Origin of the sequence: Streptomyces sp. NPDC007983, assembly GCF_042958345.1 — a bacterium.
Classification (GTDB): domain Bacteria; phylum Actinomycetota; class Actinomycetes; order Streptomycetales; family Streptomycetaceae; genus Streptomyces.
Map to the genome: position 1 here is coordinate 56,416 of NZ_JBIBJI010000001.1, position 451,975 is coordinate 508,390.

The following is a 451,975-nucleotide window of genomic DNA, read 5'->3' on the forward strand; positions in this document are numbered from 1 at the left end:
TGACGGCGGGAGAAGACGGGCCGCCAGCCGTCCGAACGCTCGGCCATGACCTCGGCGAAGAAGTCGCCCCGGGCGGGGTTCGGACGCTCCAGCAGCGGATCGTCCTCGCCGAACCACCTGCGGACGTCCGCGAGGGTCGCGAAGGGCACCGGCCAGGACCGGAACCAGTCGGTCCATTCGCGCTGCGAGGCGCCGCCGAGGGCCGAGGCCCGCATATCGCAGATGACCAGGGCCCGGACCAGGTCGGGGCGGCGGGCGGCGAGCTGCCAGGCCGTCAGGGCGCCCATGGAGTGGCCGATGAGGGCCACCGGCCCCAGCCCGAGCTGCTCGACGGCCGCCTCGGCGTCGTCGACGTACGTGCCGCGGTCGAACGGCCCGTCGGCGGGCTTCTCGCTGCGGCCATGGCCGCGCTGGTCGAGGGCGACGGCCCGGTGCCGGGTGGCGAGCCAGCGGGCGGTCCGCGCCCAGTGCGCGGCGCGGCCCATCAGCCCGTGGAGCAGCAGGACTCCGGGGCCGCCGCGCGCTCCCGCGCGGCCTCCGGCCTTGGGCGGGTCCGTGAACTCCCAGGCCGCGAGCCGCACACCGCCGGCTCCGGTCACGTCGATGCGTCGCACCATGTCGTCTGGCACCTCCATCCCTCTCCCGACCAACCCCAACCACCCCACAATATCGAACCTGTATTCGAACGCACCGCAAGTGCCGGGCAACACCCCTCATTCGAGTGACCACGCTCAAGGATTGGTCGCCTCCGCCGAGGGGAGACAGCTAGCGGGAGGCGGACTACTCGGGGAAGGAAGTCCGCGGGGGCCGACCCTGGGAGCTCGGGGCTCCGGGTCGCTACGGCCCCGGGTCGTAACGGCCGCGTTCGCGCGGCCCGCACGATCCGGGGCCCACCGGGGGGACATGGGGAAGCGGGGCCCCGGCGCCTCACGGCACCGGGGCCCTCGCGTTCGAACGCCCGCTCGGCATCGCTGCCGCTCGCCGGGCCCATAGGAGCCCCCTCCCCTGACTGCGAGCACGCTCGTGCATATGCGTCAGCGACAGGGTTGCACGGGTCGCCCGCGATCGCTCGATTTCCCCGAACTCCGGTGCCACCAAAACCCGTCACCGCAGGTAGCGACGTCGAACGACGGGAGGCCTATGCCGGGGGCCTCTGCGCCGCGCGGCGGGCCGGGGCACGCGCGGCAGCGGCATGCGGGCGCGGGGAGGGGCCCTGTGGGGTCAGGCCCTGTCGCAAGGATCTAGGGGGTGTCTTGTGGATCATGCCGGGCTCCCGACGCCTGGCACGGCACCTCGCGGCCCCGCGCTCGTCGCACGCAGCGCCGCTGCGCTCTCCTCACGCGGGTTGCGAGCCACCGCACCAGACGCCGCTCGCCGATCCGGCCTGATCCACAAGACACCCCCTAGCGCTTGGCCACGAAGACGTGGGAGGCGATGTCCGCCTCCAGCTCGGCCGCCTCGCCGCTGCTGCCGACCAGGACGCCGCCCGGGGACTCCGTCACGCTCACCACGGAGCCCGGCTGCACCCCGGCCCTGCGCAGCGTGTACATCAGCTGGGCGTCCATCTGGATCGGCTCGCCGATGCGGCGCACGACCACCGTCTTGCCCTCGGTGCCGGGCGCCAGCTCGCGCAGGCTCACCATGCTGTCGTCGAGGAACGGGTCGGCCTCGCCCTTCTCGCCCAGCTCGTCCAGGCCCGGGATCGGGTTGCCGTACGGCGACTCGGTGGGGTGGCGCAGCAGCTCCAGCACGCGGCGCTCGACCGCCTCGCTCATCACGTGCTCCCAGCGGCACGCCTCCGCGTGGACCTGCTCCCACTCCAGGCCGATCACGTCGACGAGCAGGCATTCGGCGAGCCGGTGCTTGCGCATCACGCGGGTGGCCAGGCGGCGGCCCTCCTCCGTCAGCTCCAGGTGACGGTCGCCCGCGACCGTCACCAGTCCGTCGCGCTCCATGCGCGCCACCGTCTGGCTGACGGTGGGGCCGCTCTGATCGAGCCGCTCCGCGATCCGGGCGCGCATGGGGACCACGCCCTCCTCCTCGAGTTCGAGGATGGTGCGGAGATACATCTCCGTGGTGTCGATCAGTCCGGACATGCGTGCCCCTTGATGTGTCGTGCGGTGGCCCTGAACCCAATTCTGACGCATCCCACCGACAAGAGAGCCGGATCGGCCACTGCCGCAGCGCTGGGTGGAGGCGGTATTGACAGCTTCGTGATCCACAACGCAACGTGATCCGCGCCACGAGGATGTGGACCCAAGTTAACACCGACACGAAGGGCCTCGGCGATGAGCCAGAGCAAGCCGGCAGGGCGCTTTTTCGACGCCGCGATCGGGTTGTTGCACAAGGTGCGGGACGAGGAATCCGAACGCATCGCCGCGGCGGGCGGCCTGATCGCCGACACGGTCACCGGCGGCGGCCGGCTCTTCGTCTTCGGCGCCGGCCACTCCTCCCTGCCCGCCCAGGACGTCGTCTACCGCGCGGGCGGGCTGGCCCTGATGAACCTGCTCCCGGTGCCGGGGGTGGTCGGCGTGGATGTCATGCCCGCGACGCTGGGCAGTGCGCTGGAGGGAGTCGAGGGGCTGGCCACGGCCGTCCTGGAGACCGGTCCGCTGCGCTCCGGTGACCTGCTGTTCGTCATCTCGCTGTCCGGCCGGAACACGCTGCCGGTGGAGATGGCGACGGGCGCGCGGGAGCGCGGGGCGACGGTGATCGGCGTGACGTCCGTGGCGTACGCGACGGCGACCACGTCCCGTAACGCGTCGGGCACCTTCCTCAAGGACCACTGCGATCTGGTCCTCGACAGCAAGATCGCGGTCGGTGACGCGGAGGTCACGGCGGAGGGCGTGGGGGCGCCGTTCGCCCCCGCGTCGACCGTGGTGACGAGCGCGCTGATGCAGGCCGTGGTGGCGGCGGGGGTGGAGGAACTGGTGGCCCGCGGCGTACGGCCGCCGCTGCTGCGGTCGGGCAACGTGGACGGGGGCCACGAGTGGAACCGCCAGGTGATGGCGGACTACGGCGACCGGATCTTCTACCGGCGGTAGAAGATCACCCGCCCTGGGCGAGGTCCACCGCGGCCGCGACCCGGGCCGCCACGTCCTCCGCGTACGCCGTGTCCGCGCGGTCGAAGGGGCGGCGGGCCGGGCCGCGCAGCAGGGTGAGCACGCCCAGGGTGCGGCCGCGGCTGCGCAGCACCGCGCACAGGGCGTGCACCGAGCCCTCCGGCCACTTGCGGGCCGCCGCCCAGCGCGCCGCCGCCGCCTCGTCCGCACGCGTCGCACTCGCCCGCACCGAACCGCAGCGCTCGGCCGCCTGGAGCGCCGGGTGGCCCTCCAGATAGGCCACCGGGATGCCGCCCGGGGCGATCGGGGAGCACGGGCCCGCGGCGCCGCCCGGCGTGGCCGCCGCCCGCACGAGACGGATCCGCTCGCCCCCGCCGGACCCCAGCGCGCCCGGCGGCACGGTCTCCGGGCGGTCCAGGACCAGGTCGATCAGGGCGTCGTCGGCGAAGCCCGCGAGCGCGAAGTCCAGGTGGACCGCGGCGGCCTCCATCGGGTCCTCGCACTCGGCCGCCGCCCGCGCCGCCCGGTGCAGCTGGTTGCCGCGGAAGCGCAGCCGCGCGCTCTCCTGCTCGTGCTCCTTCGGCTCCGTCACGTCCTGGAAGATCCAGGCCACCCCGAGCGGCACCGGCTCCTCGGTGAGCGGCGAGGCCAGCCGCAGGAAGCCGCTGCGCCAGCAGCGGCGCGCCGGGAGCGCGTCGTCCGGGGACTCGTCGGCCGCCTCGCGCAGCGTCACCCACAGCTCGGTGGGCGCCGGGGGCGCGCCCTCGGCGAGGACGTGCTGGACGGCGTTCTCGGCCTCCTCCACGCCCTGTTCGAGGAACTCGCCCAGCGGCCGCCCGAGCGCGGCCGTACGGCCCGTCCGCAGGGCGGCCGCCGCGTTGCCGTTGAGGACGGCCACCCGCAGATCGGCGTCGACGAGGACGACGCACCAGGACGCGTCCTCCAGCAGCGCTTCGCTCAGCGCGATCGACCGCTCCAGGTCCAGCTGCGCGTGCACCTCGCTGAACGCGCAGTACACCCCGGACGGGCGGCCGTCCGCGCCCGGCACCGCGGACGACTGGACACGGACCAGGACCCGGCCGCCGTCCTTGGTCAGCAGGGCGAACTCGTGCACCCGGCGGCCGGTGGCGCCCATGACCTCCATCAGCCGCGCCTCGATGTCCCGCGCGTCCTCCGTACGGACCGCCCACCCCGCCAGCCCCTTGCGCCCCACGGCCTCGGCCGCCGGCCAGCCGAGGATGCGCTCGGCCTCGCGGTTCCAGTGGGTGACGGTGCCGTCGGCGTCGAACGCGCACAGCGCGGCGTCCATGCCGTCCAGGAGCGCGGCGAGCAGGTCGGAGTCGTCCCGGCCGGGGCCGGTCGCGGGCATGGGCGCGGCCGCGGCCCCCGGCTGCGCCGGGACGGGACGGGCGGGACGCGCGGGTTCGGAGCGCTGCGGAGCGGTCACCGGACACCCCCTGCGGGACGTGGTGGACGTGGCTGCCTGTGATGGTGCACGTCGGAACATTGAACTCGAACGTGACGCGCACCACACCGGATTCCGCGAAATCGTTGCCTCCCGGAAATTCGCTTGTGTGCGCCGCGAGGCCGTTCCTAAGGTGTTGAGCACACGAGAAGGGAGGTGGTTCGGCAGATGTATCAAATCCGGACGCGTGAGGTGACTGCGGGCTAGCGGTCCGTCGTCGCGCTCAGCGCATTCGCCGGACCGGCGTACGAAGGATGTACGCAGCCGGCCAATCCCAAGCAGTCACCCGGCCCGCGGGTCGCCGGTACGTCCGACCGGCCCCCAGGCGCCCTCACCGGCGCCAGGGGACAGACCCGCGGGTCGTCTGCGTTTTCCGGCTGTGTGCCGAGGCCGCGAGTACTGTGCCCGCGCCGGGCCCCGGCCCCGGGCGCCGAGGGTGCCGGAGACCGCGCTGCGGAGCCGGGCCGAGGGGCACGCGGTACCGATCGTCCCCGACCAGCGCCCCCGGGACGTCCCGCACGCCTCACGGGGACAGGCGCTCGATCCGCCAGCCCTCCCCGTCCGGCGTCCGCACATACCGCAGCCGGTCGTGCAGCCGGTTCTCCCGGCCCTGCCAGAACTCCACCGCCTCCGGCACCACCCGGAACCCGCCCCACTCCGGTGGCACCGGCACCTGCTCGCCCGGCGGATAGCGGTCCACCAGCTCCGCGTACGCCCGGTCCAGCTCCTCCCGCGTGCCGACCACCGAGGACTGCGCGCTGGCCCACGCGCCCAGCTGCGAGCCGTGCGGGCGGGTCCGGAAGTACGCGGCCGTCTCGTCCCGCCCGGTGCGGTGCGCGACGCCTGTCACGATCACCTGGCGGGCGATCGGGTGCCAGGGGAAGAGCAGCGAGACGTGCGGGTTCCCGGCCAGTTCGCGGCCCTTGCGCGACCCGTAGTTGGTGTAGAAGACGAAGCCGCGCTCGTCGAAGCTCTTCATCAGGACCGTACGGGAGCTGGGGCGCCCGGCCGCGTCGGCCGTGCCGACGACCATCGCGTTCGGCTCGTACAGCCCGCTGCCCACCGCCTCCTGGAACCACCGGGTGAACTGCTGGAACGGGGTGTCCCCGAGGGCCGTCTCGTCGATGCCCGCCGCGCGGTAGTGCTCGCGCATGGCGGCCGGGTCGTATGTGCGCGCGGAGTAAGCCGAGGGGGAAGCCGGGGGCTCCGGGTCAACATGAGGCACGCGCATATCTTGCAACATCATCGGTCCACCGCACGGGCTGCCCCGAAAGAGCGATGCCTCCCTCCCCCGCGCCGGGGATCCGTAACCCTCCGCCCGCCGCACAAGCGGTGTGCCACTTCTCACGCGCCCCTGTGACTGGCGCGTCCACCGTGCCGTGGCCGAGCATGCGCCTGTCAGCACGGTGCCCGGCGCCGGTTTTCGCCCCTGTTGGGTGACCACCGCACGGACGGGGCACACCACCGGGTACCCGGCACGGACCGCGAGCCGTCGGCCGCGGAGCCGTCCGGGGCCGGACGACCCCCGATGACACCGTTCTCCGCCCCTCTGAAGCTCCATCCGCACCAGCCGTATCCCCGCACCACCCCGCACGCCCGCACCGACCCGCACAATCCGTACCAGCCGTTCCGACCACCCGTCGCCCACATCAACCACATCAACCACATCAAGAGGAGCCGCCCGATGTCCGACTTCGTACCCGGACTCGAGGGAGTCGTCGCGTTCGAGACGGAGATCGCCGAACCCGACAAGGAGGGCGGCGCGCTCCGCTACCGCGGCGTCGACATCGAGGACCTGGTGGGCCACGTGTCCTTCGGGAACGTCTGGGGCCTGCTGGTCGACGGCGCCTTCAACCCCGGGCTGCCCGCCGCCGAGCCCTTCCCCATCCCGGTGCACTCCGGCGACGTCCGGGTCGACGTGCAGTCCGCGCTGGCCATGCTCGCGCCCGTCTGGGGCCTCAAACCGCTCCTCGACATCGACGAGGCCCAGGCCCGCGACGACCTCGCCCGCGCGGCCGTCATGGCGCTGTCGTACGTCGCCCAGTCGGCGCGCGGGCAGGGGCGCCCGATGGTGCCGCAGCGGGAGATCGACAAGGCCGAGACCATCGTCGAACGCTTCATGCGCCGCTGGCGCGGCGAGCCCGACCCCAAGCACGTCGCCGCCGTCGACGCGTACTGGACCTCCGCGGCCGAGCACGGCATGAACGCCTCCACCTTCACCGCCCGCGTCATCGCCTCCACCGGCGCCGACGTCGCCGCCGCGCTCTCCGGCGCGGTCGGGGCCATGTCCGGGCCGCTGCACGGCGGCGCGCCCTCCCGGGTGCTCGGGATGATCGAGGAGATCGAGCGCACCGGCGACGCCACGGCGTACGTGAAGAAGGCGCTCGACCGGGGCGAGCGGCTGATGGGATTCGGGCACCGGGTCTACCGCGCCGAGGACCCGCGGGCGCGGGTGCTGCGGCGTACCGCCAAGGAGCTGGGCGCGCCGCGCTACGAGGTCGCGGAGGCGCTGGAGCGGGCCGCCCTGGAGGAGCTGCACAACCGTCGGCCGGACCGGGTGCTGGCGACCAACGTCGAGTTCTGGGCGGCGATCACGCTGGACTTCGCGGAGGTCCCGGCGCCCATGTTCACGTCGATGTTCACGTGCGCGCGGACGGCCGGGTGGAGCGCGCACATCCTGGAGCAGAAGCGGACCGGCCGCCTCGTCCGCCCCTCGGCGCGGTACGTCGGCCCTGGCACCCGCGGCCCGCAGGAGATCGACGGGTACGGGGACATGTCGCGGTAGCGGTAGCGCTAGCGGTAGGGGCCCATCAGCCCCTACCCCTCGCGGGTGCGGGCCGCGCCCAGCGCCTCGTCCAGGATGCGCGACCACTGCGCCACCACCCGCTCCCGGCGCGCGCTGTCGTCCGTCAGCAGATTGGCCAGGCCCAGGCCGCGGGCCATGTCGAGCAGCCCCTGCACGGCCTCCCGCACCCCCGGGACCGTCTCGTCGGCGCCCAGCAGCTCCACCGCCATGCGGTGCGTCTCGCGGCCGATACGGGCCTCCAGGACGGTCACCCGGGCGCCCAGCTGGGGTTCGTACGACGCGGCGACCCACAGCTGGAGCGCGGCCCGGAACAGCGGGCCGGTGTACAGGTCGACGAGTTCCGCGACGACCGCGCGCGTACGGGCCGTGCCCTCGCCCGCCGGGGCGAGGGCACGCAGCTCCGCCGAACGCTGCTCCGCGACCTGTTCGACCGCGGCCGTGAACAGGTCCTCCCGGGTCGGGAAGTGATGCTGGGCCGCGCCCCGGGACACCCCGGCCCGCTCCGCGACCACCGACACCGTCGACCCGGCCCAGCCGTGCTCGGCCAGGCACGCCACGGCGGCCTCCAGCAGCCGCTGCCGGGTCGCGCGGCTGCGGTCCTGCTTGGGGTCACGCGTACGCGGGGACGTACCGCGGCTCACTGACCGGCCTCCGTCGCCCACACCGGATCCCGCCGCTCCCGGAAGGCCGTCATCCCCTCCCGCGCCTCCGCCGACGCGAACAGCCGCGCCGACAGCTCCGCCAGCGCCTCCCCGTCCCGGTCGAACGCGCGCCGCACCTCGGCCGTCACCAGCCGCTTGGACTCCGCCAGGCCCTGCGGGGAGCCGCGGCGCAGACCGTCCAGCACCGGCGCGAGCGCCCCGTCCGCGTCCCCCTCCGGGTCCGCCACCGTCACCAGGCCGATCCGGGCCGCCTCGGCGGCGTCGAACCGTTCCCCCGTGAGGTAGTAGCGGGCCGCCGCGCGGGCGTCCAGGCGGGGCAGCAGCGGCATCGATATGACGGCCGGGGCCAGGCCGAGCCGAGCCTCGGTGAACGCGAAGCTCGCGCCGCGCCCCGCCGCCGAGATGTCGCACGCCCCGAGCAGCCCCAGCCCACCGGCCCGCACATGCCCGGTGACCCGCGCGACCACCGGCTTGGGCAGCTCCACGATGGCGCGCAACAGCTCGACCAGCCCCAGCGCGCCCGAAGCGGCCGGGGGTTCGCGCAGATCCGCGCCCGCGCAGAACGTGTTGCCGGTGTGCGTGAGCAGCACCGCGCGGACCTCCGGATCGGCCCCGGCCGCCGCCAGCCCGGCCCGCAGCTCGGCGACCAGACGGGCGGAGAGCGCGTTGCGGTTGTGCGGCGAGTCGAGGGTGAGCACCCGGACGCCCCGGTCGTCGGACGAGCGCACCAGTGGAACGTCAGGCCCGGCCGGGGCATCGGTCGGGGCATCGGTCGGGGCGTCTGTCAGGGGGTCGGTCATGGGCTGGTCGAACTCCTCTCCCTGGCGCGCAGTTCGCGCCGCAGGATCTTTCCGGCGGCCGAGCGCGGCACGCTGTCGGTGAACTCCACGCGCCGCACCTTCTTGTACGGGGCCACCTGCCCGGCAACGTAACGGATCAGCTCCTGCTCCGAGATCCGGGCGCCGGGCCCGCGCACCACGTACGCCTTCGGGATCTCGTTGCCGTCGCCGTCCGGCACCCCGATCACGGCGGCGTCGGCGACGGCCTCGTGCGCGATCAGCACGGCCTCCAGATCGGCCGGGGCGACCTGGTAGCCCTTGTACTTGATCAGCTCCTTCACCCGGTCCACCACGAACAGCCAGCCGTCCGCGTCCACATGGCCGACATCTCCCGTGTGCAGCCAGCCGTCCGCGTCGACGATGGCCGCCGTGTCGGCCGGCCGCCCCAGATAGCCCTTCATGACCTGCGGGCCCCGGATCAGGATCTCCCCGTCCTCCCCCGTCGCCACATCCCGGCCGCCGTCGATGCCACCGTCCAGGCCGACGACGCGCATCTCGGTGCTCGGCAGCAGCTTCCCCACCGTCCCCGGCGGAACGCCCTCCGCGTACCGGGGCACCAGATGGCAGCCCGGTGACAGCTCCGTCATCCCGAACGCCTGCAGCAGCGGCGGCACCCCCAGCCGCCGCGCGCACGCCTCCGCCAGCCGCGCGTCCAGCGGGGCCGCCGCGCTCAGCACGTACCGCACCGAAGACAGATCGTGCTCCGCCACCGCCGGATGCTTGGCGAGCGCCAGCACGATCGGCGGCGCCACGTACAGCGCCTGCGCCTCGTAGCGCTCGATCGCCGTCAGGAACCGGGCCAGGTCGAAGCGCGGCAGCACGATCACCGTGCTCCCGGCCCGCAGCGGGGCGTTCATGAGCGCCGTCAGCCCGTACGCGTGGAAGAACGGCAGCACCGCGAGCACCCGTTCGCCCGGCCACGTCGGCACCAGCGCCTCCGCCTGCGCCAGATTGGTCGCCACGCTGCGGTGCGTCAGCATCACGCCCTTCGGGCTGCCCGTCGTCCCCGACGAGTACGGCAGCACCGCCACGTCCTCCGCCGGGTCGATCTCCACCACCGGCTCCGGCGCCGTGCCGTGCAGCATGTCGCGCAGCGAACGATGCCCGCCCGCCTCGTCGCATACGAAGATCTCCCGCACCCCGCCCGCCTGCTCCGCCGCCTGCCGCGCCACCCTCAGCAGCGGCGACACCGTCACGATCCACGTCGCCGCCGCGTCCCGCAGCTGCTGGGCCAGCTCCTCCGCCGTCGCCAGCGGATGCACCGTCGTCACCGCCGCGCCCGTGCGCGTCACCCCGTAGAACGCCATCGGATACATCAGCGAGTTGGGGCTGTGCAGCGCCACCACCTCACCCTTGTGCACCCCCGCCGCCGCCAGCTCCGCGGCGATCCGGCGCACGGCGCGGTCCAGCGCGGCGTAGCCGACGCTCTCCCCCGTCACCCCGTCGATGAGCGCCGTACGGTCCCCGAACTCCTCGGCCGCGCGGCCCAGCACCGCGTCGTGAATGGGCAGATCGACGAGCGGGACGTCAGGAAACTCGCTGCGCAGCACCATGGCCGCTCCCCTCGGGTCGCTGTGCCTGCCTGTTGCCTTCCCGTCCGTACTGCCCCGGTCGCCCGATCAGTACGACTTCGGCAGCCCCAGCGTCTGGTGCGACACGAAGTTGAGGATCATCTCCCGGCTGACCGGCGCGATCCGCGCCACCCGCGCCGCCGTGATCAGCTTCGCCAGCCCGTACTCCTCGGTGAGGCCGTTACCGCCCAGCGTGTGCACCGCCTGGTCCACGGCCTTCACGGCCGCCTCCCCGGCCGCGTACTTCGCCATGTTGGCCGCCTCCCCCGCGGCCGCGTCCTCCCCCGCGTCGTACAGGTACGCCGCCTTCGCCATCATCAGCCGGGCCAGCTCCACCTCGATGTGCGCCTGGGCGAGGGGGTGTGCGATCGACTGATGCGCGCCGATCGGCTCCTTCCACACCTGGCGGGTGCGCGCGTAGTCCACGGCCTTCGCCAGGGCGTGACGGCCCATCCCCAGCGCGAACGCCGCCGTCATGATCCGCTCCGGGTTCAGCCCCGCGAACAGCTGCGCCAGCCCCGCGTCCTCGTCCCCCACCAGCGCGTCCGACGGCAGCCGTACGTCGTCCAGGACCACCTCGAACTGCTTCTCGTTCGCGGCCAGTTCCATGGGGATGTGGTGGTACGCGAAGCCGGGGGTTCCGCGCGGGACGATGAACAGGCAGGGCTTGAGCTTCCCGGTCCGCGCGTCCTCCGTACGGCCCACGATCAGGGTCGCGTCGGCGATGTCCACGCCGGAGATGAAGACCTTTCGGCCGGTCAGCACCCAGTCCGTGCCGTCGCGGCGGGCCGTGGTGGTGATGCGGTGCGAGTTCGATCCGGCGTCCGGCTCGGTGATACCGAACGCCATCGTCACGGTGCCGTCCGCCAGCCCCGGCAGCCAGCGCGACTTCTGCGCCTCCGTGCCGTACCGGGCGATCACCGTGCCGCAGATGGCGGGCGACACGACCAGCATGAGCAGCGGGCAACCGGCCGCGCCCAGCTCTTCGAGCACGATGGACAGTTCGGCTATGCCGCGCCCTCCGCCGCCGTACGCCTCGGGGAGGTTGACGCCGAGATAGCCGAGCTTGCCCGCCTCGGCCCAGAGGTCGGGGGTGGCGGTGTCGTGGTGGTCCCTGCCGAAGGCGGCCACGGCGGTGCGGAGGTCGGCCTGCTCCGGGGTGTCGATGGGGGTGTGCGCCTTGGTCATGTGCGGCTCCGTCCGATGTACGGGGTTCCGGCGGGTTCCGGCGGGGTTCCGGCGGGGTTCACGGCTGCTGTGCGGGCTCCTGCGCCGTGACGACGGCGAGCAGTGCCCCGACCTCGACCTGACGGCCCTGGGCGGCGTGCAGCGCGGTGAGCACCCCGTCGGTGGGCGAGACGACACGGTGCTCCATCTTCATCGCCTCCAGCCACAGCAGCGGCTGGCCCGCCTCCACGTGGTCGCCCACGGCGATGCGGGCGATCCGCACCACCGTGCCGGGCATGGGCGCCAGCAGGGAGCCCGGCGCGGTGCGGGCGGTGGGGTCGGGGAAGCGGGAGACGGGGGTGAGGGTGTGCGATCCGAGGGGCGAGTCGACATATATACGGTCGTCGTGGATCGAAACGTCGAATTGGCGCCGGACGCCGTCCACTTCGAGGGCCACGTGGTGCGGGAACGCCCGCAGCAGGATGAGGTCCGGGAAGTTCTCGGCGAGGAGGCCGTCGCGGGTGAGCCGGTAGCGGACCTCGTGCTCGGTGCCGTCCGGTGCGCGGTAGGTCTTGATCTGCGGCTGGGAGGGCACGTTGCGCCAGCCGCCGAGGCGGCCCGCCACGGTCGCGGGCCGGTCCGAGGCGTCGGCCAGCGCGGCGGCGAGGGCCGCCAGGGCGATGCCGTCCGCGTCGGCCCCGGTGAGTTCGTCGAGGTGGCGTTCGAGGAAGCCGGTGTCCATGCGCCCGGCCTCGAACTCCGGGTGCCGCAGGGCCCGTACCAGCAGGTCGCGGTTGGTGACCGGACCGTGGATCCGGGCGCGCTCCAGCCCGTGTGCCAGCCGCCGCAGCGCCTCGGCGCGGGTGGGCGCCCAGGCGACGACCTTGGCCAGCAGGGGGTCGTAGTGGACGCCGATCACGTCCCCGTCCGCGATACCGGAGTCGACGCGCAGCCCCGGCCCCGCCTGCCCCGGCCCGTCCGCGTACCGCCACGCCGGGACCGCATGGCCGCGCAGCCCCGTGACGTCGAGCCGCCGCATCACGCCCGCCTGCGGCCGCCACCCCCGGCCCGGGTCCTCCGCGTACAGCCGCGCCTCGACCGCGTGGCCGCGCGGGCACGGGGGCTCGGGGTCCAGCGGCTGCCCCTCCGCCACCCGCAGCTGCAGGGCCACCAGGTCCAGCCGCCCGTACACCTCCTCCGTCACCGGGTGCTCGACCTGGAGGCGGGTGTTCATCTCCAGGAAGTACGCGCGTCCCGCCGACGAGACCAGGAACTCGACGGTGCCCGCACCCTCGTACCCGATGGCCCGGGCGGCGTTCACGGCCGACTCCTCCAGCAGGCGGCGCAGTTCGTCGTCGAGGCCCGGGGCCGGGGCCTCTTCGATCACCTTCTGGTGGCGGCGCTGGAGGGAGCAGTCGCGGGTGCCGAGGGACCAGACGGTGCCGTGGGTGTCGGCCAGCACCTGGACCTCGACGTGGCGGGCGCCCTCGACGTACGGCTCGACGAACACCTCGCCGTCCCCGAAGGCGGCCGCCGCCTCCGCGCGGGCGGAGGTCAGTTCGGCGGGGAGCGCGGCCAGGTCGCGGACGACCCGCATGCCACGGCCGCCGCCGCCCGCCGCCGCCTTGATGAGGACGGGCAGGTCGCCGTCGGTGACCCGGTCCGGGTCCAGCGACTCCAGGAGGGGCACCCCCGCCTCGTACAGGAGCCGTTTGGCGCGGGTCTTGGAGGCCATGGCCTCCATCGCCCCGGGCGGCGGCCCCACCCAGCGGAGCCCGGCGTCGCGGACGGCGCGCGCGAAGGCGGGGTCCTCGGAGAGGAAGCCGTAGCCGGGGTGGACGGCGTCGGCGCCCGCCACCAGGGCGGCCTTGGTCAGCAGGTCGCCGCGCAGATACGTGTCGGCGGGGGCGTCGCCCGGCAGTCGTACGGCGGTGTCGGCCTCCCGTACGTGCGGGGCGCCGGCGTCCGCGTCGGAGTGGACGGCGACCGTGGCGATGCCGAGTTCACGGCAGGTGCGGATGACGCGGCGGGCGATTTCGCCACGGTTGGCGATGAGGAGAGATCGGATCACGGACATCACGACGGAATTTGTTCCTCACATCCGGAAGACGCCGAAGCCACCACGCGCCCCCTCGACGGGCGCGGTGTGGAGGGCGGAGAGGCAGAGGCCGAGGACGGTGCGGGTGTCGCGCGGGTCGATGACGCCGTCGTCGTACAGCCGCCCCGAGAGGAACAGCGGCAGCGACTCGGACTCGATCTGCTGCTCCACCATGGCGCGCAGGGCGGCGTCCCCGTCCTCGTCGTACGGCTGACCCTTGGCGGCGGCGGACTGGCGGGCCACGATCGACAGCACCCCGGCGAGCTGCTGCGGACCCATGACGGCGGACTTGGCGCTGGGCCAGGCGAACAGGAAGCGCGGGTCGTAGGCGCGGCCGCACATGCCGTAGTGGCCCGCGCCGTAGGAGGCGCCGATGAGGACGGAGAGGTGGGGGACGCGGGAGTTGGAGACCGCGTTGATCATCATGGCGCCGTGCTTGATGATCCCGCCCTGTTCGTAGGCGCGGCCGACCATGTAGCCGGTGGTGTTGTGGAGGAAGAGGAGGGGGATGTCGCGCTGGTTGGCGAGCTGGATGAACTGCGCGGCCTTCTGCGACTCCTCGCTGAACAGCACGCCCTGCGCGTTGGCGAGCACCCCGACCGGATAGCCGTGGAGGGTGGCCCAGCCGGTGGCGAGGCTGGCCCCGTACAGCGGCTTGAACTCGTCGAAGTCGGATCCGTCGACGATGCGGGCGATGACCTCGCGGGGGTCGAACGGGACCTTGAGGTCGCCGGGCACGATCCCGAGGAGTTCGTCCGCGTCGTACTTCGGCGGTTCGGCGGGCCCCGGGTCGGGGTGGGCCTTGCGCCAGTTGAGGCGGGCGACGACGCGGCGCGCCTGGTGGAGGGCGTCGGGCTCGTCGGTGGCGAAGTAGTCGGCGAGCCCGGAGGTGCGGGCGTGCATGTCGGCGCCGCCGAGCGATTCGTCGTCGCTCTCCTCGCCGGTCGCCATCTTGACCAGCGGCGGGCCGCCGAGGAAGACCTTGGACCGCTCCTTGACCATGATCACGTGGTCGGACATCCCCGGGATGTACGCGCCTCCGGCGGTGGAGTTGCCGAAGACGACGGCGATGGTCGGGATCCCGTCGGCGGAGAGGCGCGTGAGATCGCGGAACATGGCCCCGCCGGGGATGAAGATCTCCTTCTGGGAGGGAAGATCGGCGCCGCCGGACTCCACCAGGCTCACGACCGGGAGCCGGTTCGCCCGCGCGATCTCATGGGCGCGCAGCGACTTCTTCAGCGTCCACGGATTGCTGGCGCCGCCCCGCACGGTGGGGTCGTTGGCGCTGATCAGGCACTCGACACCGGAGATCACGCCGATGCCGGTGACGACGGAGGCCCCGACCGGATAGTCGCTGCCCCAGGCGGCGAGCGGCGACAGCTCCAGGAAGGGCGTATCGGGGTCCAGGAGCAGTTCGATGCGCTCCCGGACGAGCAGCTTGCCGCGCTTGCGGTGCCGCTCGACGTACTTCTCGCCGCCGCCCGCGAGCGCCTTGGCGTGTGCGGCCTCCAGCTCGGCCAGCTTGTCGAGCATCGCTTCGCGATGGGCCGTGTAGTCGGCGCCTGCGGGGTCGAGCGCGGACGCGAGCACGGTCACAGCAGAACCTCCGGTATGTCGAGGTGGCGGGCGCGCAGCCATTCGCCGACGGCCTTGGCCTGCGGGTCGAAGCGGGCCCGCTCGGCGACGCCCGCGCCGAGCAGGCCGTCGACGGTGAAGTTGAGGGCGCGCAGACGCGGGAGTTGGTGGCGGGTGACCGGCAGTCCGGCGGTCTCCGGGAGGAGTTCGCGGAGCCGGTCGGGGGTGAGGGTGTGGACCAGCCAGCGCCAGGCGTCGTCGGTGCGCACCCAGACGCCGATGTTGGCGCTGCCGCCCTTGTCGCCGCTGCGGGCCCCGGCGACCGCGCCGAGCGGCGCGCGGCGGGTGGGGCCGCCGTCCAGGGGTGGCGGCAGCGGGGGTTCGCCGGCGGGGCGCGGTTCTGCGAATTCCGGGGCCGGGGGGATCGCGACACGCGCGCCGTCCGGGAGGACGGCGATGTGCGGGACTGCGTCCTGCGGGACGTACGCCGCCTCGAACACCCCGTACGGCGTGGCCTTGCCCGGCGGGGCGGTGAGGTGGAAGCCGGGGATGCTGGCGAGGGCCAGTTCGACGGCCGCGCCGCTGACCGCCCGCCCCACCGTGTCCGGGTCGCGGTCGCGGACGACGAGCCGCAGCAGGGCGCTCGCCTCCTCCTGCACGGCCGCGTCGCGGTGGTCGGTGCGGGCCAGCGTCCAGCGGACCTCGGCAGGGCGGCGTTTGGCGAGGGCCGCCTCCATCTGGTCGCGTACGAGGGCGGCCTTGGCGTCGATGCCGAGCCCGGTGAGGACGAACACCACCTCGTTGCGGTGGCCCCCGAGCCGGGTCAGCCCGGTCTTGAGGGTGGGCGGCGGCGCCTCGCCCCGTACGCCGTGGATCCGCACCCGGTCGGGGCCGTCCTGGGCGAGCCGTACGGAGTCCAGGCGCGCCGTGACGTCCGGCCCGGGGTAGCGGGCGCCCGCCGTCTCGTACAGCAGCTGCGCGGTGACCGTGCCGACGGTGACGGCGCCGCCGGTGCCGGGGTGCTTGGTGATGACGGCCGACCCGTCGCGGTGGATCTCGGCGAGCGGGAAGCCGGGCCGCCGTACGTCGCCCAGCTCGGTGAAGAACGCGTAGTTGCCGCCGGTCGCCTGCGTCCCGCACTCCAGGACGTGCCCGGCGACCACGGCCCCGGCCAGCGCGTCCCAGTCGTCCGGCGCCCACCCGAAGTGCCAGGCTGCGGGCCCGGTGACGAGCGCGGCGTCGGTGACCCGCCCGGTGACCACGACGTCCGCCCCGCCGCGCAGGCATTCCGCGATCCCGCCGCCCCCGAGGTAGGCGTTGGCGCTGACCACGCCCGGTCCCCAGCCGCGCGCCCCGAGCAGATCGTCGCCCTCCACGTGCGCGACGCGCACCGGTATCCCGAGCCGCTCCGCGAGCGCACGGACGGCGTCGGCCAGCCCGGCCGGGTTCAGCCCGCCCGCGTTGGTGACGATCCGTACGCCGCGCTCTACGGCGAGCCCGAGGGTGTCCTCCAGCTGGCGCAGGAAGGTGGTGGCGTAGCCGCGCGAGGCGTCCTTGGCGCGGTCCCGGCCGAGGATCAGCATGGTCAACTCGGCGAGATAGTCCCCGGTCAGGACGTCGAGCGGCCCGTCGGTCAGCATCTCGCGCAGGGCGTCGAAGCGGTCCCCGTAGAAGCCGGAGGCGTTGCCGATGCGGAGGGGTTCCGGTGTGTCGCGTCCCGTCGTGGTCACGCGGCACCCCCGCCCGGCTTCCGCCCCCGGCCCGGTGGCCCGGCGAAGGCCTGGGCGATGTTCAGCCAGTGGTCGGCGTCGGGCCCCTCCGCCCGTACCGCCAGGTCGTCGCGGTGGGCGCGCTGCGTGACCAGGAGGCAGAAGTCGAGCGCGGGGCCGGTGACGCGCTGGGCCGCGTCCTCGGGGCCGTACGTCCAGATCTCGCCGCCCGGGGCGGTGAGTTCGACCCGGAACTCCTCGGCGGGCGGCTCCAGCCCGCGCGCCGTGTAGGCGTACCCCCGCGCCCGTACGCCGATGCGGGCCACATGCCGCAGCCGGGCGGTCGGCGTACGGCGCACACCCAGCGCGTCCGCCACGTCCTGACCGTGCGCCCACGTCTCCATCAGCCGCGCCGTCACCATCGACATGACGCTCATCGGCGGCCCGTACCACGGCAGCCGGGCGCCCGGCGGCTGCGCGGCGAGCACCCGCGCCAGCCGCTCCCGCCCCTCCCGCCACCGCCGCAACAACACGGCGGGCGCGTCCGCCGCCCCGCGCTCCGCGCCCTCGTCCACGAAACTCTCCGGCGCGGCGAAGGCCTTCCGCACCTCGTCCGCGAACCCCTCCGCGTCCTCGGCCGCCTGCACGGCCCGGGCGTCGGTCCAGGCGAGGTGGGCGATCTGATGCGCGATGGTCCACCCGACGGCGGGCGTCGGCGCGGCCCACGCCGCGTCGGACAGCCCGGCCACCAGGCCGTCCAACTCCTCGCCCTCGGCGCGCAATTCGCCGAGCAGAGCTTCCGTATCGGACACGCGGGACTCCCGGTCGTGATGCGACGGTGCGGAGCGTCGGGAGTGAGCGTGACAGCGCGGCACAAAACAATCAAGCACGCTTGCATGATTTTTGACAACACGTGTCCGTAAGACAGCGGTCCGCCCTCCGCTGCGCGCGGTGGAATGCCTGGCTGATGAAGACTGCGGCATACGGGTGGTTCCTGGAGGAGTCGACACGACCGTAGCCGCATCGCATCGGACGGGCAGATGCGGTCAAGTCTGGACAGCAAAGCATCAAGAAGGATCACTACAAAAATTGAGTCGACAATCTCTGTCGACGCTTAGTGTTGAGCGTCTTCCGTCTGTCAAAGTCAGCCTGACAGCCCCCTCAATTTCAGGAAGAGTTACGCAGTGACAGAAATCAAGCGGCCCGCGTTGATCGAGGTGCAGCGTGGGAGGGTCATGGTGTCGACCACATTCACGCCAGCCCAACTACACGCCGCAACAGACGTCGACGCCTACGACCCAGAGCGGGGCAACGACCCCGAGAACGGCTATCAACGCCGAGGGTCAGCTACTCGCATGGCACAAGCCGCTTCCTTCTACGGCGAGGGCGAAGAGAAGCGTCAAGGCCGGGTCTTTGAGGACCGGCACGGCTTGATGCCCAACCCGATCATCGCCAACATCAGACCGGCCGAGGACGGAGACCTCACGGATAACTTGGGCCTCGGCCTGCCACGAGGTGTGACTATCGAGTTCGCCTCCAACGAAGACCGCCAAAGGGTGCTCTCTGCCATCGAGGATATTGGCAGCATCACGGCGGCTGGGACGATCGCCCTTGACGAGAAGGCCATCACTTGGATCGTTGATGGGCAGCACCGGAGCGGGGCGGTCCGAATGCTCAGCGAGCGGAATCGACTGAGTAACGACTTCCCTGTGCCGGTCAAACTCATGCTGGGTTTCGACCGCAACGAGGAGATCAAGCAATTTTACTACATCAACCGGGAGGCCAAGAGCGTCCCCACCGATCTGACTGCTGAGCTTCTCCAGCGGATGGCCCGACAGGACAGCCACGAGGCTGAGTATCTCAGCGAGCGCAAGAACAAAGGCAGCCTCCTCGCGGGTGCCGCCATCTACGACGCGTTAGTGAGCAAGGGCAGCCCCTGGCTCACACGCATCCGCAAGCCGAACGAGAAGATCTCCAAGGACACTTCGATCGCAGTTTCCCAATTCATCAGCAGCCTGAAGCCGCTCCAGACTGCGCAGATGCCGCGCGAGCTGAGCCCGCAGGAGTGGGCGCTGATCATCGACGCGTTCTGGGAGGCGATCGCTCGCCTGCTGCCGACACCGTTCGACAAGACCGAGCAGCCGGGTGACTGGGTGCTGCTCAAGGCTACAGGCGTCAACACGATGCACCGCGTGTTGGCCGACTGTCTGCCGATCGTGATCCAGCGCGGCGCCAGGCTCTCAGACGTGCAGCAGTACGAGCAATTGCTGGCCGATCTGCCCACCCTGGCAGGCATCGTCATCGCCCCGGACACCGGAGTGGAGTACCAGGTCGATGGGGCCGAATTCTGGCGCTCTGCCTCGAGCGCCTCTCAATACACTGGCCGCTACGGCACTGACCGTCTTGTCGGCATGATCCGTGGCCTCATCGCCAAGACGAACAGCGCCATCACCGTCTAAACGGAGAGACTGAACCCGGGGTGTGATGGGAGGTCGAAGCCATACAACTGGTTTCGGCCTCCCCATCGGTTATACGGCGAGGTCAATCCGTTGGCCGGACCAGACGTGGCCCCTGTCGCGGATCAAGGCACCGGCAGGGATTCGTCGGTAAATCGCTCACCGTGGCTGGCTCACGGTCTTCCAACTACCGCCCTACGCGCCCGATCTCAACCCCGTCGAGGGCATCTGGTCGGCGCTGCGGCGCACCGTCTCGGCCAACCGGGCCTTCGCCGACCGTGATGGCCTGCTCACCGCTGTCCGATGGGGACCACGCCAGCTCCAGTACCACCCCGACGTCCTCGACAGTTCCCTCACCAGCCCGGGCCTCCAGCGCGAGCCCCCATGACGACACCACGCATTCAAGGTCAGTAATGCGTCACCTGGTCGCCCCTTGCCCCCTGTTCTCCCGCGGACCACCGACCCCGGCAGCGCACCGATCATCCCGGTACGTCTGGTCCGCCCGTACGTGGCCAGGTCTGCTGCCGGCGCCTCGGGACAGCCACCGGACGCTCGATACGGAGGGCAACTCGGCTATCTCCGTGGAGGGATCAAGCGGCACTCCGGCACCACTTTCAGGGTGACTGACCGACACTTCACCGCGTTTGACCAGGGGTACACGTCACCATGTCAAGGCAGGAAGGGAGTTGAGCATGGCAGACGACGGTCAGGACCACATCGGCACCCGGTTGCGCGACATTCGGAAACGCCGGGGGCTGACGCAGCACGGCTTGTCGGAAGCCTCTGGAGTCTCCGTCTCCTGGATCAGGAAGCTGGAACAGGGCGAACAGCAGGACACACGCCTTGAAACGGCTCGGAAGCTCGCCGCGGCTCTGGGCGTGTCCACCACGCGGCTCATCGCCGGACACCGCGAGGACGAGGCCGACGAAGCCACGAGGGAACGCTGGGAGCCGGTACGCCAAGCTCTGACCTTCTCGGCACCCGATCGTGGTGCCGACCAGGCTCCCACCAGGGAGGGGGTCAGCGCGGCGCTCACAGCGGCACTGCCTCTCTTCTCCGGCGACCGTTTCGCCGAGCTGCGTCCCATCCTCCCCGCGCTCCTACGCGACGCCGACGCGCTTGCCCACCTCGACCCACGCAATCGGCACCCGCGGGGGCGGTTACTCCAGCTCACCGGGTGGCTCATGGTGCAGACGCGCCAGTTCGACGCTGCCGAAGCGGCTCTCAACAGAGCGATGGACGACGCCGTGGACCAACTCGACGGCGCCGCCATCGCGAGCACACGCTGCTGGTTGCTTCTGAGGGAAGGCCGACTCGCCGAGGCCCGTGCACTGTCCGTGCGGTGGTCGGACGACATGGAGCCACGCCTGTCCCGCGCCACCCCCGCCGAACTGAGCGCATGGGGTTGGCTGCTCCTGCGCGCCTCAGCCGCCGCAGTACGAGACAACGAATCCGATGCCGCCAGGGAGACTCTGCGGCTCGCCCACGCGGCAGCGGTCGCCATGGGCCGTGAGTTCGCCCCTGACGGGGACTTCCTCCGTGCCTTCGGCCCGCTGACCGTTGCTTTCAAACGCGCGGAGAACGCGATGGTCGCGGAAGAACCGGATCATGTCCTCAGCCTGGCGGCACGCATCCCCACCAGCGGCCTCCGGCCCACGTCGAACAACCGGAACCGCCATCTGCTGGACGTGGCCAGGGCCCATGTGATGAAGCACCGGCCCACCGATGCCTTCGAGGTACTGCAAGGCGTCTGGTCCGACGCTCCGGAATGGCTACCCAACCAACGCTACGCACGAGACATCCTGAGCGACATCATCGCCGGTCGACGAACGATGACACCGGAGATGCGGACCATGGCCGACATGCTCGGCGTACCGGTGTGACGCCAAGTGGTACTTCCGTCCCTCGCCGGGCGAAAGTGCCATTGATCAGCAACTCAGCGCGACCATAACGTCACGGCACGGGAACATCGTCACCGAAGGAGCCGTACCGTGACCGCCAAACCACTCGGCCCCGAGGGCGAGACCGCCTTACGCCTGCTGCCGTGGTCCAGCCCGGACGGCAAGCCGTGCTACCTGGCGCCGGGCGACGGCTACAGCCCTCTGAGCCAACGGGCGGACGAGATCGAGGCCCTGCAGCTGAACATGGGCGCGCAACTCCTCCAGCACGCCCACGCCCTCCTCAGCGACCGAAAGGTGAGCTCCGGCGAACTCCGCTACCTGGGCCACCGGCTCACTGAGGCTCTGCGCGACGTGCTCCGGGTCGCCGAGAGCCGGGGCGGGCGACTGCTCGCGTACGGCGATGATGAGGGCGTCGACCTCGGCAACGATTCGGCCCGCAACCCATGACATCAACGCCGAGCTCAGCGCCTTCCCGTCGCACCGAGCACTACGGCCACTTTTTCTCGATTTTTAGCCCCGCCCGCTGCGGCCGGGGGTCAGCCGATCGCCGTCGGCCGCAGCGCGTCCATGACGAGGTCGATCAGCCGTCCGGTCTGCTCGGGGGCGCTGTCGACGGCCCCGGCGGCGAGGAAGATCCCCATCAACATCAGAACGGCATCCTCCGGTTCGACGTCGGCGCGGAGCGAGCCGGCTTCGGCTCCGGCGGCGAGGAGCGTGGCGACGGCGGCGGTGACGCGTTCCCGGGTGGCCGGTGTGGCGATCCGCCCCGAGGCCCAGCCCGCCCGGAGCGTGTCGAGCATGCTGCGCTTCGTCGCGACGAACGCCGCGTAGCGCTCCATCCACGCCCGGAGCGCCGCGTCCGGCGGAAGCTCCTTGAGCAGGGCGGGAACGCTGCCGGTGACGTCGTCGAGTTCGGCGGCGTACACGGCCTCCACCAGGTCTTCGCGGGTCGGGAAGTGCCGGTACAGCGTGCCGATGCCGACACCGGCCTCGCGGGCGATGCCTTCGAGCGCGACGGTGCCGTCGGCGGCCGCGAACGCGGCCCGGGCGACCCGGACGAGTCTGTCGCGGTTGCGCAGCGCGTCGGCACGGGGGGCGCGGGCGCCGCGCGGCTTCCCCCCGGGGGCGGCTCCTGCGAGGTCGTCGGAATCCAAAGCGGAGGCACCTCCGGTAAGAATGCTACAGTCGATGAAGCGGAGGTTCCTCCGCTTTCTTTATCGTCTCATGCGGAGGGAATCTCCCCCATGACCACGAACAGCACTCCCTCGCCTCGGCTCACGGCCACCGGCGCCCCGCGCGCCGGAGGGGCCGGAACCCTCGGAGGCCACACGGTCTCCCGTATCGGATACGGCGCGATGCAGCTCGATCGCCTGCGCGCCGACCGCGACGCCGCGATCGCGCTCCTGCGCCGCGCGGTCGAACTCGGCGTGGACCACGTCGACACCGCCCAGTTCTACGGCAACGGGTTCGTCAACGGGGTCATCCGCGACGCGCTGCGCCCCGAGGACGGGGTGCTGATCGTCAGCAAGGTCGGCGCCGATCCGGACCCGGGCGGCACCCCTCCGCTGCGCCTCGCCCAGCGGCCCGAGGAGCTGCGGGCGAGCGTCGAGGACAACCTCGCGTCCCTCGGCCTCGACCGGATCCCGGTGGTGAACCTGCGCCGCATGGACACCGGGCCGGGCGTGCGGGCCGAGGGCGACCAGGTGGTCGACCTCGACGATCAGCTCGCGGTGATGGTCGCGCTGCGGGACGAGGGCAAGATCGGCGCGATCGGCCTGAGCAGCGTCACCCCGGACGTACTGCGCCGGGCCCTTCCCGCCGGTATCGCCTGCGTCCAGAACGCCTACAGCCTGGTGTCGCGCGACGACGAGGAGCTGCTGCGGCTCTGCGCCGAGCAGCGGATCGCCTGGGTACCGTACTTCCCGCTCGGCGGCGCCTTCCCCGGCTGGCCCAAGGTGAGCGACGCCCCGGCCGTCACCGCCGCCGCCCAATCCCTCGGCCACACCCCCGCGCAGGTCGGCCTGGCCTGGCTGCTCCACCACGCGCCGAACACGCTGCTGATCCCGGGTACCGCGGACGCCGGCCATCTGGAGGCGAACATCGCCGTCGGGGAGATCAAGCTCGACGACGCCACACTGGCCGCGCTGGACGCCGTCGAGTCACGGTCCACCGACACCACGCCCGGCTGAGGTCATCAGGGGTGCCGGGGCAGCCGCTCCGCCAGGACCTCGGCCAGGTGGCGGGCCGGGCGTCCGCCGTCGAGCTGGTCCAGTTGGGTGCGGCAGGAGAAGCCGTCGGCCAGGACTTCGGCGTTCTCCTCGGCGTTGCGTACGGACGGCAGCAGCTGGTCTTCCGCACAGGCCACCGAGACGTCGTAATGGCCCGCCTCGAAACCGAAGTTGCCCGCCAGGCCGCAGCAGCCGCCGCTCAGTTCGCCGGTCAGGCCCGCGCGTTCGCGCAGGCGGCGGTCGGCGGCGTCGCCGAGGACGGCGTGCTGGTGGCAGTGGGTCTGGCCGACGACCGGGCGGTCGACCTTCGGGGGCTGCCAGTCGGGGGCGTACTCCTCCAGGGTCTGGGCGAAGGTCCGCACGGAGTCGGCGAGGCGGGCGGCGCGGGGGTCGTCGGGGCCGAGGAGTTCGGGGAGGTCGGTGCGGAGGGCGGCGGTGCAGCTGGGTTCGAGGCCGACGACGGGCAGACCGGCGTCCAGGGCCGGGGCCATGACGTCCAGGGTGCGCCGCATGACCGCGCGGGCGCGGTCGAGTTGGCCGGTCGAGACCCAGGTCAGGCCGCAGCAGACGGGTTTGGGGGGTACGACGACTCGTAGTCCGGCCGCCTCCAGTACGCGCACCGCCGCCTGGCCGACGGACGGGGACAGGTAGTTGGTGAAGGTGTCCGGCCAGAGGACGACGGTGCGGGCCGCCTCCGGGATGCCTGACCTCGGCCCGGCCCCCTCCACAGGACTCACGACGGTGCGGGCCGTCTCCGGGGAGCTGCGCACCGTACGCGCGTGGCCGCGCCACCACCGCGTGAACGGCTCGCGGGCCAGCTCGGGGATGTCGCGTTCGGGGGCGATGCCGCCCGCGCGCTTGGCCACGGCGGACAGAAAGCCGACCCCGGACGCCGCGTTGGCCACCGGGGCCGCCCGCAGGAGGGCGGCCGCCCGGAGCCAGACCGGGAGCCAGCCCATCGCGTAGTGGGCGGCGGGGCGCACCCGGCCCTCGTAGTGGTGGTGCAGGAACTCCGCCTTGTACGTGGCCATGTCCACCCCGACCGGGCAGTCGCTGCGGCAGCCCTTGCAGGACAGGCACAGGTCGAGCGCGTCCCGGACCTCCTCCGAGCGCCAGCCGTCGCGCACCACCTCGCCCGCGAGCATCTCGTGCAGCAGCCGGGCGCGGCCGCGGGTGGAGTGCTGTTCCTCGCCGGTCGCGCGGTACGAGGGGCACATCACGCTCGCGCCGGACACCGCCTCGTTGCGGCACTTGGCGACGCCGACGCAGCGCCGTACGGCGGCCGAGAAGTCGCCGCCGTCGTGCGGGTAGCCGAACTCGACGTCGACCGGGCGGCGCGGCAGGACGTCGAAGCGCAGGTCCTGGTCGAGGCGGCGGGGGCGGGCGAGGACGCCGGGGTTGAGGCCGCCCGCCGGGTCCCACAGGTCCTTGAAGCGGCCGAAGAGCCCGACCATCTCGTCCCCGTACATGCGGGGCAGCAGCTCGGCGCGGGCCAGGCCGTCGCCGTGTTCGCCGGAGAGCGAGCCGCCGTGGGCGACGACGAGGTCGGCGAGGTCGGTGGAGAAGTCGCGGAAGACCCGCACCCCGGCCTCGCGCATCAGGTCGAAGTCGATGCGGACGTGGATGCAGCCGTCGCCGAAGTGCCCGTACGGGGTGCCGCGCAGCCCGTGCTGGGCCATCAGGGCACGGAAGTCGCGCAGGTAGGCGCCGAGCCGGGCGGGCGGCACCGCGCAGTCCTCCCAGCCGGGCCACGCCTCGGCGCCGTCCGGCATGCGGGTGGCGGTGCCGGAGGCGTCCTCGCGGACCCGCCACAGCGCGCGCTGCCCGGCGGGGTCGGCGACCACGGTGTGGTCGGTGGTGGCGTGCGCGGCGGCGCGCGCTATCTCCTCCGCGCGGGCGTACGCCTCCTCGCGCCCCGCGCCGCCGACCTCCACGAACAGCCAGGCGGCGCCCTTGGGCAGCCCCGACGCGCCCACGACCAGGTCGGCGGCCATGCCCTCGACGGTGAGCGGCCCGTAGGGCAGCAGGGTGTGCGCGGCCTCGGCCGCCGCGGACTCGTCGGGGTAGCCGAGCACGGCGAGCGCCCGGGCGGCGGGCGCCTCGACGAGCCGTACGGTCGCCTCGGTGAGCACGCCGAGGGTGCCCTCGCTGCCGGTGAGGGCGCGGGCCACGTCGGCGTTCTTCTCGGGCAGCAGCTCGTCCAGGGCGTAGCCGGAGATGCGGCGCGGCAGCTCGGGGAAGCCGGTGCGCAGCAGCGCCAGATGGTCACCGGCGAGGGAGCGCAAGGCCTCGCGGAGCCGGACGGGGAGCGCGTCGAGCCCCTGGGCGGCGCGGACCCGCTCACCGCCGTACGTCAGGACGTCCAGCTCCCGGACGTTGTCGGCGGTGGTGCCCCAGGCGACCGAGTGCGAGCCGCACGAGTTGTTGCCGATCATGCCGCCGAGGGTGCAGCGGCTGTGGGTGGACGGGTCGGGGCCGAAGGTCAGGCCGTGGGCGCCCGCGGCGGTCCGCAGCTCGTCGAGGATCACGCCGGGCTGGACGACGGCGGTGCGCCGCTCCGGGTCGAGGGAGACGATGCGCCGCATGTGGCGGGTGAAGTCGAGGACGACGCCGAGCCCGGTGGCCTGCCCGGCGATGGACGTGCCGCCGCCGCGCGCCACCACCGGCACCCCGCGCTCCCGGCAGACGGCCAGCGCGCCCGCCACGTCGTCCGCGTCGCGCGGCGCGACGACACCGGCCGGCACGCGCCGGTAGTTCGACGCGTCCATGGTCATCAGGGCCCGGCTCGCCGCGTCGAAGGAGACGTCCCCACGGACGGCTCGGCGCAGCGCCTGTTCCAGTTCGTCTGCCTCGTGCTCAGCCATGTCCCCATGGTCCACGGCGAGGGTCCCGATGGATACGCCCACACTGTGCCGCAAGACCGTGATCATGGATCACTGTGCACGGGAGGCTCCGGGGCGCCGGTGTCAACATGAGGCCGCTCACCGTCCCCTTCCGTGGACGGATCGTCTCAGCGAATGGACTCCCCACTGAATGCCGGGTTGGGACGGATTAGGCTGCGGGCGTGGCTGAGATCCGGATTCCCGAAGACATCAAGCCCGCCGACGGTCGCTTCGGCGCAGGCCCCTCCAAGGTGCGTACCGAGGCGCTCAGTGCCCTCGCGGCGACCGGCAGCTCCCTGCTGGGCACCTCCCACCGGCAGGCCCCGGTCAAGAACCTGGTCGGCGCGGTGCGCGACGGCGTGCGCGAACTGTTCCAGCTCCCCGAGGGCTACGAGGTCATCCTCGGCAACGGCGGCTCCACCGCCTTCTGGGACGTGGCGACGCACGGCCTGATCGACAACAAGTCCCAGCACCTGTCCTTCGGCGAGTTCTCGTCGAAGTTCGCGAAGGCGGCCAAGCTCGCGCCGTGGCTGGACGAGCCGACCGTGATCTCCTCCGACCCCGGCACCCACCCGGAGCCGCGCGCCGAGGCGGGTGCGGACGTCTACGCCCTCACCCACAACGAGACCTCGACCGGTGTCGCGATGCCCATCCGGCGGGTGGCCGGGGCCGACGAGGGGTCGCTGGTGCTGGTCGACGCCACGTCCGGGGCGGGCGGTCTGCCGGTGGACATCGCCGAGACGGACGTCTACTACTTCGCGCCGCAGAAGTCCTTCGCCTCGGACGGCGGCCTGTGGATCGGGATCTTCTCCCCCGCCGCGCTGGAGCGCGCCGCCCGGATCCACGGTTCCGGCCGCCACGTCCCGGAGTTCTTCTCGCTGCCGACCGCGATCGACAACTCGCTGAAGAACCAGACGTACAACACCCCGGCGCTCGCGACCCTCTTCCTGCTCAACGACCAGCTGGAGTGGATCAACGGACAGGGCGGTCTGGACTGGTCCGTGCGGCGCACCGCCACCTCCTCGCGCACCCTGTACGGCTGGGCCGAGGAGTCCAAGCACGCCACCCCGTTCGTCACCGACCCGGCCAAGCGGTCGCAGGTCATCGGCACGATCGACTTCAACGAGGACATCGACGCCGCCGCGATCGCCAAGGTGCTGCGCGCCAACGGGATCGTGGACACCGACCCGTACCGGAAGCTGGGCCGCAACCAGCTGCGGGTGGCGATGTTCCCGGCCGTCGACCCGGCCGACGTCGAGGCGCTGACCGCCTGCGTGGACTACGTCATCGAGCACCTGTGAGGCGTGCGGTCTGAAACGGTCCGAAGAAGACCGAAGAAGACCGAAGGAGTACGGGCCCGGGGCGTATCGCCCCGGGCCCGTTCCATGCTCGGCTCCTACGACGACGGGCGGCGGCGGACCAGCCGCCGCAGCCCCAGGAACAGCACCAGCGCGCCACCGAAGGTGAGCGCGGCCTTCACCAGGTTGCCGTTCTTCTCGGCCTCGGAGCTCTGCCGCTTGCCGTCGGGGCGCGAGGAGTACTCCCCGTCCTTCTTCTGCTTCTTCGCGGTCGCGTCCGGCAGCAGCTCCCCGCCGAGGTCCACCGCGGTGACCTTGCTGCTCGGGCCCTCCGTGCCGTACATGAGCGTGCCGCCGTCGGGGGTGAAGGTCACCGACTCGCCCTGGCGCTGGAGCGGCAGCCCCGGCTCGTCCTTGAGCTCCTCGAGCTGCTGCGGCTTGCCGTTCCGCCAGCGGTACTCGGAGGCCGAGAAGTAGCCGCGGAGCACCAGCCGGCTGCCGTCCGGGGCGAAGGCGCCGTCGGTGACCTCCATGCCGAGGCCGGCGACCCGGCGGAAGACGTTGGTGCCCTGGGGGGAGAGCGTGGCGGGCGCCTCGTACAGCCCGGGGTCCTCGTCGCTCTTGCTGGCGATGTAGACCCGGCCGGTCTTCGGGTGGACCATCATCGCCTCGGCGTTGCGCGGCCCGCCCTGGTACTGGACGGTGAACTGGGTGGCGGTGACCGTGGTGTCCTTGAGGACCTTGGGCTCGGGGAAGCGGTAGATCCATACGTGCGGCCAGGTGCCGCCGAGGTTGTCGCCGATGTCACCGACGTACACGTTGCCGTCGGGGCCTATCGAGATGGCCTCCACGTCCCGGGGGCGGCCTATGCCGCGCAGGGTGACCCGGGCGACCGTCTTTCCGGTCCTGCTGTCGACGGCGTAGACGTACGCCCCGTCCGAGCTGTCGTTGTGCGTCCAGTAGATGCCGGGGTGGGCCCGGCTCGCGGCGAGCCCGCTGGACTCGGTGATGCGGGGGTCCTCGATCGTGAACGAGGACGGGGAGGAGTCGTCGGCCACCGCGGGAGCGGGGGTGGCGACGGGCAGAGCCGCCAGCACGGCGGCACCGAGGACGTACGGAAGCGGACGCATGGGCCCAAGCCTGCCATCCCGGCGGGGCGCGGACACCGCGATACGGCCGCAGGGGCGCGGTGGCGCGGCCGCGCCCCCTTCTGAATCACGGGCCGATAACGTACGTAAATCATTCGTGGCGACCGGACCGGTTAAATAACCCGCGGATTACTTGAATCCATCCGGGGATTATCTGCGCCGGAAATTTATCGGGCATTGACGGCATACTGGACGGGGGTATTGCTTTCCAGAATGGCCGCCTCTACGGTCTCTACCCATGAGCGAATACAGCCATTCCTCTTATGCGCAAACCGCGCCACCGCCGATGCATTCCGCCGGTACCCCGGGCGGAGGCACGGCGGCCGCACCGCCGAAGAAGTTCGCGGTGCTCGGGGCCGTCGGTGCACTTCTCGCACTGGCCGGCTCCTGTGTGAACTGGGTGGTGTCGACCTCCGACGCGGCCGACGGGGGCGTCAAGGGAATCGACGGCGACGGCATCATCACGCTGATCATCGCCCTGGTCGGGGCGGTGCTCATGCTCGCCGCCCTGGCCACCAAGAAGGGCGTGGTCCATCTGGTCGGCGCGGCCACCGGGGTCGCCACGGCGATCGTCCTCGCCATCAACATCGCGTCCCCCGAGCGCCTGCTCGCCCAGAAACTGCAGGACGAGGAAGGGGTGTCCGCGAAGGTCGCCGAAAAGGCGGCGGAGCAGGCCGCGAAGCTGTACGACCTCACTCCCGGACCCGGAATCTACATCGCCCTCGCCGGTGCGCTGATGATTCTGGTCTTCGGTGTCCTCGGATTCATGAAGACCCGCGCAGGCCGCTGAGCAACCAGCTGAGCGATTCACCATTCCGGAGATTCCGGTAGCCCGCTTTTTGACCGCGACGGGGGGCCAAAAAGCGGGCCTCCAGATTTTCCGGAATACGGCGTACAGCGACTGACAGGCCCGGGGCGGCGCTTGATTAGAGCGCACTCCAAGGGATTGGCTGGGGGTCATGGAGTACACGCAGCTCGGACGTACCGGCCTCAAGGTCAGCCGACTGGTCCTCGGCACCATGAACTTCGGCCCGCAGACCGATGAGGCCGACAGCCACGCGATCATGGATGCCGCGATCGACGCGGGCATCAACTTCTTCGACACCGCCAATGTGTACGGGTGGGGCGAGAACAAGGGCCGCACCGAGGAAATCGTCGGAAGCTGGTTCGGCAAGGGCGGCGGACGGCGCGAGAAGACCGTCATCGCCACCAAGGTGTACGGCAACATGGCCGCCGACGGCGAGGGCCCCTGGCCCAACACCGACAAGCTCTCCGCGCTCAACATCCGCCGGGCGGTGGACGCGAGCCTCAAGCGGCTGGGCACCGACCACATCGACCTCTACCAGTTCCACCACGTCGACCGCGCGACCCCGTGGGACGAGATCTGGCAGGCCATCGACGTCCTCGTCCAGCAGGGCAAGATCCTCTACGTCGGGTCCTCCAACCACGCGGGCTGGCACATCGCCCAGGCCAACGAGACGGCCCGGCGCCGGAACACCTACGGCCTGGTCAGCGAGCAGTGCCTGTACAACCTGGCCGAGCGGCGCGCCGAGATGGACGTGATCCCGGCCGCGCGGGAGTACGGCCTCGGCATCATCCCCTGGTCCCCGCTGCACGGCGGACTGCTCGGCGGCGCGATCCGCAAGGAGCGGGAGGGCGGCGCCGGTGCCCGCACCTCGGGCGGGCGCGCCGCGGACGCGCTGAAGAACCCGGCCGTGCGCGAGCAGATCCAGGCCTACGAGGACCTGCTCGACAAGCACGGTCTCGAGCCCGGCGAAGCGGCGCTGGCCTGGCTGCTGACCCGTCCCGGGGTCACCGGACCCATCGTGGGGCCGCGTACGGCCGAGCAGCTGGCCTCGGCGGTACGGGCGTCCGAGCTGACGCTGAGCGACGAGGTGCTGAGCGGGCTGGACGAGATCTTCCCCGGCCCGGGCCCGACGCCGGAGGCGTTCGCCTGGTAGGAGGCGTTTGGTAGTACGGCGCGGTCGCCGTGCGATGCGGAGGGGTGTGACGGAGGGGGTGTGACCGTGTGCGGTCACACCCCCTGCCTGTTCCCCTTGAATGTTCGGCGCCGCCCCGGCGGCTCATCCCCCCAAGGCGGCCGCGACGGCCACCACGACGAGGATCATCACCAGGGCACCACTCATGATCATGTTTCTGGTCTTCGGGTCCACACCCCGAGGTTAGCCGGGCCGCTCAGCCGCCCAGCGGCCAGGCCGCCACCACCTCGTACCGCGGCTGCGCCCCGGGCACCCCGGGGGCCGGCGGATGGCTGCGGACCAGGCTCAGCTCCCGCACCGTCCAGTCGCGGCCCGCGAAGCCGGTAAGGCCCTCGGCGAACGGCGCGAGGCCGGTGGTGGAGCGGTTGCGCGCGACGGTGAGGTGGGGGTGGTACGGGCGTTTCTGGTTCACGTCGATCCCGACGCGCCGGGCCCCCGCGGCCGCGGAGTCGGCGAGCCCCCGCAGGACGGTGCGATCGCCCTCCACGCCCGCCCACAGGGCACGGTCGGAGAACCGGCCGCCGCCCGCCAGCCGCAGCTGATGGGGGTGGCGGCGATGGGCGGCGCGGGCCATCCGGGTCTCCAGCTCGGGGCGGACGTCGTCGGTGACCTCGCCGTAGAAGGCCAGGGTGAGGTGCCAGCCGGTGCGCTCGGTCCAGCGGAGGGTGTCCGCGCCGGGCAGCCGGTGCAGTGCGTCGACCCGGACCCCCAGCTCGGTCAGGACCGGATCGGGCGGCAGGACGGCGGCGAAGAGTCTCATCGGATGAGGCTTCCCCCGGCCGGGCCCGCACCGAAACCGGACCGGAAGCCGACCGGAAGCGGGACCGGGACCCGGCCCGGCGGCCGTTACGCCGCCGGAGCCAGCCGCTCCTCCGGCACCCGCGGCACGAAGGCCACATACGGATGGCCGGGGCGCAGGTCCACCTTGAGGCGGAGGCCGCCCGCGCGGGCCAGGGCGAGGCCCACCCCGACCGCGGCGGCGGCGGAGATCAGCCCGCCGAAGGCGAAGCCGACCCGGGCGCCCCAGGTGTCGGTGACCCAGCCGATGAGCGGGCCGCCGATGGGCGTACCGCCGACGAAGACCATCATGAACAGGCTCATCACCCGGCCGCGCATCGCCGGGTCGGTGGCGAGCTGGACGCTGGAGTTGGCCGTGACGTTGAAGGTCAGGCTGAAGATCCCGACCGGCACCATCAGCGCCGCGAAGAGCCAGAAGTACGGGGTCACCGCGGCGGCCACCTCCAGCACGCCGAACAGCAGCGCCGCGCCGACCAGCAGCCGGCGGCGGGTGGTGACGCGGCGGGCGGCGAGCAGGGCGCCGGTGACGGAACCGGCCGCGATCAGGGTGTTGAGCAGGCCGTACGTACCGGGCCCGGCATGGAAGACGTCGTCGGCGAAGGCGCTGAGCCAGATCGGGAAGTTGAAGCCGAAGGTGCCGATGAAGCCGACGAGGACGATCGGCCACAGCAGATCGGGGTTGCGGCCGACGTAGGCCAGACCCTCGCGCAGCTGGCCCTTGCCGCGCGGCGCGCGCTTGACCGGGTGCAGCTCACTGGTCCGCATCAGCAGCAGACCGATGAGCGGGGCACCGAAGGAGAGGCCGTTGATGAGGAAGGCCCAGCCGCTGCCGACCGCGGTGATCAGGACACCGGCGACGGCGGGGCCGATCAGCCGGGCGGACTGGAAGTTCGCGGAGTTGAGGCTGACCGCGTTGCGCAGGTCGCGGGGGCCGACCATCTCGTTGACGAAGACCTGACGGGTCGGGTTGTCGACGACGGTGACCATGCCCAGCAGGAACGCGATCAGGTAGACGTGCCAGACCTGGACCTGTCCGCTCAGGGTGAGGGTGGCGAGCGCCAGACCGCACAGGCCCAGCGCTGCCTGGGTGACCAGCAGCAGCTTCCGCCGGGGGTACCGGTCGGCGATCACGCCGCCGTACAGGCCGAAGAGCAGCATGGGCAGGAACTGCAGCGCGGTGGTGATGCCGACCGCGGTGGAGGAGCCGGTGAGGCTCAGGACCAGCCAGTCCTGGGCGATACGCGACATCCAGGTGCCGGTGTTGGAGATCACGGCACCGGTCGCGAAGAGCCGGTAGTTGCGGACCCTGAGTGAGCGGAACATGCCGCCCTTTTCGGGGGCCGCCGTGGTGCCGGCGGAAGGGGAGTCGGTGTGCGGTGCGGGTGCGGAGTCTGCTCCGGGTCCCGTACTCAAGCTCGTTCGCCTCCTGGCTGCTCGGTTTTCTCCTACATGTGCGCGAGCTTCTCCAGGACGGGCGCGGCGGCGCGCAGCGTCTCCCACTCGTCCTCGGACAGCTGCCCGACCAGTTCGCTCAGCCAGGCGTTGCGCTTGCGCCGGCTCTCTTCGAGCATGACCTCGGCCCGCTCGGTCGGCGACACGACCTTCTGCCGCCGGTCCTCCTGGTGCGGCTCCAGCCTGACCAGTCCCTTGGCCTCCAGCAGCGCCACGATGCGGGTCATCGACGGCGGCTGGACGTGCTCCTTGCGGGCCAGCTCGCCGGGGGTGGCGGAGCCGCACCCGGCGAGGGTGCCCAGCACCGACATCTCCGTGGGGCTCAGCGACTCGTCGACGCGCTGATGCTTCAGCCGTCGCGACAAGCGCATCACTGCCGACCGCAGAGCGCTCACCGCGGCCGCGTCATCGAGGGGCGCCTCCGCCGGGGGCGACGGTAGGCGGGACGGATCCGGCATGGTCTTTAGCATAACTCATTACCTCGTCTAATAAAAACCCCGATACAGGTGTCCTCGCTCACTCACCCATACGAGTGAGCGAGGGCACCGGCATACCGGATCACACGACGCCGAGCGCCTGCTCGATCGGGTGGAGCAGGAAGTAGACCAGGAAGCACAGCCCCACGGCGGCCAGCAGCCACGGGATGTCCCGGACCCGCCGGGTCGCGACGCGCAGCAGCAGGTACGACAGCACGCCGAGGCCGATGCCGTTGGTGATGCTGTAGGTGAACGGCATCGAGATCATGGTCAGGAAGGCCGGGACCGCGATCGTGGAGTCGCTCCAGTCGATCTCCTTGACGTTCGCCGCCATGATCATGAAGCCGACGACCACCAGCGCGGGGGTCGCGGCCTGCGACGGGACGACCTTCGCGAGCGGGGTGAAGACCAGCGCGAGCAGGAAGAGACCGCCGGTCACCACGTTGGCGAGGCCGGTGCGCGCGCCCTCCCCGACGCCCGCCGTGGACTCCACGAAGCAGGTGTTCGCGGAGGCCGAGCCGAAGCCTCCGCCCGCGACCGCGACGCCGTCCACCATCAGGATCCGGCCCATGCCGGGCAGCTGGCCGCGCTCGTCCGTCAGCCCGGCCTCCTCGCCGACGCCGATGATCGTCCCCATCGCGTCGAAGAAGCCGGACAGCAGGACGGTGAAGACGAAGAGGCAGCCGGTGAGGATGCCGACCTTGTGGAACCCGCCGAAGAGGCTGATCTGGCCCACGAGCCCGAAGTCCGGGGTCGCCACCAGCGTGTCCGGCACGTTGGGCACGGTCAGGCCCCAGTTCGCGTCCGGGGTGGAGGTGACGGCATTGATCGCGATCGCGGCCAGCGTCATGACCACGATGCCGATGAGGATCGCGCCCCGGGTCTTGCGGACGACCAGGACGAACGTGAGCGCGAGACCGGCCACGAAGATCAGCACGGGCCAGCCCTGGAGCTTGCCCTCGATGCCGAGGCCCAGCGGAACGGTGGTGTGCGCCGCGTCCGGGTTACGGGTGACGAAGCCGGAGTCGACCAGGCCGATCAGGGCGATGAACAGGCCGATGCCGATCGCGATCGCGCGCCGCAGCCCGCCGGGGATCGCGTCCATCACGCGCTGCCGCAGCCCGGAGGCGACCAGGACCATCAGGACCACACCGGCGAGGACCACCATGCCCATCGCGTCCGGCCAGCTCATCTTGGGCGCGAGCTGGAGCGAGACGACCGCGTTGATGCCGAGGCCGGCGGCGAGGGCGATCGGGACGTTGCCGATGACGCCCATGAGCAGCGTGGTCAGGCCCGCCATCAGGGCGGTCGAGGTGACCAGCTGGCCGTTGTCCAGATGGTGGCCGTACATGTCCTGACCCGATCCGAGGATGATCGGGTTCAGCACGATGATGTACGCCATCGCAAAGAACGTGGCCAGACCGCCGCGGATCTCCCGGGACGGGGAGGAGCCGCGCTCGCTGATCTTGAAGAACCTGTCGAGGAAGGGCGGGTGGTTCATGGGCGGTGTCGGTGCCTGCTGTGCGGCATCGACCGGCTCGCTGGCCGAGGGAGACATGGACGGACCCCAGTGGTGGTGAACTCGTGAAGCGGGCCTCTTGGAGGATCGCACAGGACATTCCACCCAGACCCAGAACGGTTCAGTATGAATATATGAATCGCGGATCGCCAAACCGCGTGCCCCGCCCCGGCCCTCCCACGCCCACCGCGCCGCCAAGGCCCCGACCAGCACCCCCGTAAGCTGGACCCATGACGAAGTGGACACCCCGGCACGAAGCGCCTGCACCCCTGGAAGGCAACGTCGTCGCCACCATCACCGGCGGCACCCTCGTGTGGTTCGTCCTCTTCCTCGCCCAACTCCCGTTCTACGGCTGGTACGCCGACCACGGCCATCTGTGGTGGCTGTGGACCTGCCTGACCGGCGGCGGGCTCGGACTGCTGGGCATCTGGTACGTACGGGCGCGGGACGCGGCCATCCGGCGCTCCCCGGAGAGCGACGCCGACTGAACCCGCCCCGCGCTGTCGTGCCGTGTGTTACTTCACATCCACGTAGTCGCCGCCCGCCTTGACCGGCGGGGTCGTGCTGGTGCCCGCGAAGTTCCAGCGGAACCAGCCGTCCTGGGCCGCCTTCACGGTGGTCTTGAGCGCGCCGCGGCTGCCGGACTTCACCGTCTTGACGGCGGTGTAGGTGGAGCTGTCCGCCTTCCGGAACTCAAGCGTCACCGGCTGGACGGTGTAGCCCGCGAACGTGCCGGTCTCCCAGTTGGCGCGGGTCAGGGCGCCGGTGATCGTGATCGTCTTGCCCTTCTTGACCGGCTCCGGTGCGGCGTCGACGGTCAGCTTCGCGGCGCGCTGCACCGCGAAGGACCCGGCCTTGTCGGCGCTCAGGTAGTCGCCGTCCTTGGCGTCGATCCAGACATTGGCGTACCACCGGCCCGCGACGCTGTTGTCGATGAAGTCGACCTGCGGGTCCAGGGTGAAGGTCGCCTTGCAGGTCGAGGTGGTCGGGTCACCGGCCTCCGCGGCACACTTCACGGCGCCGGCCGGGGTCGCGTACCCGTACGACGGGCCGTCCAGGTACACATCGGCGCCCTGGATGCCCGAGTCGTCCTTCGCCGTCACCGAGACGGTGAAGGTCTTGGCGCCCGAGGTGCCGAGGACGGCGTTGCCCACGGCCACCTTGGTGATCGTCGTGTCGCCGGAACCGTCCGCGTGCGCCGCCGGCGCGGCGAGCCCCCCGAGAGCGGCCGCGGTCGCGGTGGCGAGCACGGCATAGGTCATGCGCTTGCGCATCTGCATCCCCCACAAGATGAAGAAGACTCCGGTGCGTTGACCTGCGCCGAGATGGACGCCGACGCGAACTCGGAGCCGAGTTTTGCGCAACTGTACGATTTTCACCGGCTTTTCACAACATCATTGGAGCTTCACATCGGCCCGCTTTTGATGGAACGTCACCTCTTTTGACCAACTGCTCAGTAACATGCGCGGTATGACCGGTCACCGTTTTCGCAGCGACGAAATCGACACCAGCAAGCCGCACTCGGCACGCATGTACGACTACTTCCTGGGCGGCAAGACCCACTACGAGGTCGACACCGAGGCCGCCCGGCAGGTCGAGGCCGTCTGGCCCGACGTCAAACCGTGGACCCGTGCCAACCGGTCCTTCATGCACCGGGCCACCCACTGGCTCGCCACCGAGGCGGGCATCCGGCAGTTCCTCGACATCGGCACCGGCATTCCCACCGAGCCCAACCTGCACCAGATAGCCCAGAAGGCCGCCCCGGACGCGCGGGTCCTCTACGCGGACAACGACCCCATCGTGCTGGCCTACGCCCAGGCCCTGCTGTTCTCCTCCGCCGAGGGCCGCACCGCCTACATGCACGCCGACATCACCGACCCGCGGGCCATCCTGGCCGCCGACGAGCTGCACGCCACGCTCGACCTGAGCAAGCCGGTCGCGCTGTCGCTCAACGCGGTGCTGCACTTCATCTCGAACGAGCAGAAACCGCACGACATCGTCCGGCAGCTGATCGAGCCCCTGGCGCCCGGCAGCTATCTGGTCCTCTCCCACGGCGCGCTCGACCCCCGTAACGAGGTCTCCGACGCGGTCACCCGGCTCTACCGGGCCAGCGGCATCCACGTCCAGGGCCGCACCCACGAGGAGATCCTGTCGTTCTTCGACGGCCTGGAGCTGATCGAACCCGGCGTGGTGATGCCGCACCGGTGGCGCCCCGGGAGCGAAGAGGCCAGGACCTCGGCGGAGGCCCTGGACCTGTGGATCTTCGCGGGTGTGGCCCGTAAGCCGTAGCCCTTGATGCGTGCCTAGTCGAACCAGCGGGCCCGGGCCAGTTCCTCGGTGCGGGTGAGGTCCTCCAGGAGGGCCGCCACCTCGAAGCGGCGGGCCCAGTGGCCCGCCGCCCAGGACAGGCCCGCCGCCACGCCCTCCACCGTCGAGGCGTGCAGCGTGCCGTTCACATAGCGCCAGTCCAGCTCGGTGCCGCCCTCGATCAGCAGCTCCTCGTGCTCGACGTACGACAGCGGCGCGTCCGGAAGCAGCTCCCGGACCGCCGCCGGGACGTCGTGCGTCTCGCCCTGCGAGGTCACCGGGGCCGGGTACGCCTCGCTCAGCCGCCGTACCTGGAACAGCTCCGCCAGCTCCGCCGCCCGCGCCGGACGCACCGGCAGCAGGGCGCGGCCGTCCGCCTCGGCCAGCGGCATCAGGTCCGGCGCGTCGGCGACCAGCACCCCGTCCGCGTCGACCACCCGCGGCTCGCCGTCCACCACGGCGCGCAGCTCGTCCGGCAGGGTCACCTGCTCGGGGTCGAGGTCCGCCAGCAGGCCGTAGAGCGCGTGCAGCTGGGCCGGGGTCACCGGGCGGTCCGGGTCGGCCAGCCGTGCCAGCAGCTCGGCCGCGCCGCCCGGCTCGTCCAGCAGCGCCGCCACGGAGGTCCGTACGCCGAGCGCCCGCAGCACCTGCTCGTCCTCGAACCCGGCCGCGTCCACCGCCTCGTACAGCCCGGCCAGCAGCGGATCGCCGCCGGCCGCACGCAGCCCGGCGGGGCGGCGGCCGTCCAGCACCGGGTGGCCGCGCAGCCACCACGCGGTGTACGAGCGCACCGACTCCGTCGTGCCGTCCGGCAGCAGCACCCGCACCGGCGCGGTCAGGGCGTCACGCAGCGGCGGCAGCGCGAGCATGGCCAGGGCGCGCGGCCAGGCGTCGTCGTCCACCAGGTCCAGGTCGCGCACGGCGACGATCTCGGTGGCCACCGGCGGCACCGGGGTCTCCGGCAGCCGGTCCAGCGCGTCCTCGCACCACACGTCCACGGCGTCCAGCACGCCGACGTCGTCCGGCTCGGCGAAGTCGCCCTCGCGCGGTTCCAGTTCGTCCGGATCCAGCACCACGTCGGTCGCCCGGACCAGGGTGAAACCGGCCAGCACGCCGACCGCGGCCAGCGGCTCCTCGCCCCAGCGCTCGGCGAGGTCCGCGTCGCACGCGGCCAGCTCGCCCTCCCGCATCACCTGTTCGAAGGCGCCGCCGGGGAAGACCAGTTCACCGGCGGGCGCCAGCTCGCCGTCCTCGTCCGGCAGCGCGAGCGCGGCCAGCCACGGCTCGTCGCCGGGCGCCAGCCGGGCCTGCTGGACGAGGCCGAGCACCGTGTCGGCCAGGGTGTCCGGGTCCAGCGCGGCGCCGGGCGCCGCGCCCTCCTCCGCGAACGGGTCGTAGTCGTCCTCCGCCTCCAGCGAATGCGCGACGGCGGCCCGCACCTGCGGGGTGGTCAGCACCGCGCGCGGGGTGGCGGGGGTCGCGCCCAGCTTCTCCAGCAGCGGATGCGCGGCCTCCGGATGCGCGACCTTCAGGCCGAGGCGGGCCAGGGTGCGGTGGGTCTCGCCCGCCGAGCCCTCGCCGCCCTCACCCCCGCCTTCCGTGCCGGTCCCGCCGTCCCCTCCGTCTACGTCGCCCGGCAGCGGCAGCAGCACCTGCCGGGGCCCGATCGTCGTCCGGCCGTCCGCCAGCGGCACAGGCAGGCCGCTCAGCCGGTCCGGGTCCGTACCGGCCAGCGCGTCGTACAGCCGCCGCCACCAGACCGGGGCGCGCTCGACGCCCGCCAGCCGGTCGATCACCTCGCCCAGCGGCACCCGGGCCACGTCCAGCACCCGCAGCTCCTGCCGCCGCTCGAGCCCGGCGGGCAGCAGCGTCGGGAACAGCTCGGCCAGCACCTCCACGGTCTCCGCGCCCGCCCCCTCCACGATCTCCGCGTCCCGGGGGCGCAGCGCGTACGGCTCGCCCTCGAAGGTGCCGCGCGCGAGGATCGCGGCGTCCCAGCCGAGGCCCGCGTCCGCGTCCGGCGCCGCCGCCTCCGGTTCGAGCGTGTCCGGCGCCGCCGCGCTCGGCAGGAACGGCACCCGCGGCAGCCGCTCCAGCACCCGCGCCCGCAGCTCCCCGTCCAGCTCGCCCTTGCCCAGCGGGCCCGGGACCAGGCCGATCGTGCCCGTCCCCACCGGATGCCAGTCGCGCAGCAGCGTCGCGTACGCCTCGGCCGCGCGCTCCACCAGGAATCCGGTGAGCGGGCCGGGCGCGGTGTGACGGCGGGTCGGCTCCAGCGGGAACGAGGCGATCAGCAGCGCGGGCAGCCCCAGCGGCTCGTCGGTCGGCGTCGGCGCGTGCACGACCGGCGCCGTCGCGGGCCGCACCGGCGCGCCCTCGGCGTCCACCGGCACCGCCCAGGTCACCGACCACACCGGGCGCAGCCGCTCCTCCACCGGGCGGTCGGAGAGCAGTTCCGGGTCCAGGCGGCCGCTCGCGCGCTCGGTGCGCCAGCGCGTCGTACGGCGGTCCTTGGCGCCCCCGGCCGCGCCGCTCCAGTCGCCCGTGTCGCCCGCGTCGCTCTTGCCGGTCTTGCCGGTCTTGCCGGTCTCGTCGGTCTCGTCCTCGATGACCGCGTACGGGCCCTCCTCGCGGCGCCGCAGCGTCCGTACGCCCTCGGCCGTCTCGACCACGACCTCGGCCAGCCCCGGCAGGGTCAGCAGCAGCGCGTCGTCCACCGCCGCCAGCAGCCGCTCCGCCACGTCCAGCGCGGCGCCGTCGCGCAGCGGCAGCACCACGACCGTGTCGTACCCCTCGGGCGCGGAGCCCTCGGCGGGCAGCGGCAGCCGCAGCAGCGGTACGTGACCGTCGCGGCGGCGCAGCTCGTCGGCGAGGCCGGGGCTGCGCAGCGCCGCCTTGTGGGCCAGTTCGCGGGCCTCCGCCAGCGACCAGCGCACCCCGCCCGAACGGCCCACGACCGCGGGCTCGTCGCTCACCGCGAGCACCGCCGCGAAGCCGACGCCGAACCGGCCCACGGCGCGCCCCGGGTCCTCGTCCCGCTTGGCGGACGCGCGCAGCGTGGACAGCGACTCGGCCCCGGCGGCGTCCAGCGAGGCGCCGGTGTTGGCGGCGACCAGCACGGCCGGTTCGCCGTCGGTCGCCGGGCGCAGCGTCAGCCGCAGCCGCCCGGGGGCGCCGATGCGGGCGGCGGCGTCGGCCGCGTTCTGGGCCAGCTCCACGACCAGCCGGTCGCGGTGGCCGCCGAGCGCCAGGTCCTCCTCCGCGTTGGCGTCCTCCCGGAAGCGGGCGGGCGACGCGGCCCAGGCGTCCAGCACGCCGCGCCGCAGCCGCGCGGTCCCGAAGGGGTCCACGTCCTCGGTCGCGCCTCGCACCATCGCCGTGCTGCTCACGTATCGCCTCCGGGTCCTGTGGGTGCCCCCACATTCCACATTGCTAGACCGCGAACGTACCCCCATCGCGGGCACGCACGCGTCCCGCCCTCCCGCGGCAAGCGAGGCGAACGCGGCGATCATGGCCAACGCGGCGGGGCCGGCGGGGCGGGCAGGTGTGACGGGCGCGACGGGCGCGACCGGTACGACGGGACAACCGGCGCGGGCGCCGGTCGTCCCCTGGGGCTCAGGAGTGGCCCAGCTCCTCCGCCGGGGCGTCCGGCTCCACGGAGCCGCCGGTGCGGTCCGGGTGGAGGGGCATCGGTTCGACGACCGTCTCGTCGACCACCGGCGCGGCCGGGCGCGGGGGCTTGGGCATGACGGCCGCCTCGGAGTGGGCGCCGCAGCCGTACGCCAGGGAGACGACCCGGCCGTCCGCCGGGCTGAACTCATTGGCGCACACACCGAACGCCTGCTTCAGCGAGCCCGCGAGGGGCATCAGGAAGCCGCAGGTCACGCACGTGCCGGGGGCCGCCTGCGCCATCGAGGACTTGGCGCCGTACGCCTCGTCCCAGCGGTCGGCGGCGACGTGCAGCCCGTAGCGGGACAGCACCCGGGCGCGGCGCATGCCCAGCTCCTCGGCGAGGGCCGCGATGGTGCCGGTGCGGGGCACGGCCGACTGGGCGGACGGCGGACCGGCCGTCACATCGGCCTCCTCCACCGCCGCGAGCTGCTGCATCTCCTCGGAGACGGCGGAGTTGGGCGGCGGGACGTCCTCGCCCGAGTAGCCGGGCTCCAGGCGCAGGTCGTCGGCCTCGGTGGGGAGCAGATCCCCCGGGCCCATGTCGCCGGGGCGCAGCCGCTCGCTCCACGGCACCCACTCCGGCGCGAGCAGCGCGTCGGGGCCGGGGAGCAGCACGGTCTCGGCCAGGGTGACGATCTTCGCGCGGGAGGCACGGGTGACGGTGACCGCCCAGCGCCAGCCGCGATAGCCCGCCTCGGCGCTCTCGAAGAAATGCGTGACGACGCGGTCGCCCTCGGCGATCGCGTCCACGTGCTCGCCGACCGTCCCCGGGTGGGCCGCTTCCGCCGCCGCCTCGCGGGCGAGTTCGACCGCCTCGGCGCACAGGCGGTCGGGGGTACGGCTCCGCATCGCAGCACTCACAGGATCGATTCTCTCTTCCACGCCGTCTCAGCCGTCGTCTGACGAGTGCGCCAGCCGTACGGCCGGACGGCGGGACTGCGGACGGAGCGGACCGTAGGACCGCGTCGACGTCCGCACCCGATCCGGCCTCGGGCGCACCTTGTACGTCCCATTCTGCGGGATGGCGACTCGGCGCATGGCCAGGAACGACCGTGGATGGCGCGTAACGCACGCTACCTTGTCCGGCCGCGCCGCCCCCACCCCCGTCTCATGTCCGGCGTTCGTGCACCCACCCGCCGGATGGTCGTTTCCGCTGGCCAGAAGGGTTTACGCGGGTGGAAGAAGAGGGAGTCATGGCTGGAAAGCCGTCGTAGGTCTCACGTTGCGGGCGGCTTGGCGGCACCATGGTCGGGTGGCAGGCATGCGGTTCCACGACGGCGGTCCGATCAGACGATCGGGCCGCCTGCTCGGCCGCGCGCTCCATCTGCCGTTCACCGCGACCGGCCGCGGCATCCGGCGGGCCACCCACGCCCACGGGGCGGGCGAGTCCGGGCTCGGCAAGCTGATCGAGCTGCACGCGGTCAACTCGGCCGGTGACATGCTGATCACTGTCGCGCTCGCCTCGACGGTCTTCTTCTCGGTGCCGACGGACGAGGCGCGCGGCCGGGTCGCCCTCTACCTGGCGATCACGCTGGCCCCGTTCGCCGTGCTCGCGCCCGTGGTCGGCCCGCTGCTGGACCGTATCCCGCACGGCCGCCGCGCGGCGATGGCGGGCTCGATGCTGACCCGCGCGCTGCTCGCGCTGACCATGGCGGGCGCGGTGGTGGGCGGCGGCCTGGAGCTGTATCCGGCGGCACTGGGCGTGCTGGTGGCGTCCAAGGGGTACGGGGTCGTCAGATCGGCCGTCGTGCCGCGGCTGCTGCCGCCCCGCTTCTCGCTGGTCAAGGCGAACTCCCGGGTGACCCTGGCCGGGCTGCTGGCGACCGGCGCGGCGGCCCCGGTGGGCGCCGGGCTGCATCAGCTGGGGCCGGGCTGGCCGCTGTACGGGGCGTTCGTGATCTTCATGGGCGGGGCGTTCCTGTCCTTCACCCTGCCGCACAAGGTGGATTCGTCGAAGGGCGAGGCCAAGGCGCGGCTGACGTCGGGCGATCACCACTTCGGGCACCGCGCGGCGGCGCCGAAGGCGGTGCCCGCCGCGAAGGCGCCGAAGGTGGTGACGGTCGCCGACCCGAAACCGGGCGGCACGGCGAACCCGGGCCCGGGCGGCGGGCCGTTCGGCGGCGGGCGGTTCGGCGACGGTGGGCCGTTCGGCGACGGTGGGCCGTTCGGCGGCGCCGGGCTCAGCGGCGCCGGGCGGTGGTTCGGCGGGTTCGGGCGGTGGTTCGGCGGGGGGCTCGCCGGGGGGTGGGCCGGGCGTGGCAAGAAACCCGGGCTGCGGACGGTCGGCCCGTCCGTCCTGCACGCCCTTCAGGCCTGCGCCTCGCTCAAGGCGCTGTCCGGATTCCTCACCCTCTACCTCGCGTTCCTGCTCCGCGAGCATCCGGTGGGCGGGCTGTCCCCCGAGTTCTCGCTCGGCCTGGTCGCGGTCGCGGCGGGCGGCGGCAACGCGCTGGGCACAGCGATCGGCGCCTGGCTGCGGGCGCGCGGCCCGGAGCGGATCATCGCCGTGGTGCTGACCTCGGCCCTCGGCGTGACCGTCTTCGCGGCGGTGCTGTACGGCACGGTGACGGTCGCCGCCGTGGCCGCGGCCGCGGGCATCTCGCTGGCGCTGGGCAAGCTGTCGCTGGACGCGCTGATCCAGCGGGACGTACCGGAAGAGGTCCGCACGTCGGCGTTCTCCCGCTCCGAGACCACCCTGCAGATGGCGTGGGTGGTCGGCGGCGCGGTGGGCATCTCGCTGCCCCTGGGCGGGGTGGTGGGCATGGCGGCCGCCGCGGCGATGATCGCCCTGGGCGCTGCCGTGAGCGTCCGGGGGCTGCTGTCCGCGGCCCGGGGAACCGCCGCGCACCCGCGGGTGGCGTGACGCCCCCGGTCCGTACGGGCGGCGTGACGCCCCCGGTCCGTACGGGCGGCGTGACGCCCCCGGTCCGTACGGGCGGGCGTGGGTCCGTACGGGCCGGTGTGGCCGGGCGCCGCGAATGCGCCACCCCGGCGCCGGGCGGCCGGAAGGGCCCGATAGCCTGCCCGCATGACCGCTGCGCTGTTTTCCAGGGGCAAGGGCCGCCGCGCCACCACCGCCGCCTGCGCCGTTGCCCTCGGGCTCATCGCCCTCTCCGCCTGCGACAAGCCGACTCCGCTCGCGACGGTGACGGTCGGTTCGAGCACCGTGACGGCGGAAGCGAGCAAGGGCTGCTTCGGCGACGGGAAGAACCTCGGCTCCGGCACGTTCAAGAAGTGCCTGTCCGCCAAGCCCGCCGAGACCGTCAAGGTGGGCGCCGGGGACAAGGTGCGGATCGGGGTGGACCCGGAGATCGCCGACTCCAGCTGGGGTCTGATCGCCAACAACCCGGTCATGGCCGAGGCGAGCAAGGAGACGTACCGCAGCTTCGACAGCGACACGCTCTTCGCGCAGCAGAACCCGCAGACCGGGCAGACCACCATGTCCAAGAGCGTCACCATCACCGTCGCCCAGCTCGGCGACGGCACCCAGGGCGTGAAGGGCATCTGGCGCTTCAAGCTCGAACGGGACAGCTGACGTCCCTTCACCCCGTTGACCTGGTTCGCGGCACGACAGCCGGGAGGCGCTGATGCGCGTACTCATCGTCACCGCCGTACCCGCGGAACGGGACGCCGTGGTACGCGGTACGGCTGACCCCGCGGAAGTCACCGAAGTCGCCGTGCCGGGCGGGGTGCTGCACCGGCTGGACGTGGGAGGCCCCGACGGGCCACCGCTCACCGTCGATGTGGTGGCCGCCGGGGTCGGCCCGGCCGCGGCGGCGGCCGGGACCGCCACCGCGCTGACCGTCGCCGCCGTCCGAGCGGCCCCGTACGACCTCGCCGTGTCGGCCGGTATCGGCGGCGGATTCGCGCCCCGCGCCCCGCTGGGCTCCGTCGTGGTCGCCGAGGCCGTCGTCGCCGCCGACCTGGGGGCCGAGACCCCCGACGGCTTCGCCGCCGTCACCGAACTCGGCTTCGGAACCGCCGAACACCGCCCGCCGCCCGCGCTCGTCGCCACCGTCGCCGGGGCGACCGGGGCGGTACGCGGCACCGTGCTCACCGTGTCGACCGTGACCGGCAGCGCCGAGCGGGCGGCCGCGCTGCTGCGGCGCCATCCGCGCGCCGCCGCCGAGGCGATGGAGGGCTTCGGGGTGGCCGAGGCGGCCGCCGCCCAGTCCGTGCCCGTACTGGAGGTGCGGGCCGTCTCCAACCCGGTCGGCCCGCGCGACCGGGCGGCCTGGCGCATCGGCGAGGCGCTGGAAGCGCTGGCGGAGGCGTTCGGGCGGGCCGTGCCCACCCTCGCCACCGCCCTCCGCACCCCGGCCCCGGACGTGGCCTTGGACTTGGATTTGGAAGGAAGCCAGCAGTGACCCCGTCGGCAGAAACCCCGTCGGCAGCCCAGCCGCTCACGATCTCCTACTCGCCCTGCCCGAACGACACCTTCGTCTTCGACGCCTGGGCCCACGGCCGGATCCCGGGCGCGCCCGCACCGGACGTCACGTTCGCCGACATCGACATCACCAACGGGATGGCCGAGCGCGGCGAGTCCGACGTGCTGAAGGTGTCGTACGCGGTGCTGCCCTGGGTGCTGGACGAGTACGCGCTGCTGCCGTGCGGCGGGGCGCTCGGGCGCGGCTGCGGCCCGCTCGTGCTCACCAGGGAACCGGGCGCGGCGAAGGATCTCGCGGGGAAGACGGTCGCGGTGCCGAGCGAGCGTTCGACCGCGTATCTGCTCTTCCGGCTGTGGGCCGCCGCCGAGGTGCCGGGCGGGGTCGGGGAGATCCGGGTGCTGCCGTTCCACGAGATCATGCCCGCGGTACGGGACGGCCTGGTCGACGCCGGACTCGTCATCCACGAAGCCCGGTTCACCTATCAGAATTACGGGCTGCACTGCCTGGCTGACATGGGCGAGCACTGGGAGCTGACCACCGGGCTGCCCATCCCGCTCGGCGCGATCATCGCCAAGCGCTCGCTGGGCGCGGAGCGGCTGCGGGAGCTGGCCGAGACGATTCGTACGTCGGTCCGGATGGCATGGGACGACCCGGAGGCGTCGCGTCCGTATGTCCTGGAGAACGCCCAGGAGATGGACCCGCGCGTGGCGGACCAGCACATCGGGCTGTACGTGAACGAGTTCACCGCGGACCTGGGCGAGGACGGTTACGCGGCGGTGCGCGGGCTGCTCACGCGCGCGGCGGCCGAGGGACTCGTACCGCCCCTCGGCCCGGACGCGCTGGAATTCGCGTAATTCCGTTCGCTTTTACGTTCGCTCGCTTACCGGCGCTTACGCCTCGGAGAGCTTACGGCTCAGACAGCTTGCGGCTCAGACATCGAGCTGATCGGCCACCGCCCGCAGCATCCCCGCGATCTTGTGGCCATGCGTCTTGTCGGGATAACGGCCCCGCTCCAGCTGCTGCGTCACGTTCTCCAGCAGCGTGGTCAAATCCTGGACGATCGAAGCCAGCTCATCCGGCTTACGCCGCTGAGCGGCCGCCACGGACGGCGCCGGGTCGAGAAGCGTCACCGAAAGTGCCTGGTCACCGCGATTTCCCGCCACAACACCGAATTCAACGCGCTGCCCCGGCTTCAGCGCGTCCACGCCGTCCGGAAGCACCGACGAGTGCACGAAGACGTCACCGCCGTCATCGCGGGAGAGAAAGCCGAAGCCCTTCTCACTGTTGAACCACTTGACCTTGCCGGTAGGCACGTCTGTCCTCGTCCTCGTCGCTCGTCGGAAAACACGGAAAAACAGCTCTGGATAGCACTACAGCGGGTCGTAAGACCCGCCACCACCAAGGCTAATGGTCCCGAGCCTGGTGACAAGACGTACCCGGGTGGTTCCGGGTGGTTGGTATGCGCGCTCTGGCACCGATCTACCCTGGAGCGGTGAGCAACGAAACCCCGCACCGTGGAACCGGTGAGAGCGCGCCCGGCGACCGGCTCGTACGCATCGGCGTGATCGTCTTCGCCGTCGGCGCGGTCGCCACCCTCGCCACCGTCGCGCCCCTGTTCCTGGGCGCCGATCCGCTGCCGTCGGCGGCGTACTTCGTGTGCATGCTGATGGGCGTCGGCTTCGCGCTCGCGGCGGCCGGGATGCTGCGGTCGATCGCGGCGCAGCGGCGGGACGCCGCGCGGGTCGCGCGTAACGGGTCATAACGTAACGGGTCATAACGGGGGCATCGGCCCCCGGCGCGGGGTCACGCCGCGGTGTGGCCCTCCAGCCACGCCGGGAACGCGGTCAGGTCGTCCAGCACGACATCCGCCCCCGCCTCGCGCAGTTCCTCCGCGGCGCACGGCCCGGTGGCGACCGCCACCGACAGCGCCTCCGCCGTCCGCGCGCCCCGTACGTCACCGGTGTGGTCCCCGACGTACACCGACGCCCCGTACTCGCGCAGCGCCTCCGCCTTGGCCTCCGCCCACAGCCAGCCGATGACCGCGTCCGCCTCGATGCCCAGATGGCTCAGGTGCAGCTCGGCGTTCGGCTCGTGCTTCGCCGTGACGACGATGGCGCGCCCGCCGGCCCGCCGCACCGCCGCCATCGCCTCCCGGGCGCCGCGCATGGCGAGGGTCGGGGCGATCGCGAACTCCGGGTACAGCTCCCGGTACAGATCGCCCATCTCCTCGATCCGCTCGTCCGGGAACCAGTGCGCCAGCTCCTGCTCCAGCGGCGGGCCGAGCCGGGTGATGGCGAGTTCGGCGTCGATGGGGGTTCCGGTCCGGGCGGACAGCTCCTCGTAGGCGGCCTTGATGCCGGGGCGCGAGTCGATGAGCGTCATGTCGAGGTCGAAGCCGACGGTCAGGGTCCGCGTGCTCGGTGCGGTGCCCGAAGCGGTGCTCGGTGCGGTGCCCGAAGCGGTGCTCGGCGCAGTGCTTGTCGCGGTGCTCGGTGCGGTGCTTGTTGCGGTGCTCGGTGCGGTGCTTGTTGCGGTGTTCGTTGCGGTGTTCGGTGCGAGGTGCGAAGCCATGCCCGTCATTGTGCCTGGCCCTTGCATACACTTAGCCTCGCCTAACCTACGACGACCTCACGCGCGAGAACCGAACGAGCGAACGGAAGCGATGTCTGCCGACCGGACCAGCAGCCGAAGTCCCAGAGCCGCGTTGGTCCGGCGCCGCATCGGCTGGACGACCGCGGCCGTCGTCGCCCTCCTCTTCGCGGTGCTGCTCAGCCTCGCCCTCGGCAGCCGCCAGATCGCGCCGAGCCAGGTCCTGGACGCGCTGCTGCACGGGGGCACGAGCGACGCGGCCGACATCGTACGGTCGCTGCGGCTGCCGCGTACCGTCGTCGGCCTGATGGTCGGCGCGGCGCTCGCCCTGGCGGGCACCGTGATGCAGGGCGTCACCCGCAACCCGATCGCCGACCCCGGTGTGCTCGGCATCAGCCAGGGCGCCTCGGTCGGGGTCGTCCTCGCGATCGCCTTCGCCGGGGTGCACACGCTCACCGGGTACGTGTGGTTCGCCTTCGCGGGCGCGGGCCTCGCCTCGGTCGCCGTCTACGCCATCGCCGCCAGCGGGCGGGGCGGCGCGAGCCCGGTCAAGCTCGCGCTCGCCGGGGCCGCCGTCAACGCCCTGCTGGTGTCCATCACCTCGGGCGTGCTGACGACGAAGGCCGCGGCGCTGGACGAGTTCCGGTTCTGGCAGATCGGCTCACTCGCGGGGCGCGACGCCGAGATCGTCAGCCAGATCTGGCCGTTCCTGCTGGTGGGCACGGTGCTGGTGGCCGCGGTCGCCCGCGGTCTGGACGCGCTGGCACTCGGCGAGGACGTCGCGAAGGGGCTCGGCCAGAACATCGCCGTCGTCCGCGTCCTCGCGGGCCTCGGCGCCACGGTCCTCACCGGCGTCGGCGTCGCCGCCGCGGGCCCGATCGCCTTCGTCGGCCTCGCGGTCCCGCACCTCGCGCGCGCGGTGGTGGGGACGGACCACCGCTGGGTGCTCCCGATGGCCGCCCTCATCGGCCCGGTGATGCTGCTGATATCGGACGTGGTGGGCCGTCTCGTCTTCCCCCCGAGCGAGGTCCCGGCGGGCGTCATGACGGCCCTGATCGGCGTCCCGTTCCTGGTCACGCTGGTGCGGCGCAGGACGGTGACGGCATGAGCCCGGCCGAGAGCGGCGTTGCGGAACGAACCGCCCGTCCCGCCCGCCCCGCCCGTCCCGTCGGCTACGGCCTCCTGCGCACCGGCCGCCGCGCCTCGTTCCTGCTGCACCGCCGCGCCGCCGTCGTCGCGCTCGCGCTGGCCGCCGCCACGGCGGCCGTGAGCGTCGCGTACCTGTGCCTCGGCGAAAGCCTCATCGGCCCCGCCGACGCCGTGAAGGCCGTCCTGCACACCCAGTACGGCATCGGGCAGCCCACCCCGAACGACCTCGTCGTCGGCACCCTCCGGCTCCCCCGCATGACCCTCGGCCTCCTGGTCGGCGCGGCCTTCGGCGTCGCGGGCGCGCTCATCCAGACCGTGGCCCGCAACCCGCTCGCCAGCCCCGACATCATCGGCGTCACCCAGGGCGCGAGCGCGGTCACCGTCGGGGCGATGACGTACGGCGTGACGGCCTTCGGCGTGCTGCCGTACGTCTCCGTCGCGGGCGGCCTGGCCGCCGCCGCCCTCGTCTACGTCTTCGCCTGGCGCGGCGGCCTCCAGGCCACCCGTTTCGTCCTCATCGGCATCGGGTTCGCCGTCGCGCTGCGCTCCATCACCCAGCTGTTCCTGACCAAGGGCGACTATCTCGTCGCCCAGCAGGCCAAGGTGTGGATGACCGGTTCCCTCAACGGGCGCGGCTGGGACGAGGCCACCCCGCTCGGCTGGGCGCTGCTGTTCCTGCTGCCCGCCGTCCTGTGGGCGGCGCGGGCGCAGCGCACCGTCTCGATGGACGACGACACGGCGACCGCGCTGGGCGTACGGCTCGGGCGGGTACGGCTCGGGCTCGCCACCCTCGGCATCGTCCTCGCCGCGATGGCGACGGGCGCGGCGGGCCCGGTCGACTTCGTGGCGCTGCTCGCCCCTCAGATCGCCCGCCGCATGACCCGTACCGCGCAGATCCCGCTCCTGTGCTCGGCGCTGACCGGCGCGTTCATCGTCGTCGCCGCCGATCTGCTGGCGCGCAAGCTGTTCGCGCCGACCGAACTGCCGGTGGGGGTGCTGACCGCCGCGGTCGGCGCCCCGTATCTGATCCACCTGCTGCTGACGTCCGGGGGACGTGGCCGCAGCGGCCGCAACGGAGGCACCACGGCATGACCGCATCACCATCCACGTCCGGGGCCACCCTTGGCCGGCTCGCCGCCCGCGAACTGACCCTCGCCTATGAGGACCGGACCGTCGTGGACGGCCTCGACCTGGTGATACCCGACGGCGAGGTCACGGTCATCGTCGGCCCCAACGCCTGCGGCAAGTCCACCCTGCTGCGCGCCCTCGGCCGTCTCCTCAAGCCGCGCGGCGGCGCCGTCCTCCTCGACGGGACCGATCTCGCCCGTATCCCCACCAAGAAGATCGCCCAGTCGGTCGGCCTCCTCCCGCAGACCCCGGTCGCCCCCGACGCGATCACCGTCGCCGACCTCGTCTCGCGCGGCCGCCAGCCGCATCAGCACTGGTGGCAGCAGTGGTCCGACGAGGACGAGCGCGCGGTCGGCGACGCGATGGAGCGCACGGATGTGACGGCGCTCGCCGACCGGCTGGTGGACGAGCTGTCCGGCGGCCAGCGGCAGCGCGTCTGGATCGCGATGGCACTCGCGCAGGAGACCGGTCTGCTGCTGCTGGACGAGCCGACGACATACCTGGACATCTCCCACCAGGTGGAGGTGCTGGACCTGGTCCGCCAGCTCAACCACGAGCGCGGCCGCACGGTGGTGGCCGTCCTGCACGACCTCAACCAGGCGGCGCGGTACGCGGACCACCTGATCGCGATGAAGGCGGGGCGCGTCGTCGCGCGCGGGCGCCCGTCGGAGGTGGTCACGGCGGAGCTGGTGCGGGAGGTGTTCGGGCTGGAGTCAGTCGTCGTACCGGACCCGGTGACGGGCAGCCCCCTCGTCGTCCCGGGCGCGCCCTGGCAGCCGGAACGGCCGGCGGACGACGCGGCAGGGGACGACCGTGGGGCGGACGGCGCGGGGACGGACGAAGCGGCGGCGGACGACCCGGGGACGGACGACGCAGGGACGGACGACCGTGCGGCGGACGACGCGGCGGCGGACGACGCGGCGGTGGGGGCCGAGCGCGGCTAGGGGGGTCGCAACGGTGGGGGCCGGGCGGCCGCTAGCCGGTTCCGCCGCGGCGGCGCGCCCGCCACACCAGGAAGAGCACCGTGGCGACGGCCGCGCCGCGCACGACCACCGGCCAGGTCTCGGTGAGCACGTCCTTCATCCCGTCCTTCGGGATCAGGTCGCCCCACTTGTCGTTGGTCCGGCCCCACACCCAGACCATCGCCCCGGCCGCCACCAGACCGGGCATGCCCATCACCGCCCACTTCGCCTCGGCGCGGGACAGCTTGCCGGTGCTGTACGTGAGCACCCAGCCGAAGGCGAGCAGAACGATGTTGCCCATCACGGCGCCCGCGACGAGCAGCGCGATCGCGAGCAGCAGCACCGGGCTGAGCCCCGCCGCCCAACCGGCCCGGGCGCCCACCTTGCCGGTGCCGCCCTCCGCCCCGGCGGACTTGCCGGGGCCGAGCAGGGTACGGCGCACCAGGCCGCGCCGGCGCGGCCCTTTCCCGCCGGTGTCCGCCCCGGCGTCCTCGACGGCTTCGGCCGCTTCGGCCTCGGCCGCCTCCTCCGCCGCGCGCTTCTCGGCCTCCCGCTTCTCCCGCTGCTCCTGCTCGACCGTCTTGCCGTTGCCGAGCAGTTCGGGCAGCTCGATACCGCCGACGAATCCCTCGACGAAGCCGAACTGGCCGTCCGGATGCTCGGGCTGGGCGAACGGGCCCGGCTCCACGTGCCACCAGTCCGGGTTGGACTCGCGCGGGCCCAACTCGTCCTCACCCGCCAGATGAGGCGGGGACGCGGCGGCGGACGAGCGGCCGGGGGGCTTCGCCCGGGGTGTTTCCGGCGCCTCGGGGGTCACGGGCATGTGCTTGGCGAGGGAGAGCGGGGTATCACCGCCCGACGTGCCGCCCGACGTGCCGTTCGGCTCGCGCGGCGAGGGCACCTTGTTGCTGAGCCCGGTGCGTTCGGCGAGCCCGGCCAGCTTGTCGCGGGCCGCCCGCGCCGCGCCCGACGTACGCGTACTCTCCCCGGCCTGACCGCCGCCGGAGCCACCGGACCCGCCCGCCGTGCCGTCCCCGCCGGAGCCACCTGAACCACTGGGCCTGCCGGACCCGCCGGACCCGCCGGACCCGCCCGCGGCGGCGACCACCTCGGCGGGCGTGCCCAGCTTGGCCAGGATCCGCTTCACTCCGGCCGGGCTGTCCGTACCGCCCGTCGACCGCCGGTGGTCGATATCGGCCCGCAGACCGGAGACCAGCCGCATCCGTTCACCGGACGGCAGACCCTGCTGCTGAGCCAGGTCCCCGACACGGCTCAGATAGTCGTAGACGAGCTTTTCGCTCTCGATCCCCACCAAGACCCCTGAGAATGCGCATGGTCGGCGTGCCAGACGGCACCGACGGTACCGTGCGGAGGCTGGATTCCGCCGCACCCCCGACGCCCGGCACCCCCGGGTAGTGTGGATCGAATGAGCAGCTCGCGTAATCGGGAGGCATGCGTGACCGCAGGGACCGGCCCAGACGCCAGCGGCCGCGCGGCACCCCGCACGCTGGCCGAGGAGTTGCGCACGCGCCCCGACGAAGCCCTCACCGCGCTGCTGCGCGCCCGCCCCGATCTGCTGTCCCCCGTCCCGGGCGACCTCACTCAGCTCGCCACCCGGGCGGGCACCCGCGCCTCGGTCGTACGGGCGGTCGAACGACTCGACCGCTTCGCCCTCCAGACCGCCGAGGCCCTGGCGGTCGCGCCGGACCCGTGTCCGTACGAGACGCTGAGCGCCCTGATGACGGGGGACGACGCCGCCGCCGCCGACGCCGATGCCCCCGCCGCCGCGCTCCGCGAGCGGGTCGCCGCCGAGCTGCCGCGCGCCGTCGCCACGCTGCGCGCGCAGGCGCTGGTCTGGGGTGGGGACGACCGGCTCCGCCTGGTCCGTACCGCCCGCGAACTGCTCGCCCCCTCCCCCGCCTCCCCTTCCCCGACCGGGCTCGGGCCCACCGTGCACGAGGCCACGGCCGGGATGTCGCCGGGGCGGCTTCAGGAACTGCTGGCGGCCGCCGGGCTGCCGGCCACCCACGATCCGGTGACGGCCGTCGCCGCGTTGACCGAGCTGTTCGACGACCGCGACCGGATGGCGGCGCTGCTCGCCGGGGCACCCGACGACGCGGTCGCCGTGCTCGCCAAGCTGACCTGGGGCCCGCCGTACGGGGAGGTGTCCGTCGCCTCCCCCACTCCGCCCGTCGCCTGGCTGCTGGACCGCGGTCTGCTGCTGCCGTCCGGTCCGCGCAACGTCGTCCTGCCCCGCGAGGTCGCCCTGCATCTGCGCGGCGGCCGCGCCCACCGCGTCCCCGAGCCGGTGGCTCCGCCGCTGGCGTCCACCGCCCAGCACGATCCACAGGCTGTGGACAAAGCGGCGGCCGGGCAGGCGTTCACCGCCCTGGCCACCGTCGAGGAGCTGCTGGGGGAGTGGGAGAGCGCCGGACCGCCGGTGCTGCGCGCGGGCGGGCTGAGCGTGCGCGACCTCAAGCGGACCGCCGTCGCGCTGGACGTCTCCGAGCCGGTGGCCGCCTTCTGGATCGAGCTGGCGTACGCGGCCGGGCTGCTGGCCTCCGACGGCGAGACCGACGAGCGGTACGCGCCCACCCCCGCGTACGACGACTGGCTGCGGCTGCCCGCCGAGCAGCGCTGGGCCGCGCTCGCCACCGCCTGGCTCGCCGCGACCCGTACGTCGGGCCTGGTCGGCGGGCGTGACTCCAGGGGCCGTACGTTCTCCGCCCTCGGCGCCGACCTGGACCGCTCCCCGGCCCCCGAGGTCCGCCGGCGGGTCCTCGGACTCCTCGCCACCCTCCCACCCGGCGCCGCCCCCGACCCCGACACGCTGCTGACCCGGCTCCGCTGGGAACGCCCGGCCCACCGAGCCCCGGCCGGAGCGGCGGGCCCTGCGGGGGCCCCGGGGCCGACCGCCCCCTCCCCCACCACCAGGGACGATCTGCGGTCACGGCTGGCGCGCTGGACCCTCGGCGAGGCCGAACTGCTCGGCATCACCGGCCGCGCCGCGCTCTCGGCCCACGGCCGCGCGCTCCTCGGCCCGGCGACCGAAGGGGCAACGGATCCGACCGCGCCAGCCACCGAGTCCGCGACGACCCCCGCGGAGGCCGCCGCCCTCGCCGCCGAGGCCGGGCGGCTCCTCGCCCCGCTCCTGCCCGAACCCCTCGACCACGTACTCCTCCAGGCCGACCTGACCGCCGTCGCCCCCGGCCCGCTGGAGCGGCCGCTCGCCGACGCGCTCGGGATCCTCGCCGAGGTCGAATCCAAGGGCGGCGCGACCGTCTACCGCTTCACACCCGCCTCCGTACGCCGCGCCTTGGACGCCGGGCAGGCCGCCGACGACCTGCACACCTTCCTCACCGCGCACTCCCGCACCCCGGTGCCGCAGCCCCTCACGTACCTGATCGACGACATCGCCCGTAAGCACGGACACCTCCGCATCGGCGCGGCCTCCGCCTATCTGCGCTGCGACGACGAGACCCTGCTCGCCGAGATCCTGGCCGACCGCCGCTCCGCGGGCCTGCGGCTGCGCCGCCTCGCCCCCACCGTGCTGGCCGCCCAGGCACCGCCGGACGCGCTGCTGGAGGGGCTGCGCGCCATGGGGTACGCACCGGCCGCCGAATCCGCCGAGGGCGACGTCCTGGTCACCCGCGCCGAGGCCCAGCGCACCCCGCCCCGTACGCCCCCCGCGCCGGTCCCGGACGGCCCGCCCGTCCCCGACGCCACCCTGCTGGGCGCGGCGGTACGCGCCATCCGCGCCGGCGACCTCGCCGCGACCGCGCCCCACAAGCCCCCGGCCACCACGGATGCCACGGCCGCCACCTCTGCTCCTACAGCCGGCGGCCGTCTCCCCCGCACCACCTCCGCCGACACCCTCGCCACCATGCAGGCCGCCGCCCTCACCGGCTCCGCCGTCTGGATCGGCTACGTCAACGCGGACGGCGCCGCCAGCCAGCGCGTCATCGCGCCGGTCCGCGTCGAGGGCGGCTACGTCACGGCGTACGACCACACCGCCGACGAGGTCCGCACGTACCCCCTCCACCGCATCACCGGCGTCGCGGAACTGGCCGACGAAGCGGGCTAGGCGAAGCGGATCAGGACGACAGCTCAGGCGGAGCTGCCCCGCCGCTGCCACCAGTGCCGACGGCGCGGGTGGAGGGCGTGACCGAGGCGGCGGCCGATGAGGACGTAGCCGAGCAGGGCGCCCGACGTGTTCAGGATGACGTCATCGACGTCGAAGGCCCGGCCCTCGACGATCGCGCCCTGTGCGGTCTCGACCAGCACCATCACCAGCGACGTCACCAGCACCACCCGCACCGCGCCCCGCGCCTTCGGCACGAGCATCGGCAGCAGCACCCCGAAGGGCGCGCCGAGCAGCACATTGCCGCCGATCTGCTTCACCGTGTCCCGGAAGGCGGGCTGGTTGACGTAGGTACGCAGCGAATCGCCGGGGCGCAGATTGGTGTGCACGAGATCGCTGGACCCCGGCGACGGCACGAGCGTGGCCTTGGCGAGCGCCGCCGCGAACCCGACCATGCAGACGAACGCCAGCAGCAGCACCAGCACCCGCCCGGCGCGGGAACCGAACGAATCGCGCTGCAGGGGCGGGGACGCCGAGGGCGCGGCGGAGGCCGGTGAGCCCTGTGGCTTACGGCCGGCAGCCTTGGCGGCCACCGCACCGGTCTTCTTGGCGGGCGCGCCGAACGGCTTCTTCTTCGCGCCCGACAACTTCGCGCCCGCCGACGCCCCGGCCTTCCCCTTCGAAGTACCCGTCGTGCTCTTCGTGCTCTTCGTCGGCGTCCTCTTCGTCGTCGCGCTCTTCGTCGTCGCGCTCTTCGTCGGCGTCCTCTTCGTCGGCGTCCTCTTCGTCGGCGTCCTCTTCGTCGGCGTCCTCTTCGTCGGCGTCCTCTTCATCGTCCGCCGGATCTCCCACCCAGCGATGCTGATCACAGGGACCTACCTCCCACCCTCGTTCCGGCCCTCCTCTGTGTCCCCGCTTGCCCCTGGCCGTGCGGAGTATCCCTGTGCCCCTCCGCCGTGCCCGGCCGATGAGGGACACTGGGGCTTTGGCCCCGGCGACACGAAAGGACTCAGGCGCGTGAACGGACCGCTCATCGTCCAGAGCGACAAGACGCTCCTGCTCGAGGTCGACCACGAGCAGGCGGAAGCGTGCCGCCGCGCCATCGCTCCGTTCGCCGAGCTGGAGCGCGCCCCCGAGCACATCCACACCTATCGGGTGACCCCGCTCGGCCTGTGGAACGCGCGCGCCGCCGGGCATGACGCCGAGCAGGTCGTGGACGCGCTCGTGGAGTTCTCGCGCTACCCCGTACCGCACGCCCTGCTCGTCGACGTCGCCGAGACGATGGCCCGCTACGGGCGGCTGCGCCTGCTCAAGCACCCCACGCACGGGCTGGTCCTGGAGACCAGCGACCGTCCCGTGCTGGAGGAGATCCTGCGGTCGAAGCGGGTCCAGCCGCTGGTCGGGGCCCGTATCGACCCGGACACGGTCGTCGTCCACCCCTCCGAGCGCGGCCAGATCAAGCAGACGCTGCTCAAGCTGGGCTGGCCCGCCGAGGACCTGGCCGGTTACGTGGACGGCGAGGCGCACGCCATCGAGCTGCGCGAGGACGGCTGGGCACTGCGCCCGTACCAGACCCAGGCCGTCGAGGGCTTCTGGCACGGCGGCTCCGGCGTCGTCGTCCTGCCCTGCGGGGCCGGGAAGACGCTGGTCGGGGCGGGTGCGATGGCCACCGCGAAGTCGACCACGCTGATCCTGGTCACCAACACCGTCTCGGCCCGCCAGTGGAAGCACGAGCTGATGCGCCGCACCTCCCTCACCGAGGAGGAGATCGGCGAGTACAGCGGTACGAGGAAGGAGATCCGCCCGATCACCATCGCCACGTACCAGGTGCTCACCACCAAGCGGAAGGGCATCTATCCGCACCTGGAGCTGTTCGACTCCCGCGACTGGGGTCTGATCATCTACGACGAGGTGCATCTGCTGCCCGCGCCGGTCTTCAAGTTCACGGCGGACCTGCAGGCCCGCCGCCGCCTCGGCCTGACCGCCACCCTCGTACGGGAGGACGGCCGCGAGTCCGACGTCTTCTCGCTCATCGGCCCCAAGCGCTTCGACGCGCCCTGGAAGGAGATCGAGGCGCAGGGCTACATCGCGCCCGCCGACTGCGTCGAGGTCCGCGTCAACCTCACCGAGACCGAGCGGCTGGCGTACGCGACCGCCGAGACCGAGGAGAAGTACCGCTACTGCGCCACCACCGCCTCCAAGCAGCGGATCACCGAGGCGCTGGTGGCCAAGCACAAGGGGCAGCAGACGCTGGTCATCGGCCAGTACATCGACCAGCTCGACGAGCTGGGCGAGCATCTGGACGCGCCCGTGATCAAGGGCGAGACGACCAACGCGCAGCGCGAGAAGCTGTTCAACGCCTTCCGGGAGGGCGAGCTGTCCGTCCTCGTCGTCTCGAAGGTCGCCAACTTCTCCATCGACCTCCCTGAGGCCACCGTCGCCATCCAGGTCTCCGGCACGTTCGGCTCCCGCCAGGAGGAGGCCCAGCGGCTCGGCCGGGTGCTGCGGCCGAAGGCCGACGGCCACCCCGCGGTCTTCTACTCGGTCGTCGCGCGCGACACCATCGACCAGGACTTCGCGGCACACCGCCAGCGGTTCCTGGCCGAGCAGGGGTACGCGTACCGGATCGTGGACGCGAGCGCGCTGCTCGCCGACGAGGACGTCTGAAGAGGCCGCCCCCGCCCATGACTTGTGTCATGAGCGACCGGTGATAGCCGACCCTGCCCCCAGCGGTCCCCGCCCGGAAGAATCCGAAGCCGGAAGACGCCGGAAGACGCCGGAATAAGCCGCACGAAGCCGAAAATGGGGGCCGGGGACCATGGGCATCAGCATCCTCAGACGACAGACCGCGACCACCGCACCGGATCTCTCCGGCATCAGACCGCTTCCGGTCTGGTTCTTCCTCTTCGAGGGCGTGCTGGGCGGCGCGTACGACCTGGGCAGGGCCTGGCACGGGGCGTGGATGATCCTCGTCGCGATCGGCGTGGTGAACATCGCCGTCGGCGCCACCGTGCTGCGGCGCAGGGCAAAGCTGGTGCGGGCCATGCTCAAGAAGGCGAACACCCGCAAGATCGCTGTCGGCCTGGTCGGGCTCCGCCTCGGAGTCCACCTCGTACTCGGCGCGCTCGGCACCCCGGTCACCTCGGTGGCCGGACATCTGGTCCTCGCCGTTCTGATGTCCGCGACGACGGTGACGCTGCTGTGGTTCAACCAGCGGGTCACCTTCCGCGCCCTGGGGCTCGCCTGACACGGTGCGCGTGCCTGACACGGTGCGCGTGCCTGACGCTCCATGGCAGCGGCAGGCACGGCCGCGTCATAAACCGTTCGCGCACCGTCCACGCCCTGGCTAGAATCCCCCGTCTGCCGCCTCCCGCCGGGGAGAGCCGCCGCCCGGACGGAAACCGGTCGGCATCTCGTCGTACGTACATACGTACCGACGTACGTATGTACGTACGCACCGCCGTGCCGCAACCCGCTTCGTGTACCCGCCGGAGGCTACGCCGTGCCCTCGCACGCCCCTGACCAGCCAGGACCCCTGACAGACTCGCTGACAGACTCGCTGACAGACCCGCTGCCAGACCCGCTCGCGAACCCCCTGGCGCGGGAACGCGCCCATCTCGCCGCCTCCCGCGCCGCCCTGCGCGCCATGCGCGCCGACGTGGAGGCCCTCGACCTCCGGGACGTCGCCGCCAACTGGGTCAACGCCGCGGCCCTGCACCACCAGGTCGCCGAGCGCATCAAGGCCCTCGCCGACCTCTCCCACACCCCGCTCTTCTTCGGCCGCCTCGACTATCTGCACGCACCGGGCGCGGAAGCGGCGGAGGGGGCCGACGGCGAGTCCTTCTACATCGGCCGCCGCCATGTGCACGACGCCGACGGCGACCCCATGGTCATCGACTGGCGTGCCCCCGTCTCGCAGCCCTTCTACCAGGCGTCCAAGAAGACGCCCATGGACGTCGCGCTGCGCCGCCGCTTCGGCTACACCGGCGGCGAGTTGACCGCGTACGAGGACGAAAAACTCTCCGACCCCGCCGAGGCAGAGCAGACCAGCAAGCTGCTCCAGTCCGAGATCGAACGGCCGCGCGTCGGCCCCATGCGGGACATCGTCGCGACGATCCAGCCCGAACAGGACGAGATCGTCCGCGCCGGAATCGGCGGCACCGTCTGCGTCCAGGGGGCGCCGGGCACCGGGAAGACGGCGGTCGGCCTGCACCGGGTCGCCTATCTGCTCTACGCCCACCGCGAGCGGCTGGCCCGCTCCGGCACCCTCGTGGTCGGCCCGAACCGCTCCTTCCTCCACTACATCGAGCAAGTCCTGCCCGCGCTGGGCGAGTTGCAGGTCGCCCAGGCCACCGTCGAGGACCTGGTGGCGCGCCCCGCCACGGGCGTCGAGGTGCGTGGCGCCGACGATGCCGACGTGGCCCGCATCAAGGGCGACGCCCGCATGGCCGAGGTGCTGCGCCGGGCCCTGCGCTCGCACGTCACCCCGCCCACCGAACCGTGCGTCGTGGTCCGCGGCTCGCGCCGCTGGCGGGTACCGGCGTACGAGATCGAGGAGATCGTGGCGGAACTGCTGGCCCGTGACATCCGCTACGGCGCGGCCCGCGAAGCCCTGCCGCAGCGCATCGCCCACGCCGTCCTGGTCCGCATGGAGCAGGCGGGCGAGGCCCCTGACGACCGCGTGCAGGACGCGGTCGCCCGCAACCCCGCCGTGAAGGCGGCCGTCAAGGCCATCTGGCCGCCCGTCGACCCCGCCAAACTCGTGCTGCGGCTGCTCTCCGACGCCGACTTCCTGGCCGCCCACGCCGACGGCATCCTCACCGCCGACGAACAGAAGACCATCCTGTGGGCCAAGCCGCCGCGCAGCGTGAAGTCCGCGAAGTGGTCCCCGCCGGACGCGGTGCTCGTCGACGAGGCCGCCGACCTCATCGAACGCACGCATTCCCTCGGCCATGTGGTCCTGGACGAGGCGCAGGACCTGTCCCCCATGCAGTACCGCGCCGTCGGCCGCCGCTGCACCACCGGCTCCGCCACCATCCTCGGCGACCTCGCCCAGGGCACCACCCCCTGGGCCACGGACAACTGGGAGGAGGCCCTCACCCACCTGGGCAAACCCGGCTCCGCCGTCGAGGAGCTGACTCAGGGCTTCCGGGTGCCGCGCGAGGTGATCGCGTACGCGTCGCGGCTGCTGCCCGCCATCGCGCCCGGCCTGTCGGAGGCCACCTCGATCCGTGAGGCGGCGGGCGACTTCGCCGTACGGGCCGTGGACCCGGCGGAACTCGACGCGGCCGTGATCGCCGCCTGCCACGAGGCCCTGACGCACGAGGGCTCCATCGGCCTCATCGCGGCCGACGCCCGCATCCCGGCCCTGGCCGCCGCCCTCGCGGCGGAGGGCCTGACCCACCTCGCCCCCGGCGAGGAGACCAGCCCCGAGGCCCGGCTGACCCTGGTGCCCGCGACGCTGGCGAAGGGTCTGGAGTACGACTACGTGGTGCTGGACGAACCGGCCGCCGTGGTCGACGGCGAACCCGACGAACGCACCGGCCTGCGCCGCCTGTACGTCGCCCTGACCCGAGCCGTCTCGGGCCTGACGGTGATCCACGCGGCGCCCCTGCCGGAGCGAATCGCGTCGTAGCCCCCGGTGGGTGGAGGTGGGCGCGGCCCCCGGAACGGGCCGCTCAGCCCACCGGCACCGGGGCGTCGAGCGCGAGGCGCCACTGTCCGACGGCGACCGCGTCCACCGAGCCGTGCCATCCGCCGGGCCGGGCCGCGCTGCCGATGTGGAAGGCGGTGATGCCCGCGGCGCGCAGCTCGGGGAGGTGGTCGAGGCGAAGCCCTCCCCCGACCATGATCCGCGCCTCGTACCCCGGCGCCCCGCCACGCGCGGCCTCGGCCCGGAGGGTCGGCAGGCCGTGGTCGACGCCATGGGCGGAACCGGCGGTGAGATACGTATCCAGACCAGGCAGCCCGGCCAGCCGCCGACGGAGCACGTCGCGGTCGGCGGCGCGGTCGATGGCCCGGTGGAAGGTCCAGCGGCTCTCGTCCACGCCCGGCCCGGCGCCGATGACCTCGACCAGGGTGGCAATGGCGTTCAGGTCCGCCAGACCGTCGGCATCGAGAAACCCGAGCACGAACTCGTCCGCACCCTCCGCGTGCAGCGCGGCGGCCTTGCGGCACAGCGCGTCGACGGCCGCGGCGTCCCCCGCCGCGAACCCGTCGCAGGCGCGGAGCATCACCCGCACCGGCAGATCCACCGCCGAACGGACGGCGGCGAAGGTCTCCCGGGAGGGCGTCAGCCCATCGGCGGCCATATCGGTGACCAGCTCAAGACGGTCCGCCCCTCCGGCCTCTGCCGCGATCGCGTCCTCCGGATTGAGGGCGATAACCTCGAGAATTGGTCTAGACATGCCGCATAGCTTGCCACACCGCCCACCACCCGCAACCCCGCACCCCACACAATGGGGCCATGTCCGACCACCCCGCGCTCCTCAACCGCTGGACGCTCCTCCTCAACAGCGCCCGCGACGCCACCTCCCCCGACCCGGACCCTTACGGCCGCGACCTCCTCTCCCGCTGGGCCGAACCCCAGCGCCGCTACCACACCACCGACCACCTGATCGCCGTGCTGGACCGCGTGGACGAGCTGCTGGAGCACACCGAGGCCCCCGACCCCGACGCGATCCGCCTGGCGGCCTGGTTCCACGACGCGGTCTACCTCCCCGACCGCTCGACCAACGAGGAACGCAGCGCCCGCCTCGCCGAACGCGCCCTCCCGGAAGCGGGGGTCCCAGAGGCCCGCGTAGCCGAAACCGCCCGCCTCGTCCGCCTCACCACCGACCACGACCCCGCCGAGGGCGACAGCAACGGCGAAGTCCTCTGCGACGCCGACCTGGCCGTGCTGGCGGGCTCACCCGAGGACTACAGCGCGTACGCGGCGGCGGTCCGCGAGGAGTACGCCTTCGTCCCCGACGACACCTTCCGCGAGGGCCGCGCCAACGTCCTCCGCCACCTCCTGGGCCTGCCCTGCCTGTTCCGCACCCGGATCGGCCACGACCGCTGGGAACCGGCGGCCCGCCGCAACATGACCACGGAGCTGGAGCTGCTGGGCGCCTAGCCATTTCGGCGATCCAGCGGGCGGCGGGCCAGACGTACAAGACAATGAGTCGCGTTCATGGCCGGACACTAAGCCTTGACCCATGGGTCAAGGGCAAGGCTCAGCTCTACATTGGCTCTGACGAGGCGACGCCGGCGACTTCAGTCTGCCGCTCATGCGCGTCGCAGGAATGACGGTTGCAATTCAAGCTAAGCGGTCGTTTCTGTTGGCTGCTGAGACCTAGGACGTTGGTCCGTGCCACAGCCCGATGTGCTTCATCGGGAGTATTGGTCGAATGGACGGGTGAATGATCTTGCGAGTGTGCCAGGGTCAGCCGTCCGCATGCGCTTGGCCAAGGAGAGGAACGTCTGGCTGTGCACTGTTCGTCCGGATGGATCTGCGCATGTGACGCCCGTCTGGTTCGTCTACGACACCTCCAGATGGTGGATCGGTGTCGATCAGAACTCAATCAAGGTCAGGAATGTCCAGACCGAACCGCGCGTCTCCCTCGCCTTGGAGGACGGCCGGTTCCCGGTCGTCGCCGAAGGCGACGTATCGCTGATCGGCGACCGGTTCCCGCCTGAGGTCGTGACCGCGTTCAAGGAGAAGTACGGGTGGGACGTAACCGCTCCCACTCGCCCAGGAGGTACACGGATGCTACTGGAGGTGCGTGTACGTCGTTGGTTGCTGACCGGCACAGCCCAGTGACTGCGACAACGGCTGCCTCAAACAACCGGGTCGCCAAGTCCGCCGTACACCGATGAACGAACTACAGCACCATGACAAGCGACGTCTAAGACACCTGGGTCAAGCGGCGGCGAACGCTCCACGTATGAGAGCGGTGACGAACAACGACCAGCCGTCTGTGGAGACGATCAGCTCCGGACCGTGCGGGTTCTTGGAGTCACGGACCGGGACAACGTCGTGAGTCTGGGCAAATGTGCGGGAGAACTCCACACATTGGCCGCCGTTGGCGTCGCTGTAAGAGGACCTGACCCACTCGGCAGCGGTGAGATCGAAATCGGCACTCATGCGCGGTACTCCTTCGCCAGCGTCTTGATCAGTGTCAGTGATCGGTCCGGGGACAGCGCATGCGCCCTGAGCAGATCATAGTCATCCAGGGCTGAGGCGACCGTCCGAGGAGAGTCGTGCATCCTCCCTCCTACCCGGGTCTCGGTGTAGAGCACCGTGGGCGAGTCCGGGAAGCGCAGCAATGTGAAGGGCTTCGTCGAAGCGGCTGGAGCGCCAGCCGAGAACGGCAGGACCTGAAGCGTGATGTGCGGTGACGCAGCAGCCGTCAGGAGGTACTCAAGCTGCCCTCCCATGACGTCGGCACCGCCTACGACCGTTCGTAGGCACGCCTCGTTCAGGATGGCCCATAGGAGCGGCGGCGTCTCCAACTCGAACACTTCACGCCGACTCAGTCGCGCTGCGACCTTGCCCTCGATCACCTCGGCCTCTTCCTGCGAGAAGTACGCGCGGAAGATAGCTCCTGCGTAGTCCTTCGTCTGGAGAATGCCGATCACGAGATTCGCCGAGTAGTCCAGCACCCGCGACGCCTTGCGCTCCAGGTTGAGGTACGGGGTGAACCACGAAGGATGGTCGCCCTCGTCGATCCTCCGGAGCATGTCCGCGAACAACTGCCCTGTGCCGAACGCGGTGTCGCACCCCTTCGCGAACTTCTCACTCGGTCTGGGCAGGAGCTTCCCGGCTTCCACCCTGCTGACGTACGCCTCCGAGTAGCCGGCCGCTTGGCCAAGGCGCTTCTGCGTGAGCTTGCGGGCGAGACGTACCTGCTTGACGTCACGGCCGAAGCGCTGGAGCGGATTCAAGTGAGCGGGTGGGGTTGTCTCGTCCACTGCTGTGACCTCTCGCTATCTGATCACGGCCAGCATCACAGCAGGTCGCAGACTTGCGCGCTGCCGTTTAAGGCGTCTCATTCTATTGGCTACCGCGTTGCCCTGGTCACCAATTGACTACACACGGTGCCCATCAGGGGATACCGGGAACAGCTGAGTGGAGCTGATGTCATGAACGGCCTACGCCTCCTGCCGTGGTCCGGCCCAGAGGGCAAGCCCTGTTACGTGTCGACTGACGACGACAACAGCCGGTTGAGCCGGAAGGCAGATGAGATCGAGGCGCTACAACTCGACATGGGAGCCCAACTGCTCGGGCATGCAAAGAGGTTGCTTGCCAACGAGAAGGTTGGCGTCGTAGAGCTTCGCTTCCTGGCCTGCCGACTGGCGGAGGCATTGACAGACGCGCTGCGGGTCGCCGAGAGCAGGGGTGGACGACTCCTCGCCTATGTCGAGGACGGCGCCCATGAACATGAAGTGGACACGGGGCACCTCTAACGGCGACCCGGGTAGCGGATCGGCTTGCGGCAGTCCGGGGCGGTGCCGGGCGGGAACTGGCCGTCGAGCGCGTAGCACAGGGCCGCGTGCAGGTGCTCCGCCGCGGTGGGGGTCAGTCGCAGCTCGGCAGTGCCGAGGCGCTGATCGCCTCTGCTGATGTGGAGAGGGAGGGCAAGGCCGCCGTCCTCGATGCGACGCACCTTCCACTCCGGGGCGTGGTTGATCTGCCATTCCGTCATGCTGGTCACTCACCGGTAATCGTGCGGGCGGTTGGTGTAGGTGTGGCCTGTGGGGGCGGTCCACGTGGTGGTGCCGGATTCGGAGTCGCGTTTCAGGGCCCAGCCGGGGTGGTGGGTTTTCATCAGGTGGTGGCGTCTGCAGAGGGTGGTGAGGTTGTCGGGGGTGGTTTGGCCTCCTGCGGTGGGGTCGGTGTGGTTGAAGGGTTCGACGTGGTCGAGGTCGCAGCGGTTGGCGGGCATGTTGCAGGTGGGAAAGGTGCAGTGGGCGTCACGGGCGATGACGTGGCGCTCGACTTCGGCGGTGGGCTTGTAGGTGGTGGGGTCGGTTTTGATCAGCATCCCGGTGGTGGGATGGGTGATCAGGCGACGCCAGACGGTGCCTTCGGCGAAGGCGACCCCGCGGGCCTGACCGGCGGTGATGTACCCATAGCCCTTGAGGTGGGCGGGGTCGTCGTTGTCACCGATCAGGACGTCCAGGGGGACGGTCACCTGGACCACCGCCGCCGAGCGGCCGCCTGAGGGTTCGGGGCTGCTTGCGGTGCGGTTGACGACGAGGTCGTAGAGCGCGTCGACCCGCTTCTGTTCCAGTGTGCGGCCCTCGTCGGGGAGGGTGGCGGCGTGGGTGTCGACCGCGGCGGTCATGGCTGCGGCCTGTTCGGCCGGGAGGACCGCGCCCCACATGGCCATGCCGTCGTCCTGCGGGTAGTGGACCATCTGCCGCTGTCGCTTGCGGGCTTGGTGCCGCTCCTCGGCGCCGTCGGGATCGGCTCGGACGATCTCGCGGGCCAAGGCGCGGCGGGTCTGGCCGGTGGTCATGGCCGGCAGCTTGTGCAGCACGGCCGCCTCGACCTGCTCCGCGACCTCGGGAGCGAGGACGGCACAGGCTTCGGTGACCGCTGCGGCCTGTAAGTAGGAGATCTCGCCCTGGGCCAGGAGGGCGCGTGTGGGCGGGTAACGGCTGGCCAACTGGCGTGCGACTTCCAGGCGCTTGGCGGCCGTCGTACCGGAGAGCTTCAGGGCACAGGCCACTTCCTCACAGGTGAAGTTCCAGGCGGCCTCGGTATTGCGATCCCATCCTGCCGGTGGGATCGAGGTCCAGGCGTCGGATTCCAGCGCGGCGAGAATGTCCGCCTGCTGGGCCTGGATCCAGGCGGCGTGGCGTTCCAGTGCCTTCAGGGCATCGATACGGCCGGTATGCGACAGCTCCTCCGCGCGCAGGACCGGCAGAACCGATGCGGTGTGCGGGCCCGGTGCGGTGGCGGCGAGGTGAGCGGCCCATTCGTCCAGGAGGTCTGGGCCATTCGATTCGTTGATCGTGTTCTCGGTCGCGTCCTCAGTGATGTCCTCGGCCATGGCGGTCGGCATGGCGATCGCTCCCCCCGTAATGCCTCAACACCCACCTCCCCTCGGCGGGTTCACATCTCGATTCTTCATCACTCTCCGTAACCACGCCAGGCCTCAGCCCCCCACGCCATCACTTCGAGTGAATGTTCGGGAGATGGGGAACGCCCCAGCCGAGGAATGGCCGACAGGCCGGCGGCGTTGACGTCGGCATGCCCATCGCCGTTTATGTACTTGGCCTGTCCGTCTTCGCCCTCGGGACCTCCGAATTCATGCTGTCCGGGCTGCTGCAACCCGTCGCAGCAGACATGGGGGTGACGATCCCCACGGCCGGGCTGCTGATATCGGCGTTCGCGATCGGGATGGTGGTCGGGGCGCCGGTGCTCGCGGCGGCCACCCTGCGACTGCCGCGGCGGACGACCCTGATCGCGCTGCTCGCCGTCTTCGGGCTCGGGCAGGTCGCGGGGGCGGTGGCGCCGTCGTACGGGGTGTTGTTCGCGTCGCGGGTGGTGAGCGCGCTCGCGTGTGCCGGGTTCTGGGCCGTGGGCGCCGCGGTGGCCGTCTCGTTGGTGCCGGTGAACGCGCGGGCGCGGGCCATGGCGGTGATGGTCGGCGGGCTCAGCATCGCGAACATCGCCGGGGTTCCGGCCGGGGCGTTCCTGGGGCAGCACGCCGGGTGGCGAGCGGCCTTCTGGGCGGTGGCAGGGCTGTCGGTGGTCGGGCTGATCGGGGTGATCGCGCTCGTACCGCGTACGGAGGCGCCGACCGGGGAGGACCGGCCGCGGCTGCGCGCCGAGTTGCGGATCTACCGGGACCGGCAGGTCTGGCTCGCGCTGGTCACCACCGCGCTGAGCGGAGGCGCGGTCTTCTGCCTGTTCTCGTATCTCGGGCCGCTGCTCACCGACGTGGCGGGGCTGGACGAGGGCTGGGTGCCGACCGTGCTGGCGCTGTTCGGCGTCGGCGCGCTGATCGGTACGGCGCTCGGCGGGCGGATCGCGGACGCGCACCTGTTCGGGACGATGTACGGCGGCATCACCGCCTCGACGGTGGTGCTGAGCGTCCTGGCGCTGACCGCGCACAGCCCGGTCGCGGCCGTGGGCCTGGCGCTGCTGCTCGGCTTCACCGCCTTCTTCACCGCGCCCGCGCTCAACGCCCGCATGTTCAACGTCGCGAACGCCGCCCCGACGCTCGCGGGCGCGACCACCACGTCCGCCTTCAACATCGGCAACACGGTGGGCCCCTGGCTCGGTGGCCTGGTCATCGACGCGGGCTGGGGCTACCCGGCAGTGGCCTGGACGGGCGCGGCCTTGGCCGGTACGGGCATCGTGACCACGGCGATCGCCGCGCGGCTGCACCGCACGGAGGGGGCGTCGCGCGTGATCGCCGCCGGGCAGACCTCGGCCCCTGCACGCGAGGCAGAGGCGTCCAGCCAGGTCCGGTAAGCCCTCAGCCGCGCGCCGCAGGTCCCCGGCGGCGGCGCAGGCCCGCCGCCGTAAGGCGCCGCAGCAGCTCCTTGCTGCCGACCTCCTCCGCCCCCGCCCGCACCGCCCGCGCGTAGAGGTCGCTGGGGACGTCGTAGTGGTCGCGGTCGAAGCCGCGGCGTGGGGCGCCGATGCGGGTGGCGAAGGCGTGGAGTTCGTCGTACGAGACGTCGCTCACCAGGTGGGACCACATGCGGCCGTGGCCCGGCCACGAGGGCGGGTCGATCAGTACGGCCATCAGAGGGTGGTCCCCAACGAGCCCACGGGGGCCACCGCAACCGCCGTCTTGCCGCAGACCCAGTGCGGGTCGGGGCCCAGTTCGGGTTCCACGTCGAGGGCGTGGAGATCGCCGCCCCGGGTGCAGACGGGGCACAGGGGCCAGCGGCCGTAGCGCTCCAGCAGGGCGTCCTGGACGTCCTGGGCGACCAGACCGGCGACGTACGCCACGCCTTCCGGCCATTGCTCGACCCACCAGCGGCGGTGCGTGATGGCGTCCTCGACGAGCGAGACGATGTCGGCGTGGGCGACGTCTCCCGCCGCGAGATCGGCCAGGACGAGCGCCCGTGCCGCGTGCAGTGCGTGTTCGAGCTTCATGGGTCCCATTGTCACCTTTGCTTCGCCGCGCCGCCTTCCCGCGCGGGGGAGGCGCATAAAAGGCCCTCCGCGCGCAGTCTTGACGGGCCTCGTGGCCGGAAATAGTTTTCAGATGTGAGTAGCAAGTTGAAGGAAACTTTCACTCCCCTCACCGACCCCGCCGTGCCCGCCCCCTCCGCGCTCGCGGCGAAGGTCCGCACCCTGGGCCCCTCCATGACCCGCTCGATGCAGCGCGTCGCCGAGGCCGTCGCGGGCGACCCTGCGGGCTGCGCGGCGCTCACCGTCACCGGGCTCGCCGAGCGCACCGGTACCAGCGAAGCCACCGTCGTACGCACCTCCCGGCTGCTCGGCTACCCCGGATACCGCGATCTGCGCCTCGCGCTCGCCGCGCTCGCCGCACAGCAGGCCGCGGGCCGGGCCCCGGCCGTCACGGCGGACATCGCGGTCGACGACCCGATCGGCGACGTGATCACCAAGCTCGCGCAGGAGGAACAGCAGTGTCTGGCCGACACCGCCGCGGGGCTCGACACCGGCCAGGTCGAGGCCGCGGTCGCCGCGGTCGCCGCCGCCCGCCGGATCGACGTGTACGGCATCGGCGCGTCGAACCTGGTCGCCCAGGACCTGGTCCAGAAGCTGCTGCGGATCGGCCTGATCGCGCACGCGCACGCCGATCCGCACCTGGCCGTCACCAACGCCGTACAGCTCCACTCCCACGACGTCGCGCTCGCGATCACCCATTCGGGGCGGACGACGGACGTCATCGAGCCACTGCGCGTCGCCTTCGAGCGCGGGGCGACCACCATCGCGATCACCGGCCGTCCGGACGGCGAGATCGCGCAGTACGCGGACCTCGTCCTCACCACCTCCACCGCGCGCGAGAGCGAGCTGCGCCCGGCGGCCATGTCCAGCCGCACCAGCCAGCTGCTGGTGGTGGACTGCCTGTTCATAGGCGTGGCGCAGCGCACGTACGAGAGTGCGGCGCCCGCCCTGTCCGCCTCGTACGAGGCCCTCGCGCACCGGCACGACCCCCGCCCGCGCCACCGCTGAGATCGACCGGCGCCCGCGCGCCGTCGCCACCACCCCCCACCGTCACGCTCACGTAGGGAAAGAGCCGCTTCGCCATGACTTCCGCCGCCGAGCAGCAACCTCAACAACAGCAGCAACAGCTCCGCGCCCAGCTGGAGACCCTCACCACCGAGGCCTTCCGCCCCGAACTCGCCGAGATCGACCGGCTCGACACCGTCGAGATCGCCCGCGTCATGAATGCCGAGGACGCCGGAGTTCCCGCCGCCGTCGCCGCCCAGCTCCCCCGGATCGCCGCCGCCATCGACGGCATCGCCGCGCGCATGGCGGGCGGCGGGCGGCTGGTCTACGCGGGCGCGGGCACCGCCGGGCGGCTCGGGGTGCTCGACGCGAGCGAGTGCCCGCCCACGTTCAACGCCCGGCCGGACCGGGTGGTCGGCCTGATCGCGGGCGGGGAGACCGCCGTGGTGTCGTCCGTGGAGGGCGCGGAGGACAGCGCGGAGCTGGCCGCCGAGGACCTGGACCGGATCGGGATCGGGCCGGACGACGCGGTCGTGGGCGTCTCGGCCTCCGGCCGCACCCCGTACGCCGTGGGAGCCGTCGAGCACGCCCGCCGCCGCGGGGCGCTCACCGTCGGGCTGTCGTGCAACGCGGGCTCGGCGCTCGCCGCGGCCGCCGACCACGGCATCGAGGTGGTCGTCGGACCGGAGCTGCTCACCGGCTCCACCCGGCTCAAGGCGGGTACGGCGCAGAAGCTCGTGCTCAACATGATCTCGACCATCACCATGATCCGGCTGGGCAAGACCTTCGGGAATCTGATGGTCGACGTGCGCGCCTCGAACGAGAAGCTGCGGGCGCGCACCCGCCGGATCGTTTCGCTGGCGACCGGCGCCCCGGACGAGCGGATCGAGAGCGCGCTGGCGGCCACCGGCTGGGAGGCCAAGAACGCCATCCTCACGATCCTCGGCGGCGTGGACGCGCCCACCGCCGAGAAACTGCTCGGCGAGGCGAACGGCCATCTGCGGGCCGCCCTCGAAGCAGCGGGGCACAACGGCAAGAAGCCATAACGGCAAGGAGCCACAACCGCAAAAAGCCACAACGGCAAAAGGCCGCAACGGCAGGAAAACACGGCGGCAGAAAACACGGCGGCGGGGCGGCACCCCTGGGAGAAAGGGTGCCGCCCCGCCGTCGTCAGTGGACGGTATGACCGACCGGCGCGCGGGGCGCCGAAGCCGATCAGAAGTCCATGTCACCGCCCGGCATGCCGCCCGGGGCGCCCGCCGGAGCGGCCTTCTCCGGCTTGTCGGCGATGACGGCCTCGGTGGTGAGGAACAGCGCGGCGATCGACGCGGCGTTCTGCAGCGCGGAGCGCGTGACCTTGGCCGGGTCGATGATGCCCTCGGCGATCAGGTCGATGTACTCGCCGGTCGCGGCGTTGAGGCCGTGGCCGGGGGTCAGGTTGCGCACCTTCTCCACCACGACGCCGCCCTCGAGGCCGGCGTTGACGGCGATCTGCTTCAGCGGGGCCTCCAGGGCCAGGCGCACGGCCTGGGCACCGGTGGCCTCGTCGCCCTCGAGCTCCAGCTTCTCGAAGACCGAGACGGTCTGCAGCAGGGCCACGCCACCACCGGCGACGATGCCCTCCTCGACGGCGGCCTTGGCGTTGCGCACCGCGTCCTCGATGCGGTGCTTGCGCTCCTTCAGCTCGACCTCGGTCGCGGCACCGGCCTTGATGACGGCCACGCCGCCGGCCAGCTTCGCCAGGCGCTCCTGGAGCTTCTCGCGGTCGTAGTCCGAGTCCGAGGACTCGATCTCGGCGCGGATCTGGTTGACGCGGCCCTGCACCTGGTCGGTGTCGCCGGCGCCGTCCACGATGGTGGTCTCGTCCTTGGTGACCGTGACCTTGCGGGCGCGGCCGAGCAGGTCGATGCCCGCGTTCTCCAGCTTGAGGCCGACCTCCTCGGAGATGACGGTGCCACCGGTGAGGATGGCGATGTCGCCGAGCATGGCCTTGCGGCGGTCACCGAAGCCCGGGGCCTTGACGGCGACGGACTTGAAGGTGCCACGGATCTTGTTGACGACCAGGGTCGCCAGCGCCTCGCCCTCGATGTCCTCGGCGATGATCAGCAGCGGCTTGCCGGACTGCATGACCTTCTCGAGCAGCGGGAGGAGGTCCTTCACGCTGGTGATCTTCGAGTTGACGATCAGGATGTACGGGTCGTCGAGCGACGCCTCCATACGCTCCATGTCCGTCGCGAAGTACGGGGAGATGTAGCCCTTGTCGAAGCGCATGCCCTCGGTGAGCTCGAGCTCGAGCCCGAAGGTCTGCGACTCCTCGACGGTGATGACGCCTTCCTTGCCGACCTTGTCCATGGCCTCGGCGATGAGCTCGCCGATCTGGGTGTCGGCGGCGGAGATGGAGGCGGTGGAGGCGATCTGCTCCTTGGTCTCCACGTCCTTGGCCTGCTCGAGCAGCTGGGCGGAGACGGCCTCGACGGCCTTCTCGATGCCGCGCTTGAGGGCCATCGGGTTGGCGCCCGCGGCAACGTTCCGCAGGCCCTCCTTGACCAGCGCCTGGGCGAGAACGGTCGCGGTCGTCGTGCCGTCACCGGCGACGTCGTCCGTCTTCTTCGCGACCTCCTTGACCAGCTCGGCGCCGATCTTCTCGTACGGGTCCTCGAGTTCGATCTCCTTGGCGATGGACACACCATCGTTGGTGATCGTGGGGGCGCCCCACTTCTTCTCGAGGACGACGTTACGGCCCTTGGGGCCGAGGGTGACCTTGACGGCGTCGGCGAGCTGGTTCATCCCGCGCTCGAGGCCGCGCCGCGCCTCCTCGTCGAACGCGATGATCTTGGCCATGTGAAGTGGTCCTCCCAAGACGGGGTGGATTGCTCCGGACCGCGCCTGGCGCCCGCGACGGACGGCCTGCCTACCGTGCGGTTCCTTGCCCCGCGCGGCGTCGGCGAGCCTCACCGACCCGATCCTTCTGTCACTCTCACCTTCAGAGTGCTAACGCAATAATTAGCACTCGCCCCATGAGAGTGCAAGCGCCCGACGGGCGTCAAGGGAGCCTTGAGGGCCGACCCGCGTACCAACCCGCGGACATGCCAGAGGGCCCGCCCCCTCGCGGGGTACGGGCCCTCCGGTATTTCAGTCAGCTGCCTCGCGTTCGGCGCGTCAGCCTACGGCCACGCGGACCATGTCCGCCTGCGGGCCCTTCTGGCCCTGCGAGATCTCGAACTCGACCCGCTGGCCTTCCTCGAGGGTGCGGTAACCGTCCATCTGGATCGCACTGTAGTGGACGAACACGTCCGCACCACCGTCGACCGCGATGAAGCCGTACCCCTTCTCCGCGTTGAACCACTTGACGGTGCCCTGAGCCATTCCTAACTCCCCTATTGCTGGCCCTTGCGCAGGACCGCACTCCGCGGACCCGGGTCAGACCTCACCCCCCGAGTCGAGGGGGGTGTGCGCCGGAACGCGTCGACCGCCGCTGAATGTATCCGTCCCAACGCCCTCTGCAACAGGTCAATTGGACGAGAATTCTGGGCACGGCCGATCGGTAATAAGTGGAGAATTCCTGTGAAGTTCGGGCAAACCCGGCGGGACATAGGGTACCAACCCGACAAATCGCGCACACAGTTTGCGCACAAGTTGACGAGTTCTCATATGCGGTTCCGGCGCCGGGGCCGATGGGGAAGCCCGCGCCCCTTGGTCGAGGCGGGGCAACTCTATCGCGATTCCACACACGGAATCGCCCCGTCCGCTTCTTCCCGGACGGGGCGATTTCCAGAGGTGAGAGGGGTGATGGGGCGTCAGCAGCCACCCGCGACGGCGGGGATGATCGACACCCCGGCGCCGTCCGGCGTGGCCGTGCCCAGGCCCTCGGCGAACCGCACGTCGTCGTCGTTGACGTAGACGTTCACGAAGCGGCGCAGCTTGCCGGTGTCGTCCAGGACGCGGGCCGCGATGCCCGCGTGGTTCTTCTCCAGGTCCGCCAGAACCTCGGCGAGGGTCGCGCCCTCGGCGCTGACCTCGGCCTGGCCGCCGGTGTAGGTACGCAGGATGGTCGGGATTCGGACGTTGACGCTCATGCGAGGCCAGCCTCTCGGAACGAGTCAAGGGTGGGTCGGATGATGGCGGAGGGACCCGTGGTGGGGGCCACCGCGTCGAGGGTCTTGAGGCCGTCGCCGGTGTTCAGGACGACGGTCGTCAGGGACGGGTCGAGCAGCCCGTCCTCGATCAGCTTCTTGGTCACGCCGACGGTCACACCGCCCGCGGTCTCCGCGAAGATCCCCTCGGTGCGGGCGAGCAGCTTGATCGCGTCGACCACCTGCTCGTCGGTGACGTCCTCGACCGCCCCGCCGGTGCGGCGCGCGATGTCCAGGACGTACGGACCGTCCGCCGGGTTGCCGATGGCCAGCGACTTGGCGATGGTGTTCGGCTTCTGCGGGCGCACCACGTCGTGGCCCGCCTTGAAGGCGGTGGAGACCGGGGAGCAGCCCTCGGCCTGGGCGCCGAAGATCTTGTACGGCCTGTCCTCGACCAGACCGAGCGCGATCAGCTCCTTGAGCCCCTTGTCGATCTTGGTGAGCTGGGAGCCGGAGGCGATCGGGATGACGATCTGGTCCGGCAGCCGCCAGCCGAGCTGCTCGCAGATCTCGTACGCCAGGGTCTTGGAGCCCTCGCCGTAGTACGGCCGCAGGTTGACGTTGACGAAGCCCCAGCCCTCGCCCACCGGGTCGCCGATCAGCTCGCTGCAGAAGCGGTTGACGTCGTCGTACGTGCCCTCGATGCCGACCAGGTCACCGCCGTAGACGGCGGCCATGACGACCTTGCCCGCCTCCAGGTCGTGCGGGATGAAGACGCACGAGCGGAAGCCGGAACGGGCGGCCGCGGCGCCCACCGCGCCGGCCAGGTTGCCGGTGGAGGAGCAGGACAGGGTGGTGAAGCCGAAGGTGCGGGCCGCCTGGACGGCGATGGCGACGACCCGGTCCTTGAAGGAGTGGGTCGGGTTGCCGGAGTCGTCCTTGACGTGCAGCTCGCCGGTGATGCCCAGCTCACGGGCGAGCCGGTCGGCCTTGACGAGCTGGGTGAAGCCCGGGCTCAGGCTGGGGAGCGTGGCCACGTCGGCGGGGACGGGCAGCAGCGGCGCGTAGCGCCAGATGTTGTCGGGACCGGCCTCGATCTGCCGCCGCAGCCCCTCGGGGTCGCCGCCCGGAAGGTCGTACGCGACCTCCAGCGGCCCGAAACACGACGCGCAAGCGAAGATCGGTCCGAGGTCGAAGCGCTCACCGCACTCGCGGCAGGACAGGGCGACGGCGGGACCGAACGCGGCGGAAGCGGAAGACGCCGGGGAATCAGCGGCGGCGGAGTTGGTTGAGCTTTCTACGGATTGCACAGCCATGGAGGCGAGGCCCTTTCTCCTCATCTTCCTCGGGACGCATTTCGCCACGAGACGGAATTGGCACCTTCCCGAGCTGGGAGCCTCGCTGCAGTGAACGAGACCAGCTGGAGGGTTGCCGGGGCTTCAACGGGCCGTTCCCTCTGCCCCTCTGGATGAGCGGTATGGCCGCCGGGCCGTACCCGGGGCGTTTGTCCGCACGGTGCCCCCGACATACGAAGGTCATGTGCGCTGTTCAAGACTGTAACCGACGGCCCGGAGGGTTGAACCAGCCGTCCGAACCGCGAGATGGATCACAACGATCACGGCAAGCGAACACAGCAGGGAGACAAAACAGGTGCTGGATGAGGTGGAGCGCTGGCTGGAGCACCGCTCCTGGTCGGCCGACGACCGTCCGCTGGACCACCTGCTGGCCGCGAAGCGCCACACGGCGACCAGCGTCAGCGTGGTGCTGCCCGCGCTGAACGAGGAGGCGACCGTCGGCGAGATCGTCGCCGCGATCCGCCGCGAGCTGATGACCGAGGACATGCCGCTCGTCGACGAGCTGATGGTGCTGGACTCCGGCTCCACGGACCGCACCGCCGAGGTCGCCGCCGCGGCCGGGGCGGCCGTGGTGCACCGCGACACGCTGCTGCCCCGGCTGCCCGCGCTGCCCGGCAAGGGCGAGGTGCTGTGGCGGTCGCTGCTGGCGACCAGCGGCGACATCGTCTGCTTCATCGACGCCGACCTGCGCGAATTCGACGCCCGCTTCGTCTCCGGGATCGTCGGGCCGCTGCTCACCGACCCGGAGGTGCAGCTGGTCAAGGGCATGTACGACCGGCCGCTGCGGGACACCGCGGGCCAAGGCGGACGGGTCACCGAGCTGGTCGCCCGGCCGCTGCTGAACCTGCACTGGCCGCAGCTGGCCGGGTTCGTCCAGCCGCTGGGCGGCGAGTACGCGGCCCGGCGCTCGCTGCTGGAGCGGCTGCCGTTCCCCGTCGGGTACGGGGTCGAGCTGGGCCTGCTCGTCGACGCGCTGCACACGGTCGGGCTCGACGCCCTCGCCCAGGTCGACATCGGCGTGCGCAAGCACCGCCACCAGGACGGCAAGGCGCTCGGCAGGATGGCCGCCGCGATCTACCGCACCGCCCAGCTGCGGCTGGCCCGCGGCCACCTGGTGCGGCCGCGGCTGACCCAGTTCGAGCGCGGCGAGAACGGCTTCGAGCCGCGGACGACGGCGGTCGACACGGAGGAGCGGCCGCCGATGGTCGAGATCCCGGAGTACGCGGAGCGCGGGCGGCACAGCGTCGCGTAACCCTCCCGGGCACGGGAAACCGTACGTACACCTCCCCCGGGACGCACAGGCCGACGCGCGCGCCGTAACCCTCCCGGGCACAAGAAACCGCACGTACACCCCCCCCGGACGCACAGGCCGACGCGCGCGCCGTAACCCTCCCGGGCACAAGAAACCGCACGTACACCCCCCCGGCGCACAGGCCGACGCGCGCGCCGTAACCCTCCCGGGCACAAGAAACCGCACGTACACCCCCCCGGACGCACAGGCCGACGCGCGCGCCGTAACCCTCCCGGGCACAAGAAACCGCACGTACGTTTGCGCGCGGTGCCCGATGGCTAGGCTCGCGACATGGCCGTTGAACGCAGCGCACCGATCCTCGTCGCGTCCAACCGCGGCCCGGTCTCGTACGCGCTGGACGAGGACGGTTCGCTCGTCCCCAAGCGCGGGGGCGGCGGGCTGGTCTCCGGGCTGAGCGCGATCGGGCCCGACGCCGGTGCCGTATGGGTGTGCGCCGCCCTCGGCGACGGCGACCGCGAGGCGGCGCGCCGCGCCGGGGCCGGGCACCTCGACCCGGAGCACACCGGCGGGCAGCAGGTGCGGATGCTGGACATCGCGCCGGACGTGTTCGCCGCGGCGTACAACGGCGTCGCGAACTCGGTGCTGTGGTTCGTCCACCACCTGCTCTACCAGACCCCCGTCGAGCCGGTCTTCGACGCGGAGTTCCGCGCCCAGTGGGCGGCGTACGAGACGTACAACGCGGCCTTCGCCGACGCGCTCGCCCAGGAGGCGGCCGAGGGCGCGGTCGTGCTGGTGCAGGACTACCACCTGGCGCTGGTCCCCGGGCTGCTGCGGGCGCGCCGCCCCGATCTGCGGATCGGCCACTTCTCGCACACGCCCTGGGCGCCCCCGGACTACTACCGGCTGCTGCCGGACGATGTCGCGGCGGGCGTGCTGCGCGGCATCCTCGGCGGCGACCGCGCCGCCTTCCTCACCGGGCGCTGGGCCGCAGCGTTCGCCGACTGCTGTGCGGCGGTGCTGGGCGCGGAGGTCGTCCGGGGGACGGACGGCTCCGCGGCCGCCGTGCGCTTCGAGGGCCGGGAGACCCGGCTCGGGGTGCACGGCCTCGGCGCCGACGCGGATTTCCTGCGGGAGCGGTCGCGGGCGGCCGATGTCGACGAGCGGCTGGCGGCGCTGCGCGAGCAGATCGGACCCGGCCGGAAGACGATCGTCCGGGTGGATCGCACGGAGCTGTCGAAGAACATCGTGCGCGGGCTGCTGGCCTACCGCCGCCTGCTGGAGACCCGCCCCGAGTGGCGCGAGCGCGTCGTCCACGTGGCCTTCGCCTATCCGTCCCGCCAGGACCTCGCCGTCTACCGCGACTACACCGAGCGGGTGCGGGTGCTCGCCGAGGAGATCAACGCGGAGTACGGGACGGAGGGCTGGCAGCCGGTCGCGCTCCATGTGAAGGACGACTTCGCCCGCTCCCTGGCCGCCTACCGGCTGGCCGACGTGGCGCTCGTCAACCCGATCCGGGACGGCATGAACCTGGTCGCCAAGGAGGTGCCGGTCGTCTCCGAGCGGGGCTGCGCGCTGGTGCTGTCACGGGAGGCGGGGGCGTACGAGGAGCTGGGCGCGCACGCGGTCGTGGTGAACCCGTACGACGTGGAGGGCACGGCGCGGGCGCTGGACGAGGCGCTGCGGACGCCGGAGGACGAGCGGGCGGACCGCACCAAGCAGCTGGCCGCCGCGGCGACGGCGCTGCCGCCCCGCGACTGGTTCCTGGCGCAGCTGCGGGCGCTGCAAGACGCCCCCTAGCGGGCGACCGCCTCCGCCAGCGCCTCCAGCAAGGCCACCACCCCGGCCGGGCCGTCGACCACCACGTCCGCGCGCTCGGCCAGCTCCGTCACCTCCGTGCTGCCGCTGCACACCAGCAGCCCCGGCACCCCTTCCTTCCGCAGCCGCTCCACGGCGGCGAACGCGGCCAGGTCGCCGAGGTCGTCGCCCGCGTAGAGCACCGCGCCCGCTGACGTCTCGCGGACGTACTCCAGCAGCGCGACGCCCTTGTCCATGCCCGGCGGGCGCAGTTCCAGGACGAGTCGGCCCGGTTCGACGATCAGGCCGTGGCGCTCGGCCAGCGCGTGCAGCGGGGCGCGGAGCTGGTCGAAGGCGGCCTGGGGGTCCTCGGTGCGGCGGGTGTGGACGGCGACGGCACGGCCCTTGTCCTCGGTCCAGGTGCCCTGCCAGGCGCCGTTCGCCTCCAGGACACCCGGCAGTTCGGACCGGACGGCGGCGATGCCCGGGTGGGGTTCGGGGGCGCGGACGGTACGGCTGGACGCGTCCCAGCGCTCGGCGCCGTAGAGGCCGAGGACGACGAGGTTGGCCGGGGCGCCGCTGTCGGCGAAGCCGCCGTAGCGCACGGCGACCTCGGCCGGGCGGCCGGTGATCACCGCGAGGGAGCGCAGCCGGGGGCCGAGCGCGGAGAGGGCCGGGACGGCGCCGGGGTGGGCGCGGGCCTGGTCGGGGTCGGGGACGATGTCGGCGAGGGTGCCGTCGAAGTCGACCCCGACGACGGCCCGGTCGGGCCGGTCCAGGAGGGCGGCAAGGCCCTCGCGGCCGGCGGCGGTGACGGGTACGGGAAGGGGGTGGCTGCCCATGCGGCGACCCTACCCGCCCCCGCCCACCGGCATCCGTAGCGGCGACAGGCGTCGGCCACCCGGGGACCCCGGGCGGGCGGCGGCCCTCAGCGCCGTTCGCGCCGCTCGTCGCGCAGGCGGCGCAGCCGGTTGACCGTCACCGGATCGTGCTCCAGCGCGCGCGGATCGTCCAGCAGGGCGTTGAGCAGCTGGTAGTAGCGGGTCGGGGTGATGCCGAGCCGTTCCCGTATGGCCCGCTCCTTGGCGCCCGGCCCCGGCCAGCCGCCGCGCTCCACGGCGAGCACGGCCAGGTCCTGTTCGGAGAGTTCTTCGGCGGTCACGGCTTGGACGTCTCCATGGCGTCCGCCGCGCGCTGGATCTCGCCCAGGACGCTCGCCGGGTCGCCGCCGCTGCCCACCGTCGAGCCGATCTTCTCCTTGATCATCTTGCTGATGGTCGCCCAGGAGGTCTTGTCCGCCGGGTAGAACTGGGCCCGGTCCATCTGGTCGAGGAAGCGCCACAGCTTCTTGTGCTCCTTCTCGTGGCGCATCGTCGCGGAGACGGACGTGGTGACCGGCAGCAGGTCGTACTGGTCGGCGAAGTCGAGCACGTTCTTGTCCTGGTAGACGAAGTCGAGGAATTCGCCGATCTGCTTCCGCTTGCCGTTCGCCTTGAAGGCCATCAGCCAGTCGGCGACGCCCATCGTCGAGGACGACTTGCCGTGGCGGCCGGGCAGCGGGGCGGTGGCGTAGTCGATGTCGTGGCCGGACGCCTGCTGCATCAGGGTGGGGTGGCCGTTGAGCATGCCGACCTCGCCGCGGGTGAAGGCGTCGAAGACGTCCTGGCGGTTGGTGCGGGCCGGGGAGCGCGGTCCGGTCAGGCCCTCGCCGACCAGCTCGTCCCGCAGCCATTCGAACGTCTCGATGTTGGCGGTGGAGTCGATGGTGTAGCTGCCGTTGGAGTCGGTGTAGCCGCCCCCGCCGCCGAGCATCCACATCAGGGTCTCGGCCTGCGACTCCTCGGGGCCGAGCGGAAGCCCGTACGGGATCTTCACCCCGGCCGACTTGAGCTGCCGCGCGGCGTCCTTCAGCTCCGCCCAGCTGGTGGGGGCGGCGGATATGCCCGCGTTGTCGAACAGCTTCTTGTTGTAGAAGAGCAGCCGGGCGCTGGAGACGAAGGGCAGCCCGTACTGCACCCGGCTGACCTCGCCCGCCTGGGCGATCGAGGTGATGAAGGAGGCCTGGGTGGGGATGGAGAGCATCTGGTCGGCGCGGTAGAGCTTGCCCGCGGCGGCGTAGTCGGCGTACGCGCCGATCTGCGCGATGTCCGGGCTGTCGCCGTCCTTGACCATGTCGGCGACCTTCTTGTCGACTTCGGTCCAGCTGTAGACCTTGGCGTCGACCGTGATGCCGCCGTGCTTGGCCTCGAAGGCCCGGGCCAGCTTGTCCCAGTACTTCTGGGAGGTGTTCTCGGCGTTGTCGCCGTAGTCCGCCGCGATCACCTTCAGGACGTTCCCGTCCGATCCGGAGCTGTCGCTGCCGCACGCCGACAGCGTGGGCATCGCCACCGCCGTCGCGGCCCCAGCCGTCGTCAGACTCAAGAACCGTCGCCGCTGCACTGCCTTTTCCCACCCTATGGCTTGATTCATCCTCCGCGGGTGCTTCTCGCGAAGGTCGAGCGAGTCTGCCTTGCAAACCTCCACAAGGTCTACACCATGGGCGTATCGCTTCGGTATCGGACCTCTCCTTACCAGGTCAGACGTATCGCACACCCCTACGTGTGATGTGTCACGTCGTCACAACTCGCTTACCTGCGCACAAGAACCGCCCGGCGAGTGGACTAGACCTCTCATGGTGGATCGCGGGAGACTGTCCCCGTGAGACACGTCATCGCCCTCGATGTGGGCGGCACCGGCATGAAGGCCGCCCTGGTCGGGGCGGACCGGACACTCCTGCACGAGGCCAGGCGGCCCACCGGGCGGGAGCACGGGCCCGAGGCCGTGGTCGCCGCGATCCTCGACTTCGCCGCCGAGCTGCGCGCCATCGGCGAGCGGCGGTTCGGCGAACCCGCCGCGGCCGCCGGGGTCGGCGTGCCCGGCCTGCTGGACCACGACCGCGGCGTCGCCGTCTTCGCCGCCAACCTCGGCTGGCGCGACGTACCGCTGCGCGCGCTGCTGTCCGAGCGGCTGGGCGGCGTCCCGGTCGCCCTCGGGCACGACGTACGGACCGGCGGCCTGGCCGAGGGACGGCTGGGGGCGGGCCGGGGCGCCGACCGGTTCCTGTTCGTGTCGGTGGGCACCGGGATCGCGGGCGCCATCGGCATCGAGGGCCGCCTCGAACCGGGGGCCCACGGCGACTCCGGCGAGATCGGCCACATCGTCGTACGGCCCGGCGGGGCCCCGTGCGCCTGCGGCCAGTCCGGCTGCCTGGAGACGCTGGCCTCGGCCGCCGCGGTGGGCCGCGCCTGGGCGGCGGCCGGCGGCGGGCCCGGCGCGGACGCGGCCGACTGCGCCAAGGCCGTCGAGTCCGGCGACCCGCGGGCGGCGGCGGTGTGGCGGGAGGCGACCGGCGCCCTCGCCGACGGCCTGGTGACCGCCCTCACCCTGCTGGACCCCGAACTGCTGATCATCGGCGGCGGGCTCGCCGAGGCCGGGGAGACGCTGCTCACCCCGCTGCGCGCGGCGGTCGAGGAGCGGATCACCTTCCAGAAGCTCCCCCGCGTCGTCCCCGCGGCCCTCGGTGACGCCGCCGGCTGCCTGGGCGCGGGACTGCTCGCCTGGGATCTCATCGCCACGCGGTCGCCGCACCCCGAGCAGTCCTCCACGTCCCCCTCTCCCCACGCGCGGTCCGCGCAGTCCACGGAGGTATCCGGCTGATGGTCCAGCGAACGGTTCTCACAGGCGCCCGGGTGGTGCTGCCGACCGGCGTGGTCACCGACGGACGGCTGACGGTCGAGGGCACCCGCATCGCCGGGACGGCCGCGGGGGCGCCGCTGAACGCGGGCGACGCCGTACGGGATCTGTCCGGCTGCTGGATCGTCCCCGGCTTCGTCGACCTGCACCTCCACGGCGGCGGCGGCGCCTCGTTCTCCACGGGCACCGCCGAGGAGGCGCTGACCGTCATCCGGACCCACCGCGCGCACGGCACCACCACGATGCTCGCCTCCACCGTCACCGGCGACCTCGACGACCTCGCCCGGCAGGCGGCGGTGCTCTCCGAGCTGGCCGAGGAGGACGAGCTGGCGGGCATCCACTTCGAGGGGCCGTTCATCTCCCCGCACCGCTGCGGCGCCCACCAGCCGTCGCTGCTGCGCGACCCCGACCCGGCGGACGTGCGCAAGCTCCTCGACGCGGCGCGCGGCACCGCGCGCATGATGACGCTCGCGCCCGAGCTGCCGGGCGGTCTTGAGTCCGTGACGCTGCTGGCCGACAGCGGCGTCCTGGCGGCCGTCGGCCACACCGACTCGACGTACGAGGCGACCCGGGACGCCGTGGAGGCGGGCGCGACCGTGGCGACCCACCTGTTCAACGCGATGCCGTCGCTGCTGCACCGCGAGCCCGGCCCGGTGGCCGCGCTGCTGGAGGACGAGCGGATCACCGTCGAGCTGATCAACGACGGGACGCATCTGCACCCCGCCGTGCTCCAGCTGGCCTTCCGGCGCGCGGGCGCGGACCGGGTCGCCTTCATCACCGACGCGATGAGCGCGGCGGGCATGAGCGACGGCCGCTACGCGCTCGGTCCCATGGGGGTCGAGGTCAAGGAGGGTGTGGCGCGGATCAGCGACGGGCCCACGGCCGGGTCCATCGCGGGCTCCACCCTCACCCTCGACCACGCCTTCCGGCGTGCCGTCACGGTCGACGGGCTCGGCGTGGACGAGGCGGTCCGGGCGCTGTCCGCGACCCCCGCGAGGGTGCTGGGCCTTGAGGACCGGGTGGGGTCGCTGGAGGCGGGCAAGGACGCGGACCTCGTCGTCCTCGACGCCGACTTCCGCCTGCGGGGCGTGATGCGTCGCGGTGCCTGGGTGGTCGACCCGCGCTAGAGCCGCCGCCCCCGCTCGCTCATGCCCCGTAGACCACTAATTGGCCGATTTCGCACCATGATTGGGCGTCCCGGTCACCCCAAAAGGGTGGGCCGGGCGCCGCGCCTTTGGCATGATCGCTCACGCGCGGGGCGCCGCTCGGCACCCGGCCACACGCTTCAGCACAGGAATCTCCGTCCGGCGGGGGGACGGGAAGGGAGATGCCGGGTGATCCTGACGGTCACGCTCAACACCGCCCTCGACATCACCTACCGGGTGCCTCGGCTGCGCCCCCACGCCAGCCACCGCGTGACCGAGGTCACCGAGCGGCCCGGCGGCAAGGGCATCAACGTCGCGCGCGTCCTCGCCGCACTCGGCCACCACACCGCCGTCACCGGCTTCGCCGGAGGGGTGACCGGCACGGTGGTCCGTGAGCTGCTGGCCGCGGAAGCCCCTGCGGGTACGGACGCGGGCACCGGCGGCGGGCGGATCACCGACGCGCTGGTGCCGATCGCCGGTACCACCCGGCGCACCATCGGCGTCGTCGACACCGCGTCGGGCGACACCACCCAGCTCAACGAGGCCGGACCGGCCGTCACCGCCGCCGAATGGGCCGCCTTCATGGACGCCTACGCCCGGCTGCTGCGCGAGGCCTCGGCGGTCGCCCTGTGCGGCAGCCTCCCGCCCGGCGTCCCGGTCGGTACGTACGCCCAGCTCATCCGCGAGGCCCGGGCCGCGGGCGTCCCCACCCTGCTGGACACCAGCGGCGAACCGCTGCGCCGCGGCGTCGCCGCCCGCCCCGACATCGTCAAGCCCAACGCCGAGGAGCTGGCCGGGCTCACCGGCTCCACCGAGCCGCTGCGCGCCGCGCGCGACGCCCGGCGGCGCGGGGCGCGCGCCGTGGCCGCCTCGCTCGGCGCGGACGGTCTGCTCGCGATCACCGCCCAGGGCGCCTGGCAAGCGGCCCCGCCGGAGCGCCTGACGGGCAATCCGACGGGCGCCGGGGACGCGGCGGTGGCGGGGCTGCTGTCCGGGCTGGTGGACGAGGTGCCCTGGCCCGAGCGGATCGCCCGCGCGGTGGCCCTGTCGGCGGCGGCCGTACGGGCACCGGCGGCGGGCGAGTTCGACCGGACGGTCTACGCGGAGCTGCTGGACCGGATCGAGGTCACCGAGCACCCGACCGCGGCCTGAGGCCGCGGCCGTACGGGCAGCGACGGCGGGACGGACCCGCCGCCGGGCCTGCCTCAGCCCCGCTTCAGCCACATCTGGTCGAGGTTGACGTCACACTTGTCGCCGTCGCCGCACGACAGGGTGATCGTGTTGCTGCCCTGGCTGAGCTGCACGATGGACCATGAGTACGTCCAGCCCTTCTCGTAGTCGCCCTTGGGCGCGTTGGAGAAGTTCTTCATGCTGATCGGCCGGTCCGACTTCTTGCCGTTGACCGTCAGCGACAGGGACTGGTCCTCGCCGGGCACGCCGTAGCGCACGTACAGCTTGTACGCCTTGGCCCGGTCGACGTCCACGTTCCAGGTCGCCGAGGAGCCCGGGGTGTTGAAGCCGCTGACGTAGGTGCCGCCCTTGCCCTTGGCGCCCTTGACGTCGCTCGCCGGGGCGGCGCCGCCGCCGAGCTGCATGCTGGCCGCGTCCTCCTTGGGCAGCTTCCCGGCAGGCTTCTTGGAGGGCTCCGGCTTGCCGCTGGGCTCGACGCTGGACGCCGCCGTGGGCTTCCCGCCCGCCTGGTCGCCCTGGTCCTTCTTGTCGTCACCGTTGGTGAGCATCGCGACACCGATGCCGACGACGACCACCGCCACCACGGCGACGGCGCCGATCAGCAGCCCGCGGTTGTTGGGGCCCCGGCCGCCACCGCGCGGGGCGGGGGCGGGCTGGCGGGGGCTGCCGCCGCCGGGCAGCGTCTCGGGGGCGGCGTAGTGGGCGTTCTGCTGCCCGTACCCCTGCTGGCCCTGCTGGCCGTAACCCTGCGGCTGCTGGTTCGGGATCTGCTGGCCGTAGTTGCGCTCGCCGACCGCGCGGACGTGGTTGTACGAGGTGCGGGGCACCCCCGGCTGCTGCCGGCCGGCCGGGCCGGGGTAGCCGTACCCACCGGTACGGGCGGGACCCGGCTGACCCGACTGGCCACCCTGTCCGCCCTGTCCACCCTGATCGCCCTCCGAGCGGTACAGATAGGCGAACGGGTCGTCGTTCTCCGGTGTGTCCGAGCCGTTGTTGCCGGCCGTCATCCCTGGTCACTCCCCTATGCATATGGCCATCGGCGCTCAGGTGTGCGTACGCGCCACGACAGCTCATATCAGGGCCGACAGGGCCTCAACAGGGCGTGGGCTATCCGGATGGCCAATATTCATGATCGGTTCACTGTCGGCGGCAGGGCCGCATCGACGCAGCGTACCTCGATCGGGGCGGGGCGGGCTGCCGCCCGTCCCGGCCGAGGCCCGCACGGACCTCACCCGGCTCGTCTGCGCTCCTTCGAACGGGACCGTTTCTCGACGTACATGCGCTGGTCGGCGGATTGCAGAACCTCCTCGGCCGACATGCCGCAGCCCGCCCAGCCGATCCCGAAACTGGCCCCCACGCGCACGGCACGGCCGTCGACCCGGATGGGCGGCAGGATCGCGTTGCGCAGCCGGACGGCCAGGTCCTGGGCGTCCGCCCGGCCGAGGCCGTCGGCGAGGACGACGAACTCGTCACCGCCGAGCCGGGCGACGGTGTCGCCGTCCCGCACCCCGCTGGTGAGCCGGCGGGCGACCTCGATGAGGACCGCGTCACCCGCGTGGTGGCCGAACCGGTCGTTGATCGACTTGAAGCCGTCGAGGTCGCAGAAGAGGACCGCGAGCCCCTTGTGGCCGTCGTCGACGTCGTCGTCCTCATTGGGCGCGAAGGTGTGCACATGGTGGTCGAACTGGACGCCGCCCGCGGCGAGCGGGGGCCGGGAGCCGAAGCTCTCGTACTGGTCGAAGCCGGGCGGGAAGCCTTCGGCGAGAAGGGTCACCCCCTCACCGCCGTCCGCGGGTCGCGGCCCGTCGGCGAACTCCGCGCGGCCCCCCGGCGGCGGATGGGCGCACAACCTGCTGCCGAGGCGGGCGCGCAGCTCGGCGCTGTTGGGCAGGCCGGTCAGCGAGTCATGGCTGGCGCGGTGGGCGAGGGCCAGCTCATGGCGCTTGCGCTCCTCGATGTCCTCGACGTGGGTGAGCAGGAAGCGCGGGCCGTCGGCGGCGTCGGCGACCACCGAGTTGCGCAGCGACACCCAGACGTACGTGCCGTCGCGGCGGGCGAGCCGCAGCTCGGAGCGGCCGCCCTCGTGGGAGGTGCGCAGCAGTGTGCCGATGTCCTCGGGGTGGACGAGGTCGGCGAAGGAGTAGCGGCGCATCGCCGAGGCGGGGCGGCCCAGCAGGCGGCAGAGGGCGTCGTTGGTGCGCAGCAGATGGCCGTTCTGGTCGCCGCCCATCTCGGCGATGGCCATGCCGCTGGGCGCGTATTCGAACGCCTGGCGGAAGGATTCCTCGCTGGCCCGGAGGGCCTGCTGCTCGCGCTCCAGGCGCAGCAGGGCGCGCTGCATATTGCCGCGCAGCCGGGCGTTGCCGATCGCGATGGCGGCGTGGAAGGCGTACATCTGCAACGCCTCGCGCCCCCATGCGCCGGGGCGGCGCCCGTTGCGCGGCTTGTCGACGGAGAGGACTCCGATCAGCTCGCCGCCGGAGGCGCCCGCCGCGTGCAGGGGGGCGAACAGGCGGTCCCTGGAGTGCCACTCGTCGGCGAAGCGGGGCTCGGGGCCGGTGGTGTGCCACTGCGGCACGTCGTCATCGTCGAGGACCCAGCCCTCGGTGTGCGGGATGAAGCGCAGATCGCCCCAGCGGTCGCCCATCGACAGCCGGCGGTCCCAGGAGGCGCGGGAGCCGACCCGCCCGGCCATCAGCGCCTCGGCGCCCGCGCTGCCGCCCACGGCGGCGACCACGAGGTCACCGTCCGGACGGACCAGATTGACGGCCGACAGCTCGTAGCCGAGCCCGGCTATGACGCCGTCGGCGACGGTCTGCACGGTGTCGGCGAGGCTGCGCGCGGTGTTCAGGTCGGCGACCACCTGATGCAGCTGCCGCAGGGTCGCAAGGCGGATATAGGGCTCCGACTCGGCCTCCATCGCTCGCACTCCCCCGAGACCTCGACAGCAACTCCTGGCTTCCTTTGTCGTCCGATTGCCAACGGCCACTGAATCACAGCGAGCTGCCCACCCGGTACACAGGGTCAACAATTACCGGCTGCTGTGACTCATGTCACAGACCGTGTTCGCGGCCCGCCAGCACCGGGTGGGAGCGCTCCTATTTTTTTCTGAAAGCAAATTCCGCAAGCGGGCCGCCTACGGCCGCAGACCTACGTCCGGACTGGTCCGGTGGCCCGATGCGGAGGGCGGCGCGACCTGACTAGCGTGTAGAACGTGTTTCAGACGACGCCTTCCGCTCCCGCCCCCGCCCCGACCCCGGCCGGGCCCGCCGTCCCGCATGCTGGTGGGGTGAGTGAGGACGACTTCCGCGCCGCACTGTCGCGGCTCGCGGCGGGCGTGGTGCTGGTGACGGCGCACGACCCGGAAGAGGGGCCGAGCGGTGAGGACGTCGGCATGACGGCCACCGCGTTCATGTCGGTGTCACTTGACCCGCCGCTTGCGATGGTGAGCGTTCGCAACGGCTCCCGGCTGGACGAGCTGCTCGAACGACAGCCGCTCTGGGCGGTGTCGGTCCTGTCGGAGAGTCAACGGACCACAGCGGGACGATTCGCCATGAAGGGGCGCATCAGCGACAGGCTGTTGTTCGCGGACATGGCCGTGACGCGCGGCGCGGAGTCCGGCGCTCCGCTGGTGTCCGGGGCGCTGGCGACGGTCGAGTGCCGCACCGAGCAGCGAGTGCCGGCCGGTGACCACACCCTCGTGATCGGCCGGGTGCTGTCGGCGGCGACCCCGAGCACGGAGGGCGGCCCGCTGACGTACTTCCGCGGCCGCTACCGCACCCTCGAATAGCCGCTGCCGCACCCTCGCACTCTCGGACAGGAGGGACCGTCCCCGTCCCTCAGTCCCAGCCGCGTCCCCTCAGTCCCAGCCGCGTCCCGAACGACCGCGCTTGGTGTCGCCCCGCTTCTTCTTCTCCCGCAACCGGCGCTCGTTGATGCCGCGCGGGATCCGGGTCGGGCGGCGCGGCTTGGGCGGCGGCGCGCTCGCCTCCGCGAGCAGCGAGGCGAGCCGGACGGCGGCCGTCTCGCGGTTGCGCCACTGGGAACGGTGCTCGGACGCCCGTACGGTGAGCACCCCGTCGGCCAGCCGCCCGGCCAGCCGCTGCAGCGCGCGCTCCTTCCATACGGGCGGCAGCGCGACGGTGGCGGCCAGGTCGAAGCGCAGCTCGACGGAGGTGTCACTCGTGTTGACGTGCTGTCCGCCGGGCCCGGACGACCGGGAGAAACGCCACATCAGCTCGGCCTCCGGCAGGGAGACCGAACCACGGATGACATAGGGCCCGGACATGGCTCCATGGTCACCTGCCGACCCCCGCGCCGTCATCCCGTTTTGGCGGGGCGCGGGGCGGGGCCCACGGGACACCCATCAGGGTTTGGCAAAGAAAGTAAAGGTATCTGGAACCTGCCGGTGCCCTGATGGCGTTGTGGAGGATGACGGCGACTTCGCCCGGAGCCTGAAGGACGAAGCCCGCCGACTCGAACCATCGAGACCACGAAAGGGACTCCCCATGGCTGTAAGCCTGTCCAAGGGCGGCAACGTCTCGCTCACCAAGGAGGCACCGGGCCTGACCGCCGTCACGGTCGGCCTCGGCTGGGACGTCCGCACCACCACGGGCACCGACTTCGACCTGGACGCGAGCGCCATCGCCGTGAACGCGAACGGCAAGGTCTACTCCGACCAGCACTTCGTGTTCTTCAACAACAAGGCCACCCCGGACCAGACCATCGTCCACACCGGTGACAACGTGACCGGTCAGGGCGAGGGCGACGACGAGCAGATCAACGTCAACCTGGCGGGCCTGCCCGCCGACATCGACAAGATCGTCTTCCCGGTCTCGATCTACGACGCCGAGTCCCGCAGCCAGAACTTCGGCCAGGTGCGGAACGCGTTCATCCGTATCGTCAACCAGGCCGGTGGCACCGAGATCGCCCGCTACGACCTGAGCGAGGACGCCGCCACCGAGACCGCCATGGTCTTCGGCGAGCTGTACCGCAACGGCGCCGAGTGGAAGTTCCGCGCCGTCGGCCAGGGCTACGCCTCGGGCCTGGTCGGCATCGCGCAGGACTTCGGCGTCAACGTCTGAGGTTCCCAGCGCTCGAGCTTCCCAGCGCTCCACGCGGCGAGGGCCGCCCCCACCCCAGGGGGCGGCCCTCGCCGTATTTCCGGATACGTACGCATCAACCGGGCATTGCCACGCCATGCCTGACTGACCGAAATTTGCCCTGCTTGAATAACGAACGGTCAAATTCTTGTTACGCACCTGTCAGAACGGATCGTTCGATGACAATCTCTGCTCGGCTCACCGCGCGTCATTCCTGACTCCGCGGTAGCCCTGGTTCGCATTTGGCACCTCACGCACCACTCCTGCTCGACCGGGCGGCCCACCCACGGCTGTCCGCACCCCCTACGCAGGGCCGCGATCCCGCGGCCCCTCAGCAAGGAGACCGAGTGAGACCTCACGCTTCCTCCCCCCGCAAGCAGGCCATCCGCGCGGCCGCGTTCGTCGCCTCCGCCGCCATGGTCGTCATCGGCGTCCAGACCGGCTCGGCCACCGCCCAGCCGGACAACTCCCGCGAGGCAGGCGCGACCGCGCTGCAGCTGACCCCCGCGGAGCGCACCGCCTCCATCAAGGCGGCGCAGGCCGACGCCTCCGCCCAGGCCGACCACCTGGGGCTCGGGGCCAAGGAGAAGCTCCTCGTCCGCGACGTCATCAAGGACGCCGACGGAACCGTGCACACCCGCTACGAGCGCACCTACGACGGGCTGCCCGTCCTCGGCGGCGATCTGGTCGTCCACGAGAAGCCCAGCGGCGCCCGTACCGTCACCAAGGCGACCAGCGCGACGATAGCCGTGCCCGGCACGGACGCCGCGGTGTCCGCCTCCGCCGCGTCCAAGGCGGCGCTGAAGGCCGCGACCGCGTCCGACTCCGGCGAGAAGGCCAAGGCGCCGCGCAAGGTGGTCTGGGCCGAGTCGGGCAAGCCCGTCCTCGCCTGGGAGACCGTCGTCACCGGCACCCAGAAGGACGGCACGCCCAGCGAGCTGCACGTCATCACCGACGCCGCCACCGGCAAGAAGCTGGCCGAGAACGAGGCCGTCGAGACCGGCACCGGAACCAGCAAGTACAGCGGCACGGTCACCCTCGGCACCACCAAGAGCGGTTCCACGTACAGCCTCACCGACTCCACCCGCGGCAACCACAAGACCTACGACCTCAACCAGGGGTCGTCGGGCACCGGCACGCTCTACACCGACGCCGACGACGTCTGGGGCGGCGGCCGCCAGACCGCGGGCGTGGACGCGCACTACGGCGCGGCCGAGACCTGGGACTTCTACAAGAACTTCCTGGGCCGCAACGGCATCAAGAACAACGGCGTGGGCTCGTACTCCCGCGTCCACTATGGCAACAGCTATGTGAACGCCTTCTGGCAGGACTCCTGCTTCTGCATGACGTACGGCGACGGCTCCGGCAACTCCAACCCGCTCACCTCGATGGACGTGGCCGGCCACGAGATGTCCCACGGCGTCACCGCCGCCACCGCCAACCTCAACTACAGCGGCGAGTCCGGCGGCCTCAACGAGGCCACCTCGGACATCATGGCCACCGCGGTGGAGTTCTACTCGGGCAACTCCTCCGACGCCGGTGACTACCTCATCGGCGAGAAGATCAACATCAACGGCGACGGCACCCCGCTGCGCTACCAGGACAAGCCGAGCAAGGACGGCGCGTCCAAGGACTACTGGTCCTCGACGCTCGGCAACGTCGACGTCCACTACTCCTCCGGGCCCGCCAACCACTTCTTCTACCTGCTGTCCGAGGGCAGCGGCGCGAAGACCATCAACGGCGTGAGCTACAACAGCCCGACGTACGACGGCTCGAAGATCACCGGAATCGGCCGCGACAAGGCCATCAAGATCTGGTACAAGGCCCTGACCACGTACCTGACCTCCACCAGCAAGTACGCGCAGGCCCGCACCGCCACCCTCAACGCCGCGCGCGACCTCTACGGGGCGAGCAGCACCGAGTACAACACGGTGGCCGCCACCTGGACCGCGATCAACGTGAAGTAGCCCCACCTCCCGCCCCGCGGCGACCCACCTGCCCGCGGTAAGCGGAACGGGCCGCACCGGCGATGCCGGTGCGGCCCGATGCGGTCACCCTGAGTTCCTGTCGTAGCCGCTGATCGGCCCTTACGCTGCTCCCATGACTCAACACGTACGCGGCGTGGTGGCCCCCGGCAAAGGCGAACGGGTCCGCATCGAGACGATCGTGGTGCCGGACCCCGGCCCCGGCGAGGCGGTGGTGAAGGTCCAGGCGTGCGGCGTCTGCCACACCGATCTGCACTACCGGGAAGGCGGCATCAACGACGAATTCCCGTTCCTCCTCGGGCACGAGGCGGCGGGCGTCGTGGAGTCCGTCGGCGACGGCGTCACCGAGGTGGCCCCCGGCGACTACGTCATCCTCAACTGGCGCGCGGTGTGCGGCCAGTGCCGGGCCTGCCGCCGCGGCCGCCCCTGGTACTGCTTCGACACCCACAACGCGTCCCAGCCCATGACGCTCACCGACGGCACCGCCCTGACCCCCGCCCTCGGCATCGGCGCGTTCGCCGAGAAGACGCTCGTCGCGGCGGGCCAGTGCACCAAGGTCGACCCCGCCGCCTCCCCGGCCGCCGCCGGGCTGCTCGGCTGCGGTGTGATGGCCGGCATCGGCGCCGCCATCAACACCGGCAACGTCGGGCGCGGCGACGCGGTCGCGGTCATCGGCTGCGGCGGAGTCGGCGGCGCCGCGATCGCCGGGTCCCGGCTCGCGGGCGCCGCGAAGATCATCGCGGTGGACGTGGACGACCGGAAGCTGGAGCAGGCCCGCTCCCTCGGCGCCACCCACACCATCAACGGCAAGACCGCCGACGTCGTCGAGGCCGTCCGCGAACTGACCGACGGCAACGGCGCGGACGTGGTGATCGAGGCGGTCGGCCGCCCCGAGACGTACCAGCAGGCGTTCTACGCCCGCGACCTGGCCGGCACCGTCGTCCTGGTCGGCGTGCCCACCCCGGAGATGAAGCTCGAACTGCCGCTGATCGACGTCTTCGGACGCGGCGGCGCCCTCAAGTCCTCCTGGTACGGGGACTGTCTGCCCTCCCGCGACTTCCCCCTGCTGATCGACCTCTACCAGCAGGGACGGCTCGACCTGGACGCCTTCGTCAGCGAGACCATCGGGCTCGACGACATCGAGGCGGCGTTCGACAAGATGCACCGCGGCGACGTCCTGCGCTCGGTGGTGATGCTCTGATGATCCCTGGTGGTGACACCGCGATGGCCCCTCCGCCCGTACGCATCGACCATCTGGTCACCTCCGGCACCTTCTCGCTGGACGGCGGCACCTGGGACGTCGACAACAACGTCTGGCTCATCGGCGACGACCACGAGGTGTACGTCATCGACGCCGCCCACGACGCGGACGCGATCGTCGAGGCCATCGGCGACCGCCGGCTGCTCGGCGTCATCTGTACGCACGGCCACGACGACCACATCGACGCTGCCCCGGACGTCGCCGACCGCACCGGCGCCCCGATCCTGCTGCACCCGGACGACGAGGTGCTGTGGCGGATGCGCCACCCCGACCGCGCCCCGGACAAGCCGCTGGCCGACGGCGACGTGCTCACCGTCGGCGGTACGCAGCTGCGCGTCCTGCACACCCCCGGCCACTCCCCCGGCGCGGTCTGCCTGCACGCCCCCGCCCTGACCACCGTGTTCTCCGGGGACACCCTCTTCCAGGGCGGGCCGGGCGCCACCGGGCGCTCGTACTCCTCGTTCGACACGATCATCGAGTCCATCCGGGAGCGGCTGTTCGCCCTGCCGCCGCAGACCGTCGTCCGCACCGGGCACGGCGACCCGACCCTGATCGCGGACGAGGCGCCGCACCTGGAGGAGTGGATCGCGCGCGGCCACTGAGACGACGTCGAAGCGATGACGCCGAGGGCGCCCGGCCCCACCACCCGGGCGCCCCTGCCGCCGTATCGACCAGGCCCCGCATGACACCATCAACCCCGTGATCGACCTGGGCTACTCCCTCTCCCGCCGCTTCCCGGACCCGCCGCAGACGGACTACCGGAGCGCGGACACCCGCGCACTGCGCCACGATCTGTTCTGCGGCGACGTCTATCTCGCCGACACCGTGGCCGACCGCGAACTGTCCACAGCCTGGGGATGGGTTCCGGTGCTCGACTTCGCGTGGGCCCTGTGCGACATCGTGGAACGGCTGGACCGCGACCCGCGCGGCAACCGGTCCGCCCGCCGCATCCACGAGGAGCTGGACTTCACCGAATCCGCCGACCGCATGCTCTTCGAGCGCCGCTTCGGCTGGGTGGACATCACCGCCGACTGGGTACCGCTCGAAGAGGCGCCGCTGACCTTCCAGCACTCCGCCCTGCGCCGCGAGGCCCGCGACTTCCTCCAGGACCTGATCGCCGACCTCGTCGACATGCACGAGGGGCTGGGCGACAACCCGGCGATCTGGGACCTCCAGGCCCGCTTCCCCCGCGTCTGAGCGCATGGACCCTTGCCCCACGGACCCTTGACTTGAACCAAGGTTGAAGTCGGAGGCTGACGGCATGCCGCGCACCACCACCACACGGTGCGCCTCAAGCCTCCGGGAGACGCCATGCACGCCGTACGCCTGCACGCCTTCGGCCCCGCCGCGAACCTGACGTACGAGCGGACCGACGACCCCGAGCCCGGCCCCGGCCAGGTGCGCATCGCGGTCGCCGCCGCCGGGGTGCATCTGCTGGACACCGCCCTGCGCGAGGGCCTGACCACGGCCGTCCACGCAGCCCCCGAGCTGCCCACCATCCCCGGCCGCGAGGTCGCGGGCACCGTGGAGGCCCTGGGCGAGGGCACCGACCCGGCGTGGCTCGGCAGACGCGTCGTCGCCCACCTCGGCATGGTCCCCGGCGGCTACGCCGAACTGGCCGTGACGCATGCCGCCAAGCTGCACGTCATACCGGAGGCACTGGACGCGGCCCAGGCCGTCGCCATGATCGGTACGGGGCGTACGACCATGGGCATCCTGCAGTTCGCGGAGCTGTCGGCCGACGACGTGGTCCTGGTGACCTCGGCGGCGGGCGGCATCGGCCAGCTCCTGGTCCAGTACGCGAAGCACGCGGGCGCCACCGTCGTGGGGCTCGCGGGCGGCCCGGCGAAGCTGGCGCGCGTGCGCGAACTGGGCGCGGATCTCGCCGTCGACTACGACGACCCGGCCTGGCCACAGCACGTACGCACCGCGCTCGGCATCGCGCTTGATGCGGACCGTCCCGCCACCGTCCTGTTCGACGGGGTGGGCGGCGAACCGGGCCGCGCGGCCGTGGACCTGCTCGCTCCCGGCGGCCGCCATCTCGTCTTCGGCTGGTCGTCGGGTGGTCTGCACGGCGGCGGACCGCTGGAGTTCACCGAGGCGGAACTGGCGGCGCGCGGCATCACCTCGCGGTCCGTCCTCGGCCCGCCGATGCTGGAGAAGGCGGGCGGTCCGGACCCCATGCGCACCCTGGAGGAGCGCTCGCTCGCGGAGGCGGCGGCCGGCCGCCTCGTACCGTCCGTACACCGCTTCCCCCTCGCCGAGGCGGCCGCGGCGCACCGGGCTCTGGAGACGCGGGCGACGATGGGGAAGGTGGTACTGATCCCCTGACCCAAGCGGCTCACCGGGGCCCTACTTCGGCACGCTGGCCCCGACATCGTCCAGCACCGCGTCCGTCACCAGCCCGGTGTCCTCCAGCACCGTCATGTGGTCCATCACGGTGTCGTTGGTCACCTGGGCCAGCCGCCGGACCAGATGGTTCTTGGTGGCGGCGCGGACCTCGCCGATGGTGATGAAGATCTTCCCGTGCGAGGCGCGCAGCAGATCGACGAAGAGCTGGTCGAACTTCTCGCCGTCGGCGGCCTTCAACTGCTTGACCCACTCCTGCTGTTCGGCCGAGGCCTCGTCCGGTATGGGCGACGACAGCGCCTTCGCGTCCTCCCGCACCAGCTGGTCGAGCTTGCTGTGCCCGTCGAGGAGATGCGTCCCGGCCCGCTTGATCGCCTCGCTCGAGGCCTGGCTCTGCGCCATCCGCCCGGCCGGGATCTCCCACAGCCCGGCCTGCCGGACCTTGACCAGGAACGTCTTGTCCAGCTCGCTCAGCGGCCCGGAGTTGGCGGCCTCCGCCCCCGACGCGGCGGCCGCCCCGGCCCCACCGTGCGCGGACGGCATGCCGCTGTCCGTCACCGACTGACTCCCCCCGTCATCCGCCTGGGAGACCCAGATCCCCGCCCCCGCGACCACCGCCGCCAGGGCGACACCGCCGGCCATCATGCGGCTGCGGTTCGATGCTGCGCGGCTGCCACGCCCGTGAGTTGTCATCGTGCCTCCTGGTGGGGGGGTGCTGGAGTACGCGAAACACTAAACTTTGCCTGCTGCAAAAAACTGCGTTCGTCAGGAGTGCACAAAAGCGCCCACACCGCGCCCGGCTTCCCCCTACACTCCCGCGCCCCCAGGGGGTGTCGTGCGGCCCGCCGTGCTCTGCGGACGCGCACCATGGCCGACACCCCTCGGCCATGCGCGAGGCGGCTATCGCCCTACCGCGGGCGTCTCCCGATGCGCCGCGTCCATGATCTGCCGCATCTCGGCGAGCGCAGACCCCAGCGCCTCCCGGTTGGTCGCCTCCTCCGCCACGACCTCCAACTCCCGCAGCCGCGCGGCCCGGGCCGGATACCGCTGAATCGCGACGAACTCACCCCACCACTGGAGGAACGTACGCAGCGGAGAGATCGTGCCGTTCCGCGCGGCCTGCTCGACGGCCCGGTCCAGATGCTCGACGAAGGCCGGCAGCTCCCCGGGCGCGATCCGGGCGACCGCCGCCCGCAGGGCCGACGGGGTGAGGACCGGCATCGGGATCAGGGGCCCGTCCTGGGCGGAGGAGGACTGCTCGGTCATCACCAAATCTCCTGAACACACCATCAAGCGATCGCCGTTCGCGAGCCTACGCCCGCGTCCCATCCGCCACACGCCTCTGACCTCTATTGATCGTTTCCCCTCGCCCCGGAAGCGGAAATTGAACGCCCCGGACGACCTTTGTCCGCCTCGCGAACCGCCGAGTGGATGAAGCGTCGGAGAACACTGCGCGGCGCATCCACGAGGGTTTCTGGAACGACGGCTCCGCGTTATCCGAATTGCCGCCGTCTGTCCGGGCTGGGCCGGCTTCGGCGGCCGTAGCGTGAGCCGCCCGTGGCCGTTGAGCCCGAGGTTCCGTCGGTTCCCCCTCGTGAGGATGACGCAGGTCTGATGCAGGTCAGGTTTCAGCAGCCGCTTCCCCCGGCCGTCGACTCGCCCGGACGCGGTGGGACCGCCGTGGCCGGGCGCGCCGGCAGCGACTCCCCGCCGCGGACGGCCCCACCGCGGACGGCCCCGACGCGCAAGGTGGCCACCGTCGGACGGGCCCGGCCCCGGCTGTACGTCGTCGACGGCATCCGCCTGGTCGCCGCGCTCATGGTGGCCCTGCACCACTACGCGGGCACCAACCGGGCCAACCAGCCGGGCAACGCGATCTGGGGCCGCCCCGCGTCCGAGATCATGCCCACGCTGTTCCACTTCGCGTCCTTCGGCTGGATCGGCGTGGAGATCTTCTTCGTGATCAGCGGCTTCGTGATCTGCATGTCGTGCTGGGGCCGCACGCCGAAGGACTTCTTCGTCTCCCGCGTGATCCGCCTCTACCCGGCGTACTGGGTCGGCGTGGCCTTCACCACGGTCTCCATGATCGTCCTGCCGGGCGTATGGGAACGGCCCCCGGGGCGGGACATCCTGCTCAACTTCACCATGCTGCAGTCGGGTTCCGACGTGCCCGACGTCGACCTCGTCTACTGGACCCTCTGGTCGGAGCTGCGCTTCTACCTGCTCTTCATGGTCGTGGTCGCCATGGGCCTGACCTACCGCAGGGTCGTCGTCTTCTGCTGCGTATGGGGCGCGGCCGCGATGCTCGCCCCCGTGTCCAAGTTCCCGCTGCTGGTCCTGGCGGCCGACCCCAGCGGCGCCTGGTACTTCATCGCGGGCCTCGCCCTCTACCTCATGCACCGCTTCGGCCAGGACCTGCTGCTCTGGGGCATCCTCGCCATGGCGTGGCTGATGGGCCAGCGCGAACTGGCGATGCGGGTCGCGTTCGAAGACGTCTCCAGCTGGCGCGGCTCCGTCCTGATCTTCACGGTGTTCCTGCTCATCATGGTGGCCGTCGCGCTCGGCTTCACCGACCGCATCCGCTGGAAGTGGCTGGTCACCGCGGGCTGTCTGACCTACCCGCTCTACCTGATGCACTACGTCGCCGGCGTATCGCTGCTCAGCCGCCTGCACGACACCATGGACCCCCGCCTGCTCCTCGCCCTCGTCATCTCCGGCTTCCTGGCCCTGAGCTGGCTGGTGCACCGCTTCGTGGAACGCCCGGCGGCGCGGCTGCTGAAGCGCGGGCTGGAGTCCTCCTTCACCAGACTCCGCTCCTTCGGCCGCGCGGCCTGACCCGCTTCCGTCTCAGCCTTCCGTCTCAGCGAAGCAGCAGGTCGATCACCCCGGTCGTCCCCTCGTCGCCGTGTCCCGCCGCGAGACGGCGTTCCATCAGCGCCATGAACGGGCTCAGCAGCTCCGCGCTCACGCCCTGCTCCTCGGCGGTGCGCAGCAGCGTTCCGTTGCCCTCCACCATCATGGCGAGGTTCGACGTCACACCGAGGGTGTAGTCGCCGGTCTCCAGGTGCGTGGCGACCCCGTTCGCGTACGGGGCCATGGCGGTGAGCCACTCGATGAGCAGTGCCGCGAACTCCCGCGGGGCGGCCTCCGTACCGCGCATGAGCGCGAAGGCGTGCGACACCCCGGCGAACATGCCGGTCATGGCGCTCAGCAGCGCCACGTCGTGCAGAGCGGCCGAACCGGGGTCCACGCCGACGTACCGGGTGGCCGCCGGGACGGCCAGCGCGTCGCGGTGCGCCGCGAACAGCTCCGACGACCCGCTGTAGAAGACGTACGCGCCGGACTCCGCGGAACCGATCATCGGCGGCACGGCCATGATCCCGCCGTCCAGATAGCGGGCGCCGCGTCTCTCCACCCACGCGGCGCGTTCACGGGCCCGGCCGGGGGTGCTCGTGGTGACGTTGACGAGGTCCTTGCCCCTTAGGTCAGCGCCGTCCAGCACCTTCTCGACCGAGGCATCGTCGAGCAGGCAGACGACCACGAGATCGCTCGCCGCCACCGCTTCGCCCACCGTCGCCGCGACCGTCGCCCCCTCGGCGGCAAGCGGCTCGGCACGGCTCGCGGTGCGGTTCCACACCGTCACCTCGTACCCCGCGTCCAGCCACGCACGAGCCATCGCGGTGCCCATCGCGCCGAGGCCGAGCACGGTGATCCTCTTTCCGTCATCTCTCATGCGGCTCAGGCTCGTCGCTGGGCGCTGGGATACTCAAGTACCCACTTCGGAGTGGGTGGTTACTCTGGCGTGAGCGACGAGGTGGAGGGGTTGGGCATGCGGACCACGCGGCGACCGGGCTCGTACGAATGCGGGATCGACGCGGCGATGGACGTGATCGGCGGCAAGTGGAAGGTCCTGATCCTCTGGGCGCTCGAGGTCCGCCCGCACCGCTTCGGCGAGCTGCGCAGGGGGCTGCCCGGGGTGACCGAGAAGGTCCTCACCGACCAGCTACGGGAACTGGAGCTGGACGGCATCGTGCACCGCGAGGTCTACGACGAGGTGCCGCCGCGCGTCGAGTACTCGCTGACCGCGCTCGGCACCTCGCTCAACGAGGCCCTGGCCCCCCTCGGCGCCTGGGGCCGCGAGAACATCCTCGACGGCGCCCACCACGACTGACTCCGGCTTCTCCGTAGCCCCTCAGCTGCTCGGCCCTACCGCCACGCCGTCCACTTGCTGCGATTCCACCGCCCTCCCCGGCACCAGGACGGCAAGGGTGCTGCGCGCTTCACGCCGCAGCGAGCGGCGCCGCGCGAAGGTCGCAGTAAGGGCGAGAATCGAGATCGTGGCCCCGTAGAAGACGGCAACGATCGTGGAGAGGAGCCCGATCGTCATCGGGCACGCACCTTTCTTCCCCCGCTCGGCCCGCCCAACTCACGCTCCAGGGCAAGGCGTTGATGCGTTTCCCCTCCACCATACGCCCGCCGTCAACCGGTCGGTACCCGTTGCCGGATGGCGGAGGCGAGGAGCGTCAGCTTCTCGGCGCTGTCGGTGCCGGGGTCCGGGTGGTGGACGACGAGGGTCTGCCCCGCCGTACCGCCGATGCCCAGCCGCTCCCGGTTGAGCAGCAGGCCACCGACCTGCGGGTGATCGATGCGCATGGGTACGCCTTCGCATACGTGCACATCGTGGCGGGCCCAGAGCCGGCTGAAGCGGGGGCTGGCGAGGGAGAGTTCGCCGACCAGCTCGATGAACCGGGGGTCGTCCGTGTCGGTGCCGACGGACTCGCGGAAACCGGCGACCAGTCCTGTGGTGGCGTTCTCCCAGTCCGGATACAGGGCCTGCTCGGCGGGGTCGAGGAACAGGTCCCGCAGACGGTTGGCCCCCGCCACGAGGCGCGGCGACAGCGCGGTCGCCAGGACGTTGGCGGCGAGGACGTCGAAGTAGCGGCCCTCGACGTACGCGGGCAGCGGGAGCGTGGCGACGAGCTTGGCGGTGCCCGCGGGGACGGTCTCCTCCGGAGGCCGGGCCCGACGCCGACGGGGCCTGCCGGCGCCCAGCCGCAACAGATGCGCCGTAGCGTCGTCGTCGAGCAGCAGCACCCGGGCAAGGGACTCCAGGACCTGCACGGAGGGGTTGCGGTCGCGGCCCTGCTCCAGGCGCAGGTAGTAGTCGGCGCTGATGCCCGCGAGCATCGCGACCTCTTCCCGGCGCAGCCCCGGCACGCGCCGTGGCCCGAAGGCGGGGATACCGGCCTGTTCAGGGGTGACGAGCTCACGGCGGGCGCGCACGTAGTCGCCCAGCAGGTTCGGTTCGCCGGTCATGCCTCGACCGTAATGCGTCTTCTCGCGACGGGCCTGGCCCTGTCACCCCCAGGACCGCGGGGACCCTGGCCCGCCCGGAGCCCGGGCACCAGCCTGATCAGCGACCCGGACATCCACGGCGAGGAGCAGCCCATGTCCACGTATCTACTGATCCACGGCGCCTGGCACAGCGGCCGATGCTGGGAGCGGGTGGTCCCGCTGCTGACATCGGCCGGCCACCGGGTGCTGGCGCCGTCGCTGACGGGCTACGGCGACAAGGCGCATCTGCTCGGCCCCGAGGTAGGGCTCGACACACATGTCGACGACATCGTCGGCCTGATCACCGAGGAGGACCTGACCGAGGTGATACTCGTCGGCCACAGCTACGCCGGGCTCGTCATCTCCTCGGTGGCCAACCAGATCCCGGACCGGATCGCGCGCTTGGTCTACCTCGACGCGATGGTCCCGGAGGACGGCGAGAGCGCGGCCGACATCATGCCCGTCACCCAAGGCCTGATCGACCTCGCCGTCGCGTCCGACAGCGGCTGGCGAGTCCCGCCACTCCCCGAGCTGCCGCCGCCCGCGGGCCTGTTCGGGGTCACCGACCCGGCGGACGCCGCGTGGCTCCGCAGCCTGCTGTCGGATCAGCCGGTGCGCTGCCTCCAGCAACCGGTCCGCCTGGACAACCCGGCCACGGACGCGATCCCCCGGACGCACATCCACTGCGTCACCGGCAAGCCGGAAGCCTACGCCCGGCGCCCCGTCCCCCCGATACAGCCCAACGGCACCCCGGCCCAGGTGTGGGAACTGCCGACCGGCCACGACTGCATGATCACGATGCCGGTAGAGCTGACCGAGCTGCTGCTCAGGCTCGGCCCAAAGCACTGAGACCCCACCGACGTCAAGCCTGGTGAACCGACTCGTACAGCGCGCGGTCGGCGAGCGGACGCATCCCGGGCGCGGACCTCTCGACCGGCGGCTCAGTGGGCAGCCGGACGCGCGCAGAGGGGCGGGACCCGGTGAGTGGGCCCCGCCCTTCTGCGTCGTTGTGGTCAGGAACTCATGGCCGCAGTTCGGGCCAAGCGGCTCACTCGGGGTCTTCGACGTCGTCGTCAGACTGGAGACCTTGAGTGGGGGGCAGGTCAAGAGTCCCGGTGGGGTTGGTGCATCCGGGGACGCTGCCTTCGGGGGCGCAGTTGTCAGGGGTGTTGTTGACGACCTTGGTGTGGGTGAGCGTCACCTGACCGCCCGACTGGTTGTCGATGCCGCCGCCAGCGGTGATCGCCGTGTTGCGTGTGATCAGGCTGTCGACCAATGTGGCGGTGGCGTTGGGGCCGAGGTTTGAGAGGCCCGCGCCTCTCACGGCGATGTTGTCCTTGAGGGTGGTCGACTTCACATTCAGGGTGGAGGTGTTCACGTTGCGGATGCCACCACCCTCAATGCCGGTGTTGCCCCTGATCGATACGGACTCCAGGGTCGCGGTGCCCAGTTGATTCTCCAGACCGCCACCATTGCTGGTGACGGCTCGGTTCTTGATCAGGGCCCCGCCCTTCATCGTCATGGTGCCGTTACCGGTGGGTGTGCCGTTACCGGTGTTGAGGACTCCGCCGCCGAAGCTGGCCGCGGTGTTGCGTTCGACGGTGGTGCGGTCGAGGTGGAGCTGTCCGCCGTTGTTGGAGACGCCACCACCGGTAACCGCGAAATTGTCCTTGAAGACGGTGTTGTTCAGGTTCAGTGTGCCCCGCTCGTTGAGGGCTCCGCCGCCAGAGTCGCTGCTGACGCCGCCGCTGACCGTGAGCGACTTCAGGGTGAGCGTGCCACCGGACACCACGTGGAAGATGCGGAAGCTGTCCGTGGCGTCCGGGTCGCGTCGGATGGTGGAGCGGTTGCCGGAGATGGTGACATCCCCGGTGATCTCGGGAAGCCCATCGTCCGGGTTGTCCGGCGTGGTCAGTGTGTAGGTGCAGCGGGATGCAAGCGTGATGCGACCACCGTTGGCGTTGGCCTGGTTGATTGCATTCACCAGGCCGGGGATGTCGTTGCACCCCACTCGAATATCTTGGGCGGCACTGGCCGACCCGGTCGGCAGGACCGCGAGGGAGAGTCCCGCACCGACCGCGACGGTCATGGCGCCGGACCGCGAAATGAACCTCATCGCTACGCCTTCCTCAGCGCTGGAGTGAAGCGGCGCATCACCGGCATCAGCGGTCATGCTGGTGAACCGGGATGGCTAGATGACGTTCTCTTTCTAACGACAGGTGATCGCGCCCTCACCTGGTGTGCCGCCAAACGGGTCCGGTCGTTGCCTCAGTGTTCGCTGCTCGTGGCGGTCTGGGGGGCCTCCGTCGGCGCAGGCTCGCCGGCGCAGCATGCGTCGGCGGTGTCGAGTGCCGCGCTCTTGCCCATCTGACCGGCGTCGCCCTTCACAACGTAGATCTCCCAGGGCTCCTTGCCCGGGCCGTGGACCCAGACCTTGTCCTGGAGGGCGTAGCAGCACGAGGTGTCGTTCTCCTCGAAAGTGGCGAGCCCTGCGTCCTTGAGGCGATCGGTGGCGGCGCTGACCTGGTCGGCGGAAGTCACCTCGACGCCGAGGTGATCCAGCCGGGTTTCCTGGCCCGCCTCGCCCTCGATCAGGACGAGCTTCAGCGGCGGCTCGGTGATCGCGAAGTTGGCGTAGCCCGGACGGCGCTTACCTGGCTCCACACCGAAGAGCTTCGAGTAGAACTCCACCGAAGCGTCAAGGTCGGGCACGTTAAGGGCGAGCTGAACACGAGACATGACCGTCCCCCATCTCGTTACATCGATGTCCTTCGATTCAAGATTGCGCCTTGGATCGAAAGACGTCAACATAGAAGCATGTCGAAACAAGACCTCACGGTGCTCGGCCAAGACGGCGTCGACGGCTGCTGCCCAGGACTGCTGACCGCTCCCCTGGACGAGGCACAGTCCGTCGAGCTGGCGAAGGTGTTCAAGGCGCTGGGCGATCCGATCCGGCTGCGGCTGCTGTCGATGATCGCTTCCCGGGCCGGGGGCGAGGTCTGCGTCTGTGATCTCACCCCTGCCTTCGACCTCTCGCAGCCGACGATCTCCCATCACCTGAAGCTGCTGCGGCAGGCCGGGCTGATCGACTGCGAGCGCCGGGGCACCTGGGTCTACTACTGGCTGCTACCGGAGATGACCGACCGGCTCGCCGGCATCCTCACCCGCCCCGCCGGGCAACCGCTGCCCGACCGTGCCGGGACGGCGGTGGACGCCTGATGACCGCCGAGACCATGACCGCGCCGGTTGCCGCGCGCCTGTCGTTCGTGGACCGCTTCCTCGCGGTGTGGATCCTGCTGGCGATGGCCGCCGGACTGGGCCTGGGACGGCTCGTTCCCGGGCTCGGCGACGCCCTGGCGAAGGTGACCGTCACCGGCGTCTCCCTGCCGATCGCGCTCGGCCTGCTGGTGATGATGTACCCGGTCCTGGCCAAGGTCCGCTACGACCGCCTCGACACGGTCACCCGGGACCGACGCCTGCTGATCCCCTCGCTCGTACTGAACTGGGTCCTCGGCCCGGCGATCATGTTCGCGCTCGCCTGGCTCCTCCTGCCGGACCTGCCCGAGTACCGGACGGGCCTCATCATCGTCGGCCTGGCCCGCTGTATCGCCATGGTCATCATCTGGAACGACCTGGCCTGCGGCGACCGTGAAGCCGCCGCCGTCCTCGTCGCTCTGAACTCCGTCTTCCAGGTGATCGCCTTCTCCGCGCTCGGCTGGTTCTACCTCACCGTGCTGCCCGGCTGGCTCGGCCTGGAACAGACCGGTCTCGACATCAGCGTGTGGGAGATCGCCCGCAGCGTGCTGATCTTCCTCGGCATTCCGCTGGCGGCCGGCTTCCTCACCCGACGGCTCGGCGAGAAGGCCAAGGGCCAGGCCTGGTACGAGTCCAAGCTCATCCCCAGGATCGGCCCCTTCGCGCTTTACGGGCTGCTGTTCACGATCGTGCTCCTGTTCGCCCTCCAAGGGGACGCGATCACCTCACAACCGATGGACGTGGCACGGATCGCGGTACCGCTCCTGATCTACTTCGCCGTGATGTGGGCCGGATCCATGGCACTGGGCAAGGCCGTGGGCCTGGACTATCCCCGCTCGACCACGCTGGCCTTCACCGCTGCGGGCAACAACTTCGAACTCGCCATCGCCGTCGCCATCGCCACCTTCGGCGCCTCCTCCGGGCAGGCCCTGGCCGGAGTCGTCGGCCCGCTCATCGAGGTCCCCGTCCTGATCGGCCTCGTCCACGTCGCCCTGGCCGCCCGCCGCCGCTTCCCCCAACCCACCGCCGAGGCCACCGAGCGCACGCCCAACGAGGAAGGCGCCGCCCATGTCTGACCCCCAGAAGCGCGAGAAGCCGTCCGTGCTGTTCGTCTGCGTCCACAACGCGGGCCGCTCCCAGATGGCCGCCGCCTTCCTCACCCACCTCGCGGGCGACCACATCGAAGTCCGCTCCGCGGGCTCGGCACCCGCCGAGCACGTCAACCCCGCCGTGGTCGAGGCGATGGCGGAAGTCGGCATCGACATCGCGGCAGAGATCCCGAAGGTCCTGACCGCCGAAGCGGTCCAAGCCTCCGATGTCGTCATCACCATGGGCTGCGGCGACGCCTGCCCGTACTTCCCCGGGAAGACCTACCTGGACTGGAAGCTCGACGACCCGGCCGGCCAAGGCGTCGCGGCGGTACGACCGATCCGCGACGAGATCCGGGCCCGCGTCCAAAGCCTGATCGGCGAGATCGTCGCCGAAGACCCCCGGTGACCGGCATACAGAGTCGACCATGAGCTGCGCACGACGGAAGCGCTCCACGCTGTGGAACTCATCGCCCAGCCGATCCGTGTGCACCTCGGCGTACACGGACAACAGTTCCGAGCGGATCTCTGCGAGCCCAGCAGCGTCACGGCACTCGATCGTCGAGTCCTCCAGGTCACCCCTCCATGTGCCGTGCCCGCCGTAATAAATCGCTGCTGCTGATACGCGTTGCTGTCGGCCGATCGCACGTCGTAGGTCCACAAACCTGTCCCGTACGCGTTCGCTTTTGCACCCGATCATTCATGGCAGAAGCTCGGGAAACCTCCGAAACGGCTTGTTCAAGGCTCGGAGGCCGATCGCCACCAGCCACCGACCCCGGGCGCATCTGAGGATGGCACGAGTGGCTGTGACCTGCGATGTCAGCTCAGGCTGCGGCGTGCAATGGCGAGGAACTCCGCCTTGAACGGCTCCAGGCGCTCGGCCAGGCTCGTCCCGTCGCCCTCCTGCCAGACTGCCTGGTTCAAGGCACGGCCGTAAGCGGTCGTCGATGAGTGAAGGCCGGGCGGGCACAGCAGTTGGACACCGTTCTCGGCTATACGCAGACCGTCCATCGCTGGCCTGGCCGTCCGGTACCACTCATCACCTACCTCCCACTGGGACGGTCGTGCATGAGCCACACCTTCGGCCTCCAGGGCGAACCGAATGAACTCCAGCACGGTCCTGATCTGCTCGGCACGTCGCTCCTCCGCCAGCGCCGCAGCCCGTCGTTGTTCCTCAGCCCGGTCGGCCGCCCGCTGCGTCGTGCGCTGGGTCAGATACGTCAGCGCCCCTCCCACACCCACACCGACCATCGAAACCAGCGGCGTCCACAGATCTCCTGCCATGGCCGACTACTACCCGCACCTGCCCACCGACAGCTGCCGATCGTGCGAGGCGGCCACGCTCGCCCCAGAACGCCGTGCCGCGCCGATACGAGTTCGAGGCCGCGGCCGTGCTCGTCGTCCTCCTCGGCCTTCACGCAGTGGGGCAGACGACGACTTGCCGCGTCGGAGACTTGGACGAGGCAACTGGCGCCCTCGTCGTGGAGACGGACTTCGAAGAGGTGATCGCGCTCGTGGCCATGGCGTACGGCGTTGGTGGCCAGTTCGCTGCACACCAGGAGCAGCCGGTCGATGGTTTCCTGCGCGTAGCCCCAATCGTGGAGCGTTCTGCCTGCCTGATCGCGGGCGAGGCGGACGGATCTGGGCGTGGACGGCAACTGCACCTTCCATTGCCGCGCAGCAGGCTGCTGGGGGGGTACGGGTGGTCATCGGGAGCATGGCTTCCCCTTGTCACGTGGTGGTCGACGACGCCTGCGGCAGCGCGGGGCTCGCGCTCGACCTCACCGCCGTCATCGACTCACCTCGGGTCGTGCGACACATCCACGAGTTCCACCGTCGGCTGACGCCCTACTCCCGCGAAACATCGGTCATCAGGTTCGAGCAGCGCATGCGTGAGGTGTTGGGCTGGACACCGGGCTTGGTGGCCTCGTCCAGGAGCAGGTACAGCAGGCCGACCAGGCTGCCGCTGCTGACGATCTCGCGGCGGTCGATCATTCCGCGGATCTCCGGGAGCGGGATCCACTCGATGCGGTCCGATTCGTTCTGCTCAGTCGGCGGGCCGATGTACGTCGCGCCGTCGGCGCGAAAAACATGGTGCTCGGAGTCGGTGATCCCGTTCGCGGGCTGGGCGTACACCAATGGCTTGACCGCCTCCACCCGCCAGCCCGTCTCCTCCTCGACCTCGCGCGCGGCGGCCTGCTCCGGGGTCTCGTCGGGCTCGATGAGGCCCATGGGCAGCTCCCAGCCCCAGGCGTCGGTGACGAAGCGATGCCGCCACATCATCAGCACCCGCTTCTGCTCATCGACCACAGCGGCGACGGCCAAGTGCCGCATCCGCACCACGTGGTGCTCCCAGCGGCGCCCATCGGGCTGCTGGACGTCCACGAGCCACAGGTTCACCCACGGGTTGCTGTAGATCTGCCGCTCACCATGGACAGTCCACCGCATGAGCCCACCCCTCTTCGCCGACACAGGGCTCAGCATGTCACCGCCGCTGTCTGGATCGCCCGCGCAGTGGGGCGCAGCGCTCACGGTGGCTGATGTCGGCCGGAGATGTCAGAAGCCCCGGACGGGAGGCCGTCCGGGGCGTTGTCCGTGCTCGGGCACAGAGCCGACTGTCGGGTTCGAACCGACGACCTTCGCTTTACAAGTTCGTCACGCTGGTGTGGTGATCAGTCCGATGACACCTCACCCCGGCCCGTCCGGTGCACGGACGGGCCTGGCGGTACGACGATGTGCACACCTGTTGCCGTCAACAACTGCCGTCAGGCCACGCCGGTTTTCAAGAGGGCTGTGGTCGGAACGACAGCTACGCTCCTCCCCTGCGTGGATCAGCCCTCTTACTACCCACGGACGGCCTTGTGGTCCACCAGGGGTCAACGCAGCAAGTGCTCGGGCTCGTCCACGCCTGTCAGCGGCGCGCAGTACGGTCCTGATATGGCAGCCGGAATCGACCTGACCCTTGACTGCACGGACGCGAAGCTCCTCGCCGAGTTCTGGAAGACGGCCCTGGGGTACATCGACGAGCCACCACCCGCTCCCTTCAAGACTCGCGAGGAATGGCTCGCGCAGTTCGATCTCCCGGAGGACGATTCTGCGGACGACGGTGCGTGGCTCTGCGATCCCGACGGGGTCGGCCCCAGGCTCTCCATCCTCACGGTCCCCGAGCCGAAGACAGCGAAGAACCGGCTTCATCTCGATGTCCGGGTGCCAGGGAACGGCAGCCCTGGCGAGCGCTGGGCGCGGATCGAAGCAGAGTCCGAGCGGCTGGTGAAGGCAGGTGGGAAGGTCCTGGAGAAGTTCGACGGACACCACATAGTGATGGCTGACCCAGAGGGCAACGAGTTCTGCGTCGCCCCGGCCCCCTCCGCGCCCCCGTCCACCGCAGGCCTAAAGAGCCCTTCGTAGACCGGTCACCTCACCCTCGGCCATGCCGTAAACCTCTTGATCCGTAGGTTCGGGCAACGGCCTGGTGCGAGCCTTGGCGGCCGTTTCACACGGTGTTCGGCGCGAGCTGTCGGCTGGGGGCCTGTGCCGTCGTTGCTGTCGCGGTTGCTGTCACCAGTGCCCAAGGTTGTGCGTTGCCGTAACGACTTTCAAGATCGTTCGCCTTGAAGGACTGGTACCTGGACCGACTCTAATCACAGGTTGGCCGCTAGAGCCTAGAACTGCCCTTCCACAACAACCGACCGACGGCCATGCGGCTAATGAGACAGTATCCGTCAACTCTCACAACTTCAGCCGAGGATGGGGTATCAGTAGGTGCATGAGCGAGTCTTCGCAGGGCCATGAACCGCCACCGTGGCCGCATTGCGGCATCGGCGCCGACCCCGAATTTAATCAGGTTGGATGTTTAGGCCAGAAAGTCGAGCCGTTCGCAACCTGCTTGCCGCACCTGAATCCTGACGAGCGGGAAGCATACTTCCAGGGACTAGAACCTGGAAATAGCGCAATCCATCGAGGAACAGAAATAAGCCGGTCAGATCTTGCCAAAATCGTGGATTCCGTACGCGACGGCGACACGGTCAGCGGCTCCCTCATTTTCACCGGTGCAACATTTCGAGAGTCCGTAAAGTTTGAAAATCTAAACTTCTCCGGAGTTATAGACTTCACGAAAGCGTCATTTAAAGATGATGTCTCGTTTTACGTAAACACCTTTACGGGCGAAACAAGATTTGAGGGTGCCACATTCAAACAAGCTAACTTTATTATGTGCACATTCGTAAACAGAGCAGACTTCAGGGGCTGCACTTTCGAGGTGTCAATGTTTTCTCAATCAAAATTTAGCGACGTGGATTTTTCCAACGCACACTTTGGGAGCATGACCTCCTTCGATCAGGTACTGATCGAAGGAACTGCCACATTCTTTCAAGCGGACTTCAATCTGCACACCTCATTCGCGAACGGCAAAATACGCGCGATTGACCTGCATCAGACCACCGTCAGCGGCAACATATCTTTTGATAATACAGAGTTGACGGGCCCAGGTATGGGCGGGACTTTCGTCTGCCAGGACTTTGTGTCTTTTGATCACACGACATTCACCGAAAGGCATCACCTGAACATTTCAGCCCCCGCTATATCTTATCGCGGAGCACGATTCAACGATGGCTTCACCATTGAGGCTCGATTTGCCCGCATCGATCTCACGGGTGCATACATTGAACGGCCGAGTTCCATTACCGCTGGCGAACTGAAACTTTTCTCGCCTCCGGAAGGAAAGTTGATCGAGTACGAGCATCTTAGCGAGAATCCTCAGCTCGCCTCTCTCCAAGGCGTCGATGCTTCCATGCTCCTTCTTGTTGACGTTGACCTGCGCCAATGCCTCTTCTCCGGCACTCACCATCTAGACCAGATACAAATCGAGGGCGATATCAGACTCGACACCACTCCGGATGTCTGGATATACGCAAAACGTAGAGTTATTTACGAAGAAAGGAGGTGGAGGCTTCAGCAGAGGACTCCGACAGGTGGCGACCGGTGGTCGAGTGAATCACATCTATGGGAAGCTGACGGATTTTCAAATCTTCTGCCCAAGGATATCCGTTCAATTGAATCTAGCTACCGTCAGCTCCGCAAAGCTCGTGAGGACGCGAAGGATGAGCCGGGGGCTGCCGACTTCTACTATGGCGAAATGGAAATGCGCCGCCTCAGCCGTAAGTGGGGCGAGGTAGAACGCTGGCTGCTTCAGGCGTACTGGCTGGTGTCCGGCTACGGGCTACGTGCCTCTCGCGCGTTGAGTTGGCTCGCCCTGGCAATGATGACGACTGTGCTCCTGATGATGGGTTTCGGCCTGCCACAGGACTCCCCCAAACAGGAAGCCACAGGAATAGTTCCACCCAGCGGGGGCAGGGTCACATTCCAGATCGACAAGGACGATCCGATAAACCCCACCGGCAATCGCTTCACCAGCGAACGCTTCGACAAATCCCTGAGCGTTACCCTCAACTCAGTCGTTTTTCGCTCCGGCGGTCAGGACCTGACAACAGCCGGCGGTTACATCGAAATGGCTTCACGCTTCTTCGAGCCCGTGCTGCTCGGCCTTGCTGCACTCGCCATCCGAGGACGCATAAAACGGTGAAACCAGGAATGACCACGGTAGTGGTCCGCTGTTTGGCCGCACACGCTGGTCAGGGTGGGATCCGGGTAGGACAGGCTGAGGGATTCGAACCCTCGGTGACATCGCTGCCACGACGGTTTTCAAGAGGGCTGTGGCCAGGACGACGGCTACAGCCCTGACCTGCGCGTACGGCCCATCTCGATGCCTGCTTCGACCTTCATGGTCCACCAGGGGTCCCCACTGTCGTCCGTACTGGTCGGCAGACGACGACACTACCGCCAGACACGACGGCAGATGAGACGGCCGATTGGGTAGAAGCTAGTGCGGGTGGCGCGAGGACCGGGGCACCACCATCGCTTGTACAGAGAGTTTCGAAGCTGGTGGATCTGCCCGTCCTACGCAAAGATGACGTCGTAAACGCAGAAACAGCACTACCAAGGCTTGGTGACCTCACCTTCAGGCTGCAGCGTGATCGGAGCTGACTTGTCGCACACCAAAAGAACTGTCACATTCAACTCGCAAAAAGAGGCACTCATTTCCCTGCACGGAGAATGGCCTTTACGGGGTGACGGCGAGGGGTTCATCTGCCACGTGGATGATCTGCAGGGCATCAAAGCAGTCGACCTAAGGGCAGCCCTACAGGCCCAAATCGAGTGGTTTTGGGAGGACCCATCAGAAGGGACAACGAGTCTGTCTGTGGCGGACGTGCCGAGAGATTATTTCGATGACGAGTCTCCCGTTGACAACGTCTCCTTCCACCTCCAGAGCGATCAACTTTATTTGGAAATTTGTTTCGCCTTATACGAGTATCTAGATAGAGACATCGAACCTGAAGCGGTTAACAGACTCGAACAAGCATTAACCCCTTACCTGACACGACAAAAATGCATCCTTTCAGACTGGCGAATGGTGGACGGATACACGAACCCCTGCATCGTGGAGATCATGGTGCAACCGTCTCTGCGCGGCAGAAGTCTCATGGACTTATTCAATCTGGGTCAGCACGTAACATCCCTACTTGAAGCCACGCAAGATGGTTCTTTGACCCGCGAAACCACATTGGCACTACTGCGAGGAGGTTACTCAGACGTCCTTATCGGGCAGCCTGAGGGACCATGGCTGGATGTTAAAAGCGCCCATTACGACCTGTCCAAGCCGAGCGGGAAGATTTCACTTGCACAAGCAGTAGCAAGGTTCGCCAACGCCGAGCATGGCGGCATTGTGGTCGTGGGCATGAAAGGGAAGAAAGTACCTGGCGGCGAAGAGATCAGACAGGTTTGCCCGGTGCCGTTCACACCGGGCATCGAGCGCAGATATCAGCTAGCACTTGAACAGCATCTCTACCCTCCACCTGACTACCTCGACATCGAAACGGTCAAGGTCCCTGGAGGGATGCTGGTTCTGGTCCATATTCCGCCCCAGCCAGAAGAGCTAAAACCTTTTCTAGTGCACGGCGCAGTTGTCGATGGGGTGGTGGAAGGCGCCTTTATCAGCATCGTGAGGAGGCGAGGAGAGTCCTCGATACCAACAACAGCAGCCGCAATTCACGCAACTTTAGCCGCCGGGCGGGCGCTGCTGCGACGAGGAGAGCTGCCCGACCGACCTTCCTAACCTGGCATACAGAATTTCCCTACAGGATCAGCCCAGGTACGGGTACTCGCGACGTTCCATGAAGTGCTGGATTCGCAGGCGCTGGGTGTGGTGCATAGGTAGCTCGTCGAGGTCACCGGGCCCAACGAATTGAAGCTCCGTGGACTCGTTGGAGATCGCGAGTTGGCCACCGACGACTCGGGCCGTAAAGCAGACGTTGAACTGTCGGCGGACCTCGCCGTCTGTGTACGCGATGACGTGACGTGGGTCGGTGTACGTGCCGACAAGACCCGTGATCTCGACGTCCAGCCCAGTCTCTTCCTTGACTTCGCGGACCGCCGTCCCGGGCAGGGAGTCGGTCATCTCCATGCCGCCGCCAGGGAGTGCCCAGAGATCGTTGTCCCGGCGGCGCTGGAGGAGAATGCGGCCCTCCTCGTCCGTGACGACGGCGGACGCGGCGACCACCATGCTGTTCGGCTCGGGTGCGTTGGGGTCGTCGTAGTACTCGGTTCGTGCCACGGTCAGTCTTCCTCTACGGGTGTCGCTGTCGCCCACACCGCATCGAAGCTGGCGGCGTAGGTATCGAACATGCCGCCTACCCCATTTCGCCGCAGATGCCACACCGGTGCAGCAAAGGCGTTCACGCCCCACACGTGGGCGTTCACCATCGCTTGGTCGTCGGCCCGGTAGATCGAGTTGTAGAGCGTCGTGGCATGGGTCCGCACCTCGATGCCCGGTGTCCCGATCAGGGAGCGGTAGTGCATGAGGGCGAGTCGGCAGCGGGATTCGATCCCGTGCCCGAACTTCTCTTCCTCGCCGCGCAGTCGGACGTTCTCACTGTCGGGGTCACCGATGGCGATACGGACCGCGCAGCCTTCGGCGGTTCGCTCCTGCAAGAGGTCGTTCAGCCGGGGGTACGCCTCGTGCAGGAAGACGGCGGCGTAGACCAGGACGTCGATGTGCTCGCGGGCCTGGGCCAGCATGTCCACGAACGCAGACACGGGGATGTCCGCCCGTTGGTCGTAGAGCGCTACGAGTTCGGGGCTCACCGCACGGGCGGGGCGCGACTGCCGGAGTGATGGCCATAGTGCGTGCACGTCTTCTCCCAGAGTTTCAGCCGCCTTCATAGCTGTGGCGCGGCGCGGCGTACGCCCGAGGTTCACCCATCGCTCAACGGACTTGGGGTCCACTTCGACCTTCTCCGCGAGGTTGGCGTACGTCCAGCAGCCAGCCGCCATGGCGGCGCGTAGCCTTTCGTTCGGCATCCGAGTCTCTCTCTGCATCTGGGGACGGCACTAGGGACGTTTTACCCGACCCGGGACGTCCCCAAGTGGGATTTGGCGGTGGTTCCTACGTCCTGGTGAACGGCCAGAGGATGCGTCTCATGGGCACCGACAAGACTCTTCAAGCAGACGTGGACATCGACGTGATCAAGGCGGCGATCGTCCGCGCCCTGGTGAAGCGGACGGCACTGCCTCCGTACGAGGAACTGCGTGATCTGTACAAGGCACTGGTGGAGCACGTCCAGGAACTGATGCCGCTGGCAGAGAAGCAGATCGCCCGTCTGAACCGGGGCACCGTGGTCTGGTACGAGAAGCAGAGCAGGTTGAAGACCATCCCGCACGAGCTGGCTCAGGGCCTCGGCTCCGGTTTGCAGTCCGCTGACTGGCACGTGCGCAGCCTGGGCTACACGGTGCAGTTCCTGCTCGACAACGCCGGACTCGCTCAGGAGCACGACCGGTGACCTGAAGACCGGGCGGGAGCTGCTGCCCATGGGAAGGACCCGCAGCTTCCGCCCTCAATCCCGGCGTGTGATGGCTGGGGGTGGGCATCGCCCCGTTCGCCATTTCCGCAGATGGCACCCATCACCCCGGGGACGGCGGACACTGCACCGTCCGCTGTCAGCGGTCCGGCTTCCTTGCTCGCTCCAACCCGTTCCGCGGGAGGGGAGTCGGACCGCGCACAACAACCGCAGACGCAAAACCGGACCACCCCCAAAAACCCTGGCAGGCCATGAGGTGGTCCGGTCGGAAGTCCCTGATCAGGACCCCGGTGCCGATGGTACCGGGGTGGTTGTCGTGCTCGCTTTGGCACTGCCTTGCCCCGGATGAGTCCAGGTGAAGAAAGGGATCGTGACAAGTGCGAGGCATGCACGGCGAAGTGGGTTCGACGCTGGCGATGCACGATGCGTTGACGACACGCTGGCCAGCCACAGCGATACCGGGACCGACGCGGAGCGACCACGACGGGCTGAACCACCGCGCGGCAGCAGCTGCTCCCCGCCCGCCACATCCGGCGCGGCACGTCTGCTCACGCGGCCGCATCCGTGACGGCGGCAGTACGGCGGCCGGCCACATCGAACCGGGGACGACGACCGACCTGCCTCATGCCCGGGCTCCCCTCCCTCGCTGCTGGCCGTTCCTACGCGCACAACAGCGAGGGCCGCAGTCGGCGGACGGCTGGCCATGTAAGCCGCTCTGCGTAGCCGCCCCTCGGAGGCTGGCCGGTTGGGCGCGTGGTCCTGGTCGTGCCGCTGCTTCTGGGTGTCCGCTGCGATCGGCGGGGCGTACGGGGTCGGCTGTTCCCGGTTCTGGCTGTGTCTGGTGGGTCGCTACTGCGGGGTGGCGCGCTGAGTGGCCCGGGGGCGCCGCTGAGCGGGGCGGCAGACAGGAGCGGGCGGCGGCCACGGGCCGCCAGCGCGCGCGGCCCGCGCAAGCGGGCCGCCTTGATCCAGTAAAGAAACTCTGAACAGCTCGGGCAAGGAAGGCCAGGAAGGATCGCAATGCGGGGTGCGCGCAGCCAACGCGCAGCAAACAAGGGGGAACTGGTGCTGACCGAGCAGGAGCGGGCACTGCTGGCAGAGATCGCGGCTATGGCTGAGCGTCTGCGCGAGGACCTGGAGGACGTCCGCGCCGAGGTGGCCCAGCTCAAGGAAGGGCCGTCTACTCGGCCTACCGCGACTTGAGTTCGGCGACTTCCTGCTTGAGAGTCTGGACCTCCGCGTTCAACGTGCGGAGCTGTTCCCGGACCTCTAGGAGCGCTTCGGTGAGGGTCCCGGCGGCTTCCTCGCTGGCCGGGCCCGTCTCCGCCTCGGAGGCCGCTCGGGGCCTCTCGATGCGCTTGGGGTCGATCAGTTCGCCTTCGGGGCCGATCACGTCGGCGACGTAGCTGCCACGCCCCTGCACGGTGTAGATCAAGCCCTCTTCGCGGAGCACGCGCAGTGCACTGCGGGCGGTCATGTTCGCGATGCCGAACCGCTCTTGCAGCTCACGGTGCGAGGGGAGCTGTTCGCCCGGCTTGATCTTGCCCGCCTTGATGTCGCTCCGGATGGCCTCGGCTGCCTGCTGATACGGCGGGCGGGCGTCGTGCGTCGGCGGCGTCATGGTCCAAGGGTAGCCGTGTTAGCCCACCTAACACACCCAGACTCTTGAACTCAGACACCTAGCTCACTTGACCTAGCTAGCCTGGCTATCTCATAGTTGGTGGCCCGGCCGCACAAGCGGCTGGCAACGAAAGGGAGCAAAAGGCATGGCTATGACCCGTATTCGCGTGGGGCTGCTGCCCTCGACGATGTTCATCGCTGGCACCGCCCCGGTGCCGAAGATCAAGGACCCGGAGTCCGGGGCTCTCGCCACCGACCGCGACACCGGCGAGTTCCTGCACACCCTGACCGTGTTCCTCATGGAGGAGGGCCGGGCGGAGCAGATGAAGCTCACCGTGCCGGAGAGCGGTCTGCCGGACGGTCTCCAGCCGGGCACCCCGGTTCAGGTGACGGACCTGTTCGCCACCCCGTGGGCGCGCATCTTCAACGGCCAGCTGTCCGAGGGCGTGGCCTACCGGGCGGCGAAGCTGGAGCTTGCGGCGGTGGCCCAGTGACGACCGCAGACGGACGGTCCTATCCGGTCGCCCCGGAGAGCGGGGACCACGATTCGCGCTTCACCAACGGCCTGGCGCTGGACGTGGCTGAGGTGATCGAGGCGCATGGCTACCCGACGTTCACCTCCGGCCGTGACCTGCTGGAACTGCGCATATCCCTCTACCGATTCCTCTACAAGGACGCACTGTGACTGTGGGAGAAATCATCGGGTCTGCCCCGGCTCTGGCCGGGGCGGCCCTGGCCCTGACGCTGGTATGGGCCCTGTGGTGGCTGGTGCGCTACGTGCGTGCCGACGCGATGACGCGGGCCAGCATCCGGCAGGCGATACGTGTCCGCCGGGGATGGCGTCGGCTGGCTCCGATGGCCGGGCTGTCGGTGACCGACAAGACGCCCCCGGCTGTGATCGTGGCGCCGGACGGGAAGGTGCCCAAGCCCAAGATCCTCATCCCCAAGATCAAGGTCACCGCCGACCGGTACGGGGTCCTGGTCCGCGCGGTGTGCCTGCCCAAGGTCAGCCTGGCGGAGTTCCAGCGGGCGGCCCCCTACCTGGCCGACGCCTGGCGGTGCACACGAGTCTCCGTCCTCCCGGACACCCCGGGGCAGCTCGTGATCCGTGGCGTGCGCGTTGACCCGCTGGTCGTTCCGACCGAACACACCCCCACCGGTGAGGTTCCGGAGGAACTGACGGTGTGGCGCCTGGGGCTGGATGAGTACGCGCAGCCGGTGAGTGTGAGCCTCTCGGACGTGCCCGGGGTCACCGTGGCCGGGCTGCCCGGCTTCGGCAAGACCTCCCTGGTGAACCGCTTCCTGTGCGACACCGCGCCCTCGGCCGCGATTCAGTACGCGGTGGCCGACGGCAAGGTGACCTCATCCCATGAGGGCGACTACGCCGACCTGGCACAGCGAGCGTTCGCATTCGTCGGCGATGACCTCGCCGAGGCGAACACCCTCTTCAAGCGGCTGGTGACGCTGCGGCGAGACCGCTCGGCCTCCATCCGCGCCCTGCTGGGCGTCAAGAACATGTGGCACGTCGGACCCTCCGCCTCCTGGCCGCTGACCGTGCTCATCGTGGACGAAGCACACACCTACTTCCGCGACTACAAGGGATCGGACCCGCAGACCAAGAAACTCGCCGCGCTGGCCGCCGAGAACGCCCGGCTCGTTGAGGACCTGGTGAAGAAGGGCCGGAGCGTCGGAATCCTGGTAATCATCGCGACCCAGAAAGCGACCGGGGATGCCATCCCCACCTTCATCCGCGACGTATGCCCGGTCGGCATGTCCTTCGCGCAGAAGACCGCTGAGGCCGCCGTGGTCGCCCTGGGGGAGGACATCCGCAACTGGCCGGACGCCAACCCGACCGCCCTCCAGGACCCGGCCTACGTCGGCGTGGCCTCCATGGCACATCAGGGCTGTCCTGGCTTCACCCGCATCCGCACCCCGTACGTGGCCGATGCGGACGCGGCCCGCATCGCCACCGACACCGCCCACCTGACCCGCGACCCTGCCGAACTCCTCGAAGAACTGTCGGCCTCTGTCCTGTGGAAGGACGACCCGTTCACCAAGGGGGAAGCGGCCTGACTCGTCCCTCGCTCGCTCATGACGACACCCGGAAGGAGGTGAACTCTCATGTCTGAGGACCGGATCACTCAGCGCACCGTGACCGTGGTCATGGGCATCATCGCGGCCCTGGCCTTCGTCTTCTCCTTCGGCAACGTCTGGGCCCTGGCCCTGCGCCTCGGCGTCCCCGGCCCCATCGCGCCGCTGATCGCCCCGATGGTGGACCTGTCTGTGGTCGGCCTCCTGGTGGCCCTGCGCTACCTGTCCCTGCGCGGCGTCCCCGCCGAGCACATCAAGGCCGCTACCCGGCTGATGCACCTGTCCGGGCTACTGACCCTGGCCCTCAACATCGCCGAACCCATCGTCGCCGAGCACTACGGCCGCGCCGCCGTGGACGCGGTCGCCCCGCTCCTCCTCCTGGGCTGGGGAGCAGTCGGCCCGCAACTCCTGCGCCACTTCCACACCGTGGCCCACACCGCCCCGACCATGGCAACGCCTTCCGCCCCGGTTGAGAAGGACCCGGCCCCCGAACCGGTAGCGCGCCCGGTCACGCTCAAGCCGGAGACCTCCCCGGCGGTCACCGTGCCCGCGCCGCTGCTGAAGGCGGCCCGCACCATCGCCGACACCTACCAGGCCGAGCACGGCGAGCCCATCACTGCGGCCCAGCTCCGGACCCGTCTCGGCGTCGCGCTGCCGCTGGCCACCGCCGCCCACGCCCAGCTCTCCGCCTGATCCCCCCGCCGGCCGTTCCGGCAACCCAGACCCTCAGCCCCGACCGGGCTCGGTCCGTCATGCCCCGAGCAGCACCCGCAGCCCTGCCCAGTGCTGCCCGGGGCCCTCTTCCCCGAAAGGACGCGTCACCCGTGAAAGCCCCCCTGGACCTGCGCCACGTGGCGAGCCTGGCCCTGCGGGACCTCATCCACCTCGCCCACCACCCCAACTTCGACCGCATCCAAGACCAGATCAACCAAATCCGCGGCTGCACCCGGCCCGTGCAACTCGTCGGCTCCACCGAAACCCGGGACAAGGCGACGGACACCGTGCTCCGCTCGTACAGCACCGCCGACGAACCCACCGGGCGCCTGCTCACGGCATGCGGCAATCGCCGCTCCTCCCGCTGCCCGTCCTGCTCGCGCCTGTACGCCGCTGACACCTACCACCTGATCCGGGCCGGGCTCTCCGGCGGCAAAAGCGTGCCGGAGACCGTCCGCAGCCATCCTCGGCTGTTCGTCACCCTCACCGCGCCGTCGTTCGGGCCGGTTCACAACCGGCTTACCACCGATGCGGGCGAGAACCTGGCCTGCCGCTGCGGCGAACGCCACGGCCCCGATGACCCCGCGTTGGGCACGCCGTTGTCCCCGTCCACCTACGACTACGCCGGAGCCGTGCTGTGGAACGCACATGCGGGAGCGCTGTGGGCACGTTTCACCACGTACCTCCGGCGGGAGCTGGCCGCCCACCTCGGCATCACCCAAAGGGCGCTGAACGTCTCTGTGCGCGTCTCCTTCGCCAAGGTCGCCGAGTACCAGCGGCGCGGCCTGGTCCACTTCCACGCCGTGATCCGCCTCGACGGTCCCGAAGGGAGTAACGAGCCTCCACCCACCTGGGCGACCGCCGACGCTCTCACCCATGCGGTCACCGAGGCGGCCGAAAGGGCGGTGCTCACCGTGGCGTCCGACGCGATCGGCGAACGCGAAATCGCCTGGGGCGATCAGATCGACATCCGCGAGATCGTGGCCCTGGGCGACGGCGAGCTGACCGATCAGAAGGTCGCGGCCTACGTCGCCAAGTACGCCACCAAGAGCGCCGAGGACTCCGGCACCGTGGATCACTCCCTGCGCTGCGCCCACTGCGTGGGACGCGGCTACCAGCGCGGCCCGGACGGCTTCCGGGACCTGTGCGACCAGTGCGACGGCACCGGACAGTCCGAGCCCATCGCGGACCTACGCGTGCACAGCCACGTCCGCCAGATGATCCGCACTGCATGGGACCTCGGCCACCTGCCGGAATTCGCCGAACTCAAGCTCTGGAAGTGGGCCCACATGCTCGGCTTCCGGGGCCACTTCTCCAGCAAATCGCGCCGCTACTCCACCACCCTCGGCGCACTGCGCGACGTCCGCCGGGCCTGGCGCACCGAGCAAGCCCGCGCCGCAGACGACCGGACCGAGCTGGACGAGGAAACCACCCTCGTCGTCTCCCACTGGCAATACCTGTCCTCCGGCTACAGCCCCGGCGAAGAACTCCTCGCCGCGCAGGTACGCCACGACCTCGCCCAAGCCGAACGCCGCAAGACGGAAGGAGACCCGTGGCTGTGAGCACGTGCCTGTCGCCAACACACACAGCCCTGACCGTCCCCGAGGTCATGACCGCTCTGCGGTTGAGCCGGAGCAAGGTCTACGACCTCATACGCACCCACCAGTTGGCCAGCTTCACCGTCGGGCGCGCGCGGCGCGTATCGCCGGAGAGCCTGCGCGCCTTCATTCAGGAACAGATCGAGGAGAACGCGGCCTGATGGCATCCCGGAAGAGGAACCCCAACGGTGCTGGAAGCATCTGGCAGCGCAAGGACGGCCGTTACGAAGCCCGCGTGTACGTCCCGCAGCCGGACGGTACCCGCAAGCGCAAGACGGTCTATGGCGCCACCTGGGAGGAGTGCGACGAGAAGCGTCAAGAACTCGTCCGGCGGGACCGCCAGGGAATCCCGACGCCTTCCCGGTCCGCCAAGCTCTCCGAGTGGCTGCCGTACTGGCTGGAGGAGCACATCCGGCCGCAGCGCAAGCGCACCACGTACATCAAGTACGAGATGCACGTACGGCTCTACCTCATACCGCAGTTGGGCACGCGTCGGTTGGAATCGCTCACCACCGCGAACGTGCGACGCATGCTCAAGACCGTCACGGCTCAGGCGTCGGCCGCGACCGCGAAAGAGTCGCATCGGGTCCTCCGTACGGCACTGACGACGGCTTGCCGTGAGGAACTGATCAGCCGCAACGTCGCGCAGCTGGTTCCCGCCCCACGCGTCGAGCCCCGGGAGCTGCGGCCGTGGACGCTGGACGAGACCCTGACGTTCCTGGAGGCCGCGCGTGCGGACGCCCTGTACCCGGCGTTCGTCCTGGCGGTCGCGCTGGGACTCCGCCGTGGGGAGATCCTGGGCTTGCACTGGCGAGACGTGGACCTGGAGCGGCGCACGCTGACCGTGCGGTCACAGCTCCAGCGCGGCGGCAAGGAGCTGTACGTGGACAGCACCAAGAACCGGCGCGCGCGGACGATCCCCATCCCGCTGATGTGCGTCGCTCCGCTCCGGTGGCAGCGCCTCCGGCAGGCCACACAGCGCGCCGCTGCCGGGAAGGACTGGCAGGCCAGCGGCTACGTGTTCACCACGCGCAACGGTCGGCCCATCGAGCCGCGCAACCTGAACCGGTCCTTCGACCGGATCACGGAAGCCGCCGAGCTGCCTCGGGTGCGTCTGCACGACACCCGGCACGGCTGCGCCTCGCTGCTCTTCGCGGCCGGGATCGCCCCGCGCGTCGTGATGGAGATCCTTGGCCACTCGCAGATCGCGGTCACCATGAACGTCTACACCCACGTGAACGAGGACAGCCGTCGAGAAGCGATGGGCCACATGGACCGGCTGCTCAAGCGCCGTAGGTAGGGACTGCCGTCAACTTCTGCCGTCAACGCCCCCGTGATCCAAGATCGCGGGGGCGTTCGCGCAGCTCGCGCACAGAGCCGACTGTCGGGTTCGAACCGACGACCTTCGCTTTACAAGAGCGGTGCTCTACCAGCTGAGCTAAGTCGGCGTCCCCAGCAGTGTACCCACCACACCGGGGTGCTCCGTTCGAAAATTGTGGTGTCCGGAGTAGAGACACGGCGGGGGTGGGCGGTATAGCGTCACGCCAATCCACCTGCAGTGGACTAGACCCCTACCTTTACTCGGATCGTCCGGCACGTTCCTGCCGGTGAAGGGACCAGATCACCATGGCCACGGTCACGTATGACAAGGCGACCCGGATCTACCCGGGCACCGAAAAGCCCGCCGTCGATCAGCTCGACATCGACATCCAAGACGGCGAGTTCCTCGTTCTGGTCGGCCCCTCGGGCTGCGGGAAGTCCACGTCGCTGCGGATGCTCGCGGGGCTGGAGGACGTCAACGGCGGGGCGATCCGGATCGGGGATCGGGATGTGACGCACCTGCCGCCGAAGGACCGGGACATCGCCATGGTGTTCCAGAACTACGCGCTGTACCCGCACATGACCGTCGCGCAGAACATGGGCTTCGCGCTCAAGATCGCCGGGGTCAGCAAGACCGAGATCCGGCAGAAGGTCGAGGACGCGGCGAAGATCCTGGACCTCACCGAGTACCTGGAGCGCAAGCCGAAGGCGCTGTCCGGTGGTCAGCGGCAGCGCGTGGCGATGGGGCGGGCCATCGTGCGGGAGCCGCAGGTGTTCCTGATGGACGAGCCGCTGTCGAACCTGGACGCCAAGCTGCGTGTGCAGACGCGTACGCAGATCGCGAGCCTGCAGCGGCGGCTGGGGATCACGACGGTGTACGTCACGCACGACCAGGTCGAGGCCATGACCATGGGCGACCGGGTGGCCGTCCTCAAGGACGGGCTGCTGCAGCAGGTCGACACGCCGCGCAACATGTACGACCGGCCGGCCAACCTCTTCGTGGCGGGCTTCATCGGGTCGCCCGCGATGAACCTGGTCGAGGTGCCGATCATCGACGGCGGTGTGAAGTTCGGCAACAGCGTGGTTCCGGTGAACCGGGACGCGCTGGCCGCCGCGGCCGACAAGGGCGACCGTACGGTCACCGTGGGCGTCCGGCCCGAGCACTTCGACGTGGTGGAGGCGGGTGGCGGGGCGGCGAAGACGCTGTCCAAGGCCGCCGACGACGCCCCGGCCGGTCTCGCGATCACCGTCAACGTGGTCGAGGAGACGGGCGCGGACGCGTACGTCTTCGGTTCGGCCGAGGTCGGCGGCGAGAGCAAGGACCTGGTGATCCGGGTCGGCAGCCGCCAGGTGCCGGAGAAGGGCGCGCAGCTGCACGTCGTGCCGCAGCCGGGTGAGGCCCACGTCTTCTCCACCTCCACCGGGGAGCGGCTCAGCGACTGAGCCAGGGTTTGAGGGAAGGCGTCGTCTGCCGCGGTGTGCGGGGGCGGCGCCTTTCTCGTGGCGAGGCACCGCGGCACCGCCGTGACGTTGTGGTGTTGCGGTGTTGTGGTGTTGTCGATAAATTCCCCGACATTCCGGTCTTTTCGATCGCGTTCGTCAACACGCCTGCGAGCAACTACGGGTTTCCATCACCCGGCATGGTGACTCAATGTCGCCAAATCATCGCTCCTCGCTACGATCCCTCCCGTGAACACCGCAGCCCGCCGTATCGGCAGAACCCTCGCGCTCGTCCTCCCCGTCGTGCTCGTCCTCTCCGGAACGCTCGCCGTCACCCGCGTCCCGTGGGCCTCGCCGAGCGCCGAGTCGCAGATCCTCACCGCCTCCTCCGACCGCGCCTCCACCCGCGCCGTCCACCGCGCCCCGCACGAGCTGCTGCGCGACCGGCTGCTCGCGGAGTTGCAGGAGAAGGACCCGGCGGTGGCCCTCACCCACCTCCAGGTCGCCACGAACGAACGGCCCTCGCTGGCCAGGCACTGCGCGGACATCGCCCGTGCGCTCGGCCGCGCCGCGGTCGCCAAGTACGGGGGTACGAAGCAGGCGCAGGCGTACGCCCGTCCCGTCTGCGACACCTCGTTCGCGTCCGGCATCACCCAGGCGTACCGCTGACCAGACCGCCGATCACCAGATCACCGCGCACCACACCACCGCGCACCACACCACCGCCGGCCACACCCGGCTCCACTCCCCGTGCGGTCACCGCGCCACCGCATATGGTGCGATCCATGACCGATGACCTCCACAGGCCGGGGCACCACGCTCACCACCCGCACCCCCCGCGCCCCACACAGGCCGTCGTCCTGGCCGGAGGCCAGGGCTCGCGGCTGCGTCCGTACACCGACGACCGTCCCAAGCCGATGGTCGAGATCCCGGGTACCGGGACCCCGATCATCGGCCATCAGCTGGCCTGGCTGGCCGCCGAGGGGGTCACCGACGCCGTCGTCTCCTGCGGCCATCTCGCCGCCGTCCTCCAGGACTGGCTGGAGTCGGCGGAGCTGCCGCTGCGCGTGACGACCGTCGTCGAGAAGGAACCGCTCGGCCGCGGCGGTGGCCTGAAGTTCGCCGCCGCCCGGCTCCCCCACCCCGATCAGCCCTGGTACGCCACCAACGGCGACATCTGGACCCGCTTCTCGCTGCGCGAGATGGCCGACTTCCACCATGAGCGCGACGCCGTCGCGACGCTCGCGCTGGCCCGGCCGCGCATCCCCTGGGGGGCGGTGGAGACGGACGAGTTCGGTCACGTCCTCGACTTCATCGAGTCGCCGCCCTCCCCGTACCTCATCAACGCGGGCGTGTACGTCTTCTCCGCCACCTTCACCGGACTGCTGCCGGGGCGCGGCGACCATGAGCGGACGACGTTCCCGCGGCTCGCCCGGGAGCGGCGGCTGGCCGGGTTTCCGCTGCCCCACGGGGCGTACTGGCGGGCCATCGACACCGCCAAGGACCTCACCGAGGCCGCCAAGGAACTCTCCTCCGGCCCTCCCCCGACCGGTCGCGGCTCGCTGGAATCAACACCCGTCAAGCCGCTGCACGATTGAACCCCCGGATCCTCGGACCCCCGGATCCCCGGACCCCCGGATCCTCGGATACGGAAAGGGCCCTCCGCGCGGAGGGCCTTTTCGCGTGCGTGATATACGGCCGTCAGCCGAGGAGGCCGCCCAACGCCGCCTCCTCCTGGGCCGGTTCGCCCTCGTCGTAGGAGTCGGCCGCCGGGGCGCCGCCGCCCAGGCCGCCACCCTCCGAACTCGTACCGCCCAGCCCCCCGGCGCCCGTGCCGTCGAGGTCCAGGGGGCCCGGGGTCGTCATCGGGGCGGCGGGCCGGTTCGGGACGCGGGGGGCCGTACGGTGGCCGCGCCGCGACTGACCGGGGCTGCCGGAGCCGCTCGCCGGGCCCGTCGCGCTGGGGCTGCCCGAGGTGGCGGACGCCGACGGCGAGGCGGAGGGGGTCGTACGGCCCAACGGGGCGCGGTGCGAGGGGGTTCCGGGGGTGTCCACCGCGCCACCCACCCCGCCGCGCGGGCTGGTCCCGGGCTTCCGGGGCAGCGGCGAGCCGGGGAGGCTGTTCCTCGGCACCTCGCGCGGCTCGGGCGCGCGCACCGTCTCCGAGGACCGTACGGCGCCGCCGATCATCGAGCCGAGCAGCAGGGTGAGACCGGCCACCACCATCGCCATGACGGTGCCGCGGCGCAGCACCCGCCGCCGCAGCGCCCAGAGTTCGACGCGCGGGCCGAGCCGCCGCCAGGCCTCGCCCGCGAGGCGGGCGTCGGCCGAGTAGACGGGGGCGCCCGCGATGATCAGCGGGCTCCAGGCGGCGAGGTAGATGATGTCGGGCGCGTCGTAGACGGGTACGGTGCGCCAGCTCACGGTGAGGATCAGCGCGGCGGACAGCACCGCGCCGACGCAGGCCGCGAGCCGCTGCCACAGCCCGAGGACGGTGAGCACGCCGACCACGATCTGGAGGAACGCCACGGTCAGCCCGGCGCCCACCGGATGCTCCAGGGCGAGGTCGCGCAGCGGCTCGGCGATCGGCCAGGGGTGCAGGGACTGCAGCCAGGTGACCATCGAGCCGCGTTCGCCGCCGTCGAAGTAGACCGGGTCGGAGAGCTTGCCCATGCCCGCGTAGACGGAGATGAAGCCGAGGAAGACGCGGAGCGGGAGGAGGACGACGCCCAGGTTCATCCGGCGGTCGGGGTAGTACGCGTGCCGCACCTGCTCGGAGGGGCGCCGGGGGCGCGGGACCTGGGGGGTCCGGTGGGGGTGGGGAGTTCGGTGGGCCGGCTGCGGCATCCGGCGGGTCGGCTGGGCCGCGTGGGGCCGGGGGACGCGTGGCGTCGGGCCGGTGCGGTGCGTGGCGTCCGACTCCCGCGGCCTCGGCGGCCGTCCGGTCTCCCTCGGCCTCGGCGGCCGTCCGGTCTCCCCCGGCCTCGGCGGCCGTCCGGTCTCCGGCGCCGGGTCCCGGCGCGGGCTGCGCGGCCCGATGACCGTGGGCGGGCCGTCGTCGAAGGTGACCCGCGGCAGCACCTGCGTGGTGCCCACGTCCTCGGGCCCGTCCACGGTTTCGGAGTACCGCACGGCCTGCAGCAGTCGGGTCGCCGCCGTGTCCCCGCCGGGCCGGGTGCGGCCGCTCCACACCACGGGCGGGCGGCGCCGGGGCACGGCCCCGGTCCCGATACCGGCGTGCCGGGCCGTGTCCGCCAGCGCGCTGCTCACGACCGGGGAGGCGAGCTGCACCCGGAAGCTGGGGGGATTGACGACGACCTTCGCAGGATCACCCGGCACCTTGGCCATGGTCAGCTGCGGCTCGTCGTCGAATCCCGGCGCGCGTCCCGCCAGGGGCGTGCGGAATTTTCTGGTCTCCACGCTCAACTAACCGAGTGACCGGCGGGAAAGACACTGCCGGGGACGGTGTGATCTGTCGGGGGACCGTCAAGATCGTCCGGGGTGGGGGCTGGTGGGGACGTACGCCTCGCGCCGCCCGACGTACGCCTCGCGCCACCCGACGTACGCCTCGCGCCACCCGACGTACGCCTCGCCTCGCCTCGCCCGATCACAGTGGAACGGGCGGGGCGAGGCCGGCCACGTCGTTACGACCGGCGCCGCGACGCCTCGTACAGCACCACGCCCGCCGCGACACCCGCGTTGAGCGACTCCGCGCCGCCCGGCATCGGGATGCGGACCCGGAAGTCGCAGGTCTCGCCGACCAGTCGGGACAGTCCCTTGCCCTCGCTGCCGACGACGATCACGACCGGGCCGTCCAGCGCCTCCAGGTCCTGCAGCTCCGTTTCGCCGTCCGCCGCGAGGCCGACGACCGTGAGGCCCGCCTTCTGGTAGGACTCCAGCGCCCGGGTGAGGTTGGTGGCGCGCGCCACCGGGGTGCGGGCGGCGGTGCCGGCGGAGGTCTTCCAGGCGCCGGCGGTCATCCCGGCCGCGCGCCGCTCCGGTACGACCACGCCGTGGCCGCCGAAGGCGGAGACGGACCGCACCACGGCGCCCAGGTTGCGCGGGTCGGTGACGCCGTCGAGGGCGACGATCAGCGGGTCCTCGCCCTCGTCGAAGGCGGCCGCGCTCAGGTCCTCGGGGTGGGCGTAGTCGTACGGCGGGACCTGGAGGACGAGGCCCTGGTGGTTGAGCCCGTTCGTCATCCGGTCCAGCTCGGCCTTCGGGGCCTCCATGAGGTGGATGCCGCCGCGGTCGGCGGCGATCTTCAGCGCCTCGCGCACCCGGTCGTCGCTGTCGATGAACTGCTGCACGTACAGCGTGTTCGCCGGGACGCCCTCGCGCAGCGCCTCGACCACCGGGTTACGGCCCACCACCAGCTCGTTCGTGCCCTTGGCGCCGCCGCGGCGCGGGGCCGGGCGCTTGGCGGCCTGCCGGGTACGGGCGTTGGCGATGCGCTGCTTGGCGTGCCCCTTGCGCGCCTCGGCGGGCGGGGTCGGGCCCTTGCCCTCCAGGCCCCGGCGCCGCTTGCCGCCGCTGCCGACCGTCGCGCCCTTCTTGTTGCTGGTACGGCGGTTCCTGCGCTGGCTGTTGCCGGCCATGAATGTCACCTATCTCTTCACTGCTCAGCGCTGCTCGGCAAACGGCAAACGTCGAACGTCACACGCATCTACGGTCTACGGTCACATATTCGGTCACAAGTGTGCCGCCCGGCTCGGCGGGCGGCACAAAGGGCGAGGTCAGCGGGTGCCCAGCTCCCAGCGCGGGCCGGACGGGGTGTCCTCGATGACCAGCCCGGACTGCTGGAGCTGGTCGCGGATGGCGTCCGCCGTCGCGTAGTCCTTGCGGCCGCGCGCGGCCTGCCGCTGCTCCAGGACCAGCCGTACGAGCGAGTCGACCACGCCGTGCAGATCCTCGCCGCGGTCCGAACCGCCGGCCCAGTGCTCGTCGAGCGGGTCCAGGCCCAGCACGCCGAGCATGGCCCGCAGCTCGGCCAGCCGCGCGACCGCCGCCTCCTTGTCGTCGGCGGTGAGCGCGGAGTTGCCCTGGCGGACGGTGGTGTGGACGACCGCGAGCGCCTGCGGCACCCCGAGGTCGTCGTCCATCGCCTCCGCGAAGGCGGGCGGCACATCGGCCGCGGGCTCGACGTGCCCGGCCTTCTCCACGACCCGCTGGATGAAGCCCTCGATGCGCGCGAAGGCGGACTCCGCCTCGCGCAGCGCCTCCTCGCTGTACTCGATCATGGAGCGGTAGTGCGGGGTGCCCAGGTAGTAGCGGAGCACGATGGGACGCCAGCGCTTGACCATCTCGGAGACCAGCACCGAGTTGCCGAGCGACTTGCTCATCTTCTCGCCGCTCATGGTGACCCACGCGTTGTGCACCCAGTACGTGGCGAAGTCGTCGCCGAACCCCTTGGCCTGCGCGATCTCGTTCTCGTGGTGCGGGAAGATCAGGTCGACGCCGCCGCCGTGGATGTCGAAGGCGCTGCCCAGGTACTTGTGCGCCATCGCCGAGCACTCCAGGTGCCAGCCGGGGCGGCCGCGCCCCCAGGGCGTCTCCCAGCTCGGCTCGCCGGGCTTGGCCGCCTTCCACATGGCGAAGTCGCGCGGATCGCGCTTACCGGTCTCGCCCTCGCCGCTGGGCTGGCGCAGCCCGTCCAGGTCCTGGTTGGAGAGCCGGAGGTACTCGGAGTACGAGCGCACGTCGAAGTAGACGTTGCCCTCGGCCGCGTACGCGTGGCCCCGGTCGATCAGGCCCCGCATCATCTCGATCATCTCGGGGATGTGACCGGTCGCCCGCGGCTCATAGGTCGGGGGCAGGCAGCCGAGGACGTCGTACGCGCTGGTGAAGGCGCGCTCGTTCGCGTAGCCGATCGACCACCATGGGCGGCCCTGCTCGGCCGACTTGGCGATGATCTTGTCGTCGATGTCCGTGACATTACGGACAAACGTGACGTCATACCCGCGGTACGCGAACCAGCGGCGCATGATGTCGAAGTTGAGCCCCGACCTGATGTGCCCGATGTGCGGGGCAGCCTGCACGGTCGCGCCGCACAGGTAGATCGAGACGCAGCCCGGCGTGAGCGGGGAGAAGTCACGGATCTGCCGGGCACCGGTGTCGTACAGGCGAATAGTCACGCGTCAAGGGTAGTCGGAACCCGGCAGTGCCCCGCGACCCATCGGCCGCAGGGACACAGAAGCGTGACACTTCTCCGTGACACGTCTCCCCACGCGTCTCCTCACGCGTCTCCTCAGAGGCTGCCGACGACCTTGCGGGGCGTGATCCGCACGACGATGCGCTCGTCGTCCTGAGCGGAGGCCGGGTTGAACTCGGCGTACTTCTTGCCCGCGTACTTCAGCGACAGCTCGTCGATCAGATCCTGGGCGCCCTCGGTGGTGTAGCTCGCCGTGCCGCGGATCTCGGCGTACGTGTACGGCTCGTCCGCGGGCTGGACCAGGACCGTGACGCGGGGGTCGCGGTCGATGTTCTTCTGCTTCCGCCGGCCCATGGTGGTCGAGAACAGCAGCTCGTCGCCGTCGCGCTTCACCCACACCGGTGACAGCTGAGGGCTGCCGTCGGGCTGGGTGGTGCCGATGATGACGAAGACGCGGGTGTCGAGGACGCGCTTGAGGTCGTCGGAGAGTGTGGTGGCCACGGGGTGCTTCCTTTCCTCGCGCCAGCCGGGCGGTGGTGCGGCTGGGCGGTGGTACGGATGGGGTACGGGTTACCCGATCCGTACCCCACACACCGTCAGGGCATTTCGGTTCCAGGCGCGGAACGGCCCGTACGGCGGAGAACCAGCGCCGCACCACCAGCGCGTCAGCGCCGCACCACCAGCGCGGTCGCCACCGCCGCCAGGCCCTCGGCCCGGCCGGTCAGGCCCAGCCCGTCCGTCGTCGTACCGGAGACCGAGACCGGGGCGTCGATCGCCGACGAGAGCGCCTTCACCGCCTCGTCGCGGCGCTTGCCGATCTTGGGGCGGACGCCGATCACCTGGATCGCCACATTGCCGATCTCGAAACCGGCCGCCCGCACGATCCGGGCCGCCTCCGCCAGCAGCGTCACCCCGGACGCGCCGGACCACTCGGGGCGGTCGGTGCCGAAGTGGGCGCCGAGGTCGCCGAGGCCCGCGGCGGAGAAGAGCGCGTCACAGGCGGCGTGAGCGGCCACGTCGCCGTCGGAGTGCCCGGCCAGGCCGTACGCCTCGCCCTCCCACAGCAGACCCGCGCACCACAGCTCGCGGCCCTCCTCGAACGCGTGCACGTCCGTGCCGATGCCCACCAGGGGGAGCGCCGCCTGAGCGTCAGAAGCCATCGTTCGCCCTCCTGCGCGCGAGAACCGCCTCGGCCAGCACCAGATCCAGGGGCCGGGTCACCTTGAACGCCTCCTCGTGGCCGGGTACGACCACGACCTCGACGCCCATCCGCTCGACCATGCCCGCGTCGTCCGTCGCGCCGTCGCCCTCCAGGACGATCTTCTCGTGCGCGGCGGCGAGCGTGGCCCGGTCGAACCCCTGCGGGGTCTGCACGGCGCGCAGCAGGGCGCGCTCGGGGGTGCCGACGACCGGCTCGGGCTCCCCGGCCCGGTCGCCGGTGCGCGGCTCGACCCGCTTGACGGTGTCGGTGACCGGCAGCGCCGGCACGACGGCGGGCGACCCGTCCCGTACGGCGGCGACGACCGCGTCCACGGTGTCCACGGGGACGAGCGGGCGCGCCGCGTCGTGCACCAGCACCGTCGTGACGGTCTCCGGGACGGCGGCCAGACCGAGGCGCACCGACTCCTGGCGGGTCTCACCGCCGGGGACGACCACCACCTCCGTGGTCCCGGTGAGCGGGTACGCGTCGAGCAGCCTGCGGACCTCGTCGGCACCGTCCGGCGGGGCGACCACGACCACCAGGGAAACGGCACGGGATCCGGCCATGGCCCGAACGGCGTGTACGAGCATCGGCGTACCGCTCAGCGGGCGCAGCGCCTTGGGGGCGCCCGGGCCCAGCCGCACGCCACGACCCGCCGCGGGGATCACGGCGGCGGTGCGGGCGGGACGCTCGGGGTCGCCGGCAGGCGGGGTTACGGACATTGCGTTGGCGTTCAGGTTTGCTTCCTCGGCCGAAATGGGTATGGCCACAGCGTGCCGGGCGCGATGCCCCGACCGGCCCCTTCCGTGACGACTGGTCGAGCCAGCTGCCCGGGCCCGGCACACCTTGCACCACAACAGCGACACCACAAACGGTCTTGCGCCATGGGCTTCGATGTGGTGGGCTGAGGTGCCTGTGTGCGAACATGCCGCAGCGCCCGGCGAACAGACTTACAGGGAGCAGGTCTGAATCACTCGGGCACCGCGGCATCTATATGTCAGGACGCGAGTACCTCATCCAGCAGGGCCTCGGCCTTGTCCTCATTGGTGCTCTCGGCGAGGGCGAGCTCGCTCACGAGGATCTGGCGCGCCTTGGCGAGCATGCGCTTCTCACCGGCGGACAGTCCGCGCTCCCGCTCTCGGCGCCACAGATCACGCACGACCTCGGCAACCTTGATCACATCACCGGAGGCGAGCTTCTCGAGATTTGCCTTGTATCGACGGGACCAGTTCGTGGGCTCTTCCGCGTACGGTGCGCGCAGCACCTCGAAGACTCGGTCCAGCCCGTCCTGGCCGACCACATCACGCACACCGACGAACTCCGCATTGTCCGCCGGTACACGAACCGTCAGGTCACCCTGAGCGACCTTCAGCACCAAGTAGGTCTTGTCCACGCCTTTGATCTGACGAGTTTCGATGGCCTCGATCAGCGCGGCCCCGTGATGGGGATAGACCACGGTGTCGCCTACCTTGAACGTCATGTGACAGGTACCCCTTCCGTGGCTATCCAGGGTAACACGTGAACGCCTTCTTCTGAATGGCGTTTTCGCAGGTCAGGGCATATCTCGGGGCTTGACAACAGCGGCTGGGACGTGCTGGGCGAGGTGGGCGGAACCGGGTATTCGCAGGTGGGAGCGGTTGTCCGGGCGGCGTGAAACCGGCGCGTTACGTGCCCCGACAACATCATGCGGGTGGCCGTACGTCCCGTTTTGCCGGAGTCCGGTCGATGGACTTCCGCTACTCCGTTCGGCCGAGGAGCGACAGATCCGGCCCCGATTCCCGAATTGATCACGGCCGCACTGATCATGCCTGTGAGACATCCGTGGTCAAGTGCGTGATCAATTCTTCGGACGTCCACGGATTCCTTACCGATAATCTCCCCGATCTGTCACCGAACCGATATTCAGGGTGGTCGGGAGCGTCGTCACGGAAGCGCGGCGAGGGGCGTACGGGGCGGGCGCGGCGCCCAGGAGGCGGGTCGGGTGCGGGGCCGGAAGGGCGGATCGGTAACCTAAGCGCGCTGATCCAACTTTTACCTCGTCCTAGGAGATGCCGCCGCCGTGAGCAGCAGCCTTCGACGCGGCGCCCTCGCCGCAGCCGCCATCGTGGTCTCGGTCGCCCCGCTCTCCGCCTGCGGAGCCGGGAACGACGCGCAGACGCTGGAGGTCAAGCCCGACAACGCCGCGACGTCCGTCGGCGATATCAAGATCCAGAACGCCAGCGTGGTGACCCAGCCGGACCGGACGGCGAAGGGCCCGGCCGTCGTCACGGCCCGGATCTTCAACAACGGCGACCGGGACGAGACGCTCACGGCCATCACGCTGCCCGACGCGCGCGGCGCGAAGGCGAAGCTGCACCCGGCCGGCAAGGCCGCGGGCAAGGTCGTCGTGCCGGCCGGTGGCTCCGTCATCCTCGGCGGCAAGGGCAACGCCTCCGCCGTCCTCGCCGACGGCCGCGAGGCCGCCAAGGACGGCGACGCCCAGCGGGTCGTCTTCGACCTCAGCTCGACCGGCGACGTGCCGATCACGGCCTTCGTCGTGCCCGCGACGAGCTACTTCGAGGGCTGGGGCCCGTCCAAGGTGCCGGCCCCGTCGGCCACGCCGGGCGGTACGCCCTCCGGGGCGCCGGGCCAGACCACGAAGCCGGGCGGCGACAAGCCGGGCGGCAAGCCGTCCGATGGGGCCTCCGGCTCGGCGAGCAACAAGCCGGGCGGCGGCCAGAGCAACGGCATCGCCTCCGGCGAGCCGACGCCGAACCACTGAGCACACGCTGAGCACACGCGAGGGCGGCCCCGGAGTTCCGGGGCCGCCCTCGCGTCGTCAGCGGGCACGTGACCGTGCCGGGCTCGTCTACGGCTCGAACTTGTAGCCCAGGCCGCGGACCGTCACCAGGTAGCGGGGCGCTCCCGGATCGGGCTCGATCTTGGCTCGCAGGCGCTTGACGTGGACGTCGAGGGTCTTCGTGTCGCCCACGTAGTCCGCGCCCCACACGCGGTCGATCAGCTGCATCCGGGTCAGCACCCGGCCCGCGTTGCGCAGCAGCATCTCCAGCAGGTCGAACTCCTTCAGCGGGAGGTCCACCTTGCCGCCGCCGACCGTGACCACGTGCCGGTCCACGTCCATCCGGACCGGGCCCGCCTCCAGGGCCGCGGGCGTGACCTCCTCCGGCTCGCCGCGGCGGCGCAGGACGGCCCGGATCCGGGCCACCAGCTCACGCGACGAGAAGGGCTTGGTCACGTAGTCGTCGGCACCTATTTCCAGGCCGACGACCTTGTCGATCTCGCTGTCCTTGGCGGTGACCATGATCACCGGGACGTTGGAGCGTCCGCGCAGCTGGCGGCACACCTCCGTACCGGGCAGTCCCGGCAGCATCAGGTCGAGCAGCACCAGATCGGCGCCGTTCCGCTCGAACTCGTCGAGCCCCTCGGGTCCCGTTGCCGCGATGGCGACCTCGAATCCCTCCTTGCGGAGCATGTACGACAGCGCGTCGCTGAACGATTCCTCGTCCTCGACGACCAGAACTCGGGTCACGGAAGGACCTCCGGGGCAGAAAGTTGATCGTTGGTGAAGGTCTCGTACGGTCGGTCGCCGTCCTCCGCATCGAGGTCGGATCCTGAATCGTACGGCTCGCCCGGCTCCCCGGCCGAGCGATCCCGGTCCCGCGCCGCACCGGCCTCCGGGAGTCTCAGGGTGAAGGTGGAGCCCTGTCCCTCAGCGCTCCACACCGTGACCTCCCCGCCGTGCGAGGCGGCCACGTGCTTGACGATGGCGAGACCGAGGCCGGTCCCGCCGGTCTGCCGCGAGCGGGCCGGGTCGACCCGGTAGAACCGCTCGAAGATCCGCTCGCGGTCCGTCGTGGAGATGCCGATGCCCTGGTCGGTGACGGCGACCTCGATCAGATCGCCGCCCGTCGCGGGGATGCGGCGGGCCGCGATGCCGACGCGGGTGCGGGCCGGGCTGTAGTTGACCGCGTTCTCGACGAGGTTGCCGAGGGCGGCGGCCAGCTGGCCGCGGTTGCCCCACACCCGCAGATCGGCGGTGCCGCCGGCGGCCATAGTGATCTGCTTGGTGCCCGCCTGGTGGCGGCAGCGGTCCATGGCCTCGGCGACCAGCTCGTCCACCCGTACCGGCTCGGCGTCCTCCAGCGGGTCGTCGTTCTGGACCCGGGAGAGATCGATCAGCTCCTGGACGAGACTGGACAGCCGGGTCGCCTCGACCTGCATCCGGCCCGCGAAGCGGTTGACCGCCTCCGGGTCGTCGGACGCGTCCATGACGGCCTCGGAGAGCAGGGAGAGCGCGCCGACCGGGGTCTTCAGCTCATGGCTGACGTTCGCGACGAAGTCGCGCCGTACGGCCTCGATCCGGCGGGCCTCGGTGAGGTCCTCGACCAGCAGCAGCACCAGCCGGGAGCCGAGCGGAGCCACTCTGGCGGACACGGCGAGGGCGTCGCCCCGGCCGGTGCCGCGCCGCGGCAGGTCCAGCTCGATCTGCCGGATCTCGCCGTCCCGCCGGGTGTCGCGGGCCATGGCCAGCATCGGTTCGACGGCGAGCTTGCCGCCGCGCACCAGGCCCAGCGCGTACGCGGCCGAGCTGGCCTTGACGACGGCATCCGCCTCGTCGAGGACGACGGCCGAGGAACGCAGTACCGAGAGCACGGTGTCCACGCCGGGCGGCAGGGCGGCATCGGTGTGCAGCGATGAGCGCGTAGGCTTCGCCTGTTCGCGCTCGCTCCAGCGGAACGCCAGCATGGCGATGACACCGGTGCACAACCCGGCGAGCGCCGCCACTGCGGCGATCGCCGCGTTCACGTTCATGCGTCCAAGGTTATGCGGGCGGGGAGCGACCTCCACAGCCCCGCACGGGATCCCTCGAACAGACGTTGCCGAGAGTTCACCGGTGGGTTGGCGCCGGTTCACTCCCGGCGCCCCGGCGACCGGCCGCCGCACGGGGTGGCGTGGGGGACGTTGCCGAGAGTTCACCTCGACGTCCGGGGTGGTTAACCGAGGGGCGCCGAGCCGGACGCGTTCCGATCCGAACGTGGCAGGGTGGGTCACACGAGTCCACGAAGATCCGTCAGCGAGAGTCAGTGAGAGAAGGTCAGTGATGCGCGACGCGTACCACGAGGAGCTGGATTCGATCGGGGAGGGCCTGGTCGATATGGCCCGGCTCGTCGGTTCCGCCATCGGCCGCGCCACCACATCCATCCTGGACGCGGACCTGAAGCTCGCCGAGAGCGTCATAGCCGCCGACGAGAAGGTCGACGACCTCCAGCGCGACCTGGAGAACCGCGCGATAGCGCTGCTCGCCCGGCAGCAGCCGGTCGCCACCGATCTGCGGATCGTCGTCACCAGCCTGCGCATGAGCGCCGACCTCGAACGCTCCGGGGACCTGGCGCAGCACGTCGCCAAGCTCACCCGGCTCCGCTTCCCGGACAACGCCGTACCGCACGACCTGCACGCCACCATCCTGGAGATGGGCCAGCTGGCGCAGCGGCTGATGGCGAAGGCGGCCGAGGTCATCGTCACCAAGGACGTCGACCTCGCCTCGCAGCTGGAGCAGGACGACGACGCGATGGACCTGCTGCACCGCACCCTCTTCCAGCACCTGATGGACGACCGCTGGAAGCACGGCATCGAGACGGCCGTCGACGTCACCCTGCTGGGCCGCTACTACGAGCGGTTCGCGGACCACGCGGTGTCGGTGGCCAAGCGCGTCATCTACCTGGTCACCGGTGAGCACGCGGACGAGTTGGGCGCGGCGACCACGCAGGAAGCCTGAGGCGGGCGTGGCGGCATCACGGCGGCGTGCCTCCGCGCGCCGTCGATGCGCCCCTGTGGGCGGGCCGTGGACCGGGACCATGAGCAGCAGGTGTTCCCTTCCGAGGAGACGACTCATGGCGGACATCACCCGTCCCGAACCCCACCCCACCCACCCCGTCGGCGCCTGCGGCTGCGGCTCGGGCTGCGGCTGCGGCTGCCAGTCCGGCGGCTCCTGCTCGTGCGGCGGCAACTGCGGCTGACGCGGCGGCGCGGCCACGAACGACCGGGGCCCGGGACCGACGATTCGGTCCCGGGCCCCGGTCGTCATCTCCAAGGTGCGGGCGGCGGCCACTGCGGCGAATCTGGTCGTATGAACGATGAGACCCCCGCCCGCCCCCGCGTGGTCGTCGAGGAGCCCCTCGACGGCCGCCGTCGCGTACGGGTCGACGGCGAGGACGTGGGAGTCGTGGTCAACCCGGACGAACTCCGCCGCCTCCTGACCCGCGCGGGCCTGACGGACGAAGCCGCCCCCATCGACGACCCGAGCCTGATCGACTGGCAGGGCGGCGGCCCCGACGACTGGCCCGCCGCGTAGGGCTACCGCGCAGGACTAAACGGTGGGAACCGCCGCCGGGGCCGGGTCCTTCTCCTCGACGGGGGAGCCGGCCGCGCGGCGGTGAGCCGCCAGTTCCTCCTTCAGCCGCTGGATGTGGTAGTGCTGAACCCGCGCCGTGCGCTGCAGGGCCATCACCGCGGTGAGGAACTGATCCATCTCGGTGGCCCGGGTGAGGATGTCGTCGGGCACGTGGTCGTCCCGCAGGCAGGCTTCCGCCTTCTGGCTGAGTACGGCCCGCGCCCAGCCACGGGTGATCGGCTTGAACAGGCCCGGGTGGTTGGCCACGATCCGCGCCCGGATGGCCAGGTCGTTCTCGGCGGCCTCCACGTGCAGTCCCGTGTCCTTGTTGCGCGCTCCGAACAGCGGCTCATGGATGTGGTGGGCATCGAAGCCGTGCTCGACGCAGCCGACCCGGAAGTCCCAGTCCTCTCCGGCCCGCATGCTCTCGTCGTAGCCGCCCACGGTCCGCCACACCTCCCGGCGGTACAGCGAGCAGTAGAACATGATCAGCCGCTGGAGCATCAGTTCGCGGCTGTAGGCGGGGAGGGACATCGCCTGCGGGGGCAGATCGTCGTCGGTGAAGGTGAACACATCAGTGGAGGCGATCGCGATGCCGGGGTCGCCGTCCAGGACCGCGACGGTCTTCTCGAGCATCGTGGGAGCGATCACGTCGTCGGCGTCCAGCGGAAGGACGTAGCGGCCGGTGGCTGCCTCGATCCCGGTGTTGCGGGCGGCCGAGACGCCGCCGTTCGCCCGCTGCACGAGCCTGATGCGCCGGTCGGGGTGGCGGGCGATCAGGGACCGGGTCACCTCGGCGGTGTTGTCGGTGCTGCCGTCGTCGACGATGAGGAGCTCCCAGTCCTGGAAGGTCTGGGCAAGGATGCTGGACACGGCCTCGGGCAGATAGCGGGCGTAGTCATGGCAGGGGATGACCACCGAAACCACGGGCTCGGGATTGTGGTGCATGCTCGGTCTTTCGGTTCGGGACGGGCACGGGAGTGTGAGTGGTGATCGGGCGGGCCGGAATCCGGTGTTCCGGGCACCGGCCGTCCCCCGGCCGGGGGCCACTTCCGCGGCCCACGGCCGGGCGCAGCGACGGACCCTGTGCTAGCTGTGCGCGCGCTTCCCGCGCTGGGGGTCGTAGGCGTCGTCCCCGTACTCGTGGTGGTGGCCGATCCCGTGCTCGCGCTCAGGCAGGCGGTGTCACCGCTGTCCGACCTGCTGGGCGAGGAGCCGGACCCGGAAGATCCGCCCCCGGTGGGCGCACTGCGTGCGCCGCTCCGCTCGACGGAGGTCATCCGTCGTGAGGGGCGTATGGGCGAGATCGGTGCTCTGCTGCCCCAGCTCATCCGCGACGCCCGCGCTGCCGTCCGCGCTCATCACGGCTGTGACCAGGCGGCCGCGTATGCGGTGCTTGCCGAGGCGTACCAGGTGGCGGCGACCACGCTCACGGCGTTGGGCCGGGAGGATGCCGCGTTCACGGCCAGCCGGCCACTCGCCTCGGCTGCATGAGCGCGCCGCCCCGCACCGCGGCCGCACAACATCAGGGGCGGAGCGCGACCAAGAGATCAACCACGTAGGTCTCTTCCACCTCATCGCCAGGAAACATCCTGACCAGCCGCTCACGCTCATCGACGAAAAACGCCTGGCGGTCAGCCTCTTCAAGGACGAGGAATGCCGACCGGCTGCCGATGTTGGCGAGATGCATGTCCAAGGAGACAGTGCGGCTCCAGCGCACTTGACGGCGCGCAACCCGTAGCCCTGTCAGCCCCGCCAGCCGGATGGCGTCGTTGCCCGAAGGGCGCACGGCAGACCTTGGCTTCACCCCGCAGTGGTGCGCAATGCGCCCGTGCTGCTCGCGAATCCACGGCACGTCGAAGGCCGTGGTGTTCCACCAGATCGCCAGCGCACCGCCCGTTCGCAGGACACGCAATGCCTCTGGGACGGACCGGCCAGGGTCGGTCCACTGCCATGACTGGGCATACGTGATGAGGTCGCAGGAAGCCTCGGCCAGCGGCAGAGCATTACCGTCGCCCCTCACGATCGGCACCCTCGGGAGCGCCTGGTGGAACTCACCAGCCATGGCCTCACCCGGCTCGACAGCGATCACATCAGCACCACGCTCCCGCAGCAGCACGCTGGCGATTCCGGTACCCGCGCCGACATCGGCGACCCGGGCGCCCGCCAAGCGACAGCCTGCGAACTCCTCGATGCAGTCAAAGAGCGCGGCCGGGTAAGAAGGCCGACTCGCCGCGTACTGAGCCACGGCTACGTCGAAGGACTGGGCGCGAGAAGTGGCGGTCATACCCTCATCATCGCCTCCCCGCACCAGCATTCGACCATCACCAACCCGGCGAACCTATGCGGTCACAGCACTAGCCGCACGGACAGAGTGGGTGTGCGTCCACTACGTCCGCGGGGCGAGTTCAGGCTGACCTGCTGCCTCGGCCGTGCGCCACCTCCGTGGCCCACGGCCGAGGCTTTCGTCACGGCTGTCTGTGCCCCGCCGTCCACTTCAGTGGAGGGCGTAACGCCGGTCTCGCTCCGCGCGTCCTGATTTCACCCGGCTTGGTTGTCAGTGCCCGCTCCTGGAGTGGCTCGCATGGCGACATTTCGATCGGGCTTCACTCTCTGGAAAATGGTCCAAGCGGCCCGGGAGCTTACCGAAGACACCCGCGTGCGGGAGCGCATCGACGTGGTGCTGGCCATCATGGGTGGCTTCGGCGGGACGTACGGCAAGGGCAGACCACTGGTGGACTCCTTGGAGGATGTAGCCCAAGAGCCTCTCCTACACCAGGACTTCGGGCTCGCCCAGCGCTTTCAGCGCTTCGCCGCCTATGCCGGAGGCGAACTGTTTCTCGACATTCTGGAGATGTACTACGACGAGGAGGCACGGCAGCGCAGCGAGGAAGGCATGCGCAGGATGGCCGCCATGGGTGCGCCGATGTGGAGCTGGTAGCCCTGAGCGCATGAGTCCTGGATTACGTCGCATGGCTGGCGTAGCAAGCATGCTGGTGGGCGTCACTGTTGCGCTCTGGCTGGTCTTCGGTCCTCCTCAAGGCTGGGAGGGCGGCATGAGGTGGCTACGCCACGGTCTGGCATGGGGGTCCCTAGGGGTGATCGTCTTCGCCGCCCGGCTGATGTTTTCCGACACTCGGAAAGGCACAGCGGACACGGTGTCCAACTAGGTCGGCGGAGCGGCTTTGGCCGGGCGAGGGACACTTGTCATGCCCGGCGGGATGCCCCGTCCGGCCAGATGACGTCCACCGGGATGTCTGCCTCGCGCGCCTGGTGCACTACGTCCGCTGTGCCGCCGCCCTTGCCGGTGGGCGGCTGTCCGTTCCACACCGCCACCAGCCGGTCGGCGCGCTCCAGCAGCACCGCGTTCGCCCCTTCGTACGCCTGCCGGTCCGCCGTCTCGTGCGGCATCACGAGTACCTCGTCAGCCGCCTCCACGAGCCGGTCGAAGGTCTCGGCGTGGTCCGGCTTCACCTTCGCCTGCCGGTAGTCCTGCGACGGGATCACCACGACCAAACGTCCGCCGGCCGCCAGGATCGCCTCGGCGAACAGGCTGTCGCTGCCCTTCGCGATGCATGACACACCGACCAGCCCGGAGGGTTCGTAGGCGGCGAGGACCTTGTCCAGTTCGGCTCGTACCAGCGGGAGCGACTCGTCGGTGAGGTCCATGTGCCCGGTCACAGAGAGCGTCGTCATCGAGTCTTCCTCGTCATGGGGTGAGCAGGGTGCGGATGCTACCGCGCACGTCGGCGACGGTCCGGGGCACACTGTCGCCCACCGCAACGCCACCCGCGCCGCGCGCCCTTCGGCCGCAGGGCCTCAACCGGACCGCGTGACCGGGGACCACACGCCGAACCATTGCTCGGCGCCGTAGGCCTTGAACCGCTCCACCTCGGTGAACCCCAGCTTTGCCGCGAGGCGCATCGAGCGCTCGTTGGCGGTCTGGGTGCGCAGTACCACGGACTCGCCGGGAAGCGCGTCGGCGAACCAGTCGAGTGCCGCTGCGCACGCTTCGGCGCCGTACCCGCGTCCCCACGTCTCCGGCAGGAACAGGTAGCCGAGTTCGGCCTTCCCGATATCCGGACGGATGTGTCCCGGAGTCTCCGCGTCATGCCGATCGAGCTTGACCATGCCGATCATCGATCCATCGAGATCGATCACGAAAAGGCCAGGCCGTCGTTTGGATATCTCGGGCACCTCGCGTTCGAGCTCAGCACGGGGTCGAGGGCCGCCGAGGTAGGTATGCACCTCCGGCGAGGCGAGCAGCTCGGTGAACGCCTCACGGTCCCGGGCCTCGGGCTCACGGAGCACGAGGCGCTCGGTTCTGATCGGGGCAGGTGGCCAGGCGACGGGACCGAGTTGCGTCATGGCGGGCAACCTAGCGCACGCCCGTGAAGTTGATGCGAAAAATGCCCCCGATCCGCGCCATACGCGCAGGTCGGGGGCATGATCACAAGGGCTACTTCTTCTTGCCCTGGTTCTTGACCGCCTCGATGGCCGCCTTCGCGGCGTCCGGGTCGAGGTAGGTGCCGCCCGGGTTGGTGGGGCGGAAGGCGGCGTCGAGCTCGTAGGAGAGCGGGATGCCGGTGGGGATGTTGAGGCCCGCGATGTCGGCGTCGGAGATGCCGTCGAGGTGCTTGACCAGGGCGCGCAGGGAGTTGCCGTGGGCGGCGACGAGGACGGTGCGGCCGCTGAGGAGGTCGGGGACGATGGCGTCGTACCAGTACGGGAGCATGCGGACGACGACGTCCTTGAGGCACTCGGTGCGGGGGCGCAGCTCCGGGGGGATGGTGGCGTAGCGCGGGTCGTCGCTCTGGGACCACTCGGCGCCGTCCTCGAGCGGGGGCGGCGGGGTGTCGTACGAGCGGCGCCACAGCATGAACTGCTCCTCGCCGAACTCGGCGAGGGTCTGGGCCTTGTCCTTGCCCTGGAGGGCGCCGTAGTGGCGCTCGTTGAGGCGCCAGCTGCGGGCGACCGGGATCCAGTGGCGGTCGGCGGCCTCCAGGGCGAGCTGCGCGGTGCGGATCGCGCGCTTCTGGACGGAGGTGTGGACCACGTCGGGGAGCAGGCCGGCGTCGCTCAGCAGCTCACCGCCGCGGACTGCCTCCTTCTCGCCCTTTTCGTTGAGGTTCACGTCCACCCAGCCGGTGAACAGGTTCTTCGCGTTCCACTCGCTCTCGCCGTGGCGGAGGAGGATCAGCTTGTACGGTGCGTCGGCCATGCGGTCGAGCCTACTGGACCGGTCGGAGGGGGTCGTTTGACGGACCTGGTCAATTGAGTGGCGGTCCGGGGGCCGGGGTCGGTAATTTGCGGATGCCAACTGCGCCTCTTACATCGGGGCGCTCATCCGTGGGGGGTTGCGATGTCCGTCGTTCGGTTGAGACAGGCCGCGAAGGAGAGCGTGTCGGGGTTGCCCCGGGCGTTCTGGTGGCTGTGGACCTCCACGCTGGTGAACCGGCTGGGTGGGTTCGTGGCGACGTTCCTTGCCATGTACCTGACCGTCGAGAGGGGTTACTCGGCGACGTTCGCCGGGCTGGTGGGGGCGCTGCACGGGCTGGGCGGGGTGGTGTCGGCGGTGGTCGCGGGGGTGCTCACCGACCGGCTGGGGCGGCGGCCCACGCTGCTGGTGGCGCAGGTGTCGACGGCGGTCACCGTGGCCGTGCTCGGCTTCGTACGGGATCCGGTGGCGATCGCGGTCATGGCCCTTCTGGTGGGCATGGCCACCAGCGCGTCGCGGCCCGCGGTCCAGGCGATGATGGCCGACATCGTCGCCCCCGAGGACCGGGTGCGGGCGTTCTCGCTCAACTACTGGGCCATCAACCTGGGCTTCGCCTTCTCCGCGATGGCGGCGGGGCTGATCGCACGGCACGGCTATCTCACGCTGTTCCTGGCCGACGCGGGGATGACGCTGCTGACCGCGCTGATCGTCTTCGCCAAGCTGCCGGAGTCCCGTCCGGAGGGGCAGAGTCCGGGGCGCGGGGCGGACGGAAAGGCGGTCGGGCTCGGGACCGTGCTGCGGGACCGGCGGTTCATGGCCGTGGTGGCGCTGACGTACCTCGTCGCGACCCTCTTCCAGCAGGGCTACGTCGCGCTGCCGGTGGCGATGGGCGCGGACGGGTTGTCCAGCGCGGACTTCGGGCTGGCGATCGCGACCAACGGGGTGCTGATCGTGGTTCTGCAGATTCCGGTCACGCGCTTCATCGAGCACCGGGACCCGGCACGGCTGCTGGTCGTCGCCGCGCTGCTGACCGGGTACGGGTTCGGGCTGACCGCCTTCGCCGGGTCGGTGGGCATGTACGCGCTGGCCGTGGCCGTCTGGACGCTCGGCGAGATCATCAGCTCGCCGACCCAGATGGGGCTGGTGGCCCGGCTCTCACCGGCCCACGGGCGGGGCCGCTACCAGGGGATGTACGTGCTGGCGTGGTCGCTCGCCTCGCTGACCGCGCCCCTGGCGGGCGGCGCGGTGATCGACCGCTTCGGGGCGGCCACGCTGTGGGCGGCGAGCGCGGTGGTGGGCACGGTGGCCGCGATCGGTTACGGGGTGCTGGGGCGGCGGCTGGGGGCGGACGGGCCCGAGGTGGCGGGGCCGGATGCGGCGGACGGGAACGCGGCCGGTGTGAGCGCGGGGAAGGCGGCGGGTGTGGCCGCCGCGTGACGCCCCGCGGCGGGGGTACGGCGGGCTACGGGGTCGCTCGGGGCAGGAGCGGGGCGATGTCGAGGCTCGGGCGCGGGATCGCCGTACGCCACGTCGGCGGCGCCGTGGGCAGCGCCCGGGTCGGGTACGAGGTCGCGTAAGGGTTCGGCAGGAGCGGGGAGTACGGGGGCGGGGTGAGGCCACTGCCGGGCTGGTTCCAGGGGGTTACGGCGGTGGCGGGGACCCGGGGGTAGCCGGGCTCGTCGCGATTCGCCCACACCCCGTACGACACGGCCGTCAGCCCCAGCAGGACGGTGAGGGCCAGCGCCCGGACCGAGGTGATACGGCGACGGGCGGGCTCGGATACGGCGGGGGCGATGCTGATCTCGGACGGGGAGTCGGGGCGCGGCCCCGGGGAGCCGGGGCCCGGGGAGTTCGGGGACGCGGGGGTTCGGGGCGGGGTGGCCGGGCCCGGGCGCAGCGGGGCGTGTTCGTCCACTCCCAGGGCGGCCAGGTGCAGCCCGAGCCGCCGGGTCTGACCGGGCTGCCGTACGGCGGCGTCGGCCAAGTCCCGGATGTCGTCGGGCGCGGTGCCGGCGGGCGGGACGAGGATTCCGGGCCCGGTCCAGTGCATCGCCCAGTACGCGGTGCCGTTCGCGACGAGCTGCGCCCCGATCAGGGCGGCCAGGGCGGTGGACAGCGGGCCGAGAGGGTCCCGTTCGGCGTCCTCCGACGGCGGGAGGGCGCCGCTCAGGGCGCGGGCGAGCGGCATGCGGCGGCCGCTGTCCAGCAGCCGCAACACCCGATGGAGGGTCAACTCAGTGGTGGGCGGCGCGTCGCCGGTGCGCGCGTCGGACTCGGCGCGTTCGACCGTACGGACCGCCTTCGCCAGCGGCGCCAGGGCCCGGGTCGCCCGGTGTTCGGCGAGGAGGCCGAGCCATTCCCGCCACGGCACCATCGCCCCGTCCGGCGTCCCCGTCGCGCGGGCCAGCCGGACCGCGTACCGCGACGGTACGGAGAGGGGTTCGGCGGGCGGCGGCGAGCCCTCGGGCAGGCGGGCCAGCCGGTCCAGGCGGGTGGCCAGGTCGGGGTGGGGGTCGTCGGGGTCGGCGCGGTGTTCGGTGGCGCGGGCGCGCAGGGCGGCCAGGGGCTCCCGTAACTCGGGTGCGTCCACCATGTGACCGAAGGCCCGGAAGGGGTCGTCCGGCACACATCCGTACGCGCGGCGCATGGGTGTCAGGTGGGCCGTGGTGAACTCCAGCCACGCCGCTTCGAGCGCGAGCGCGGCGCGCAGCGCGTCGGCGACGGCACGGGGCCCGGCCGCCCGGGCGGCCTCGCGGTCGGCTTCCAGCTCCTGCCGCCGTCGGACCGGGCGGGTGAGCCCGGCGAACACCCGGGTGTAGAGGCGGAGGAGGAGCAGGGGGCCGCCCGCGTACATCCGGACCAGGTTGTTGGCGGTCGCCGCCTCCACGATCGCCTGCCGGGCGGCGAGGAGCCCTGCCGTACCACGGTGGGCGAGGACGCCGAAGCGGCCGTGGCGGCGGGAGAAGTGGCCCAGTTCATGGGCGAGGACGGCACGCAGTTCGGCGGGGGTCAGGCCCATGAGGAGGGGCAGGCCGAGGTAGAGCGTGCGGCCACCGGGGGCCAGGCCGAGGAACGGGGCGTCGTCGGTGACGGACGCGTTGACGTCGGCGGTCAGCCGGACGCGGTCGGGCGGCCGGGTACCCACGGCGCTCGCCAGCTCCTCGACCACGGCCCACAGCGCGGGCGCCCCGCGCCGGGACACCGTCACCGCGTCGGGGCGCGGTGCAGCGGGCCGGGCGGTGCGGACCACCGCCCAGAGCAAGGCGACGACGACCGGCGCGAGCGCGGCGCACAGCATGATGACGCTGGTCGGCGGCGTCGTGGCCGTGGGCTCCCCGGCGCTCCACACCGCGATCACCAGGGCGGCCACCCACAGCAGGACCACGACCGCGACCAGTGCGTAGAAGCCGGCCAGCAGGGCGAGGGCGAGTACGGCACGGGCGGCCGCCGTCATCCCAGCGCCCGTCATCCCAGCCCCTGCCGGGCAGCCAGCCCCTGCCGCTGCCGGGCGACGTGGCGGTCGGTGCCCAGGCCGTCGCGCAGCCACGCGGCGGCGCCGCGCAGCGCCCCGCACAGCGGATCCAGCTGGTCGGCGGACATCAGGCGCTCGCCGTCGGGGCGAACGTCCCAGGAGAGGTCGAGCAGCAGAGTGAGCCGGGCGCGGGCCTTGTGCAGATTGCTGCCGACGCTGCCGGTGGAGATGCCGAGTTCGGCGGCGATCTCCGCGTAGCTCATGCCCTCCAGCGAGTGCATCACGACCACCTGACGCTGCCGCGGCGGCAGGGTGCCGAGCGCGCGCAGCACGGCCAGCGCCTCCGCGGTCTCCTCCACGGTGGCGGTCGTGGCGGCCGGAACGGTCAGCTCGACCGGCTTCCAGCGGAACCACCAGCGCCGCCCGTCGCGCGAGAGCTTGCGGCGCATGGTGGTGTCCACCCAGGCCTCGGGCGAGGCGCACGCCCTGACGTGCGGCCAGCGGCGCATCGCCTCGATGTACGCCTCCTGGACGGCGTCCTCGGCGTTCTGCCGGTTACCGCTGAGCATCACCGCGCGGGCGGCGAGCGCCGGGTACGTACGGGCGTAGAACGCGTCGAACTCCTCGCCGCGCGTGGTCTCCTCGGCCGTGTCACTCATGGCCGCCCCCTCGGTGCACCGTGACCGCGGCGCCGTCGGCACGGCGGTCGGTGAGCACCGTGCCCGGCTCCGACCTGTCCAGCATCTCGACCAGCATGCGCGCCCGGACGCGTTCGCCCGAGCGCGCCGCCAGCCAGCGGACGACATCCCCCATCAGCCGTAGCACCCCCACTGTCACGACCGTTGCCACCGTGAGCCACGGATTGTCCATGAGCACCGCTCGTCTCCCTCGTATGGTTCCCGGCTGTCGGCGCCGGTTCACCAGAGAGAGTCATCGGGCGGCGGTTTTCTTCACCGCGGGGCGGGGGGATTTTCGCAGAAGCGGGACGGGACCGGTCAGCGCAGGGCGCGCTGGGCCTCGTACAGATTGCGCGGGCGGACGGCCGCGGGGTGGCCGTAGGACTCGATGCGGGAGTGGAGCGGACCGCTGAAGTCCGGTACGTCGGTCTGGCCGAACTCCCGGACCTCGCTGATGCCGACCGTCGCGCTGTACGGGGCGATTTCGTCGATCTTGACGCAGCCCGCGCGCTGATTGGTGACGGTGACGTTCCAGTGGGTGAACCGGGCGCCGTACAGCGGACCCGCGACCGCGTCGCCGCCGTGCGAGCCGGTGTTGTCGATGGTGATGTCGGTGCGGACGTTGGCGAACGGCATGCCGCGGTGGGTGTCGAAGGTGCCCATCTCCATCCGGCCGCGTGACCAGACGTTGTAGCTGGACAGTCCCTCGACGTTGATGCCGTGCAGCTGTGTCCCGGCGGGCGCGGGCACGGTGCGCTGTTTCAGCACGAAGTCCTCGACCAGGTTGTCGTGCGAGCCCTCGCGGCAGCAGTACGGATGGTGGCTGCCGCGTCCGGAGACGGTGACCCGGCGCAGGGTACACGCCTTGGCGGCGACGAGCAGGAAGCCGTTGTCGACGTTGTTGACGGTCACGTCGTCGACCCAGCAGTCCCACGCGCACTGCAGCGCGACGCCGTTGTAGCCCTTGTCGAGCAGATGCTGCCCCTGCGGCGTCTCGACGACGTCCAGGGTGATCCCCTCGACACCGGAGCCGGTCACCGGCCGGATCAGGGTGGTGAACCGGGGCTTCCAGGCGGGCCGGGCGTCGAGCGGCAGCGGACGGTCCAGGGTGACCTGGCGGCGGCGACGGTCGACGGCGGTGACGCGGCACGGCCATTCGTACGGGACGTACGAGGTCAGCTTGGTCTTGTCGGCCCACGGATACCCGCCCGAGCCCTCGACGTCCCCGGCCATGTGCTGGAGCAGGGTGTGCGCGCCGTCGTCCGCGAGCTGTAACAGCACCCGGTCGCCGCGCCGGAGGGCGGCGGTGCTCTCGACGGGCACGGTCCAGTCGCCGCGCCGGGCGGGGCGGTCGATGGCGGTCAGGGTGCGCCACTCGTCGCGCCCGTTGCCGGTCCAGCCTTCGAACGGCCACGCCTGGGCCTTGATCGCGGCGGTGAGGGAGCGCCAGCGGGCGTCCGGGCACATCCAGATGAGGCCGCCGGCCCAGGACCAGGACGACTTGGTGCCGCCGTAGCGACTGCCGTACGGCCCGATCAGCTCGGTGAGGTTGCGGGTCGCGTGCAGCGTGGTCCGCCCGCTGCCCGCGCCGCGCAGCACGACGTTGTCGTAGCCGATGCGGATGATGCCGTCGATGCGGTACGTCCCGGGCGGCACCACCACCGTGCCCCCGCCGCGCCGCCCGACGGCCTCGATGGCGCGGTTGATCGCGGGGGCGGCGTCGGCCGAGCCGTCGGGCCGGGCGCCGTAGCGCCGTACGTCGGCGGCGACCGGGTAGCGGGGTAACTCCGCGCGCCCGCCGCGGAATCCGGCGCGGCCGACGTAGGGGATCTGGGGGTGGTGGTACGGGTCGGCGCGGAACTCGCGCCAGAGGGCGGAACCCGCCGGCCGGTCGGCTGATCGTCCGGCCGCCGCGGCGGGGGTCGCGCCCAGCAGCCCCACCGCGGCGCCCCCGGCCGTGCCCGCGGCCGCGCCGAGCAGCGTGCGTCTGTCGATTTCCCTGTCCATGAGGCCCACACCTTCCATGGATGTGAACGCCGTTCAGATGAGCGACGGCGTGAGCATGCCACGGGAGCCCCGGGCGCGGAAGGGGTCAGCGCGCGTACAGCCGGTGGGCCGTCCTGCCCGCCCACCACAGACCCGCCGCGCCGACCAGCAACGGCCAGCCGAGCTGCCCCGCGTGGAGGGCGCCGCTCCGGGTGACCGCCACCAGCACCGGCGCCGTCAGCACCAGGGCGGCGAGCGGGCCGCGCAGGTACCAGACGGCGGCCTGCATCGCGCCCGTGTTGCCCATCGGGGTCTCGGTCCCGAGCAGGAGGTGCGGCGGGACGGCGCCCCGGTACGAGCTGACCAGCGCGGCCGCCACCAGCGCCGGGGCGCAGGCGGTGAGCACCGCGAGCCCGGGCCGTCCCCAGCCGCCGAGCGCGGCGGCCACGCCGCCCACGGCCGTGCCCGCCACCAGCAGGACGCCGGGTACGAGCGCGTGCCACAGGGCGAGGGAACGCGGCGGGTAGGGCAGGTTCGCCGAGCGGCGCACGTCGTCGCTCTCCCGGCGCGCGGGCTCGGTGAGCTGGGCCGCGCCGAGGTAGCCCGCCACCAGCGCCCCGACGGCGGCCACGGCCTGGGCCCGCTCCCGCAGCGTGGGGGCGAGAGCGGTCAGCGCCACGGCGGTGGCGGTCCACCCGGCCGCCCAGCCCAGCCGCCCGGGGGTGCGCAGCAGCCCGGTCGCGTCGCGCCACGGGACGACGAGCGGGCGGTGGCGTGGCATCGGCAGCCGCAGGGCGGGCCGCGAACCGCGTTCCCTCAGGCCCGGAAGCCCCGCCTTCGCCTGCCGCAGGTCGAGCACGAACAGGGACGCGCCGAGCTGGGAGGCCACCGTCGCCCGCAGCCGCAGAGCCGCCTGGGAGATGCCCACCGCCTCCCGGCGGGCGCACAGCAGCGCGACGAGGACGAACACGGCCGACAGCGCCACGCCCACCGCCCAGCCGGGCGCCCGCTCACCGGCGGCCGCGACCAGCGGCTGCGCGGCCCAGCCCCAGGGGCCCGACCACAGGAACGCCGTCCCCAGCCACTCCGGATGCCCACCACGGGCCACCGACACCGCCGCGGTGACCGCCGGAACGGCGACGGCGAGCCCGGCCGCGCCGAAGAGCCGGGCGCCGTGGCGGGCCATCAGCCGGTCGCGGCGCTCCACGACGGTGCCCGCCGCGGTGCCGATGAGCGCGGCCGCCGCCCCCGCCCACGCCCCGGCCCCGGTCACCGTGGGCCAGGACGGGGCGCCCGAGGCGTACACCAGGAAGCCGAGCACCCCGCCGACGACCGCCCCGACCGCGACCGCCAGCAGCGCGGACGTCATCAGCCGGGGCAGCAGCAGGGGCGCGCGGGACAGCGGTGCGGGCAGCAGCCACGAGACGGTCGGCATGTCGAGGAGGACCGGCCCGCGCCACACCGCGCCGCGCGCGATCAGCAGGACGACCAGCGCGACCACCGTCGGCACGGTCAGCGGCAGGCTGGTCAGGACGTGTGCGGCCAGCGGGCCCCGGGGCCCGTCGGCGCGCCCGGCTCTGGCGGCCGAGACGAGCAGCGGTACGCCCCAGGCCAGGCCGACCAGCGCGACGACGTAGAGCGCGAACGCGCCGCTCTTGCGCTTCTCCCACCGGGCGTCACGCCGCAGGGCGCCGAGGTAGGCCAGCGCCTCGGCGGAGCCGTCGTTGTGCCCCATCGGAGTCGTGCCTTGCCGTGCCGGGGCGGCCACTACCGGTCCTCCGCCGCCGACGGTATGCCGCCGTCGAGCGTGAGCACCCGGTCGGCGGCCTCGCTCAGCGCCTCGTGGTGCGTGGCCAGCAGGATCGCGGTGCCGCGGTCCCGGTGGGCGGCCAGCCGGAGCGCCAGCTCGCGCCGCGCCCGGCCGTCCAGGCGCTGTTCGGGTTCGTCCAGGACGAGCAGGTCGTGCGGGCGTACGAAGGCGGCCGCCAGCAGCAGCGCCTGGGTCTGCCCCGACGACAGCGCCGTGGGCAGCACGTCCGCGTGACCGGCCAGATGGTGCTCCGCCAGCACCCCGTCCACCGCCGCCTCCGCCGCGTCGCCGAGCCCGTGGGCCAGCGCCACCAGCATGAGGTGCTCGCGCACGGTCAGGTCGGGGTAGTGGGCGCCGGGGTCCATCACCGTGGCGACGCGGGCGCGGGTGACGGGGTCCTCCTCGTCGATCGGCGCACCGTCGAACAGCGCCCGCCCCGATGTCGGCCGCTCCCGTCCCGAGGCCACCCTCAGCAGCGTCGACTTGCCCGAGCCGTTGTCCCCGGTGAGCGCCACGCACTCCCCCGGCGCGACTTCCAGCGTGACCGCGCGCAGCACCTCGCGGTCGCCGTAGGAGCGGCTGACGCCGTCGAGCCGGAGCAGGGGCGTCACTCGGCGGCCACGTCGCGGGTCAGGTTGGTGAACGCCTCCAGGTTGCGGGTGGATTCGCCGCGCGAGGTCCGCCAGGCGTACTCCTTGCGGATCGCGGTCGCGAAGCCCATCTCCAGCAGGGTGTTGAAGCTGCCGTCCGCGTTCTCCAGGACCGTGCCCAGCAGCCGGTCCAGCTCCTCCGGGACGACGGCGGCGAGGGGGAGGCGGCCCACCAGGTAGATGTCGCCGAGCTGGTCGATCGCGTAACTCACCCCGTACAGGCGGGTGTTGCGCTCCAGCAGCCAGCGGTGCACGGCCTCGTGGTTCTCGTCCGGGTGGCGGACGACGAAGGCGTTGATGGAGAGCGAGTGGCGCCCGACCCGCAGGGAGCAGGTCGTCGACAGCTTGCGGGTGCCGGGGAGCTTGACGACGTACGTGCCGTCCTCCGGGCTCTCCCACTCCAGCTCGGCATCGTTCAGCGTCCGCTCGATGACGGTGTGGGCGTCGGCCTGGGGGGTGGTGTCAGCCATGGGCCGATCGTAGGCGACGCCGCTCGCGCATGGCGGCCGTATGGACCCCGGCGTCAGCCGGAGCCCGGCGTCGGCCGGAGACCGGTGTCAGCCGAAGACCGGTGTCAGCCGGAGACCGACCGCAGACGACGCCGCTCACGCATGGCGGCCGTATGGACCCCGGCGTCAGCCGAAGACCGGCGTCAGCCGAAGACCGGTGTCAGCCGGAGACCGACCGCAGACGACGCCGCTCACGCATCGCGTCCATGTAGACGTCCGCCGTCGCCGCCGCGGCCGTGTCCCAGCCGAAGGACTGGGCGTGGCGGGCGGCGGCCGCGCCCATGCGGGCCGTCCGGCCGGGGTCGTCCGCGAAGGGGCGCAGGGCGCGGGCGTAGTCGGCGGGGTCGTGGCCGTCGACCAGGGTGCCGCTGGCCCCGTCCCGTACCGCCACCGGAAGGCCGCCCACCGAGGCCGCGACCACGGGGGTGCCGCAGGCCTGGGCCTCGACCGCGACCAGGCCGAACGACTCGCTGTACGACGGCATCACCAGCACCGAGGCCGCCCGGTACCAGTCCGCCAGCTGGTCCTGCGCGACCGGCGGCTGGAAGCGGACGACGTCGCCGATGCCCAGGCGCGCCGCGAGCTTGTGCAGCCGCTCGGGCTTCGCCAGGCCGGTGCCGCTGGGCCCGCCCACCACGGGGACCACGATCCGCTCGCGCAGCGACGGCTGCGCCTCCAGGAGGCGGGCGACGGCGTGCAGCAGGATGTCCGGGGCCTTCAGGGGCTGTATGCGGCCCGCGAAGAGGGGGATCAGCGCGTCGGGCGGCAGCCCGAGCCGGGCCCGGGCGGCGGCGCGGCCGTCGCCGGGGCGGAACCGGTCCAGGTTCACCCCGGGGTGGACGACGGCGACCAGGTCGCGGTCCGCCTCGTAGTGGCGCACCAGCTCCTCCGCCTCCTCGGCGGTGTTCGCGATCAGCCGGTCGGCGGCGCTGACGATCTGCTGCTCGCCGATGACGCGGGCGGCCGGTTCGGGCGTGTCACCGGCGGCGAGGGCGGCGTTCTTGACCTTGGCCATGGTGTGCATGGCGTGCACCAGCGGCACGCCCCACCGCTCGGCGGCCAGCCAGCCGACGTGGCCGGAGAGCCAGTAGTGGGAGTGGACGAGGTCGTAGTAGCCGGGCCGGTGGCCGGCCCACGCCTGCATCACCCCGTGCGTGAACGCGCACAGCTGCGCCGGAAGCTCCTCCTTGGCCAGCCCCTCGTACGGGCCCGCGTCCACGTGCCGCACGAGCACGCCCGGCGTCAGCTCGACGGTCGGCGGGAGGGCGCCGGTGGTGGCCCGCGTGAAGATCTCCACCTCGATGTCGATGGCGGCGAGGCGGCGGGCCAGCTCGACGATGTACACGTTCATCCCGCCCGCGTCGCCGGTGCCCGGCTGGTGCAGCGGCGAGGTGTGCACGCTGAGCATCGCGATCCGCCGTGGACGGCGTGGAACGCGTCGAAGGCGCTGGTGGTGGGCCGGGCCGCCGAAAGGTGCATGGGACCGGCCACGCAGGCCGCCGAGCCGGTACGGGTGCTGGCTCACCGCGCGATACCTCCTTTTCGGGGCAGGCTTCCCCTGCGCCTCCCCCTTCCAGGCCACAACACCGGAACCAGCCATTCCCATTTCCGCTTTGCCAAAGTGTGACGTTCGGCGCTCGTGCGGCGCCTTGACCACACATGGTCAGAGCACGCCCACACAGCGCATAGGCTGCTCGCCATGTATGCCCGCGTGCCTCCGCCGATCCGCCCCATCGGAACGGCCACGCGCGGGACCACCAACCCCAACCGGCTGCGCCGCATGGACCGCTGGATCGCCGCGGTCCACGGCACCACGCTGCGGCGCGCCGAGACGGCGGTGGCCGTCGACCTCGGGTACGGGGCCGCGCCCTGGACCGCCGTGGAACTGCTGCACCGGCTGCGGACCGTTCGGCCCGGGGCCCTCGTGGTCGGGGTGGAGATCGACCCGGCGCGGGTCGCCGCCGCGCGGCCGTACGAGCGGGACGGGCTCGTCTTCGCGCACGGCGGGTTCGAGGTGCCGCTGCCGGGCGGGGTGCGGCCCGTGCTCATACGGGCGGCCAACGTGCTGCGGCAGTACGGCGAGGACGAGGTCGCGGGCGTATGGCGGCGGCTGTGCGCGCGGCTGGCGCCCGGGGGCGTACTGGTGGAGGGCACCTGCGACGAGGTCGGCCGACGGCACGTCTGGGTCGCGCTCGGCCCGGCAGGCCCCCGTACGGTCACCTTCGCCGCCCGCCTCGGATCCCTGGAACGCCCCTCCGACCTGGCCGAACGGCTTCCGAAAGCGCTCATCCACCGCAATGTGCCGGGCGAACCGGTGCACACCTTCCTCCGCGACTTCGACCGCGCCTGGGCCGCCGCCGCCCCGTACGCGACGCTGAGCGCCCGGCAGCGGTGGATCCGCAGCGCCCAGGCGCTGCGCGCGGCGGGCTGGCCCCTGACGGACGGGCCCACCCGCTGGCGCCAGGGCGAGATCACGGTGCGCTGGGAGGCGGTGGCCCCGCGCGGGGCGTGACCGGCTGCCGAAACAGGCGGGCGGTCACGGGGTTTCGCGGGAGCGGGTGAAGACCCGCTCCCGAGCCTCCTCCGTCGCCGTCGCCACCGCGCCCAGCAGGACCGCGTCCTCGCCGAGGGTGCTGGCGCGGACCCTCGGGCGCAGCGGGCCGATCCGGTGGAGGGTCGCGGTCACCGGGGGCAGCAGCAGGTCCGCCCCGCCGCCGAGACCGCCGCCCAGGACGACCAGGTCCGGGTCGAGTACGGCGGCGACGGCGGCGATCACATGGGCCAGCCGCTCCGCCTCCTGCCGTACCGCCGCCACCGCCGGTTCGACGCCTTCCCGGGCCGCGTCGAAGACGTCCTTGGCGGACCCGGGGTGGGCCATGCCCAGCTCGCGCGCGGTCCGGACGACCGCGCCGCCCGCCACCGCGTCCTCCAGGTCCCGCCCCCCGCTCGGCAGCGTCGGCAGGAAGCCGATCTCCCCCGCCGCGCCGTGCGCGCCGGTGAAGAGGCGGCCGTCGGCGACGACGCCCATGCCCAGGCCGGTGCCGACCATGATGGAGACGAAGAGCCTGCTGCCCCGGCCCGCGCCGAAGGTGTACTCGCCCAGCGCGGCCAGGTTGGCGTCGTTGTGGACGGACAGCGGCGTGCCCAGTTCCTCGCGCATCCGGTCCAGCAGGCCCGCCCGCCCCCAGCCGGGGAGGTTCACCGCGTACCGCACCCGCCGCCGCTCCGGGTCGTACACGCCGGGTGCGCCGACGACCGTGTGCACGACCAGCGCCGGGTCCACTCCGGCCTCCGCGACGACCCGGCGGGCGGCGGCGACGGTGAGGTCGGCCATGGCGGCGGCGCTGCGGCCGCGGTTGCGGACGTCGGACCGGGCGACGACGGTCCCGTCCAGGTCGGCGGCGGCCACCCGCAGCCAGGAACGGCCGATGTCCAGGCCGAGGACGTACCCGGCGGTCGGGTCCGGTTCGTACAGCACCGCGACCCGCCCCCGCTCCGGCGGCGCCTGCCGACCCGCCTCCCGGACCAGGCCCGCCTCCTCCAGGGCGGCGAGCGCGGTGGAGACGGTCGGCTTGGACAGGCCCGTGTCGCGGGCGAGCTGGGCGCGGGAGGCCGGGCCTTCGGCGCGGAGGCGGGCGAGGAGGAGGCGTTCGTTGTTGCTGCGCAGCCGCCCGCGGTTCCAGGGGCGGGCGTCGTCACCGGGCATGCCGGACCCGGGCACGTTGGGCCCGGCCATGTTGGACCCGGGCACGTTGGTCATTGCGTCGCCTCCCCAGTTTGTCTCCGACGACCCTTGACGGCATCAAGTAAGGCTCCTTAACTTAATCCATCCTACGGAGGTGGACATGTCCGGCACCGGGGGCGGATTCGTCCGCCGCATCGGCCTCTTCCAGGCCACCGCCATCAACATGAGCCAGATGTGCGGCATCGGGCCGTTCGTCACCATCCCGCTCATGGTCGCCGCCTTCGGCGGGCCGCAGGCCGTCGTCGGCTTCGTCGCGGGCGCCGTGCTGGCCCTCGCCGACGGGCTGATCTGGGCGGAGCTGGGCGCCTCGCTGCCCGGGGCCGGGGGCAGTTACGTCTATCTGCGCCAGGCGTTCCAGTACCGCAGCGGCAAGCTCATGCCGTTCCTCTTCGTGTGGACGGCGATGCTGTTCATCCCGCTGATCATGTCCACGGGCGTGGTCGGCCTCGTGCAGTACCTGGGCTATCTGTGGCACGGCATGAGCCAGACGCAGGGGGATCTGGTCGGGCTCGGCGTCATCGCGCTGGTCGTCGGGCTGCTGTGGCGCGGGGTCGAGCACATCGCGCGGATCACGGCCGTGATGTGGTGCGTGATGATCGCCTCGGTGGTGCTGGTGATCGCCGCCGCGTTCAGCCACTTCGACCCGGGGCAGGCGTTCACGTACCCCGCGCACGCCTTCGACCTGGGCAGCGGCCAGTTCTGGACCGGCTTCGCGGCCGGGCTGACCATCGGCATCTACGACTACCTCGGCTACAACACGGCCGCGTACATGGGCGCCGAGATCAAGGACCCCGGCCGCACCCTGCCGCGCGCCATCGTCGCCTCCATCCTCGGCATCATGGGCATCTACCTGCTGCTCCAGATCGGCACGCTCGGCGTCGTCGACTGGCACCAGATGCTCGACCCGAACTCGGTCGCGTCCCAGTCCGTCGCCTCCGCGGTGCTGGAGGAGACCTGGGGGAAGACCGCGGCGAACGTCGTCACCGTCCTCATCCTCATCACCGCCTTCGCGTCCGTCTTCGCCGGGCTGCTGGGCGGATCGCGGGTGCCGTACGACGCGGCCCGCGAGCGCGTCTTCTTCCGCCCGTACGGCACGCTCCACCCCCGGCACCGCTTCCCGGTGCTGGGGCTGGCGACGATGGGCGTGGTGACCGCCGTCGGGTTCCTCATCGGCCGCCACACCGATCTGGCCACGCTCATCCAGCTGCTGACGACGGTCATGGTGATCGTGCAGGCGCTGGCCCAGGTCCTCGCCGTGACCGTGCTGCGCCGCCGCCAGCCGACGCTGCGGCGGCCGTACCGGATGTGGCTCTACCCGCTGCCGAGCGTGGTGGCGCTGGTGGGCTGGCTGGTCATCTACGGCTACGCGGACAAGAACTCCCCCGGGCGGCACCCCATCGAATGGTCGCTCGCCTGGGTCGCGGCCGGGTGCGTGGCGTTCGTGCTGTGGGCGCGGGCGGAGAAGGTGTGGCCGTTCGGCCCGAAGGAGATCAGCGAGGAATACGTCGAAGAAGGGGCCGGGGGCGACCCCGGCGCGGCGGGCCCGGCGGGCACGCGGGGCGGCGCCGCCTCGGTGTGACGGCCGGGGGCGGGCGTCACACCGAGGCGGCGCCCGCGCCCACCTCCGCCGCCGCGCCCGGCACCTCAGCCGCCGCGCCCAGCACCTCCGCCTCCGCGCCCGCCTCCGCCTCAAGACCCGCCGCCAGCGCCCGCAGCGCCCGCTCCGACGCGGATCCCTTCTCCGCCGTGTACGTGCACAGCGTCTGCCCCGGATCGGCCGGGAGGACGAGCGCCTCGAACGTCACCACCAGATCCCCCACCTGCGGGTGCCGGTACCGCTTCGTGCCGCGCATCCGCTCCTGCACCGCCTGCGCCTCCCAGCGCCGCCGGAACTCCTCGCTCCGCTCCCGCAGCTCGTGGACGACCCGGCACAGCCGCGCGTTGTCCGGGGTGCGCCCGACCTCGGCGCGCAGGCCGGCCACCGTGTCGTCGGCGACCTCGGGCCAGTCCGGGTGCAGCTCCCGCGTCCGGGGGTCGAGGAAGATCAGGAACGCGCCGTTGCGCTCCTCCTCCGCCATGTCGTCGAAGTCGAGGCCGATGCGGGCGCCCAGCCGGTTCCAGGCCAGGACGTCCATGCCCGGGCCGAAGACGAAGGCGGGGATCCGGCCGTCCATCGCCTCCAGCAGCCGGAGGATCTCCGGCCGCACGCGCGGGCGCGGGTCCGTGCTCGCGCGGCCGTGCCGCCGCGGCAGGGTGATGTTGCGCAGATAGGTGTGCTCGGACGGGGTCAGCCGCAGCGCCCGCGCCAGGCCGTCCACCACGGAGTCCGAGACGGCCGGGGCACGGCCCTGTTCGATGCGGGTGTAGTAGTCGACGCTGATCCCGGCGCGCTGCGCGACCTCCTCGCGGCGCAGCCCCCGCACCCGGCGCCGGACGATGCCCTCCGGCAGCCCCACCTCGGCCGGGTCGAGCGCGGCGCGCCGCGCCTTGAGGAATTCCTTGATCTCCGGTTCGGAATGGCCCATCGGTCCATTATCCGGCCCCGGATTTCCCGGGTGGTTCCGTCAGACCCAGGTTGGGCCGGGCCTGGTCCGGTACTCGAACGGGGCGAAGGCTGGGCCCGCACGGACTCGGCAGGCACCCAGCGGAAGGCATACCCATGAAACGCAGGATTCTCGGCGGCACCGGCATCTCGGTCAGCGAATACGCCCTGGGCGCGATGATGTTCGGCGCCATCGGAAACCGGGACCACGACGACTCGGTACGGATCATCCACCGCGCCCTCGACGCGGGCATCAACTTCGTCGACACCGCCGACATCTATTCGGCGGGCGAGTCGGAGGAGATCGTCGGCAAGGCCCTCAAGGGGCGCCGCGAGGACGTCGTCCTGGCGACCAAGGCCCATGGCTCGATGGGCGACGACGACAACCACAGCGGCAACTCGCGCCGCTGGATCACCCGCGAGATCGAGAACAGCCTGCGCCGCCTCGGCACGGACTACATCGACCTCTACCAGATCCACCGCCCCGACCCGACGACCGATGTCGACGAGACCCTGTCCGTCCTGTCCGACCTGGTCCGGGCGGGCAAGGTGCTGGCCGTCGGCTCGTCCACCTTCCCGGCGGAGCAGATCGTGGAGGCCCAGTGGGTGTCGGAGCGGCGCGGCCACGTCCGGTTCCGCACCGAGCAGCCGCCGTACTCGATCCTGGCGCGGAGCGTGGAGGCGGCGGTGCTGCCGACCGCGCGGAAGTACGGGATGGGCGTGCTGAGCTGGGGCCCGCTCTCGGCGGGCTGGCTCTCGGGCCGCTTCACGAAGGCGTCGGACATCGATCTGACGGGCGGCAGCCGGGCGGCGCTGGAGCGGTTCAAGTTCGACCCGTCGCTGCCGGAGAACGTCCGCAAGCTCGAAGCCGTCGACGAGCTGAGCAAGCTGGCCTCCGACGCCGGGCTCTCGCTGCCGCATCTGGCCGTCGCGTTCGTACGGGCCCACCCCGCCATCACCTCGGTGATCATCGGGCCGCGCACGATGGACCAGCTGGAGGACCTGCTCGCCGGGTCCGAGGTGGAGCTGAGCGCGGACGTCCTGGACCGCATCGACGAGATCGTGCCGCCGGGCACCGACCTCAACCGGGCGGACAGCTACTACGTACCGCCGTCGCTCGCCGACAAGAACCTGCGCCGGCGCTGAGGTCGGCCCTTCAGGACGCGTCCAGCGCGGTGAGCAGCGCGTCCACGAGCGTGCGGTCGTGGTCGTAGGTGAGGCGGTCGCGGGCCGCGCGCGGGGGCAGCCAGAGCAGCCGGTCGACCTCGCGGTTCGGCACGAACGTCTCGTCGGGGACCGCCTCGGCGGCCCAGTAGCGGACCTCCTTCGGGCGGCCCCTGGCGACGTAGTGCAGGGTGGGCAGCTCCACGCCGGGCGTGCAGCCCATCCCGGTCTCCTCCGCCACCTCGCGCACCGCGCAGTGCAGCGCGTCCTCGCCGCGCTTGAGCTTGCCCTTGGGGTGCGACCAGTCGTCGTACCGGGGCCGGTGGACGAGGGCGATCTCCAGCCCGTGCGTGCCCCGCGGGGTGTGCCGCCAGAGCACACAGCCCGCCGCCAGCACGGTCGTCACGTCGTCCCGGGAATCATTCTGGCTCATCCTGCCGTCCCGCCTCCCCTGGCGTCCGTCGTGCGTCGTGCGTCTACGGCATCCATTGACGTCGTACGTCAGGAGGCCTGGCCCACGACGCGCCGCCACATCCGGCCGAACGCGAACCGGGCCGCCTCCACCTCGTGCCGCTGGTCCGCGTGCAGCACGCCGAGCGCGTACGCCGTCGCCGGGGCGATCCGCGGCGTACGGGCCGCGGCCGCCGCCGCAGCGGCCGCCTCGGCCGCGTCGCGGTGCCGCTCCAGCGCCTGCCCGGCGGCCTGCAGCCGGGTGGCCTGGGACGGTTCCCCGTCCGCCGCCGAGGCCGCCCCCGCCATCAGGTCCAGCACTTCCAGCGCGTAACGCCGCATCCGCACCAGCCGCCGCACCTGGTGCCAGGGCGCGTCCTGCCGGTCGCTGGCGGGCGGCGAGTCGGCGGCGGGCGTCGCGGCGAGCCCGTGGACCAGCGCCTCCGCGTTGTACGGATGCCCCGCACGGCCCAGCGGAAGCGCCTCCACCGCCTCGATCAGCCGCCGGTTCGCCAGCTCGGCGAGCGGCGGCAGCACCTGCTCGGCGGGCCGCCCGGCGGTCGCCTCGTCGAGCGGCACCTCGGAGGCGAGGAGCGCGACGGTGTCGGCGACCGCGTGGAAGCGGGACGAGCCGAGCGCCTGGAGCGCGGCGGTGTGCGCACGGGTCCGGGCCAGGGTGAGCTGGCGTTCCAGCAGCGCCCCCGCGCGGGCGGCCCCCACCGTCAGCGCCCCGCCCCGGGCCTCCTCCGCGTCCCCGGCCCGCTGGTGCGCCGCCGTACGCCCGCCCGTACGGTTCACCCGCCCGGCCCCGGCCCCCCGGCCGGGCGTGCTCCCGCCCTCGGCACCGGTACGGCCGCTCGTACGGTCCGCCCGGCCGGCCCCGGCTTCCGGGCCCCGCGCCCCCGCGCCGTCGCCACCGGCTTCGGGCACCGGCCATGCGGCATCCGCGCCGTCCGGCCCCGTGCCGTTCGCCCCGGCCGCGCCCGTGCCCCCGCCCTCCGGGCGGGTGTCGTCGCTCCACTCCTCGTACGCCTCGTGCCCCTCGTACGGGCGGCGGGCCGCCGTGTCCCCGTCCGGGGTGCCGGAGGCGGCGCTCCGCGCCCGGGCGGTGCGTCCGCCCGCCTCCGCCGCCTCGTCGCGCGTGGCGCGGGCCGACGGGTCCGGGGCTCCGGTGGCCAGGGAGACGCTGCGGCGGGCGGTGCGGGACGAGCGGGGGGCGGCGCCCGTGGGGCCGTCGATCCCCGCCGTCACCCCGCCGCGCGCGGTGCGCGCCGCGCTGGTGGTGGACCCGGAGGCCCCCACAGCCTCCGGATCCACGCCGGTGGGCGCCGGTTCCCCGGCCGCCGCGTCCCCCTCGGCCATCCGGTCCGGCGGGTCCCCAGCGCCCGAGAGCCGGTGCAGGGCGTCGCGCAGCCGGGCCAGCCGCCCGGCGTACGCGTGCTCCAGCGCCAGCGTGCCCGACAGCCACGCCAGCTCGGCGCGCAGCTGGTCCGACCAGGCCGTGTCGGTGATGGGGCGGTAGACGGAGAGCGCACCGCTGATCCGGCGGGCGGCGCGGCGCAGCAGGCGGGCGGCCTCGGCCGCCTCCTCGACGTCGGCGCCGCTCTCGCCGTGCAGCCGCAGGCTGCGCAGGAAGTCCCCCGCCTGGGTGTGCAGATACTCCGAGAGCACCTCGCCCGCCGTGGCAGGACCGGTGGCAGGACCGGTGCTGGGCGCGGACGCCGCCACGGGCACCTCCGCCACCCGGTCCGCCGCGTGCTTCGTCATGTCGTACCCCCCGGGACCCACGGCTGCGGCGGCGGTGCGAGGCGGGGCGCCGGGTGCCCCTCCGGCCCCGGTAATCCCGACCAGCGGCAGGTCATGTCGTTGAACCACGCCGTCGCCTCCGGGCGTCTATGAGCATCTCCTGTACGTTCCGCAGCGGCTGTCCGTCCGCGTCCGTCGCGTGCCGGGTCCAGCCGCCGTCCGGGCCCAGGTGCCAGGAGGAGGTGGAGTCGGACATGCCGGTCTCCAGCAGACGGCTGAGCGACGCCCGGTGGGCGGGGTCGGTGACCCGTACCAGCGCCTCGATGCGGCGGTCCAGATTGCGGTGCATCATGTCGGCGCTGCCGAGCCACACCTCCGGTTCGCCGCCGTTCCCGAACGCGAAGACGCGCGAGTGTTCCAGGAACCGGCCCAGGATGGAGCGGACCCGGATGTTCTCCGAGAGCCCCTCGACGCCCGGCCGCAGCGCGCAGATGCCGCGCACCCAGACGTCGACGGGCACACCGGCCCGCGACGCCCGGTAGAGGGCGTCGATGACGACCTCGTCCACCATCGAGTTGACCTTGATCCGCACGGAGGCGGGCCGCCCGGCCCGGTGGTGGGTGATCTCCTTGTGGATGCGGGTGACGAGCCCGTCGCGCAGCGACTTGGGGGCGACGAGCAGCCGCCGGTAGTTCTCGCGGCGCGAGTAGCCGCTGAGCCGGTTGAACAGGTCGGAGAGGTCCGCGCCGACCTTGGGGTCGGCGGTGAGCAGCCCCAGGTCCTCGTACAGCCGGGCCGTCTTGGGGTGGTAGTTGCCGGTGCCGACGTGGGCGTAGCGGCGCAGCGTCTCGCCCTCCTGGCGGACCACCAGCGACAGCTTGCAGTGGGTCTTCAGCCCGACCAGGCCGTAGACCACATGGCACCCGGCCTCCTCCAGCTTGCGCGCCCACTTGATGTTGGCCTGCTCGTCGAACCGGGCCTTGATCTCGACCAGCACCAGCACCTGCTTGCCGGACTCGGCGGCGTCGATGAGCGCGTCGACGATCGGCGACTTGCCCGACGTCCGGTAGAGGGTCTGCTTGATCGCGAGGACGTCCGGGTCGGCGGCGGCCTGCTCCAGGAACGCCTGGACGGAGGTCGAGAACGAGTCGTACGGGTGGTGCAGCAGCACGTCGCGCTCGCGCAGCGCGGCGAAGATGTCGGGCGCGGAGGCGGACTCCACCTCGGCCAGGTCGCGGTGGGTGCCCGCGACGAACTTCGGGTACTTCAGCTCGGGCCGGTCGGAGGCGGCTATGTCGAAGAGCGCGGTGAGGTCGAGCGGGCCGGGCAGCGGGTACACCTCGGCGTCGGAGACCTTCAGCTCGCGCACGAGCAGGTCGAGGACGTACGGGTCGATCGACTCCTCGACCTCCAGCCGCACCGGGGGCCCGAAGCGGCGCCGCAGCAGCTCCTTCTCCAGGGCCTGGAGCAGGTTCTCCGCGTCGTCCTCCTCGACCTCCAGGTCCTCGTTGCGGGTCACCCGGAACATGTGGTGCGCGAGCACCTCCATGCCGGGGAACAGCTCCTCCAGATGCGCCGCGATCACGTCCTCCAGCGGGACGTACCGGTGCGGGGAGGCCTCCAGGAACCGGGAGAGCAGCGGCGGAACCTTCACACGTGCGAAGTGATCGTGTCCGCTGACCGGGTTGCGGACCACCACGGCGAGGTTCAGCGACAGCCCCGAGATGTAGGGGAACGGGTGCGCCGGGTCCACCGCGAGCGGGGTCAGGACGGGGAAGATCTGCTGGCGGAAGAGGGTGAAGAGGCGGGACTGCTCCTTCTCCGTGAGGTCCGCCCAGCGGATCAGATGGATGCCCTCCTCGGCGAGCGCCGGGGCCACGTCCTGCTGGTAGCAGGCGGCGTGCCGGGCCATGAGCTCGCGGGACCGGGTCCAGATCAGCTCCAGCACCTCCCGGGGCTGCAGCCCGGAGGCGGAGCGGGTGGCCACGCCGGTCGCGATGCGCCGCTTGAGCCCCGCGACCCGCACCATGAAGAACTCGTCCAGGTTGCTGGCGAAGATCGCGAGGAAGTTCGCCCGCTCCAGCAGCGGCGTCGCCGGGTCCTCGGCCAGCTCCAGCACCCGCTCGTTGAACGCCAGCCAGCTGCGCTCACGGTCCAGGAACCGGTTGTGGGGCAGCTCGGTGCCGTCCGCGTCCGGACCGCCGTCCTCTTCCTCGTAGGTGTCCGGATCGGCGTCGAGATCGGGATCCAGGGCCCGTACGGGCGGAGCGGCGACCGCGTGCGGACGGTGCGCCGCGATGGACCCGACCGACGGCTGGGGCTGGGGCTGGGGAACGTGGACGGGTGCCTGACCGCTGGACTCGTTCATGACCTCATTGTTCCGCGCCGCGACGAGACGCGGCGTGGCGGAAGGCGGCGCGGGAGCGGCACGGAGCCTCCGGTTCGAGGGATCGGGCACAGCGGGCTGCATTCAGTGATGCTTGCAACCGAGATTGAACCGTCGGTAACGGAGACATGGCGCTTAGGAAATCGGGACTCGACCCACGGGAGTCCCGACCGCCCCTCCCGGATACCCCTTGCCCTCAGGTCTCGGTTCGATACATCAGATCCGTCTCATGCGTGACGAAGCCGAGCCGGTCGTAGACGGAGACGGCGGCGAAGTTGTCCGCGTCGACATAGAGCATCGCGGTCGGCAGCCCCTGCGCCGCCAGATGCCGCAGCCCGATCGCGGTCAGCGCCCGGCCGAGACCGCCGCCCTGCGCGTCCGGCCGCACCCCCACCACGTACACCTCGCCCAGCCGCTCCTCGCCGTGCACCTTCGTCCAGTGGAAGCCGACGATCTCGCCCGCGCGCTCGGCCAGGAAGAACCCGGCGGGGTCGAACCACACCTCGCCCTTGCGGTCGTCCAGGTCGCGCTGGGTGAGCGAGCCCTGCTCGGGGTGATGGGCGAAGGCGGCGGCGTTCGCGGCCAGCCAGGCCGCGTCGTCCGCGCCGGGCCGGAAGGTCCGTACGGTGATGCCCTCCGGCAGCGTGGGCTCCGGAATGCCCAGCTCGTCCGGCGGCCCCAGCGGCCGCCGCATCTGCCGCAGCTCACGGAACAGGGTCAGCCCCAGCACCTGCGCCAGATGGCGCGCCGAGGCGTGCCCGCCGTGTGCCCACACCCGCAGCCGCTTCCCGGACTCCTTCAGCAGCGTCACGCCCAGCGCCCGGCCGTGCCCCCGGCCGCGGTGCGCCGGGCTCACCACCAGCTCGGCGGCCGGGGCCTCCACGGGGTCGGTGTCCTCCAGCTGTGCGTAGCCGGCCAGCTCCCCGCTGGGCTCGCGCAGCACCAGATGCCGCACCCCCTCCCGGCGCCCCCGCAGTTGCAGCCGCCCCTGCTCGGACACCGCCTGCTGCCCATCGGCGCGTGCGGACTCGGCGATCAGCCGCAGCACGTCCTCCACCACGGCGGGGGCCAGCTCGTCCAGCACCTCGATCCGGCGCGCACCGGGCATCTCGTTCACCACGTCATCCATGGGACCGAGCCTACGACCCGGCATCACGGCACCACCGCAGTCGCCGCCACCAGCCCGGGTCGCTTTCCGCGATCCGCAGCCAGTCGGCCAGCTGTCGGACGAGCTGTCGTATGAGCTGAAGTCGCTCTGATCGTCGTAGCCGTACGTGCTCTGGTCGTACCCGTGGTCGTCGGACACGTCCGCTCCAGAAATGCCGGTGCCGGTGCCGGGCCGGGGAGGCCGGCGTGCGCCGTTCCCGGGACGTCAACAAGCGGCACCGCGGCGCAATCAGCTCGTAACCTCATCCCCCTGCCCCGCTACGCGCGTTGACCGTAAGCTGCCGCCCACACACACCACGGGGCACAAAGGGGAACGACATGTCAGCGAGACCTCAACGGCGCGGGCCCGCGCGGCGGTTGGCCGCCGGAGTCGCGGTGCTGGCGGCCGCGGCCGGGGTGCTGTCCGCGGCGAACCCGGCAGGGGCCGACGCCCAGCGGCACCGGCCCGGCCGCACCGTCGACGTACAGCTGCTGTCCTTCAACGACCTGCACGGAAACCTGGAGCCCCCGCAGGGCTCCTCCGGCACCGTCACCGAGACCCAGCCGGACGGCACCACGAAGGCCATCCCGGCCGGTGGCGCCGAATACCTCGCCACCGCGCTCCGCCAGGCCCGCAAGGGCCACGAGTACTCCGTCACCGCCGCCGGCGGCGACATGATCGGCGCGAGCCCGCTGATGTCCGGCCTCTTCCACGACGAGCCGACCATCGAAGCCCTCAACAAGCTCGACCTCGACGTCACCTCCGTCGGCAACCACGAATTCGACGAGGGACGCGCCGAGCTGACCCGCATGCAGAATGGCGGCTGCCACCCCAAGGAGGGCTGCTACGAGAAGGGCAGGACCTTCCGCGGCGCCGACTTCCCCTACCTGGCCGCCAACGTCACCGACGAGAAGACCGGCAAGCCGATCCTCAAGCCGTACACCGTCTGGCGCCACAAGGGCGTCAAGGTCGGCTTCATCGGCGTCACCCTGGAGGGCACCCCCGACGTCGTCACCGCCGAGGGCGTCAAGGGGCTGAAATTCCACGACGAGGTCGAGACGATCAACAAGTACGCCAAGGAGCTGCAGCGCAAGGGCGTGAAGTCGATCGTCGCCCTCATCCACGAGGGCGGACTGCCCGCCTCCGCCGCGTACAACGACGACTGCGACAACGGCGGCGCGGGCAAGGGCATCTCCGGTCCGATCGTCGACATCGCCAAGAACGTCACCCCGAAGGTCGACGCCCTGGTCACCGGCCACACCCACCAGGCCTACGCGTGCACGATCCCGGACCCCTCCGGCACCCCGCGCACCGTCACCTCCGCCGCCTCCTTCGGCCGCCTCTACACCGACACCACCCTCACTTACGACCGCCGCACGAACGACATCGTGCGCACCACCGTGAAGGGCGCCCACGCGGCGAACCACGTCGTCGACCGCGACCGGCCCAAGGCCGCCGACATGACGTCCCTCATCGGCCGCTGGAACAAGCTCGCCGCCCCCGTCGCGAGCAAGCCCGTCGGCTATGTCTCCGCCGACATCAACGGCCGGGGCTCGGGCGCGTACGAATCCCCACTGGGCGACGTCATCACCGACGCCCAGCTCGAAGCGCTCGCCCCGGACGGCAAGGGCGGCGCCCAGATCGCCCTCATGAACCCCGGCGGCATCCGCTCCGACCTCGCCTACAAGGCGTCCGGCAGCGAGGGCGACGGGGTGGTGACGTACGGCGAGGCGTTCACCGTGCAGCCCTTCACCAACATGATGAACGTCATCGACCTGACCGGAGCCCAGCTCATCTCCGCGCTCCAGCAGCAGGTCAGCGGCTCCAACGAGGCATCCCCCAAGATCCTCCAGGTCTCGAAGGGCCTCACCTACACCCTCGATCTGACCAAGTCCGGCAAGGACCGGATCGTCACCGGCACGGTGAAGCTGAACGGTGAGCCCCTCGACCCCGCCAAGACCTACCGCGTCGCGATGAACGAATTCCTCGCGGGCGGCGGCGACGGCTTCCCCGCCTTCAAGGACGGCAAGAACAAGCTCGTCGGCGCCTCCGACCTGGAGGCGCTGACGGCCTACCTGGGCGCGCACTCCTCGGCGTCGGCGCCCCTGGACCCGCCGAAGGCGGACCGCATCACCATCGTGAAGTAGCCGCACCCGCCGCACCGGCCGCACCCGCGGCCCGGCCTGGAGGGCCGGGCCGCGGGTGTGTTGCGGGGCGTCAGCCCAGCATCTCCTCGATCAGGTCCGCGGCCCGCGCCGTGCCGCCCTCGGCCCGCGTCCGGTCCCGCAGGTCCGCCGCCCGCCGGGCCACGCCCTCGTCCGCGGTGAGGTCCAGCAGCGCGGTGCGCAGCACCTCGGCGGTCGCGTCCGCCGTGTCGACGCGGCGGGCCACGCCCAGTTCGACGAGCCGGTCGGCGTTCATCGGCTGCTCGGCCCCCTGCAGTACGGCGATCATGGGCAGCCCGCAGTACAGGCCCTCGCCGCTGCCGCCCATCCCCGCGTGGGTGACGAACGCGTCGGCCTGCCGCAGGATCGCCGGCTGCGGCACCCACCGGTGGACCTCGACGTTGGCCGGTACGTGCCCCAGCTCCCCCGGGTCGACGTAGCGGCCGATCTGCAGCACGACATGCCAGCCGGGCAGATCCCCGAAGGCGGCCAGGCACTCCCGGTAGAAGCCGGGCTGCCGGGTGAAGGCCGAGCCCAGGGAGACCAGCAGCACCTTCTCGGCGCCCGCGGGGCGTTCCCACCGGCCCTGGTCGGCGCGGTCGCCGAGACACGGCCCGACGAACGTCACCACCTTCTCGTCAACCCGGTCGGCGTTCGGCTGCATGGCCCGGGGGATCAGCGCGATCGCCCGCCCGGGCGGGCCGCAGAAGGCGTTCACGTCGGTGGTCACCGCCCCGCAGCCGGCCAGCCACGCGGCGAACTTCGTCTGGTACGCGTCGGCCCCCGGCAGCGCCATGATCTGCGCCGCGACCTCCTCCTCGTAGCCCTCCCAGGCGACGAAGGACGGCGACAGCTGCACCGCCGGGCGCCCCTGCTCCTCGGCGAGGGCCCGCCCGGCGTACCCGCCGATGTCGTACAGGTAGAGGTCGGCGGGGTCGTCGTCGTACGCGGCGCGCAGCTGCGGCAGCACCTGGATCGCGTCGTCCAGGAAGACGGTCATCGCGGCGATGGGGTCCTCGGGCCAGTCGTTGTCGGCGACGGGCAGGGTCGAGTCGTACGGCACCAGCGCGGCACCGGTCGGCTCGATGACATCCGCCCGGCAGGGGTCATTGGCGTACGTCACGCGATGACCACGGGCCACCAGCTCCCGGATCACCTCGAGGCCGGGGAGCGTATGGCTGATGGCGGGGATGCCGACCATCGCGATATGGGCACGGCGACGGGACATGAGAGATCACTCGATTCAGGTCTGCGGCGAAATGGACACGACGGCCCGGCACAGCGGCGATCTCGCCGGTGCGCCGGAGGGAACGGCGTGTCAGCCGTAGATCTGAAGGAATGAGTCCATGCGGGCACACTACCGTCGATCGTTCGCCCGGCCGTACGGATTTTCCCCCCGGCTCAGCCCGCCATAAGCGCCCGCTCAGCGTCCGGCCATAGGGTCGCCCCTGCGACGGGCCGCCCGTTCTCCCCCCTCTCCCGGCGGGCCGTCGCCCCCAAAGACCACGGGCGCCGGAAGCCGCGCGTATCTGCCACGCGGCCGAAACGCGCCCCATAACGCCGGCGTTTCCCTTTCCCGGCAGCCGACGGCTCTTTATCGCATGAGCCTTTCGAAGTGATCGGAATGACGCATACGACAAAAGGGGCCGCTGGACCGTTCAGAAACGGTCCAGCGGCCCCTCAGCCGCTCACAAGGTGACGCTTACGCGTCCTTGCTCAGGTTCGGGCCACCGCCGGCGGCGGACTCGATCGGCGGGGTGTCCGGCAGCGCGGACTTCTCCTCGCCGCGGAAGGTGAACTTCTTCTCTTCACCCTCGCCCTCGGTGTCCACGACCACGATGTGGCCCGGACGCAGCTCGCCGAAGAGAATCTTCTCCGAGAGCACGTCCTCGATTTCCCGCTGAATCGTCCGGCGCAGCGGCCGGGCGCCCAGCACGGGGTCGTAGCCCCGCTTGGCGAGCAGCTTCTTGGCGTCACCGCTGAGCTCGATGCCCATGTCGCGGTCCTTGAGCCGCTCGTCCACCTTGGTGACCATGAGGTCGACGATCTGGATGATGTCTTCCTCGGTGAGCTGGTGGAAGACGACGGTGTCGTCGACACGGTTCAGGAACTCGGGGCGGAAGTGCTGCTTCAGCTCCTCGTTGACCTTGGCCTTCATCCGCTCGTAGCCGGTCTTCACATCGCCCTGGGCGGCGAAGCCCAGGTTGAAGCCCTTGGAGATATCCCGGGTGCCGAGGTTGGTGGTCATGATGATCACCGTGTTCTTGAAGTCCACGACCCGGCCCTGGGAGTCGGTCAGCCGACCGTCCTCCAGGATCTGCAGCAGCGAGTTGAAGATGTCCGGGTGGGCCTTCTCGACCTCGTCGAAGAGGACCACGGAGAACGGCTTGCGGCGCACCTTCTCGGTGAGCTGGCCGCCCTCCTCGTAGCCCACGTATCCGGGCGGGGAGCCGAAGAGCCGCGAGACGGTGTGCTTCTCGCTGAACTCCGACATGTCGAGCGAGATCATCGCGTCCTCGTCGCCGAAGAGGAACTCGGCGAGAGTCTTGCTCAGCTCGGTCTTACCGACACCGGACGGGCCCGCGAAGATGAACGAGCCGCCGGGGCGCTTGGGGTCCTTGAGGCCCGCACGCGTGCGCCGGATGGCCTGGGAGAGCGCCTTGATGGCGTCCTTCTGGCCGATGACGCGCTTGTGCAGCTCGTCCTCCATGCGCAGCAGCCGGGAGGACTCCTCCTCGGTGAGCTTGAAGACCGGGATGCCGGTGGCCGTGGCCAGGACCTCGGCGATCAGCTCCTCGTCGACCTCGGCGACGACATCCATGTCGCCGGCCTTCCACTCCTTCTCCCGCTTCGCCTTCGCGGCCAGGAGCTGCTTCTCCTTGTCGCGCAGGCCCGCGGCCATCTCGAAGTCCTGCGAGTCGATCGCGGACTCCTTCTCCCGGCGCACGTCGGCGATCTTCTCGTCGAACTCGCGCAGGTCCGGCGGCGCGGTCATCCGGCGGATCCGCATCCGGGAACCGGCCTCGTCGATCAGGTCGATCGCCTTGTCCGGCAGGAAGCGGTCCGAGATGTAGCGGTCGGCCAGGGTGGCGGCGGCGACCAGGGCCGAGTCCGTGATCGAGACGCGGTGGTGCGCCTCGTAGCGGTCCCGCAGGCCCTTGAGGATCTCGATGGTGTGCGGCAGCGACGGCTCGGCGACCTGGATGGGCTGGAAGCGGCGCTCCAGGGCCGCGTCCTTCTCCAGGTACTTGCGGTACTCGTCGAGCGTCGTCGCGCCGATGGTCTGCAGCTCGCCCCGCGCCAGCATCGGCTTGAGGATGCTCGCGGCATCGATCGCGCCCTCGGCGGCGCCCGCACCCACCAGGGTGTGGAGCTCGTCGATGAACAGGATGATGTCGCCGCGGGTGCGGATCTCCTTGAGGACCTTCTTCAGGCGCTCCTCGAAGTCACCGCGGTAGCGGGAGCCGGCGACCAGGGCGCCCAGGTCCAGGGTGTAGAGGTGCTTGTCCTTGAGGGTCTCGGGCACCTCGCCCTTGACGATGGCCTGGGCCAGTCCCTCGACGACCGCCGTCTTGCCGACGCCGGGCTCGCCGATGAGGACCGGGTTGTTCTTGGTGCGGCGCGAAAGCACCTGCATGACCCGCTCGATCTCCTTCTCGCGCCCGATGACCGGGTCGAGCTTGGATTCGCGGGCGGCCTGCGTCAGGTTGCGGCCGAACTGGTCCAGGACGAGCGAGGTGGAGGGCGTGCCCTCCGCCGGGCCGCCGGCCGTGGCGGCTTCCTTGCCCTGGTAGCCGGAGAGCAGCTGGATGACCTGCTGCCGCACCCGGTTCAGATCGGCGCCCAGCTTCACGAGGACCTGGGCGGCGACGCCCTCGCCCTCGCGGATCAGGCCGAGCAGGATGTGCTCCGTACCGATGTAGTTGTGACCGAGCTGAAGGGCTTCGCGGAGCGACAGCTCCAGCACCTTCTTGGCACGGGGGGTGAAGGGGATGTGCCCGGACGGGGCCTGCTGGCCCTGACCGATGATCTCCTCCACCTGCTGGCGGACCGCCTCGAGCGAAATCCCGAGGCTCTCCAGGGCCTTAGCGGCGACACCCTCACCCTCGTGGATCAGGCCCAGGAGAATGTGTTCGGTGCCGATGTAGTTGTGGTTGAGCATCCGGGCTTCTTCCTGAGCCAGGACGACAACCCGCCGCGCGCGGTCGGTGAACCTCTCGAACATCGTTAATCGCTCCTCAGAGCGGTCAGAAAGATCGGGGACGATCCCCTCCCTGTCCTTCCGCATGCTAGTCCCGCAACCCGGGACAGCTCATTCCAACTGCCGACAACCGTCCGGATCGGCCCCACTCTCACAGGGCTCACAGCAGATGGCCTCCTGCCCGAACAGCCGACAACTGCTCCAACCCGATGGTGCGAGACGATGTTCCCGCAGGCCAGGCATATACGCCCACCGTCACTACGCCGATGGCGAACGCCCCTTTCTCCCGACACGCGGACCGCCCCTCCCACTAGGGATGTCTTACCCGCAAGCACGGACACTCCATGCCGCGCGGGCCGGTTCCCTCCGCTACGGGCGAACAACCTTGCGCCGGTTCACCACCCCTGCAGACCCTCGCCCGGTCACGCAGCGCGCCGATTCGGCCACGCTACGTAAACGGCGGGACGTAACCTTCGGCCGGGGAGACAGTTTCTCTGGGCATGATCTCCACCGCCGCGGCACCGTCCGGCCGCTCACAGGACCGCTCGGCCCTCGGACCGGGGGCATCGGGGTGTGCGCGGTGGTACGAACGGGAGCTGGGGTGGCCGACGACCGGCAGCGGTCCCGTCGAGCTGCTCACGGGGGTGGCATTCGACGTACTGGAGCTGCCGGTCGTCGCCGGTTCCGCGCTGCTGCGGCGCGTACCGCGGACCGGTCCGGTCGCGGTGGAGGGCCCCTGGATGCGGCTGCTGATGGCCGCGGGCAGCGCCGACGAGCTGCCGGGGCTGCTCGACTGGCTGGAGTGGGGCGGGATTCCGCTGGATCTGACCGCACTCGGCGCCGGCGGCCGGATCACCGCTCCGTGTCCCTCCGCCTCGTGGCCTCCGCCCGGGGAACCCGGGACGCCCGAGGCGCCCGGTGAACGGTGCCCGCAGGAGGCCGCCGTATGGCTGCGGCCTCCCGAGCCGGGGGGCGGGGTGGAGCCGACGCTGCCGGTGACAGCCTTCGGGGACGATGGGGACGCCCCCGACCTCGTGCGGCTCGTGGGTGCGGCGGCCACGGAGTGCCACCGAGCCCGGTTGCTGCGCGCCCGGCCACTGCCCAGACAGCGGCGAGCCGGGGAAGGGTGACGTGCTCAGCCGTTGGCCTTCTCGTACGCCTCGCGAACGGTCGCCGGAACGCGGCCGCGGTCGTTGACCTCGTAGCCGTTCTCCTTCGCCCAGGCGCGGATCTTCGCGGTGTCCTGACCGCTGCCCGACGCCGCACGCGCCTTGCCGCGGCCACCGGAGGCCCGGCCACCGGTGCGACGGCCACCCTTGGTGAACGGCTCCAGGGCGTCACGGAGCTTGTCCGCGTTGGCCGTGTTGAGGTCGATCTCGTAGCTCTTGCCGTCCAGCGCGAACGTCACGGTCTCGTCCGCCTCGCCGCCGTCGAGGTCGTCGACAAGAAGGACCTGAACCTTCTGTGCCATGGGGTTCCTTTCAGGGAAAACGGGGGGCTCGGGGCGCGGCCTTAGCCGCTGATGTCACACCCCCCAGGTAATTACACTACGGGAGAATAGGAAACCGCTTTTCCCGGAAAAACACAAACCCTCCGGGAAGGTTCGACCGATCGACCATGCGGGAAGGCTGATGGAACCCACTGTTCCGGAGCTATGTGATAGGGGCGCGATTCGGACATAGGGCCCGCGATCACAGTTGCAGAAGCATCCGGCTGTTGCCAAGGGTGTTCGGCTTCACCCGTTCGAGACCCAGGAACTCGGCGACGCCCTCGTCATAGGAACGCAGCAGCTCGCTGTAGACATCCCCGTCGACCGGCGTCTCGCCGATCTCCACGAAGCCGTGCTTGGTGAAGAAGTCGACTTCGAAGGTGAGGCAGAAAATGCGCCGGACGCCGAGCCAGCGCGCCGTCTGCAACAGCTTGTCGAGCACCAGGTGGCCTACACCACTCCCCTTGGAAGCGGGATCCACCGCGAGAGTACGAACCTCCGCGAGGTCTTCCCACATGACGTGGAGTGCGCCGCAGCCAATGACCTCAGCGTCCTCGTCCCGCTCCGCGACCCAGAACTCCTGGATGTCCTCGTAAAGGGTCACCGTGGCTTTGTCGAGCAGGATGCGATCGCTCACGTAGGAGTCGATGAGCCGGCGCACCGCTCGTACATCGCTGGTCCGGGCGCGGCGGACGGTGACTACTTTTGATAGTGCAGAGGACATGGCCGGACGCTATCGCCCCGGCTCATCGCTCCGACTCACCGGGGCTCTCCCCGGGCTCACCGAGTTGTGCGACCCGCATGGCATCCCGCAGTGCATCTCGCTGCTCTTCGGACATCATCCCGAAGAACGCGACGAGGGCCGCCGCCGGGTTGTCACTGGTCGACCACGCTTCGTTCATCAGTGCGGCCGAGTAGGCGGCCCTGGTGGAGACCGCGGCATATCGATAGGCGCGGCCTTGCACCTCCCTGCGGAGCCAGCCCTTGTGATGGAGGTTGTCCATTACGGTCATGACCGTCGTGTAGGCGATCGAGCGTTCTCGTTGAAGGTCTTCCAGCACTTCTCGGACCGTGACCGGGCGGTTCCACTTCCACACCCGCGTCATGACCGCGTCTTCGAGCTCTCCCAATGGCCGAGGCACACGTGAATAATAGTGGGAGATGTGCCGAATGTCGGGGGATGTGGGCACCGAAAGGCCGCACGCCCCGGGATGCGGGCGCATCCCGGGGCGTGGCGGTGAAGCGGGGGGTGAAGACGGGGCGGTGTGGGGCCGGCGTCAGGACGCGTCGCTGACCGGTGCCTGACCGGCCGGCGCCGTGCGGTCCGCCTCGGCGCGGGCGAGCGCCGCGTCCACGAGGTGGTCCTCCTTCGCCTTGTTGGCGCCGCCCTGACTCTTGATCATCGTCACGATCAGAAAGGTGAAGGCCACGGCCATCACCAGGGGCGGAACCAGCGCGGAGACGTAATCCATGGCTATCGGCCTCCTTTTGCTCGATGTCCCCAGATTACGCGGCCCCCGCGTCGGCCCCCGCGCCGGGCCTGACGCCGGGCCTGGCACCCGGCCTGACGTCGGGCCTTTGGCTGGGGCCGAGGCGGGACTCGTGGTCCGGCGGCGGGGAGGGGCGGCGGCGCTTGGGCGGGAAGACCTCGGCGGGCGTCGGCACCGGCCGCTGCGGGCGTTGCGGGGTGCCACGGCCCGGCTCCCGCCGCTTCGGCTCCTCGCGGTCGCCGCGGTCGGGGGCGGGAGTGGGCTTCTTGCGCGGCTCCTGCTTCGGCTCCTCGTCCTTCAGCAGCGGCCCGGGCACTCCCCCGGGCACGGCTGCTCCCCGTGCGGCTCCGACGCCGCCCGGCAGGGCGCGCAGCCGGGCCTCCAGGGGGCGGGAGCGGGCCGGCGCGGGGGCCACGGCACGCGTCGCGAGCCGGGCGCGTACGCAGCGCTCGGCCAGGCGCTCGCAGTGGCTCAGCAGCGCGCGGCGGCGCTCGGCCTCGCCGTCCGACGCGGTGGCCCGGCACAGCGTCCGCAGCGCGGCCAGGTCCTCCGGGAGCGGCTCGTAACCGGCGGCCAGGGCGCCCTCGAGCTGCTCCAGATAGCCGACGGCGGCACCGGGGAGGGCAGCGCGATAGCGGGCCAGCTCGTCGAGCAGGAACGCTCGCAGCCGCCCGCCCTCGCGGACCGCCTCGTCCACGGCCTCGGCGAGCCGGAAACAGTCCTGGACCTCCTCCGCCCGGTCCGGGCCGTGGGGGCCGGGGGGAGTGACGGGTTCGGGTTGGAGGGCGATGGCGAGGGCGCGTCGGAGCACACGCAGCTCATCCGCACTGAACGCCATTCCGCCGCGGGATCCATAGGGCGTGGGCATGGGAGGACTTTAAGTGCTAAGCGGACAAATTTCGCTGAGCGGCGGGCGGTGCGGCGCGTTGCGGGGGCGGCCATTCGGCGGTGGGAGCCGGAGGCGGGTCCGCCGCCCTGACGGAGCCCGTCCGGAGCCCGGGCGGGAGGGCTCGGGGCGCGGCCGGGCGGGTTCCGCTTGTCGATCCCGAATTCGACGGGACGGCATTCCTCGACTGCGCCTCGGCAGTCGGTGGAGTGCCCTCAGCGCCGCCCCGCCGAATGAACAGCGCGATGAACCGTGCGATGAACACCGCGATGAACACCGCGCGGAATTCGTTTCGTAATGCCGCCAATACCGCCGAGTTCGCAGGTGAACGGTGTTTTCGGCGCGATCGGGCACCAACGGCCCGATCGGCGCCGATCAGCCGCGCGCGACGTTGCGCTCGTAGACCAGCCGCAGCCCGATCAGGGTGAGCCAGGGCTCATGCTCGTCGATCACCGAGGCCTCGCCCAGCACCATCGGGGCCAGACCGCCGGTGGCGATCACCGTCACGTCCTCGGGGTCCTCGGCCAGCTCGCGCGCCATGCGCCGGACGATCCCGTCGACCTGGCCCGCGAAGCCGTACAGGATGCCGGACTGCATGGCCTCCACGGTGTTCTTGCCGATCACGCTGCGCGGCCGGGCCAGCTCGATCTTGCGCAGCTGCGCGCCGCGCACGCCCAGCGCCTCGACCGAGATCTCGATACCGGGCGCGATCACCCCGCCCACGTACTCGCCGCGCGAGCTGACCGCGTCGAAGGTGGTCGCGGTGCCGAAGTCGACGACCACGCACGGGCCCTCGTACAGCTCGACGGCGGCCAGGGCGTTGATGATCCGGTCGGCGCCGACCTCCTTCGGGTTGTCCATCAGGATCGGCACGCCGGTCTTCACGCCCGGCTCCACCAGCACGGACGGCACATCGCCGTAGTAGCGGCGGGTAACCTCGCGCAGCTCGTGCAGGACGGAGGGGACGGTGGAGCAGATCGAGATGCCCTCGATGCCGTCGCCCAGCTCCTCGCCGAGCAGCGGATGCATCCCCATCAGGCCCTGCAGCAGGACGGCCAGTTCGTCGGCGGTGCGGCGGGCGTCGGTGGAGATCCGCCAGTGCTCGACGATCTCCTCCCCGTCGAAGAGGCCGAGGACGGTATGCGTGTTTCCCACGTCGATGGTCAGCAGCATGGGCGACACCGCTTCCGGTCGGGCTCACGGCAGAGGGCGAGTTCTGGGGTGGTGGGCGGGGCGACGGGCGGGCCGATGGTCAGCAGCATGGTTCAGTCACCCCGCGTCGCGCAGGTCCAGGCCGATGTCGAGGATCGGGGACGAGTGGGTGAGCGCGCCGACCGCCAGGTAGTCGACGCCCGTCTCGGCGTACGTACGGGCGTTGGCCAGCGTCAGGCGGCCCGAGGACTCCAGCGCGGCCCGGCCCGCGACCAGTGCGACCGCCTCGCGGGTGCGCTCCGGGGTGAAGTTGTCCAGCAGGATCAGATCGGCGCCCGCCTCCAGGACCGGCGGGATCTGGTCCAGGGTGTCGACCTCCACCTCGATCGGCAGATCCGGGAACTCGTCCCGTACGGCGCTGAACGCCTGCGCCACGCCGCCCGCCGCGACCACGTGGTTGTCCTTGACGAGCGCCGCGTCCGACAGCGACATGCGGTGGTTGACGCCGCCGCCGCAGCGCACCGCGTACTTCTCCAGCGCGCGCAGCCCCGGCGTCGTCTTCCGGGTGTCGCGGACCTTCGTCTTCGTCCCCTCCAGGGCGTCGGCCCAGGCGCGGGTCGCGGTCGCGATGCCGGAGAGACGGCACAGCAGGTTGAGCGCGCTGCGCTCGCCGGTGAGCAGGTCGCGGGTGCGGGTGCGGACGCTCAGCAGCTTCTGGCCGGGCTCGACCCGGTCGCCGTCCTCGACATGCCGCTCGACCTCGAACTCGTCCGTGCAGACGACGGACAGGATCGCCTCGGCGATCCGCAGCCCGGCCACGGTGCCCGCCTCACGGGCCGTGAAGTCGCCGGTGGCGAAGGCGTCCTCGGGAACGGTGGCGACGGTCGTCACGTCCACGCCCTGGTCGAGGTCCTCCTCGATCGCCATGTGCGCGATGTCCTCGACCTGGACGGGGTCGAGCCCGGCCGCGTCCAGCAGCTGGGCCAGGTCGGGGTCGAGGCCGCACTCCATCGGGTCGAGCCCGTACGCGCCGTCGTCGTCGGCGCCGCTGCCACAGCCGCAGGCGCTGCCGCAGCCGCCGCCCTCGCCGCCGCCCGGGACGCCGATCTGGAGCAGCGGAAGCGCCACGGGCTGTGGGGGACTCTGCTGGCGGTCGTCGGAGGTGCTGCTCACGGGTGGGACTCCGTCTCGGATCGGGTGGTGGGTGAGGGGAACGCCGCGGAGTCCGTCGTACGGACGTCGAGCGAGCCGTCGGGGCCGAGGGTGACCAGGAGGTGCCGCCGCCAGGCCGCGTCGTCCCGGTCGGGGCGGTCCTCCCGCCAGTGGCAGCCGCGGGTCTCCTCGCGCCGGAGCGCGGCGGCCACCAGGACCCGGGCCACGAGGAGGAGGTTCGTCGCCTCCCAGGTCTCGACGCCGGGCTCGGACGTCTTGCCGTCGCGGCGCAGCGTCTCGACGGCGTCGTCCTGGACGCGGTCCAGCTGCCCGGCGGCGTGGGCGAGGCTTGTCGCGGAGCGGAGGACTCCGGCGCCGGCGGTCATGATGCGCTGGACGGCGTACCGGGCCTCGGGGGCGAGCAGGGGCCCTCCCCCGCCCTGCCCCGCCTCGGGGGCGGCCGTGTCCTGGGGTGCGGGGTCCGGTATGCGGGCCGGGCCGGCGACGTCCGCCGGGTCGCGCTCGGCGATGTCCGCCGCGATGCGCTCGGCGAAGACCAGGCCCTCCAGCAGCGAGTTGGACGCCAGCCGGTTCGCGCCGTGCACGCCCGTGCAGGCCGTCTCCCCGCACGCGTACAGCCCCGGCACCGTCGTCCGCCCCCGCAGGTCCGTCCACACCCCGCCGCTGGCGTAGTGCGCGGCGGGGGCCACCGGGATCGGCTGGGTGACCGGGTCGATGCCGTGGGACCGGCAGGCGGCCAGGATGGTCGGGAAGCGGTGCTCCCACATCCGGGCGCCGAAGTGGCGGGCGTCCAGGTACATGTGCTCGGTGCCCTGCTCCCGCATCCGCCGCATGATGCCCTTGGCGACGATGTCGCGGGGCGCCAGCTCGGCCAGCTCGTGCTGCCCCACCATGAAGCGCACGCCGTCCGCGTCCACCAGATGGGCGCCCTCGCCCCGCACCGCCTCGGAGACCAGCGGCTGCTGCCCCTCGGCCTCCGGGCCGAGCCACAGCACCGTGGGGTGGAACTGGACGAACTCCAGATCGCTCACCTCCGCCCCGGCGCGCAGCGCGAGGGCGACGCCGTCGCCCGTGGAGACGGCGGGGTTGGTGGTGGCGGAGAAGACCTGGCCCATGCCGCCGGTCGCGAGGACGACGGCGCCCGCGTGGACCGCGCCCACGCCGTCCCGCGCGCCCTCGCCCATGACGTGCAGGGTGACGCCCGCGGCGCTGCCGGAGGCGTCCTTGAGGAGGTCGAGCACGAGGGCGTTCTCGACGGTGTCGATCCCGGCCTCGCGCACCGCGTCGACCAGGGCGCGGGAGATCTCCGCGCCGGTCGCGTCGCCGCCCGCGTGGGCGATGCGGCGGCGGTGGTGGCCGCCCTCGCGGGTCAGCAGGATCTCGCCGGTGTCGTCGTCGGCGTCGAAGCGGGCGCCGGTGCCGATGAGGCGGCGGACCGCGTCGGGGCCCTCGGTGACCAGCATCCGCACGGCCCGCTCGTCGCACAGCCCGGCGCCCGCGACGAGCGTGTCGTCGAGATGCTGCTCGGGGGTGTCGCCCTCGCCGAGGGCGGCGGCTATGCCGCCCTGGGCCCAGCGCGTGGAGCCGTCGTCGAGGCGGGCCTTGGTGACGACGGTGACCTTCGCCCCGGCGGCGGCGCAGCGCAGCGCCACGGTCAGGCCCGCGACGCCCGAGCCCACGACCACGACATCGGCCTCGGTGGCCCAGCCGGGGGCGGGGGCGCGCAGGGCGGCGGCCGGGGCCATGGCGGCGGACGGCCCGGTCATCGGCCCGCTCACGCGTCCGCTCCGAACCGCAGCCGGATGTTGTCGATCAGCCGCGTGGAGCCGACCTTGGCGGCGACGGCCAGGACGGCCTCACCGGTGTGGTCGTCGGGTGCCTCGGTGAAGCTCTCCGGGTCGATCAGGTCCAGGTAGTCGAGGGCGAGCGGTGGTTGGAGGAGGGCCGCCTCCTCCAGCACCGCGCGCGCCGCGGCCCGCACCGCGCCGGGCGAGCCGACCCGGACGAGGCCGTCCGTATCGCCGCCTTCGCTGCTCCCGGCGGCCCGCGCCGCCAGCAGCCCCGCGTCACGCCCCGCGAACAGCGCCCGGGACAGGGCCAGCGCGGTGTCCCGCTCCGGCGCCGACAGGTAGCGGTTACGGCTGGAGAGGGCGAGCCCGTCGCCCTCCCGGACCGTGGGGACACCGACGATCTCCACCGGGAAGTCCAGGTCCCGCACCATCCGGCGGACCAGCACCAGCTGCTGCGCGTCCTTCTCGCCGAAGAAGGCGAAGTCCGGGCGGGTGAGGTGGAGCAGCTTGGCGACGACGGTGAGCACCCCGTCGAAGTGACCGGGCCGGGAGGCGCCCTCGTACCCCTCGCCCATGGCCCCGGCGGCCATCCGTATCCGCGGCTCGCCGCTGCCGTACACCTCCTCGGCCGAGGGGGCGAAGACGATGTCAGCGCCGGCGGCGGACGCGACCTCCAGGTCGGCGTCGAGCGTGCGCGGATAGCGGTCCAGGTCCTCGCCCGCGCCGAACTGCAGCGGGTTGACGAAGACGGTGACGGTGACGAGGCCCTTGGCGCCGACCCGGGCGCGCGCGGCGCGGATCAGCGAGGCGTGCCCGTCGTGCAGCGCGCCCATGGTCATGACGACGGCCGTACGCCCCGGCGCGGCGAAGTGCGTCAGCGCCGCGTCGAAGTCCGCGCGGCGCGCGAACAGCTCGACGTCCGGCTCACCGGGGCTCGGCTTGGTCCACAGCTTCGGGCTCACGATCCCGCTCCTCCCCGGCCCCGGGCATCCGAGACATCCGACAGAACGCCCAGCAGGTTCTCCGCCAGCTCCGGCTTGAGCATCCCGTGCGCGAGCGCCCGGTCCGCCGTGGCCCGGGCCATCGCGAGATATCCGGCGACGGCCTGCGGCGCGTGCCGCCGCAGCTCCTGGACGTGCGCGGCGACCGTGCCCGCGTCGCCGCGGGCGACCGGGCCGGTGAGCGCGGCGTCGCCGCTGCGCAGCGAGTTGTCCAGGGCGGCGCCGAGCAGCGGGCCGAGCATCCGGTCGGGCGCCTCGACCCCGGACGCGCGCAGCAGCTCCATGGCCTGGGCGACCAGGGTGACCAGGTGGTTGGCGCCGATGGCGAGGGCCGCGTGATACAGCGGGCGGGACTCCTCCGCGACCCACTCGGGCTCGCCGCCCATCTCGATGACCAGCGCCTCGGCCGCGAGCCGCAGCTCCTCGGGGGCGGTGACACCGAAGGAGCAGCCCGCGAGCCGCTGGACGTCGACCGGGGTGCCGGTGAAGGTCATCACGGGGTGCAGCGCGAGCGGCAGCGCACCGGCCCGCAGTGCGGGCTCCAGCACGCCGGTGCCATAGCGGCCGGAGGTGTGCACCAGCAGCTGGCCGGGGCGCACCGCACCGGTCTCGGCGAGGCCCGCGACCAGCTCGGGCAGGGCGTCGTCGGGGACGGTGAGCAGCACCAGCTCGGCCCGCGCCAGCACCTCGGCGGGCGGGACGATCGGGACCTCGGGGAGCAGGGCGGCGGCCCGGCTCACGGAGGCGTCGGAGACGCCGGAGGCGGCGACGGGGCGGTGCCCGGCCAGCCGCAGCGAGGCGGCGAGCGCCGGGCCGACGCGACCGGCGCCGACGACGCCGACGGTGAGCCGGGCCGGGCGGTCCCGCGGCTCGGGAAGTGGATGTGCGTTCACGCGACTGCGGCCTTCCGTTCCAGTCCTCAGGGGGTACCGGACGATTCCCCGCCATGCTACGCGAGTGCCCCTGGGGGGAACCGGGTGTGTCCCCACGCCTGTGGACAACCCCGCCCGACGCCGCCTGCCTCCACCTGCCTCCACCTGCCTCCACCTGTGGATAACTCCGGGGGTGACCTGTCCGTGGGTCATCATCGGGTCATGGCCGACATGGCGGATGTGGGGGATGTGGTGGACGTGACGGATGAGGCTTCTCCGGCGGAGGGGACCGAGCAGGCGGCCCGGGCGCGCCGGCTCGCGGCCTGGCACGGCTCCGAGCGGACCCTCGCGCGCGGCCCGGCGGAGCAGCGGATCGGCGAGCGGCTGGCGGCCCTGACCGCCGCCGCCCCGGGCCTCGACGGCGCCCTCGACGACTGGGTGGATGTGTACGGGGACGGGGTGGTCGAAAGGCTGGAGCGGCGGGTCGCCGACCTGCTCGGCATGGAGGCCGCGGCCTTCTTCCCCACCGGGACCATGGCCCAGCAGATCGCGCTGCGCGCCTGGGCCGGGCGCACCGGCAACCCGGTGGTGGCCGTCCATCCGCTGGCCCATCTGGAGGTGCACGAACGGGACGCGTATCTGACGGTGAGCGGGCTGCGGGCGGTGCGGCCGACCAGCGAGCCACGGCTGCCCACCGCCGCCGAGATCCGCGACCTGGACGAGCCCTTCGGCACGCTCGCCCTGGAACTGCCGCTGCGCGACGCGGGCTTCGTGCTGCCCGAGTGGGACGACCTGGCCGCCGTCGTGGAGGCCGCCCGCGAGCGGGAGGCGGTGGTCCACTTCGACGGGGCCCGGCTGTGGGAGTGCACCGCGCGCTTCGGGCGCGGGCTCCCGGAGATCGCCGCCCTCGCGGACACGGTGTACGTGTCCTTCTACAAGTCGCTCGGTGGCATAGCCGGGGCCGCGCTGGCGGGCCCGGAGACGCTGATCGCGGAGGCGGTGGCATGGCGCCACCGGTACGGCGGTCAGGTGTTCCAGCAGTGGCCCACGGCGCTCGCCGCCCTGGCCGGTCTGGACGGCGAACTGCCGCGGTTGCCGTCGTATGTGGCCCATGCGGCGGTGGTGGCGCGGGCGATGCGCGAGGCGTTCACGTCGGCCGGGGTGGCCTGGTCCCGGGTGCACCCGGAGGTGCCGCACACCCATCAGTTCCAGGTGTGGCTGCCGTATCCGGCGCGGGTGCTGGACGAGGCGGGGATACGGCTGGCCGAGGAGACCCGGACGACGCTGTTCCGGCGCTGGTGGGAGCCGGGGCCGCCCGGTCTGGCCATGTCCGAGGTGACGGTGGCCGCGCCCGCGCTGGACTGGACGGCGGAGGAGGTGACGGAGGCGGTCGGCGCGTTCCTGACGCGGGTGCGGGCGGTGCTGGCCGAGGACGGCCCGGACGACGGCGCCTGACCCGGGGGGACGGACGGACCGGACGGACCGGACGGACCGGACGGACCGGATGGACCGGATGGACCGGACGGACCGGATGGACCGGTGCTCAGCCGGTGGTCGGGCACGAGGACGGGTCCGGGGCCGGGCGGGCGGGAGCGGCCCCGCGCAGCGGCCCGGCGGCCGACGGCTGTGCGGTGCGTACGAGTCGGGCGGGGCGTACGGGGCGTACGGCGGGGACGGCCCGGGCCGTCCCCGCCACTGCCGCCCGCAGCGCCCGCAGCGCCCGCTGGACGGCCCTGCGGCGGCGCCGGGCCGGGCGTTCCGCGATCACGGTCTGGAAGTCGCGGTACTCGCGCAGCGTCCGGAGGGCGCGCCAGTCGCCGTGGCCGGGGGCGGGCGGGGCGGGCTCGCCGCGCTGGGCGGCCCGGTACAGGTCGAGTGCGTACTGCTGGGTGATGGACATGGCATGAGCGTCGGACCGCCCGCCGCCGCCCGTCACCTCGATTGACGATCGTCGTCAATCGAGGTCGGGGTGGGGCGCGGGCTGCCGCACCATGAGAGGCATGGCCAATGTCGTGGACATCACCGGGCTGCCGCCCGAGCGCATCGTCTTCAGTCCGTCCCCGCTCGCGGAACTGGGCGCCGCGCTGCACGTGCTGTACGAGCCCGGCCACCACCCCGGGCTGCACGGCTGGGCCACCGCGACCGCCGCCTCCCTCAAACCCGATCTCGCCGACCGGCTGTGCGAGGCGGACTTCCTGTGGGGCACGGCCCGTTCCGACCTGCTGCTGCCGTCCGCCCCCGGGGCGACGCTCGCCGAGGAACTGGACGCGCTGGACCGGATCGACGACGAGGCGTTCGTGGCGGCCGCCTTCGAGATCAGCTGTTCCGCCAGCTACGACCGGCCGACGCCGTCGCCGCTGGTCGACCGGGGTGAGCGGGACCGGATCCGGGACCTGGCCCGGGCCCGTGGGCCACGGCAACTGGCGTTCGTGGACCGCATGCTGGTGGACCCGGACGGGCTGCGGGTGTGGCTGCGGCGGCTGCTGGAGGACTGCGATCAGGCGTTCTTCGCGGACACCTGGCGGCGGGTGCGGGTCCAACTCGCCGCCGACGCCCGCCACAAGGGCGAGCTGCTGCAGCGCAAGGGGCTCGCGGAGGCGCTGGCGGCTGCCTCGGCCGCGCTGTCGGTCGAGGAGGGGGCGGACGGGCGCTCGCGCGTCCTGGTCGACAAGCTGGCCGCGGGGCGTACGACGGCGTCCGGGAGCGGGCTGACTCTCATCCCGACGACCTTCGGCTGGCCGCATCTGCTGCTGGTGCACGCGCCGGGCTGGCAACCGGTGATCCAGTACCCGGTCCCCGGGCCCGAACTCGCCCCGCCCGCCGCCCTGCAGCTCGTCCAGCAGCGGCTGGAGGCCCTGGCCCACCCGATGCGGATGCGCATCTGCCGCGCGCTGGCCCGGGGGCCGCACACCACGGGTGAGCTGGCCGAGGCGTACGCCATCACGCCGCCGGAGGTCTCCCGGCACATCGCCGTCCTGAAGAAGGCCGGGCTGCTGCAGACCCGGCGGCGCGGTCGGTACGTCCTCCACCAGCTGGAGTTGGCTGCGGTGGCGCGGCTGGGGAGCGACTTCCTGGAGGGCGTCCTGCGGTAGCGGCGGCGCGCCGGGCCTGCCCCCACCCCGCGCCTCAGCGGGGCGCGCCTCCCGCCCGCACGAGGCCCGTCTCGTAGGCCATCACCACCACCTGCACCCGGTCCCGCAGTTCCAGCTTGGTGAGGATGCGGCCCACGTGCGTCTTCACGGTCGCCTCGGACAGCACCAGGCGGCCCGCTATCTCACCGTTCGACAGCCCCTGGGCGACGAGCAGCATGACCTCGCGCTCGCGCTCGGTGAGCCGGTCCAGCTCGGGCCGGGCCGCCGTGGCGGACCGGGAGCCGAGGCCGCCGCCCGTGCCCGGGAGCATCGGCGCGAAGCGGTTCAGCAGGCGTCGCGTGGTGCTGGGCGCGACGACCGCGTCACCGCTGTGGACCGCGCGGATCGCGGTGAGCAGTTCGCCCGGCGGCACGTCCTTGAGCATGAAGCCGCTCGCGCCCGCCTTGAGCGCGGAGAAGGCGTACTCGTCCAGATCGAAGGTGGTCAGGATGAGTACGCGTGGCGCCCCCTCGCGCTCACAGATGCGCCGGGTCGCCTCCACTCCGTCCAGCTTCGGCATCCTGACGTCCATCAGGACGACATCCACCTCGGCGGAGCGCACCGCCTCCAGCGCCTCGAGACCGTCGCCCGCCTCGGCGACGACCTCCATATCGGGCTGGGCGGCGAGCACCATGCGGAAACCGGTGCGCAGCAGCACCTGGTCATCGACGAGCATGACGCGGATCGACATCCGGTCGGTCCCTTCCCTCGGCTTCCTCGGCGCGCGCTCCGTACGGCGCTCACCACCTGCATACGCGCAGTACCTACGTACGCGCGGACGTGTGCCCGCGGCTCATCCGGCCGGTTTCAGCGGCAGCAGCGCGCTGATGCGGAAGCCGCCGCCCGGGCGCGGGCCCGCGTCGAGCGTGCCACCCACCATGCCCACGCGCTCGCGCATCCCGATCAGCCCGTGGCCGCTGCCGTCGGCGCCGCCGTCCTCGTACAACTCGCGCTGGGCGCCCCGCCCGTCGTCCTCGACCAGCAGGCCGAGCCCGTCGTCGAAGTAGGTGATGCGGACGCTGGCGCCGACATCGGGGCCGCCGTGCTTACGGGTGTTGGTGAGCGCTTCCTGCACGATGCGGTACGCGGTCAGCTCCACGCCGCTGGGCAGCTGGCGCGGGCTGCCGACGACCTTGAAGTCCACCGGGAGCCCGGAGCCGCGGGCCTGCTCCACCAGTTCGTCGATCTGCTCGACGTCCGGCTGCGGGACGTAGTCGCTCGCCTCCCCCGGCTCCCCGGTGCGCAGCACGCCCAGCAGCCGCCGCATCTCGGCGAGGGCCTGGCGGCCGGTGCCGGAGATCGTCTCCAGCGCCTGCCGGGCCTGGTCCGGGGAGGCGTCCATGACGTACGCGGCGCCGTCCGCCTGAACGACCATCACCGACACGTTGTGCGCGACGACATCGTGCAACTCGCGCGCGATCCGGGCGCGTTCGGCGGCGACCGCGACCTTCGACTGCGCCTCGCGCTCCCTCTCCAGCCGGGAGGCGCGCTCCTCGAGCTGGGCGTAGTAGGCGCGGCGGGTGCGGATCGAGTCGCCGAGCACCCAGGCCAGGACGAAGGGGATGGTGACGAAGACCGTCGAGACGGCGGCCTCGCCCGAGGACTCGTGTGCGCTGGGCCAGCGGAGGGTGGCGAGCGACGGTGCGCAGATCGCGGCGGCCAGGGCCAGCCGGGAGGTGCGGCGCCCGGCGGTGCACGCGGCGGTGTAGACGATCACCAGCATCGCGAAGTCGACGATGTTGATCCTGACGTCCAGCGCGAGTTGGGCGATGCCGCACGCGATGACCAGCCCCAGCATCATCGCGGGGGCGCGGCGGCGCAGGGCGACGGCCGCGCACAGCGCCAGCGTGATCGGCACGGCCGCGAGCGGTGGCTCATAGCCCGGGGTCGCCTGTACGAGCCACAGGAGACCGCAGCCGAAGAGGAGGACGCCCCAGAAGGTGTCCACCCCTGTCGGATGGCTGCGGAGGAAGTCGTAGAGGCGCTGCACGTCACCCAGAGTAGGCAGTGCGGATACCCGGGCGGGTCAGCCCGAGGGGCGATCCGTACCGCCCCGCCCTACTCCCCAAGGTGGATACCACTCCGCTTTAGCGTGGGGATGTGGCGAGTGAACAACGGGAATGGTGCGGGTGGCGGGCGGCCGCCGAACGGGCGCTGTACGGGACGGACGGCTTCTTCCGGCGCGCGGAGGGACCGGCCGGTCACTTCCGCACCTCGGTGCACGCCTCGCCGCTGTACGCGCGGGCGGCCGCGGAGCTGCTGCGCCGGGTGGACGAGGCGCTGGGGCGGCCGCCGGAGCTGGCGCTGGTGGACGTGGGCGCGGGGCGCGGCGAGCTGCTGACCGGGGTGCTGGCGGCGGTCGACGGTCTGCCGCACGGGCCGGCCGCGCGGCTGCGGCCGTACGCGGTCGAGCGGGCGGACCGGCCCGCCGGGCTCGACGGGCGGGTGGAGTGGCGGGAGACGGTGCCGAAGGGATTCACCGGGCTGCTGTTCGCCAACGAGTGGCTGGACAACGTCCCCGTCGACGTCGCCGAGACGGACCCCGACGGCGTGCCGCGCCGGGTCGAGGTCCGGGCGGCCGACGGCGCCGAACGGCTCGGCGCCGAGGTGACCGGCGAGGACGCGGCGTGGCTGGCCCGGTGGTGGCCGCTGGCGGGCGCCGAGCCCGGGCTGCGGGCCGAGATCGGCCGGCCGCGCGACGCGGCCTGGGCCGAGGCGGTGCGGTGCGTCGGGGCCGGGCTCGCGGTCGCCGTGGACTACGGCCATGAGCGCGCCGCCCGGCCGCCCTTCGGCACGCTGACCGGCTTCCGGGACGGGCGGGAGGTGCGGCCGGTACCGGACGGCTCCTGCGATCTCACGGCGCATGTGGCGCTGGACGCCTGCGCGGCCGGGACGGACGCCCGGCTGATCCCTCAGCGGGACGCGCTGCGCCACCTGGGCCTCGACGCGGGCCGTCCGCCGCTCGCCCTGGCCTCCACGGACCCGGCGGCCTACGTACGGGCCCTGGGCGCGGCGGGCGAGGCGGCGGAGCTGCTGGACCCGGCGGGCCTGGGCGGCTTCCGGTGGCTGGCCCACCCGGTGGGCGTCCCGTACGACGCGCTGCTCCCGTAACGGGCCGGTCCAGGGGCCGGACCCGGTTTCTGGCCGGGGCGGGTGTCGAGACAAACTGTTCCCATGACGGAGACGACAGTCGGCATCGGCGGCGCGGCGGAAAGCACCGACATGGTGCTGAACATCGGCCCGCAGCACCCGTCCACCCACGGCGTGCTGCGGCTCCGGCTGGTGGTCGACGGGGAACGCGTGCAGCACGCGGAGCCGGTGATCGGGTACATGCACCGCGGCGCCGAGAAGCTGTTCGAGGCGCGCGACTACCGCCAGATCATCATGCTCGCCAACCGCCACGACTGGCTGTCCGCCTTCTCCAACGAGCTGGGCGTCGTGCTCGCCGTCGAGCGGATGCTCGGCATGGAGGTCCCGGAGCGTGCCGTATGGATGCGCACGCTGCTGGCCGAGCTGAACCGGGTGCTCAACCATCTGATGTTCCTGGGCTCGTACCCCCTGGAGCTGGGCGGCATCACGCCGATCTTCCACGCGTTCCGGGAGCGCGAGGATCTGCAGCATGTGATGGAGGAGATCTCCGGCGGCCGGATGCACTACATGTTCAACCGGGTCGGCGGGCTCAAGGAGGACCTGCCCGCGGGCTGGCTCGGCCGGGCCCGGGCGGCCGTGGCCGAGGTGCGGTCGCGGATGGACGTGTACGACGGGCTCGTGCTCGGCAACGAGATCTTCCGGGGGCGCACCCGCGGGGTGGGCGTCCTGTCCGCGCAGGCCGTACACGCCTACGGCGTCAGCGGCCCCATCGCCCGCGCCTCGGGCGTCGACTTCGACCTGCGGCGCGACGAGCCGTATCTGGCGTACGGGGACCTCCAGGACACCCTGAAGGTCGTGGTGCGCGAGGAGGGCGACTGCCTCGCCCGCTTCGAATGCCTGCTGGAGCAGACCCACAACTCCCTGGCGCTCGCCGACGCCTGCCTGGACCGGCTCGACGGACTTCCGCCGGGGCCGATCAACCAGCGGCTGCCGAAGGTGCTCAAGGCCCCCGAGGGCCACACCTACGCCTGGACCGAGAATCCGCTCGGCCTCAACGGCTACTACCTCGTCTCGAAGGGCGAGAAGACGCCGTACCGGCTGAAGCTCCGCTCAGCCTCGTTCAACAACATCCAGGCGCTCACAGAGCTTCTGCCGGGCACGCTCGTCGCCGACATGGTGGCGATCCTGGGATCGCTGTTCTTCGTCGTCGGCGACATCGACAAATAACGACATCAGCGCATTACGACATCAACGCATAACGACATCGACCCGTAAGGCGACACGGAGCGCGGGACCTACGGCGGCGGGCCTTCAGGAGATCGCACTGCGCAGCTCCTCGACCCCGGCGGGATCGCTCTCCTCGTCCTCGTGCGCGGTCAGGTCGATGACCTCGCCCACCGCGCCCTTCCGGGTCTCGGCGAGGGTTTCCGCGCCGATCACGTCGGCGAGGTCCTCCTCGGCCTCCGGCTCGGGCTCCTGCTGCTTCGGCGGGGTCTTCTGCGTGCCGAAGTAGTCGAAGCCGCCCTCCGAACGGGAGGCGGCCCGGCGTGCCGCGGCATACGGCACCACGGCGGAGGCGGCCGTACGAGCGTGCGGAGGCGGCACCGGGGAGCTGTCCGGGCCGTCACGCTCGTCGGCCGCCGGGCGCTTCCCCGGGACGGCCGCACCGTCCTCGTCCGGGTCCGCGGCCGCTCTCCCGGCCTTGCTGTCCGTCGCTTCCGCTTTCTCCTGCTCCTTGGCCTCGGCATCGGCCTTCTCCTGCTCGGCCGCGAGGGCACGCGATTCCGCTTCGGCCCGCTCCCGCTGCTGCCGCGCGCTGGCGACGAGACGGCTCAGCGCCTCGTCGGCGCGTACGTACGCGCTGAGGTCGAGGCCGTCGCCGATCACGGAATCCGCCGGGTCCCCGTCGGTCTCGGCGGTCTCGTCGGGCGTCTCCGCCGCGGTCAGCGCCTTCGACGGGGTCGCGGCCTCCAGGGCGAGCCTGCGGCGCCCCTCCAGGGCGCTGGCGCGCTCGGTCTCGGCCGTGGCGTAGCGGCGCAGCAGCTCGGCGTGCTCGTTGCGCAGCCGGGCGAGTTCGGCCCGCTTGGCGCGCAGCCTGGTGTTGAGCGCGGTGCGCAGCTCGGCCGCCTTCTCGGCGTCCGCCTCCAGCTCCGCGATCCGCTCCTCGTACTTCATCTCCTGGCGGGCGGTCTCGCTGGCGGACTCCGCGACCCGGCGACCGGCCGCGCGGTCCCAACGGCGGGTCAGGACCGAGCCGACGACCGCGGCGGTGGCCGCGGTCGCGGCGAGTCCACGGATCACAACCGTGTCGCCGACCAGCCAGGCACCGGCGGCGCAGGTTATTGACGCGGCTGCGACCGACAGAGGGGGAAGTAGCCTGTGCAGGGGTGGGGATTGGCGGTGGCGTCCACGTGGCATGGGCCGAAACTTACCGTGCGTACGGCTCCTTTGGGGGGTCGGCAGGCCACATCCGTTGTCAATCCGTTGGCAAACTACTTCACGAGCCCCTTCTCCTTGAGGTAGTCCGCCGCGACATCGGCGGGCTTGAGCCGCTCGGCGTCAACTTTCTTGTTGAGTTCGGTGAGATCGGCCGTGGTGAGCACGCGGCCGAGCTTGTTCAGCGCGTTTTCGATCTTGGGTGAACCGGCGGACTTCGCATTCACCACGGGAAGTACGTTGTCGGCATTCTGCAGATTTTCGTCGTCGTCGAGCAGGACAAGGCCGAACTGGTCGAGCGTGGCGTCCGTGGTGGTGGTCAGGACCATCTGGTCCTTGCCGTCCTTGACCGCCTGCTTGGCCTGCACACTGCCGATGTCGAGCGGGTCGATGCCCGCGATGTCGATGCCGTAGCGCTTCTCCAGACCGGGCTGGCAGAACGGCCGCTTCGGGCATTCGTCACCCGCCGCCAGCTTGACCTTCTGCCCGGACTTTCCCAGATCGGAGAGCGTCTTGAGGTCGTGCTCCTTCGCGAACTTCCTGCTCACCGCGAAGGCGTTCTGGTCGACCGCCTTGCCGACGTCCAGCACCTTCAGCCCGCGCGGCTCGGCGAGCTTCTTCAGCGCCTTCACCGTGTCGTCCGCATCGGAGGAGGCCACGGGCTCGGCATTCGGCCCGTTCTTCTTCTGGTTGAGGAATTCGGCGAGCGTCGCCGCGTACTCCGGTACGACATCCATCTGACCCTTCTCCAGGGCCGGTTCATACAGTTCGCGGGTGTCCACGGTCTTGGTGGAGGTCGAGTAACCGGCGTTCTCCAACAGCCCCGCGTACAGCTCCGCGAGGATCTTCGACTCGGCGAAGGACGCGGTCCCGATCACCAGCGAGCCCTTGCCCGGCTTGCCGGAGCTGTCGCCGCCGCCGGACTTCTCCAGGCTCTCGCCGCCGCATCCGGTCGCGCCGACCGCCAGCGCCACGGCGCTCGCCGTCGCCCCCACCACTCTCAAGATCTTGCTCATGGGTTCCCCATCCATAGATATACGTACGATGCGCCCGCGTCACGGCACGCGTGAGGACGAGCGCGACGACCAGCCTTACGACGTCAACGCGGGAGCCTTGGGCGCCTGGTCGGCGGGCGGGCGCCGGAACGCGGCCGCCGGCCGCCCCGTCTTCCGCCGCATCGGGTCCAGCACCAGACCCAGCACCACGAACACCCCCTCGACGAGCAGCGCGAGCCCCGCGACCAGCACCGCCCCGGCCACCACCTGCGGGGTGTCGGTGAGTCGGAACCCCGCCGTGATGATCCGGCCGAGCCCGCCGCCGCCGGGCAGCGCCGCCAGCGTCGCGGTGGCCACCACCTGCACCGCGGCGGTCCGCACGCCCGTCATGATCAGCGGGAACGCGAGCGGCAGCTCCACCCGGCGGATCAGCTGACCGCCCGTCATCCCCATGCCCCGGGCCGCCTCCACGACCTCCCGGTCCGCCTCGCTCACCCCGACGTACGCGTTGGTGAGCAGCGGCGGGATGGCGAACAGCACCAGCGCGATGATCGTGGGCCACTCGCCGTGCGTGCCCAGCGGGCTGAGGAGCAGCAGCACCAGCACGGCGAAGGTGGGCACGGCCCGGCCCGCGTTGGAGATGTTGACCGCGATCGCGCCGCCCTTGCCGATGTGACCGAGCAGGACGGCGACCGGCAGCGCGACCGCGCACGCGATCGCCAGACAGACGAACGTCAGGAACAGGTGCTCGCCCAGCCGGTGCCACACCCCGTCCCCGCCCGACCAGTGCGACCCGGTGGCCAGCCAGTCCCACGCCTCCCCGATGACGCCCATCAGGCCCTCCTCCTCTTACGCGCCCAGGGCGTCAGCACCCGCTGGACGCCGAGCAGCAGCAGATCCGCCACGACCGCCAGCGCCACGCACAGCACCGAGGCGGTGAGCACCTGCGCCTTGAAGAAGCTGTGCATGCCCTCGTAGATGAGGTTGCCGAGCCCGCCGTAGCCGATGATCGCGCCGACCGTGGTGAGCGAGACGGTGGAGACCGTGGTGATGCGCAGCCCGGCCATCAGGGCCGGCAGCGCGAGCGGCAGCTCGACACCGAAGAGCAGCCGCAGCGGCCCGTACCCCATGCCGCGCGCGGCCTCCCTGGCGTCCTCCGGTACGGAGGCGAGGCCCGCCATGATGTTGCGCACCAGGATGGTGAGCGAATAGAGCACCAGCCCCGTGATCACGACCGCCTGGGACACCCCGAAGACGGGCAGCAGCAGCGAGAACATCGCGAGCGACGGCACCGTGTAGAGGATCGTGGTCAGCCCCAGCACCGGGCCCGCCACGCCCTGCCGTCGGCGGGCCAGCAGCGCGAGCGGGAAGGCGATCACCAGACCGATCGCGACCGACGCGAGAGTGATCCCGACATGCTGGAGCGTCGCGTCCGTCAGCTCCTGACCGCGCGTGCGCACATACTCGCCGCAAATCCAATCGTTACTGATCAGACAGTTCTGGTCCGCCATACGCTCACCTCCCCCGGGCACGTGGTCGTCCAATTCCTGGGTGACCCTATCCCCGGGAGATGACAATCTCGTCCGATCGCCACACAACAGCAACAATGTCTGCCACGAATGCGGCAACAATGGGGAGCCATGATCCGTTTCGAGCATGTCACCAAGCGCTACGCCGACGGCACGACCGCCGTGGACGACCTGTCCTTCGAGGTCGCGGAGGGTGAGCTGGTCACGCTCGTCGGACCCTCGGGGTGCGGCAAGACCACCACGATGAAAATGGTCAACCGGCTCATCGAGCCGACCTCCGGCCGGATTCTGGTGGAGGGCGAGGACATCGCCGAGACGGATCCGGTCGCGCTGCGCCGCCGCATCGGCTACGTCATTCAGCAGGTCGGTCTCTTCCCGCACAAGACCGTGCTGGAGAACACCGCGACCGTGCCGCATCTGCTGGGGTGGCAGCGGAAGAAGGGGCGGGAGCGGGCCGCCGAGCTTCTCGATCTGGTCGGACTCGACCCTTCCGTCTATGCCGACCGCTATCCGGACCAGCTCTCCGGCGGCCAGCGGCAGCGGGTCGGGGTGGCGCGGGCGCTGGCGGCCGACCCTCCGGTGCTGCTGATGGACGAACCCTTCGGCGCCGTCGACCCGGTCGTACGCGAACATCTGCAGACGGAATTCCTTCGGCTTCAGTCACAGGTGCGGAAGACCGTGCTTTTCGTGACGCACGACATCGAGGAGGCGGTGCGGCTCGGTGACCGCATCGCGGTGTACGGCTCCGGGCGCATCGAACAGTTCGACACCCCGGCGGCCGTCCTGGGCGCGCCCGCCTCGCCGTACGTGGCCGACTTCGTCGGCGCGGACCGGGGCCTCAAGCGGCTCTCGGTGACCCCCATCGAACCCGGCGACCTCTGGCAGCCCCCGGTCGTCCACCTCGACGACCCGCTCACCAAGGCCGCCGCCCGGCTGGCCTCGGACGGCGCCCGGTGGGCCGTCGTCCTGGACGACGCGGACCATCTGCACGGCTGGATCCCGGCGGACGCGGCCGACGGGGCGGACGGGAGGGACCGGACGGTACGGGATCACGCCCGCCGCATGGAGGCGTGGCTGCCGGTCGGGGCGCCGCTCAAGCAGGCGTTCAGCACGATGCTCCAGCACGACGCGGGGTGGATCGCCGTCCTGGACGGCGAACGCTTCCTCGGGGTCCTCACCCCGGGCCGCCTCCACGAGGCCCTGCGCCGCTCGATCGACGCGGACGCCGGCGGCATCGCCCGGGGCGACGTGAACCTCCAGACGGTCGCCGACACCTGAGCCCCGCCCCGTGCCCCGGGGCTTCGCCCGCAGTCCGTATCCGACGGATCAGTCCCCTGGCCCGCCCCTTCCCGAAACCGGGGCAAGCCCCGGACCCCAAGCCCCGGACCCGGCCCCGGGCGGGGCGGCGCCCCGGCAGCCCGTTCGCGCGGCAACCGCCGCGCAGAGCGGCGCGGCGTCCGGTGGGGCGACCCCGGGGACACGGCGGCGACCTGCGCACGGGGGGCGCGCTCTCAGCGGGCCTGGAGGCGGGCACCCATCCACTCCAGGGCGGGGGCCACCTCGCGCTTCCAGGTGTTGAAGTTGTGGCCCCCGGTGCCGAGGATCATCGACGAGATGCGGGTCGGCTCGCCCCGCCGGTTCAGCTCGCGCACCTTCGCCACGAACCGCATCGTCGCCCGGTAGTTCTTCTCCCCGCGCTCGCTGCTGCTCACCAGCAGCGAGACCGGCGGGGCGGGCCGGTGGTCCAGGCGCCACATGAGGTTGTTCTCGCACTCCAGCCGCTTGCTGCCGCCGAAGAGATCGCCCGTCGTCGCGTCGAGGGGGGCCTTGTAGAAGGGGGACAGCCCGGCGGCGGCGGAGAACGCCTCGGGGTGGCGCATCGCCATCTTCAGGGCGCAGTAGCCGCCGGTGGAGTTGCCGATGACGCCCCAGTTGCGGGCCCGGGTGCCCACCCGGTAGTGCGCGGAGACGGCCTTCGGCACGTCCTTGGTGAAGAAGGTCTCGGTCCGCGGCCCCCCGGGGACGTCCATGCACTCCGTATCCCGAGGCGGCGCCACGGTCGGCCGCATCATGACCAGGATGGTCGGCTGCATTCTCCCCCCTTTGACCAGCTTCTGAGACTTCTGGGGGTATTTCAGGCCATTGATGAGGGCTTCGGTGGTGCCGGGGTAACCTGTCAGGACGAGAGCGGCGGGAAACTGGCGCTTGGCATAGCGGGGCTGAAAGTACTCCGGCGGCAGATAGACGTAGCCGGGGCCGGCGATCCGCGAGACCGGCCCCCGGAAGGTGACCTTGTCGACGCGCCCGCCGGCCTCCGGCGACGAGCCGCCGGAGACGTTGAGCTTGCGGGTCTCGGTGACCTTCACCCTGTTGCCGGGGGTGTCATGGTCCACCACCACGCCCACCTCGTCCTCGGCCCCGAAGAGGTCCGCCCAGGAGCCGTAGAAACCGAATGACTGATTGGCGAACAATCCAAACGCCGCGAACACCGACACCTGGGTTCCCAGTAGCATGCCGACCCGGCCGAGCACGGCGTTCACCCCGCGTCCGGCCAGCCGCGGCCACAGCCATATCGTGGCCGTGAACAGCAGTAGCGCCCCGACGACAGCCATGATCACGACGTTGTTGCTCGTGAGACCCATCACTATCTTTCTGCCGGGCGGCCGGTCCTCCGTACCGCGGGGGCGCCCCCGGCGGGAGCCGGGGGCGGAACCCCGCCGCCTCGAATCGCATCTAGATAGACGCAAATCGTGCGGAAGCTGCGTCAGAGAACCAAAGATCCTCTTGACCGAAGCGACGGGAATGCGAATGTCTGACAGTCCAGATGCCGAAAAGTCCGGAGGGGTTCCCAACCGGATACGGCGCGTGCTGCGCGGGCCGCGGCCGGAGGCGGTCCCCACGGCCGTCGGCACGGCCTGCATGCTGATCGGATTCGTGGACATCGTCTTCCCGCGGCTGAGGCACAGCAGGGTGCATTCGCTGGCGGAGCTGCTGCCCGGCGCGGTCAGCTCCCTGGCCGCCGCGGCGTCGATCGTGGTGGGGCTGCTGCTGCTCATGCTGGCGCACGGCCTGAAGCGGCGTAAGCGTCGCGCCTGGGTCGCGGCGGTGGCGCTGCTGCCGGTCGGCGCGGCCGCCCAGCTGCTGTACCGGCACTCGGTCCTGGGCACCGTCTTCTCGCTCGTCCTGATGGGCGTGCTGATCCGCTACCGCCGCGAGTTCGCCGCGCTGCCCGACCCGCGCAGCCGCTGGAGGGCGCTGGCCAACTTCGTGGTCATGGGCGGGGTGAGCGTCGGGATCGGGCTGCTCATCGTGCGGTCGCACCCGGACGCCATCGAGGGCCGCCCGTCGCTGTCGGCGCAGCTGGCGCACGTGCTGTGGGGTCTTTTCGGCTTCGAGGGGCCGGTCGGCTACCGCGACGGCGCGGACTACACGGTCGGCTACTCGCTGGGCGCGCTCGGCCTGCTGACCGTCGCCACCACCGCGTACCTCGCCTTCCGCCCCGAGCATCCGGCCGCCCGGCTGACCCCCTCCGACGAGGAGCGGCTGCGGGACCTGCTCGCCACCCACGGGCACCGTGACTCGCTCGGTCACTTCGCGCTCCGCCGCGACAAGGCGGTGGTCTTCTCGCCCAGCGGCAAGTCCGCCGTCTGTTACCGCGTGGTCTCCGGCGTGATGCTCGCCAGCGGCGACCCGGTCGGCGACGTGGAGGCCTGGCCGGGCGCGATCGCCGCGTTCATGGAGGAGGCGCGGGCACACTCCTGGACCCCGGCGGTGATGGGGTGCAGCGAGACCGGCGGTGAGGTGTGGACGCGGGAGACCGGCCTGGACGCGCTGGAGCTGGGCGACGAGGCGATCGTGGACGTCGCGGACTTCACCCTCTCCGGGCGCGCCATGCGCAACGTACGCCAGATGGTCAAGCGCATCGAGCGGGCCGGATACGAGACCAGGGTGCGGCGCGTCGCCGACCTGGACGCGGAGGAGCTGGAGACCGTCCGGCGCGCCGCGGCGGACTGGCGGGGCACCGATACCGAGCGCGGCTTCTCGATGGCGCTGGGCCGGATCGGCGACCCGGCGGACGGCGAATCGGTGATCGCCACCGCCCACAAGGCCGCCGAGGAGGGCGCCGACGAGGGCCCGTTCGGGGACCTGAAGGCCGTCCTGCACTTCGTGCCCTGGGGCCCGGACGGGATGTCGCTGGACCTGATGCGGCGCGACCGCAGCGCCGACCCGGGCATGAACGAACTGCTGATCGTCGCCTCGCTGGAGGCCGCCCCGGCCCTCGGCGTCACCCGCGTGTCGCTGAACTTCGCGATGTTCCGCTCGGCGCTGGCGCGCGGCGAGAAGCTGGGCGCGGGCCCGGTGCTGCGCGGCTGGCGGGGGCTGCTGGTGTTCCTGTCCCGCTGGTTCCAGATCGAGTCGCTGTACAAGTTCAACGCCAAGTTCCGGCCGCGCTGGGAGCCGCGCTTCGTGGTCTTCCGCACCACCCGGGACCTGCCGCGCATCGGCCTGGCCGCGATGCAGGCCGAGGGGTTCGTCTCCCTCGCGCTGCCCCGGCTGCTGCGCCGCGGTCGGCGCGCCGAGCCCCGGCCCTGCGCGCACCAGGCCCCGGCCCGGCGCCGCGAACTGGAGCAGGCCGCCTGAGCGGGCCCCCCGCGTCCCCCGTCCGGACTGCCGGTACGTCTAGCCTTAAGGTCATGAGGACGTTGCGCGAGCGGGGCCGAGTGGCCGGACTGCCGGAATGGGACCGGTGTGCGGTCATGGGCGTGGTGAACGTCACCCCCGACTCCTTCTCCGACGGCGGCCAGTGGTTCGACACCGACCTGGCCGTCAAGCACGGTCTGGACCTGGTCACGGCCGGGGCCGACCTGGTGGACGTCGGAGGCGAGTCGACCCGGCCGGGCGCGGCGCGCGTCGACGAGGCCGAGGAGCTGCGCCGGGTGATCCCGGTGGTGCGGGAGCTGGCCGGGGCGGGCGTCCTGGTCAGCGTGGACACCATGCGGGCCACGGTCGCCGAACGGGCGATCGCGGAGGGCGCGCTGCTGGTCAACGATGTGAGCGGCGGCCGCGCGGACCCGGCGATGGTGCCGGCGGTGGCCGCGGCCGAGGTGCCCTTCGTGGTGATGCACTGGCGCGGCCAGTCGATCGACATGAACAACCGGGCGGTGTACGAGGACGTGGTCGGCGAGGTCGTCGCCGAGCTGCGCCGAAGCGTGGACCGGGCCGTCGCGGGCGGTATCGCCCCGGAGCGGATCGTGCTCGACCCGGGACTGGGCTTCGCCAAGACCGCCGAGCACGACCTGGCGCTGGTCGCACACCTGCCCGCGCTGAGCGAACTGGGCCGCCCGCTGCTGGTGGCGGCCTCCCGGAAGCGGTTCCTGGGCCAAGTCCTGGCCGGGGACGGGGACGCTCCGCCGCCCGCCCGGGAGCGGGACGCCGCGACCGCCGCGGTGACCGCGATCGCCGCGCGCGAGGGCGCGTGGGCGGTGCGGGTGCACGAGGTGCGGGCGAGCGCGGACGCGGTGCGGGTGGCCCGGGCCATCGAGACGGCTGAGGCCGGGTACTCCGAGAACGCGGCGAACGCGGCGGGAGCGCTGTGACTTCCCTTACGGACAACGAGCGAGTGGCGCTGGTGAACACCGCGCTGTACGAGGCCATGGAGCAGGGCGACCACGGGGCGCTGGACCGGCTGTGGCTGGATTCCGCCGAGACCGAGGTGTCCTGTGTGCACCCGGGCTGGCCGGTGCTGCGCGGCCGGGGCGAGGTCTTGCGTTCGTACGCGCTGATCATGGCGAACACCGACTACATCCAGTTCTTCCTGACCGACGTCGAGGTGTCGGTGATGGCCGACACCGCGCTGGTGACCTGCACGGAGAACATCCTCAGCGGCGCCCCGGCGGAGGAGGAGGGGCAGCTGGGCCCGCTGGTCGGCCAGCTGGTGGTGGCCACGAACGTGTTCCGGCGCACCGACGACGGCTGGAAGGTGTGGTCGCACCACGGCTCCCCGGTGCTCGCGGAGCGTGACGACGAGGGCCCGGAGGGTCCCGAGGACGACGACCGGCTGATGCCGGGCTGATGGTCCGTTCGGACCTCCGTTCCCGCCCCTCTTCCCACCCCTGTTCTCGGCCCCGTGATGGCTCGAATGGGTTCCGTTCGAGCCGTGCGAGGTGCGGGTAGGTGAAGGTGGCGCGGGCTGTGGGAGGCACCTGCCGGGACCCCGTGGGCATGTGCCTCCGACATTCGCAGGTAGATTCGAGGAGGATCCCCCGCCGACGGCAGGGGGCCACTGGTGCGCTCCGGACCGGCCGGGGTGTGCCCGCGTAACCGACGACCAGCAGGAGTGATTCGGGTGGATCGTGTCGCGCTGCGCGGCCTGAGGGCTCGTGGGCACCACGGCGTGTTCCCGGAGGAGCGCGAGGAGGGCCAGACCTTCGTCGTGGACCTCGTGCTCGGCCTGGACACCCGTCCCGCCGCCGCCGACGACGACCTGACCAAGACCGTCCACTACGGCGTGGTGGCCGAGGAGGTCGTGGACGTGGTGCGGGGCGAGCCGGTCGAGCTGATCGAGACCCTTGCCGAACGGATAGCGGACACCTGCCTGAAGCATGATGTGGTGCGCGAGGTCGAGGTCGTCGTCCACAAGCCGCAGGCCCCGATCACCGTTCCCTTCGACGATGTCACCATCACCATTACCCGGAGCCGAGTATGAGCAGCAGCGACCCGACCGTGCAGCCCGTTCCCGCCTCCGTGGTGGAGAAGGTGGACGCCGCCGATGTGACCCTGTCCAACCCCAAACGGGCAGTGATCTCCCTCGGCAGCAACCTGGGCAACCGCCTGGAGACCCTTCAAGGCGCGGTGGACGCGCTGGAGGACACCCCGGGCCTGCGGGTCAAGGCCGTTTCCCCGGTGTACGAGACCGAGCCGTGGGGCGTGGACCCGGGCACCCAGGCGCCGTACTTCAACGCGGTGGTGCTGGTGAAGACCACCCTGCCGCCGTCCTCGCTGCTGGAGCGCGGCCACGCCATCGAGGAGGCGTTCGAGCGGGTGCGGGACGAGCAGTGGGGCCCGCGCACCATCGACGTGGACATCGTGGCGTACCAGGACGTGGTCTCCGACGACCCGCTGCTCACCCTGCCGCATCCGCGCGCGCACCAGCGGGCCTTCGTCCTGGTGCCGTGGAACGACGTGGACCCGCAGGCCGAGTTCCCCGGGCGCGGCAGCGTCTCGGCGCTGCTGCACGAGGTCGGCCAGGACGGCGTACAGGTCCGCACGGACCTGGAACTGCGACTGCCCGAATAGACGTTGACCCCGGTAGATGACCGGGGATGGCAGCTTGACGGATGTATGGAGGGGCGACCGCTCGGTGAGGCAACTTCGGATCGGGGTGCTGGTCGGGCTGTTCGCCGTGGCCGGTGTGGTGTCGTGGGCGGGCTCCCGGCTGTGGGACACGCTGGGGTCGCTGCCGAGCGTTCCGGTGGCGGCGCCGATCGTGCTGGCCCTGATCGCGGTCGTGCTGGTCGCGACCGCGATCTCGCTGCGGGCGCGGCTGCGCGCCCAGCGGGAGCGGGAGCCGGACGCGAAGGGCGTGGACCCGATGGTGGCCGCCCGCGCGGTGGTTTTCGGCCAGGCGAGCGCGCTGGTGGCGGCGCTGGTCTCGGGGATGTACGGCGGCGTGGGCGTCTTCCTGGTCCTGGAGCAGCTGGACGTACCGGCCCGCCAGGACCAGGCCATCTATGCGGGGGCGTCGGTGCTGGCCGGGGCGGGCGTGGTGGCCGCCGCGTTCTTCCTGGAGCGGGTCTGCAAGCTGCCGGAGGACGACGACGAGAGCGGTTCGGGCCCGAGTGCCTCGGCCCGGGCCTGAACGAAGTCAGAGGGCCGTCAGCGGGCCATGATGAGGCTCATGGCCTCGGCCCGGGTGGCCGAATCGCGCAGCTGGCCGCGCACGGCCGAGGTGAGGGTCTTCGCGCCGGGCTTGCGCACCCCGCGCATGGTCATGCACATGTGCTCGCACTCGACGACGACGATCACCCCGCGCGGTTCCAGTATCCGCATCAGCGAATCGGCGATCTGCGTGGTCAGCCGCTCCTGCACCTGAGGGCGGCGGGCGTACACGTCCACCAGCCGGGCCAGCTTCGACAGTCCGGTGATCTTGCCGTCGTGGGACGGGATGTAGCCGACGTGCGCGACCCCGACGAAGGGCACCAGGTGGTGCTCGCACGAGGACATCACCTCGATGTCCTTGACCAGCACCATCTCGTCGTGGCCGAGGTCGAAGGTGGTGGTCAGGACGTCCTCGGGTTCCTGCTGCAGCCCCGCGAAGATCTCCTTGTACGCGCGGGCCACCCGCCCCGGCGTCTCCCGCAGCCCTTCCCGGTCGGGGTCCTCGCCGACGGCGATCAAAAGCTCGCGGATCGCGTTTTCGGCTCGCTTCTCGTCGAACACGCCGATGGTGCCCTCACCGTCCAGCGTCACCGGGTCCGTCATGGAGCTGCCTCGTTCCTCATGTGCACATAACGCGGAATGCCGCGTCACCAAGGCTAGAACCTGGGTGACGCGGCATTCATTCCGGGTCCCCCCGGGGCCTGTAAGCCCCGGGGAGGCCGGGATCAGCTTTCGGAGCCGGAGCCCGACTCCTCGGGCCGCTCGGCGCCGTCCTCGGGCGTGGTGGCCTTGGTGAGCGAGGCCGCCGAGGTGGGCTGGGCACCGTTCGCCGGGGCGAGCTCCCGGGGGGAGAGCACCGGCGGGCGGGTGGAAGGCGTACGCCGCGAGGAACCGGTCCACGCCGGGCGGGCCGGACGCTTCACGATCGGGGCGAAGATCTCGGCGATCTCCTCCTTGTTCAGCGTCTCCTTCTCCAGCAGCGCCAGCACCAGGTTGTCGAGGACGTCGCGGTTCTCGACGAGGATCTCCCACGCCTCGTTGTGCGCGGCCTCGATGAGCTTCTTGACCTCCTCGTCCACCAGAGCGGCGACCTCTTCCGAGTAGTCGCGCTGGTGAGCCATCTCACGGCCCAGGAACGGCTCGGAGTTGTCGGAGCCGAACTTGATCGCGCCGAGCCGCTCGGTCATGCCGTACTGCGTGACCATCGCGCGGGCCGTCGCGGTCGCCTTCTCGATGTCGTTCGAGGCGCCCGTGGTCGGGTCGTGGAAGACCAGTTCCTCGGCCGCCCGGCCGCCCATCATGTAGGCGAGCTGGTCCAGCATCTCGTTGCGCGTGGTCGAGTACTTGTCCTCGTCCGGCAGGACCATGGTGTAGCCCAGGGCCCGGCCTCTGGAGAGGATCGTGACCTTGTGCACGGGATCGCTGTTCGGAGAGGCCGCCGCGACCAGAGCGTGTCCGCCCTCGTGGTACGCGGTGATCTTCTTCTCCTTGTCGCTCATGATCCGGGTCCGCTTCTGCGGACCGGCCACGACACGGTCGATCGCCTCGTCCAGGAAGTGGTTGTCGATCAGCTTCTTGTCGCTGCGGGCCGTCAGCAGGGCGGCCTCGTTCAGCACGTTCGACAGATCGGCACCGGTGAAACCAGGGGTACGGCGGGCGACGGCCGACAGGTCGACGTCCGGCGCGACCGGCTTGCCCTTCTGGTGAACCTTGAGGATCTCCAGACGGCCCTGCATGTCCGGGCGGTCGACGGCGATCTGCCGGTCGAAACGGCCGGGGCGCAGCAGCGCCGGGTCCAGGATGTCCGGCCGGTTGGTGGCGGCGATCAGGATGACGCCGCCCTTCACGTCGAAGCCGTCCATCTCCACGAGCAGCTGGTTCAGCGTCTGCTCGCGCTCGTCGTGACCGCCGCCCATGCCCGCGCCGCGGTGCCGGCCGACGGCGTCGATCTCGTCGACGAAGACGATGGCCGGGGCGTTGGTCTTGGCCTGCTCGAACAGGTCACGGACCCGGGAGGCACCGACACCGACGAACATCTCGACGAAGTCGGAACCGGAGATCGAGTAGAACGGGACGCCCGCCTCGCCCGCGACGGCGCGCGCGAGCAGGGTCTTACCCGTACCGGGCGGGCCGTACAGCAGCACACCCTTGGGGATCTTGGCACCGACGGCCTGGAATTTCGCCGGCTCCTGCAGGAACTCCTTGATCTCCTGGAGTTCCTCGACCGCCTCGTCCGACCCCGCCACATCGGAGAAGGTCGTCTTCGGCGTGTCCTTGGTGATCAGCTTGGCCTTCGACTTCCCGAAGTTCATCACCCGGGAGCCGCCGCCCTGCATCTGGTTCATCAGGAACAGGAAGACCACGACGATCAGCACGAACGGGAGCAGCGAGAGCAGAATCCCGACGAACGGGTTCTGCTTCGAAGTCGAGACGTTGTACCCGTCGGGGATCCCGTTGTCCTTCTGGGCATTCGCCTGCAGGGTCCTGGCGAGGTCGACGCCCTGGTCACCGATGTAGGTGGCCTGGAGCTTGTTGCTGCCCGAGACCTTGGCGACGTTGTCCTTGAGTTCGACCTTGATCTTGTGCTCGTCGCCGGTCGTCAGCTCGGCGGACTGGACCTGGTTCCTATTGATCGCCTTGACGACCTGGCTGGTGTCCACCGACTTGTAGCCGCCGGACGAGCCGACGACCTGCATCAACACGACCACGGCGAGGACGGCCAGCACGATCCACATGACCGGCCCACGGAAGTAGCGCTTCACGTCCATCCATACGGGGCGAAACCGCCCCGTCCCTCCTGCCACAGTGAGGCACGGCAGCCCTGGAGGGGCGCCTGTGCGTGCGGTGTATTGCGGTGTATTTAGTGGTGTATGAGCTGTGTAATCCTCAGTCTCGAAAAAGACTGACCTTCGGACGGTACCCCAGCATTGTCACCCGACGCCGCCGTGGAGTGTTAACACATCCGCCTTCCCCTGCTCCAACGGCGGAAAACCGCGCCAGGTCCCCAGGGGAAGGCGGTGCTCTCAGCCGCCATAGACGTGCGGGGCCAGGGTCCCGACGAACCGCAGGTTGCGGTACTTCTCCGAGTAGTCGAGGCCGTATCCGACGACGAACTCGTTCGGGATGTCGAAGCCGACCCACTTCACGTCGATGGCGACCTTGGCCGCCTCCGGCTTGCGCAGCAGCGTGCACACGTTCAGCGAGGCGGGCTCGCGCGACCCCAGGTTCGACAGCAGCCAGGACAGCGTCAGACCGGAGTCGATGATGTCCTCGACGATCAGGACGTGCTTGCCCTTGATGTCGGTGTCCAGGTCCTTGAGGATCCGCACCACGCCCGAGGACTGGGTGCCCGCGCCGTACGACGACACGGCCATCCAGTCCATGGTGACCGGCGTGGACAGGGCTCGCGCCAGGTCCGCCATCACCATCACCGCGCCCTTGAGCACGCCGACGATGAGCAGGTCCTTGCCCTCGTACTCGGCGTCGATGCGGGCGGCCAGCTCGGCCAGCTTCGCGTTGATCTCTTCCTCGGTGATGAGGACCGACTTGAGGTCGGTGCCCATGTCCTTGTCGTCCACCCGCGCCACTCTCGTTCGACGTAACCGGCTCATCTGGCTCGGGCGGATCAGCCCTGCCGGATCACCAGTCTGCCACCCTCCCGGCGGACCTCGACGCGGCCGGGGAGGTTGATGGCCCGCTGGCCCCGCCAGCCGGTGATCAGCCGGTCGACTTCCTCGATGTGGCGGGCGAAGAGCGAACCGGCGGGCGCGCCCGCGGCGATGGCGGCGCGCCGCAGCACCCGGCGGCGGACGGCGGGGGGCAGCCCGTGCAGGCCGACGGTGTCCAGCTCGACGGCGTCGGGCCCACCGGACCCGGCCCCGGGGGCGGGGGCCGGGGTGGTGCGCAGGACGTCGGCCTCGGCGCGGGCGGCCCAGGCGTCGAGGGCGTCGGCGTCGTCGCGGGAGAGCTGGGCGGTGCGGGCGAGGGCCTCGACGACGCCCTTGCCGAGGGCCTTCTCCAGGACGGGCAGGGCCTCGTGGCGGACCCGGGAGCGGGTATAGGCCGGGTCCACGTTGTGCGGGTCGTCCCAGACGGGCAGCGACTGGGCCAGGCAGGCCTCGCGGACGGTGTGCCGGTCGAGCTGGAGGAAGGGGCGGCGGTAGCGGCCGCCGGTGCCGGAGACGCGGGCCATGCCGGACAGCGAGCGGGTGCCGGAGCCGCGGGCCAGGCCCAGCAGAACCGTCTCGGCCTGGTCGTCGCGGGTGTGGCCGAGCAGTACGGCGGCGGCGTCGTGGCGCTCGGCGGCGGAGTCGAGGGCGGCGTAGCGGGCGTCCCGGGCGGCGGCCTCGGGGCCGCCGTCCCGGCCGACGGACACGGCGATGGACTCGACGGGGGCCAGGCCCAGCTCGCGCATCCGCTCGGTGACCTCGGCGGCGCGCAGATCGGAGCCCGGCTGCAGGCCGTGGTCGACGGTGACGCCGCCGGCGCGCAGGCCGAGCCGGGGGGCCTCGAAGGCGAGCGCGGAGGCGAGGGCCATGGAGTCGGCGCCGCCGGAGCAGGCGGCGAGCACGAGGGGGCGGCCGTCGCGGGGGGCGGAGCCGCGCGGGGCGGGCGCCTGGGCCGGGGAGGCCGGGGCGGCCGGGGGATGCTGCGCGGAGGCGGAGGTGGCCGGGGAGTCGACGAGGACGTCGTGGAGGACGCGGCGGACCGCCAGGCGTATCGCGGCGACCGCTGGATGGGGACCCATGTCCGTTTCCCATCTGTCATGCGAGGGGGTGCCTCGGGGGGCGTACGAGAAATGTCGTCACGCGGGGGGATTCGTCACGCTGTGTATGTCGATGGTGACAGAAGCGAGCTGTTCCCCGAGCATCGCACGCCTACCCGTCGCCAACGGTCCCTCGGACGAGTGATTAACGGGAGCATTCATCCGTTCCCGAGTGAGCCGGTTCTACGACTCCGCCTTACGGTGCACCCGCGCGACCCACTCCGCGGGTTTGCCGATCTCCGACTTGGTCGGGAGCGTGTTCGGGGAGGTCCAGACCCGGTTGAAACCGTCCATGCCGACCTGGTCCACCACGGCCCGTACGAACCGCTCACCGTCACGGTACTGCCGCAGCTTGGCGTCGAGCCCCAGCAGTTTGCGCAGCGCCTGGTCGAGGCGGCCGGCGCCGCTGGCCCGCCGCTTCTGGAACTTCTCGCGGATCTCGGCCACGCTCGGCACGACGTCCGGCCCGACCCCGTCCATCACGAAGTCCGCGTGCCCCTCCAGCAGCGACATCACCGCGGTCAGCCGGGCCAGGATCTCGCGCTGGGCCGGGGTCTGGACCAGTTCGATGATGCCGGCCGCGCCGCCGCGCCCCGCGGCCTCCTCGCCGTCCGGCCGCCCGCCGCCCAGTGACTGGACGGCCTCCCGGATCCGCTCCAGCAGGGTGGCCGGATCCACGTCGGTCTCGCCCAGGAACGCCTGGATCTCGGACTCGATGTGGTCGCGCAGCCAGGGCACCGCGGTGAACTGCGTACGGTGCGTCTCCTCGTGCAGCGAGACCCACAGCCGGAAGTCGTGCGGGGCCACGTCCAGCTCGCGCTCCACGTGGACGATGTTGGGGGCCACCAGCAGCAGCCGGCCGCCGCCCGGGGCCCCGCCGGGCAGGTCGCGGGTGGCGGGCGCGAAGGTCTCGTACTGGCCGAGCACCCGGGAGGCCAGGAACGACAGCAGCATCCCCAGCTCGACCCCGGTCACCTTGCCGCCGACCGCGCCCAGCACCGCCCCGCCGGGCAGCCCGCCGCGCCGGTCCTGCATCTTGCCCAGCAGCGGCGACAGGATGTGGCGGAAACCCGCCACGTTGGCCTTGATCCAGCCCGCGCGGTCCACGACGAGGACGGGAGTGTCGGAGGCCGGGCCGCCGGTGACGGCCATCCGGGTGAAGCCGCGTACGTGCTCCTCCGACGATTTCGCGTGCCTGCGCAACTCCGCGACGACGGCGCGCGCCTCGTCCCGGCTCACTTCGGGGCCCGGACGTACCAGCCGGGTCGCGGTCGCGACGGCCAGGTTCCAGTCGACCATCTCCACACCACCGATGCTCGTCATGGCTTCACGGTACGTGGCCCGCGCCCCATCCGGGAGGAGACGGCTCCCCCGCACACCCGGCCGCCCCCGCCCGGCCGGGCGACGCGTCGCCCACGTCGCCCTCGCCTCACCGGCATCCGCAGTTGGCGAGCGCCGAGGCCATCGTGTCCAGGGCGCGCTGGGCGCCCAGGGCGTCGGTGGTGCCGTTGGTCATGAACGCGAAGACCAGCAGCCGGCCGTCGGCGTCGACGACGCTGCCCGCCAGGGTGTTGACCCCGGTCAGGGTGCCGGTCTTGGCGCGCACCACGCCGCGGCCGACGGTGTCCGCGCCGTAGCGGGTGCGCAGGGTGCCGCTGAATCCGGCCACCGGCAGCCCGGTGAGCAGCGGCCGCAGCTCGGGGTGGCCGATGTCCGCGGCCCGTACCAGCACCTGGGCGAGCAGCGCGGCGGAGACGTGGTCGTCGCGGTCGAGCCCGCTGCCGTCCGCGATGCGGGCGCCGGAGACCGGCAGCCGGAGCTTCTGCAGCCGGGCGGTCACGGCCTTCGCCGCGCCGTCGAAGCTCGCGGGCTCGCCGGAGGCGACGGCGGTCTGCCGGGCCAGGGCCTCGGCGATGTCGTTGTCGCTGTTGGTCAGCATCCGCTCGACGAGCGCGGACAGCGGCCGGGAGCGGACGGTGGCCAGCGGCCGGGGACGTTTCCCGGCCTCCTTGGCCCGCGGTTCCCCGGTCACCGCGACACCGCGCTCCCGCAGCATCGAGGCGAACGTTCCGGCCGCGTCGGCGGCGGGGTCCTCGGAGCGCGCGGCCGGGCCGTGGTCGCTGTCGTCCAGGCGGCCCTCGTCGGCCATCAGCGGGGTGACGGGCGAGATGTTCTCGTTGGGGCCGATGGGGTGCAGCCCGGGCCCGGAGTACAGCGAGGTGTCGTACCCGAGCCGGACGGACGTCGTGCCGCGCTTCTTGAGTGCGCGGGCGGTGCCGTCGGCCAGGGCGCGCAGCGAGGCGGGGCGGTCCGCGCCCTTGGCGGCGCGGGCGGTGAGGGTCGGGTCGCCGCCGCCGACCAGCACGATGCCGTCGCCGCCGTCCCCCACGACGGTGGTCTTGATCCGGTAGTCGGGGCCGAGGGCGGACAGCGCGGCGGCGCCGGTCGCCAGCTTGATGGTCGACGCGGGCACCACGGCGCCCTTCGCGCCGGTCCCGAACACCTGCCGGCCCGTCGTCACGTCCACGACGGACGCCGAGCGCTCGTCGCCCAGCGCGGGGTCGTCCAGCAGCGGTTCCAGGGCGTCGGCGAGCCCGCCGCCGGTGGGCGGCGGGACCGCGTCCTCGCCGCTGTCCGGCGACGGTACGGCGCCGGGCGCGCCGAGGGCGGCCAGCACGGGCGCGGCGTTGGGGGCGCGGTTCCCGGGGGGACGCTCGCCGCCCGCGCCCGGTCCCCGGGCGGCGCGGGCGCGTTCGGCGTCACGCTGACCGGCGTCCCAGGGCCCGGCGGCGAGCACCGATCCGGCCGCGACGGCGAGACCGACCGTGCCGGAGACGGCCACCAGCCGCCAGGTCGCGCGCTGTTGGGCCGGGGTGTGCTGCCAGCGCGTCCCCGTCCGGCTGTGCCGCCAGCGCGTGCGGAGGCGTTCGTGGAGCGGTTCACGGACCGGGGCGTTCCACCACCGTTCGCGAAGCCGTTCGAGGGCCCGGCCGGGGAGCCACCGCTCGCGGGCCCCGCCGTACCGCCGGCGTTCTCGGAGCCGGGCGCGGCGCCACTGGTCCCGCACGAGGGTCCGCCCGCGCGCGAGCAACTCCCTGAACTGCCGTGATCTGGCTTCAGGCACGACGGACCAGCCCCTTTCGCCACCACACACCTGCGTGGGGGACACTTAATCACCAGACGTATGTGTTGATCATGGAGGAGCCACCCGTGGAGTTCGACGTCACCATCGAGATCCCGAAGGGTTCGCGGAACAAGTACGAGGTGGACCACGAGACGGGGCGCCTCCGTCTCGACCGTCGACTCTTCACTTCGACCAGCTACCCGGCGGATTACGGCTTTGTCGAGAACACCCTCGGCGAGGATGGCGACCCGCTGGACGCCCTGGTCATTCTCGACGAGCCGACGTTCCCCGGCTGCCTGATCAAGTGCCGTGCCATCGGCATGTTCAGGATGACCGATGAGGCGGGCGGCGACGACAAGCTGCTGTGCGTGCCCGCGTCGGACCCGCGGGTCGAGCATCTGCGTGACATTCACCACGTGTCCGAGTTCGACCGCCTGGAGATCCAGCACTTCTTCGAGGTCTACAAGGACCTGGAGCCCGGCAAGTCGGTCGAGGGGGCCAACTGGGTGGGACGCGCCGAGGCCGAGGCCGAGGTCGAGGCGTCCATCAAGCGCCTGGAGGCGTCCGGCGGCCACTGAGCCCCGATACGCGAACGGGCCGGCCCTGAAGGCCGGCCCGTTCTGCGTTTACGCAGGTCAGAAGCAGTGCGGTCGCAGATCAGAAGCCGCGGGTGCGCTTGGCCGCGCGACGGCCCGAGGGGTCGTCCGCGCCGCCCGGGACCTTGAGGAACAACCGGGCCGCCTCGCCACCCAGGTTCACCCCGATGGCGATCGCCAGGGCCAGTGCCGCCGCCTGGGTGAGATGGGGGATGCCGCGGTCCAGGTTTCCCTGCGCGAGGGCGAGCAGTCCGAAGTACGTCGCGCTACCGGGCAGCAGCGGTCCGATCGCCGCCGTGACGTACGGCAGGGCGGACGCGTAGCGGTAGCGGGAGAGCAGCTGGCCGAAGAGGCCGACCAGCCCGGCGGCCACGGTCGTGGCGGCCACGGGCGGCACCTGGGCGGTGTCCGCGAGCGAGCCGTAGACCACCCAGGCGACCCCGCCGTTGAGCGTGGCGAACAGCACGGTGTGACGTTCCTGCTGGAGCAGGATGCAGAACGTCAGCGCGAGCAGCATCGCCGCCAGGGTCTGGGTGACCGGCCGCACGTCGTGGCCCAGCGCCGCCTCCGGGTTCAGCTTGGCGTCCAGCTGGAGCCCCCCGTACAGCACGGTGAGCACGCCGCAGACGATGCCGACGATCAGGTAGCCGACCTCCAGCAGCCGGGCTGCGGCGGTGATGTAATACCCGGTCAGCCCGTCCTGGACGCTCGCCACCAGGGCCCGTCCGGGGATCAGCGCGAACAGTCCACCGGTGATCACCGCGGACGACTGGAGTCCCGCGCCCAGGAGGCTGAGCGCGATCCCCATCGCGGCGGGCGGCATCGCCGCGACCACGAACTGGTAGAACTCCGGCAGCCCGCGCCCGGACGCCAGCCACGCCAGCCGGTCGCCGAGCATCGCGCCGATCGCCGCCGCGAAGAACATCGGCCACGCGCCGCCGACCAGCATGCTCGCCGCGCCGGCCAGCCCGCCGGCGGCCACGGTGAGCGCCCAGCCGGGGTACGGATGGCGGTTACGGCGGATCTCGGCGAGCCGCCGGTACGCCTCCTCCAGGGTGAAGTCGTCCTGCGAGGTGATGTCGTCGACGAGCTGGAAGACGGCGGCCAGCCGGGTGTAGTCGGTGCCCCGGCGGCGCACCGTACGGCTGGCGGTGACCGGGTCGTCGACCAGCGAGGGCTGGTAGCTGACCGACAGCAGGGTGAAGGTCACCGTGGGCTCGCAGCGGTGGAGCCCGTACGCGTGCGCCACGCCGAGCATCGCCGCCTCGACGTCCTCGGCCCCCTCGCCGCCCGCGAGGAGCAGCTCGGCGATGCGGAGGGTGAGATCGAGCACACGGGGCACGGCGGGGCCCGTGTCGTCCGGCGGATCGGCGCGCTCGGGCGTCGGGCGCTCGCTGATCGGCATGCGCAGCATCGTGCGCATCCGGTCCTGCCAGGGCGCGTCCTTGGTCAGCCGGACCATGGGTATGCCGTTCGGCGGCGTGAAGGCGAAGCCGCCGGTGGTCTGGTTGGACGTGGTGACCCCGGGAGGCGCCACGAAGGCCGAGCCCTCGGGCTCGGGTGCGGTCAGCTCGGTGGCCAGCCCCTCGGGGATGGCGAACTCCGAGGTCGGGTGCTCGCCATCGGGCGAGGGCGGCCTCGGTACGCCCTGGGGCGGTGTGAAGGCACTGCGCGCCTCATCGGACTGCGGCTTGCGGTTCTCCGCCGTATCCGCGTCCTGCGTGCCCGCGCCACGCTGCACGTACTGTCGCTCCGTCCCCACTCCGCCTCGCTCCTCGACCGCCTCCCCGTGCACTGTAGCCAGCAGCCACGATGCAACATCGGCGGCCACCGAAGCCCATTGTGCGGGGAGGTGGCCGCCGGCTGGGAGTGGGGGCAGCGTGCGCGACGGGTGTGTAGTGGAGTGACCCCTGTGAAGTGAGGGTGAAGATTCGCGGTGGGGGCGATCAGCGCTTGGCGTGCCGCCCGGTCAGTGCTTGGCGTGCCGCCCGGTCAGCGCTTGGCGTGCCGGCCGCGCGGGCCCTGCTGGTCGGCCGCCGGCCCGGCCGGCGCCTCGGCGGCCTCCTTCTTGGCCTTGCTCCGGGCCCGCAGGAACTCGATCGCGATCGGGATGACGGACAGCAGGACGATGCCGACCAGGATCAGCTCGATGTGCTTGTGGACGAAGTCGACCTTGCCGAGCGCCGCGCCCAGCAGGGTGACGCCCGTGCCCCACAGCACACCGCCGATGATGTTGAAGATGATGAAGGAGCGGTAGTTCATCCGGCTCACGCCCGCGATGATCGGCGTGAACGTCCGCACGATGGGCACGAACCGGGCCAGGATCAGCGACTTCGGGCCGTGCTTCTCGAAGAACTCATGCGCCTTCTCCACGTTCTCCTGCTTGAAGAGCTTGGAGTCCGGGCGCTTGAAGAGTGCCGGGCCGACCTTCCGCCCGAAGAGATATCCGACCTGGTCACCGACGATCGCCGCGACGGCGACGGCCACGCACACCAGCCACAGCTCCTGCTTGATCACCTCGGTGGTGACCAGCAGACCGGTGGTGAACAGCAGCGAGTCGCCCGGCAGGAAGAAGCCGATGAGCAGGCCGGACTCCGCGAAGACGATGGCCAGCACGCCGAGCAGCCCGAAGGTTTCGATCAGATAGTCCGGGTCCAGCCACTGAGGGCCGAGCGCGAGGGTGGTCACGGGTCACAGGCTCCTGGGTCGAGGGGTGCAGGCTCGTGCTCGTGCGAGGCCCGGCCGCAGGGTCGGGGTACGGACTGCTGCGGGGTTCATCGCTTCGCAGTGTGCCGCCCAAAGCTATCAACGCCGTGTGCGTGCCCGTGGTTCCCGCTGTCCGCCCGCCCCCTCCCCCGTACGGCACCCGCTACCCGTGGCGCTCCGCGTTGGCCACGATCGCACCCCGGAGGTAGGCGGCGAGCCCCGGCTTGGCCTTGTCGATGTTCTCGGTGAAGCGGTGATCCGTCACGTACATCTCCCCGATACAGGCGTGCAGCCGGTGGGGGCAGTCGTAATGGTTCCGGCACATCCACTGCCGGTGTTCCTCGGCGAGGTCCATCGCTGCCCCGGACTCCGCCGCGGCGCCCGACTCCATCAGCGCGATGAAGCGGTCGTTGATCGCGTCGCCCTCGGCCTTGATCCGCTGCCAGTCCTCCTTGGTGTACGTGGCCGCCCGGCGCTGGGACTCCCGGTACGCCTCGGTGTTCCCCCAGCGCTCCTCGACCTCGTCCGCGTATTGGTCCGGGTCGCCGCCGAAGACCTCGAACTTCTCCTCGGGGGTCAGATTGATGCCCATCTTCCGTGCCTCCATGGCGCGTTCGACGGCGGCGGCCATCTTCTCCAGCTGCTCGATCTGGCCGGTCAGCAACGTGTGCTGGCGCCGCAGGTGGGCCTGCGGGTCCGCGTCCGGGTCGTCGAGGAGGACCGCCACCTCATCGAGCGGAAAGCCGAGTTCCCGGTAGAACAGGATGCTCTGCAGCCGGTCGAGGTCGGCGTCGTCGTACCGCCGGTGCCCGGCCGCGCTGCGGGTGCCCGGACGCAGCAGCCCGATCTCGTCGTAGTGGTGCAGCGTGCGCACCGTGACGTTCGCGAAGCCCGCGACCTGTCCCACCGAGTAGCTCATGACCTGGTCCGCTCTCCCTGGTGTTCCGTACGGGCTCCACGGTGGTGCCTCACGTCACGTGAGGTGCAAGTCCGGATGCCGAAATCATGCGGGGCCGATCCGTGCTGCCTGGCATCCTGCCGTCTGTGCTGGGGATAACCGATCTTTCGACGTATCTGGCGGGCCTTGCCCTGATCATCCTGCTGCCGGGCCCGAACTCGCTCTATGTGGTGTCCGTCGCCGCGCGCCGCGGCCCCCGGACCGCCTACCGGGCGGCGGCCGGGGTGCTGTGCGGGGACGCGGTGCTGATGGCGCTGTCCGCGGGCGGCGTGGCGTCGCTGCTCCAGGCGAGCCCGGCGCTCTTCGCGGTGGTGAAGTTCGCCGGTGCGGGCTATCTGACGTGGCTCGCGGTGGGCATGCTGCGCGGGGCGCGGAAGCTGTGGCGCCAGGGGCCGGGCGCCGCGCGGGCAGCGGCGGAGGCCGCGAACCCCGAGAGGGCCGCGCCCTCCGGGACGGCCGCCTCCTCCGGGACGGCCGCGTCCTCCGGGGAGGACGGGAACGGCGCGGGCGCGGCGGTCGAGCGGCCGTACCGCCGGGCGCTGGTGGTGAGCCTGCTGAACCCGAAGGCGATCCTGTTCTTCATCTCCTTCTTCGTGCAGTTCGTGGATCCGGAGTACGCCCATCCGGCACTGTCCTTCGTGGCGCTGGGCGCCTGGGCGGAGCTGTTCAGCATCACCTATCTGTCGTTGCTGATCTTCGGTGGCACGTATCTCGCGGCTCTCTTCCGGCGGCGCAAGCGGCTGACGGCCGGGCTGTCGGCGGGCGCGGGGGCGGCGTTCCTGGGCTTCGCGGCGAAGCTGTCGCTCAGCAGCGCGGGCTGACGGCGCGGGGTCCGGGCGGCGCGGGATCCAGCGATTTGCGTCGTATATCCGTAATTTGATGGGCATGGCACTTCACGGCGGCAGGCGCGGCACGGCAAAGCGGCCCGACATCTCGGTCAACCCCCTCTACGGCGTGGCCGACCCGGTCAGCGGCATGTCGACGAACCCGCCGCGCCGCCGCCTCCCGGACGGGCCCATGGCTCCCTCGGCCGCGTACCAGCTGGTGCACGACGAGCTGATGCTCGACGGCAACGCCCGTCAGAATCTCGCCACCTTCGTCACCACCTGGATGGAGCCGCAGGCGGGGCGGCTGATGTCCGACTGCCGCGACAAGAACATGATCGACAAGGATGAGTACCCGCGCACCGCGGAGCTGGAGCGGCGCTGCGTGACCATCCTCGCCGACCTGTGGCACGCCCCCGACCCGGAGACCGTGATGGGCTGCTCCACGACCGGGTCGAGCGAGGCGTGCATGCTCGCCGCGATGGCCTTCAAGCGGCGCTGGGCCAAGCGGAACCCCGTCCGCTATCCGGCCACCGCCCGGCCCAATCTGGTCATGGGGATCAACACCCAGGTGTGCTGGGAGAAGTTCTGCGCGTACTGGGAGGTGGAGCCGCGGCACGTGCCCATGGAGGGCGACCGGTTCCACCTCGACCCGCAGGCCGCCGCCGAGCTGTGCGACGAGAACACCATCGGGGTCGTCGCCGTGCTCGGCTCGACCTTCGACGGATCGTACGAACCGGTGGCCGAGGTGTGCGCGGCGCTGGACGACCTCCAGGAGCGCACCGGTCTGGACGTACCGGTCCATGTGGACGGCGCCTCGGGCGCGATGGTGGCGCCGTTCCTCGACCCGGAGCTGATGTGGGACTTCCGGCTGCCCCGCGTCTCCTCGATCAACACCTCGGGGCACAAGTACGGCCTGGTCTACCCGGGGCTGGGCTGGGCGCTGTGGCGTACGCCGGAGTGCCTGCCCGAGGAACTGGTCTTCCGGGTCAACTACCTGGGCGGCGAGATGCCGACCTTCGCGCTCAACTTCTCCCGGCCCGGCGCCCAGGTGGCCGCCCAGTACTACACCTTCCTGCGGCTCGGCCGGGACGGCTTCCGCGCCGTCCAGCAGACCTCCCGCGACGTGGCCTGCTCGCTCTCGGCACGGATCGCGGAGCTGGGCGACTTCCAGCTGCTCACGCGCGGCGACGAGCTGCCGGTGTTCGCCTTCACGACGGCGGAGGAGATCACCGCCTTCGACGTGTACGACGTGTCGCGGCGGCTGCGCGAACACGGCTGGCTGGTGCCCGCGTACTCGTTCCCGGCGAACCGCCAGGACCTGTCGGTGCTGCGGGTGGTGTGCCGCAACGGCTTCTCGGCGGACCTGTCCGACCTCTTCCTGGACGATCTGCGCACGCTCCTGCCCGAACTGCGGAAGCAGCCGGGGCCGATGGGGCGGCCCGAGGCCGTCGCCACCGCCTTCCACCACTGAGCGTCTGCCAGGGGTTCAGCCCGCCTGGGCGGTGGCGCGCAGCAGCTCGACCCTGCGCCGTACGGCCTCCAGGGCGCCCGGCCTCCGGCCCGGCACCCGGCCCCGCAGGTCGATCAGCATCGGCGCGAGGGCATGCGCCCGGGCCGGTTCCTGGACGAACTGCCACTGGTGGTGGGCCCGGTCCACGGCCCCCTCCACCTCGGGGTGTCCGGCCGGCTCGCCGTTGCCCAGCCGGGCGTCGGCCACCGCCAGCCACAGCTCACACGCGCGGGCCGGATCCCCGGCGAGCCGGGCGAGATCGGCGCGCACCTCCAGCCAGTGGATCGCCTCGGAGGAGCGCGGACCCGCCGCCCGAAGGGCCTCCTGCTCCCAGGCGGCGGCCATCGAGGCGGCCTCGCTGTGCCGTCCGGCGTGCGCGGCCTCGAAGATCGCGGCGTGCGGATCGGGGACGGACGCGGAAGCCCGTACGGGCTCGGCCCGCCGGGCCGGTATGGGCTCGGGCGCCGGGGCGCTCCCCGGGGCGGGCGGGGCGGCCATGGGCGGCGGCCCGGGCGGAGGCGGCGCGGCGGATGGCGTCGCCTGGCCCGATACGGCCGGTGCCTGGGGGTGCTGGGGGCTCTCGGGCTGCTGGGGGCTCTCGGGCTGCTGGGTCTCGTACGCGCCCTGCGGCTCGTACGCCCCCGGAACCCCGTACGTCCCCGACGCCTCGTACGCCGCGTAGCCCTCCACCGGCGCGCCCAGCAGCAGCCCGGGGCCCGCGCCCAGCCCCGCCTCGGCGGCGGCCTGCTGGTGCAGCAGGGCGAACGGCGGGCTGTCCGCGGCGCCGCCGCGCAGCAGCCCGGCCAGCGCACGACTGTAGGCCGGCGCCGCGAGCCGGCGCTTGGGCGGGGCCGGGGCGATCGTCCCGTAGAGCGTCAGCCCGGAGGCGAGCGTGTCGACCGGCAGCCGCCCGTCGGACAGCCGTGGCCAGGCCGTCTCGTCGGCCACCAGGTCGGCGAGCACGGTGGTGCCGCCCGGCGGCCGCTGGGCCAGCTCGGCGGCCAGCCAGTGCCACGGCAGCGCGGTGTAGCGGGCGGTCCTCGGCGTCGTACGGGCCAGCGCGAGATGCGGCAGCCGCTGCTTGTGGTCGAGGGTGAGCTGGCCCGCGAGGTAGATGAGCACCGGACCCGGATGGGCGGCCGCCGTCCGCAGATGCGTCAGCACGGTCTGCGGATCGGCGGGATCGACGAGTTGGACGACGCTGGCGCCGCCGGGCGTGCCCAGCAGCGCGGCCGGGGGCACGGCCGCGAGCTGTGGCAGCGCGGCGGCCGCGTCCATCAGCCGCTGCTTGCCCACCGGCCCGGCGGCGAGGAGCAGGGCATAGCCCGGCCCGCGCGTCGTAGCCGCCCCCGTGCCCGCCGTGTCGTTCCCCATACGTGCACCGTATCCGCATCCGGCGACGGCGGGTGGTGGTGTGACATAGGCGGCATCGGGGACGGCGGTTCGGCAGCTCAGCGGCTGAGCCCCCGGTAACGGCCCACGGCGAGCGGGAAGAAGACCACGAGGAGCGCCAACGGCCAGCAGACGGCGAGGAGTCCGGCGTGCTCCGCGGCCCAGGAGCCGCCGACGCCCCCGGGGCTCCCGAACAGGTCACGGACCGCGGTGGCGGTCGCCGACATCGGGTTCCACGCCGCGACCGCGCCCAGCCAGCCGGGCATCGACTCGGGCGAGGCGAAGACGTTGGACAGGAAGCCGATCGGCCAGACCAGGATCTGCACGGCCTGGACGAGTTCGGGGCGCCCGGCGAGCAGGCCCAGCCAGATGCCGATCCACAGCATCGCGAAGCGCAGCCAGAGCAGCAGCCCGACCGCGGCCGGCGCCTCGCCCGCGCCGCCGTGCCAGCGCCAGCCCATCGCGAGCCCGACCCCGATGAGGAGCAGCAGGCTCAGCGCCGACTGGAGCATGTCCAGCACGCTGCGCCCGATCAGCACCGCGGAGGAGGCCATCGGCAGGGAGCGGAAGCGGTCGATGACGCCCTTGTTGAGGTCCTGGGTGATCGCGAGCATGGTGGCTTCGAGGCCGAAGGCCATGGTGAGGGCCAGCATGCCCGGCACCAGGTAGTGCTTGTAGTCGCCACCGCCGGGGACGGTCATCCCGCCGCCGAGGAAGTACGCGAACATCAGCAGCATCAGCACCGGGAAGGCCAGGCCCACGACCACCTGCACGGGCTGCCGGGCCCAGTGGGCGAGGCCGCGGCGGGTCATGGTCCAGGAGTCGACGAGGGTCATGGCGGTCATACGGGCGTCTCCTCTTCGGCCTTCGTGAGGTGCAGGAACACCTCGTCGAGGGTGGGGCGGCGCAGGGCGATGTCCTCCGCCTCGATTCCGGCCGCGTCCAGCGCCCGTACGGTCTCGGTGAGTGCGGCGACCCGGTCGGTGACCCGGGCGCCGATCCGCCGCCGGTCGGGATCGGTCTCGACCGACGCGGCGCGGGCGGCCATGCCGATCAGCGAGGCGGCGGCGGTCAGCTGACCGGCGTCGCGCAGCACGACGTCGATGCGGTCGCCGCCGATGCGGGCCTTGAGCTGGTCGGTCGTGTCGTCCGCGACGACCCGGCCGTGGTCGACCACGCAGACGCGGTCGGCGAGCTGGTCGGCCTCCTCCAGGTACTGGGTGGTGAGCAGGACCGTCATACCGTCGCCGACCAGGGAGCGGACCGACTGCCACACCTCGGTGCGGCCGCGCGGGTCGAGCCCGGTGGTGGGCTCGTCCAGGAAGAGCACCCGCGGCCGCACGATGAGGCTCGCGGCCAGGTCCAGCCGCCGCCGCATACCGCCGCTGTACTGTCCGACCGCCTTGTCGCCGGTGCCGTCGAGGCCGAACCGCTCCAGCAGCTCGTCCGCGCGGGCCGCCGCGCGCCGCCCGCCGAGGTGGTGGAGGCGGCCGAACATCTCCAGGTTCTGCCGTCCGCTCAGCTCCTCGTCGACCGCGGCGTGCTGGCCGAGCAGCCCGATGCGGTGGCGGACCTCGTCGGGGTGGCGCAGCACGTCGTACCCGGCGACCTCGGCGCGGCCGCCGTCGTGGCGCAGCAGGGTGGCCAGGATGCGTACGCAGGTGGTCTTGCCCGCGCCGTTGGGGCCGAGCACGGCGTGCACGGTGCCGGACGGGACGGTCAGGTCGAGCCCGGCCAGGGCCGGTTTTCCTCCGGCGCGTTTTCCTCCGTAGGTCTTGCGCAGTCCTTCGACGACGATCGCGGGATCGCTGTCGGCCACGGTCTTCCCCTCTCGCTCACTCCGCAGCAGCATTAGTCAAACTTGACTACGGAGCCTGGAAAGTACTCCCTGATCGAGGTCTAGTCAAACTTGATTACTGGCGGGATTCCTCGCGGAATCACTCCGCGTACGGGTTCGTCGCCCCGTCCGGCAGGACGTCCACCGAGCGCTCCCCCTCGCCCGCCATGACGTACGCCCCGCCCTCGAGCCGCTCGATCAGCCCGCGGGTCCACTCGGCGCCGCTGTCGGCCGAGTGGACCCAGAACTTCATGATCTCGCCGATGTGGCCCCACTGGTCGGGGGCGCCCTGCGGCGGCGACCAGTGCTGGGTGACCTCGGCCCGCCACGCCTCCAGCGCCGCCACCCGCTCCTTGAGCAGCGCGATGGCCTCGCCGCGCGGCAGGTCGACGATGAACCCCACCCCGGCCGTCAGCTCGTCGATCTTCTGGTCGTGCCGCAGCAGGGCGGCCCGCAGCAGCCTGAAGTACTCCTCCTCGCCCGCCGCGGTCAGCTCGTACTCGGTGCGCGGCGGGCCGCCGACGGTGCTCGGGGCCACGTCGTGGGCGCGCATCAGGCCCTGCTTCGCCATCTGTTTGAGCGCGTGATAGATCGATCCGGGCTTGGCGTTGGACCACTCGTGCGCGCCCCAGAACTCCAGGTCGTTACGGACCTGATAGCCGTGCGCCCGCCCGTGCTGGCGCACCGCTCCCAGCACCAGCAGCCGGATCGCTGACATGTGCCCGTCTCCCCATCTTGCCCCCGCCTGACCTGCGCTGGGGTCCAGAGTAGGGGTGTCAGCCCTCCATGAGCGACCAATCGGGCTCGGGCATCGCGCCGGTCTCGAAGACCAGATCGAACGCGCCCTTCCCGTCGATCGTCTCGCGGATGATGTCCGCGTGCCCCGCGTGCCGGGCGACCTCCTCGATCAGGTGGAGAACAAGCCAGCGCCAGGTGCGGGTGCCGCCCTCGTCCCAGGGGTAGCGGGGCGACTCGAACGTCTCGTCCAGCGAGGACAGCGCGCGCACGGCGTCGTCGGTCGCGCGCGCCACCTCCTCGTACCGCTCCAGCAGCACCGGGACCGTCTCGTCCTCCGTGGGGACGAAGCTCTTCTCGAACTCCGCCACCGCCTCGGGCGACAGCCGGGTCTCCCCCTGGCCCTGGCCCCTGCGCACCCAGCCCAGTTCGACGGAGGTCACGTGCTTGATCAGCCCGGCCAGGGACAGCGCACTGGCGCTGGGCGCGCTACGGGCCTGCTCCTCGGCCAGGCCGTGCACGGCGCGCCGGATGCCGCCGCGCTGTGCGTCCAGAAAGGCCAGCAGCGCGGAGCGCTCGTCCTTGCCGGCTTCGGAGCTCACGATGATGGGCATGGCTGCCGCCTTTCATCTGGAGGGCGCCCGGGTCGGGTGCCCTTCGATGGATCCCACGTTAGGAAGGCTTGCGGTCAGCTTCTGTCCGCAAGCCCGTAAGGGTGGGCCCCGATCAGAACGGGAACTGGCTGCGGCCGTGCTGGATCGAGATCCACTTGGTGGTGGTGAAGTCCTCGATCATCGCTTCGCCGTTGAGCCGCCCGAGTCCCGAGTGCTTCTCGCCGCCGAACGGCACGATCGGCTCGTCGTGCACGGTGCTGTCGTTCACATGGATCATGCCGGTGTGGACGCGCTTGGCGAGGCGGACCCCGCGCTCGATGTCGCCGGTGTGCACGGCGCCGCTGAGGCCATAGTCGGTGTCGTTGGTGATCCGGATGGCCTCCTCGTCACCGTCGAACGGGATCAGCACCACGACCGGGCCGAATACCTCCTGGGTGAGGATCGCCGCGCCCTCGGGGACGTCGCCGAGCACGCTCGGCTCCATCAGGGTGCCCTGGGCCCGCCCCCGGACCAGCGCGGTCGCGCCGTCGGCGATCGTCTGGTCGACGAGCGCGGTGATGGCCTCGGCCTGGCCCTCGTTGATCAGCGGACCGATGTGGGTGGCCGGGTCGCCCGGGTCGCCCACCTTCAGCGACTTCACCTTCGCCACGAACTTCTCGGTGAACGCGCGCTCCACCGCCCGGTCCACCAGCACCCGGTTGGCCGCCATGCAGACCTGCCCCTGGTGGACGAAGCGGCTGAACACCGCGGCGTCCACCGCGTAGTCGAGATCGGCGTCGTCCAGCACGATCAGTGCGCTGTTGCCGCCCAGCTCCAGGATGGAGCGCTTGAAGTGCGAGGCGGCGACGGTGGCGACATGGCGGCCGACCCGGTCGGAGCCGGTGAACGAGATGACCTTCGGGACCGGGTGCTCGATCAGGGCGTCACCGATCTCCGCGATGTCGGTGACGACCACATTGAGCAGCCCGGCCGGAAGTCCGGCCTCCTCGAAGATCTTCGCGACCAGACCGCCGCCGCATATCGGGGTGTTCTGGTGCGGCTTGAGGACGACGGAGTTGCCGAGCGCCAGCGCCGGGGCGACCGACTTCAGCGACAGCAGGAAGGGGAAGTTGAACGGGCTGATCACGCCGACGACGCCGACCGGCACCCGGTAGAGGCGGTTCTCCTTGCCGTCGTCCGGCGACGGCAGGATGCGGCCCTCGGGGCGCAGCGCCAGCTGGACCGCCTCACGCAGGAACTCCTTGGCGAGGTGCAGTTCGAAACCCGCCTTGACGTGGGTGCCGCCGCACTCCGCGATGATCGCCCGGGTCAGCTCCTTCTCGCGCTCCTCGATGACGCGCAGCGCCCGCTCGAAGACCGCCCGCCGGGCGTACGGGTTGCGGGCCGCCCACTCCGGCTGGGCCCGCTCGGCGGCGCGGTAGGCGAGGTCGACCTCGTCGACGGTGGCCACGGTGATGGAGGCCAGCTTCTCCCCGTCGTACGGATTGAAGTCGACGATGTCCCAGGAACCGCTGCCGGTGCGCCACTCACCGCCGATGTACTGAAAGGCCAACTCGGAGAAGTAGGACATGCCATCCCTATCTGGAGGACGCGGGACCGCATCCGGACACCCGCGAACGCGTGGGGGGTATTCCTGACGACACGTCATCCTACTGATCGGTCAGAGCTCGCGCAGGAGCCCCCTGAGCAGGTCACGGCTCTTCTCCGGGGACAGGCCGTCCACCCGCAGCCGCCCCAACACCCGCTCGTACTGCCCCACTTCATCGGGTTTGTCGAGGTAGAGCGCGCTGGTGAGCTGTTCCAGATAGACGACGTCCGGGAGATCGGACTCCGGGAACCGGAGGAGGGTGAAGGCACCGCTCTCCCCCGCGTGCCCGCCGAGGGCGAACGGCATCACCTGGAGTCTCACGTTCGGCGCTTCCGAGACGGAGATGAGGTGCTGTATCTGGGCGCGCATCACCTCCGGTCCGCCGTAGGGGCGGCGCAGCGCGGCCTCGTCGAGCACCACGTGGAACGCCGGTGCCCGCTCGGAGACCAGCAGCTTCTGCCGCTCCAGCCGCAGCGCGACCCGCCGCTCCACCTCCGCGTCGCACGCCTGCGGCTGGCCCCGGGTGACCACGGCGTGGGCGTAGCCCTCGGTCTGCAGCAGGCCGTGGATGAACTGGACCTCGTAGACGGCGATGTGCGAGGCGGCGCCCTCCAGACCGACGTACGTCTGGAACCAGCCCGGCAGTACGTCGCCGTAACTGTGCCACCAGCCGGTGAGGTTGGCCTCGCGGGCGAGTCCGAGCAGGGCCGCGCGCTCCGCCTCCTCTGTGACCCCGTACAGGGTGAGCAGGTCCTCGATGTCGCGCGCCTTGAAGCTCACCCGGCCCAGTTCCATCCGGCTGATCTTGGATTCGGACGCACGGATCGAATAGCCCGCCGCCTCGCGGGTGATGCCTCTGGCCTCGCGCAGCCGCCTGAGTTGGGAGCCCAGGAGAATGCGGCGCACCACCGATCCACTCGACTCGCTTGCGGTCATCTGTCCGTGACCCTCCCTGTGCGGAATGCGCTCTTCCGGCGATGGGCCCCCGCAACCCGGCAGGCCGAAGTCTGCCACTTTCCGGGCTCCGGGCTGTGCCCAAGTGGTTACCCGAGCGGGAGACCTACGCACATGTACGTAGGGAGAAAATGCGGCAAATCCGGATGCGACGCCTCAATTCTGCCGCGTGCACGTGCATTTGCCCTTGCATCTGCTGTCGGCATTCGAAACCATGGGTAACGCGCACGTGCAAGCTCGTACGAGATCTGGCCAGGATTCGTCAGGGCCACGGATGCAGGAGTGCTCGCATGGGGAGCGAAGGTTCGGTCCTGCTGGAACCCTTGTGGAGGGGGCTTCCCGCGATCGATCCTTCCGCCGTCTCCGGCGCCGTCTCCTGTTCACTCCCCGCGCGCTACGACGCGGTCAAGGGGGCGCGGCAGTTCACCGGGGCCACGCTGCGGCAGTGGGACCTCCCCGAGCTGCTCGACGAGGTGGCCCTCGTCGTCTCCGAACTGGTCACCAACGCGCTGCGGCACTCGGCCGCCGGAGTGATGCCGGGCGGCCCGCCCGGCGACGGACCCGAACCGCCACTGGTGCGGCTCCACCTGATGTACTCCGCCTCACGACTGGTGTGCGCCGTACGCGACCCCAGCGAGGCGGGGCCGGTCACCGGGGAGGCCGGGGACTGCGCGGAGTCGGGACGGGGGCTGTATCTGGTGGAGTCCTTCACCGACGGCTGGGGCTGGCATCCGCTGGCCGGAACGCTGCCCGGCAAGATCGTCTGGGCCCTCTTCCGCCTGCCCCGCGCCTAGATCCTGTCCCAGCGCGTCGCTCAATGGGGCGTGGTTTCCGGCGGCGCCGTCGTGATGCCCAGCGTGTGCAGCTGGAAGAGGCGCCCCACATCGTGGGAGGTGACGATCCCCTCCAGATGCCCGTCGTCCACCACCAGCACCGGCATCCCCCCGGCCCCCGGCCGGGCCCGCTCCAGCACCTCGCTCAGCAGCTCGTCCGACACCGCGACCGTGCACCGCTCCAGCGGCGTCGCCACCTCGCGCACCCGCCGGTCCTCCCGCATCCCGGCCGGCACCGCGGCCAGCGCGCGCAACTCCACGACACCGCTGGGCCGGCCCTCGAAGTCCAGCAGCGGCAGCACCGAGTGGCGTGAGTGCGCCGCCACCTCGTCGATGAACCGCCCCACCGGAAGCCAGTCGGCGCCCGTCGCGACCGGGGACGACATCGCGTCGCCCACCCGCACGCCGCGCAGCGCCGTGTTGATCCCGGCCCGCCGCCGCTCCGCGTTGGCGATCACCAGCATGAACAGCCCGACGAGCGCGATCCACAGCCCGCCGCCTTGCCCGCGCACGAACGAGAACCAGCCGACCGCGACGAGCAGGATCCCGAAGATCTGGCCGCTGCGCCCGGCCGCCCGCTCGGCCCGTTCCCGGTCGCCCGTACGCCACCACAGCAGCGCCTGCACCACCCGGCCGCCGTCCAGCGGCGCGGCGGGCAGCAGGTTGAACACCCCCAGCAGCAGATTGGCCCAGCCCAGCCAGATCAGCAGCGCCGCGGGCAGCCCCCATCCGGCCAGCGCGTTGGTCCCGACCCCGGCGCCCACGGCGACGCCGCCGATGACCAGGCTGGTGAGCGGGCCGCTGACCGCGACGAGCAGGGCGATCCCGGCGGTGCGCGGGCGCCCCATCTGGGTCACACCGCCGAGGGCCCACAGCGTGACGTCCTCGACGGAGACGCCCTTGCCGCGCGCGGTGACCGCGTGCGCGGCCTCATGCAGCAGCAGGCTCCCCATCAGCAGCAGCGCGCCGATCACGCTGGCGACCGCGTACACGAGTCCGGTCCGGCCGGGCGTCCAGGCGGGCAGCGTCTCGCGGCCGAGCCCGTAGGCGAGCACGACGATCAGTACCGGGGCGCTCCAGTGCATCCGCAGGGGCACCCCGAGGACATGACCTATCCGGACCGAGCCGTTCATCGCTCATCGCCCGTCTCACATCGCAGGCCCCCACCGATCACTACCAGTGTCGCTCACACATGGCCGACCGGGTCGTGCACCAGATGATCGAATTCCCCGTCCTTGGCGCCGCGCAGCATCGCCTCGACCTCGGCCGGGGTGTAGACGAGCGCCGGTCCGTCCGGGAAGCGGGAGTTCCGTACGGCCACGTGTCCGCCGGGCAGCTTGGCGAACTCGACACAGGACCCCTGGGAATTGCTGTGCCTGCTCTTCTGCCAGACGACCCCCTGGAGGTCCGCGGCCGCCATGCCGTTGTACGGGTGGTCGCGCACAGGGTTCTCCACTGTTCGTGCATTAGTGCAACGGTCAACTGCCTCGGATCATAGCCGCGTTTCTTTACTTGCGCATGGGCAAATGCATGAGCAGATGCACGTGCATAACAGCGTGATCACTGAGGCACGGCGTCTTCTGCCCCGCCCGGCGCGCATCAGTCGTCATGGTCGGTCGTCATGGTCGGTCGTCATGAAAGACGACGAGGACGCCCCGCGGGTTGGCCCGCGGGGCGTCCTCGTCGTCAGGTGGTGCCGGGCGTCGTCAGCGCCGCAGGGCCGCCGGGGTGCCGGAGGGCTCGGCCAGGACGGTGGACGTGGAGACGGGGACGCCGAAGTTCGGGGTGCCGTCCGCGTTCCAGTTCACCTTCTGCGCCCTGGTGGTACGGGTGCCGCCGCAGCCGTCCGTGGGCTTGGCGTTGGCGTGGTAGGCCATCCAGACCTCCTTGCCGTCGGGCGAGGGGAAGAAGAAGTTGTGGCCCGGCCCGTACACCCCGGCCGCGTCATTGCGCTGGAAGACCGGGTTGGCGTACTTCTTCCACGCGCCCGCCGCCAGCGGATCGCTCCCGGTCAGCTCCATCAGGCCGAGCTTGTAGTCCGGGGTGTCGCAGTGCGAGGCGGAGAAGGTGAGGAAGGTCCGGCCGCCGCGCTGCAGGATGGTCGGCCCCTCGTTGACCGCGCTGCCCGACTTCTCCCAGCCGTAGGTGGGCGTGGCGATCCGGACACCGGCGCCGGTCGGGGTCCACGGGTTGCTCATCCGGACCGCGTAGAGGTTCTGCGAACCGCCCTCCCAGAAGGAGTACAGCATGTAGAGGCGGCCGTCCGGCAGGGAGAGATAGCTGCTGTCGATCATCCAGCGGTTGTCGCCGTACGGATCGACCTGGCCCTTGTAGGTGTACGGGCCCAGCGGATCGGATCCGGCGCTCTCCAGCACATGGACGTGCTGGTGGTCGATGTTCGCCGAGACGCCCGCGCTGTACGTCAGATACCAGCGCAGTCCGTTCGGGCCGTTCAGCCGGTGCAGTTCCGGCGCCCAGAAGTTGCAGCAGCGGGACGCCACGGTCTCGCGGTACACGGTGGTGGGCGCCGCGGTCTTCAGCCCGCCGAGCGTGGGGGACCGGCGCATCTCCCAGTGCGAGGCCCAGGTGGTGCCCAGGTGGTAGTAGTACCCGGCGTAGCGGATGATCGTCGGGTCCGCGCCGTTCTGCGTCACGACCGGATTGGTGAAGCTCCCGGCCCTCACTCCCGGGGAACCGGCCGGTTCGGCCTTCGCGGCGGAGGCGTTGCCCGTCTGCAGCAGGGCGACGAGCGCGAGCAGCGCGGCCGTCAGCAGCGGCAGCGCTCTGGTGCGGATGCGGGTCATGGAAGGCTCCAGGGGTCGAGAGGCCCGGACAGTCCTGTGCTACGTCCGGTCGATATTTCGAACACGATCCGTCATTGCGAACGGACGGTAGAGCCGCCCGGTCGCGGGGTCAACCCCTCGCGCGTCGCTCGCCGTTGCTCCCGGGGCCGTTGCCGGGCCGTTGCCCGGCCGTTGTCAGACCCCCCTGCCAGACTCACGGTCATGAGGTGGGCAGCGGCGGAGACGGGCGACGGGGGTGTTCGTCTCTGCCCGCTGGACGCCTCCGGAAAGGCCGCCGGGCCGGTTGCCGAGGTCCCGGCGGCGCGGGGCGGGATCGCCGAAGCCGTGCGGTCCCGCCCGGAGGCCGACCGGTGGGTGTGGCGGTCCACCGCCGAGGTGTATCCACGGCTGCTGGCGGCCGGGGTCCGGGTCGAGCGGTGTTACGACATCGAGGCGGCCGAGGCCCTGCTGCTCGGCCACGAGGGGCGCTCGGGCGCCCCGCGCTCCCTCGCCGCGGCCTGGGCCCGGCTGCGCGGGCTGCCCGTACCCGAGGACCCGCCGGTGCGGGCCGCCCAGACCCAGCCGTCGCTGTTCGAGCCCGGCCCGCCGCCGCTGCCGCCCGGCACCGACCCGCTCGACGCGCTGCTGGCGGTGTACCAGGCGCAGCTGGCCCGCACCGACGCGGCCGAGCACCCGGACCGGATGCGGCTGCTGACCACCGCCGAATCGGCCGGGACCCTGGTCGCCGCCGAAATGCGGCGCGCCGGGGTGCCCTGGCGGGCCGACCGCCACCGGGAGCTGCTGGACGAGCTGCTCGGCGAGCGCTATCCGGGCGGTCTTGAGCCCCAGCGGCTGGTCGAGCTGGCCGACGAGGTGTCCCGCGCCTTCGGGGACGGGGTGCGGGTGCGGCCCGATCTGCCCGCCGACGTCATCCGGGCGTTCGGGCGCGCGGGGATCACGCTCACCTCCACCCGGGCGTGGGAGCTGCGGGAGATCGACCACCCCGCGGTGGAGCCGCTGCTGCGGTACAAGAAGCTCTACCGGCTGCACACCGCCCACGGCTGGTCCTGGCTCCAGTCCTGGGTGCGCGACGGCCGCTTCCGCCCCGCCTACCTGCCCGGCGGCACCGTCTCCGGCCGCTGGACCACCCACGGCGGCGGGGCCCTCCAGATCCCCAAGGTGGTGCGGCGCGCGGTCGTCGCCGACCCGGGCTGGCGGCTGGTCGTCGCCGACGCCGACCAGATGGAGCCCCGGGTGCTCGCCGCGATCTCCCGCGACCGAGGCCTGATGGAGGTCGCGGGCACCGGCCGGGACCTGTACGCGGAGCTGTCCGACCGCGCCTTCGCCGGCCGCCGCGACCAGGCGAAGCTCGCGCTGCTCGGCGCGATCTACGGGCAGACCTCGGGCGACGGGCTCAAGCACCTCGCCGCGCTCAGGCGCCGCTTCCCGGCGGCCGTGGCGTACGTGGACGACGCGGCCCGCGCGGGCGAGGAGGGCCGCCTGGTGCGCACCTGGCTGGGCCGCACCTGCCCACCGGCCGACGGCACCGCCACCGACCCGGCCGACGAGGCGGGCCTGCCGCGCGACCTGGGCGAGGAGCCGAGCTACGGCAGCACGCCGGGCGCCCGCGCCCGCGGCCGTTTCACCCGGAACTTCGTCGTCCAGGGCAGCGCCGCCGACTGGGCGGTGCTGATGCTCGCGGCGCTGCGCCGCGCCCTGGCGGCCGCCGGGCTCCGCGCCGAGCTGGTCTTCTTCCAGCACGACGAGGTGATCGTGCACTGCCCGGAGCCGGAGGTGGCGGCGGTGCGGCAGGCGATCGCGGAGGCGGGCGAAGCGGCCGGCACCATCGCCTTCGGCCCCACCCCGGTCCGCTTCCCCCTCACCGTGGCGGCGGTGGAGTGCTACGCGGACGCCAAGGACCAGCCAAAAGAAAGGGGGGCTCGCCCGACCGGCGCACCTCCGGAGGCAGCGGCCGCGCCCCGGCGCACACGATGGCCACATGAGCATCAGCCTTGAGCGGCTGCGTCGCTGCTCCATCGCCGTGGACCTCGGAGCGTCCAGGACCCGCGTCTACCTCAAGCGCACCGGCCTGATCGTCGACGAGCCCACCGTGGCCGCCGTCAACACCCGCACCGGCGCGGTGATCGCGGTCGGGGCGTTCGCCGAGCGCATGACGGGCCGTACGCCTGCCCACATCCGGGTGGTGCGTCCCGTGGCCGGTGGCACCGTCGTCGACATCGCCATGGCGCAGCGCATGCTGCGGCTGCTCCTCGGCAACAAGCTGCGCCGCGCCTGGCGCCGCAAGCCGCTGCCGAGCGCCGCCGTCTGCGTACCGCACGACGCCGATCCGCTCGCCCAGCGCGCCGCCGTGGAGACGCTGTCCGGGCTCGGCGCCCGGCGGGTCGAGCTGGTGGACACGCTGATCGCCACCGCCGTGGGCTGCGGGCTGCCCGTGGAGCGGCCCGAGGCGACGATGATCGTGGTGTGCGGCGCGGCCACCACACAGGTCGCGGTGCTGTCGCTGGGCGCGATCGTGGCCGCCGAACGGGTGCCGGTGGGCGGCGAGACCGTCGACCACGCCGTCGTCCAGCACCTGCGCAACGAGCACGCCCTGATGCTGCCGAGCCAGGCCGTCCGCCCGCTGCACCTGGTCCTCGGCGACACGGCGCTGGCCTCTCTCGGCACCGAGGTGCACGGCCGCGATGTGGCCACCGGGCTCGCCCGGTCCGTAACGATCGACGTCGAGGGCGTACGCAACGCCATCCGCACCCCGCTGACCGCCGTCCTCGACGCGATCAGCGCCGTACTGCGCCGCTGCCCGCCCGATCTGGTGGCCGACCTCGCCGACCGCGGCATCGTGCTGGCGGGCGGCAGCGCGGTGCTGCCCGGGCTGGACACCCTGCTGCGGGAGGCGACCGGCGTCCCCGTGAACATCGCGGACAACCCGGGCGTGTGCGCGGTCGAAGGGCTCGGCGCGATGCTGGAGGGCAAGGTCCAGCCCCATGTCCTCAGCTCGGCCATCACCTGAGGACACCACCTGAGGACATCGGCTGAGGGCATCAGACGAGGGCACCCCTGAGGCCCTTCACCCACTGCCTCACCACCACTCCCTCCGGGCAACTCCAGGAACTGATCGGAACTTTCTTCCCGACGCGTTGAGTGGCCGCCCCCTCCCGTCCGTACGAAGGGAGGAAGAGGCCGACATGGCCACCCAACCCCCCCGGGGCACAGACCGGGAGTCGTCAGTTGATGTTGTCCAACTCAGGTCCTGTCCTGGAGGTTCTGGTGCACGACGACGCCGCCGTGGCCGATGAGCGTCCGTCCAGATCGCAGCGCGGTACACCGGACGAGCAACTTATGCGTGCGCTCTACCAGGAGCACGCCGGACCGTTGCTCGCGTTCGTACTGCGCCTGGTCGCGGGCGATCGCCATCGCGCGGAGGACGTCGTGCAGGAGACCCTGGTCCGCGCCTGGCGGAATGCGGACCAGCTGTCCCGGGCCACCGGCTCCATCCGGCCCTGGCTGGTCACGGTCGCGCGGCGCATCGTCATCGACGGGCACCGCAGCAGGCAGGCCAGGCCCCAGGAAGTCGACCCGTCTCCACTGGAGCTGATGCCTGCGGAGGACGAGATCGACCGGGCACTACGGCTGATGACACTTTCCGACGCGATGCACGACCTCAGCGACGCCCATCGCGAGGTGCTCGTCGAGACCTACTTCAAGGGCCGTACGGTCAACGAAGCGGCGGAAACGCTCGGCATACCCAGCGGGACGGTTCGATCCCGGGTCTTCTACGCGCTGCGCTCCATGAAGCTCGCGCTTGAGGAGAGAGGAGTGACGGCATGACAGCGCAGGCGCACCACGCGGGACACGACGCCGTTGGCGCGTATGTGCTCGGCGTGCTCGACGAGGCGGACGCCACCTATTTCGAGGAGCATCTGGCCGGTTGTGACCAGTGCGGACGGCAGCTCGACGAGCTGACCGGACTGGAACCCCTGCTGGCGGACCTCGCGGCGGACATCCCCGGCATCCACGGGGCACCCGGCCGGACCGCGATCACGGGCCACACCCCGCACGCGTTCACCGCCACCCCGACCGCCATCGACACCCTGACCGCCAAGCCCGGCCCCGCCCTGCTGAACCGCATGGTCGGCGAGGTCGCCGCGGCCCGCAGCAAGCGCAAGCGGCGCGGCCTGTACCTGGTCGCGGCGGCGGCCGCCCTGATCGTCGGTGGACCGCTCGGCACGATGGCCGCCACCTCGGGCTCCGGCTCGGAGACGCCCGTCGCGGCGAGCCCGACGGACAGCGCGCTCTTCGCCAAGATGCCGATGAAGATGGAGGGCACCGACCCGACCACCAAGGTGTCGGCGGCGGTCGCGCTGCAGGACAAGATGTGGGGCGTCGACGCCGTCCTGCGGCTGAAGAACGTCAAGGGCCCGCTCAACTGCAGCCTCATCGCGATCTCCAAGGACGGTCATGAGCAGACCATGATGACCTGGGCCGTGCCCAAGTGGGGCTATGGGATCGAGAACAGCAGCGAGGAGATCGCGAAGAAGCCGCTGTGGGCGCATGGCGGAGCGGGCATGAAGAGCGACGACATCGATCGCTTCGAGGTCCGTACGAGCGACGGCAAGCGGCTGGTCTCCGTCAAGGCGTAACCAGCCCTGCCCGAACAGCCCCGCCCGCCGCCGTGTCACCCGGATCGCCGACCACCCCGCGCGACGCCGTGAGCGAGATGTTACACAGAGTGTGATATGTCGCTTTCGCGTCCCCGGGGGGTCCGGATCCGAGGAGGCACACGTGGCTGACCCGGACGCCCATCAGCAACGCATGTTCACCCAGTACGTGCTGCCCGAGATCGAGGTGCTGCTGCGCGTGGCGATGTCCCTGACCGCTCAGCGCGCCGACGCCGAAGATCTCGTGCAGGACACGTTACTACGGGCGTACCGGGCAGTCGGCCGTTTTGACGGGAGACATCCACGGGCCTGGCTGCTGACGATCATGCGGCACGCGGAGGTGAGCCGGCGCCGCCAGCGCCGGCCCCGCCTGCTGGACGACCCGGACACCGAGCTGGAACGGCTCTCCCCGGCCCGCGACGCCACCCCCGAGGAACTGGTGGTGGACACCGCGTTCGACGAGGCCGTGGACGCCGCGTTCACCGCACTGCCGCTCCGCGACCAGCAGGTCGTACGGCTGGTCCATGTGGACGGGCTGTCGTACGCGGAGGCGGCGCAGGTGCTGGACGTCCCCAAGGGCACGGTGATGAGCAGGCTGCACCGGGCCCGCAGGCGGATCCGGAACCAGCTGCTGGCCGCGGGACGCACCGGACGGGAACCCGAGCGAGGTGAGGCATGAGCCGATGGACATGGTGGCGCGACACCGAGCGGCGCCGGACGAAAGAGTGCCCGGTGGGCGCCCCGATGCTCCAGTCGTACCTCGACGGCGAACTGGACGCGCCGGACGCCAGCCGGGTGCGGGCCCATGTGGCGGAGTGCCTCGCTTGCGCCCGTGAGCTGTCCCTCTACCAGCGCATCACCAGCGCGCTGGCCTCCCGGGGGGTGACCGACGAAGCGGCGCTGGCGCGGCTGAAGGAGTTCGCGGCCTCGATCGCGGAGCGGGAGAGCACCCGGGAGCCGGGGGACCCGGATCGGATGCCGGGCTCGGGTCCGGGTCCGGGTCCGGGTCCGGGGCCGGGGCCGGGGCCGAGCGCGGTACGCAAGTCCGGAGGCTGACGCGGGGCCGCCGCGCGGCCGAGTACAGCAGTACGGCCGCGGTGAGCAGGGTCCCGGTGACGAGGGCGACATCGGCCAGGTTGAACACCGGGCCGCGCCCCGCCACCGTGATCCAGTCGACCACGGCGCCGCGCAGCGGGCCCGGCGGCCGCACCACCCGGTCGGCGCCGTTGCCGACCGAGCCCCCGGCGATCAGCGCCATGCCGCACGCCAGGCCCCGGCCGTGGGCCCGCAGTCCCGCGCACACGGCGGCCAGGGTGGCGACCGCGCCGGTGAGAGTGATCATGGTGATCAGCGCCGGGCGGCCGTTCCCCAGCCCGAAGGCCACGCCCGCGTTGTGCACCAGCACCGCGCGGAACGGCCCCAGCCGGGCCTGCGGCCCCCAGGTACCGCTCCAGGCGGCCACCGCGAGCGCCTTGCTCACCTGGTCGGCCGCGATCACCATGAGCGCGGCCAGCGGAAAGAGCAGCCGGCCGGTGTGCTGGTGGGGGTTCATGGGCGGCCTCCCTGGATGCCGGGGCCGGTCCGTGGCACGGTCCGGGCCCGGGAGGGAAACCCGGCGGGAGCGCGTCCCGCTTCCCTCCATCCGTGACTTTCCGGAGTTTCGGCGCTTTCCAGGCTTTCCGGGCGGCCCAGGCGGTCCAGGCGGCCGCGAGCGGCGCGGACACGACGGAGGGCCCGCAGGCGGCTGCCTGCGGGCCCTCGCTGTCACTTCACCGTGCTCGGCCGATGGCCGGAAGGGGTCACTCCGACGTCTTCCCCTTCGGCTGCAGCAGAGGCATCTGGTACTCGGACAGCATCTTCATCTTGTTCTTGTCGATCGTCTTCCAGTCCTTGTTCAGCACACCGCCGGTGTCACCCGAGTCCGGGTTCCAGGTCCAGTAGGTGTAGCTGATGCCGTTCTTCTTGAGGTAGTCCATCAGGGCGTTCTGCCAGATGGCCTCGGTGCTGTTGCCCGCGGTCTTGCGGCCACCGAACTCACCCAGCAGCACCGGACCGATGTTCTGCTGCTTGATGTAGGCCCAGTGCTTCTTCCAGATGGCGGGCATGTTCTTCGGGAAGTCCTTCGCCTGGAACCAGTTCTGGTTGAAGACGCCCGGACCGTAGTCGTGGGCCGAGTAGACGACCTTGTTGCCCTCGTCCAGCTTCACCGGGTGCTTCTTCACACCCTGGAGGTCGCCACCCCACCAGAACTGCTCGTTCTTGTGGCGGTCGGTGCCCTCGACGAAGATCAGCCAGTTCTTGTTGACCTTGTGGATCGCGTTACCGGCCTTGGTGGCCGCCAGGCGCCAGTCGGTCTTCGCGTTGCCGTCGCCCCACGTGGCCTGGCCACGCGGCTCATTGTGCAGGTCGGCGCCGACCACCCGGTCGTTGTTCTTATAGCGCTCGGCCAGCTTGACCCAGTCGCTCAGCCACTTCTTCTCGGTGAGGCTCTGGGAGTACCACAGCTCACTCTGGCCGTACTGGTCCGGGCGGTGCTGGTCCAGGATCACCATGATGCCGCGGTCGGTGGCACCCTTGACGACCTTGTCCATGATCTGCTGGCCGGTGAGGCCCTTCAGGTCGGGGTTCTTCTTGAAGTCGATCCCATTGGGCTTGCTCTTGGCGTCGAACATCTCGTTCGAGTAGGGGAGCCGCATGGTGTTGAACCCCTGCTTCGCCATTTGGTCCAGCATGGAATCCAAGCTACGGGTCCACAGGCCGTGCGGCGCGAAGGTGCCGGTCTCGAAGCCGAACCAGTTCACACCGGTCATGACGACCTTGTGGCCCTGCGAGTCCACGATGTCACCCTTCTTGGTGGACAGCGGGAACTTCACATCAGAACCGGCGGCCTTGCCCGCGACGGCCGAGGACGAGGAGCCCGAGTCGTCGGAGTTCATGGTGAACGCCGTGACGGTGCCACCCACGGCAGCGACAGCGACGACGGCCGCGGCGATACCCATACGCAGACGGCGGGAGCGCGGAGCGCGCTTCGTCTCGGTGGTCTCGGGGTTGGTCGGGACGTTGTTCTGGTCCATGGGGGAATTCATTCGGTGATACTCCTGAGGAATTCGCGTATTTCGGTCTTGAGAATGCTGGGGGTGTTCGTCGGAGATTCCAGACATTCCATTTGGGGGTCGGATACGGCGGTCAGCCGGACAATCCGCGCCTGCGGGAGGAGGTCGCCGATGAGACGGTCAAGCCCCTGGGCCTTCCAGCCGGGCCCGTCCACATCGATCAGCACCACATCCGGTTGCGCTGCTCGGGCCAGAGAAATTGCCTCCCGGGCCGATCCGGCAATTCCGGACAACTCCAGTCCCGGCTCCTCGATCACGAGATCAGCGAGAGCACTCAGCACCTGGGTGTGGTGCTCCACGACGAGAACTCTTTGCATCGATGGAGCTCCTTCGGGCTTTTTTGTCCTGTCGCTCACCGACATTAGAAAAGCCCGGGGCTCGAAACACCGTACGCATGACCGAAATCTGGATACCTCAATTGCAGGAATTCAGGGCACGCCAAACGGCCGAATTCCGACTACCTCAGTTGAGGTAGCGGAATTCGGCCGTTTTATATGAGGTATGTCCGTTTTGCGGGGGGTGGTGGAGGGTGTGCGAGGGCACAAGAAAGGGCCCCGCGGAGGTCCGCGGGGCCCCTTGGGATGCCTACCGGGCGAGGATCAGCCGGTCAGCCGGTACGCGTAGCCGGGGACGAAGACGCCCGCACCGGCCGTGCAGCCGTCCGCCTGCCCCGGCTGCTTGATCCACAGGAAGGCGTCGACCCCGGGGATCCCGGTGGCCGCGGTGGGGGTCCGGCCCAGCCTGCGGCCCGGCGGATCGCAGAACTGGTGCTTGGGCGTAGGCCCCGCCCCGTTGCGGCTGGTGTCGACCACGACCCCCAGCCGGGGGCGGCGCAGCTCGCGCAGCACGCTCAGGCCGTAGCGCACCTCGTCGCGGGTGGCGTTGAAGTTGGAGACGTTGACCGCGATGCCGTCCCCGTACCGGTCGATACCGGCGTGCCGCAGCCGCCCGGCCATGGTGCGCGCGGGCTGCCAGCCGGAGTTCCCGGCGTCGTAGTAGACCCGGGCGCGCGGGGCCCGCACCTGGAGCGTCCGGGCCGCGTACGCCAGGGCCGCGAACCGCTCCGCACGCTGCCGCTTGCGCAGACAGCCCAGGTGGGCGAGGGCGTCCGGTTCGAGGACGACCAGGGCGGGCCGGTCGCCGACGCCCCGGGTGAAGGCGTCGATCCAGCGCCGGTAGGCGACGCCCGCGTCGCCGCTGCCGCCGGAGCTGTACTGCGCGCAGTCCCGCTGCGGGATGGCGTACGCGACCAGGACCGGCAGCCGCCGCTGGGCCGCAGCTGTGCCGACCAGGCCCCGGACCTGCTCCTCGACCAGCGACTCGTTGGTCTCGGTGAACCAGGCGGCCTGCGGCTGGTCGGCGATGCGCCTGCGGATGGCCGCCGCCCGCCGGTCGCGCGGATGGGCGCGCACCCAGGACGCGGCGGGGTTGTGCGGGTCGGTGTAGAAGCGGGTCGTCGCGGGATAGAACGGCTCGGCCACGGGGAGTGACGGCCGGAGGGCATGGGTGGCCGAGGGCTCCAGCAGCGTACGTACCGTGGTGGCGGCCATCACGACCTCGGCCAGCACCACCATGAGCAGCACGTGGGCCATCCCGCGGCTCAGCCAGGCGGTCCGGCGCGATCGCGCCGGCGGGCGGGCCCGGGCGGCGCGGTCGCGCGGTTCGGTGAACATCGCCACCTCCGCCGGTCAGCTGTGGTGGGAGTTGCCGGGCGGCGGGCGGCGGCGGCTGATGAGCACCACGGCCAGCACCGCGAGCACGACCAGCACACCGGCCACGATCCCTATCGTGACCAGGGCGGGTTCATCCCCCGCGGCATGAGTCGCGGCGGCCGCCTTGGTGCGGTGCGGGGAGGGGGCCGCGGTGGGCTCGGCGGAGGGCGGCGGCGCGGCCCGGTCCGCGAGCGCCTTGGCGGGGGCGATCACCCCGTAGCCGTAGCGCGGATCGTGGCCCGCGGCGCTCTTCCGGTCGGCCGTGTCGATCAGCTTCCGGACGATCTGGCGCGAGTTCCAGCGGGGGTGTTCCGAGCGCAGCAGCGCCGCCCCGGCGGCGACCCAGGGCGCGGCGTAGCCGGTGCCGTCGCCGGTCCAGTAGTCGTTGTTGCCCGCCGTGGTGAGGATGGAGACGCCGGGCGCGGCGAGCGTGATGGTCCCGCCGTGGTGGGACGAGGTCCACACGGCGCCCTTCTTGTCGGTGGCCACGACGGCGACCACCCCGGGGAGGGCGGCCGGGTACGTGGGCCGGTTGCCGTCCTTGCCGTTGTCCCCGGCTCCCGCCACGACCATGGCGTCCTGGGTGGCGGCGTACTTCACCGCGGACTTCAGGGCGGGGCTGGGGTGTTTGAAGGACACGGCCACATGGATGATGTGCGCGCCATGGCTCGCCGCGTGGCGGATGGCCCGGGCGGTGGCCGCGGCCTGGGGCTTTCCGTTGCGGAAGACGCCGAGCGGCATGACCCGGGCCCGGGGCGCGAGCCCGTACACCCCGTCGCCGCGGTAATTGCGGCCGGTGCCGACGATGATGCCCGCGGCGTGGGTGCCCTGCTCGTCCGCGTTTCCGTCGTCCCGGGTGACGGGGCTGCCGCCGCCCGCGAAATCCTTTCCGGCGGCCACCCGCCCACGCAGATCCGGATGGGTCGCGTCCACCCCGGTGCCGACGACCGCGACGGTCACTCCGGCACCCTTGCTGAATTTCCACGCGCGCTCCGCCTTGAGCGCGGTGAGCGCCCATTCGGAATCGTGCAACGCACCGCTGCCGGAATCACTCGCCGCAGCCGGCGTGGCCAGTGCGAGGGTCATCGCTGCGATGACCGCTCCGGCCCGGCCGGCGAATGGATGGCGTGACATCACGTGACCTGACATTACGTCACCTACTCTCATCGCACGGGACGCAAGGCCGTCGGGCCCCTTTCATCTTGGGCAGCCCCCGGAAGTACTGACACCCGCGGGCGAGGGATCCGCCCTTCCCCTCTTCGGGGGAAAGGCCCGGGGCCGGAGAAGCGGCGCTCCCCGAAATGGGGGAGGAAAGAGGTCCGCCGAAGGTGCACTCACCGCTCCCCCAGGCGCGGGTACTACCTCCTTTGCGGGTGACGCACTCTGGGACTCGACGGCGATAAGAGCCTCCTGTCGAGGGAGTCGCGATGCAGCGTTTCCGAACGTTCAGTGAGCGCACGGGAGAGCCGGGCGATCGAGCGGACGTGACCACCCACCGGCGAAACGGGAGCCCTGTCCGGGCCCGTTCACCGCGGGGGAGGACGGCGGGTCTGCCCGGTCTGGCGCTGCGGTTCGCTGTGGTCGGCGGGGGCGGTGTGCTGGTGAATTCGGCGGCGCTTTTCGCGCTCTACCACTGGGTGGGACTGCCGCTTCTGGTGGCGTCCGGCATCGCGGTGGAACTCGCCGTGGTCCACAACTATCTGCTCAACGACCGGTGGACCTTCGCCCTGCGCACCCCGTCGGCCGGACGTTTCGTCAAATTCAACATATCCGTGCTGGGCGGACTCGCGATCAACGTCGTGCTCGTCTGGTCGCTGGTGCGCGCCGGAATGCATCTCCTGCTGGCGAATTGCCTCGGCATCGCCGCCGCGTTCGCGGTCAACTTCGTCTGCAGTACCGGCTGGGTGTGGGGGAGGCGAAGCCGATGATTATCCCGATCGTCTATCTGGTGCTGGTACTGGTCTCGGTGCTGCTCACCGTGCAGTCGACCCACGTCCTCTACCTCATGCTCTACACCTGGGACCGGGCGGACGCCGAGCGGAAGGCCAGGGCGCCGGAAACCTTCATTCCGCCGCGGCTCTCCTTCAGCGTGCTGCTGCCCGCCCGGCATGAGGAAGACGTCATCCAGTCCACGATCGAGCGGGTGGTGCGCGCCGACTATCCGGCCGAATTGCTGGAGGTCTTCGTGATCTGCTCACAGGACGACGACGGCACCGTGAAAAAGGCCGAGGAGAAGATCGACCAGCTGGCCCGGGAAGGGCTCCACAACGTGCGGGTCGTGGTCTTCGACGACGGGCCGATCAACAAGCCGCACGGGCTCAACACCGCCCTGCCGCAGACCGCCAACCAGGTCGTGACCATCTTCGACGCCGAGGACGACATCCACCCGAAGATATTCCGGCTCGTCAACACCGTGATGGTGCAGGAGCGGGTCCGGGTGGTGCAGGCGGGCGTCCAGCTCATGAACTACCAGTCCAACTGGTATTCCACGCTGAACGTCCTGGAGTACTTCTTCTGGTTCAAGAGCCGGCTGCACTACCACGCCCACCACGGCTCCATCCCGCTCGGCGGCAACACCGTCTTCTTCGCCCGCGCCCTGCTGCTGAAGCTCGGCGGCTGGGACGACCGCAACCTCACCGAGGACGCGGACATGGGCCTGCGGATCTCGGCGATGGGCGAGCGGGTGCGCGTGGTCTACGACGACCGGTATGTGACCAAGGAGGAGACCCCGCCCACCCTCGGCCACTTCATCCGGCAGCGCACCCGCTGGAGCCAGGGCTTCATGCAGACCCTGAAGAAGGGCACCTGGAAGAAGATGCCGACGCGCAAACAGCGCTGGCTGGCCTTCTACGTGCTGGTGTTCCCGCGCGGGCAGGCGCTGCTCGGCCTCTATCTGCCGATCTCGCTCGGCATGATCCTGATCCTCAAGGTGCCGGTGCTGATCGCGCTCTGCTCGTATCTGCCCGTACTGCTGCTGGTCGCGCACTTCCTGGTGCAGATGGTCGGCCTGTACGAGTTCACCGACGCCCATGGGCTCGAAGCCTCGCCGAAGGCCGTCGTCCGGATGGCGATCGCCTGGTTCCCGTTCCAGATGGTCCTCGCGTACGCGGCGCTGCGGGCCATGCGGCGGCAGCTGGCCGGCCGCCACGACTGGGAGAAGACACAGCACGTGGGCGCCCACCGGGGCCAGACCGAGGAGGCGGAGTCGCGTGTCGCATGACCCCGTGCCCCACAAGGCACCCTCGAACCCGGCCACCGTCGACCAGGACCGGGCCGCCCCGCAGCGGCCCCCCGCGCGGCGCCGCCGCCGGTTCTCCGTGGAGCGCGGCTGGTTCCCGCCGCTGGGGAACGCCGGGCGGATCGCCCTGGTGCTCTCCCTGCTGACCGGAGCGCTCACCCACGGCTACCACCTGTTCCGCTACCCCCTCTACCTCACCGACGAGGGCATCTACATGCAGCGGGCCTGGTCGCTGGTGCGGGAGACCAGCCTGTCCCCCTACACCTACGACTACGACCACGCCCCGGCGGGCTGGATCACGCTGGCCGGCTGGGTCTTCCCGCTGCCGAAGCAGTTCGAGACGTTCGGCAACGCGATCAACACCGGTCGCTTCCTGATGCTTCTGGTGCATGTCGCGAGCGTCTATCTGCTGTTCGAGGTCACCCGGCGGCTGTCGGGAAGCACGCTGGCCGCCACCATCGCCGCGTTCTTCTTCAACGTCTCGCCGATCGCGGTCTACTACCAGCGCCAAGTGCTGCTGGACAACCTGATGATGTTCTGGCTGCTGCTCAGCCTGTTCGCCCTGCTGCGGCGGGAGACCACCATCAGATCGGTGTTCGGCGGCGGGGTGGCCCTGGGGCTCGCGCTGATCACCAAGGAAAACGCGATCTTCTTCGTGCCGAGCTTCATCTATCTGCTCTACCGGCGGATCAAGGGGTCGGCGAGCCACCGGTTCCTCCGTACCCTCTGGCCGTTCGCCGCGGCGGCTCCGATCGGCGCCTATGTGACGTACTCGGTGCTCAAGAACGAGCTTCTGCCGAGCAGTTTCGACTTCGACCTGAACAACCCGCCCGCGGACCACGTCTCGCTGCTCTACACCCTGTGGTGGCAGCTCAACCGCAGCCAGGGCACCCTGCTCAGCCACCACGGTCTGCTCTACACGAGCTGGCTGATGCGCGACTCGTTCATGCTGATCACCGGGTTCGCGGCGATGCTGCTGTGCCTGTGGTGGGGGCTGCGGGACCGGCAGCGCAACCTGGGCTATCTGATCGTCGGCACCCTGGCCTTCGGCTACACCTTCTACCTGCTGCGCGGCAGCGTGGTGCTGGACTTCTACGTCGCGCCGCTGATCCCCATGTTCGCGATCAGCATCGGCATGGCCGTGGACCGGCTGCTGAAGGCCTCTTTCCAGAGTCGTTTCATGCGGCAGGCACATTCCCTCGTACGGGTCGGCGTGCCGTCGCTGATCGCCATCGTCCTGGTGATGTCACCGTCCTCCGGATATCTGGTGCACACCAATACCGAGGGCCATGTGCAGATAGCGGACCAGTACCAGTCCAAGATCAATCTCACCAAAATGCAGCACGACCAGATCGCCTGGGTGCGTAAACACGTCCCGCCCAATTCGCGCATCATCATGGACGACGACCTATGGGGAGAGCTGCACGATGTGCGTCCGTTCTATCCCTACGCGCATTCGCACTGGAACGCCTCGTCCGACCCCGATGTGCGCGACAAGCTGTTCAAAAAGAGATGGCAGAACATCGACTACATCATCATGTCGAACAAAATGCGCAAGTCGATGGCGACGAACAACGCCGACGGCCGCGAAAACTGGATCCTACGGGCCCTGCAGAATTCCGACCGGGTCTGGGCGGACATCCAGGGCAACATCAAGCTCGAAATCTACCGGGTGCAATAGCCGCGGGAAGAGGAGGTGAAGGCCATGCCTGAGTACGACGACTGGGATGTTCCGGAGGACAGGGATGTTCCCGAGTACGAGGAGAAATCCCCGGCCGGGAACGACCCGGGCGACAAGCCCAAGAAGAAGCTCACCTGGAAGACGGTCCTGCTCGCTCTCGTGGTCTTCGCGATCGTCGGATCGCTCGTGCAGGTGATCGCGCGCGGTGGCTTCGGTGGCGCCCTCGACACCACCGGCAACGGAGGCGGCGGCGCCCCGAAGAAGGGGCATCCGCACGAGCGGCAGGAGGTACGGCCGCCCAAGCAGCCCAAGACCATCAAACTGGGCAACCAGCGCGTCCCGCAGGCATCCGGCCCGATCATCGTGCTCAACCCGGGCCTGGTGACCCCCGGCGGCAAGGCGACGGTCGAGGGCGGTGGCTTCGGCAAGAAGTCCACCGTGGACCTGCTGCTCAAGGCCCGGGCGTCGGACACCAAGGGCCGGTCCATCGGCAGCGTCCGTACCGACCGCTACGGCTCGATCTACGCCCGGTTCACCGTGCCCGAGTCGAACAGCGGCCGGCCCGCCACCCTCGTCGCCCAGCAGCGCGGCAGCGCCAACGCGGCCGAGGCCAAGGTGATCACCGGCGGCGCGGTCGGCACCGCGCGGATCAACAAGCTGGTCGGCCGGCCGGGCGACACCGTCTCGGTCAGCGCCCATGGCTTCCGGCCCGGCGAGTCGATCGACGTGTTCTGGGGACGGACCACCGGCGTCCCCGTCACCACGCTGCACACCGACAGCGGCGGCAGCGTGGGCCGCGCGGACATCAAGGTCGGGGTGGCCCCGACCGGCAACAGCACGCTGGTCCTGGTGGGCAAGCGCAGCAAGACCACGGCCACCGCACCCTTCCAGATGCTGGCCATGTACCCGTCGATGAAGTCCAAGCCGTACGCGCTCAAGGCCGGTCAGCGGATCACGCTGTCCGCCAACAAGTTCGCGCCCGGCGAGCGGGTGCTGGTCTACATCAACCGCAACAGCGGGCTGCCCGCCTTCACCGCCCAGGCGAACGCCATGGGCCAGATCCGCGACGTGGCGTTCAACGTGCCGTTCGGGCTCAAGGGCCGGCAGACGCTGATGGCGATCGGCGACCAGAGCCGGGCCGTGGTGCGCTCGGGGTTCACGGTGCTGCCGTACACCCCGTCCGCCGAGCCCAGCGCCTTCGGCGGCCGGGCGGGCACCACGCTGAGCTTCTACGTCGCGGGCTTCGCCCCGGGCGAGACGGTGACCGCGTACGCCGGGTCCGGCTCCACCGGGCAGCGGAAGATCGCGACCTTCCAGGTCGACAGCCGCGGCAAGGCCTCGGCGGTGGGCTCGTACCGGATCACCCCGGCCGACGAGAACGGCGTCGCCTTCCAGCTCGTCGGCCAGAAGAGCGGCGGCATCGCCAAGGCGAGCATCAACATGTCCTCGGGCCACGGACAGAACGATTAGGTACGCCGGTGACGCCGGTGACGTCGGCGAAGACGCCCGAAGCGGGAACGTGGGCCGGCAGGTCCGTCCGGCCGCCTTCAGGGCCCTGAGGCCCACGTTCGCGATAGTCCGGAGATGTACCATGCGTCCTGGAGTGTCCTATGAGTATTATTTTCGGCCCTAACTCGCGAAGAGTCCTCCAGTTCCTGACCCATATCGAGGACCTCTCCCCCGAAGAAATCGACCGGGTGGCCGATCTGTGGAAGCAGACCTCCAGCCAGACCCGGGCCGAGGGATGGGCGGAGGTCCACCGCACCACGACCGACGAGGAGCGGTACCGCATCCTCGTGGCCGCCGCCGTCGCGCGCCGCGCCGCCCTGGACGCGGCCCGCAACCACCGCCGTCACGACTGGGCCTTCTGGGCCGCGGTGTGGGACGCCGCGGCGGCGGTCGCCGTGTGCGACCGCATCGGAAGCCACTACAACGTGCTGGTCGCGCCGCTCGCCGCGGTCATGCCGTCGCTGGCGCACTGCCGGCGCGATGAACTCAGCATCCGCGAACTGCAGGGTGCCGTCCTCAAGGGAGGTGGGTAGCGATGGGTGACGACCGGATCGACGTTGTGGTGGCCGATGACGACCCGGCAGTCCGGGAAGCCCTCGCGGACCTCATCGACTCCCACCCCGACCTGGAACTCGTGGGGCTGGCCATCGACCACGAGCAGGCCGTGCACGAGGCGGTCGAACACCGTCCCCGGGTCGTGGTTATGGACGTGCACATGCCAAAGGGCGACGCCCCGGGCAGCGTTCGCGCCATCCGTGACCAGGCCCCCGGCGCCCGCGTGGTCGCGCTGTCCGCCCACGGCGACCGCGAGACCGTCCTCAACATGCTCGCCGTCGGCGCCACCGGCTACCTGGTCAAGGGCACCCCCGCCGAGGAGATACTCGAGGCGATCAACCGGGCCGCCCGCGACCAGTTCTCCATGTCCGCCGACCTCCTCACCGACTGCGCGGAACCCCTGCGCCGCGCCGACCGCGCCTCCTGGCGCTTCGAGGATCTGGTGGGCGGCCGGCTGGAGGAGTCGTATCTGGACCTGCTCGGCCACGCCCCCTGCGGCGTGCTGGTCCTCGGCTCCCGCGGCCGGATCGAGTTCGCGAACGCACACGTACGGCACATGTTCGGCTACAGCTCGTCCGAGCTGCGCGACAAGCGGCTGCGGGACCTCGTCCCCGAGCGCTACCGCACCGCCTCCGAACAGCTTGTCGGCCGGGTGTTCAGCGCGCCCTCCGCGATGGCGGGCCGCCGCCGGGACGGCACCGAGTTCCCCGCCCAGTTCAGCGGCGGCCATCTGCAGGGCAAGCGGGCCCGCGGCGTCGTCTTCGTCGCCGACCTGAGCCAGCTGCGGGCCGCCGAGAGCCGGTTCCGCCAGCTCATCGAGTCCTCCCCGGACGCGATGATGATCGTGGACACCTCCGGGCGCATCCAGGCCGCCAACAACCGCACCGAGTGCCTCTTCGGCTACGACCGCGACCATCTCATCGGCCGCGCCGTCGAGGCGCTGCTGCCCGACCAGCCGCTGACCATCTCGCTGCGCGAATGGGACGAGTCCGAGGAGCCGCTCGGCCACAGCATGGAACTGGTCGGCCGGCGCAGCGACGCCAAGCAGTTCCCGGCCGACGTCAGCATCAGCCCGCTGCGCACCGAGGAGGGGATGCTGACCGTCCTGACCGTCCGCGACATCACCGAGGTGCAGCGCGCCCAGTTCGTCCTGGAACGCAGCCTGGAGCTGCTGGAGGTCACCGACCGGGACCGGCAGGCCCTGCTCAGCCATCTCGTCCACGCCCAGGAGGTCGAGCGCGGGCGGATCGCCGCGGACATCCACGACGACACCATCCAGGTGATCACCGCGGCCAGCCTCCGGCTCCAGCAGCTGCGGCGGCGGCTGCGGGACCCGGAGGAGCAGCGGGTGATGGACAAGCTGGACGAGACCCTGAAGCTGTCGCTCAGCCGGCTGCGGCAGCTGATCTTCGACCTGCGGCCGTCCAGCCTGGAGCACGGCTGCCTGGCCGCCGCGCTGCGCGGGCTGCTGGAGCAGATCCGTACCGAGACCGGCCTCACCTACCGGCTGGAGGACCGGCTCGCGGCCAAGCCGCCCGCCGAGACCATGGCGCTGATCTACCGGACCGCGCAGGAAGCCCTGATGAACGTGCGCAAGCACGCCCGGGCGAAGACGGTGCACGTCCAGCTGCTCGGGCTCGACGAGGGCTGTCTCGTACGGATCGTCGACGACGGCCAGGGCTACAACCCCCTCGAGGTCGAATCCCGCCCGGGCCACCTCGGGCTGTCCCTGATCCAGGAACGGGCCCAGATCGCGGGCGGCTGGTGCCGTATCGAGAGCGCCCCGGGCGCGGGCACCACCGTCGAGTTCTGGGTGCCGCTGGGCGATCCTCCGCCGATCCCGGCCCTCGGCGCGCCATCCCTCGACTCCCCCTCCCTCGGCGCGCCGTCCCTCGGCTGCCCGTCCCCGGAAGGGGAACCGGAGCCGTGACCGCCCCGGCGGAGCTGACCAAGGTCCTGATCGTCGAGGACCACCGGGTGGTCGCCGAGGGACTGTGGGCGCTGCTGGCCGAGTACGCGGACCTGACCGTGGTCGGCTGGGCGGACTCGGTCGCCGAGACCGTGCCCATGGCCAAGGAGCTGTCCCCCGATGTGGCCCTGGTCGACTTCCGGCTGCCCGACGGCACCGGGGCCGACGCGGCCGCGGGCATCCGGGCCCATGACCCCTCCACCGCGATCGTGATCCTCAGCGCCGACGCCAGCGACTCGGCGCTGCTGGCCGCGGTGGAGGCGGGCGCCTGCGGCTATCTGCTGAAGTCGGCGAGCGGCGACGAGATCGCCTCCGCCATCCGCTCCGCCGCCGAGGGGGAGACCCTGATCCCGGCCGGCACCCTGGTGGAGGTGCTGTCCCGGCACCGCGAGTCGGCGCGCTCGACCGCCGAGCAGACCGGGCGGCTGGAGAGCCTGACCCGGCGCGAGCAGGAAATCCTCACCCTGATGAGCCAGGGCTTGGACAACCGGGCCGTCGCGGAGCAGCTGAGCATCAGCTACGCGACCGTCCGCACCCATGTGCGCAAGATCCTGGAGAAGCTCGAGGTCCGCTCGCAGCTGGAGGCGGTCGCCAGGGCCACCGAGTGGGGATTCCGGCCCGTGGAACCGGAGTAGCGCCTCGGTCAACCGGGGGCGGACGAATGGGGGACAAAATCCCCCGGCTGTTGGAATTCCGGACAGCACTCACCGAGTTCCCTTCCCGTGCGCGTAGCTGGACCTCCGTTCCGTCGTTCCCGTCGCTCTCGTTTCGTTCCCGTCGCTCTCGTTCCATGGGCAGGTGAGTCAACGTGGCGCTTCGCGTTCTGATCGCAGACGATCATGCGGTGGTCAGGCAGGGTCTGCGCATGATCCTCGGGCTCGACAACGAGATCAAGGTGGTCGGCGAGACGACCAACGGCCGGGAGGCCGTACGGCTGGCCCGTGAGCTGTGCCCCGACGTCGTCCTCATGGACCTGCTGATGCCCGTGATGGACGGGGTCTCCGCCACGGCGGAGATCCGCCAGGACATCCCCGAGGTCGAGGTGGTCGCGCTGACCAGCTCCCTCGACGACGCCATGGTGATGGGTGCGGTACGGGCCGGGGCGATCGGCTTCCTGCTGAAGAACGCCGAGGCCGACGACCTGAGGAACGCGGTGAAGGCCGCGGCCGCCGGCCAGATCCATGTCTCCCCCGCCGCGATCTCCCGGCTGATGGGCCAGGTCCGCGAGCCGAGCGGACCCGAACAGCTCACCGAGCGGGAGACCGAGGTGCTGACGATGCTGGCCCGCGGCAAGGCCAACAAGGAGATCGCCCGCGATCTGCGCATCGGCCAGCAGACCGTGAAGACGTACGTGAGCCACATCCTGACCAAGCTCGGCGTGCACAGCCGGACCCAGGCGGCGGTGTACGCGGTGCAGTCGGGCCTGGTGCCGGCCGGTGAGCTGACCCCGCCCGAGGCACTGGAGTCCACGACGAGGGAGCAGTGGTGGTCGGCGTGATCGCTTTTGGGATACATGGGCACCGGTACGGGCACGGCTTCACGCCGGTGAGGTGGCGGCGCCGTCGCACCGCGCTCGCCGAGGTGACCGAGCAGGTCCTCGTCGGCGATCCGGGCGACGAGGTGCTGCGGCTGATCGCCCACCGGCTGCGCGAACTGCTGGGCGCCGACCTGGCGCGGGTCATGATGCTGGAGCCGGGCGACGTCCTGGCGGTACGGGCCACCGACGGCACCCCGGACGCCATCCCCCGCGGGCTGCTGACCCCGGGCGGGTCCGCCCCCGCCCGTAAGGCGATCCGCGCCGGACGCCCCACGGTCTCCGGGGGCGAGCGCAAGCGCCCCACTCTCTTCGGCCTCTTTCAGCGGGTTCCGCACGACGCGGCCCTGGCCTGCGTACTGGACGCGCCGCTGGTGGTGCGCGGCCAGGCCGCGGGCGTGATCGAGGTGGCGACCCGGCGCGGCGGCCGACGGCTCACCCGGGCCGATGTGAAGACCGTCCGGATGTTCGCGGAGCCCGCCGGGCTCGCCGTGGCCCGGCTCCGCGGACGCGAACAGCTGCGCCGGGTGGCCGCCACCGCCGCCGCGGCCGCCGGGCAGGGTTCCGTACGGCGCACCCTGGACTCCCTGGCCGCGGGCGCGGTGGCCCGTACCACCGCCGCGAGCTGCACCGTCTACCTGCTGGAGCCCGGTCCGGGCGCCGTCCTGCGCATGGCGGGCGGCGGCCACGGGCACACCCCGCCGTCCCGCAAAACCGCGCTGGAGGCGATCGCGGGCGCCACGCCGGTGATCCAGCAGGGCGAGGCCGGGGCCGGGGAGGCTCCGGCGCGGGGCGCAGTGGCCGCCTGGCCGCTGCTGCGCGGGACCACCGTGATCGGCGCGATGTGCTGCCACTTCCCGGCGGGCCGCCGCCCCGGCGAGACCGACATGGCCGTCCTGGAGGTCATCGCGGGCCACGCGGCGTGCGCCGTGGAGACCGACCGGCAGCGCGCGGCCGCCCGGGAGACGGCGGTACGGGAGGAACGGCAGCGGGTCTCCCGGGAGCTGCACGACTCGGTCTCGCAGGCGCTGTACGGCATCGCGCTCGGCGCCCGTACCGCCCGTGAGCTGCTGGAACGCGATCTGGCCGAGCCGACCGGGGTGGCCGAGCTGGCGCAGCTCGCCGAGCCGATCGAGTACATCCGGCGGCTCGCGGACGTCGCGATCGCCGAGACCCGGACCCTGCTGTGCCAGCTGCGGCCCGAGTCGCTGGAGGCCGAGGGCCTGGTCGCCGCGCTCACCCAGCACGTGGAGACGCTGCGGGACCGGTACGGCATCACGGCCGAGGCGACGCTCGGGTCCGAGCCGGAGACCACGCCGGAGGCCAAGCACGCCCTGTACCGGATCGCGCAGGAGTCGCTGCACAACATCGCCAAGCACTCCCGGGCCCGGAACGTCACCCTCCACCTGCTCAGCGGCCCCGACACGGTCACGCTGACCGTGGCCGACGACGGCGTGGGCTTCGACTCCCAGGGCACGTTCCCCGGACATCTGGGGCTGCTCTCGATGCGCGAACGGGCCCGGGAGGTGGGCGGCACCCTGCTCGTGGACAGCCGCCCGGGGCAGGGAAGCCGGATCCGGGCCACGGTCCCGGCCGAGCCCTGAGCCGAACCCGAGCGACATATGAGACATTACTGCCCCTCCATGTCGAACTCTGTGAAGGGAAACCCGGGGTGATCGTCGTCGGGAACCATACGCGGGAACCGGATCTGCGGGCCGCGCTGGCGGCGGTCGAGGACGGCCTCGTGGAGGCCACCCGCAGCGACGTGCCGTTCATCAGCGAGGCCGCCCGCCATCTGGCACGCCCGGGCGGCCGCCGGCTACGGCCGCTGCTGGTGCTCCTGGCCGCCCAATTCGGCGATCCGGGCGCGCCGGGCGTGGTGCCCTCGGCGGTCGTCGTCGAGCTGACCCATCTGGCGACGCGCTACCACGACGACGTACGGCACGAGGCGAACGCCTCGGTCGCCGTGCTCATCGGCGACTTCCTCTTCGCCCGGGCCTCGCGCCTCCTGGCCGGGCTGGGGCCACGGGCCGTACGACTCCAGGCCGACGCGTTCAAGCGCCTGGTCAGCGGCCAGATCCTGGAGACGACCGGCCCCGGCGACGGCCATGACCCGGTCGCCCACCACCTGCGGACCCTGGCCGCCCGCACCGGCGCCCTCACCGCCGTCTCCGGCCGCCTCGGCGCGCTGGCCTCCGGCGCCGGCGAGGAGATCGCGGACGCCCTCGCGGTGTACGGCGAGCGACTGGGCGTGGCCCGCCACCTCGCGGCCGAACTGCGCTCCCCGGTCCAGGGCGCCCCCACGCTGCCGGTTCTCCTCTCCGGCGACCCGTCGGCCCCGGCCGTGGCCGAGGCCCGCCAGGAGGTGCACCGCCAATGCGCCGCGGCCCGCAAGGCCCTCACCGACCTGCCCGAAGGCCCGGCCCGCGAGGCCCTGGCGGAGCTGTGCGACACGGTGACCGAGGACGGCTGACGGCTCAGGACCGCTGACGCACAGAAGCGCCCCCACCGAGAACGGCCGGCCTCCCAGGGCCGCTGACGGCTCAGACCCCCTGACGCCAGGTTCCGGACCCTGCTCACGCTCAGAACGGCCGAGACGCCCGGGCCCCGCCGATCGCCCAGAACCGCCGCGACCGCCACAGGGCCGCGGACAGCCAGAACCGCCGCGGCCGCCACAGGACCGCCCACAGCCAGAACCGCCCACGCTGAAACGGCCCACGCCAAGGCCGCTGACGCCCCAGGCGCGCCGGCACCCACGGCGCCCAACGACCCTGCGGCGCTGGCGCCGGGGACCACACCGCCCGTCCCAAAGCCGCCCCCGCTCGGGACGGCCCGACGCTCCGGGCCACCGGCCCCGAGGGCCGCTGACGGCTCAGAACGGCCGCTCGCCCCGCGACAGCGCCTCCCCGAATCGGCGCAACCGTGCCAGCGCCCCGGGGTCCAGCGCCTCCCGCCGCCGCACCAGCGCCCGCGCCACCGCGCGCCGCGCCCCCGCGCCACGACGCCGGCACTCGCCCGCGCCACCACACCGGCACGCACCCGCGCCCGCCCCCTCGCCCTGTCCCCTGTGCGTCTCCACCCCACGGAAACCCCGCCCCCACGCCACCCGATTCCACTCCACCCACGGGGCCGCCGGGACAGCCGCTACGGCGGCCACCAGTTGTGGCTGACCACCAGCATCACCTGAAGCTGCACGCTCGCCGAGTAGTACCGGTCCGGTACCGGCGGCGACGCCGCCATCCACTCCCACAGCGCATCCAGCCACTCCTGCCCGCCGCCACCCACCATCGCGGCCACCCCGAACGGGGCGACGAACGCCCCCGCCGCGCCCTCCCCGTACGCCGCACCGTCCAGCCGGTACCCGCACCGGATGCGGCCCGGATCGCCGTGCGTCGCCGCGCGCATCCACCGCCCCATCCGCCCGGCCACCGCCCGCGCCCGGGCATCGCCGCTCACCACCGCGTCCACCCCGATCCGCCAGGGGACACGGCAGGCGTTCCAGTGGTGGTCGCCGTCGTGCGCGCTTTCCAGCACCTGCCCCGGCGCGGGCTTCGGATCGGTCCTCGTATCCACCACGAAGTCCGGCAGCAGCCCGGTGTCCGGCGCGTACTGCCGCTGCAGCGCCCCCGCCAGCGACAGATGCGCATCCAGCGCCTCGCCCCACCGCGGGTCCCCCGTCGCCGCCCGGAACGCCCTGAAGTGGCCGGGCATCCAGTCCGAGGTGCGGGAGACCTCGTCGAAGTGGCCCGAGGACCAGTCACCCAGCTTGATCGGCCCGCCCGCCACGGGCAGCCCGGTCTCCCGGACGGCGTCGATCCGCCGTATCGCCCGCGCCGAGTAACCGCCACCCCACTGCCGGTCCGCGAGCAACAGCCCGTACGCGATGTCCAGGTCACCGTCGGTCGCGGAATTCGCCCCTCCGACGTCCCGCCCCGCATCGTCCTGCTGGGCGGCATGCAGATCGGGATGGCCGGCGGACGGATGGCCGAGGATATACCGGAGGATTCCGTCGAAAACATCCCGCGCATCGGGGTCGGCGCCCGCCATCAGCGCGCTGATCACCATGCCGTACCCCTGCGCCTCGGCGACGTACGGATACGCCGCGTCCGGGGCGTACACCGCGCACGAGCCATCGCTCCAGGACCGTACGAACTGGCTCTTCCACAGAAGGTAGTGCTCCAGCACCCGCCGGTCGGCCGCCGCCGGATCGCCGGAGGGCCGCAGCGTGCCGGGGGCGTACGGGAACGCATGGCCGCCGAACGGAACGGCAGGCCACCCAACCTTCATCGCCCAGCCCTCATCGCCCGGCCCTCATCGCAACGGCCGCCGCCGCGCCCGCCGCGACCAGTGCACGGCCAGGAAGATCACATCGGCCACGAACACCGCCACCCCGATGACCAGCAGGTATCCCAGCCCGTGCACCACCGTGCCGATGAGCCCGAGCACCATCGCCACGATCACGAAGAAGAGGAAGAAAGCCACCGCGCGACACCTCCCCGGCCCATCGGGCCAACCGTCAACGGCGGGCGAGCCGCCGCTGACCGCCCGCGCCCGCCTGGTACGCCTTGCCGTAGTACTGGAAGATCGCGCCCTCCTCGTCGGCGGGCAGCACATCATCCACACCCAGCGACGGGGCCTTCTTCACCAGCGCCCGCGCGTACGACACCTTGACGTAGCCCGGCCCCACGATCGCGTCGTCCACGGGAACGAAGACCAGACGGTGCCGGGTGGGCATCCCGGTACGGACCGTCGCCATCTGCGGCTCATCGGTGGCCGTGGACACATAGACCGACTCCAGCGCGCCGATCTTGCGGCCTTCGTCGTCCACGACATCGCGGTCGCGCCACTCACGGATATCAGCCGGCTGGATCATGACCATCACCCTCCGCCCGGGCGGCCCTGGCCGCCCTGTACACATCCAGGCTGCGCCTCGAGACGGTGTTCGACAACTGACCGAAATGATCAGGAGTGTGCGCTTGGCGGAGGGGTACTCGAGCGTCGGAGGTTGATAATCATGGTTCCCCTTCTCGTGGTACTGCTTCTCGCGCTCCTTCTCTTCGGTGCCGGGTTCGCCCTGAAGGCACTGTGGTGGATCGCCGTGATCGTTCTGGCTGTCTGGCTACTCGGATTCATCGTCCGTCCCACGACGGGCGGCCGCCGAGGCCGCTGGTACCGCTGGTAGTACAGCCATAAGGAAAGAAAGGGGCCCGACCGGATTCCCGGTCGGGCCCCTCTCATACGTTCCTGCTCACACGTTCCTGCTCATACGTTCCTGCTCGTACGCTGCTGAAAAACCGGGGCGGACATGCGCCAGGGCCGAGCCGCGAACGGCTCAGCCCTGATCAGTCGGCGCGCAGGCCAGTCAGTCGGCCAGGTCAGTCGGCCATCAGGCCCCGCCGCAGCCGCGTCAGCGCCTTCGTGAGCAGCCGCGACACATGCATCTGGGAGACACCCAGCTCGACACCGATCTCGGACTGGGTCATCTCCTCGCCGAACCGCATCTGCAGGATGCGCCGGTCGCGTTCGCCCAGCTGCTCCATCAACGGCTTGAGAGCGTGCAGGTTCTCCACGACCTCCATCGCAGGGTCGACCTCACCGATCCGGTCCGCGTAGGTGGTGACGCGGGTCGTTCCGGTCTCGGTGTCGGCGGGCGCGTCCAGCGACGAGGTGCTGTAACCATTGCTGGCCACCAGCCCGTCGAGGACCTCCTCCTCGCTCAGGTTCAGATGCTCGGCCAACTCGGTCGTCGTCGGCGACCGGTCCAGCCGCTGGAACAGCTCCTCGTTCGCCTTGGCCAGATCGATCCGCAACTCCTGCAGCCGGCGCGGAACATGCACCGCCCAGCTCGTGTCGCGGAAGAACCGCTTGATCTCACCGACGATGTACGGAACGGCGAAGGTCGTGAACTCCACCTCGCGGGTCAGGTCGAACCGGTCGATCGCCTTGATCAGCCCGATCGTCCCGACCTGGACGACGTCCTCCATCTCCACCGAACGGTTACGGAACCGCCGGGCGGCATACCGCACCAGCGAAAGATTGAGCTCGATCAGGGTGTTCCGCACGTACTGATAGTCGTGCGTCCCCTCTTCCAATTCCGTCAGCCGGTCAAGGAAGACCTTGGTCAGCGCACGAGCGTCCTGTGGCGTCACCTTGGTCGGGTCCGCCACGGCCGGCAGTCCGACCACCGCGCACGTCCGCTCAGCCTCCCCTGCCGTCAGCTCCGACGAATCCACGGTTGCCGTGCCGTTCACTTCACCCTCCCTGCCCATCGGCTTGTTGCAGCTGAACGAGGAGCCGCCTACCCGCCATTCACACCTCCATGCCATTTCTTTGGGCGCGCCGGCGAGGACACCGTGACATACCTGGGCAAACCGTTCCCCAACTGGCCTGGGCACCCGACCCCGTTGAACCCGTCCCCCGAAGACCCCGCCCCACGGCGAGCCACCGGCCTTCCCCAACTCGTCCACGACGGTGACCAGCCAGGGAAGATGAGGCCTCGATGGGGCGCCTGTTCAACGTGGTGATCAGCGCCGTGCCCTTCGCGGTGATCATCGTGCTCTTCGTGAAAGCGGCCAAGACCGGATCGAGGGGCAACCCCCTCGCACCATCGGACGCGCCCGCCGCTCCGGCGACTGGTGGGCCGGAGGCGGCGGCGGAGGCTCCTGCGGCGAACACGGGACACCCAGCAAAAAGCCCAGGTCACACGAGGTGACCTGGGCTTCTCATGAGCCGCCTAAGGGAATCGAACCCTTGACCTACGCATTACGAGTGCGTCGCTCTGGCCGACTGAGCTAAGGCGGCATGCTGGCGGTGCCTGATCGGCAGCAGCAGCTTCGCCAAGTCTACACAGTCCCGGGGGGTGCTCCGTACGGGGTTCCGGGGCGGCGGACGGGGAGGTCAGGTGCAGCGGCGGTGGGTGGGGGCGGGGGGCCGGCCGGTGAGGAGGTAGGTGTTGATCGCGGTGTCGACGCAGCGGCTGCCGCGCGCGTAGGCGGTGTGGCCGTCGCCGACGTACGTGAGGAGGGTGGCGGAGGTGAGCTGGGAGGCGAGGGCGCGGGCCCAGCGGTACGGGGTGGCGGGGTCGCGGGTGGTGCCGACGACGACGATGGGGGCGGCGCCCTCGGCCCGGAGGGGGTGGGGGCGGCCGGTCGGGGGGACGGGCCAGTAGCCGCAGTTCAGGGCGGACCAGGCCAGGGACGCGCCGAAGACGGGGGACGCCTTCTCGAAGGCGGGGAGGGCGGCGCGGACGTCGGCGGGGGTGCGGAACGCGGGCGGGAGGTCGAGGCAGTTGACGGCGGGGTTGGCGTACATGAGGTTGGCGTACGAGCCGTCGGTGTCGCGCTCGTAGTAGAGGTCGGCGAGGTTCAGCAGGCCCTCGCCGTCGCCGCGCCGGGCCGCGCGGAGGGCGGTGCGCAGCTGGGGCCAGGCGCCCTCGTCGTACATCGCGGTGATCACGCCGATGGTGGCGAGGGATTCGGTCAGCGTCCGGGAGCCGCCGGTGGGGACGGGGTGGGAGTCGATGCGGCGGAAGAGGGCGCTGAGCTGCTTGCGGGCGGATCCCACGGTGCCGGTGCCGAGGGGACAGCCGGAGCGGCGGTGACAGTCCCGGGCGAAGGCGGTGAAGGCGGTTTCGAAGCCGGCGGTCTGGTCGCGGTTCATGCGCCGGGAGGTCAGGGTGGGGTCGAGGGCGCCGTCGAGGACGAGGCGGCCGACACGGGCCGGATAGAGGTCGGCGTAGGTGGCGCCGAGGAAGGTGCCGTAGGAGGCGCCGACGTAGGCGAGTTCGCGGTCGCCGAGGGCGGCGCGCAGCAGGTCCATGTCGCGCGCCGCCTCGACGGTCGAGACATGGCGGAGGATGCGGCCGGAGCGGGCCGCGCAGCCGCTCGCGAACGTCTTGTACGCGGCGACGAGCCGACGGGTCTCGGCGGAGTCGTCGGGAGTCTGGTCGGTCCGGGTGAAGGCGTCCATCTGCCGGTTGTTCAGGCAGGTGACGGGTTCGCTCCCGGCCACGCCGCGCGGGTCCATCGCGACCAGGTCGTACCGCGCGCGGACCGCCGCCGGATAGCCGATCGCCGCGAAGGTCTGCAGATAGCCGATCGCGGAGCCGCCCGGGCCGCCGGGGTTGACCAGGAGCGAGCCGATGCGGTGGGCGGGGCGGGTCGCCTTCTTCCGGGAGACCTCCAGCTTGAGGTCATGGCCGGCGCCGGGCTTGGCGTAGTCGAGCGGGGCCTTCAGCGTGGCGCAGTCGAAGCCCGCGCCGCCGGGGCACTTGTGCCAGCTCAGGGTCTGGTCGTAGTACGGCTTGAGGGCGCTGGGGACGGCCGTCGGCATGGACGCGGCGCGCGGCGCCGAGGCTCCGGCGGTGCAGCCGGAGAACAGCAGGGCGGCGCCCGCGACGGCGACGCCGATGGTGGTGAGCGTGCTGCTGCGGCTGGTGGCCATCGGCGGATCCCTCGGGTCGCGGGCGCTGGCGAGGAGCCACCAGCGATACGGAGGGTATCCGCCCGACTACGCTCCATGCGCCGACCGGCTCACTCGTACGGGTGAGGAACCAGCCCGCGACCGGGTACGCGCTCGCGGCCTCAGCCCGCGCGCAGCGCCATGGTCATCGCCTCCACCGCCAGCAACGGCGCCACATTGCGGTCCAGCGCCTCGCGGCAGGCCGAGACCGCCTCGATCCTGCGCAGCGTCCGCTCCGGCTTCGAGCCCGCCGCGACCCGCTCCAGGGCGTCCCGTACGTCGGTGTTGGCGAGCGCGACCTGGGAGCCGAGCTGGAGGGCCAGCACGTCCCGGTAGAAGCCCGTCAGCTCGGTCAGGGCCAGGTCGAGGCTGTCGCGCTGGGTGCGGGTCGCGCGGCGCTTCTGGCGGTCCTGGAGGTCCTTCATGGCCCCGGCCGTGCCGCGCGGCAGCCGCCCGCCCGTACCGGCGGCGGCGCCGAGCGCGGCGCGCAGCTCCTCGGTCTCCTTGGCGTCGACCTCCTCCGCCACCTGCTTGGCGTCCTCGGCCGCCGCGTCGACCAGCTCCTGCGCCCCCTTGAGGCAGCCGCCCACGTCGTCGATGCGCAGCGGGAGCTTCAGCACCGCCTTGCGGCGGGTCCGGGCCCGCTCGTCGGTGGCCAGCCGCCGGGCGCGGCCGATGTGCCCCTGGGTGGCGCGGGCGGCGGAGGCGGCCAGCTCGGGATCGATGCCGTCGCGGCGGACGAGGATGTCCGCGACGGCGTCCACCGGGGGCGTACGGAGGGTGAGGAGGCGGCAGCGGGAGCGGATGGTGGGCAGCACATCCTCCAGGGAGGGCGCGCACAGCAGCCACACGGTGCGCGGCGCGGGCTCCTCGACGGCCTTCAGCAGCACGTTTCCCGCGCCCTCGGTGAGCCGGTCGGCGTCCTCCATGACGATCACCTGCCACCGGCCGCCCGCGGGCGAGAGCTGGGCGCGGCGGACGAGCTCACGGGTCTCCTTGACGCCGATGGTGAGCATGTCCGTCCGCACCACCTCCACATCGGCGTGCGTACCGACCAGGGCGGTGTGGCAGCCGTCGCAGAAACCGCAGCCGGGGACGCCGCCGAGCGCCCGGTCGGGGCTCACGCACTGCAGCGCTGCGGCGAAGGCGCGGGCGGCGGTGGCCCGGCCGGAACCAGGCGGTCCGGTGAACAGCCAGGCGTGCGTCATCTTCGACGACGCCATGGGCTCGGAGGCGGGCTCGGCCGACGCACCGGCCGTGACCAGCGCGTCCGCGTCGCGCGCGGCAGCGGTCAGCTGGGCCGCTACGCGGTCCTGCCCGACCAGGTCGTCCCATACCGCCATGACTGCCTCCGTTCGTGCCCGACGCGTCCCATTGTGGGGCACCCCACCGACAACGCCGCGAGGCGGTCAGCGGCGGCGCCGGCCGCCGCCGCCCTCGTCGTCACGGTCGCGCTCCCGGTCGCCGAGGAGTTCGTCGGCGAGCGTCGGGAGGTCGTCCAGCGGGGTCTCCTCCGCCCACTCGGGGCGCGGGCGCCGACGGGGCGGCTGGTCCTGGTCGAACTGCGGCAGCTCGCGCGTACGGTCGTTCTCCTGCGCCGGGCCCTGGTCCTGCCCCGGCTCCTCCTTGCGGAACATCCACGGCGGAACCCGGTCGGCCGGATCGGCGGACCGCTCGTCCCGTACGGGCGGCAGGACGGCCGTCTCATCGGTCGCGGAGGACTCCGGCGCGGACGGCTGGGGGAGGACCGTGGTCTCCTCGGCGTCCGGATCCTGCCGGGGAGGCACCGGCGGGAGCACGGCTGTCTCGTCGACGTCGGCGTCCGCGTCACGCTCACGGGAATCGCGGGCGGACCGCGGGTCGAATCGCGGCGTCCGGACCGTCTCGGCCGCATCCGGGGCCGCATCCGACGCCGCATCAGCCGCCGTACCCGAGGCCCCATCAGCCCCCGCATCGTCCGTCGTACCGGCCGACCCCGGGAGCTCGGTCTCCACGGTCGGGGCGTCCGACGCCATCCGCGCCTGCTCCGCCCGCAGCAGCGCCTCCTCCGCCCTGCGCTGCTCCTCCTGGCGGCGCGCCGCCGCCTCGGCCCGCTCCAGGGCCTGCGCCTCCGCCTTGCGGCGGAGCCGCTCCTGCTCTGCGGCGCGGGCGCGGTCCTCGGCCTCGATGCGCTTGCGGTCCTCCTCGGCCCGGCGGCGCGCGTCCTCGGCCCGCTTACGGGCCTCCTCCGCCTGCCGCTCGGCCTCGCGCTGCCGCGCCTCCTCCAGCTCGCGGCGCTTGCGCTCCTCCTCCTCGGCGCGCGCCTTGGCCAGCGCCTCCTGGCGCTCGCGCTCCAGCCGCTCCTCCTCCGCCTTGCGGGCGGCCTCTTCCTCGGCCTTGCGGCGCGCCTCTTCCTCCGCCGCCTTGCGGGCCTCCTCCTGGGCCTTCACCTCCGCCTCCGACAGCGGCAGCATCTGGTCCAGGCGGTGGCGTACGACGGAGGTGACCGCCTCCGGCAGCTGCCCGGCGTCCACGACCAGGTAGCGGGCCGGGTCGGCGGCGGCGAGGGCGAGGAATCCGGAGCGCACCCGCTGGTGGAACTCGGCGGGCTCGGACTCCAGCCGGTCCGGGGCCTCGGTGAAGCGTTCGCGCGCGGTCTCCGGGGAGACGTCGAGCAGCACCGTCAGATGCGGCACCAGGCCGTTCGTCGCCCAGCGGGAGATGCGGGCGATCTCGGTCGCGGCGAGGTCGCGGCCCGCGCCCTGGTAGGCGACGGAGGAGTCGATGTAGCGGTCGGAGATGACGACCGCGCCGCGCTCCAGGGCCGGACGGACCACCGAGTCGACGTGTTCGGCGCGGTCCGCCGCGTACAGCAGCGCCTCCGCGCGGTGCGAGATGCCCGCGGACGAGACGTCGAGCAGGATCGAGCGCAGCCGCTTGCCGATGGCGGTCGCGCCCGGCTCGCGGGTCACCACCACCTCGTGGCCCTTGGCCCTGACCCATTCGGCCAGCGCCTCGACCTGCGTGGACTTGCCCGCTCCGTCGCCGCCCTCGACGGCGATGAAGAAGCCGGTCGCGGCCGGGGCCTCCTCCGCGCCCCCACCGCGCATCAGCGCCTCGCGCAGATCGCGCCGCAGCGGCACGCCCTGCCGGTCGTCGGTGCGGCCGAGGACCAGCGCCGCGATGGGCAGCAGCAGCGCGCCGACGAGCATGAGCGTGAAGGCGGCGCCGCCGTGGGCGAACACGAAGTCGCCGCTGCCGAGCCGGTGCGGCCCGATCACGGCGGCGAGCAGCGGGGCGACGACCGCGCCCAGGCCGACGGCGACGCGGACGACGGCGTGCAGATGCTCGGTCATCCGGGGCCGACGGGACTCCTCCAGCTCCTGGTCCAGGAGGGAGTGGCCGGTGTTCGCCGCGACTCCGGCCGACAGACCGGCGAGCAGCGCGATCATCAGGACGGTCGTCGCGTCGTGCACCAGGCCCGCCGCGAGCAGCGCGAGACCGGTCAGCGCGACCGACAGGGCGAGCAGCCGCCGCCGCGAGAGCCCCGGGAGGACCTTGGGCGCCCAGCGGATGCCCGCCGCCGGGCCACCGCTGAGCACGAGCACGAACAGCGAGAAGCCGACCGGGCCGCCACCGAGGTCGACGGCCTGCAGCGCGGCGACGCCGACGGCCGCGGCGATGGCGGCCGCCACTCCGGCGCAGGCGAGGATCAGCAGCGGTACGGCGCCGGTACGGCCCTTGTCGGCGCCCGTACCGGAGACGGCGCGCGGACGGCGCAGCCCTTCGAGCGGGGAGCGCGTACGGGGCGTCTGCGCGCCGGGCAGCTCCACGAAGTAGAGGACCGAGATGGACGCGGCGAACAGCCCGGCGCCGACGTACGAGCCGAGCGCCGCCTGATGTTCGTGGAACCAGCTGACGCCCGTCCCCAGCAGCCTGCCGATGAGCATGACAACCAGCAGCCCGGCGGCGGCCAGCGGCACGCTGAGGAAGTTCGTCCGCAGCGAGAGGCGGCGCAGCGCGTCCATGTGGTCGGGCAGCGGGCGCACCGCGGCGCCCTCGACGGGCGGCGCGGGGAGCAGCGCGGGGGCAGCGTCGTCCTTGGCGATGGTCCAGAGGCGCTCGGCGACGCCCACGACGAAGGTGGTGATGAGCAGCCAGGCGACGGCGTCGTCGGGCGTCCAGTCGATCCACAGCGGCGCGATGAGCAGCAGGGCGAGCCGCAGCCCATCCGCGCCGATCATGGTCCAGCGGCGGTCCAGCGGGCCGGACGGGCCGATGAGCGCGGAGAGCGGGCCGAGGAGCACCGCCCCGAACAGCAGCGTCGCGAGGAGCCGCACGCCCAGAACGGCCGCGACCGCCAGCGCCGCTCCGCGATAGCCCCCGCCGAACGAGCCCGCGGACACCGCGGCCTGCAGCGACAGCAGGACGAGCACCAGCACGGCCAGCCCGTCCGCGGCACCGCTGACGAGTTGGGCGCTCCAGAGCCGGCGTAGCGGCGGATAGCGCAGGAGGGCTCGGACGGCACGCTCGCGGGAGTCCGCGGCAAGGGCGCCGGAAGTGGGGGTCACGTCCGAAGGCTGCTCTCGCGTCATCCCGCCAGCCTATCCGGATCACGTGAATCCACGTCCCCCCGGCCGAACAAACGGGCGGGGGCACGCGGATGACGTGGGAACGACCCGGGCGGCTACTCCGCCTTGGCCGCGGTCTTCTTGGCCGCGGTGGTCTTCTTCGCGGCCGTCTTCTTGGCCGCGGTTTTCGTGGCGGCCGTCTTCTTCGCCGCCGTCTTCGTGGCCGCGGTTTTCGTGGCGGCCGTCTTCTTCGCGGCCGTCTTCTTCGTCGCCGTCTTCTTGGCCGTGGTCTTGGCCGTGGTCTTCTTCGCCGCCTTCTTGGCGGTCTTCTTGGCCGGGCCCTTGGCGCGCTTCTCCGCCAGCAGCTCGTAGCCGCGCTCGGGCGTGATCGTCTCGACGTCGTCGTCCCGGCGCAGCGTCGCGTTGGTCTCGCCGTCCGTGACGTACGGGCCGAAGCGGCCGTCCTTGACGACGACCGGCTTCTCGCTGACCGGGTCGGTGCCCAGCTCCTTCAGCGGCGGCTTGGCCGCGGCCCGGCCGCGCTGCTTGGGCTGCGCGTAGATCGCCAGCGCCTCGTCGACCGTGATGGTGAAGAGCTGCTCCTCGCTCTCCAGCGAGCGCGAGTCGGTGCCCTTCTTCAGATACGGGCCATAGCGGCCGTTCTGCGCGGTGATCTCGGTGCCCTCGGGGTCGGTGCCGACCACGCGCGGCAGCGACATCAGCTTGAGCGCGTCCGCGAGGGTCACCGTGTCCAGGGACATCGACTTGAAGAGCGAGGCGGTGCGCGGCTTGACCGCGTTCTTGCCGGTCTTCGGGGTGTCGTCGGGCAGCACCTCGGTGACGTACGGACCGTAGCGGCCGTCCTTGGCGACGATCGGGCGCCCGGTCTCCGGGTCGGTGCCCAGCTCGAAGTCGCCGCTCGGCTTGGCGAGCAGCTCCTCCGCGTACGCCACGGTCAGCTCGTCCGGCGGCAGATCGTCCGGGACATCGGCGCGGTGCCCGGTCTCGCCCTCGGTCTGGGACGGGCGCTCGACGTACGGGCCGTAGCGGCCGACGCGCAGCATGATCCCGTCGCCCACGGGGAAGGACGAGATCTCCCGGGCGTCGATCGCGCCCAGGTCGGTGACCAGCTCCTTCAGGCCGCCGAGGTGATCGCCGTCGCCGTTCCCGGCCGCGGCCGCGGCGCCCTCGACGACGTCACCGGCGGAGACTCCGTCAGCGCCATTCGCGCCCTCGCCGAAGTAGAACCGCCTGAGCCACGGCACGGCCTGGGCCTCGCCGCGCGCGATGCGGTCGAGGTCGTCCTCCATCTTCGCGGTGAAGTCGTAGTCGACCAGCCGGCCGAAGTGCTTCTCCAGCAGGTTGACCACGGCGAAGCTCAGGAAGGACGGCACCAGCGCGGTGCCCTTCTTGAACACGTAGCCGCGGTCGAGGATGGTGCCGAGGATCGTGGCGTACGTGGACGGACGGCCGATCTCGCGCTCTTCCAGCTCCTTGACCAGCGACGCCTCGGTGTAGCGGGCCGGGGGCTTGGTGGCGTGGCCGTCGGCGGTGATCTCCTCCGCGGCGAGCCCGTCGCCCTCGGCGACCTGCGGGAGCCGGCGCTCGCGGTCGTCCAGCTCGGCGTTCGGGTCGTCGGCGCCCTCCACGTAGGCCTTCATGAAGCCGTGGAAGGTGATCGTCTTACCGGAGGCGGAGAATTCCGCGTCCCGGCCGTCGCTCGCCCGGCCGCCGATCTTGACGGTGACGGAGTTGCCGACCGCGTCCTTCATCTGGGAGGCGACGGTCCGCTTCCAGATCAGCTCGTACAGCCGGAACTGGTCGCCGGTCAGACCGGTCTCCGCCGGGGTGCGGAAACGATCACCCGAGGGACGGATGGCCTCGTGCGCCTCCTGCGCGTTCTTCACCTTCCCGGCGTACGACCGCGGCTTGTCCGGCAGGTAGTCGGCGCCGTACAGCTGCGTGACCTGCGCCCGGGCCGCCGCCACCGCCGTGTCGGAGAGGATGGTGGAGTCGGTGCGCATATAGGTGATGTAGCCGTTCTCATACAGCTTCTGCGCGACCTGCATGGTGGCCTTGGCCCCGAAGCCGAGCTTGCGGCTCGCCTCCTGCTGCAGCGTCGTCGTACGGAACGGGGCGTACGGCGAGCGGCGGTACGGCTTGGACTCGACGGACCGCACCGTGAAGGCGGTGTCCGCGAGGGCGGCGGCCAGGGCGCGGGCGTTCGCCTCGTCCAAGTGCAGGACGTTCGTGCTGTCCTTGAGCTGCCCCAGCGACGTGAAGTCTCGGCCCTGGGCGACCCGGCGGCCGTCCACGGCGGACAGCCGGGCGCCGAAGGTGCCCGGATCGCTGGCGTCACCGGCCCGGCCGGTGGCAAAGGTGCCGGTCAGGTCCCAGTACTCGGCGGAGCGGAAGGCGATGCGGTCGCGCTCGCGCTCGACGACGAGACGGGTGGCCACCGACTGGACGCGGCCCGCGGACAGCCCCCGCATGACCTTCTTCCACAGGACCGGCGAGACCTCGTAGCCATAGAGGCGGTCCAGGATGCGGCGGGTTTCCTGGGCGTCGACCAGGCGCTTGTTCAGCTCGCGCGGATTGGCGACGGCCTCGCGGATCGCGTCCTTGGTGATCTCGTGGAAGACCATCCGGCGGACCGGCACCTTGGGCTTGAGGACCTCCTGGAGGTGCCAGGCGATGGCCTCGCCCTCCCGGTCCTCATCGGTGGCGAGGAAGAGTTCGTCGGACTCGGCGAGCAGCTCCTTGAGCTTCTTGACCTGGCTCTTCTTGTCCGCGTTCACCACGTAGACGGGCTGGAAGTCATGATCGACGTCCACACCGAGCCGGCGCACCTCACCGGTGTACTTGTCGGGTACCTCGGCCGCACCGTTCGGCAGGTCCCGGATGTGCCCGACGCTCGCCTCGACCACGTAGCCCGGGCCAAGGTAGCCCTTGATCGTCTTCGCCTTGGCAGGCGACTCGACGATGACGAGTCGGCGGCCGCCCTGTGCGGTCTCGCTGGTGGTCGGGGACAACTTCGCTCTTCTCTCCGGTCGACGCTCGGTGAACGGGCGCTGCAGCGCGGGTAACGCGTACACGGCCTTCTACGGTGACGCTGCGGAGTGTGACGGTACATCCCGCCCCCGTGTCAAACGGAAAAAGCCCGCAACGCCACTCGAACGGTAACCCGACAAGCGTCCTGTCTGCCGCCCGGACCGGCACAAGCCTCGCGGAAGGCGCCCTGTCAGGCGTAACCCAGGCACCAGATCCCGCCGCCCAGAGAGGCGGCGGCGAAGAGAAGGGAGAGGGCCGCGGAAGCGACGGGACTCACACCATCGGCGACCGGCGCGCGCAGCTTCAGCCGCACCGCTGTCCACAGCAGCAGGGCCGTACCGAACAACACGAATGCCGTTCCGGCGAAGATCGCAGGTCCGCTCTCCATGAGCCGGAGCGTGACACGCGCCGGAGGCGTACGCACGAACCCCGGGTGAACGGCGCGCGACCGCCCTTTCCGGCCGTGTTCACGTCCCCGGCAGCGGCTTCCCGCCATGCGGGGGCAAGGGGGCGCGCGGCCGCTACCCCGGCGTACGCCCGGCGCGTGCTACGCGCCGGGCGTCCCGGCCCCGCGAAGACCCGCCGCGCCGGGCCCACGGCCGCCGGGCAGGGTCTCCGGCCGCCGGTGCGGCGCCCGGGGTACGGGCCTACGGCACCTCGTCGGCCACCGGCTGCAGAAAGCCCTGCTCGACCAGGAGCCGGATGGACTCCGGGGTGCGGTCGCGCAGCACCACCGGGTCCTCCCCGAGCAGCTGGGCGATCGCGTCCAGGATCCGGCCGGCGCTCAGCGTGCCGTCGCACACCCCCGCGAACCCCGCGCTCACCGTGTCGACCTTGGTCGCGCGCCGCATGCCCCGGTTCTGCCGGAGCACCACATGCTCGGGGTCCTCCGCGCCGGGCAGCCCGACCTGCTCCTGGACGACCTCGTCGGCGAGCCGGAAGCGGGCCGTCAGCAGCGCGGCGTCATCGTGCGCGCGCAGGAAGTCCTGCCGGTCGAAGTGGGCCGCCACGGCCTCCCCCAGCGGCTGCTCGACCGGATGCGGCCACTCCTCCACCGTCACCGACGGCCGGTCGGCGCCCGACTTGCGCAGGGTGATCCAGCCGAACCCGACGGCCGTGGTCCCGCGCGCCTCGAACTCGTCCAGCCAGGCGTCGTAGCGCGCCGCGTACGCCTCGGGCCCGGCGAGGTGCTCGCCCGCGTCCCGCAGCCACAGCTCGGCGTACTGCGCGACGTCCTGCACCTCGCGCTGCACGATCCAGGCGTCGCAGCCGGGCGGCACCCAGGCGGCCAGCCGCTCGCGCCAGTCCTCCCCGCGGACGTGGCTCCAGTTGGCGAGCAGCTGGCACCAGCCGCCGTCGTTGAGGTGACCGGCCGACTGCTGGACGAGGGTGCGGCACAGATCGTCCCCGGCCATGCCGCCGTCCCGGTAGACCAGCCGGTCGCCCTCCGCGGAGCGGGGCGAGATCACGAATGGCGGGTTCGACACGATCAGGTCGTACGTCTCGCCGCCGACCGGCTCGAAGAGCGACCCCTCGCGCAGATCCGGCTCCGGCGCCGCGGACAGGGCGAGGGTGAGCCGGGCCATGTCCAGGGCGCGCGGATTGGGGTCGGTGGCGGTGACGCGGGCGGCGTGCCGGCTCGCGTGCAGCGCCTGGATGCCGGAGCCGGTGCCGAGGTCGAGAGCCCGCTTGACGGGCGTACGGATGGTGAGCCCGGCCAGCGTGGTGGACGCGCCGCCGACCCCGAGGACGAGCCGGGAGCGGTCCGCGGGCCCGCGGGCGCCGCCGGGCCCGCCGATGCCTCCGGCACCGCCGACCGCGCAGCCCAGGTCGGAGACGATCCACCAGTCCTGGCCCTCGGGGCCGCCGTAGGGGCGCACGTCGACGCTTGCGCGCACCTCGGAGCCGTCCCGCACCAGCCAGCCGTCGGTGAGGCAGTCCGCCACCGGCAGGGCGGCGGCCGCCGGTTCGTGGGGCACCGGGCGCTGCAGCAGGAACAGCCGCACCAGGATCTCCAGCGGGCTGCCGCCCCGGGCCGCGCGCAGCGCGGGGACGGTCTCGCCGCGGGCCAGGGCGGCGTAGGCGGACGCGCCGAGCAGATCCAGCAGGCCATCAGCGGTGAACGAGGCGGCCAGCAGCGCTTCGCGGAGGCGGGCGGTGCGCTCGGGGTCGGCGATCGGGAGGCGGGAGGAGGGCTGGTGCGTACTCACGCCCCCATTGTCGGGGCAACAGCCGACCGTCGGCGACGACGGGCGGCGGCCTGTGGACAAGCCACCCTGTGGATAACTCGGCAACTCGACAACAGGGGCGTGCGGGCGGACCTTCGCGCCCTACGTGGCGCTGGTGGCGCCGGTCTTCGGCTTCTGGCAGCCGGGCTGCTTCGACATCGCGGTGCCGACCTTGCCCTCCTGCAGCTGCTTCAGGGCCTGGTCACCCGATTTGCTGAGCTTGTCGAGCTCGTCGGCGACGCCCTTGAGGCCCTCGGCGAACTTGGACTTGTCCGAGGTCTCGAGCTTGTCGACGGTCGTCTTCAGGTCGTTGTACGCCTTGGAGGTGGCGTTCAGCTCCTTCACGGCCTGCTTCTGGGTCTGCTCGCCCTTGTCGACGGGCGGGGCGCCCGCCTTCTGCACCGCCGTGGCGAGTGCCGCGTAGGCCTCGGAGATCTGCTGGAACGCCTTGGAGTCCGTCTGCTGGAGCTTCTTGGAGTCCTGCTCGTCGGACGCCGCCTGGATGGAGGCGTTGGCGCCCTGAATCTTCTTCAGCTGCGGCTGCACCTGGTCACAGACCGACTTGGCCCAGTCGTTGACCTTCTTGTCACCCTCATCGCCGCCGCCACAGCCGCTCAGCGCCAGTACGAGTGCCGCACCGCCGGACAGTGCCACAAGCTTCTTGTTCACCGGATTGGTCCCTTCCATGGCTCTCGGCCCCGGAACATACACGTCCGAGCCGCTCGGACCTTCAGCCGAGCATCCTGTATGGATACTTTTGAAGCCATTTGAACCAAGCTCGGTGTGCCATCCGCCTCATCGTGCCCATCGCGCCAACGGGCGGAAAGGCGGGCACGGCTGCGGGCGGACGGCATGCCGTCGCACACCGTCCGCCCGCATGCCGCGGGGGCTCATACGGCCCCCTCATCGCTCCCGGGTCGGTCCCCGGGTCAGGACACCACCGCCGCGTCGGCCGACTTCGCGACGCGTTCGGAGTTGCCTTCGTCACCCACGGCGATTCCCCGCCGCTTGGAGACGTAGACGGCGCCGACGATGATCGCGACGGCCAGCGCGGCGATGCCCGCACGGAGCCCCGGGCTCGCGTTGCCGCCGTAACTGAACTTCACGACCGCCGGGGCGATCAGCAGCGCCACCAGGTTCATGACCTTCAGCAGCGGGTTGATCGCGGGACCGGCGGTGTCCTTGAACGGGTCGCCGACCGTGTCGCCGATCACCGTCGCGGCATGGGCCTCGCTGCCCTTGCCGCCGTGGTGCCCGTCCTCCACCAGCTTCTTCGCGTTGTCCCAGGCGCCTCCGGAATTCGCGAGGAAGACCGCCATCAGGGTGCCGGTGCCGATCGCCCCGGCCAGGAACGAGCCGAGCGCGCCGACCCCGAAGGCGAAGCCGACGGCGATCGGCGCCAGGACCGCCAGCAGACCGGGAGTGGCCAGCTCGCGCAGCGCGTCCTTGGTGCAGATGTCGACGACCCGCCCGTACTCCGGCGTCTCGCTGTAGTCCATGATCCCGGGCTTCTCCCGGAACTGCCGCCGCACCTCGAAGACCACCGCGCCGGCCGACCGCGAGACCGCGTTGATCGCCAGCCCCGAGAAGAGGAAGACGACGGCGGCGCCGAGGACGAGACCGACCAGGTTGTTGGGCTGCGAGATGTCCAGGCTGAGGTTCATCTGCCCGGCCACGGAGGTGTGCACATCGGAGACGGCCTCCGCGATGGCGTCGCGGTACGAGCCGAACAGCGCCGCCGCGGCGAGCACCGCCGTCGCGATGGCGATGCCCTTGGTGATCGCCTTGGTGGTGTTGCCGACGGCGTCGAGGTCGGTGAGCACCTGGGCGCCCGCGCCCTCGACATCGCCGGACATCTCGGCGATGCCCTGCGCGTTGTCGGAGACCGGGCCGAAGGTGTCCATCGCGACGATGACGCCGACGGTGGTGAGCAGACCGGTCCCGGCGAGCGCGACCGCGAACAGCGCCAGCGTGATCGAAGTGCCGCCGAGCAGGAACGCGCCGTAGACGCTGAGCCCGATCAGCACCGCCGAGTAGACGGCGGACTCCAGACCCACCGAGATACCGGAGAGCACCACGGTGGCCGGGCCGGTCAGCGAGGTCTTGCCGATGTCGCGCACGGGGCGCCGGGTGGTCTCGGTGAAGTAGCCCGTGAGCTGCTGGATGAGCGCGGCGAGCACGATGCCGATGGCGACGGCGACCAGCGCGAGCACCCGCGGGTCACCGCTGTGGCCGAGGATCTCGCGGTTGGTGACGCCGTCGAGATCGCCGTAGCTGGACGGCAGATAGGTGAAGACCACGGCCGCCACCAGCGCCATCGAGATCAGCGCGGAGATGAAGAAGCCGCGGTTGATGGCCGACATCCCGCTGCGGTCGGCGCGGCGCGGGGCCACGGCGAAGATTCCGATCATGGCGGTGATCACGCCGATGGCCGGGACGAGCAGGGGGAAGGCGAGGCCCGCGTCGCCGAAGGCCGCCTTGCCGAGGATCAGCGCGGCGACCAGGGTCACGGCGTACGACTCGAACAGGTCGGCGGCCATGCCCGCGCAGTCGCCGACGTTGTCGCCCACGTTGTCCGCGATGGTCGCGGCATTGCGCGGGTCGTCCTCGGGAATTCCCTGCTCGACCTTGCCGACCAGGTCGGCACCGACGTCGGCGGCCTTGGTGAAGATGCCGCCGCCGACCCTCATGAACATCGCGATCAGCGCGGCACCGAGACCGAAGCCCTCCAGCACCTTGGGCGCGTCGGCCGCGTACACGAGCACTACGCAGGAGGCGCCCAGCAGGCCGAGCCCCACGGTGAACATGCCGACCACGCCGCCCGTGCGGAAAGCGATCTTCATTGCCTTGTGCGAGACCGCCGTCAGATCGACGTTCGGCTTCCCGGGAGCGGACGACGCGGAATCCCCGTTGACCGGGGTGGTAGGGGCCTCGGGGGTGGCTTCCCGGGCCGCGGCGGCGACGCGCACATTGCTGCGCACCGCGAGCCACATGCCGATATAGCCGGTGGCCGCCGAGAATCCCGCGCCGATCAGAAAGAACACCGACCGCCCGATGCGCTGTGGCCAGTCATCCGCCGGCAACAACATGAGCAGGAAGAACACGACGACGGCGAATCCGCCGAGCGTGCGCAGCTGCCGGGCCAGATAGGCATTCGCGCCTTCCTGAACGGCCTCGGCGATCTTCTTCATACTGTCCGTGCCCTCGCCGGCCGCGAGCACTTGTCGTACCAGCACCACGGCGAGCGCGAGCGCCGCGACCGCGACCGCCGCGATCACCATCACGATCACACGATTGTCGGCGGTCAGTTCTGCGGCGGCCAGGGACGTGGTGAGATCCAGCTGATGAGGGGTGAGAGGCCCCGCCATTCGTCCTCCTTGACGTTTGGCACATGGGCGCGCAGCAGTTCTGCGACCGCAGAAGAGCCGCCACGCTCAGGCGTCCTGAGCTCAAGATGTGGACGGATTGTAGGTAGCGTCACACGATCAAAACAGTGCGCCGGAATGGGAATTCGCCTGCACCAGCGAAGATCAATAGGTTTGGACCCCGGGAATTCCTCCGGAAGGAGGAAGGTCAACAATTCACTGACGGGGGTGGAATGATCTCTATAAACGATCTCAGTGCACTATGAAAAGTGCTGTTCAGAGCGGTTTTCCGGACACCCTGAACGCGCCCCGAACCCGTCCGGAATCTCCGGAACCCCCGGAACGACGACCGGGCCGGCCGTCACGGGGACGGCCGGCCCGGAGGTCACGGCAGATCGAGCGGAATGGCGGCGGATCGTTACGGCACGAGGGACTGCGGCGAGGCGGGCCAGCTCATGCGGATCACGCCACCGGTCTCGCTGGTCGTCACCTCGACGTCGTCGACGAGGCCGCTGATGACCGCGAGGCCCATCTCGTCCTCGGTCTCGGCCTCGGCCGCGCCGTCGTCGTCCACGTCCGGATGGGAGCCGGGGGCGTGCCCCGCCGAGGTGGGCGACTCATCGCCGACCTCGATGGAGAACTTCTTCTCCTCCTCGGTGAGCGCCACCCGCACCGGGGCGTCCACCCCGTTGCTCAGGTGCAGCCCCACCGCACGGGTGCAGGCCTCGCCGACCGCGAGCCGCACCTCGTCGAGCACGGCCTCGTCCACCCCCGCCCGACGCGCCACGGCAGCCGCGACCAGCCGGGCGGTCCTGACGTGCTCGGGAAGCGCGCTGAAGCGGAGTTCGACAGTGGCCATGCCATCCCCCTCGGGCGTATGGGCGTGCATATCGGGGGGCCGGGCGAAATCGCCCGGAACCCCCTTGGTGGTCTTCCCGCGGTGACTGGTCAGTCAGTCGCCGCGACAGCGTCCTCGACCGAGGTGTGGATGGGGAACACCTTGGTCAGGCCGGTGATACGGAAGATCTTGAGAATGCGCTCCTGGTTGCACACCAGACGCAGTGAGCCCTCATGGGCACGTACGCGCTTGAGCCCGCCGACGAGCACGCCGAGCCCGGTGGAGTCGAGAAAGTCGACGCCCTCCATGTCGACGACCAGGTGGTAGCTACCGTCGTTGACAAGCTCGACCAGCTGCTCGCGCAGCTTGGGCGCGGTATATACATCAATCTCGCCACCGACCTCGACGACCGTGCGGTCGCCAACGGTCCGAGTCGACAGGGACAGGTCCACGGATCCTCCAGCACCTTGCATCGAGCGGTCGCCCCCCATGGATCGGCAGCCGCGATGGCATTCAATCACTTACCAGCAGGCGTGCACGACGCCTTGAGCCCATTGTCCGTCAGACCAGTGACACACTCGGTGTCGATGGCCCACAACCAACTCCCGCGGCAGGCGGGCATACGCCCCTCGCCCCGGGCCGTTCTCGACCGGCTCGGCACCGGAGCGGGCCGAGGCGCGCGCATCACTCATACGGAGCACTTGCCCCCGCGTCTCGGCAGCCATGCCGACTGGCCTTCGCCGATCCGGCCGGAAGTGATCGACGCCATCCGGGCCGCCGGAATCGAGCGCCCGTGGACCCACCAGGCCCGCACGGCCGCCCACGCCCTGCGCGGGGAGTCCGTGGTCGTGGCCACCGGCACCGCCTCCGGCAAGTCCCTGGCCTATCTCGCCCCCGTGCTCAGCACCCTGCTGGACGGCTCGGAGGAGCCCAGCGGGCGGGGCACGACCGCCCTGTACCTCTCGCCCACCAAGGCGCTCGCCGCCGACCAGCGCCGCGCGGTGGCCGACCTCACGGCCCCGCTCGGCACCGGGGTGCGGGCGGCGGTGTACGACGGCGACACGCCGGTGGAGGAGCGCGAGTGGGTCCGCCAGTACGCGAACTACGTGCTCACCAACCCCGACATGCTCCACCGGGGCATCCTGCCGGGCCACCCCAGATGGTCCTCCTTCCTGCGCGCGCTGCGCTACGTCGTCATCGACGAGTGCCACACCTACCGCGGCGTCTTCGGCTCCCATGTCGCCCAGGTACTGCGCAGGCTCCGGCGGGTCTGCGCCCGCTACGGCTCCTCGCCCGTTTTCCTGCTCGCCTCGGCCACCTCCGCCGACCCGGCCGTGGCGGCCGCCCGGCTGACCGGCGTGCCGGTCGCGGCGATCACCGAGGACTCCTCGCCCCGCGGCGAGGTGGTCTTCGCCCTGTGGGAGCCGCCGCTGACCGAGCTGCACGGCGAGCAGGGCGCCCCCGTCCGCCGCACGGCCACCGCCGAGTCCGCGGACCTGCTCACCGACCTGGCCGTCCAGGGCGTCCGCACCGTCACCTTCGTGCGCTCCCGGCGCGGCGCCGAGCTGATCGCCCTGATCGCCCAGGAGCGACTGGCGGATGTCGACCGGTCCCTGCCGGACCGGGTGGCCGCCTACCGCGGTGGATATCTCCCCGAGGAGCGCCGCGCCCTGGAGCGGGCCCTGCACTCCGGTGACCTCCTCGGCCTCGCCGCCACCACCGCCCTCGAACTCGGCATGGACATCGCCGGTCTGGACGCCGTCGTACTGGCCGGCTATCCCGGCACCCGCGCCTCCCTGTGGCAGCAGGCCGGGCGGGCCGGACGCACCGGCCAGGGGGCCCTGGCGATCCTGGTCGCCCGGGACGATCCGCTGGACACCTATCTCGTCCACCACCCGGACGCCCTCTTCCGGCAGCCCGTCGAGTCCACCGTGCTGGACCCCGACAACCCGTACGTCCTCGCGCCGCACCTGTGCGCGGCCGCCGCCGAGCTGCCGCTCACCGAGGCGGACCTGGACCTCTTCGGCCCCGCCACCGAGGAGCTGCTGCCGCAGCTGGAGCAGCGCAAGCTGCTGCGCCGCCGCGCGACCGCCTGGCACTGGACCCGCCGCGAGCGCGCCGCCGACCTCACCGACATCCGCGGGGAGGGCGGCAGCCCGGTCCAGGTCGTGGAGGCGGCGACCGGGCGGCTGCTGGGCACCGTGGACGCCTCGGCCGCCCACACCACCGTGCACGAGGGCGCCGTCCACCTCCACCAGGGCGCGAGCTATCTCGTCCGGCAGCTCGACCTGGAGGACTCGGTCGCGCTGGTGGAGGAGGCCAGTCCGCCGTACTCGACCACCGCCCGCGACACCACCGCGATCTCCATCCTGGAGACCACCACCGAAATCCCGTGGGGGGACGCGCGGCTGTGCTTCGGATCCGTCGAGGTCACCAACCAGGTCGTCTCCTTCCTGCGCCGCAAGCTGATCACCGGTGAGGTGCTGGGCGAGACCAAGCTCGACCTGCCGCCCCGCACGCTGCGCACCCGGGCCGTGTGGTGGACCGTGACCGAGGACCAGCTGGAGGAGGCCCGGGTGCACCCCCAGGCCCTCGGCGGCGCCCTGCACGCCGCCGAGCACGCCTCCATCGGCATACTGCCGCTCTTCGCGACCTGCGACCGCTGGGACATCGGCGGGGTGTCGATCCCCCTGCACCCCGACACGCTTCTGCCGACCGTCTTCGTGTACGACGGCCACCCCGGCGGGGCGGGCTTCGCCGAGCGCGCCTTCCACACGGCCGCCCGCTGGCTGACCGCCACCCGCGAGGCGATCGCGGCCTGTGAGTGCGAGGCGGGCTGCCCGTCCTGCATCCAGTCCCCGAAGTGCGGCAACGGGAACGATCCGCTCGACAAGCGGGCCGCCATCCGCCTGCTGACGACGCTCCTGGCCAAAGCCCCGGACCAACCGCCCGCCGAAGGCTGACCGGACCCCGGCGCCCGCCGCCGAGCGCCGCCCGGCCCCGTCCGCCGAGCGCCCACCGGGGGCGGACACGGGAGTGTCGGCGGGGCCTGCCCGCGCCCGGGCCCGGAGGGCGAACGGCCCGGCCCGCACCTCCGCCGTGAGATCCGCGATCTCACCACTCAGGGCGCACCGCACCACGCGCGCGCCCTGGGCGGAGGCCACCCGCCGGGCGAGGCGGCACGCCGCCCCGGGCCCCTCCAGGCCGTGGTCCGCCGCGGCGAGCGCCGCCAGGTCGGCGGCCCCGCCCGCCCGGTGGCGCGCCACCATGACCTGCCCGGCCGCCAGCACGACCGCGAACACCGCGCACAGCGCCGTCGCGGCGAACGCCGCCCACACCGTCGCCGACCCCCGGTCGCCGCGCTCGCCCGCCCCGCGTACGCAACGCCTTGCACGACCGTCCGCCGCGCCGCGTACGGAACACCTCGCACGACCGTCCGCCGCCCCTCCTGCGGAACGCCTCGCACGACCGTCCGCCGCCCCTCCTGCGGAACGCCTCGCACGACCGTCCGCCGCCCGGCGTACGAAACCCCTCACCGGGCTGCCTCCCGCCCCGCGCCGGCAGTGCCCACCGTGTCCTCGGCGAGGGCGGTCGACTCGGCGTGCAGCCGGAGCGCCAGCGGGCCGGGGCCGACCGCGTGGGTCCGGACCCGCACACGCATCAGGTCTCCGTCCCGCCACAGCTCCACCCGAGCGCCGCGCGGTGCGGCCGACCGGACGGCATCCATCACGGCGTCCCGCGACTCCGAGCGCGCCGCCGCCCGGGCGCCGGCCCGGGCCGCGTCCACGCAACTCAGCTGCGCGGACGCGGCCATCAGGCTCCAGATCAGCATCAGGGCGAACAGGGCCAGCACCGGCAGCACGACAGCCGCCTCCGCGGTGACGAAGCCCCGGTCCGACCCGACGCGGACCGCTCCCGCGCGGGCCACTCCCGGTGCGCTCCGCGCACGAAGCCCGGCCCGCGCGCCCGGCCGGCCCACCGTGGACGGTGCCTCAGAACGGCGCATCGAGAGCCCGTCCGATCACCGATTGCAGCGCACCGCTGACGGTTCCGCTCGTCACCACCTTGTACAACACCGCGGCGAACGCACACGCCGCCAGCGTCCCCATCGCGTATTCGACGGTGGCCATTCCCGCCTCGGCCTGTGCACGCACCGCCGCGCGCCGCCGGGCCCACCACTGCTTCATCATTTCGGTCCCCCTTGTAGCTGTCATGTGCCGTACATACCGGCCCCTCGTGCCGCACCGGACCGAGGCGCCGTCCTCAGGTGTGGCCCGCCAGGCCGCCCGCCAGCCCCGTCATCACCGGGGCCACACCGATCAGCAGATACGCGGGCAGGAAGCAGGCCCCGAGCGGGGCAGTGGCCAGCACGCTCGCCCGATCGGCGCGTCGACCCGCCTCCCTCCCCTGCTCGGCGCGGCTGTCGGCGGCGAGCCGGGACACCGGCTCCACCGCCGGGGCGCCCGTGGTCCCGGCGTGCTCCAGGACGCGCGCCAAACCGCTCGCGCCGGGCAATGCGCCGAGCCGTCCCCAGGCGTCGGCGGGATCGCCTCCCAGCCGCAGCTCCGCCGCGGTCCGGACCAGCCGCTCGCCGACCGGGCCGCCGAGCGACTTGCCCACCGCGTCCGCCGCCGTGCGCGGGTCTGCCCCGGCGGCCAGACAGGCCGCCAGCAGGTCGGCGGCGAGCGGGATCTGCCGCACCGCTTCGGCATCCTGGCGGCCCGCGTCACGAGCCGGGCCGCCGGACCGCACGGCGGCCTGCCGCCGCTGCCACCGCCGGACGCCATACGCGGCCGCCGGCCCCGAAACCCACCCCAGCGGTCCTCCGACGAGCACGACAGCGGCCAGCAGGACACCGAGCGAGGCCGCCCAGGCCAGGGCCGCGCCCTCGTCCATCCGGGCACGCAGGCGCTCCCTGGCCTTGACCCGCCTCCGGGCCGTCCCGGTGTCCGTTTCCGCATTCGCTCGCCCGCCCGGCAGCAGCGCCGCCAGACGCCGGCCGGCGGCACGGTCCCGCCGGGCCTCCACCACCGCCATCGCCACATAGGCGACGGTGGCCATGAGGGACAGCGCGATCCCCAGCCTGTGGACAAGGGCGGCGCTCATCGGCCGACGGCCTTCCCGGGGGCGAGCGCCGCCCGCATCGACCGTCTGAGCCAGGCGAACCCGGCCCACTCCAGCAGGCAGCCGCCCAGCAGACAGCCCAGCCCGACCGGGGTGTGCAGGAGCTGGTGCAGCGGCTCGGTGCCCAGCGCGGAGCCCATCACCAGCCCGAAGACCGGCAGCACAGCCAGCACCGCGACGGTGACCTTGGGCCCCGCCAGCCTGGCGCGCAGAGTCTCGCGCTGCTCGCGCTCGGCGCGCAGCGCCGAGGCCACCCGGTCGAGCCCGGCGGCGAGCCCCGCGCCTTCGTCGACTGCCACCTGCCAGCAGGCCGCGACCCCGGTCAGCCCCTCCGCGCCCGGCTGCCGGGCCGCCCTGCGCAACGCCTCGGGCACATCCCCGCCGAACCTGGCGGCGGCGGACACCAGCCCCCATCGCTCCCCCAGGTCTCCCGAGGGCACGGACAGCAGCGCCTCGCCGGGCTGCCGCCCGGCCCGCAGCTCGCCCGCCACCGTGCCGCACAGCTCGATCACTCCCGCCGCACGCCGGTCACGGGCCCGGCCACGCTCCCGGGCCCGCAGCCACCGGCCGACGACCGGCACGGCCGCCACCGCGGCGAACAGCGGCAGGACCGACGCGCCGAGCACCGCGAGCACGCAACCCAGCGGCACGCACAGCAGCTCACGCCCCATCCGCCCGCCGTACCTGACCCGCCAGCGCTCCTTGAGCCAGGCGGCCGTCTCGGACAGCCGCCGCGCCGGGTCCGGCCCGGTGAGCACGGCGGGCCCGCCACCCGCGAACAGCAGCCTGGCCCGGCGCAGCTCCCGGTCCCGCGCGGAGAGCAGCCACGCGGCCACCGCCGCGCACAGCAACGCCGCACCGAGGCTCAGTGCCCCGGGGTTACCTCCGGTGCCGGTCATGACGCGCCTCCCCCTCGTCCACACAGGCGCTGGAGCCGCTGCCAGCCCGCCGCCCGCTCGAAGCCCCGCGGGCTCCATACGGCGGCCGGCACGGTGGTGACGAAGCCCGCGCGGTCCCGGTCCAGCACATGCAGCTCGGCGATCCTGCGCCGTCCGCCGCGGTCCCGCACCAGATGGACCACGACCGACAGGGCGGCCGCCAACTGGCTGTGCAGCGCGGCCCGGTCCAGGCCCGCGGTCGAGCCGAGCGCCTCCAGCCGGGCCGGTACGTCCCCCGCCGTATTGGCGTGGACGGTGCCGCAGCCGCCCTCGTGGCCGGTGTTCAGCGCGCCCAGGAGATCGGTGACCTCGGGGCCGCGGACCTCACCGACCACGAGCCGGTCGGGTCGCATCCGCAGCGCCTGGCGCACCAGGTCCCGCAGGGTGACCTGGCCCCGGCCCTCCTGGTTGGCGGGGCGGGTCTCCAGCCGGACCACATGGGGATGGTCGGGCCGCAGCTCCGCCGAGTCCTCGGCGAGGACGATCCGCTCCTCCCGGCCGACCAGCCCCAGAAGGGTGCTCAGCAGCGTCGTCTTGCCGGATCCGGTGCCCCCGCTCACCACGTAAGACAGCCGGGCGTCCAGCATGGCCCGCAGCAGCTCCGCACCGCCGGGCGGCACGGTCCCGGCGGCCACCAGCTCGGCGAGGGAGAACGCCCGCGGCCGCACCACCCGCAGCGACAGGCAGGTGGATCCGACGGCCACCGGCGGGAGCACCGCGTGCAGCCGTGTCCCGTCCGGCAGCCGGGCGTCCACCCACGGGCGGGCGTCGTCCAGCCGCCGCCCGGCCACCGCGGCGAGCCGCTGGGCGAGCCTGCGCACGGCGGCCGCGTCGGCGAAGGCGACGGCCGTCCGCTCAAGCCCCGCGCCGCGGTCCACCCAGACCTCGTCGGGGGCGGTGACCAGCACGTCCGTGACATCGGGCGCGGCGAGCAGCGGCTCCAGGGGGCCGGTGCCGACCAGTTCGGAGCGCAGGGCGGCGACCACACCGAGGACTTCGGTGTCGCCCAGCAGCCGCCCCTCCTCGCGCAGCGCGGCCGCCACCCGGGCGGGAGTCGGCTCCGCGCCGCTCTCCGCCAGCCGCAGCCGCACCGCGTCCAGCAGGTCAGGGGTTTCGACGCTCATGCGGTGACACCCCCCGCGCCGGGCAGGGCCCGCGCCCAGAACTCGGCGCAGAACCGGCCGAGCGGGCCGCGCGCGCTGCCGCCCGGGGGCTCGCCTCCGTCGAGTGCGTCCAGCAGCCCGGGCTCCGGAGGCAGTTGACCGGCCAGCGGCAGCCCGAGCAGCCGCGCGATCTCCTCGTCGTCCAGCTCCGGCCCGCAGGGGCCCCGCACCACCGCGCGCAGATCGCTCAGCACCATGCTCACCGTGGACGCCACCCGGTGGGCGGCCGCGACGGCGCGCAGCTCCGCCGGGACGACCAGCAGACCGAGGTCCACCTGGGCGAGGGCCTCGGCGGCCGCCTCGTCCACCCGGCGCGGCAGATCCACCACCACGACCCCGCCGCGCCGCCGGGCCGCGGCCAGCACCGCGCGCATCGCCGAGGGCGGAATGACGACCGAATCCCCCCTGTCCCAGCTCAGCACCCGCAGGGAATGCAACTCGGGCAGCGACTCCTCCAGCGCGCCCCCGGCGACCCGGCCTCGCGATTCGGCGAAGGCGGGCCATCGCAGCCCCTCCGCCCCCTCGCCGCCGAGCAGCACGTCGAGACCGCCGCCCAGCGGGTCGCCGTCGATGAGCATGGTGCGCCGCCCCGAGCGGGCCGCCGTGACGGCCAGGGCGCAGGCGAGGGTGGAGGCTCCGGCTCCGCCACGGCCACCGATGACCCCGATGGTCACGGCCTGCTGGCCAACTCCCTCTGCCACATCGGCGATCCGGTCCACGAGCCAGGTCTCGGCATCGGGCAGGAAGGCCACGTTGTCTGCGCCGATATCCACCGCCCGGCGCCAGATGCCGTGGTCGTCGAGATCGCGCCCGATGAGCAGCACGCCCGCTCTGCGGACGCGGCCGCGAAGCTTGGCCGCCGCGTCGTCCCCGACGAGAATCAGCGGCGCGCCTTCCCAACTGCCCCGGCGTGTGGGCGAGCCATGGGCCACTTCGGCTTCGGCTCCGGCGGCAGCGCACAGCCTCAGCAGATCGTCGAGAAGCTCTTCGTCCTCGGTGATGATCAGCGGTCTGCTGCGTTGTCCTTCTGCCGGTGATGACCGTTCCGGTGTGATGGATGCAGTCACGATCCCCTCCCCATATCGTTACGCGCTCTCACTCACGCGAACGGCGAGTGCAAACAACGCGGAGAATCACCGTGTCGCGATCCTGAAAATCTTGGGGATCTTGGTCCAAAACCGTGGACAACTCATCAGTTGTGAATATCCCAGTCACCTAAACCAGTGACTTCCGGAGTGCAGTCTAGCGATTACGCACGGTAACCGTTCAGGGTGTTGGGGAGCAGGAGTCACCCAGGCCCGGATGAGGGGAGCAAGATCTCGTGAAAGCACCGGAAAGGCATCCGGACATGCGACGACCCCCGCCGGGGGGGAGAGCGGGGGTCGTCCCCACGGCCGACTCGGGGGGGGAGGAGTCGGGCCGGGTTAGCACGGTCGCGAACGATCCGTGACTTCCATGGTGTACCCGAGAGCCTTCTCAGGCAAACCCACGCGCCTCAGCTTACGCCGAATGGTGGGCCCTATGCTCGGCGTCGTGGAAAACCACTCCTTGCCCCGGACAGCCGCCTTCTTTGACCTGGACAAGACGGTCATTGCGAAGTCAAGCACGCTCACCTTCAGCAAGTCCTTCTACCGGGGTGGGCTGATCAACCGTCGAGCCGTACTGCGTACTGCTTATGCCCAGTTCGTCTTCCTCGCCGGCCGCGCCGATCACGACCAGATGGAGCGGTTGCGCGAGTACCTCTCGGCACTCTGCCGTGGCTGGAATGTCCAACTGGTGAAGGAGATCGTCGCGGAGACTCTGCACGATCTGATCGATCCCATCATCTATGACGAGGCGGCTTCCCTCATCGAGGAGCATCACGCCGCGGGACGCGATGTGGTGATCGTCAGCACCTCGGGTGCGGAGGTCGTGGAGCCGATCGGCGAGTTGCTGGGCGCGGACCGGGTCGTGGCCACACGCATGGTCGTCGAGGAGGGGGTCTTCACCGGGGAAGTCGAGTACTACGCCTACGGACCGACGAAGGCGAAGGCGATCGCCGAGCTGGCCGAGTCCGAGGGATACGACTTGTCGCGCTGCTACGCCTACAGCGATTCGGGGACGGACCTGCCGATGCTGGAGTCGGTCGGCCATCCGCACGCGGTGAACCCTGACCGGGCCCTGCGCCGCGAAGCGGTCGCCCGCGGCTGGCCGATCCTCTCCTTCGACCGCCCGGTGCGGCTGAAGCAGCGGCTGCCCTCGCTGTCCATGCCGCCGCGGCCGGTCCTGGCCGCGGTCGCCGCGGTGGGCGCGGCCGCCGCCACCGCCGGTCTGGTGTGGTATGCCAGCCGGCGGCGTGCCCCTTATACCCGCATTTGACCTGCCGCAAAGATCTGCGTGGAGGGGTTCCACTTGGCTTCGCGCAGGAGTAGAAAGGAATCGACGGCCCGCGAGACCAGGGGTATCCGGGAGGATCTCCCCAGACGCACCAGGCCCCACGGACCGAGCATGGATGCCGGGCACCCACGCGACGCCGACCCGTCGATTACGGGCCAGCCGCACCAGGTGACGGGCGAAGATCCCGGCCTGATGGGCGAATTTCCGTGCACGCACTGGTAACCCGGCGGACGTGCCAGCGGCGGCACCCCCGTGGTGCCGCCGCAACTCTGTCCGGGCCCGGGCCTCCTTGGCCCGGACGGCCTCAGGCCGCTCCCCGCTGCATCGCCTCGCACACGGCCGTGCTCTCCCGTGCACCCAGCTCAACCGACCGTCCGCAGTGCGCGATCCAGGCCGCCATGCCCTCGGGCGTCCCGGACACATAGCCCTCCAGCCCGGCCACACACGCCGCGGCGCCCTGCTCCGCGTGGCCCACCTCCGCCGGGCAGACGGACTTCGGGTCCAGCCCGCTGCCGACCAGCACGATCCGCTCGGCCGCGCGCGCCACCAGGCCGTTGTACGAGGCGAAGGGCCGCAGCGCGAGCAACTCCCCGTGCACCACCGCCGCCGTCACCAGCGCCGGGGCCTCGCTGCCCGCGAGCAGCAGCCGCGCCAGCCCGTCGAGTCGGCCCGCCACCTCGTCGGCGCCCGGCGGCTCCGGCCCGACCAGCCGCTCCCGTACCGGTTCACCCGCCAGCCGGGGCCGTCCGACTCTGTCGTCATCGTCCGCCCCTCCGGCCGCGACCAGATGCAGCCGGGCCAGCACCCGCAGCGGCGACTGCCGCCAGACGCTCAGCAACTGGCCGGCCTCGGCGGTCACCCGCAGCGCCGCACCCACCGTGTGCGGTTCGCCCTCGGCCCCGAAGTCGGTGCGGCGGCGGACCTCTTCGAGCGCCCAGTCCGCACCGGCCAGCGCCGCGGAACCACGCGCTCCGCGCAGCGCCGCCTCGGACGTGACCTCGTTGCTGCGGCGGCGCATCACCCGGTGGCCGTAGACCCGGTCCACTGCCGTCCGTACAGCCTCCACGGACTCGGCCACACCGGGCAGCGCCGCCAGGGCGGCGAGCGGATCTGCTGACGTACTCATGAGTACGACCCTACGCACCCACGCCCCGGGGCCCCTCGTTGGAGTGGTTTTCTTCACGTAAATCCCTCATGGGAGAGGATCACTCACCTACGCTTTCTGAACATGAAGATCGCTTTCGTAGGCAAGGGTGGCAGCGGCAAGACGACGCTGTCGTCGCTGTTCATCCGCCATCTCGCCGCCACCCGCGCCCCCGTCGTCGCGGTCGACGCCGACATCAACCAGCATCTGGGCGCGGCACTCGGGCTCGACGAGGCGGAGGCCGCCGCACTGCCCGCCATGGGCGCCCATCTCCCCCTGATCAAGGACTACTTGCGCGGGACGAACCCCCGGATCGCCTCCGCCGAGACCATGATCAAGACAACGCCGCCCGGCGAGGGGTCGCGGCTGCTGCGGATCAGCGAGGACAACCCCGTCTACGAGGCGTGCGCCCGGACGGTCCCACTCGGGGACGGGGAGGTGCGACTGATGGCGACCGGGCCTTTCACCGAGTCCGATCTCGGTGTCGCCTGCTACCACTCCAAGGTCGGCGCGGTCGAACTGTGCCTCAACCATCTGGTCGACGGGCGCGGGGAGTTCGTGGTCGTCGACATGACGGCGGGCAGCGACTCCTTCGCCTCCGGGCTCTTCACCCGCTTCGACATGACGTTCCTGGTCGCCGAGCCCACCCGCAAGGGCATCGCGGTCTACCGCCAGTACAAGGAGTACGCCCGCGACTTCGACGTGGCGCTGCGCGTGGTCGGCAACAAGGTGCAGGGCCCGGACGACCTCGCCTTTCTGCGCGCCGAGGTGGGCGACGACCTGCTGGTCACCGTCGGCCACTCCGACTGGGTCCGGGCGATGGAGAAGGGACGCGCACCGCGCTTCACGGAGCTGGAGGAGCCCAACCGCGAGGCGCTGCGCACGCTGCACGACGCGGTGGACGCCTCCTACGAGCGGCGGGACTGGCAGCGCTACACCCGCCAGATGGTGCACTTCCATCTGAAGAACGCGCAGAGCTGGGGGAACGCGAAGACGGGTGCCGACCTGGCGGCACAGGTCGATCCGGCCTTCGCCCTGGACGAGTCCGCCCTGGACGGGCGGGCGGCGGCCGCTCCCACGCCTGGCTAGCCATCCGCCCCGGCGCGGTCATCTCGTCTGACTATTCACCCCATAGAGGGAACAACAGCCCGCTCCGCCCCAAAAGGCTTCCCACTGACTTTACCTGGCATTACGATTCATTTACCAACGCTTGGGAGTCAGCACCGCAGTACGCCGTGACCCACGGCCGCGCTCTTGCCCGCGACCGCGAAGCCCCGGAGGAGACGGGAATGTTGAAGCTCTTGGACCAGATCGCGCTTGCTACGGGGGCCCCGCTGCAAGCCGGGCTGATGGCCGTCGCGCTCGCCGGGATCGCGGTCGCCGTCCTCGTCTCGCTGCGCCTCTTCAACCGGCCGCGACAGCCGGCCGCCGAGTCGGCCGGTGCACCCCCCTGCCGTCCGTGGACGCCCTGGCGCAACCACCACTGCACCCGCCCCACCCCGGCGGCCGGGGCCGGACACGACCCCGGGGACGGCACGGGGCAGTTGCTGGGCGGGGTGAGCGCCTTCCAGCGCAACACCGCACCACTGGTGCGCGACGAGCTCGCGCGGCTCGCCCGGGAGGGACAGCGGCCCACCCAGCTGTTCCTCACCTGTGCCGACTCCCGGCTGGTGACCAGCATGATCACCTCCAGTGGCCCCGGCGATCTGTTCACCGTGCGCAATGTGGGCAATCTGGTGCCGCCTCCCGGCGAGGATGCCGCCTGCGACTCGGTGGGCGCGGCCATCGAGTACGCGGTGGAAGTGCTGAGGGTCAGCAGCATCACGGTGTGCGGGCACTCCGGTTGCGGGGCGATGCAGGCGCTGCTCGGATCGTCGGCCGCGCCACCCGGAGCACAGACGCCGCTGGCGCGCTGGCTGCGCCACGGCAGGCCGGGGCTGGCACGGATGGCGCGGATCGGGCGGCTGGGGCGCGGCGAGGTCGCGCTGGCCGACCGCCCGGTGGCCGACGATGTGGAGCGGCTGGCGCTGATCAACGTGATGCAGCAACTGGAGCATCTGATGGCGCACGCCTGCGTCGCGCGGCGGGTGGCGGAGGGAGGGCTGGTGCTGCACGGGATGTACTTCCATGTGGCGGAGGCTCAGGCGTACGTCCTGGACGCCCGATCGGCCAGATTCCTGGCCGTCCGGCCGGACGACGGCACCCCGGTGACCGTCTGCGCGGCCGGTCCGGCCGGCGTCCTGGAGCACGAAAAGGGGGGAACCGCGGAAGCGCTGGAGGCGATCTGATTACAGGTCTAAACCAATTTACGGCGTCAGGCCTTGTCAGGGCCTGCCCGAGGCTGATGAGCTATGGCCGGGACACAACGGACACCCTGGGAATGGGAGATGTCGTGAGCAACGAAAGCCTGGCCAGCCTTCTTCGGGAGGAGCGCCGCTTCGCGCCGCCGGCCGACCTGGCCGCGAACGCCAACGTGACGGCCGAGGCGTACGAGCGTGCGAAGGCGGACCGTCTGGGCTTCTGGGCCGAGCAGGCCCGTCGGCTGACCTGGGCGACCGAGCCGACCGAGACGCTTGACTGGTCGAACCCGCCCTTCGCGAAGTGGTTCGCCGACGGCAAACTCAACGTGGCGTACAACTGCGTCGACCGCCATGTGGAGAACGGGCTCGGCGACCGGGTCGCCCTCCACTTCGAGGGCGAGCCGGGCGACACCCGCTCGCTGACCTACGCCGAGCTGCAGCGGGAGGTCTCCCAGGCGGCGCACGCGCTGACCGAGCTGGGGGTCCAGACGGGCGACCGGGTCGCCATCTACCTGCCGATGATCACTGAGGCCGTCGTCGCGATGCTGGCCTGTGCCCGCATCGGCGCCCCGCACTCCGTGGTGTTCGGCGGCTTCTCGGCCGACGCCCTCGCCACCCGTATCCAGGACGCCGACGCCCGCGTGATCATCACCGCCGACGGCGGCTACCGCCGCGGCAAGCCGACCGCACTCAAGCCCGCCGTCGACGAGGCCCTGACCCGCCCCGGCACCGAGAACGTGCGCAGCGTGCTGGTCGTCCGCCGCACGGGCCAGGAGGTCGCCTGGACCGAGGGCCGCGACGTGTGGTGGCACGAGATCGTGGAGCGCCAGCCGGAGCAGCACACGCCCGAGGCGTTCGACGCCGAGCACCCGCTGTTCATCCTCTACACCTCCGGCACCACCGGTAAGCCGAAGGGCATCCTGCACACCACCGGCGGCTACCTCACCCAGGTGTCGTACACCCACGACGCCGTCTTCGACCTCAAGCCGGAGTCGGACGTCTTCTGGTGCACGGCCGACATCGGCTGGGTCACCGGCCACTCGTACATCGTCTACGGGCCGCTCTCCAACGGAGCGACCGAGGTGCTCTACGAGGGCACCCCGGACACCCCGCACCAGGGCCGCTGGTGGGAGATCGTCCAGAAGTACGGGGTCACCATCCTGTACACCGCTCCCACCGCGATCCGCGCGTGCATGAAGTGGGGCGACGACATCCCGGCCAAGTTCGACCTGTCCTCGCTGCGCGTCCTCGGCTCGGTCGGCGAACCGATCAACCCCGAGGCGTGGGTCTGGTACCGCAAGAACATCGGCGCGGACAGGACGCCCGTCGTCGACACCTGGTGGCAGACCGAGACCGGCGGCATCATGATCAGCCCGCTGCCGGGCGTCACCGCGACGAAGCCCGGTTCGGCCCAGGTGGCGCTCCCCGGTATCGCCGCCACCGTCGTCGACGACGAGGCGAACGAGGTGCCGAACGGTGCGGGCGGCTATCTGGTGCTCACCGAGCCCTGGCCGTCGATGCTCCGTACGATCTGGGGCGACGACCAGCGCTACCTGGACACCTACTGGTCCCGCTTCGAGAACCGCTACTTCGCGGGCGACGGCGCCAAGAAGGACGACGACGGCGACATCTGGCTGCTCGGCCGGGTCGACGACGTGATGCTGGTGTCCGGCCACAACATCTCGACGACCGAGGTCGAGTCGGCGCTCGTGTCGCACCCCAAGGTCGCCGAGGCCGCCGTCGTCGGGGCCACCGACCCGCAGACCACCCAGGCGATCTGCGCCTTCGTCATCCTGCGCGGCGGCGCGGCCGAGGACGAGGGTCTGGTCGAGGAGCTGCGGGCGCATGTCGCCAAGCAGCTCGGCCCGATCGCCAAGCCCAGGCGCATCCTGCCGGTGGGCGAGCTGCCCAAGACCCGCTCCGGCAAGATCATGCGCCGACTGCTGCGCGATGTCGCGGAGAACCGCGCGCTGGGTGACGTCACCACGCTCACCGACTCCTCGGTCATGGAGCTGATCCAGAGCAAGCTGCCGGCCGCACCCAGCGAAGACTGACCACCAGCGAAGACCGACCAGCGGTGCCGACGGCCTGACCAGCGGCCGCATCAGGCCCGAGCAGCGGTCTTCGGGCTGAGGGGCGCTCCCGCCATGCGGGAGCGCCCCTCGTCCGTTCCGGTTAAGGTGAAGACCTGCCGCGTTAACAACGCGACAAGATGACGAGGGCGCGCCGGGAAGTCTGGTCGGCACACACCACACGTGTGTCCGCACCCGCCCGACGACCCAGGAGGCCCCGCCCGTGGCCGCGCCCACCACCCGTAAGTTCCTCGGACGCCTTTCGCTGCCCGAGCGGACGTTCATCACCGACGCGCTGCGCACCGAGACCGTCGGCGGCATCATCCTCCTCGTCGCCGCGATAGCCGCGCTGATTCTGGCGAACACCCCGCTCAGCGGCGTCTACGGCGACATCAGGAACTTCTCCTTCGGCCCCCAGGCGCTGCATCTGCACCTCTCCGTCGAGTCCTGGGCCACGGACGGCCTGCTCACCATCTTCTTCTTCGTCGCCGGCATCGAGCTGAAGCGCGAGCTGGTCGCGGGCGAGTTGCGCGATCCGAAGGCCGCCGCGCTGCCCGTGATCGCCGCGCTGTGCGGCATGGCGGCCCCCGCTCTCGTCTACGTCGTCGTCAACGCGACCGGTGGCGGCAGCCTGAAGGGCTGGGCGGTGCCGACCGCCACCGACATCGCCTTCGCGCTCGCCGTCCTCGCCGTCATCGGCACCGCGCTGCCCGCCGCCCTGCGCGCGTTCCTGCTCACCCTCGCGGTCGTCGACGACCTCGGCGCGATCCTGATCATCGCGATCTTCTTCACCAAGGACATCAACTTCGTCGCCCTCGGCCTGTCCTTCGCCGGGCTCGCCCTCTTCCGGCTGCTGCACCACAAGGGCGTACGCGGCGCGTACATCCACGTCCCGCTCGGCCTGGTGATCTGGGCCCTGATGCACGCGAGCGGAGTGCACGCCACCGTCGCGGGCGTCGCGATGGGCCTGATGCTGCGCTGCACCGTGCGGGAGGGCGAGGACCGTTCCCCCGCTGAGCGCGTCGAGCACCGGGTGCGCCCGCTGTCGGCCGGGCTCGCCGTGCCGGTGTTCGCCCTCTTCGCCGCCGGAGTCCCGATATCCGGCGCCGCCGTCGCGGACGTCTTCACCCGCCCCGTGACGCTCGGCGTCGTCCTCGGCCTGGTGGTGGGCAAGGCCGTCGGGGTGTTCGGGGGTTCGTGGTGCGCGGCCCGGTTCACCAGGGCCGAGCTGAACGAGGACCTGGCCTGGGCGGATGTGTTCGCCGTCGCGACGCTCGCCGGTATCGGGTTCACCGTCTCCCTCCTCATCGGCGAACTCGCCTTCCCCGGCGCTCCGGCGCTCGCCGAGGAGGTGAAGTCCGCGGTCCTCATCGGCTCGCTGTGCGCCGCGCTGCTCGCGGGCATCCTCCTCAAGCTGCGCAACAACCGCTACCAGCGGCTGTATACGGAAGAGGAGCGGGACGAGGACATGGACGGCATCCCCGACGTCTATGAACTCGACACCCCCGAATACCACCTCCGGATGGCCGCCCTGCTCGAGGCCAAGGCCGCGGAGCACCGGCGGCTTGCCGAAGTAACCGCCGCGGACGACTCCGGTGACGATGGTCCGGCATGATCTGAGACGCCATGATCTGAGAGGCTTGAAAGCCGCGGAAACAGTGCAGAAGACCTGCACGCACGGAAGAACGCGCAGTCGCGTGAAGACGCGCCGGCGGCACACCGACGACGCGCCGGGACCGCGACAAGCACCGAAGACGACCGGAAGACGTACAAGAGCAGAGGGAGATGGCGATGAGCGCAGCCGACGACGGCGGCAACCGCAGCCTCGGCCAGCTGGTGGCCACGGCGACCACCGAGCTGTCCGCGCTGGTGCACGACGAGATCGCGCTGGCCAAGGCCGAGCTCCGGGTGGGCGCCAAGAAGGCGGCGGTCGGCAGTGGCGCCGGCATGGCGGCCGGGGTGCTGATCCTCTTCTCACTTCCGGTGCTGAGTTTCGCCCTTGCCTACGGAATGCGGTCCTGGACCGGCCTCGGCCTCGCCTGGTGCTTCCTGATCGTGGGCGGCATCTACTGGCTGATCGCCGGAATCCTGGGCCTGCTCGCGCTGCTGAAGTTCAAGAAGGTCAAGGCGCCCAAGCGGTCCATGGCCTCGTCCAAGGAGACGGCTGCCGTCCTCGGGAACGTCAAGCCGCATCCGCGGGCGGGTGAGAACGGCGGCCGCTCCGCACAGGATGTGACACGCTCGTCGGCATGACCGTCCCTGACATTCCCGCGTCGGTCGTTCGGCTGGACGGCCCCTGGATTCACCGGGACGTCGCGGCCAACGGCGCGCGCTTCCACATCGCCGAGCTGGGCGACGGCCCGCTGGTGCTGCTGCTCCACGGGTTTCCGCAGTTCTGGTGGACCTGGCGGCACCAGCTGACCGCGCTCGCCGACGCCGGCTACCGGGCGGTCGCGATGGACCTGCGCGGAGTGGGCGGCAGCGACCGTACGCCGCGGGGGTACGACCCGGCCAACCTCGCCCTCGACATCACCGGCGTGATCCGCTCCCTCGGTGAGCCGGACGCCGCCCTGGTCGGCCATGACCTGGGCGGATATCTGGCGTGGACGGCGGCGGTAATGCGGCCGAAGCTGCTGCGGCGGCTCGCGGTGGCCTCCATGCCGCATCCGCGGCGCTGGCGCTCGGCGATGCTCGGGGACGTCAGGCAGAGCAGTGCGGGCTCCCACATATGGGGCTTCCAGCGGCCGTGGCTGCCCGAGCGCCAGCTGGTCGCGGACGACGCGGCGGCCGTGGGGCGGCTGATCCGTGACTGGTCCGGGCCGCAGCTGCCCGAGGACGAGGTGGTGGACGTCTACCGGCGCGCGATGGTCATCCCCTCGACCGCGCACTGCTCGATCGAGCCGTACCGCTGGATGGTGCGGTCGCTGGCGCGGCCGGACGGTTTCCAGTTCAACCGCCGGATGAAGCGGCCGGTACGGGTGCCGACCCTGCATCTGCACGGGTCGCTCGACCCGGTGATGCGCACCCGCAGCGCGGCGGGGTCGGGGCAGTACGTCGAGGCGCCGTACCGCTGGCGGCTCTTCGACGGCCTCGGCCACTTTCCGCACGAGGAGGATCCGCACGCCTTCTCCACGGAGCTGATCAACTGGCTCAAGGACCCGGAACCGGACCGCTGAGCCGACGCCGCACCGAGCGCCCGGTGAGCCCTGTGCGAACAGGTGTTTCTCGAACAGCCACTTGCCTGGCGCATAGGCCAATTGCCGCAGTCACCGGCGATTACCGACCTTGGGCCAGGGGCAAAGTCCGAAGTATGGGCTGGACGCACGACTACCGTGACGCACCGAGCGGCCGCGGCCCCGAAGCCGCCGCTGCTGCCAATGCCGCGCTGAGCGTTTCCGAGCGGGGCGGCTCCGGGCCTGTTCAAGGCCATGATCCCAATATCGTCGGGATTCCCCGCATCATCCGGCGCCGTGCCCGCTGGGTCTCGGCGCGGCTGCGCCATCCACGCAGCCGGTAGGCACGGCCTACCGGCATCGCAGGACACGCGCCGGGAAGCACGCACCGGGAAGCGCGCACAGGGAAACAGGGGCTAGAGGGCACAGCCCTGGCTGTCCACCGGCTGGTCGGCCGTACGTCCCTTCTCGGCGTCCTTGCGCACCTCGTCCGCCGTCAGCGCGTACCCCGTGGCCGCGTCGTCGAGCGACTTGGCGAAGACCACGCCGTACACCCTGCCCTGCGGGGTGAGCAGCGGGCCGCCGGAGTTGCCCTGGCGCACGGTCGCGTACAGCGAGTAGACGTCGCGCTGCACGGTGCCACGGTGGTAGATGTCCGGGCCGTTCGCGGTGATCCGGCCGCGGATGCGGGCCGCGCGCACATCGAACGCGCCGTTCTCCGGGAACCCGGCCACGATCGCGTCGTCGCCGGTTTTCGCGTCGCCCTGGGTGAACTGGAGCGTGGGGGCCTGCAGCGAGGGCACATCGAGGACCGCGATGTCGCGCTTCCAGTCGTAGAGGACGACCTTCGCGTCGTACAGCCGGCCCTCCCCGCCTATTTGCACGGTCGGGTCGTCGACCCCGCCGACCACATGGGCGTTGGTCATGACCCGGTTCGGCGCGTAGACGAAGCCGGAGCCCTCCAGGACCTTGCCGCAGCTCGGGGCGGTGCCGACGACCTTCACGATGCTCTTCTGGGCCTGGCCGGCCACCGGGGACTGCGCGAGGGCCGGGTCGGGCTGCGGCACCGAGGGGATCGGCTCGTTCGAGAACGGCGAGAAGACCTGCGGGAAGCCGCCCTGCGCGAGCACCGTGGAGAAGTCGGTGAACCAGGAGTTGGCCTTCTCCGGGACCACGCGGGAGACCCCGAACAGCACCTTGGAGTCGCGGACCTCCTTGCCGACCGTGGGGAGGGAGGTCCCGGCCACCAGGGAGCCGATCAGCCAGGCGACCATCAGCATCGCCAGCACGTTCACCAGCGCGCCGCCGGTCGCGTCCAGGGCGCGCGCGGGCGTCCAGGTGATGTACCGGCGCAGCTTGTTCCCCAGGTGGGTGGTGGCCGCCTGGCCGACCGAGGCGCACACGATCACCAGCACGATCGCCACGATGGCACCGAAGGTGCCGGGCGACGCCCGGTCAGTGGTGCCGTCCCAGATGACCGGCAGCAGATAGACCGCGACCAAGCCACCGCCGATGAATCCGATCACCGACAGCACGCCGACGACGAAGCCCTGGCGATAGCCGATGATCGCGAACCACACGGCGGCGAGCAGCAGCAGGATGTCCAGCACATTCACTGGGACACCGTCTCACGCGCGCCAGTCGAGTGGGACGCGCTTCGCCCGGTCCCATGGTCGTTCCCAGCCCGCGTAATGCAGTATGCGATCGATCACACCCGCCGTGAAACCCCAGACCAGAGCCCCTCCGACCAGGAACGCCGGGCCCCGGTGACCGCTGGGGTGGACGGTCGTCGCCCGGTTGGCCGGGTCCGTGAGATCCGCCACGGGAACCGTGAAGACCCTGGCCGTCTCGGCAGGGTCCACCGGCCCGACCGGGCTCGGCCGCCGCCACCAGCCCAGGACGGGCGTCACGACGAAGCCGCTCACGGGGATGTACAGGCGCGGCAGGACGGCGAAGACCTGGACGCCCGCGGGATCGAGCCCCGTCTCCTCCTCGGCCTCGCGCAGCGCCGCATGCAGCGGACCGGCCCCGTCCGGATCGCCGTCCCCGGGGTCGAGCGCACCGCCGGGGAAGGACGGCTGGCCCGCGTGGGAGCGCAGCGACCCGGACCGCTCCATCAGCAGCAGCTCGGGGCCGTCAGGGCCCTCACCGAAGAGCACCAGCACGGCGGAGGGGCGGCCGCCACCCTGTGGCGGCGGCAGGAACCGGCTCAGCTGGTGCGGCTCGATCGTCTCGGCCGCCCGCGCCACGGGGAGCAGCCACTCGGGCAGCCCCTGTGAGCTGACCCCCACGCCTCCGCCGTACGTGCTCGTCATCCGGCGGCTCCCAGCGGGGCGGCGGGGCTCCCCGGGTAGTCGGCGGGTGGGCGCAGCCGCTGCCCGGGCTGGCCGCCCATCTCGTACTTCAGCAGCTTCTTCGCCTTGTCCGGATCGGTCTCGCCCTCCCCGTACGCCGGGCACAGCGGGGCGATGGGGCAGGCGCCGCAGGCGGGCTTGCGGGCGTGGCAGACGCGGCGGCCGTGGAAGATGATGCGGTGCGAGAGCATCGTCCACTCGCTCTTCGGGAAGAGCGCGGCGATCTCCGCCTCGACCTTCTCCGGGTCCTCCTGCTCGGTCCACTTCCAGCGCCGCACCAGCCGCCCGAAGTGGGTGTCCACGGTGAGCCCCGGCACCCCGAACGCGTTCCCCAGGACCACGTTGGCCGTCTTGCGGCCGACGCCGGGCAGCGTGACCAGGTCCTTCAGGCGCCCCGGCACCTCGCCGTCGAAGCGGTCGCGCAGCCCGGCCGAGAGCCCCAGCAAGGACTTGGCCTTGGCGCGGAAGAAGCCCGTGGGCCTGATCAGCTGCTCCAGCGCCTCGGGGTCGGCGGCCGCCATGTCCTCGGGGGTCGGGTAGGCGGCGAAGAGCGCGGGGGTGGTCTGGTTGACCCGCAGGTCGGTGGTCTGGGCGGACAGGACCGTGGCGACCAGCAGCTGGAACGGGTTCTCGAAATCCAGCTCGGGGTGGGCATACGGATAGACCTCGGCCAGCTCGCGGTTGATGCGCCGGGCTCGGCGGACGAGCGCGGTCCGGGATTCCGGCCGGGATGGCTTCGAAGGCTTGACGGTCTTGGCCGCCTTGGCCGCCTTCACGGGCTTGGTCGCCCTCGCGCTCCTGGCCGCCTTCGCAGGCTTCGCGGGCTCGGCGGCTTCCGCGAGCTCGGCAGGCTGCGCGGGCTCGGCGGATGTGGCGGGAGTGGCGGGAGTGGCTGGCTTGGCCGCTTTGGGCGCCTTCGCCGCTTTCGTCGGCTCGGCGGGCGCTTGTTCGCCCACAGCGGAATTACGAGATGCGGTCACCCGTTCGGCCCCCTTGCCCCGTGCTCTCACCGGCGTATTGGACACCCGGCCAGCCTAAGCCCAGCCACCGACATCCGGCCGGGCCACCGACCGGACCCCGCCCAATCGGACCCCTGCCGCACGGTCCGGCAGGCCAGTGCGTCAAACTTGTGATTGATCGCACTGTTTTACCGTCCGGCATCATGGGGACGACGGTCCCCTGTGCATGTCGACAAGGAGAGACTCGTGGACGACGTTCTGCGGCGCGCCCCGCTTTTCGCGGCGCTCGATGACGAGCAGGCCGCTGAGCTGCGCGCCTCCATGGGAGAGGCCACCCTCGCGCGGGGTGACGCCCTCTTCCACGAAGGGGACCCGGGCGACCGCCTGTACGTGGTCACCGAGGGCAAGGTGAAGCTCCACCGCACCTCTCCCGACGGCCGCGAGAACATGCTCGCCGTGCTCGGCCCCGGCGAGCTGATCGGCGAGCTCTCGCTCTTCGACCCCGGCCCGCGCACCGCCACCGCCACCGCCCTCACCGAGGTCAAGCTGCTCGGCCTCGGCCACGGCGACCTCCAGCCGTGGCTCAACGCCCGCCCCGAGGTCGCCTCCGCGCTGCTGCGCGCCGTGGCCCGGCGCCTGCGCAAGACCAACGACCAGATGTCCGACCTCGTCTTCTCCGACGTGCCCGGCCGCGTCGCCCGGGCCCTGCTCGACCTGTCGCGCCGCTTCGGTGTGCAGTCGGAGGAAGGCATTCACGTCGTCCACGACCTGACCCAGGAGGAGCTGGCCCAGCTGGTCGGCGCCTCCCGCGAAACCGTCAACAAGGCGCTCGCCGACTTCGCGGGCCGCGGCTGGCTGCGACTGGAGGCGCGCGCCGTGATCCTGCTGGACGTCGAGCGGCTGGCCAAGCGGTCCCGCTGACGAACGGCGCGCAGAACAGCAGGACAAGACGCAGGAAGGGCCCCGCCGGATTCCCGGCCGGGGCCCTTCGCCATGCTCGGAGCGCTCAGATCAGCCCGTGCTCGCGCAGATAGTCCAGCTGGGCGCGCACCGACAGCTCGGCCGCGGGCCACAGCGACCGGTCCACGTCCGCGTATACGTGCGCCACGACCTCCGAGGGCGTGCGGTGGCCGCTCTCGACCGCCGTCTCGACCTGCGCGAGGCGGTTGGCGCGGTGCGCCAGGTAGTACTCCACCACGCCCTGCGCGTCGTTCAGCACCGGGCCGTGACCCGGCAGCACCGTACCGACGCCGTCGTCCACCGTGAGCGACCGCAGCCGCCGCAGCGAGTCCAGGTAGTCGCCGAGCCGCCCGTCCGGATGCGCGACGACCGTGGTGCCGCGCCCGAGCACCGTGTCGCCGGTCAGGACGGCGGCGTCGGCCGGGATGTGGAAGGACAGCGAGTCGGCGGTGTGGCCGGGCGTGGGCACCACCCGCAGCTCCAGACCGCCGGTGGTTATGACGTCCCCCTGTTCCAGCCCCTCGTCGCCGAGCCGCAGCTCGGGGTCCAGCGCCCGGACCCGCGTCCGGGTCAGCTCGGCGAAGCGGGCCGCGCCCTCCGCGTGGTCCGGGTGGCCGTGGGTCAGCAGCGTCAGCGCGATCCGCTTCCCGGCCCGCTCCGCCGTCGCGATGACGTTCTCCAGGTGGCCGTCGCCCAGTGGGCCGGGGTCGATGACGACGGCGAGGTCGGAGTCCGGCTCGGCGACGATCCAGGTGTTGGTGCCGTCCAGCGTCATGGGCGACGGATTCGGCGCGAGGACGCAGACGGCGCGGTCGGTCGCCGGGCCGCCGATCGCGCCTCCGCGCGGCTGACCGGGCAGGGCGGCTGCGTACGTCATGCTCGCGGCTCCCCCGTGGCGCCCGGGATGTGCTTGGTGAACTCGTCGTGGCCCGGCCAGCTCAGTACCAGCTGATCGCCCTCCAGCCGGGCCTGTGCGAGCACCGGGGTGAGGTCCTGGTCCGTGGCGGCCACCAACGCGTCGTGGACCGTGTTGTGGCGTCGCAGCTGCCGTAGCGTCGCGATGGTCGGAGGCATCATCAGCAGCTCGCCCCGGTCGTAGCGGTCGGCCGCGTCCCCGGGGCGGATCCAGACCGTGCGGTCCGCCTCCGTGGAGGCGTTGCGCGTGCGCTGTCCCCGCGGCAGCGCAGCCACGAAGAACCAGGTGTCGTAGCGGCGTGGTTCGAACTCCGGAGTGATCCAGCGCGCCCAGCCGCCGAGCAGGTCCGAGCGGAGCACCAGCCCGCGCCGGTCGAGGAATTCGGCGAACGACAGGTCCCGGGCGACAAGCGACAGGCGGTCCGCCTCCCAGTCGTCGCCCGTGGTGTCCGCGACGACCGTGTGCGGGGTCGGGCCCGCGAGGAGCACGCCGGCCTCCTCGAAGGTCTCCCGGACCGCCGCGCACACGATGGCCTGAGCCTGGGTCGCGTCGCTCTCGTCGAGGCCCAGCCGCCGCGCCCACTGGGCGCGCGAGGGCCCGGCCCAGGCGACCATCCGCTCGTCGCGCGGGTCCACCGCGCCACCCGGATAGGCGTACGCGCCTCCGGCGAAGGCCATGGAGGCGCGTCTGCGCAGCATGTACACGGCGGGCCCGGCCGCCTGGCCGCCGCGGTCGCCGTCCGTTCCGTACTGGTCTCCGTGCCGTTCCCCGTTCGCCCCGTGCTCCCCGTCCTGCCCGCCCGGCGCACCGTCCGGTCCGTCCCGCAGCAGCAGCACGGTGGCGGCCCGGCGCGGCGTCACCGGCGTCAGCTCACCGGCCGACAGCAACCGGATGCGCTCTGGCCACTCGGGTGGATACCACTGGCCATTCGTAGTGGACATGGCCGGATGCTATGCGTTTGCGGGCGGATGTTCGAGGGGCCCCGGCCGGGGCCCGGATCACGCGGACGGGCTAGTCCGCGACCTCGACCTGGATCTCCACCTCGACCGGCGCGTCCAGCGGCAGCACCGCCACGCCGACCGCGCTGCGGGCGTGCACGCCCGCGTCGCCCAGCGCCTCGCCCAGCAGCTCGCTCGCGCCGTTGACGACGCCCGGCTGCCCGGTGAAGTCCGCGGCCGAGGCGACGAAGCCGACGACCTTCACCACCCGCACGACCTTGTCGAGGTCACCGACCACCGACTTCACGGCGGCCAGCGCGTTCAGCGCGCAGGTGCGCGCCAGCTCCTTGGCCTCATCCGGCGTCACCTCCGCACCGACCTTGCCGGTCACGCCCAGCTTCCCGTCGACCAGCGGCAGCTGGCCCGCGGTGTAGACGTACGGCCCGGTGCGGACCGCCGGGACGTAACTGGCGAGCGGCGCCGCGACCTCAGGCAGCGTCAGGCCGAGCCCGGCGAGCTTCTCCTCGACCGCGGTCATGCCTTTTCCCGCTTCAGGTAGGCCACCAGCTGCTCGGGGTTGTTCGGCCCGGGAACGACCTGGACCAGCTCCCAGCCGTCCTCGCCCCAGGTGTCCAGAATCTGCTTCGTGGCGTGTACGAGCAGCGGCACGGTCGCGTATTCCCACTTCGTCATGCAGCCGACTGTAATGCCTCACTCCCGGGGCCTGGTGCGTAGCCCGTGGGGGGACTGGTTAGGCTCCCCAGTGTGAGCAGGCTCCATGTCGTCAGTGGCAAGGGCGGAACCGGCAAGACCACGGTCGCCGCCGCACTCGCGCTGGCCCTCGCGGCCGAAGGCAGGCGCACGCTGCTGGTCGAGGTCGAAGGCCGCCAGGGCATCGCGCAGCTCTTCGAAACGGAACCGTTGCCCTATGAGGAACGCAAGATCGCGACCGCGCCGGGCGGCGGGGAGGTGCACGCCCTCGCGATCGATCCGGAGTTCGCACTCCTGGACTACCTCCACATGTTCTACAAGCTGGGTTCGGCCGGGCGTGCCCTGAAGAAGCTCGGCGCGATCGACTTCGCGACCACAATCGCGCCGGGGCTGCGGGACGTTCTGCTGACCGGCAAGGCGTGCGAGGCGGTGCGCCGCAAGACCAAGGACGGCCGCTTCGCCTACGACTCCGTGATCATGGACGCGCCGCCGACCGGCCGGATCACCCGCTTCCTGAACGTCAACCACGAGGTGGCGGGGCTCGCCCGGACCGGCCCGATACACAACCAGGCCCAAGCCGTGATGCGCGTCCTGAAGTCGCCCCAGACGGCGGTCCACCTGGTGACGCTGCTGGAGGAGATGCCGGTCCAGGAGACCGCGGACGGCATCGCGGAGCTGCGCTCGGACGGCCTTCCGACGGGCGCGGTCATCGTCAACATGGTGCGGCCGGCGATCCTCGACCACGAGGCCGTCGACGCCGCCGCCAACGGGCGTCGCGCGGCCGTCGCCAAGGCGCTCTCGCAGGCCGGGCTGGGCGGCGCGCGCCGCGGCGGCCTCGCCGAGCGGCTGGTCGACCCGCTGCTGGAGCAGGCGCGCGAGCACGCGGAGCGCGTCGCCCTGGAGCGGGCGCAGCGGTCCGAGCTGTCCGGTCTCGACCTGCCGCTGCACGAGCTGGAGCTGCTGACGGACGGCGTCGACCTGGCCGGGCTGTACCGGCTGGCGGCGGATCTGCGCAAGCAGTGGCCGTCGTGAGCGGCCGCGGGACGGGCGCGGCGCGGAACCCGTGCCGTACGAGTCGTACGAGTCGTACGAGTCGTACGAGCGGTACGGGCGGCTGTACGAGCCGTACGGGCGCCGAGGCCCATGCGGGCAGCACGATCAGCACACGCGGCACAAGCGGCACACGCCGTACGCAGGAGGCGGCATGAGCATGGACGTGGCACCCCGGCTGGAGACCGACGCGCTGCTGGACGATCCGCAGACCCGCATCGTGGTGTGCTGCGGTTCCGGCGGCGTGGGCAAGACCACCACGGCCGCCGCCCTCGGCGTACGAGCCGCCGAGCGCGGCCGTAAGGTCGTCGTCCTCACGATCGACCCGGCCCGCAGGCTCGCGCAGTCCATGGGCATCGACGCGCTCGACAACGTGCCGCGGCGGGTGGCGGGCGTCGGGGACGAGGCGGGCGGCGAACTGCACGCCATGATGCTGGACATGAAGCGGACCTTCGACGAGTTCGTCGAGGCCCACGCCGACCCCGAGCGCGCCCGCGCGATCCTGGCGAACCCCTTCTACCAATCGCTTTCGGCCGGCTTCGCGGGCACGCAGGAATACATGGCCATGGAGAAGCTCGGCCAACTGCGGGCCCGCGACGAATGGGACCTGATCATCGTCGATACGCCACCGAGCCGGTCGGCGCTCGACTTCCTGGACGCCCCGAAGCGGCTGGGCTCGTTCCTGGACGGGAAGTTCATCCGGGTGCTCATGGCTCCGGCGAAGGTCGGCGGCCGGGCCGGGATGAAGTTCCTGAACGTGGGCGTCTCGATGATGACGGGCACGGTCAGCAAGGTCCTCGGCGGGCAGCTGATGCGCGATGTGCAAACGTTCGCGGCTGCGATGGACACCATGTTCGGCGGGTTCCGCACCCGCGCCGAAGCCACCTACCGGCTGCTGCAGGCGCCCGGTACGGCCTTCCTGGTGGTGGCCGCCCCGGAGCGGGACGCCCTGCGCGAGGCCGCCTACTTCGTCGAGCGGCTGGCGGCGGATCAGATGCCGTTGGCCGGTCTCGTACTGAACCGGGTGCACAGCAGCGGCGCCGAACAACTGTCGGCGGAACGGGCCCTGGCTGCGGCGGAGACGCTCTCCCTGAAGAGCGCCGTCGCTGCGGATCCGCCGGGGGAGGGTAGCGTTCTGGCCAACCACGGCGAGGGCGCGGAAAATCTTGGTGCCGACGGATTTGTCGATCCCCACTCAGGGAATGCTCAAGCCCGGAACGCCTCAGCGGCGGACAATTCCTCGGTAGCCGATCCCGACGTCTCCCCCACGTCGGCGGAGCGGCTTGCCGCGGGACTGCTCCGGCTGCATGCGGAGCGTATGCAGGTGCTCGGACGCGAGCAGCGCACACACGACCGCTTCACGGCGTTGCACCCCGAAGTTCCGGTGGCCCAAGTGGCCGCGCTCCCCGGAGACGTACACGACCTGGCAGGGCTGCGAGCGATCGGCGATCGCCTCGCGGCGGCCCCGACGGACCAGTCCGAGCGCACGGCAGGCTGACGCCCGGCCGCGGCGTGGCGGGCCCATGACCCGCGATCCGCGATCTGCGACTCGCGGTGAGGACGGCCGGCACGAACGCCGTCAGGGCAGGCTCACGGCTACCCACGTGCCCATGGCGCGCGTACGCGTGGTCCCGCGCACCCATGGCATGGATGCGGCCTGGCGCGCGTGCCCCAGCCATGGCGCACCCATACGCGGGTACGTCCGGCTACGCGGGTACGTCCGGCACGGCGCACGGCCGGGACGGTCACAGCGCCCGCCGCGGATCCCCAATCGTCCGCACCGTCGCGCTCTGCCCATCCGTCAATGCACGTCGCCGTCCGTAAAGGCACGTCGCCGCCCAAGAAGGCACGCCGTCGTCCATAAAGCGTGGCGGGCTGCCCCAAGGTCCGCGGGCCCCCACCCGTGAACCACCTCGCCCGGCCACGACCGGCCGCGACCACTGTCGCGGCCGTACTCGTGTCGTACACCCTTCCTCGTCCCGTCGTGGATGAGAGAACAAGCCCGTGACGAGGGTGGGTGAGATGAAGTTGTGATGCGATGCGACGTCGTCGTCACGTACCGGCCTGGCGGCCGACCGCTATCCGACGGCAGCGAAGCGCTCGTACTCTTCGTCGTCGAAGGGCAGAATGCCCGCGCTGCGCTCGTACTCGGTGCGTGCGGTCTCCAACAGCCTTCGCCAGGAGGTCACCGTCGGGCGGCGGCGTAGCAGTGCCCGCCGCTCGCGCTCGGTCATCCCTCCCCACACACCGAACTCGACACGGTTGTCCAAGGCATCCGCAAGGCATTCGGTGCGCACCGGGCATCCGGTGCAGACCGCTTTGGCCCTGTTCTGTGCCGCGCCCTGGACGAACAGTTCATCTGGATCAGTAGTGCGGCAGGCGGCCTGCGCACTCCAGTCGGTTACCCAGCCCATGCTGGCGCCGTCCTCTCCCGAATCGGAGCTCCCCCACGGCGACAAACGGCATACTCACCGTCGCCAGTTGAGGACGTTACGGAAGGCGAGCAGGGCGCAACACCCCCTGCAGGCCCAATCTTGGATGGCCCGAACGGACTATGGGTACGCGGCAGATCACCCAACGGAGTGAGCTGACGACATTTGCGATTACTGGTGCAAACCAGGGCAGTTCAGTCGGCGAACATCGGTCAGCTCAGGACACGGGGCCACAATCCGGGCACGTCTCATCACTCACTCGAGTGGGGAGGGGGATGTCGTGCGATGTGGCGCGGCAGCACATACGTGGCTGGCGTGAAACAGCGTATGCGAACACGCGGTCACCTGTCCGGCGATTCGCCACGTAGGCTGCCCCTTATGGGTTACACGCGCTCGGGCGGAGGGCTGTCCACCGCTCAACAGGCCGCCAAGTTCCTCGGCGTCAGCGCGCTGGCCGGCGCCGTGATGGCCGGGCTCGCGCTTCCCGCCGTCGGGGCGTTCGGCCTCACCGCCAAGGAAACGGTCCAGGAATTCGACGACATTCCGGCCAATCTCAAGACACCTCCGCTCAGCCAGCGGACCACGATCCTGGACGCGAAGGGCGGCGAGATCGCGAAGGTCTACTCGCGCGACCGCACCATCGTGAAGCTGGGTGACGTCTCCCCGTACATGCGCAAGGCGATCGTCGCGATCGAGGACGCGCGCTTCTACCAGCACGGGGCGGTCGACCTCAAGGGCGTGCTGCGCGCCGCCAACCGGAACGCGCAGAGCGGCGGCGTCTCACAGGGCGCCTCCACCCTCACCCAGCAGTACGTGAAGAACGTCTTCGTCGAGGAGGCGGGCGACAGCAAGGAGAAGTTCGCCGAGGCCACCCAGCAGTCCATAGGCCGCAAGATCAAGGAACTGAAGTACGCGATCCAGGTCGAGAAGGAACTGGGCAAGCGCCGGATCCTGGAGAACTACCTCAACATCACGTACTTCGGGCAGCAGGCCTACGGCATCGAGGCCGCCTCCCAGCGCTACTTCAGCAAGCCCGCCAAGGACCTGAAGCTGGAGCAGGCCGCGCTGCTGGCCGGTCTCGTCCAGTCGCCGAGCCGCTACGACCCGGTCACCAACCCGGAGACCGCGAAGGCGCGCCGCGACACCGTGCTGCAGCGCATGGCCGAGGTGAAGGACATCACCGCCGCCCAGGCCGCCGCCGCCAAGAAGAAGCCGCTCGGCCTCGATGTCAGCATGCCGCGCAGCGGCTGCATCACGGCCGTCAAGGGCGCGGGCTTCTACTGCGACTACGTGCGCCAGATCTTCCTGAACGACCCGGTCTTCGGCAAAACGGCGGAGGCGCGCGCCAAGCGCTGGAACCAGGGCGGCCTGACGATCCGTACGACGCTGGACCCCCAGGCGCAGGAGTCGGTCCAGAAGTCGATCAAGTCGCATGTGTACCAGTCCGACAAGGCCGCCACCGCCGTCTCGCTCGTCGAGCCGGGCACCGGCAAGGTCCTGGGCATGGGCCAGTCCAAGCCGTACGGCTTCGGCAAGGACCAGACCCAGATCAACCTCTCCGCGGACCACTCCATGGGCGGCTCGAACTACGGCTTCCAGGTGGGGTCCACGTTCAAGCCGATCACCGCCGCGGCCGCCCTCGAGCGGGGCACGCAGCCGTACAAGCGCTACTCCTCGCCGTACAAGATGAAGTACCCGAGCCCGGTCAGCACCTGCAAGGGCACCTGGAGCAACAGCGAGAACTCGACCGTCTCGAACGAGAACGAGTCGGAGGTCGGCCCGTACGGGATGAAGGAGGCGACCGCGAAGTCGGTCAACACCTACTTCGTCCAGCTGATCAGCGACATCGGCGTCTGCCCGGTGACCGAGCTGGCCGACAAGATGGGCGTGGAGCGGGCCGACGGCAAGGAGCACCACCAGGTGCCCTCCGTCACCCTCGGCACCGAGGGCTTCTCGCCGCTGACCATGGCCAACGCGTACGCGACCTTCGCCAACCGCGGCGTCTACTGCTCCCCGGTCTTCATCGACTCGATCACCGGCCCCGGTGGCAAGAAGCTGAAGGTGCCGCAGTCGACGTGCTCGCGCGCGATGTCCGAGAAGACCGCGGACACGATCAACACCCTGCTGCGTGGTGTGGTCGAGGACGGCACCGGCAAGAAGGCCGGTCTCCAGAGCCGGGCGAGCGCCGGTAAGACGGGTACGACGGATGAGCGCCGGGCCGCCTGGTTCGTCGGCTACACCCCGAACCTCGCGGGTGCGGTGTGGGTCGGCGGCGGCCCGGGCGCCAGCGACCTCAAGATGGAGAACATCACCATCGGCGGTGTCCCCCACGACAAGGTCTACGGCGCGGACACCCCCGGCCCCATCTGGAAGGACGCGATGAGCGGCGCGCTGGACGGCAAGCCCGCGCCGAACTTCGTCACCGTGCCGATCAAGGACCCCAGCGCGCGCAAGCCCGCCCCCAAGAAGCCCGCCCCCGAGAAGCCGGGCCGCGACAAGCCCGGGAACGGCGGCGGCCGGAACAACGACCCCTGGCCGGACATCTCCCTCCCGCCGGGCGTGATCGGCGGCAACGGGAACGGCGGCAATGGGAACGGCGGCTTCGAGTGGCCGCGGTAACGGCACCCACTGCCGATTGATCGCGGAAGGGGCCCGGACGACACCGTCCGGGCCCCTTTCTCACATTTCTCACACGTGCGGGCCCCTGCCCCCGACGCGGGCCCTCACCCGCCCGCGAGCTGCCGCTTCACGGCGGCGGCGACCCGGCCGCCCTCGGCCCGGCCCGCGATCTTCGGGTTCACGATCTTCATCACCGCGCCCATCGCCCGCGGCCCCTCGGCGCCGCCCGCGACGGCCTCCCGCACCGCCTCCGCGACCAGCGCCTCCAGCTCGTCGTCCGTCAGCGGCTGCGGCAGATACCCGGCCAGCACCTCGCCCTCGGCCCGCTCCCGCTCGGCCTGCGCCGCCCGGCCGCCCTTGTCGAACGCCTCGGCCGCCTCGCGGCGCTTCTTCGCCTCGCGCGCGATGATCGTCTCCACCTCGGCGTCGGACAGCTCCCGGGCGCTCTCCCCCGAGACCTCTTCCTTCGAGATCGCGGTGATGGTGAGCCGGAGCGTGGAGGAGCGCAGCTCATCGCGCGCCTTGATCGCTGCGGTGAGATCGTCCTGCAGCCTGGACTTGAGCGTGGTGGTCATGGCGTCGAGTCTGCCAGCACTGGCCGGGAATCACCCGAAGATTTCTCCCCCCGCGGCGTTCTGCGACCATGGAGACCATGCGCGCGCGATACGGAGTACCCCTGGGAATCACGGCGGTCGGCGCAGCCGGTCTCGCCTACGCCGTCGGCTTCGAAGTGCGGTCCTTCAGGCTCCGCCGCATCACCGTGCCCGTGCTGCCGCGCGGCATGCGGCCGCTGCGCGTCCTGCAGGTCTCCGACATCCACATGGTGAGCGGGCAGCGCAAGAAGCAGCGCTGGCTCCAGTCGCTCGCCGGTCTGCGCCCCGACTTCGTCGTGAACACCGGCGACAACCTCTCCGACCCCGAAGGCGTCCCCGAGGTCCTGGACGCGCTCGGCCCGCTGATGGAGTTCCCCGGCGCGTACGTCTTCGGCTCCAACGACTACTACGGACCGAAGCTGCGCAACCCCGCCCGCTACCTGATGGAAAAGGCCAACGGCCGCCACGGCCTCAACGGCAACCCTCCGGCCGTCGGCGTCGTCCACAACCCGTGGACGGAGCTGCGCGACGCCTTCGACGGGGCGGGCTGGGTCGGCCTGTCGAACACCCGCGGCCGGCTCAAGCTGGACGACGTGGAGATCGCCCTCACCGGCCTCGACGACCCGCACATCAAGCGCGACCGCTACGCCGAGGTCGCCGGCGGCCCCGAGACCGGCGCGGATCTCTCCCTCGCGGTGGTCCACGCCCCGTACCTCCGCGTCCTCGACGCCTTCACCGCCGAGCACTACCCCCTGATCCTCGCGGGCCACACCCACGGCGGCCAGCTGTGCGTCCCCTTCTACGGCGCCCTGGTCACCAACTGCGACCTGGACACCCGTCGGGTCAAGGGCCTCTCCACCCACGAGGCCGGGGGCCACACCTCCTACCTCCACGTCTCCGCGGGCTGCGGCACCAACCGCTACACCCCCATCCGCTTCGCCTGCCCCCCGGAAGCCACCCTCCTCACCCTCACCCCCCAGGCCCCCTGACCCCCTCCCCCGCCCCGACCTGCGAGACCCCGGGAACCGGATTTCGTGTCTGGCCACAGGTCCGCTAAAGTAGAGCTCGTTGCTTCGGGGTGTAGCGCAGCTTGGCAGCGCGCTTCGTTCGGGACGAAGAGGTCGTGGGTTCAAATCCCGCCACCCCGACTGAAGGAACACCAGGTCAGGGGCCTGATCCGCGAAAGCGGGTCGGGCCCCTGATTCGTTTCCGAGGCGTCTGGCGAGGCCGCCTTAAGACCGGCTGATGGCTCGGGTGATGCCGGCGGCGATCGTGGTTACGAGGAGCCAGCCGCTGATGATCAGCGCGTAGCTCAGCCACTGATACCAACCGTGCGGGGCATAGGCACGCTCTTGGCCGAAGTCGATGACCGGCAGGAGCAGGTCGAAGGTGTAGAACAGCGGGTTGAAGTCGGGGGCCTCTCCGGGCTTGAGCGGAGCCGGGTGGTGAAGGGCGTAGGCGAGCGTGCCGGTCAGTAGGAGCACGCAGAGCCAGGCAGCCGCGCGGAGAGGGCGGAAGCCATAGCCAACCGTGATGTCCTGGACCCAGCTCCACGCGCGTGCGTATGCCGGGAGAGTCGTGCGGTGGCGCCGGTACTTGGCGAGTTGTACGAGCCGTGCGGATGTGTCGTCACCGAGGCACTGATAGGCGGCGGTCAACTGCTGGTAGGCGTGTGGCAGGTACTCGTCGCGCTCCAGGAACGGCAGCCGATCGGCTGCGGGCAGATGGGGCAGGAGAGTGGTGTAGGTGAGCTCACCGAGCCGGACTTGCTCGGGCCACAACGCGGGCTCGGCGTACAGAAGCTGGAGCTGGGTGCGACGCAGATTCACGGTGCCCTCGATCGAGGCGGCGTCGCGCAACCACATTTCCCCGATGACGGCGCTGCTGACGCGCAGTGCCATACCGTCAGGGTTGGACAGACGGGCCTCTGTCAGGTCGAGTTGTCCGGGTATACGAGCGCTGCGCAACGTGATGCGGCCCTGGGCGTGCAATCCGCGCGCGGTGAGGTCGGACCCCACGGTGAGCTTTTCGGCGTTCAGCGCGACGCCATTGGGATTGTGCAACCGAGCCGACGACAGCGCGACCTGAGCGGTCACCGTGGCTCCGTCCAGGCGCACCTCGCCGCGAGCGGATAGGGCGGTAGCCACGACCGCGTCGCCGATCACGGTGTGGTTCAGCGCGACGGCGACTCCCTGCTCCTCGGGATCCGCCGGTTCGGCCCGCAGCTCGTCCAGATAGAGAGTGCGGGCGATCCGGGCCGAGCTGAAGCTGACCGTTCCAGTCGCACGGCACTCACTCAGTGCAACAAAGCCCTCGAACTGGGCTCCGACCGCGGTCAGTCCTGGCAGGACGGACCGCCACAGGTGCAGCTCGCCGAGGCGAGCGGCGTACAGGTCGGGTGCAGCGTCGAAGTAGCAGTGAGTCAGGTGCGCAGGAGAGGCGATGTCCCCGTGCCGCAGGTCCAGCTGCCCGGAGATCCGCACTCCCCGGACGTCGACCTTCGCCACCTCCCCCGCGGTGGTGGGATGACTGAGCAGAAGAGCGCGCAGCACCTCGGCGCGCACCGTTCGCTCCGGTCCCCAGTCCACGCCTTCCGCCGGGTCCTCCTCGGGCGCGGCGCGGAAGTCGACAGCAACACCAGTTGGAAAGGCATCCCACATTCGGCGTTCCGGTGGCGTGAGCTCGTCGTAGGTCAGCATCCGTGCACGTTAGCGATCGCCATCGGTCGCTGCACTGGGGATCGAGCAGTGACCCAGCCCCTGGGCGGGGCTTTCACTGGCAACGTCACCGCGGCGAGTTCCTGAGGTGACTGCAACAGCTGCGGTCGAACCGTCGGCCGCCCCAACAAGCGTCGAAAGCTGGAGCACACCACGCCGGGCTGATGCTGGTTCGAGGAGCTGGGCATGCCGGTTGCGCGACTTGGGCCCGGGCCTGGAGGGCGCGAGGGAAGCCGACTTGCAGAGCCAAGGCGGCGGCCTCTGGCCAGCGGCCGTTGCAGCGGTCGGGCTGGTTCAAGGGCTCGCGAAGGCCCCCGCCGCCGGACTCCCCTCGTCCGGCGGCGGGGGCCAACCTCCGTGGAGAGGCCCGGCGCATCCTCGGCACGCGGCCTTCTGCCTCCTCGCCCACGAATCGATGTCCGCGCGCGTAGGAGACCGCCCAGGCTGGGGGCACGGGCTCGTGCGGCGGGAGGCATCGTCGTTGCGAGCGGGGACGGCAGGATGAGGGCGAAGATCCGGCCACCGACTCCGGGTGAAGGTCGACCCGCCACCTGTCCTCGAACCCGAGGTACGGATCTTATTCAGTCAGCCATGTCTTGGGCCTGGTACCCGAGCAGGCCAATCTTGAACAGCGGCGGAAGCATCTGTTCAAGGTACCAAGAAAGATCAGTCAGCTCCTCTGCCACAGGGTGAGACCGCCTATTGATCGAAGGGGAGAAGGAGATATTCGTCCTACCGTAGAAGAATAGGAGCAGGCCACCTGTTTCCACCTCTGGATGGTAAATGGAGATTCCGACCTGTTGCCGATGACGCTCAGGGGAGTCCAAAGTTGCGACGACGTGCGCGAACGCCTCGGACGGTGTGCTGTACCAGTCGAGGTCACCGTCTTCGTCAGGCACGGCGTACGAGATCCCGCGGAGTTCCACTGGTGACCAGCCTGATTCGGACAGGGCATGGACTACGAGGGACACAGAAACCGGCGCCTGGAATGTAAAGTCAATATCTGCTGTCCGGGCCACTTATCCCGCCCCCTTGGGAATCACTCGCCACGTGTAGTTCTTCTTGTCGAACCACTTGACAATATTTTCGGGTATTGGCTTCTCTGAGATCAGGGAGAACTTCCTTCCACCTTCCTCGGCTATTAGGCGTGCGTCGCCGAGGTTCGACTTGAACTTCTCCATGACCTTCGGGGTCTCGTTTGCCAGCTCCCAATACTTCCCGGACTTCGCCTCGTACCACACTTCGACACCATCATCTCCGGTGAAAGCTCCATCGAACTCACGCCCCCCTTCTTTGCACCAGGCGCGTTGATGGTCAGTGGCATCGAGCTGACCGACCGTCCAGACGACGGTGCGGTGCAACGACGTGAAGCCGGGGAAAGGGGATCGGACGGCCGCATAGAGGAGAGAACGGCGCATCCGGGCGAAGCGCAACGCGATCAGCGTTGTCCAGGGCACCCGCCACAACCCGTACCCCGTCAGTGTTCCAAGCCCGTGCGTCCGGCTCGCTCCGCCTGGGTCAGCACGCCCGGGACCGTGCGCTTGGCCTGGCGGATCTGCCGCACGTCAGCGATCACCGCGATGGCGAGGCATATCAACGGGATGGCCCATAGCAGGCCGTTGAGCTCGACCAGGGACTTCACGTCCCGGTCGGCCGGGTGCCGGACGGAGTAGTTGGCCAGTATGTGGTGGGCGCAGGCGGCCGTGACAGGGAGCAGGCCCGCGATTCGCGGCCATCCGCGTGCGCGTATGAGTACGCCAACTCCAAGCGCCGCAACGGCGGTGTAGACCAAGTGCGGGCTGGTCTGCGCGGCGGGATGGAGCCCGCCCGCACCCAAGGAGCCCGCCGGGGCGGGGAACCAGGCGAAGAGGAGCTGATCCGGGCCGGGGATATACGGGGTTCCGATAAGGCTCTTGGGAATGATCCACCCGCCGTCCGGGTGTCCGATGGCCCGGTTCGAGCTCAGCCCGTACCGAGCTACCGCCTCCAGCAGACCGAAACCGGCACCCAGCGCGGCCCCAGTCACCACATAGTCGGTCAGGCCCCACTGACGGCGGACCTTGATGTTCCAGGCCGCCAACAGCAAGGGCGTAACCTTCACCAGTTCTTCGACCACCGGATCAACGGTGTATCCGGCGGTCTGCACGGCCTCGATCAGCACCCCACCACTGGGCTGATCAGCGATGGCTCGTGTATACGCGTACTCCAGTAACGCGGTAGCAATCCCACAGCCGTAGACCCCCACCGCGATCGCCAACAGCACGGTGCCAATCCGCACCGACCGCGACGGCGAAGACAGCACCAGCAACTGCGCCACGCCATACACCGACGCGGCCAGCATCAATAACGCCACGCCTCTTCCCCCAACGGCCGCCGACTCGAAGACGTGAGGCTACGGGGACACCGAGTGACGAACAAGAGACTCTCAGGCACCTGTCCCGCCTCTCCCGACAGCCGTCGATCTCCCCCACGCCCAGCCGTGGGCGGCGGCTGTCACGTCCGGGACTTGGGTCCGAGACGGGTGAGGAACTCGTCTCTCCTCGGGGAAGCCGTTGTGTCGCTGAAGTGGCTCGGTTGGTCTTTCACCGCGGCCTCGCACTTCTCCAGCTGGTCGCCGAACCCGCGCTCGCCGTAGCGAACGTGGAGTGGACCTGCTGGCACGTGCGCCCGACTGCGCGGTTCTGCGATGACGGCGAAGCCCTGCAACACCGTTGCGGGGTCCGTGTAGCTGGTGAAGGGCGACCGCGCGTGCGCGCAGGAGATCATTGAGCACGCGCACGGGCGACGTCGGGCACAGGGCCAGGAGTGTGTCCAGCGCCGTCTCCCACTGCTCGGTCAGTCCAAGCACGATCACCGTCGAAGCCGCGTTCCACGCCACCGCGCTGGGAACGCTCGGCATCGTCCTCTCTCGGCGACCGGTTGTACGCGCGCGTGGGCGGCGGCCATCCCCACGGGCGTTCTCACCTCAGATGACCAGTTGGGTCTGTGCTCGCCATGCGTGCGTTGACCTGAGGTACCTGGGAGCCGGCCCTCTCCCGGAGGCCCCGCGACATGCGGGATCTTGGGGGTCGCGGTGGGGTCGCCTTCTTCGTCGGCGTGATCCCGACAGAAGGGGCGCGTCTCCTCTTTGCGGCCGCCGGTGGGAAGCGCCTCGCGCCCCGCAGCACGTTCGGAACCCTCGTGGCGGTCTGTAACTGTCCCTACACTGTGCATACTGCGACATCACACACTTCGGGGGGACCGATGTTCCGGCGAGCGGTAGTGGCACCCGGTATGCCTGAAGAGGGGGCGGCGCCGACCGGCCTGCCGCGGGCGCGTCGGTTGTGCGCCTGGGCGTTGGATTTCGCCGTCATCGTGGCCGTGGCCGTGCTGCTCGGCTGGTTCACCTTCCACCGGGTCGGTGCCGAGGTAACCGATGTGACGAGCCTGGCCGGGACCAGCGCTTGGGAGGTCATCACCTCGCATGGCGATATCGCGGGGGCGGGTCAGGATGTCGGGGAGTCGCTGTGGCGCTCTGCGGTGAACGCCGTCCAGCAGGCATTCGCAGCGCTGGTCGCGTTCACCTTCGCCTACCACTTCCTCTCGCTGGCCGTGATGGGCCGTACCCCGGGGCAGGCGTTGACGGGCCTGTGCGTCGTGCGGCGCCGGGGTGGCGGGCGGCCCGGGCAGGGCCGGGTCGCGGTGCGCGCCGCGGTGAGCACGCTGGTCGACGTCGGTTGGTATGCGCTGGCCTGCTGCCTGCTGGCCGGGGGTGCGGTCGGCCTCTCGGTGCTGTGCTGGATCGTCGCCATAGCCTTCTTCGCCGTCAACGCGGGGCTGGCGCTGATAGGCTCCCGGAGGTCGCTGGCCGACCGGCTGGCTGGGGTCACGGTCACCGGCGCGTGGCGCCTCCGGGCCGCGCTCGCACGGATCAGAGGGCGGCGCGGCGAGATGGTCGGCTGAAGAGCCGGAGCCTCACAGGCGCCGGTCGGCACCTCGTGGATCGTGGAGTCGGCCGACGGTCGTTCCCGCTCACCGCTACGGGGCCGTCCCGGAATTCAAGGCCCAGGCCGAGGTGGCGGATCGGGGCGCTCCCTTCCACAGGGGCAGAGGGTAGAAAGGGCGTATGGCGCGCCGTTCCTTAGCCTCCTCTTCCGAAGCCTCCGTTGCCGAAACTTCCGGTACCGAAGCTTCCGCTTCCGATCCCTCCCAGCCCCGTACCGACGCCCCCGAATCCGATGCCGAGGCGATGGTCACCGCCGTGCTGACCGCGTCCCGGCTGCTTGTGGCCGTCTCCGCCCGGTCGTTGGCGGCGGTGGAGGAGTCGCTGACGCTGCCGCAGTTCCGGATGCTGGTCGTCCTGGACGCCGGAGGGCCGTTGAGCCTGTCCGGGCTGGCCGGGGAGTTGGGGGTGCAGCCGTCGACCGCCATGCGCATGATCGACCGCCTGGTCACGACGGGCGTGGTCGCGCGGGGCGGCTCCGCCGAGGACCGGCGTACCAGCATGATCTCGCTCACCCAGGGCGGTCGGCGGATCGTGGCCGAGGTCACCGATCGGCGGCGCCGGGAGATCGCGCGCATCGTCGACGTCATGCCCGCCGGGCAGCGCCGTCATCTGATCGAGGCGCTGCAGGCGTTCGCCGAGGCGGGCGGCGAGCCGTCCGTCGAGGCCGGTCCGCAGGCCCACGCCGCCTGGTGACCCACCGCGCCGGGGCAGGCCACCCGGCGCCCGGACGGTGGGCCCGGGTAACCCTGCGAGAATGATCAACTGCTCTGGGAGACCGTAAGTCCGGTGGGTGGCCGGGGGGATGGGGACGTGCGATGAGGCTGCGGGACCGGCTGCGGTATTGGTTCGACGGCACGATGGACCGGGGGACGCCCGCGCTGATCGGCTGGCTCGGACTCGCCTCGCTGGCGTTGATAGCCGTGGTCTCCACGCTGGTGGTCGCCTTCTCGCACGAGGACACCCGGAAGAGCGGCGGCTGGTCGGGCGTGGTGTGGATGAGCCTGCTGCGGACGCTCGACCCGGGCACCATGGGCGGGGACACGGGCCGGCCGCTGTTCCTGGTGCTGATGCTCACGGTCACGATCGGCGGCATCTTCATCGTCAGCGCGCTCATCGGTGTGCTCACCACGGGCCTGGAGAACCGGATCCAGATGCTGCGCAAGGGGCGGTCGCGGCTGATCGAGCGCGGGCACACGATCGTGCTGGGCTGGTCGGACCAGGTGTTCACGGTGATCGCGGAGTTGGTGGAGGCCAACCAGAGCGCCCGCCGCTCGTGTGTGGTGATCCTCGCCGACCACGACAAGGTCGACATGGAGGATCAGATCCGCCACCGGATCCCCGCGACCGGCCGCACCCGGGTGGTCTGCCGATCCGGAAGCCCGCTGGAGCGGGGCGATCTGGAGCTGGTGAGCCCCGACACCGCCAAGTCGATCATGGTGTTGCCCCCGGTCGGAGACGACACCGACACGGACGTCATCAAGGTGCTGCTGCTGCTCAACAGCCGGAAGTGGAAGGGCACGCGGCCGAACGTCGTGGCGGCCGTGGAGAGTTCGGACAACCTGCCCGCGGCCCGTCTCGCCGCCGGTAAGAACGCGCTGATCATCGACGCCGACGACATCGCCGTACGGCTCATCGCCCAGGCGCACCGGCAGTCCGGGCTGTCCAGCGTCTTCAACGAACTGCTCAGCTTCGAAGGTAACGAGTTCTACTTCCGCGACGAGCCCGCGCTGGCGGGCTCGACGTACGCGGACATCCTGGCCCACTACGCGCAGGGCATGGCCGCCGGGCTGCGCAGGAGCGAGGGTGAAGTACTGGTCAACCCGCCGATGGACACCGTCGTCCGGGCCGACGACCAGCTGCTGGTGATGGCCGAGGACGATCTGCTGATACGGCGCGCCGAGACCCGGGCCGAGATCGTCCCGTCCGCGATCACCACCGCGCCCGGCCGGCCGCCGGTCCCGGACCGCACCCTGCTGATCGGCTGGAATTCCCGGGCGTCGAAGCTGATCAAGCTGCTGGACAGCTTCGTCGAACCCGGTTCGGCGGTGGATATCGCGGCGCCGCGGCGGCCGCGGAAGGGGGTGCCGGAGGGGCTGAAGAACCTGACGGTCGGTCACAAACGGTGTGAACCGACCCGCCGGTCGTCCCTGGAGGCCCTTGACCTCGGCAGCTACCAGCACATCGTGGTGCTCTCCGACGACGGTATCGATCCCAGGCGCGCGGATGACCGGACGCTGGTGACGCTGCTGCACCTGCGCGACATCGAGGTGCGGCTCGGTGACCCGTACTCGATCGTCACGGAGATGAACGATGACAGCAACCGGGAGATCGCCCAGGTCACCAAGGCCGACGACTTCATCGTCAGCACCAAGGTCATCAGCCTGCTGCTGACCCAGCTGACCGAGAACCGCGACCTCTACACGGTGTTCATCGATCTCTTCGACCCGGAGGGTTCGGAGATCTACCTCAAACCGGCCACCAACTATCTGGTGCCCGGCGCCGAGGCCAACTTCGCGACGGTCGTCGAGGCCGCACGGCGGCGCGGCGAGACGGCCCTCGGCTACCGGCTCGCACGGCACGCCGACGTACCGCCCGCCTACGGGGTCTTCCTCAACCCGGACAAGGCCGCGCCGCTGGTCCTGGAGGAGGGGGACGCGATCGTCGTGCTCGCCGAGGAGTAACGCTTCTGCGGGCTCGGCGGGGCCGGCGGGGCCGGCGGGGCCAGGGGTCCGGCTATTGGCGGCTCAGGGAGCGGCTGATGCCCGCCGCGGTCGTGGTGGCCAGAATCCAGCCGGTGACGATCAGGAGGTACGAGAGCCACTGGTACCCGCCCCGCGGGGCGAAGGCGCTCTCCTGCCCGAAGCCGATGATGGGGAGGAGCAGGTCGAGGGTGTAGAAGACCGGGTTGAAGTCGGGGGCCTCGCCGGACTTCAGGGGCCGCGGGTGGTGGAGGGCGAAGGCGACGGCGCCGGTGAGGAGCAAGGCGGAGAGCCAGCCCGCGGCGCGCAGGGGGCGGAAGCCGTAGCCGACGGTGACGTCCTGGAGGTGGCCCCAGACGCGGGCGTAGCGCGGCAGGGTACGGCGGTGGCGGCGGAGCTTGGCGAGCTGGACGGTACGGGCGGCGGCCTCGTCGCCCGCGGCGCGGTAGGCGGTGGTCAACTGCTCGTAGGAGGCGGGGAGGTAGCCCTCCACTTCGCGTTCCAGGAGCGGTAGCCGCTCTTCGGCGGGGAGGTGCGGGGCGAGGCTGCGGTAGCTGAGGCCGTCGATCTTGACGCGGTCGGGCCAGACCTCGGGACGGATGTGCAGCAGGTCGATCTGGGAGCGGCGCAGGTTCACATCGCCCTCGACGGGGGCGGCCTCGCGGAACCACAGCTCGCCGATGACGCAGCTGCTGGCGCGCAGGGCCTGGCCGCCGGGGTGGGACAGCCGGGCGTAGGCGAGGTTGAGGTGGCGGGGCATCCGGGCCCCGCTGAGGTTGACGTGTCCTTGCGCGCGCAGCCGCATGGCGTGCAGATCGTTGCCGACGGAAAGGTTCTCGGCGTGCAGGGCGATGCCGCCGGGGGCGTGGAGTGCGCTGTCGTCGAGGTTCACCTGGCCGGCCACGGTGGCCTCGTTGAGCCGTAACTGCCCGTGGGCGACGAGGCGCTTGGCCTGGACATCGGCGCCGATGACCGCGTGGTTGAGCTGCAGCAACGGTTCCTCGCAGCGGGTGTCCGGAGTGCCCAGACGCGCCCCGTCGAGGAACAGCCCTCCGGCGATCTGCGCCCCGGCGAGCCGCACCGGGCCGGTCGTGCGGCATTCGGTCATCCGCAGGACGCCCTCGGTGTGCAGGGCCCCGGCCGTGAGCCCGGGCAGCACGGAGCGGCTGAGCACCAGGACGCGCAGCCGTGCCCCGTACAGCTGCGGGGTGCGCTCGAAGTGGCAGGACCGCAGCCGTACGGCGTGCTCGACCGCCCCGTACTTCAGGCGCAGCTCACCGGTGATGCGCGCGCCGATCAGCTTCAGGCCCGCCACCTCGCCGTCGCGCGTGGGCCCGTCGAGCAGCAGCGCGCGCAGCACCTCGGCTCGTATGGTCCGCTCGGGCCCCCAGGAGCCGCCGCTTTCGGGGTCGTCGTCGGCGCCTTCGCGGAAATCGACGCTCTCATCGAGCGGGAAGGCCCGCCAGACGCGCCGCTCCGCCGGTGTCAGGTCCGTGATCTCCACCGGCGGGATCGTGTCGCGGCGGCGTTCGGGGTGTCAACCGCGTTGTGTTTCGCGGTGCTTGGACTCGGTGTCGGCGGTCTCGGTGGTGCTTTCGGCGGCAGGGGCCGCGGCGGGCTTGGGACGGATGAGGCGGCGCGCCAGGGGCTCCGTCCAGCGGGCGGTGAGGGGGCCGACGATGACGAGGATCAGGACGTACGCCGTGGCCAGGGGGCCCAGCTGTGGTTCGATGCCCGCGGTGACGGCGAGGCCGGCGATGACGATGGAGAACTCGCCGCGCGCCACCAGGGTGCCGCCCGCGCGCCAGCGGCCCTTGGCGGAGAGCCCGGCGCGCCGCGCGGCCCAGTAGCCGGTGGCGATCTTGGTGCAGGTGGTGACGACCGCCAGGGCCAGGGCGGGCAGCAGGACCGGCGGGATGCTGGCGGGGTCGGTGTGCAGGCCGAAGAAGACGAAGAAGACGGCGGCGAACAGGTCGCGCAGCGGGCTGAGCAGGTTGTGGGTGCCCTCGGCGACCTCGCCGGAGAGGGCGATGCCCACCAGGAAGGCGCCTACGGCGGCGGAGACCTGGAGCTGCTGCGCTATCCCGGCGACCAGCAGGGTCAGGCCCAGCACGACCAGCAGCAGCTTCTCGGGGTCGTCGCTGGAGACGAAGCGGGAGATGTGGCGGCCGAAGCGGACGGCGACGAAGAGGACGAAGCCCGCGACGCCGAGCGCGATGGCCAGGGTGATGCTGCCCGCGGCCAGTCCGACACCGGCCAGCAGGGCGGTGACGATCGGCAGATAGACGGCCATCGCCAGGTCTTCGAGGACCAGGATGGACAGGATGACCGGGGTTTCGCGGTTGCCGAGCCGCCCCAGATCGCGGAGGACCTTGGCGATGACGCCGGACGAGGAGATCCAGGTGACCCCGGCCAGCACCACGGCGGCCACCGGGCCCCAGCCCAGCAGCAACGCCATGATCGCGCCGGGCAGGGCGTTGAGCGTGGCGTCGACCAGCCCGGCCGGGTACTGGGTCTTGAGGTTGCTGACCAGATCGCTGGCGGTGTACTCCAGCCCGAGCATCAACAGCAGCAGGACGACGCCGATTTCGGCGCCGATCGCGACGAACTCCTCACTGGCCCCGAGCGGCAGCAGCCCGCCCTCGCCGAAGGCCAGCCCGGCGAGCAGATAGAGGGGGATGGGCGAGAACTGGAAACGTCCGGCGAGTCGGCCCAGCAGTCCCAGCCCGAGGATGACCGCACCGAACTCGATCAGGAAGACGGCAGAAGAGTGCATCCGTCTGTCACTCCCGCCCCAATATTGCCGCGGCGGCTTCCACGCCCTCGCGCGTGCCGATCACGATCAGGATGTCGCCTCCCGCCAGCCGGAAGTCCGGGGCCGGGGAGGGGATGGCGTCCGCCCGGCGCAGCACGGCCACGATGGAGGTGCCGGTCTCGGTGCGGGTCCGCGTCTCGCCCAGCACCCGCCCGTTCCAGTACGAGTGCGAGGACAGCTCGATCCGCTCGGCGACCAGCCCCAGCTCGGTGGTGGACAGCAGCGTGGGGCTGTGGTGCGCGGGCATCAGCGCGCTGATGAGCGCCTCCGCCTCGCCCGGGGTGAGCCGGGTGGCCAGCGCGCACTCGTCGGGGTCCTCCCGGCGGTACGCGCTCAGCGTCCGTCCACCGTCCCGGTGCGCGACCACCGACAGCCGGCCCTGGTCCCGCGTGGTCAGGTCGTAACGGACTCCAATGCCCGGCAACGGCGTACTGCTCAACCGCGGAACACCCACAGCCATCCCCTCCTCGTGGCCTTCGCGCTGGTAGCGCGGGTCGAAGTGTCGTCCGGCCACCGTAACAAATGGTAAAGAGTAAGTAATGGCGGAAAGTGATCCGTGGCCCGGTGGAACAATCCGCGTTCGGGTGTCCGTACCCCGGCAGACGCGCGAGAAAGACGGTGATCATGATCGAGTGGCGGCAGCTCAGCGTCGGCATGAGGCCCGTACCCGAGCCCGTCGCCACCCCGGTCATCTGGTCCGCGGCCTTCGCCGGGGCCCTGCTGCTGGTGGCCGTCCTCAACTCGCTCGGCGGCCATGGGCGGCCGACGCTCGCCCTGATCGCGCTGTCGCTGTTCGCAGCCGTGCTCGGGCTGTGCGCGCGGTTCGTGGCGGCGCCGGGGACGGCCGTGCTGTGCTGGCTCTTCCTCAACGCCTTCGCCATCCCGCCCGCGGGCGAGCTGACCTGGGCGGGCGACCGCGACAGCGCCTGGCTCGGGTGCCTGCTCGGCGCGGGCGTCGTCGGAACGGCCTGCGCCCGCGTCGTCAACGCCCGCGCGGGCTACCGCCGGATCACGCCACGCGACGGCTGAGCGGGGGCCGAGCGGGGCTGGGTGGCACGTTCCGCGAGCCGGGTTAGGTACGGCGTGGCGGGTTAGGTACGGCGTGGCCCGGGCGCAGGGCCCAGGCCACGCCGGTCGCCCTGCGGAGGGCTACTCCTCGTTGCCGTAGGGCCGGGTGATGATCTCCATGCCATGACCGGCCGGGTCCATGAAGTACAGCCCGCGGCCGCCGTAGTGGTGATTGATCTCGCCCGGCTGCTTACCGTGCGGATCGGCGTAATACGTGATGCCCTGCTCCCGTATCCGCTGGAACGCCGCGTCGAACTCCTCGTCGGAGATGAGGAACGCGTAGTGCTGCATGGTGATCGACTCGGCGGGGACGCTGGCGAAGTCCAGGGTGACCCCATTGCTGGTGGAGACCGGTATGAACGGGCCCCAGGCGTCTCCCACCTCCAGGCCCAGAATGGTGGCCAGGAATTCGGCGGATTCGCGGTTGTCCCGGGAATGGACGATGGTGTGGTTCAGCTCGACTGACACTGTGGAATGCCTCCCGATAAGGCAATCTCACGGGCACCTCCATGCCTCACCCAGCCGGTGACCGACACGCGATGCCGTATCTCCGATCCTAGGCACCATCCGGCTCGCCCGTCGAGCCTCTCCGGACCGCCGCCACGCTGAAGATTCCGCCCTCGGCGTCGCGGAGCGCCGCGATGCGGCCGTAGGGGGTGTCGACCGGCGGGGAAACGACGCTTCCGCCCAGTTCCACGGTGCGTTCGGAGACCTGGTCGACATCCGCGACGCGGAAATAGGCATGCCAGCGGGGCCGCACATTCGGATCGGGGGCGGCTTCCAGGGCGCCGCCGCGCAATCCGGCCACGGCCTTCCCGTCGATGTGCAGGACCACGCGGTCATGCTCGAAGCGGACGTCGCACCGCTCCCGCGCCTGGGCGTCCCAGCCGAAGACATGACCGTAGAAGAGCGCCGCGTCGAACGCGTCGCGCGTACGCAATTCCAGCCACACCGGGGCGCCCGGCCTGCGCTCGCCCCACCAGGCGGAGGTGAGATCGCCCTCCCAGACGCCGAAGACGGCGCCGGCCGGATCGGCCGCCCAGGCCACCCGGCCGTTGCCGAATTCCAGCGGTCCGACCGCGACCGTGCCTCCGCGCTCCTGGACGCGCCAGGCCACCTCGTCCGCGCTGTCCGCCGCGAAGTACGTCGTCCAGGTGACGGGCAGCGTCACACCCGCCGTCGGGGCCGACGCACCGATACCAACCGTCGGTACGCCATCTTCGGTACAGGCGATGGTGTAACGGCCGTGCCCGTACCGCGTGGGCCGGAACGTCCAGCCGAAGAGATCTCCGTAGAAGGCGTGCGCGCGGTCCAGATCGGCTGCCATCAGGCTCACCCAGCAGGGTGCTCCCTGGACAGCGCGGAACCTCTCCCGCAAGCCGCTCACCTCACTCCGCTCACTCCGCGTCCATCGCGGCTCAGGCCGCGTCCACCGCGATGGACGGCCCTTCCGCGCGCAGCCCTCATCGCTCGCGCGTCACGCCCGATATCTTCACTTTCCTCCGATCCCGCGGCCCGCGCCACCGCACTGATCGCGAAGCGCCCCGGGGAGCGGCCGCGGCCCGGCTGTGGTACATCACACCGGGGCGCGTCTGCCAACGTGTCGTGGACGAGCCGCCGCGGCAGGGCAGTATTGCGCCCATGTCGAATCTCCGCTCGAACATCGTCACGTGGCTGAGCCGCAAGTACTTCACGAAGATTCAGAAGAACGGGTTCGATCTGTCCAAGATGTCGTTCCTTCCGGATGCCACGCTGGCACCGCTGAGGCGCGACGGACTCGACCCCGTGGCAGATATCGCCAAAACCAGGGCAAAGGAACCCATCAGCAAGATTTGGCTCCCTTTCGGGATCAACGGGTGGCTCGTCACCGGCTATGACGAGACCAAGGCGGTCCTCGGAAAGGCGAAGGGATTCAGCTCCGACTTCACCAACCTCGCCGAGAAGACCGTCGGCTTGGCCCAACAGCAGAATCCCGGCGGCCTCGGCTTCAGCGATCCACCGACGCATACGAGACTGCGACGGCTGCTGACGCCCGAATTCACCATGCGGCGGCTCAGCAGGCTCACCCCGCGCATCCACGCCATCGTGGAGGAGCGGCTGGACGAGATGGCCGCGGCCGAGGGCCCGGTCGACCTGGTGGAGATGTTCGCGCTCCCCATTCCGGCCCTCGTCATCTGCGAACTGCTCGGCGTTCCGTACGAGGACCGCGATGACTTCCAGCGGTACAGCACGGCACGGTTCGATCTGTTCGGTGGCGCGAACGCGTCCTTCGGCGCCATGTCGGATTCGCTGGCGTATCTGCACGGAATCGTCCGCAAGCAGCGTGAAGAACCGGGTGACGGGCTGCTCGGCATGCTGGTGAAGGAACACGGCGACGAAATCGACGACCAGGAGCTGGCGGGGCTGGCCGACGGGGTGCTGACCGGCGGTCTGGAAACCACTGCGAGCATGCTGGCGCTGGGCACGCTCGTCCTGCTGCAGGCGCCGGAACAGTTCGCGGCGATGCGCGACCAGGAAGACGTCGTCGACCGTTTCGTGGATGAGCTGTTGCGCTATCTCTCCGTCGTCCAGGTGGCGTTCCCGCGGTTCGCGCGCGAGGACATGGAGATAGCGGGCACGAAGATATCCGCGGGCGATCTGGTGCTGTGCTCGCTGAGCGGAGCGAATCGCGACGACAAGCTGGGCCCGGACATGGAGCGGGTCGATCCGCACCGGCAGACACCGTCTCACCTGGCCTTCGGCCACGGCATTCACCGCTGCATCGGCGCCGAACTGGCCAAGATGGAACTCCGGGCGGCCTATCCCGCGCTGGTCCGGCGATTCCCGGAAATGCGGCTGGCCGTGGATGCCGACAAGCTCAAGTTCCGGAAGCTGTCCATCGTTTACGGCGTCGACGCGCTGCCGGTGACGCTGCGCTAGCCGAGCGCTCGAAGGAGATCACGGGGAATCGCGGGGAGGGGAGACACCGGGAGGGTGCGGGGGGACGGGGAGAGAAGGGGGCGAGGGCGGGGGATCACGAGGTGGATACGGGGAGTTGGGGTACGGAGGCCGTCAGAAGCGCTCGATGAGTTGCTCACGCCCGGCCGGCGGCTCGTACGAACCGGGCCAGAAATCGGTGATGGTCTGGATCCGGCCGTCGGGCGCGGAGGTGAAGAAGCTGATGCCGTGCGTCTCCTCCTCCTCGTCGCTGAACCGGACCCAGGAAACCGCCTGGGCGGCGTCGGCGACCACGCGCTCGACCTCCAGGCTCCACTCGCCGAGCTGCTCGGCGTTGAAGCGGACCACGCCGTCCCGGCCGACCACCCGCTCCCGCGTCTGTGGAAACTCGTAGCGGACGTCGTCGGCGAGGGTCGCGCCGAACGCCCTCCAGTCCCTGGCCTGGGCCGTTGCCCAGTATGTCTCCACGGTCGCGGCTATGTCGCCCATCGTCTCCCCTCCATCACGGCCCATCTGTCCATGCCCGCCGCGAACGTTATCCACAGGCGCGAGGGGACGCCAGCGCGGATGTCGGGGTGCGGCGCAGAATGGGGTCATGACTGAGAGCACGGAGTCCATGCCGGACTGGGAAATGCGGTTTCGGGCACCGCGAGTGGGGTTGCCGGAGTGGGCGGAAGACGCCCCGGACCGGTCGCTGTTCGTCTCGAACGCCACGGGCACATACGAGCTGTACGCATGGGACCGCGCGACCGGCGCGCAGCGGCAGGTGACGGACCGGCCGAACGGGACGACGGACGGGGTGCTGACACCGGACGGCCGGTGGATCTGGTGGTTCTCGGATACCGACGGTGATGAGTTCGGGGTGTGGCTGCGCCAGCCCTTCGAAGGCGGCGGGAGCGGCGACAGCGGCCCGGGCGGCGAGGGCGGGAAGCCGGGGACGGACGAGCCCGCGGCGCCCGGTCTCGAACCCTCCTATCCGGCGGGTCTCGCGCTCGGCCGGGACGGCACGGCGGTCGTCGGCCGGTCCACGGACGAGGAGGGCTCGACGATCCATGTGGTGGCGCCGGGAGCCGAGCCCCGGGAGATCTACCGGCACCGGGAGTCGGCCGGGGTGGGCGACCTGTCGCACGACGGGACACTGATCGCGGTCGAGCACACCGAGCACGGCGACGCCATGCACTCGGCGATCCGGGTCGTCCGGCTGGACGGTACGGCGGTCGCGGAGCTGGACGACACGAAGGGCGGCACCGAGGAGCTGGGCCTGGCCGTCATGGGCTTCGCGCCGGTCGCCGGGGACACCCGGCTGCTGGTCGGGCACCAGCGGCGGGGCCGGTGGGAGCCGATGGTGTGGGATCCGCTGACCGGGGTGGAGACGGCCCTGGCCATCGATCTGCCGGGCGATGTCGGCGCGGACTGGTTCCCGGACGGCTCGGCGCTGCTGGTCTCCCACAGCCACCACGCGCGCGGCGAGCTGTGGCGGTATGAGCTGGCCTCCGGTGAGCTGACCCGTGTCGAGACCCCGGCCGGGACGATCGCGGGCGCCTCCGCGCGGCCGGACGGCTCGATCGAGTTCCTGTGGTCCTCCGCCGAGCAGCCGCCGCAGGTGCGGTCGACGAGCGGGCGGACCGTGCTCGACCCGCCGGGGCTCAAGGCCCCCGAGTCGGTGCCGGTCACCGACGCCTGGGTGGACGGACCGGGCGGGCGGGTGCACGCCCTGGTGCAGAAGCCCGAGGGCGAGGGCCCCTTCCCCACCGTCTTCGACATCCACGGCGGGCCGACCTGGCACGACAGCGACGCCTTCGCGGCGGGCCCGGCGGCCTGGGTCGACCACGGTTTCGCCGTCGTCCGGGTCAACTACCGCGGCTCGACCGGGTACGGGCGGGCCTGGACGGACGCGCTCAAGCACCGGGTCGGGCTGATCGAGCTGGAGGACATCGCGGCGGTCCGTGAGTGGGCGGTGGCCTCGGGGCTGGCCGACCCCGAGCGGCTGGTGCTGTCCGGCGGCTCATGGGGCGGCTATCTGACGCTCCTGGGCCTGGGCGTCCAGCCCGAGGCCTGGGCGCTGGGCCTGGCCGCGGTCCCGGTCGCGGACTATGTGACGGCCTACCACGACGAGATGGAGGCCCTGAAGGCGATGGACCGCACGCTCCTCGGGGGCACCCCGGAGGAGGTGCCGGAGCGGTTCGAGGCGTCCTCCCCGCTGACCTACGTGGATCAGGTGCGGGCGCCGGTCTACATCTCTGCCGGGGTGAACGATCCGCGCTGTCCGATACGGCAGATCGACAACTATGTGGAGCGGCTGCAGCAGCGCGGCGCCCCGCACGAGGTGTACCGCTATGACGCGGGGCACGGCTCGCTCGTGGTCGAGGAGCGGATCAAGCAGTTGCGCTTGGAGATCGATTTCGCTCAGCGCCATCTGGGGCGGGGTCCGGCCGCGGGCCGGGCGCAGGAGCCGCAGGCCCGTCCGGAGTGATGCCCAGCGCGAGGTCGCGGGCGGCCTCGACCTCGCGCCGGTAGAGCCGGAACCACATGAAGACCACGAAGCCCGCGAAGACGAACCACTCACCGGTGTAGCCGAGGTTCTGGAACGCCTTGAGGTCCAGCCCGGTGCCCTCCGCCACGACGGGGGGCACCGGCCGCAGGGCCCCGGGCGCCTGGGAGGAGGTGATCCACGCGTCGTACACCGTGTACGGCACCAGATTGACCAGCGAGGCGTCGCTGATCATGCCCAGCTGGCCGCGCGGCAGCGCGCCGCTCGCGGTCACCCCGCCGCTGCCCTCGTGCTCGGTCGCCTGCAGCGCTCCGGTGACCGTCACCCGGCCGGACGGCGGCGCGGGCACCTTGGCGGTGTCGGCCTTGGAGGAGGCGTCCCCGGGCAGCCAGCCGCGGACCACGGGCAGCGCCTTGCCCTCGTCGGTGCGCAGCAGCGTCAGCACATAGAAGCCGGTACGGTCGCCGAGCCGCCGGTCGGGAACGAGGAGTTGGTGTTCGGTGTCATACCGGCCGGTGGCGGTCGCCCGCCGCCCGGAGGTCTCCGTGGTGACCGGCAGCAGGTCGCGCAGCGGCTTCGCCGTGGCCTTCTCGGCGACGGACGCGTCGTCCTGCTGCTGCTTGTGCGTGTCGATGCGCGTCTCGAAGCGGCTGAGCTGCCAGCTGCCCATGAAGAGGCAGAACGGGATCGCCACCACGGTGAACACGTTGATCACCCACCAGCGGGGTGTCAGCAGAAACCGATGCACACCCCCACGGTACGGGCCCCACGGCTGGCCCCCGGCGGCGGGCCCCGGGATCACGCCGCCGGGAGGGCCCGAACAGGCGCCGGGACGGGCACCGGAGCCGGGTCGGCGCCGGGGAGGAGGGGGCCCGGGAGGAGGCTCAGGGCGAGGCTCAGGAGGAGGCCAGCAGGCCGGTGCCGTAGACCGTCCCCGCGCAGGCACCGCTCAGGGTCACGCTGCCGACCGCGGGCTCGCCCGCCTCCGGCGTATAGCTGACCTGGACACTCGCGGCCGGCTGCTCGCCACCGCCGCCGCCCGGGGAACCGCTCGGGTCACCCGAGCCGGGCTGGTCCGACGGGCCGTCGGCGGCATCCGGGGAGGGGTTGGCGGTCGGTGTATCACCGCCGGAGCTGGGGCATCCGCTGGGGCCGCCGCCCGACGCCGGTATCCATGCGAACCGGACCTCGTACGCCTGGCCCGGCTGCAGGATCAGCGAGCCCGGCGCGGTGGCCGGGTCGGGCAGACCACTGGCCGCGTCACCCGTCGTGTGATCGACGTAGAAGACCTTCGCGGGGTCCGCCCCGCCCTGCGCGGCCACGCCGAAGGTGCCGCCGCCCTCGACCATGCAGGCCTGACGGGAGGTGTTCACCACGCGGAACGAGCCATAGATCCGGCCCTCGGCGTCGGCGCCTCCGGCCGATCCGCCGCTGCCGCCGAGCTGGGTGCGGGAGCAGGTGGGCGAGGTGGCGTTCAGCGTGCTGGAGGGGTCGGGGGCGGTGCCGTCCGAACCGCCGTCCGGGGCGCCCTTGGACGGCTTGTCCTTGCCCTTCTCGCCGTCCTTGTCCTTGTCACCGTGGTGATCCGTCCGGGCCTTGTCGGAGGGCCCGTCGGGGTCCTTGCCGCCGCTGCCCTCGCCGTGCCCGCCGCTGTCGCCCTCCTGGGGAGTGCGGTGGCTGCTGGCCGCGTTGGCCGGGCGGTCGGTCGAGGCGTTGCTGGCGGACGTGACGTGCACCAGGGCGGGCAGCGCGGCGCCGCCGAGCACCACCGCCGCCACGGCCCCGACCAGGGCCTGGCGCCGCCGAGCCCGGCGGGCGGGCACGGCGCGCCGCAGCTGCTCCAGGGAGTGCGGAGGCGGCTCCAAGTCGTCCACCGCGTGGTGCAGCATCCGCCGTAGCGCTTGCTCGTCCATGTCATGTGCGCCGCTTATGTCACGTGCGCCGCTCATGTCACCGGCGTCGTCCGAACCGGCTCCGTCAGGGCCCGCGCCGTCAGGGCCCGCGCCGTCAGGGCCCGCGCTGTCGGGGCTCGTTCCGTCGGGGCTCACGCCATCAGGGGCCGCTCCGTCGGGAGTGGCTTGCGCCGGCTCGCGGTCGGCCTTCCGGTCGGGGTCCTCCGGGCCCGGCGTGTCGTTCTCGTGGTTCATGCGGGGGCCTCCATGGCGACGCGGAGCGCCGCGATGCCGCGCGAGCCGTACGCCTTGACCGAGCCGAGCGATATGCCCAGTGTCTCGGCCACCTGGGCCTCGGTCATGTCGGCGAAGTAGCGGAGCACCAGGACCTCGCGCTGGCGGCGCTGCAGTCCCTTCATCGCCTTGATCAATTGGTCGCGCTCCAGCTGGTCGTACGCGCCTTCCTCGGCACTGGCCATGTCGGGCATGGGCTTGGAGAGCAGCTTCAGGCCGAGGATGCGGCGGCGCAGCGCGGAGCGGGAGAGGTTGACGACCGTCTGCCGCAGATAGGCGAGGGTCTTCTCCGGGTCGCGGACTCTTCGGCGTGCCGAGTGCACGCGGATGAACGCCTCCTGCACCACGTCCTCGCAGGACGCGGTGTCGTCGAGGAGGAGTGCGGCGAGGCCGAGCAGCGACCGGTAGTGGGCGCGGTAGGTCTCGGTGAGGTGATCGACTGTGGTCCCCGCTGCCATCGCGTCGTCAGTGCCCTCGCGCCCTGTCGCGAGGGGCGCGGGACGCGCGGCAGACCATGGCGCGATCACCGGCATACCGCCTGCCGCGCGCGGACGCGGGGGCCGCACTGCCGCGCCGCCGCGCCCTGGAACCGTTGCGATGCCGAATACCTCTGCCACGTCTGTTGGACACGCTTGCCCCTGTCAGGGTTGTACGCGCGAGGCACCGCTTTTGACGCTGCACCAGATCCCCCCATGCGCCCCAACTCTCCCCAATGCCCAGTTTTCACAGCGCCCACGGGTGGGCGACCAGAAAGACGCTCCCCGCTCGCTGTCGGTTGCAGCAAGCGGGGAGCGGTTCGTCGAACAGGTCATCGACCCGGATCAACTGGTCCAGGCCATTGACCAGATCACAGGATATTCACATTATCCGGGGCGTGCACCCCGTGCGGGGCGCTATATCGGTGCACCAGACACGCGGCTGCACCAGATGCGCGGCCGCACCACGCGTGCGGCCGCACCAGCTGCGCGGCTCTACGCGGCGGTCAGCTCCGCCGCGATGACCTCCCCGATCTGCGCGGTGTTGAGCGCCGCGCCCTTGCGGAGGTTGTCGCCGCATACGAAGAGTTCGAGCGCCCTCGGGTCGTCCAGGGAGCGCCGCACCCGGCCGACCCACGTCGGATCGGTGCCCACGGCATCGGCGGGCGTCGGGAACTCGCCCTCCGCCGGGTTGTCACACAGCACCACACCCGGCGCACCGGCCAGGATCTCGTGCGCAGCCTCCACCGTCACCTCGTTCTCGAACCGCGCGTGCACGGTCAGCGAGTGCGTGGTGATCACGGGCACGCGCACACAGGTCGCGGTGACCCGCAGGTCCGGGAGCCCCAGGATCTTGCGGGACTCGTTCCGTACCTTCAGCTCCTCCGAGGACCAGCCGTCCTCCTTGAGCGAGCCCGCGAACGGCACCACGTTGAGCGCCATCGGCGCCGGGAACGGCCCGGTCTCGCCGACCGCCCGCCGTACGTCGCCCGGGTGCGTACCCAGCTCCGTACCGGCCACCAGCGCGATCTGCTCGCGCAGCGCGTCGATGCCCTCCTTGCCCGCGCCGGAGACTGCCTGGTACGAGGAGACGATCAGCTCGCTCAGCCCGAACTCGGCGTGCAGCGCGCCCATCGCGACGATCATCGACAGCGTGGTGCAGTTCGGGTTGGCGATGATGCCGCGCGGCCGGACGCGCGCCGCGTGGGCGTTCACCTCGGGCACGACCAGCGGCACATCCGGGTCCATCCGGAAGGCGCCGGAGTTGTCCACGACGACCACGCCCTTGCTCGCCGCGATCGGCGCCCACTGGGCCGAGACCTCGTCGGGGACGTCGAACATCGCGACGTCGACGCCCTCGAACGCGTCCTCGCCCAGCGCGATGACCTCGACCTGCTCGCCCCGGACGGTCAGTTTCCGGCCGGCCGAGCGCGGGGAGGCGATCAGCCGGATCTCGCCCCAGACGTCGGCCCGCTCGGACAGGATCGAGAGCATGACGGTGCCGACGGCACCGGTCGCACCGACGACGGCGAGCGTCGGCTTCCGGCCACCGGCACCGCCGGCCCGGGTCATCGGCCGGTCCCTCCGTACACGACCGCCTCGACGCTGTCGCTGTCCAGCCCGAACGCGCTGTGCACGGCGCGGACCGCGTCCTTCACCTCGTCGGCCCGGGTGACGACCGAGATGCGGATCTCGGAGGTCGAGATCAGCTCGATGTTGACCCCGGCGTTCGACAGCGCCTCGAAGAAGGTCGCGGTCACGCCCGGGTTGGTACGCATTCCGGCGCCGACCAGCGAGATCTTGGCGATCTGGTCGTCGTAGCGCAGCGAGTCGAAGCCAATCTGCGGCTTCGCCTTGGTCAGCGCCTCCATCGCCCGGTGGCCGTCCGTCTTGGGCAGCGTGACGGAGATGTCGGTCAGCCCGGTCGACGCGGCGGAGACGTTCTGCACCACCATGTCGATGTTGATCTCGGCGTCCGAGATCGTGCGGAAGATGGCCGCGGCCTCACCCGGCTTGTCCGGCACCCCGACAACCGTGACCTTGGCCTCGGACGTGTCGTGTGCGACCCCGGAGATGATCGCCTGCTCCATGCCTTCTTCTCCTTCTCCCGCTTCCTGCCGATTGCGCACCCAGGTGCCCTGATGGCCGGAGAACGACGACCGTACGTGAATGGGGATGTTGTACCGGCGCGCGTACTCCACGCAGCGCAGATGCAACACCTTGGAGCCGCTCGCGGCCAGCTCCAGCATGTCCTCGTACGGAATTTCGCTGATCTTGCGAGCCTTCGTCACCACACGCGGGTCGGAGGTGAACACTCCGTCCACGTCGGTGTAGATCTCGCACACCTCGGCGTCCAGGGCCGCGGCCAGGGCCACCGCGGTGGTGTCCGAGCCGCCCCGGCCGAGGGTGGTGATGTCCTTGCTCTCCTGGGACACGCCCTGGAAGCCCGCGACGATCGCGACCGCGCCCAGCTCGAGCGCGTCGCGGATGCGCCCCGGCGTGACATCGATGATCCGCGCTTTGTTGTGGACCGCGTCGGTGATGACTCCCGCCTGGCTGCCGGTGAACGACAGTGCCTCGTGACCGAGGTCTTTGATCGCCATGGCCAGCAACGCCATGGAGATTCGCTCTCCCGCGGTCAGCAGCATGTCGAACTCGCGCCCAGTAGGAATCGGGGATACCTGCTCGGCGAGATCGATCAGCTCGTCCGTCGTGTCGCCCATCGCGGAAACCACGACGACCACCTGGTGGCCGTTCTTCTTGGCTTCGACGATTCGCTTGGCGACCCGCTTGATGCCCTCGGCATCGGCAACGGAGGAGCCTCCGTACTTCTGCACGACAAGGCCCACGTGCGCTCCTCGCAGATCTCAATATTGCGGTCGGCTCAGTTTAGCGAGCGGCCGGAAAGTGCCCTCCCGATATCAGATAGCGAGACACACGCCTCATCAATCTGACCAGGACGGACCAGACGGACCCGGGCGGACCAGGCGGATCATGCGGCACAACGTCCCCGTACCGCGGATACTCCTGGCATCCCGTACCACTCGTTCAGCGACGAACCCTGCCCGCTCCCGGGCGAAGCACACGGGAACGTAACCCAGCTCACAGGGCGCGCGGAGGCCCTACCGGCGCTACAGCGGCGCTCGCGCGGGCTTCCGGCGGGCTTCCAGGCGGGCCTCCGACGACCCTCCGAGCGGACTCTCAGGGGCGCAGGGAGCGCAGCCCCAGCGGCTCCGCGATCTCCGCCGCCATGACCCGGCCGGCCTCCTCCGCCAGCGCCTCGTCCCCGCCCGCAGCACTGTCCGTATCCAGCCCATCCAGCTCGTCCAGCGGGCTGTCCAGCCGTACGTGCGCGACGAGCGACTGGATCGCGCGCAGGGCGGCGGAAGCGGTCGTACCCCAGTTGGAGAGGTACGAGAACTGCCACCACCACAGCGCCTCGTTGGTCCGGCCATCGCGGTAGTGCGCCATGCCGTGCCGCAGGTCCGTGATGATCAGCGCGAGATCGTCGGAGATGCGGCAGGGGACGGACTCACTGCGCGGTACGTACGGGTCGAAGACCTCCGAGTAGACGTCCACCGGCTCCAGCAGCCGGGCGAACCGCTCCCGCAGCTCGTCGACGTCCGGCTCCGGACCGGCGTCCGGCTCGTACCGCTCGTCCGGTACGAAGTCCTCGTGCGCGCCGAGCCGCCCGCCGGCGAGGATCAGCTGGGAGAGCTCGAGCAGCAGGAACGGCACGGCGCTGTCCGGTTCGTCGCCCTTCGCGACCTCGGTGACCGCGACGATGAAACTCTCGATCTGATCGGCGATCTGGACCGCGAAGTCGTCGGGGTCCGGGTGGGCGTCGTGCAACGTTGCGTCAGACATCGAGAAGTCTTCTCCCTTCGAAGGCACGACCCAGCGTGACCTCGTCGGCATACTCCAGGTCTCCCCCGACAGGAAGACCACTGGCCAAGCGCGTGACCTTCAAACCCATGGGCTTGATCATGCGCGCGAGGTACGTGGCGGTGGCTTCACCCTCCAGATTCGGATCGGTGGCCAGGATCAACTCGGTGACCGTACCGTCCGCGAGGCGGGCCAGCAGCTCCCTGATCCGCAGATCATCCGGACCCACGCCCTCGATGGGGCTGATCGCCCCGCCGAGCACGTGATAGCGGCCGCGGAACTCGCGGGTCCGCTCGATCGCGACAACGTCCTTCGGCTCCTCGACCACGCAGATGACCGCGGGGTCGCGGCGCGGGTCCTGGCAGACCCGGCACTGCTCGGCCTCGGCGACGTTCCCGCACACCGCGCAGAACCGCACCTTCTCCTTGACCTCGGTCAGCGCGTGAGCGAGGCGGCGGACGTCGGTGGGCTCGGACTGGAGGATGTGGAAGGCGATCCGCTGCGCGCTCTTCGGACCGACGCCGGGCAGCCTGCCCAACTCGTCGATGAGGTCCTGGACCACGCCCTCGTACACGCCTGCATCCAATCTCGCGCCGCCGCGCGGTGGCTGTACTTCATATGAATATTCGGTTGCGCCGGTCGAAACGGGACACAGGGCCCGTCGAACGGTCCGTCCGGCCCGGTCACCCGGCCCAGGGGCGGACCGGAAACGGGTCGTGGGCCTCAGGCCTCGACCTCAGGCCCACGACCCAGCCCCTTCAGCCCGGCCCCTCAGCTCGAACTTTCGGCTCGAACCTCCGACTCGGACCTTCAGCCTCAGGCTTTCACTCTCAGGCCTTCAGTCTCAGGCTTTCGGCCTCAGAAAGGCAGACCCGGCATCCCACCCAGCCCCTGCGCCAGCGGGCCGAGCTTCGTCTGCTGCAGCTCCTGCGCCACGTGGTTCGCGTCGCGGACGGCCGCGACGACGAGGTCCGCGAGGGTCTCGGTGTCCTCCGGATCCACCGCCTTGGGGTCGATCACCAGACCCTGCAGCTCACCGGCACCGGTCACGGTCGCCTTCACCAGCCCACCGCCCGAGGACCCCTCGACAGGGGTACGGGCCAGCTCCTCCTGGGCCGCGGCGAGGTCCTGCTGCATCTTCTGCGCCTGCTGCAGCAACTGCTGCATGTCAGGCTGGCCACCACCGGGAATCACGAGTTCGCTCCTGGCTGTCGACTGCGGTTCTCTTCGATAGCCCGAGCCTACGTGCTCCCACGGCGCCTTGCCCTACGCCGTACGGAGGAGACCCCGGCGCCCGGGATCCGGGTCCGCCCCGCGCCCCCTCCGCCGCGTGGCCTACTCGTTCGCGATCTCCTCGATGACCGTGGCACCCAGCTCGCGCACGATCAGGTCGTGCCCGCTCAGGGCGGTCTCGTCCAGATCCGGGTCGTCCTCGGCCGGCATGTCGTCCTCCGGCGAGATCGGCGGAGGCTCGGGTTCCCGGTACGCGGACGCTTCGGCGGGCGGCCCCGCGTCGGCGGGCGCGGGAGCCGGGGCCGGGGCCGACGGTGCGGCGGGGGCGGAGGGGGGCGCGGGGGCGGGCTGCCGTGGCGGGGCGGGCTGACCGCCGCCTCCGCCGAAGCCGCCGCCCGCGTTTCCGCCGCCGCCTCCGCCGAAGCCCCCACCGCTTCCGCCGCCACCGAAGCCGCCGCCACCGCCACCGCCACCGAAGCCGCCGGGACCAGGCCCGCCGGGGCCAGGCCCTCCCTGCCCACCGGAGGTATCGACGATCGCCTCGATGCGCCACTGCACACCGATCGCGTCGTTGAGGGCCTGCCGCAGGATGTCCTCGCTGCCGCCGTTGGCGAAGCTGTCACGGGCGCCTGCGTTGGGGAATCCGATCTGGAGGGTGGTGCCGTCGAAGCCGGAGACCGTCGCGTTCTGGCTCAGCAGGATCCAGGTGAAGCGGCGGCGGTTCTTGACCGCCTCCAGGATGTCCGGCCACATCTGCCGCACCTGCATGGCGCCCTGCGCCATGCCCGGAGTCGGCTGAGGCTGGCCGGGCCCCCCGGCGGGACGCCCCTGCCCGGCCGCCGATCCGGCCCCGGCTCCAGCTTGGGGCGCAGGTGCAGCCGCGGGCGCAGAAGCTCCCGACCCCGGTGCGGAGGGGGTGGGCCAGGCTCCCGGCCGCTGCCCCCCGCCCGCCTCCGCGGGCGAACCGCCGGGCTGCTGCCCGCCGCCGCCCGCTCCGGGCTGTGCGCTCGTGGGCCAGGCACCGGGCCGCTGGCCGCCGCCCGGCGCCGCCTGCCCGGCCGCACCGCCGCCTCCGCCCGCCGAAGGCCAGGCGCCGGGCCGCCGCGCACCACTGTCCGTACCGCCGCTGTCCGCGCCACCGGCGCCCGGACCGCCGCTGTCACCGGCCGGTCCGCCGCCCGGCGCGGGCGGCGTGCCCTCACCGGAAGCGTCGTACCCAGGCGCCGGACCGCCGCCACCGCCACCGGCGGGCGGCCCACCGGCCGTCTCGTCCTGCCCCCCAGGCACCCCAGGCGCACCAGGCGCACCAGGCGCACTCGCGCCCGGCCCTCGGCCTCCGGCCATCGCGGCGCGGGCGGCCGCCGGGCCGGAGGGCCCGGCCGGGGCATGAGCCTCGGGCCCCGGTACGTACCCCACGGCGGGCCCGGGCGCAGGACCGCCACCACCACCGACGACGCCACCGCCCAGGCCGCCCGCCAGGGCACCCCGCTCCAATCGCTCCAGCCGCGACTGAACGGACCGCTCGTCATCGAAAGCGGCAGGCAGCAGCACCCGCGCGCAGATCAGCTCCAGCTGCAGCCGCGGCGAGGTGGCGCCGCGCATCTCCGTCAGCCCCTCGTTGACGAGGTCGGCCGCCCGGCTCAGCTCGGCCCCGCCGAAGACCGACGCCTGTGCCTGCATCCGCTCCACCACATCGGCGGGGGCGTCGATGAGCCCCTTGTCCGCCGCGTCCGGCACGGCGGCGAGGATCACCAGGTCGCGCAACCGCTCCAGCAGGTCGGCGACGAAGCGCCGGGGGTCGTTGCCGCCCTCGATCACCCGGTTCACGACCTCGAAGGCCGCCGCGCCGTCGGTCGCCGCGAACGCGTCCACGATCGCGTCGAGCAGCGAGCCGTCCGTATAACCGAGCAGCGACGTGGCCATGGCGTACGTCACGCCGTCCTCGGTCGCGGCCGCGAGCAGCTGGTCCATGACCGACATCGAGTCCCGGACGGACCCCGCGCCCGCCCGCACCACCAGTGGCAGCACCCCGTCCTCGACCGGAATGTCCTCGCGCCCGCAGACCTCGCCCAGATAGTCGCGGAGCGTCCCCGGGGGCACCAGCCGGAACGGATAGTGGTGCGTACGCGACCGGATGGTGCCGATGACCTTCTCCGGCTCGGTGGTCGCGAAGATGAACTTCAGATGCTCCGGCGGCTCCTCGACCACCTTCAGCAGGGCGTTGAACCCCGCCGAGGTGACCATGTGGGCCTCGTCGATGATGTAGATCTTGTAGCGACTCGACGCGGGCCCGAAGAACGCCTTCTCCCTCAGCTCCCGCGCGTCGTCCACACCACCGTGCGAGGCGGCGTCGATCTCGATCACATCGATCGACCCGGGCCCGTTCCGCGCGAGGTCCTGGCAGGACTGGCACTCCCCGCACGGCGCCGGGGTGGGGCCCTTCTCACAGTTCAGGCAGCGGGCCAGGATGCGCGCGCTGGTCGTCTTGCCACAGCCGCGCGGACCACTGAACAGATACGCGTGGTTGACCCGGTTGTTGCGCAGCGCCTGCTGCAGCGGATCGGTGACATGCTCCTGCCCGATGACCTCCGCGAAGGTCTCGGGGCGGTAGCGGCGGTACAGCGCGAGGGACGACACGCTTACGACGATATCGGGGCCCACCGACATCCGGACGCCGCCCGGGGTCCGCCCCCGGAACACCCCCACAACGCAAGGGCCCCCCACGCACCCGCCAGAGCCCACTTACCCTTGCTGCCTTCCGGCCCTGGGGGAGTTCGGTGAGATAGCGCCACGTGAGGGGCTGGCCCCCACCCTAGCGGATAGACCGGGGTGGGAACGAGTTCGCGAGCACTCCCGATCGTCTTGTAGAGTCTCCAGCGGAGGATTCGCCTAGAGGCCTAGGGCGCACGCTTGGAAAGCGTGTTGGGGGCAACCCCTCACGAGTTCGAATCTCGTATCCTCCGCCAGTGCCTTCACCGGGCACGATGTCGAAGGGCCCCACCGCTCGCGGTGGGGCCCTTCGGCGTTCTCCGTCTCACTTGTCGTCTCGGTCGGGACCTGCGGAGGCCGGCTGCGTGTCGCGGCGAGCCATGGCCGTCCCCGCGAAGGGGTCGCGCTGTTGCGGGAAGGTGGGTGCGCAATCGGGGCAGGCGTAGACCGTGCCGCCGCCAGCGCTCGCGCCGTACCCGATCGCCGCCACGACCGGCTGCCTGGTGGTCGTTTGGCAGCGGGCACACACCTGGACGTTCATCGGGCCGTCACCCCCTCGGCAAGCTCAGCGGCGATCGCCCGTACCAGGGCCTCGCGGAGCCGGGCCGCGTCGGTCAGGTACCGGTCCGGCCCCACCGGGATACGCCAGTGCAAGCGCGGACCATCCGTCCAGCCCGCAGGCGGTACGCCGACGTACGTAACCTCGTCGCCCTGCGCACTCAGGGCGTGGATCCCCTTCTGGAGACGTCGCCAGTCCTGGGCGTGACCGCTCGGGATGAGCCAGTACATCAGGCCGTAGTCGGCGATGACGGCGCCGGACGCGTCGGCGAGCAGTTGCAGCGCCCTCTCGCCGATGTCCGCAGAGGCTCGTACCGCGTCCCAGTACAGCCCGACTTGAACCAGCTCTACGTCGTCGCCGTTCGGCGGCATCCACGGCAAGGCTTTGGTGGTCATGCGTCCCCTTCCCCATTACGGGTAGTGAGGAGACAGAACCGTGCGTCATCCTGAACCGGCCAGCGCCGACCCGCACCGCGCATGTCCGTATGCGGCCGACGCATACGGACAACGGATGAACAGCGAGACCCAGGTACCAAACAGGGGTGGGCATGAACTGGTCTGCGCAGGCGATCCGCGACGCCTCCCGCCGAGGTGACTACGGCCGGGTGGTGAACCTGGCTCGCCGTGCCACAGGCGTCTCCCAACGCCAGCTCGGTGACGCCTGTGGGGTCAGCCAGTCCGCCGTCTCACGCCTCGAAGGCCGCGGCACGGCCTCCTACGACATGACCATCCTGGCGAGAGCCGCCACGCATCTGCACATTCCCCCGCGTCTGGTCGGCCTCGCCGACCACGCGGCGGCGCAGGCCGCCGAGAATGGACAGCGCGACGTGCACCGGCGCAACTTCCTCGCGGGGACCGCGGCAATAGCCGCCACGCCCGCGCTCACCGCTCTTCGCCCCACCCCCACGGAGGCTGGGCAGGCGGCCACGCTCCGCATGGCGACCACTGCCTTCCGCCGTCTGGACGGCACCACCCCCTCGCGGCACCTGTCCGAACCGGTCCTGGCACACCTCCGGCTCACCCAGACCATCACCGGCGAGGCCGAAGCCCCCGATCAGCGCGCCCGCCTGGCGGCCGTGGGCAGCGAAGCGGCGTCGCTCGCCGGGTGGCTGGCCTGGGACATGAACGACATCGGCTCGGCCCGTACGTGGTATGGCGCGGCCATCAAGGCCGCCCGCACCTCCGGCGACCGGCTGCTCCTCGCGTACCAACTCGGCAGCCTGGCCGGGTTCGAGGCGGACGCCGGCAATGCCGCCGAGGCGCTGTCCCTCGTCCGCCGAGCCCATCGACATCTGGGACAGGACACACCGGCCATTGCCTCAGCGTGGCTCAGCATGGTGGAAGCCCAGGCGCACGCGGCATCTGGAAACGCGACCGCGGCGGACACCGCCCTGCTCCAAGCCGCCCGCAGCACGGACACCATCCAGGACGACCAGCAGCCCCCATGGCCTTGGGTGTTCACCTTCACCCACAGCAAGGTCGCAGCAGCCCGACTGACCTGTGGCGCGCGGCTCGGGCTCCCCCGGTGGGTGGCTAGCTCCCAAGACGCAGCGGCTGCCGCGCTGACGTCGAGCCACGAGAAACAACGCGCCCTGCTGACGCTCGACCTCGCCGCCGCCCACCTCACGAGCGGTCGGTTGGACGGTGCGTTCGCTCTGGCCACCCGAGCACTGGAGACCGGCGTGGGGTACCGATCCGGCCGGATCATCGAACGCGCCCGTGGCCTCCGGCGGTCCTACGCCTCGCCGACTCCCCCCAAGGTCGTCCGCGACTTCGACGACCGACTGCACGACATCTACCTGTGATCACGAAAGGACACCTCATGCGACTGGGCATCACCGGCCACCGAGGTCTGCCCCCGAAGACGGAGCGTCTGGTTCGCCTGGCACTGGAAGACGAAGTCTCCCGCCGCGCCCCCGAACTGGTCGGAGTCTCCTGCATCGCCGACGGCCCCGACGCCTGGTTCGCCGAGCTGGTGTTGAAGGCTGGCAGCCGCCTTGAGGTCGTGGTGCCCGCGGAGAAGTACCGCGAGGGTCTGCCGGAGGAGCACCACGAGACTTACGACCGTCTCCTCAAGCAGGCGACCGAGGTCCACCGCACGGGCCTGGTCGAGTCCGACTCGCAAGCCCACATGACCGGGAGCGAAATCCTGGTCGGCCTTGCGGACGAACTGATCGCCGTCTGGGACGGCCAACCGGCCCGCGGCTACGGCGGCACTGCCGACGTCGTGACGTACGCCGAACGCACCGGCGTCCCCACCCGGGTGATCTGGCCGAAGGGCGCCACCCGCGACTGACCATTGGCCTCTTTTGCCCGGCTGATCAGGGAAACCCGGTGGGGCGCTCGCATCAAGAGCATGGTCTCTTATACGGCGACCAGCCGCCCGGCTGCCTGTCGCGCCGCCGACCACTCGGAGCATGGGAGGCGATTTGGTATCGCTAGAGATAGTATCCCTGACGAGACTATCTCTAGCGGGAGGCTTGCCGTGCGTCGTTTCATCGGGCGGGACCGCGAGCTGAACGTGCTCCGCAACGCCTTGCAGGCGGTTCAGGGTGCCGCCGGGTCGGGGAAACCGGGGCAGTGCATCCTCATGCGGGGAAGACGGCGGGTGGGCAAGTCCAGCCTTGTCGAGGAGTTTCTCCGGCGCACCGAGACGCCACACCTCTTCTTCACCGCGGCGGGCGGCACGGCGGAGGACGAGCTGGCGGAGCTGCTCGACGCCGTCGCCAGGTCCACCCTGCCGGAGCGGGGACTGTTCCGCGAGGAGACCCCCGATCAGTGGAACGCCGCGCTCAGGCTGCTTGCGGAGATCCTGCCCGACGACGCTCCCAGCGTCGTCGTCATCGATGAGGTTCCGTATCTCATGGACCGCATCGATGCCTTCGAGGGCATGCTCCAGCGGGCATGGGACCGGCTGCTCAGCCACAAGCCGGTACTTCTCCTCCTGGTCGGATCCGATCTGTCGATGATGGAGGCGCTGAACAACTACGACCGTCCCTTTCACCAGCGGGGCCGGGAAATGATCGTGGGACCGCTGAACCCGGCCGACATCGGCGAGATGCTCGGCCTGTCGCCGGCAGCCGCGTTCGACGCCGCTCTGATCACGGGAGGTCTCCCCCTGGTCTGCGCCGAGTGGCGGCCCGGAGCGGAGGTCTGGGAGTTCCTGCGCGACTCGCTGGACAACCCGATCTCGGCACTGCTGGTCTCCGCCGAGCGCTCACTGGCCGCGGAGTTTCCACCGCAGGCGATGAGCAGGGAGGTCCTGCGGGCCATCGGCTCGGGGGAGCGAACCTTCACCAACATCGCTCGCGCGGCCGGCGGCATCGCCCACACCACTCTCACCCGAGCCACTGACGTCCTGACCGAGAAACGGGTCGTGGCCGCCGAGCTGCCGCTCTCACTGAGGCCGTCGAAGGAACGCCGCTACCGGGTGGCCGACCCCTACCTGCGTTTCTGGCTCGCGTTTCTGGATCCGCACATGGCGGAGATCGAGCGGATGCGGGGAGATCTCACGCTGGGCCGGATCAAGGAGCAGTGGACGAGCTGGCGTGGCCGCGCGATCGAGCCCCTGATCCGGGAATCCCTCGCCCGCCTCCTGCCGGACGGGTCCCTGCCCGCCGCCCCGGCGATCGGCGGGTACTGGACCCGCAGCAACGACATCGAAATCGACCTGGTCGGCGCCGACCGGCAGCCGGTGGCCAAACAGTTGCTTTTCCTCGGCTCGGTCAAGTGGCTGGAGAACTCCGTGTTCAACAGCCACGACCTGGCCGCACTGCAGAAGCACCGGGCAGCGCTCACCGACGAGCCGGTACCGCTCGTGGCGGTCTCCCGTAGCGGGGTCGGTTGTTCCGGCCTTCAGGCGGTGTACGGCCCTGAGGAACTGCTCAGCGCTTGGCGCAGAGTGTGAGCAGGGACTGAACACGTTCTCAGCCTCGTCAGGCCGCAAGTCAGGACGTTTCTGATCATCCGCGGGCCCCGGAATGGGAAAGCACGTCGGCGTTTCCCCGTCTCAGTCGTGGCGAGCGATGGTCGTTCCCAGATCGACGGCCTGCGCCACCGCCGCGCGTCCGGGCACGGCTTCTACAACGCCGTACCCGACGATGAGATCGCGCCGCGAAGCCCCCGCCTCGGGGTGCAGGTGTGGGCCGAGACCCCGCTGGCCGGACGCGCGCTCCTCATCGACGTCGACGGTCTCCTCCGCGACCGCGGCACCCCGCTCGACCACGCGACCGGCCCCGCCCTCAACCCCGATCTGCTCGACGCGGCCCTCGACGCACAGCGCTGCCGCGTCGAACCCGGCGATCTGGTGCTCGTCCACACCGGCTGGGCCCACTGGTACCTCACCGCCGACCCGGGCGAACGGGCCGCGGTCCGCGCCGAGCGGCGCGCCACCGGATTCGTCCAGTCCCGGGACGTCACCGCCTGGTGCTGGGACCACCGCATCGCGCTGCTGGCCACGGACACCTTCGCCGTCGAAGTCCTCCCCGTGGTGCCCGGGAGCGACTTCCACGACAGCGCGCCCGAGGACGACGGCATGATGCACCAGGAACTGATCGCCAAACTCGGTCTGCCCCTGGGCGAGCTGTGGAATCTGGACGGACTCGCCGCCGACTGTCGGGCCACGAGCCGCTGGACCAGCCTCCTGACCGTCAAGCCCCTGAATCTCACCGGCGGTGTCGGATCCCCCGCCAACGCCACCGCCCTCCGGTAACCGCGACGGGGCGGCGGTCACAGCCAGCCGTTGCGGCGGAAGCCCCGGTGCATCGCGAAACAGGCGGCGGCGATGACGGCGATGATCAGCGGGTAGCCGAAGCGCCAGCGCAGCTCGGGCATGTGGTCGAAGTTCATGCCGTAGACGCCGCACACCATGGTGGGCACCGCGATGATCGCCGCCCAGGCGGTGATCTTGCGCATGTCCTCGTTCTGGGCGACGGTCACCTGGGCGAGGTGGGCCTGGAGTATGGAGTTCAGCAGGTCGTCGAAGGCGGCGATCTGTTCGGTGACCCGGGCCAGGTGGTCGGCGACGTCGCGGAAGTACTTCTGTATGTCGAGGTCGACCGCGGAGAGGCACTGGGTGGAGAGCCGTTCCATCGGGCGGCCCAGGGGCGCCACGGCGCGCTTCAGCTCCAGCAGCTCGCGCTTGAGCTGGTAGATCCGGCCACCGGGGTCGGTTCGGTACGCGGGCTCGGGGGCGAAGACCTCGGCCTCGACCTGGTCGAGGTCGTCCTGCACCGCGTCGGCGACCGCGAGGTAGTCCTCGACCACATGGTCGGCGATGGCGTGCAGCACCGCGGAGGGGCCCTTGGCCAGCTGGTCCGGGTCGGCTTCCAGCTCCTCGCGCAGCGGGCCGAGCGATCCGTGGCGGCCGTGCCGTACGGTGACGACGAAATCGGGCCCGGTGAAGACCATGACCTCGCCGGTGTCCACGACCTCGCTCGTCGTGGTCAGCTCGTCGTGATCGACGTACCGGACCGTCTTGAAGACGGTGAACAGCGTGTCGTCGTACGTCTCCAGTTTCGGCCGCTGATGAGCGTGGACGGCATCCTCGACGGCCAGCGGGTGGAGCGCGAACAGCTCGGCGATCCCGGAGAGCTCCCGCTCGGTGGGTTCGTGCAGCCCGATCCACACGAAGCCGCGTCCGGCGCGGCGCACCCGCTCGATCGCCTCCTCGACCGGGCAGTCGCCGGGCTGCCGCTTCCCGTCGACGTACGCCACGCAGTTCACCACCGACGTGCCGAGCGGCGAACGGGCGGGGTGGTTGAGATCGACGCGGCGGCGCCGACGGGCCAGGCGCGCCACTTTCCGGAGGTTGCCGACCATCGACATGGGAACTCCTTCGGCTGAACTACGGCCGGGCCCTCCCCCGTCAGGGGACGGCGCCGGCTGCGTCCACAGCGTACGACCCGGCTCCGAATCGCCCGGGGCGCGGCCGATGAGTTTTCGCGGCGGTGGCCGTCTGAGAGGGGGAAGAGTTCACCGCACTCGCGTGGAGGGCATCATGCGGAAGATCATCGCCAGCCTGTTCATCTCGCTCGACGGGGTCGTGGAGGCGCCCGACCAGTGGCACTTCCCCTACTTCAACGACGAGATGGGCGCCGCCGTCGACGCGACCCTCGGCAGGACCGACACTCTGCTTCTGGGCCGCAAGACCTACGACGGCTTCGCCGGGGCGTGGCCGGAGCGGGAGGCGGCCGGGGGTGAGGACGCCGGTTTCGCGAAGAAGCTCGGCGATGCCCGCAAGGTCGTCGTGTCCGGCCAGGACCTGTCGTTCACCTGGCGGAACTCAGAGCGGCTGGAGGGCGGGCTGGTCGACGGCGTCGCCGCCTTGAAGAGAGAACCGGGCGGGGACATCGCGATGAGCGGCTCGGTCTCGGTCGTCCGGGAGCTGCTGGCGCATGGGCTGCTGGACGAGTTGCACTTGATGGTGCACCCGATCGCCCTGTGCAAGGGCATGCGGCTGTTCGAGGAGGGCGAGGCCACGATGCCGCTGAGGCTGCTCTCGTCCACGACGTTCCGCACCGGGGTGCTGCACCTGGTCTACGCCCTGGCCGAGTCGGCCGGCGACGCCACCTACGACGACGCCAAGGTTCATCTGCCCCAGGACGAGGCGTAGCTCCGCGGGCCTCACGAGTACCCGGGCCGCGCTCGCCGTTACGCGGGGGCGGCCCGCTTCGTGCAGGTGAAGGGCTCGTCCAGCCAGTGGGTGTCGTGCTGCTCGTCGTAGACGATCGGGTAGTCGGTGTTCGGGTCGCACAGCTCGTCGATCTGGGTCCGGCGGTGTGGGTGCCCCACGCCGTCCAGGTGCGCTCCGGCAGGGCGATCTGTTCGGCGACCTCGGCGAGCAGGGGGCTGTGGGGCGCGGGTTCCTCGGAGCGCGGCGTGGCGCGGACCTGACCGCTGGGGCGGGCGATCGACCGGACCGACAGGGCGGGCCGGAGCTCTTCCCCGCCACGATCGACCGGACGGACGAGACGTCCGCGCCGCCGCCGCTCGCTAATCTGCCCCGGTGACCATCGAGCTGACCGTCCTGTCCACGGTTTCGTACCGCGGGGAGGAGATCACCGCCCCGCGGCTGCGGGCGCTGCTGGCGCTGCTCGCCTCCGACCCGCGCACCGGGTGCGGCACCGGGCGGCTGGTCGACGGGCTGTGGCCGGACGAGCAGCCGTCGAACCCCGTCAAGGCGGTGCAGATCCTGGTCTCCCGGCTGCGGTCGCGGCTCGGGGCCGACGTGGTGGTCAGCACGCCCAGTGGGTATCGGCTGGGGCTCGGCGAGGAGCGGGTGGACGCCTCGGCCGTCCTGCTGCACGCCGCCGCGTGCGCGGAGAAGGCGCGCGCCGGGGACCACGCGGGCTCCCTCGCCGAGGCGGAGGACGGGCTGGCCCTGTGGGACGGGGGCGGGGACGCGGAAGCGGTGCTCGGCGATCCGGTGGCGGCGCTGCGGGCCGAGCGGGCGGCGGCGCACCGGGCGCTGGTACGGGGGCGGGCGCTGGGCCTGGCCCGGACCGGGGCCCGGGAGGCGGCGGCCGGTCCGTTGGCGGAGCTGGTGCGGGAGTTTCCGAGGGACGAGGAACTGTGGCTGGAGCTGGTGCGTTGCGAGGCGGCGACCGCGGGCACGGCCGCGGCCCTGGCGACGTACGAGCGCTACCGGCGGCGACTGCGCGACGAGCTGGGCGCCGACCCGGGCCCGGGGTTGCGGGCCCTGCACGAGGAGTTGTTACGGGGCGAGGCGCCCGTGGTGCGGCGCGGGGTGCCGCACGAGCCGAACGTCCTGCTCGGCCGGGACAGGGACATCGCGGCCGTGGCCGGTTTGCTGCACTCGTCGCGCGTCACGTCGATCGTGGGTCCTGGTGGTCTCGGCAAGACCCGGCTGGCGGCCGCGGTGGCGCGGGCGGCCGAGCAGCGGGTGGTGCACCTGGTGGCGCTGGCGGGGGTGACGAGGGACGAGGACGTGGCGGCCGAGGTCGCCTCCGCGGTGGATGGCGGGGACGCGTGGCGGCCGTCGGGTGGCGGGGGCGCGCCCTCGGCTGAGGTGGTGGGCGGGCTCGTCGGGGCGCTGGGGCCGGGGCCCGTGCTGCTGGTGCTGGACAACTGCGAGCAGGTGGTGGGCGGGGTCGCCGAGTTGGTGCGGGGGCTGGTGGCGGCGACCCGGGAGGTGCGGGTGCTCACCACGAGTCGTACGCCGCTCGGGATCGCCTCCGAATCGGTCTATCCGCTGCCGGAGTTGGATCCGTCGACGACGGTCGAGCTGTTCGAGCAGCGGGCCCGGGCGGCGCGGCCGGACGCCGAACTGCCCGCCGAGACCGTCGCCGGGCTCTGCCGCCGCCTCGACGGACTGCCGCTCGCCGTGGAGCTGGCCGCGGCCCGGGTGCGGGTGCTGTCGGTGGGGGAGATCGCCCGGCGGCTGGAGGACCGGTTCGCGCTGCTGCGGGGCGGGGCGCGGGACGCGCCGCAGCGGCATCGCACCCTGCACGCGGTGGTCGACTGGAGCTGGAACCTGCTCGCGCCGGACGGGCAGGCGGCTCTGCGGGCGCTGTCCGTGTTCCCCGGCGGATTCACGGCGGAGGCGGCGGAGCGGCTGGTCCAGGGGGATGCGCTGGAGCTCCTGGAGGATCTGGTCGGGCAGTCGCTGCTGAAGGTGACGGACACCCCGTGCGGCGCCCGGTTCCGGATGCTGGAGACCGTACGGGAGTTCAGCGCGGCACACCGGACGGCGGCGAGCGAGGACGAGCAGGTCACGGCGCGTTTCCTCGCCTGGGCCCGGGACTTCGGTACGACCCACCACGACGCGCCCTTCGGCCCGGACGCCGTCGCCGCCTGGCAGCGGATACGGGCGGAGCAGGACAACCTGGTGCGGGCCCTGCGGATCGCGCTCGGCTCACCCGACTCACCCGACTCACCCGGCCCGCTCGGGACCCGCGACATGCCGACGGTCGTGGCGACCGCGGCCGCGCTGGGCGCGCTGTGGGCCACCGAGTCCCGCTACACCCGGCTGTTCGCGCTGGCCGAGGACACCGGCCCGCCGCTGTCGCGCCACCGGCCGGAGCCCGACGGCGTCGAGCCGGTCCGTACGCTCGCGGCCCTGGTGACGGTCAACGCGTTCCTCGGCGCGGGCACGGGCGCGCCGCGCTTTCTCGCCGTACTGCGCCGGCTGCCCCCGGCCGCGCCCTCGACGCTGATCGGCGCGCTGGCCACGGTGCTCGGCCGGATGCCGGAGCTGCTGGGGCCGGACCGTACGGCTCTGGAGCGGCTGTGCGCGAGCGACGAACCGCTGGTGGCGGGGGTCGCGGAGGGGGTGGCGAGTTATCTGTGGGAGAGCGAGAACGAGCCGGAGCGGGCCATGGCCGCCGCCCGGCGGATGCTCGCCGCGTTCGAGGGGCGGCGCGTGCCGTGGCCGGCGGTCCTGGGGCATTCGCGGCTGAGCGAGCTGTGCCTGCACGCCGAGCGGGGCGCGGAGGCGCTGGTCCACATGGCGGAGGCCATGCGGGTCATGGACGAACTCGGCGACTGGAAGGACATGGTGGGCCTGCGCTGGGGCATGGTGCTGGCCAACCTCCAGACCGGCGACCTCGACGCGGCCGAGCGCTGGCTGGAGCAGGCGGTGCTGCACCGGCCGGAGGAGGCCGTGGACCTGCTCACCCCCGATCTCGGGGCGCGCGCGGAGACCGCGCTCGCGCGGGGTGAGACGGAGCGGGGCCTGGGGTTGTGGCGGCGGGCCACGCGCACCCTGGAGGATGCGGGCGATCTGCTGCTGGAGCCGTGGGCGTTGGAGCTCCAGGCGGTGTCGGTGGCCGCACACGCGCAGCACGGCCGCCTCGATCTGGTGGCGGAGGCCGCCGGGGCCCTGGCCGAGCGGCTCGTGGGGCTGCTGGACCGGGGCAGGGTGGTGGACGTTCCGGTCTGCGGGGTGGTGCTGCTGGCGCTGGGGTACGTCGACCTCGCGGCGGAACGGGCCGGGACGGGGGTGCGGCTGATCGCGCTGGCCGAGCGGTTCCGGTGTCTGCGGAGCTTCCAGCCGACGACGGCGTCGGCCCGTTCGCGGCGCGCGGCCCGGGAGGCCGACGAGGCGGCGTACGAGGACGCGGCGTCGTCGTACGCCGCCCTGTCGCGGGACGAACTCCCCGCAGCGGCGGTCGCGTTGCTCAAGCTCCGCACCTGACAGGTCACAGCCGGACGGGCAGCCGCAGCAGGTGGAAGCCGTCGCCCGGCCAGTGGCCGAACTCCAGCGCGTCGCGGTCCACGGCGAGCCGCAGGCCGTCGCGGCGGACGAAGAGCCGGTCGAGGACGACGCCCGTGACGAGGCGGCCGAGCGCGGCGCCGATGCAGTAGTGGGCCCCGTGCCCGAAGGCGAGGTGTCCGTCCCCGCGCCCGAACTCCCGCCCCACGTCGAGGGATTCCGCGCCGTCGCCGAACTCCTCCGGGTCGTGGTCGGCGGCGAGCAGCGCGACCGTCACCGCCTCGCCCCCGCGCAGCGCGGTGCCCGCGAAGTCGAAGTCCTCGGTGGCGTAGAGGGTGGCGCCGATGCGGACGATGGAGACGTACCGGAGGAGTTCGGGCACGGCGCGCGGAAGCAGTTCGGGGTCGGCGTGCAGCCGGGCGGCCTGCTCGGGGTGGTCGAGCAGGGCGAGCGCGGCGTGGGCCAGGAAGAGCGCGGGCGGGGTGATCCCGGTGTTGATCAACAGGAAGACGATGCCGATCAGTTCGTCCTCGGTGAGCGGGTCCTCATTGTCGCGGGCGCCCCGGAGGAGGGCGGAGATCAGGTCATCGGTGGGCTCGGCCCGGCGGCGGGCGATCAGCTCCTTGGCGTACTCGACGAGCGCGACGAGCGCCTCTCCGGCCCGGCTGCCGTCGCCGAAGGCGAAGTCCCGCATCCAGGAGCACACCTGCTCGCGGTCGCCCGCGCCGACGCCGATCAGCTCGCAGATGACCTGGGTGGCCAGGGGGTAGGCGAAGGCGCCCAGCAGGTCCGTCCCGCCGTTCTTCCCGGCCTCGGCGACCAGGCCGTCCGCGGTCCGTTCGACGAAGGCGCGCAGCGCCGCGATGCGGCGGGCGGTGAACGCGCGGGTCAGCGGGGCGCGGCGGCGGGCGTGCTCCTCGCCGTCGAAGAGGGCGAGGTGTCCGGCGAAGTACTTCACGTACTCGGCGGGGAATCCGGCGGAGGCCGCCGCCAGCAACTCGTCCTGCGCGTCGGATGCTTCGGCGCCGTTCGGGATCCGGCCGCGGTCGCGGATCAGCCGCGGCTCGGTGAGGGCGGCCTTGACGTCGGCGTACCGGGTGACGAGCCGGACGGGGGTCGTGAGGCCGGGGAGGACGACGTGCGGGAGTTCGTCGCGGGTGCGGAGGTCGGCGTAGCCGCGTACGGGGTCCTCGACTTGCTCGGGCGTGAGGTGGACGGCGTTCTCGGTCATGCCACGAAGCGTGCGGGAGGCCGGCTTCAGCCTGGCTTCAGTCCGGCTTCGGCCCGGCTTCGGCCCCGGCTCGGCGCTCGCGCAGGCTGTGCGTTCGCCATGAATGCCACCGAAATTGTTGACGATATTGAGGACGATTCATACGTCAACAGCCGACGGGGACCGACGGCCACTTGAGGAGAACGCAGTGAAGCGCAGGACCATGGTCATGGGACTCGCCGCGGCCACCGCCGTCGGCTCGCGGGCAACGGGAGCGGGGGCGGCGGACGTGAAGAGGTCGGACGCGCTGGTCTTCGACAAGGACGACTACACGGTCCTGACGACGACCGTCGCCACGGACGACGGCGACAAGGCCGTGACGTACCACTTCTACAAGGCCATCACGTATGTCGCGCACCCGGTGGACTCGACGTACCAGTGCCTGAACGTCAGCGTTCCCGTCGAGATCGACGGCAAGGCGGTCGACGCCACCCGCGCGCCGATCCTCTTCGCCAACTCGGTGGGCGGCTACATGCCGTCGTCCGTGGCCGACGCCACCGGGGTCGGCGGCTCTCCGATGACCCCGCCGGGTGGGGGCGGCGGTGGCGGTGGCGGTGGTGGCGGCATGGTCAGCAACGCCAGGCTGGCCGTGGCCGCCGGTTACGTCGTCGTGGAACCGGGCGCGCGCGGCCGGACCCTCGTCGACGCCGACGGCACGTACTACGGCACGGCGCCGGCCGCCATCGTCGACCTGAAGGCCGCGGTGCGCTACGTACGCTTCAACAAGGGCCGCATCCCGGGGAACACCGACCGGATCGTCTCCTCCGGGACCAGCGCCGGAGGCGCCCTGTCCGCCCTGCTCGGCGCGTCCGGGGACAGTCCCCTGTACGACGCCCACCTCGCGGAACTGGGCGCGGCCCCCGCGAGCGACGCCGTCTTCGCCAGCGGCGACTGGTGCCCCATCGCCGACCTCGAACACGCCGGCATGGCGTACGAGTGGAACTGGGGCGGCAACAAGCTGAGTTCCGGCGACGCCGTCGACCAGGCCGTCTCCAAGGAACTGCGCTCCGCGTTCGCCGAGTACCAGGCGTCCCTGAAGCTGCGGGGGAAGAACGGCTACGGCCCCCTCACGGCCCGCAACTACGACGACTACCTGGTCAAGACCTACCTCGAACCGGCGGCCACCACCTACCTCAAGGCCCTCTCGGCGTCGGACCGTTCGAGCTATCTGGCCAAGAACCCGTGGCTCACCTGGTCCGGCGACCGGGCCGGCTTCACGTGGGCCGACTTCCTCGCCCACGTCGGGGCCCGGAAGAAGAACACCCCGGCGTTCGACACCTTCGACCTGTCCTCACCGGAGAACAATCTCTTCGGCACGGACACCACCAAGGCCCGCCACTTCACCCTCTACAGCCTGCGCCACGCCACCGGCAACGACAGCGCACGCCTCGACGGCGACCTGCCCCGGAAGCTCGACCTGATGAACCCCATGTTCTTCATCAGGCAGCGGAACCCCAGCCGGGCGAAGCACTGGTGGATCCGCGTCGGCACCAACGACAGCGACACCTCGCTCACCGTCGTCGGCAACCTCGCCGCCGGTCTGGAGAACCTGGGCGACGACGTCAACGCCCTGATGTACTGGGACGCCGGGCATGGCGCGAACCAGGACGCGGGCGACTTCATGACGTGGATCGGCCGGGTGACGGGCTACGCGGGGTGACCTGACGGCTGAACTCACCTGACGAAGAGGGTCCCGCGAAGGTACGTTGCCCCCATGACCGACAACCGAAAGGGCCATGCCGCGTAGGCGCCCATCAGCCCTGCGGGGCGACAGCCCGGTACGTTTCCGTTTCCACCCCCGATGGCGGTATCCGCCCATCGACCGTCTCTCGGGTTCCTGCACGGCCGACCTGCGCCGTCTGGAACGCACGCGCTTCCGGCCCGGGGCCGTCGACGAAGCGTTCCGGCAGTGGAAGGCACTGGCGAACCGTCCCCTCCGACGAGGGGCGGACCCGTTCTCCGGCTGCGGCATCCGAGGATGCTGCGGGGACGCCGAGGACTTTCGCGACCTCCTCGAAAAGGTGATCCACGCACTGCCCAAGAAGAGCGCACGCGAGATGCGCGCGCTCGTGTGGTCCCTCGACGCCAGAATCGTGGCGCGGCTCGGCATCCTTCACGCCGACGCCCCGGACACTCCGTGGTGGCGTGGCCTCATGCTGGGGGACGGTTAGCCGTGTGCGAGGGGTCCGGCCGCTCGGTGGCCGGGCCCTTCGTATCCCTCTCGTGCCCGGTGCCCCGGCCGGTCCGCGGTCCCTCAGGACCGGCGTGCGGCGCGTAGGTGGCCGGTGGCCGAGCTGGGCCGGTACGGGGCGGTGCCCTTGTACGTGGCGCGGTAGCCGTTGTGGCGCAGGTCGTCGTAGCGGAAGCGCGAACCGGTGCGGAGGGTGGCGTCGCACCGTGCCCTGCCCCGGGTGTTCGTGATCGCGGCGCACAGCTTGTGGGCTCCGGTGGAGTCGGTGAACGTCACCCTCTCCCCGGGCAGCGGTGCGCCGTCGGCGGTGGTCAGGGTGGCGGACACCCCCTTGACCCGCAGGGACGCGGGCGAGGTGTGCCGTTCCACGGTGGCCGCGCTCGCCTTGAGGCGGGTGGACGCGGGGTGCGACGGCGGGATGGCCAGACCGACCGGGCTGCTCAGCCCCGCGATGGGCACGGTGATCTGCCCGCCGCCGTCCGCGGGGATCTCCACCACGCGGTCGTTGCCGAAGTCGGCGATGAACAGGTTGCCGTACGCGTCGACCGCCAGCCCCTGCGGGGTGTTCAGGCCGGTGGCGGGGACGGTCGTCTGCGGGCCGCCGCCCCGGGGCAGCCTCACCACGCGGTCGTTGCCCGAGTCCGCCACGTAGAGGTTCCCGGCCCGGTCGAACGCGAGCCCGGTGGGCTCGGAGAGCCCCGCCGTGGGAAGGGTGCGCTGCGGCCCGCCGTCCACGGGCACCACCACGACGCGGTCGTTGACGAGGTCGGCGATGTAGAGGTTGTGGCGGGCGTCGAGCGCCAGGCCGTCCGGGTGGAGGAGGCCGGTGGTGGGCAGGGTGGTCTGTCCGCTGCCGTCCGCGGGGATCTCCACCACCCGGTCGTTGAAGCTGTCGGCGATGAACAGGTCGCCAGCGCCCTCGTCGCCCTCGTCGCCCTCGCCGTCCTCGTTGTCCTCGTTGTCCTCGCCGTGGCCGTCGCCGTCGCCGGTTTCGACGGCCAGGCCGATCGGGCGGGAGAGGCCGGTGGCGGGGACCGTGGTCTGGCCGCTGCCGTCGGCGGGGACCGTCACCACGCGGTTGTTGCCGGTGTCGGAGATGTAGAGGTCGCCGTCGGTGTCGAGAGCGAGGCCGGTGGGGCGGGTGAGACCGGTGGTGGGGACGGTGCTCTGGCCGCTGCCGTCGGTGGCGACCTTCAGCACCGCGTTGTCCGTGTACTCGGACACGTACAGCTGCGCGACATGCGGGGCGGGTGCCGGAGCGGCCGTGGCGGCGGCCGCCGAGACGATACCGGAGACGAGTCCGGCCGCACACAGCGTCAGGATTCCTGCCAGCGCGGTCAGTCGGTGCCGTACGGGAAAGCGGCTCATTCCACACCCACCTGTGGTTTCTGGACGGTCGGCCCATTGCCGTGACCCCGACATTAGGAACCCACCGCCCGCCCCGGTCCACACCACGCCAGCGGCCCGCCGGGATCCACCCGGGTGGCAGGCGCCGGAACGGCCGTATCCGAATTGCGCGGCGTCAGAAGACCGGCATCGCGGTCACGCTGCCCATACGCGCCAGGAAGACACGATTGCCCGCGCCCACCATCAACCAGTCGCCGGCCTGACCTCGCGAGTAGGCCCAGGCCTTCTCGCCCGTGTCCTTGTCGAAGACGGCGACGCCCTTCTCACCGAGGGTGTCCTGAGTGGCCCAGAGCGATGTGCCCTGCACCACCAGGGGTACGAGCTGCGGCACCGTGTCACCCTGCGTGTGCTGCGCCCAGTCGGTCTTGCCGTCCCTTTTGTCGCGGCGGCTGATCTCCGAGCCGTCCTGGGCGTAGAGGGCATCGCCGTCGATCGCCGGAGGCCCCCAGCCGCCCGTGCTCTTCGAGAGCTCGCTCTTCGCGGGCAGGGACCAGACCTCCTTCCCGTCCTTGATCTTGCGGGCCGTCAGGGTCGGTCCGCCCAGGTAGACGACTCCCTCCGAGACGGCGGGAGCGATCGGGGCGATCACCGTCGTGCGCCGGGACAGCTTCCAGGCCACCTTCCCGGTGCGGGTGTCGAGCGTGACCACCTTGCCGCTCTCCCCGCAGATCACCAGGCGTCCGCTACCGGCGGCCACCAGGGGTGGGGTAATCGTCGAGCACTCCACAGGCATGGGCACGGTCCAGCGAATGGCGCGCTCCGCGAGGTCCAGGGCGCCCAGACGGTCGATATCGGTGCTGTGTCCCGTGCTCGATGCCATGAAGTAGACGGTCTCCGCATCTGCTCCGATGACCCCGAGGGCCTCGGCGGACACCGTCCACTTCTTCTTGCCGGTGCCGCTGTCGAGCGCGAGCAGTTTCCCGTCGAGGTCGTCCTCGACGGTCACCACGAGGTCGTCCGAGGGCGCGGCGCAGCGAGCCTGCGAGCCGCATTCCACCGTCCACCTGCGGCTGCCGTCGGCCACGTCGTATCCGCCCAGGCTGCGGCTCGTCTCTTCCACCACCACGCGATCGCCCGCGACGACGGGAGCGGAAGCCATCAGGCTCGCGCCCTGCGGCCCCCACAGGCTGGGCGGTGCGGTTCCCTTCTCGTACTGCGAGGGCTTCAGCCGCTTGGCGTCCCACGGCTTGCGCGCCACCGCGGCCTCCTTCTCGTCCGCGATGGCGTTCCGCACCGCATCGCCGTCCTTGGACAGCAGCCACCACGCGGCCCCTCCCCCGCCCGCCGCCAGCACGGTGCCGCCCGCCGCGAGCGTGGCGATGAACTTGCGGCGGGAGGGCGCGGCCGGGTCGGTGGGGGTGCGTATCTCCGGGAAGGTGGTCAGCTGCTTCGCCGCCGCCTCACGCCGCTTGATCTCGGCGGCCAGCGACCCCAGCTGCCACACCCGCTTGGCCTTCGCCTTGCTCCCCGGCGGCGGGGCGAACGCGGCCGCGATCTGCTGCGGGAGCGGACGCTGGGCCGGGTCCTTGACGAGGCAGGGGCCGATGAGTGCGCGGATCGAGTCCGGTACCTCCGACAGGTCCGGCCGGCCGTGCACCACCGCGTACTGCACCGCCGCCACATGCCCGCCCTGGTACGCGCGCTCCCCGCTCGCCGCGTACGCCAGCACCGCGCCCAGCGAGAACACGTCCCCGGGCGGTCCGACGCGCTGCCCCATCACCTGCTCCGGCGCGCCGTAGCCCGGCGTGACCGGGATCTGCCCGGTGGAGGTGAGGGTGAGGCCATGCTCCGGGCGGGCGATGCCGAAGTCGATGACGCGCGGGCCCGAGGAGGTCATCACGATGTTGGACGGCTTGAGGTCGCGGTGGACCAGTCCGGCGTTGTGGATGTCCTGGAGGGTACGGGCGAGTTCGTGGGCCAGCTCCGCCACGCCCTGCTCGTCGAAGGGCCCCTGCTCCTCGATGGCGTCGTCCAGCGTGGGCCCGGCCAGGAACTCGGTGGCGATCCACGGCCGGCCGCCCTCGGTCCACGCCCCCAGCACGCGGGCGACTCCGGTGCTGGCGACGGCCTGCGCGGCCTGCGCCTCGCGGACGAAGCGCTGGGACATGTGCTCGTCGTACGCCAGCTCCGGGCGGAGCACCTTGACCGCGGCGGCCCGGCCGGAGCCGTCCCGCCCGAGGTACACCTTGCCCATGCCGCCCTCGCCCAGCACGCCGAGGAGGCGGTAGGGGCCGAGGCGGAGGGGGTCGCCGGATCCGAGGAGATTCATAGAGGGGAGTCTTCCTGCCGGTGATCCGGCTGCCATTGACGAAACGGGCTCACTCGAAACGGATGGCGCAGACGAAATCGCCACTGGTCCACGCCAGGGTCCCGGCCCGTTCGTGAGCCACGAAGCCGCTGTCGAAGTTTCCCGGGACGCGGAGCGTCCAGGCGACCTTGTGCGTCCGCAGATCGACGGCACCGATCTTCGCGTTGCCGTCGAGGGCGACGTAGGCGTACTTCCTGCCGATGACCGGCGTGACGTCGAGGTTGGGCACCGCGTCGCCGAACCCCGTCTCCCACAGCGGCTTTCCGGTGTCCGCCGCCACGGCGACGAGCCCGCGGGTGCCCTCGGCGACGTACACCACGCCGTCCTTCACCCCCGGCCTGCCGTACGGCCGGTCGTCTTCCGCGACGTCGCCCTTGTCGCGGCCCTTGCCGAACCCCCAGGCGACGTCCCCGTCGGAGATGCGGAACGCCATGAGCTGCCCGGTGCCGAAGTAGACGTGCTCTTCGTCCGCGACCAGCTGTCCCGGGCTGAGGTAGGAATCGTCGCCCGACTCCCTGAGCAGCTTGCAGGACCAGAGCGCCTCGCCGGTGCGGGTGTCGTGGGCACGAAGACCGTCTTTGTCGGGGATGTCGTCGAGAGCCCGGGTCAGCAGGAGTCGGTTCGCGGCGACGGCGGCGACGGTGTTGTCGTCGTAAGCCCTGGGGTTGTAGGAGCCCGAGAAGGGCCGGCGCCACAGCTCCTTGCCCGTGCCGAGACTGACGGCCAGCGTGTGCCAGCCTCCTTCGGCCTCGGTTCCGGTACCGGCATCGGTGGGGGTCGTGAACTTTCTGGCGATGAGGTACATCACGCCGTTCGCGACGAGCAGCGGATGTGCCTCCTCCGAGAAGGCCGCTTCGAATTCCGGGAACGGCCCCGCCGCGCGGCGCGGCTCGCCGTTTCCGGGGTCGATGGAGTGGACCGAGAGACCCCCCGCGGGCCCCTGCTCGGGTATGAAGGCGTAAGCCCGCCTGCCATCCGAGACGACCCGCCACCGGACCGCCCGGCCGTCCTGCAAGGTCTCCCACTCCCGGGTCCAGCGCTCCTCGCCGGTCTTCGCGTCCAGCGCGACCAGGCCGTTCTCGCACAGCACCAGGGTCAGGTCGCCCGCGGGTATCGGGAGGAAGTTCTCATCCGCCTTGTCGACCTTCGCCCACCACACCGCGCGCGACGGCACATTGGCCGGGCGGGGCTCCTTCCCCTCCGGCCAGGCGGACCACGCCCCCACCCCCGCGGCCGCCGCCCCGAGGGTCGACCCGCCGGTGAGGGTCAGGAACTTCCGCCGGGACATACGGGCCCCGGGTGCGGCGCCCGGCGCCACCGTGCCGGGCGGTGCGGGCAGCCGCTCCGGTTCGATCCGCCACACGTCCGTGGCCCGCCGGGCGATGTCCGCGAGCACGGTGTCGGGCAGCAGGTCCCGGAACGCCTCCGGGTCGTCCGGGAGGCGGGCGTCCAGCTCCCGGGCCAGCTCCGCGGTGCCGGGGCGCTGGGCGGGGTCCTTGCTGAGGCAGCGCGTCAGCACCGGCAGCAGGGCGGCCGGTACGCCGGTGAGGTCGGGTTCCGCGTACCGCACCCGGTACAGCAGGTCCGCCGCCTGGCCGCCGCCGAAGGGGCCGTGCCCGGTGGCGGCGAAGACCAGCACCCCGGCGAGGGCGAACACATCGCCCGCCGCGGTGTGTTCCCCGCCGATGGCCTGCTCCGGCGACATGAAGGCCGGGGTGCCCGCGGTCGCGCCCACCCGGGTCAGCCGGTCGTCGCCGAGGGCGCGCGCGATACCGAAGTCGATGACCTTGGGTCCGAGGTCGGTGAGGAGGATGTTGGACGGCTTGAGGTCACGGTGGACGACGTCCGAGCCGTGCAGCCGGCCGAGCGCGGCACACAGGGCGGCGCCCAGCGCCCGTACGGTCCGCTCCGGAAGCGGACCGCACACCGCCACCGCCTCGTCGAGCGGCGGGCCCAGCACATACTCGGTGGCCAGCCAGGGGATGTCGGCGAACGGATCGGCGTCCACGACCACCGCGCCGTACCGCCCTCCGATGACCCGGGCGGCGTCGACCTCCAGCCGGAAGCGGGTGCGGAACTCCGCCTCGGTGGCGATCCGCCCGTGCATGGTCTTGAGCGCGACCGTGCGCCCCTTCGCCGAGCGGCCCAGGTACATGTTGCCCATACCGCCGCCGCCGAGCCGGGCGATGAGCCGGAACGCGCCGAGCTGATCGGGGTCCTCATGGGTCAAGGGGTGAGCCATCAGACGGTCCCTCCGAGAGCGGTCGGCTCGTACGACGGGCCGCCCGACGCCTGCTCGTCGGCCGCATCCGTCTCCGCGGCCAGCAGCTCGGCGGACTGCCGGACGAGCGCCCCGATGACCGCACCGGGCAGCCAGCCGGGCCCGAGGGCCGCGACCGCCCCGCTTCCGGCCGGGGCCTCCTCCGTACGCGTCAGCTCCTCCAGCAGCCACCCGGCCTGCGGACGTGACGCCGGATCCCGGGCCAGGCACAGGGCGATCGTCCTGCGCAGCCCCTCGGGCAGTTCGCGGCGTTCCGGGACGGTGTGCCCGGTCGCGGCGTACGCCAGCACCGAGCCCAGCGCGTAGATGTCGCCCGGCGGCAGCGTCTGCCCGCCCGCGACCTGCTCCGGCGGCAGACTGCCCGCGCCCGACCCCGGTGGCCCCGACCGGTGGGCGCCGAAGCACGTCAGCCGCGGTCCGTCGGCGGTGAGCAGCACCGCGCCGGGCGAGATGCCACCGTGCGTCACGCCCCACGCGTGCGCGGCCGCCAGCGCCTCGGCGAGCGCGGCGCCCACAGCGCGGACGGTGCGCTCCGGCAGCGGCTCGCCGTGCGCGGCGAACGCGGCCGGGAGCGGCAGCGCGGGCAGGTACGGCGAGGCGTACCACAGCGCCTCGCCCGTCCCCCCGAGGTCCGCCACCGGCGCGATCCAGTCCCCGGACAACCGCCGCCGCGCGGCGTCCGCCTCCACCGCGAACCGCCCGGGGTCCGCGCCGGGCAGCGGCGTGCTGATCACGACCGTACGGTTCCCACCCGGCAGCCGCCCGATGAACCGCCGCTCCGGAAGGCGCCCGCCGTCGCCGCCGCCCTCCGTGTCGAACCGGGCCACGACGTCATACGGCCCGATCTGCCGCGGATCGTCCGAGCGCAGCGGTTCCATGACGTACGACTCCCCCTCACAACGCACAGGCGCACCAACCCTATGTCAGCGCCTCGGCGACAACCGCGCCGGTTTCGCGGGCCGTGAGGGAGGGACGCTGCGGCTAGTCGATCACCAACCCCTTGGCCTTCAGGACCGGTTCGAGGCCGCAGACCTCCATGACGCTCTTGCCGGAGCGGTAGGCGGCGATGAAGGCGTCCTCGGCCTCGACGCGTTCCTGGCACTTGGCGATGACGTCCGCCAGGTCCTCGTGGCGGACCACGACGACGCCGTCGGCGTCGGCGCGGACCACGTCGCCCGGGCGGATGATCTCGCCGCCGATCAGGACGGGTTCGGCCATGGGGCCGACGGTTTCCTTGACCGTGCCCTTCATGCAGACGCTGTACGAGAAGACGGGGAAGCCGAGTTCGCGCAGTTCGCGAGTGTCGCGGACGCCGGTGTCGGTGACCAGGCCGCCCAGGCCCTTGGCCACGCAGGCGTTGGCCAGGACGTCGCCGAAGGAGCCCGCCTCGGCGTATGCGCCGGCGGAGACGGTGATGACGTCGCCGGGGCGGGCGTGGGCGATGGCGACCTGGAGCATGATGTTGTCGCGGGGCGCGCAGCGCACGGTGAAGGCGGGGCCGCACAGGGACATCGCGGGGTCGACCGGCTTGATGGTCGAGTCCAGGGCGCCGAGGCGGCCCTGGGCTTCGTGGATGGTGGCGGCGGAGTAGGCGCTCAGCTGCTTCACCAGGTCCGGATCGGGGCGGTCGAAGGCGGTGTTGACGCGGATCATGTGACTCCCTCGGGAGGGTTCAGGAGAGTTCGGCGCGGGCGCGGGCCATGGCCTCACAGGCCGCGGTGAGGACGTCGTTCGAGGTGGCGAAGGAGATGCGGAAGTAGCCCGGCGAGCCGTACGCGGCGCCGTGGATCACCGCGACCGACCGCGACTCCAGCAGGTGGGCGGCGACGTCCTCGTCGTTGCGGATCTCCTGGCCGGAGGGGGTGCGGGTGCCGAGGAGGCCGGAGCAGTTGACGAAGGCGTAGAAGCCGCCGTCCGGCGGGGTGCAGAACATTCCGGGGATGTCGTTGATCAGCTTGACGACGGTGTCCCGGCGCGCCTGGTAGACGGTGACGGTGTCGTGGACGAAGCCCTGGTCGCCGCTGAGCGCGGCGGTGGCGGCGGCCTGGCTGATCGAGGAGGGGCAGGAGGAGATCTGGGACTGGAGGGTGTTGATGGCCCCGATCAGCTCGGCGTTGCCCGCGCCGTAGCCGATGCGCCAGCCGGTCATCGCGTACGTCTTGGAGACGCCGTTGGTGTAGAACACCCGGTCGGCGAGGCGGGGTTCGACCGCGGCGAGGCTGTGGACCCGGCCCGTTCCGTAGAAGATCTCGTCGTAGATCTCGTCGGTGAGCACGTGGACGTGCGGATGGGCGAGCAGCACCTCGGCGAGGGCGCGCAGCTCGTCGGCCGTGTAGACGGCGCCGGTCGGGTTGCCCGGGGAGTTGAGGACGACCCAGCGGGTGCGGTCGGTGAGGGCGGAGGCCAGCCGGTCGGGGGTCAGCTTGAAGCCGTCGGCCTCGGGGCAGGGGACGATGACCGGGGTGCCGTCGTTGGCCAGCACCATGTCCGGGTACGACACCCAGTACGGGGCCGGGATGACGACCTCGTCGCCCGCGTCCAGGGTGGCCATCAGGGCGAGGAAGATGATCTGCTTCCCGCCGCCGCCGACCGCGATCCGGTCGCCGGGGTAGTCCAGCCCGTGGCGCCGCCGCAGCCGGTCGGCGATGGCGGCCCGCAGCTGTGGGGTGCCGTTGACCGGGGTGTATTTGGTGGCGCCCTGCCGGATCGCCTCGATGGCGGCGTCCTTCACATGGCCGGGGGTGTCGAAGTCGGGTTCGCCGACGGTGAGATCGAGGATCTCCCGGCCCTGTGCCTTCAGTTCGCGAACCCGCTGGGCGGCCGCGGTGCTGGGCGAGGGTTTGATGCGGCCGACGCGCTGTGCGGTGCTCATTTCAGTCGGCCCTCCGCTCGAAGTTGAGCCCGCCCGGCACCTGGAAGGTGGGCAGGATCTCCATATGGCCGATGTTGACGTGGCGCGGCGAGGAGATGGCGAATTCGATCGCGTCGGCGATGTCCTCCGGCTTGAGCGATTCGTAGCCGTCGTAATACCGGCGCTGCGCCTCTTCCATGTCGCCGAGCAGCCGTCCGAAGATTTCGGTCTCGACCCGCCCGGGGCAGATTTCGGTGACGCGGATCCGGCGCCCGTATCCGTCCACCCGCAGCTGGCGGGAGAGGGTGTGCACGGCCGATTTGGTGGCGTGGTAGATGGTGTTTCCGCCGAAGTTGTAGACGGCGGCGATGGAGCTGATGTTGACGATGTGGCCGAGGTCGCGTTCCACCATGCCCGGCATGACGAGCCGCACCAGGTGCAGCACCGCCTGGATGTTGACGGCGATCTGCTCGTCGATGGCGAATTCGTCGGCGGTGAGGATGTTTCCGGTGCGGGACACCCCGGCGTTGTTGACGAGGATGTCGACCTGGAGGCCACGCAGTTCCTCGGTGAGCGCGGCGGTGTCGGTGATGTCGACGGCGTGCGGGACGCAGCCGGTGCGCCGGGCGAGGTCATCGAGCCGGGCGGCGTCGCGGGCGATGGCGTGGACTTCCAGGCCCTGCTTGGCCAGCCGCTCGACGACCACCGCGCCGATTCCGGTGGAGGCACCGGTCACCAGTGCGGTCTTGTAGTCGGAAAAGGGCATCGGGACTTCGCTCCTCTGTGGGGGCAGGTTTGACGGGACTACGCGTCGCGCAGCGGCATATGGGCCCGGTCCGAAACCCGGGATACGGCGATGAGCGTGCCGAGGGCGGTGACGACCGCGTAGAAGGCGGGCATGTTGGTGTTTCCAGTGCGGTCGATGAGATAGGTCATCAGCAGCGGCGCGGTGCCACCGAAGAGCGCCGAGGAGATGTTGTAGCCGAGGCCGTAGGCGGAATAGCGGACCCGGGTCGGGAAGAGTTCGACGAGCAGGATGTGGATGACGCCGGTGTGGCCCGCGAAGATGACGGCCATGACGCACGCGCCGAGAATCGCCAGCCCCACGTTGCCGGTCCCGATGAGCAGGTAACAGGGAACGCCCAGCGCGGCCATGGCGATCGCGGCACCCGACAGGACCTTCTTCCGCCCGATCCGGTCGGACAGGGCGCCCATGTACGGAATGGCGAGGGAGATGGCCACCAGGCTGGTCGAGGTGACGAGCAGCCCCTGCACCTTGCTGAAGTGCAGCTCGGTGCTCATGAACGTGGGCATGTAGCTGAACAGCACGTAGTAGCCGGAGCCGTTCATCAGCGGGATGAACAGGGCGAGCAGCATCGCGCGGCGGTGCTCGGAGGAGGTGAACGCCTCCTTGAGCGGGTTCTTCGCCAGTCCGCCTGCTTCCTTCAGCCGGTTGAAGTTCGGGGTGTCGCTGATGCGCTTGCGGATGTAGAGACCCGCGATCCCCAGCGGTACGGCGAGCAGGAACGGGATCCGCCAGCCCCACGACTCCATGGCGTCCGTGCCGAGGCCGCTGGTCATACCGGCGGCGATCAGCGTGCCGGTGAGCAGCGAGAGGAACGAGGCGATCTGGGCGTAGCTGGTGTAGAGACCGCGCTTGCCCTCGGGGGCGTGCTCGGCGAGGAAGCTCATCGCGCCCGACGCCTCGCCGCCGACCGAGAAGCCCTGGAGCACGCGGAGCAGGATGAGGAGGACGGGGGCGGCTATGCCGATGCTCGCGTACGTCGGCAGCACGCCGATCGCCGCGGTCGCGACGCTGATCAGCATGATCACGAAGACGAGCATGCGCTGGCGTCCGATGCGGTCGCCGAGGTGACCGCAGATGATCCCGCCGAGGGGGCGGAAGAAGAACGAGACGGCGTAGCCGAGGAAGACGAGCTGCACCTGCACCGCGTTGGACGCGTCGGGGAAGAAGACGGCACCCAGAGTGCCCGCCATGAAACCGAAGATGCCGTTGTCGTAGAGCTCGGCGAAGATCCCGACGCATCCGGCGAGGGTCACTTTCCGAGCGGTTCTCGGATCGACGACGTTGGGTGCCGGCTGGGCGGCGGCGACGGCGGTCATGATGTCTCTTTTCTGCAGCGGGGTCAGGCAGATGGGGGCGGATCACTCACCGTGGGGAGGGGGACGGAACGCGAAAGGGGAGGGGTGGAATACAGGGATGGAATGCAGGGGTGGAATGGCAGCGGGAATTCACACGGGGGACGGGACGGGCCGGGTGGCCGAGGGGGCGGGGATGCCCAGCTCGTCGAAGACGGTGCGGACGCGGGTGGCCAGGGCGCGGACGGCATGGTGCTGGGACCGGTACGCGGCCACCGCCTCGTCCACCGTCCGGTGCCGGAAGCGGACGGTCTGGCCGGGCCGGGCCTGCCCGAGCGCGGACAGACCGGTCGCGGTGACCACCGCGAGCACCGGATATCCGGCGGTGACACCGCGGCCTCGGTGCAGGACGAGCAGTTCCTCGCCCGCGGGCACCTCGACCGCGCCGACCGGCACCCCACGGGACAGCACCTCGCCGGTCGCCATCCGCCGCGGTACGTCGCCGCTCATCCGCAGCCCGATGTGGTTGCTCCGCGGGGTCACGGTGAACGGCGAGCGGAACAGCCGCTCGGCGGTGTCGCCGAACTCGGCGAGGTCGGGGCCGTCGGTCACGTCGATCGTCCAGGACTCGGCGAAGCGCGCCACCGGGGCGTGCACCCGGAACAGCGGGATGCCGAACACCGGGTGGTGGACCGGCGGGCAGGAGGTCCGCAGGGCCAGCTCGTCGCCGTCGCGCAGCGTGGGCCCGAAGCCGAGGATCGTGTCGGGGGCGCAAGAGCCGAGGAGGGACGGAGTGTCCACCGAACCGAGGACGGCCAGATAGACGCGCAGCCCCAGCCGGATGCCGCTGACGGCGATGGTCTCGCCCGCCCGGACCGGCAGCGGCTCCCACTGCGGGCGGGGCACACCGCCCACGGTGACGTCGGCGGGCGCGCCGGTGACGGCGATGAGGATGTCGGTGGACGGGGTGCAGCCGAAGTCCAGGGCGGTGATCTCCAGCAGCGGCGCGCCCTCGTCGTTCCCGGCCAGGACGTTGGCGACGCGGGCGGAGTGCTGGTCGAGGGCGCCGTTGACCGGCAGGCCGTAGCGGGAGTGGCCGAACCGGCCGAGGTCCTGCACGGTCGCCAGGCCCGCCCGGTGGACGGTGAGGGTGCCGGTCGCGGTGAGGGTGTCAGTCATGGCACGCCGCCAGGGGTGCGCCCGCGTGCTCGTCCCACTGCTCGGGGGCGATCGGTACGAACTGGAAAGTGTCCCCGGGCCGGTACGGGGTCAGCGGCCGGGCGTCGAGGTCGAGCACCCGCAGCGGGGTGCGGCCCAGCAGCGGCCAGCCGCCGGGGGACGGCATCGGGGAGATGACGGCCTGCCGTCCGGCCACCGCGATCGACCCGGGTACGACGCTGGTACGCGGCGAGGCGAGCCGGGGCACCGGGCGCGGGAACGCCGGGCCGTCCATCATCGGGGCGGCGGCCGGGGCGCCGAAGCAGCGGACGGTGAGGGGGGCGCGCGAGTGCAGCGCGACCACCTCGTCCTCGGTCAGCCCCAGCTGCCCGGCGACGACGGGCAGGTCGGGGCCGTACTCGCCGCCGTACACCACCGGGACGACGAAGCGGCGGGGCGCGGGCCCGGGGCGCAGGTCCTCGGCGAGCCTGCCGCTCTCGTACCGCAGCAGCCGGCGGAGGGTGGTGTGGTCGGTGGTGGCGCAGTCGAACTCGACGAGCAGCGTGTCGTACGTGGGCACGATGCCGTACACCCCGCCGGGGCGGGCGGCCTCGACCGCGTCGGCCAGGGCGTGGACGGTCTGCCAGGCCCGGTCCGGCGCCATCCCCGCGGCCTTGACCACGACGGCCGAGTCGCCGCAGTCCGCGATGGTGACCTCGCCCGCCATGTCAGGCGCTCCCGACAGCCGAGGCCTTGAGATCCAGGACCTCGGTGAGCGGCGCGATCCGCACCCCGGCGGTGAGCAGTTCACCGCGGATGCGGTGGGCGAGCGCGATGGCGCCGGGGGTGTCGCCGTGCAGCAGGACGGTGTCGCACGCGACGGGGAGGTCACGGCCGCCGACGGTGCGGAGCACGCCCTCGGTGACCATGCGGACCGTCCGTTCGGCGATCTCCCCCGCGTCGTGGAGCACCGCTCCGGGCTCGCTCCGGGGCACCAGCGTGCCGTCGTCGCGGTACGCCCGGTCGGCGATGCCGACGATGCCGACCCGCAGACCCAGCGCGCGGGCGGCGTCGGCCAGCTCGCCGTCCTGGGCCAGGACGATCAGGGACCGGTCGAAGGACGCCACGGCACCGGCGACCGCCTCCGCGTAGTCGGGGCGGGTCGCGACCAGGTTGCCGAGGCGGCCATGCGGCGCGATGTGCCGTACGCCGGTGCCGTGCGCGGTCGCGAAGGCGTGCAGCGCGCCCAGCTGGTACAGCGTGTCGGTGCGGATCTCGTCCGGGGTCAGATCCATCGCGCGGCGGCCGAATCCGACGAGATCGGGAAAACTGTGGTGCGCGCCCACCGCGACACCGATTTCGGCGCAGCGGCGGACGGTCGCGTCCATGATTCTCGGATCGCCCGCGTGGAATCCGCACGCGATATTGGCCGATGTCAGCACGTCGAGCAGTGCCTCGTCGTCGCCCATCGTGTAGGCGCCGAATCCCTCGCCGAGGTCGGCCACGAGATCGACGGCATGCTTCATGACGTCCTCCGAGAAAAAAGAAGAAAGCGGCTTCGTCGCTTCTTTGCGAGGGGGGAAATTCGCGTTTCGGTGAACGTAATCCGTACGGGAGATGGCGGCAAATATGCGTTGTGTGTGACGCGATCGCCTCTGGTTATGACCTGGGCCACACGCGTCGTCGGCCGCGGCCGGTGCGGCGCCTACCATGAGGGCCCGCCGAGGCTGGAGGACCGCGCATGGACACCAGGCGTCTGTACTCGTTCGTGAAGATCGTCGACGCCGGGAGCATCACGCGCGCGGCCGACATCCTGCACATCGCGCAGCCCGCCCTCAGTCAGCAGCTCTCCATGCTGGAGACCCAGTTCAAACAGCAGCTGCTGATCCGCAGCAAGCGCGGAGTGGCGCCGACCGAGGCGGGCCGGGCGCTGTACCGGCACGCCCAGCTCATCCTGCGCCAGGTCGAGTTGGCGCAGGCCGCGGTCGACGTGTCCGGGCGGGCGCCCGCGGGCAGCGTCTCGGTGGGCCTGGCCCCGTACAGCATGGGCGCGGCGCTCGCGCTGCCGCTGCTGACCAGCGTGCGCGAGCGCTACCCCGACATCCTGCTGCACATCAACGAGAACTTCGGCGGGGTGATCAGCGAGGCGATCATGACCGGCCGGATGGACATGGCGTTCATCTACGGGGCGGGGCCGCTGCGGGGCGTGCAGTTCGAGCCGCTGCGCACCGAGGACCTGTTCCTGATCGCGGCGCCGGGCCGGACGGTGGAGCCGGGCGGGGGCGCGGATGTCCCGCTGGAGGAGCTGGCGGACGTGCCGCTGCTGCTGCCCAGCCGGATCCACACCATCCGCCAGGTCGTGGACGCCGCGTTCCAGCACGCCTCACTGCGGCCGCGGGTCATCGGCGAGATCGAGTCCGTCCTGACGCTGGTCAGCGCGGTCGGCGCGGACCTGGGCGCGACCGTGCTGCCGTGGTCGGCGGCGCGCGCGATCCTCGACGTACAGAACCTGGTGGTGCGCCGGATCGTGAACCCGGCCATCCCGGTCAAGCTCTCCCTGTGTACGTCCGACCACCAGCCGCTGTCGGAGCCCGCCCATGCCGTGCACGATCTCTTCCATGAGCTGATCGCCGACTTCGGCTAGCCCTCCGCGCCGGTACGGGCGGGCTGGGTGGGGTCGGCCGCCCGCTCCGCCCGGTCCTCGGCGGGCTTGCGCAGCAGCAGCAGCGCCGCGTCGTCGTGCAGCCGCCCGCCCACATGGGCCAGCAGCTCGTCGTGCAGCCCGGCGAGGGTCCGGGACGGGTCGTCGCACACATGCCCGGGCACCCGTTCGGCCAGCGGGAAGTACGCCCGGCCGTGGTCGCGCGCCTCGATGACGCCGTCGGTGTACAGCAGCATCTGGTCGTCGTCGGCGAACGGGACGACCTGCAGGCTCGGCGCCTCGCCGCCCAGCGAGGCCAGGCCCAGCGGCGGCGCCGGGCGCACCGGCTCGATGGGCACGACCGCACCGGCCGGGCCGATCAGCAGCGGCGGCGCGTGACCGCAGTTGACGATCTCCATGCGCCCCTCGCGGGGGTAGCCGGCGACGACGGCGGTGACGAAGTCGTCGGAGGCGAGGTTGCGGGCGAGGCTGCGCTCGATCCGGCCGACCACGTCCAGCAGGTCCGGTTCGTCGTACGCGGCCTCCCGGAACACCCCCAGCACCAGCGCGGCGGTGGACACCGCGGGCAGTCCCTTGCCGCGCACGTCGCCGACGATCAGCCGGACCCCGTACGGAGTGGACACCAGCGCGTACAGATCGCCGCCCACCCGGGCCTCCGCCGCGGCGGCGCTGTAGCGGACCGCCACCTGGAACCGGCCGACCCGGGCGGGCACCGGCCGCAGCAGCGCGTTCTGCGCGGCCTCGGCGACCGAGCGGACCGCGGCCAGCACCCGTTCCCGGCGCCTGCGCAACACACCCGACAGCCAGCTGGCCAGGGTCACGGCGACGATCGTGGACAGCACGACCGCCTGCCCGTGGAGCGGCGCGTTCAGCCACGCGCCGAGCAGCGCGCCCAGCGCGACGGCGAGGAACCCGATCCGCAGCACCGTCCACGGGCGGCACGCGGCGGCGGCCAGCGCCGGGCCGACGGCGAGCAGCGGCAGCCAGCTCGATCCGTCTCCGGTGACGAAGGCGATGACCGCGACCGCCCCCAGGATGAGTACGGGCACTCCGGCCGCGTACGGCGCGGGGGGATAGGGCTGGTCCAGATGGGTGCGGGCCTGGATCATGTCCGGGTCGACTGCTCTCTCACTCACTCAGCCCGTTCGCCGGGCGCTACGACGTCCTGTCCGTTACGTCCAGAGAACCAATGGTTCGCGGCGGGCGACAAGGGCCGGAATTTCAGATAGTGAGCGAAAGGTGCCTGGTCACACGGTCGGCCGTGGGCAGCAGCCGGTCCCGTATCTCCTCCGGCCGCGCGTCCCGGGCCGCGCGCCCCGCCCGGAGCGACACCCCGAGCGAGCCGATCCGGTCCCCGCTGTACACGGGCACCGCGAAGCAGACCGTGCCCAGCGCGTACTCCTCCAGGTCGGTGACCGGCGCGTCGTCGGGGAAGGCGTCCAGCCGCCGCAGCAGCTCGGCGGAGCTGGTGACGGTGCGGGGCGTGAGATCGGCGAGCGGATGACGGGACAGATACTCGCTGCGGGCGTCGTCGCCCAGCTCGCGCAGCACGCACTTGCCGAGCGCGGTGGCGTGCCCGGCGTCCTCGAACCCCACCCACAGGTCCACCCGTGGCGCCCGGGGGCTGTCGACGATCTCCGCGACCCGGATCTCGCCGTCCTCGTAGAAGGTCAGATACGCGGCCGCCGACAGCTCGTCCCGCAGTCCGGCCAGCGTCGGCCGCACCCGGTTGAGCAGCGCCTGCCCACGGCTGCCGACCTGGAGCGTGTGCAGCTTGTCGCCCACGACGAAGCCGCCGTCGGGCAGCCGGTGTACATAGCCGTCGTGGACCAGGGTCCGCAGCAGGTGATACGCGGTGGCCAGGGGCAGCCCCGCCTCCCGTGCCAGCTGTTTCGCCGGCGCACCGCCCTCATGTGCGCCCACGGCCTCCATCAGGCGGAAGGCTCGCTGCACGGAGGTGATGAGCGTAGGGCCTCCTGGAGTACCCATATGACCAGCTTGCGCCCGGTACGGCGGCCGGGCAAGGGGATACGGGAGGGCCGTCCTGCACGCGGGGACGCGGCGTACGGCGAGGGCGCCGGCCACCCTCTGAGGTGGCCGGCGCCGTCGGGGACGGGGCGGGGAGGGGTCAGCCGGGGCTGATGCGGCCCCGCCAGCCGCCCTCTTCCTGGCCCCGGTGCTCGATGAAGTCCTTGAACCGGTGCAGATCGCCCTTGATACGGCGGTCGAGCGTCCCGGTCATGTCCGCGGCCTTCTCCGCCATTCCGCTCGGCTCGAAGACCAAGGCCAGGTTGACCTCGGTGTGGTTGTCGTCCAGGGGCCGGAAGGTCACCAGACCCTGCTGCTGCACCTCGCCCGAGGTCGTGCGCCAGGCGATGCGCTCATCGGGCAGCTGATCGACGATCTCGGTGTCGAACTCACGGTGCACACCGGCGATGGAAGTCGACCAGTGGTTGCGCCGATCGTCCACCTGCGTCACCTGGTCCACGCCTTCCATGAACCGCGGGAACTCGGTGAACTGCGTCCACTGGTTGTAGGCCGTGTGCAGCGGAACCTCAACCTCGACGGTCTCCCGCACGGTGCTCATCGGTGACTCCTTTCGACGTTGTCACCGCACCGGGTAACCGACCGCGCACCCGTAAAACGTCATCGCACGGCGTCATCGCAGCGGATGCAGCGCGGCCAGTTCGGCGGGGGCGGTGCCGGTCGCGATGGCGTCGGCCAGCAGCCGGCCGGTGAGGGGGCCGAGGGCCACGCCCCACATGCCGTGGCCGCCGTTCACGTACACCCGCGGCGAGCCGGTCGGGCCGACCAGCGGCAGCCCGTCGGCGGTGCACGGGCGCGAGCCGACCCACTCGTCCCGGCGGGCGTCCCAGTCGACGTCCCGCAGCAGCGGACGGGCCGCGGCGATGATCGCCTGGATGCGGCGCGGATCGACCGGCCGCTCCGGAGGCGCCAGCTCCATCATCCCGGCGACCCGCACCCGGCCGTCGCCCAGCGGGGTGCACACCACCTTCTGCGCGGCCAGATACGTCGGGCGCGCCGGTGCGCCCGCGGCGGGCACGCTGAAGCTGTAGCCGCGCCCGGACTGGACGGGCACCCGCACGCCGAACGGGCGGACCAGCCGGTTCAGCCACGTCCCGGTGGCGACGACGGCGACGTCGGCGCGCAGATCGCCCTGGGACGTGCCGACCGCGACGCCCGTGCCCAGGTCGCGGATCCCCGACACCTCGGCCCGCTCCACGACCTTCCCGCCGCGCTCCCGCACCGCGTCCGCCAGCGCCCGCACGAAGTTCCCGGGATTCAGCCGCCGCTGCCCGTGCAGCGCGATGCCCGCCCCGACCGCGTCGCTGAGCACCGGCTCCAGGGAACGCGCCCGGTCGCCGTCGACGAGGTCGTACGGAATCTCGTAACCGGCCGCCCGGGCGTGCTCCAGCTCCTCCACCATCCCCGCGCGCTCGGCCGCCGTGCCGAAGGCGAGCAGCATCGGGTCCACGGGGACGGTCGGCTCGGCGACCCCGCCCGCCGCGAGGTCGTCGTACGCCGCGAGCGCGTGCCGGTTCAGCGCGGCGAACGTGGTGGCCAGCACCCGCCAGCGGCGCGGGGTGCAGTGCCGGGTGAACGACAGCAGGAACCGCGCCAGCCGCGGATCGGCCCGCGGCGGGATGTAGACGGGCGAGGTCGGCGTGACCAGGCTGCGCACCCCGTACCGGAGCGCGGCGGGCTCGGGCAACGGCAGGGCGAGCGCCGGTGTCAGCCACCCCGCGTTCCCCCACGAGGCCCCGGCCGCCGGCCGCCGCCGCTCGGCGACGGTGACCTCGATGCCACGGCCCTGCAGGGCCCAGGCGGTGGCGAGCCCGACGATCCCGGCCCCGACGACGACGGCGCTGCGTGGTGTGGACACGGTGGCGTTCCCCTTCCCCGGATGATGCGCGCTGCGTACGCATCATGGGCGGCCGGGGGCGCGCGCCGCACTGTCCGCGTGGCCGATTGCGCGGGGGCGGGTGTTGTCGCGCGGGACAAGCCGCACGCCGGGCGCCGGTCCGCCCGGCGGCCGTCGGCGGGCCCTGCGCCGGGTTACGGGAGACGTAGCGCGCGGAGGCGCAGGCGGAGCTGGATCTCGAACTTGGCGGCCGGGTCGGCGAGGTCGAGGCCCGCGATCTCGTGCGCCCGCCGCAGGCGGTAGCGGAGGGTGTTGGGGTGGATGTGCAGCTGCCGGGCGGCCAGCCGGGCGTCCTCACCGGCGGCCAGGTAGTGGGCCAGGCTGTCGAGCAGTTCCGTGCCGCGCTCGCGGTCGTAGCGCTCCAGGTCGGCGATCGCGCCCAGCGGATCGTGCCCGGCCGCGTCGGCCAGGTCGACCGTCTGCATGAGCAGGGCGTCCAGGTGGACGTCGCGGATGTGGGCGGCGCCGCCCGCTCCGCCGCCCAGCCGGGTGAGCAGCCGGACGACCAGGTCGGCGTCGGCCCGGGAGCGGTCCAGTTCATCGGGGCCGGGAACGGTACGGCCCACCCCGGCCACCAGTCCGAACCGCGCCTGGAGCTCGCGGACCACGCGCGCCAGCCGCTGTTCGTCGCGCACCGGCACGACGGCGTAGCCCGCGCCGTCGGCCTCCGCGTGAACGCCGCCGTGCGCCGTCCCGGCCGGGACGGCCGGCGCGTCGAGTCCGGCGAGCGCGCGCCGCAGCGGCTCCCCGGAGGGCGCCGGGGCGACCGGCCGCAGCGCGACGACGGCCAGCGGACCGGGGGCCAGCGGCAGTTCGGCGGCGGCCTCGACGGCCTCCGGCCCGCCGCCCAGGAGGGCGCGTACGGCCGCGGCGCGCCGCGCCTCCTCCCCGCGCCGCCGCGCGATCTGCCGGGCCAGCACCGGGGCGGCCAGCGCGGCCGACTCCTCCAGCGCCGCCCGCTGCTCCCGGGAGGGCGCGTTCGGCACGATCGCCCAGATCGACCCCACGGACAGGTCGTCCACCCGGATCGGCATGATCGCCCGCGGCAGCACCCCGGACGCGCGGAAGTCCGCGTACAGCGGGGCGGACGAGCCCGCCAGCCGCACATCCAGCCGTTCGTTGCGCAACAACGGCCGGTACCGGTCGGGCACCCGGCGGTTGAGGATCATCGCGACGCGGGCGTCGTCGGAGTTTTCCTGGCCGGGCGAGTAGGTGATCAGCTCGGACGCGTCGTCCTCGATGGTGACCGGCGCGCCGACCAGCCCGGCGATGCTGTTGGCCAGGGCGAGGAGGCCGTCCGGGGAGTCGTCGTACATCGCTCCTCCGCTCATGGGCGCGCCGCCGGTTCCGGGGGCGCCTACCCGGACCGAACCGTATCGACGCTCCGAGGCGGAGATTATCCATGGCCGAGCGGCCGGTAACCATCCCCCCGCCGCGGCCTACCCGATGGCCTGCGGGCGCCGCCGCCCGTGCCCGGTGGCCTGTTCGAAGGCGTGGCCGATCTGCAGAACGGCGAAGTCCGCCCGGTGCGGTCCCACGATCTGGACGCCCACCGGCAGCCCGGCGGGGGTGAACCCGCCCGGGACGGACAGGGCGGGGCTGCCGGTCGCCGTGACCAGGTACGCCGAACGCATCCACTCCAGGTAGTCCCGCATCGCCACCCCCGCCACCTCGGCCGGGTACTCGATCCCGATGTCGAACGGCGGGACCTGGCTGACCGGGAGCAGCAGCACGTCATAGCGCTCGAAGAAGGCGCGGACGCGGTGGAAGAGCGCGGTGTGCAGCACCTCGGCGCGGGCCACGTCGGGCCCGGTGAGGCGGCGCCCCGCCTCCGCGTTCTCCCGGATCGTCCGCTTCAGCTCCTCCGGGTGACGGTCCATGAGCGGGCCGAACGCGACCTCGAACAGCGCGGCCCGCTGCGTACGGAACACCTCCTCGCCCTCCGTCAGGTCCGGGCACGCCCGCTCCACCGCGCACCCGAGGTCCTCGAACACCCCCGCCGCCGACTCCACGACCGCCGCCACCTCCGGCTCCACCGGCACCAGCCCGCCCAGATCCGGCGACCAGGCCACCCGCAGCCCGGCCAGGTCCCGGTCCAGCGGCCTGGCGAACCGGGCGCCCGGCTCCTCCAGCGCGATCGGCGACCGGGCGTCGGGGCCCGCCATCGCGGACAGCAGCAGGGCGGTGTCCGCGACGGTACGGGCCATCGGGCCCTTGACCGAGAGCGTGGTCCACGCGTTCGCCGCGGGCCAGGTCGGGACGCGCCCGGGCGACGGGCGCAGCCCCACCACGTTGTTGAACGAGGCCGGATTGCGCAGCGACCCGCCCGTATCGCTGCCGTCCGCGATCGGGATCATGCCGCTGGCCAGCGCGGCGGCCGCGCCCCCGCTGCTGCCGCCCGCGCTGCGGTCGGGGGCGTACGGGTTGTGGGTGGCGCCGAAGATCGGGTTGAAGGTGTGCGAACCGGCGGCGAACTCGGGCACGTTGGTCTTGCCGAGGGTGATGGCCCCGGCGTCCCGGATCCGCTCGATGATCAGGTCGTCCTGGTCCGGTATGCCGTCGGCCAGCGGCGAACCGTGGCTGGTGCGGATGCCCGCGGTGTTGTGGGTGTCCTTGTGCGCGATGGGCAGCCCGTGCAGCACCCCCACCCCGTCGGCTCCTTTCGCCCCTTCCGCGACGATCCGCTCGTCGGCCGCGGCGGCGGCGTCGAGCGCGCGGTCCGCGACGAGGGTGACGATCGCGTTGACGCCGGGGTTGACCCGCCCGATCCGGTCCAGATGCGCCTGCAGCAGCTCACGGGCGGACAGCTCACGGCGCCGGAGCAGGGCGCTCAGCTCGTGCGCGGTGCGGTAGCAGAGGTCGTCGTTGTGGTCCGTCACGGTTGCTCGCTCTCGTAGATTGCCGAATTGTCCCCACCCCGCCCCTCCCCGAACCAGGGGCCAGGCCCCTGGACCCCGCGGGGACTCCGCCCCGAGCCCCCCGGCGCCGAACGCCATCCGGCCCCGGCGCGGGGAGCACACGGCCGGGTGGCGACGCGGAAGTGGTTGATCCCCCACCCCTTCCCCGAACCAGGGGGCGCCCCCTGGACCCACGGGGCTGCCGCCCCGGAGTCCCGGGACCGGAGCGGCCGTGGTGCGGTGGCCACGGCCCGCGGATGCGGCGCAACGGCAGGCGGCTGCCGGGGGCAGGGTGAGTGCGCGGCGGGACCACGACCGGCCGACGGCGCCTCCGGCCCCCTCCCCCCCCGTCGGGCCATGCCTGCGCGGGGGCAATGGACCTGGCGCCCCCGCGCGGGGTGGTTCCGGCGCGCGGGCCTGCACACCGCTCTCGTCGCGTCGCAGGGGACGGCCGCAAGGGCGTGAGCGTCGCCGTGCCGCGGCGGTGCGGCGCACGCCGCACGGCCGTCGGCGGGCCGGACGACAGCGCGTTGCAGCGGGGCGGGGTCCAGGGGCGGAGCCCCTGGTTCGGGAAGGGGCGGGGTGGAGAAACACCGGCACCGCCGCGACGGCAGACGCCCCACCACGCGCAGGGCGCCGCCGGGAAGGCCGCCCGCGCGTGTGGCGGGCGGCCTTCTCCGGAGCAGGTGGGCGGCATCGGGGCGCAGCGGGCGGTTATCCGCGGGGGGATTCGTCCGGGTTCCGCGGGGCGGTGGCCGCGGCGGCGTGCGGGGCCGAGGCACCGTGGGGCCCAGGGGCCGAGGCACCCGGGGCGGGGGCCCGGTGGGGGGCCGGGGGCCGGTCCCCGGTTCGGGAAGGGGCGGGGTGAGGGAAGAGCAGCTGCACCAGCAGCGCCACCGCCACGTTCACCGCCACCCCCACCAGCCCGGCGTTCACGTGCCGTACGTCGATCTCGGCCAGCGTCAGCCACGTCACCACGGCCTCGCCCGCCGCCAGCCCGGCCAGCGCGGCCCGCGTGGTGAGCAGGCGGCGGCCGCCGAGGGCGGCGAGCAGGCCGGGGACGAGCTGGATGAAGCCGCTCACCGTGAGGAGCTGCAGGTCGGCCAGGAGCCCGGGGCGCAGGATGCCGAGGACGAGCGCGAGGCCGATGGCCAGGACGACGACGCTGTGGTTGACCCGCATCCGGGCCGACTCCCGGCCCGGGGGCAGCAGGTTCTGGGCGACCAGGGTCGAGATGCCGATGCACATGGCCCCGGCCGGAACCATCGCCGAGGCCGCGGCGGCGACCACGACGAGCCCGGTGGCCCAGTCCGGCAGCGCGCCCTGGGCGAGGGTGAGCAGCACCCCGTCGCCGTCCCCGTCGGCCCGTACGACCACCCCCGTGAGCCCGACCATGATCGGGATCATCAGCGCGACCTGGTACAGCGGCATGAAGACGTTGTTCGTACGGATCGCCCGCGGCCCGCCCGCGGCCATCAGCGGCGGCCAGTGGTGCGGCGTCGCCATCATCCCGCCCGCGATGGCCGAGACCAGCACGCTCGTCGTCCACCACACCTGGTCCTGCGCCCCGCCGTGCACGGTCAGCATCTGCGGCTGCGCCTCGTGGACCCGCTGGAACACCTCGCCCACACCGCCACCGACGTAGTGCAGCGGGATGACGACGGCGAGCACGGCCATGACGCCGATGGTCAGGACGTCCTTGAAGTAGGCGCTGTTCTTCAGCCCGCGGATGCCGGACCACAGCACGAAGGCCGCCGTCAGCACGGAGGCCAGCACCATGCTCAGCCGCCCCGACGCCGTGCTGCCCGTGGCCAGCCCGACGACCATGCCGAGGCCGGTGAGCTGGAGCTGGATGTAGGGGAGCAGGAAGATCAGCCCGATGACGGCGACGACCTTGCCGAAGAGCGGGCTGCGGTAGCGGTCGGTGAAGTAGTCGGCCTGGGTGAGGTAGCCGTTCTCCTTGCCCAGCCGCCACAGCCGGGGCTGGACGAAGTAGAGCAGCAGGAAGGCGAGCGCCAGATAGACGACGGCGTACGTGGCGGCGTTGCCGCCGGTGTACGCGACCCCCGCGACCCCGAGGAAGCTGAAGGTGGTGAACACCTCGCCCGCCTGGAGGAACCACATCGCGAGGGAGCCGAAGTTGCGCCGTCCGACGGCCCATTCGGCGAGGTCGGCGGAGCGCCCGGTGCGGCCGAGGAAACCGCAGAGGGCGAGGGCGCACATGCCCAGCAGCGATACGGCGAGGACGACGCTCACTGTCCCTCACCCGCCGTCGCCCGCTCACGGTGCCGGAACAGCCCCCACTCGACGGCGGCCAGCGCCGGGGTGAGCGCGAGCACCCAGGCGCCGACCCATACGTACAGCGAGGGCATGCCGAACCACAGCCGCTCGGCGTTGACGAACGGCAGCCACACCGACGCGAGCAGGGCCAGCGCCGGAACCACGGGCAGAAGGACGAGCAGTTTGCGCCACGACACGGTACCTCCAGGGCGCGAGGGGACTGCGCGGCATTCAACAGACCCGCCCACGGTCCGGCATCGTCACCGGCGGCCAACATGCGGCGGCCCCGCCTTGTCCGCGGGGACAAGGCGGGGCCCTGAGCACAGAGGCTGACCGCTACCGGCCCGCGCCCGCGCCCACGCTCACCGGAAGCCGCGCGGCCGACGTCCCCAGCCCCGTCGGGCCGAACAGCTGCCGCGGCAGCCGCGGTGCCCCGGCCTCGTACCGCAGCTCCTCCTCCCGGTACCGGTCGACCTCCCGGTGCCAGGTCAGGATCCCGGTCAGCCAGTCCTGGAGGTCGCGCACATACCCCTCCAGGGCCGCCCGGCCCTCCGCCGACAGCCCGAAGTCCTCGTACAGCACCGGGAACTCATGGGCGGCGACATGCTGGAACTGCCGCATCCGCGACGTCATCAGGTCATGCACGATGGCCACCCCGGTCGGGTAGTCGCAGTCGAAGAAGTTCTGCACGACCAGGACGCCGTTGTGGACCTCGTCCTCGAACTCGATCTCCTTCTGGTACGAGAAGACGTCGTTGAGCAGGGTGGCGTAGTCCATGGCGGCGTTCTCCAGCGACCGGACCGGCCCGCTGCGGTAGATCCCGGGCGGGAGGCGCTTCCCGTAGGACAGTCGGCACAGGCTCATGGTGAGCTGCGAGCCGAAGGTGTGGCGGCGCATCTCGACGTAGTCGACCGGGTCGGGGATCCGGTTCTGCACCTGGTTCGCCAGCTCCCACAGCCAGCTGTCCAGCATGTCCTCCACGGCCGTGCGGAACTCGCGGCGCGCGTCCTCCTCCATCGTCCCCGCGGTACGCGACCACAGGTCGGCGAGCGAGCGCTCCAGCCCGCTGACCGGGGCGGGGGTGGGGCCCGCGTCGACCGGCATGAACGCCTTGAGCCGTTCGTTGCACACCTTGGCGCCGGTGAGGTCCCGCCTCCGGCCGAAGACCCGCGGATAGTAGTCGTCCGCGTACGTTCCCCAGGCGAGCCAGCCCGACGTCAGGTCCAGCTCGCCGGGGGGACGCCTCCGGGTGGATGCCCGCCGCGCACAGCGGAAGGTCGGCGGCGAGCAGTCGGCGCTCGTCCCAGACGTCCGAGTCGGGCACACCCGGCTGGGGCCCGAAGATGCCCATACGGTGCGACCACTCGACCAGATTGCGGCGCGCCCGGTCCAGATGCGGGCTGAGCCGGGCGGTGAAGGGCAGGAAGAAGTCCGGCAGCAGGGACGGCCCGACCCGCTGATGCGGCACATGGCTGAAAGTGCGTGCCCTGGCCCGCTCCGCCCGGCCGGTGGTGAGCGGAATGTCGGCGGCCGAAACCCCGAGCCCGCTGCCGCCGAGACCGCTGCCCCCGAGCCCGCTGATGCCGAGCCCGCTGATGGAGAACGGCGACCAGGCGGGCGCGCTCCCGGCCCCTCCGCCGTTCATGTAGCGGCTGGAACGCATATGCCATTCATGGCCGCCCGACTGCCAGTCCTGGAGCCCCTTGACGTACGCCATGACGCTCGCGCGGGCCGCCACATCCAAACCGTGCTCGGCGAAGAGCGGGGGCAGCTCGGTGAACGTGGTGTTCTCGAACTGCTGGAGCCGGGAGGTGAGCAGGTCGTTCACGGCGTCCGCCGCCTGCTGGGTGGTGCAGCCCAGGAACGTCTCCAGGACCAGCACCCCGTTGCTCAGCTCGCCCTCCTCCTCGATCTCCCGCTGGTACGAGAACAGGTCGTTGCGCAGGTGCACCGCGTCCGAGAACGCGTCCCGCAGCACGCGCAGCGGCCGCGACTCCGCGACCACCGCGGGCACCTCGGCCCCCACCGCGTGCTCCACGAGCCCCGCCGACCACGGGGCGCCGCCGACCTTGCGGCGCATCTCGATGTACTCCACCGGGTTGGGCGTCCGGCCCGCGTTGATGTTGGACAGCTCCCAGAGCGATTCGCCCAGCAGATTCTCCGTGGACTCCCGGAACCGGGCCCGCCAGTCCGGCGACATCGTGGGCACCGTCCGCGTCCACAGGTCCTTCAGGCCCGCCTCGACCGGGTTGACCGGCTCCGGCATCCCGGCCGCCGCCGGGTCCATCGGCATGAACAGCGGCAGCCGGTCCAGATACGCCTTGCCGCCCTCCCGGTCCTGGGAGCGCTTGAACCGCTCCAGGAAGTGGTCGTCGAAGAAGAACACCCACACATACCAGTCCGTGATCAGCGCCAGCTCGGCGGCGGAGCATTCGGGGTGGGTATAGGCGCACAGCAGGGCGTAGTCGTGGGCGTCGAGGTCCTTCTGCTCCCAGATCCCGGAGCCTTCGAGCATGCCCATCCCTCGCGCCCACCGGGTGGAGTGCTCCCGCGCCGCCTGGACATGGGGATTCAGCCGCGCCGGGTACGGCGTGTAGAAGTCGGGGAGTTGAAAGGGCTGTGTCACGGGTGCACCGGGACCTCTCCGTGCGACGGTTGCCCGCGGCCGTCAGCGGGCCCCCGGGCTGATCGGCTCGGCTCTACCCAGGGCCCTGACGGACTATCCGACTGCCCGACGAGTCACATAAGCGTGCGATCGTTTCCGGCCCCGCCGCGGCGGTACGGACGGCCGCGGCGGGGCCGGAACGGGCGGCTCACGCACTAGCGCGGCGATCTGGTGGCCTGGGACGGGATGGCCGCCCGCGCCGTCTTCGTGGCGGTCCCGGGCCCGACCGCCTTCGCGGGCCCCGCCGCCTTCGCGGGCCCCGCCGCCTTCGCGGGCCCCGCCGCCTTCGCGGGCCGGAAGGCCCACTCCATCCGGGGCTCCATCGCGAAGCGGAAGACCCGCTGGACGAGCGGGGAGCACAGCGCGGTCACCACCACCGCGGCGATCGCCGTGACCACGATCGCGCCCGCCGGGGTGTGCAGCCAGGACTGGTCGTACCAGCCCGCGAAGTGGGAGCCCTTTATCAGCAGGCCGTGCAGCAGGTACCCGTACAGCGTTCCGGCGCCGAGCGCGGTGAACCACATCGTCCGCCCGGGCACCCAGGCGAAGAAGCACGCGGTCAGCACCATGGAGCAGCCGAAGAGGGCGAACGTCATCACCACGCCGCTCCACCACGGCGCCCCCAGCTCCTGGGCGCTGTCCCGGTGGTAGAACCACCCGGCGTTCATGCGCGGCACCGCCCAGTAGGCGAAGACCAGCGCGGCCGCCGTCACCGGCACCGCCAGCAGCCGCACCGCGCGGCGGCGCACCATCCGGAAGTGCTCCGGCCGCATGTGCGCTCCGGCCACGAAGAAGGGCAGGAACTGCAGCACGCGCTGGAGGTCGAGATCGTCGCCGATGTCGGGCGAGCACGAGGCGAGCGCGGCGATCGCGAGCGCGAGCGGCACCGGATGGCGCGCGATCCGCCACACCGGGGTGGTGATCCGCCAGACGAAGAGCGCGATCAGGAACCAGGTCAGATACCAGGGGTCGAGCAGGCTGACCGGGTACGAAAGGTCGCCGTCCGCCCAGCCCTTGAGGAGGCTGTAGACGGTCTCGAAGATCACGTACGGGACGACGACCCCGGTGAGGAGGCGCTTCAGCCGGTCCGGCCGGAGGTCGAAGTTCCGCGAGAAGTAGCCGGAGATGAGGATGAACGCCGGCATGTGGAAGGCGTAGACGAACATGTAGAGGGCGGACGCCGCCCTGCTGCCGTCCCGCAGCGGTTCCCAGGAATGCCCCATCGCGACCAGCACGATGGCCAGGTACTTGGCGTTGTCGAAGAACGCGTCACGCTGCTTCGAAGCGGGGGGAGCGGCGGGAGCGGCGGGAGCGGCCGCGGGCAGGGCGGGGACGGGGGCCGGGGAGGCGGGCGCGGGGGCGGGGGCCCGCCGCGCGCGACGTAAGGACGAGACGTTCATCACATACGCCGCCCCGTGGAACCGACAGCGGCGATCCCGCCTCTTTGTGGGGTTGAGGAGAGGGCTGCGGAGTGGAACATTCCACGCACAGTAGTGGCGGCCACGGGCCCACGGGCGGAATGGCTCAGCTCTTGCGTACGACGGTTCGCGCCACCGCCGCCACTGGCACACTGCGCCCCCGCACCCGCCGCCCCATGGCCGGGAACCGCCCGTCGCCCCTTTGGCCCGGCTGTGCGCGCGGACCCCCGCCGCCTCGCCCATGCTGGTGCCCAGGAGGGGGCGACCCGACGACCCGGCGCGCGAAGGGCAGGGCCCCGATGAGGCTTGTCGTCGATCTCAACCGCTGCCAGGGATACGCGCAGTGCGCGTTCCTCGCCCCCGACGTCTTCGCCCTGCACGGCGAGGAGGCGCTGCTCTACACGCCGCACGCGGACGAGTCCCAGCGGGAGAACGTGGCGCGCGCGGCGGCGGCCTGCCCGGTCCAGGCCATCCTGGTCGACGACGAGGACCCGTCCGGTGTCCGCTGACGGCGCGCCGCACACCCTGCGGCGCGAGGGGCGCATCGTCATCGTGGGCGCCTCGCTGGCCGGGCTGCGGGCCGCCGAGACACTGCGCGAGGAGGGGTTCGCGGGGTCGCTCACGATGATCGGCGACGAGCCCCATGAGCCGTACGACCGGCCGCCGCTGTCCAAGCAGGTGCTGCTGGGCCGGGTCCCCGCCGACCGCACCGCGCTGCCCCGGCGCCGCGCGGTGGACGCGACGTGGCGGCTCGGCGTCGCCGCCACCGGGCTGGACATGACGGCCGGGCGGGTGCGGCTGGCCGACGGCGACGAGGTCGGCTACGGCCGGCTCATGATCACCACCGGGGTGCGCGCCCGGCCCTGGCCGCACCCCCTGGAGGCCGAGCTGGACGGCGTCTTCGTGCTCCGCGGCCGGGAGGACGCGGCCGCGCTGCACCGCCGGCTGTCGGCCGGACCGCGCCGGGTGCTGGTCATCGGCGCGGGCTTCACCGGCTCGGAGATCGCCTCCGCCTGCCGCGAGCGGGGGCTGCCGGTCACCGTCGCCGAACGCGGCCCCACCCCCCTGGTGGGCGCCCTCGGCGGGGTGCTCGGCGCGGTCGCCGCCGACCTGCAGCGCGCCCACGGCGTCGATCTGCGCTGCGGCGTCATGGTCACCGCGCTGGAGGGCGACGCGGCCGGGCGGCTGCGGCGGGCCCATCTGTCCGACGGCACCGCCCTCGACGCCGATGTGGCGGTGGTCTCCCTCGGCATCACCCGCAACACCGAATGGCTGGCCGGGTCCGGGCTCGGGGCCGGGCCCCGCGGCATCGCCTGCGACGCGGGCTGCCGCGCCTTCGACGTGCGCGGCATCGTCACCGACGACATCTTCGTGGCCGGGGACGTCGCCCGCTCCCCGCACCCCCTCTTCAACTACCAGTTCCTGTCCCTGGAGCACTGGGGCAACGCGGTCGCCCAGGCCGAGATCGCCGCCCACAACATGATCAGCGCGAGTGCCGACCGCCGGCCGCATCTGTGGGTTCCCGCCTTCTGGTCGTCCCAGTTCGGGGTGAACATCAAGTCGGTCGGGGTGCCGTCCCTGGGCGAGGAGGTCCTGATCGCCCAGGGGTCGCTCGCCGAGCGCCGCTTCACCGCGGTCTACGGATACCAGGGGCGCGTCATCGCCGCCGTCACCTTCGACCAGGGCAAGTGGCTGGCGTTCTACCAGCGGCTGATCGAGACCGCCGTCCCCTTCCCGCCGCCGTTCACCACCGTCGACCGCCGCGCCGAAGGGCTGCGGCCGGTCCCGGCCGACTTCCCGGACCCCACGCTGCCCACCCACGGCCCGACCGTCACGCTCAGCGGCTACTCGCCCGCCGACCGGCGGATCGCCTTCACCCCCATGCGCGTCTGACCACCCTCGGCCACTGATCCCCGGCCCGCTCCCCGGTCCCTGATCCCCGGCCCTGATCCCCGGAAGGACTCCGCCATGGCCCACGGCCCCCTCCTGCGGAAGATCACCGACTACGCCAACCGCGCCGACCCGTACCCGGTCTACGCGGAACTGCGCAAAACACCCGTGGTGCACGAGGAGGACGGCCCGTACATCGTCAGCACCTACTGGGAGATCCACGCCCTGCTGCACGACCCGCGCATCAGCTCCGACGCGCGCAACCTCGACCCCCGGGCCGCGGGCGAACCGGCCGACGCCGAGAGCGAGTCCGAGGAGGACGACCCCGGGCTGCCGCCCGCCTTCCTCAAGCTCGACCCGCCCGAACACGACCGGCTGCGCCGCCTGGCCATGACCCCCTTCGGCCCCCCGCACACCCCCCGGCGGATCCACGCCATGCGCGGCGAGCTGTCCCGCATCGTCAACGAACTGATCGACGGCTTCCGGGACCGGGACCGCGTCGACCTCGTCGACGACTTCTCGTACCCCTTCCCCGTCACCGTCATCTGCCGGCTGCTGGGCGTGCCGCGCGAGGACGAACCCCGCTTCCACACCTGGGCCGACACCCTCGCCGCGAGCCTCGACCCGGACCCCGAACAGGACGCCGCGACGCGGCGCCGCGTCACCCACCAGGCGCGCGCCGAACTCGGCCGCTACCTCTCCGAACTGATCGAGGAACGCCGCCGCTCCCCCGGCGACGACATGCTCTCCGCCCTGGTCACCGAGGACGGCCCGGACGGCCGGATGAGCCATACGGAGCTGCTGAGCACGGCCGCGCTGCTGCTGGTCGCGGGCCACGAGACCACCGTCAACCTGATCACCAACGGCATGCTCGCCCTGCTCCGCAACCCCGACGTCCTGGCCCGGCTGCGCGCCAAGCCCCATCTGGCCGTCCCCCTGGTCGAGGAGCTGCTGCGCTACGACCCGCCCGTCCAGCTGCTCCCCCAGCGCACCCCGCTCTCGGACATCGACATCGCCGGGGTGACCATCCCCAAGGGCGCCCCCGTCTGGCTCGTCCTGGCCTCCGGCAACCGCGACCCGCAGCGCTTCCTCGACCCCGACCGCTTCGACCCCCAGCGCCGCGACAACCAGCACCTCGGCTTCGGCAGCGGCATCCACAGCTGCTTCGGCGCCCCGCTGGCCCGCCTGGAGGCCCAGCTGGCGCTGACCGCGCTGGCCCAGCGACTGGAGAACCCCCGGCTCGTCGAGGACCCGCCGCCCTACCGCCGCAACGCCGTCCTCCGCGGCCCCCGCCACCTCCCCATCGCCGTGGACGACGTGCGCTAGCCGTGCTGTCCCGGCACAGCCGACGCCGTCGACTCCGACTTCGCGGCGATCTTGCGGGCCATCCCGCCGAACACCAGCGCGTGGAACGGCGAGACGCCCCACCAGTAGACGTGCCCGGCCAGCCCGCGCGGGTGGAAGACGGCGCGCTGGCGGAAGACGGTCCGGCCCTCCGCGTCCCGGTCCACCCGCATCTCCAGCCACGCCAGCCCCGGCAGCCGCATCTCGGCCCGCAGCCGCAGCAGACGGGGCGGCAGGACCTCCTCGACCCGCCAGAAGTCCAGGCTGTCCCCGACCCGCAGCCGGGCCGCGTCGCGGCGGCCGCGGCGGAGGCCGACGCCGCCGATCAGGGTGTCGATCCAGCCGCGCAGCGCCCAGGCGAGGGGGAACGCGTACCAGCCGTTCTCGCCGCCGATGCCCTCCACGACCCGCCAGACGTCCTCCGGGGAGGCGTTCACTGCGCGGCGGCGGTGGTCGGTGTAGAGGGTGCCGCCCGCCCAGTCGGGGTCGGTGGGCAGCGGGTCGCTGGGGGCGCCGGGGGTGGCGGCGGAGGACCAGCGGGTGGCCACGTCGGCCTCGCGGATCCGCCGCAGGGCCAGCTCCAGGGCCCGGTTCACGCCGAGGGGGCCGCCCGGCGGGTCGGGGACGTAACGCCTGATGTCCCGTTCGGCGCACACCACCTCGTGCCGCAGGGACTCCACGAGGGGCCGCGCGAGGGCGCCGGGGACCGGGGTGATCAGGCCGACCCAGAGGCTGGAGAGCCGCGGGCTGAGCACCGGCACCGGCAGGATGCCGCGCCGGGGCAGCCCGGCGACGGCCGCGTACCGCCGCATCATGTCCCGGTAGGTGAGGACGTCGGGGCCGCCGATGTCGAAGGCCCGGCTCACCTCGTACGGCAGTGCGGCGCAGCCGACGAGCAGCCGGAGCACATCGCGGACGGCGATCGGCTGGGTGCGGGTGCGCACCCAGCGCGGGGTCACCATGAGCGGTAGCCGTTCGGTCAGATAGCGCAGCATTTCGAACGACGCCGAGCCCGACCCGATGATCACACTGGCCCGGAGCACCGCGGTCGGCACGCCCGAGTCCAGGAGCACGCGGCCCACTTCGGCGCGGGAGCGCAGATGGGGAGAGAGGTCCCGGTCCGGGACCCCGGCCGGGGTCAGCCCGCCGAGGTAGACGATCCGGCGGACCCCGGCGGCCCGCGCCGACTCGCCGAAGACGCGGGCGGAGCGCCGGTCGGTCTCCTCGAAGCCGGGCCCGCCGCCCAGCGCGTGCACCAGGTAGTACGCGACATCCACGCCCTCCATGGCCGCCCGGACGGACTCCTCGTCGGTCACGTCGCCGCGTACGATCTCGACCCGCCCCGCCCAGGGGTGATCGCGCAGCTTCCCGGGGGAACGGACCACACAGCGCACCGCGTACCCCGCGTCCAGCAGCTCGGGGACGAGCCTGCCGCCGATGTATCCGGTGGCCCCGGTGACCAGACAGCGCATGCGGCCATGCTTGAACGCACGGGGGCCACCCGCAACCGGGCCGGGTGCGGACAGCGCGAAACCTGCGAGGTGGGCTCCCTTCGCCGGCATTGTCCGGATCAGGTTGTGGAGGTCGCCTTCCGGTCTCCCCGACCTTCCGGCCTCTCAGCCCGGCCATCAACGAGACGTTCCGGAGAACCAAAGTCCTCTGTCCTGAACGCCTCTCCGGTCGAGCTCCCTCGCTCGCCCCGCAGGCTGTTTTTCAGGTTACTCCTGACCCCCTTGGGCGACTAGTCCCCTTTCAAGAATTTTTCACCCTTTTATCGGCGCGTCCCTACAGCCCTCTTCCCGGGCCCCGGCCTGGTACTCCCGCGCCTTGGCTGCGCCGGAAGGCGCTTGCCCGGTAGGCTTTCCGTGTGATCTTCAAGCGCATCGGAAACGGTCGGCCCTACCCCGACCACGGCCGGGAAAGCACCCGCCAGTGGGCGGATGTCGCCCCACGCCCGGTACGTCTTGACCAACTGGTCACGACGAAGCAGCAGCTCGACCTGGAGACGCTGCTCGCCGAGGACTCGACGTTCTACGGGGACCTCTTCGCCCACGTCGTGAAGTGGGACGGCGACCTCTATCTGGAGGACGGGCTGCACCGCGCGGTGCGCGCCGCGCTCCAGCAGCGCCAGGTGCTGCACGCGCGCGTCCTGGAACTCGACTGACCCCGCCCCCACGAGGCGCGGCCGGGCCCTCGCATTGGCCCTTTCGGGTTGGACTGCACACCAACGATTGATCATTTAGTAGGCATCGTCACCAGGCCGCACTACGCTGCGCATATGAGCATGCTGACCCCTCCTGGCATGGGCGGAAAGTACCGCATCACGGGCGACCGCTACCCGCGCATGCGCCGGCCCCGGAGCCGCCGTCGCCTGGTGTTCGCGGCCCTCGGCTCGGTCGTGGCACTCGGCCTGGCCGGCTGGGGAACGCTTCAGCTCATCGACGTCTTCTCCGGCGGCGCCAAGGGCGGCGACACGGTGCGCGCGGCGCGCGGCAGCGCGGACTGCAAGCGCGATCCCGGCAAGGGCGGCAGCCGCGACCGGGGCTCCGGGACCTCGTCCCGTACGGCGGCGGCGAAGCTGCCGAAGCCCTCCGACATCACCGTCAACGTCTACAACGCGACCAAACGCTCCGGGCTCGCGAAGGACACCGCCGACGAGCTGAAGAAGCGCGGCTTCAAGATCGGGGACGTGGGAAACGCCCCGAACGCGTACGACAAGAAGGTCAAGGTGCCGGGGATACTCCTGGGCGCACCGGGCTCCGCCGACGGGGCCTTCCGGGTGCTCGGCACCCAGCTGGCCGGGACCGAGACCAAGAACGACGCCCGCCGCGGCAAGGACGTCGATCTGATCATCGGCACGGAGTTCAAGGACCTGGTCGGGCAGAAGGACGCGGACAAGGCGCTCACCGCGCTGACCAAGCCCTCGCCCCGCCCGTCGGGCTCGCCCTGCTGAGCGGGCCCGGACGGCTGTACTATCCCGCGGTCCCGTACATCCGGTCGCCCGCGTCGCCGAGCCCCGGCACGATGTACCCGTGCTCGTTGAGCCGCTCGTCGATGGACGCGGTGACCACCGTCACGGGCGTGCCCGCCAGCTCGCGCTCCATCACCTCGACGCCCTCGGGCGCCGCCAGCAGGCACAGCGCGGTGACGTCGTCGGCGCCCCGCGATATGAGCTCGCGGATCGCCGCGACGAGCGTCCCGCCGGTCGCCAGCATCGGATCCAGCACGTACACCTGACGGCCGGAGAGGTCATCGGGCATCCGGGTGGCGTACGTGGACGCCTGGAGCGTCTCCTCGTCGCGGATCATGCCGAGGAAGCCGACCTCGGCCGTCGGCAGCAGCCGCACCATCCCGTCGAGCATCCCGAGGCCGGCCCGCAGGATCGGCACCACCAGGGGGCGCGGATGCGAGAGCCGCACCCCGGTCGTCGCCGTCACCGGGGTCTCGATGTCGACCTGCTCGGTCCGCACATCGCGGGTGGCCTCGTACGCGAGCAGGGTCACCAGCTCGTCGGCGAGCCGCCGGAAGGTGGGGGAGTCGGTGCGCTTGTCGCGCAGCGTGGTGAGTTTGTGCGCCACCAGCGGGTGGTCGACGACGTGGATCCGCATGGCAACGACACTAACGGAGCCCTCCGGCCGCGACTCCCGCCGGTAACCCCCGGCGCGCGACGACAGTCTGTCGCCGTACTGGCATCAAAGCGCTGTTTCGGGGGAAAGTGGGCAGGAGCGCCCGGGCCGGACGTCCGGGCGAAGACCTCGGTCCGAGGGGTGAGGCCATGGCCGACACCGACATGTCCACCGGCAGGACAATGGGCGCCGGGTCCGCTCGCGAGAGCGCGGCGGACCGCCGCCGCCGTCGCGAACGCTTCCTGCGCGCGCTGAACGAGGCGCGGCAGGTGCGCGACCGCGTACGGCCGCGGCTGACCCGCGCCGCCCGGATGCGCGAGGCGATACTGCTGCGTACGTTCCGCTGATGTTCCACCGATGAACCCGAACCCGGCGCACCGCCGATGGAGCGATCAGGTCGGTCCGTTTCGTTTCACGTGAGCCACATCTCTTTGGACTGGTGCACGACGCAGCGCGGAAGACCTCTCGCGAAGCGATGGTTTCTGCCACGATTCCGATTGGGGCGGGACACTGTCCCGCCCGCCCCGGCACGCCTATGACCAGTGGGAGAGTCACGGTGTACTTCGCCGCATTGCTCGCGCGCACCGCAGAAGGGTGGGAAGCGAGCGACACAGAGCTCGATGACGTGGAGACTCTGACCGATTTGATCGAACTGGCTCGGGGGGCCGCCAAGGACGACGACACGGTTCTGGCCTTCATCGAGCACGAAGACGCGTGGTTCGGCGTCGTCCGCGTGGACGGCGAGGACGACCCGCACATCTACGTATCGGACGCGGCCGCGGCCGCCCGCACCTCGTACGGCGCGATGCTCACCGACGAGCTGCTCGGCCGGGACCCCGACGACGACCTGGACAGCCTCGTCGACCTGGACGGCACCGAGGACGGCGAGCCCGACGAGGACGACGACACCGACCCCGCGCCGGTCCCCGTGGGCCCGCTCGGGGACGGCGACATCCTGGCCGACCTGGGCATGGAGGAGAAGGAACTGAAGTCCCTCGACGGGGACGCGCTCGAATCGATCGCGGACATGCTGGGCTGCAGCATGGAGGGCCTGGAGGCGGTGCGCTGACCGCCGCCACACTGGAGTCATGACCGATCCGCTGACCGGCATCCTGCCCGGACCCGACCCCGACCCCCTGCGTGACCCCTGGCGCGCGCCGATGCGCCTCGCGCTGGAGGAGGCCGTACGGGCACCCGAGACGGGGGATGTACCGGTCGGCGCCGTCGTGCTGGGCCCGGACGGGACGGTGCTCGGCCGCGGCCGCAACGAGCGCGAGGCCCACGGCGACCCCACGGCCCACGCCGAGGTCCTCGCCCTCCGCGCCGCGGCCCGCCGCCTCGGCGGCTGGCGGCTGACCGGCTGCACCCTGGTGGTGACCCTGGAGCCGTGCGCCATGTGCGCCGGCGCCATCGTGCTGTCCCGGCTCGACCGGGTGGTCTACGGCGCGATCGACGAGAAGGCGGGCGCCGTCGGCTCCCTCTGGGACATCGTCCGCGACCGTCGCCTCAACCACCGCCCCGAGGTCATCCACGACGTCCTCCCCGACGAGTGCGCCGCCCCCCTCACCGCCTTCTTCCGCACCTCCTGACCCACCCCCACCCGGAACCGATTTCGGATCTCGGCCCTTCGTCCGCTAGGCTCTGCCTCGGTAGCGTGTCCGAGCGGCCGAAGGAGCGCGCCTCGAAAGCGCGTGAGGGGGCAACTCCTCCGTGGGTTCAAATCCCACCGCTACCGCTCGACTCACCCCCCTGAACTGCGGAAACGCAGGGCAGGGGGGTGTTCTGCGTGTGGATACGTCCACCAGTTGTGTGGACACGTCCCGGCACGTGAGTCCCGCAACCGCCGATCCGCCCTGAGCGAGGCCTGCCAGGCCTCGGCCTTGTTCGTCGCCGCGGTCACCCGCCGGCGCAGCGGCGCGTCCGAGAGGTAGCGCAGCAGTTGCACGGTGCGGATTTCGCGGCCGACCTCACGGAACGCGGTGTAGGTGGCGTTCTTCCGCGACCCGGAACGCAGCCGCTTGAGCAGCGTGGACGATGAGATTGCCCCCTCCCCCACGGAGATGGCCACCCGCATCAGGTGCCGAAACTGCGACTCGATCAAGTCCCAGTCGACGACGTTCTTGCCCGGCTCCCCGAACAGCGCGTCGATGTGCACGTACTCCGTGACCTTGCTGGGTCGGAGAGCCGTTGCCGCTGATGGATGGCGCTACGGCGGTGCGATTGATCGCGGAGAGGCGCCCGTCAGGCCGGCCAGCAGCGCTTGGGCGCTACCGGGTGAGAAGGGCGCTGATGACCTTGCCGCCGGCCGTCCGGCGGGTCACCGCGGTGGTGCGGGCGAGGCGGTTGACCATGGGCCAGCCGAAGCCTCCCGTGCCGCCGTTCAGGTCCGGGGGGCGCATGCGCGGTGCCTGCGGATTGCTGTCATGCACGGCCACCTCGATGCTGTCCGGGTGCGCGGTCAGGTCCAGGGCACAGGTACCGCCGCCGTGGCACAGGGCGTTGGTGACGAGCTCCGAGACGACCAGGACCACGGTGTCGGCGGCCTCGGCTGCGATCGCCGGAACGAGGCCGCCGAGGAAGTCCCGAGTGCTCTCGCGTGCGCCTGCCACGGATGTCGCGGAGCGGACGGTTGCGACGTTGACGCTCATCGTGTCCATCAGGTCACCCTGGTCTCTGGATCGTCAATGCCTGTCCTGTCTGCCCGATGCTTGTGCCCCGCCTGCGGCGCGGCAACCGCACGAAGCCTCGGCTGTGGAGCGTGCCTGGCCGATCATCCACGCGGTCAGGCGGGGAAGCTGTGGGGTTCGCGGCATCGAGGCCGGCGCAACGTCGCTGCTCAAAGCAGGTGTCCGCGGTTGGAGCGGGGCCACCACGCGCCGTTCTGTGCTCGAGGTCGACTATCTCTCTGGCCAGCGCATAGAAATCTGCGTCGGCCGGAGTAGACATTGGGTGGTGGTGTGGTTATGGTTTCTCTCGTAGCCGAGATCAAGCGGGGCCCGGCAGAGATGAACTGCCGGGCAGTAGTACACGCAGTTGCAGTTCGTAGGACGGTGCGGTGGTGGAGCTTCGAAGCCAGAGTTGTGCAAGGCGGCGACGAGGCTGACGACCGGACCGGGTGGCCCGCAGTGATCAGGGGCCGCCGTGAGCAGTACCGCAGTAGCAGTTCCCGTTTGGTAAGTAGTTCATCCAGAGGGAAAGAACGGAGGAGTTGAGCGCCATCAGGATCGCCCGGGCGGAAGTCTTGAGCCCGGGTACCGCGGGACATCGATAGTGAGGTGGTCTCCGGTCAAGCAACCGCGATCCCCGCACCCCCGACAGCATTCAGGTCGGGTCTGCGAAAACAGAAGGCCGGCGCAGTACCAGGGTCGGCAGATGGTGTAGCAGTTCCTTCGGGGCCCTGGTGCCATATGGCACCAGGGCCCCTCCACGCGTTCCACAGAGAGGTGCAATGACAGCAGACGACTCGTACAGCCGTCTCGACGACGACGACTACCCTGCCTACACCATGGGCCGGGCCGCCGAGATGCTCGGCACCACCCAGGGCTTCCTCCGCGCCATCGGCGAAGCCCGCCTGATCACCCCGCTCCGCTCCGAGGGCGGCCACCGCCGCTACTCCCGCTACCAACTGCGCATCGCCGCCCGCGCGCGTGAACTCGTCGACCAGGGCACCCCCATCGAGGCCGCCTGCCGCATCATCATCCTCGAAGACCAGCTCGAAGAAGCCCAGCGCATCAACGCCGAATACCGCCGCACCGCCGAAGCGTCCGGCCGCCCCCGGCCTGAGACGGTGCGCCCGCCGGGTACCGGCGGGCCCCGGCACACACATGTCAGGGCGTGACGCATGGGTCGTTCCCCATGGTGATTTTCCCGCAACGCGCGGAAGGCCCTGCCCAATGGATCGCGCACACCGCGTCCGGTAGCTGCCGTCGCCCGTGAGAGCCGTGCTTTCAGCCGGACAAGAGGGCCCGCTCTCGCCGGGCGGAAGAGCCTGTCATGCACAGGATCGGGGGCGCGCAGCCATGGCTGCGCGCCCCCGACATACGAGACCGGGGCTGCGCGCCACGTGGCGGCTCGGGTGCCGCTTGCTCTGTGCGGCTGTCGTGTAGTTGGAGGAGCAGACGTTCAGACGCTCGTCCAGGCTTCGAGGAAGGCTTTCCGTCCAGCGGGGTCGTCCGACCTGCGGTCGGCGTGCAAGACGCGCCAGGCGGTGAGTTCGAGATCTCGGAGCCACAGTTCTCCGACGACCTGCGTCTTGAGGTCGGGAAGATGGTCGGACTCGGAGAGGGCTTGACCGATCACCTCCCCGGCTGCGAAGCGTTGGGGCGGGGTCATCTCATCGACAGCTGAGAGGATCTTTCGGGCCAGGGCGGTTCCTTCACCTGCCATGGATTGCAGCACCTCAGCCTTGATGTTGGCGGGTAGCAGGTAGGCGGTGCCGGAGGACCTCCACAGGTCGGACCAGAAGCGTTCGCCTTCCTTGGTGGGGGCAGGTAGCGCGGCCAGCAGTCCGAGGAGATGGCCGATGGCCGCGTAGCCACCGGAGTGGGCGGCTGCGACGACTGCGATGCCTGCGACGCGCTCCACATCGAGGTGGCCGGCTTCGAGGTCCGGAGCCAAGCCCAATTGGTGTTCCAACTGGTCTGTGAGGGGTGCGGATACGTGGGGACGGACCTCAGGAAGCATCGACGATCCTTGCGAGTAGGCGAGCGGAGATGCCCGTTCGGAAACCCTGATCGTTCCCACGACCAGCCGATCCACTCGGCTTCGGGTGGCCCAATTCGCGGTGAGACCAAGGGGCCGGAGTCCACACGGCGGCGAGAGAGCCCAGGGCCAGAAGTGCCCCCAGGTCGAGAACATCAGCCCTGCCCGACCTTCCCACCCGCCCTCGGAGGGTACGGCTGCCCCGCGCAGGTCGTGCCGTCGCCTGCTCACTCCGCTCACTCCAACAGCGGGCCGGCCTTCAGGTGACGGTGGCCGGATCGGCGGCCCTGATCGTGTCGAGACCGGCTACGGGCGTGAACAGCGACCCTCTTCCTGAAACGCTGCGCTCCGGGTGGGCCAATATCTATGACCGCGAGGTGAGGGTTAAACGCGCCGCGCGGAGAGCGTTTTTACCGCAACTAACAGAGTGAAAAAACCGTACACGGGCCACCACTCCATGCTATTGTCGATCTCAGTTGCAGTTGTGGTTCCCAAAGCTTCAAGCGCCTTCGCCGGCATTTTCAGCCATCGGAAGCGTTTTCGTGTTGCCGGTCATTTTCCGGACGGGGCATCATCGCGGCGACCCGGTATCCGTGCACCGCGGGTCCCGGCGTACTGCCCCAAAGGAGATATGACATGGCGTCAGGCACCGTGAAGTGGTTCAACTCAGCCAAGGGTTTCGGCTTCATCGAGCAGGACGGTGGCGGCGCTGACGTGTTCGCCCACTTCTCGAACATCGCCGCACAGGGCTTCCGTGAGCTGCTCGAAGGCCAGAGGGTTACCTTCGACATCGCGCCGACCCAGAAGGGTCCGACGGCCGAGAACATAAATCTCGCCTGACGCGCACTTTGTAGCTGGGCCCGCATCCCTCGGGGCGCGGGCCCGGCTACGGGCATTCTCCGAGGTTTCACCTGTGGGATGGCGCCGCCCGTGGCCCCCTCTCCGGGGAGCGGGCCTCTTCGGAGCCATACCGGTCGACGTCCTGGATTTCACGTCCACATGACGTCACACATTTCATCGCCTGCGCCCGCACCAGATTCGCTGCAAGCCAGACTCGCTTTCGCATGCCATTCGGCCCGTTCTTGTGATTCCCCGCGCTACCTTCTGCTGCGGGAATTCCTTGATGCGTGCCGTATCAAGGAAGGTTCTGAATGAACCCCACACGTACGAACGGCCGCATTTCCCGCCCCCGCCGGACCGACAGCCCCGCTTTCGGCGCCAGCGCCGGTTCGAGGCGGGGCGCCCGCTTCGGCTCGCCCGCACCCAGCCGTTCCGGCGGTCCGAGCCGCTCGCGCGGCCACGGCCGCCGGCCCGCCACGGTGCAGGGCGAGTTCGCCCTGCCGGAGACGCTCACTCCCGCGCTGCCCGCGGTCGAGGCGTTCGCCGACCTCGGCATGCCCAAGCAGCTGCTGGCAGCGTTGACCGCGCAAGGCCTGAGCGTCCCGTTCCCGATCCAGGGCGCGACCCTGCCCAACACCCTCGCGGGCCGCGACGCCCTGGGACGCGGACGCACCGGTTCCGGCAAGACCCTCGCCTTCGGCCTGGCTCTTCTGGCTCGCACCGCCGGACAGCGCGCCGAGCCCCGCCAGCCGCTGGCCCTTGTCCTTGTGCCGACGCGTGAGCTGGCCCAGCAGGTGACCGACGCACTCACCCCCTACGCCCGCTCGGTGAAGCTGCGCCTGGCCACCGTCGTCGGCGGAATGCCGATCGGCAGGCAGGCCAATGTGCTGCGCGGTGGCGCCGAGGTCGTCGTCGCGACGCCGGGCCGCCTCAAAGACCTCACCGACCGCGGTGACTGCCGGCTGGACCAGGTCGCGATCACCGTCCTGGACGAGGCCGACCAGATGGCCGACATGGGCTTCATGCCCCAGGTCACCGCGCTCCTGGACCAGGTCCGCCCCGAAGGCCAGCGGATGCTGTTCTCCGCCACCCTCGACCGCAACGTCGACCGACTGGTCCGCCGCTACCTCACCGACCCCGTCGTCCACTCCGTCGACCCGTCCGCAGGCGCGGTCACCACGATGGAGCACCACGTGCTGCACGTCCATAGCGCAGACAAGCACCGGACGACGACGCAGATCGCAGCGCGCGAAGGCCGGGTGATCATGTTCCTGGACACCAAGCACGCCGTCGACCGGCTGACGCAGGACCTGCTGAACAGCGGTGTCCGGGCCGCCGCCCTGCACGGCGGCAAGTCACAGCCGCAGCGCACCCGGACCCTGGCCCAGTTCAAGACCGGCCACGTCACCGTGCTCGTGGCCACGAACGTCGCCGCCCGCGGCATCCACGTCGACGACCTCGACCTCGTCGTCAACGTCGACCCGCCGACCGACCACAAGGACTACCTCCACCGCGGCGGCCGTACCGCGCGGGCCGGGGAGTCCGGCAGCGTCGTCACCCTGGTCACCCCCAACCAGCGCCGCGACATGACCCGCCTCATGGCGGCTGGCGGCATCGTGCCCCAGACCACCCAGGTCCGCTCCGGCGAAGAGGCACTCAGCCGGATCACCGGCGCGCAGGCCCCCTCCGGCATCCCCGTGACGATCACCGCGCCGGTGGCCGAGCGGCGTAAGCGCAGCGCGGCCTCACGCGGCCGACGCAGCCCCGCTTCGGCTGCCCGGCGCGCGACCGCGCGGAAGTCCTCCTTCGACGCGGCGGCCTAGAACCTTCGTGATCAGGAAACTGACCCACCTCAACAGGAGGCACATTGTGACGCTGATTCAGATGCAGCCCCGCTCGGCCAATGCCACCCCCGTGCACAGGACGGTGGCCGACGCCATGGACACCGCCGGACCGCAGGTCTGCGATGACATGACCATCGAGGTCGCCCTGTCCGTCATGGCAAGCGCCCGCACCGTGCATCTCCTCGTCAGCGACAACGACGGCCTGTGCACCGGTCTGCTCACCCAGGCCCAGCTCACCGCAGTCCGCGACAGCTCCGCCTACACGGACCGGATCCAGCTGCGCGACGTCCTCGGCGACCGCGGCCCGTTCACCTCTCCCGTGACCACCATGGCCGAAGCCCAGCACGCGATGCGCTACCGCCAGCTCGATGCCCTGCCTGTGGTCGACGAACACGGCAGCGCCTTGGGCGTCCTCGCCCTTGCCCGCTGAACCGCCTCAACCGCGGCAGAACCATCCCCCTTCGCTCTTCTCCCTGTGAGGCATCATGCGCTGTGTCATCGCCCGCTTCCCCTTCGACCTCACCAAAAGCGGCGTCCTGGAATCCATGAAGGGCGTCATGCCCGAGGAAATCGTCGGCGAGTCCGTGACCATCGGCCGCCGCACCTACCCCGTCAAACAGGTCGGCCAGGTCATCACACGCCAGGACCGCCGCGATTTCAGCGCCGGCGAAGTCCTCCGGGCCATGACCCAGCTCGGCTTCACCTGCCGCGGCCTTCCCCAGGCCGCCGCGCCCACACGCGCTCTCAACCCGCTCCAACAGGCTTCCGCGATGCTCGGCGCCCCCGCGGCCATCTGACCGACGGGCAGGCGCGAGCCGCCATCAAAGCAGCGGTGAGGGTCCGACCGGAATGCGCCGGTCGGACCCTCACCGCGTACCGAGGGGATTCTCGGCGCGACAGTGGGTCAGCGGTCGGAGTAGCTGAAGTCGCCCATGGTCCAGGCACTGACGTCCTCGATCGCTACCCGGTACATCCCACCCGTCTCCGGGATCCCCACCGCGCCCTGCAGAATCCGCGCCACATGAAAATGCAGATGCGTGGGCGGTTCCGCCTCGCGCGTCGCAGCGGTGAACACGGCGGAGAAATCGCTCAGGCGGGCCGAGTCCGCCAAAACCTCCGACACCCGCTGCCTCCACACGGCTTCCGGAGCCAGCCGCCCCGTGATGACAGCACCACCCGCGACCACGGTCAGAGACATCTGATTGCTGTGCCCGGACTCCACCAGGGCGGCGACGTCAACGAGCAGTCCGTCAGGCTTCGACATGAGAGACGATTTTAATCACCGGCCGTCCGGGCAGCTGAAGCAGTGGTGCTCCATGAAAAATGCAAGATCGAACTGCGCAGACGAGGACGACGCGGGGCCGGGGGAACGGCACCCCCGAGTCAGGTCTCCCACGACGCCGGGGTCGACGTGCCCGGGGAGCGGATCCACCCGAAACCCAACATGCGCTGGGACGGCAGGTACGGATTCCGGCGGTTGAGTGGGCTGGCTGGTCGGCCGACGAGTCGGTGCGAAGACGCTGCTGGGCCAAGGTCTACCGCACCGCGTCCACCGAGGACTGCTGGTTCTTCATCGGCGGGATCTCCAGTACAGGCCATGCCAGCTTCAGGGCGGCCTCGCGGCCGGGCAGGACTCGACGGGCACGGTACCGGGCCACCTCTACGGATACCAGCTCGTGCACGGCGTCATCCCTCGCCTCGGGTGGGGAATCGACAGCCCGACGGTGTGCACGCCTGCGACAACCGCTCCTGCCAGCAACCGGCCCATCTACGACTCGGCACACCAGCGGAGAACCGCGCCGAGTGGCTCGCCCGGCGCCGAGACCCTGGCAGCCCACTGGCAGACCTCCGCGGGCCCGCCGGCCGCTCGCGAGCGACCGGTGCCGCCATCCGCGCCGGCAGAGCGAACCGCGATTCCGGCCAAGAGGTCGCGGTTCGCATTCAAGCCGCGGTCGCGGCAGGTCGACCGCTCAGCCTCTGGTAACCGACGTCGGTACCGGCTGGATGAGCCCGTGGACTGCGTCCCCGGCGGCGGTCGCGGTCGGCTGGGTTGCCAGTCCATTCCTCCAGCCACCCCACCGTTACGCTTAGTTATCCAGATGGCACGCGCGATACTCTGTCCCGGTCTCCGGGAAAACCGCAGGTGAAACGGGTCACGTGGAGGGGTTCAAATCCCACCGCTACCGCTCTTACACTCCTCTGGCTTGCGGAAACGCAGGGCAGAGGGGTGTTTTGCCATGGGCACGTCCACAGCAGTCGTGTGGACACGTCCCGGCACGTGAGCCCCATATGACCCCGGCTATGTGGGTCCGACCGTCCGAACTGGAGGACCACACGTGACCTCGAACATCGCCGCGTTCACCGCCCCGAGCCCCGAGCGGCCGCCCGCGTCGGTCCCCGTCGACTGGGCGGCGGTCGAGGGGTGGCTCGGGGTGTCGCTGCCGGACGACTACAAGCGGCTGGCCGACGCCCACGGGCCGTTGGACTTCGGCGAGTTCGTATGGATCCACGTGCCGTGCGTCCAGGAGGGCCACTTCGACTACGGGGAATGGCTGCGCGACACGCACCGCTCAGCCCGCATCAGGAGCCGTGCACTGCCGGAGTCGGAACGGCCGGCCTTCCACCCGGCCCCCGGCGGACTCCTCGCCTGGGGCGAAACCCGCGGGAGCGACGTGCTGTTCTGGGACACGTCCGTCTCGGAGGATCCCGACCAGTGGACGGTGGTCGTCCTCCACACCGGCCCCGTCCCCGGCAGCGGGCTCCTCCCCTGGCACCGGTACGACCTCACGCTCACCGGCTATCTGCGGCATATGGTCCGCGAGACCTGGGAACTCCCCTCTCCGCCCGGCCCTCTGATGGGCCCGCTGCCCGGCACCCTCGCCCGCACCGGCTTTCTGCCGGAGGCCAGGCCCTGGACGCCGCCCGAGCCCACCGTTCCCCGCCTCACCGGGGCCGAGCGCCGCGTCGCCCTGGAAACCGGCACCGGGCTGGATGCCCTGCGCCTGCTGTCCCCGCCGCCCGAAGCGCCGTATCTGGGTGGCGGTACCTGGGAGGGGCTCTTCGAGGAGCTGGGCACACGGCTGCCACAGGACTACGTGGCCCTCTTGGACCTGTACGGCGCCGGGTGCTGGAGCGAATGGCTGCGTTTCCACACCCCGCTGCGCCCGGCCGGCCGGGGTTTCGTCCGGCACGTCGAGTCGGCCCTGGACGGCTACGGGCAGCTCAAGGAGACATACCCGGAGGAATTTCCGCTCGCGATGTGGCCCGAGCCCGGCGGCTTTCTGCCCTTCGCCAATTCCATCGACGGCGACTACCTGGGCTGGCTGGCCGAGGGCGATGATCCAGACGCCTGGCCCCTGATCGTCTGGCCCCGCCACGCCCGGCAGGGACGGCCGTGGGACCGCGGCCTCGTCGACGCGCTCCTCACCTGGCAGCGCGGCACCTTCGTGACCGCCGGGCTGGCGGCGCTGGACGAGGACGACGACCCCGTCGAGTGCGCGGGGTTCGAGCCCTGGGGCGACCACGCCTACTGGTGAACTGCCCACCGGTTGTTCCCGTCGCCCACGTCAACTGCCTCTCCGGTGAAACGATGTGTACATGTCTTCTTCCGGAGCGGCCATCCGGCCCGCGAGCCACGCCGACCTGAAAGCCGTGGCCGACATCTACACGCACTATGTCCGCCACAGCGTGATCACCTTCGATGAGACGCCCCGCTCCGCCACCGACTGGGAGCAGCTGCTGGGCTCCCTCACCGTCCGGGGTCTGCCCTTCCTGGTCGCCGAACTGTCGGGCGCCGTGGCCGGGTACGCGTACGCCGCTCCGTGGCGTCCCAAGCCCGCCTACCAGTACACGGTGGAGGACACGATCTACCTCGCCCCCGACGCCACCGGCCAGGGGCTGGGCACCGCCCTGCTGGGCCGCCTGATCGCCGAGACCACCCGGGCCGGGAAGCGGCGGATGATCGCGGTCATCGCGGACACCGGTGGCGACGGCACCGGCAGCGACGCCTCGACAGCGCTGCACCGGCGCTTCGGCTTCGCCGAAGCGGGCCGGCTGACCGCCGTCGGCCACAAACACGGCCGCTGGGTCGACACGATGCTCCTGCAACGGTCCCTGCCGGAGCCGGATTCCGAATGAGCGGCGGGGGCTGGGCGCGCGGGCGGCATGCTGTCGGGCAGGGCGGGTAGTCGGCAGGCACGCCTCACAGAGGAGTGCTTCGTCATGATTTTCGCCATCGTCGGCATCTGTGTCGTTCTGGCCGTGCTGGCCTTCCTTGTGCCCCGCCTGTCCCGCCACCCCGAACGGGGCGCCCAGCGCACCCTGGGCGCCGGTTCACGCGCTGGCGGCAAGGCCCCCGGCATCCTGGGCCGGCTCCTCAGCAAGCCCTTCCGCAGCAGCTCCAAGGCAGTTGGCCGCAGCGGCTCCGCCGGCCGGCGCGCCCGGGGCCACATGCCGTTCTAGGCGCTATGGCGCTGGAGATCACCGCCTGAGACGCTCAGGAGGGCGGTGGCGTGTTCGCCGCGTCCAGCTTCTCCAGCGTCCCCTGGAGCCAGCCGCGGGCCCCGCCCATGTGCAGTGCGAAGCGCGCATGGGACAGGGGCCGGGTCAATGGGTTGCGGCGGTGGGCACGCGCCGCCTTCTCCGCGGCCCTGATGGCCTTGACGGCGAAGGAGAGCCGCAGCTGCAGATTTTCGGGCTCCGTGACGTCGACCAGTTCCGCGGCGCAGGTGACGACCTTGTCGGCGGCGCCGTCCAGTTCGTCGGCTGCACGGCGGATGCTGGACGGGTCGTCGAAGGTCACGATCAGGTCGTGGACCTCGCGTAAGGCGGCTATGGCTGCTGTGGACATGCGCATAGCATGCCGTAACCGGAACCTCGGCCTCTGGCCGCGGGGTGGCGGTCGCGCACCAATCCCTGGCCCGGCCCGGAGGACTGGACCAGGGACGGCTTCCGCGCGTACGGCCCTGAGGCTTACTGCGGGGGCTGCTGCTGCGGCGGCGGTTGCTGGGGCGGAGGCTGCTGGGGCGGAGGCTGCTGGGGCGGGGGCTGCTGCGGAGGAGGCGGCGGGGGCGGTTGCTGCGGAGGAGGTGGCGGCGGGGGTTGCTGCTGCTGGTTCTGCTGGTTCGGGTCCGTCGGCTGCTGCGGCGGGGGCTGCTGCTGGGGCTGCTGGTTCTGCCCCGGATCGGACGGCTGCTGGTTGGGCGGCGGTTGCTGGCCCGGATCGGACGGCTGCTGCCCGGGATCGGTGGGCTGCTGCCCCGGGTCCGACGGCTGCTGGCCGGGGTCCGTGGGCTGCTGGCCCGGGTCCGTGGGCTGCTGGGACTGATCCGGCGGCTCGGACGGGTCCATTGACGGGGTCTCGGACGGGCGGATGGTCTCCAGACCCAGGGGCGAGTGATGCTTGATCCTCTTCGGCGCCTCCGCCAGGTTCGGAGCGTTCTGCTCGCCCGGCATCGCCAGGTACTTCGGATAGTGGGACGGGGACAGCACCACGTCCCGCGTCTTCTTGCCCTTGGCCACACCGATCACCCGCCGGAACAGCTCCGACTTACCGGCCGTCACCACGGTGATCCGCTTGACCGCGTCCGGAGCCGGCCGGATGACGGTGACCGCGTTCCGGGAAAAGCCGGACCACTGGGGGCCGGTGAACGTCAGCTCGGCGCCCTTCTTCGGGGCCGCCGCACGGATGGGGTTGCCGGAGGCGCACTTCACGACCGGCATGCCCTTCCTGTCGACGAACACGGCGGTGCCCGCCTGGAGAACGGTGGCCGCGGGTTTCACCCGGCCCTGGTAGCCGTACGTCCTGGCGTAGGTGTCCGACCGCAGGACGACGCCGGAGAGCCGGTGCACATACGCCCGTATGCGCTCCGGCCGGATGTGCTGGACCTTGCTCCACGCGGCGGCCTTCTTCGGGGCCGCCTTGAGGTCGTGCATCAGCTCCTGCCGGTCGCAGGCCCGCCGGCCCGGGGTCCCGGCGTAGAGGCCGGGGGTGTCGCCCTGGAAGGCCCGGCCCCCGTTGGAGGGCGAGACCACATGCCGGCGGTCATGGCCGACGGCGGAGGTGAACGCCGGTACCGAGGTCTTCCCGATCGGTTCGCGGCGGTATTCGGCCGTCGCGGCCCACCCGGAGGGGGTGACCGTCCCCAGGACCGCCACGGCGGACACGACGGCGACGGATCCGGCGGCAAGTCCTGATCGGCGCGAGGTGAGATGCCATGAGATCGAGCGCATGTCCGTTTCCCTTCCCTCGGCCCCCATCCTGCGCTCGGCCCGCGGATCGCCGCGTCCCCCGAAACCCCGACATCCGCCCCCACCTTCGGGGGACCGGCCCGTCTCCCCCATCCGCGGAACCCGGCATGACGCAGAACCGCCCCCGGTCCGGTGGCCCGGACCGGGGGCGGCCGCTGCCCCTCGCGGTTCTGTGGAGGAATTCTCCGAACATCACGGAACATCGCGGATATATCCCTCTTCTTTAGACTAAACGCAAAACCCCGTCCACGCTCCTGGAGGGAGAAGGCGATGACCGGCCCTGTCGTCGCGGGCGTCGACGGCTCGGAGCGCAGCCTGGTGGCGGCGGAGTGGGGCGCGCGGGCGGCCCTCCGCCGAGGGGCCGGGCTGCGGCTGACGCACGCGTGTCCGCCGCTGCCACGCAGGGTCTCCCCGGTGCCCGGATGGACCGCGTGGCAGCACGTGGGCGAGCAGATGCTGCGCCGCACGGCCGACGAGTTCAGGGGCCGCCACCCCGGCCTCGACGTCGAGGGGGTGCACACCGACACCGAACCCGAGCAGGCCCTGCTCGCGGCCGCGGCGGACGCCGCGCTGCTGGTCGTCGGGGCACGCGGCTGGGGCGGCTTCGACGGGCTCGCGGTCGGATCGGTGGCGCTGTGCGTGGCGGCCACCGCGGACTGCCCCGTCGTGACCGTGCCCGACACGGCGGCGCGACCGTCCGCGATGGACCAGGACGCCGACGAGGTGGTGGCCGGCGTCAACGCGCATGACCCGGCGGACGAGACGATCGGCTTCGCCTTCCGCGCCGCCCGGGAGCGGGACGCCCTGCTGCGGGTCGTCCACGCGTGGGCACTGCCCCCGGCCTCGCCCTCCGCCTGGATGCTGACCGTGCTGGAGGAGGACCGCGGCATGTGGGAGGACCAGGAGGGCCAGGTGGTCTCCGACGCCCTGCGGGCATGGCGGGATAAGTGCCCCCAGGTCCCGGTGGTGCCGGATGTGGTGCTGCTGGGTCCGGCACAGGCGCTGGTGCGGGCGTCGGAGCGGGCCCGGCTGCTGGTCGTCGGGCGCCGCACGAGCCCGCGGGTGGCCGAGCGCAGCCTGGGCCCGGTCGCGCACGCGGTGCTGCACCACGCGCACTGCCCGGTGGCCGTCGTACCGCACCCCGCCTGACCACGGACGTACGCCCTCACCCCCCCGTCAGCCCATGCCGTCTCCCCTCCTCCGAAGCTCAACTCCGACTCCGACCCCGACCCCGACCCCGACCCCGAATCCGACTCCGCGAAGAACACGCCTCATCCGAAGAACACGCCGAACTCCGCGTAGAGCGCGGGGTCGACGGTCCTGATCCCGGCCGCGGCCTCGGCGAGCGGTACGCGCACGACGTCCGTACCGCGCAGCGCGACCATGACGCCGAACTCCCGGTCCATCACCGCGTCGACCGCGCGCAGCCCGAAGCGGGTGGCCAGCCAGCGGTCGAAGGCGCTGGGCGTGCCGCCGCGCTGTATGTGCCCGAGCACGGTGGTGCGGGCCTCCTTGCCCGTGCGGTCGGCTATCTCCCGGGCCAGCCACTCCCCGACGCCGGACAGCCGCACATGGCCGAACGCGTCCAGCGCCGAGTCCTTGACCACCATCTGCCCCTCCTTCGGCACGGCCCCCTCCGCCACCACCACGATCGGCGCGTACCTGATCTTGAAGCGGTCCTCCACCCAGCCGCAGACCTGGTCGACGTCGAAGGGCTGCTCGGGTATGAGGATGACGTTGGCGCCGCCCGCGATGCCCGAGTACAGGGCGATCCAGCCCGCGTGGCGGCCCATCACCTCGACGACCAGGGTGCGGGTGTGGGACTCCGCGGTGGTGTGCAGCCGGTCGATGGCCTCGGTGGCGATGTTGACCGCGGTGTCGAAGCCGAAGGTGCTGTCGGTGCCCGCGACGTCGTTGTCGATGGTCTTGGGCACGCCGACCACGTGGATCCCCTCGTCCGAGAGGGCCGCGGCGACCCCGAGGGTGTCCTCACCGCCGATGGCGATCAGGGCGTCCACGTCATGGTCGGCGAGCGTCTCCCGGACCCGGCGCACCCCGTCCTCGCTGGCCAGCGGGTTGGTGCGGGAGGAGCCGAGGATGGTCCCGCCGCGGGGCAGGATGCCGCGCACGGCCGGCACGTCCAGCGGCACGATCCCGCCGTCGAGGGCGCCGCGCCAGCCGTCCCGCACCCCGACGAAGTCGAGCCCATGCACCTCGACGCCCTTGCGGACGATGCCGCGGATCGCCGCGTTCAGCCCTGGGCAGTCGCCACCACCGGTCAGCACCCCGACACGCATCTCCGCCTCCCTCCAGGACCTTCGATCCCGCCCCTCTCCAGAGTCCACCCATCGTCGCCCGGGCGCCCACTCCACGAAGCCCGCACCTGTGGATCACCTGCCGGATGATCGGACTGATAAGACTGATGCTTCCGCGGTGTGGATAGACTCCGCCGCGGTTGCCCCAGGGGACACAGCGCGAGAGGCAGTACGAGATGGCCCAGGCGAAGAAAATCGCTCTCTACATGCTGATCGTCTTCGTGCTGTACACGATCATCAAAACTCCGGCGCGGGCAGCCGATCTCGTCCAGGTGGGGTTCGAGGGCATATCGGACGCCGCCAAGAGCGTCGGTGAGTTCATGAGCGAACTGGTCAACTGAACCAGTCGCCCGGGATTGAGCAGCCGGGTGATCAGCAGCCGGGTGATCAGCAGCCGGGTGATCAGGGGCTCCGCCTTCTGAGTACCGACTTCCGCGTACCGACGGAAGCAGCCGCCCCACTATGGGGCAATTTCGCCACCAACACGTAGTAAAGCGGTGCTTGCACACAGTGCACATGTCTTGTGATGCTATGACCGCTTTGCCGGGTGAGTACATCGTGAAGGGGTGGCGTGACCGTGTCGGCCCGTACCGCGCCCAGAACCCCGCCCCGAGGCGATGGCGGCAGAGGCGACGGCGGCAGCGAGAGCGGCAGAAGCCGCGGGGCTGACGCCAGAGCCCTCACCCAGGTGCTCTTCGCCGAGCTGTCCGGCCTCACCCCCGGCACCCCCGAGCACACCCGGGTGCGCGATGCGCTGATCGAGGCCAATCTGCCGCTGGTCCGCTACGCCGCCGCCCGCTTCCGCAGCCGCAACGAGCCCATGGAGGACGTGATCCAGGTCGGCACGATCGGCCTGATCAACGCGATCGACCGGTTCGACCCGGAGCGCGGCGTCCAGTTCCCGACCTTCGCGATGCCCACCGTGGTCGGCGAGATCAAGCGCTACTTCCGCGACAACGTCCGCACCGTGCACGTACCGCGCCGGCTGCACGAGCTGTGGGTGCAGGTCAACGGCGCGACCGAGGACCTGACGGTGCTGCACGGCCGCTCGCCGACCACCGCCGAGATCGCCGAACGGCTGGGGCTGGGCGAGGACGAGGTGCTGGCCTGCATCGAGGCCGGGCGCTCGTACCACGCCACCTCGCTGGAGGCCGCCCAGGAGGGCGACGGACTGCCGGGGCTGGTCGACCGGCTCGGCTACGAGGACCCGGCGCTCGCCGGAGTCGAACACCGCGACCTGGTGCGCCACCTCCTCGTACAGCTGCCCGAGCGCGAGCAGCGTATCCTTTTGCTCCGTTACTACAGCAATCTGACTCAATCTCAGATCAGCGCCGAGTTGGGTGTCTCGCAGATGCATGTGTCCCGGCTGCTGTCCCGCAGCTTCGCCCGGCTGAGATCCGCAAATCGGATCGAACCGTCATCGTGACGGGGGACCCCCTCCCCGGCCCTTCGGCGCTGTAATGTCGACATGGCGCTACAGCGTGTTGCCGACATGTGACATTCTGCAGGAGTCGCGTTTGACGCGGCCCGACCTCCGGTATTGAGGGGGAGGCTGCGTTGAACGCTTCAGAGCGCAACTGGGATCCGTCCGCGACCTCAAGGGGGTGGCATGTCCGTAGAACTGGGCAGCTCGAAGGTGCTCACCAACGACGCACCGCACGTGCTTGACGACTGCGACGCCATCGACACCCGCACCCTCTCCCGCTCCCTCTTCCTGCGGCTTTCCGCACTCGACCGGGACAGCGAGGAAGCCGGATATGTACGTGACACCCTCATCGAGCTGAACCTTCCGCTGGTGCGTTACGCGGCGGCCCGGTTCCGCAGCCGCAACGAGCCGATGGAGGACATCGTCCAGGTCGGCACGATCGGCCTGATCAAGGCGATCGACCGTTTCGACTGCGAACGGGGCGTGGAGTTCCCGACCTTCGCGATGCCGACCGTCGTGGGCGAGATCAAGCGCTTCTTCCGCGACACCAGCTGGTCGGTGCGCGTGCCGCGGCGGCTGCAGGAGCTGCGGCTGGCGCTGACGAAGGCCAGCGACGAGCTGGCCCAGAGCCTCGACCGCTCCCCGACCGTCACCGAGCTGGCCACGGCGCTCGGCGTCTCCGAGGAGGACGTGGTCGACGGGCTCGCGGTGGGCAACGCCTACACCGCGTCCTCGCTGGACTCCCCCTCCCCGGAGGACGAGGGCGGCGAGGGCTCCCTGGCCGATCGGCTCGGCTACGAGGACAGCGCCCTGGAGGGCGTGGAGTACCGCGAGTCGCTGAAGCCGCTCCTCGCCAAACTGCCCCCGCGCGAGCGCCAGATCATCATGCTCCGCTTCTTCGCCAACATGACGCAGTCCCAGATCGGCGAGGAGGTCGGGATCTCTCAGATGCATGTCTCCCGGCTGCTCACCCGGACCCTGGCCCAGCTGCGCGAGGGACTCATCGCGGACTGACCCTGTACTCCTGACGGGCCGTCAGCCACACTGGCCCGATGCGACCCGCAGGGAGCCGGACAACGGGCCGCCGAGGCACGGCACTCGCCACCTCGGCGGCCGCGCTGTGCCTGGGCGCGCTGCTCGGCGGCTGCGCCGGTAGCGGCCAGGGCCATGTCGCGACCGGGGCGGCCGGACCCGGCGACGAGCGGGCCCCGACGAAGGCCGTCCCTCCGGAGGGCGGCGTCGACCTGGTGCCGCTGGACCGGGGCGACGACTCCGGCGAGCGCCGCCGGACGGACGGGAAGAGCGCACCGGGCGCGGCACCGGGGACGGCCGGTGCGGAAGAGACGAGCGGCGCGCCCCCCACCACCGCGTCCAGTACGCCCACGCCCGGTCCATCGGCGCCGGCGTCGTCGCGGCCCCCGAGCACCGGCTCCGCCGGCGCACAGGACGGCGACGGCGATACGGGCCGGGGCGGGGAATCGAGTCCAGGCGGCGGTACGGGCTCCACCGGCGGACGTACGAACGACGAACCCGCGCCCTCGTCCCCGCCCGGCGGCACGTCTCCCGCGCCCTCCACGCCCTCCGGACCGGCCGCCCTGAAGGTCGGCGACCCCGAGCGCACGGCAACCGACGAGCGCTGGTGCGAGAAGGTGACCGTCGAGTTCCGCAACACCGGTGGGCTGCCCGTCGTATCGGGCAAGGTGACGCTCTCGACGCACGTCATCGACGCGCTCGGCCTCGACTGGGCGACGCTGGAGTCGAAGCGGAAGCTGCCCGCGCCGATCGGCGCGGGTCAGAAGCGAGTACGGACCTGGAAGGTGTGCGTGGACGCCTGGCGGGTACCCCTGGGGATGCACATCGAGACCCGGGACGTCTCGGTCGACTGGAAGCCTTGGAAGCCTCCGAAGCCCCGGAAATCCGGGGCACCCGAGGTGTCCTGAAGGTCTGACAGGTCCCGAGGGACCGGCGGATCAGGCCAGCGCCAGCCAGGCCACCGCTGCGACGATGACCACCGCGGCGACCACACCGACGATCACGCCGACCCGCGAGCCGCCGCTCGACGTGGCGGCCGTCTGCGGCTGCCGTCCGCCGTCGTCGACGAACGCACGGAACATCTGGGTGGAGCCGGCCGGGTCGTTGTTGCCGTTGGGGCTCTGCGGGTTGTTCGCCATGGGCCCAGACCCTAGCGAACGCGCGGATTCCCGCCCACCCCTGGGTCACTCCAGGCACCTCCCACCTCAGTGGCCCCATTTGACCGATAAGAGGACAAGCCTTTAAGAGGAATTTACTACCTCAACCCACCCAGTCATTTGCCTGTAGCAACTAACTTCCTCTATGGTTGCCTAAAGCAACCTAAAGTCTCAAGGAGGTGCGATGGCAGCGCAGAGCCAGTACGAAGAGCTGGCCCGTCAGCTCAGCGCCATCGGCACCGTCAAGCGCGGTTTGGGTCGCGTCCTCCCGGCCGACTGCCCGGCCGGCTCGGCCGTCGTCCTCATGCTCCTCGACCGCTACGGCGAGATGCGCATGAGCAAACTCGCCGAGCTGCTCGGCATCGACATGTCGGTCACCAGTCGCCATGTGGCCCACGTCGCCGATCGGGGCTGGGTGGACCGCAAGCCCGATCCATTTGACCGGCGCTCGCGGCTGCTGAGCATCAACGCCAACGGATTGACTCTGCTCAGCCAGGTGTCGGAGCGCTACACGCAGGCGCTTGCGCACTGTCTGAGCGACTGGTCGGACGAGGACGTCGGCCACCTCAATGAACTTCTCGCCCGGCTGCGGTCGAGCTTCGGTGACACCCGACACCGGCTCCTGCCGCACCAGGTCGAAAGCACCACCCGTACACCCTCGCAAAGTTAAGGACATTCATGGCAACGACCACACCGGACGGCGGTGTGCGGGGACCCGCGGGGCACCCCGCCCACGCCAAGCACGGCGGAGGAGGACACCACGGCCATCAGGGCCAGGGTGCCGACGCCGCGGCGCCGATGACCCACCGGCAGATCATGGAGGCGCTCTCCGGGCTGCTGCTGGGCATGTTCGTCGCGATCCTGTCGTCGACCATCGTCTCCGCCGCACTACCCAAGATCATCGCCGACCTCAACGGCAGCCAGTCGTCCTACACCTGGGTGGTCACCGCAACCCTGCTGGCCATGACGGCCACCACCCCGCTGTGGGGCAAGCTGGCCGACCTCTTCAGCAAGAAGCTGCTGGTCCAGATAGCCCTGCTGATCTACGTCGCGGGCTCGGTGGTCGCCGGCCTGTCGCAGAACCCCGGCATGCTGATCGCCTGCCGAGTGGTCCAGGGCGTCGGCGTCGGCGGCCTGTCCGCCCTCGCCCAGATCGTCATGGCCGCGATGATCTCCCCGCGCGAGCGCGGCCGCTACAGCGGCTACCTCGGCGCGACCTTCGCCGTCGCGACGGTCGGCGGTCCGCTGCTGGGCGGCGTGATCACCGACACCGACTGGCTGGGCTGGCGCTGGTGCTTCTACGTCGGCGTGCCGTTCGCGGTCATCGCGCTGGTCGTGCTGCAGAAGACCCTGAAGCTCCCGGTCGTGAAGCGGGACGTCAAGGTCGACTGGGGCGGCGCTTTCTTCATCAGCGCCGCGGTCTCGCTGCTGCTGATCTGGGTGACCTTCGCCGGTGACAAGTACGACTGGATCTCCTGGCAGACCTACGCGATGGTCGGCGGTGCGATCGTCCTCGGCCTGCTCTTCGTCCTGATCGAGTCCAAGGCGAGCGAACCGATCATTCCGCTGCGTCTCTTCCGCAACAAGACGATCACCCTCGCCTCGCTGGCCTCCCTCTTCGTCGGTATCGCGATGTTCGCCGGCACCGTCTTCTTCAGCCAGTACTTCCAGCTGGCGCGCGGCAAGACGCCGACGATGTCCGGCATCATGACCATCCCGATGATCGGCGGCCTGTTCGTCTCCTCGACCATCTCCGGTCAGGTCATCACCAAGACCGGTCGGTGGAAGGCATGGCTGGTCACCGGCGGTGCGCTGGTGACGGCGGGCCTCGGGCTGCTGGGCACCATCCGGTACGACACCCCGTACTGGCACATGGCGATCTACATGGCGCTCATGGGCCTCGGCATCGGCATGATGATGCAGAACCTGGTCCTGGCCACGCAGAACCAGGTGGCCCCGCAGGACCTCGGCGCGGCCAGCTCCGTCGTCACCTTCTTCCGCTCCCTGGGCGGTGCGATCGGTGTCTCGGCGCTTGGCGCCGTGCTCGCCACCCGGGTGACCGACTACGTCAAGGACGGCCTCGCCGAGCTCGGCCCCAAGGGCCGGGCGATGGGTCACGGCGGCACCGGCGGCGGGGGCATCCCCGACGTGCAGGCCCTGCCGCAGCCCATGCGCACGATCATGGAGAGCGCCTACGGGCACGGCATCGGGGACGTCTTCCTGTTCGCCGCCCCGGCCGCGCTGCTCGCCTTCCTGCTCACCCTCTTCATCAAGGAGGTCGCGCTGCGCACCAACACGGGCTCGCCGCAGACCGCCGAGGACGCCCCCGCGGGCGACGCGGCCCCCGCGAACGCCACGGCCACCGCGGAGACCGGCCACGGCCGGACCGAGGAGCGGGAGCCCGCCCTGGTGGGCGCCCCGTCCGCCGATCTGTCCACGCGGGACTCCGATCGCGCCACTGCCGCCGCGGTCGCCCCGCAGCGCCTGGCGGCGTACGCCTCGGCCGGTGACGGCGGATCCGGACACCAGCCCCGGCAGGGCGTGCACGGCTTCGTGCGGAACGCGGAGGGCGGCGCCGTGCCGCGCGCCGCGGTGACGCTGATCTCGCTCGCCGGGCGGCAGCTCGGACGTTCGGTGGCGCACACCGACGGCTCGTACGCCCTGGACGCCCCCGGCTCCGGCTCGTACGTGCTGATCGCGGCCGCCGACGGCCACCAGCCGCAGGCCTCCACGGTCGTCGTCGGCGACGAACCGCTCGGCTTCGACATCGTGCTGTCGGCCACCAGCGGGCTCGTGGGCACCGTGCGCGGCGCCGACGACGGACAGCCGGTGGACGCGGCCATGGTCGTGGTCACCGATGTCCGCGGTGAGGTGCTGGCCACCGGCAAGACCGGTGAGCAGGGCGAGTTCAGCTTCGAGGAACTGGTCGCCGGAACCTTCACGGTCGCGGTGAACGCGCCCGGCTACCGGCCCTCCGCGCTGCCCGTCGAGGTCGGCTCCAAGGGCCTGACCCGGCTGGAGATCGCGCTGCAGGCCGGTGCCCGGGTGCAGGGCACCGTACGGGCCGGGGCCGACCGGCGCCCGCTGCCGGACGCGCGGGTCACGCTGGTCGACGCGGCCGGGAACGTGGTCGCCAGCGCCACCACCGGGGAGGACGGCGCGTACGCCTTCACCGACCTGGACGCGGGCGACTACACGGTCATCGCGAGCGGCTACCCGCCGGTCGCGGGCAACCTGACGGTCGCGGGGCACGGGATCGACGGACACGACGTCGAACTCGCCCACCCCGGCGACTGAGAACTCCGGGGCGTGGGGCGTGCGCAGAGCGGAGACGCGCCCCCGCCCCGGACCGGGCGGCGTGCGATTCCGCCGGACCCGGAACCCGGATCCGGGCAGCGGTGTACATCAGGCAGGGGACGGCCTCACACCGCTGCTCGGGCCCGGGCGCGGAAGAAACACAGCACCACGGGAGCAGGAGACGACACGCGGCATGACGACCACTGGGGCAGGAGCAGGCGGGGGAGCGGGGCTGCGGGCCCGGATCCTCACCCGCGACGGATGGGCGGTGCAGCACGCGGTGCTGACCGTCACCGATATGACGGGCGGGCAGGTGCTGCGCGCCCAGGCCACCGAGGACGGTTCGGTGCGCAGCGAGGAGCCGCTGCCCCCCGGCCCGTACACGATCATCGCCACGGCGGTGGGGTACGCACCGGTGGCGTCCACGGCGATCGTCACGGTGGCCGGGCGCGCCGATGTGGGCACGCTGGTGCTGGCCCGGCAGGGCGGGGTGGAGCTGCCGCCGCCCGGCGCGTGGACGCTGGATCCCGCGCATTCGACCGTCGGGGCCGTCGCGCAGCATCTGGGGATCTCCAGCGTGCACGGGCGGTTCACGGACTTCGGCGGGCAGATCGAGATCGCCGAGGACATCGAGAAGTCGCGGGTCGAGGCGGTGATCCAGGCAGCCAGCATCGATACCGGTAACGAGATGCGGGACGGCCATCTGAAGTCGCCCGACTTCCTGAACGTGGAGCAGTTCCCGGTCCTCACCTACACGAGCACGCATCTGAGCGCGGCCGGCCCGGACCGGTGGACGGTGCACGGGGAGCTGTCCATGCACGGTGTGGTGCGGGACGTGGACCTGGACCTGACCTATCTCGGGACCGGCCCCGACCCCTGGGGCGGGGTGCGGGCGGCCTTCCGGGCGACCGCGGAGCTGCGCCGTGAGGACTTCGCGATGAACTACAACCAGGTGGTCGCGGCGGGCATCGCGGCGATCGGTACCACCCTGCGGGTGGAGCTGGACATACAGGCCGTCCAGGGCGAGGAGCTTCCGGCGGCGGCATGACGGCCGCGGTGCCCGCTCGTGCGCTAGGGGGCGTCCCGCAGGGCCTCGATACCGGCGATCGCCAGGTCCAGCGCGAGGGTGAACTCCCGCTCGCGCATCTCCTCGACGGTGTATCCGCGGCTCGCTTCCATGGTCCTGCGCGATTCGTCGAACTCCGGGCGATCCTCGACCGAGCTCATCACCTCCCGGAACAGCTCGTCCTGGGTGACTCCCAGCGTCCGGCAGAGGGCGGAGTAGCGGCCCTCGATGGTGCTGAAGCCGTAGACGAACTGGTAGACGAGGGAGAGCGCGCTGGTGATCTTCTCGTGCGGCAGTCCGCTGTGGCGCATCACCCGCTGCGCGGCGCTGGAGAAGGCCATCGCGTTCGGCCCGATGTTGAAGTACTCCCCCAGCAGCGGGGACAGCCAGGGGTGGCGCACCAGCACCTGGCGGTATTCGAAGGTGAGTTGGCGCAGCTGCTCGCGCCAGTCCGGGCCCTCGTCGGTGGCGGGCTGTTCCGGCTCCCCGGCGGGCCGGGCGGCCTCCGCGGGGAGGACGATCTCTCCCATGCAGGCGTCGAGGGCGAGTTCGAGCAGCTGGTCCTTGGTCTCCACGTACCAGTAGACCGACATGGCGGTGACGCCCAGATCCGCCGCCAGCCGGCGCATGGAGAAGCCCGCGAGCCCTTCGGCGTCCAGCAGCCGGACGGTCGCCGCGATGATCTTCACGTGGTCGAGACCGACCGGCTGCTGATCGCCCTTGCGTTTGGGGGCCTTGCGCTCGGAGAGCCAGACGCTGGACCGTGGGTGGGTGGCACGGCTGCCGGTTGCCATGGCGGCTCTCCTTCTGCGCTGCGCTGCTGCCGCGTCTCAGGCGGACACGATGCGCGACGGGTCATACATGTCCGATGCTATGCCGCCGGAGCCGCCGGTGAAGATCGTTCGGCCCGGCGGAGCAGCAGCGCGGCCAGCACTCCACCGGCGAGCACGGCCGCCGCGCCCACCAGCTGGCTGGTCTCCACCCCGGAGGCGAAGGCGTCCAGGACGGCCGCCCGGTCCTCGGGAGTGCGGGCCGTGGCGAGGGCGGCCGGGAGCGAGCCCGCTCCGGCGGCGGCCGCGGGCAGCAGCGTGCCGAAGCGGGAGTTCAGCACCGCGCCCAGGACCGCGACCCCGAGCCCGTTGCCGCATTCGGTGAGGGTGCCGTTGACGCCCGCTCCCACCCCGGCCTTCTCCGGCGGGATGGCCGACATGATGGCGTTCGCCATCGCGGGCATGGCGAACGCGATTCCGGCCCCCATCACCACCAGCCCCAGCAGCATCCCGCCGTAGCCATCCGCGCCGAGGACCGCGATCAGCGCGAGACCGAGCGAGAGCAGCCCCATGCCGGTGACGATCGTCAGCGGCGTGCCGAGCTTCGGCAGCAGCCGGGCCCCGACACCGGTGAGGTTGAGCGCCACGATCACCAGCGCGAGCGGCGCGGTGCGCAACCCCGCGTCCAGGGCGTCGTAGCCGAGCACGAACTGCAGATGCTGGGTGAGCAGGAAGAGCGAGCCGCCCATGCCGAAGGCGACGAGGATGCCGCCCGCGACGGCGCCCACGAAGGAGCGGTTGCGGAAGAAGTGCATGTCCAGCATCGGATAGGGGATATGACGCTCCCACAGCGCGAAACCGGCCAGCACGGCGATGCCGACGAAGGCGGACAGCAGCACCCGGTTCGAGGTCCAGCCGTGCTCGGGCCCGGCGATGATCGCGTAGACGATCCCGGTCATACCGACCGTGGAGAGCAGCGCGCCCAGCAGATCGGGCCGGTCACCGGCCGGGTTCTTGGACTCGGGGACGAGCCGGACCACGGCGGCGAGGCCGAGCAGCGCGACCGGGATGTTGATCAGGAAGATCGACCCCCACCAGAAGTGCTCCAGCAGCCCGCCGCCGATGAGCGGCCCCGCGGCGAAGCCGAGCGAGCTGACCGCGCCCCACACGCCGATCGCCTTGGTCCGCTCGGTGTCGTCGAAGATCTGCACCACGACGGCGAGCGTCGTGGTCATGAGCAGCGCGCCGCCGATCCCCATTCCGGCGCGGGCGGCGATGAGCTGGCCCGGCCCCTGCGCCAGCGAGGCGATCAGCGAGCCGACGCCGAACAGGGCGAGCCCCGCGACGAGCATCTTCTTGCGCCCATAGCGGTCGGCGGCGCTGCCCGCGCTGAGCAGCAGTCCGGACTGGACCAGCGAATAGGCGTTGATCATCCACTGGATGTCGGCGGTGGTCGCGTCCATCTCCCGGGCGAGGGAGGGGACCGCCACGTTGAGGATCGTGTTGTCCAGCAACACGGTGAGCTGGGCGAGGCAGATCACGGCGAGGATCAGCCAGCGCTGGGGATGGCCACCGGAGGCTGCGCCGGGCGGCGCGGCAGGTCCGGTATCGGCGGTCGGGGCCGTCATGGGGACTCCAGGGAGACGTTTGTACGGTGCAGGGCAGCGCGTTCGCCGTACACCGTACAAGCGTCGCTGTACGCCGTACAGTGAATTTCCGCGCGCCACGCCGCGCCCTGTGCGCCCTGCGCGCCCACATGGGTACGGGCCGGTGGCCGCGGGGGGAACCCGGCCACCGGCCCGTACGGAACGGGGCTGAAGGCGTCAGCTGGAGGACTTCTTCTGCGTCAGGTCGTAGAGCGTGGTGCTGCCCACGGTGACCTTCTTGTAGGTCGCCTCGATCCAAGTGGTGATCTTGGACGAGGTGCCGTTGCCGCCACCGCCCGGGCCGCCGCCCATGCCGGTGCCCGAGGAGATGAAGTAGTGGATCTTCCCCTGCTTCACATACTCCTTGAACTGGGCGAGGGTCGGCGACGGGTCGCTGCCGTTGAAGCCGCCGATGGCCATCACCGGGTCCTGGGTGGCGAGCTGATAGCTCGCGGCGTTCTGGGAACCGATGGCCGCCGCGACCCAGGTGTAGTCGTCGGCGTTCTTCTCCAGCTTCGCCTTCACCTTGGCGTTGACCTGCGCGCCGTTGAGCAGCCCGCCCATGCCGCCGCCCATACCGCGTCGGCCGCCTTCGCCCATGGCGCCGGGGAACATGCCCCGCTGACCGTTCCGGCCCTGGCTCTGCTGGCCCTGGGCCTGGCCCTGCCCTTGGGCGTTGCCGTTGCCGGTGCCGGTGCCGGTGCCGTTCTGCTGCGGCCGGCCGGCGGCCGGGAAGCCGCCACCGGGACCGCCGCCCGGCATGCCCTGCTGCCCCTGGCCCTGCTGACCCTGCTGGCCCTGACCCTGGCCCTGCTGGCCGCCCTGCATCCCCGGCGGGCCGCCCATGCGCCCGCCGCCGGGACGGCCGCCGCCGGGACCGCCGCCCATGCCGCCCGACACCGTGGGACCGGCCGTGATGATCGAGCCGCTCTTCGGCGTCTCCACCGTGTTCAGCGTGTACGCCACCGGCCCGGCCAGCGCCGCCGCGAGCCCGAGCGCGGCCACGCCCAGCGCGAGCGTCCGCCCCAGCCGCGCCGCGAACAGCAGCCCGACCGCGGCCGCGAGACCGGCGATCAGCACCGCCCGGCGCAGCCACGGGTGCCAGTCCGCGGACCGGCCCAGCAGCACGTACGACCAGTAGGCCGTGACCGCGACCGTGACCGCGAGCACCACCGAGGCCGCGGTGCCGACGCGGTCCTCGGCCTGCCGCCGCTCCCACAGCATCGTCGCGCCCATGCCCACGATCGCCGCGATGTACGGCGCGAGGGCGACGTTGTAGTACTGGTGGAAGATCCCGGACATGAAGCTGAACGTCGCGAACGTCATCAGCAGCGCCCCGCCCCAGACCAGGAACGCCGCGCGCCGGGTGTCCGTCCGCTTGGCCCGCCAGGTCAGCCACAGCCCCGCCACCAGCAGGATGAACGCCGCGGGCAGCAGCCAGGCGATCTGACCGCCCATGTCGGAGCCGAACAGCCGGTCGATACCGGTCTCGCCCCACATTCCGCCGCCACCGCCGCCACCGCCGCGCGCGCCACCGCCGCCGACGCTGCCGGTCTCGTTGCCGTTGATCCGGCCCAGGCCGTTGTAGCCGAAGGTCAGCTCGAGGAAGCTGTTGTTCTGCGAGCCGCCGATGTACGGCCGGGACGACGCGGGCCACAGCTCGACGATCGCGACCCACCAGCCGCCGGAGATCACCATCGCGAGCCCCGCGAGCAGCAGTTGCCCGATCCGGCGGCCCAGCCGGGCCGGGGCGCACACCGCGTACACCACCGCGAGCGGGGGCAGGATCAGCCACGCCTGGAGCGTCTTGGTGAGGAAGCCGAGGCCGAAGCAGATTCCGGCCAGCACCAGCCACTTCGTCCGGGCGTCCTCCAGCGCGCGCAGCACACAGTAGACGGCCGCGACCATCAGCAGGCACAGCAGCGCGTCGGGGTTGTTGAAGCGGAACATCAGCGCCGCGACCGGGGTCACCGCGAGCGCGCCGCCCGCGATAAGCCCGGCGGCCGCGCTGAACCGGCGGCGTACGGCCGCGTACAGCACCCCGACCGTCGCGACGCCCATCAGCGCCTCGGGGATCAGGATCGCCCAGGAGGAGAGGCCGAAGACGCGCACCGAGAGGGCCATCGGCCACAGCGCGGCCGGGGGCTTGTCGACGGTGATGGAGTTCGCGGCGTCCGAGGAGCCGAAGAAGAACGCCTTCCAGCTCTCGCTGCCCGCCTGCACGGCGGCCGAGTAGAACTGGTTCGCGTAACCCGAGGCGCCCAGGCTCCACATGTAGAGCACGGTGGTCACGGCGAGCAGGGCCCACAGCGCGGGCCGCGCCCAGCGCGGGTCCTCCGGGCGGCCCCGCCACGCCCGCGCCAGGCGCGAGCCGCCGGAAACGTCGGAAACGTCGGGCGCGATGGGGGGAGCGGCGGCGGGAAGGGGCGGCGGCGCACCGGCTTCCCGGGTGCCGTGGTCGTACGTCGTCATCGGTTGGTCCTCGGGTCGTGGTCGGTGGTGGCTCCGCTGTCCGACGGGAAGACCCAGGCCCGGAAGAGCAGGAAGCGCAGAACGGTGGCGGCGAGGTTGGCCGCGATGAGCACGGCCAGTTCGGTGCCGTGCGAGGGGGAGCCGGGGGCGGTGTCCAGGGCGGCCAGGGAGCCACTGGTCAGCACGAGGCCGATGCCGAAGACGACCAGGCCCTGGGCCTGGTGGCGGATCGCCCGGTCCCGTCCGCGGACGCCGAAGGTGAGCCTCCGGTTGGCCGCGGTGTTGCCGAGCGCGGACAGCAGCAGCGCCAGTGCGTTGGCCACCTGCGGGCCCGTACCGAGCCGGAAGAGCGTGTAGAGCGCCAGATAGACGAGCGTGGACAGCCCGCCCACCACACAGAACCCGACGAGCTGGCGAGCCAGTCCGCCCGGCACCCCGCTCAGTTCGCGGTCGCGCGGATCGTCACCGAACGGGCGGCGCAGCCGGTCCAGCGGGAGCGCGCCGGTGGCCAGCGCGCGCCCCACCCGCCAGACGCCCTTCAGGTCGTCGGTGGCGGTCTTCACGATGTGCACGGTGCTGTTCGGGTCGTCGACCCAGTCCACCGGCACCTCGTGGATGCGCAGCCCCGCACGCTCGGCCAGCACCAGCATCTCGGTGTCGAAGAACCACCCGGTGTCCTCGACCATCGGCAGCAGCCGCTCCGCGACGTCCTTGCGGATCGCCTTGAACCCGCACTGTGCGTCGGAGAACCGGGCCGCCAGGCTGCCCCGCAGGATCAGGTTGTAGGCGCGCGAGATGAACTCCCGCTTGGTGCCGCGCACGACGCGCGAGCTGCGCGACAGCCGCGATCCGATCGCCAGGTCCGAGTGGCCCGAGATCAGCGGGGCCACCAGCGGCAGCAGCGCGTTGAGGTCGGTGGACAGATCGACGTCCATATAGGCCAGCACCGGCGCCTCGGACAGCGACCAGACGGTGCGCAGCGCCCGCCCGCGGCCCTTCTGCTCCAGCCGGACCGCCGTCACCTCCTCGACGGTGTCGTCCAGGTAGGCCGCCACATGGGGCGTGCGGTCCGTACTGGCGTTGTCCGCGATGGTGATCCGGAATCGGTAGGGGAAGGTGCGCGTCAGATGGTCGTGCAGCCGGCGCACACACCGCTCGAGGTCCGCCTCTTCGTTGTAGACGGGGATCACGACGTCGAGCACCGGGCGGCTGCGGTCGACCGCGATGTGCCGGCGCGCGGGCAGGGTCTGCAGGGGTGTCTCGGGCGGCGCCTCGAGAGGGCTGTCGGTTCGCATGGAACGACATTCGCGAGCGGCGCTGTCACGGCTGTGTGGTCAGCCTGTGGCCTGGCTGTGAGTGCGTAACGCCCTGGTGAACAGGGAGATGGACGCCGAACACGGTACGCCCCGGCACGCTGTCCACCGTCACCTGTCCGTCGTGCGCGGCGACCACCGCGTGCACGATGGCCAGCCCCAGACCGGTGCTGCCCGCGGTGCGCGAACGCGAGGCGTCACCGCGCGCGAAGCGCTCGAAGACGTGCGGCAGCAGATCGGGCGGGATGCCGGGGCCGTCGTCCTCGATCTGCAGCGAGATGTACGAGGGCGGCTGCGGCGGCCCGGAGGTGCCGGGGTGCGCGGCCGCCCGCGCCATGGCGTACGGGGATCCGTACGGCGCCGCGTAGGGCGAACCGGACCCGCTGCCGCCGGGCGGCGCGCCGTGGCCCGGGCCGTGGCCGAAGGCGTAGGGCGAGCCGGGCCCGAAGCCGTGGGCGTCGTCCGGATGGTTCTGGGGTCCGTACGACGGGCCGTGCACCATGCCGTACGGCGCCAGGTACGGCGACGGGCGCGGCGCGGTGTGCGGACCGCCCCACAGCACGCGCGCGGTGACGGTCGTCCCGGCCGGGGTGTGGTTACGGGCGTTGCCCAGCAGGTTGACCAGGACCTGGTGCAGCCGCGCCGAGTCGCCGTGGACGAGCGCGGGTTCGTCCGGCAGCTCCAGCCGCCACTGGTGGTCGGACCCGAGCGCCCGCGCGTCGCTGACCGCGTCCACCACCAGCGGGGACAGGTCCACCTCGGCGTACTCCAGGGGCCGCCCGGCGTCCAGCCGGGCCAGCAGCAGCAGATCCTCCACCAGCCCGGTCATCCGCCCGGCCTCGGACTCCACCCGGCCCAGCGCATGCCGGGTGTCCGGCCCGATCTCCTCGCGGCCGCGCCGGGTCAGCTCGGCGTAGCCGCGGATCGAGGCGAGCGGGGTCCGCAGCTCATGGCTGGCGTCGGCGACGAACTGCCGTACCCGCGTCTCGCTCTCCTGGCGGGCCGCCAGGGCCGATTCGATGTGCCCCAGCATGCGGTTGAGCGCCGCCCCGACCTGGCCGACCTCGGTCCGCGGATCGGCCTCGGAGGCCGGAACCCGCTCCCGCAGCGCCACCTCGCCGCTGTGCAGCGGCAGCTCCGAGACCCGGGTCGCGGTCGCGGCCACCCGGCGCAGCGGGCGCAGCGAGATGCCGACCATGGTGGCCCCGGCGAGCCCGGCCGCGACCAGTCCGGCGGCGGCGACGCAGACCTCGACCAGGATGAGGGTGTTGACGGTGTCCTGGGTCTGGTTGAGCGGGAACGCCATGATGATCCCGCCGTCCCTCGGGTTCCACTTGGCCACGGCTCGATAGCTGCCGAGGCCGGGGAGATCGACGGCGTGCACGTTGTCGTCGAGGGGGATCGAGGTGAGCGCCTTCTCCTGCCCGCTGGTCAGCTTGTCCACCCGCTGCGCGGCGTTCGAGAAGTCCGGCAGCATCGGCTCGTCGTTGCTCTTGCCGGACTGGATCGCCTTGCGGTCCGGCCCGAGGCGCGCCCCGGCGGTGCCGATCGGCTGCCCGGGCCCGTTCAGGAAGAAGATGCTCTCCGGGCCGCGCGGATCGATCGAGTTCGGCCGCTCGCTCGCCTTGCGCATGGCGCCGCCCGCGGACGAGCGCAGGTCGTTGTCGACCTGACCCTCCAGATACGACTTCAGGGCGATCGTCGTGACCGTGCCGATCACGGCGCAGACCACGGCGATCAGTGCCACCGCCGAGACGACCAGGCGGGTGCGCAGCGACCAGGGCCGCCGGGCGGAGGCCCGGGTGTTCTTCCTGCCGCGCGGGGTCGGGTGCGCCACGGTGTCTACTCCCCGGGCTTGATCAGATACCCGGCGCCGCGCCGGGTGTGGATCATCGGGCTGCGGCCCGCGTCTATCTTGCGCCGCAGGTAGGAGATGTACAGCTCGACGACGTTGGCCTGGCCGCCGAAGTCGTAACTCCACACCCGGTCCAGGATCTGCGCCTTGCTGAGCACCCGGCGCGGGTTGCGCATCAGATAGCGCAGCAGCTCGAACTCGGTCGCGGTCAGGTGGATCTCCTGCCCCGCCCGCGACACCTCGTGGCTGTCCTCGTCCAGCACCAGGTCGCCGACCGCCAGCACCGATTCGCTGCGCGCGGCCGCCGCCCCCGACCTGCGCAGCAGACCGCGCAGCCGGGCGACGACCTCCTCCAGGCTGAACGGCTTGGTGACGTAGTCGTCGCCGCCCGCCGTCAGCCCGGCGATCCGGTCCTCGACGGCGTCCCGCGCGGTCAGGAACAGCACCGGCACCTCGGGCAGCTCGCGGCGCAGCCGGCCCAGGACGGTGAGCCCGTCCATGTCGGGCAGCATGACGTCGAGGACGACCGCGTCGGGGCGCAGCTCACGGGTCGTACGGATGGCCTCGGCACCGTCGCCCGCCGTCCGCACCTCCCAGCCCTCGTAGCGCAGCGCCATCGACAGCAGGTCGGCGAGGGCCGACTCGTCGTCCACAACCAGCACCCGGACGGGGCTCCCGTCCGGTCGCAGCAGCTCGGTACGCCCATGGGGCGAGGTCGCCATCATGAACGTCAGCTTCCGGCGACGGACTGAGAGCTTCCTTTCGGCTACCTGTGAATAACCTGAGAATCCTATGGGCCCGAAACGGCCCCGGCGCCGGCCCCGGAGCCGGCCCCGGAGCCGGCCGCGGACTACGGCCCCGGAATGGCCCCGGGAATAGGCGGAAGCCCTCTCCAGTTCGCAGGAATATGGCTACTCAACCCGCCCTCGGCAAGATCGGCATCTGGACCGCGGCCCTGCGGGTCACGGACTCCCTATCGGCGCAGCAGGTCGGCGAGGCGGCGGCCGAGCTGGAGGAGCTGGGGTACGGCACCCTCTGGCTCGGCGGCAGCCCCAGCCCGGACCAGGCAGGGGCCCTCCTGGAGGCCACCGGCCGGATCACCGTCGCGACCGGCATCCTCAGCATCTGGGACCACGACCCGGCGTTCGTGGCCGAGCGGTACGCCGCCATCGACGCGGCCCACGACGGGCGCTTCGTGCTGGGTCTCGGGGTGAGTCACAGCGCGCTCGCCGGTGAGCGGTACGCGCGCCCGTACTCCGCGATGCGGGAGTACCTGGCGGCCCTGGACGCCGCCCCGACCCCGGTCCCCGCGTCCCGCCGGATCCTGGCCGCCCTCGGCCCGAAGATGCTCGAGCTCTCCCGCGACCGCGCCGCCGGCGCCCATCCGTACCTGGTCACCCCGGAGTTCACCGCGCAGGCGCGGGAGATCCTGGGCGACGAGGCGCTGCTCGCCCCGGACCTCAAGGTCGTCCTCGAACCGGACCTCGACCGCGCCCGCACCATCGCCCGCGACTACCTGGGCCGCTACCTGGCCCTGCCCAACTACACCAACAACCTGCTGCGGTTGGGCTTCGAGGAGGAGGACTTCGCGGACGGCGGCAGCGAACGCCTGCTGTCGGGCGTCTTCGCCCTGGGCGACGCGGAAGCGATCCGGCGCCGCGTCGACACGTTCCTGGCGGCGGGCGCGGACCACCTGGCGGTCCAGGTGGTGAACACCGCCCCGTTCACCACCCTCCCCCGCGAGGAGTGGCGCACCCTGGCCGAAGCCCTCCCCCTCGGCAACGGCTGACGCGCCGCTGCGGGGGGCCGCACACGCGCGTCACAGGCCGAACAGCCGCGCCGCGTTCCCGTAACAGACCCCCCGCAGCCAGTCGTCGTCCTGGTCCAGCCGGGTCAGCGCCTCCAGGGCGTGCTCGTACCCGTACGGGATGTTGGGGAAGTCGCTCCCGAACAGCACCCGGTCGCCCAGCGCACCGAGCCGCCCCCGCTCCTCCGGCGGAAAGGGCCAGTGGGCCTCGGAGAAGTCGGTGAAGGCCATCGTCGTATCCAGGTGCACCCCCGCGTACCGCTCCGCGAGCCCCAGGAAGTCCGCGTACTCCGGCAGTCCCATGTGCGCGACGACCAGCCGCAGCCGGGGGTGCCGGGCCAGCAGCCGGGCCACCGGTTCGGGTCCGGTGTGCTTGCCGGGCGCCGGGCCCGAACCGCAGTGGATGACGATGGGCGTCCCGGCCTCGGCGAGCATCCCCCACACCGGGTCCAGCAGCGCGTCGCCCGGGTCGTACGCCCCCACCTGCACATGCGACTTGAACACCCGCGCCCCGCCGTCCAGCGCCACACCCACGTACTCCTCGACGCCCGGCTCCGGGAAGAAGGTCGCCGTGTGCAGACAGTCGGGCGTACGGGCGGCGAACCCGGCCGCCCACTCGTTCAGCCACGCCGCCATGCCGGGCTTGTGCGGATAGACCATCGAGGTGAAGGCCCGCACCCCGAAGTCCCGTATGAGCGCGAGGCGTTCGTCCTCGTCCTCCCGATAGGTGATGGGCCACTCGATGCCGACCAGCGGCTCGACGGAGTCGAAGTACGCCCAGACCTTGTCCAGGACGTTCTTCGGCATGAAGTGCGTGTGCACGTCGATGATCCCGGGCAGCCCGAGCCCCTGCCAGAAGCGACGGACGGGGACGGCGGCAGCATCAGTCATACGGATCACGGTACGACGGCCCGAATCGCGCACCGCAGCGCACGCACGAGGGCCCGGCACCAGATCTGGTGCCGGGCCCTCGCCTCAAGTAGCGGGGACAGGATTTGAACCTGCGACCTCTGGGTTATGAGCCCAGCGAGCTACCGAGCTGCTCCACCCCGCGTCGGTGAATGCAACACTACGTCATTCCCCCCGCTGAGGGAAATCCGTTCCTCGCGGCGCTCCTCACGGCGGTCCCACCGCGCCCCGGGGCCCCTGGCTACGCACCGGCCCCGGCAGCGACAGCCGTGACGGTGAACTCGTCCCCGCACACCCGCAGCCCCGAGGAGACCCGCGCGGTCATGGCCTCCTTCGAGCCGGGCGGGTAGGCCTTCACCAGGGAGGCGCTCTTCCAGCACGGCTTGTCCGAGAGGCCGTCGTTGATCGTGTGCAGCACGGCGTGCGCGCTTCCCCCGGCGGCCACCGTGACGGGCTTCCCCATGGCGCCCTCGCGCTCGGCGGCCTTCCCGATCGTCTGCCCGTCCCTGGCGAGCAGCGACACCCCGGGGAATCCGTTCAGCGTGCAGGCGCTCTTGCCCTTGTTGGTGAACACCAGCGCATACCGGATGTTGCCCGCCCCGATGTCGGCGTTCCCCACGCGCAGGCTCATCGACGAGGACTCACACCTCCCGCCGCCGGCGCTCCCGGCCTTCGACCCGATCTCCTCACCGCCCGTCGCCGAACCCGTCGCCGAGCCCGTCGCCGCGTCGCCGTTCTGTGAGGCGGCGGCCGCGGGCGCCTTCCCCTCGGGCTCGGGCTCGCTGCCCTGGCAGGCGGTCACCCCCATGGCCGCCACCGCCGCCATCGTGGCGACGACGACTTTGCCCCGGTTGGTGAGCGTGATGTGCGACATGGGAACCCCCTTGCTGGTACGAGCGTCTCTCGCATCAACAACCCTGCCGATCCGCGCTAGTGCTCTGTTAACACCCGAGTGGCACATCACTAACGCATCGCTAATGCCCCGGCCCCGCCGCGGCCGCGAGGCCGTCCGGAACAATCGCCGCATGACCGTCCCCGTGCCACCCGTGCAGGCCCTGATCGTGGTCGACGTCCAGTCGGCCTTCGTCACGGGCCCCGACGCGGTTCCCGGCGCGCCCCGGCTCCTCGACCGGACCACCGACCTGCTCGCCAAGGCACGCGCCGGTGGCTCGCTGATCGTCCACCTCCAGAACGACGGCCCCACGGGCGCGCCCGACGAGCCGAAGACACCGGGCTGGGAACTGCACCTGCCGGTCCCCGAAGGCCACCGGGAGGTCGTCATCCGCAAGACGGAGGACGACGGCTTCCACGAGACGCCCCTGGGCGGCCTGCTCGCCGAGCGGGGCGTACGAGCCCTGGCCGTGTGCGGGGTGATGTCCGAGATGTGCGTCAGCGCGACGGCGCGCACGGCCCTGGAGCTGGGCTACCGGGTGGTCATGCCCCACGACGCCCACGCGACGTACGACATCCCCGCGGCAGCGGGCATCAGCGACGCCGTACCGGCGCCGATGGTGTCGCGCGTCGCCGAATGGGCGCTGGGCGACGAGATCGAGATCATCGCGCAGGCCGCCGACGTCACCTTCGCACCCCCTCCGCGGGCCGCGCGGGGAACAGCCGTCCCGGCGGCACGGTTGCATCGACCGAGGGACCGGCGCCGCACGGCGGGGAACACGGAGACCACAAGGTCGTCCACCCCACCAGGCTCCGGGCCCCAGGATCGCGGTACGCCCGCCGCGCACTTGGATCAAGACGGATTTCCGCAGGAGGACTGTTCCATGACTGACCGGCCCTTGACGCTCATGGCAGTACACGCCCACCCCGACGACGAGGCCACCGGAACCGGAGGGGTCCTCGCGCGGTATGCGGCGGAGGGCATCCGGACGGTTCTCGTGACGTGTACCGACGGCGGTTGCGGTGACGGGCCGGGGGGTGTCAAGCCGGGCGATCCCGGCCACGATCCGGCGGCCGTCGCCTTGATGCGCCGTCAAGAACTCAAGGCGAGCTGTGACGTCCTGAAGATCAGCGATCTGGAGATGCTGGACTATGCCGACTCCGGGATGATCGGCTGGCCGAGCAACGACGCCCCCGGATCCTTCTGGCAGACCCCCGTGGAGGAGGGCGCCGCCAGACTCGCGGAACTCATGCGGCACTACCGGCCCGATGTGGTCGTCACCTACGACGAGAACGGCTTCTACGGCCACCCCGACCACATCCAGGCCAACCGCATCACGATGGCGGCGCTGGAGATGACCACGCTGACACCGAAGGTGTACTGGACGACGATGCCCCGCTCGATGATGCAGCGGTTCGGGGAGACCATGCGCGAGTTCGGGGAGGACATGCCGGAGCCGGATCCTGCCGAGGCCGCCGCGATGGCCGAGATCGGCCTCCCCGACGATGAGATCACCACGTGGGTGGACACCACCGCGTTCAGCGGCCAGAAGTTCGACGCGCTGGCCGCGCACGCCAGTCAGGGCGAGAACATCTTCTTCCTCAAGATGGGCAAGGAGAGGTTCGGCGAGTTGATGGGCATGGAGACCTACGTACGCGTCAAGGACGCCACCGGCGCCGCCGTACCCGAGAACGACCTCTTCGCCGGACTGCGCTGATCGCCGCCGCACGGCAGCCGCCCGGTCGGGCACGTGGGCCTGGCCGTGCCGCTGCCGCCGCGCGTCCGTTGCGATCTGCGGGGTGTACGGAGGCGGCTGTTTCCAGCTCGGCGCCGGAAGGACCCCCATTCAGGGTGCGCGCAGCAAACCCGGGGGGACTGGTGCCGACCGAGAAGGAGCGGGCACTGCCGGCGGAGACCGCGGCCATGGCTGAGCGTCTGCGCGGGGAGCTGGAGGAGGTGCGTGCGCAGGTGATGCAGATCCGACCCAGCCAACAGCGGTGATCGTCCAAGGCCCTGGCTCTGTCGGCGGAAACGCGTGAACAAAGCCAAAGGTCACGTCCGCGCACCTTCTGGTCCATTTGAGTATGGGTACTCAGGCGTGCGAGTGCTGTGCTGTGCATGGTGAGGCCATGTTGAGCAGCAGGTTATGCCGTTGGTTGAAGGGCGTCGGCGTCTCGGCGGCCGCAGCCCATACAACGTACTGGGTCTGGGAGTCTGCCGAGCAGTGGGCGTGGGAGGCGCAACAGGCCAATCCGGATGGAGGCATCGGCGCAGGGTTCATCGAAAGCGCGCTGGCCGTAGTCGCTTTGGTGACGCTGGTGCCCCTGCTGCTGTGGGCAGGGATGCGGCTGCTGAGGGAGCGGGACAATCACCTGCTGGTGACCATGGGATGGGCAATGTGGATCTTGCTCAACACTCAGGTGGCCGAGAGCAGCGCCAGCAAGGTGGAAACAGAGTTGTTCTTCGCCGCGTTCGCTCTGCTTGGCGGTTTCCTGTCACTGTTTCGCCCCACAGCGCCAGAAGGGTGATCGTCACGGCGCTCCGGGCCCGGCGTGCCCAGCAGCGCGGTGACTACCCACGACGACGTCAAGAAAGCGATCGCCACCCGCAAGGGGACGCCGGCTCGTTCGATCCACATCGTCCTGCGGAACGTCTTCCGGGCCCTTCGGCGATCACGACCTGTCCCGTGAACGGCTCATCGTCCGGCGTCCCGGCAAACGACACATTATCTACCTGGACGAGCTCACCTACCGCTGCGCCTCCGCGTGGCTTCGAGAACGCCACCGCCGCTGGCCGGTGACGACCAGCCCGCACCTGCTGATCAACCGATGGACCGCAGTGGACACCACCCACTCGCCAGGGTGCCGATGGTGACGGACTCCCGGACCACGCTCTCGCCGTTGACGTGGCACCAGCCCGCCCCTGGCCCGGACACGATGTTCTGTCCGTGCAGGGCGGTGACAGTGATCACTCGTGCGCGAGCTGCCCTGCGCGGCGGTCCAGGAGGCTCGCGATCTCGCCGGCCGGCCGGCCGGTGTGCAGGCTGACCACATCGGTGATCAGGTCGCTCAGGGGCGGCCAGGGCATGGCGCCGTGATCGTTGTAGAGGCTGACGAGGCCGTGCAGCGCGGTCCAGAGCATGAGGCCGGCCTGTTCCTGCCGCTCCGCCGTGGACTGCTCGCGTTCCGGAGCGGCGGCCGCCGCGAGGGAGGCCACGACGGCGTTGAGAGGTTCGGCGCCGGCCCCGTGGGCCGAACCGGGGACCAGGTCGGCGGGCATGCGGCCGCCGAAGAGGGTGCGGTAGTGGCCGGGCTGGTCGACACCCCAGTGCACGTAGGCGGCGCAGCGGGCGGTGAGGTCGGCCAGGGGAGCGGGACCGGCGGCTCGTGCGGCCTCGTCCATCAGCCTGGTCAGCTCCTGGTAGCGCAGCCGCAGTACGTGCTGGATCAGTGCGCTCAAGTCGGTGAAGTGGCTGTAGATGCTGGCCGGTGCCACTCCGACCTCGCGTGCGACCTGTCGGAGGGTGAGTGTCTCCGGCTGGTCGAGTGTGGCCAGCAGCTTGGCTGCGGCGTCTACGAGCTGGGCCTTGAGTATCTGCCCCTGCCCCCGCGGATTGCGGCGGCGAGGAGCGGACCGCTCCTGAGACGACACCCTCGCCACCTTCCTACCAGCACGAACACCAAAACAACACACGTTCACTTTATCGCAGCTCCGCAGCTTGACGCCGCTGACCAACGGTTGTTTACTCAAGTCGCCAACACTTGTTCAGTCAAGAAGTGGGAAGATCATGCGCATCGCCATACTCGGAGCATCGGGCCGCACCGGCGGCACACTCGTCGACCAGGCACTGGAGCGTGGCCATGAGGTCGTGGCCCTGGTCCGCACGCCAACGAAGGTGACCGTGCCCGCGCCGCGGCCGGTGGAGATCCGGCGGGCGGACGTCACCGTCCCGAGCGGCTTTCCCGCCCTGGGCGACGTGGACGTGGTCGTCTCTGCCATCGGCATCGGCAAGGGCGACGGACCGGGCGCGCTGGTCGCCGGGGCCAGGCGGCTGGCCGCGGCGAACGTCCGCACGGTGTGGCTGGGAGCGCTGGGCTCGGGTGTCTCCAGCCGGTCGGGCGGACTGATCTACGCGGGGGTGATGCGGATGTTCGTCGGATCGGAACTGGCCGAGAAGGCCGAGGCCGACGAGATCGCGCTGGCGGCCGGCGCCACGGTCTTCCACGCCCCGGACGTCACCGACGGGCCCCTCAGCTCCACCCGCAGCGTCGTGCCGCTGACGGATCTGCGGCGCCCGCTGCTGCCTCCCAGGATCACCCGCACCACGCTGGCCTCGCTGCTGCTGGACGAAGCGGAGACGGGTCGGCACGGAAACGGCATCGTCGTGCCCCTGGCCTGACCACCGGCCGCGCGGCGCGGAGCGCCGTCGCGACCGGAACACGACCACGCACATCAGCCCGAGTCCTCCTGGAGGATCACCATGAGCAGCTTCACCGGAAAGGCCGGACTCGTAACGGGTGCGGGCAGCGGAATCGGCCGTGCGGCCGCCGCCGAACTGGCCCGTCAGGGCGCCTGCGTCACCGTCACCGACATCGACGAGACCACCGCCGCCGAAACCGCCGAACTGATAACGAAGAACGGCGGGAAGGCGTTGGCACTGCGCGTCGACATCGTCGACGCGGACGCGGTGCGCACGGCCGTGGAGCGCACGGTCGAGACGTTCGGCGGTCTCGACTTCGCCGTGAACAACGCCGGCCTGGATTCACACCACCGGCAACTGGACCGGATGAGCCTGGCGGAGTTCGAGCGGGTGACCCACGTCAACATGGGCGGGACCTTCCTGTGCATGAAGTACGAGCTGCCCGCGCTGCAGAGCCGCGGCGGCGGCGCGATCGTGAACGTCGCGTCCAACGGCGGTCTGTACGCGATCCCCACCGCCCCGGCCTACGTCGCCGCCAAGCACGGTGTGGTCGGCCTGACCAAGGCCGCCGCGGTGGACTACGCGCCGCGCGGTATCCGCGTCAACGCGGTCTGCCCCGGACCGACCCGCACGCCCGGGTTCGAGCGGGTGGCGGCCGGCACCGACCTGATCGCGATGCAAGAGGCGATCACCCCGCTGGGCCGCATGGCGACGCCGGAGGAGGCGGCCGCCGCGACGGTCTGGCTGTGCTCGGACGCCGCCTCGTACGTCACCGGGATCGCGCTGTCGGTGGACGGCGGACGACGGGCCTGAGCGGGCGTAACGCGCCGTGGGCGGCTTTCCGGCGCCCCGTGCCGATGGGACGCCGGACGGTTGCGGTTACTGGTGGCGGCTGTGCGCACAGCGGTGGGCGAGCCGGTCACGCCGGGTGCCCTCGACGCGGGAGACCGTCACTTTCCGGCCGCGCCGGCCGACGTGCCCGAGCGGCAGACCGAGTTGTTCGGCGTCGCGCACCACCACGTCATCTTCACCGACAGCCCCTTCGTCCTGCCCCAGGCCGAGCCGATGCTCCGCGTTCATTGGGCGAGTCGGCTGTCGGAATCAGGGGGGCCGTGTCGCTCCGGAGTGCTTGAGAGGGCTCTGGGTTCTTTCGCGTCGAGGGCCAGAACGTGTGTTGAGTGGGCTCAGGCGTCCGGGCCGGGTCCAAGAGCTCCTAACGCAATGCGGTCCGCAGGCGGCGCCAGCAGATGAGTGCGCAGCCGATCCGCATCTGGGCCTCGTGGATGTCGTCCCGGGTTTCCCAGCGGGTCCGCAAGCGGCGGAAGCCATGCAGGAGCGCGATGGTCTGCTCGATGACCCACCGCTTGGTGCCCAGGCCGGAGCCGTGCGCGATGCCCCGGCGGGCGATGACGGGCTTGATGCCTTTCGCCCAGACCTGCCTGCGGTAACAGTCGTGGTCGTAGCCACGGTCGGCGAGTACCTGTGTCGGCCGTTGCCGCGGACGGCCCCGCTTGCCGCGGATGGGCGGGATGGCTGCCGGCAGAGGCATCAGCTGGGTGACATCGTTGCGGTTGCCGCCGGTCAGTGTGGCGGCGAGCGGGATACCGGTGGCGTCGCAGATCAGGTGGTGTTTGGAGCCCGGGCGGCCTCGGTCGGCCGGGCTCCGTACGGTTTTGGGCCGCCCTTGAGCGCCCGTACGTGGGAGCTGTCGACCACCGCCCTCGACAGGTCCAGGCGGTCGGCTGCCCGCAGCTCGGCGAGGAGTACTTCGTGCAGTCGCTGCCATACTCCGGCGTTGTTCCAGTCCCGCAGCCGTCTCCAGCACGTCATGCCCGAGCCGAAGCCCAGCTCGGAGGGCAGCCACTCCCACCGGATGCCGGTGTAGAGGACGAAAACCCACCGCCACTTACCCAAGCCGTAAGCACACCTGGCCCATCTCAATCGACACCCAACTTCTCCTTGAGCTCGGCCAGCGGAAACCGGGCGTCGGCGCCGAAGGCCCGGACAGCCTCCGCCAAGGCCGCCAACGCCGCGCGGAGCGGAGTGAGCCCCAGCGCGGCGTAGAGAGTGCCCACGGCCCGGCGCAGCGAGGAGTCCTCGTCGACTCCGGCCTCCAGCATGGGCGCGAAGCGCGCCAGCACACGGGGTTCGGACTGCAACCGTTCCCAGGCCACGCCCACCAGGTGGAAGGGTGGGGGAAGCGCCTCACCCGCATCCAGGGCGTCCAGCGCGGGCGCCACCCAGTCCAGCTCGGCGATGCCGATCTCCTGGTAGGCGCGGCGCGCCAACCAGGTGGCAATCCTGCGCTGTTCGTCCAGATCCATCGCGGCGAGCGCCCTGGTCAACTCCTTCTCCGCCAGGGCCACGTCACGCGCCTCTCCGCCTATCCCCCTCATGGCCGGGCTGGGCAGCGTCCCGCCCCACGGTGCGGCCTCGGCGGCCATCTCGGCCGCAACCCGCTCTTCCTCCCTTTTCCATTCGTCCAGCTCCGCCTTCCACCGGGCCTCCTCCTCCGGGTCCGGCAGCGTCGGGGGCGGCAGCGTGCCGGCGTCACTGTGCGAGTGTCCGGCGACTTGGCCGGTCTGCTTGACCACCTGGTCCGGCTCCGGCGGACAGGGCCAGAACTGAAGCAGGTAGCGGTCGATCATCGGGTCATCGTCGCCGCGACTGTGCGCGTCGGCCGCACAGTCCATCCCGGAGGCCGAGTACCGGACCCGGTAGTCCGCATCTGCCAGACCCAGGTCCCAGGAGTTCCCGCCTCCCCACTCCACCAGCGAGGCGCCCCCGAGCGGACGGTACGGCGCCTCGACGATCTCCTCCCAGCCCTCGTCCACGTCCGGCCGTTCGTCGTGCACCTCGACCCGGAAACCGACCCGGCCGTAGAACAGTCCGGTCACCAACCACAGCATGCCCGGCCAAGCCGCACCACACAGCCCGTTGCATTGACCGCCGAACGCGTCCTTCCAGTCACCGAATCGGGACGCGTCCTCGCTTTCCACGTAGATCTGGCTGTACGACACGTCGACTTCATCATCCAGCACCGTCCGCACGTTTGATCTCCCCTCTGTTGTGAAGGCCGCCCACTCCGGGGGTGGCCCCGGTCGTCTTCGATCTTGCATCGCCTCACTGGCAGAGCTCGTCGAGAGTTTCCTTCGCAGGGCCGCACGAATATCCCGTAAACGGGCGGATTCCTTCCCGCAGGGGACACGACACCCCCGTGATCCCGTACGGCGGGCGGGCGCCACCCATGGCGAGGTTCAGCGCCGGCGCCGCCGGTTGTGCTCGTCATTCTCGGCCGTGACGCGGGCGGAGGTCTCCTCGCCGAGCCTCACGTAGCGGCCCAGCGTCCCCAGGTGCTTGTGCCGGGACTTGGCCTGGATCTCGGGGGCCGAGCGGCCTTTCTCGGCGAGGCGCTTGAGCCCGGAGTGCCGCAGCTGGTGGAGCGTGTAGCCCCTGCCGTGGGGGTCGTGCAGCTTGGACGCGGTCTTGAACAGATACGGCCCCCAGACCCTGATCAATCATTAGCGTTCAATCCAGCAGCATTACCGGCAAGACCCCTCACCCGCGCCAAGGCCACGGCTCACACTCATTGCGTCAGGAGCTCTAAGACATACAGCGCCTCACAGCGGGCGAGGTCCAAGACTGCACGTGCGTGGAGTTCTGTGACGAAGGGCCGAAGACAGCTTGCAGGTCTGTGAGGCCATCGGCGGGTGTACCCGGCCCATCAGGGCTCAGGCCGGGCCGTGCCTGTCCATCCCGATGCCCCGGTGGCGTTCGATTCGCAGCCCCCAACCCGTCCGCGAGGCCCTACGATTCACGGACTCCCGTACAGGTTCCAGCGGTCCGCCACTCAGGATTCCTGGAACCTACGCGCCTTGGCCTGCGGCGAGGGGAAGTCCTCGGCCTCCGGTGGAAGGACGTCGACCTTACGGACGGCACGATCACCATCCGCCCAACCCTCCAGCGTGTTGGCGGCGAACTGCTGATCGCCGCCCCGAAGACCCAGCGGTCGGCCCGCCGGGTCGCACTGCCCGCTGAGTGTGTGACGGCGCTCCGGGCTCGCCGTGCCCAGCAGCATGGGGACCGGCTTGCGGCAGAGGACAAGTGGAAGGACAACGGCAGCGATCTCGTCTTCACCACGAAGAACGGGACACCGATCGAGCCGCGCAACCTCAATCGTTCCTTCACCCTCCTGTGCGACAAGGCAGGCGTCCGGCGCGTCCGATTCCACGACCTTCGGCATACCTGCGCGTCGCTGCTCCACGAGCAGGGGGCCGACGCACGGATGATCATGGAAGTGCTCGGGCACAGCTCGATCAGCGTGACGATGGACATCTACACCTTCGTCCGGCTGGACTCTCAGCGCTCCGCCTTCGACCGCGTCGGCGATGCTCTGCGTGACATCAGCGGCGGCGATGACGATGACGGCCCGGACGGCGTTCCCGTTCCCGCCTGATCTCGCCCGCCCGGCGGCTGATGTCGGTTTGGATGTCAACGCACATGCAAGAGGCCCCTTCCAACGAGTGGAAGGGGCCTCTGAGCTGCTGCGCGCTCGGCAGGATTCGAACCTGCAACCTCTTGATCCGTAGTCAAGTGCTCTATCCGTTAAGCTACGAGCGCTTGGCTTCCCGGCGGTTTTTCTTGCCGGTCGGCGTTGCGGGAACAACATTACATGACCTGCGCCGTCACGCGAAATCCGTTTCCCTCACCCCCTCTGACCTGGGCAAATGCGTGTTTTGAGGTCGGCGACGCCCGTCTGGGCGACAGAGGAGAAGGCGCGCGCGGGACGGCGTGGGGCGCTCCGGCCGGATGACGCTGCGGAAGCGGTTCGTCACCCGGAGGGGGGTACACAGAAGAGCCCCGGTCGTGATCGACCGGGGCTCTCAAGAAGCGGAGGCTGAGGGATTTGAACCCTCGATGGGCTTTAGGGCCCAAACCGCATTAGCAGTGCGGCGCCATAGACCAGACTAGGCGAAGCCTCCAGCACACCGTGTCGGCTCACGCGAGCGCGATGTGGTGTGTGCAGATGATGTCACAGCCCAGCGGGATGTCACCAATCGCGGCCTACGGTACTCGGCAGGCGGGCAGGACCGCAAAGCGCTTAGGGGGCGCAATGCCCGGATGGCGGCGCAACGCGCGCGGCGGAGGCGCGTTAGCAGGGGCAGGGGCAGCGCGCCCCGGCTCTGATCACCCCAGGAGTACTCACATGCCCCTGCTGCATCGCCTCGCCGTCACCACCGCCGCCGCTGTCGCCGCCACCGTGGCCGCGCTGAGTCCCGCGGGGGCCACGCCGCTGCCGCTGCCGGTGTCGTACGACGGGGAGAGCTCCGACCGTCTCGTCATCAGGGTGAGCGAGACGGGCCGGCACCTCGACGCCGTGCGGTACGTACTGGCGTGCCACCCCACCGGCGGTACGCATCCGCGGGCGCGGGCCGCCTGCCGTCAGCTGGACGGGCAGACCGAGTGGGGGCGGGATCCGTTCGCGCCGGTGCCGCCCGGGGCCATGTGCACGGGCCAGTACGGCGGGGAGGCCATGGCGACGGTGAGGGGGCGCTGGGCGGGCCGTCCCGTGAATGCTCGCTTCACGCGAACGAACGGGTGCGAAATCGCCCGCTGGAACCGTTTCTCGATCGTTTTGCGTCTCCCTGGGAGCTGACCTGGGGATTGGGCCGGGAGTGGGCGGCGGAGGGGCCCGAGAGGTTTGTCCGGGCGTGCGCCGAGACGTGCACGTCCTGCTGCGACCTCCCTCTCATCTACCGCCGCGCCCGCCCTTGGTGCCCGTAGACTCCCCTGAGACACTCCACGGACGGGCGGCACAATGACCGCGGGTGTCAGCAAGGTGCGGTAAGTCAGGGAGGAAGCGTCGTCGTGAGCAGCAGGCCATCCCGAGGCGCTGCTCGCCTCGCAGCGATACTCGACGCCCTTCCCGACGCGCTGCTGTTGGTCAACTGCAACGGCACGATCGTCAACGCCAACCACATCGCGCTGGAGTCCTTCGAGGCGCCGGGCACCGCACTCGTGGGTCGTGGTCTGCTCGATCTTCTCCCTTCCTTCGATCCCAATCGGATCCCCGGGTCGATGCGCAGGCCCGGGGACACGGAACGGATCATCAGCACCAAGCCGACCCGGATGATCGCGCGGCGCACCGACGGGGCCCAGTTCCCCGTGGAGGTGACCAGCGCGAACGTGGAGGACGGGCGGACTCCGTACGCCGACCAGTACAGCTATACCGGCGACGAGCTGCTGATGCTCATCGTGCGGGACCTGACCGGGACGCTCGACACCGAGGCCGAACTCGCCCGCCAGCAGCGCCAGACCGAGATGATTCTGCGCGCGGCGGCGGAGGGCGTGGTCGGCGTGGACACCGAGGGCAAGGTGGTCCTCGTCAACCCGTCCGCGGCGCAGATCCTCGGCTTCCGGGCCAGTGACCTGGGCGGTCAGGAACTTCACTCTCTTGTACACCACTCGCGCGCGGATGGTTCCCCTTTCCCGTACGAGGAGTCCCCGCTCGCCGACACCCTGCGCTCCGGCCGCAAGCACCGGGTGCGAGGCCAGGTGCTGTGGGCCAAGGACGGGAGCGCGGTACCGGTCGACCTGACGACCGCGCCCGTACGGGACGGCGAGCAACTCGTCGGCGCCGTCATGACCTTCACCGACCGGCGCGCCGAGGAAGCCCTCGTCTCGACGCACGCCGAGGAGCTGGAGAGCCTCGCCACGCGGCACGGCAAGGAGCTGGAGGAGCTTCGCGACGAGCACGCCAAGGCGATGGAGGAGCTGCAGGGCCGGCTCGACCGGGAGCGGCAGACGTACGCGGAGCGGCTGGACGCCCTCGCCGCCCGCAACAGCCAGCTGCTCGCGGTGCTCGACCAGTCGCTGCGCGGTCCGCTCCAGGAGCTGCGCAGCGAGCTGGGCGTCCTGGCCGACGACCCGGCCGGGCAGCTGTGGCCCGAGGCCAACCAGATCCTGCACCACCTGGCCGCCGGGTACACCCGGATGACCACGCTCGTCGACAACGTCCTCAGCTATCAGCGGCTCGACGCGGACGGCGAGGAGCTGACCCGGTGCGCCGTCTCGATGGACGAGGTCGTCGCGGCCGGTGTGGAGGGCGCGGTCGAGCTGATCGGCCCGGGGCGCGCGCAGTTCGCCGTGCACGCCCCGCCGATCGAGGCCGAAGTGGACCCGCAGCGGGTGGCCCAGGCGCTCGCCCATCTGATCGCGGACGTGGCCGGGGTCGACTCGACCGGCAAAGCCGCCTCGGGCGGGGGCGGCGCGTCCGGGGACTCGACGATCGTGGTCGCGGCGGCGCAGCGCGGCAACGTCGTACGGTTCGAGGTCCGCGGGCCGTACGCGGGCGGCGACCCGGTGCACGAGCCGATCGTGCGCGGGATCGTGCGCCGGCACGGTGGTGTGCTGCAGACGCACGAGATGCCGGGCATGGGCGGGCACGCCTACGTCCTGGAGGTGCCGATCTCGACGGCGGCCGCGGACCAGGAGCGCGCGAAGGCCGACGCCCAGGCGGCGTCCGGGGGCGCGGACGGTACGCACGGTACGCAGGGACAGGGCACCTCGGGCGGCGGAACGGGCGCAGCCACGGACACCTCGGGCGGCGGCGCGGACGGCGATCCGAGCGGCGACCCGAACGGCGCCCCCGGCTCCGGCGATGCGCAGGGCGCCCCGGGAGCGGACACGAGCGGCGCGCAGAACCGTTCCGCATCCGTCGCGCTTCCCGCGGAGGCCGGTACGGATCCGCGCCGGCAGAATCAGCCGGGCGAGCAGGATCAGCCGCGGCCGACCGGACGGCGCCGGGCGCGCCAGCGCCCCGACGAGGACCCGTCGGCGGCCGGCGCCGGTACGGACGGCCAGGGCGCCGGTGCCGGTCCGCACGGTCCGCACGGCCCGCAGCCGGTCGGCCCCGCCGCGATGGGCGTCGTACCGCCTCAGGGCATGGCGGCTCAGCCCCAGCCCCCGGCCGCAGGTGGTCGGCGGCGCGGCTCCCCGGCGCCGGAGGCCGACGGTCCGTATCCGGCCCAGCAGGGCGGCCAGGGTGGCCAGGGCGGAGGGGCCCGCTCCCCGTTCGCGCTGCCTCCGGCGGCGGCCGACGCGAACGGCCCGGGCGCGGCCGGCCCGGGCGCGGCCGGTGCGGGCGAGTCCGGCATGCCCGCGCTCCCCGCCGCCCGTACCCCCGAGCAGCCGCAGCCCGCCTGGGGTGAAGCCCCTCACCAGGACTCCGCCGAGGGAGAGCAGGCGGGCCAGCCCACCGGACGCCGCCGCGCCCGGCGGCCCCTCTCCGAGACGCCGAACCGGTCGGCGCCGGAGCAGCCCCAGCCCCAGCCCCAGCCCCAGTCCCAGCCACAGCCACAGCGCCAGGCACAGCCGCAGGCCGCATCGCGGCCGCAGCCCGCGGGCGATGCCGGTGCGGCACGGTCTCCGTTCGCGCTGCCGCCCGCGGCGGCCGACCGGGCCCAGCCCGGCGCGCTGCCGCCCGAGCTGGGCCCGGCGGGGCCCACCGGGCTGGTCCCCGCGCAGCACGGTGGCCGGGACCCGCGCGTCGGCGCTCCACAGCCGCAGGCGCAGGGCCAGCCGCAGGGCGGTGGCCTGGCCGTACGGGGTGAGCCCGTGCCCCCGGGCGGCACCGCGCGCAACGGAGGCTGGCCGTCCGGTCCCGGTCAGGCCCCGCAGCAGGGTCGGCAGACACCGGCCCAGCAGGGCCAGTACCAGGGACAGGGCGGACCGCAGCCCCCGCGCCCGGGCACGGCCGGGGCGGGTGCCGGATCGGGCGCCGGTGCGAGCGCCGGTGCGGGCGAGTCCGCCATGCCCGCGCTCCCCGCCGCCCGCACCCCCGAGCAGCCGCAGCCCGCCTGGGGCGAGGCGCCGCAGGACTCCCTCGGCGGCCAGCAGGCGGCCCAGCCCACCGGACGCCGCCGCGCCCGGCGCCCCCTCTCCGAGGAGCAGCCGGAGCCCGCGCCCGGTGCGCAGCCCCCCGCACAGCAGCTGCCCCCGGAGGTGCCGCGCAGCGCGCCGCCCCAGAGCCCGCCCCACAACGCACGCCAGAATCCGCATCAGAACGCGCCGCAGGCACCCCAGGGCGCCTCCCAAAGCGCCCCGCACGGCGCTCCGCAGGGCGCGGACACCACCCAGGGGCGCGCGTTCAGCGTGCGCACGCTGGGCCAGGGGGTGCCGTTCGCGCAGCAGGTCAGCGAGCACCAGCGCACTCCCCAGCCACAGCAGCCCCAGACCCCCTCCGGTGGTACGGCCACCGCGGGGTCGGGCAGGCGGCGCAAGCTGGCCGCCCGACCCGATATGGCAGGGCAGAACACCTCGGCGGACCTGGAGCCCGCGGCCAACCGCGCCCAGCAGCAGTCTCCGGCGCAGGCCCCCGGCCAGGCGGGGCCCCCGCCCGGAGCACAGCCGCGCACCCAGCCCGGTCCGGGGCCGCAGCCGCCCCGCCCGGCCTCGCCGCAGAGTTCGGGGCGCGCCTTCGCGATCGGCGCGCCGGACGAGGGAGCGGAGGGGCCGGAGCCGCTGGACGGGCCCAACGGGGCCATCGAGATCGTCGACGACCGCACCCCGCCGCCCGACGACGAGCTGCCTCCGGAGCCGCTGGACAACCCGCGCCGCCTCCTGGTGTGGCCCGCGCCGGACATGTCCACGCAGCAGGCGCTGAGCGACCGTGGCTACCGCCCGGTGATCGTGAACTCCCGGGAGGAGGTGGACGCGCAGATCGCCGCGTATCCGGCGGCGCTGTTCGTCGACCCGCTGACCGGGCCGATCACCCGGACGGCGCTGCAGTCGCTGCGGACGGCGGCGGTCGCCGCCGAGGTGCCGGTGCTGGTGACGGCGGGGCTCGGCCAGGCGACGCGGGAGGCGGCGTACGGTGCCGACCCCGCCGTCCTGCTCAAGGCCCTCGCCCCGCGCGACAGCGAACAGCATCCGCCGCGCGTCCTGCTGATCGAGGAGCACGAACCGATCGCGGCGGCGCTGACGGCGGCCCTGGAGCGGCGCGGCATGCAGGTCGCCCGGGCCGCGACGGACGCGGACGCGGTGGCGCTCGCGGGACGTATGCGTCCGAACCTGGTGGTGATGGACCTGATGCAGGTACGCCGCCGCCGGGCCGGGATCGTCGACTGGCTGCGCGGCAACGGGCTGCTCAACCGCACCCCGCTGGTCGTCTACACCTCCGCGGACATCGACCCTGCGAACCTGTCGCGGCTCAGTTCGGGCGAGACAGTGCTGTTCCTCGCGGAGCGCTCGACGAGCGCGGAGGTGCAGGCCCGGATCGTCGACCTGCTGGCGAAGATCGGCACCAACTGAGGAACCGGCTGCGGGTACGGGTACGGCTGAGGGAAACGGCCTCAGCCGGGCAGTCTCGGCTCAGCGGCGTCAGTCGAGCCTGGTCACCTCCAGCTCGCCGTCCGCGTATCGCTTCCGGATGACCTTCTTGTCGAACTTCCCCACGCTCGTCTTCGGCACCTCCGGGATCAGGGCCCAACGCTCCGGCAGCTGCCAGCGCGCGACCCGCCCGGCGAGGAACTCCCGCAGCCCCGCGTAGTCCACGGTGGCGCCCTCCTTGAGCACGACCGTGGCGAGCGGGCGCTCGTCCCACTTCTCGTCGGGCACCGCCACCACCGCCGCCTCGGCGACCTCCGGATGGCCCATCAGATGGTTCTCCAGCTCGACCGACGAGATCCACTCGCCGCCCGACTTGATGACGTCCTTCGCCCGGTCGGTCAGGGTCAGGTAGCCGTCCGGGGAGATCGTGCCGACGTCGCCGGTCTTCAGCCAGCCGTCCTCGGTGAACTTGTCCTCCGGCCGCATGGGCTCGCCCGTTGCCCCTCCGTAGTACGCGTTCGCGATCCACGGCCCGCGCACCTCCAGTTCGCCGACCGCGACCCCGTCCGCGGGCACGACCGCGCCGCCGGGCGCGATCAGCCGGTACTCCACGGAGGCCGGGAACCGGCCCTGCGTCACCCGGTACGGCCATTCCTCCTCCGCCGTGAGACCGGCGGGCGGATGGGCCATGGACCCGAGCGGCGACAGCTCCGTCATGCCCCACGCGTGCACGACGCGGATGCCGTGCTGCTCCTCGAACGCCTTCATCAGGGACGGCGGGCAGGCCGATCCGCCGATGTAGACATGGGCGAGGCTGGACACGTCCCGTGGCGTGGTGCTCAGTTCGGCGAGCAGTCCCTGCCAGATGGTGGGAACGGCGGCGGCGAGGGTGGGCCGGGCGGCCTCGATCATGTCGGCGAGCGGCGCGGGCTGCAGGAAGCGGTCGGGCATCACCATCGAGGCCCCCGCCATGAAGGCGGCGTGCGGGGTGCCCCATGCGTTCGCGTGGAACATCGGCACCACGGGCAGCAGGGTGTCCTTCGCGGACATGCCGAATGCCTCGGCGCTGTTGACCTGCATCGAGTGCAGGTAGATGGAGCGATGGCTGTAGGCCACGCCCTTCGGGTCGCCGGTCGTTCCGGAGGTGTAGCACAGGGCCGCGGCTTGGCGCTCGTCGGTGACCGGCCAGGGATGGCGCTCGGGGCGGCCTTCGATCAGTTCCTCGTAGTCGTGGACACTGGCCCGGCACCCGTCCAGTGCGGAACGGTCGCCCGGCCCGGCGACGACGATGTGCTCCACGGAACCCAGCTCGGGCAGCAGCGGGGCGAGGAGCGGCAGCAGCGAACCGTTCACCACGATGACGCGGTCGGCGGCGTGGTTGATGATCCAGGTCAGCTGCCCGGTGGGCATCCGGAGATTGAGGGTGTGCAGCACAGCGCCCATGGAGGGGACCGCGAGATAGGCCTCCAGATGCTCGCAGTTGTTCCAAAGAAGCGTGCCGACCGGCTGCCCCTGTTCGACGCCCAGCTCGTCGCGCAGCGCGTTCGCCAGCCGGGTGGCGCGCAGGCCCACTTCGTGGAAGCTGCGGCGCTGCGGCTCACCGCCGCCGGTCCAGGTGACCACTTGGGCCTTGCCGTGGGCGAGCGCTCCATGCTCGAGGATGCGGGTCACGGTCAGCGGTACGTCCTGCATCGTGCTGAGCACCGTGGCCTCCAGATTTTACGGTTACGCGCGGGTAGTCCGCCGATTGTGCAAGCGACCGGCCGGTATGTCACTACCCCGCTCGACTCGGAGAACCCCTCCGCCCTGCAGCCCTTTCGGCCCGGTCCTGGGCCTCGGCCCGGGGCCTGGGCCTGGGCCTGCTCCCTGCGCTCCTTCGCCGTCGGGTCGCTCGCCGTCAGGCCGCGCGGCTCAGCTCCGGGTCCTCGCGGAGCTTGCCGAGGGCGCGTGAGACGGCGCTCTTCACCGTGCCGATGGACACCCCGAGCACCTCCGCCGTCTGGGCCTCGCTCAGGTCCTCGTAATACCTGAGGACGACCATGGCCCGCTGACGGTCCGGCAGCCGCATCACCGCGCGCCACATCATGTCGCGCAGAACCTGCTGCTCGGCGGGGTCGGGGGCGGGGACCGGGTCCGGCTCGGGCAGCTCCTCGCACACGAACTCGTCGACCTTGCGCTTGCGCCACTGGGAGGTCCGCGTATTGACCAGTGCCCGGCGCACATAGCCGTCCAGCGCCTTGTGATCCTCGATCCGCTCCCACGCGATGTACGTCTTGGTCAGCGCGGTCTGCAGCAGATCCTCGGCGTCACAGGCGTTGGGCGTCAGCGAGCGGGCGGTGCGCAGCAGCATCGGCCCCCGAGCCCGTACGTACGAGGTGAACGACGGGAACGCGGCGGCGGAAGCCCCAGTGCACACGGTCGTGGTCATGCCCCAACGCTAGGGAGCGAGCGGCTCATCGGGGATCGGCCACAAGTGCCGAAGCCGCATCAACCTGAGGTTGTAGGGGTAGGGCCGACAACACCTCCTGCGGATGGAGAGGGTGGGGTTTCCCTCAGGGTTGTGCCGGAGAGGGTCGCCCCGGTGGGTGGCCGACCGCTCAGCTGATGATCGCGACCGGTGCGTCCACCTTGTTGCGGTCGATCTGCATCGTCCGGCCGCCGTGCTTCTCGCTCACATCGCCCACGTACTGATGGATGCGGCGGTGCGGCTGCCAGGCCTTCTTGGCCAGGACCGGTTCACCGGCCAGCGCCGCCTTCCCGTTCCAGCGCGCGAACCACATCACCGAGGGAAGGTCACGGACCCCCGCCTTCCGGGACTTCTCCAGATGGCGCACCCCGGACTCGGCGCTGCTGTAGAAACCGGGGAAGAAGCCGTGCGACCGCACCTCGCGGTTCCAGCCTCGGATGAAGGACAGCGTGGTGGCCGCGCAGCCGGCCTTCCCCTGGTCGTACGCCTCCATGTCCAGATAGAGCGCACTGCGCTTCTTCATCGCCAGGGCCTTCGCGCGGGCCACCGCGTCCTTCCCCTCCTTGCGCCCCTGCGACCAGGGCGCGCCGCCGATGGGGACATGCTTCTTGTTCTTGTTGCGGACGCAGGGGGACTGGGACCCCACGAAGATGGGCAGCACATGCCACCCCATGCTCTTCACGCCGCGCATCCAGGAGGTGCTGAGGTTGGGCTGGCTGGGGCAGGCCCGGCCGCGACCCGCGTAATAGACGCCGATGGCGCGGTACCGGGAGACGTTCCACGCGCGCAGGGCGGCGAGCGAGGGGGCGTGGCAGGTGTCGAAGCCCCAGCCCTGGAAGACCTTGGCCCCCAGGGGCCGGGGGTCGGGGAGGGCTTCCGCCGAGGCGGGAGCGGGGCCGGTGATCGAGGTGGCCAGCACCGCGATCAGACTGACGGCCCAGCCCATGAACGTCCATCTGCTCTTCTTTCCTCGGTTCATATGACGAGTCAAGGTGGACACCGGACGGCCGGTGCCGCAGACACGCGCGTAGTTCAGCCGTCTGCGCCGAGGAGGAGCCCGGATGTCGGTACCCCGGTGCCCGCGGTGACCAGGGCGCGGGAGGCGTGCGGAACCTGGTTGACGGAGGTGCCGCGTATCTGGCGGACGGCCTCCGCTATCCCGTTCATCCCGTGCAGATACGCCTCGCCGAGCTGACCGCCGTGGGTGTTGAGCGGCAGCGCGCCCTCGGCGACGTATCCGGCCGCCTCGCCCCGCTCACAGAAGCCGAACTCCTCCAGCTGCATCAGCACGAACGGCGTGAAGTGGTCATAGAGGATGGCCACATCGATGTCGGCGGGGGTCAGCCCGCTGCCGCTCCACAACTGACGCGCGACCACGCCCATCTCCGGCAGACCCGAGAGATCATCCCGGTAGAAGCTCGTCATCTGCTCCTGCGCCCGGCCCGAGCCCTGCGCCGCCGCCGTGATCACGACGGGTGGGCGCGGGAGGTCGCGGGCCCGCTCGACGCTGGTGACCACGATCGCCTGGCCGCCGTCCGTCTCCTGACAGCAGTCAAGCAGTCGCAGCGGCTCCACGATCCAGCGGGAGGCGGCGTGATCGGCCAGGGTGATCGGTTTGCCGTGGAAATACGCGGCCGGGTTGGTGGCGGCATGGCGGCGGTCGGCCACGGCCACGTGGCCGAAGGCCTCGGGCGTCAGACCGTAGGTGTGCAGATAGCGCTGCGCGGCCATGGCGACCCAGGAGGCCGGGGTCAGCAGGCCGAAGGGCAGCGACCAGCCGAGCGCCGCGCCCTCGGCCGACGGCTCGCGGTGCTGCACCCCGGATCCGAAGCGGCGTCCGGAGCGCTCATTGAACGCGCGGTAGCAGACGACGACCTCCGCGACACCGGTGGCGACGGCGAGCGCGGCCTGCTGCACGGTGGCACAGGCGGCGCCCCCGCCGTAGTGCACCCGTGAGAAGAACGTCAGCTCACCGATGCCGCAGGCCTGGGCCACGGTGATCTCGGGGCTGGTGTCCATGGTGAAGGTGACCAGCCCGTCGACCTCGGCCGGAGCGATCCCCGCATCGTCGAGCGCCGCCCGGACGGCCTCGGTCGCGAGCTTCAGCTCGCTGCGGCCGGAGTCCTTGGAGAACTCGGTGGCGCCGATACCCACGACGGCGGCCCGCCCCCCGAGCCGGTCCGGACGGCGGGCGCTCATCGGACGTCTCCCGCCGGGGAGCCGGGTCCCGGTGGGGAGCCGGTGGGCAGCTCCACCGTGACCGTGCCGGTCACATGGCGGCCGATGGCGTTCTTCCCGAGCACCGCGACCTCCGCCGTGCCGTCGGCGACCGAGGTGACTTCTCCGGTCAACACCATCTCGTCCCCGGGATAGTTGGGGGCACCGAGCCGGATGGCGACCTTCCGGAGATGGGCCCGCGGCCCGAAGTGGTCGGTGATATACCGCCCGACCAGGCCATTGGTGGTCAGGATGTTCATGAAGATGTCCGGAGAGCCCTTCTCCCTGGCCGCCTCGGCGTCGTGGTGCACATCCTGGTAGTCCCGGGAGGCGAGAGCGCCGGAGACGATCAGCGTCCGGGTGATCGGGATACGCAGCGGGGGCAGCGCCTCGCCCGCGCGGACCGTGACCGTCATACGACCGTCTCCTCCGTGAGCAGGGAGCCCAGCTCGGCCAGCAGGACGGGGGCCGGGCCCAGATACCCGTCCAACTGCCGCCCCCACAGGAAGTGCCGGTGCACCGGATGCTCCACATCGGCGCCGATGCCGCCATGCAGATGCTGACCCGCGTGGACGACCCGCCTGCCCGCCTCACAGGCCCACCAGGCGGTGGTGAGCGCATGGGTGGCCGCGGGCAGCTGCTGGTCGTAGCGCCAGGCCGCCTCGTAGGCGGTCACCCTGATCGCCTCGGTGTCCATATGGGCATCCGCCGCGCGCAGCAGCACGCCCTGCTGGGCGGAGAGCGGGCGCCCGAACTGCTCGCGGACAGAGGTGTGGTGAACCACCCGCGCGACCGATCCCCGGCAGACGCCCGCCTGCAACCCGGCGAAGGCGGTACGGGCCCTGCCGAGCACGTCGGCCCAGACGCCGTCACCGCCGAGCGGCTCGGCGGGTGCGTCGTGGAGCGTGAGCCGCCCCGCCGCCCAGGGTGCGGTGGTCTCCACGGATTCGGTCCGTAGGGGCGAGGCGGCCGGGACGGAGGGGGCAGGGGTGGACGGGGCAGGGGCCGCCTGGGTCTCGATCAGGAAGCAGCGCGTGCGCCCCTCCTCCGTGAGCGCCGGGACCAGCACATGGGTCGCGGCCCGCAGCCAGGGGACCACCGGGAACGTGCCGGTCAGCGCCCACCCCGCGGTGCTCCGGCGGGCCGAGGCCGCCGGACGGGAGCCGGCCAGTCGGGAGCCGGGCCGGTATGCGGCCGTCGCCACCGCCGAACCGTCCCGCAGGGCGGGCAGCAGCCGCTCGCGCTGCTCGACCGTGCCATGGACGGCCACCGGCAGCAGGCCGTACGCACAGCTCGCCGCGAGCGGCACCTGAGCGGTGACCCGGCCCTGCTCCTCCAGCAGCAGCACCAACCCGAGCAGGCCGACCTCCTCCACGGCGGCGGGCAGCCCCGCCGCGCAGAGCGCCTTCCACAGCTCGCCGTCGACATCGGTGCCGAGGGCCGACAGCCGCTCATGGGTGGACAGATCGCCGAAGATCTCCGCCGCCAGGTCCCGGGCGGACTGCTGGTCCGCGGTGGGTGTGAAGTCCATCAGGCCACCGCCCCTCGGAAGACGGGCAGCTCCAGCTCGTCGTCGGCCCGCAGGAACTCCAGCTCGACGGGCATCCCGATGCGCACCTTGTCGTACGGCACTCCCGTGATGTCGCTGACGATGCGGACGCCCTCGGCCAGCTCGATCAGGCCCACGGCATACGGCGGGTCGAAGGCGGGGAAGGGCGGATGATGCATGACCACATAGCTGAACACCGTGCCCGTGCCGGAGGCCGCCACCGTGTCCCACTCCGGCGAACCGCAGCCGCCGCACCCCGGCAGCCAGGGGAAGCGGAGGGTGCCGCAGCCGGTGCAGCGCTGGATGAGCAGCTTGTGGGCGGCGACTCCCTCCCAGAACCCCGCGTTGTCCCGGTTGATGACGGGACGCGGGCGCATCGCCTCCCGACTCCGCTCAGGTTTCTGCTCCGGTTTCTGCTCCGGCTTCCGCTTCCGTTTCTGCCGCACCGGTGCGTACTTGAGGATGCGGAAGCGATGCGTACCGGCCAGCTCGCCGCCCGCCCGGACGTCCATCCGCGTGGTGACGAAGTGGCCTGTGCCCAGCTTGGTGGTCTTGCGCGGTGACACCGACTCGATCACCGCGTCGAAGGTGATCCGGTCCCCCGGGCGCAGCGGCCGCAGATACTCCTGCTCGCAGTCCGTGGCGACGACGGAGGTGCAGCCCGCCTCGTCGAGCAGGGCCAGCAGCTCGTCGTACGCCTCCGACCGGGCCGAGCCGGCGGGGTGCCCGCCGAGCCCGCCCATGGTCCACGCCTGGAGCATCGTCGGCGGTGCGATGCCCGGATAGGCGGGGTTGGTGTCGCCCATGGCCTCGCACCAGTGCCTGATCATGGGCTCGTTGACCGGGTCCCTGCCCTCGCCACCGCTCGCCGCCACCCGGCCCTCGTAGGCCCTCAGCCTCTCGTACAGCCCGTGCACCTCATCCGGTCCCTCCCGCCTGTTCGGACCGCCCGGCCCGCCGGGTCCGTCCGGCCCGCCTGTCCCGCCTGTCCCGCCTGTCCCGCCTGTCCCGTCCACCCCGCGCAGCTCAGCGGTCATCGTCGCCCCCGGCGCATGCCGAGCCGCATCGTCGCCACGATCTCCCTTTGCACCTCACTCGCCCCGCCCCCAAAGGTGTTGATCTGCGCGGCCCTGTTCATCCGCTCCAGCTCGCCGTCGTCCCCGAACGCTCCCGGCGACCCCGACCGGATCAGCCCCGCCTCTCCCGCGATTTCCTGACATAGGTGATACACCGCCACCGCGCTTTCGGTTCCCGCGAACTTGACGCCGCTCGCGTCACCCGGGCTCAGCGTCCCCGCCCCCACATCCCCGACCAGCCGCCAGTTGAGCAGCCGGGTCGCCGCCAGCCGGGCGTGCGCCTCCGCCAGCCGGGCCCGTACCCAGTCCTGGTCGGCGGGGCGGGCCCCGGTGTCCGGGTCGGGGGTACGGGCGTCGGCGAGGACGGCCTCGTAGAAGTCCTCGGCCTGCATGCCGATGGCGGCGAGCGCGACCCGCTCGTGGTTGAGCTGGGTGGTGATCAGCCCCCAGCCGCCGTTCTCCTCGCCGACGAGATGTCCGGCCGGGACGCGGACCGCGTCGTAGTAGGTCGCGGTCGTGGTCAGGCCCGCGACCGTTTCGATCGGCGTCCAGGAGAAGCCGGGGGCGTCGGTCGGCACCAGGATGATCGAGATGCCCTTGTGCTTGGGCGCCGCCGGGTCGGTGCGGCAGGCGAGCCAGATCCAGTCGGCGTTCTGGGCGTTGCTGGTGAAGGTCTTGGCGCCGTCGATCCGCCACGACCCGGCGGCCGCCCCGGGCTCGGTCCCGAATCCGGCTGCGCGGCGCACGTCCGCGTCGTCCCCGCTTCCCTCGCGTACGGCCTTCGTGCACAGCGAGGCGAGATCGGTCCCGGCTTCCGGTTCCGAATAGCCGATGGCGAAGACGATCTCACCGCTGAGGATGCGCGGCAGGAAGAACCGCTTCTGCTCCTCGGTGCCGTACCGCATCAGAGTCGGACCGACCGTGTTGAGCGTGACCATGGAGACCGGTGCGCCCGCCCGGTAGGCCTCGTCGAAGAACACGAACTGCTCGTCGGGGCCGCGCCCTTGGCCGCCGTACTCGACCGGCCAGCCCAGTCCGAGCAGCCCGTCGGCGCCGATCCGCCGCAGCAGCCGTCGCTGGCCTGCGGGGTCACCCGGCAGGGCCGCACGGGTCTCAGGGGTGATCAGCTCGCGGAAATAGGTGCGTAGTTCCTCGCGCAGCTGCCGCTGGCGGGGCGTGGGAGCGAGGTGCATGAGCAGCGGTCTCCCCTGGGCTCGACGGCGTCGTACAAGCGCACGGAAACAAGCGCACGGAAAGCTTTCTGACTATCCGTCAGGTAAATTGACGCTGTCAAGCGCTGCCAAGCACGGCGAGCCCTGCCGAGCACGGTCGAGGGCGGCCGGGCCCTGCCGAGCACGGCCGCGCGGCGGCACCGAAGCGCCGCCGCGTGACCGTAAACGACCTCACCCGTCCCGTTCACTCAATGAATCACCACTCGCTCACTCATCTCGGTCATGCGCGAACACCTGCCATGACGGAAAGTTGCCCATCGTCCGGCAGACGAAGCGCACCGAACGACGTATTACCACGCAAGCATGATGAACTCCGTTCAAACCTTCGACGCACCCCCGCGCCCCGGACTGCCCCGACGCGCCGCCCCCCTTCCCCTTATCGGACGCTTGTCCGAAAATGGGGGACATGGCGAACACACCACTCGCCCATGCCCTCGCCGCCGCGGCCCACGGCTTCCGCGTGATCCCGTTGACCCGCGCCAAGCTGCCAGCCGTGCGCTCCCCTCACCACCACGACCCCGTGCCCCTTCCGTGCCGCGGCGCCTGCGGGCGGCTCGGGCACGGCGTCCACGACGCGTCCGCCGACCCGGAGGCGATCCGGGCGCTCTTCGCCGCCGCCCCCTGGGCCACCGGCTACGGCATCGCCTGCGGGTGCGCCCCGCATCACCTCATCGGCGTCGACCTCGACCTCAAGCACGAAGCGCGCATCGACGGCGCCGCCGCACTCGACCGGCTGGCCCGCCGGTACGCCTTCACCGTCCCCCGCACCGTCACCGTGCTCACGCCCCGCGGCGGGCGCCACCTGTGGCTATGCGGGCCGCCCGGACTCACCGTCTCCAACTCCGCCGGCCGGATCGCCCCCGGCATCGACATCCGCGGCACGGGCGGCTATCTCGTCGGCCCCGGCTCGGCCACCTCACGCGGCCGCTACCGCCTGGCCCCCGGCTCCCCCGGCTGGCGCCCCGCCCCCGCCCCACCCGCGCTCCTCGACCTGCTGCACCCTCCGGTCCGTACGCCGCCGGGCCGGGCGACACCCCGCCCGGCCACCGGCGGAACGTCCGGGCGTGACGCCGCCCTCGTACGGTTCGTCCGCGAATCCCAGGAGGGGCGGCGCAACGACCGGCTGTTCTGGGCCGCCTGCCGGGCGTACGAGACGGGCGCGGGGGACGAACTGGCCCCGGCCCTCATCGAGGCCGCTCTCCATACTGGCCTGCCCCGGCGCGAGGCCGAGGCCACGGTCACCTCCGCGGCCCGCAGCACCGCCCGTCATCCGCTGCCGCCGGCCGCCTGACCGCCGGACCACCTGACGACCTGACCGCCGGACCGCCTGACGGCATGGCCGCCTGACGACATGGCCGCCTGACGACATGGCCGTACGACCCGGCCGCCTGACGACCTGACCGCCGTACGACACGGCCGTACGACACGGCCGCGGCCGTACGGCTATCCCGCGGTCGCTGCCTCAAGGTCGTCGAGGCACTCCCGGATGACGTCGGCCAGCGTCTGCCCGGGCGCGCCGCCTTCGCCGATCCAGCGCTCGAACGCCACCTTGAAGACCGCGACCCCGGCCTCGCCCATCAGGCTCGCCGTCGGTTCCGTGACACCACGTCGGCGTAGCGCGTCGGCCATCGCGGAAGCGAGCGAGGCGAGCTTCAGCAGCTCGCGCTCCTGGAGCCCGGCGTTCGCGTCGATCACGGTCCGGCGTCGCCGGGCGTGTTCGCGACGGTCCTGCAAACGGGCGGAGACGGCGTGCAGCGCCTCGGCCATCGCGTCGCGGGGAGCCGCGGTTCCGGGCGCACCGGTGATGGCGTTCACGCAGGCTTCGAGCAGCTCCGTCTGACCGGAGAACAGCACTTCGCGCTTGTCGGCGAAATGACGGAAGAACGTCCGTTCCGTGAGGCCCGCCCGGTTGGTGATCTCCGCGACCGTCGTCTGCTCGAATCCCCGCTCGACGTAGAGCTCCAACGCCGCCCGTTCGAGCCGCTCACGCGCGCCCGGCTCCCATCGACCCATGACCGCGATCCTACGTGATGACAGAGACTGACATCGCAGTGCTAGGCTGCCGATGACAGTGACTGACATCGCCTGTCCGAACGCGCCCTGTGTGTGCGAGGACGGGCCACCACCTGGAGATCTCACTGATGCGTTTATTCGTCACCGGCGCGTCCGGCTTCATCGGCTCCGCCGTCGTGCCCGAACTCCTCCGCGCGGGCCACCAGGTCGTCGGCCTCGCCCGCTCGGACGCCTCGGCCGAGGCCCTCGCCGCCGCCGGCGCCGAGGTGCACCGCGGCACCCTCGACGACCCCGACAGCCTGCACGCGGGCGCCTCCGCGGCCGACGGCGTCGTGCACCTGGCGTTCATCCACGACTTCTCGGACTACGAGGGCGCCGTCAAGACCGATCTGCGCGCCATCGAGACCTTCGGCGCCGCGCTCGAGGGAACCGATCGCCCGCTCGTCATCGCCTCCGGCCTGCTCGGAAGCGCCCCGGGACGGGTGGCGACCGAGCGGGACCGGCCCGCCGCCGGCGCGACGGCGCCTCCCCGGGAGGCCGCCGCGCAGGTGACGCTGGGCCTCGCCGAACGCGGCGTCCGCTCGTCCATCGTGCGTCTCGCGGCGTCGGTCCACGACGAGGGTGACCACGGCTTCGTCCCGAGGCTGATCGACATCGCCCGCGAGAAGGGCGTGTCCGGCTACGTGGGCGACGGCGCCAACTTGTGGCCGGCGGTCCACCGCCTCGATGCCGCGCGGCTGTTCCGGCTGGCCGTGGAGAAGGCACCGGCCGGATCGGTGCTGCACGGCACCGCCGAAGAAGGCGTGCCGCTCCGCACCATCGCGGAGGTGATCGGCCGTCACCTCGACCTGCCGGTGGTCTCCGTCCCCGCCGAGCAGGCGGAGGGGCACTTCGGCTGGCTGGCCCGCTTCCTCGCCGTCAGCGCCCCGGCGTCCAGCGCCCTGACCCGCGAGCTGCTGGACTGGCACCCCACCGGCCCGGACCTCATCGAGGACCTCGACCGCGGCCACTACTTCGGCACCCCGGCTGCCTGACCCGGCGCCTCCGCCACGGAGCCGGGTGGGTGGGGCTCCGGAGCTCTGGAGCCCCACCCACCCCCATGTTCATACGGGTCGGACACAGCGTTGCCGTCCTGTTCCGGTTCTGCGCACAGGTGATCCTGGCGCAATCAGCAACGCTCGAACGAGCAGATCCATCGAGCGCTGAACGAGGCCGACGAAAAACCTGGTCAGATACGCACCGACGATATGCCGCAGCCACGGAACGAGGCCCTACGGCCGGAGAGCGTACGCGCATTCGGTGGAAGACCCGAATAACCGCTGGCGCACACGGGCTGCCGTTGGGGAAGATCGGCCAAGCACACGACCTGGGTGCCCCGGCCTGCTTCCTCGCCCGTGAGCAGGCCGCCTTTGCCACGGGAACCCTGTTGTTGGCAGACGGCCGTGGAGTCGGCTGACGGAGGCGGATGTGAGCGACGAAGAATTACCGGCGACGCAAAGCGCACCAGCTGAGGATTCGGCCCGGAATACTGCCGAGGCCGCCGGCTGGGCACGCACCTTTGCGGGCGTGGCCACGGCCTTGTTCTGTACTTTCACTTCGTTCGGACTGGTCATTCCCGTCATTCCCCGGCTGGTCACCGAGGAACTGCACGGATCCGCGTTCCAAGTCGGGACGGCCTTCACCGTCTCGGGCGTTGTCGCCCTGCTGGTACGTCCGTACGCAGGACAGCTGGCCCAACGCAGGGGCAGCAGGCCGGTGATGCTGCTCGGTGCCGCCATCATCATCGTCGTCGCCGGGCTCTACGCCCTGCCGCTGGGACTGCCGGGGCTCTTCGCGGCTCGACTGGTGATGGGCGTGGGGGAAGCACTGCTCTTCACCGCGGGCTCCGTCTGGACTGTGTCCCTGACGCCGACGGAACGCCGCGGACAGATCGTCGGGTTCTACGGGCTGGCCATGTGGACCGGCCTGGCCGTCGGACCGGTGTTGGGGGAAGCGGTCTTCCGAAGCGGCTCGTTCGGCGCGGTCTGGGTCACGGCCGCGGTGTTGCCCGCTGTGTCCGTCGGTGTGCTGTCGTTCCTGCCCAACAGCGCGCGCCTGGGGACCGCCGTGTCCACCCGTCTGCTGCCGCCCTCCTCCGTGCTGCCCGGGCTCTCCCTCGGCTGCGGTGCCTTCGGCTATGCGGCAGTCGCCAGCTTCGGAGCTCTCGCCCTCGCATCGCGTGGCATCGACAACGGGTCGTTGCTGATCAGCCTGTTCAGCGCGGCGTACGTGAGCGTGCGCCTGCTCGCGGGCCGGGTTCCGGACCGTATCGGCCCACTGCCCGTGATCGTCGTCTCCGCCTCGGTGGAGGCGATCGGCATGGTGCTCATCGCTTTCGCGCCGGTCCTGTGGGTCGCGGCCGTCGGGGCGCTGATCGCGGGGGGCGGATTCACGCTGCTCTACCCGGCCCTCGCCCTCATCACCATCGACACCGCGCCGGAGGAAGAGCGAGGCGCCGCGCTCGGGGCCATCACGTCCTTCTTCGACGTCGCCGTGGGCGTCGCAGGGCTGCTCGGAGGCGCCCTCGCCGAAGTGAGCTACACGGCGACCTTCCTGCTCTCCGCCGTGGCCGTACTCGGCTCACTGCTCACCGGCACCGCCGCGGCACGCCGACGCGGCAGATACGCCGACGTCTCCGTCTCCTGACGCCTGGACCTGGTCCACCCGCGCTGGGCTCACCGCAGGACCGGTGTCACCGCAGGACCGGTGTCACAGGCACGCGGGCCTGGCTCAGGTGGAGACAGGAGTACGGGACAGGGCGGTGCGCAGCGCGAAGGCGCCGAGCAAGCCGCCTGCCATGAACCGCTGGGCCGTCATGGCGCGGGGCCGGGCGGCCAGAAACCCCGACACCCGTGCCGCCCCCAGCATGATCAGAGCGTTCACGGAGATCCCCACGATGATCTGCACACCACCGAGCTGGAGCAGCTGCCCCCAGGCCGGACCTGCCTGCGGGTCCAGGAACTGGGGCAGTAGGGCGGCATACATGAGAGCGATCTTGGGATTGAGCAGGTTGGTCAGCAGCCCCATCGAGAACAGGCGGGCGTCGGAGACCGGAGGCAGGTCCTGGGCCGGGGCGAAGGGCGAGCGCCCGCCAGGCTTGAGCATGCCCCAGGCGAGGTAGGCCAGGTAGGCGGCCCCGGCAAGCTTGACCACCGTGAACGCCACCGGCACGGCGGCGAACAACGCGGACAGGCCCGCAGCCGCAGCCAGCAGATAGCACACGAATCCCACGGCGGTCCCACCGAGGCTGACCAGGCCCGCCCTGCGGCCTTGGGTGATCGCACGGGAGGCGAGGTGAATCATGTTCGGTCCCGGAGTGAGGGCCATGCCCAGTTCGACCAGTGCCACTCCTCCGACTGCGGCCAGAGTGATCACCGGTCAACCTCCTGGTCCTTCGTCGGTACCCGGTACCCGGGTTCGGAGTGAGGAGTCGCCCGGCTGCAACGGACGGCTGCGACGCATCAGCAGCGCCTGCCTCGCCTACCGCAGGATACGGCCTTGCCGCTGGCGAGACTGCAAGTGGTCGTCCTCGACGGCCGGGGGCTGAGGCCCGAGGGAACTCACCGGGGGCGACGGGCGAAAGAGAGATGAAAGCCCAAGCCTTCAAGCGTTCCCCAGAACGAGAGGAGCCCCGATGACCGTCGAGCCAGGCGTCCGCACGGGGGCGGAAAGCGATGCCTCGGTCATTGCGCGGTCCCGGGATGAGCCCGAGGCATTCGCCGTGCTCTTCGACCGGCACGCGGATGCGGTACACCGTTATCTGGCCCGTAGGCTCGGCGGCGAGTCGGCCGACGACCTCATGGCCGAGACCTTCACCACTGCTTTCCAGCAGCGGCACCGGTACAACCCCGCGCGGGCCACGGGCAACGACGCCCGGCCCTGGCTGTTCGGCATAGCGACCAATCTGGTCGGCCGGCAGCGGCGGGCCGAGGCCCGCCGGTTCAAGGCCCTGGCCCGCGTCCCGGCTCCCGCCGACCACGAGGAGCCGCTGGCCGACCGGGCTGCGGCCCGGGTAGGGGCACAGGCCGTACGCCGCGAGCTGGCAGCGGCGCTGGCCGGACTGCCCGCGCGGCACCGGGACGTATTGCTGCTGGTGGCGTGGGGCGGTCTCGGCTACGAGGAGGTGGCCCAAGGCCCTCGGTGTCCCCATCGGCACGGTCAGATCACGGCTGCACCGGGCTCGCAGCAAGCTACGCGAAGCGTTGGGCGGATCCGATCCGACGACACTGCGAGAGGCATCCGACCATGACTGACGAACTCGAACTCCTGCGGGACTGGAACGCCGACGCGGCCCCGCTCACCGAACCGGCCCGGGCGCAGGCCCGCCACCGACTGCTCAACACGATCACGCGTACGGAGCGGCACCCCGGCCCCGCACCCAGCCGCCGCCACGCGCTGCGCCTCGCGACAGCCGCGGTGGTCACCATGGCGGTCACGGGCACGTCAGTACTGATCGCCACGGACGGCGCCGACGAGGACGGCCGCACCGACCGCGCGGGCACGAACGCCCCGCACATGCGCAACGCCGCCGCCGTGACGGTGCTGAACGGGGCCGCAACGCGGGCGAGTCGGCACGAGAAGCCCGTGGCGCCGCGCGACGACCAGTTCATCTACTGGAAGCGGATCATCAAGGAGACGGAGCGGAAGACCGGCGCGGTCAAGACCTATGTGGACGTGAACTGGGACTCGGTGGACGGCTCCAAGCGATCTCTGACCATGGAGCTCGGCCGGGTGATCTGGGAGAAGCCCTTGGGGAAGAACGAGGGCGTGTGGCCGCCTCGGGAGTGGAGCAAGCTGAAGAAGCTGCCCACCGACCCGGAAAAGCTCATCTCGCGCATCATCGGCGTCGGCACGTCCGACAAGTCGATCGACGACTTCACCGCGTGGGACTGGTACGACGCCTACTTCATGCTCGGCGAGCTCCTGAAGTGGCCGGTGCTGCCCGAGGGACTGCGTCCCGCCGCGTACGAGGCGCTGGCCCTGGTGCCCGGGGTCAAGGCGACCCCGGGGATGAAGGACTCCGCCGGGCGCACCGGGGTGGGGATCTCCTACCCCAAGCGCGCGTCCGAGAAGGGCAAATACCTTATTTTCGACCCGGAGTCCTATGAATTCCTGGGCTTCCGCGACGAGCGGACCTCGCGTTCCGGGAAGAAGACGTACATCCAGCTGTCGCACGTGGCGGACTGGGCGATCGTCGACCGCTTGAAGCAGCGCCCCTAGCCCCCTTAGTACTCCAGCAGGTGTATCGGGCTGATGGCTGGTCAGGGGCGGTCTCGTGGAGACCGCCCCTCGAGCGTGGAACAACTCCGCTCTGGCGGGGGTGCGGGGGTGCGGGGGTGTCTCAGGCGATCTGGTTCGGCCCGATGCGGCGTCGATAGGGTGGCGATGTGCCGTATCCGCCGATGCCGCTTCAACTCGAAACCACCCGGCTGACGCTGCGTCCGTGGGCCGACGCCGACGCCGACGACCATCGCGCGCTCGCTGCCGAACGGGGCGATGGGACGCCGTCAATCGAGGACAACCGGCGGGTGATCGAGGCTCAGATCGCTGCGCCGGCGCTGACGGGGCTTGGTCTGCTGGTCATCAACCGCCGCGATGTGGGCGACTTCATCGGGTATTGCGGACTCACCGTGGGGCGGGCTTCCGTCGACGAGCCTGAGATCGCGTACGAGTTGTTCCGGCGTGTGCACGGACAGGGCTATGCGACTGAGGCGGCCTCCGCGGTGCTCGACGCTGCGATCACGACCGGGCGTAAGCGGCTCTGGGCGACGGTGCGTTCCTGGAACGCGCCGTCGTTTCGCGTCCTCGAAAAGCTCGGGTTCGAGCGTGACCATGTCTCGGCAGATGACCGTGGCGAAGTGGTGTGGCTCACTCGCTCCCTGCCGTAAGGAGCACGACGAGCAGCCCCCGGCGGGCCGGATCACCTGCCCGCTCAACCGTAGCCAGGCGCCTCTAGGGTGTTCATCGCGGAAGTCCACTGACCGGCCCGGAGGTGTCATGTCCCTGCGCATGAAGCTGGTCGCCATAAATCTCGACTGCCCTGATCCGCTGGCTTTGGCGGCGTTCTATGAGCAGGCCACCGGCTTCGAACCGCACCCGAAGTCGGACGCCGACTTCGCGGGTCTCAACCGTGGGGACGGACTCCTCATCGGCTTTCAACGGGTCGACGACTACCGGGCTCCGCGCTGGCCCGACCAGACCGTACCCCAGCAGCTGCACCTCTGCTTCGACGTCGTGGACCTGGACGACGCCGAGGCCCGGCTGCTGGAGCTGGGCGCGAGCAAGCCGGATCACCAGCCCCATGATGCCGCCAAGGCACGGGTTCTCACTGATCCGGCTGGTCATCCCTTCTGCATCTGCCAAGGCTGACTGACGGGTTCTCGTCCGCCTCTTCGGGTTTGCCAGGGAGTTCGTCGGCCGGCTCGTCGGGCCGGGGCCCCGTTGGCCTATCGAGCTCCTAGACTCGCCGCTCATGACGGACCTGGATGAGCACGGCCGCCCGGAAGCCCCGCTCGCGAGCGACGAGATCACCACCCTGCTCGGCTTCTTGGACTACCAGCGCGCGACCCTGGCGTGGAAGTGCGCGGGCCTGGACGAAGCCGGTCTGAACGCCACGGTCGGCGCCTCGTCGATGACCCTGGGCGGCATGCTCAAGCACCTGGCCTTCGTCGAGGACTTGTGGTGCTCCCGGCATCTGCATGGGCGAGACTTTGAGCCGCCGTGGGACGCGGTCGACTGGAAGGCCGACCCGGAGTGGGAGTGGCACTCGGCCGCAGAGGACACTCCCGAGCAGCTCCGCACGATGTGGCAGGACGCCGTGGCCCGCTCACGCTCCCTGATCACGGAGGCGCTGGCCGACGGCGGCTTGGACCGGCCCGCCCGACGCTCGTGGCCCGACGGCCGGATACCCACCCTGCGGTGGATCCTGTTCCACCTGATCGAGGAGTACGCCCGGCACAACGGCCACGCCGATCTCCTCCGGGAGTCGGTGGACGGGCTAACGGGCGAGTAGTGCGTTCCTCGAGGATCTAGACATCGTTTGGGCCGTATCGCATGTCTCGCTCTCCGAGTTGCCGCGATGACAGGGCCTCTCCTGGTCCACACCCAGTGAGACGGCGGACATGCAGAAGGGGTGCCCCTCGACTCGGGGCACCCCTTCTGACCAGCTAGTTCGCTGACCTCGGCGGAGGCTGTGGGATTTGAACCCACGGTGACATCGCTGCCACGACGGTTTTCAAGAGGGCTGTAGACAGGACGACGGCTACAGCCCCGACCTGCGCGGACGGCCCTTCTGCCTGGCTGATGGACGAGGCGTGGTCCACCAGTGGTCCACAGTCTCCGGGCTCGGTCTGGGCTAGTCGATCTTTGCTGTCCACCGCCCTCTCGCCAGGTGGCAGACGCCATCGGGCGTGATCTTCACCCGGCTTCCGTACAGCGAAAGTCCGCCCTCCGCACTCTGCCGGTTGCGGATGCGCTCCAGCTCGTCCCACAGGCGACGCGGGCCGCCCTGGTGCACGGTGGGCGGGTCCGTCCGTTCGGCCGATGCGCGCGCCCATGATCCGTCAGCGTGGACGAGGTACGCGGTACACCAGGACCCGTGCCGTTCGTAGTCCAGCTCCACACCGGGGATGGTGATCTCCAGCATGGATCGCAGCTCCCACGCATTCTCCACGTCCACCACCGGATACCGGCCTATGGAAACCTCCTCTCCGTCCTGGTCGCGTGCCGTGGCGAGCAGCTTGGTCAGGCCCGGTTGGTAGTCGGGGCCGTGGCGCGAGGGCATGAATCCGGCCCAGTCGCGTTCGAGCTGTCCGACCGCACCGCCGTCCTCGGTCTTCCACGCGGTCAGGATCAGCGAGGTGTTCGCGATCGTGGTGACCAGGCGTCCCCCGGGGCGAAGTGCGGCGAGCCACGACGCAGGCAGGGGCCGGACGGACACCGTGGCAATGATCCGGTCGTAGACCCCTGGGAGGTCGCCCGTGGCGTCCAAGGTGTAGATCATGGGATGGAGCCCCATGGCCGCCAGACGGGCCCGTGCGGCGTCGCAGAGGTACGGGTCGACATCGACGCTCGTCACGTTGTGATCGCCGAATCGCCTGCTCGCGTACGCGGTGAGCCCCCCGGCGCCGGTGCCGATGTCCAGCAGGTCCATGCCCTCGGTGAGCCGACCATGCCGCAGCATCCGTACGACGAGTCCCGGGTGGGTCGCCGATGACGTCGGGCGCCCCTCCGTCCGGTCGCTCGGCTCCGCGTGGTCGGCGTGGAGTGCGCCCACACGGGTGATCACGGACCTATCGCTGTACGCCGTACGCATCCATGCCCCGGGGACGGAGGCGCCGTCGCGCAGGATCCACTTCCCCTCGCCGTCGCGCTCCCACCAGCGAGGCACCAGCTCATGCCGGGGCACACTCGCGATGGGCTCGCGCCAGCGTGAAACGGGGTCGGTCACCTGGTCGGCGAGCTGGACGGCATGCTGCTTCCAGTCCACGTCTCGTCCTCCCTAGTCGTCGGTGGGCTCGCATGCGTTGTTGGAGGGGTCGCACGCGTCGGAGTCGTCCGGCCCGCACGCGCCCAGACGGGGCCTGGGGATGCTGTCCACGGCAGCCTTCCACTCGGGGCTGCTGAAGATATCCGCGAGTCGCTTTTCCCGGACGTTGGCGCACGGCATGAACCGGGAGAGCACGCACAGGGAGAGACTGCCATCCGGCAGCACCGCCGCCCGGCCGTCCCCGCACCGGCCGCACAGCTCGGTGACGCTGGGGATAGTGGTCGCCGCGCGTCCGACAGCGCGTACGCGGTCGGTTCCGATCCGCTTGACGCCGAGGGAGGCCAGTTCGGCTCGTGCCTCCGCGACGCGCTGTCCCTCGTTGATGTGCACGATTCCGGCACGCAGGGGGATGCCCCGGCGTACGGCCTCGGCGATGTGGGCGCGGGTTCGGTGGTAGCTGCCCTTCCGCTGGGTGATCTCGTCGTGTTCCTCGGGACGGTCGCTGTAGTAGCTGGTCCCCAGCGAGACCCCCTCACGGGTGAACACGTCCCACCACTGGGGCTGGACGTGGAAGAGGTTGCTGTAGACCTCGACCTTGCGCCCCAGGCTCAGAGCGAGTTCCACGAGTTCGGTCCAGTGCGGGTACAGCGTCGGCTCCCCGCCGATCAGCTGGATCGTCGTGACGTCCAGGGCGGCGGCGTCGTGGATGACCGTCCGCCAGTCGTTGAGGGTCATGGCGCCGTGCGTGCCTTGCGGACTGGACGACGCCAGGCAGTGGGTGCACGTGAGCTGGCACCCACCCGTGATCTCCAGCTCCAGAAGATTGATGAGCCCTGCGAGTGCCTGAACCGGACGGTCATCGATGGCGGTCATGCTGCTGTCACTCCCTTGTTGGGATTGCGATTGCGGACACGCTCTGGATCGGATTTCGGGTTGGGCGGAAGCCCCGCCCGGCGCCACGGGGGAACGACGCACGGGCGGGGCTCGCGAGGGGCTATGCGAGAGGCCCCTCGCCTCGCTCCGGTGAAGTGGGCTCACACGAAGCGAGGGTTCTTGGGTTCAGCCGACGTCGTGCTGACAGGGGTCTTCGCAGGTGTCGTCACAGACGTGTGTGGTCTGCCTGACGTGTCGGTCGGCCAAGTAGCCCTGGCGGGCAGCCGGATCGCCGGAACCGCGGGTGTCCTTGGCCGTCTTGGCTGCGTGGATCGTGTGCCGGGCCCTGCTCATGTACTTCCTGCTCCTCGTCGTGGTCGGTGTGTGGAACCGCCCGGTCAGATGGGTTGCGCACCACTGCCGGGGGGGCTTGTGAGAGGTCTGCGGGTTCACGGGATCCACTTGGGCCAGCGGCCCCCGGAACAGACGATGCAGGCGACCCTGCCTATGTCGACGCAGGTTCGGCACCCTCCGGCGATTCCGGCGCAGTCGGGGCACCGGACGGTCGCCCATCCCGCGCAGTAGCCGCAGTACCAGCGGCGGCCCTGGTCATCGGCCCATGTCGGCTCGGACCTGGGCGGCCGTCTCGATGATGGCGCGGCGGTCACCCACGTGGCTTCCTGTGCCGTCTGAGGTCGGCCAGGTGGGCCTGAATGCCTTTGCTGAGCGTGTCGGCCTGGGACTCCAGCTCATCCAGCGTGGGCAACGCACGCTCCGCCTGGTCGGCCGACTGGGCCGTCTGATCCGTGATCTCCGGTGTCTCGTCCGGCGCGGCGCTGGACGTCATTGCAGCCTCAATTGGTCCTGGCGCTGCTGTGCCTCCGGGCACGGCACACCCGTCCGCTCCCAGCACCGGCACGGCGGGAACTGCAAGGGGTGGCGCCTTCCAGGGCCGTCCTCGCGTCGTACGAACACGCCCTTTCGACTGCTGCCGCCGATCAACACGAGCGCGCTCACGCTCGACTCCCTTCCTGATGGTCTTCGCCAGTTGGAGCAGCCGTCGCCCGGATGCCTTCAGCGCTCGGTGCCCCGCGTCCCGCTGGACGCCCCCTCATCGCCTTGGCTCCCACTGTTGGAGGGAGAAGGGCGGGACGTACGGCGGCGCTGGATCGGTGTCCCAGAAGATCGGGGGCCGGAGGTGAGCGGGAACACGCGGAAGTTCGAGAGTCGGGTGATCGATGTACGAAACAGATCTCCCGCGCCACGTAGCGATGCTGCATGCCTGGGGCGGCATCGGAACCAACGGAGGCCCAGTCGCGGCCGGTTGGCCCAGCCTCTCGGGGATGGCGGGTGTCGGTGCAGGCAGGGGCTCTATGCGTGGGGCGCCGGTAGCGAGGTAGGCGGCGCTGTGCCGTCCTGGCTGCCCGCCAACCAGGTCCAATAACGTCCGCAGCAGCCGTTTCGCCGGTCGAGTGATCCTCTTCCTCACGTTGGCGCTCCCCTCAGCGTTGACCATGACCCCGGCGGGTGCAGGTGCCGTTTCGGGCTGTCTCGCTCTCAGTAGTCAGTCAACGACGGATCGGTGAGTCGAAAGTGCACAAGAAGTGCACAAGCGCCGGGCTGCGGGTAGTCGGCCCTGAGAGACTGGCGAACAAAGCACTCTCAGCGGGAAGAGCGCAGCTCATGGAGACAGAGACCGTTAGCCCGGGCGCGAATGTCGCGCGTCTTCGCAAGGAGCGAGGTTGGGGCCAGGACCACCTGGCGCGGCGAGCTGGCATGTCCAAGTCGCAGCTTGGCAAGATCGAGCGTGGCGAACGTGCCCTCAGCCAAGTGATGGGGGCTGCCCTCGCTACGGCGTTCAGCATCACGCTGGACGAACTCCTCAAACCCGCACCCGTTCCTGCCGGGGACGAGGACAGCCTTAATTCGCTCCGCGCAGCCATTCGACGTTTCGACCTTCCTCAGGGCCCGCCATCCGAGCAAGCGGCTCTCGAACATGAGGTGGCCGAGCTACTTCAACTGCGTGATGCCGCCGACCTCACGCTTGTGACCCACAAACTCCCTGAGGTTCTGTCACGAGTGCAGGACTCCGCTCACGCAACCGGCCAGCCACAAGACTGGGGCAGGGTGGCTGATGTCTACAGCACCGTCTATTGGCTGGCTGCGCGGCACCGCTGGATGACACTGGCGGAGCTGGCCGTAGCAAGGCAAAAGCAAGCCTCGGAACGAGCCGACGCACTATCGCTGGCCATTGCCGCACGTGATGAAGCCGGTACATTCCTCAACGGTGGAGACTTCGCCGGAGGATTGGCCGTCATTGACCGCGCGGTGGTCATGGCTGAGACGACGCTGACGGGCCGGGACCGCCATATCGGCCTGGGGATCCTCCACCTCAGGGGAATGACGCTCGCCGGGCGGCTTAGGGACGTGACGACAGCTCAGCGTCACATCGAGGCTGCATGGCAAGCTGCCGAACTCGTCGGTACCGATCTGAACGTGCGCGGGATGCTCTTTGGTCCGGACAACACGGCCACCCACGTGATCGCTACTGAGACCGACACCGAGCAGTATCAGGACGCGGTGGCAACGGCTGCCGATCTGTTCAGGGAGGGCACTTCGCTGCCACCAACCCGAATCGGCCCGACTCACATGAATGTGTCGAGAGCAAAGCTAGCCCTAAAAGATCGGGATGGAGCGCTCGACTCGTTGGTCGATGCCTGGGACGTGGCCCCCCAGATGGCCAAAGTCCACCCGACGAGCCAAGAACTCGGCCGTGTTCTGACTCATCTCCACAAACGAAGCAACCCGAAGCTCAACAAGATTGCCAAGAAGGCCGGGATCAGGCTATGACCGACCCGCCGTCGGGCGGTTGTCCGCTCGGTCTGGGCTGAGGCTTGCGATGGCGAGTCCCCACTGCTTCATACCTCGGAGCGGTGGGGGCTCTTTGCATGGTGGCGCGGTGCTGGGTGGTGCACCTTGGGCACGCGGCCGGCCGGAGAGTGTTGGGGCGGTGGCCTGCCCGGTCTGGGGTCGGGCATGGCCAGGGGGCCGTACGCTCGTTGGCAACTCGGGCAGTCTTTGGACCTGCCCGCAATTAGCACGAGTGGCCCCCTGGCCTTGCCCGACGAGGGACCCGGACCGGGGAGGTGCCTCAAGACTCGGAGGCCGACCGCCACCAGCCACCGGACCCCGGCCAGTGTGATGGAGCCACCGCGGATCTTGGACTAGCGGGCCAGTTGGGCGCGTGGACCTGGTCGTGCTGCTGCGTCGGCGCGTCCGCTGCGCGGGAGGGGTGGCTCAGCGAGGCGGTTTGAGTTGCTGACTGCACCTGACGAACCGCTGCTTCGGCTTGCGCGCTGAGCGGCACGGGGGCGTCGCTGAGCGGGGCGGCAGACAGGAGCGGGCGGCGGCCACGGGCCGCCAGCGCGCGCGGCCCGCGCCAGCGGGCCGCCTTGATCCAGTAAAGAAACTCTGAACAGCAGATGCTGCGCCCCCTCCCGACCGACGCTGCGGACGCGCTGACCCTGCTGCATCGCCCGGGAGCCTCGCACCCTTTATTGCGCGCTTTGACAGCATCCGTAGTGATTCATCCTCGGCAATGCCGAAATCTATCCACAGGGTGTGTGTGGCAGCTTTTTGAGGGTGGACGAACAGCAAGGTGTGACCGACATCACGGGGGGTCGATGTCCCCAGAGCCGGTTCCCAAAGGGCTTGGAGAGGGTGAGGGCGTGGACGTACCACGGAAGTGCCGGTTACCCAAACCGGCGATCCTCCGGAGTATGGATCCGCAAGCGCTGGCTTACCGCCGTCCGCGAGGGCGCGGCAGCCTGCCACGGAATCGCGGCCTCAGGAAATTCGGAGATGCGTGGTCCGGTGATGGTCGCCCGGGCGGCCTGGATCCAGAAAGAGAGCGAGACTGATCATGAACGGCAAGACAGAGGGGACGCGGCCGCAATTTCGCTGCGTGATTCGCATCACCCCGTTCGCGTTCCGGCTGCATCCCGCTGCGTCTCATTGCGTCCGCCTGCGTCCGCCTACGTTCGTGACGGTCCACCGGCAGGCCCCTCCCCCCTTGATGTGCACGGCTACGAGGCTCAACCACTTCGTGCACTATGGAGTTTCGACGTTGCGAGGGAGCGTGACCAGGCCGTTGAGGCGCACTGATGGCGAGCGGGACACATGCGACTTGGCCAGCAAGGAGGCAGAGCGGTGCTGAGTGAGGCGGAGCGCGCATTGCTGGCCGAGATCGCGAATATGACGCGGGCCCTGAAACAGGAGGTGACCGACCTGAACAACAGGGTCTCGGCGGTCAGTTCCCGCCTGGATTCTCTAGACGGGAAACCTTCTCCTCAAGAGCGGCAATCTGCTGCTTGAGGTCTCCCACCTGACCTGTGACCTGTCGCAGTTGCTCCCGCACGACAAGGAGGATTTCCGTCAGACCGGCCGTGTGGTCGGCGCCGCTATCGCCGCGATTCGTGGCCTTGGCGTCGTCGGCCTCGACACCTTCCTTGTACGCCGTGTACCAGGCTGGAGGGGTGTAGTCGATGGTGAATTCGCCGGTCCATTCGGAGGCGAGTTCATCGATCGGGTCAACCGCTTGGCGCTTCTTCGGGTCGGCGACGTAGTTCCCCCGCCCGTGCACGGAGTAGATCAGCCCTTCCTCGCGCAGGACACGCAAGGCCGAGTGGACCGTAGCGTTCGCAATGCCAAGGGTTTCCCTCAGCTCGCGGGAAGAGGGCAAACGGTCGCCGGGCTTGAGGCGCCCTGAGGTGATCTCTGCCCGGAGCCTGTCGGCAGCCAGCAGATACGGCGGGCGCGGATCGTCGTTCGGCAGGCTCATACCCGCAGTCTAGTTCGCTCTAGACCACCCCAACCAGAAGCTCACTGATCTAGAGTGCTCCACATCACGTTGACTGATCCAGAGCGCTCTAGGTATTACTAGATCAGTCGCCGGGGCAGCCCGGCGTCAACCCGAAAGGAAGTTCGAAACACATGGCTATGACCCGGATTCGTGTCGGCCTGCTGCCCTCAACGCAGTTCATCGCTGGCACGCGGCCGATGCCGAAGGTGAAGGACCCGGAGACCGGGGTTGTCGCAACGGACCGCGACGGTGAGTCCCTGTACACGCTGACCGTGTTCCTCATGGAAGAGGGCCGCGCGGAGCAGATGAAGCTCACTGTCCCGGAAAGCGGTGTGCCGGACGGTCTCCAGCCCGGTATGCCGGTTCAGGTTGCGGAGCTGTTCGCCACTCCGTGGGCGCGGATCT

At 71.3% G+C, this 451,975-nt stretch carries 416 protein-coding genes, 8 tRNA genes, 1 other RNA gene, 8 pseudogenes and 2 riboswitches (2 of these 435 running past the window's edge); of the genes and pseudogenes, 183 read left to right on the forward strand and 250 right to left on the reverse strand.

All coding sequences use genetic code 11. The annotated features are described in order from the left end of the window. Together ACFZCY_RS00265 and ACFZCY_RS00270 are read right to left on the reverse strand one after the other, a co-directional pair. Positions 1-617, reverse strand: partial view of an alpha/beta fold hydrolase gene (locus tag ACFZCY_RS00265; protein ID WP_391168199.1) — the 5' portion only. 268 nt of this gene lie to the left of the window's left edge; the window shows 617 of its 885 coding nt (coding positions 1-617); its start codon is at positions 615-617; the stop codon falls past the left edge of the window. A 786-nt stretch (positions 618-1,403) separates the two neighbouring features. Then, entirely contained in the window at positions 1,404-2,096 is a 693-nt protein-coding gene (locus ACFZCY_RS00270) for a metal-dependent transcriptional regulator (protein WP_063729711.1), read from the reverse strand. A 192-nt stretch (positions 2,097-2,288) separates the two neighbouring features. Between ACFZCY_RS00270 and ACFZCY_RS00275 the strand changes: the two genes are divergently transcribed. Continuing rightward, complete coding sequence (locus ACFZCY_RS00275; RefSeq protein ID WP_391168201.1) at positions 2,289-3,044, forward strand: sugar isomerase domain-containing protein; 756 nt, start codon at positions 2,289-2,291, stop codon at positions 3,042-3,044. Positions 3,045-3,048: 4 nt separating this feature from the next. Here ACFZCY_RS00275 and ACFZCY_RS00280 read toward each other — a convergent pair whose 3' ends face one another. Beyond that, positions 3,049-4,509, reverse strand: coding sequence for a PAS domain-containing protein (locus ACFZCY_RS00280; RefSeq protein ID WP_391168203.1), 1,461 nt, complete (start codon positions 4,507-4,509; stop codon positions 3,049-3,051). 541 nt (positions 4,510-5,050) lie between these two features. Beyond that, the gene (gene pdxH, locus ACFZCY_RS00285) at positions 5,051-5,680 is read right to left on the reverse strand and encodes a pyridoxamine 5'-phosphate oxidase (RefSeq protein ID WP_391169342.1); all 630 of its coding nucleotides are present in this window, start codon (positions 5,678-5,680) and stop codon (positions 5,051-5,053) included. A gap of 531 nt (positions 5,681-6,211) precedes the next feature. On the opposite strand from pdxH, the gene ACFZCY_RS00290 reads away from it, so the two are divergent. Further along, a complete protein-coding gene (locus tag ACFZCY_RS00290) occupies positions 6,212-7,312 on the forward strand; it encodes a citrate synthase (protein WP_391169343.1) in 1,101 nt (366 codons plus the stop codon). Positions 7,313-7,344: 32 nt separating this feature from the next. Here the strand turns inward: ACFZCY_RS00290 and ACFZCY_RS00295 are convergent, their stop codons facing one another. The 8 genes from ACFZCY_RS00295 to ACFZCY_RS00330 form a co-directional block, all read right to left on the reverse strand. Then, positions 7,345-7,974, reverse strand: a complete 630-nt coding sequence (locus tag ACFZCY_RS00295; RefSeq protein WP_391168204.1) for a TetR family transcriptional regulator — start codon at positions 7,972-7,974, stop codon at positions 7,345-7,347. Continuing rightward, positions 7,971-8,795, reverse strand: a complete 825-nt coding sequence (locus ACFZCY_RS00300; RefSeq protein ID WP_391168205.1) for an enoyl-CoA hydratase family protein — start codon at positions 8,793-8,795, stop codon at positions 7,971-7,973. The genes ACFZCY_RS00295 and ACFZCY_RS00300 overlap by 4 nt, the downstream gene beginning before the upstream one ends. After that, on the reverse strand, positions 8,792-10,387 hold the full coding sequence (locus ACFZCY_RS00305) for an AMP-binding protein (protein ID WP_391168206.1): 1,596 nt from the start codon (positions 10,385-10,387) through the stop codon (positions 8,792-8,794). Before ACFZCY_RS00305 ends, ACFZCY_RS00300 begins: the two co-directional genes overlap by 4 nt. Positions 10,388-10,453: 66 nt before the next feature. Beyond that, a complete protein-coding gene (locus tag ACFZCY_RS00310) occupies positions 10,454-11,593 on the reverse strand; it encodes an acyl-CoA dehydrogenase family protein (RefSeq protein WP_391168207.1) in 1,140 nt (379 codons plus the stop codon). A gap of 58 nt (positions 11,594-11,651) precedes the next feature. Next, positions 11,652-13,649 (reverse strand): biotin carboxylase N-terminal domain-containing protein, encoded by a 1,998-nt coding sequence (locus ACFZCY_RS00315; RefSeq protein WP_391168208.1) that lies wholly within the window; start codon positions 13,647-13,649, stop codon positions 11,652-11,654. Positions 13,650-13,667: 18 nt separating this feature from the next. Continuing rightward, entirely contained in the window at positions 13,668-15,266 is a 1,599-nt protein-coding gene (locus tag ACFZCY_RS00320; protein ID WP_391168210.1) for a carboxyl transferase domain-containing protein, read from the reverse strand. Continuing rightward, positions 15,263-16,975: an acyclic terpene utilization AtuA family protein gene (locus ACFZCY_RS00325; protein ID WP_391168211.1), complete on the reverse strand. Its 1,713-nt coding sequence runs from the start codon at positions 16,973-16,975 to the stop codon at positions 15,263-15,265. The genes ACFZCY_RS00320 and ACFZCY_RS00325 overlap by 4 nt, the downstream gene beginning before the upstream one ends. Then, the gene (locus tag ACFZCY_RS00330) at positions 16,972-17,766 is read right to left on the reverse strand and encodes a TIGR03084 family metal-binding protein (RefSeq protein ID WP_391168213.1); all 795 of its coding nucleotides are present in this window, start codon (positions 17,764-17,766) and stop codon (positions 16,972-16,974) included. Before ACFZCY_RS00330 ends, ACFZCY_RS00325 begins: the two co-directional genes overlap by 4 nt. A 372-nt stretch (positions 17,767-18,138) precedes the next feature. On the opposite strand from ACFZCY_RS00330, the gene ACFZCY_RS00335 reads away from it, so the two are divergent. From ACFZCY_RS00335 to ACFZCY_RS00350, 4 genes are all read left to right on the forward strand, one after another. Further along, entirely contained in the window at positions 18,139-19,413 is a 1,275-nt protein-coding gene (locus tag ACFZCY_RS00335; protein ID WP_391168215.1) for a DGQHR domain-containing protein, read from the forward strand. Positions 19,414-19,564: 151 nt separating this feature from the next. After that, the gene (locus tag ACFZCY_RS00340) at positions 19,565-19,798 is read left to right on the forward strand and encodes a transposase (protein ID WP_391169345.1); all 234 of its coding nucleotides are present in this window, start codon (positions 19,565-19,567) and stop codon (positions 19,796-19,798) included. Between the two features lie 304 nt (positions 19,799-20,102). Next, complete coding sequence (locus tag ACFZCY_RS00345; RefSeq protein WP_391168217.1) at positions 20,103-21,293, forward strand: helix-turn-helix domain-containing protein; 1,191 nt, start codon at positions 20,103-20,105, stop codon at positions 21,291-21,293. 108 nt (positions 21,294-21,401) lie between these two features. Further along, on the forward strand, positions 21,402-21,758 hold the full coding sequence (locus ACFZCY_RS00350) for a hypothetical protein (RefSeq protein WP_391168219.1): 357 nt from the start codon (positions 21,402-21,404) through the stop codon (positions 21,756-21,758). An 89-nt stretch (positions 21,759-21,847) separates the two neighbouring features. Here ACFZCY_RS00350 and ACFZCY_RS00355 read toward each other — a convergent pair whose 3' ends face one another. After that, on the reverse strand, positions 21,848-22,465 hold the full coding sequence (locus tag ACFZCY_RS00355) for a TetR family transcriptional regulator (RefSeq protein ID WP_391168221.1): 618 nt from the start codon (positions 22,463-22,465) through the stop codon (positions 21,848-21,850). Between the two features lie 90 nt (positions 22,466-22,555). Here ACFZCY_RS00355 and ACFZCY_RS00360 point away from each other — a divergent pair, with 90 nt between their 5' ends. Then, positions 22,556-23,500, forward strand: coding sequence for an aldo/keto reductase (locus tag ACFZCY_RS00360; protein ID WP_391168223.1), 945 nt, complete (start codon positions 22,556-22,558; stop codon positions 23,498-23,500). Between the two features lie 5 nt (positions 23,501-23,505). Here ACFZCY_RS00360 and ACFZCY_RS00365 read toward each other — a convergent pair whose 3' ends face one another. Then, on the reverse strand, positions 23,506-26,403 hold the full coding sequence (locus tag ACFZCY_RS00365) for an FAD-linked oxidase C-terminal domain-containing protein (protein WP_391168224.1): 2,898 nt from the start codon (positions 26,401-26,403) through the stop codon (positions 23,506-23,508). Between the two features lie 200 nt (positions 26,404-26,603). On the opposite strand from ACFZCY_RS00365, the gene serC reads away from it, so the two are divergent. Further along, on the forward strand, positions 26,604-27,722 hold the full coding sequence (serC, locus tag ACFZCY_RS00370) for a phosphoserine transaminase (protein ID WP_391168226.1): 1,119 nt from the start codon (positions 26,604-26,606) through the stop codon (positions 27,720-27,722). A gap of 95 nt (positions 27,723-27,817) precedes the next feature. Here the strand turns inward: serC and ACFZCY_RS00375 are convergent, their stop codons facing one another. Continuing rightward, complete coding sequence (locus ACFZCY_RS00375) at positions 27,818-28,849, reverse strand: hypothetical protein (RefSeq protein WP_391168227.1); 1,032 nt, start codon at positions 28,847-28,849, stop codon at positions 27,818-27,820. Positions 28,850-29,105: 256 nt separating this feature from the next. On the opposite strand from ACFZCY_RS00375, the gene ACFZCY_RS00380 reads away from it, so the two are divergent. Next, positions 29,106-29,657: a hypothetical protein gene (locus ACFZCY_RS00380; RefSeq protein ID WP_391168229.1), complete on the forward strand. Its 552-nt coding sequence runs from the start codon at positions 29,106-29,108 to the stop codon at positions 29,655-29,657. 169 nt (positions 29,658-29,826) lie between these two features. Next, positions 29,827-30,828 carry an aldo/keto reductase gene (locus ACFZCY_RS00385; RefSeq protein WP_391168230.1) on the forward strand — a complete coding sequence of 334 codons (1,002 nt, stop codon included), beginning with the start codon at positions 29,827-29,829 and terminating at the stop codon, positions 30,826-30,828. Between the two features lie 235 nt (positions 30,829-31,063). Here ACFZCY_RS00385 and thpR read toward each other — a convergent pair whose 3' ends face one another. From thpR to ACFZCY_RS00405, 4 genes are all read right to left on the reverse strand, one after another. Further along, a complete protein-coding gene (gene thpR / locus ACFZCY_RS00390; protein ID WP_391168232.1) occupies positions 31,064-31,627 on the reverse strand; it encodes an RNA 2',3'-cyclic phosphodiesterase in 564 nt (187 codons plus the stop codon). Positions 31,628-31,713: 86 nt separating this feature from the next. Beyond that, the gene (locus tag ACFZCY_RS00395) at positions 31,714-33,078 is read right to left on the reverse strand and encodes an MFS transporter (RefSeq protein WP_391168234.1); all 1,365 of its coding nucleotides are present in this window, start codon (positions 33,076-33,078) and stop codon (positions 31,714-31,716) included. A gap of 32 nt (positions 33,079-33,110) precedes the next feature. Next, the gene (locus ACFZCY_RS00400; RefSeq protein ID WP_391168236.1) at positions 33,111-33,575 is read right to left on the reverse strand and encodes a MarR family transcriptional regulator; all 465 of its coding nucleotides are present in this window, start codon (positions 33,573-33,575) and stop codon (positions 33,111-33,113) included. A gap of 100 nt (positions 33,576-33,675) precedes the next feature. After that, positions 33,676-35,151: a solute carrier family 23 protein gene (locus ACFZCY_RS00405; protein ID WP_391168237.1), complete on the reverse strand. Its 1,476-nt coding sequence runs from the start codon at positions 35,149-35,151 to the stop codon at positions 33,676-33,678. 191 nt (positions 35,152-35,342) lie between these two features. Here ACFZCY_RS00405 and ACFZCY_RS00410 point away from each other — a divergent pair, with 191 nt between their 5' ends. Then, positions 35,343-35,600: a DUF2530 domain-containing protein gene (locus ACFZCY_RS00410; protein WP_391168239.1), complete on the forward strand. Its 258-nt coding sequence runs from the start codon at positions 35,343-35,345 to the stop codon at positions 35,598-35,600. Between the two features lie 27 nt (positions 35,601-35,627). Here ACFZCY_RS00410 and ACFZCY_RS00415 read toward each other — a convergent pair whose 3' ends face one another. Next, positions 35,628-36,386 carry a calcium-binding protein gene (locus ACFZCY_RS00415; protein ID WP_391169346.1) on the reverse strand — a complete coding sequence of 253 codons (759 nt, stop codon included), beginning with the start codon at positions 36,384-36,386 and terminating at the stop codon, positions 35,628-35,630. 196 nt (positions 36,387-36,582) lie between these two features. Here ACFZCY_RS00415 and ACFZCY_RS00420 point away from each other — a divergent pair, with 196 nt between their 5' ends. Continuing rightward, positions 36,583-37,401 (forward strand): SAM-dependent methyltransferase, encoded by an 819-nt coding sequence (locus tag ACFZCY_RS00420; RefSeq protein ID WP_391168241.1) that lies wholly within the window; start codon positions 36,583-36,585, stop codon positions 37,399-37,401. Positions 37,402-37,415: 14 nt separating this feature from the next. Here ACFZCY_RS00420 and ACFZCY_RS00425 read toward each other — a convergent pair whose 3' ends face one another. Together ACFZCY_RS00425 and ACFZCY_RS00430 are read right to left on the reverse strand one after the other, a co-directional pair. Beyond that, entirely contained in the window at positions 37,416-40,793 is a 3,378-nt protein-coding gene (locus tag ACFZCY_RS00425) for a sacsin N-terminal ATP-binding-like domain-containing protein (protein WP_391169347.1), read from the reverse strand. 241 nt (positions 40,794-41,034) lie between these two features. Then, the gene (locus ACFZCY_RS00430; protein WP_391168243.1) at positions 41,035-41,952 is read right to left on the reverse strand and encodes a DUF3027 domain-containing protein; all 918 of its coding nucleotides are present in this window, start codon (positions 41,950-41,952) and stop codon (positions 41,035-41,037) included. Between the two features lie 391 nt (positions 41,953-42,343). Here ACFZCY_RS00430 and ACFZCY_RS00435 point away from each other — a divergent pair, with 391 nt between their 5' ends. From ACFZCY_RS00435 to ACFZCY_RS00450, 4 genes are all read left to right on the forward strand, one after another. Next, positions 42,344-43,954: a hypothetical protein gene (locus ACFZCY_RS00435; protein WP_391168245.1), complete on the forward strand. Its 1,611-nt coding sequence runs from the start codon at positions 42,344-42,346 to the stop codon at positions 43,952-43,954. 165 nt (positions 43,955-44,119) lie between these two features. Then, complete coding sequence (locus tag ACFZCY_RS00440; RefSeq protein ID WP_361473285.1) at positions 44,120-44,626, forward strand: hypothetical protein; 507 nt, start codon at positions 44,120-44,122, stop codon at positions 44,624-44,626. A gap of 52 nt (positions 44,627-44,678) precedes the next feature. Then, entirely contained in the window at positions 44,679-45,458 is a 780-nt protein-coding gene (locus ACFZCY_RS00445; protein ID WP_391168246.1) for a futalosine hydrolase, read from the forward strand. Next, positions 45,455-46,333, forward strand: coding sequence for an MqnA/MqnD/SBP family protein (locus tag ACFZCY_RS00450; protein ID WP_391168248.1), 879 nt, complete (start codon positions 45,455-45,457; stop codon positions 46,331-46,333). The genes ACFZCY_RS00445 and ACFZCY_RS00450 overlap by 4 nt, the downstream gene beginning before the upstream one ends. A 75-nt stretch (positions 46,334-46,408) precedes the next feature. On the opposite strand, the gene ACFZCY_RS00455 is transcribed toward ACFZCY_RS00450, so the two are convergent. Continuing rightward, positions 46,409-46,792, reverse strand: coding sequence for a cold shock domain-containing protein (locus ACFZCY_RS00455; RefSeq protein WP_391168249.1), 384 nt, complete (start codon positions 46,790-46,792; stop codon positions 46,409-46,411). Between the two features lie 179 nt (positions 46,793-46,971). Here ACFZCY_RS00455 and ACFZCY_RS00460 point away from each other — a divergent pair, with 179 nt between their 5' ends. Then, a complete protein-coding gene (locus tag ACFZCY_RS00460; protein ID WP_391168251.1) occupies positions 46,972-47,241 on the forward strand; it encodes a hypothetical protein in 270 nt (89 codons plus the stop codon). Between the two features lie 41 nt (positions 47,242-47,282). Here the strand turns inward: ACFZCY_RS00460 and ACFZCY_RS00465 are convergent, their stop codons facing one another. Then, positions 47,283-47,885, reverse strand: a complete 603-nt coding sequence (locus ACFZCY_RS00465; protein ID WP_391169348.1) for a haloacid dehalogenase-like hydrolase — start codon at positions 47,883-47,885, stop codon at positions 47,283-47,285. A gap of 256 nt (positions 47,886-48,141) precedes the next feature. On the opposite strand from ACFZCY_RS00465, the gene ACFZCY_RS00470 reads away from it, so the two are divergent. Genes ACFZCY_RS00470 through ACFZCY_RS00480 form a run of 3 tightly spaced genes read left to right on the forward strand, consistent with a single transcriptional unit; the run spans position 48,142 to position 51,289 of the window. Next, positions 48,142-49,176 (forward strand): iron chelate uptake ABC transporter family permease subunit, encoded by a 1,035-nt coding sequence (locus ACFZCY_RS00470; protein ID WP_391168253.1) that lies wholly within the window; start codon positions 48,142-48,144, stop codon positions 49,174-49,176. Continuing rightward, a complete protein-coding gene (locus ACFZCY_RS00475; protein WP_391168255.1) occupies positions 49,173-50,309 on the forward strand; it encodes an iron chelate uptake ABC transporter family permease subunit in 1,137 nt (378 codons plus the stop codon). The genes ACFZCY_RS00470 and ACFZCY_RS00475 overlap by 4 nt, the downstream gene beginning before the upstream one ends. Further along, positions 50,306-51,289, forward strand: a complete 984-nt coding sequence (locus ACFZCY_RS00480; RefSeq protein ID WP_391168257.1) for an ATP-binding cassette domain-containing protein — start codon at positions 50,306-50,308, stop codon at positions 51,287-51,289. Before ACFZCY_RS00475 ends, ACFZCY_RS00480 begins: the two co-directional genes overlap by 4 nt. 31 nt (positions 51,290-51,320) lie before the next feature. Here the strand turns inward: ACFZCY_RS00480 and ACFZCY_RS00485 are convergent, their stop codons facing one another. Continuing rightward, entirely contained in the window at positions 51,321-52,619 is a 1,299-nt protein-coding gene (locus ACFZCY_RS00485) for a hypothetical protein (RefSeq protein ID WP_391168259.1), read from the reverse strand. A gap of 114 nt (positions 52,620-52,733) precedes the next feature. Between ACFZCY_RS00485 and ACFZCY_RS00490 the strand changes: the two genes are divergently transcribed. Next, positions 52,734-55,391 (forward strand): helicase-associated domain-containing protein, encoded by a 2,658-nt coding sequence (locus ACFZCY_RS00490; RefSeq protein ID WP_391168261.1) that lies wholly within the window; start codon positions 52,734-52,736, stop codon positions 55,389-55,391. Between the two features lie 23 nt (positions 55,392-55,414). Here the strand turns inward: ACFZCY_RS00490 and ACFZCY_RS00495 are convergent, their stop codons facing one another. Together ACFZCY_RS00495 and ACFZCY_RS00500 are read right to left on the reverse strand one after the other, a co-directional pair. Next, on the reverse strand, positions 55,415-55,981 hold the full coding sequence (locus ACFZCY_RS00495; protein ID WP_391168263.1) for a VanZ family protein: 567 nt from the start codon (positions 55,979-55,981) through the stop codon (positions 55,415-55,417). Next, entirely contained in the window at positions 55,956-56,240 is a 285-nt protein-coding gene (locus ACFZCY_RS00500) for a hypothetical protein (protein WP_391168264.1), read from the reverse strand. Before ACFZCY_RS00500 ends, ACFZCY_RS00495 begins: the two co-directional genes overlap by 26 nt. A 165-nt stretch (positions 56,241-56,405) precedes the next feature. Here ACFZCY_RS00500 and ACFZCY_RS00505 point away from each other — a divergent pair, with 165 nt between their 5' ends. The 3 genes from ACFZCY_RS00505 (at position 56,406) to ACFZCY_RS00515 (ending at position 61,023) form a co-directional block, all read left to right on the forward strand. Then, positions 56,406-58,055, forward strand: coding sequence for a DNA repair helicase XPB (locus ACFZCY_RS00505; protein WP_055546617.1), 1,650 nt, complete (start codon positions 56,406-56,408; stop codon positions 58,053-58,055). 151 nt (positions 58,056-58,206) lie between these two features. After that, positions 58,207-58,635, forward strand: coding sequence for a hypothetical protein (locus tag ACFZCY_RS00510; RefSeq protein ID WP_391168266.1), 429 nt, complete (start codon positions 58,207-58,209; stop codon positions 58,633-58,635). 255 nt (positions 58,636-58,890) lie between these two features. Then, complete coding sequence (locus ACFZCY_RS00515) at positions 58,891-61,023, forward strand: HelD family protein (RefSeq protein WP_391168268.1); 2,133 nt, start codon at positions 58,891-58,893, stop codon at positions 61,021-61,023. Positions 61,024-61,066: 43 nt separating this feature from the next. Here ACFZCY_RS00515 and ACFZCY_RS00520 read toward each other — a convergent pair whose 3' ends face one another. Continuing rightward, positions 61,067-61,795, reverse strand: a complete 729-nt coding sequence (locus tag ACFZCY_RS00520) for a copper homeostasis protein CutC (protein ID WP_391168269.1) — start codon at positions 61,793-61,795, stop codon at positions 61,067-61,069. Positions 61,796-61,854: 59 nt separating this feature from the next. Here ACFZCY_RS00520 and ACFZCY_RS00525 point away from each other — a divergent pair, with 59 nt between their 5' ends. Both ACFZCY_RS00525 and ACFZCY_RS00530 read left to right on the forward strand, forming a co-directional pair. Then, entirely contained in the window at positions 61,855-62,502 is a 648-nt protein-coding gene (locus ACFZCY_RS00525) for a hypothetical protein (protein WP_391168270.1), read from the forward strand. A 321-nt stretch (positions 62,503-62,823) separates the two neighbouring features. Beyond that, entirely contained in the window at positions 62,824-63,189 is a 366-nt protein-coding gene (locus ACFZCY_RS00530) for a pyridoxamine 5'-phosphate oxidase family protein (protein WP_361473324.1), read from the forward strand. Between the two features lie 99 nt (positions 63,190-63,288). Here the strand turns inward: ACFZCY_RS00530 and ACFZCY_RS00535 are convergent, their stop codons facing one another. Next, positions 63,289-63,513 (reverse strand): DUF397 domain-containing protein, encoded by a 225-nt coding sequence (locus ACFZCY_RS00535; protein ID WP_391168272.1) that lies wholly within the window; start codon positions 63,511-63,513, stop codon positions 63,289-63,291. Continuing rightward, entirely contained in the window at positions 63,510-64,340 is an 831-nt protein-coding gene (locus ACFZCY_RS00540) for a Scr1 family TA system antitoxin-like transcriptional regulator (RefSeq protein ID WP_391168273.1), read from the reverse strand. Before ACFZCY_RS00540 ends, ACFZCY_RS00535 begins: the two co-directional genes overlap by 4 nt. A 171-nt stretch (positions 64,341-64,511) precedes the next feature. Here ACFZCY_RS00540 and ACFZCY_RS00545 point away from each other — a divergent pair, with 171 nt between their 5' ends. Further along, complete coding sequence (locus tag ACFZCY_RS00545) at positions 64,512-64,835, forward strand: hypothetical protein (protein WP_391168274.1); 324 nt, start codon at positions 64,512-64,514, stop codon at positions 64,833-64,835. Here the strand turns inward: ACFZCY_RS00545 and ACFZCY_RS00550 are convergent. Further along, positions 64,832-65,074: a hypothetical protein gene (locus ACFZCY_RS00550; protein WP_391169350.1), complete on the reverse strand. Its 243-nt coding sequence runs from the start codon at positions 65,072-65,074 to the stop codon at positions 64,832-64,834. The genes ACFZCY_RS00545 and ACFZCY_RS00550 overlap by 4 nt on opposite strands. 9 nt (positions 65,075-65,083) lie before the next feature. Continuing rightward, positions 65,084-66,439 (reverse strand): DUF222 domain-containing protein, encoded by a 1,356-nt coding sequence (locus ACFZCY_RS00555; RefSeq protein WP_391168276.1) that lies wholly within the window; start codon positions 66,437-66,439, stop codon positions 65,084-65,086. A gap of 188 nt (positions 66,440-66,627) precedes the next feature. Between ACFZCY_RS00555 and ACFZCY_RS00560 the strand changes: the two genes are divergently transcribed. Continuing rightward, positions 66,628-67,857 carry a Cmx/CmrA family chloramphenicol efflux MFS transporter gene (locus ACFZCY_RS00560; RefSeq protein WP_391168278.1) on the forward strand — a complete coding sequence of 410 codons (1,230 nt, stop codon included), beginning with the start codon at positions 66,628-66,630 and terminating at the stop codon, positions 67,855-67,857. 4 nt (positions 67,858-67,861) lie between these two features. Here the strand turns inward: ACFZCY_RS00560 and ACFZCY_RS00565 are convergent, their stop codons facing one another. Together ACFZCY_RS00565 and ACFZCY_RS00570 are read right to left on the reverse strand one after the other, a co-directional pair. Then, positions 67,862-68,134: a DUF4031 domain-containing protein gene (locus ACFZCY_RS00565; protein WP_391168279.1), complete on the reverse strand. Its 273-nt coding sequence runs from the start codon at positions 68,132-68,134 to the stop codon at positions 67,862-67,864. Then, a complete protein-coding gene (locus ACFZCY_RS00570; protein ID WP_361473357.1) occupies positions 68,134-68,490 on the reverse strand; it encodes a hypothetical protein in 357 nt (118 codons plus the stop codon). The genes ACFZCY_RS00565 and ACFZCY_RS00570 overlap by 1 nt, the downstream gene beginning before the upstream one ends. 114 nt (positions 68,491-68,604) lie before the next feature. Here ACFZCY_RS00570 and ACFZCY_RS00575 point away from each other — a divergent pair, with 114 nt between their 5' ends. Continuing rightward, positions 68,605-69,537: an SIS domain-containing protein gene (locus tag ACFZCY_RS00575; RefSeq protein ID WP_391168280.1), complete on the forward strand. Its 933-nt coding sequence runs from the start codon at positions 68,605-68,607 to the stop codon at positions 69,535-69,537. A gap of 74 nt (positions 69,538-69,611) precedes the next feature. After that, positions 69,612-70,580 carry an N-acetylmuramic acid 6-phosphate etherase gene (gene murQ, locus ACFZCY_RS00580; protein WP_391168281.1) on the forward strand — a complete coding sequence of 323 codons (969 nt, stop codon included), beginning with the start codon at positions 69,612-69,614 and terminating at the stop codon, positions 70,578-70,580. A gap of 169 nt (positions 70,581-70,749) precedes the next feature. Here the strand turns inward: murQ and groL are convergent, their stop codons facing one another. The 4 genes from groL to thrC form a co-directional block, all read right to left on the reverse strand. Next, entirely contained in the window at positions 70,750-72,375 is a 1,626-nt protein-coding gene (gene groL / locus ACFZCY_RS00585; protein WP_391168283.1) for a chaperonin GroEL, read from the reverse strand. A gap of 318 nt (positions 72,376-72,693) precedes the next feature. Further along, a complete protein-coding gene (locus ACFZCY_RS00590; RefSeq protein ID WP_009716982.1) occupies positions 72,694-72,900 on the reverse strand; it encodes a cold-shock protein in 207 nt (68 codons plus the stop codon). A 431-nt stretch (positions 72,901-73,331) separates the two neighbouring features. After that, positions 73,332-73,610 carry a MoaD/ThiS family protein gene (locus ACFZCY_RS00595; protein ID WP_391168284.1) on the reverse strand — a complete coding sequence of 93 codons (279 nt, stop codon included), beginning with the start codon at positions 73,608-73,610 and terminating at the stop codon, positions 73,332-73,334. After that, on the reverse strand, positions 73,607-74,923 hold the full coding sequence (gene thrC / locus ACFZCY_RS00600; protein ID WP_391168285.1) for a threonine synthase: 1,317 nt from the start codon (positions 74,921-74,923) through the stop codon (positions 73,607-73,609). The genes ACFZCY_RS00595 and thrC overlap by 4 nt, the downstream gene beginning before the upstream one ends. A 17-nt stretch (positions 74,924-74,940) precedes the next feature. Further along, positions 74,941-75,082: riboswitch (SAM riboswitch) on the reverse strand. Between the two features lie 175 nt (positions 75,083-75,257). On the opposite strand from thrC, the gene ACFZCY_RS00605 reads away from it, so the two are divergent. Together ACFZCY_RS00605 and ACFZCY_RS00610 are read left to right on the forward strand one after the other, a co-directional pair. After that, on the forward strand, positions 75,258-76,214 hold the full coding sequence (locus ACFZCY_RS00605; RefSeq protein WP_391168287.1) for a glucosyl-3-phosphoglycerate synthase: 957 nt from the start codon (positions 75,258-75,260) through the stop codon (positions 76,212-76,214). 330 nt (positions 76,215-76,544) lie between these two features. Beyond that, positions 76,545-78,011 (forward strand): trehalose-6-phosphate synthase, encoded by a 1,467-nt coding sequence (locus ACFZCY_RS00610; RefSeq protein ID WP_391168288.1) that lies wholly within the window; start codon positions 76,545-76,547, stop codon positions 78,009-78,011. Here ACFZCY_RS00610 and otsB read toward each other — a convergent pair. From otsB to ACFZCY_RS00625, 3 genes are all read right to left on the reverse strand, one after another. Continuing rightward, positions 78,008-78,850, reverse strand: coding sequence for a trehalose-phosphatase (gene otsB, locus ACFZCY_RS00615; protein WP_391168289.1), 843 nt, complete (start codon positions 78,848-78,850; stop codon positions 78,008-78,010). The two genes, ACFZCY_RS00610 and otsB, sit on opposite strands and share 4 nt — an antisense overlap. An 86-nt stretch (positions 78,851-78,936) precedes the next feature. Then, positions 78,937-79,170 (reverse strand): DUF3263 domain-containing protein, encoded by a 234-nt coding sequence (locus ACFZCY_RS00620; RefSeq protein ID WP_055546588.1) that lies wholly within the window; start codon positions 79,168-79,170, stop codon positions 78,937-78,939. Then, entirely contained in the window at positions 79,167-80,447 is a 1,281-nt protein-coding gene (locus tag ACFZCY_RS00625) for an extracellular solute-binding protein (RefSeq protein WP_391168290.1), read from the reverse strand. Before ACFZCY_RS00625 ends, ACFZCY_RS00620 begins: the two co-directional genes overlap by 4 nt. A gap of 258 nt (positions 80,448-80,705) precedes the next feature. On the opposite strand from ACFZCY_RS00625, the gene ACFZCY_RS00630 reads away from it, so the two are divergent. The 3 genes from ACFZCY_RS00630 (at position 80,706) to ACFZCY_RS00640 (ending at position 84,037) form a co-directional block, all read left to right on the forward strand. Continuing rightward, entirely contained in the window at positions 80,706-81,704 is a 999-nt protein-coding gene (locus tag ACFZCY_RS00630; protein ID WP_391168291.1) for an ROK family protein, read from the forward strand. Then, positions 81,704-82,867, forward strand: a complete 1,164-nt coding sequence (gene nagA / locus ACFZCY_RS00635; protein WP_391168292.1) for an N-acetylglucosamine-6-phosphate deacetylase — start codon at positions 81,704-81,706, stop codon at positions 82,865-82,867. The genes ACFZCY_RS00630 and nagA overlap by 1 nt, the downstream gene beginning before the upstream one ends. Before the next feature lie 207 nt (positions 82,868-83,074). Further along, positions 83,075-84,037, forward strand: a complete 963-nt coding sequence (locus ACFZCY_RS00640; RefSeq protein WP_391168294.1) for a hexose kinase — start codon at positions 83,075-83,077, stop codon at positions 84,035-84,037. Between the two features lie 53 nt (positions 84,038-84,090). On the opposite strand, the gene ACFZCY_RS00645 is transcribed toward ACFZCY_RS00640, so the two are convergent. Further along, positions 84,091-85,083, reverse strand: coding sequence for a CBM35 domain-containing protein (locus ACFZCY_RS00645; RefSeq protein WP_391168296.1), 993 nt, complete (start codon positions 85,081-85,083; stop codon positions 84,091-84,093). A 221-nt stretch (positions 85,084-85,304) separates the two neighbouring features. Beyond that, positions 85,305-86,996, reverse strand: coding sequence for a diguanylate cyclase CdgB (gene cdgB, locus ACFZCY_RS00650; RefSeq protein ID WP_391168298.1), 1,692 nt, complete (start codon positions 86,994-86,996; stop codon positions 85,305-85,307). A gap of 294 nt (positions 86,997-87,290) precedes the next feature. Between cdgB and ACFZCY_RS00655 the strand changes: the two genes are divergently transcribed. Then, positions 87,291-87,866 (forward strand): flavin reductase, encoded by a 576-nt coding sequence (locus ACFZCY_RS00655; RefSeq protein ID WP_391168300.1) that lies wholly within the window; start codon positions 87,291-87,293, stop codon positions 87,864-87,866. Positions 87,867-87,935: 69 nt separating this feature from the next. Here the strand turns inward: ACFZCY_RS00655 and arfB are convergent, their stop codons facing one another. Continuing rightward, on the reverse strand, positions 87,936-88,364 hold the full coding sequence (gene arfB, locus ACFZCY_RS00660; protein WP_391168301.1) for an alternative ribosome rescue aminoacyl-tRNA hydrolase ArfB: 429 nt from the start codon (positions 88,362-88,364) through the stop codon (positions 87,936-87,938). Between the two features lie 220 nt (positions 88,365-88,584). Between arfB and ACFZCY_RS00665 the strand changes: the two genes are divergently transcribed. The 6 genes from ACFZCY_RS00665 (at position 88,585) to ACFZCY_RS00690 (ending at position 94,755) form a co-directional block, all read left to right on the forward strand. Continuing rightward, the gene (locus ACFZCY_RS00665) at positions 88,585-89,160 is read left to right on the forward strand and encodes a TerD family protein (protein WP_361473401.1); all 576 of its coding nucleotides are present in this window, start codon (positions 88,585-88,587) and stop codon (positions 89,158-89,160) included. Between the two features lie 365 nt (positions 89,161-89,525). Further along, positions 89,526-91,145: a M4 family metallopeptidase gene (locus ACFZCY_RS00670; protein WP_391168304.1), complete on the forward strand. Its 1,620-nt coding sequence runs from the start codon at positions 89,526-89,528 to the stop codon at positions 91,143-91,145. A 133-nt stretch (positions 91,146-91,278) separates the two neighbouring features. Then, complete coding sequence (locus tag ACFZCY_RS00675; protein ID WP_391168306.1) at positions 91,279-92,364, forward strand: S-(hydroxymethyl)mycothiol dehydrogenase; 1,086 nt, start codon at positions 91,279-91,281, stop codon at positions 92,362-92,364. Positions 92,365-92,387: 23 nt separating this feature from the next. Then, on the forward strand, positions 92,388-93,026 hold the full coding sequence (locus tag ACFZCY_RS00680) for an MBL fold metallo-hydrolase (RefSeq protein WP_391169351.1): 639 nt from the start codon (positions 92,388-92,390) through the stop codon (positions 93,024-93,026). Positions 93,027-93,123: 97 nt separating this feature from the next. Then, a complete protein-coding gene (locus ACFZCY_RS00685) occupies positions 93,124-93,621 on the forward strand; it encodes a hypothetical protein (RefSeq protein WP_391168308.1) in 498 nt (165 codons plus the stop codon). Between the two features lie 114 nt (positions 93,622-93,735). Next, a complete protein-coding gene (locus ACFZCY_RS00690; protein WP_391168309.1) occupies positions 93,736-94,755 on the forward strand; it encodes a zinc-binding dehydrogenase in 1,020 nt (339 codons plus the stop codon). Positions 94,756-94,776: 21 nt separating this feature from the next. Here the strand turns inward: ACFZCY_RS00690 and ACFZCY_RS00695 are convergent, their stop codons facing one another. Further along, positions 94,777-95,466 carry a DUF4142 domain-containing protein gene (locus tag ACFZCY_RS00695; RefSeq protein WP_391168311.1) on the reverse strand — a complete coding sequence of 230 codons (690 nt, stop codon included), beginning with the start codon at positions 95,464-95,466 and terminating at the stop codon, positions 94,777-94,779. 207 nt (positions 95,467-95,673) lie between these two features. Beyond that, entirely contained in the window at positions 95,674-96,039 is a 366-nt protein-coding gene (locus ACFZCY_RS00700) for a DUF6247 family protein (RefSeq protein ID WP_391168313.1), read from the reverse strand. 348 nt (positions 96,040-96,387) lie between these two features. Here ACFZCY_RS00700 and ACFZCY_RS00705 point away from each other — a divergent pair, with 348 nt between their 5' ends. After that, on the forward strand, positions 96,388-97,608 hold the full coding sequence (locus ACFZCY_RS00705) for an acyltransferase family protein (protein WP_391168314.1): 1,221 nt from the start codon (positions 96,388-96,390) through the stop codon (positions 97,606-97,608). A 25-nt stretch (positions 97,609-97,633) separates the two neighbouring features. Here ACFZCY_RS00705 and ACFZCY_RS00710 read toward each other — a convergent pair whose 3' ends face one another. Continuing rightward, the gene (locus ACFZCY_RS00710; RefSeq protein WP_391168316.1) at positions 97,634-98,506 is read right to left on the reverse strand and encodes an NAD(P)-binding domain-containing protein; all 873 of its coding nucleotides are present in this window, start codon (positions 98,504-98,506) and stop codon (positions 97,634-97,636) included. 96 nt (positions 98,507-98,602) lie between these two features. Here ACFZCY_RS00710 and ACFZCY_RS00715 point away from each other — a divergent pair, with 96 nt between their 5' ends. Beyond that, positions 98,603-98,944, forward strand: coding sequence for a winged helix-turn-helix transcriptional regulator (locus tag ACFZCY_RS00715; protein WP_391169352.1), 342 nt, complete (start codon positions 98,603-98,605; stop codon positions 98,942-98,944). A gap of 21 nt (positions 98,945-98,965) precedes the next feature. On the opposite strand, the gene ACFZCY_RS00720 is transcribed toward ACFZCY_RS00715, so the two are convergent. Together ACFZCY_RS00720 and ACFZCY_RS00725 are read right to left on the reverse strand one after the other, a co-directional pair. Further along, positions 98,966-99,160, reverse strand: a complete 195-nt coding sequence (locus tag ACFZCY_RS00720; protein ID WP_391168317.1) for a hypothetical protein — start codon at positions 99,158-99,160, stop codon at positions 98,966-98,968. Between the two features lie 92 nt (positions 99,161-99,252). Next, complete coding sequence (locus ACFZCY_RS00725) at positions 99,253-100,089, reverse strand: helix-turn-helix domain-containing protein (protein WP_391168319.1); 837 nt, start codon at positions 100,087-100,089, stop codon at positions 99,253-99,255. Between the two features lie 132 nt (positions 100,090-100,221). Here ACFZCY_RS00725 and ACFZCY_RS00730 point away from each other — a divergent pair, with 132 nt between their 5' ends. Continuing rightward, on the forward strand, positions 100,222-100,956 hold the full coding sequence (locus ACFZCY_RS00730; RefSeq protein ID WP_391168321.1) for an alpha/beta fold hydrolase: 735 nt from the start codon (positions 100,222-100,224) through the stop codon (positions 100,954-100,956). Between the two features lie 199 nt (positions 100,957-101,155). Here the strand turns inward: ACFZCY_RS00730 and ACFZCY_RS00735 are convergent, their stop codons facing one another. Both ACFZCY_RS00735 and ACFZCY_RS00740 read right to left on the reverse strand, forming a co-directional pair. Continuing rightward, entirely contained in the window at positions 101,156-102,280 is a 1,125-nt protein-coding gene (locus ACFZCY_RS00735; protein WP_391168323.1) for a hypothetical protein, read from the reverse strand. A 95-nt stretch (positions 102,281-102,375) separates the two neighbouring features. Further along, a complete protein-coding gene (locus ACFZCY_RS00740; RefSeq protein ID WP_391168325.1) occupies positions 102,376-102,846 on the reverse strand; it encodes an ArsI/CadI family heavy metal resistance metalloenzyme in 471 nt (156 codons plus the stop codon). A gap of 78 nt (positions 102,847-102,924) precedes the next feature. Between ACFZCY_RS00740 and ACFZCY_RS00745 the strand changes: the two genes are divergently transcribed. The 3 genes from ACFZCY_RS00745 to ACFZCY_RS00755 are packed head-to-tail and all read left to right on the forward strand — an operon-like array spanning position 102,925 to position 104,859. Next, positions 102,925-103,326, forward strand: a complete 402-nt coding sequence (locus tag ACFZCY_RS00745; RefSeq protein WP_391168327.1) for a metalloregulator ArsR/SmtB family transcription factor — start codon at positions 102,925-102,927, stop codon at positions 103,324-103,326. After that, on the forward strand, positions 103,326-104,438 hold the full coding sequence (arsB, locus tag ACFZCY_RS00750) for an ACR3 family arsenite efflux transporter (protein WP_391168329.1): 1,113 nt from the start codon (positions 103,326-103,328) through the stop codon (positions 104,436-104,438). The genes ACFZCY_RS00745 and arsB overlap by 1 nt, the downstream gene beginning before the upstream one ends. Next, positions 104,431-104,859: an arsenate reductase ArsC gene (locus ACFZCY_RS00755; RefSeq protein ID WP_391168330.1), complete on the forward strand. Its 429-nt coding sequence runs from the start codon at positions 104,431-104,433 to the stop codon at positions 104,857-104,859. The genes arsB and ACFZCY_RS00755 overlap by 8 nt, the downstream gene beginning before the upstream one ends. 410 nt (positions 104,860-105,269) lie before the next feature. Here the strand turns inward: ACFZCY_RS00755 and ACFZCY_RS00760 are convergent, their stop codons facing one another. From ACFZCY_RS00760 to ACFZCY_RS00770, 3 genes are all read right to left on the reverse strand, one after another. Further along, the gene (locus ACFZCY_RS00760) at positions 105,270-105,734 is read right to left on the reverse strand and encodes a hypothetical protein (RefSeq protein WP_391168332.1); all 465 of its coding nucleotides are present in this window, start codon (positions 105,732-105,734) and stop codon (positions 105,270-105,272) included. Next, on the reverse strand, positions 105,671-106,114 hold the full coding sequence (locus ACFZCY_RS00765) for an ATP-binding protein (protein ID WP_391168333.1): 444 nt from the start codon (positions 106,112-106,114) through the stop codon (positions 105,671-105,673). The genes ACFZCY_RS00760 and ACFZCY_RS00765 overlap by 64 nt, the downstream gene beginning before the upstream one ends. Positions 106,115-106,298: 184 nt before the next feature. Continuing rightward, positions 106,299-106,898, reverse strand: a complete 600-nt coding sequence (locus tag ACFZCY_RS00770) for an NUDIX domain-containing protein (protein WP_391168335.1) — start codon at positions 106,896-106,898, stop codon at positions 106,299-106,301. A 489-nt stretch (positions 106,899-107,387) separates the two neighbouring features. Here ACFZCY_RS00770 and ACFZCY_RS00775 point away from each other — a divergent pair, with 489 nt between their 5' ends. The 3 genes from ACFZCY_RS00775 (at position 107,388) to ACFZCY_RS00785 (ending at position 111,621) form a co-directional block, all read left to right on the forward strand. After that, a complete protein-coding gene (locus ACFZCY_RS00775; RefSeq protein ID WP_391168337.1) occupies positions 107,388-107,858 on the forward strand; it encodes a VOC family protein in 471 nt (156 codons plus the stop codon). 358 nt (positions 107,859-108,216) lie between these two features. Next, positions 108,217-110,031, forward strand: a complete 1,815-nt coding sequence (locus ACFZCY_RS00780) for a pentapeptide repeat-containing protein (protein ID WP_391168339.1) — start codon at positions 108,217-108,219, stop codon at positions 110,029-110,031. Between the two features lie 423 nt (positions 110,032-110,454). Continuing rightward, positions 110,455-111,621, forward strand: coding sequence for an RNA-binding domain-containing protein (locus ACFZCY_RS00785; RefSeq protein WP_391168340.1), 1,167 nt, complete (start codon positions 110,455-110,457; stop codon positions 111,619-111,621). Positions 111,622-111,648: 27 nt separating this feature from the next. On the opposite strand, the gene ACFZCY_RS00790 is transcribed toward ACFZCY_RS00785, so the two are convergent. Next, complete coding sequence (locus ACFZCY_RS00790; protein ID WP_391168342.1) at positions 111,649-112,119, reverse strand: NUDIX domain-containing protein; 471 nt, start codon at positions 112,117-112,119, stop codon at positions 111,649-111,651. Positions 112,120-112,121: 2 nt separating this feature from the next. Next, complete coding sequence (locus ACFZCY_RS00795) at positions 112,122-112,865, reverse strand: XRE family transcriptional regulator (protein ID WP_391168343.1); 744 nt, start codon at positions 112,863-112,865, stop codon at positions 112,122-112,124. 119 nt (positions 112,866-112,984) lie between these two features. Between ACFZCY_RS00795 and ACFZCY_RS00800 the strand changes: the two genes are divergently transcribed. Then, positions 112,985-113,344 carry a DUF6415 family natural product biosynthesis protein gene (locus ACFZCY_RS00800; RefSeq protein WP_391168345.1) on the forward strand — a complete coding sequence of 120 codons (360 nt, stop codon included), beginning with the start codon at positions 112,985-112,987 and terminating at the stop codon, positions 113,342-113,344. A gap of 1,083 nt (positions 113,345-114,427) precedes the next feature. Further along, positions 114,428-114,565 (forward strand): hypothetical protein, encoded by a 138-nt coding sequence (locus ACFZCY_RS00805; RefSeq protein ID WP_391168347.1) that lies wholly within the window; start codon positions 114,428-114,430, stop codon positions 114,563-114,565. Here ACFZCY_RS00805 and ACFZCY_RS00810 read toward each other — a convergent pair. Beyond that, positions 114,552-114,983, reverse strand: a complete 432-nt coding sequence (locus ACFZCY_RS00810) for a GntR family transcriptional regulator (protein ID WP_391168348.1) — start codon at positions 114,981-114,983, stop codon at positions 114,552-114,554. The genes ACFZCY_RS00805 and ACFZCY_RS00810 overlap by 14 nt on opposite strands. A 151-nt stretch (positions 114,984-115,134) precedes the next feature. On the opposite strand from ACFZCY_RS00810, the gene ACFZCY_RS00815 reads away from it, so the two are divergent. From ACFZCY_RS00815 to xerC, 7 genes are all read left to right on the forward strand, one after another. After that, positions 115,135-115,476 carry a hypothetical protein gene (locus tag ACFZCY_RS00815; protein ID WP_391168349.1) on the forward strand — a complete coding sequence of 114 codons (342 nt, stop codon included), beginning with the start codon at positions 115,135-115,137 and terminating at the stop codon, positions 115,474-115,476. Beyond that, a complete protein-coding gene (locus ACFZCY_RS00820) occupies positions 115,473-115,667 on the forward strand; it encodes a hypothetical protein (protein WP_391168350.1) in 195 nt (64 codons plus the stop codon). The genes ACFZCY_RS00815 and ACFZCY_RS00820 overlap by 4 nt, the downstream gene beginning before the upstream one ends. Further along, positions 115,664-117,055: a cell division protein FtsK gene (locus ACFZCY_RS00825; protein WP_391168352.1), complete on the forward strand. Its 1,392-nt coding sequence runs from the start codon at positions 115,664-115,666 to the stop codon at positions 117,053-117,055. Before ACFZCY_RS00820 ends, ACFZCY_RS00825 begins: the two co-directional genes overlap by 4 nt. 48 nt (positions 117,056-117,103) lie before the next feature. Beyond that, positions 117,104-117,766, forward strand: coding sequence for a DUF2637 domain-containing protein (locus ACFZCY_RS00830; RefSeq protein ID WP_391168353.1), 663 nt, complete (start codon positions 117,104-117,106; stop codon positions 117,764-117,766). A gap of 131 nt (positions 117,767-117,897) precedes the next feature. Beyond that, positions 117,898-119,349, forward strand: coding sequence for a replication initiator (locus tag ACFZCY_RS00835; RefSeq protein ID WP_391168355.1), 1,452 nt, complete (start codon positions 117,898-117,900; stop codon positions 119,347-119,349). Then, positions 119,346-119,546 (forward strand): helix-turn-helix domain-containing protein, encoded by a 201-nt coding sequence (locus ACFZCY_RS00840; RefSeq protein WP_391169354.1) that lies wholly within the window; start codon positions 119,346-119,348, stop codon positions 119,544-119,546. Before ACFZCY_RS00835 ends, ACFZCY_RS00840 begins: the two co-directional genes overlap by 4 nt. Then, on the forward strand, positions 119,546-120,685 hold the full coding sequence (gene xerC / locus ACFZCY_RS00845) for a tyrosine-type recombinase/integrase (RefSeq protein WP_391168357.1): 1,140 nt from the start codon (positions 119,546-119,548) through the stop codon (positions 120,683-120,685). The genes ACFZCY_RS00840 and xerC overlap by 1 nt, the downstream gene beginning before the upstream one ends. A 75-nt stretch (positions 120,686-120,760) precedes the next feature. On the opposite strand, the gene ACFZCY_RS00850 is transcribed toward xerC, so the two are convergent. Continuing rightward, positions 120,761-120,833: transfer RNA gene (locus ACFZCY_RS00850), tRNA-Thr, on the reverse strand. Positions 120,834-121,011: 178 nt separating this feature from the next. On the opposite strand from ACFZCY_RS00850, the gene ACFZCY_RS00855 reads away from it, so the two are divergent. Then, the gene (locus ACFZCY_RS00855; RefSeq protein ID WP_391168359.1) at positions 121,012-122,148 is read left to right on the forward strand and encodes a sn-glycerol-3-phosphate ABC transporter ATP-binding protein UgpC; all 1,137 of its coding nucleotides are present in this window, start codon (positions 121,012-121,014) and stop codon (positions 122,146-122,148) included. A gap of 246 nt (positions 122,149-122,394) precedes the next feature. Further along, positions 122,395-122,814, forward strand: a complete 420-nt coding sequence (locus tag ACFZCY_RS00860; RefSeq protein ID WP_361473503.1) for a hypothetical protein — start codon at positions 122,395-122,397, stop codon at positions 122,812-122,814. On the opposite strand, the gene ACFZCY_RS00865 is transcribed toward ACFZCY_RS00860, so the two are convergent. After that, positions 122,795-122,932, reverse strand: a complete 138-nt coding sequence (locus ACFZCY_RS00865) for a hypothetical protein (RefSeq protein ID WP_391168361.1) — start codon at positions 122,930-122,932, stop codon at positions 122,795-122,797. The two genes, ACFZCY_RS00860 and ACFZCY_RS00865, sit on opposite strands and share 20 nt — an antisense overlap. On the opposite strand from ACFZCY_RS00865, the gene ACFZCY_RS00870 reads away from it, so the two are divergent. Beyond that, positions 122,931-123,743, forward strand: a complete 813-nt coding sequence (locus ACFZCY_RS00870) for a sugar phosphate nucleotidyltransferase (protein WP_391168362.1) — start codon at positions 122,931-122,933, stop codon at positions 123,741-123,743. The genes ACFZCY_RS00865 and ACFZCY_RS00870 overlap by 2 nt on opposite strands. Positions 123,744-123,846: 103 nt before the next feature. Here the strand turns inward: ACFZCY_RS00870 and ACFZCY_RS00875 are convergent, their stop codons facing one another. The 7 genes from ACFZCY_RS00875 to ACFZCY_RS00905 form a co-directional block, all read right to left on the reverse strand. Continuing rightward, entirely contained in the window at positions 123,847-125,565 is a 1,719-nt protein-coding gene (locus tag ACFZCY_RS00875) for a DoxX family membrane protein (RefSeq protein ID WP_391169355.1), read from the reverse strand. A gap of 224 nt (positions 125,566-125,789) precedes the next feature. Beyond that, a complete protein-coding gene (gene rlmB, locus ACFZCY_RS00880; RefSeq protein ID WP_391168364.1) occupies positions 125,790-126,743 on the reverse strand; it encodes a 23S rRNA (guanosine(2251)-2'-O)-methyltransferase RlmB in 954 nt (317 codons plus the stop codon). Positions 126,744-126,881: 138 nt separating this feature from the next. After that, a complete protein-coding gene (gene cysS / locus ACFZCY_RS00885; RefSeq protein WP_391168366.1) occupies positions 126,882-128,279 on the reverse strand; it encodes a cysteine--tRNA ligase in 1,398 nt (465 codons plus the stop codon). Positions 128,280-128,392: 113 nt separating this feature from the next. Next, the gene (locus tag ACFZCY_RS00890) at positions 128,393-128,797 is read right to left on the reverse strand and encodes a TIGR03618 family F420-dependent PPOX class oxidoreductase (RefSeq protein ID WP_391168367.1); all 405 of its coding nucleotides are present in this window, start codon (positions 128,795-128,797) and stop codon (positions 128,393-128,395) included. 164 nt (positions 128,798-128,961) lie between these two features. After that, a complete protein-coding gene (ispF, locus tag ACFZCY_RS00895) occupies positions 128,962-129,456 on the reverse strand; it encodes a 2-C-methyl-D-erythritol 2,4-cyclodiphosphate synthase (protein ID WP_055546539.1) in 495 nt (164 codons plus the stop codon). Then, the gene (gene ispD, locus ACFZCY_RS00900; RefSeq protein WP_391168369.1) at positions 129,446-130,219 is read right to left on the reverse strand and encodes a 2-C-methyl-D-erythritol 4-phosphate cytidylyltransferase; all 774 of its coding nucleotides are present in this window, start codon (positions 130,217-130,219) and stop codon (positions 129,446-129,448) included. Before ispD ends, ispF begins: the two co-directional genes overlap by 11 nt. 275 nt (positions 130,220-130,494) lie before the next feature. Next, positions 130,495-130,977 (reverse strand): CarD family transcriptional regulator, encoded by a 483-nt coding sequence (locus tag ACFZCY_RS00905; RefSeq protein WP_009716930.1) that lies wholly within the window; start codon positions 130,975-130,977, stop codon positions 130,495-130,497. A gap of 579 nt (positions 130,978-131,556) precedes the next feature. On the opposite strand from ACFZCY_RS00905, the gene ACFZCY_RS00910 reads away from it, so the two are divergent. Next, the gene (locus tag ACFZCY_RS00910) at positions 131,557-132,258 is read left to right on the forward strand and encodes a DUF461 domain-containing protein (RefSeq protein ID WP_391168371.1); all 702 of its coding nucleotides are present in this window, start codon (positions 131,557-131,559) and stop codon (positions 132,256-132,258) included. A gap of 87 nt (positions 132,259-132,345) precedes the next feature. Here ACFZCY_RS00910 and ACFZCY_RS00915 read toward each other — a convergent pair whose 3' ends face one another. Both ACFZCY_RS00915 and ACFZCY_RS00920 read right to left on the reverse strand, forming a co-directional pair. Continuing rightward, complete coding sequence (locus tag ACFZCY_RS00915; RefSeq protein ID WP_009716928.1) at positions 132,346-133,026, reverse strand: response regulator transcription factor; 681 nt, start codon at positions 133,024-133,026, stop codon at positions 132,346-132,348. Then, positions 133,023-134,309, reverse strand: a complete 1,287-nt coding sequence (locus ACFZCY_RS00920; RefSeq protein WP_391168374.1) for an ATP-binding protein — start codon at positions 134,307-134,309, stop codon at positions 133,023-133,025. Before ACFZCY_RS00920 ends, ACFZCY_RS00915 begins: the two co-directional genes overlap by 4 nt. 289 nt (positions 134,310-134,598) lie before the next feature. On the opposite strand from ACFZCY_RS00920, the gene phoU reads away from it, so the two are divergent. The 3 genes from phoU (at position 134,599) to ACFZCY_RS00935 (ending at position 135,849) form a co-directional block, all read left to right on the forward strand. Beyond that, the gene (phoU, locus tag ACFZCY_RS00925; RefSeq protein ID WP_391168376.1) at positions 134,599-135,273 is read left to right on the forward strand and encodes a phosphate signaling complex protein PhoU; all 675 of its coding nucleotides are present in this window, start codon (positions 134,599-134,601) and stop codon (positions 135,271-135,273) included. A gap of 115 nt (positions 135,274-135,388) precedes the next feature. Beyond that, positions 135,389-135,514: a hypothetical protein gene (locus ACFZCY_RS00930; protein WP_267892774.1), complete on the forward strand. Its 126-nt coding sequence runs from the start codon at positions 135,389-135,391 to the stop codon at positions 135,512-135,514. Positions 135,515-135,624: 110 nt separating this feature from the next. Beyond that, a complete protein-coding gene (locus ACFZCY_RS00935; RefSeq protein ID WP_391168378.1) occupies positions 135,625-135,849 on the forward strand; it encodes a hypothetical protein in 225 nt (74 codons plus the stop codon). A gap of 15 nt (positions 135,850-135,864) precedes the next feature. On the opposite strand, the gene ACFZCY_RS00940 is transcribed toward ACFZCY_RS00935, so the two are convergent. Next, positions 135,865-136,836: a glycosyltransferase gene (locus tag ACFZCY_RS00940; RefSeq protein WP_391168379.1), complete on the reverse strand. Its 972-nt coding sequence runs from the start codon at positions 136,834-136,836 to the stop codon at positions 135,865-135,867. A gap of 147 nt (positions 136,837-136,983) precedes the next feature. Here ACFZCY_RS00940 and ACFZCY_RS00945 point away from each other — a divergent pair, with 147 nt between their 5' ends. Continuing rightward, on the forward strand, positions 136,984-137,382 hold the full coding sequence (locus tag ACFZCY_RS00945) for a hypothetical protein (RefSeq protein WP_391168380.1): 399 nt from the start codon (positions 136,984-136,986) through the stop codon (positions 137,380-137,382). Between the two features lie 31 nt (positions 137,383-137,413). On the opposite strand, the gene ACFZCY_RS00950 is transcribed toward ACFZCY_RS00945, so the two are convergent. Next, a complete protein-coding gene (locus tag ACFZCY_RS00950; protein WP_391168382.1) occupies positions 137,414-138,175 on the reverse strand; it encodes a methyltransferase domain-containing protein in 762 nt (253 codons plus the stop codon). Positions 138,176-138,472: 297 nt separating this feature from the next. Here ACFZCY_RS00950 and ACFZCY_RS00955 point away from each other — a divergent pair, with 297 nt between their 5' ends. Next, positions 138,473-138,829 carry a hypothetical protein gene (locus ACFZCY_RS00955; RefSeq protein ID WP_391168384.1) on the forward strand — a complete coding sequence of 119 codons (357 nt, stop codon included), beginning with the start codon at positions 138,473-138,475 and terminating at the stop codon, positions 138,827-138,829. A 266-nt stretch (positions 138,830-139,095) separates the two neighbouring features. Here the strand turns inward: ACFZCY_RS00955 and ACFZCY_RS00960 are convergent, their stop codons facing one another. The 3 genes from ACFZCY_RS00960 to ACFZCY_RS00970 form a co-directional block, all read right to left on the reverse strand. Further along, complete coding sequence (locus ACFZCY_RS00960; RefSeq protein WP_391168386.1) at positions 139,096-139,584, reverse strand: hypothetical protein; 489 nt, start codon at positions 139,582-139,584, stop codon at positions 139,096-139,098. A gap of 123 nt (positions 139,585-139,707) precedes the next feature. Further along, positions 139,708-140,256: a GNAT family N-acetyltransferase gene (locus ACFZCY_RS00965; protein WP_391168387.1), complete on the reverse strand. Its 549-nt coding sequence runs from the start codon at positions 140,254-140,256 to the stop codon at positions 139,708-139,710. Positions 140,257-140,347: 91 nt separating this feature from the next. Next, positions 140,348-141,109, reverse strand: a complete 762-nt coding sequence (locus ACFZCY_RS00970) for a phosphoglyceromutase (protein WP_391168389.1) — start codon at positions 141,107-141,109, stop codon at positions 140,348-140,350. Positions 141,110-141,250: 141 nt separating this feature from the next. Between ACFZCY_RS00970 and ACFZCY_RS00975 the strand changes: the two genes are divergently transcribed. Beyond that, positions 141,251-142,543, forward strand: a complete 1,293-nt coding sequence (locus ACFZCY_RS00975; protein ID WP_391168390.1) for an MFS transporter — start codon at positions 141,251-141,253, stop codon at positions 142,541-142,543. A gap of 25 nt (positions 142,544-142,568) precedes the next feature. Here ACFZCY_RS00975 and ACFZCY_RS00980 read toward each other — a convergent pair whose 3' ends face one another. The 8 genes from ACFZCY_RS00980 to mshA form a co-directional block, all read right to left on the reverse strand. Beyond that, positions 142,569-144,575, reverse strand: coding sequence for a M48 family metalloprotease (locus ACFZCY_RS00980; RefSeq protein WP_391168391.1), 2,007 nt, complete (start codon positions 144,573-144,575; stop codon positions 142,569-142,571). Further along, a complete protein-coding gene (locus ACFZCY_RS00985; RefSeq protein ID WP_391168392.1) occupies positions 144,572-145,237 on the reverse strand; it encodes a sigma-70 family RNA polymerase sigma factor in 666 nt (221 codons plus the stop codon). Before ACFZCY_RS00985 ends, ACFZCY_RS00980 begins: the two co-directional genes overlap by 4 nt. Then, a complete protein-coding gene (locus ACFZCY_RS00990) occupies positions 145,230-145,448 on the reverse strand; it encodes a hypothetical protein (RefSeq protein ID WP_391168393.1) in 219 nt (72 codons plus the stop codon). The genes ACFZCY_RS00985 and ACFZCY_RS00990 overlap by 8 nt, the downstream gene beginning before the upstream one ends. A 125-nt stretch (positions 145,449-145,573) precedes the next feature. Next, complete coding sequence (locus tag ACFZCY_RS00995) at positions 145,574-147,262, reverse strand: glycosyl hydrolase family 28-related protein (protein WP_391168394.1); 1,689 nt, start codon at positions 147,260-147,262, stop codon at positions 145,574-145,576. An 85-nt stretch (positions 147,263-147,347) separates the two neighbouring features. Further along, positions 147,348-148,976, reverse strand: coding sequence for a hypothetical protein (locus tag ACFZCY_RS01000; RefSeq protein WP_391168395.1), 1,629 nt, complete (start codon positions 148,974-148,976; stop codon positions 147,348-147,350). A gap of 32 nt (positions 148,977-149,008) precedes the next feature. Next, positions 149,009-149,662 (reverse strand): ATP-binding cassette domain-containing protein, encoded by a 654-nt coding sequence (locus tag ACFZCY_RS01005; RefSeq protein ID WP_391168397.1) that lies wholly within the window; start codon positions 149,660-149,662, stop codon positions 149,009-149,011. Further along, a complete protein-coding gene (locus tag ACFZCY_RS01010; RefSeq protein WP_391168399.1) occupies positions 149,659-150,171 on the reverse strand; it encodes a YbjN domain-containing protein in 513 nt (170 codons plus the stop codon). The genes ACFZCY_RS01005 and ACFZCY_RS01010 overlap by 4 nt, the downstream gene beginning before the upstream one ends. A gap of 199 nt (positions 150,172-150,370) precedes the next feature. After that, positions 150,371-151,735 (reverse strand): D-inositol-3-phosphate glycosyltransferase, encoded by a 1,365-nt coding sequence (gene mshA / locus ACFZCY_RS01015; protein WP_391168401.1) that lies wholly within the window; start codon positions 151,733-151,735, stop codon positions 150,371-150,373. A gap of 174 nt (positions 151,736-151,909) precedes the next feature. On the opposite strand from mshA, the gene ACFZCY_RS01020 reads away from it, so the two are divergent. After that, entirely contained in the window at positions 151,910-152,722 is an 813-nt protein-coding gene (locus ACFZCY_RS01020; RefSeq protein ID WP_391168403.1) for a class I SAM-dependent methyltransferase, read from the forward strand. A gap of 24 nt (positions 152,723-152,746) precedes the next feature. Here ACFZCY_RS01020 and ACFZCY_RS01025 read toward each other — a convergent pair whose 3' ends face one another. Beyond that, on the reverse strand, positions 152,747-153,916 hold the full coding sequence (locus ACFZCY_RS01025) for an ROK family protein (RefSeq protein WP_391169356.1): 1,170 nt from the start codon (positions 153,914-153,916) through the stop codon (positions 152,747-152,749). Between the two features lie 139 nt (positions 153,917-154,055). Between ACFZCY_RS01025 and ACFZCY_RS01030 the strand changes: the two genes are divergently transcribed. Next, positions 154,056-155,534, forward strand: coding sequence for an amino acid permease (locus tag ACFZCY_RS01030; RefSeq protein ID WP_391168404.1), 1,479 nt, complete (start codon positions 154,056-154,058; stop codon positions 155,532-155,534). Between the two features lie 16 nt (positions 155,535-155,550). Here the strand turns inward: ACFZCY_RS01030 and ACFZCY_RS01035 are convergent, their stop codons facing one another. After that, entirely contained in the window at positions 155,551-156,480 is a 930-nt protein-coding gene (locus tag ACFZCY_RS01035) for a helix-turn-helix domain-containing protein (RefSeq protein ID WP_391168406.1), read from the reverse strand. Between the two features lie 134 nt (positions 156,481-156,614). On the opposite strand from ACFZCY_RS01035, the gene ACFZCY_RS01040 reads away from it, so the two are divergent. Next, on the forward strand, positions 156,615-157,643 hold the full coding sequence (locus ACFZCY_RS01040; RefSeq protein WP_391168407.1) for an aldo/keto reductase: 1,029 nt from the start codon (positions 156,615-156,617) through the stop codon (positions 157,641-157,643). Positions 157,644-157,653: 10 nt separating this feature from the next. On the opposite strand, the gene ACFZCY_RS01045 is transcribed toward ACFZCY_RS01040, so the two are convergent. From ACFZCY_RS01045 to mshD, 4 genes are all read right to left on the reverse strand, one after another. Next, a complete protein-coding gene (locus ACFZCY_RS01045) occupies positions 157,654-158,094 on the reverse strand; it encodes an NUDIX domain-containing protein (RefSeq protein ID WP_391168408.1) in 441 nt (146 codons plus the stop codon). Between the two features lie 68 nt (positions 158,095-158,162). Beyond that, positions 158,163-159,878, reverse strand: a complete 1,716-nt coding sequence (locus ACFZCY_RS01050; RefSeq protein WP_391168409.1) for a CHAD domain-containing protein — start codon at positions 159,876-159,878, stop codon at positions 158,163-158,165. Positions 159,879-159,969: 91 nt separating this feature from the next. Then, positions 159,970-162,225, reverse strand: a complete 2,256-nt coding sequence (locus ACFZCY_RS01055) for an RNA degradosome polyphosphate kinase (RefSeq protein ID WP_391168411.1) — start codon at positions 162,223-162,225, stop codon at positions 159,970-159,972. A gap of 214 nt (positions 162,226-162,439) precedes the next feature. Next, positions 162,440-163,372 carry a mycothiol synthase gene (mshD, locus tag ACFZCY_RS01060; RefSeq protein WP_391168412.1) on the reverse strand — a complete coding sequence of 311 codons (933 nt, stop codon included), beginning with the start codon at positions 163,370-163,372 and terminating at the stop codon, positions 162,440-162,442. 356 nt (positions 163,373-163,728) lie between these two features. Between mshD and ACFZCY_RS01065 the strand changes: the two genes are divergently transcribed. Next, a complete protein-coding gene (locus ACFZCY_RS01065) occupies positions 163,729-165,537 on the forward strand; it encodes a 5'-nucleotidase C-terminal domain-containing protein (RefSeq protein ID WP_391168414.1) in 1,809 nt (602 codons plus the stop codon). Positions 165,538-165,607: 70 nt separating this feature from the next. Here the strand turns inward: ACFZCY_RS01065 and ACFZCY_RS01070 are convergent, their stop codons facing one another. Further along, positions 165,608-166,783 (reverse strand): macrolide family glycosyltransferase, encoded by a 1,176-nt coding sequence (locus tag ACFZCY_RS01070; RefSeq protein ID WP_391168415.1) that lies wholly within the window; start codon positions 166,781-166,783, stop codon positions 165,608-165,610. 474 nt (positions 166,784-167,257) lie between these two features. Then, positions 167,258-169,780 carry an ATP-dependent Clp protease ATP-binding subunit gene (locus tag ACFZCY_RS01075; protein WP_055546488.1) on the reverse strand — a complete coding sequence of 841 codons (2,523 nt, stop codon included), beginning with the start codon at positions 169,778-169,780 and terminating at the stop codon, positions 167,258-167,260. Between the two features lie 476 nt (positions 169,781-170,256). Between ACFZCY_RS01075 and ACFZCY_RS01080 the strand changes: the two genes are divergently transcribed. Continuing rightward, positions 170,257-170,886 (forward strand): SCO3374 family protein, encoded by a 630-nt coding sequence (locus ACFZCY_RS01080; RefSeq protein WP_391168416.1) that lies wholly within the window; start codon positions 170,257-170,259, stop codon positions 170,884-170,886. A 5-nt stretch (positions 170,887-170,891) separates the two neighbouring features. On the opposite strand, the gene ACFZCY_RS01085 is transcribed toward ACFZCY_RS01080, so the two are convergent. From ACFZCY_RS01085 to ACFZCY_RS01130, 10 genes are all read right to left on the reverse strand, one after another. After that, positions 170,892-171,227, reverse strand: coding sequence for an Lsr2 family protein (locus ACFZCY_RS01085; RefSeq protein WP_361473612.1), 336 nt, complete (start codon positions 171,225-171,227; stop codon positions 170,892-170,894). Positions 171,228-171,447: 220 nt separating this feature from the next. Then, positions 171,448-171,969: an amino-acid N-acetyltransferase gene (locus tag ACFZCY_RS01090; protein ID WP_055546482.1), complete on the reverse strand. Its 522-nt coding sequence runs from the start codon at positions 171,967-171,969 to the stop codon at positions 171,448-171,450. 22 nt (positions 171,970-171,991) lie between these two features. Then, positions 171,992-172,387 (reverse strand): BlaI/MecI/CopY family transcriptional regulator, encoded by a 396-nt coding sequence (locus ACFZCY_RS01095; protein WP_391168417.1) that lies wholly within the window; start codon positions 172,385-172,387, stop codon positions 171,992-171,994. Between the two features lie 135 nt (positions 172,388-172,522). Beyond that, positions 172,523-172,717 carry a hypothetical protein gene (locus ACFZCY_RS01100; RefSeq protein ID WP_391168418.1) on the reverse strand — a complete coding sequence of 65 codons (195 nt, stop codon included), beginning with the start codon at positions 172,715-172,717 and terminating at the stop codon, positions 172,523-172,525. A 34-nt stretch (positions 172,718-172,751) separates the two neighbouring features. Beyond that, positions 172,752-173,603, reverse strand: coding sequence for a hypothetical protein (locus ACFZCY_RS01105; protein WP_391168420.1), 852 nt, complete (start codon positions 173,601-173,603; stop codon positions 172,752-172,754). Between the two features lie 393 nt (positions 173,604-173,996). Further along, positions 173,997-174,794: a type III pantothenate kinase gene (locus tag ACFZCY_RS01110; RefSeq protein ID WP_055546476.1), complete on the reverse strand. Its 798-nt coding sequence runs from the start codon at positions 174,792-174,794 to the stop codon at positions 173,997-173,999. A 96-nt stretch (positions 174,795-174,890) separates the two neighbouring features. Then, positions 174,891-175,946 carry a carboxylating nicotinate-nucleotide diphosphorylase gene (gene nadC, locus ACFZCY_RS01115; protein ID WP_391168422.1) on the reverse strand — a complete coding sequence of 352 codons (1,056 nt, stop codon included), beginning with the start codon at positions 175,944-175,946 and terminating at the stop codon, positions 174,891-174,893. Next, positions 175,943-177,712, reverse strand: a complete 1,770-nt coding sequence (locus tag ACFZCY_RS01120) for an L-aspartate oxidase (RefSeq protein ID WP_391169358.1) — start codon at positions 177,710-177,712, stop codon at positions 175,943-175,945. Before ACFZCY_RS01120 ends, nadC begins: the two co-directional genes overlap by 4 nt. An 8-nt stretch (positions 177,713-177,720) precedes the next feature. After that, the gene (gene panC, locus ACFZCY_RS01125) at positions 177,721-178,698 is read right to left on the reverse strand and encodes a pantoate--beta-alanine ligase (RefSeq protein ID WP_391168423.1); all 978 of its coding nucleotides are present in this window, start codon (positions 178,696-178,698) and stop codon (positions 177,721-177,723) included. Further along, complete coding sequence (locus tag ACFZCY_RS01130; RefSeq protein WP_391168424.1) at positions 178,695-179,630, reverse strand: DUF2520 domain-containing protein; 936 nt, start codon at positions 179,628-179,630, stop codon at positions 178,695-178,697. The genes panC and ACFZCY_RS01130 overlap by 4 nt, the downstream gene beginning before the upstream one ends. A gap of 210 nt (positions 179,631-179,840) precedes the next feature. On the opposite strand from ACFZCY_RS01130, the gene ACFZCY_RS01135 reads away from it, so the two are divergent. Beyond that, positions 179,841-181,064: a beta-eliminating lyase-related protein gene (locus tag ACFZCY_RS01135; RefSeq protein ID WP_391169359.1), complete on the forward strand. Its 1,224-nt coding sequence runs from the start codon at positions 179,841-179,843 to the stop codon at positions 181,062-181,064. A gap of 88 nt (positions 181,065-181,152) precedes the next feature. Here ACFZCY_RS01135 and ACFZCY_RS01140 read toward each other — a convergent pair whose 3' ends face one another. Further along, on the reverse strand, positions 181,153-181,509 hold the full coding sequence (locus ACFZCY_RS01140; RefSeq protein ID WP_391168426.1) for a hypothetical protein: 357 nt from the start codon (positions 181,507-181,509) through the stop codon (positions 181,153-181,155). Between the two features lie 100 nt (positions 181,510-181,609). Between ACFZCY_RS01140 and ACFZCY_RS01145 the strand changes: the two genes are divergently transcribed. Further along, positions 181,610-182,701, forward strand: coding sequence for a DUF5937 family protein (locus ACFZCY_RS01145; protein WP_391168428.1), 1,092 nt, complete (start codon positions 181,610-181,612; stop codon positions 182,699-182,701). A gap of 34 nt (positions 182,702-182,735) precedes the next feature. Here ACFZCY_RS01145 and ACFZCY_RS01150 read toward each other — a convergent pair whose 3' ends face one another. Together ACFZCY_RS01150 and ACFZCY_RS01155 are read right to left on the reverse strand one after the other, a co-directional pair. Beyond that, entirely contained in the window at positions 182,736-183,431 is a 696-nt protein-coding gene (locus tag ACFZCY_RS01150; protein ID WP_391168429.1) for a response regulator, read from the reverse strand. Between the two features lie 102 nt (positions 183,432-183,533). Further along, on the reverse strand, positions 183,534-184,730 hold the full coding sequence (locus tag ACFZCY_RS01155) for a histidine kinase (RefSeq protein WP_391168431.1): 1,197 nt from the start codon (positions 184,728-184,730) through the stop codon (positions 183,534-183,536). Positions 184,731-184,840: 110 nt separating this feature from the next. On the opposite strand from ACFZCY_RS01155, the gene ACFZCY_RS01160 reads away from it, so the two are divergent. Then, entirely contained in the window at positions 184,841-185,851 is a 1,011-nt protein-coding gene (locus tag ACFZCY_RS01160; RefSeq protein WP_391168432.1) for an SAM-dependent methyltransferase, read from the forward strand. Positions 185,852-185,914: 63 nt separating this feature from the next. Beyond that, complete coding sequence (locus ACFZCY_RS01165; protein WP_391168433.1) at positions 185,915-187,057, forward strand: NADH-quinone oxidoreductase subunit D; 1,143 nt, start codon at positions 185,915-185,917, stop codon at positions 187,055-187,057. Between the two features lie 84 nt (positions 187,058-187,141). Here ACFZCY_RS01165 and ACFZCY_RS01170 read toward each other — a convergent pair whose 3' ends face one another. The 4 genes from ACFZCY_RS01170 to ACFZCY_RS01185 form a co-directional block, all read right to left on the reverse strand. After that, entirely contained in the window at positions 187,142-188,248 is a 1,107-nt protein-coding gene (locus ACFZCY_RS01170; RefSeq protein WP_391168434.1) for a hypothetical protein, read from the reverse strand. A gap of 74 nt (positions 188,249-188,322) precedes the next feature. Next, complete coding sequence (locus ACFZCY_RS01175; RefSeq protein ID WP_391168435.1) at positions 188,323-189,282, reverse strand: glycine betaine ABC transporter substrate-binding protein; 960 nt, start codon at positions 189,280-189,282, stop codon at positions 188,323-188,325. Between the two features lie 75 nt (positions 189,283-189,357). Next, positions 189,358-190,095, reverse strand: a complete 738-nt coding sequence (locus ACFZCY_RS01180) for an ABC transporter permease subunit (RefSeq protein ID WP_391168436.1) — start codon at positions 190,093-190,095, stop codon at positions 189,358-189,360. Then, entirely contained in the window at positions 190,095-190,772 is a 678-nt protein-coding gene (locus tag ACFZCY_RS01185; protein WP_391168437.1) for an ABC transporter permease subunit, read from the reverse strand. Before ACFZCY_RS01185 ends, ACFZCY_RS01180 begins: the two co-directional genes overlap by 1 nt. A gap of 129 nt (positions 190,773-190,901) precedes the next feature. Here ACFZCY_RS01185 and ACFZCY_RS01190 point away from each other — a divergent pair, with 129 nt between their 5' ends. Continuing rightward, complete coding sequence (locus ACFZCY_RS01190; protein WP_391168439.1) at positions 190,902-192,068, forward strand: betaine/proline/choline family ABC transporter ATP-binding protein; 1,167 nt, start codon at positions 190,902-190,904, stop codon at positions 192,066-192,068. Between the two features lie 233 nt (positions 192,069-192,301). Here ACFZCY_RS01190 and ACFZCY_RS01195 read toward each other — a convergent pair whose 3' ends face one another. After that, complete coding sequence (locus ACFZCY_RS01195) at positions 192,302-193,432, reverse strand: alpha/beta hydrolase-fold protein (RefSeq protein WP_391168441.1); 1,131 nt, start codon at positions 193,430-193,432, stop codon at positions 192,302-192,304. Positions 193,433-193,598: 166 nt separating this feature from the next. Between ACFZCY_RS01195 and ACFZCY_RS01200 the strand changes: the two genes are divergently transcribed. The 6 genes from ACFZCY_RS01200 to ACFZCY_RS01225 all read left to right on the forward strand — a co-directional run bounded on the left by ACFZCY_RS01200 (position 193,599) and on the right by ACFZCY_RS01225 (position 198,648). Then, the gene (locus ACFZCY_RS01200) at positions 193,599-195,431 is read left to right on the forward strand and encodes a phosphatidylglycerol lysyltransferase domain-containing protein (RefSeq protein ID WP_391168442.1); all 1,833 of its coding nucleotides are present in this window, start codon (positions 193,599-193,601) and stop codon (positions 195,429-195,431) included. Positions 195,432-195,484: 53 nt separating this feature from the next. Beyond that, entirely contained in the window at positions 195,485-196,387 is a 903-nt protein-coding gene (gene folP, locus ACFZCY_RS01205; protein WP_391168444.1) for a dihydropteroate synthase, read from the forward strand. Next, complete coding sequence (locus tag ACFZCY_RS01210; protein WP_055546441.1) at positions 196,384-196,863, forward strand: nuclear transport factor 2 family protein; 480 nt, start codon at positions 196,384-196,386, stop codon at positions 196,861-196,863. The genes folP and ACFZCY_RS01210 overlap by 4 nt, the downstream gene beginning before the upstream one ends. Positions 196,864-197,127: 264 nt before the next feature. Next, positions 197,128-197,496 carry a dihydroneopterin aldolase gene (gene folB / locus ACFZCY_RS01215; protein WP_078510390.1) on the forward strand — a complete coding sequence of 123 codons (369 nt, stop codon included), beginning with the start codon at positions 197,128-197,130 and terminating at the stop codon, positions 197,494-197,496. Further along, positions 197,493-198,086, forward strand: a complete 594-nt coding sequence (gene folK, locus ACFZCY_RS01220; RefSeq protein WP_391168445.1) for a 2-amino-4-hydroxy-6-hydroxymethyldihydropteridine diphosphokinase — start codon at positions 197,493-197,495, stop codon at positions 198,084-198,086. The genes folB and folK overlap by 4 nt, the downstream gene beginning before the upstream one ends. Before the next feature lie 64 nt (positions 198,087-198,150). Next, complete coding sequence (locus ACFZCY_RS01225; RefSeq protein WP_391168446.1) at positions 198,151-198,648, forward strand: DUF3180 family protein; 498 nt, start codon at positions 198,151-198,153, stop codon at positions 198,646-198,648. 17 nt (positions 198,649-198,665) lie between these two features. On the opposite strand, the gene folE is transcribed toward ACFZCY_RS01225, so the two are convergent. The 6 genes from folE to dacB form a co-directional block, all read right to left on the reverse strand. Next, positions 198,666-199,271: a GTP cyclohydrolase I FolE gene (gene folE, locus ACFZCY_RS01230; RefSeq protein ID WP_391168447.1), complete on the reverse strand. Its 606-nt coding sequence runs from the start codon at positions 199,269-199,271 to the stop codon at positions 198,666-198,668. Between the two features lie 122 nt (positions 199,272-199,393). After that, entirely contained in the window at positions 199,394-201,436 is a 2,043-nt protein-coding gene (gene ftsH / locus ACFZCY_RS01235; RefSeq protein WP_361473680.1) for an ATP-dependent zinc metalloprotease FtsH, read from the reverse strand. Between the two features lie 255 nt (positions 201,437-201,691). After that, entirely contained in the window at positions 201,692-202,231 is a 540-nt protein-coding gene (hpt, locus tag ACFZCY_RS01240) for a hypoxanthine phosphoribosyltransferase (RefSeq protein ID WP_055547184.1), read from the reverse strand. 62 nt (positions 202,232-202,293) lie between these two features. Further along, positions 202,294-203,415 (reverse strand): tRNA lysidine(34) synthetase TilS, encoded by a 1,122-nt coding sequence (gene tilS, locus ACFZCY_RS01245; protein ID WP_391168448.1) that lies wholly within the window; start codon positions 203,413-203,415, stop codon positions 202,294-202,296. A 201-nt stretch (positions 203,416-203,616) separates the two neighbouring features. Beyond that, a complete protein-coding gene (locus ACFZCY_RS01250; RefSeq protein ID WP_391168449.1) occupies positions 203,617-204,756 on the reverse strand; it encodes a zinc-dependent metalloprotease in 1,140 nt (379 codons plus the stop codon). 106 nt (positions 204,757-204,862) lie between these two features. Then, positions 204,863-206,557 carry a D-alanyl-D-alanine carboxypeptidase/D-alanyl-D-alanine-endopeptidase gene (gene dacB, locus ACFZCY_RS01255; RefSeq protein ID WP_391168450.1) on the reverse strand — a complete coding sequence of 565 codons (1,695 nt, stop codon included), beginning with the start codon at positions 206,555-206,557 and terminating at the stop codon, positions 204,863-204,865. Positions 206,558-206,643: 86 nt separating this feature from the next. On the opposite strand from dacB, the gene ACFZCY_RS01260 reads away from it, so the two are divergent. Then, positions 206,644-207,135 carry an inorganic diphosphatase gene (locus ACFZCY_RS01260; RefSeq protein WP_391168451.1) on the forward strand — a complete coding sequence of 164 codons (492 nt, stop codon included), beginning with the start codon at positions 206,644-206,646 and terminating at the stop codon, positions 207,133-207,135. Between the two features lie 79 nt (positions 207,136-207,214). Here the strand turns inward: ACFZCY_RS01260 and ACFZCY_RS01265 are convergent, their stop codons facing one another. The 3 genes from ACFZCY_RS01265 to ACFZCY_RS01275 form a co-directional block, all read right to left on the reverse strand. Beyond that, a complete protein-coding gene (locus tag ACFZCY_RS01265) occupies positions 207,215-208,915 on the reverse strand; it encodes a threonine/serine exporter family protein (RefSeq protein ID WP_391168452.1) in 1,701 nt (566 codons plus the stop codon). A 230-nt stretch (positions 208,916-209,145) separates the two neighbouring features. Continuing rightward, the gene (locus tag ACFZCY_RS01270; RefSeq protein ID WP_391168454.1) at positions 209,146-209,841 is read right to left on the reverse strand and encodes a VTT domain-containing protein; all 696 of its coding nucleotides are present in this window, start codon (positions 209,839-209,841) and stop codon (positions 209,146-209,148) included. A 181-nt stretch (positions 209,842-210,022) separates the two neighbouring features. Continuing rightward, on the reverse strand, positions 210,023-210,778 hold the full coding sequence (locus ACFZCY_RS01275; protein ID WP_391168456.1) for a TipAS antibiotic-recognition domain-containing protein: 756 nt from the start codon (positions 210,776-210,778) through the stop codon (positions 210,023-210,025). A gap of 125 nt (positions 210,779-210,903) precedes the next feature. On the opposite strand from ACFZCY_RS01275, the gene leuE reads away from it, so the two are divergent. Beyond that, on the forward strand, positions 210,904-211,638 hold the full coding sequence (gene leuE / locus ACFZCY_RS01280; protein WP_391168458.1) for a leucine efflux protein LeuE: 735 nt from the start codon (positions 210,904-210,906) through the stop codon (positions 211,636-211,638). A 64-nt stretch (positions 211,639-211,702) separates the two neighbouring features. Further along, on the forward strand, positions 211,703-213,115 hold the full coding sequence (locus tag ACFZCY_RS01285; protein ID WP_391168460.1) for a glutamate decarboxylase: 1,413 nt from the start codon (positions 211,703-211,705) through the stop codon (positions 213,113-213,115). 15 nt (positions 213,116-213,130) lie between these two features. On the opposite strand, the gene ACFZCY_RS01290 is transcribed toward ACFZCY_RS01285, so the two are convergent. The 7 genes from ACFZCY_RS01290 to ACFZCY_RS01320 form a co-directional block, all read right to left on the reverse strand. Further along, positions 213,131-214,528, reverse strand: a complete 1,398-nt coding sequence (locus ACFZCY_RS01290; protein WP_391168462.1) for a hypothetical protein — start codon at positions 214,526-214,528, stop codon at positions 213,131-213,133. A gap of 77 nt (positions 214,529-214,605) precedes the next feature. Then, complete coding sequence (locus ACFZCY_RS01295; RefSeq protein WP_391168463.1) at positions 214,606-215,391, reverse strand: ABC transporter permease; 786 nt, start codon at positions 215,389-215,391, stop codon at positions 214,606-214,608. Then, positions 215,388-216,365 (reverse strand): ATP-binding cassette domain-containing protein, encoded by a 978-nt coding sequence (locus ACFZCY_RS01300; protein ID WP_391168464.1) that lies wholly within the window; start codon positions 216,363-216,365, stop codon positions 215,388-215,390. The genes ACFZCY_RS01295 and ACFZCY_RS01300 overlap by 4 nt, the downstream gene beginning before the upstream one ends. A gap of 118 nt (positions 216,366-216,483) precedes the next feature. Then, the gene (locus ACFZCY_RS01305; RefSeq protein ID WP_391168466.1) at positions 216,484-217,101 is read right to left on the reverse strand and encodes a helix-turn-helix transcriptional regulator; all 618 of its coding nucleotides are present in this window, start codon (positions 217,099-217,101) and stop codon (positions 216,484-216,486) included. A 58-nt stretch (positions 217,102-217,159) separates the two neighbouring features. Then, a complete protein-coding gene (locus ACFZCY_RS01310) occupies positions 217,160-217,732 on the reverse strand; it encodes a DinB family protein (RefSeq protein ID WP_391168468.1) in 573 nt (190 codons plus the stop codon). A gap of 112 nt (positions 217,733-217,844) precedes the next feature. Next, a complete protein-coding gene (locus ACFZCY_RS01315) occupies positions 217,845-219,302 on the reverse strand; it encodes an aldehyde dehydrogenase family protein (protein WP_391168469.1) in 1,458 nt (485 codons plus the stop codon). Between the two features lie 90 nt (positions 219,303-219,392). After that, positions 219,393-220,256 (reverse strand): Scr1 family TA system antitoxin-like transcriptional regulator, encoded by an 864-nt coding sequence (locus tag ACFZCY_RS01320; RefSeq protein WP_391168471.1) that lies wholly within the window; start codon positions 220,254-220,256, stop codon positions 219,393-219,395. Positions 220,257-220,564: 308 nt separating this feature from the next. On the opposite strand from ACFZCY_RS01320, the gene ACFZCY_RS01325 reads away from it, so the two are divergent. Then, complete coding sequence (locus ACFZCY_RS01325) at positions 220,565-221,068, forward strand: ATP-binding protein (RefSeq protein WP_391168472.1); 504 nt, start codon at positions 220,565-220,567, stop codon at positions 221,066-221,068. 20 nt (positions 221,069-221,088) lie between these two features. Here ACFZCY_RS01325 and ACFZCY_RS01330 read toward each other — a convergent pair whose 3' ends face one another. The 3 genes from ACFZCY_RS01330 to ACFZCY_RS01340 form a co-directional block, all read right to left on the reverse strand. Next, positions 221,089-222,240 (reverse strand): site-2 protease family protein, encoded by a 1,152-nt coding sequence (locus ACFZCY_RS01330; RefSeq protein WP_391168473.1) that lies wholly within the window; start codon positions 222,238-222,240, stop codon positions 221,089-221,091. Between the two features lie 53 nt (positions 222,241-222,293). Continuing rightward, positions 222,294-222,527 (reverse strand): DUF397 domain-containing protein, encoded by a 234-nt coding sequence (locus ACFZCY_RS01335; RefSeq protein WP_055547179.1) that lies wholly within the window; start codon positions 222,525-222,527, stop codon positions 222,294-222,296. A gap of 286 nt (positions 222,528-222,813) precedes the next feature. Continuing rightward, entirely contained in the window at positions 222,814-223,911 is a 1,098-nt protein-coding gene (locus tag ACFZCY_RS01340) for a family 43 glycosylhydrolase (RefSeq protein WP_391168474.1), read from the reverse strand. A 201-nt stretch (positions 223,912-224,112) separates the two neighbouring features. Between ACFZCY_RS01340 and ACFZCY_RS01345 the strand changes: the two genes are divergently transcribed. The 6 genes and pseudogenes from ACFZCY_RS01345 to ACFZCY_RS01370 all read left to right on the forward strand — a co-directional run. Further along, the gene (locus ACFZCY_RS01345; protein ID WP_391168475.1) at positions 224,113-225,906 is read left to right on the forward strand and encodes a bifunctional 3'-5' exonuclease/DNA polymerase; all 1,794 of its coding nucleotides are present in this window, start codon (positions 224,113-224,115) and stop codon (positions 225,904-225,906) included. Then, on the forward strand, positions 225,890-226,918 hold the full coding sequence (locus ACFZCY_RS01350; protein WP_391168476.1) for a rod shape-determining protein: 1,029 nt from the start codon (positions 225,890-225,892) through the stop codon (positions 226,916-226,918). The genes ACFZCY_RS01345 and ACFZCY_RS01350 overlap by 17 nt, the downstream gene beginning before the upstream one ends. Positions 226,919-227,139: 221 nt before the next feature. Beyond that, entirely contained in the window at positions 227,140-227,736 is a 597-nt protein-coding gene (locus ACFZCY_RS01355; RefSeq protein WP_050799946.1) for a sigma-70 family RNA polymerase sigma factor, read from the forward strand. Continuing rightward, positions 227,733-228,548, forward strand: a complete 816-nt coding sequence (locus ACFZCY_RS01360; RefSeq protein WP_391168477.1) for a zf-HC2 domain-containing protein — start codon at positions 227,733-227,735, stop codon at positions 228,546-228,548. Before ACFZCY_RS01355 ends, ACFZCY_RS01360 begins: the two co-directional genes overlap by 4 nt. A gap of 142 nt (positions 228,549-228,690) precedes the next feature. Continuing rightward, positions 228,691-229,245 (forward strand): RNA polymerase sigma factor, encoded by a 555-nt coding sequence (locus tag ACFZCY_RS01365; RefSeq protein ID WP_107096967.1) that lies wholly within the window; start codon positions 228,691-228,693, stop codon positions 229,243-229,245. Positions 229,246-229,310: 65 nt separating this feature from the next. Then, positions 229,311-229,385, forward strand: a pseudogene (locus ACFZCY_RS01370) (zf-HC2 domain-containing protein); the annotation flags it as partial. Between the two features lie 37 nt (positions 229,386-229,422). Here the strand turns inward: ACFZCY_RS01370 and ACFZCY_RS01375 are convergent. The 5 genes from ACFZCY_RS01375 to ACFZCY_RS01395 form a co-directional block, all read right to left on the reverse strand. Further along, entirely contained in the window at positions 229,423-230,118 is a 696-nt protein-coding gene (locus tag ACFZCY_RS01375) for a signal peptidase II (RefSeq protein WP_391168479.1), read from the reverse strand. Between the two features lie 247 nt (positions 230,119-230,365). Then, positions 230,366-231,652, reverse strand: coding sequence for a cellulase family glycosylhydrolase (locus ACFZCY_RS01380; protein WP_391168480.1), 1,287 nt, complete (start codon positions 231,650-231,652; stop codon positions 230,366-230,368). Beyond that, positions 231,649-231,996: a DNA-binding response regulator gene (locus ACFZCY_RS01385; protein ID WP_391168482.1), complete on the reverse strand. Its 348-nt coding sequence runs from the start codon at positions 231,994-231,996 to the stop codon at positions 231,649-231,651. Before ACFZCY_RS01385 ends, ACFZCY_RS01380 begins: the two co-directional genes overlap by 4 nt. A 282-nt stretch (positions 231,997-232,278) precedes the next feature. Beyond that, positions 232,279-233,352, reverse strand: a complete 1,074-nt coding sequence (locus ACFZCY_RS01390; RefSeq protein WP_391168483.1) for a glycoside hydrolase family 6 protein — start codon at positions 233,350-233,352, stop codon at positions 232,279-232,281. Between the two features lie 15 nt (positions 233,353-233,367). Beyond that, the gene (locus ACFZCY_RS01395) at positions 233,368-234,477 is read right to left on the reverse strand and encodes a S8 family serine peptidase (protein WP_391168485.1); all 1,110 of its coding nucleotides are present in this window, start codon (positions 234,475-234,477) and stop codon (positions 233,368-233,370) included. Between the two features lie 509 nt (positions 234,478-234,986). Between ACFZCY_RS01395 and ACFZCY_RS01400 the strand changes: the two genes are divergently transcribed. The 10 genes from ACFZCY_RS01400 to ACFZCY_RS01445 all read left to right on the forward strand — a co-directional run bounded on the left by ACFZCY_RS01400 (position 234,987) and on the right by ACFZCY_RS01445 (position 246,350). Continuing rightward, on the forward strand, positions 234,987-235,319 hold the full coding sequence (locus ACFZCY_RS01400) for a GtrA family protein (protein ID WP_391168487.1): 333 nt from the start codon (positions 234,987-234,989) through the stop codon (positions 235,317-235,319). Then, positions 235,316-236,611 carry a glycosyltransferase gene (locus tag ACFZCY_RS01405; RefSeq protein ID WP_391168489.1) on the forward strand — a complete coding sequence of 432 codons (1,296 nt, stop codon included), beginning with the start codon at positions 235,316-235,318 and terminating at the stop codon, positions 236,609-236,611. The genes ACFZCY_RS01400 and ACFZCY_RS01405 overlap by 4 nt, the downstream gene beginning before the upstream one ends. Next, positions 236,601-238,310 (forward strand): glycosyltransferase family 39 protein, encoded by a 1,710-nt coding sequence (locus tag ACFZCY_RS01410; RefSeq protein WP_391168491.1) that lies wholly within the window; start codon positions 236,601-236,603, stop codon positions 238,308-238,310. Before ACFZCY_RS01405 ends, ACFZCY_RS01410 begins: the two co-directional genes overlap by 11 nt. A gap of 24 nt (positions 238,311-238,334) precedes the next feature. After that, the gene (locus ACFZCY_RS01415; protein WP_391168493.1) at positions 238,335-239,780 is read left to right on the forward strand and encodes a hypothetical protein; all 1,446 of its coding nucleotides are present in this window, start codon (positions 238,335-238,337) and stop codon (positions 239,778-239,780) included. A gap of 140 nt (positions 239,781-239,920) precedes the next feature. Next, entirely contained in the window at positions 239,921-240,352 is a 432-nt protein-coding gene (locus ACFZCY_RS01420; RefSeq protein ID WP_361473760.1) for a hypothetical protein, read from the forward strand. A gap of 2 nt (positions 240,353-240,354) precedes the next feature. Next, positions 240,355-242,304 (forward strand): PAS domain S-box protein, encoded by a 1,950-nt coding sequence (locus tag ACFZCY_RS01425; protein WP_391168496.1) that lies wholly within the window; start codon positions 240,355-240,357, stop codon positions 242,302-242,304. Further along, positions 242,301-242,978 carry a response regulator gene (locus ACFZCY_RS01430; RefSeq protein ID WP_391168498.1) on the forward strand — a complete coding sequence of 226 codons (678 nt, stop codon included), beginning with the start codon at positions 242,301-242,303 and terminating at the stop codon, positions 242,976-242,978. Before ACFZCY_RS01425 ends, ACFZCY_RS01430 begins: the two co-directional genes overlap by 4 nt. Positions 242,979-243,151: 173 nt before the next feature. Then, on the forward strand, positions 243,152-243,841 hold the full coding sequence (locus tag ACFZCY_RS01435; protein WP_009716830.1) for a response regulator transcription factor: 690 nt from the start codon (positions 243,152-243,154) through the stop codon (positions 243,839-243,841). An 83-nt stretch (positions 243,842-243,924) separates the two neighbouring features. Next, on the forward strand, positions 243,925-245,481 hold the full coding sequence (locus ACFZCY_RS01440) for a GAF domain-containing protein (RefSeq protein WP_391168500.1): 1,557 nt from the start codon (positions 243,925-243,927) through the stop codon (positions 245,479-245,481). Positions 245,482-245,549: 68 nt separating this feature from the next. Then, positions 245,550-246,350: a polyprenyl synthetase family protein gene (locus ACFZCY_RS01445; RefSeq protein ID WP_391168502.1), complete on the forward strand. Its 801-nt coding sequence runs from the start codon at positions 245,550-245,552 to the stop codon at positions 246,348-246,350. Between the two features lie 399 nt (positions 246,351-246,749). Here ACFZCY_RS01445 and ACFZCY_RS01450 read toward each other — a convergent pair whose 3' ends face one another. The 4 genes from ACFZCY_RS01450 to ACFZCY_RS01465 form a co-directional block, all read right to left on the reverse strand. Further along, entirely contained in the window at positions 246,750-246,956 is a 207-nt protein-coding gene (locus tag ACFZCY_RS01450) for a hypothetical protein (RefSeq protein ID WP_391168503.1), read from the reverse strand. 65 nt (positions 246,957-247,021) lie between these two features. Continuing rightward, positions 247,022-248,164, reverse strand: a complete 1,143-nt coding sequence (locus ACFZCY_RS01455) for a glycosyl hydrolase family 8 (RefSeq protein WP_391168505.1) — start codon at positions 248,162-248,164, stop codon at positions 247,022-247,024. Positions 248,165-248,188: 24 nt separating this feature from the next. Then, entirely contained in the window at positions 248,189-248,359 is a 171-nt protein-coding gene (locus ACFZCY_RS01460; RefSeq protein WP_391168506.1) for a hypothetical protein, read from the reverse strand. A gap of 34 nt (positions 248,360-248,393) precedes the next feature. Further along, positions 248,394-248,750, reverse strand: a complete 357-nt coding sequence (locus tag ACFZCY_RS01465; protein WP_391168507.1) for a PRC-barrel domain-containing protein — start codon at positions 248,748-248,750, stop codon at positions 248,394-248,396. A 141-nt stretch (positions 248,751-248,891) separates the two neighbouring features. Between ACFZCY_RS01465 and ACFZCY_RS01470 the strand changes: the two genes are divergently transcribed. Beyond that, on the forward strand, positions 248,892-249,059 hold the full coding sequence (locus tag ACFZCY_RS01470) for a hypothetical protein (protein WP_009716824.1): 168 nt from the start codon (positions 248,892-248,894) through the stop codon (positions 249,057-249,059). 193 nt (positions 249,060-249,252) lie between these two features. Here ACFZCY_RS01470 and ACFZCY_RS01475 read toward each other — a convergent pair whose 3' ends face one another. The 12 genes from ACFZCY_RS01475 to bldG all read right to left on the reverse strand — a co-directional run bounded on the left by ACFZCY_RS01475 (position 249,253) and on the right by bldG (position 266,821). After that, positions 249,253-250,146: a SigB/SigF/SigG family RNA polymerase sigma factor gene (locus ACFZCY_RS01475; RefSeq protein WP_391168508.1), complete on the reverse strand. Its 894-nt coding sequence runs from the start codon at positions 250,144-250,146 to the stop codon at positions 249,253-249,255. A 458-nt stretch (positions 250,147-250,604) separates the two neighbouring features. After that, positions 250,605-250,678, reverse strand: a tRNA-Thr gene (locus tag ACFZCY_RS01480). A 96-nt stretch (positions 250,679-250,774) separates the two neighbouring features. Next, a complete protein-coding gene (locus ACFZCY_RS01485) occupies positions 250,775-252,319 on the reverse strand; it encodes an alpha/beta fold hydrolase (RefSeq protein ID WP_391168509.1) in 1,545 nt (514 codons plus the stop codon). Between the two features lie 140 nt (positions 252,320-252,459). Next, entirely contained in the window at positions 252,460-253,680 is a 1,221-nt protein-coding gene (locus ACFZCY_RS01490) for a DNA polymerase III subunit delta' (protein ID WP_391168510.1), read from the reverse strand. Between the two features lie 66 nt (positions 253,681-253,746). Beyond that, positions 253,747-256,911, reverse strand: coding sequence for a dTMP kinase (gene tmk / locus ACFZCY_RS01495; RefSeq protein ID WP_391168512.1), 3,165 nt, complete (start codon positions 256,909-256,911; stop codon positions 253,747-253,749). Positions 256,912-257,003: 92 nt separating this feature from the next. Then, complete coding sequence (gene topA, locus ACFZCY_RS01500) at positions 257,004-259,919, reverse strand: type I DNA topoisomerase (RefSeq protein ID WP_391168514.1); 2,916 nt, start codon at positions 259,917-259,919, stop codon at positions 257,004-257,006. 209 nt (positions 259,920-260,128) lie between these two features. After that, a complete protein-coding gene (locus tag ACFZCY_RS01505) occupies positions 260,129-260,326 on the reverse strand; it encodes a hypothetical protein (protein WP_391168516.1) in 198 nt (65 codons plus the stop codon). A gap of 259 nt (positions 260,327-260,585) precedes the next feature. Beyond that, entirely contained in the window at positions 260,586-262,148 is a 1,563-nt protein-coding gene (locus ACFZCY_RS01510) for a methyltransferase (RefSeq protein ID WP_391168518.1), read from the reverse strand. Positions 262,149-262,268: 120 nt separating this feature from the next. Beyond that, complete coding sequence (locus ACFZCY_RS01515) at positions 262,269-262,835, reverse strand: small secreted protein (RefSeq protein ID WP_391168520.1); 567 nt, start codon at positions 262,833-262,835, stop codon at positions 262,269-262,271. A gap of 260 nt (positions 262,836-263,095) precedes the next feature. Next, positions 263,096-265,534, reverse strand: coding sequence for a sodium-translocating pyrophosphatase (locus ACFZCY_RS01520; RefSeq protein WP_391168521.1), 2,439 nt, complete (start codon positions 265,532-265,534; stop codon positions 263,096-263,098). 415 nt (positions 265,535-265,949) lie between these two features. Next, positions 265,950-266,390, reverse strand: coding sequence for an ATP-binding protein (locus ACFZCY_RS01525; RefSeq protein WP_391168523.1), 441 nt, complete (start codon positions 266,388-266,390; stop codon positions 265,950-265,952). A gap of 89 nt (positions 266,391-266,479) precedes the next feature. Continuing rightward, a complete protein-coding gene (bldG, locus tag ACFZCY_RS01530; protein WP_009716787.1) occupies positions 266,480-266,821 on the reverse strand; it encodes an anti-sigma factor antagonist BldG in 342 nt (113 codons plus the stop codon). 54 nt (positions 266,822-266,875) lie between these two features. On the opposite strand from bldG, the gene ACFZCY_RS01535 reads away from it, so the two are divergent. Then, a complete protein-coding gene (locus ACFZCY_RS01535) occupies positions 266,876-269,332 on the forward strand; it encodes a DEAD/DEAH box helicase (protein WP_391168525.1) in 2,457 nt (818 codons plus the stop codon). A gap of 141 nt (positions 269,333-269,473) precedes the next feature. Here the strand turns inward: ACFZCY_RS01535 and ACFZCY_RS01540 are convergent. The 7 genes and pseudogenes from ACFZCY_RS01540 to ssd form a co-directional block, all read right to left on the reverse strand. Next, a pseudogene (locus ACFZCY_RS01540) lies at positions 269,474-269,905 on the reverse strand (Rv3654c family TadE-like protein); the annotation flags it as partial. Next, complete coding sequence (locus ACFZCY_RS01545) at positions 269,902-270,297, reverse strand: TadE family type IV pilus minor pilin (RefSeq protein ID WP_391168526.1); 396 nt, start codon at positions 270,295-270,297, stop codon at positions 269,902-269,904. The gene ACFZCY_RS01545 and the pseudogene ACFZCY_RS01540, both read right to left, overlap by 4 nt. 64 nt (positions 270,298-270,361) lie before the next feature. Beyond that, positions 270,362-270,559 (reverse strand): DUF4244 domain-containing protein, encoded by a 198-nt coding sequence (locus ACFZCY_RS01550; protein ID WP_391168528.1) that lies wholly within the window; start codon positions 270,557-270,559, stop codon positions 270,362-270,364. A gap of 73 nt (positions 270,560-270,632) precedes the next feature. Next, positions 270,633-271,475, reverse strand: a complete 843-nt coding sequence (locus ACFZCY_RS01555) for a type II secretion system F family protein (RefSeq protein WP_391168529.1) — start codon at positions 271,473-271,475, stop codon at positions 270,633-270,635. After that, complete coding sequence (locus ACFZCY_RS01560; RefSeq protein WP_391168530.1) at positions 271,472-272,392, reverse strand: type II secretion system F family protein; 921 nt, start codon at positions 272,390-272,392, stop codon at positions 271,472-271,474. The genes ACFZCY_RS01555 and ACFZCY_RS01560 overlap by 4 nt, the downstream gene beginning before the upstream one ends. After that, positions 272,389-273,555, reverse strand: a complete 1,167-nt coding sequence (locus ACFZCY_RS01565) for a TadA family conjugal transfer-associated ATPase (RefSeq protein ID WP_361473828.1) — start codon at positions 273,553-273,555, stop codon at positions 272,389-272,391. The genes ACFZCY_RS01560 and ACFZCY_RS01565 overlap by 4 nt, the downstream gene beginning before the upstream one ends. After that, on the reverse strand, positions 273,552-274,661 hold the full coding sequence (gene ssd / locus ACFZCY_RS01570) for a septum site-determining protein Ssd (protein ID WP_391168532.1): 1,110 nt from the start codon (positions 274,659-274,661) through the stop codon (positions 273,552-273,554). The genes ACFZCY_RS01565 and ssd overlap by 4 nt, the downstream gene beginning before the upstream one ends. A 454-nt stretch (positions 274,662-275,115) precedes the next feature. On the opposite strand from ssd, the gene ACFZCY_RS01575 reads away from it, so the two are divergent. Beyond that, positions 275,116-275,952 carry an HAD-IB family hydrolase gene (locus ACFZCY_RS01575; RefSeq protein WP_391168533.1) on the forward strand — a complete coding sequence of 279 codons (837 nt, stop codon included), beginning with the start codon at positions 275,116-275,118 and terminating at the stop codon, positions 275,950-275,952. Between the two features lie 322 nt (positions 275,953-276,274). Here ACFZCY_RS01575 and ACFZCY_RS01580 read toward each other — a convergent pair whose 3' ends face one another. After that, positions 276,275-277,096 carry an oxidoreductase gene (locus tag ACFZCY_RS01580; protein ID WP_391168534.1) on the reverse strand — a complete coding sequence of 274 codons (822 nt, stop codon included), beginning with the start codon at positions 277,094-277,096 and terminating at the stop codon, positions 276,275-276,277. Between the two features lie 102 nt (positions 277,097-277,198). On the opposite strand from ACFZCY_RS01580, the gene ACFZCY_RS01585 reads away from it, so the two are divergent. The 7 genes and pseudogenes from ACFZCY_RS01585 (at position 277,199) to ACFZCY_RS01615 (ending at position 285,003) form a co-directional block, all read left to right on the forward strand. Then, positions 277,199-278,203, forward strand: a complete 1,005-nt coding sequence (locus ACFZCY_RS01585; protein WP_391168535.1) for an ATP-binding protein — start codon at positions 277,199-277,201, stop codon at positions 278,201-278,203. A 320-nt stretch (positions 278,204-278,523) separates the two neighbouring features. After that, positions 278,524-279,402 (forward strand): annotated as a pseudogene (locus ACFZCY_RS01590) (carbonic anhydrase); the annotation flags it as partial. A gap of 104 nt (positions 279,403-279,506) precedes the next feature. Beyond that, the gene (gene acs / locus ACFZCY_RS01595) at positions 279,507-281,468 is read left to right on the forward strand and encodes an acetate--CoA ligase (RefSeq protein WP_361473842.1); all 1,962 of its coding nucleotides are present in this window, start codon (positions 279,507-279,509) and stop codon (positions 281,466-281,468) included. Between the two features lie 241 nt (positions 281,469-281,709). Then, positions 281,710-283,101 carry a Na+/H+ antiporter NhaA gene (nhaA, locus tag ACFZCY_RS01600; protein WP_391168536.1) on the forward strand — a complete coding sequence of 464 codons (1,392 nt, stop codon included), beginning with the start codon at positions 281,710-281,712 and terminating at the stop codon, positions 283,099-283,101. A 176-nt stretch (positions 283,102-283,277) separates the two neighbouring features. After that, positions 283,278-283,739, forward strand: a complete 462-nt coding sequence (locus ACFZCY_RS01605; protein WP_391168538.1) for a phage holin family protein — start codon at positions 283,278-283,280, stop codon at positions 283,737-283,739. Next, positions 283,736-284,662 carry an alpha/beta fold hydrolase gene (locus tag ACFZCY_RS01610; RefSeq protein WP_391168539.1) on the forward strand — a complete coding sequence of 309 codons (927 nt, stop codon included), beginning with the start codon at positions 283,736-283,738 and terminating at the stop codon, positions 284,660-284,662. The genes ACFZCY_RS01605 and ACFZCY_RS01610 overlap by 4 nt, the downstream gene beginning before the upstream one ends. 134 nt (positions 284,663-284,796) lie before the next feature. Further along, a complete protein-coding gene (locus ACFZCY_RS01615) occupies positions 284,797-285,003 on the forward strand; it encodes a hypothetical protein (protein WP_079038119.1) in 207 nt (68 codons plus the stop codon). Positions 285,004-285,075: 72 nt separating this feature from the next. Here ACFZCY_RS01615 and ACFZCY_RS01620 read toward each other — a convergent pair whose 3' ends face one another. The 3 genes from ACFZCY_RS01620 to nth are packed head-to-tail and all read right to left on the reverse strand — an operon-like array spanning position 285,076 to position 287,789. Further along, positions 285,076-286,275, reverse strand: a complete 1,200-nt coding sequence (locus tag ACFZCY_RS01620) for a MarP family serine protease (protein WP_391168541.1) — start codon at positions 286,273-286,275, stop codon at positions 285,076-285,078. Between the two features lie 12 nt (positions 286,276-286,287). Next, positions 286,288-286,974 carry an NUDIX domain-containing protein gene (locus tag ACFZCY_RS01625; RefSeq protein WP_391168543.1) on the reverse strand — a complete coding sequence of 229 codons (687 nt, stop codon included), beginning with the start codon at positions 286,972-286,974 and terminating at the stop codon, positions 286,288-286,290. Then, the gene (gene nth / locus ACFZCY_RS01630) at positions 286,971-287,789 is read right to left on the reverse strand and encodes an endonuclease III (protein WP_391169361.1); all 819 of its coding nucleotides are present in this window, start codon (positions 287,787-287,789) and stop codon (positions 286,971-286,973) included. The genes ACFZCY_RS01625 and nth overlap by 4 nt, the downstream gene beginning before the upstream one ends. A gap of 429 nt (positions 287,790-288,218) precedes the next feature. Between nth and ACFZCY_RS01635 the strand changes: the two genes are divergently transcribed. Continuing rightward, the gene (locus ACFZCY_RS01635) at positions 288,219-288,893 is read left to right on the forward strand and encodes a Crp/Fnr family transcriptional regulator (protein ID WP_055546320.1); all 675 of its coding nucleotides are present in this window, start codon (positions 288,219-288,221) and stop codon (positions 288,891-288,893) included. An 85-nt stretch (positions 288,894-288,978) separates the two neighbouring features. Here ACFZCY_RS01635 and ACFZCY_RS01640 read toward each other — a convergent pair whose 3' ends face one another. The 4 genes from ACFZCY_RS01640 to ACFZCY_RS01655 form a co-directional block, all read right to left on the reverse strand. Next, positions 288,979-289,809: an MBL fold metallo-hydrolase gene (locus ACFZCY_RS01640; protein ID WP_391168545.1), complete on the reverse strand. Its 831-nt coding sequence runs from the start codon at positions 289,807-289,809 to the stop codon at positions 288,979-288,981. Further along, on the reverse strand, positions 289,806-290,789 hold the full coding sequence (locus ACFZCY_RS01645) for an NUDIX hydrolase (protein WP_391168547.1): 984 nt from the start codon (positions 290,787-290,789) through the stop codon (positions 289,806-289,808). The genes ACFZCY_RS01640 and ACFZCY_RS01645 overlap by 4 nt, the downstream gene beginning before the upstream one ends. Positions 290,790-290,859: 70 nt before the next feature. Continuing rightward, entirely contained in the window at positions 290,860-291,324 is a 465-nt protein-coding gene (locus ACFZCY_RS01650) for an Atu1372/SO_1960 family protein (protein WP_391168549.1), read from the reverse strand. Beyond that, on the reverse strand, positions 291,321-291,479 hold the full coding sequence (locus ACFZCY_RS01655; protein ID WP_003967454.1) for a DUF4177 domain-containing protein: 159 nt from the start codon (positions 291,477-291,479) through the stop codon (positions 291,321-291,323). The genes ACFZCY_RS01650 and ACFZCY_RS01655 overlap by 4 nt, the downstream gene beginning before the upstream one ends. A 72-nt stretch (positions 291,480-291,551) precedes the next feature. On the opposite strand from ACFZCY_RS01655, the gene ACFZCY_RS01660 reads away from it, so the two are divergent. After that, on the forward strand, positions 291,552-292,529 hold the full coding sequence (locus tag ACFZCY_RS01660) for an ArsA-related P-loop ATPase (protein ID WP_391168551.1): 978 nt from the start codon (positions 291,552-291,554) through the stop codon (positions 292,527-292,529). 172 nt (positions 292,530-292,701) lie between these two features. After that, positions 292,702-294,045 (forward strand): ArsA-related P-loop ATPase, encoded by a 1,344-nt coding sequence (locus tag ACFZCY_RS01665; protein ID WP_391168552.1) that lies wholly within the window; start codon positions 292,702-292,704, stop codon positions 294,043-294,045. 580 nt (positions 294,046-294,625) lie between these two features. Here ACFZCY_RS01665 and ACFZCY_RS01670 read toward each other — a convergent pair. Continuing rightward, complete coding sequence (locus ACFZCY_RS01670) at positions 294,626-294,961, reverse strand: WhiB family transcriptional regulator (RefSeq protein ID WP_030829787.1); 336 nt, start codon at positions 294,959-294,961, stop codon at positions 294,626-294,628. Positions 294,962-295,357: 396 nt separating this feature from the next. On the opposite strand from ACFZCY_RS01670, the gene ACFZCY_RS01675 reads away from it, so the two are divergent. Continuing rightward, entirely contained in the window at positions 295,358-297,598 is a 2,241-nt protein-coding gene (locus tag ACFZCY_RS01675) for a transglycosylase domain-containing protein (RefSeq protein ID WP_391168554.1), read from the forward strand. 104 nt (positions 297,599-297,702) lie between these two features. Here the strand turns inward: ACFZCY_RS01675 and ACFZCY_RS01680 are convergent, their stop codons facing one another. Beyond that, positions 297,703-298,173 carry a GatB/YqeY domain-containing protein gene (locus ACFZCY_RS01680; protein ID WP_391168556.1) on the reverse strand — a complete coding sequence of 157 codons (471 nt, stop codon included), beginning with the start codon at positions 298,171-298,173 and terminating at the stop codon, positions 297,703-297,705. 77 nt (positions 298,174-298,250) lie between these two features. Here ACFZCY_RS01680 and ACFZCY_RS01685 point away from each other — a divergent pair, with 77 nt between their 5' ends. After that, on the forward strand, positions 298,251-299,180 hold the full coding sequence (locus ACFZCY_RS01685) for a metallophosphoesterase (protein WP_391168558.1): 930 nt from the start codon (positions 298,251-298,253) through the stop codon (positions 299,178-299,180). A gap of 85 nt (positions 299,181-299,265) precedes the next feature. Then, positions 299,266-299,339, forward strand: a tRNA-Pro gene (locus ACFZCY_RS01690). A gap of 84 nt (positions 299,340-299,423) precedes the next feature. Here the strand turns inward: ACFZCY_RS01690 and ACFZCY_RS01695 are convergent. From ACFZCY_RS01695 to ACFZCY_RS01710, 4 genes are all read right to left on the reverse strand, one after another. Continuing rightward, the gene (locus tag ACFZCY_RS01695) at positions 299,424-300,887 is read right to left on the reverse strand and encodes a membrane-associated oxidoreductase (protein ID WP_391169362.1); all 1,464 of its coding nucleotides are present in this window, start codon (positions 300,885-300,887) and stop codon (positions 299,424-299,426) included. A 602-nt stretch (positions 300,888-301,489) separates the two neighbouring features. Continuing rightward, entirely contained in the window at positions 301,490-301,807 is a 318-nt protein-coding gene (locus ACFZCY_RS01700; protein ID WP_391168559.1) for a hypothetical protein, read from the reverse strand. Between the two features lie 120 nt (positions 301,808-301,927). Then, positions 301,928-302,365, reverse strand: coding sequence for a hypothetical protein (locus ACFZCY_RS01705; protein WP_391168560.1), 438 nt, complete (start codon positions 302,363-302,365; stop codon positions 301,928-301,930). A 20-nt stretch (positions 302,366-302,385) separates the two neighbouring features. Continuing rightward, entirely contained in the window at positions 302,386-303,261 is an 876-nt protein-coding gene (locus ACFZCY_RS01710) for a PrsW family glutamic-type intramembrane protease (protein ID WP_391168561.1), read from the reverse strand. A 920-nt stretch (positions 303,262-304,181) separates the two neighbouring features. Here ACFZCY_RS01710 and ACFZCY_RS01715 point away from each other — a divergent pair. From ACFZCY_RS01715 to ACFZCY_RS01725, 3 genes are all read left to right on the forward strand, one after another. Next, positions 304,182-304,850, forward strand: coding sequence for an RDD family protein (locus ACFZCY_RS01715; RefSeq protein WP_391168563.1), 669 nt, complete (start codon positions 304,182-304,184; stop codon positions 304,848-304,850). Positions 304,851-305,136: 286 nt separating this feature from the next. Continuing rightward, entirely contained in the window at positions 305,137-305,586 is a 450-nt protein-coding gene (locus ACFZCY_RS01720; protein ID WP_391168565.1) for a MarR family transcriptional regulator, read from the forward strand. 122 nt (positions 305,587-305,708) lie between these two features. Beyond that, positions 305,709-307,574, forward strand: coding sequence for a potassium transporter TrkA (locus ACFZCY_RS01725; protein WP_391168566.1), 1,866 nt, complete (start codon positions 305,709-305,711; stop codon positions 307,572-307,574). Between the two features lie 52 nt (positions 307,575-307,626). Here the strand turns inward: ACFZCY_RS01725 and ACFZCY_RS01730 are convergent, their stop codons facing one another. Genes ACFZCY_RS01730 through ACFZCY_RS01740 form a run of 3 tightly spaced genes read right to left on the reverse strand, consistent with a single transcriptional unit; the run spans position 307,627 to position 310,867 of the window. Continuing rightward, entirely contained in the window at positions 307,627-309,096 is a 1,470-nt protein-coding gene (locus ACFZCY_RS01730; protein WP_391168567.1) for a membrane-associated oxidoreductase, read from the reverse strand. 33 nt (positions 309,097-309,129) lie between these two features. Further along, on the reverse strand, positions 309,130-310,368 hold the full coding sequence (locus ACFZCY_RS01735) for a cation:proton antiporter (RefSeq protein ID WP_391168568.1): 1,239 nt from the start codon (positions 310,366-310,368) through the stop codon (positions 309,130-309,132). 7 nt (positions 310,369-310,375) lie between these two features. Next, positions 310,376-310,867: a TrkA C-terminal domain-containing protein gene (locus ACFZCY_RS01740; RefSeq protein ID WP_391169364.1), complete on the reverse strand. Its 492-nt coding sequence runs from the start codon at positions 310,865-310,867 to the stop codon at positions 310,376-310,378. Positions 310,868-311,031: 164 nt separating this feature from the next. Between ACFZCY_RS01740 and ACFZCY_RS01745 the strand changes: the two genes are divergently transcribed. Continuing rightward, positions 311,032-311,436, forward strand: a complete 405-nt coding sequence (locus ACFZCY_RS01745) for a hypothetical protein (protein ID WP_391168570.1) — start codon at positions 311,032-311,034, stop codon at positions 311,434-311,436. Positions 311,437-311,556: 120 nt separating this feature from the next. On the opposite strand, the gene ACFZCY_RS01750 is transcribed toward ACFZCY_RS01745, so the two are convergent. Together ACFZCY_RS01750 and ACFZCY_RS01755 are read right to left on the reverse strand one after the other, a co-directional pair. Further along, complete coding sequence (locus ACFZCY_RS01750) at positions 311,557-311,943, reverse strand: VOC family protein (protein WP_391168572.1); 387 nt, start codon at positions 311,941-311,943, stop codon at positions 311,557-311,559. A gap of 88 nt (positions 311,944-312,031) precedes the next feature. Next, positions 312,032-312,802: a VOC family protein gene (locus ACFZCY_RS01755; protein WP_391169366.1), complete on the reverse strand. Its 771-nt coding sequence runs from the start codon at positions 312,800-312,802 to the stop codon at positions 312,032-312,034. Between the two features lie 314 nt (positions 312,803-313,116). On the opposite strand from ACFZCY_RS01755, the gene ACFZCY_RS01760 reads away from it, so the two are divergent. Further along, positions 313,117-314,394 carry a cytochrome P450 gene (locus ACFZCY_RS01760; protein WP_391169368.1) on the forward strand — a complete coding sequence of 426 codons (1,278 nt, stop codon included), beginning with the start codon at positions 313,117-313,119 and terminating at the stop codon, positions 314,392-314,394. Between the two features lie 132 nt (positions 314,395-314,526). Here ACFZCY_RS01760 and ACFZCY_RS01765 read toward each other — a convergent pair whose 3' ends face one another. Next, entirely contained in the window at positions 314,527-314,901 is a 375-nt protein-coding gene (locus ACFZCY_RS01765) for a nuclear transport factor 2 family protein (RefSeq protein ID WP_391168573.1), read from the reverse strand. Positions 314,902-315,028: 127 nt separating this feature from the next. On the opposite strand from ACFZCY_RS01765, the gene ACFZCY_RS01770 reads away from it, so the two are divergent. Continuing rightward, a complete protein-coding gene (locus ACFZCY_RS01770; RefSeq protein WP_391169370.1) occupies positions 315,029-316,885 on the forward strand; it encodes a prolyl oligopeptidase family serine peptidase in 1,857 nt (618 codons plus the stop codon). On the opposite strand, the gene ACFZCY_RS01775 is transcribed toward ACFZCY_RS01770, so the two are convergent. From ACFZCY_RS01775 to ffs, 10 genes are all read right to left on the reverse strand, one after another. Further along, entirely contained in the window at positions 316,788-317,651 is an 864-nt protein-coding gene (locus tag ACFZCY_RS01775; protein WP_391168575.1) for an SURF1 family cytochrome oxidase biogenesis protein, read from the reverse strand. The genes ACFZCY_RS01770 and ACFZCY_RS01775 overlap by 98 nt on opposite strands. A 148-nt stretch (positions 317,652-317,799) precedes the next feature. Next, positions 317,800-319,050: a hypothetical protein gene (locus ACFZCY_RS01780; protein ID WP_391168577.1), complete on the reverse strand. Its 1,251-nt coding sequence runs from the start codon at positions 319,048-319,050 to the stop codon at positions 317,800-317,802. Further along, entirely contained in the window at positions 319,047-319,622 is a 576-nt protein-coding gene (locus ACFZCY_RS01785; protein WP_391168578.1) for a SigE family RNA polymerase sigma factor, read from the reverse strand. Before ACFZCY_RS01785 ends, ACFZCY_RS01780 begins: the two co-directional genes overlap by 4 nt. A gap of 438 nt (positions 319,623-320,060) precedes the next feature. Continuing rightward, positions 320,061-321,137, reverse strand: coding sequence for an aspartate-semialdehyde dehydrogenase (locus ACFZCY_RS01790; protein ID WP_391168580.1), 1,077 nt, complete (start codon positions 321,135-321,137; stop codon positions 320,061-320,063). Then, on the reverse strand, positions 321,134-322,414 hold the full coding sequence (locus ACFZCY_RS01795) for an aspartate kinase (protein WP_391168581.1): 1,281 nt from the start codon (positions 322,412-322,414) through the stop codon (positions 321,134-321,136). The genes ACFZCY_RS01790 and ACFZCY_RS01795 overlap by 4 nt, the downstream gene beginning before the upstream one ends. A gap of 352 nt (positions 322,415-322,766) precedes the next feature. Then, positions 322,767-323,432, reverse strand: a complete 666-nt coding sequence (locus ACFZCY_RS01800) for a DUF5063 domain-containing protein (RefSeq protein WP_391168583.1) — start codon at positions 323,430-323,432, stop codon at positions 322,767-322,769. Then, complete coding sequence (gene recR, locus ACFZCY_RS01805) at positions 323,425-324,024, reverse strand: recombination mediator RecR (protein ID WP_009716708.1); 600 nt, start codon at positions 324,022-324,024, stop codon at positions 323,425-323,427. The genes ACFZCY_RS01800 and recR overlap by 8 nt, the downstream gene beginning before the upstream one ends. A gap of 284 nt (positions 324,025-324,308) precedes the next feature. Further along, positions 324,309-324,644 (reverse strand): YbaB/EbfC family nucleoid-associated protein, encoded by a 336-nt coding sequence (locus ACFZCY_RS01810; RefSeq protein WP_009716707.1) that lies wholly within the window; start codon positions 324,642-324,644, stop codon positions 324,309-324,311. A gap of 141 nt (positions 324,645-324,785) precedes the next feature. After that, the gene (locus ACFZCY_RS01815; RefSeq protein WP_391168585.1) at positions 324,786-327,320 is read right to left on the reverse strand and encodes a DNA polymerase III subunit gamma and tau; all 2,535 of its coding nucleotides are present in this window, start codon (positions 327,318-327,320) and stop codon (positions 324,786-324,788) included. 71 nt (positions 327,321-327,391) lie between these two features. Continuing rightward, positions 327,392-327,488, reverse strand: an RNA gene (ffs, locus tag ACFZCY_RS01820) — signal recognition particle sRNA small type. 73 nt (positions 327,489-327,561) lie between these two features. Between ffs and ACFZCY_RS01825 the strand changes: the two genes are divergently transcribed. Further along, positions 327,562-327,649: transfer RNA gene (locus tag ACFZCY_RS01825), tRNA-Ser, on the forward strand. Positions 327,650-327,929: 280 nt separating this feature from the next. Here ACFZCY_RS01825 and ACFZCY_RS01830 read toward each other — a convergent pair. Continuing rightward, positions 327,930-328,346, reverse strand: a complete 417-nt coding sequence (locus ACFZCY_RS01830) for a hypothetical protein (RefSeq protein ID WP_391168586.1) — start codon at positions 328,344-328,346, stop codon at positions 327,930-327,932. Between the two features lie 152 nt (positions 328,347-328,498). Here ACFZCY_RS01830 and ACFZCY_RS01835 point away from each other — a divergent pair, with 152 nt between their 5' ends. The 4 genes from ACFZCY_RS01835 (at position 328,499) to ACFZCY_RS01850 (ending at position 332,661) form a co-directional block, all read left to right on the forward strand. Next, complete coding sequence (locus ACFZCY_RS01835) at positions 328,499-329,755, forward strand: helix-turn-helix domain-containing protein (RefSeq protein ID WP_391168588.1); 1,257 nt, start codon at positions 328,499-328,501, stop codon at positions 329,753-329,755. 17 nt (positions 329,756-329,772) lie between these two features. Then, on the forward strand, positions 329,773-330,246 hold the full coding sequence (locus ACFZCY_RS01840) for a hypothetical protein (protein ID WP_391168589.1): 474 nt from the start codon (positions 329,773-329,775) through the stop codon (positions 330,244-330,246). A gap of 189 nt (positions 330,247-330,435) precedes the next feature. Next, entirely contained in the window at positions 330,436-331,857 is a 1,422-nt protein-coding gene (locus tag ACFZCY_RS01845) for a DUF234 domain-containing protein (protein WP_391168591.1), read from the forward strand. Positions 331,858-331,965: 108 nt separating this feature from the next. After that, positions 331,966-332,661 (forward strand): cyclase family protein, encoded by a 696-nt coding sequence (locus ACFZCY_RS01850; RefSeq protein ID WP_391168593.1) that lies wholly within the window; start codon positions 331,966-331,968, stop codon positions 332,659-332,661. Between the two features lie 17 nt (positions 332,662-332,678). Here the strand turns inward: ACFZCY_RS01850 and ACFZCY_RS01855 are convergent, their stop codons facing one another. Further along, a complete protein-coding gene (locus ACFZCY_RS01855; RefSeq protein WP_391168594.1) occupies positions 332,679-333,776 on the reverse strand; it encodes a CorA family divalent cation transporter in 1,098 nt (365 codons plus the stop codon). A gap of 172 nt (positions 333,777-333,948) precedes the next feature. On the opposite strand from ACFZCY_RS01855, the gene ACFZCY_RS01860 reads away from it, so the two are divergent. Next, a complete protein-coding gene (locus ACFZCY_RS01860) occupies positions 333,949-334,563 on the forward strand; it encodes a dihydrofolate reductase family protein (protein WP_391168595.1) in 615 nt (204 codons plus the stop codon). A gap of 38 nt (positions 334,564-334,601) precedes the next feature. On the opposite strand, the gene ACFZCY_RS01865 is transcribed toward ACFZCY_RS01860, so the two are convergent. Beyond that, the gene (locus ACFZCY_RS01865; protein ID WP_391168597.1) at positions 334,602-334,742 is read right to left on the reverse strand and encodes a hypothetical protein; all 141 of its coding nucleotides are present in this window, start codon (positions 334,740-334,742) and stop codon (positions 334,602-334,604) included. Between the two features lie 214 nt (positions 334,743-334,956). Between ACFZCY_RS01865 and ACFZCY_RS01870 the strand changes: the two genes are divergently transcribed. Beyond that, positions 334,957-338,106 (forward strand): BTAD domain-containing putative transcriptional regulator, encoded by a 3,150-nt coding sequence (locus tag ACFZCY_RS01870; protein WP_391168599.1) that lies wholly within the window; start codon positions 334,957-334,959, stop codon positions 338,104-338,106. Positions 338,107-338,110: 4 nt separating this feature from the next. Here the strand turns inward: ACFZCY_RS01870 and ACFZCY_RS01875 are convergent, their stop codons facing one another. After that, entirely contained in the window at positions 338,111-339,355 is a 1,245-nt protein-coding gene (locus tag ACFZCY_RS01875; protein WP_391168601.1) for a cytochrome P450, read from the reverse strand. A gap of 208 nt (positions 339,356-339,563) precedes the next feature. Between ACFZCY_RS01875 and ACFZCY_RS01880 the strand changes: the two genes are divergently transcribed. Further along, complete coding sequence (locus ACFZCY_RS01880; RefSeq protein ID WP_391169371.1) at positions 339,564-341,054, forward strand: subtype B tannase; 1,491 nt, start codon at positions 339,564-339,566, stop codon at positions 341,052-341,054. 361 nt (positions 341,055-341,415) lie between these two features. Continuing rightward, on the forward strand, positions 341,416-341,565 hold the full coding sequence (locus ACFZCY_RS01885) for a hypothetical protein (RefSeq protein ID WP_391168602.1): 150 nt from the start codon (positions 341,416-341,418) through the stop codon (positions 341,563-341,565). 83 nt (positions 341,566-341,648) lie between these two features. Here the strand turns inward: ACFZCY_RS01885 and ACFZCY_RS01890 are convergent, their stop codons facing one another. The 11 genes from ACFZCY_RS01890 to ACFZCY_RS01940 form a co-directional block, all read right to left on the reverse strand. Continuing rightward, positions 341,649-342,953: a hypothetical protein gene (locus tag ACFZCY_RS01890; RefSeq protein ID WP_391168604.1), complete on the reverse strand. Its 1,305-nt coding sequence runs from the start codon at positions 342,951-342,953 to the stop codon at positions 341,649-341,651. Positions 342,954-343,107: 154 nt separating this feature from the next. After that, positions 343,108-345,261, reverse strand: a complete 2,154-nt coding sequence (locus tag ACFZCY_RS01895) for a PQQ-binding-like beta-propeller repeat protein (protein ID WP_391168606.1) — start codon at positions 345,259-345,261, stop codon at positions 343,108-343,110. Positions 345,262-345,310: 49 nt separating this feature from the next. Next, positions 345,311-347,542 (reverse strand): PQQ-binding-like beta-propeller repeat protein, encoded by a 2,232-nt coding sequence (locus ACFZCY_RS01900; protein WP_391168608.1) that lies wholly within the window; start codon positions 347,540-347,542, stop codon positions 345,311-345,313. Continuing rightward, positions 347,542-348,459 carry a serine/threonine protein kinase gene (locus tag ACFZCY_RS01905; RefSeq protein WP_391168609.1) on the reverse strand — a complete coding sequence of 306 codons (918 nt, stop codon included), beginning with the start codon at positions 348,457-348,459 and terminating at the stop codon, positions 347,542-347,544. The genes ACFZCY_RS01900 and ACFZCY_RS01905 overlap by 1 nt, the downstream gene beginning before the upstream one ends. A 103-nt stretch (positions 348,460-348,562) precedes the next feature. Further along, a complete protein-coding gene (locus tag ACFZCY_RS01910) occupies positions 348,563-349,234 on the reverse strand; it encodes a 4-carboxy-4-hydroxy-2-oxoadipate aldolase/oxaloacetate decarboxylase (RefSeq protein WP_391168611.1) in 672 nt (223 codons plus the stop codon). A gap of 19 nt (positions 349,235-349,253) precedes the next feature. Continuing rightward, positions 349,254-350,453 carry an aspartate transaminase gene (locus ACFZCY_RS01915; protein ID WP_391168612.1) on the reverse strand — a complete coding sequence of 400 codons (1,200 nt, stop codon included), beginning with the start codon at positions 350,451-350,453 and terminating at the stop codon, positions 349,254-349,256. A 1-nt stretch (position 350,454) separates the two neighbouring features. Next, a complete protein-coding gene (locus ACFZCY_RS01920; RefSeq protein WP_361473996.1) occupies positions 350,455-351,198 on the reverse strand; it encodes an SDR family oxidoreductase in 744 nt (247 codons plus the stop codon). A gap of 38 nt (positions 351,199-351,236) precedes the next feature. Then, a complete protein-coding gene (locus ACFZCY_RS01925) occupies positions 351,237-352,556 on the reverse strand; it encodes an MFS transporter (protein ID WP_361473999.1) in 1,320 nt (439 codons plus the stop codon). Between the two features lie 129 nt (positions 352,557-352,685). Continuing rightward, positions 352,686-353,711 (reverse strand): biotin-dependent carboxyltransferase family protein, encoded by a 1,026-nt coding sequence (locus ACFZCY_RS01930; RefSeq protein ID WP_391168614.1) that lies wholly within the window; start codon positions 353,709-353,711, stop codon positions 352,686-352,688. Next, on the reverse strand, positions 353,704-354,417 hold the full coding sequence (locus tag ACFZCY_RS01935; RefSeq protein WP_391168615.1) for a carboxyltransferase domain-containing protein: 714 nt from the start codon (positions 354,415-354,417) through the stop codon (positions 353,704-353,706). Before ACFZCY_RS01935 ends, ACFZCY_RS01930 begins: the two co-directional genes overlap by 8 nt. Position 354,418: 1 nt before the next feature. Then, positions 354,419-355,216, reverse strand: a complete 798-nt coding sequence (locus ACFZCY_RS01940; RefSeq protein ID WP_391168617.1) for a 5-oxoprolinase subunit PxpA — start codon at positions 355,214-355,216, stop codon at positions 354,419-354,421. 215 nt (positions 355,217-355,431) lie between these two features. Here ACFZCY_RS01940 and nac point away from each other — a divergent pair, with 215 nt between their 5' ends. Continuing rightward, positions 355,432-356,334: a nitrogen assimilation transcriptional regulator NAC gene (gene nac / locus ACFZCY_RS01945; protein ID WP_361474010.1), complete on the forward strand. Its 903-nt coding sequence runs from the start codon at positions 355,432-355,434 to the stop codon at positions 356,332-356,334. On the opposite strand, the gene ACFZCY_RS01950 is transcribed toward nac, so the two are convergent. The 10 genes and pseudogenes from ACFZCY_RS01950 to ACFZCY_RS01995 form a co-directional block, all read right to left on the reverse strand. Beyond that, positions 356,331-357,461, reverse strand: a complete 1,131-nt coding sequence (locus ACFZCY_RS01950) for a SpoIIE family protein phosphatase (protein WP_391169373.1) — start codon at positions 357,459-357,461, stop codon at positions 356,331-356,333. The two genes, nac and ACFZCY_RS01950, sit on opposite strands and share 4 nt — an antisense overlap. A 112-nt stretch (positions 357,462-357,573) precedes the next feature. Beyond that, positions 357,574-358,341: an IclR family transcriptional regulator C-terminal domain-containing protein gene (locus ACFZCY_RS01955; protein ID WP_391168619.1), complete on the reverse strand. Its 768-nt coding sequence runs from the start codon at positions 358,339-358,341 to the stop codon at positions 357,574-357,576. A gap of 139 nt (positions 358,342-358,480) precedes the next feature. Further along, positions 358,481-358,939 (reverse strand): SRPBCC family protein, encoded by a 459-nt coding sequence (locus ACFZCY_RS01960; protein ID WP_391168621.1) that lies wholly within the window; start codon positions 358,937-358,939, stop codon positions 358,481-358,483. Positions 358,940-359,011: 72 nt separating this feature from the next. Next, positions 359,012-360,256: an FAD-dependent oxidoreductase gene (locus ACFZCY_RS01965; protein ID WP_391168623.1), complete on the reverse strand. Its 1,245-nt coding sequence runs from the start codon at positions 360,254-360,256 to the stop codon at positions 359,012-359,014. A 173-nt stretch (positions 360,257-360,429) separates the two neighbouring features. Further along, a complete protein-coding gene (locus tag ACFZCY_RS01970) occupies positions 360,430-361,626 on the reverse strand; it encodes a helix-turn-helix domain-containing protein (RefSeq protein ID WP_391168624.1) in 1,197 nt (398 codons plus the stop codon). Positions 361,627-361,734: 108 nt separating this feature from the next. Continuing rightward, positions 361,735-363,174: an amidase gene (locus ACFZCY_RS01975; protein WP_391168626.1), complete on the reverse strand. Its 1,440-nt coding sequence runs from the start codon at positions 363,172-363,174 to the stop codon at positions 361,735-361,737. 732 nt (positions 363,175-363,906) lie between these two features. Then, positions 363,907-365,448, reverse strand: a complete 1,542-nt coding sequence (locus ACFZCY_RS01980) for a sodium:solute symporter (protein WP_391168628.1) — start codon at positions 365,446-365,448, stop codon at positions 363,907-363,909. Beyond that, complete coding sequence (locus tag ACFZCY_RS01985; RefSeq protein WP_361476899.1) at positions 365,445-365,669, reverse strand: hypothetical protein; 225 nt, start codon at positions 365,667-365,669, stop codon at positions 365,445-365,447. The genes ACFZCY_RS01980 and ACFZCY_RS01985 overlap by 4 nt, the downstream gene beginning before the upstream one ends. 139 nt (positions 365,670-365,808) lie before the next feature. Next, positions 365,809-368,098: pseudogene (locus ACFZCY_RS01990) on the reverse strand (germacradienol/geosmin synthase). Between the two features lie 194 nt (positions 368,099-368,292). Then, positions 368,293-369,537 carry an acyltransferase family protein gene (locus ACFZCY_RS01995; RefSeq protein WP_391168630.1) on the reverse strand — a complete coding sequence of 415 codons (1,245 nt, stop codon included), beginning with the start codon at positions 369,535-369,537 and terminating at the stop codon, positions 368,293-368,295. A gap of 317 nt (positions 369,538-369,854) precedes the next feature. Between ACFZCY_RS01995 and ACFZCY_RS02000 the strand changes: the two genes are divergently transcribed. The 3 genes from ACFZCY_RS02000 (at position 369,855) to ACFZCY_RS02010 (ending at position 372,771) form a co-directional block, all read left to right on the forward strand. Next, positions 369,855-370,064, forward strand: coding sequence for a ferredoxin (locus ACFZCY_RS02000; protein WP_391168631.1), 210 nt, complete (start codon positions 369,855-369,857; stop codon positions 370,062-370,064). Further along, positions 370,054-371,448 carry an FAD-dependent oxidoreductase gene (locus ACFZCY_RS02005; RefSeq protein WP_391168632.1) on the forward strand — a complete coding sequence of 465 codons (1,395 nt, stop codon included), beginning with the start codon at positions 370,054-370,056 and terminating at the stop codon, positions 371,446-371,448. The genes ACFZCY_RS02000 and ACFZCY_RS02005 overlap by 11 nt, the downstream gene beginning before the upstream one ends. 75 nt (positions 371,449-371,523) lie before the next feature. Then, a complete protein-coding gene (locus tag ACFZCY_RS02010; RefSeq protein WP_391168634.1) occupies positions 371,524-372,771 on the forward strand; it encodes a cytochrome P450 in 1,248 nt (415 codons plus the stop codon). On the opposite strand, the gene ACFZCY_RS02015 is transcribed toward ACFZCY_RS02010, so the two are convergent. Further along, positions 372,768-374,261 carry a DUF2867 domain-containing protein gene (locus tag ACFZCY_RS02015; RefSeq protein WP_391168635.1) on the reverse strand — a complete coding sequence of 498 codons (1,494 nt, stop codon included), beginning with the start codon at positions 374,259-374,261 and terminating at the stop codon, positions 372,768-372,770. The two genes, ACFZCY_RS02010 and ACFZCY_RS02015, sit on opposite strands and share 4 nt — an antisense overlap. A 58-nt stretch (positions 374,262-374,319) precedes the next feature. After that, positions 374,320-374,491: riboswitch (TPP riboswitch) on the reverse strand. Positions 374,492-374,656: 165 nt separating this feature from the next. On the opposite strand from ACFZCY_RS02015, the gene ACFZCY_RS02020 reads away from it, so the two are divergent. Both ACFZCY_RS02020 and ACFZCY_RS02025 read left to right on the forward strand, forming a co-directional pair. After that, the gene (locus tag ACFZCY_RS02020) at positions 374,657-374,953 is read left to right on the forward strand and encodes a type II toxin-antitoxin system VapB family antitoxin (protein ID WP_009716657.1); all 297 of its coding nucleotides are present in this window, start codon (positions 374,657-374,659) and stop codon (positions 374,951-374,953) included. A 114-nt stretch (positions 374,954-375,067) separates the two neighbouring features. Continuing rightward, positions 375,068-375,742 (forward strand): LytR C-terminal domain-containing protein, encoded by a 675-nt coding sequence (locus ACFZCY_RS02025; RefSeq protein WP_391168637.1) that lies wholly within the window; start codon positions 375,068-375,070, stop codon positions 375,740-375,742. A gap of 19 nt (positions 375,743-375,761) precedes the next feature. Here the strand turns inward: ACFZCY_RS02025 and upp are convergent, their stop codons facing one another. Further along, on the reverse strand, positions 375,762-376,397 hold the full coding sequence (gene upp, locus ACFZCY_RS02030; protein WP_361476915.1) for a uracil phosphoribosyltransferase: 636 nt from the start codon (positions 376,395-376,397) through the stop codon (positions 375,762-375,764). Positions 376,398-376,564: 167 nt separating this feature from the next. Here upp and ACFZCY_RS02035 point away from each other — a divergent pair, with 167 nt between their 5' ends. The 4 genes from ACFZCY_RS02035 (at position 376,565) to ACFZCY_RS02050 (ending at position 378,150) form a co-directional block, all read left to right on the forward strand. Next, positions 376,565-376,762, forward strand: coding sequence for a hypothetical protein (locus ACFZCY_RS02035; RefSeq protein ID WP_391168640.1), 198 nt, complete (start codon positions 376,565-376,567; stop codon positions 376,760-376,762). A gap of 188 nt (positions 376,763-376,950) precedes the next feature. Continuing rightward, positions 376,951-377,484: a hypothetical protein gene (locus ACFZCY_RS02040; RefSeq protein WP_391168642.1), complete on the forward strand. Its 534-nt coding sequence runs from the start codon at positions 376,951-376,953 to the stop codon at positions 377,482-377,484. Positions 377,485-377,503: 19 nt separating this feature from the next. After that, complete coding sequence (gene tadA, locus ACFZCY_RS02045; RefSeq protein WP_055546188.1) at positions 377,504-378,004, forward strand: tRNA adenosine(34) deaminase TadA; 501 nt, start codon at positions 377,504-377,506, stop codon at positions 378,002-378,004. A 59-nt stretch (positions 378,005-378,063) separates the two neighbouring features. Beyond that, positions 378,064-378,150, forward strand: a tRNA-Ser gene (locus ACFZCY_RS02050). A gap of 6 nt (positions 378,151-378,156) precedes the next feature. Here ACFZCY_RS02050 and ACFZCY_RS02055 read toward each other — a convergent pair. Both ACFZCY_RS02055 and ACFZCY_RS02060 read right to left on the reverse strand, forming a co-directional pair. Continuing rightward, a pseudogene (locus tag ACFZCY_RS02055) lies at positions 378,157-378,588 on the reverse strand (Tn3 family transposase); the annotation flags it as partial. A 94-nt stretch (positions 378,589-378,682) separates the two neighbouring features. Further along, positions 378,683-379,072, reverse strand: coding sequence for an ATP-binding protein (locus tag ACFZCY_RS02060; RefSeq protein ID WP_391168643.1), 390 nt, complete (start codon positions 379,070-379,072; stop codon positions 378,683-378,685). A 791-nt stretch (positions 379,073-379,863) separates the two neighbouring features. Between ACFZCY_RS02060 and ACFZCY_RS02065 the strand changes: the two genes are divergently transcribed. Beyond that, on the forward strand, positions 379,864-380,253 hold the full coding sequence (locus ACFZCY_RS02065; protein WP_391168644.1) for a MerR family transcriptional regulator: 390 nt from the start codon (positions 379,864-379,866) through the stop codon (positions 380,251-380,253). A 284-nt stretch (positions 380,254-380,537) separates the two neighbouring features. Here the strand turns inward: ACFZCY_RS02065 and ACFZCY_RS02070 are convergent, their stop codons facing one another. Next, complete coding sequence (locus tag ACFZCY_RS02070; protein ID WP_391168646.1) at positions 380,538-381,098, reverse strand: hypothetical protein; 561 nt, start codon at positions 381,096-381,098, stop codon at positions 380,538-380,540. Between the two features lie 654 nt (positions 381,099-381,752). On the opposite strand from ACFZCY_RS02070, the gene ACFZCY_RS02075 reads away from it, so the two are divergent. The 4 genes from ACFZCY_RS02075 to ACFZCY_RS02090 all read left to right on the forward strand — a co-directional run bounded on the left by ACFZCY_RS02075 (position 381,753) and on the right by ACFZCY_RS02090 (position 384,597). Further along, a complete protein-coding gene (locus ACFZCY_RS02075; RefSeq protein ID WP_391168648.1) occupies positions 381,753-381,956 on the forward strand; it encodes a cold shock domain-containing protein in 204 nt (67 codons plus the stop codon). Between the two features lie 311 nt (positions 381,957-382,267). Then, positions 382,268-383,779, forward strand: a complete 1,512-nt coding sequence (locus ACFZCY_RS02080) for a DEAD/DEAH box helicase (RefSeq protein WP_391168650.1) — start codon at positions 382,268-382,270, stop codon at positions 383,777-383,779. 46 nt (positions 383,780-383,825) lie between these two features. After that, a complete protein-coding gene (locus ACFZCY_RS02085; protein WP_391168651.1) occupies positions 383,826-384,230 on the forward strand; it encodes a CBS domain-containing protein in 405 nt (134 codons plus the stop codon). 55 nt (positions 384,231-384,285) lie between these two features. Continuing rightward, positions 384,286-384,597: an SCO5918 family protein gene (locus ACFZCY_RS02090; RefSeq protein ID WP_391168652.1), complete on the forward strand. Its 312-nt coding sequence runs from the start codon at positions 384,286-384,288 to the stop codon at positions 384,595-384,597. 107 nt (positions 384,598-384,704) lie between these two features. On the opposite strand, the gene ACFZCY_RS02095 is transcribed toward ACFZCY_RS02090, so the two are convergent. Beyond that, complete coding sequence (locus ACFZCY_RS02095) at positions 384,705-385,064, reverse strand: hypothetical protein (RefSeq protein ID WP_391168653.1); 360 nt, start codon at positions 385,062-385,064, stop codon at positions 384,705-384,707. Between the two features lie 271 nt (positions 385,065-385,335). Next, on the reverse strand, positions 385,336-385,482 hold the full coding sequence (locus tag ACFZCY_RS02100) for a hypothetical protein (RefSeq protein ID WP_391168654.1): 147 nt from the start codon (positions 385,480-385,482) through the stop codon (positions 385,336-385,338). 654 nt (positions 385,483-386,136) lie between these two features. On the opposite strand from ACFZCY_RS02100, the gene ACFZCY_RS02105 reads away from it, so the two are divergent. The 3 genes from ACFZCY_RS02105 (at position 386,137) to ACFZCY_RS02115 (ending at position 388,261) form a co-directional block, all read left to right on the forward strand. Continuing rightward, positions 386,137-387,336 carry a hypothetical protein gene (locus tag ACFZCY_RS02105; RefSeq protein WP_391168656.1) on the forward strand — a complete coding sequence of 400 codons (1,200 nt, stop codon included), beginning with the start codon at positions 386,137-386,139 and terminating at the stop codon, positions 387,334-387,336. Between the two features lie 61 nt (positions 387,337-387,397). Next, positions 387,398-387,937, forward strand: a complete 540-nt coding sequence (locus tag ACFZCY_RS02110; RefSeq protein ID WP_391168658.1) for a GNAT family N-acetyltransferase — start codon at positions 387,398-387,400, stop codon at positions 387,935-387,937. An 84-nt stretch (positions 387,938-388,021) separates the two neighbouring features. Continuing rightward, positions 388,022-388,261: a DUF6411 family protein gene (locus tag ACFZCY_RS02115; protein ID WP_391168660.1), complete on the forward strand. Its 240-nt coding sequence runs from the start codon at positions 388,022-388,024 to the stop codon at positions 388,259-388,261. Between the two features lie 34 nt (positions 388,262-388,295). Here ACFZCY_RS02115 and ACFZCY_RS02120 read toward each other — a convergent pair whose 3' ends face one another. Both ACFZCY_RS02120 and ACFZCY_RS02125 read right to left on the reverse strand, forming a co-directional pair. Beyond that, on the reverse strand, positions 388,296-388,649 hold the full coding sequence (locus tag ACFZCY_RS02120; RefSeq protein WP_391168662.1) for a hypothetical protein: 354 nt from the start codon (positions 388,647-388,649) through the stop codon (positions 388,296-388,298). Positions 388,650-388,771: 122 nt separating this feature from the next. Continuing rightward, positions 388,772-390,031: a DUF6777 domain-containing protein gene (locus tag ACFZCY_RS02125; protein ID WP_391168663.1), complete on the reverse strand. Its 1,260-nt coding sequence runs from the start codon at positions 390,029-390,031 to the stop codon at positions 388,772-388,774. A 288-nt stretch (positions 390,032-390,319) separates the two neighbouring features. Here ACFZCY_RS02125 and ACFZCY_RS02130 point away from each other — a divergent pair, with 288 nt between their 5' ends. Continuing rightward, positions 390,320-391,198, forward strand: coding sequence for a universal stress protein (locus tag ACFZCY_RS02130; protein WP_391168665.1), 879 nt, complete (start codon positions 390,320-390,322; stop codon positions 391,196-391,198). A 122-nt stretch (positions 391,199-391,320) separates the two neighbouring features. Here ACFZCY_RS02130 and ACFZCY_RS02135 read toward each other — a convergent pair whose 3' ends face one another. After that, positions 391,321-392,346, reverse strand: a complete 1,026-nt coding sequence (locus ACFZCY_RS02135; protein ID WP_391168666.1) for an ATP-dependent 6-phosphofructokinase — start codon at positions 392,344-392,346, stop codon at positions 391,321-391,323. A gap of 158 nt (positions 392,347-392,504) precedes the next feature. On the opposite strand from ACFZCY_RS02135, the gene ACFZCY_RS02140 reads away from it, so the two are divergent. The 4 genes from ACFZCY_RS02140 to ACFZCY_RS02155 all read left to right on the forward strand — a co-directional run bounded on the left by ACFZCY_RS02140 (position 392,505) and on the right by ACFZCY_RS02155 (position 395,730). Continuing rightward, positions 392,505-392,705: a hypothetical protein gene (locus ACFZCY_RS02140; RefSeq protein WP_391169427.1), complete on the forward strand. Its 201-nt coding sequence runs from the start codon at positions 392,505-392,507 to the stop codon at positions 392,703-392,705. Between the two features lie 230 nt (positions 392,706-392,935). Further along, positions 392,936-393,790: an RNA polymerase sigma factor SigF gene (locus ACFZCY_RS02145; protein ID WP_361476974.1), complete on the forward strand. Its 855-nt coding sequence runs from the start codon at positions 392,936-392,938 to the stop codon at positions 393,788-393,790. Between the two features lie 183 nt (positions 393,791-393,973). Then, the gene (locus ACFZCY_RS02150) at positions 393,974-394,804 is read left to right on the forward strand and encodes an RNA polymerase sigma factor SigF (RefSeq protein WP_361476977.1); all 831 of its coding nucleotides are present in this window, start codon (positions 393,974-393,976) and stop codon (positions 394,802-394,804) included. 38 nt (positions 394,805-394,842) lie between these two features. Then, positions 394,843-395,730, forward strand: coding sequence for a hypothetical protein (locus ACFZCY_RS02155; protein WP_391168668.1), 888 nt, complete (start codon positions 394,843-394,845; stop codon positions 395,728-395,730). A 30-nt stretch (positions 395,731-395,760) separates the two neighbouring features. On the opposite strand, the gene ACFZCY_RS02160 is transcribed toward ACFZCY_RS02155, so the two are convergent. Further along, complete coding sequence (locus ACFZCY_RS02160) at positions 395,761-395,961, reverse strand: hypothetical protein (RefSeq protein ID WP_391168669.1); 201 nt, start codon at positions 395,959-395,961, stop codon at positions 395,761-395,763. Positions 395,962-396,163: 202 nt separating this feature from the next. On the opposite strand from ACFZCY_RS02160, the gene ACFZCY_RS02165 reads away from it, so the two are divergent. The 3 genes from ACFZCY_RS02165 to ACFZCY_RS02175 all read left to right on the forward strand — a co-directional run bounded on the left by ACFZCY_RS02165 (position 396,164) and on the right by ACFZCY_RS02175 (position 400,324). Next, positions 396,164-396,649, forward strand: coding sequence for a MarR family transcriptional regulator (locus ACFZCY_RS02165; RefSeq protein WP_391168670.1), 486 nt, complete (start codon positions 396,164-396,166; stop codon positions 396,647-396,649). Positions 396,650-396,657: 8 nt separating this feature from the next. Next, positions 396,658-399,276 (forward strand): MFS transporter, encoded by a 2,619-nt coding sequence (locus ACFZCY_RS02170; protein WP_391168672.1) that lies wholly within the window; start codon positions 396,658-396,660, stop codon positions 399,274-399,276. Positions 399,277-399,469: 193 nt separating this feature from the next. Next, on the forward strand, positions 399,470-400,324 hold the full coding sequence (locus ACFZCY_RS02175) for a YceI family protein (RefSeq protein WP_391168674.1): 855 nt from the start codon (positions 399,470-399,472) through the stop codon (positions 400,322-400,324). Positions 400,325-400,347: 23 nt separating this feature from the next. Here ACFZCY_RS02175 and ACFZCY_RS02180 read toward each other — a convergent pair whose 3' ends face one another. The 6 genes from ACFZCY_RS02180 to ACFZCY_RS02205 all read right to left on the reverse strand — a co-directional run bounded on the left by ACFZCY_RS02180 (position 400,348) and on the right by ACFZCY_RS02205 (position 409,123). After that, on the reverse strand, positions 400,348-401,136 hold the full coding sequence (locus ACFZCY_RS02180; protein WP_391168676.1) for a TetR/AcrR family transcriptional regulator C-terminal domain-containing protein: 789 nt from the start codon (positions 401,134-401,136) through the stop codon (positions 400,348-400,350). Positions 401,137-401,213: 77 nt separating this feature from the next. Continuing rightward, entirely contained in the window at positions 401,214-402,740 is a 1,527-nt protein-coding gene (locus tag ACFZCY_RS02185; RefSeq protein WP_391168677.1) for an MFS transporter, read from the reverse strand. 195 nt (positions 402,741-402,935) lie between these two features. Continuing rightward, on the reverse strand, positions 402,936-405,230 hold the full coding sequence (locus ACFZCY_RS02190) for a glycosyltransferase family 39 protein (protein WP_391168679.1): 2,295 nt from the start codon (positions 405,228-405,230) through the stop codon (positions 402,936-402,938). Next, the gene (locus ACFZCY_RS02195) at positions 405,227-406,525 is read right to left on the reverse strand and encodes a glycosyltransferase (RefSeq protein ID WP_391168681.1); all 1,299 of its coding nucleotides are present in this window, start codon (positions 406,523-406,525) and stop codon (positions 405,227-405,229) included. The genes ACFZCY_RS02190 and ACFZCY_RS02195 overlap by 4 nt, the downstream gene beginning before the upstream one ends. A 25-nt stretch (positions 406,526-406,550) precedes the next feature. Further along, a complete protein-coding gene (locus tag ACFZCY_RS02200; protein WP_391168683.1) occupies positions 406,551-408,380 on the reverse strand; it encodes an ATP-binding protein in 1,830 nt (609 codons plus the stop codon). Between the two features lie 5 nt (positions 408,381-408,385). Continuing rightward, complete coding sequence (locus ACFZCY_RS02205; protein WP_039938430.1) at positions 408,386-409,123, reverse strand: response regulator transcription factor; 738 nt, start codon at positions 409,121-409,123, stop codon at positions 408,386-408,388. Between the two features lie 182 nt (positions 409,124-409,305). Between ACFZCY_RS02205 and ACFZCY_RS02210 the strand changes: the two genes are divergently transcribed. Then, positions 409,306-410,187, forward strand: a complete 882-nt coding sequence (locus tag ACFZCY_RS02210; protein WP_391168685.1) for a TIGR03620 family F420-dependent LLM class oxidoreductase — start codon at positions 409,306-409,308, stop codon at positions 410,185-410,187. Between the two features lie 30 nt (positions 410,188-410,217). Here the strand turns inward: ACFZCY_RS02210 and ACFZCY_RS02215 are convergent, their stop codons facing one another. The 3 genes from ACFZCY_RS02215 to ACFZCY_RS02225 form a co-directional block, all read right to left on the reverse strand. Further along, entirely contained in the window at positions 410,218-411,096 is an 879-nt protein-coding gene (locus tag ACFZCY_RS02215; RefSeq protein ID WP_391168687.1) for an amidohydrolase family protein, read from the reverse strand. Between the two features lie 89 nt (positions 411,097-411,185). Then, positions 411,186-411,259 (reverse strand) — tRNA-Met (locus ACFZCY_RS02220). Positions 411,260-411,355: 96 nt separating this feature from the next. Next, on the reverse strand, positions 411,356-411,988 hold the full coding sequence (locus ACFZCY_RS02225; protein ID WP_391168688.1) for a DUF4232 domain-containing protein: 633 nt from the start codon (positions 411,986-411,988) through the stop codon (positions 411,356-411,358). Positions 411,989-412,139: 151 nt separating this feature from the next. Here ACFZCY_RS02225 and ACFZCY_RS02230 point away from each other — a divergent pair. The 4 genes and pseudogenes from ACFZCY_RS02230 to ACFZCY_RS02245 all read left to right on the forward strand — a co-directional run. Next, positions 412,140-412,700: pseudogene (locus tag ACFZCY_RS02230) on the forward strand (cysteine hydrolase family protein); the annotation flags it as partial. Between the two features lie 189 nt (positions 412,701-412,889). After that, on the forward strand, positions 412,890-413,723 hold the full coding sequence (locus ACFZCY_RS02235; RefSeq protein ID WP_391169375.1) for a PIG-L family deacetylase: 834 nt from the start codon (positions 412,890-412,892) through the stop codon (positions 413,721-413,723). 134 nt (positions 413,724-413,857) lie between these two features. Further along, positions 413,858-414,007, forward strand: coding sequence for a hypothetical protein (locus ACFZCY_RS02240; protein ID WP_391168690.1), 150 nt, complete (start codon positions 413,858-413,860; stop codon positions 414,005-414,007). Between the two features lie 128 nt (positions 414,008-414,135). Beyond that, positions 414,136-414,534, forward strand: coding sequence for a hypothetical protein (locus ACFZCY_RS02245; protein WP_391168691.1), 399 nt, complete (start codon positions 414,136-414,138; stop codon positions 414,532-414,534). A gap of 439 nt (positions 414,535-414,973) precedes the next feature. Here the strand turns inward: ACFZCY_RS02245 and ACFZCY_RS02250 are convergent, their stop codons facing one another. Continuing rightward, positions 414,974-415,657, reverse strand: coding sequence for a WHG domain-containing protein (locus ACFZCY_RS02250; RefSeq protein WP_391168692.1), 684 nt, complete (start codon positions 415,655-415,657; stop codon positions 414,974-414,976). Positions 415,658-415,793: 136 nt separating this feature from the next. Here ACFZCY_RS02250 and ACFZCY_RS02255 point away from each other — a divergent pair, with 136 nt between their 5' ends. Both ACFZCY_RS02255 and ACFZCY_RS02260 read left to right on the forward strand, forming a co-directional pair. Then, the gene (locus ACFZCY_RS02255; RefSeq protein ID WP_391168694.1) at positions 415,794-416,405 is read left to right on the forward strand and encodes an NAD(P)H-binding protein; all 612 of its coding nucleotides are present in this window, start codon (positions 415,794-415,796) and stop codon (positions 416,403-416,405) included. An 81-nt stretch (positions 416,406-416,486) separates the two neighbouring features. Further along, positions 416,487-417,239 carry a glucose 1-dehydrogenase gene (locus ACFZCY_RS02260; RefSeq protein WP_391168696.1) on the forward strand — a complete coding sequence of 251 codons (753 nt, stop codon included), beginning with the start codon at positions 416,487-416,489 and terminating at the stop codon, positions 417,237-417,239. Positions 417,240-417,305: 66 nt separating this feature from the next. Here the strand turns inward: ACFZCY_RS02260 and ACFZCY_RS02265 are convergent, their stop codons facing one another. The 4 genes and pseudogenes from ACFZCY_RS02265 to ACFZCY_RS02280 all read right to left on the reverse strand — a co-directional run bounded on the left by ACFZCY_RS02265 (position 417,306) and on the right by ACFZCY_RS02280 (position 419,944). Next, positions 417,306-417,506, reverse strand: a complete 201-nt coding sequence (locus tag ACFZCY_RS02265; RefSeq protein ID WP_391168698.1) for a hypothetical protein — start codon at positions 417,504-417,506, stop codon at positions 417,306-417,308. A 133-nt stretch (positions 417,507-417,639) separates the two neighbouring features. Then, positions 417,640-418,322: pseudogene (locus ACFZCY_RS02270) on the reverse strand (IS5 family transposase); the annotation flags it as partial. Between the two features lie 41 nt (positions 418,323-418,363). Beyond that, positions 418,364-419,467 (reverse strand): hypothetical protein, encoded by a 1,104-nt coding sequence (locus ACFZCY_RS02275; protein ID WP_391168700.1) that lies wholly within the window; start codon positions 419,465-419,467, stop codon positions 418,364-418,366. Between the two features lie 216 nt (positions 419,468-419,683). Beyond that, positions 419,684-419,944: a hypothetical protein gene (locus ACFZCY_RS02280; RefSeq protein WP_391168702.1), complete on the reverse strand. Its 261-nt coding sequence runs from the start codon at positions 419,942-419,944 to the stop codon at positions 419,684-419,686. A gap of 176 nt (positions 419,945-420,120) precedes the next feature. On the opposite strand from ACFZCY_RS02280, the gene ACFZCY_RS02285 reads away from it, so the two are divergent. Continuing rightward, complete coding sequence (locus ACFZCY_RS02285) at positions 420,121-420,882, forward strand: tyrosine-type recombinase/integrase (RefSeq protein WP_391168704.1); 762 nt, start codon at positions 420,121-420,123, stop codon at positions 420,880-420,882. Positions 420,883-420,973: 91 nt separating this feature from the next. Here ACFZCY_RS02285 and ACFZCY_RS02290 read toward each other — a convergent pair. Together ACFZCY_RS02290 and ACFZCY_RS02295 are read right to left on the reverse strand one after the other, a co-directional pair. Beyond that, positions 420,974-421,046, reverse strand: a tRNA-Arg gene (locus ACFZCY_RS02290). A gap of 271 nt (positions 421,047-421,317) precedes the next feature. After that, positions 421,318-421,408, reverse strand: a tRNA-Ser gene (locus ACFZCY_RS02295). Positions 421,409-421,632: 224 nt separating this feature from the next. On the opposite strand from ACFZCY_RS02295, the gene ACFZCY_RS02300 reads away from it, so the two are divergent. Next, positions 421,633-422,082: an SSI family serine proteinase inhibitor gene (locus tag ACFZCY_RS02300; RefSeq protein ID WP_391168705.1), complete on the forward strand. Its 450-nt coding sequence runs from the start codon at positions 421,633-421,635 to the stop codon at positions 422,080-422,082. A gap of 212 nt (positions 422,083-422,294) precedes the next feature. Further along, positions 422,295-426,737: a PAS domain-containing protein gene (locus ACFZCY_RS02305; protein WP_391168707.1), complete on the forward strand. Its 4,443-nt coding sequence runs from the start codon at positions 422,295-422,297 to the stop codon at positions 426,735-426,737. A 69-nt stretch (positions 426,738-426,806) separates the two neighbouring features. On the opposite strand, the gene ACFZCY_RS02310 is transcribed toward ACFZCY_RS02305, so the two are convergent. The 8 genes from ACFZCY_RS02310 to ACFZCY_RS02345 all read right to left on the reverse strand — a co-directional run bounded on the left by ACFZCY_RS02310 (position 426,807) and on the right by ACFZCY_RS02345 (position 435,257). Then, the gene (locus ACFZCY_RS02310; RefSeq protein WP_391168709.1) at positions 426,807-428,459 is read right to left on the reverse strand and encodes a long-chain-fatty-acid--CoA ligase; all 1,653 of its coding nucleotides are present in this window, start codon (positions 428,457-428,459) and stop codon (positions 426,807-426,809) included. 193 nt (positions 428,460-428,652) lie between these two features. Then, positions 428,653-429,183 carry a SigE family RNA polymerase sigma factor gene (locus ACFZCY_RS02315; protein ID WP_391168710.1) on the reverse strand — a complete coding sequence of 177 codons (531 nt, stop codon included), beginning with the start codon at positions 429,181-429,183 and terminating at the stop codon, positions 428,653-428,655. Positions 429,184-429,352: 169 nt separating this feature from the next. Further along, positions 429,353-430,201, reverse strand: coding sequence for a glycoside hydrolase domain-containing protein (locus ACFZCY_RS02320; protein ID WP_391168711.1), 849 nt, complete (start codon positions 430,199-430,201; stop codon positions 429,353-429,355). Positions 430,202-430,254: 53 nt separating this feature from the next. Further along, entirely contained in the window at positions 430,255-431,421 is a 1,167-nt protein-coding gene (locus ACFZCY_RS02325) for a lipid-transfer protein (protein ID WP_391168712.1), read from the reverse strand. Beyond that, on the reverse strand, positions 431,418-431,855 hold the full coding sequence (locus ACFZCY_RS02330) for a MaoC/PaaZ C-terminal domain-containing protein (protein WP_391168714.1): 438 nt from the start codon (positions 431,853-431,855) through the stop codon (positions 431,418-431,420). Before ACFZCY_RS02330 ends, ACFZCY_RS02325 begins: the two co-directional genes overlap by 4 nt. Then, entirely contained in the window at positions 431,852-432,970 is a 1,119-nt protein-coding gene (locus ACFZCY_RS02335; RefSeq protein WP_391168716.1) for an acyl-CoA dehydrogenase family protein, read from the reverse strand. Before ACFZCY_RS02335 ends, ACFZCY_RS02330 begins: the two co-directional genes overlap by 4 nt. Continuing rightward, the gene (locus ACFZCY_RS02340; RefSeq protein WP_391168717.1) at positions 432,970-433,905 is read right to left on the reverse strand and encodes an OB-fold domain-containing protein; all 936 of its coding nucleotides are present in this window, start codon (positions 433,903-433,905) and stop codon (positions 432,970-432,972) included. The genes ACFZCY_RS02335 and ACFZCY_RS02340 overlap by 1 nt, the downstream gene beginning before the upstream one ends. 116 nt (positions 433,906-434,021) lie before the next feature. Further along, complete coding sequence (locus ACFZCY_RS02345; protein WP_391168719.1) at positions 434,022-435,257, reverse strand: acyl-CoA dehydrogenase family protein; 1,236 nt, start codon at positions 435,255-435,257, stop codon at positions 434,022-434,024. Between the two features lie 445 nt (positions 435,258-435,702). Between ACFZCY_RS02345 and ACFZCY_RS02350 the strand changes: the two genes are divergently transcribed. Further along, positions 435,703-436,587 carry a bifunctional DNA primase/polymerase gene (locus ACFZCY_RS02350; protein ID WP_391168720.1) on the forward strand — a complete coding sequence of 295 codons (885 nt, stop codon included), beginning with the start codon at positions 435,703-435,705 and terminating at the stop codon, positions 436,585-436,587. 152 nt (positions 436,588-436,739) lie between these two features. Here the strand turns inward: ACFZCY_RS02350 and ACFZCY_RS02355 are convergent, their stop codons facing one another. Then, positions 436,740-437,309 (reverse strand): TetR family transcriptional regulator, encoded by a 570-nt coding sequence (locus tag ACFZCY_RS02355; RefSeq protein ID WP_391168721.1) that lies wholly within the window; start codon positions 437,307-437,309, stop codon positions 436,740-436,742. A 128-nt stretch (positions 437,310-437,437) separates the two neighbouring features. Here ACFZCY_RS02355 and ACFZCY_RS02360 point away from each other — a divergent pair, with 128 nt between their 5' ends. Together ACFZCY_RS02360 and ACFZCY_RS02365 are read left to right on the forward strand one after the other, a co-directional pair. After that, on the forward strand, positions 437,438-438,343 hold the full coding sequence (locus ACFZCY_RS02360) for an NAD-dependent epimerase/dehydratase family protein (protein WP_391168722.1): 906 nt from the start codon (positions 437,438-437,440) through the stop codon (positions 438,341-438,343). 532 nt (positions 438,344-438,875) lie between these two features. Beyond that, positions 438,876-439,994 carry an MFS transporter gene (locus tag ACFZCY_RS02365; RefSeq protein WP_391168724.1) on the forward strand — a complete coding sequence of 373 codons (1,119 nt, stop codon included), beginning with the start codon at positions 438,876-438,878 and terminating at the stop codon, positions 439,992-439,994. A gap of 84 nt (positions 439,995-440,078) precedes the next feature. On the opposite strand, the gene ACFZCY_RS02370 is transcribed toward ACFZCY_RS02365, so the two are convergent. Then, positions 440,079-440,723: a LysE family transporter gene (locus tag ACFZCY_RS02370; protein ID WP_391168726.1), complete on the reverse strand. Its 645-nt coding sequence runs from the start codon at positions 440,721-440,723 to the stop codon at positions 440,079-440,081. Positions 440,724-440,982: 259 nt separating this feature from the next. Here ACFZCY_RS02370 and ACFZCY_RS02375 point away from each other — a divergent pair. The 5 genes and pseudogenes from ACFZCY_RS02375 to ACFZCY_RS02395 all read left to right on the forward strand — a co-directional run bounded on the left by ACFZCY_RS02375 (position 440,983) and on the right by ACFZCY_RS02395 (position 444,360). Next, positions 440,983-441,601 (forward strand): annotated as a pseudogene (locus ACFZCY_RS02375) (RNA polymerase sigma factor). After that, a complete protein-coding gene (locus ACFZCY_RS02380) occupies positions 441,594-442,568 on the forward strand; it encodes a CU044_5270 family protein (protein ID WP_391168729.1) in 975 nt (324 codons plus the stop codon). Before ACFZCY_RS02375 ends, ACFZCY_RS02380 begins: the two are co-directional and overlap by 8 nt. 182 nt (positions 442,569-442,750) lie before the next feature. Continuing rightward, positions 442,751-443,236, forward strand: coding sequence for a GNAT family N-acetyltransferase (locus ACFZCY_RS02385; protein WP_391169376.1), 486 nt, complete (start codon positions 442,751-442,753; stop codon positions 443,234-443,236). A gap of 109 nt (positions 443,237-443,345) precedes the next feature. After that, entirely contained in the window at positions 443,346-443,717 is a 372-nt protein-coding gene (locus tag ACFZCY_RS02390) for a VOC family protein (RefSeq protein ID WP_391168730.1), read from the forward strand. A gap of 103 nt (positions 443,718-443,820) precedes the next feature. After that, complete coding sequence (locus ACFZCY_RS02395; protein ID WP_391168731.1) at positions 443,821-444,360, forward strand: DinB family protein; 540 nt, start codon at positions 443,821-443,823, stop codon at positions 444,358-444,360. Positions 444,361-444,702: 342 nt separating this feature from the next. On the opposite strand, the gene ACFZCY_RS02400 is transcribed toward ACFZCY_RS02395, so the two are convergent. From ACFZCY_RS02400 to ACFZCY_RS02410, 3 genes are all read right to left on the reverse strand, one after another. Next, positions 444,703-445,836 carry a methyltransferase domain-containing protein gene (locus tag ACFZCY_RS02400; protein ID WP_391168733.1) on the reverse strand — a complete coding sequence of 378 codons (1,134 nt, stop codon included), beginning with the start codon at positions 445,834-445,836 and terminating at the stop codon, positions 444,703-444,705. Positions 445,837-445,848: 12 nt separating this feature from the next. Then, positions 445,849-446,709: a radical SAM protein gene (locus ACFZCY_RS02405; protein ID WP_391168734.1), complete on the reverse strand. Its 861-nt coding sequence runs from the start codon at positions 446,707-446,709 to the stop codon at positions 445,849-445,851. 664 nt (positions 446,710-447,373) lie between these two features. Beyond that, positions 447,374-447,556, reverse strand: a complete 183-nt coding sequence (locus ACFZCY_RS02410) for a hypothetical protein (protein ID WP_391168736.1) — start codon at positions 447,554-447,556, stop codon at positions 447,374-447,376. An 836-nt stretch (positions 447,557-448,392) separates the two neighbouring features. Between ACFZCY_RS02410 and ACFZCY_RS02415 the strand changes: the two genes are divergently transcribed. Continuing rightward, complete coding sequence (locus ACFZCY_RS02415) at positions 448,393-449,559, forward strand: helix-turn-helix domain-containing protein (RefSeq protein WP_391168738.1); 1,167 nt, start codon at positions 448,393-448,395, stop codon at positions 449,557-449,559. A gap of 1,459 nt (positions 449,560-451,018) precedes the next feature. Here the strand turns inward: ACFZCY_RS02415 and ACFZCY_RS02420 are convergent. Further along, positions 451,019-451,549, reverse strand: a complete 531-nt coding sequence (locus tag ACFZCY_RS02420; RefSeq protein ID WP_391168739.1) for an SCO5717 family growth-regulating ATPase — start codon at positions 451,547-451,549, stop codon at positions 451,019-451,021. 152 nt (positions 451,550-451,701) lie between these two features. On the opposite strand from ACFZCY_RS02420, the gene ACFZCY_RS02425 reads away from it, so the two are divergent. Next, positions 451,702-451,975, forward strand: the 5' portion of a protein-coding gene (locus ACFZCY_RS02425; RefSeq protein WP_391168741.1) for a hypothetical protein. Its footprint extends 71 nt past the window's final position; 274 of the gene's 345 nt are visible here — the first part of the coding sequence; its start codon is at positions 451,702-451,704; the stop codon falls past the right edge of the window.

Coding starts and splice junctions, on each gene's coding strand:
- ACFZCY_RS00270 (WP_063729711.1), bottom strand. CDS start 2,096: ATGTCCGGACTGATCGACACCACGGAGATGTATCTCCGCACCATCCTC.
- ACFZCY_RS00275 (WP_391168201.1), top strand. CDS start 2,289: ATGAGCCAGAGCAAGCCGGCAGGGCGCTTTTTCGACGCCGCGATCGGG.
- pdxH (WP_391169342.1), bottom strand. CDS start 5,680: ATGCGCGAGCACTACCGCGCGGCGGGCATCGACGAGACGGCCCTCGGG.
- ACFZCY_RS00290 (WP_391169343.1), top strand. CDS start 6,212: ATGTCCGACTTCGTACCCGGACTCGAGGGAGTCGTCGCGTTCGAGACG.
- ACFZCY_RS00300 (WP_391168205.1), bottom strand. CDS start 8,795: ATGACCGACCCCCTGACAGACGCCCCGACCGATGCCCCGACCGATGCC.
- ACFZCY_RS00305 (WP_391168206.1), bottom strand. CDS start 10,387: ATGGTGCTGCGCAGCGAGTTTCCTGACGTCCCGCTCGTCGATCTGCCC.
- ACFZCY_RS00310 (WP_391168207.1), bottom strand. CDS start 11,593: ATGACCAAGGCGCACACCCCCATCGACACCCCGGAGCAGGCCGACCTC.
- ACFZCY_RS00315 (WP_391168208.1), bottom strand. CDS start 13,649: ATGTCCGTGATCCGATCTCTCCTCATCGCCAACCGTGGCGAAATCGCC.
- ACFZCY_RS00345 (WP_391168217.1), top strand. CDS start 20,103: ATGGCAGACGACGGTCAGGACCACATCGGCACCCGGTTGCGCGACATT.
- ACFZCY_RS00360 (WP_391168223.1), top strand. CDS start 22,556: ATGACCACGAACAGCACTCCCTCGCCTCGGCTCACGGCCACCGGCGCC.
- ACFZCY_RS00365 (WP_391168224.1), bottom strand. CDS start 26,403: ATGGCTGAGCACGAGGCAGACGAACTGGAACAGGCGCTGCGCCGAGCC.
- ACFZCY_RS00375 (WP_391168227.1), bottom strand. CDS start 28,849: ATGCGTCCGCTTCCGTACGTCCTCGGTGCCGCCGTGCTGGCGGCTCTG.
- ACFZCY_RS00380 (WP_391168229.1), top strand. CDS start 29,106: ATGAGCGAATACAGCCATTCCTCTTATGCGCAAACCGCGCCACCGCCG.
- ACFZCY_RS00385 (WP_391168230.1), top strand. CDS start 29,827: ATGGAGTACACGCAGCTCGGACGTACCGGCCTCAAGGTCAGCCGACTG.
- thpR (WP_391168232.1), bottom strand. CDS start 31,627: ATGAGACTCTTCGCCGCCGTCCTGCCGCCCGATCCGGTCCTGACCGAG.
- ACFZCY_RS00400 (WP_391168236.1), bottom strand. CDS start 33,575: ATGCCGGATCCGTCCCGCCTACCGTCGCCCCCGGCGGAGGCGCCCCTC.
- ACFZCY_RS00405 (WP_391168237.1), bottom strand. CDS start 35,151: ATGTCTCCCTCGGCCAGCGAGCCGGTCGATGCCGCACAGCAGGCACCG.
- ACFZCY_RS00410 (WP_391168239.1), top strand. CDS start 35,343: ATGACGAAGTGGACACCCCGGCACGAAGCGCCTGCACCCCTGGAAGGC.
- ACFZCY_RS00415 (WP_391169346.1), bottom strand. CDS start 36,386: ATGCGCAAGCGCATGACCTATGCCGTGCTCGCCACCGCGACCGCGGCC.
- ACFZCY_RS00420 (WP_391168241.1), top strand. CDS start 36,583: ATGACCGGTCACCGTTTTCGCAGCGACGAAATCGACACCAGCAAGCCG.
- ACFZCY_RS00425 (WP_391169347.1), bottom strand. CDS start 40,793: ATGGTGCGAGGCGCGACCGAGGACGTGGACCCCTTCGGGACCGCGCGG.
- ACFZCY_RS00440 (WP_361473285.1), top strand. CDS start 44,120: ATGACCGCTGCGCTGTTTTCCAGGGGCAAGGGCCGCCGCGCCACCACC.
- ACFZCY_RS00445 (WP_391168246.1), top strand. CDS start 44,679: ATGCGCGTACTCATCGTCACCGCCGTACCCGCGGAACGGGACGCCGTG.
- ACFZCY_RS00470 (WP_391168253.1), top strand. CDS start 48,142: ATGTCTGCCGACCGGACCAGCAGCCGAAGTCCCAGAGCCGCGTTGGTC.
- ACFZCY_RS00475 (WP_391168255.1), top strand. CDS start 49,173: ATGAGCCCGGCCGAGAGCGGCGTTGCGGAACGAACCGCCCGTCCCGCC.
- ACFZCY_RS00480 (WP_391168257.1), top strand. CDS start 50,306: ATGACCGCATCACCATCCACGTCCGGGGCCACCCTTGGCCGGCTCGCC.
- ACFZCY_RS00490 (WP_391168261.1), top strand. CDS start 52,734: ATGAGCAGCTCGCGTAATCGGGAGGCATGCGTGACCGCAGGGACCGGC.
- ACFZCY_RS00510 (WP_391168266.1), top strand. CDS start 58,207: ATGGGCATCAGCATCCTCAGACGACAGACCGCGACCACCGCACCGGAT.
- ACFZCY_RS00520 (WP_391168269.1), bottom strand. CDS start 61,795: ATGTCTAGACCAATTCTCGAGGTTATCGCCCTCAATCCGGAGGACGCG.
- ACFZCY_RS00525 (WP_391168270.1), top strand. CDS start 61,855: ATGTCCGACCACCCCGCGCTCCTCAACCGCTGGACGCTCCTCCTCAAC.
- ACFZCY_RS00530 (WP_361473324.1), top strand. CDS start 62,824: ATGCGCTTGGCCAAGGAGAGGAACGTCTGGCTGTGCACTGTTCGTCCG.
- ACFZCY_RS00535 (WP_391168272.1), bottom strand. CDS start 63,513: ATGAGTGCCGATTTCGATCTCACCGCTGCCGAGTGGGTCAGGTCCTCT.
- ACFZCY_RS00545 (WP_391168274.1), top strand. CDS start 64,512: ATGAACGGCCTACGCCTCCTGCCGTGGTCCGGCCCAGAGGGCAAGCCC.
- ACFZCY_RS00550 (WP_391169350.1), bottom strand. CDS start 65,074: ATGACGGAATGGCAGATCAACCACGCCCCGGAGTGGAAGGTGCGTCGC.
- ACFZCY_RS00555 (WP_391168276.1), bottom strand. CDS start 66,439: ATGCCGACCGCCATGGCCGAGGACATCACTGAGGACGCGACCGAGAAC.
- ACFZCY_RS00560 (WP_391168278.1), top strand. CDS start 66,628: ATGCCCATCGCCGTTTATGTACTTGGCCTGTCCGTCTTCGCCCTCGGG.
- ACFZCY_RS00565 (WP_391168279.1), bottom strand. CDS start 68,134: ATGGCCGTACTGATCGACCCGCCCTCGTGGCCGGGCCACGGCCGCATG.
- ACFZCY_RS00570 (WP_361473357.1), bottom strand. CDS start 68,490: ATGAAGCTCGAACACGCACTGCACGCGGCACGGGCGCTCGTCCTGGCC.
- murQ (WP_391168281.1), top strand. CDS start 69,612: ATGACTTCCGCCGCCGAGCAGCAACCTCAACAACAGCAGCAACAGCTC.
- groL (WP_391168283.1), bottom strand. CDS start 72,375: ATGGCCAAGATCATCGCGTTCGACGAGGAGGCGCGGCGCGGCCTCGAG.
- ACFZCY_RS00590 (WP_009716982.1), bottom strand. CDS start 72,900: ATGGCTCAGGGCACCGTCAAGTGGTTCAACGCGGAGAAGGGGTACGGC.
- ACFZCY_RS00595 (WP_391168284.1), bottom strand. CDS start 73,610: ATGAGCGTCAACGTCCGAATCCCGACCATCCTGCGTACCTACACCGGC.
- thrC (WP_391168285.1), bottom strand. CDS start 74,923: ATGGCTGTGCAATCCGTAGAAAGCTCAACCAACTCCGCCGCCGCTGAT.
- ACFZCY_RS00610 (WP_391168288.1), top strand. CDS start 76,545: ATGGCCGTTGAACGCAGCGCACCGATCCTCGTCGCGTCCAACCGCGGC.
- otsB (WP_391168289.1), bottom strand. CDS start 78,850: ATGGGCAGCCACCCCCTTCCCGTACCCGTCACCGCCGCCGGCCGCGAG.
- nagA (WP_391168292.1), top strand. CDS start 81,704: ATGGTCCAGCGAACGGTTCTCACAGGCGCCCGGGTGGTGCTGCCGACC.
- ACFZCY_RS00645 (WP_391168296.1), bottom strand. CDS start 85,083: ATGACGGCCGGCAACAACGGCTCGGACACACCGGAGAACGACGACCCG.
- cdgB (WP_391168298.1), bottom strand. CDS start 86,996: ATGGAGGCCGAGTCGGAGCCCTATATCCGCCTTGCGACCCTGCGGCAG.
- arfB (WP_391168301.1), bottom strand. CDS start 88,364: ATGTCCGGGCCCTATGTCATCCGTGGTTCGGTCTCCCTGCCGGAGGCC.
- ACFZCY_RS00665 (WP_361473401.1), top strand. CDS start 88,585: ATGGCTGTAAGCCTGTCCAAGGGCGGCAACGTCTCGCTCACCAAGGAG.
- ACFZCY_RS00675 (WP_391168306.1), top strand. CDS start 91,279: ATGACTCAACACGTACGCGGCGTGGTGGCCCCCGGCAAAGGCGAACGG.
- ACFZCY_RS00680 (WP_391169351.1), top strand. CDS start 92,388: ATGGCCCCTCCGCCCGTACGCATCGACCATCTGGTCACCTCCGGCACC.
- ACFZCY_RS00690 (WP_391168309.1), top strand. CDS start 93,736: ATGCACGCCGTACGCCTGCACGCCTTCGGCCCCGCCGCGAACCTGACG.
- ACFZCY_RS00695 (WP_391168311.1), bottom strand. CDS start 95,466: ATGACAACTCACGGGCGTGGCAGCCGCGCAGCATCGAACCGCAGCCGC.
- ACFZCY_RS00700 (WP_391168313.1), bottom strand. CDS start 96,039: ATGACCGAGCAGTCCTCCTCCGCCCAGGACGGGCCCCTGATCCCGATG.
- ACFZCY_RS00705 (WP_391168314.1), top strand. CDS start 96,388: ATGCAGGTCAGGTTTCAGCAGCCGCTTCCCCCGGCCGTCGACTCGCCC.
- ACFZCY_RS00710 (WP_391168316.1), bottom strand. CDS start 98,506: ATGAGAGATGACGGAAAGAGGATCACCGTGCTCGGCCTCGGCGCGATG.
- ACFZCY_RS00715 (WP_391169352.1), top strand. CDS start 98,603: ATGCGGACCACGCGGCGACCGGGCTCGTACGAATGCGGGATCGACGCG.
- ACFZCY_RS00720 (WP_391168317.1), bottom strand. CDS start 99,160: ATGACGATCGGGCTCCTCTCCACGATCGTTGCCGTCTTCTACGGGGCC.
- ACFZCY_RS00725 (WP_391168319.1), bottom strand. CDS start 100,089: ATGACCGGCGAACCGAACCTGCTGGGCGACTACGTGCGCGCCCGCCGT.
- ACFZCY_RS00730 (WP_391168321.1), top strand. CDS start 100,222: ATGTCCACGTATCTACTGATCCACGGCGCCTGGCACAGCGGCCGATGC.
- ACFZCY_RS00735 (WP_391168323.1), bottom strand. CDS start 102,280: ATGACCGCTGATGCCGGTGATGCGCCGCTTCACTCCAGCGCTGAGGAA.
- ACFZCY_RS00740 (WP_391168325.1), bottom strand. CDS start 102,846: ATGTCTCGTGTTCAGCTCGCCCTTAACGTGCCCGACCTTGACGCTTCG.
- ACFZCY_RS00745 (WP_391168327.1), top strand. CDS start 102,925: ATGTCGAAACAAGACCTCACGGTGCTCGGCCAAGACGGCGTCGACGGC.
- arsB (WP_391168329.1), top strand. CDS start 103,326: ATGACCGCCGAGACCATGACCGCGCCGGTTGCCGCGCGCCTGTCGTTC.
- ACFZCY_RS00755 (WP_391168330.1), top strand. CDS start 104,431: ATGTCTGACCCCCAGAAGCGCGAGAAGCCGTCCGTGCTGTTCGTCTGC.
- ACFZCY_RS00760 (WP_391168332.1), bottom strand. CDS start 105,734: ATGGCAGGAGATCTGTGGACGCCGCTGGTTTCGATGGTCGGTGTGGGT.
- ACFZCY_RS00770 (WP_391168335.1), bottom strand. CDS start 106,898: ATGCGGTGGACTGTCCATGGTGAGCGGCAGATCTACAGCAACCCGTGG.
- ACFZCY_RS00775 (WP_391168337.1), top strand. CDS start 107,388: ATGGCAGCCGGAATCGACCTGACCCTTGACTGCACGGACGCGAAGCTC.
- ACFZCY_RS00780 (WP_391168339.1), top strand. CDS start 108,217: ATGAGCGAGTCTTCGCAGGGCCATGAACCGCCACCGTGGCCGCATTGC.
- ACFZCY_RS00795 (WP_391168343.1), bottom strand. CDS start 112,865: ATGCCGAACGAAAGGCTACGCGCCGCCATGGCGGCTGGCTGCTGGACG.
- ACFZCY_RS00800 (WP_391168345.1), top strand. CDS start 112,985: ATGGGCACCGACAAGACTCTTCAAGCAGACGTGGACATCGACGTGATC.
- ACFZCY_RS00810 (WP_391168348.1), bottom strand. CDS start 114,983: ATGACGCCGCCGACGCACGACGCCCGCCCGCCGTATCAGCAGGCAGCC.
- ACFZCY_RS00815 (WP_391168349.1), top strand. CDS start 115,135: ATGACCCGTATTCGCGTGGGGCTGCTGCCCTCGACGATGTTCATCGCT.
- ACFZCY_RS00830 (WP_391168353.1), top strand. CDS start 117,104: ATGTCTGAGGACCGGATCACTCAGCGCACCGTGACCGTGGTCATGGGC.
- xerC (WP_391168357.1), top strand. CDS start 119,546: ATGGCATCCCGGAAGAGGAACCCCAACGGTGCTGGAAGCATCTGGCAG.
- ACFZCY_RS00855 (WP_391168359.1), top strand. CDS start 121,012: ATGGCCACGGTCACGTATGACAAGGCGACCCGGATCTACCCGGGCACC.
- ACFZCY_RS00870 (WP_391168362.1), top strand. CDS start 122,931: ATGACCGATGACCTCCACAGGCCGGGGCACCACGCTCACCACCCGCAC.
- ACFZCY_RS00865 (WP_391168361.1), bottom strand. CDS start 122,932: ATGGATCGCACCATATGCGGTGGCGCGGTGACCGCACGGGGAGTGGAG.
- rlmB (WP_391168364.1), bottom strand. CDS start 126,743: ATGGCCGGCAACAGCCAGCGCAGGAACCGCCGTACCAGCAACAAGAAG.
- ispF (WP_055546539.1), bottom strand. CDS start 129,456: ATGGCTTCTGACGCTCAGGCGGCGCTCCCCCTGGTGGGCATCGGCACG.
- ispD (WP_391168369.1), bottom strand. CDS start 130,219: ATGTCCGTAACCCCGCCTGCCGGCGACCCCGAGCGTCCCGCCCGCACC.
- ACFZCY_RS00905 (WP_009716930.1), bottom strand. CDS start 130,977: ATGACGTTCAAGGTAGGCGACACCGTGGTCTATCCCCATCACGGGGCC.
- ACFZCY_RS00920 (WP_391168374.1), bottom strand. CDS start 134,309: ATGAACGTGAACGCGGCGATCGCCGCAGTGGCGGCGCTCGCCGGGTTG.
- phoU (WP_391168376.1), top strand. CDS start 134,599: ATGCGCGACGCGTACCACGAGGAGCTGGATTCGATCGGGGAGGGCCTG.
- ACFZCY_RS00930 (WP_267892774.1), top strand. CDS start 135,389: ATGGCGGACATCACCCGTCCCGAACCCCACCCCACCCACCCCGTCGGC.
- ACFZCY_RS00935 (WP_391168378.1), top strand. CDS start 135,625: ATGAACGATGAGACCCCCGCCCGCCCCCGCGTGGTCGTCGAGGAGCCC.
- ACFZCY_RS00940 (WP_391168379.1), bottom strand. CDS start 136,836: ATGCACCACAATCCCGAGCCCGTGGTTTCGGTGGTCATCCCCTGCCAT.
- ACFZCY_RS00950 (WP_391168382.1), bottom strand. CDS start 138,175: ATGACCGCCACTTCTCGCGCCCAGTCCTTCGACGTAGCCGTGGCTCAG.
- ACFZCY_RS00955 (WP_391168384.1), top strand. CDS start 138,473: ATGGCGACATTTCGATCGGGCTTCACTCTCTGGAAAATGGTCCAAGCG.
- ACFZCY_RS00960 (WP_391168386.1), bottom strand. CDS start 139,584: ATGACGACGCTCTCTGTGACCGGGCACATGGACCTCACCGACGAGTCG.
- ACFZCY_RS00965 (WP_391168387.1), bottom strand. CDS start 140,256: ATGACGCAACTCGGTCCCGTCGCCTGGCCACCTGCCCCGATCAGAACC.
- ACFZCY_RS00970 (WP_391168389.1), bottom strand. CDS start 141,109: ATGGCCGACGCACCGTACAAGCTGATCCTCCTCCGCCACGGCGAGAGC.
- ACFZCY_RS00975 (WP_391168390.1), top strand. CDS start 141,251: ATGTCCGTCGTTCGGTTGAGACAGGCCGCGAAGGAGAGCGTGTCGGGG.
- ACFZCY_RS00980 (WP_391168391.1), bottom strand. CDS start 144,575: ATGACGGGCGCTGGGATGACGGCGGCCGCCCGTGCCGTACTCGCCCTC.
- ACFZCY_RS00985 (WP_391168392.1), bottom strand. CDS start 145,237: ATGAGTGACACGGCCGAGGAGACCACGCGCGGCGAGGAGTTCGACGCG.
- ACFZCY_RS00990 (WP_391168393.1), bottom strand. CDS start 145,448: ATGGACAATCCGTGGCTCACGGTGGCAACGGTCGTGACAGTGGGGGTG.
- ACFZCY_RS00995 (WP_391168394.1), bottom strand. CDS start 147,262: ATGGACAGGGAAATCGACAGACGCACGCTGCTCGGCGCGGCCGCGGGC.
- ACFZCY_RS01000 (WP_391168395.1), bottom strand. CDS start 148,976: ATGGGGCACAACGACGGCTCCGCCGAGGCGCTGGCCTACCTCGGCGCC.
- ACFZCY_RS01010 (WP_391168399.1), bottom strand. CDS start 150,171: ATGGCTGACACCACCCCCCAGGCCGACGCCCACACCGTCATCGAGCGG.
- ACFZCY_RS01020 (WP_391168403.1), top strand. CDS start 151,910: ATGTATGCCCGCGTGCCTCCGCCGATCCGCCCCATCGGAACGGCCACG.
- ACFZCY_RS01025 (WP_391169356.1), bottom strand. CDS start 153,916: ATGCCCGGTGACGACGCCCGCCCCTGGAACCGCGGGCGGCTGCGCAGC.
- ACFZCY_RS01030 (WP_391168404.1), top strand. CDS start 154,056: ATGTCCGGCACCGGGGGCGGATTCGTCCGCCGCATCGGCCTCTTCCAG.
- ACFZCY_RS01035 (WP_391168406.1), bottom strand. CDS start 156,480: ATGGGCCATTCCGAACCGGAGATCAAGGAATTCCTCAAGGCGCGGCGC.
- ACFZCY_RS01040 (WP_391168407.1), top strand. CDS start 156,615: ATGAAACGCAGGATTCTCGGCGGCACCGGCATCTCGGTCAGCGAATAC.
- ACFZCY_RS01045 (WP_391168408.1), bottom strand. CDS start 158,094: ATGAGCCAGAATGATTCCCGGGACGACGTGACGACCGTGCTGGCGGCG.
- ACFZCY_RS01050 (WP_391168409.1), bottom strand. CDS start 159,878: ATGACGAAGCACGCGGCGGACCGGGTGGCGGAGGTGCCCGTGGCGGCG.
- ACFZCY_RS01055 (WP_391168411.1), bottom strand. CDS start 162,225: ATGAACGAGTCCAGCGGTCAGGCACCCGTCCACGTTCCCCAGCCCCAG.
- mshD (WP_391168412.1), bottom strand. CDS start 163,372: ATGGATGACGTGGTGAACGAGATGCCCGGTGCGCGCCGGATCGAGGTG.
- ACFZCY_RS01065 (WP_391168414.1), top strand. CDS start 163,729: ATGTCAGCGAGACCTCAACGGCGCGGGCCCGCGCGGCGGTTGGCCGCC.
- ACFZCY_RS01070 (WP_391168415.1), bottom strand. CDS start 166,783: ATGTCCCGTCGCCGTGCCCATATCGCGATGGTCGGCATCCCCGCCATC.
- ACFZCY_RS01075 (WP_055546488.1), bottom strand. CDS start 169,780: ATGTTCGAGAGGTTCACCGACCGCGCGCGGCGGGTTGTCGTCCTGGCT.
- ACFZCY_RS01080 (WP_391168416.1), top strand. CDS start 170,257: ATGATCTCCACCGCCGCGGCACCGTCCGGCCGCTCACAGGACCGCTCG.
- ACFZCY_RS01085 (WP_361473612.1), bottom strand. CDS start 171,227: ATGGCACAGAAGGTTCAGGTCCTTCTTGTCGACGACCTCGACGGCGGC.
- ACFZCY_RS01090 (WP_055546482.1), bottom strand. CDS start 171,969: ATGTCCTCTGCACTATCAAAAGTAGTCACCGTCCGCCGCGCCCGGACC.
- ACFZCY_RS01100 (WP_391168418.1), bottom strand. CDS start 172,717: ATGGATTACGTCTCCGCGCTGGTTCCGCCCCTGGTGATGGCCGTGGCC.
- ACFZCY_RS01105 (WP_391168420.1), bottom strand. CDS start 173,603: ATGCCCACGCCCTATGGATCCCGCGGCGGAATGGCGTTCAGTGCGGAT.
- ACFZCY_RS01110 (WP_055546476.1), bottom strand. CDS start 174,794: ATGCTGCTGACCATCGACGTGGGAAACACGCATACCGTCCTCGGCCTC.
- ACFZCY_RS01120 (WP_391169358.1), bottom strand. CDS start 177,712: ATGACCGGGCCGTCCGCCGCCATGGCCCCGGCCGCCGCCCTGCGCGCC.
- ACFZCY_RS01135 (WP_391169359.1), top strand. CDS start 179,841: ATGGCGGATGTGGGGGATGTGGTGGACGTGACGGATGAGGCTTCTCCG.
- ACFZCY_RS01140 (WP_391168426.1), bottom strand. CDS start 181,509: ATGTCCATCACCCAGCAGTACGCACTCGACCTGTACCGGGCCGCCCAG.
- ACFZCY_RS01145 (WP_391168428.1), top strand. CDS start 181,610: ATGGCCAATGTCGTGGACATCACCGGGCTGCCGCCCGAGCGCATCGTC.
- ACFZCY_RS01150 (WP_391168429.1), bottom strand. CDS start 183,431: ATGTCGATCCGCGTCATGCTCGTCGATGACCAGGTGCTGCTGCGCACC.
- ACFZCY_RS01165 (WP_391168433.1), top strand. CDS start 185,915: ATGACGGAGACGACAGTCGGCATCGGCGGCGCGGCGGAAAGCACCGAC.
- ACFZCY_RS01170 (WP_391168434.1), bottom strand. CDS start 188,248: ATGCCACGTGGACGCCACCGCCAATCCCCACCCCTGCACAGGCTACTT.
- ACFZCY_RS01175 (WP_391168435.1), bottom strand. CDS start 189,282: ATGAGCAAGATCTTGAGAGTGGTGGGGGCGACGGCGAGCGCCGTGGCG.
- ACFZCY_RS01180 (WP_391168436.1), bottom strand. CDS start 190,095: ATGGGCGTCATCGGGGAGGCGTGGGACTGGCTGGCCACCGGGTCGCAC.
- ACFZCY_RS01185 (WP_391168437.1), bottom strand. CDS start 190,772: ATGGCGGACCAGAACTGTCTGATCAGTAACGATTGGATTTGCGGCGAG.
- ACFZCY_RS01190 (WP_391168439.1), top strand. CDS start 190,902: ATGATCCGTTTCGAGCATGTCACCAAGCGCTACGCCGACGGCACGACC.
- ACFZCY_RS01195 (WP_391168441.1), bottom strand. CDS start 193,432: ATGGGTCTCACGAGCAACAACGTCGTGATCATGGCTGTCGTCGGGGCG.
- ACFZCY_RS01200 (WP_391168442.1), top strand. CDS start 193,599: ATGTCTGACAGTCCAGATGCCGAAAAGTCCGGAGGGGTTCCCAACCGG.
- folP (WP_391168444.1), top strand. CDS start 195,485: ATGAGGACGTTGCGCGAGCGGGGCCGAGTGGCCGGACTGCCGGAATGG.
- folK (WP_391168445.1), top strand. CDS start 197,493: ATGAGCAGCAGCGACCCGACCGTGCAGCCCGTTCCCGCCTCCGTGGTG.
- folE (WP_391168447.1), bottom strand. CDS start 199,271: ATGACGGACCCGGTGACGCTGGACGGTGAGGGCACCATCGGCGTGTTC.
- ftsH (WP_361473680.1), bottom strand. CDS start 201,436: ATGGACGTGAAGCGCTACTTCCGTGGGCCGGTCATGTGGATCGTGCTG.
- hpt (WP_055547184.1), bottom strand. CDS start 202,231: ATGGGCACCGACCTCAAGTCGGTCCTCATCACCGAGGAAGAGATCAAC.
- tilS (WP_391168448.1), bottom strand. CDS start 203,415: ATGGGTCCCCATCCAGCGGTCGCCGCGATACGCCTGGCGGTCCGCCGC.
- ACFZCY_RS01250 (WP_391168449.1), bottom strand. CDS start 204,756: ATGACGAGCATCGGTGGTGTGGAGATGGTCGACTGGAACCTGGCCGTC.
- ACFZCY_RS01275 (WP_391168456.1), bottom strand. CDS start 210,778: ATGAGCTACTCGGTGGGACAGGTCGCGGGCTTCGCGAACGTCACGGTG.
- ACFZCY_RS01285 (WP_391168460.1), top strand. CDS start 211,703: ATGGCACTTCACGGCGGCAGGCGCGGCACGGCAAAGCGGCCCGACATC.
- ACFZCY_RS01290 (WP_391168462.1), bottom strand. CDS start 214,528: ATGGGGAACGACACGGCGGGCACGGGGGCGGCTACGACGCGCGGGCCG.
- ACFZCY_RS01295 (WP_391168463.1), bottom strand. CDS start 215,391: ATGACCGCCATGACCCTCGTCGACTCCTGGACCATGACCCGCCGCGGC.
- ACFZCY_RS01305 (WP_391168466.1), bottom strand. CDS start 217,101: ATGTCAGCGATCCGGCTGCTGGTGCTGGGAGCGGTGCGCCAGCACGGG.
- ACFZCY_RS01310 (WP_391168468.1), bottom strand. CDS start 217,732: ATGCCCATCATCGTGAGCTCCGAAGCCGGCAAGGACGAGCGCTCCGCG.
- ACFZCY_RS01315 (WP_391168469.1), bottom strand. CDS start 219,302: ATGTCCTACTTCTCCGAGTTGGCCTTTCAGTACATCGGCGGTGAGTGG.
- ACFZCY_RS01320 (WP_391168471.1), bottom strand. CDS start 220,256: ATGACCGCAAGCGAGTCGAGTGGATCGGTGGTGCGCCGCATTCTCCTG.
- ACFZCY_RS01325 (WP_391168472.1), top strand. CDS start 220,565: ATGGGGAGCGAAGGTTCGGTCCTGCTGGAACCCTTGTGGAGGGGGCTT.
- ACFZCY_RS01330 (WP_391168473.1), bottom strand. CDS start 222,240: ATGAACGGCTCGGTCCGGATAGGTCATGTCCTCGGGGTGCCCCTGCGG.
- ACFZCY_RS01335 (WP_055547179.1), bottom strand. CDS start 222,527: ATGGCGGCCGCGGACCTCCAGGGGGTCGTCTGGCAGAAGAGCAGGCAC.
- ACFZCY_RS01340 (WP_391168474.1), bottom strand. CDS start 223,911: ATGACCCGCATCCGCACCAGAGCGCTGCCGCTGCTGACGGCCGCGCTG.
- ACFZCY_RS01345 (WP_391168475.1), top strand. CDS start 224,113: ATGAGGTGGGCAGCGGCGGAGACGGGCGACGGGGGTGTTCGTCTCTGC.
- ACFZCY_RS01350 (WP_391168476.1), top strand. CDS start 225,890: ATGAGCATCAGCCTTGAGCGGCTGCGTCGCTGCTCCATCGCCGTGGAC.
- ACFZCY_RS01355 (WP_050799946.1), top strand. CDS start 227,140: ATGTTGTCCAACTCAGGTCCTGTCCTGGAGGTTCTGGTGCACGACGAC.
- ACFZCY_RS01360 (WP_391168477.1), top strand. CDS start 227,733: ATGACAGCGCAGGCGCACCACGCGGGACACGACGCCGTTGGCGCGTAT.
- ACFZCY_RS01375 (WP_391168479.1), bottom strand. CDS start 230,118: ATGAACCCCCACCAGCACACCGGCCGGCTGCTCTTTCCGCTGGCCGCG.
- ACFZCY_RS01380 (WP_391168480.1), bottom strand. CDS start 231,652: ATGAATTCCCCCATGGACCAGAACAACGTCCCGACCAACCCCGAGACC.
- ACFZCY_RS01385 (WP_391168482.1), bottom strand. CDS start 231,996: ATGCAAAGAGTTCTCGTCGTGGAGCACCACACCCAGGTGCTGAGTGCT.
- ACFZCY_RS01390 (WP_391168483.1), bottom strand. CDS start 233,352: ATGTTCACCGAACCGCGCGACCGCGCCGCCCGGGCCCGCCCGCCGGCG.
- ACFZCY_RS01395 (WP_391168485.1), bottom strand. CDS start 234,477: ATGACCCTCGCACTGGCCACGCCGGCTGCGGCGAGTGATTCCGGCAGC.
- ACFZCY_RS01405 (WP_391168489.1), top strand. CDS start 235,316: ATGATTATCCCGATCGTCTATCTGGTGCTGGTACTGGTCTCGGTGCTG.
- ACFZCY_RS01415 (WP_391168493.1), top strand. CDS start 238,335: ATGCCTGAGTACGACGACTGGGATGTTCCGGAGGACAGGGATGTTCCC.
- ACFZCY_RS01420 (WP_361473760.1), top strand. CDS start 239,921: ATGAGTATTATTTTCGGCCCTAACTCGCGAAGAGTCCTCCAGTTCCTG.
- ACFZCY_RS01425 (WP_391168496.1), top strand. CDS start 240,355: ATGGGTGACGACCGGATCGACGTTGTGGTGGCCGATGACGACCCGGCA.
- ACFZCY_RS01455 (WP_391168505.1), bottom strand. CDS start 248,164: ATGAAGGTTGGGTGGCCTGCCGTTCCGTTCGGCGGCCATGCGTTCCCG.
- ACFZCY_RS01465 (WP_391168507.1), bottom strand. CDS start 248,750: ATGATCCAGCCGGCTGATATCCGTGAGTGGCGCGACCGCGATGTCGTG.
- ACFZCY_RS01470 (WP_009716824.1), top strand. CDS start 248,892: ATGGTTCCCCTTCTCGTGGTACTGCTTCTCGCGCTCCTTCTCTTCGGT.
- ACFZCY_RS01475 (WP_391168508.1), bottom strand. CDS start 250,146: ATGGGCAGGGAGGGTGAAGTGAACGGCACGGCAACCGTGGATTCGTCG.
- ACFZCY_RS01485 (WP_391168509.1), bottom strand. CDS start 252,319: ATGGCCACCAGCCGCAGCAGCACGCTCACCACCATCGGCGTCGCCGTC.
- ACFZCY_RS01490 (WP_391168510.1), bottom strand. CDS start 253,680: ATGGCGGTATGGGACGACCTGGTCGGGCAGGACCGCGTAGCGGCCCAG.
- tmk (WP_391168512.1), bottom strand. CDS start 256,911: ATGACGCGAGAGCAGCCTTCGGACGTGACCCCCACTTCCGGCGCCCTT.
- ACFZCY_RS01505 (WP_391168516.1), bottom strand. CDS start 260,326: ATGGAGAGCGGACCTGCGATCTTCGCCGGAACGGCATTCGTGTTGTTC.
- ACFZCY_RS01520 (WP_391168521.1), bottom strand. CDS start 265,534: ATGGCGGGGCCTCTCACCCCTCATCAGCTGGATCTCACCACGTCCCTG.
- ACFZCY_RS01525 (WP_391168523.1), bottom strand. CDS start 266,390: ATGGCCACTGTCGAACTCCGCTTCAGCGCGCTTCCCGAGCACGTCAGG.
- ACFZCY_RS01535 (WP_391168525.1), top strand. CDS start 266,876: ATGGCATTCAATCACTTACCAGCAGGCGTGCACGACGCCTTGAGCCCA.
- ACFZCY_RS01550 (WP_391168528.1), bottom strand. CDS start 270,559: ATGATGAAGCAGTGGTGGGCCCGGCGGCGCGCGGCGGTGCGTGCACAG.
- ACFZCY_RS01555 (WP_391168529.1), bottom strand. CDS start 271,475: ATGAGCGCCGCCCTTGTCCACAGGCTGGGGATCGCGCTGTCCCTCATG.
- ACFZCY_RS01560 (WP_391168530.1), bottom strand. CDS start 272,392: ATGACCGGCACCGGAGGTAACCCCGGGGCACTGAGCCTCGGTGCGGCG.
- ACFZCY_RS01565 (WP_361473828.1), bottom strand. CDS start 273,555: ATGAGCGTCGAAACCCCTGACCTGCTGGACGCGGTGCGGCTGCGGCTG.
- ACFZCY_RS01575 (WP_391168533.1), top strand. CDS start 275,116: ATGCTCGGCGTCGTGGAAAACCACTCCTTGCCCCGGACAGCCGCCTTC.
- ACFZCY_RS01580 (WP_391168534.1), bottom strand. CDS start 277,096: ATGAGTACGTCAGCAGATCCGCTCGCCGCCCTGGCGGCGCTGCCCGGT.
- ACFZCY_RS01585 (WP_391168535.1), top strand. CDS start 277,199: ATGAAGATCGCTTTCGTAGGCAAGGGTGGCAGCGGCAAGACGACGCTG.
- ACFZCY_RS01605 (WP_391168538.1), top strand. CDS start 283,278: ATGAGCGCAGCCGACGACGGCGGCAACCGCAGCCTCGGCCAGCTGGTG.
- ACFZCY_RS01610 (WP_391168539.1), top strand. CDS start 283,736: ATGACCGTCCCTGACATTCCCGCGTCGGTCGTTCGGCTGGACGGCCCC.
- ACFZCY_RS01615 (WP_079038119.1), top strand. CDS start 284,797: ATGGGCTGGACGCACGACTACCGTGACGCACCGAGCGGCCGCGGCCCC.
- ACFZCY_RS01625 (WP_391168543.1), bottom strand. CDS start 286,974: ATGACGAGCACGTACGGCGGAGGCGTGGGGGTCAGCTCACAGGGGCTG.
- ACFZCY_RS01640 (WP_391168545.1), bottom strand. CDS start 289,809: ATGACGTACGCAGCCGCCCTGCCCGGTCAGCCGCGCGGAGGCGCGATC.
- ACFZCY_RS01645 (WP_391168547.1), bottom strand. CDS start 290,789: ATGTCCACTACGAATGGCCAGTGGTATCCACCCGAGTGGCCAGAGCGC.
- ACFZCY_RS01650 (WP_391168549.1), bottom strand. CDS start 291,324: ATGACCGCGGTCGAGGAGAAGCTCGCCGGGCTCGGCCTGACGCTGCCT.
- ACFZCY_RS01655 (WP_003967454.1), bottom strand. CDS start 291,479: ATGACGAAGTGGGAATACGCGACCGTGCCGCTGCTCGTACACGCCACG.
- ACFZCY_RS01665 (WP_391168552.1), top strand. CDS start 292,702: ATGAGCATGGACGTGGCACCCCGGCTGGAGACCGACGCGCTGCTGGAC.
- ACFZCY_RS01670 (WP_030829787.1), bottom strand. CDS start 294,961: ATGGGCTGGGTAACCGACTGGAGTGCGCAGGCCGCCTGCCGCACTACT.
- ACFZCY_RS01675 (WP_391168554.1), top strand. CDS start 295,358: ATGGGTTACACGCGCTCGGGCGGAGGGCTGTCCACCGCTCAACAGGCC.
- ACFZCY_RS01680 (WP_391168556.1), bottom strand. CDS start 298,173: ATGACCACCACGCTCAAGTCCAGGCTGCAGGACGATCTCACCGCAGCG.
- ACFZCY_RS01685 (WP_391168558.1), top strand. CDS start 298,251: ATGCGCGCGCGATACGGAGTACCCCTGGGAATCACGGCGGTCGGCGCA.
- ACFZCY_RS01715 (WP_391168563.1), top strand. CDS start 304,182: ATGCCTGAAGAGGGGGCGGCGCCGACCGGCCTGCCGCGGGCGCGTCGG.
- ACFZCY_RS01720 (WP_391168565.1), top strand. CDS start 305,137: ATGGTCACCGCCGTGCTGACCGCGTCCCGGCTGCTTGTGGCCGTCTCC.
- ACFZCY_RS01725 (WP_391168566.1), top strand. CDS start 305,709: ATGAGGCTGCGGGACCGGCTGCGGTATTGGTTCGACGGCACGATGGAC.
- ACFZCY_RS01735 (WP_391168568.1), bottom strand. CDS start 310,368: ATGCACTCTTCTGCCGTCTTCCTGATCGAGTTCGGTGCGGTCATCCTC.
- ACFZCY_RS01740 (WP_391169364.1), bottom strand. CDS start 310,867: ATGGCTGTGGGTGTTCCGCGGTTGAGCAGTACGCCGTTGCCGGGCATT.
- ACFZCY_RS01745 (WP_391168570.1), top strand. CDS start 311,032: ATGATCGAGTGGCGGCAGCTCAGCGTCGGCATGAGGCCCGTACCCGAG.
- ACFZCY_RS01755 (WP_391169366.1), bottom strand. CDS start 312,802: ATGGCAGCCGATCTGGACCGCGCGCACGCCTTCTACGGAGATCTCTTC.
- ACFZCY_RS01760 (WP_391169368.1), top strand. CDS start 313,117: ATGTCGAATCTCCGCTCGAACATCGTCACGTGGCTGAGCCGCAAGTAC.
- ACFZCY_RS01765 (WP_391168573.1), bottom strand. CDS start 314,901: ATGGGCGACATAGCCGCGACCGTGGAGACATACTGGGCAACGGCCCAG.
- ACFZCY_RS01770 (WP_391169370.1), top strand. CDS start 315,029: ATGCCGGACTGGGAAATGCGGTTTCGGGCACCGCGAGTGGGGTTGCCG.
- ACFZCY_RS01780 (WP_391168577.1), bottom strand. CDS start 319,050: ATGAACCACGAGAACGACACGCCGGGCCCGGAGGACCCCGACCGGAAG.
- ACFZCY_RS01785 (WP_391168578.1), bottom strand. CDS start 319,622: ATGCCGGTGATCGCGCCATGGTCTGCCGCGCGTCCCGCGCCCCTCGCG.
- ACFZCY_RS01790 (WP_391168580.1), bottom strand. CDS start 321,137: ATGACCCGGGCCGGCGGTGCCGGTGGCCGGAAGCCGACGCTCGCCGTC.
- ACFZCY_RS01800 (WP_391168583.1), bottom strand. CDS start 323,432: ATGTCTGACGCAACGTTGCACGACGCCCACCCGGACCCCGACGACTTC.
- ACFZCY_RS01830 (WP_391168586.1), bottom strand. CDS start 328,346: ATGACCACCAAAGCCTTGCCGTGGATGCCGCCGAACGGCGACGACGTA.
- ACFZCY_RS01835 (WP_391168588.1), top strand. CDS start 328,499: ATGAACTGGTCTGCGCAGGCGATCCGCGACGCCTCCCGCCGAGGTGAC.
- ACFZCY_RS01840 (WP_391168589.1), top strand. CDS start 329,773: ATGCGACTGGGCATCACCGGCCACCGAGGTCTGCCCCCGAAGACGGAG.
- ACFZCY_RS01855 (WP_391168594.1), bottom strand. CDS start 333,776: ATGTCGATGGTCGGCAACCTCCGGAAAGTGGCGCGCCTGGCCCGTCGG.
- ACFZCY_RS01860 (WP_391168595.1), top strand. CDS start 333,949: ATGCGGAAGATCATCGCCAGCCTGTTCATCTCGCTCGACGGGGTCGTG.
- ACFZCY_RS01875 (WP_391168601.1), bottom strand. CDS start 339,355: ATGACCGAGAACGCCGTCCACCTCACGCCCGAGCAAGTCGAGGACCCC.
- ACFZCY_RS01880 (WP_391169371.1), top strand. CDS start 339,564: ATGGGACTCGCCGCGGCCACCGCCGTCGGCTCGCGGGCAACGGGAGCG.
- ACFZCY_RS01890 (WP_391168604.1), bottom strand. CDS start 342,953: ATGAGCCGCTTTCCCGTACGGCACCGACTGACCGCGCTGGCAGGAATC.
- ACFZCY_RS01895 (WP_391168606.1), bottom strand. CDS start 345,261: ATGAATCTCCTCGGATCCGGCGACCCCCTCCGCCTCGGCCCCTACCGC.
- ACFZCY_RS01900 (WP_391168608.1), bottom strand. CDS start 347,542: ATGGCTCACCCCTTGACCCATGAGGACCCCGATCAGCTCGGCGCGTTC.
- ACFZCY_RS01905 (WP_391168609.1), bottom strand. CDS start 348,459: ATGGAACCGCTGCGCTCGGACGATCCGCGGCAGATCGGGCCGTATGAC.
- ACFZCY_RS01910 (WP_391168611.1), bottom strand. CDS start 349,234: ATGATCCGCGTCAACACCGCCTTCGACCGCCCCGATCCGGACCTGGTG.
- ACFZCY_RS01915 (WP_391168612.1), bottom strand. CDS start 350,453: ATGAGCACCGCACAGCGCGTCGGCCGCATCAAACCCTCGCCCAGCACC.
- ACFZCY_RS01920 (WP_361473996.1), bottom strand. CDS start 351,198: ATGCCCTTTTCCGACTACAAGACCGCACTGGTGACCGGTGCCTCCACC.
- ACFZCY_RS01925 (WP_361473999.1), bottom strand. CDS start 352,556: ATGACCGCCGTCGCCGCCGCCCAGCCGGCACCCAACGTCGTCGATCCG.
- ACFZCY_RS01930 (WP_391168614.1), bottom strand. CDS start 353,711: ATGACTGACACCCTCACCGCGACCGGCACCCTCACCGTCCACCGGGCG.
- ACFZCY_RS01935 (WP_391168615.1), bottom strand. CDS start 354,417: ATGGCGGGCGAGGTCACCATCGCGGACTGCGGCGACTCGGCCGTCGTG.
- ACFZCY_RS01940 (WP_391168617.1), bottom strand. CDS start 355,216: ATGAAGCATGCCGTCGATCTCGTGGCCGACCTCGGCGAGGGATTCGGC.
- nac (WP_361474010.1), top strand. CDS start 355,432: ATGGACACCAGGCGTCTGTACTCGTTCGTGAAGATCGTCGACGCCGGG.
- ACFZCY_RS01950 (WP_391169373.1), bottom strand. CDS start 357,461: ATGATCCAGGCCCGCACCCATCTGGACCAGCCCTATCCCCCCGCGCCG.
- ACFZCY_RS01955 (WP_391168619.1), bottom strand. CDS start 358,341: ATGGGTACTCCAGGAGGCCCTACGCTCATCACCTCCGTGCAGCGAGCC.
- ACFZCY_RS01960 (WP_391168621.1), bottom strand. CDS start 358,939: ATGAGCACCGTGCGGGAGACCGTCGAGGTTGAGGTTCCGCTGCACACG.
- ACFZCY_RS01970 (WP_391168624.1), bottom strand. CDS start 361,626: ATGAGCGGAGGAGCGATGTACGACGACTCCCCGGACGGCCTCCTCGCC.
- ACFZCY_RS01995 (WP_391168630.1), bottom strand. CDS start 369,537: ATGAACGTCTCGTCCTTACGTCGCGCGCGGCGGGCCCCCGCCCCCGCG.
- ACFZCY_RS02000 (WP_391168631.1), top strand. CDS start 369,855: ATGAGGCTTGTCGTCGATCTCAACCGCTGCCAGGGATACGCGCAGTGC.
- ACFZCY_RS02010 (WP_391168634.1), top strand. CDS start 371,524: ATGGCCCACGGCCCCCTCCTGCGGAAGATCACCGACTACGCCAACCGC.
- ACFZCY_RS02015 (WP_391168635.1), bottom strand. CDS start 374,261: ATGCGCTGTCTGGTCACCGGGGCCACCGGATACATCGGCGGCAGGCTC.
- ACFZCY_RS02025 (WP_391168637.1), top strand. CDS start 375,068: ATGAGCATGCTGACCCCTCCTGGCATGGGCGGAAAGTACCGCATCACG.
- upp (WP_361476915.1), bottom strand. CDS start 376,397: ATGCGGATCCACGTCGTCGACCACCCGCTGGTGGCGCACAAACTCACC.
- ACFZCY_RS02035 (WP_391168640.1), top strand. CDS start 376,565: ATGGCCGACACCGACATGTCCACCGGCAGGACAATGGGCGCCGGGTCC.
- ACFZCY_RS02040 (WP_391168642.1), top strand. CDS start 376,951: ATGACCAGTGGGAGAGTCACGGTGTACTTCGCCGCATTGCTCGCGCGC.
- tadA (WP_055546188.1), top strand. CDS start 377,504: ATGACCGATCCGCTGACCGGCATCCTGCCCGGACCCGACCCCGACCCC.
- ACFZCY_RS02060 (WP_391168643.1), bottom strand. CDS start 379,072: ATGGACACGATGAGCGTCAACGTCGCAACCGTCCGCTCCGCGACATCC.
- ACFZCY_RS02065 (WP_391168644.1), top strand. CDS start 379,864: ATGACAGCAGACGACTCGTACAGCCGTCTCGACGACGACGACTACCCT.
- ACFZCY_RS02070 (WP_391168646.1), bottom strand. CDS start 381,098: ATGCTTCCTGAGGTCCGTCCCCACGTATCCGCACCCCTCACAGACCAG.
- ACFZCY_RS02075 (WP_391168648.1), top strand. CDS start 381,753: ATGGCGTCAGGCACCGTGAAGTGGTTCAACTCAGCCAAGGGTTTCGGC.
- ACFZCY_RS02080 (WP_391168650.1), top strand. CDS start 382,268: ATGAACCCCACACGTACGAACGGCCGCATTTCCCGCCCCCGCCGGACC.
- ACFZCY_RS02090 (WP_391168652.1), top strand. CDS start 384,286: ATGCGCTGTGTCATCGCCCGCTTCCCCTTCGACCTCACCAAAAGCGGC.
- ACFZCY_RS02095 (WP_391168653.1), bottom strand. CDS start 385,064: ATGTCGAAGCCTGACGGACTGCTCGTTGACGTCGCCGCCCTGGTGGAG.
- ACFZCY_RS02110 (WP_391168658.1), top strand. CDS start 387,398: ATGTCTTCTTCCGGAGCGGCCATCCGGCCCGCGAGCCACGCCGACCTG.
- ACFZCY_RS02115 (WP_391168660.1), top strand. CDS start 388,022: ATGATTTTCGCCATCGTCGGCATCTGTGTCGTTCTGGCCGTGCTGGCC.
- ACFZCY_RS02120 (WP_391168662.1), bottom strand. CDS start 388,649: ATGTCCACAGCAGCCATAGCCGCCTTACGCGAGGTCCACGACCTGATC.
- ACFZCY_RS02125 (WP_391168663.1), bottom strand. CDS start 390,031: ATGCGCTCGATCTCATGGCATCTCACCTCGCGCCGATCAGGACTTGCC.
- ACFZCY_RS02130 (WP_391168665.1), top strand. CDS start 390,320: ATGACCGGCCCTGTCGTCGCGGGCGTCGACGGCTCGGAGCGCAGCCTG.
- ACFZCY_RS02135 (WP_391168666.1), bottom strand. CDS start 392,346: ATGCGTGTCGGGGTGCTGACCGGTGGTGGCGACTGCCCAGGGCTGAAC.
- ACFZCY_RS02150 (WP_361476977.1), top strand. CDS start 393,974: ATGTCCGTAGAACTGGGCAGCTCGAAGGTGCTCACCAACGACGCACCG.
- ACFZCY_RS02155 (WP_391168668.1), top strand. CDS start 394,843: ATGCGACCCGCAGGGAGCCGGACAACGGGCCGCCGAGGCACGGCACTC.
- ACFZCY_RS02160 (WP_391168669.1), bottom strand. CDS start 395,961: ATGGCGAACAACCCGCAGAGCCCCAACGGCAACAACGACCCGGCCGGC.
- ACFZCY_RS02165 (WP_391168670.1), top strand. CDS start 396,164: ATGGCAGCGCAGAGCCAGTACGAAGAGCTGGCCCGTCAGCTCAGCGCC.
- ACFZCY_RS02170 (WP_391168672.1), top strand. CDS start 396,658: ATGGCAACGACCACACCGGACGGCGGTGTGCGGGGACCCGCGGGGCAC.
- ACFZCY_RS02175 (WP_391168674.1), top strand. CDS start 399,470: ATGACGACCACTGGGGCAGGAGCAGGCGGGGGAGCGGGGCTGCGGGCC.
- ACFZCY_RS02180 (WP_391168676.1), bottom strand. CDS start 401,136: ATGGCAACCGGCAGCCGTGCCACCCACCCACGGTCCAGCGTCTGGCTC.
- ACFZCY_RS02185 (WP_391168677.1), bottom strand. CDS start 402,740: ATGACGGCCCCGACCGCCGATACCGGACCTGCCGCGCCGCCCGGCGCA.
- ACFZCY_RS02190 (WP_391168679.1), bottom strand. CDS start 405,230: ATGACGACGTACGACCACGGCACCCGGGAAGCCGGTGCGCCGCCGCCC.
- ACFZCY_RS02195 (WP_391168681.1), bottom strand. CDS start 406,525: ATGCGAACCGACAGCCCTCTCGAGGCGCCGCCCGAGACACCCCTGCAG.
- ACFZCY_RS02205 (WP_039938430.1), bottom strand. CDS start 409,123: ATGATGGCGACCTCGCCCCATGGGCGTACCGAGCTGCTGCGACCGGAC.
- ACFZCY_RS02210 (WP_391168685.1), top strand. CDS start 409,306: ATGGCTACTCAACCCGCCCTCGGCAAGATCGGCATCTGGACCGCGGCC.
- ACFZCY_RS02215 (WP_391168687.1), bottom strand. CDS start 411,096: ATGACTGATGCTGCCGCCGTCCCCGTCCGTCGCTTCTGGCAGGGGCTC.
- ACFZCY_RS02225 (WP_391168688.1), bottom strand. CDS start 411,988: ATGTCGCACATCACGCTCACCAACCGGGGCAAAGTCGTCGTCGCCACG.
- ACFZCY_RS02235 (WP_391169375.1), top strand. CDS start 412,890: ATGACTGACCGGCCCTTGACGCTCATGGCAGTACACGCCCACCCCGAC.
- ACFZCY_RS02245 (WP_391168691.1), top strand. CDS start 414,136: ATGTTGAGCAGCAGGTTATGCCGTTGGTTGAAGGGCGTCGGCGTCTCG.
- ACFZCY_RS02255 (WP_391168694.1), top strand. CDS start 415,794: ATGCGCATCGCCATACTCGGAGCATCGGGCCGCACCGGCGGCACACTC.
- ACFZCY_RS02260 (WP_391168696.1), top strand. CDS start 416,487: ATGAGCAGCTTCACCGGAAAGGCCGGACTCGTAACGGGTGCGGGCAGC.
- ACFZCY_RS02265 (WP_391168698.1), bottom strand. CDS start 417,506: ATGAACGCGGAGCATCGGCTCGGCCTGGGGCAGGACGAAGGGGCTGTC.
- ACFZCY_RS02300 (WP_391168705.1), top strand. CDS start 421,633: ATGCCCCTGCTGCATCGCCTCGCCGTCACCACCGCCGCCGCTGTCGCC.
- ACFZCY_RS02315 (WP_391168710.1), bottom strand. CDS start 429,183: ATGACCACGACCGTGTGCACTGGGGCTTCCGCCGCCGCGTTCCCGTCG.
- ACFZCY_RS02320 (WP_391168711.1), bottom strand. CDS start 430,201: ATGAACCGAGGAAAGAAGAGCAGATGGACGTTCATGGGCTGGGCCGTC.
- ACFZCY_RS02325 (WP_391168712.1), bottom strand. CDS start 431,421: ATGAGCGCCCGCCGTCCGGACCGGCTCGGGGGGCGGGCCGCCGTCGTG.
- ACFZCY_RS02330 (WP_391168714.1), bottom strand. CDS start 431,855: ATGACGGTCACGGTCCGCGCGGGCGAGGCGCTGCCCCCGCTGCGTATC.
- ACFZCY_RS02335 (WP_391168716.1), bottom strand. CDS start 432,970: ATGGACTTCACACCCACCGCGGACCAGCAGTCCGCCCGGGACCTGGCG.
- ACFZCY_RS02345 (WP_391168719.1), bottom strand. CDS start 435,257: ATGCACCTCGCTCCCACGCCCCGCCAGCGGCAGCTGCGCGAGGAACTA.
- ACFZCY_RS02350 (WP_391168720.1), top strand. CDS start 435,703: ATGGCGAACACACCACTCGCCCATGCCCTCGCCGCCGCGGCCCACGGC.
- ACFZCY_RS02355 (WP_391168721.1), bottom strand. CDS start 437,309: ATGGGTCGATGGGAGCCGGGCGCGCGTGAGCGGCTCGAACGGGCGGCG.
- ACFZCY_RS02360 (WP_391168722.1), top strand. CDS start 437,438: ATGCGTTTATTCGTCACCGGCGCGTCCGGCTTCATCGGCTCCGCCGTC.
- ACFZCY_RS02380 (WP_391168729.1), top strand. CDS start 441,594: ATGACTGACGAACTCGAACTCCTGCGGGACTGGAACGCCGACGCGGCC.
- ACFZCY_RS02385 (WP_391169376.1), top strand. CDS start 442,751: ATGCCGCTTCAACTCGAAACCACCCGGCTGACGCTGCGTCCGTGGGCC.
- ACFZCY_RS02390 (WP_391168730.1), top strand. CDS start 443,346: ATGTCCCTGCGCATGAAGCTGGTCGCCATAAATCTCGACTGCCCTGAT.
- ACFZCY_RS02395 (WP_391168731.1), top strand. CDS start 443,821: ATGACGGACCTGGATGAGCACGGCCGCCCGGAAGCCCCGCTCGCGAGC.
- ACFZCY_RS02405 (WP_391168734.1), bottom strand. CDS start 446,709: ATGACCGCCATCGATGACCGTCCGGTTCAGGCACTCGCAGGGCTCATC.
- ACFZCY_RS02410 (WP_391168736.1), bottom strand. CDS start 447,556: ATGACGTCCAGCGCCGCGCCGGACGAGACACCGGAGATCACGGATCAG.
- ACFZCY_RS02415 (WP_391168738.1), top strand. CDS start 448,393: ATGGAGACAGAGACCGTTAGCCCGGGCGCGAATGTCGCGCGTCTTCGC.
- ACFZCY_RS02420 (WP_391168739.1), bottom strand. CDS start 451,549: ATGAGCCTGCCGAACGACGATCCGCGCCCGCCGTATCTGCTGGCTGCC.